This is a genomic window from Streptomyces sp. GbtcB6 (assembly GCF_019091475.1).
In the GTDB taxonomy this organism is placed as follows: Bacteria; Actinomycetota; Actinomycetes; order Streptomycetales; family Streptomycetaceae; genus Streptomyces; species Streptomyces hyaluromycini.
In genome coordinates this window covers 109,336-445,201 of sequence record NZ_JAGXJL010000005.1, presented here as the reverse complement: position 1 = coordinate 445,201, position 335,866 = coordinate 109,336, and the positions used below count along the sequence as shown (strand labels likewise).

The window sequence follows — 335,866 nt, the reverse complement described above, 5'->3', positions numbered from 1 at the left end:
CGCTCCCCGGCCGTCCCGGCCGGGCCGTGGCGCCGGACCATCGCCGCCCCGGCGCGCGCCGGCCGTCCGGCCGAGCCGTCCCCGAACACGGCCGGGGGCGCGGCCGGCGGCACAGCCCCCGGCACCAGCGGAGGCGCGGCCGCCGACGTCGTGCTGCGGGTCTCCGGGCTCGGCCGGTCGTACCGGGCGCCGGGGTTCCGGCAGCGGCGGATTCCCGTGGTGCGGGCCGTGGAGTGGGTCGATCTGGAGGTGCGGGGCGGGCAGACTCTGGCGCTCGTCGGGGAGTCCGGGGCCGGGAAGAGCACGACGCTGCGGGAGATCGCCTCGCTGGCGGCTCCGCAGGCCGGCCGGGTGGAGATCCTCGGGCAGGACACCGCGCTGCTGTCCCGCCGGGCGGCGCGCGAACTGCGCACGGCCGTGCAGCTCGTGCCGCAGGACCCCGTGTCGAGCCTCGATCCGAGGATGCCGGTGGGCGACATCGTCGCCGAGCCGCTGCACGCCGCACGGGTGCCGCCGGCCGTGGTGGCGGCGCGGGTACCGCGGCTGTTGTCCCAGGTGGGGCTGCGCCCCGCGGACGCGGACGGTTACCCGCACCACTTCTCCGGGGGGCAGCGGCAGCGCATCGCCATCGCCCGGGCCCTGGCGGTCGGGCCCGCGCTGCTGCTGCTCGACGAGCCGGTGTCCGCGCTGGACGTGTCGGTGCAGGCCGGGATCCTGGACCTGCTGCTGCGGCTGAAGCGGGAGCTGGGCCCGGCGTATCTGCTGGTCTCGCACGACCTCGCGGTGGTCCGGCAGCTCGCCGGCCGGGTGTCGGTCATGTACGCGGGCCGGACGGTGGAGACGGGCGGCGTGGCCGAGGTGTTCGGGCGGCCGCACCATCCCTACACCCGGGCCCTGCTCTCGGCGGTCCCGCTGCCGGATCCGGTCGCCGAGCGCTCCCGGCGCCGGATCGTGCTGCCCGGTGACCCCGGGGCGGGCCCGCCCACCGCCTCCGGGTGCGGCTTCCGGGCCCGCTGTCCGGTCCAGGCCGTGCTCTCCGCCGCCCAGCGGCGGCGCTGCGCGGAGGAGACACCGCACCGGCGGGCAGCCGGACCGGCCGCCGGCCACACCGTCTCCTGCCACTTCCCGCACGACAGCCGTCTCCCGGACGACGAAGGACCGGGTCCGGTGCGAAGCGCGTGTGTGATCAGCAGCAACCACCACTCCCACCGCTGGACTCGGCCATGCCTTCGTGCCGCGGACGGTTACCGGGACCGGAATCGTTCAACCACAGTCCACCCGACACAAGACCACTGACCAGGACGACGATTGCGATGAGCGCGATTATTTTATTGCTCACGAAAATCCCCTCCCCCGAACAATAGAAGGTGGCTCTTTGACAATTACAGTCAACATTGAATAACTGTCACAGTCAAGCAGTTTCTTGCAAAATTAATCATATCCAAACGGAATATCGCACACCGCATAAGGAAGCGCCGCCCACGATCAACGGAATCCGCTGCAAAATGCGGTGGAGAGCCACTAAAAGATCACCGGAAGCCCATTGGGTAGATATCAACTTACTGGTAACATCTATCTGTCATCCTGACAGTCAAGTACTGCACCGAGGAGTCGGCATGGATCCACTCGGCAACGCGACGGCCGCAGGACTGGGCGAGCGCATCAGGTTGTTGCGCGGCAAACGTGGACTCAAGCAGCAGGACCTCGCGTCCGGTGAGATTTCGGCGAGCTACATCTCCTTGATCGAGTCGGGCAAGCGCGGCGCGCCGTCGGACTCGGTGCTCGCCGCGCTCGCCGAGCGCCTGGGGTGCTCCACGGAGTACCTGCGCACCGGACGCGACGACCACGAGCTGGAGGAGACCCGGCTGCGGCTGGCCTTCGGCGAGATGGCCCTGCGCAACGGCAGCAACGGCGAGGCGCTCCAGACCCTGAGCGACCTCCTGGCGAAGCCGTCCCTGCTGGACCCGTCGATGACCCGGCGCGCACGTATCGCGCAGGCCTCCGCCCTGGAGAAGCTGGACCGGATCGAGGCCGCCATCACGATCCTCGATGACCTCCAGCGCGACCCCGAGCTGCCACCCGGTTCCGCCGACTGGTGCACGGTGTCGGTCGCCCTGTGCCGCTGCTACCGCAACGCCGGCGACATCACGACGAGCGTCGAGATCGGCGAGCGGGCCATGTCCCGGCTTGACGCCCTCGGCCTGGACGTCACGGTCGACCACGTCCAGCTCGGCGCCACGCTCATGACGTCGTACCACATGCGGGGCGACCTCACCCGCGCGCAGCCCCTCGGCGTCCGGCTCCTGGACGCCGCCGAGAAGCAGGGGGCACGGGCCGCGCGGGGTGCCGTCTTCTGGAACGCGGGGCTCGTGGCCCGCTCCCGCGGCCAGCTGAACGAGGCGCTGGCCCTGGTGGAGCGGGCGCTTGCGCTGATGTCCGAGGACGACAACATCCGCCATGTCGCCATGCTCAAGATGAACTGCGGCTCGCTGCTCCTCCAGGTCGACCAGCCCGAACCGGCGCGCGCCAAGCAGCTCCTTGAGGAGGCCCAGCAGCTGCTGGCGGAGGTCGGCAACGCCCCCGAGCTCGCCCAGTGCGAGATCGGCCTGGCCGACGCGGACGCGATGCTCGGCAACTGGGACGAGGCCGCGGCCCACGCGGAGCGGGCCCTCGGCCTCACCGGCCCGGAGTCCCGCATCCAGGCCGTCGGCGCGCGTGCCACGCTCGCCGAGATCCATCTGCTGCGCGGCGACCACGAGCAGGCGGCCCAGTGCCTGCAGGCCGCCACCCGGCAGCTGCGCCAGTTCCCGCCGTCCCACCAGACCGCGCTCAACTGGCGTTACGTGGGCGACCTGTGGCGCCGCCAGGGCAACGGCACCGCCGCGCTGCAGGCGTACGACCAGGCGCTGTCGTCGGCCGGCCTGGCCCCGAACCGCGACCCGAGCGCGACCTTCACCGAGCAGCGCCGGTCCTGACCCGCCGCATCCCGTTCCCCGGACCACCCGAATTCCCCTCCCGGAACCGCCGTGAAATGCCCGCACGACAAAGCGAAATGAAAGTCCGTCGAGCACCGATTTCCATGCGCCGGTTCCGGTCCTTTCACCGCCGGATTCGACGCGGTTCGACGCCGGTTCGGACGCCGGTTTCGACGCCGCGTCAGACCCCGCGTCAGACGCCGGGTCCGCCCGCTGCCCGGTCGATGCCGGTGAAGCGGCCCCGGGCATGCGGCCGTCAGCGGGCCGCGGCGGCCAGCCGGTGCACCGCGGCGAGCGGGACCGGCAGCCGGTCGGGGCGCAGCCGCGACTCGTACACGGCCTCGTAGACCGCCTTGTCCGCCTCGAACGCCCGGAGCAGCACGGGGTGGCAGTCCGGGTCCTCGTGCCCGGCGGCCGCGTACCCGGCGACGAACGCCCGCCGGTTGCGTACCGCCCACGCGGACGCGCGCCGGCGCCGGCGCAGCCGCACCGCGGGCGAGGTCTCCGCCGGCTCGCCCGCCTCGGCGGCGGTGAGCCCGGTGCGGGCCGCGTAGTCGAAGGAGCGCAGCATGCCGGCGACGTCCTTCAGCACCGGCTGCGGGCGGGCGCGTTCAGCGGCGGACCGGGCAGGCTCGCCCTCGAAGTCCACGATCCGCCAGCCGTCGTGGGCCCGCAGCGCCTGCCCCAGGTGCAGGTCGCCGTGGGTGCGCTGGACGTAGAGGGGGCAGCCGCGCCCGGCCACCCGGGCGCAGTCGTCGAAGAGGGCGCCGAGCCGTGCGGTGTAGCGGGCGAGGGCCGGGACCTCCTCCGCGGCCTCCTTGAGGCGCATGGTCATCCGAGCCGCCTCCTCGGCCACGTCCTCCACGGTCAGCCGGGTCCGTCCGAACGCCTCGCCCAGGGCGCCGTGCACGTCGGCGACGGCCCGGCCCAGGCTGAACGCGTCCCCGGTGAAGCCCCCGGCCGAGCCGCGGCCGGTGCCGGCCACCGAGTCGGTCGCCTGGCGCAGCGCCTCCTCCCAGCCGTCCCGCGCGTCCGGCAGGAACTCCTCGACGAGGCCGAGCACCAGGCCCTCCGCGCCGGGGGCGTCGCTGTGCACCGCCCCGTAGAGGTGGGGCGTGCGGGCGCAGTCCTGGCTGGTGAGCGCCCGCAGCGCCTCGACCTCGGTGTGCGGTGCCGGCTCCGGGCGGCGGAAGATCTTCAGCAGGACCCGGTCGCCGTAGGCCACGGAGGTGTTGCTCTGCTCCACCTGGAGCGGCCGGGGCACCAGGCCGACGGGCAGCGGGTAGCGGGAGCTGCGCTCCAGGCGCGGCCCCTGGGGTGCGCCGCCGCCCGCCAGGGTGCGCAGCAGCAGGGCGAGCAGGGTGCCGTCGGCCAGCGCGTCGTAGACCCGCCAGCCCTGCCAGGGGCCGGCCGGCACGGTGGCGATCGCGGCGGGGGCCAGCCGGTCCGGCAGCTCCGGGCGCAGGCCCAGCAGGAGCTGGACGCGCAGCGGTCCGGCCTCGCCGTCCGCCGAGACCACGGCGTGCAGCAGCAGCGGGGGTTCGTCGCCGACCACGGATGCCGCGTCGGCGGTGAGCGGGGCCCCGGTGTAGCGCGCGTCGAACCAGCGCCGGCCCGTCAGCCAGGGCCCGAGCGCGGGCAGCAGCGGCTGCAGGATCTCCGTCCTCGCCTCTGTCCTCGCCGCTGTCCTCGTCTCCGTCCTCATGACGCCTCCTCGGTCGTCAGTACGTGCGCGACCTGGTGGGCCGGGTCGAGGCGCACATAGGTGGACTCGCCCCAGGCGTAGGCGGCTCCGGTGAGTTCGTCGCGGAGCTTGAGCGTGCCGTCGCCGGGCAGGCCGAGGGCCGCCAGGTCGCAGGTCACGGTCGCCTCCTGGGCCCGGTGCGGATCCAGGTTGACGACGACCAGCACCACGTCGGTGCCGCCCCGGGGCAGGTCCACGTGTTTGGAGTAGGCGAGGACCTGGTCGTTGTCGGTGTGCTGGAGCCGCAGGTTGCGCAGTTCCTGGAGGGCCGGACGGGTCCGGCGGAGCCGGTTGAGCCGGGTGATCAGCGGGGCGATAGTCCGCCCCTCGGCCTCGGCGCGCGCCCAGTCCCGGGGCCGCAGCTGGTACTTCTCCGAGGCGAGGTAGTCCTCGGTGCCCTCGGATAGCGGGGTGTTCTCGCACAGCTCGAACCCGGCGTACACCCCCCAGCTGGGCGCGGCGGTCGCCGCCAGCACGGCCCGGACCTCGAAGGCGGCCCGGCCGCCGTGCTGGAGGTAGGCGTGCAGGATGTCCGGGGTGTTCACGAACAGGTTGGGCCGCAGGAAGTCCGCGCTGTCCCGGGTGAGTTCGGGCAGGTACTCGGTCAGCTCCTGCTTGGTGTTCTTCCAGGTGAAGTAGGTGTACGACTGCTGGAACCCGGCCTGGGCCAGGGCGTGCACCATGGCCCGCCGGGTGAACGCCTCGGCCAGGAACACCACGTCCGGGTCGGTGGTGTTGACCTCGGCGATCAGCCGCTCCCAGAAGTGCACCGGCTTGGTGTGCGGGTTGTCGACGCGGAAGATCCGGACGCCCTGCGCCATCCAGTGCCGCAGGACGCGCAGCGCCTCGGCGTACAGGCCCTCGAAGTCGGTGTCGAAGTCGAGGGGGTGGATGTCCTCGTAGGTCTTCGGCGGGTTCTCGGCGTAGGCGACCGAACCGTCCACCCGGTGGTGGAACCACTCGGGGTGCCCGGACACCCAGGGGTGGTCCGGGGAGCACTGCAGGGCGAAGTCGATCGCCACCTCCAGGCCCAGGCCGCGGGCGGTGGCGACGAAGTACCGGAAGTCGTCCAGGGTGCCGAGGTCGGGGTGGACGGCGTCGTGGCCGCCCTGCCAGGAGCCAATGGCCCAGGGCGAGCCGACGTCGTCCGGGCCGGCGACGAGAACGTTGTCGGGGCCCTTGCGGTGGGTGCCGCCGATGGGGTGGACGGGCGGCAGGTACACCACGTCGAAGCCCATCGCCGCCACGGCGGGCAGCCGCCCGGCGGCGGTCCGCAGGGTGCCGCTCACCGGCGGCGCGCCCGACTCCACCACGGCTCCCTCCGAGCGCGGGAACAGCTCGTACCAGGACCCGACCAGGGCCCGCCGCCGCTCCACGCGCAGCGCCGACGGCCGGGAGGCGGTGACCAGTTCGCGCAGTGCGTAGCGGCCCAGGGCGGCCGTCACCCGGGGGGAGGTGACGGCCGCCAGCCGGGCCGAGGGCGGCGCCAGGGTGTCGCGGAGCGCGGCGACCGCGGCCCGGACCTCCTCGCGCCGGCCCCAGTCGGTGATGTCGTTCTCGCCGTGTGCCGCCCGTTCGTGCAGCAGCACGCCCTCGCGCAGGGTGAGTTCGGTGTCGACGCCGGCCTCGGTCTTCAGCTCGGCGTCCCGGCGCCAGGTGGCCAGGGGGTCGGCCCAGGCCTCGACGCGGAAGGTCCACAGGCCCTCGGTGCCGGGCACCACGGTGGCGCTCCAGCGGTCGGCGTCCGGATCGACGAGGGTCATCGGCACCCGCTGGGCGGGGGCTCCCTCGGGACCGCGCAGGACCACGTCCGCGGCGATCACGCCGTGGCCCTCGCGGAAGACGGTGGCCGTGATGTCGAGGTGCTCGCCGGTCACGGCCTTGGCGGGCAGTTCCCCGTCCCGCACCCGGGGGCGGACGTCGAGGATCGGGATGCGCCCGGTCACCGGTGTCATGATGATCGCTCCTCTCCCCGTTCGCGTCCCGTCAGCCCTGCCCGGCCGCGGCGGCCCGGGCGGCCGGGGCGGACTCGGCGGGCTGACGGTCGGCGAGCAGGTCGATGATGGTGCGGGCGAAGACGTGGCAGTGGTTGCCGGTCCGGCCGGTGACCAGGTCGTCGTGGACGACGACGTCCTCGTCGACGTACTCGCCGCCCATGTTCCGCAGGTCGCCCAGCAGGTTGTTGTGCACCACCGCGCGCCGTCCGCGCATCAGGCCCGGGACCGGCGCGGCGAGCCACATGCCGTGGCAGATGATGCCCTTGACGATCGCCGGGTCGGCGAACGCGCGGCGCAGGAACTGCGCGGCGGGCGGCAGCTGTTCGGGGTCCTCGGTGTAGCGGAGGCGGTCGGAGACCATCCCGGAGGGGACGATCACCGCCGAGTACTCCTTGAGCGCGAACTCGTCGAGGTCCTCGAAGGACTCGTTGACGTCGAAGGGCATGCGGTGCTCGTGCCCCTGGAAGGTCATGGCCTCGTTGCCCCAGAGCCGGGTCAGGAAGTGGACCTCGGCGCCCTCCTCGGGGAATCGGTAGCGGTAGTAGAGGATCTCGGGCTCGTAGAAGTCGCTCTCCATCAGGACGGCGATCTTGTGGCCGGTCAGTCGCACGGCCATCACCCCTTTTCCTTGGCCGTCACCAGGTCGACGAGGAACGGCCCGTGGTGGGCGAGGGCCTGGGCCACCGCGTCCTCGGCCTGGCCGGGCTTCTCCACCCGTACGGCGGCCACCCCGAGGGAGCGGGCGAGGCCGACGAAGTCGATGGGCGGGTGGGAGAGGTCGAACATGCCGGGCTGTTCGTGGGCCGGTATGCCCGTCTCCCGCCAGTACTCCTCGATGTTGTCCTCCAGCAGCCGGTAGCTGCCGTTGTTGCAGATCACGAACTTGGTGGGCAGGCCGTAGCGGGCGGCCGTCCACAGGGCCTGGAAGGTGTACATGCTGCCGCCGTCGCCCGTGAACCCGACCACCGTGCGGTCGGGATGGGCGAGCTGGGCGCCGAGCGCACCCGGGAGGCCGACGCCGAGGGAGCCGCCCCGGGTCTGCATCCACCGGCCGGGCTCGGTGGCCGGCAGGTGGCGGAAGAGCGTCGGGGACGCGGTCAGCGCCTCGTCGAACAGCAGGGCGTCGGCGGGGAGTCGGCGCGCGAGTTCGCTCGCGAAGGCGGCGGTGGGCACCGCGTGCGCCTCGCCGTCGGCCAGGTCCCGTTCGCGGGCGCCGGCCAGGGCGTCGGCCCGCTCGGCGGCCCGCGCCCGCAGCCGCTGCGCCGCGTCCGTCCGCCGCTCGTCGCCCATCTCCGCGTGCAGCGCGTCGGCGAGCAGCCCGAGGGTGGCCTTCGGGTCGGCCACGATGCCGAGGTCGACCGGGAAGTTCTTGGCGATGGCGTCGGTGTCCAGGTCCACGTGGACCACCGGGGTGCCCTCGGCGAAGACGTCGTACAGGGCCGGGAACACCTCGGGCAGTGCGTAGGTGCCGACGATCAGGACGCCGTCGGCGGCGCCGGTGATCCGCCGGCTCTGCTCGCCGAACATGTGCCCCAACTGGCCCGCATAGGCGGGGTGTTGCACGGAGAGGTTGACCTCGGCCCAGTCGGCGCCGTACACGTCGGCGCCCCACACCTCGGCGAGCCGTGCCAGTTCGGCCTGTGCGCCCGCGAAGTGCACGCCGTCGCCGGCCACGATCAGCGGGCGGCGGGCCCCGGCGAGCAGGGCGGCGGCCCGGGCGAGGGTGTCCGGGGCGGGCAGGCTGCGGGTGTCCGGGTAGGAGACCGGGACGACCGGTTCCCGGGTGCCGGCGTCCATCACGTCGGCCGGCAGCACCACCAGGACCGGCCCGTACGGCGGGGTACCGGCCACCTTGAAGGCGCGGCGCAGCACGCGCAGCGTGGAGTCGGGGTCGAGCACCCGGGTCGCCCACTTGGTGACGGGTTCCGCCATGCCGACCAGGTCGGCCGCCATCTGGGCGTCCAGTCCCGCGTACCGCAGCCCGGCCTCGCCGACCAGGGTGACGATCGGGGCGTGGCCGCGCATGGCCTGGTAGAGCATGCCGATGCCGTTGCCGAGGCCGACCCCGGAGTGCAGTTGCAGGACCGCCGGGGTGCGGGTGGCGCGGGCGTGGCCGTCCGCCATGCCGACGGCCGTGGCCTCCTGCAGGGCCAGGATGTACTGGATCGAGGGGAAGGAGCGCAGTTCGTCGAGGAACCCCTGCTCGACCGTGCCGGGGTTGCCGAACATGTACCGGACGCCTTCGGCCTCCAGTTGCTCCAGGAGCGCGACGCGCGCGGGCCTGCTGTCCATGCTGGTCACCTCTCGCGGGACGGGATGTCAGGAGGTCCTGAACCCCCACTGGCGCAGGCCCTGTTCGAGGACCTCGACGGTCTTCTGGCCGGTCAGGTAGGAGTCCGGGGTCGAACGGCCCGTGATGAACGGGTAGTCGACGATGACCGAGGTCTCCTTGCCGAAGTTGCCGTGGTAGGCGCCGCCGGGCGCGGTGGCGTCGCGCAGGATGTACTCCAGCGGGTACGGCGGCGGGCCCATCACGAAGTCGGTGCCGAGGAAGCCGGTGCCGTCCTTGTAGTCGTACTCGATGCAGTGCCCGGTGACGTGCTTGCCGCGGATGATGGACTCGCGGGTCTCCTGCTCGCGGGCGAAGGCCAGGCAGGCGACGCCGTAGCACTCGGCGGCGATCGGCCGGTCCAGGGCGCGGAAGGCGAGGATCAGGTCGTGCACCCGCCAGTTGTTGGCGAGGTCGACGATGGGTCCGCTGCCGCCGACGATCAGCAGCGCGTCGTAGCGGTCGGCGATCTGCCGGCGGATCTGCTCCAGGCGGCTGTGGTAGGCCTCCCAGTCGCGCAGGAAGTACGGCCGGGAGCGGTAGGGCCGGTCGGGCAGCCAGGACGCGAGGTCGAGGGGGTTGTCGAGCCGGTCCGACTCCTCGACCGCCCGTACCTTCGCCGCCATCTCGGGCGTGGTGACGGACCGGCCGAGCGGCGGGTCGACGTACTCGGGGTCCATGCTCGGCGGCAGCGCGTTGGGCCGCTTGCCGGTGGGGGTGGCGAAGGTGAGGTGGTAGCCGGCCTGGTCGAAGGTCTCCAGGGGTCCGATCAACTCCTCGCCCCAGTAGCCGTGTTCGGACAGGACGACGAGGATGCGCCTGCTCATGGGATTCCTCCCGGATCGGCGGGACGGTGCCAAGTGGCGGATTCCTGTCTACGGCGGGGCACTTCGTCCGGACCATCGCCGCCGCCCGTGCTCACGGCACATGCCCAAGTGGCCGAATGCACTACGGCATGTTGTGGCCAACGCCTGCGGAAGCGTCGCTACCGGGCGGTACGGCCGCCCCGGCAGGCGAGTTGCCCGAGCCTGAGCTGCGACTTCGCACAGTGCGGCCGGAGTTGCGGCGCACGGCGCGCGGTGCGCCCTGGCTGTGGGGTCATCGGACGCGTATCGCTCCCGGTTCCCGGGGGCGGGACCCCGATGAGCGGAGACATCCATGTCCACCGAACAGACCGGCTCCGACCGGGAGATCGAGGAGTTCGTGCAGCGCTGGTTCGGCCTGCTCAACGTGCACGCCCCGGTCGCGGAGCTGCTGCCCTTCGTCGCCGACGAGGGCCTGGAGATGGCCTTCCCGGAGCGGACCCTGCACAGCCACGCGGACTTCCTCGACTGGTACGCGGCCGTCGGTGAGGCCTACAGCGAGCAGGACCACACCCTGGAGAAGCTCGTCCACCAGGAGACCGGAGCCCGGATCGGCATCGACCTGACCGTCGTGTGGACGGCGAAGTCCACGGCCGACGGCACCGTGTCCGCGTTCCGGATCAACCAGCAGTGGCAGCTCGAACGCCCCGCGCCCGGCGCCGCCCCGGTGATCGTCGACTACCAGGTCGGCGAACCGGCCGCCCTCTGACCCCGTCACCGTTTGGAGGCTGTCATGCCGTCGAATCCGAATCCCCCGGTACCACAGGGCGCCGACTACGTGGTGGTCGGCGCGGGTTCCGCCGGCTGTGCCGTCGCCGCCCGGCTCAGCGCGGACCCGTCCGTGACCGTGATCCTGCTGGAGGCCGGCGGCCCGGACGAACGTCCCGAGATCCACCACGCCGACGCCGCCTCGGTCCTCTCCCTGCTCACCGCCGACTGGCGCGGCGAGATCGACTGGGGCTACGTCACCGAGCCCGAGGCCGGCATGGACGGCCGCCGGATACCGGTGGCCCGCGGCAAGGTCCTCGGCGGGTGCAGCTCCGTCAACGCCCTGATGTGGGTGCGCGGCAGCCGCCACGACTACGACCGCTGGGTCGCCGAGGGCGCGAGCGGCTGGTCCTACGACGAGGTCCTGCCGTACTTCCGGCGCGCCGAGAGCTACTCCGGCGGCGGCTCGGAGCTGCGCGGGGCCGACGGCCCGGTCCGGGTACGGCAGTTGGACCGCCCGTCCCCGCTGGCGTCCGCCTTCGTGGCGGCGGCCGGCGAACTCGGCCACGACGGGGCGAGCGACGGCGACTACAACGGCGCCCGGCAGGACGGGTTCGGCTTCCTGTACCAGACCAACCGCGACGACGCGGGAGGGCGGTGCAGCGCGGCCGACGCCTATCTGCGCCCGGCGCTCGCCCGGCCCAACCTGACCGTGCTGACCGGCGCCCGGACCACCCGGCTGCTGCTCGACGGGGACCGGGTCACCGGCGTCGAGTACGTCCAGGGCGGCACCCCGGCACAGCTCCGCGCCGACCGCGAAGTCATCGTGTCCGCAGGCGCGTTCGAGTCGCCGAAGCTCCTCATGCTGTCCGGGATCGGCCCGGCCGACCACCTCAGGGCACACGGCATCCACTGCGTGCGCGACCTGCCGGGCGTGGGCGCCGGACTCCAGGACCACCTCTTCACACCCGTCTGCTACCAGTCCCTCCAGGAGCACCCGCCCGGCGCCCTGCTCTCCGAGGCCGGACTGTTCACCCACACCCCGGCCGCCGACCCGGACGGCCCGCCCGACCTCCAGTTCACCTTCGGCCCGGTCAAGTTCCTGCCCGCCGGTGCGCCCGCCGACCAGTGGGAGGGCCCCGGCCTCACCTTCGCCCCGATCGCCGTGCTCCCGCACAGCCGGGGCCGGGTCCGGCTGCGCGACGCCGACCCCGAGTCCAACGCGGTGATCAGCGCCGGCTACCTCACCTCGGCAGCCGACCTGGACGTCCTGGTGTACGGGGTCGAGCTGGCCCGCGAACTCGCCGCCACCCGGGCCTTCGACGCCTTCCGCGGCGACGAACTGGGCCCCGGCAAGGACGTCACGACCCCCGCCGAGCTGCGCGCCTACGTCGCCGCCAACGCCACCACCCTGTGGCACCCGGCCGGCACCTGCCGGATGGGCACAGGACCGGACGCCGTCACCGACTCCGAGCTGCGCGTCCACGGCATCGAGGGCCTCAGGGTCGCCGACGCCTCCGTGATGCCGTCCATCGTGGCCGGCAACACCCACGCACCCAGCGTCATGATCGGCGAGCGCGCGGCGGCGTTCGCCCTCGGCACCTCCGAGCCGCTTCCGTCCGCCGCCCGAACGAACGAGGGGATGCAGCATGTCCACCCGTGACCAGCAGGAGATCCAGAAGCTCTACTCGCGCTTCCTCGACGCGCTGAACGCCGGCGACCTGCAAGGGGTCCGCGCCGTCCTCAGCCCGGACTTCACCGACCACCACCCCGGCTTCGACATCACCGGCATCGACACCTACCTGGACGCGGTGCGCGGCGCCCACGAGACGCTCGACCTCAAGGGGGAGCTGGAGGAGGGGGTGCCGCTCGGCGAGGACCGGCTCGTCACCCGGGTGAAGCTCACCGGCACCCACCTCGGCGACGTGCTCGGCTTCCCGGCCACCGGCCGCAAGGTCGAGTGGTCCACCACCGAGATCTGGCGGGCCGAGAACGGCCTGTTCGCCGAGCGCTGGGCCCAGGACGACCTGCTCGGCCTGCGCGCCCAGCTGTCCTCGGACGACCTGAACTACACCGTCGTACGGCAGGTCAGCGACGCGGTCAACGAGCGCCGCTACGACGACCTCGACGAGATGTTCGGGCCGACGTTCCGGGACAACAACCCGGCCTGGAGCGTCGAGAGCCTCGACGAGCTCAAGGGGATCATCAAGGCCGCGCACGACGCGCTGGACTTCACCGTGCACCTCGACGCCCTGTACCCGGCCGCCCCGGACAAGGTGATCATGCACATCACCTTCCACGGCCGGCACATCGCGCCGTTCTTCGGCAAGGAGCCGACCGGCAAGGAGGTCTCCTGGACCAGCCTGGAGGTCTACCGCCTGGAGGACGGCAAGGTCGTCGAGCGCTGGGTGCAGGCCGACACCACGGGCCTGATGCGCCAGCTCGGCGTGGACCTCCCCTGACCCCCATCACAGGCACGCAGGAAGGACGGGCGCATGAGCACCCGAGAAGTGGTCGACACGTACTACCGGCTGGCCAACGAGGGCGACTGGGACGCCTGGTGCGACCTGTTCGCGATCGACCAGACCATGGACGAGCAGCTGGCCGGGCACGTCGAGGGACGCGAGACGCTCCGCGAGATGATGAAGGGCTTCCCGCAGATGTACGCCTCCTTCGCCAACGTCCCCCGGCACGTCGTCGTGGACGGCGAGCAGGCCGCGGTGGTCTCCGACATCACCGCCCGCACCCCGGACGGCATCGCGGTCGAGGCCGCGGTGTGCAACTACTTCCGGGTCCGGGGCGGGCTGATCACCTACATGACGAACGTCCACGACACCGTGCCGTTCGCCCCGGTCACCGGGAAGTGACGGCCATGACGACCGCCGCCCCGCAGGGCCTGCGCTGGTCGCACGTGGGCCTCAACTGCCGTGACCAGAAGGCCACCGAGGACTTCTACACCCGGCTCTTCGGCTTCCGCCGGGCCCGGGTGGTGGAGGCCGACGGCGTCCGCGTGGTGTTCCTGCGCAACGGCCTCGTGTACCTGGAGCTGTTCGCGACCGACGCGGACCCGCTCTTCCCGGCCGCGAAGGGCGGCCCGGCCAGCCCTGGCACCGCCCGCCACCTGGCCTTCCAGGTCGACGACGTGGACGCGTTCCTCGCCGCGGCCCAGGGCGAGTTCGAGCCGACGCTCGGACCGCTGACGTTCGACGAGTTCATCCCCGGCTGGAAGACGGTGTGGGTCTCCGACCCGGACGGCATCGTGGTGGAGGTCAGCCAGGGATACACCGACCAGTCCACCGAAGAACTGGCAACGTACGCCTGACAGGAGAGTTCCCCACGATGAAGGCCGTCTCCGACCAGACCATTCTCATCACCGGCGCGACCGACGGTCTCGGCCGCGCGGTCGCCCGTGAACTCGCCGCGCAGGGCGCGTCGCTGATCCTGCACGGCCGCAGTGCGGCCAAGGGCGCGGACCTGCTGGCCGAGCTGCGCGCGGCCGGCGCCACCGGCCGGCTGAGCTACGAGCTGGCCGACTTCTCCTCGCTGGAGGACATCGGCAAGCTCGCCGAGCGGATCCTCACCACGTACGACCGGCTGGACGTGCTGGTGAACAACGCGGGCATCGGGGTCGAGCTGGCCCGCCAGGAGAGCCAGGACGGGCTGGAGCTCACCTTCCAGGTCGACTACCTGGCGGCCTACATCCTCAGCTGCCGGCTCGCCCCGCTGCTGGTGGCCTCGGCACCGGCCCGCATCATCAACGTCAGCTCCGCGGGCCAGGCGCCGATCGACTTCCGGGACGTGATGCTGGAGCGCAACTGGGACGGCGTGCAGGCCTACTGCCAGGCGAAGCTCGCCCAGATCTCGCTCACCTTCGACCTGGCCGAACGGCTGCGCGGCACCGGGGTCACGGCCAACGCGCTGCACCCGGCGTCGTACATGCCGACCAAGATGGTGGTGAACCTGTTCACCCCGCAGAGCACGGTCGCGGACGGCATGCGCAACACGCTGCGGCTGATCACCGACCCGGCCCTCGGCGACGTCTCGGGCGTCTACTTCAACCGCTCGACACGGGCCCGGGCGGGCGCCCAGGCGTACGACGAGACGGCCCGCGCCCAGCTGCGCAGGCTCAGCGAGTCCCTGACCGGGGTGGCGTTCCCGGCCAGCTTCGGCTGATCCCAGCGCCTCCCCCTGAACGGGACGAGCCCCCGCCTCACCGCAGCGAGGCGGGGGCTCGTCCATGCCCCTCTTCGTCGCGCCTATGGGGCGGTGACGGACAGCCGGTGGTGGAAGACGTTCCGCGGGTCCCAGGCCGCCTTCACGGCCTGCAGCCGGGCGAGGTTGTCCTTGAAGTAGAGGCTCTGCCAGGACACCCCCGAGGTGTTCCAGGCCGGGTCGGCGAGGTCGGTGTCCGGGTAGTTGATGTACGAGCCGTCGTTGGTGTCGTCGGGCGCGGGCACCCCGCCGGTGGCCGCGTACAGGTCGCGGTAGAGGGCGCGCATCCACGCCACGTGCCGGTCGTCGTCCGCGGCGGCGGGCCAGTACGTCGTGAAGTTGGCCTTCAGGACCGAGTCCCGCTGGGCCAGCGCGGTGGCCGAGGCTGCGACGGTGTTGACCTTGCCGCCGTAGGAGTAGAGCAGGATGCCGGCGTGACCGTCGTAGCCGGCGTCGGAGAGGTAGCCGTAGAGGGTCGAGGCCTGCGCGGCGGACCAGCCCCTGCGCAGATAGGCGCCCTTGGACTTGGTCCGGTTGTACAGGCCGGTGTCGTAGGGGTCCTTGAGCGTCGTCTTCAGCCACGGCCAGGAGGAGCGGACCTCGGTGTACGGCGCTCCGATGCCGCCGGCCACCGCCGTCACGTACGCGTCCAGCAGCGCGGCGGCGTCCGGAAGGGTGCCGTCGATCTGGGAGTTGAGCACCACCGCGCCCTGCACCCGGTTGTAGAGGATGAGGACGCTGTGCAGGCTGTCGTAGGCGGAGCCGGCCACGCTGTTGCGGGCGTGCCAGGCGCCGTGGTCCGCGACGAGGGCGGTGAAGGCGGCTTCCGTCAGGTCGCTCCACTTGATGCTGACCGTGGACTTCAGGAGCGTCTTCGGAGGCCTGGGCAGCAGGCTGGCGGGGTCGGTGCCGGTGGCGTCCGGGGAGCGGAACCAGTACCGGGTGACGATGCCGTAGGTACCGCCGCCCCCGCCGGTGTGCGCCCACCACAGCTCGCGGTGCGGGTCGTCCGGCTCCCGGGTGGCGACCACCGCGCGGGCGGTACCGGAGGCGTCGACGGTCACCACCTCGACGGCGTACAGGTGGTCCACGACGGCGCCGTGCTGCCGGCACATGGCGCCGTATCCGCCGCCGCTGACGTGCCCGCCGACCCCGACCGTCGGGCAGGTGCCGCCCGGCAGCGCCACCCCCCACTCCAGGTACAGGGTCCGGTAGACGTGCCCGAGGGTGGCGCCGCCCTCGACGAGGAAGGCCCGGCGGGCGGGGTCGTAGCGCACGGCGTCCATCTCGGACATGTCGACGAGTATCCGTACGTCCGGGTCGTCGACGAGCCCGTCCAGGCAGTGCCCGCCGCCGCGCACCCCGATGCGTCTGCCGTCGCGCACGGCCTCCTGGACGACGGCCACCACCTGGTCGGTGCTGTGCACGAGCCGCACGGAGTCGGGGGCGGCGGCGAATCTCGCGTTGTAGCCGCGCGAGGTGAGGTCGAGATAGCGGGCGTCGGAGGCGTCGACGGTGACCGCGGCGGGGGTGCCGGCCGCTTCCTCCGCGGCGCGGGCGGGGGCCGGGAGGAGGGCCGCGCCGGCCCCGGCGGCGGCCGCCGTGCCGAGGAGTCCGCGCCGGGTGAGCCCGGCGGCCGGCCGCCGGTCTGGCTGCTGCTGTCGTGTCACAGGTGTCTCCTGGTCGTCGGAAAACGGCTGCCGCCCGGGAGGCGCGGAGCCTCCCGGGCGGCAGGGGGGGGGAGCCGGCGGACGGGGCGGTCAGACGACCTCGTGTCCGCTGACGGTGGTCTCGGGGATCTCGTCGCGGACGTCCCAGTGCTCGACGATCAGTCCCTCGTCGATCCGGAAGACCTCCACGACGACCATGCCGCGGTCGTCGGGGTCGCCGCGGAAGCGGGTGTGCAGGAAGACCAGGTCTCCCGAGCCTGCCGCGCGCCGGATCTCGAACCGGGCCCGCGGGTACTGCTTGTGGAAGCCGTCGACGAACTCGACCAGCGGGGCCCGCCCGTCGGGCAGGTTCGGGTTGTGCTGGATGAGGTCCTCGGCCAGGTACTTGTCGGCCAGCTCGGTCCGCCCCTGGTTCCAGACGGTCTCGATGTACTCGCGAACGAAGTTCACCTGGTGGCTGCTCATGGGTTCTCCTTCACTTAATGGAACTGGCTTTGGTGCAGCGCCCCTGAAAGGGGCGCGGGGAACTGCGCGACCAGCCACAACGGCGCCGCAGCCGACCGACGAGGGATCGCGGCTTTTCAGCTGTGCGCTCAGCCGGTGTGCACGGCGGTCACGGGACGGTCCGCACCGGCCGCCGCGGCAACCTGCCGAACGGAGGACAGGTGGGCCAGCCCCGCAAGGGCGAGGACACCCAGCGCCGCCCACGGAATCGGCCCGGCCCCCAGGTCCGGCAGGAGGCTGCTGCCGATGAAGCTGCCGAGGCTCATCCCGAGATAGAGCGCGGCGGCGTTCAGGGCGAGGATCAGCCCCGGCTGCAGCGGCACCAGCTCCACCAGCCGGGCCTGCTGCGGCGCCTGGTACATCTGGCTGAAGAACGCCCAGAACGCGAAGAAGACGACCCCGGGCGCGGAGTGCGGGGCGACCAGCAGCAGCGCGAACCCCAGCGCGAGGCCGAGCACGGCGACGCTCACCGTGCGCCCGCCGCCGAGCCGCTCGGCGATCCGCGGCGCGAACGCGTTGCCCGCCACCCCGATGACGCCGAAGGCGAGCAGCGTCAGCGAGATCAGCCCGGAGGACGCGCCGAAGCGGTCCTTCAGATAGGCGCCCGCGATGCCGTAGACGGTGAACTGGGCGGCCATGAACAGCAGGGTCGTGGTGACCGTCGCGGCCGTGGCCGGCGTGCGCATCGCCTCGCGGTAGGCGCCGACGGTCGGAGGTTCGCCGGCCGGGATCTCGGGGACGAACACCAGCACCGCCACGAAGGCGAGCGCCGACAGCGCGGCCACGCCGAGCAGGGCCGGCCGCCAGCCCAGCGTGCCGCCGAGGAACGAGGCCAGTGGCACGCCGAGCACCGCGGCGGCCGTCATGCCGCCGAACACCGTGGCCAGGGCCCGCTGCCGGCGCCCGGGCGGCACGATCAGCGCACCGGCCGCCGAGGCGCCGGGACCGAAGACGGCGGCGCCCATCGCACCGAGCACCCGGGTGACCGTGAGGAAGCCGTAGTTGGGCGCGACGGCGCCGAGGGCCGCGCCGACGGTGAGCAGGCCGATACCCACGAGCAGCACCCGCTTGCGGTTCCACCGGCGCAGCAGGATGGGGGCGGTGGGCGCGCAGACCGCGAAGGTCAGCGCGAAGACGGTGACCAGGATGCCCACCGTGGCCGGCTGGACGTGCAGGTCGTCGCCGATCGGGCCGTTCAGGCCGACGACCGCCAGCGAGATCGTCCCCAGGCTGAAGTAGCCCAGTGACAGGGAGAGCAGGGCTGGTAAGGCGCTGCGGGACGGCATCAAGCCACCTCCTCTTCCTCTTCGTCATCGGTGCCGGAAAGGCGGGAGCCGGAAAGTTCCATATGGCGAACCTAGGAACGCTCCGCGTCCCGCCGCGGCCGCCCCCGAAGGGCGTCGGGCACTGCCCCAGGTCCGTCGGCCTACTACGTCAGGTCGTCGTCAGGTCGTCCCGAACGCCCGGTTGCGCAGCACCAGCGGCACCTGCCGCCCGGAGCTGATCAGCCAGTGCTCGACCGCGTTGACCAGCAGGAGCAGCACGGTGGTGACGGCGAGCGTCGCCACGCCCGGCAGCCGCCACGCCGGCAGCGCGAGGGCGAGCAGGGCGAGGCCGCAGTAGAACCGGGTGGCGGACGCGGCGCCGAACATGCGGCGCCGGGTGTAGCAGAACGCCAGCATGAAGAGGGCGGCGCCGGACGGCAGCAGGGCGGCGCTCAGCGCGTCCGGGGTGTGCAGGGGGAAGCGCACGGTGCGGGTGGCGCCGACGGAGACCAGCAACAGGCCGACGACCAGCACCAGATGGCCGTAGCTGAGCACGTCGCGGACGACGACGGACGGGGTCGGATGGGTGCGCAGGGCGTGTGCGACGGCCGAGGCCACCAGGTGGAAGTAGAGCCACCACAGGGCGCAGCCGACCAGGAAGGCGAGGACGAGGGCGATCAGTTCGACCGGGGCGAACGGGCCGGTGGCGGCCCCGGCGCCCACGGCGAAGACGTTCTCCCCGAGGGCGATCATGACGAACAGGCCGAAGCGCTCGGGCAGATGGTTGACGCCGAACGCCAGCTGGCGCAGATGGCCGCTGAGTACGACGGGCGCGGCGATCTCGGCGACGACGGCGAAGGACCAGCAGACCTCGCGCCACGGCGTCGGCACGGTGGCGCAGGCGAACAGGACCAGGGCGAAGGCGAGTCCGGCCCGGTAGGGGTGGATGGTGTAGAGGGCGCACTCCTTGCGGATCGCCTCCCCGATCAGCAGGCGCAGGGCGAGATAGCTTCCGGAGTACAGCAGGGCCGCCTCCCGGTCGACCAGGGCGAGCGGGGCGGCCACCGCCATGCCGTAGACGGCGAGGGCGGTCAGCAGCAGGAACACCCGTTGCAGGTTGGTCTCGAGCACGGCGTTCATCGCCATGACCACGTCCACCCAGGCCCACCAGAGCGGGACCAGCACGAGCAGGCAATCCCCCAGTACCGGCCAGCTCGGGTGCACGGCCACCGGGTGGGCGACCTGGCCCACGCCGAACGCGAGGACCAGGTCGAAGAAGAGTTCCGCCCAGGTGGTGCGGTCGCGCGCCGGAACGGCAGGAACGGTCGTCGTCGCTGCGGTTGCGTCGGTCATTTCTGTATGGGGGCACGACCCCCGTCCGCCGCCGCCACGGAGTGGAAAGCCGGTACGTACTGCGGGAAGTCACGGCGCCGGATGTCCCAACTCGGCCGCCGTGCCCGGCACCCGGCGCGCTCCGCCGTCGCCCTTCGGACCGAATCGGGTTGCCCCTCTCCCGATCTGATGCTCCGTCAGCTAAACCTGACGGTATGACAGACGACGCGACGCACGCAGCCGACACCCGCAGCGACCTGTACGCCGAACTGGCCGCCGTCGGCCCCTACGGAGCCGACCTCGGGCACGCGCTCATCACCATGGTCGAGCCGCACCCCGGCCACGAGCGCGCGTACAACCGCTGGTACGAGGACGACCACTTCATCGCGGGCGCGATGGCCATGCCGTGGATGTACGCGGGACGCCGCTGGGTGGCCACCCGGGACCTCCAGCTCCTGCGCTACCCCGAGAAGTCTGCCGTCGCGCAGCCGGTGACGGCAGGGTGCTACATATCCGTCTACTGGATCACCGCCGGCCGCTACGCCGACCACATGCGGTGGACCGTCGGCATCAACAAGCGCCTCAACCGCGACCACCGGGTCTTCCAGGACCGTACGCACGTCTTCACCGCCTTCCAGGACCACGCCGGGACCGTCTACCGCGACGGCGACCAGGGTCCCCGGGACATCCACGCCCTCGACCACCCCTACGCCGGGCTCGTCGTCCAGGTCGTCGACGCCAGGTCCCCCGGTCAGCGCGCGGAACTGCTCGCATGGCTGCGCGACGACCACCTTCCGAAACGGCTGGCCGGCTCTCCGGCGGCCATGGTGACCGTCTTCGCGCCGACACCGCTGTCCCTGGACCGAATGACCTACGTCAAGCAGGTCGAGGGGGTCGGGACCCGGCTGACCCTGCTGTGGTTCCTCCAGCAGGATCCGCGCGAGTCCTGGCGGGACCACTTCGCGGACCTGGACACGGCAGTGGCCGCTTCCGGCCTCGGTGACGTGCAGTTCGTCGCACCGTTCATCCCCACGGTCCCGGGCACGGACCGTTACGCGGACGAGCTGCGGTGAGCCCCCGGCCCCGGCCCCGGGACGACCACGCCCCGTCTCAGATCCCGGGGTCGAGTTCTTGTTCGGCCCACACGGTTTTGCCGCCGCTCGTCAGGCACCTGGCTCCGTGGCGCCGGCAGAGCTGCGCGACGATGTAGAGGCCGCGGCCGCCTTCGTCGCTGGTGCACGCATGGCGCAGCCGGGGGAGGGTGTCGCTGGTGTCGGAGACCTCGCAGGTCAGGACCTGGTGCCGGATCAGACGGAGGCGGATCGGTCCGGTGGCGTGACGGACGGCGTTGGTGACCAGTTCGCTGATGATCAGCTGGGTGGACGCCTCCAGACGTTCCAATCCCCACTGGGCCAGTCGTCGGGTGACCAAGGTGCGGGCATGGCGGACGACGGCCGGGTCGCTGGGCAGTTCCCAGCACATGGTCTGTCTCGGGTTCAGCGCATGGGTCTGCGCGACAAGCAGGGTGACATCGTCGCCCGGTGACTGAGTCGGCATCTGCGCGATCACCGAGGAGCAGAGGTCTTCCAGGGACCGGCCAGGGCATGCCAGGGCGCCGCCCAGGTGCTTCATGCCGGCGCCGATGTCGTGGTCGCGGTTCTCGATCAGGCCGTCGGTGTACAGGGCGAGCCTGCTGTCCTCGGGCAGTTCCAGCTCGACGGCTTCGAAAGGGACCCCCAGCCCGACGCCGAGCGGCGTTCCGGAGGGCAGGTCGGGGAAGGCGACCTTGCCGTGGGGGTCGATGACCGCGGGCGGGGGGTGCCCGGCCCGTGCCATGGTGCACTTCCGGGTGACGGGGTCGTAGACGGCATACAGGCAGGTCGCACCGGTAATGCGGGTCGGGTCCTGGGAGTCGGCGTCTTCCTCGGCCAGCCGCCGGACCGTGTCGTCGAGGTGGGTCAGCAGCTCGTCGGGGGGCAGGTCGAGATCCGCGAGCGTGTGTACCACGGTGCGGAGCCGGCCCATGGTCGCCGCGGCGTTGATGCCGTGTCCCACCACATCGCCCACGACGAGCGCTGTCCGGGCGCCGGACAGGGGGATGACGTCGAACCAGTCGCCCCCGACGCCGTTGTCCGCATCGGCCGGCAGATAGCGTGAGGCCGTCTCGATGGCCGTGCCCTCCCTCAAACGCTGCGGGAGCAGGTTGCGTTGCAGGGTGAGGGCCGCGCTGCGTTCCCGTGCGTACCGGCGGGCGTTGTCCAGGGCCAGCGCCGTCCGGCTGACGAGTTCCTCGGCGAGGAGCAGGTCGTCCTCCTGGAACGGCGCGGGTTCCTCCGTGCGGATGAACACCGCCGTACCCAGGAAGGCGTGCCGCGTACGGATCGGGACGACCAGCAGGGAGTGCATGCCGTTCTCGCGCATGGTCCGTGCCCGGTCGGGGTCGCGGTCGAACCAGGTGCCCGGAGAGCGGTCCAGGACCGGTTCCAGATGGGAACGGCCGGAAGAGAGGACCTTCGTGAGGGGCGAGTCGGGTGGCACGGCGACCAGCTCACCGCGGGCCCACGGGGACTCGGGGACCCCGCGGTGGATCGAGGCGATGCCCGCGCGCCGGAGAATGCGGCGCTGGTCGTCCGACGGGCCGATGCGGGCGAAGGGTGCTTCGCCGAACTGGATCGACTCCGCCAGGTCGACGTTGACGTAGTCGGCCAGCAGGGGTACGGCGAGGTCCGCCAGCTCCTGACCGATCTGCATCACGTCCAGACTGTTCCCTATGCGCGTGCTGGCCTCGCTGAGGATGGCCAGACGCTCGCGCGCCCGCTGGCTGCCGGTGACGTCCACACTCGTGCAGCACACCCCCATGGCCCGGCCGTCGGCGCCTTGCAGGCAGAAGTACGAGGCCGCGATCGCATGCTCACGGCGCGGATCCGCCGGCGGCCACGCCCGGTACTCGTGGACCGTGGTGATGCCGCTGTCCAGGACCTGTCGCATCACCCCCTCCAGCCTTTCGGCTTCGATGCCGGGCAGCGTCTCCGGGAGACGGCGTCCCAGCCGCTGATCGCGAAGAATGCCGTCCTGCCGCTCCATCGCGTCGTTGGTCCAGGCGCAGCGCAGGTCCCGGTCGTGAACCACGACGCCGATCGGTGTACGGGTGAGAAGTGAGTCCCGTACCCATCCGGTGGTCGTCACCGGGGAGAGCGAGGCGATGTCGGTGCCGGAGATGAGCCAGTGGATTTCCCGGTCCTGCCCCCACAGCAGCGAGAACCGCAGGCTCGCCTTGAGGGTGTGGCCGTCGCGGTGCCGGACGGTCGCGGTGCCGGACCAGCCGCCCCGGGCAAGGCACTCCTCGGTCGACGCCCACTCCAGGAGTGTGCGGCAGGTAACGGGCAGGATCGTGGAGACGGCCCGGCCGACCACTTCCGTAGCCGGGTAACCGACGAGCCGCTGCGCCGTACTCGTCCATCCCACCACCGTCCCCTCGGCGTCGGTCATCGCGATGGCGGCGTCGGGCGTCTCCTGGGGCTCCAGTCGCTCGCAGAGGCTGCCTTGGAACATCTCGGTCACCGGATTTCTCCCATCACGTGGATTTCCAGGAATCGGGCCGGAGACGGCGGGGCGACCGTTTTCGCACCGGCCGGCGGTCGGGGCGCCGCCGCTCCTCGCCGTCCGGGAGGATCGGGGCCGTGCCGTCCGGATCGGGACAGTAAGAACGAGGGTAAGAGCGGGAAACGGGAGAGGTGCCGGACGTAAATCACCATCTTCTGGTTGCGGCTTGTGACATAGAAACAAATCGATCACCGCCGTAGCCTTTGGGACATGGGCATGGAGCGTCCGGAACCTGCACGGGAACTGTCCGTGAGTGCGGCAAACATAGAGTCACACCTCATGGAAATCTCTCACGACGTATGGGAACACTTGCTCATCGAAATCCCGCAGGTCAGAGGGGATGACGCCGTCGAGAGGATCCTACTGGCGAGCGTCAAGGAAAATGTTGCCACTTTGCTGCACATCTTTGAGAACGACATCCCTCTGGAAAATCTTGAGGGGCTTTCCGCAGCCAATGAGCATGCCAGGAGACTGGCTCAGCGGGATATCTCTGTCAGCGCATTGATCCGGGCCTACAGGATCGGGCACTGGCGTTTCCTGCAATGGTGCCTGGACGAGCTTTCCCGCGAGGGCGCCGACGACGTTGTCTCCGCCGCCGTCAACCGACGCATGCTGAAAGTGAGCTTCGGTTACATCGACAGCATCACCGAGCATGTCATAGAGGTGTACCGCCTGGAGAGAGAACGCTGGCTGCTGAGCCGGCACGCCGTACGTGCCGCGCGTGTGCGGTGCATCCTGGCCGGGGAAGAGACGGACCTCGACTCGGCGGAATCCGCTCTCGGCTACCGCCTGCGACAGCATCACCTCGGGCTGGTGGCCTGGCTGCCGGGGCTGACCGGTGGCGGCGCCGGACTGGTCCGGCTCGACCAGCTCACCCACAGGATCGCAAAGGAACTCGACTGTCCCGCCAGTCCGCTGTTCATACCCCGGGACGAAGGACTGGCCTGGGCCTGGCTGCCCTTCGGTGCACACAGCGAGGTCTCCTGGGAACGGCTGTCCGGTGTGGTGGAGAGCGGCGAACCCTCCGTGCAGGTGTGCGCCGGAAGCGTGCAGCGCGGGATCGAGGGGTTCCGCAGCACGAACAGGGAGGCACTACGCGCACAGGAGCTTGCCACGGCGGCGAGTCCCGGCCATCGGTTCACCGCGTACTCCCAGGTCGCTCCAGTCGCGTTGATGTGCAAGAACCTCCCGGATCTGCGCACCTGGGTGGGGAGAGTCCTCGGGCCGCTGGCCGTCGACGACGAGCAGTGCGCACAGTTGCGAGAGACCCTGCACGACTTCCTTGCGACCGGATGCAACTACACCGCTACGGCAAGCAACGAGATCCTGCACAAGAACACCGTGCACTACCGCATCCGCAAGGCCGAGACGATCATGGGCCACTCGGTCCGGGCAGGACACACCGATCTTGAGGTCGCCCTGCTCGCCGTCAAGTACCTCGGCTCCACGGTCATGCAGCCGTCCGGAGGCGACACGAAGGTGCGCCGGCGCGGTGGGAGTCCTCGGCATCGCCGCTGAGGGCGTCCAGTTCGGCGGTCCCGCAGTCAGGCCGTGCGGGCGTGGGCGCCGTCAGGTGCGTCGGATGACCAGCACGGCCACGTCGTCGAGGTGGTCCACCGCGACCGCGGCGTCGAGGATGCGGTCGGCGGTCTCCTCGGCGTTCAGTCCGTCGTGGAGGGCCGTGCCGGCCAGTGTGCCGGCTCGCTCCAGTCCGGCGTCCAGCGTGAGGCCCGGTCCTTCGACCACGCCGTCGGTGACCATGACCAGCGCGCTGTCCTCGTCCAGGGTGAAGGTCTCCTCGCGGTACTCGGTGTCGGGCACGACTCCCAGGACCGGGCCGCCCGCCAGCTCGCGGATGCTGTGGCTGCCGTCCTTGCGCGCGCACAGCAACGGCACGTGGCCGGCGCTGGTGCCGGTGACCTGTCCGTTGTCCGGGTCGATATGCAGCAGGGTGCAGCTGGCGAACCGTGTCGTGTCCATCGTGACGAGCAGGTCGTTGGTGCGCGTCAGCACGGTTGCGGGATCCGGTTCGTGGGCGGCGATCGTGCGCATGGAGGCGCGTACCTGTCCCATGGCCGCGGCGGCGCCCACGTCGTGCCCTTGGGCGTCGCCGATCTCCAGGGCGATGGCGCCGTCGGGCATCACGAACGCGTCGTACCAGTCTCCGCCGATGTCCAGCCCGTCCCGGCTGGGCCGGTAGCGGGCGGAGACCTCCAGCCCCGGGAGGTGCTCGGGCAGCGTGGGGAGCATGGTCTGCTGCAGTGCCGTGGCCAGCTCGACCCGTGCCTGCTGGAGCCTGATGCGCCTCAGTGCCTGACCTGCCAGGTCGGCCAGCGTGCCCATGAGGGTCCGCTCGTCCAAGGACGGCCGGTATCCGCTGCCGTAGGTCACCAGCCACGCCCCGAGCGGCTGGTTGCCTGACTCGCTGAGGGGGGTGATGGACACGGCGTAGTCGCGGCCGAGTCGGCCGAGCCGCGGGAAATCGACCCCGTGCGGCCAGCGGCGGAGGTAGTCCTGCCGGTCGAGGATGAGCTGCGGCTTGCCGGTGCGGATCGCCTCGGGCAGGGCGCTCGGATGGTCCAGTGGCAGGCCGTGCAGGACGTCGACCTCCCACATGGCTATCCCGGCATCGGTGGAGACGCGCAGGCGGCCTTCGTCGACGAGTGCGAGCAGGGCGCCGGTGGCGCCGAAGGTCGCGGCGAGCCGGGTCAGGGCGACCTGCTGCAGCTCCTGCTCGGTGGCTGCGGTGATCAAGGCGGAGGAGAAGTCGGCGATGTCCTTGGCGCGCTGCCGCTCGGCCGTCAGTGCGGCCTGCGCCTTCTCCTTGCGCTTCGCCTGCTTGGTGTCGTCGCGGAGCATTCCGAAGATCCGCTCGGGGCCGCCGTATCCCAACTGGATCCGACGGGTCTGGGCGGCCAGTTGGTGCCAGCCGTCGTGCTCGGGGAGGTACCGCAACTTCACCCAGGGGGACTGCCGGACGGAGGCCGAGCGCAGGAGCTGCCGCAAGGCCTCCCGGTCGTCAGGGTGCACCGCCGAGATCACTGCGGAAAGCGATGTAGCGGGATCCGGAAAGAGCGCTGCCAGGGTGGGTGCGCCACCGAGCCACTCCATCTGGTGGTCATGGGGTGAGTACATCCACAGGCCGAGGCGGGCGGCCGTGGTGGCCAGCCGGAACGGGATCACCAAGCTGGCCAGGTCGTTTCGCGCATCCAGTGCGTGCACCCAGACCAGCTGCTCATCACCGGCGGGATCCTTGACCGTCCGTGCCTCGATCAAGCAGGCAACGGGTGTTCGGCCCGGCCCGGGGAAGTCCAGCACCCGCATCGCGACCGTCTTCATCTTGGCGGCGTGGGCTACGAGACTCTCGGCCGACATCCGCTGGTTCGCGGGCCACATATGCCCGAAGTCCCGTCCCAGGCACTGCTCCTGCGACCTGCCCAGCGCAGTGGCCATCGCATCGTTGAGGCTGCGGATGACACCGTCCAGCGTCAGAAGACACGCCGGGTCAGCCCCTCGAAGGAGTTCGTCCGAGGCGTCCATCTGTGGCTCCCTGGCAAATACCGAAACAGCCCCTTGCGCCATTTTCCCGCATTTTGCCGCGATACGCCGACAAGGGGCATATCTGACCGCCCGCGCCGAGTGACGACGGCAGGGAACCCGCTGGAAACGGCAGTACAGCGGCCACGGCAATGGCCCACGGCCTCTGGCGCCCCTTGGCGGCTTCGACAGGACCGCCGTGGCCGCCGTTGACCGATCCGTCCTGATCCGGAATGCGCAGGCTGATCGGTGTCCGCCGACGCGGGCCGTTTGCAGGAGAGTTGCAGAGAGAGCGCCTCCGAGTACGGCCCCACGGCGGCGAGTTCGGCGTACGTCTCGCTGCGGGTGTCGTCGCTCATGCGGTTCCCCTTTCCGGTGGTCGCCCATACTCTGACGCTCCGTCAGATAAAGCACCAGGGTTCAGGAGGCTTCCATGTCGCTGCTCGCGGGCAAGACCGTCGTCGTCTCGGGAGTCGGCGCCGGGCTCGGGCACCAGGTCGCGGCGGCCGTCGTAGGGGACGGCGGGAACGCCGTGCTCGGTGCGCGGACCGAGGCGAACCTCGCGAAGAGCGCGGCCGGGATCGATCCGGAGGGCACCCGGACCGCGTACCGGGCCACCGACATCACCGACGAGGGCCAGTGCGAGGCGCTGGCGGAGCTGGCACGGGAGCGGTTCGGCGGGATCGACGCGGTGGTCCATGTCGCCGCCTGGGACTCCTACTTCGGCGGGGTCGAGGACGCCGACTTCGCGACCTGGGCCTCGGTGATCGACGTGAACCTGCTGGGGACGCTGCGGATGACCCGGGCGTGCCTGCCCCAGATGAAGGCCGCGGGGGGCGGCTCGGTCGTCTTCATCGGAACCCAGTCCGCCGTCGCCGCGCCCTCGCAGGTGAAGCAGGCCGCGTACGCCGCCTCCAAGGGCGCGCTGACCAGTGCGATGTACTCGCTGGCCCGGGAGCTGGGGCCGTCCCGGATCCGGGTCAACACGGTGCTGCCGGGCTGGATGTGGGGGCCGCCGGTGCAGGCGTACGTCCAGTTCACCGCGCACACGGAAGGGGTGCCGGAGGACGAGGTGCTGGGCCGGCTGACCGGGCGGATGGCGCTGCCGGAGCTGGCGACGGACGGGGACGTGGCGGACGCGGCGGTGTTCCTGGCGTCGGACCGGGCGCGGGCCATCACGGGGCAGTCGCTGCTGGTCAACGCGGGGGAGCTGATGCGCTAGGGGCCGGTTCCAGGCCGCCCAACTATTCATATCCATGAACCAAGGTCAGGAAGGCGAACGATTTTACTCTCCCTTGACCATACGCCCGCTTGTCGTGCCCGCGTAAGGGAACCCACGATGAGCGGGCACTTCGCGGCCTTCCCCGTCCCCACTCCGCTTATGCGAAGTGCCAGCCAGCTGAGCGGAGTTCAGTAGGCGGACCCTGGAAGGGGGGCGTATGAACGGGCTCGACTGGGCCGTGCTCATCGGCTACTTCGGTGTGATGGTCGCGATCGGCGTCTGGTCGCACAAACGCGTCGACAACGTCAGTGACTTCTTCACCGCGGGCGGCAAGATGCCCTGGTGGCTGTCCGGCATCTCGCACCACATGTCGGGCTACAGCGCGGTGATGTTCACCGGGTACGCGGGCATCGCCTACACCTACGGCGTGACGTCCTTCGTCACCTGGTCCTTCCCGATCGCGCTCGGCATCGCGATCGGCTCGAAACTCTTCGCCCCGCGCATCAACCGCCTGCGCTCCCGCCTGCACGTGGCGTCCCCCCTCGAATACCTGAAGAACCGCTACAACCTCACCACCCAGCAGGCGCTGGCCTGGTCCGGCATGCTGCTGAAGATCGTGGACGTGGCCGCGAAGTGGGCGGCGATCGCCACCCTGCTGTCGGTGTTCACCGGGGTCTCCCTCAACCAGGGCATCTTCATCACCGGCGCGATCACGGCGGTCTACTGCACGATCGGCGGCCTGTGGGCGGACGCGCTCACCGAACTCGGCCAGTTCGTCATCCAGCTCCTGGCCGGCGTCTCGATGTTCGTGGCCGTCGTCCTGAAGCTGAACGACAAGGGCATCGGCTTCTTCGACGCCTGGGACCAGCCGGCCCTGCACGGCCACGGCAAGCCGCTCGTCGGCCCCTACGGCACGGTCTTCCTCCTCGCCTTCCTCTTCATCAAGCTCTTCGAGTACAACGGCGGCATGCTCAACCAGGCCCAGCGCTACATGGCGACGGGCAGCCCGAAGGAGGCCGAGCGCAGCGCCCGCCTGTCCGCCGCCCTCTGGCTGGTCTGGCCGGTCGTCCTCTTCTTCCCCATGTGGATGTCCCCGCTCCTGGTCCACGCACAGAAGCCGGACGGCTCCGACTCCTACGGCCTGATGACCGAACAGCTCCTCCCGCACGGCCTGCTGGGCCTGGTCGTCGTCGGCTTCTTCTCCCACACCATGGCGATGTGCTCCTCCGACGCCAACGCGATCGCGGCCGTCTTCACCCGTGACGTGGCCCCGGTCCTCTCGCAGCGGGCGCGGGCCTGGAACGAACGCTCGGGCCTGATCGCGGCCCGCGTCACCACGGTCGTCTTCCTCGGCCTGTCCATGGCGGTGGCCACCCAGGTCAACTCCCCCACCTTCAAGGACATCATCACCGTGGTCATCAAGTGGGTGGCAGGCCTGATGGGCCCGATCGCGATCCCGATGATGCTGGGCCTGCTGCGCCCCTTCCGCCGCTCCGGCCCGACCGCCGCGCTCACCAGCTGGGCGGCCGGCCTGCTGGCCTTCTGGCTGGTCAACTACCCGATCAACTGGAACGTGGACGGCGGCGTCCCGCTCCAGTACCAGGTGTCCGTCCCGCTGGCCGTCTCCCTCGTCCTCTACATCCTCATCGGCTTCCTGAAGCCGGAGGACACCCCGGAACGCCTGGCGGTCATCGAGACCGTGAACACGGACGGGGACAGCGCGGCCGCGGCGGTCCCGGTTCCCGCACAGGCGGGCAGCGGCGACGCCCTGGGGGCACCGGTCAAGGACTGACCGACGGCAACCGGCATACGGAGCACGTGACTCGGCCCGCCCCCCCGTGGCGGGCCGAGTCGTGTGTGCGGCCCGCCGGGCGCCGCCGCACGCATTCTCGCGGCCGCCCGTAGACGTGGCAGAACAGCCTGTCCGCGCTGGCAGTCAGGCAGTCGTAGAAGGCCCCCCTGACCCGGACAGCACCGGAATCAGTGGTCCGTCACAGGCTCAGCGTGGGGAGTTCCTCGTCGGTGCGGGGCTCGCGGTTTTCGATCAGCCAGAACAGGTAGCCGCGCAGGTAGTCCTCCAGGCCGTCGTCCAAGTAGGCGGCGTACCGGTGGAGGGCTTCCTTCTCGTTCTGGCGGTCGTCGAGCTCCTCGGCTGTCCAGGCGCGGACCGACTCGCGCCCGGCCCACCACTGTCTCACCGCTTCGGGAGTCCACTGTTGGTCGCCGTCCCAGGCGTAGCCGCCCTGCGGTTCGTCGGCGGCGATTTCCACCAGTCCCGCCACCTCGCGGGGATTGGCGGGCTGGCGGTACACGAACTCGTAGTGCTCGTCGCTGGAGAGCACGTGGTCGGGGAGGTAGTACGGGCCGTTCAGGCCGTCGTCGGTCACGCCCGCGTAGAACGGACCGGGCACGTTGAGCCAGCTGCGGTCCTCCCAGCGCCCGTTGCCCATCGAGTTGGTGAGCTCGCGGGCGGTGGGCAACGGATCCCAGTACCGCAGTTCCTGCCAGCGCCCTTCGGTCGGATAGGCCATCAGCCGCCGCCGCATCCGTGCCGCCGAGTGCGCAAGTTCTCGATCCCAAGCCTGTTCCATCACGTCCGCCTCCCACCGGGCGAGATCACCTCGGAACTCAAGCTAACGCGGATAGCGCGCGAGCCACCCCGGTGACGCACCCACCGGACTGTGCAGGGCCGGCCCCTGGGTCATCTCCATCGCGAAGTCGTCGGCGAGTTCGAGGATGGTCTGGCGGCCCTCCAGTTCGGCCACCCAGGCCGGCGGAAGGGCCGTCTCGCCGTGCAGGGCGCCGAGGAGGCCGCCGGTGAGGGCGCCGGCGACGGCGGAGGGCCCGGCCTGGTTGACGGCGAGGCACAACCCGTGCCGCACGTCCTCCCCGACCAGGGCGCAGTACACGGCCGCGGCCAGCATCCCGTCCGCCGCTCCGTCACCCGTCAGCTCCTCGACCCGGGCCGGGGAGGGCATCCCCTGCCGTACCGCCCCGAGCGCGTGCTGCAACGCGTCCGACACGGGCCGGTGCCCCGGCCGGGCGGCGAGCACCGCCAGCGCCCGCTGGACGGCCCCGTCCAGCGAGTCCCCCCGGGCCAGCGCGTGCACGATCACCGCGTACGCGCCCGCCGACAGACAGGCGGTCGGATGCCCGTGCGTCTGCGCCGCGCACTCCACGGCCAGCTGGACGACGAGCTGCGGTTCCCAGCCGACGAGCAGCCCGAACGGAGCCGACCGCGCGACGGCCTCCGGTCCCATGTCGTCCGGGTTCTTCGGCGACTCCAGCGTCCCCATCTTCTCGTCGCCGAGCCCGAGCAGCAGCGCGCGGGTGGGATCCCTCCGCGCGTACAGCCACTCTTCTCTGGCGAGCCACCCGTCCTCCGCCCGCCGCTCGTCCGGCCCCCAGTCCCTCTGCGTAGCAGCCCACCGCAGATAGGCCCGATGCAGGTCGGTAGGCGGATGCCAGGCCCCCGTGTCCCTCCTCACCTGGGCTCTTATCAACCCGTCCACGGTGAAGAGGGTGAGCTGCGTGTGATGCGTGACGCTCCCGCGCCGCCCGTACCCGAACCCGAGATCGACGAGCCCCTCGGCCCCGTAGGCCGCCCGGATCTCCTCCAGCGTCAGCCCGTCGACGGGACCGCCGAGCGCATCCCCCACGGCAGTACCCAGCAGCGTCCCCCGCACCCTGCTCCGGAAGTCCTGCTGCTCGACCCGGCCCCAGACGGCACCCAACGTCGGACTCACCACCATGACCTCCTCACGGGCACCGTCCGTACATACAAGCGGTCAGCACTGTAATCGACCGGGAACGGTCCGTTCAGGGGGCAGTTAGGTATGCGAAGTGTGGGTTGTGTGCTCCCGGGTGACCGGGTTTCGGCCAGGTCAGACAGGGAGAAAGGGGTCAGCCGTACCAGGTGACGTTGCAGACGCAGACACGCTCGTGGCGTGGCACGGGAAGAAAACTGATGAACCCCCGCCCACCCAGGATGTCGAATTCACGCAGCCCGCCCTCCCGGTCGAGAGGCCTGCCGACCTTCACGGAGTCCTGTCCCAGGGCGGCCAGTTCGGTCGCAAGGCGCTCGACCTCGGCGACCGCTCCAGGTGGCAGGCCATCCGTTACGTACTCGGCACTCGGGTTGTAGTCCCAGGCCCGGTCCGTCACAGCCCGGTCTCCGCCTCAGCCGTCTCCCGGATGGCCTGGATCTCCGTGATGGCGGCGGCCGGGTCCTGCTCACCCGCGTCCACGATACGCTCCAGCTCACGCAAGCGCGCGGCGCGTTCCGGATGGCGTTGGATCGACACGAACACGGCCCACTGGGGGTACCCCCTCTGGGGGAGTACGAAGGCTCGCAGCGGCGCGAGGCTCTGGGTCTGCTGCGCGTTCGTCGTGGCCTCGAAGAGGTGCTGGGTGAGGGCCGGGATCCGGCTCGGGGCAATCCGCGCGACCGCCGCCCGCAGAGCATCCGGGGTGAGCTCGGGCATGGGGATCAGCGGTTCGATCGGGCCGTCGGTCTGGGCACTCACGGGGGCCCCGGTGCGGGTGGCTCGGTCCTCGTACGGTACCCGGGCAGTCGGCGGCGCGGCGTCTTGGCGGCGCTTGCCATGAAACTCATCTCTGGCATCCCGGTTTCCCAGGCCACTGCGCCGACTGGACGACAGCCGCGGCACCACCCGGGTTCGGCGGCGCGGAACGCGCGTTCGCAGCCGTCACAGGTCTGCAAGGGATCCGGCCGGAAGGCCGGTGGTGAAGGCGGTGCGGGGGCCCGGAGGGGGAGGGCCGGGGGCAGGAGGTCGCTGAGGCGGTGGGCGAGTAAGGCCGCCGGGTGCTTGATCGGGTCCTGCGGCTGGCCGCTCGTGTGGCGGGAGGCCGCCGGGATGCGCCAGGGCGAGCTCGGCGCCGCCATCGGATACAGCGAGGAGATGGTGTCCGCCGTGGAGCGGGGGCGGCGGATCCCCAAGCCCGACTTCCTGGAGAAGGCCGATGAGGTGCTGGGGGCGGGCGGAAAGCTCGCGTTCATGAAGGAGGACGTGGAGCGGGCTCGGTATCCGAAGAACGTGCGGGATCTGGCGAAGCTGGAGGACGAATCGTCAGAGCTCGGCGCCTACGCCGCACTTCACATCCACGGACTGCTTCAGACTCCGGAATACGCGCAGGCGCTGTACGCGATGCGGAGGCCCGCCTACACAAGTGAGGAGATCGAGCGGCTGGTCGCCGCACGGATGGCGCGGAAGGCCGTGTTCGAGCGTGTCCCCCTGCCACAGCTCACCTTCGTCCAGGAAGAGGTGACGCTACGACGACCGGTCGGGGGCAGAATCGTATTGCGTCGACAGCTCGAACACCTCCTGGCGATGAGCAAGTTGCGGCACGTCTCGATCCAGGTCATGCCGACCGACTGCGAGGACCACGCGGGCATGATGGGCTCCATCCGGCTGCTGAAACTCCGCAACGGCAAGACCCTGGCGCACACCGAAGGGCAGCAGTACAGCCGTGTGCTCAGTGATCCCCGGGAAGTCCAGACCCTGGAGATGCGCTATGGAATGATCCGGGCGCAGGCTCTTCCGCCACGGGAGTCTGTGGCCTTCATCGAGAAAATCCTTGGAGAACCGACATGACCTCCACGCTCACGTGGTTCAAGAGCACCTACAGCGGCAACGACGGCCCCGACTGCGTCGAGGTCGCCATATCCCCCGTCACCACCACCGTCCACGTCCGTGACTCCAAGGACAAGGACGGCGCTCGGCTTGCGTTCGGGGCCTCCTCATGGGCGTTCTTCTGCTCCGCGACGCAGGAGCTGTCCGCCCGGTAGCGCTGCGCACCTGCGGGCTGCCGCAGCGGCTCAGTGAGCTCTTGGCTGCTTCACCCAACTCCGTTATGGAGAGGTCGAGTTGGGGAGGCCCAGCGAAGAATCGCAAACCTTGTGTGACGGGTGTGCGTCCCTCATGCTTGATGAATCGGGTGCTGCGCGGCGCACGAGCGGGGCGAGGGGGAAAGTCCGGTGAGACTGGGGAGCACGGACGGCCATGGCTTAGTCGCTTCGAGCGTGGTCGCGGGGGTTGTGGTGGCCGGCTTGGCGCTGGCCGGTTGTTCCGGCTCTGACGACGAGCGGGCCGGCGGCAAGGAGGCCTCCTCCTCCCCGAGCGTCGACGTGACGTCGGCCGACCCGTCCCCGACTCCGACCCCGTCGCCGTATGTGGACGACGACGGCGTGCTGATGGCGAAGGGGGACTGCTACGCGGCCGTGGCCGACCCCGTCGAGGCGGGCCAGGTCCAGGAGGTGGCGTGCGACGACGCCGCGGCCGAGGGCAAGGTCGTGTACTACAGCACGGAGGATCTCGACGGGCGCATCTCCTCCTCCTACGCCCCCTACTGTCCCGACAACGCCGACGACGTGCTGGGCATCACCAGGGGCACGGGGATGGGGCAGGAGTTCGCCGGCCACAGCAATTTCGTCGCGTTCGCCGCCGCTACCCAGTACGCCTGCGTCCGGTACCTCAAGGGGCCGCACCCCGGTGACCCGGGCGGTGGCGGGATGGAGATTCGCGTGGGCGACTGCCTGGCAGAGGAAGACGAGAGGTACAAGGAGGTCGCCTGCGAGGGCGACGACGTGCCTGGCTACAAAGTCGTGGCGGAGACGGCCAAAGGGGAGGACTGCCCCCGCAAGAACGACATCCTTCTCAGCACGGACACGCTGTTGAGCCGAGTCGGGCTGGACGTCACCGCGTACTGCGCTCGCGCCCTCTAGTGCGGTGTCGTCCGATCCGACCATGGGAGGTGCGGTGGCCGAGCCCGTCCGTGTGCGCAGACTGACCGACCAGGAGGGACAGAAGCCGCGGCAGACGGTGCGCCGGGGCGGCACCGGTGTCGAGGCGGTCAAGCCGAAGCTGCGAGGGTGGCTGCACGCCGGGGCGTTCCCGCCCGTGCTGGCCGCCGGGATCGTGCTGACATGCCTGGCGCCCACCACGCGCTCCGCGGTGGCGTGCGCGATGTTCGCGGCCACCTCCTGCCTCCTGTTCGGAGTGAGCGGGGTGTACCACTGCGGCACCTGGAACCCGCGGACCCGCGCCCTGCTGCGCCGGATCGACCACGCCGACATCTTCCTGGTCATCGCCGGGACGTATACGCCTCTGGTGGTGGCGGGGGTGCCGCGTGAGCCGGCGGCCGTGCTGCTGGGCCTGGTATGGGCCGGGGCACTGATCGGCATCGCGGTGCGGATGCTCTGGCTCTCCGCCCCGCGCTGGGTGTACGTCCCCTGTTACCTGGTGCTCGGCTGGACCGTGGTGTTCTACCTGCCCGGTTTCCCGCAGCCCGGCGGCGCCGCGGTGGAGGCGCTGATGATCACCGGGACCGTGCTGTACTCGGTCGGCGCGGTGGTGTACGGCCTGAAGCGGCCGAACCCCTGGCCGCGCTGGTTCGGCTTCCACGAGATCTTCCACGGTTTCACCCTCGTGGCCTTCGCCTGCCACTACACCGCGATCTCGATCGCGGTGCACCACGGCAGGTAGCAGAGAGGCGCACGTCAGCGAAGCCCGGGCCCCGGAGAGTACTCGTCGGCGTATTCCTGGCCCGACAGTCGCTGCACCCCGCGCATGATGTCATCCGTGATCGCGCGAAGCGCCGCACGGTCGGACTCCGCCCCTTCCCCGGCAGGGAAGTCCAGTGGTTCGCCGATGCGTATGACCAGCGGGGCCCGCTTCGGCACGGTGGCACCGGGCGGCTGGATCCGGTCCGTGCCGATCAGGGCGACCGGGACGACCGGGCAGCCGGTTGCCAGCACGATCCGCGCAATGCCCGTGCGGCCCCGGTACAGCCGGCCGTCGGGAGAACGCGTGCCCTCCGGGAAAACCCCGAGAAGGCCACCCCGCCGCAGCACCTGGACACCTGTTTGCAGAGCGGTGTCGCCCGCGGAACCTCCGTCACGATCGACGGGCAGTTGACCCAGGCTGCGGAAGAACCGCGATATCAGCCACCCCTTGACGCCCGGTCCGGTGAAGAGGCTGGATTTCACCATAAAGGTGACCCGGCGGGGCAGAACCGCAGCCAGGAAGAACGTGTCGGAGAACGAGAGATGGTTACCGGCGATGATCGCCGGCCCGGGAGGCAGATTACGAATTCCGTCCACCTTGGGGCGAAACCAGATACGCAGCGCCGACAGGACGGTGGCCTTGAATATCAAGTATGTCATTTTCGGGTATCTTGTCGTATCCGGCAGGACAGCGATCGGGCACGTCCGCACCGCGGCCCGGTCCGCACGACGATAGCCGGATCCATCCCTGGTGTCTCATGATCCTGTTCATCGAGGTTCGCCTCGGTACTCTCCCAGGGTCACCTGAAAGCCGGACGGGGAGATCAAGCGTGGATCTGCGCACCAAGGAATTTCGGCGGCGGTGCGGAAGCGGCCTGTTAAGGATTTTCACACTGTCATTGACCAAGCGAAACTGGTCGAGTCTGTCACATATCCCCCGGGAGGGCGGCTGCATCATAGCCGTCAACCATGTTTCGGAGTTCGACCCCCTGGTGGTATGGCAATGCTTGAGGGACGCCGGGCGCTGGCCGCGTTTTCTCACCAAGTCGAGCCTGCTCGAAGCCCCGATCCTGGGAGCATTTCTCCATCTGTTGGGATGCATACCGGTATATCGCGGCACCGATGACGCGGCCTCGGTGCTCGCTGCCGCGGCGGATGCCGTCCAGGCAGGAGAGTGCCTCGTCATCTACCCCGAGGGAACCACGCCCAAGGACGGCGATCTGTGGCCACGGCAGGGAAAGACCGGTGTGGCGCGACTGTTCCTGGCCACGGCGGCACCGGTGGTGCCGCTGGTGACCTGGGGCCCGCAGAAGGTGTTCGACCCACGCACCCGCAAGTGGCACCTGCGCTCGCGGACGCCGGTGACCGCCGTGGCAGGTCCCCCGATAGACCTTTCGAGTTGGGCCGGCACGGAGCCGACCGCCACCAGCCTCGACGCGATAACCGAGCAGATCATGGCGGCTCTGCACGACCTGCTGGCCGAACTGCGGGATACGGCGGATCATTGAGCGTCTTCAGCGTGGCCGCTCAGCATTGCGGGATGGCGGGTTCACGCTTCGGCGATGCGGTGGCGGACCGCGGTCCGCTGCTCCCGGGCCCAGGGGTACTCCGGGTTCAGCGCGAGGGCGCGGTCCAGGTCGGCGAGGGCTTCCTCGTGGCGACCCAGGTTGGACAGGGACACGCCTCGGCTCGCGTAGGCCGACGCGTAGCCGGGGTCGAGTTCGAGGGCGCGGTCGTAGTCGGCCAGGGCCTCCTCGTCGCGGCCGGTGACGCGCAGGGCGTCGCCGCGTTCGCAGCGGCCCCAGGCCCAGTCGGGTTGCAGGGCCAGGGCCCGGTCCAGGTCGGCGAGGCGGCGGGTCTGGTCGCCGAGGCCGCGCCAGACGCGGGCGCGGCGGGCGAGGGCCCAGGCGTAGTCGGGCTTGAGTTCCAGGGCGTGGTCGAAGTCGGCCAGGGCCGCGTCGAGGTCACCGTGGCGTTCATGGGCGGCGCCGCGGGAGGCCAGGGCGAACTCGCTGGTGGGGTTGCGTCTGATCCCCTCGCTCAGGTCGGCCACCGCTTCGTCGTGGTGGCGTGCGAGTCGGTGGTGCTCGCCGCGCAGGATGACGTTCCACGGGTTGTCCGGCTCCAGTTCGAGCAGCCGGTCGAGGTCGGCCAGCGCACCTTCGTAGTCGCCCGTCCAGCCCCGGGTGACGGCCCGGCCGCGGCGGGCGCGGACCAGGGCCGGGTCCAGGGCGAGGGCGCGGTCGTACTCCTCCAGGGCCCGCTCGGGCGCGCCGTCCCGGCCGAGCGCGTCGGCCCGCAGCGCCCAGGCCGTCGCCCGCCACGGCTCGTCGCCCCGGGCGCGGCCTAGCAGCAGCCGGAGCAGTCCGGCGAGCCCGCCCGCGGCGAGCGCCTCGGAGAGGTCGCCGCCCCAGGTCCGTACCGCCTCGGCGTCCGCGTCCTCGCCCGCCTCGGCCAGCAGCCGCACCCAGGGCCGTACGGCATCGTCGCCGTGGACGCAGGCGGTGACGACATCGGCCAGAGTCCCGGAGAGCGCGGCGCGGGGTCTCGCGCACAGCAGGTGGTACGACTCGCCTAGCCGCAGCTCCCGCCACCCCTCGTCCGCCCACAACTCATCGGGGCGCAGGCCGGCTTCGGCCTCCGTGCGCCGTCTGCCGTACGCCTCGGCGAGCCGGGTGTGCCGCTCGGCCCAGCCCTGGGGTGAGCGCAGTCGCTGGAGCCGGAGCATCGGCGCCCGTACGACGTCGTGGTACTGCAACCGCCCCCCGTGCTCGCTGACGAACGGCATGCCCCTCAGCCATGCGAAGAGCGCGCCCGCCAGGTCCTCGGAACCGTCCACGACGGACCGGAACGCGTCCTCGTCGAGCCGTCGGGGCAGCGAGCCTGCCAGCGCGGCCGCTCTCCGCACGGGGTCCCGCTCCCATTTCAGGAACCGGTCGACCGCCGTGGCGCTCGGATCCCCCACTTCCCCGGGGCCGACGGGCCCGGACTCGGCCAGGGTGGAGACGAGCACCGGAAGCCCGCCCGTCAGCCGCAGTACCTCGGCGACCACCGGTTCGTCCCGCACCCCCTTGTCCGCGAGCAGCCCCCGGGCCTCCGCCTCCGTGAACGGGCCGAGCGGCAGGTCCGTCCTGAAGTCCGCGAAGCTGCCCCAGCGGGCCGTGTCGAACGGGTGCTGGCCGGAGGTGACCACGACGACGTTGGCGGGGAGGGCGCCATGGCGGTCGGTGGTCATCACGTCGTGCAGCCAGGGGTCGAGGAACGGGCCGGTGCGCTCGTAGGTGTCGAGGAGGAGGACGATCCAGGGCGCGGTGTCGGCCGCCCCGGCCAGTTCCGTCAGCAGCACGGGGGTGAGTACACGCTCGGGGGACAGGACCAGTTGGGCGTCCTCCTGGCTGCGGAAGCGGGCCCGGAGCCGGTCGGCGCCTTCGGCGAGGCGATCCGCGTCCAGGGCGGCGGCGAAGGCGCCCGCCACCGGAACCATCCCCAGTCCCACCTGGGCCGCCCGCGCCACGGCCAGGCTTCCCGCCGACGGCCCCTCCCGGTCCTCCGGTCCGCCCATCGTCAGGGCGGCCTCCGCCTCGTGCCGCCGCTCCCGGTGCGCGGCCAGCAGCCGCTCCAGTTCCTTGAACCGCCGCCCCTGGACCGCGAACTGACGGATCATCACAGCCATCGCCTCGGGCACGCCGGCCACGCCCTCGTCGACATACGCGGTCAGCGCCCCGGCCTCCCGGGCGATCTGCTCCAACTCCCTTACCAGCCGGGTCTTCCCGACGCCCGCGTCACCGTGCACATGGAAGAGGAAGCGGTGCCGCTCGTCCTCGGGCGGCAGCTCCAGGTTCCGCCGGAACGCGGCCCGCTCCTCGACCCGTCCGACGAACCCGGCCCTCCGGCGCCGCCCGATCAGCTCCTGCATCGACGGCCGTGTCGACCCCATCAGCTGCACCCCCGTAGCCACTCCGCCCGCAGTCTGGCAGAGGCCCCGGCATCGGGCCACGGGCGCCTGTCGAGCCCGGGGCACACCTGACATGCTGCCCCCATGTCGACACCGCCCCCGCCCCCGCCCTCGCCCCCGCCCGCGTCCGTAGAGGCTTCCGCTCCCTCCGTCAACGGCCTGCGCCTGCGGGCGCGTCGGGTGAGCCGGGACGTCCGTGGCGGAGGGCGGATACTGAACGGCATATCGATCGACGTCCTCCCGGGGCAGCTCACCGTGATCGCCGGGAGCAGCGGTGCGGGCAAGACCGTGCTGCTGCAGACGCTGGCGGGGCTGAGCGCGCCGACCGAGGGCGAGGTGCTGCACGACGGGGCGCACCCCGGGCCGCCGGGGCCGGACTTCGGGTTCGTTCCGCAGGAGGACATCATCCACCGCGAGCTGCCGCTGCGCCGCACCCTGGTGTACGCGGCGGGTCTGCGGATGGCTCCGGGCACGCCGGCCGGGACCGTGCTGGAAACCGTCGACCGGGTGCTGGACACGCTCGGTCTGGCGGAGCGGGCGGAGACTCCGGTGCGCGCGCTGAGCGGGGGCGAACGCAAACGGGCCAGTATCGCGGTCGAGTTGCTCACCCGTCCCAGGGTGCTCTTCCTCGACGAGCCGACGTCCGGGCTCGACCCGGTCACCGGCGCGGCCCTGCTGCGCACCCTGCGGACGCTGGCCGAGGACGGCACCACCGTCGTACTGACCACACATGTCCTCGCCGATCTGCTCCGCACCGACCAGGTCGTGTTCCTCTCCTCCGGTGGCGAGGTCTCGTACGCGGGTGAGCCGCACGCCCTGTTCGAGGCCTTCGGGGTCGGCACCGTGGAGGAGGTGTACGAGGCGGTGGCGGGCGGCGCGCGCGTGGCGCGGACCGTACCCGAGGACGTCGAGCATCCTGATGCCGCATCACCGTCGCCGCGGCCGCCGCGTGTCGGTGTCCTGGGGCAGTGGGCGCTGCTGACCCGGCGCGGTACCGCGCTGCTGCTGCACAACCGGCTCTCGGTCGCCGTCCTGGCGGGCTCGCCGGTGATGATCGTCGCGATGTTCGCGGTGCTGTTCCGGGCCGGTGCGTTCGATCCGGCGGCACCGGACCCGGGCTCCTCGGCGATGATCATGTTCTGGATCGCGTTCGGTGCGTTCTTCTTCGGGCTGACATACGGCCTGCTCCAGATCTGCACCGAGCTGCCGGTGCTGCGCCGGGAGTGGCTCGCGGGGCTGCGGATCGGTCCCTACGTCGCCTCGAAGCTGACCACCATGCTGCCGGTGCTCGCCGTCGCGGACGCGTTGTTGCTGGTCGTGCTGCGTGCTCTGGACCGGCTGCCCGCGGCGGGCTGGGACACGTACGGGTCGCTGTTCGCGTCGAGTGTGCTGGCCTCGGCCGCCGCTCTGGCGCTGGGGCTGCTCGCGTCGGCGGCGGTGTCGGAGCCGGGCCAGGCGACGCTGATGCTGCCGTTGCTCTGCTTCCCCCAGGTGCTGTTCTCGGGCGCCTTCGTGCCGGTGCCCCGGATGACGGTGGCCGGGAAGGCGATCAGCTGGGCGATGACCAACCGCTGGGCGTTCGAGGCGCTGGGCAGCGGGGTGGGGCTGGAGTCGCTGTGGCGGGAGGGCCGCTCGCCGCTCGGTCCGCCGCTGCTGGCGTCGTACGGGGATTCGTTCGGGCATCCGGCGAGCCGCGGGTGGTGGGTCCTGGCGGGCTTCGCGCTGGTGTTCCTGGCCTGGACATGGGTGATCCTGGTGCGCAAGTGCCGGGACGGGGCGGCGAGGAGCCGGGCGGGACGGTGATCCGCCGCAGGGTGAGCGGCAGGGCGACAGGGGCTCAGCAGCTCTCCCGCGCGGCCAGTCCGGCCGCCGTCGGCACCCGGTCCCGGTAGGTCTCCGTCACGAACGTCAGAAACGTCCCGATGTCCCCGGGCTGGGACGACACGCCCAGGGAGACCCGCACGGCGCCCGCCGACGGCAGCTCCAGCAGCTCCAAGTACTCGTCCAGCGAGGCGACTTGCGTGTCGGCCGCCGAGCGCAGCCGGGTCAGTGGCAGGTCGAACGCCTCTTCTCCGGCGCCCGGATTGCAGAAGCAGCCCGTGCGCAGGGATATGCCGTGCGCGGCGCTGTCGCGCGTGACGACGCGTTCGTCGACGATCCGGCCGTCCGCGCCAAGCACGTTCAGCGCGACCGTACCGCCGCGGTCCGCGTCGCCGCGGTCCGCGCCGGCGCGCTCGGTGCCGTACACCCGGACCAGCGGGGAGCCGTCGCTGTGCCGCAATGCCCTCAACCCGCTGAGCAGTTGGGCGGTGAGGGCGGTGACGTGGGCGTGTATGCGGTCCATGCCGATGCCGTCGATCCAGGCGAGTCCGGCGGTCACGTCCGGCAGGGACAGGAAGTTGACCGTGCCGTCCTCGAAGGCGGCCTCGTCGGCGGCGAGGACGTGCCACTGGGCCTGGGCGCTGACGGCGTAGATGGTGCCGCCCGAGAACCAGGGGCGGCGCAGCTTGGCGAGGGCCGCGCGGCGGGCGATCAGACTGCCGATGCCGGTGGGGTGTCCGAAGACCTTGTACCAGCTGACGGCGGTGAAGTCCGGACGGTGGCGGCTCAGGTCCAGGACGTTGGTCGGGGCGAAGGCCGCCGCGTCGAGCAGTACGTCGTAGCCGTGCTCCCGGGCGGCGGTGATCCAGTCCAGTGAGTGCTGGACGCCGGTGAAGTTGCTCTGCGCCGGGTAGGCGAGCAGGCCGCCGGCGGCCCGGCGCGGGCCGGGTGGGGACAGGGCGGCGAGCAGGCGCCGCTCGTCGATGTGCAGGCCCGGTACGTACACGGTCGCGGCTCCCCGTGCCCGCGCGTACTCCCTCAGGCCGTTGACCGAGTTGTGGTTGTCGAGCGACATCACGAGTCTGCTGTCGCGGGTGAAGGGGTACGCCTCACCGACCAGGCGCAGGGCGCCGGTGGCGTTGGGGGTGAAGATCACGGCGTACTCGTCGGGGTCCGCGTTGAAGTGGCGGAGCACCGCCTGCCGGGCCTCGGCCAGCAGGAGTCCGGAGGCGCGGGAGGCCGGGCTCTCGGAGTGCGGGTTGCCGAACAGTCCGCCGGTGATCCGCCGGGCGCTGCCCATCACGAGGGAGCGCGGGGGAAGTCCGGCGCCGGTGTGGTCGAGGTAGGTGTGTCCGCCCTCGTCGAGGTAGCCGAACTCGCGCGTCCGCAACTCCGCGAAGCCGTCGGGACCTTCCGCTCCCCCGGCGCTTGTACATCGGGCGGCGTCTGCCGTGTCCATGAGAACTCCTTCGCATGAAACTTCGACAAAGGTAACCGCGTGCGAGCGGTTCGCCGCCGCGCCACGACGTCGGACCGCCCGCCAACTGTCGGACAGGGGGCCGTGGTTGGCCGGGGTGGGGAAGGACGGTGGCGTATCCACCTCCCAGGCACCTCGTGCTCTTCCGCTCGCCGCTGCCGTGCTCACCGGCCTCGCCCTGATCGTCGTCCGGCTCAGCCCCTCGGACCAGGAGAGCTGATCAGGACGGACAGGGAGCCGCCTCGCGGCCCGCGCGGAGGACGGCCGTCGAAGTGTCCGGGAAGGCCGCCGGGCCGTCCCGGACCGTCACCGCGTGCGGCTCCGTGGAACCGCAGCCGACCGACATCGGGTGGTGGCCGCGTTCCCGTGAAACGCCGGCTCGACGCAGTACGGCCGATCGCGCACCGAGGTCAGGCACGTTGGCGCCGTCATACCCTTCACCCGGTTGGCCACTCAGTGCGCGCGGCACATTACACAGAGCCATCCTTGTTGAGGGCTTACCGCCGTCCCTGGCCGCACCCCTCCCTCGGGGCGGCACAAGCCGTCCTCACACACTCAGGGAGCGAGCGCCTTCACCAACTGCCGCGCGAGCTGTTCGTGCGTCGCGCGCATTTGTTGACCGCTGACGGCTCAAAGGCGCTTGCCCCTGGCCTGGTGCGCGCACCGGGCCGGTCCATTCCATTCGCGACCCCGAAGGGAAATCCCCATGCGCTTCGGCACTCTCGGCATAGCAGGCACAACGACTCTTGCTGCCGGCCTGGTGGCCCTGGCCGTACCTCAGGCCGACGCCCAGCCCGACCCCGCCCCCCTCGGCGCCACGGCTGGTCGACACCCGCACGCCCTCGCTGCCGCTGCACCGTGCCGCACGTCCCGACGGATCGTCCACTGCCACGAAACGGGCGACGGTCAACGTTCTGACCTGCTCGGCAAGTGACCTGATCGCGGCGATCAACACAGTCAACCCAACCGGCGGTACGGTCAACCTCTTTCCGGGCTGCACCTACACCCTCACCGGCGCGGACAACGACAGCAACGGACTACCGGTCATCACCAGCACGGTGACGGTCACCGGCTTCAATGACACCATCACCCGGTCGTCGGCGGCGCTCTTCCGTATCTTCGAGGTCGACGCCCCGGGGAACCTCACCCTCAACTCCCTCACCCTGAGCAACGGCCATGCACCCGGTTTCTTTGTCGGTGTCGGTGGCGCCGTCCTGGTCAACGGTGCCGGCTCCGCGCTCACGCTCAACGCCGCGACGGTCACCAACAACGCCGCCGACTTCGAGGGCGGCGGCATCTTCTCCAACAGCGGCACCGTCAAGGTCAACAACAGCAGCCTCAGCAGCAACACGGCGCCTCGGGGCGGCGGCCTGGAGGCCGACCGCGGCAGCCTCGTGTTCAACGGCGGCACGGTCACCGGCAACACCGCGACCAGCACCTTCGGCGGCGGCGTCGTCTCCCTCTTCAATACGACGGCCTTCAACGCCACGCGCATCACGAACAACACCGGCGTCGTCGGCGGGGGCATTGCCGTTGCCGCGAACACGACCCTCAACAACAGCCAGGTCACCGGCAACACCGCCACCGGCGCCGCCGCCGGCGACCTCGCCGGCGCCGGCATCTACAACGAAAGGAGTCCGCTGGCCCTGAACCTCAGTCCGGTCAGCGACAACCACGCGACCGGAGCGGGCACCCGTGGCGGCGGCATCTACAACCGGTTCGCGGGCGCCGTGGCGACGCTGCTGAACTCCCGTGTGAGCTCCAACTCCGCCACCGACAACGCCGGCGGCATCTACAACACCGGCGGGACGGTGAACCTCGTTGCGTTGAGCCAGGTCGTCAACAACACTCCCAACAACTGCGTGACCAGCTCGCCGGCGATTCCCGGCTGCCCCAACTGACCGCCGACGAGTTGAACAGAAGGGTGTGAACGGCGGGGAGCGGGAAGGACGGTGGCATGTCCACCTCCCACGGGCCCCGTGCCCTCTCACTCGCCGCTGCCGTTCTCACCGGCAGCGTCGCCCTCTACATCGCCCTCGTCGCCTTCGGGAACATCACCGACTTCGGTACCAACCAGGCCTTCGTCCAGCATGTTCTGGCCATGGACACGACGTTCAAGGACGACGACCTGATGTGGCGGGCCATAACGGACAAGGGGCTTGAGAACGCCGCCTACGTCGCCATCATCGTGTGGGAGACGGTGGCCGCGCTCGTGCTGATCGCCGGGACCTGGCTCTGGGTCCGCCGTGACAACGTTCGCGCGCGGCGCGTCTCCACCTACGGTCTGCTGATGCTCGTGCTGCTCTTCGGCGCCGGGTTCATCGGGATCGGCGGTGAGTGGTTCTCCATGTGGCAGTCCAAGACCTGGAACGGGCTGGACGCCGCGACCCGGGTGCTGGTCCTCACCGGCCTCGCCCTGATCGTCGTCCAGCTCAGCCCGTCGGATCAGGAGGGCTGATCAGGAGGGATAGGGAGCCGCCTCGCGGCCGGCGCGAAGGACGGCCGTCCACCAGGCCAGCTGGTCGAGGAGGGCCTTGGCGTACCCGGCGACCTGGGGGTCGAGGGGGCGGCCGTCCTGCCACGCGGTGAAGTAGTTCGGGAAGGCCAGGCCGTCCCGGAGGGTCACCGCGTGCAGTTCGGTGAGTACGTTCTCCAGGTGCAGCACCGCATGGCGGCCGCCGGCCGCGCCGCCGTAGCTGACGAACGCCACCGGCTTCGCCGCCCACTGGGTGAAGTGCCAGTCGATGGCCGCCTTCAGCGATGCCGGGTAGCTGTGGTTGTACTCGGGGGTGACGATGACGAACGCGTCCGCCGCCGCCAGGGCCGCCGTCAGTCCGCTCATCCCGGACGGGCGGGGATAGGCGTCGCCCGCGTGTTTCGGTGACTCCGCCGGCAGCGTCAACGGGATGTCGTACGCCGCCAGATCCACGACCTCCACCTCGAAGCCGTCGTACGCGGCTGCCTGTTCGGCCACCCATCGCGCCACCACCGGGCCGAATCGGCCCTCCCGGACGCTTCCCACCAGGATCACCAGCTTGTGCGTGTCGCTGTTCATGGTCATCACCCTGCGGCCGCGCCGGCGGACCGGCCAGACCGTGCGCAGGCTGGCCCCCGCAAGGCCACGCTGCGGGAACCCCGGTCCGCCTATCCTCGACCGTATGGGGACACCGCTGGGGGACTTCGTCCGGGCGAAGCGCGACAGCATCCAGCCGACCGTGCTCGGGCTGCCCGAGCGCCGCCGCCGGCGTTCGCCGGGACTGCGGCGGCTCGACCTCGCCGACCGGGCCGGTATCAGCGTCGAGTACCTGACACGCATCGAGCAGGGCCGGGACCGCAATCCGTCGGTGGCCGTCGTCAACGCCCTCGCCGACGCCCTCGGCCTCGGTCCCGCCGAACGCGCCCACCTCCGCTACCTCGCGAAGATCACCGGCGGTGAGTGCGTCGCCCACCCGCAGCCGGCGCCGCCGCGGCGCGAGGTGCGGCCGGCCGTCCTGGAGACCCTCCGCCTCCTCGAACCCGGCCTCGCCCTCGTCACCAACCGGCTCGGCGACATCCTCGCCCTTACGGGGTCGTACGAGGCGGTGATGGGCGGGACCGGGCTCCTGGACGCCGAGATCCCCAATCTCACCCGGTACGTGTTCACCGACCCCCGCGCCCGGGACCTCTTCACCGACTGGGACGCCGTCGCCGACGAGCAGGCCTTCGACCTGTGGCTCGGGCCCTCCGTCGAGAACAGCGAGTGGTTCACGGCGGAGCTGGCGCCGGTCGCCGGGGCCGACTTCACCCGCCGGATGAACCGGCACGTGGTCCCGGCCCGCGGGGTCCTGCGGCTGCGGCACCCTTCGGGCACCGAACTGCGCCTGCGGCGCGAGACGCTCGACATCACCGAGGACGCCCAGCAGCTGGTCGTCCTGCTGCCCGCCGACGAGGAGACGGCCGGGGCCGTCGAGCGGCTCCGCAGGCCACCGAGACTCCGCGCCATCTCCTGACGGCTACTTGACCACCGTCACCTTGGTGTCCGGCTCCGTGCCGAACGTCCACAGTGCCGTGCCGTCCGCCTTCGGCATCCGGATGCCGCTGGTCTGCTTGCCGGCGGCGGGCGCCGGGGAGGAGCCGTCGACCGCGTTGGAGAAGGCGATCGACAGCCCCGACTTCGCGGCGAAGTAGAGGATGTGCTCGATCTGGACGCCGTCCGAGCCCGTCGTGGACGCCAGGGTCTTGGAGATCGTGTACGTGCCGGGGTCGGGACTGACCGTCCCCGGCCACACCGTGAACGTGCGGGTCGCCTTGTCGCTCGCGTCGACCGTCCACACCCGCTTGGCGCCCAGCGAGTAGACGATCCGGCGGCCGGTGCCGGAGGCCGCCGGTACCGCGGGGGCCTTCGTCGGGGCCGGTGACGCGGAGGCGTGGGCGCCCGCCGACGCGCTCGCCGACGGGCGGACCGCCGCGGCCGTGGGGTGCGGCCCCTTGTCGGCCTGGAGGGCGACGAAGACGACGGCGACCGTCGCCCCGGCCGTCAGGCCGGAGACCCAGACCCAGGAGGGCAGCAGTCGGGCAGCCACGGGTACGCATCTCCTCCGTTATGAGGCCCCCCGACTGTTCGCACAGGGGTCGGATCATCGTACTGTGCGCTGCCCGCCCGCCCGACGGCTCAGTCCAGCACCGGCAGCAGCTCCGGCAGGTGCCCGTCGGAGGCCTCCGCCGCCCGCTGCCGTTCCTCCGGCACCTCGCCGTACAGCGTCGTACGGGGCTTCGCCGGACGCCCCGCCGCCTCCGCCACGGCGATCAGGTCCCGGACCGACTTGTACGAGCCGTACGACGAGCCCGCCATCCGCGAGATCGTCTCCTCCATCAGGGTGCCGCCGAGGTCGTTGGCGCCCGAGCGGAGCATCTCCGCAGCACCCTCCGCGCCCAGTTTCACCCAGCTTGTCTGGATGTTCGGGATGTAGGGGTGCAGGAGGAGACGGGCCATCGCCGTCACCGCCCGGTTGTCGCGCATCGTCGGGCCCGGACGCGAGATGCCCGCCAGGTAGACGGGCGCGTTGGTGTGGATGAAGGGCAGCGTCACGAACTCCGTGAAGCCGCCCGTGCGCTGCTGGATGCCGGCCAGCGTGCGGAGGTGGCCCAGCCAGTGGCGGGGCTGGTCGACATGGCCGTACATCATGGTGGAGGAGGAGCGGATGCCCACCTCGTGCGCGGTGGTGATCACCTCGATCCAGGTGGCGGCGGGCAGCTTGCCCTTCGTCAGCACCCACCGCACCTCGTCGTCCAGGATCTCGGCGGCCGTCCCGGGGACGGTGTCCAGGCCCGCTTCCTTCGCCGCCGTGAGCCACTCCCGGATCGACATGCCGGTGCGGGTCGCGCCGTTCACCACCTCCATCGGGGAGAAGGCGTGCACGTGCATGCCGGGGACGCGCTCCTTGACCGCCTTCGCGATGTCGAAGTACGCGGTGCCGGGCAGGTCGGGATGGATGCCGCCCTGCATGCAGACCTCGACCGCGCCGACCTCCCACGCCTGCTGGGCCCGGTCGGCGACCTGGTCCAGGGAGAGGGTGTAGGCGTCCGCGTCCGTGCGTCGTTGCGCGAAGGCGCAGAAGCGGCAGCCGGTGTAGCAGACGTTGGTGAAGTTGATGTTGCGGGTGACGATGTAGGTGACGTCGTCGCCGACCGCGGACTTCCGTACGTCGTCGGCGATCCTGGTCAGCGCGTCCAGCGCCGGGCCGTCCGCGTGGAACAGGGCGAGGGCCTCGGCGTCCGTCAGCTTCGTCGGGTCGTCGGCCGCGGTCGCCAGGGCCGCGCGCACGTCCGTGTCGATCCGCTCCGGCGCCATCCCGGGGGCGGCCGCCTCCCGCAGCGCGCCCCAGTCGCCGTACACCTCGTCGAAGTCGTCACGCCGGTCGGTCGTACGGCCCTCGACGTCGATGGAGACATGCAGATCCGTGCGGCCGGAGGCGACGAAGACCTCCTCCGGCTCCTGCCAGGGATGCCCCTCGACCACCGCGTCAGGCACCGCGAGGCCCGTCTCCGGATCCGCCAGCGCGGCCACGTGCGGGCGCAGCCGCGGGTCCAGCCAGGGCTCGCCGCGACGGACGAACTCCGGGTACACGCAGAGACGTTCCCGCAGTTCGAAGCCTGCCGCGGCCGACTTCCGCGCCAGCTCCTCGATCTGCGGCCAGGGGCGCTCGGGGTTGACGTGGTCGATGGTGAGCGGGGACACCCCGCCCCAGTCGTCGATACCGGCGCCGATCAGCCGCTCGTACTCGCTGTCGACCAGGTTGGGCGGCGCCTGGATGTTGCCCGCCGGTCCCATCACCAGCCGCGCCACCGCGACGGCCGCCACCAGCTCGTCCAGTTCGGCGTCCGGCATGCCGCGCATCGCCGTGTCCGGCTTGGCGCGGAAGTTCTGGATGATCAGTTCCTGGACGCCGTGGTACGACCGGGCCACGCGCCGCAGCGCGAAGAGGGACTCGGCGCGTTCCTCGTACGTCTCACCGATGCCGATCAGGATCCCCGAAGTGAACGGCACGGAGGAGCGGCCGGCGTCCTCAAGGACCCGCAGCCGGACGGCGGGTTCCTTGTCCGGGGAGCCGTGGTGCGGGCCGCCGGGCTCCGACCACAGCCGGGTGGCGGTCGTCTCCAGCATCATGCCCATCGACGGGGCGACCGGCTTGAGCCGCTGGAAGTCGGTCCAGGACATCACACCGGGGTTGAGATGCGGCAGCAGGCCGGTCTCCTCCAGAATCCGGACGGAGATGGCCCGGACATAGGCGATCGTGTCGTCGTAACCGTGCGCGTCGAGCCACTCGCGCGCCTCCGGCCAGCGGTCCTCGGGCTTGTCGCCGAGGGTGATCAGGGCTTCCTTGCAGCCGAGGGCCGCACCCTTGCGGGCGACGTCGAGGACCTCGTCCGGGGACATGAACATCCCGTGCCCGGCCCGGCGGAGCTTTCCGGGGACGGTGACGAACGTGCAGTAGTGGCACTTGTCGCGGCACAGGCGGGTGAGGGGGATGAAGACGCTCTTCGAGTACGTGATGACACCGGGCCGGCCGGCCTCTTCCAGACCGGCGTCACGGACCCGGGCGGCGGACGCGGCAAGGTCGTCCAGGGCCTCGCCGCGCGCCTGGAGCAGGACGGCGGCCTCGGAGACGTCGAGGGCGACGCCGTCCCGGGCGCGTTTGAGGGCGCGACGCATGGAGTTCTCGGTGGGGCCGGTTCCGGAGGTCGCGGAAGTCGTCATTCTTTGAGCATACGGAGGGACTCCGCCGGTTCAGCCGGGGCGGGGGTGGCCTCGGGGGCTGCTGGTGCATTGCCGGGTGCGGGTGGGGAGTGGTTGCTCGCGCAGTTCCCCGCGCCCCTGAAGGGGCGCACTGCAGCGCCCCTTCTTTTGCTTTTAGGGGCGCGGGGAACTGCGCGACCAGCCACGACGCGCCCGCACCCGGCAACGCGGCGCAACCGCCCTCACAGGTACTCCCCGTACGCGTCGAGCACCCCCAACACCTCCGCCTCCCCCGCCGGAGGCAACTGCACCACGACCTCCTCGATGCCCAGCTCGGCGTAGTGCGCGAGCTTGCCGGCGCTCGGGAAGACGGCGTACGGCACCACCTGAAGCGCCGCCGGGTCGCGCCCGGCGTCCGCCCACACCGAGCGGAGCACCGGCAGCGACTCGGTCAGCCCGCGTCCCCCGATCGGCAGCCACCCGTCGGCGTACTCCGCGATGTGCGCGAACAGCTTCGGCCCGGCGGCCCCGCCGATCAGCGTGCGGGGACCGGCGACCGGCCCGCGCGGCTTCTGGACGGGCTTGGGATACGCGGACGACGCCCGTACGCTCCCGAACTCCCCCTCGTAGGCGGTCGGTTCCTCCGCCCACAGCGCCCGCATCAACGCCATCCGGTCCCGGCCGAGCTCCCGCCGGTCGCGCCACCGCACTCCGTGGTCCGCGGCCTCCTCGACGTTCCAGCCGAAGCCGACACCGAGGGTGAAGCGACCGCCGGACAGGTGGTCGAGGGTGGCGATCTGCTTGGCCAGGTCGATCGGGTCGTGCTGGGCGACCAGGGTGATGCCGGTGCCGAGGCCGAGGCCCTCGGTGACGGCGGCGGCCTGGCCGAGGGCGACGAAGGGGTCGAGGGTACGGCCGTACTCGCGGGGCAGGTCGCCGCCCGCCGGGTACGGGGTGGTCCGCTCGACCGGAATGTGCGTGTGCTCGGGCAGGTACAGCCCGGCGAACCCTCGTGCCTCCAGCTCACGGGCGAGCCGGACGGGGGCGATGGTCTCGTCGGTGAGGAAGATCGTGACGGCTATGCGCATGCCCCATCTGTACCGGGGGTGGCTCGATCTGTCCATACCGACTGGTCGGCATCACATGTCGCGCCTTTCACACGGCTATGCACATGACATACGGACGCCTGTGGATTCCCTGTCCTTCCGGGTTCCGGGGGAGTTCACGTCGAGTGGGGAGAGTGAGCGGTATGTGTGAGGACACGCACGGCATCGGCAGACGCGCGCTGTTCGTGACGGGCGCCGCGGCAGCCCTTACGTTGGGACCCGTGAGCTTCGCAGCGGCGGACGGTCAGGACCAGGGGACTCAGGAGACGGCGACGGTACGCGGCACCCTGCCGCCCGGCTCCCCGGACTTCGTGTACGTACCGGTCGAAGTGCCCACCGGCGTACGGGAGATCAAGGTCTCCTACACCTACGACAGGCCGAGCGTCCCGGCCGGCACCACGGGCAACGCGCTCGACATCGGCATCTTCGACCAGCACGGCACCGAGCTGGGCGGCAAGGGCTTCCGGGGCTGGTCGGGCGGCGCCCGCACGGAGTTCTTCGTCCGCGCCGACGACGCGACCCCCGGCTACATCCCCGGCCCGGTCGGCGCCGGCACCTGGCACATCGCCCTCGGCCCGTACACGGTGGCCCCGCAGGGCCTGTCGTACGAGCTCACGATCACCCTCACCTACGGCGAACCCGGCACCCCCGTCCGCCCGGTCTACCCGCCCTCCCGGGCCAAGGGCCGCGGTCGCGACTGGTACCGCGGCGACTGCCACCTGCACTCCTGGTACTCCGACGGCCGCCGCACCCCGGCCGAGATCGCGGCCCTCGCCCGCGCCGCCGGCCTGGACTTCATCAACTCCTCCGACCACAACACCCACTCCTCGCACCCGCACTGGGCGGACCAGGCCGGCGACGACCTGCTGATCATGCTCGGCGAGGAGGTCACCACCCGCAACGGCCATGTCGTCGCCCTCGGCACGGAGCCCGGGACCTTCGTCGACTGGCGCTACCGGGCCCGCGACAACCGCTTCGGTCACTTCGCCCACCAGATCCACAAGGCCGGCGGTCTGGTCGTACCGGCCCATCCGCACGCCACGTGCGTCGGCTGCGCCTGGAAGTTCGGCTTCGGGGAGGCGGACGCGGTCGAGGTGTGGAACGGCCCCTACACCCCCGACGACGAGGTGGCCCTCTCCGCCTGGGACGCCACCCTGGTCGCCTCGGTGCGCGACAACCGGCAGTGGCTCCCGGGCATGGGCAACAGCGACGCGCACCGCGACCCGGACGCCGTCGGCTCACCCCAGACGGTCGTCCTCGCCGACGACCTGTCCCGCGAGGCCATCCAGGAGGGCCTGCGCGCGGGCCGCTCCTACATCGCCGAGTCGAAGAACGTGACGCTGGCCTTCACGGCGACGGGCGGCCGCGGCGAACGGGCGGGCATCGGCGAACGCCTCGCCGTCGCCCCCGACACCCCGGTGACCGTCCGCCTGGAGGCCTCCGGCGTCCCCCGCTGCACGGTCCGCTTCGTCACCGACCAGGGCGTCCTCCTCACCAGCGACCCACTGCCGGTGGCCGGCTCGGGCACGGTGGAGTGGCAGACGACCCCGTCGTACGCGGCGTACGTCCGCGCGGAGATCCGCCACGAGACGGCAGCGGGCCCCGTCCCCGGCGCCCTGGCGGCGCTGACGAACCCGATCTTCCTGGGGCGGGCGGAGCGGTGATGCGTCAGCCGAGCTTCCCGGCCGGTCCCACGGACAGGTAGGTCGTGGCCCCCTGCGCGTCGCGCTCTCGACAGTTCCAACGGCCGTGCGCTGAAGGTTGGTTCCCGATAGAAGTGTGACGTTCCGCCCCACCGTTCGACCTGTCGCAGCAGGCCGCGACCGGCCCATACTCCAGGACCTGACCAACCGACAGGCGAAGGAGCACGGTGAGCGCAGCGGCGGCAGCAGGGACCTGGATGCTCGGGGATCTGGAGGTCAACCGCATCGGCTACGGCGCGATGCGGCTGACGGGCAACGGGATGATGGGGAACTCCGACGGCGCGCCGATCGACCGCGATGTGGCCGTCGGCCTGCTGCACAGCGCGTTCGAGCAGGGGGTGAACCACGTCGACACGGCCGCCTTCTACTTCTCGCCGCTGCGGTCCGCGAACGAGCTCATCAACCGCGCCCTCTCGTCCTGGTCCGGCGACGTGGTCGTGGTGACCAAGGTGGGCCCGGGGCGCGATCCCTCCGGGGAGTGGCTCTACGCGGTCCGCCCCGACCAGTTGCGTGGCCAGGTCGAGGAGAACCTGCGGCAGCTCGGCAGGGACCACCTGGACGTGGTGAACCTGCGCGCCGGCGGCCCCCGCACGGCCTCGGTCGCCGAGCACTTCGGCGCCCTCGCCGAGCTGCGCGAGGCCGGTCTGATCCGGCACCTCGGGCTCTCCGCTGTCCTGCCCGAGCACGTGGCCGAGGCCCAGAAGATCGCGCCCGTGGTCTGCGTACAGAACTCCTACGGCCTGGACTGGCGCCGCGCCGACGAGACCGGGATGGTGGACCTGTGCCGGGACCAGGGCATCGCCTTCGTCCCGTTCTTCGCGGTCTCCGGCCTGCGGCGCGAGGCAGCCGCAGACCAGGAGCACGACGCAGGCGTCCACTCCGTGGCCCGCGCCCACAACGCCACGCCGGCCCAGGTACGGCTCGCCTGGACCCTCCACCGAGGTCCGCACGTGCTGGCCATTCCCGGCACCGCGAACCCGGCACACCTCGCGGAGAACATCGCCGCGGGCGCCCTGCGACTGACCGAGGAAGAGCTGGCCGTCCTCGACAGGCAGGGCGAGCCCCGCTAGTCGGTGGCGCCGGGCCCGGTACGGGGCGCCCGCGTCCCGTGACCGACCCGCTGAGCGGACCACATCATCCCCAGGCCGGCAAGGGCCGTCACCGTCGTCACGACCGTCATCACCAGGTCCACCGTCGGGTTGGCATGCACCAGTTCGACTACGGCGTGGTAGAGGACGACGACGCCGAACAGGGCGTACCCGGCACCCCACAGCCGAGGCCGGTACACCTTGCCCGCCAACCAGGGAAACGTCCAGGACGTCGTGGCGACGGTGATGCCCGCGCCGATGCAGAAGAAGGCGGTGATGAAAAGCGTTGTGTTCATGGCTATGCCCACTGGCCGATCATCGCACTGTTGGGGCTCCCCGGACGGTGTCCCATACGGCCACGCGGAGACGACCGGCTGCCGCTCGGCCCAGGGCCCGAAGCGCCACCACAGGTTCCGGGTCACAATCCGCACGGGCCCACCGTCTCTTGTCGGGGGAAGGGTAAGAGACATTGAAGGGGACACCGGCGCCGAAGTACGGCAGAAGAGAGAGCCGAGGAACCATGTCCGATCGCAGATTCCGTGCCACCACCGCCTTCCAGCGGCACGTCGCCAACCCCTTGACCCGGCTGCTCCCCTTCCAGACCCTGCTGGAGACCACGGGGCGGGTCTCCGGGGAGCCCCGGCGCACCCCGCTGGGCGGCAGGCGGGTCGGGGAGAGTTTCTGGCTGGTGTCGGAGTTCGGGACGAAGTCCCAGTACGTGCGGAACATCCAGGCCGACCCGCGGGTGCGGGTGCGGCTCGGCGGGCGGTGGCACCACGGCACCGCCCACCTGCTGCCCGACGACGACCCGGTCGCCCGGCTGCGCACCCTGCCCAAGGGCAACAGCATGGCCGTGAAGGCACTGGGGACGCAGCTGCTGACGATCCGGGTCGATCTCAGCGACTAGGACTTACGCGGTCGCCTTGTAGAACGCGTACGTCGCCGAGTACGGCACCGAGATCTGGTCCGTGCCCGTGCACGCCGCCGCCGGGGCCACGCCGCCCTCCGTGTCCAGGCGCTGGACGTAGGTGACGCCCTCGAACGTCCCGGCGCCGCGGGTGGCCGTGGCCTTCAGGAGCAGCTCGGGGATGGTGCCCTCCTTGGGGGAGGTGACGGCCGCCGTGGCGTTGACGGCGCTGCCGTCGACCGTGGAGACCCAGACCGGGCCACGGGAGTGCAGGGCGACCGGGCGGTGGGCGCGGTCCCGCTTGTCGGAGAGGGTGGCGGCGGGCTCCAGGAGCTTCCAGGCGCCGTCGGTGCAGGTGTAGGTCTGCACGCCGTGCGCGGAGTAGACGCCGGTCAGCTTGTTGCCGTCGGGCACGGCGAGCGCGGCGGGGGCGTGGACGGCCGGGAGGGCGGCGGGCTTCGCGGACGCGGCCTGGACAGCCGTCGTGCCGAGCAGGGTGGCGGCGGCCGCGACGGCGACGGCCGTGGTGGTCAGAGCGATTCTCTTGGCGTGCTTCATGGAGTGGTCTCCAAGGATTCCGTGCGTGTTCTGGGAAGGGAGCGGCCGGACATCGACGATCCGGAAACCGGCCGTCCCCCTTGTCAGGTCCGGACGCTACGGATCCGCCACCGCCTCCGGAGCCGATTACCCGATCCCTGCCCGCACGGGACGCCTCCCGGATCCCCAAAGGGCAAGCGAGCAGCCCTCGTTGACACCTCACCCCGGCCAGACGATCGCCTGCACCTCGCTGTAGGCGTGCAGGGCGTAGGACCCCACGTCCCGGCCGACCCCGCTCCTCTTGAAGCCCCCGAACGGCGCCTCCATGTTCCGGCCTACGGTGTTGATCCCGACGCCGCCCGCCCGCAGCCGCCGCGCCACCCGGAAGGCGCGGGCCACATCGCCCGACCAGACGTAGTCGATGAGGCCGTAGTCGGAGTCGTTGGCGAGGGCGATGCCCTCCTCCTCGTCGTCGAAGGGGACGACGGAGACGACCGGGCCGAAGATCTCCTCGCGGGCCACCCGCATGTCGTTCGTGCAGTCGGCGAGGAGGGTCGGAGGGACGTAGAACCCCCGGTCCAGCGGCGGGCGTTCGCCGCCGACCACCACCGTCGCGCCCTCCTTCCTGCCGAGTTCGACGTACGACTCGACGCGCGCCCGGTGCTCGGCGGTGATCAGCGGCCCGACCACCGTGTCCGGCGCGGCCGGGTCGCCCACCTTCAACCGGCCCGCATACGCGGCCAGTCCGTCCACCAGCCGGTCGTACAGCCCGCGCTGCACCAGCACCCGGGTGGGCGCCGTACAGATCTGCCCGCTGTAGAAGGAGAAGGTCGTCCCGATCCCGGCCACCGCCGAACCGACGTCCGCGTCCTCGAAGACGACCGCCGCGCCCTTACCGCCCAGCTCCATCAACTGGCGTTTCATGTCCCGCCCGCACACCTCGGCGATGCGCTGCCCGACGGCCGTGGAGCCGGTGAAGCTCACCATGTCGACGTCGGGGGAGGCCACGGCTGCCTCGCCGATGCCAGTGGAGCGACCGGAGACGACGTTCACCACGCCCGGCGGCGCCCCGGCCGCCTCCAGCGCCTCCGCCATCCGATAGACGGAGAGGGGGTCCTGCGGGGCGGGCTTCACGACCACCGTGTTGCCCATCGCCAGCGCCGGCGCGACCTTGCCGGCCGGGTTGGCCCAGGGGTTGTTGTACGAGGTGATGCAGCTGACCACCCCGACCGGCTGGCGCACGGCCAGCGCGCCCATGACACAGGCCTTCCCCATCGGCCCGGCCTCGTTGATCTGCGGCGGGATCGCCCACTCGGCCGGTTCGACGGTCGCGTACCGCCGGAACCGGGCCGCGGCCACCCCCACCTGCATCGCCCGGGCGGTACCGGTGGTCGCGCCCGTCTCGGCGCGGGCGAGTTCCGCGTACTCGCCCAGCCGCCCGCGGATGATGTTGGCGGCCCTGCCGAGCACCGCCGCCCGCTCCCACGCCGGCGTCCGCGACCAGGCCCCGAAGGCATCCCGGGCGGCCGCACAGGCGGCCAGAACCTGCTCCCGGGAGGCCTCCGGCGCCCAGCCCACGGTCTCCTCGGTCGCCGGGTCGACGACCTCGTAGTGCCCGTCGTCGGGGTCCACCCACCGGCCCCCGACGAACAGCCGCTGCCCGTCCGCCGCCTCGCTCACCGGGTGCTCACCGTCCTGGTGTCCCGCCCGGACCGCAGCACCTTCCCCGGTACGGCCCCGCTCACCACGTCGTCCCGGATGGCCTCGACGCCGTTGACCCAGACCGCCCGCACCCCGATCGCCTTCGAGTCCAGGCGCGGACTGTCTCCCGGCAGGTCGTGCACCAGGGTGGCCTGGCCGGCGGCGATCCGCTCCGGGTCGAAGAGCACGAGGTCCGCATGCCAGCCCTCCGCGATCCGCCCCCGCTCCCGCAGCCCGAAGAGCCGGGCGGGATCGTCGGTCAGCATCTTCACGGCCTGCTCCAGGCCGAGCAGCTTCCGGCCGCGCAGACAGTCACCGATGAAGCGGGTGGTGTACGGCGCCCCGCACATACGGTCCAGATGCGCCCCCGCGTCCGACCCGCCGAGCATCACGTCCTCGTGCTGCCAGGTCTCGGCGCGCAGCGCCCAGGATGCGGGGTCGTTGTCGGTGGGCATGGGCCACAGGACGGTACGGAGGTCGTCGGCGGCGCAGATCTCGACCAGGGTGTGGAAGGGGTCCTGGCCTCGCTCCTGTGCTATGTCACGTACCACCCGGCCCGACAGCCCGGCGTTCGCCTCGCTGTACGTGTCCCCGATGACGTACCGCCCGAAGTTCGCCAGCCGCCGGAAGACACCGGCCTCCTTGGAGTGGGCGCGCTCCAGCAGCTCCGCGCGCACCCCGGGATCGCGCAGCTTCTCGATCCGCTCCGGGACCGGCAGCCCGAGGACCGGCCCCCACCCGGGGATGAGGTTCAGCGCGCAGAAGGTGCCGAGCGACATGTTCATGGGCGTGAGGATCGGCATGGTCAGCGCGACCACCCTGCCGCCCGCCTTCCGGGCCCGCTCGCTGGCCTGGAGCTGCCGGGGCACCCGCTCGGGCACGGCGGCGTCTACGGTCAGGACGTTCCAGTTCAGGGGCCGTCCGGCCACCGCGCTCATCTCGGCGAACAGTTCGATCTCGGCGTCGCTGAACTGGTCGAGGCACCCGGCGACGATCGCCTCGATCTGCGTCCCCTCGTGCTCCCCGACGGCCTTCGAGAGGGCCAGCAGCTCGGCGGGGAGCGCGTGCCGCGAAGCCACCGGCTGCCCGTCCCCGTCGGAGTGGGTGCTGGACTGGGTGGTGGAGAAGCCCCAGGCGCCCGCGTCCATGGCCTCGTGCAACAGCCGTACGATCTCGGCGAGTTGCTCCTCACTGGGCTGCCCGCCGACCGCGTCGGGACCCATCACGTACCGGCGCAGCGCACAGTGCCCCACCATGAACCCGGCGTTGACGGCGATCCGCCCCTCAAGGGCGTCCAGGTACTCCCCGAACCCGTTCCAGCTCCAGGGCGCCCCCTCCTCCAGGGCGACCAGCGACATGCCCTCGACCTTGGACATCATGCGGCGGGTGTAGTCGGCGTCGGCGGGCCGTCCCGGGTTCAGGGGCGCGAGGGTGAACCCGCAGTTCCCGGCGGCGACCGTGGTCACCCCGTGATTCAACGAAGGCGTCGCATACGGGTCCCAGAAGAGCTGGGCGTCGTAGTGCGTGTGCGGATCGACGAACCCGGGCGCGAGGACGAGCCCGGCCGCGTCCTCGACGGTACGGGACTCCTCGGTGACAGCGCCGATGACGGCGATCCGGCCGTCACGGATGCCGACGTCGGCGACGAACGCGGGCGAGCCGGTCCCGTCGACGACGGTCGCGCCCTTGATGACGTGATCAAGCATGGGGCTCCCTTTTCAACTGAGGGGACTCGTCCCACCTGAAGGGGCGCGGGGAACTGCGCGACCAGCCCCCACACACCCGCGGCCGCCGTACAACCTCAGGCGGCTTCCCGGAACCGCGTAGTCCGGTGCACAGGATCCGTGTCGATCTTCGGAATCACGTGCTCCCCGATCAACCGGATCGTCTGCAGCGTCTCCTCCTTCGGCACCCCCACCGGCAGCCCGAAGCTCAGCTGGTCGGCCCCCGCCTGCTCCCACCGCTTGCACTGCCGCAGCACCTCGTCCGGATCCCCGCAGATCAACAGCTCTTCCTCCACGAGGAGTTCGACGAACTCGGGCGTGTACTCCGGCAGCGTCTCCGGCCACACCGGGAAGCCCTCGGGCCGCGGGAAGGTGTCGTGGTACCGGAACACCAGAGACGGCAGATAGTGCAGCCCACCGGACGCGGCGATGCGGATCGCCTCGTCGTGCGTCGGCGCGCAGATCGCCGTCGTCGTCACCATGACGTTGTCGTTGACGAAGTCCCCGACCGGCTCGGCGTTCACGATCGCCGTCTTGTACTGCTCGAGCACCCACTCCATGTCGGAGACCTTCTGGATGCTGAACCCCAGCACGCCGAGCCCCTTCTTCGCGGCCATGGCGTACGACGGCGGCGACCCGGCCGCGTACCACATCGCGGGGTGCGACTTGCCGTACGGCTTCGGCAGCACCTTCCGCGGCGGCAGCTGCCAGTGCTTGCCCTGGAAGCCGACGTACTCGTCCTGGAGCCACATCTTGGGGAACTCGGCGATGGTCTCTTCCCAGATCTCCTTGGTGTAGTTCATGTCGGTCACACCGGGGATGAAGCCGAGGATCTCGTGGGAGCCGGCGCCGCGTCCGCTGCCGAACTCGAAGCGGTTGCCGGTGAGATGGTCGAGCATGGCGACCTTCTCGGCGACCTTCACGGGGTGGTTGACCTGGGCGAGGGGGTTGAAGATCCCGGAGCCGAGGTGGATGCGTTCGGTGGCGTGGGCCAGGTAGCCCAGGTACACGTCGTTGGCGGACAGGTGGGAGTACTCGTCGAGGAAGTGGTGCTCGGAGGCCCAGGCGTACTTGAAGCCGGACCTGTCCGCCTGGATGACGTACTCGGTCTCCTCCATCAGTGCCTTGTGCTCGGCCAGCGGGTCGGTCTCGGCTCGCTTGCCCACGTATCCCTGTACAAAGAGCCCGAATTCCAAGGCGGTTCACCGTCCCAAGTCCAGGTGGTCCCTGTGGTCCTTATGAGTCCTACGACTTTCTGACGTTGCGTCAGAAACGTCAATAGATGACGGTCCGTCAGATGACACTGACCCCCGCCAGCCATCCCCCGTCGATCACGAACGGCTGTCCGGTGATGTACGACGAGTCGTCCGAGGTCAGGAAGAGCGCCAGCTTCGCCACCTCCTCCGCCCGCCCGATCCGGCCCAGCGGCACGAGCTTGCGGTACAGCTCGTCCAGCGCGCGGCTCATCTCCGCCGGGTCGGCGGCCGGGTCCAGCCGGGCCGGGTTGGACATCGCGGTGTCGATGGCGCCGGGGCAGATCGCGTTGACGCGTATCCGCCGGTGGGCGAGTTCCAGCGCGGCGACCCGGGTGAGCCCGAGCACCGCGTGCTTGGTGGCGGCGTAGGTGCCGACCGCCGCCATCCCGGTCAGCGCGGTGTAGGAGGCCGTGTTGACGATGGTCCCGCCGTCGTCCAGTTCGGGCGCGACCGTCTTCATGCCCAGGAAACAGCCCACCTGGTTGACCTGCACGACCTGCATGAACTCGTCGAGGGGCGTGTCCACGAGCGCGTTGAAGCGCAGGATGCCCGCGTTGTTCACCAGCCCGTCGAGGCGGCCGTACGCCTTCTTCGCGGCGGCGACGGCGGCCTGCCACTCCGCCTCCACGCCCACGTCCAGGTGGACGTAGGCCGCCCCGATCTCCTTGGCGAGGGCCTCGCCCAGGTCGTCCAGCACATCCGCCACGACGACTCGCGCGCCCTCCTCCCTGAAGAGCCGCGCCTCCTGCTCGCCCTGTCCGCGCGCCGCCCCGGTGACGATGACGACCCGCCCGTCCAGCTTGCCCATGCCACTGCCTCCCTCAGGTGAGACGGGGCGCGACGTCCGCCCCGAACGCCTCGATCTGGTCGATGAGTTCGGCCCGGCTCCGACTGCGGAACCGCACCTGGATCTGGTGCACGCCCATCTCGCCGTAGGCCCGCAGCGACTCGGCGAGGGCCTCGGGGGCACCGCTGAGGGTGCGCCGGCCGACCGCCCAGTCCGGCGCGCCGACGTACAGCGGTTCGGTGATCGCGCCGACGGTGATCGGCTCCTCGATGCCGGCCTCCTCGCGCAGCCGCCGCAGGCGGGCGATCTGCGCCGGGAGCCGGTCCCGCGGGTCGCCCTGCGGCAGCCAGCCGTCGCCCTTGAGCGCGGCCCGCCGGACCGCGGCCGGCGACGATCCGCCGACCCACACCGGCACCCGCTCCTGCGCGGGCCGGGGCCGCTGCCCGAGCCCCTCGAAGTCGTAGAACTTGCCGTGGTGGGAGGGGAATTCATCCGGCCCGAGCGCGGCGCGCAACGCGTCGACCGCCTCGTCGAGCACCGCCCCCCGCTGCCCGAAGTCCACCCCCAGCACCTCGAACTCCTCCCGCACGTGCCCGGCACCGACCCCGAGGATCAGCCGCCCGCCGGAGAGGTGGTCGAGGGTCGCGTACTGCTTGGCGGAGAGGAGGGGGTGCCTGAGGCCCACGACGGCGACATGACTGAGCAGCCGTATCCGCTCGGTCACGGCGGCCAGATGGGCGAGGGTGGCGACCGGGTCGTACCAGACCGTGCTCATGGCGGGCGCCAGCCGGCGCGGGATCGCCACATGGTCACAGACGGCGAGGTACGCGAAGCCCGCGTTCTCGACGGCCCGGGCGATCGCGACGAGGTCGTCGACCCCGGCCCCGGCCTCCCAGCCCTCGGCGTAGATGGTGGACTGGGACTGGACGGGGAGTTGTATCCCGTACGCCGGACGCCCGTCCGGCAGGCCTTGGTTGGACACACACCCTCCTGAATCTGATGGACCGTCACATCAGCGTTGCCGGAGCCATCGTCTTGCCTGACGCCTCGTCAGACAAGAGCCGTGGGCGATGATCGTCCGGTGAAGAATGTCCGCCTCTCTGACTGATTGACCCGGGGTCGTCGTGGTCATGTCTCAGGCGCGTCACCGGGTGAGGGCGGCCCGGCCAGGGCTCGTACTGGCCGGTGACGACTCGGGGGTCCGGGTCGCACCGGACACGGGGAGACCGACATGATCCGCAACCGCATCGCCGCGCTGGCCGCCACCGCAGTCGCCGCGTCCCTGCTGCTGACCGCCTGCAACGCCACCAACCAGGCCGCCGACGCCGCCTCGGCGGCCAAGAACGGCGTCGGCGCCGCGCTGCAGAGCCTGCACTTCGACAACGGCACCGCGAAGCAGAACAACGCCACCCCGAAGACGGGAGACTGGGCCCCCGCCGCCGGCAAGCCGGCGGTGACCCCGGCCGCCAAGAAGTGGGTGCAGCTGAGCGCGGCCAAGGCAGGGGACCTGAACCCGGTCGTCGTCAACGGTGCGGGCTTCACCCTCTACCGCTTCGACAAGGACACCGCGAACCCGTCCAAGTCCAACTGCAACGACGCATGCGCGACCACCTGGCCGCCCGTCGTCGTCGCCCCCGGCGGCAAGATCTTCATCGACGGTGTGGACAAGTCCGCCGTCGGCGTGGTCAAGCGGGCCGACGGCAACCTCCAGGTGACGATCGGCGGCTGGCCCGTCTACCGCTTCAGCAAGGACCTCAAGCCCGGCGACACCAACGGGCAGGGCGTGGGCGGCACCTGGTTCGGCGTGACGCCGGACGGCAAGAAGGCCGGGGTCCAGGGCCAGGGAGGCACCGGCGCCACCGGGACCGGCACGGCCGCCGCGACCAGCGTCGTCCTCTCCGACGAGACCGACTTCGGCGACCCCTCCGAGGGCTTGGCCGGCTCCGGCTGCCAGAACGTCGCCCGCGACGACGCCGCCTCCTCCCTCCGGGCCTCCGGAGCCCTGAAGATCTGGTCGGAGAAGAACTGCAAGGGCGAGTCCAAGGTGGTCCAGGGCGACATCGCCGACCTGGCGTCGATCGGCTTCGACAACAAGATCTCCTCGGTGTTCTTCGGCTGACACCGGCAGGCATGGCAGCACCGTCCCGCGCCCGCGGTCCCGGGCGCGGGACGGCCATGCCCGGGCTCTCCCCGTACGGGGCGGTCCTCACGAGGTCGTGCCCGGCCCCGCCCACAGACCGTCCGCCGTCAGGCCGAGCAGTTCGATCGCGTTGCCGCGGACGATCCGCTCCACCGCGTCCGGGGCCAGGTGGCCCATCTGGGACTCGCCGACCTCCCGGGACTTGGGCCAGGTGGAGTCGGAGTGGGGGTAGTCGGTCTCGTAGAGGACGTTGCCGATGCCGATGGCGTCGAGGTTCCGCAGGCCGAAGGCGTCGTCGAAGAAGCAGCCGTAGACGTGCTCGGCGAAGAGTTCGGAGGGCGGACGGGTGACCTTGTCGGCGACGCCGCCCCAGGCCCGGTTCTCCTCCCAGACGACGTCGGCGCGTTCGAGGATGTAGGGGATCCAGCCGATCTGGCCCTCCGCGTACATCACCTTCAGGTTGGGGAAGCGCTCGAACTTGCCGCTCATCAGCCAGTCGACCATCGAGAAGCAGCAGTTGGCGAAGGTGATGGTGGAGCCGACGGCGGGCGGGGCGTCGGCGGAGGTGGACGGCATCCGGCTGCTGGAGCCGATGTGCATGGCGACGACCGTGCCGGTCTCGTCGCAGGCGGCGAGGAAGGGGTCCCAGTCGTCGGTGTGGACGGAGGGGAGCCCGAGATGCGGGGGTATCTCGGAGAAGGCGACGGCCCGGACGCCGCGGGCGGCGTTTCGGCGGACCTCGGCGGCGGCCAGTCGGGCGTCCCAGAGCGGGATGAGGGCGAGGGGTATCTGACGGCCCTGCGCCAGCGGGCCGCACCACTCCTCCACCATCCAGTCGTTGTACGCCCGGACGCAGAGCAGGGCCAGTTCGCGGTCCTTGGCCTCGGTGAAGGTCTGCCCGCAGAAACGGGGGAAGGTCGGGAAGCAGAGCGCGGACTGGACGTGGTTGACGTCCATGTCGGCGAGCCGCTGCGGCACGTCGTACGACCCCGCCCGCATCTGCTCGTACGTGATCACTTCGAGCTTGATCTCGTCGCGGGAGTAGCCGACGGCGGTGTCGAGGCGGGTGAGGGGGCGGTGCAGGTCCTCGTAGATCCACCAGTCGCCGGTGGGGCCGTCCTCGCCGGGCCTGCCCATGACCGGCTTGAAGCGGCCGCCGAGGAAGCTCATCTCCCTCAGCGGGGCCCGGACTATGCGCGGCCCGGTGTCCAGGTACTTCTTCGGGAGGCGGGACTGCCAGACGTCCGGCGGCTCCACGGTGTGGTCGTCGACGGAGATGATCAGCGGAAAGGTGCCGTCCTGGGTGTCCATGGCGCTCACGGTAGCGCCGATCTGACGAACCGTCAGCTAGCGGGATGACGGTTCGTCAAGCGGACGGGCGGCAGTCGCAGACCGCGTGCCGCGCCAGCACGGCCAGCTCGTCGTCCTCCAGCCTGCGGGTGCGGCGGGCGGCGGGGTCGTAGGCGACGCAGGTGCTCACGCAGGTGCAGAACACCTGGTCGCCGCGGGTGATCCGGCTGGTCAGCTCGAAGGACAAGCGGCGGACCGAGCTCACGGTGGTGCTGATGACGGCCGGTTCCGGGCGGAGATCGAGGGCCTCCGTGTAGTCGAGTTCGTGGCGGGCGTAGATGACCCGTACGCGAACGGCCTGGCCGGGCTGTCCGGCGTGCCCGCACTGGAGGTAGAAGAGGTCCACGTGGGCGTCCTGGATCATCTCCAGGAGGCGGACGTTGTTCACGTGGTTCATCGGGTCCAGGTCGCTCATCCGGACCGGGCTGCTGTAGAGGTGGGGGCGGTGGTGGTGCGACGGCGCCGGGGCGGGGACCGTCGGGGCCGCCAGGGCCCGCAGGGTCGCGTGGCTCACCGGCCCGCTCCGAGCGCGTCCTCGACGAGGTCCGCGGCGGCCGGTGCGCCGCCCGACCGTCCGATCTCCGTGCGCAGGGCGGTGACCCCGGCGCGCACCGCCGGGTCCTCGGCCACCCGCAGCACGGCCTCCCGCAGCGCCCGTGCGGTGACCTGCTCGCGCGGCAGGTGCACGCCCAGCCCGAGCTCCTCGATCCGGTCGGCGTTGACGCGCTGCTCGGCCATCTGCGGGATCGCGACCATCGGCACCCCGTGCTGGACCGCCTCCATCGTGCCGCCCATCCCCGCGTTGGTGACGAACGCGGACGCGTGCGCGAGCACGGCCAGCTGCGGCACATGCGCGTGCACCTCGAAGTGGGCCGGCAGCGGGCCGAGCACGTCCGGCGTGACGTCCGGGCCGACGGCCATCACGACGTGCAGCGGGAGGTCGCCGAAGGCCTCGACGCACGCCCGGTAGAACTCTGGGCGCCGGGTGAACTGGTAGCCCAGGGAGACGAGCAGCACCGGCACATCGGGGCGGGGCGGCTGCCAGGAGCCCTGGTAGGAGCGGTCGCCGAGGGCGGGGCCGACGTAGGCGACCCGGCGGGCGGCGACCGTGTCGGGCCGGCGCTGGAAGGCGCGGGGCAGGAAGGCGATCGCCTGCTCGGGCCGCTCGACCTCGTGGATGCGGGCGGGGTCGAGGCCGCGTGCGTGAAGTCCTCGGTGATGGCGTACGTGACCCGGTGGCCCCGGCGCACCAGCTCCTCCACCACTCCCAGGGTCGGGTTCACATGCCCCTGCATCGGCAGGTTCACCACGGCGATGTGCGCCGGGTGCGCACGGCGGTGCGGGGACGCGGGGGAGGGAGCGGCGGGGCTGGTGCCAGGCACGATGAGCGTTTCCTGTTCCTGAGCGGCGTCGGGGCGCCCGTCGGTTCGTAGGGGACCGTGGGTGTGGGGAGACGGGCATCGGTACAACGACACCAGCCCGCCTCACGCGACTGGCAACGGGCGGGAAACAACCCCTTCGTCGTGACTTACGGGGCGACGGGTTGACCGGGTGGGGGTGGGAGCGGGGGGTGTGGGCGCGTGCCGGACGCAGGCCGTGGGCCGTGGGCGGCGGCCGGGCACGGGCCGTGGGCGGGTGCCGGGCACGGGCCGTGGGCGGGTGCCAGGCACGGGCCGTGGGCGGGCGCCGGGCGCAGGCCATAGGCGGGCGTTACCGGGAGTCGGGGGTGGGCGTTGGGCGGCGTAGGACCGCCGTCCGCCACGACAGGAGCCGCCTCATGCCCGGACCGCATCTGCCCTTCGTGGAGGAGGGGATGGCCCGCTGGCCGTTCGGCCCGCCCAACGCCGGGGTCGCGCTGGACTTCACGGGGCCGCCTCCCCAACTCGGCGAGCTGCACGCGCTGGTGCGGGAGCGGTTGGCCGGGCTGCCGCGGCTGGGCCAGGAGTTGGTACGGGACGAGCGGCGGCCGCTGTCGGGGGGGGCGCGCCGGCACCGCTGGGAGACACCGGCCGCCGGCCACGACCCCGCCGAGCAGGTCCTCGACACGGGCACGGCGACTCTCCAGGACGCCGTACGGGACTGGTTCCACCGCCCGTTCCCCGGCGGCGAACCGCCCTGGAACCTCCACCTCCTCCAGGATCCCTCGGCGGACGGGTTCACCCTCCTCTTCCGTATGCACCACAGCCTGCTCGACGGCCGGTCGCTGACCACCCTGCTGCGCGCCCTCCTGGACGGCTGCGGCCCGGTGGACGCCGGTGCCGCGGCGGCCGGTCCGGGCGAGCTGCGCCGGGCACCCGCGGCCGGCGGCCAACCGGGCCTGCTGACCGCCGGCCTGGCGGTGCCGCTGTCCGGGAAGGGCGAGCGGCGGACGGCGTACGCGGTCCTGCACCTGCCCCCGGACCTCGTGCGGGCCGCACGGCGGCACCCCGGGGCGACCACCAACACCGTGTTCCTGGCGGCCGTTTCCGGCGTCCTGCGCTCCTGCCTGCTGACCGCCGGCCCCGTCGACCCCACCGACCCCACCGGCCCTGCCGAGGCCGCCGAGGCCGTCGGACCGGTGTGGCTGTCGGTCCCGGTCGACCAACGCCCCGCCGACCGCGGTGACTTCCTCGGCAACGCGTTCCGCAACGTCCGGCTGCCCGCACCCGTCGCGCTGTCCGGCCCCGCCGCCCGGCTCCGGGCCTGCGCCGGACTGCTCACGACCGTCACCCGCCCCCTCGGCAGAGCGGAGAAACTGCTCGAGTCGGCCGTCACCGCCCTCCCCGGCCCGGCCCAGGCGCTCGCCCGCGGCCGCCTCTTCGCCCCCGCCTACGCCCCCGCCGCCTGCACCTACGTCCACCTGCGCGAGACCGGCCGCACCCTGGCGGGCCGCCCGCTGCACCGGATCACCCATGGTCCCCATGGTCCCGCCGGACGACACGGTCACCTTCGCGTTGGGCGGCTGCGCAAGCGGCCACACCCTGAGCGTGTTCACCAACTCCGGTGCCGAGGACGCGGACCTGCTCGCGGAGTCGTTCCGGCACGAACTGGGCCTGCTCGCGGAGGCAGCCAGGTGAGGATTGCGTGTCGCCCTGTGATCGGTATCTCCCCCGGCTGACGCAACCCGCCCGGACAAGGCAGACTGACGGGGTGAAGCGGGATGTCTAGGGGGACGGGCATGGACGGTGGACCACGGGTGCCGGAGCAGCGGCGCGCCCCCTCCCCGGCGGAGGCGGCGGCGTTGCGCTTCAGTGTGCTCGGTCCGGTGCGCGCCTGGCGGGCCGAGGAGCCGCTCAACACCGGCTCTCCCCAGCAACGCGCCCTGCTCGCTGCCCTGTTGCTGCGCGAGGGGCGCACGGCGACCGCGGCCGAGCTGATCGACGCCCTGTGGGGCCCGGAGCCGCCTTCGCAGGCACTGGCGGCGGTACGGACGTACGCGTCCCGGCTGCGGAAGGTCCTGGACCCCGGTGTCCTGGTCAGCGAGTCCGGCGGCTATGCCGTCCGCGGGCTCGGCGAGGGTGCCCTGGATCTGGCGGTCGCCCAGGATCTGGCGGCGGAGGCGGAGAAGGCGAAGAGCGGCGGGGACCTGCACCAGGCACGGGAGGTGCTCGGGCGGGCGCTGGCCCAGTGGAACGGCGAGCCGCTGGCCGGGGTGCCGGGGCCGTACGCGGAGACACAGCGGGTCCGCCTGGAGGAACTGCGGCTCCAACTCCTAGAATCCCGCCTGGACATGGACCTGGAGCAGGGCTGCCACGCGGAGGCGGTGTCGGAGCTGACGGCCCTCACGGCGGCGCATCCCCTCCGCGAACGCCTCCGTGAACTCCTCATGCTCGCCCTGTACCGCAGCGGCCGCCAGGCGGAGGCCCTCGCGGTGTACGCGGACACCCGCCGGCTGCTCGCCGAGGAACTCGGCGTCGACCCGCGCTCGGGCCTGCGGGACCTGCAACAGCGGATCCTCCAGGCCGACCCGGCCCTGGCGGAGCCCTCGGCCCCGGCGGCGGAGCCCGCCGCCGTCCAGGTCCGCCCCGCCCAACTCCCCGCCACGGTTCCCGACTTCACCGGACGCTCCGCCTTCGTCACCGAGCTGAGCGAGGTGCTGGCGTCGGCGGAGGGCCGGGTGATGGCCGTATCGGCGCTGGCGGGCATCGGGGGCGTCGGCAAGACGACCCTCGCCGTGCACGTCGCCCACCAGGCCCGGTCGGCCTTCCCGGACGGCCAGTTGTACGTGGACCTGCAGGGCGCGGGCCCGCGGGCGGCGGAGCCGGAGACGGTACTGGGTTCGTTCCTGCGCGCCCTGGGCACGCCGGACTCGTCCATCCCCGACTCGCTGGAGGAGCGTTCGGCGCTGTACCGCTCGGTCCTCGACGGCCGCCGGGTCCTCGTCCTCCTCGACAACGCGAAGGACGCCGCCCAGGTACGCCCCCTGCTCCCCGGCACGGAGGGCTGCGCGGCCCTGGTCACCGCCCGGGTACGGATGGTGGACCTGGCCGGGGCGCACCTGGTGGACCTGGACGTGATGTCCCCCGACGAGGCGCTGCAGCTCTTCACGAAGATCGTCGGCGCGGAACGGGTCGCCGCCGAGCGCGAGGCCGCCCTGGACGTGGTGGCGGCCTGCGGCTTCCTGCCCCTGGCGATCCGCATCGCCGCGTCCCGCCTCGCAGCCCGCCGTACCTGGACGGTCTCCGTCCTGGCCGCGAAGCTCGCCGACGAACGCCGCCGCCTCGACGAACTCCAGGCCGGCGACCTGGCCGTGAAGGCCACCTTCGAACTCGGCTACGGCCAGCTGGAACCGGCCCAGGCCCGCGCCTTCCGCCTGCTGGGCCTGGCGGACGGCCCGGACATCTCCCTGGCGGCCGCCGCGGCGGTCCTCGCCCTCCCGACGGAGGCCGCGGAGGACCTCCTGGAAGCCCTGGTGGACACCTCTCTCCTCGAATCCGCGGCCCCCGGCCGCTACCGCTTCCACGACCTGGTCCGCCTCTACGCGCGTGCGTGCGCCGAACGCGACGAACAACCGCCCAGCGAGCGGGAGTCGGCGATGTCCCGCCTGCTGGACTTCTACCTGGCGACGGCGGCGGAGGTGTACGCCATCGAACGGCCGGGAGACCGGACCGTGGAGCACCTGGAGCCCACGAGATACCCCGGTCTGTCCTTCACCGGCCACCGCGCGGCACTGGACTGGCTGTACTCCGAGGCCGACTGCCTGCTGGCCTGCGTACGGCAGTCCGTGCGCAGCGGAAGGCGGCGCGCCGCGATCGACCTGCTGTGGGCGGCCAAGGACCTCGCCGAGTCCGGGGCGAACGCGCGCGAGTACGAGGTCGCGGCCACAGCCGCCCGCGACGCCGCCCAGACACAGGCCGACCAACTGGCCGAGGGTCGGGCCCGGATGGCGCTCACCAACGTCCACATCGTCGGCGGGCGCTTCGATCTGGCCGACGAGGAGGCCGCACAGGCCACCGAGCTGGCCAAGAAGACCAGGGATCCGCTGCCCAGCGGCGTCACTCCGAACGACCGCGGGATCATCGCGCTCTACCAGGGACGTCACCGCGACGGCGAGGGACATCTGAACGAGGCCATCGCCAACTACCGGGCCGACGGCAACCGGCCGGGCGAGGCCAGCGCCCTGTGCAACATGTCCCGCATCCAGCTGGCCACCGGCCGCGTCGCCGACGCGGTGCGGCTGGCCGGTGAGGGTGTGGCGATCTACGAATCTCTCGGGCACTCCCTCAGAGGTGCGAACGCGCGGTATGCCCTGGGACTCGCCCTGACCCAGTCCGGTCAGACGGACGAGGCCCTCGACTGTCTGGAGGACGCCCTGAGCGTCTTCAGGGAGAGCCGCCAGCGTCTCTGGGAGGGCATGACCATCTTCCGTATGGCAGAGGTGCATCTGTCGGTGCACCGCCCGGCCCAGGCCGCCACGATGGCGGAGCAGTCGCTGTCCTTGCTGCGCGGCATCGGTGGCGAGTGGCGGCACGCGAACGTACTGACCGTCTTGGGCCGCAGCCTGCGGGACATCGGGCACTCGGACCGTGCCCGCGCCTGCTGGCAAGAGGCGCTGACGGTGTTCGAGCAGCTGGGCGCCCACGAGGCCGACGAGGTACGTACGCTTCTCACGCCGACGGCGGCTGCCTGACCTGCGCCGTCGCGCGTTCATCGTTCGTTTATCGCCGCACGGCATCCTCGACACATCGATCCGGCGCTTCGGGGGGCAGGCGGGTCGACACGGCAGGCCCACCCATTAGGGTGACGGCCGCCGCGCCTGTCCGGCGACACCCGGGGGAGTCGCCGGACAGGCCTTGCCGACTTTGACGCAGAGGAGCACAACCGATGAGCGACGCGAAGACGAGCCAGCCGGTCGCCACGCCCGACGAGAACCACGCGACCGACGTCGAGTCGGTGGTGGCGCTGGAGAACCACGCGACGGGCGCGGAAACGGCGGTCCTGGAGAACGACACCGCCGACGCCGAGGCCGTCGTGGCACTGGAGAACCACGCGACGGGCGCGGAGAAGGCGCTGCTGGAGAACCACGCCACCACGGAAACCGCCGGCTGATCCGCAACCCGGGGGGAACAACGGCCGCGACGGCACCGAGGGGGAGCCGTCGCGATCGTTCCCCTCGTGTTCGGGGCGACCGCCTCTGCCACAAACCCGGCGCTGGCCGGCAACCACGCCGGCTGAGCCAGTTGCAGATCGACGGGGCAGGCCGCGGACCGTTTCACCGCCCGTCCGCCTTGGGCTCAGTCTGGCCCAACTCGCACCACACCGTCTTGCCCTTGGCACCGTGCTCCACACCCCACCGCAGTGTCACAGCTTCGAGCAGCGCGAGGCCGCGCCCGGTTTCGTCGTCGGCGTCGGCACATCGGAGGACGGGGCGAGCGCGGGCATCGCAGTCGCTGACCTCGACACGAATACGGGCTCGCTCCACGCGGGCCACCCGCACGCGGATCGGCGTGCCTTCCCCCACGTGCCGGACGACATTGGCCACGAGTTCCGTGACACAGAGCTGGACGTCGGCGCAGGGTGCTCCGAGATACCTGCGGACGGTACGCCGTAGTCCGGGCACCGCCCCGGAGACGGCCAGGAGATCGAGGTCCAGCGGCGGCGGGTCAGGCGCCCTGCCGTTCTCCCGCAACAGCGCGGCCAGTCTCCGCGCCGTCGCCAGATTGCAGTTGCCGAGCGTCACCAAGCCCGCCGACGGTCCATAGGTGGCCGCGAAACTCGGCAGGTCCACCCGCAAGGACGGCAGCGTGATGCCCTGGGCGGCGAGGGCGTCCCGCAGATCCTCCACACAGAGGGTCGTGTCGTAGGCGGAGTCGGCGGGGGTGAACGAGGAGGACACGATCGCGTACACCTTCCTGTGCACTCTGTGATGATTCAGTCACAGAGTGGCGCGTACCCGCGTACCGTTGAAGAGGCTTCGACTACGCAAGCGCAACAGGCAAACGGCGGTGATGAGCTGTGCCCTCACGCAAGGACCCCGACGCATCGGCCAACGTCCCCTCCTTCTACGGCGCCGAGTTGCGCTACCAGAGGGAACTCGCGGGCCTCACGCTCGAACAGCTGGCGGAAGGAAGCTTCCGCGGCATCCCCTTCCTGAGCCAGATCGAGCGCGGTGAGCGGCGGATGCCGCTGGATCTCGCCCGGCACGTGGACAAGAGGCTCGGCACGGACGGCTTTTTCGAGCGGCGCTGTGAAGACGCCCGCAAGGCACGGCAGTCGGGGCACGCCGAGTACTTCGCCGACGTGGCGGAGATGGAGCAGCGGGCGGAGACCATCGAGGACTGGGCTCCGATGCTGGTGCCGGGGTTGTTGCAGACCCCGGCGTACGCCGAGGCGGTCGTGCACACGTCGCTGCCGTGGCTGGCGCCCGAGACGGTGGACAAGCAGGTACGGGCCCGGCTGAAGCGTGCGGAGATCTGGAAGCAGGAAGAGCGGCCGTCGTTCTGGGCGGTCCTCCACGAGTCCCTCGTCCGCAAGCCTCTCCTCCCTCCGGCGGAGATGGCGGTGCAGCTGGCGCACATCGCTCAGGTCATCCGCTCCACGCAGGGCGTTCTGCAGATCCTCCCGGAAACAGCCCAGGCCCATCCGTTCATGATGGGCATGATGCGAGTGATGACCTTTCCGGACGCCCCACCGGTGGCCTATACCGAGGGTCTCCACAATGGCCAACTCATCGACTATCCAGCGCTCGTGAAGGACTACCGCAGGTCGTACGATCTGCTCAGGGCCGCGGCACTCCCGCCAGAGACGTCCCTGGCCATGGTCGAACAAGCGGCGGAGGACTACCGAGATGGCAAGCACCGGGATTGACCTGAGCAACGCCGTGTGGCGCAAGAGCAGTTACAGCAACGGCAGCGGCGGCGAGTGCGTCGAGGTCGCCGTGGCCGTCCCCGACGTCACCCCCGTACGCGACTCGAAGCAGGCCGGTGACGGCCCCGTGCTCCTCTTCCCCACCCCCGCCTGGACCTCCTTCCTCGCCTCCCTCAGGGCTTGAGGCCCACGCGGTTATCCACAGCCGAAAGCAGCGGTTCCGTAAGCCTGCGATCTTGGGCGGATGGAGCTGAGGGCGTTACAGGAACCCGGCGGGACCGGCATTCTGCTCACCTCGCGGGCACTCGACGCCGGGTGGAACCGGGTCGCAGTCTGCCGGAGGCTGCGCGCGGAGGGGTGGACGCGGATCCGGAACGGCGCCTGGGCCGAGCCCGGGCGCTCCGTGGACCTGACCATACGACTGAGGGCCACCCAACTCCTCAGTCCCCAACTGCTCGTGAGTCACCGCTCGGCGGCCCGCCTGTGGCGGATCGAGACCCTGAACCGGGAGTGGGAAGTGCGACCCGGTAAAGGTCGTTCCCCCGAGCTTGAGTTCACCGACCCCTCGCGTTGCTTCCGGCAGAGCGTCCCCGGCGTCCGGGTCCATCGGATCCCCGTCGCCGAAGCCGAGGTCACGCGACTGTCGGGACTGCGTGTCACCGATGTCCCCCGTACTCTCGCCGACCTGTTGCGCAGCGGCCCCCGGAACGACGCTTTGGTGGCCGTCGAGTCCGCACTCGGCTACCGCACCGTCGACGGCGTACGCCGGGTCCCGCTCACCGCCCCGGCCGCGCTCTCCATCGCACTCGAACCTCCGCTTCGCGGAGCGCCCCGGGCCAGGGAGTGGCTACTGCTCGCCGACCGCCACTCCGGATCACCCGCGGAGACGGTCGCCCGTCTGCACATGCTCGACGCCGACCTGCGCCCGGAGAGCCAGGTCGAGCTCCGCGTTCCCGGCGGGGGCCGTCGGTACCTCGACTTCCTCTTCCGGGAAAAGGGCCTGGCGGTCGAGATCGAGGGCTACGCGTACCACGGCACCCGTTCCTCCCACAGACGCGACGTAGCCCGCTTCAACGAGGTTCTCCGCTGCTCCGAAGTCCGCGCCCTCCTCCGCTTCACAGCAGAGGACGTCTTCCACCACCCCCCAAAGCTGATCACCCAGATCCGAACGGTCCTGGCCTCCCTCTGACGGAGTGTGGTGGACTTGTTTCAGCGGGAGCGAGGAAACCCACAGGTGGTGCGGGTTGGATGCGAAACAGATCCGCCAATCGCCGGGCTAACTGCCCCGCAGCTCTCCCTTCACCACCTTCCCGCTTGCGTTCCGCGGCAGTTCCGTCAGGAACTCCACCGTCCGCGGGACCTTGTAGTTCGCCATCTCGCGCCGGGACCAGGCGATCAGGTCGTCGGCCGTCAGCACCGCCCCCGGGCGCCGCACCACGAACGCCTTGCCGACCTCGCCCAGCCGCCCGTCCGGTACGCCGATCACCGCCACGTCCGCCACGTCCGGGTGCAGGCCCAGCAGTTGCTCTATCTCCGCCGGGTAGGCGTTGAAGCCGCCGACGATGAACATGTCCTTCAGGCGGTCGGTGATCCGCAGGTTGCCGGCCGCGTCCAGGACGCCGATGTCGCCGGTGCGCAGCCAGCCGTCCTCCGTCAACGCCTCGGCCGTCGCCACCGCGTCCTCGTAGTAGCCGCGCATCACGTTGAAGCCGCGGACCAGGACCTCGCCCGCGTCCGACACCCGTACCTCCGTGCCGGGTATCGCCCGCCCCGACGTCGACGCGATCACCGTCGGGTCGTCGCCCCGGCGGCACATCGTCACGATCCCGCTCGCCTCGGAGAGGCCGTAGGCGGTCAGGACCGTCTCGACGCCGAGTTCACCGCGCAGGCGTTCCACGAGGAGCAGGGGTACGACCGCGGCGCCCGTCACCACCAGGCGCAGGGCGGAGAGGTCATGGGTGTCGCGGGCCGGGTGGTCGAGGAGGGACTGGTGGAGGGTCGGGGGGCCGGGGAGGACCGACACCCGCTCCGACGCGATGTTCGCGAGGGCCGTCTCCACGTTGAACACCGGCTGCGGGATCATCGTCGCCCCGCGCATCAGGCACGCGATCACCCCGGCCTTGTAGCCGAAGGTGTGGAAGAAGGGGTTGACGATCAGGTAGCGGTCGCCGGTGCGCAGGCCCGCCAGGTCCGCCCAGATCTCGTACGCCCGCAGGGTCTGCGCGTGGGTGATCATCGCGCCCTTCGGGCGGCCCGTCGTACCGGACGTGAAGATGATGTCGGACAGACAGCCACCGTCCAGCTCGCCCGCCCGGGCCGCGACCTCACCGGCCCCCACCCCCTCGCCGCCCGCCAGGAAGTCCTTCCAGGTGCGGAAGTCCACCGGTGCGTCGTCCGACAGCACCACCACGTCCCGGAGGGCGGGCAGCCCCGGCAGCGGGCCCCGGCCGCCCCCCTCCCCCGCCGCCCTCCGCAGCGACGCCACGTACGAGGTCCCCAGGAAGGTCCCCGTCACGAACAGCAGCCGGGCCCCGCTGCGGCGCAGCACGTCCGCCGCCTCCGTCCCCTTGAAGCGGGTGTTCAGCGGGACCAGCACCCCGCCCGCCGACACCGCGCCCAGCGCCGCGACGATCCAGTCCAGGGAGTTCGGCGCCCAGATGCCCACCCGGTCGCCCGCCTCGACGCCGGCGGCGATGCACGCGGCCGCCGCCCGTTCCACCCGGGCGCCCAGTTCCGCGTACGTGATCCGGGTCCGGCCGTCCACCACCGCCTCGACGTCCGCGTACCGCTTCGCCGCCGACCGCACCAGCCCCGGAACGGTCCCCCACTCCATGTCACCGCGCACAACCGGCCTCCCCGGACGCATAGCTGACTGCCCGTCAGATTAGCTGTAGCCTGACGACCTGTCAGCAAGCCGCGACAGCCGTGGAGGTGCGGGTGCATGGCCGGTCTCAGGGGCATCAAGGACGCCACCGCCATCGTCGGGATCGGGCAGACCCCCTTCGCCAAACGGCTCGACGAGGACGAGAAGACCCTCGCCTGCCGGGCCGTCCTCGCCGCCCTCGACGACGCCGGCATCGCGCCCGGCGAGGTCGACGCCCTCGCCTCCTTCACCATGGAGGAGACGGACGAGGTGGAGCTGGCGAAGGCGGTCGGCTTCGGTGACCTGACCTTCTTCAGCAAGGTGGGGTACGGGGGCGGCGGCTCCTGCGCCACGGTCGCACACCTGGCCACGGCGATAGCGAGCGGGCAGGCCACGGTCGGCGTCGCCTGGCGGTCGCGGAAGCGGGGCAGCGGGCCCCGGCCCTGGACCAACACCACCGTCCAGCTCCCGACCCCCGCCCAGTGGACCCGCCCCTTCGGCCTGCTCCGGCCCGCGGATGAAATAGCGATGCTCACGCGCCGCTACATGCACGAGTACGGCGCCACCCGGGATCACCTCTTCAACGTCGCCCTCGCCTGCCGCAATCGGGCGAACCAGAACCCCGCCGCCGTCATGTACGACCGCCCCCTCACCCGCGAGATGTACATGACCTCCCGGTGGATCAGCGAGCCCCTCTGCCTCTTCGACAACTGCCTGGAGACGGACGGCGCGCTGGCCTGTGTGGTCGTCAGCCGGGAGCGCGCCCGGGACTGCCGGCGCCGGGCCGTCTACGTCCACTCCGCCGCCCAGGGCCTCCCCGCCCAGCACCACGGCATGGTCAACTACTGGAACGACGACCCCCTCACCGGCCCCGCCTGGACCGCCGCCCGCCACCTGTGGAAGCACGCCGACCTCACCCCGGAGGACGTCGACGTCGCCCAGATCTACGACGCGTTCAGCGCCCTCATACCGCTCTCCCTGGAGGGGTACGGCTTCTGCGGCCGAGGGGAGGGCGGGGCGTTCACGGAGGGGGGCGCCCTGGAGATCGGCGGGCGGCTGCCTCTCAACACCGGCGGCGGCGGTCTCAGCGAGGCCTACGTCCACGGGTTCAACCTCATCACCGAAGGCGTCAAGCAGCTGCGCGGCACCAGTACCGCCCAGGTGCCGGGCGCCGCCACCTGCCTGGTCACCGCCGGCGAGGGCGTCCCGACCTCCGCCCTCCTCCTCACCAACCGGAGCTGAGATGCTGCGACCGGCCACCGACACCGACGGCGCCCCCTTCTGGGAGTACGCGGCCCGCGGCGAACTCCGCGTCCAGACCTGCGCCGACTGCCACGAGCCCCGCTTCCCGCCCCGGCCCTGCTGCCCGCACTGCCAGTCCTTCGCGAGCGAGTGGCGGCCGACGAGCGGGCGGGGCCGGATCTGGTCGTACGTCGTCCCGCACCCGCCGCTGCTCCCCGAGTACGCGGCGCAGGCGCCGTACAACGTCGTCGTCGTGGAACTCGACGACGCGCCCCGGATACGGCTGGTGGGGAACGTGGTGAGCGAAGCGGGAGCTCCCCTCGGCTCCCTCCCCCCGGACCGGATCCGGATCGGCGCCCGGGTGCAGGCGGTCTTCGCGGACGGTCTCCCGCAGTGGGTCCTGGAGCGGCCGTGAGCCTGCGACTGGACACGGACAAGGAGAGCGGGATCGCCGTCCTCACCCTCGACCGGCCCGAGCGGCTCAACGCCGTCGACCTCGCGACCGCCACCGAACTCTCGGCCGCCTGGCGGGCGTTGCGCTTCGACGACGCCGTACGGGCCGTCGTCCTCACCGGGGCCGGCGGGCGGGCCTTCAGCACCGGTCTCGACCGGGACGCCGTCGTACCGCAGCCGTCGTCGCCGTACAGCCAGGACGATCCGCTGATCGCGATCGGCCCCAAGTCGAACGACCTGTGGAAACCGGTGATCGCCGCCGTGGCCGGGATGGCCTGCGGGGGTGCCTTCTATCTGCTGGGCGAGTGCGACTTCGTCATCGCCGACGAGACCGCGGCCTTCTTCGACCCGCACACCTCCTACGGCATGGTCAGCGCGTACGAGTCGGTGCTGATGGCACAGCGGATGCCGTACGGGGAGGTGGCCCGGATGGTGCTGATGGGCAACGCCGAGCGGGTCTCCGCCCGGCGGGCGTACGAGGTGGGCCTGGTGTCGGAAGTGACGGCCGCCGGGAGGGCGTTGGAGGCGGCCGTGCGGTGCGCTTCGGTCATCGCCGGGTATCCGACGGAGGGGGTGCAGGGGAGCGTGCGGGCGCTGTGGGCGGCGAAGGAGGCGGCGCGGGAGCGGGGGTGGGCCCAGGCGCCGCACCTGATCAGCCTGGGCAACCTGCCCGACGAGCGGCAGGCGGAGCTGTTCGCCGACCGGCCGCGCACGGCCCCTCGTACCCGCTGAGGCACCGCGTGGCGGCGCGGGGCGCCCGGGCGTACCGTTCGCTGTGGGAGCCGACTCCCACCCCGAGCGGCGGCCGCCGTGCACAGCCCTTCCGTGCGACCAACTGGTACGACGGCCGTCCCGGGCAGTCCCCGAGCGCCGAAGAAAGTGCCACTTGATGCCGCCTCGCGACTGCGGGTAGGTCGTGGCCGTTCGCGCGGTTCCCCGCGCCCCTAAAAGAAGGGGCGCCGCACTGGCGCCCCTTTAGGGGCGCGGGGAACTGCGCGACAAGCCCCCGCGGCGCCGCAGTGGCCCTGCGGCGCGCACCCACACGGCGCTCAGGCGGTCCGGGCGGTACCGGTGCCCTTCTCGGCGTCCAAGGCATACACGCACCGGTCCTTGCTGCACGCGTACACCACCCCGTCCCGCACCACCGGCGACCCGGTGATCTCTCCTCCCGTCGCCAGCTTCCAGCGCAGTCGGCCGTCGTCGGCCTTCAGGGTGTAGAGGAGGTGGTCGGTGGAGCCGAAGTGGATGCGGCCCTCGGCCACCGCCGGGGCGCCCACGACGTCGCCGCCCGCCTGGAAGCGCCACTTGGGCGTACCGGTGACCGCGTCCAGGGTGTACAGCCCCTTGCCGCTGCCGACGTGGACGTGGCCGGCGGCGACGAGCACCGGCTCGATGGAGGCGCGGGCCTCCGTCGCGATGCGCCAGCGGTCGCGGCCGTCGGTGGCGTCGAGGGCGTAGACGGTGCCGAGGTAGTCGGCGAGGTAGATGCCGCCGCCGGTGACGGCGGGGCCGGGTACATACGTGGGCGGGGAGAGGAAGACGGCCGGGGCCTCGAAGTGCCAGCGGACCCGGCCCGTCGCGGTGTCGAGGGCGATCACGCGGGTGCCCGCGGAGGCGTACACGAAGCCGTCGTCGGCGTGGGTGAGGCGGACCGGGACGCCGCCGCAGGAGGCCGCGTCGCCGATGGGGTAGGACCAGCGTTCGTCGCCGGTGCGGGCGTCCAGCGCACGCAGGCGCGCGTCCTGCCAGACGTAGACCGTGCCCTCGTGCAGGGAGGGCCCGGACTCGGGGGTCTCGAAGTCGGTCTGGGCGCCGGACAGCTCCCAGAGTTTCTGCCCGTTGGAGGCCTCCCAGCCCTGGACGCCGCCGCCCCGGGTGCCGGTGACGAGGGTGCCGCGGTCGGCCTTGAGGGCGTACACCCAGGCGTCGGTGGACAGCCGCCACAGGTCGCCGCCCTCGCGGGCCTCCAGGGCGAACAGGGTGGGGCCGTCGGAGGCGTGGATACGGCCGTCCGCGACCGCCATGGACCAGGCGACGTCCCGGGTCTTGAAGCGGCGGCGGCCGGTGGCCACGTCGAGGGCGTGTACCTCGAAGGAGGTGACGTAGACGAGGTCGCCGTCGACGGACGGGGTGCCCCAGACGTCGTTGGACATCCGGAACCGCCAGGGCCGCCAGCCGGACGTCGTCTCCGGGGGCAGGCCGGGGACCGGCGGTACGGCGGGGTCGGCGCCGTTGACGCCGTGGTGCGGGCGGGACCAGCTGGCCACCAGGCCGGCCTCGGGCGGCGGCGCCTTCACGGCGGCGGCGCGGGCGTCGGCGACGCGCGGGCCGGGGCCGATCGGCACCTGGGCGCCGGCGAGACGGACCGGCCCGGTGTCGGGGCCGGGGGCGCCGACGGGGACCGGGGCCGGGACCGCGGGGTCGTAGGAGGGCGGCGGGGGGACCGCGAGACGGCCGGCGCTGCGGGCGCCGGACGGGTTGGCGGAGGGTTTCACGGCCGGGCGGCCGCCGCGGCGGGACTCGATCAGCCCGACCGCCTTCTCGGGCAGCCAGGCGGACGCCGTACCGCTGTCGTCGGAGCCGGAGCCGAACAGGTGGGGGGCCAGCTGGGCCTGGAGGTCGGCCGGGTTGGGGCGGGCCGCGGCCTCCATCTGCATACAGGACTCGATGAGGGGGCGCAGCTCGTCCGGGAGGCCTTCGAGGTCGGGGCCCTCGCGCAGGAGCATGAAGACGGTCTCGACCGGGTTGGCGCCGTGGAAGGGCGGGTGGCCGGTGGCGGCGAAGACGAGCATGGAGCCGAGGGAGAAGACGTCGCTGGCGCCGGTGACGCTGCGGGAGTCCTTGGCCTGCTCCGGGGACATGTACGCGGGGGTGCCGACCGCGACGTTCGTCATCGTCAGCCGGGTGTTGGAGACACCGGAGGCGATGCCGAAGTCGATGACCCGGGGGCCGTCCTCGACGACGAGGACGTTGGAGGGCTTGAGGTCGCGGTGGACCAGTCCGGCGCCGTGGATCGACTGGAGCGCCTCGGCGACGCCCGCGGCGAGCCAGCGGACCGCCTGGGCCGGGAGCGGCCCGCAGTCGTTCACTATCTCTTCGAGGGAGGGCGCCGGCACGTACGCGGTCGCGAGCCACGGCACGGCCGCGCGCGGGTCGGCGTCGACGACGGCGGCCGTGTAGAAGCCTGAGACCGCGCGGGCCGCCTCCACCTCGCGGGTGAAGCGGACCCGGAACAGCTGGTCCTCGGCGAGCTCGGTCCGGACGGTCTTGATCGCCACGCGCCGGCCGGACGCCGAGCGCGCCAGATAGACCAGCCCCATGCCGCCGGCCCCCAGCCGTCCCAGCACCTCGAACGGCCCGATCCGCCGCGGATCGTGCTGCGTCAGCTGATCCACCACTTGCCTGCCACCTCCCCGTACGGGCCTCGTCCACCCACATATGTACGCGACCCCGTGCAGCGTCTCACCACCGCACCGCCATGGCGGCACGCACCCTGATTCTTCCTGGCCCGGGCACAGGTTGCGAACCCGGAGACCAATCGGGGTGTCACATGACAAAGTGAGACATTTATCTGCTGAATATCCGCCGAGACCCGCCTGTTTCCGGCCTCAGCGTTCCAGCAGCGCGAAGGACGCCCCTTGATTGTCGGTCACGACGGCCACTTTTCCGTACGACGTCTCGAAGGGCGGCGCCTGGACCCGGCCGCCCAGCTGCTGCACGGCCCCGACGGCGGCCGCCACGTCCCCGGTGCGGAAGTGGACGACGAACTGGGACGGCATCCCGGCCGCGAACACCTCGGTCACGGGGGCGCGGCCGAAGTCCGGGTCGGCGCCGGTGCCGAACAGGGCGTCGGCGAAGAGGCGGCCGTAGAAGGTGTTGGCCGTGTCGGTGTCGCTGGTGTAGAGCTGCGCCCAGGCGAAGGTGCCCGGGGCGTGCCGGAGGCCGAAGCCGGGGTGGCGCGCGGCCTGCCAGAGGCCGAAGACGGCGCCCGTGGGGTCGGCGGCCAGGGCGGCGGTGCCCAGGTCACGGACGGGCGCCGGGTCGTTGACGATCTGTCCGCCGGCGGCGAGGACCCGGCGGGCGAGGTCGTAGGCGTCCGGGGTCGCGAAGTACACCGTCCAGACGGTGGGCATCCGGCCGTCCCGCTTCCGTGCCAGCCTGGCGACGGCCGCGCCGTCGAGCCGGGCCCACACGGCCCCTCCTCCGGCGTCCTCGAAGGTCCACCCGAAGAGCCCGCCGTAGAACCGCTTGCCCGCCTCGACGTCGGGGAGCTGCACGTCCACCCAGCACGGGACGCCCTCTGCGTATCCGGATGCCCTGTTTTCGGCCATGTCGTCAAAGTAACCGCCCGGCCCGCCCAGCGCAGACCAGCCGCACCCGGCCGGACTGACCGGCCGCTTCCCTTCCGTGCAGCCACTCCGTACACCCGTGCACCCCATTTGCAGTCGGCCGAATCGCGCTCCGATCACCCCTCGGTAAGCTGACGGCATGACAGGACAAGTGCGTACCGTCGACGGCCGCGTGGCCGGCCGGCGTGGGCAGGCGACCCGGCAGAAGCTGCTCGACTGCCTCAGCGAGATGCTCAGCTCCTCCCCTTACCGGGACGTCAAGGTCATCGATGTCGCCCGGAAGGCGGGCACTTCACCCGCGACCTTCTACCAGTACTTCCCGGACGTCGAGGGCGCCGTCCTGGAGATCGCCGAGCAAATGGCCACCGAGGGCGGCCAGTTGACCGAGTTGCTGGCGGGGCGCTCCTGGGTCGGCAAGGCCGGCTGGGCGACCGCGCAGGAACTCGTGGACGGTTTCCTGGAGTTCTGGCGCAAGAACGACGCGATCCTGCGGGTGGTCGACCTCGGGGCGGCCGAGGGGGACAAACGGTTCTACAAGATCCGTATGAAGATCCTGAACTCGGTGAACAACTCCCTGACCGACTCCGTCACGGAGTTGCAGTCCAAGGGCAAGGTCGACAAGGACGTGAACCCGGCGGCCGTCGCCGGTTCGCTGGTCGCCATGCTCGCGGCCGTCGCCGCGCACCAGAAGGGTTTCCAGACCTGGGGTGTGAAGCAGGCCGAACTCAAGCCGAACCTCGCGCTGTTGGTGCACCTGGGCGTGACCGGGAAGAAGCCCACGAAGTAGTCCGCGCCCTGGGTCCTGTCTGGCAGGCGGTGGTTCACCCCGAGGTGGGCCGCCGCCTGTTCCGCTACGCGTTCCGTCACGCCGGCAGCGGGCGGTCCCGGACCACGTGCTTCATCACCAGCGTCGAGGTGAGGCGCTGCACGCCCGGCAGGGTCGCGAGCCGTTCGTCGTAGAGCCGCTGGAAGGCGGCGAGGTCGGCGGTGGCCACCCGCAGCAGGTAGTCGGGTTCGCCGAACAGCCGCTGCGCGTCCACCACCTGGGGGATCTCCGCGAGTGCCCGCTCGAAGTCGGCCACCGTGTCCCGGTCCTCCTGCCGCATGGACACGAAGACCAGCGCCTCGAAGCTCAGCCCCACGGCGGCCGGGTCCACCACCGCCCGGTACCCGCTGATCGCCCCCGACCGCTCCAGCTCGCGCAGCCGGCGGTGGCACGGCGAGACGCTCAGCCGCACCCGCCCGGCCAGCTCGGTCACGGTCAGCCGCCCGTCCTGCTGGAGCTCGGCAAGGATTTTCCGGTCCACGTCGTCCATGGGGCAGATTCTCCCCCGAAACCGCAGGTAGCGAGCAAATTTCGACAACACTTTCGGGCCCATCGCGCCTAATGTCCCTTCCGTGGACACCGGACTCCTGCTCTCCTTCCTCGCCGTCGACCTGCTGCTGGTGTGCGTGCCGGGCGCCGACTGGGCGTACGTGATCGCCGCCGGGGTGCGCGGCCGCTCGGTGCCGCGTGCGGTGGCGGGCCTGCTCGCCGGGTACGCGCTGCACACCGCGCTGGCCGTCGCGGGGCTCGCGGTGCTGGTGGCCCGGTCCCCGCAGCTGCTCACGGCGCTGACCGTGGCCGGCGCCGGATACCTGCTGTGGCTGGGCTGGGGCGTCCTGCGCCGCCCGATGGTGCCGCGGGAAGGGGAGGCCGGGCCGCAGGGCTTCTGGCGGGGCGCCGCGATCAGCGGCCTGAACCCCAAGGCGCTGCTGCTCTACCTCTCCGTGCTCCCCCAGTTCCTGGTCACGAAGAGCGGCCATGCCTCCGTGGCCGCCCAGACCGCCGTACTCGGCGCCCTGCACATGGCCGCGTGTGCCGCGGTCTACCTGGCCGTCGGCGCCCTCTCCCGCGCCCTGCTGGCCGCCCGGCCCCGGGCCGCCCGCGCGGTGACCCGGACCTCGGGGGCGGCGATGCTCGGCATCGGGGCACTGTTGCTGGGGGAACGGCTGCTGTAGCCGTTCCCCCGGTCGTCAGCGACGGTCCGGGGCGGTGAGGCCCTTGACCTCGCGGGCGTCGAAGGCGCGGCGGCCGGCAGCGGTCCGGCTGCGGGTGCGTGGGGGCCGGTCGCGCCCACGCGGCGGAGCCGCATGTGGGCACAGCCCCGCGCCCCCTCAGGGGGCGCTTTGCCCGCGGCTACCTCGGGGTCAGCCGGAAGATCCGGATCTCCCGGTCCACCCGCTCCTGGTAGGCGGCGTACGGCGGCCAGAACACCAGCAGCAGCCGCCAGGCGTCCGCCCGCTCCGCCCCCTCCAGCAGCCGGGCGGTGACCGGGATGTCCCGCCCCTTCCAGCTGATCTCGGCGGTGGGATGTCCGAGGAGGTTGTACGTCCAGGCGGGGTGGCCGGTGCGCCCGAAGTTGGACCCCACGAGGAACCAGCCGTCCCCCTCGGGCATGCACGCCAGCGGCGTACGGCGGGGCTGCCCGCTGCGCGCACCGGTGGAGGTGAGGATCACCCCGGGCAGCATCCGGTCGCTGAGCAGCATCCGGCCGCGGCTGAGCCGGTGCACGGCCCGGTCCAGGGCCGGGATCACGTGCGGGGCCACCTTGGCGAACCCCCGGGTGGCGGACACCCGCTGCACCAGCCGTTCGCCGATCACACCGCCACCTCCTGTCCCGCGAACAACCCGGCCGCCTCGGCCGCGTGCGCGCGCAGCCGGTGCCCCGGCCCGAACAGCAGCTCGTCCCCGGCGGCCCGCTTGAAGTACAGATGCGCCTCGTGCTCCCAGGTGAACCCGATCCCGCCGTGCAGCTGGATGCCCTCCCCGGCGGCGGTCCGCAGCGCCTCCAGCGCCTGCGCGAGCGCCAGCCCGCCCACCGGTTCTCCGTGCACGGTCGCCCAGGCCGCGTAGTAGGCCGCCGACCGGGCCGCGCGCACCGCCACGTACACGTCGGCCAGCCGGTGCTTGACCGCCTGGAACGACCCGATCGCGCGCCCGAACTGCTCCCGCTGCTTCACGTACTCCACGGTCCGCTCCAGCGCCCGGTCGGCGGCTCCCACGGCCTCGGCCGCGAGCACGGCGGCCACGAAGTCGCCGAGGCCGGCGAGGACGGCCCGGACGTCGCTGTCCTCGTCGGAACCGAGCAACTCGGCCTGCACATCGCGTAGTTGGATGCGGCCTTGGCTGCGGGTGGCGTCGAGGCCGGTCCGCCGGGTCCGTACGACCCCGGCGGCGTCCCCCGCCACCAGGAAGAGGAGGACGCGCGAGCGGGCGTACCCCCCGGTGTGCGCGGGCACGAGCAGCAACCCGGCGCGGTGCCCGTCCAGCACCTGGTCGGCCTCCCCGTACAGCCGCCACCGGCCCGCCGTGCGCCGCGCCTGGACACCTCCGGACCTCCCGCCGCCCGCCCAGTCGGCGGCGCCCGGGCCGGTGAGCGCGAGGGCGGTGCCGAGCCGGGTGCCGGGGACGGCGAGGGCGGCGGTGCGGCTGCCGTCGGCGATCTTCGGGAGCAGCTCGGCGCGCTGGGCGTCGGTGCCGAGGGCGAGCAGCAGCGGGGCGGCGAGGACGGCGGTGGCGAGGAACGGGGTGGGGGCCAGGGCCCGCCCCAACTCCTCCGCCGCCAGGACGACTTCGGTGCGCGTGCAGCCGGCGCCGCCGTACGCCTCGGGCAGGGCGAGGCCGGGCAGGCCGAGTTGCTCGCCGAGGGCGGTCCACAGGCCGGGGTCGTACCCCTCCGCCCTGTCCACGGCGGCCCGCACGTCCTCCGTACCGCAGCGCTTGTGGAGCAGTTCACGCAGGGCGCGCCGGATCTCGTCCTGCTCGTCGGTGAAGCGGGCGTCCATGACCGGACCTCCTGACGATCTGACGGCCCGTCATGCTAGGGGTGTTGGATGCAGATGCACAGAGGCGGAGTCCAGCGGATCTGATGTACCGTCAGATTCATGACTGGACCCCGCAAGGTCGCCGTGGTCGGCGTGGCCCTGTCCGACTGCGGCCGGGTGGACGAGGCCACCCCCTACGCCCTGCACGCCCAGGCGGCCCGCCGCGCGCTGGCCGACGCGGGCCTCGGCCGGGAGGTGGTGGACGGTTTCGCGTCGGCGGGCCTGGGCACCCTGGCGCCCGTGGAGGTGGCCGAGTACCTGGGCCTGCGTCCCACCTGGGCCGACTCCACCTCCGTCGGCGGTTCGACCTGGGAGGTCATGGCGGCCCACGCGGCGGACGCGATAGCCGCCGGCCACGCCAACGCGGTCCTGCTGGTGTACGGCTCGACGGCCCGCGCCGACATCCGGGCGGGGCGGCGGACCGGGAACCTCTCCTTCGGCGCCCGCGGCCCCCTGCAGTTCGAGGTCCCCTACGGCCACACCCTCATCGCCAAGTACGCGATGGCCGCCCGCCGCCACATGATCGAACACGGCACCACCATCGAGCAGTTGGCCGAGGTCGCGGTCCAGGCCCGGGCGAACGCGGCGCTGAACCCGGAGGCGATGTTCCGCACCCCGATCACGGTCGACGAGGTCCTGTCAGGGCCGATGATCGCCGACCCCTTCACCAAACTGCACTGCTGCATCCGCTCGGACGGCGGCGCGGCGGTGCTGCTGGCGGCCGAGGAGTACGTACGGGACTGCCGTACCGCCCCGGTGTGGGTCCTCGGCACGGGTGAGTGCCTCTCCCACGCCACGATGTCGGAGTGGGAGGACTTCACCGTGTCCCCGGCGGCGGTGAGCGGTCGCCTGGCCTTCCGCCGGGCGGGGGTCACGCCCGCCGACGTCGACTTCGCGGAGATCTACGACGCGTTCACCTACATGACCCTCGTCACCCTGGAGGACCTGGGTTTCTGCGCGAAGGGCGAGGGCGGGGCGTTCGTGGAGAAGGGGCGGCTGCGGGTCGCGGGCGGGGAGCTCCCGGTGAACACGGACGGGGGCGGCCTGTCGGCCCAACACCCCGGGATGCGGGGGCTGTTCCTCCTGGTGGAGGCGGTACGGCAGCTGCGCGGGGAGGCCGGGGAACGGCAGGTACGGCGGGCCGGCGGGGGGCTGCCGGAGCTGGGGGTGGCGTCGGGGACGGGGGGCTGGTTCTGCTCGTCGGGGACGGTGGTGCTGGGGAGGGGGTGACCCGGGCTTCGCGAGCGGCTGAAGAAATCTGCGGGACGGCGGCAACCTCCCGGGCCCCTGCGGCAACTGTCGTACCGGAAGCTTCGATGTTCGAAGGACGTGCACCGCCGAATCGCGTAAGGATCCCTCCGTGGCCTCCTCCTCACATCGCCGCCGCCCGCAGCAAAAGCCGGACCGGGACTTCGAATGGCGCCCGGTACGCGGTCCGTTGGTCGCGGTGGCCGCCGTGGCCGCCGTCGCCCTGATCGTGACCCTGGTCGTGGCCTTCCGCCCCGACGCCGCGGCCGGCGCCGCCGGGCAGGACCGGGCGGTGTCCGGGTCCGTATCGGACGCCGTGACGAGCGCGGCGGCGACACCGAAGACCCCGTCGGCGCCGAAGCCGTCCACGACGACCCCCACGGCGGGCAGGCGGACCACCCCGTCGGCGTCCGCGTCCGTATCGGTGCACCCGTCCGCCCCGTCCGCCACCCCGGCCCGGCGTTCGGCGGCCGGCGCCTCCTCCGCCACCACCACGGCCCCCGCGGCCGGCCGGATCCGCCCCGGCACCTCCTACCAGGGGGTCGCCACCTCCTACGACGTCGGCAACGGCGGCGGCGCCTGCTCCTACGGCCCGACCTCAGACGTGATGACCGCGGCGATGAACACCGCCGACTACGAGACGGCGAAGGCCTGCGGGGCGTACGTCTCCGTCCGCGCGGCGAGCGGTACGTCCATCACCGTACGGATCACCAACGAGTGCCCGGCGCCCTGCGCGGTCGGCCAACTCGACCTCAGCCGACAGGCGTTCGCGAAGCTCGCACCCCTCTCCGCGGGCCGGATCGCGATCACCTGGAGCCTGCTGAGCCCGGCCACCTCCGACACGGTGTCGATCCGCTACAAGACGGGTTCCACCCAGTACTGGTGCGGCATCCAGGCGATCGGCCACCGCAACCCGCTGGCCCGCCTGGAAGTCCGCACGAGCGCCGGCTGGCTGGCGCTGACCCGCACCGACTACAACTACTTCCTCTCCGAGCAGGGCACCGGCTGCGGCGCCGAGATCCGCCTCACCGACATCTACGGGGAGCAGCTCACCGTGCCGGCGCTCGCGGTACGCCCGGACGTGGTGCAGCGGACCGGGGTCCAGTTCGCCCGGCACTGATGCAGCGCCCCGAAGGGGCGCGGGGAACTGCGCGACCAGCCACGACGGCGCCGCAGCCGACTCACCGCAGACGGCACATCGCGGCACTTCCAGCAGAGCGCTCAACCGCGGGCCGGCACGATGCGGTGGCCGCGGCGCGGCTCGGGTCCGTCGAGGAGAGCGACGCCGATGTGGTGGCGGCCGCGCACCCACGCCGTGGGCGTCATGACGAGCCCGGCGAAGGCGACGATCACGCTGGCCGGGAAGAGGCCCGGCAGGGACTGCCCCGCCGGCAGGGCCCTGCCGCCCTCGTGGACGGCGTAGCCGAGGGCGGCGACGGTGACGAGGAGGGAGACCACCGACACGGCCGCCCAGACGTTCCGCACCCGCCGGGTGCGCGCGTGGTCGGCGACCTCGGCGAGGACGGACGCCGTACAGACGGGACACTCCAGCTCGACCCGGTCCCGGCCCTCGGCCGGCCGGACCAGCCGGAAGTCGCGGGCGGCCCAGGTCACGGCCCGCGTCCTACGCCGTCCGACATCGCCGTTTACATGGCGTACGGCCACTTTCACGGTCTTCGGTCCCCTCATGCCGGACAGTGTGGGGGCATGGCACAGGTGTTCGCAGCGGTTTGCTCGGTTGTGCCCCGGTGTTCGGCCGCAGGGCCCCGCGGCCGCCGCACGAGGTCGCTGATGGCACGGCTGCGGGAGGTACCGAGTGATACTCGGCACATGGCAGCAACGGATCTTCACGCGCTCCTGAAGTCGCTCCGCGTCTGGTCCCCCGGGACCACGGAGCTACGGCCGTTCGACCCGGACTCGGCGCCCGATGCCCCGCTCCCCCTGTTCACCACGTGGTTCGCGGAGGCGGTGGCGGCCGGGCAGCCGGAGCCGCACACCGTGTCGCTGGCGACGTCGGACGAGGCGGGCCGGGCGGACGTGAGGATCGTGATGCTGCACGGCGCGGACACGCACGGCTGGTCCTTCGCATCCCACGTGACCAGCCGCAAGGGGCATCAGCTGACCGCCCGCCCGTACGCGGCCCTGGCCTTCTACTGGCCGGTGCTGGGCCGCCAGGTCCGGCTCCGGGGCCCCGTCACCGCGGCTCCGTCCGAGGAGAGCCAGGCCGACCTGCACGCCCGCTCGACGGGCGCCCTGGCGGCGGCGCTCACCGGCCGCCAGAGCGGGCCCCTGTCCTCGCTGGAGGAGCTGCGGGAGGAGTCGGAGGCGGCCTGGGAACGCGCCCGCGCCGACCCGGCCGCCCTCTCCCCGACCTGGACCCTCTACCGCCTGCGCCCGCAGGAGGCGGAGTTCTTCCAGGGCGACCCGGACCGACGGCACGTCCGGCTCCGGTACGTCGCGGAGGAGGACGGCGGGTGGCAGAAGCAACTGCTGTGGCCCTGAGCGGCCGTCCTCACGGCGCCTTCTCCGCGAGGTCGTACACCGCCCAGTCGGCCACCTGCCGATAGCCGATGCGCTGGTAGAGCGCGTTGCTCGTCGGGTTCGCGAGGTCCGCGAAGAGCAGGACCTCGGCGGCCCCCGCGGCCAGCGCCGCCCGGCTGACCTCCGCCGTCACCGCGCCGGCATAGCCGCGGCCGCGCAGTTCCGGCGGGGTGTAGACGGGCGCGACCCGGACCTGGCCGGCGACCGCCAGGGTCACGCCCGCCATGGAGACGGGGATGCCGTCGGGGGTCTCCCAGAGGGTGACGCCGTCGTAGGAGAGCCGGAAGTCGGCCCAGTCCGCGCCGTCCCGGCCGCCCCGCGTGCCCGCGTCGGCCACGAACCCCTCGTACCAGCGGATCAGCAGCTCCCGGTCGGACGCTCCGGCCAGCCTCGCCCGGCCCTCCGGCGCCGGCGAGGGTCCCGTCAACTCGCCCAGCCGGTAGAGGCGTTGCAGCTCGTGCAGCTCTCCCGGCGCCCCCGTCCGCCGTTCCCACTCCGCCACGAACCCCTCCGCCGTGGCCCGCTCGGCGGACACCCCGGGCACCGGGTGGCCGAGGGCGAGGAGGCGGTCGACCAGCGCCTCGGTCTCGCCGGCCGTGAGGCGGGTGACGTTCAGGGCGTACGGGGGCGTGTGGAGCAGCACCGCGCCCACGCTGCCGTCGCTCCGGGTCAGGTGGCCGAAGAACGGGGGCTGGTCGCCGTAGGCCTGCGGGCCCCGCCGCCGGAGCTGCTCGGTCACCGTGAGGTGGACGGTGTACAGGTCCGGTCGGGAGTGGAGGAAGTCGTGGGCGTGGCCGAGGAACTCGTTGACGTCGGAGGTGAAGTACCAGTCGGATGTGCCTCTTTCGGGAGCCATGGTCGATGATCCCGTCCGAACGCCTTGCCAGGCACCTGAATTAGGGCGCCTGTGGCAGCATGGCGCCGTGCCGAACGTGGAGATCAATGGCCGGCGGGCAGACGTCGGGGACCTGCACCGGGTGGCGACGCAAAACTACGGGCACTTCACCTCCATGCAGGTGCGGGACGGGGCCGTGCGCGGTCTGGAGCTGCATCTGGGGCGGCTGGAGGGGGCCTCCCGTGAACTCTTCGGTGTGCCGGGCGGCGATCGGGACCGGGACCGGCTCCGGGAGTTCATCCGGCACGCGGTGCGCGGGGAGCGTGCCGCGTCGGTCCGGGTGACCGTCGTCCCCGGTGCGCAGGAGCCGTCGGCACCGGACGTCATGGTGTCGGTCACCGCCCCCGTGGCCGACACACCGGGCCCGGCCCTGCGGGTGCGCACCGTCGTCTACGAGCGTGAGCTGCCGCACCTCAAACACCTGGCGACCATGGGGCTGACGTACCACCGGCGCCGGGCCCGGGAGGCGGGCTTCGACGACGCCCTGTTCGTGGGCCGCGACGGGTACGTGCGCGAGGGCTCGATCTGGAACGTCGCGTTCTGGGACGGGGAGCAGGTCGTGTGGCCCGAGGCCCCGGTACTGCCCGGCATCACCATGCAGCTGCTGCAGGGCGGGGCGGCGAAGGCCGGTGTGCCGTGGTCGACCCGTCGCCTCACCACCGACGACCTGCCTTCGCTGCGCGCCGCCGCGGCGGCCTACTCCCACTGCCCCGCCCAGCCGCTCGCCGGTATCGACGACGTCCCCTTCCCCGGCGACGGCGCCGCCCTGACCGACGCGCTGCGCGCCGCCTGGGCCGAGGTGCCCTGGGATTCGATCTAGGCCTCCAGGGCGGTGCCCGGGTCCGTGGCCAGGCGGGCGTGCAGGTGTACGTCCCGGAAGGCATCCTTGCGGCCCGCCTCGAACATCGCGCCGCGCAGTGTCCCCTCGTACGCGAAACCACAGTTCCGGGCTATGCGGCAGGACGCGTCGTGGCCGAGGGCGTGCCCCAGCTCAAGGCGGTGGAGGTCCAGTTCGGCGAAGGCCCAGTCCGCCGCCAGGGCCAGGGCGTGGGTGGCGACCCGGCGGCCCCGCGCCTCGGGGAGCGCCCAGTAGCCGACCCGGGCCGTCCGGAACGTCCGGTCGATCATGTTGACGCCGACGTGGCCGAGGGTCGTACCGCCCTCCGCGTCCGTGATCCGGAACGGCTCGCACGTGTCGTCCGCCGCCTGACCGCGCAGGACGGCACGGGCACCCGCGAGGTCGGTCACCAGGGTGAGCGGGGTGTTCCAGCGCCGGAAGTCCGGGTCGGTACGAGCCCGCAGCCACGCCTCGACCTGCGCCTCCGCGTCCGGGTCCCAACGGTCGAGCCGCAGACCGTGACCGTGCGGGGTGGGGTCGGGGCGGTGGGCGGCGGGCTGTTCGTCGGTGAGGGCCATGCGGCCATTGAAACGCGCGCGCCGGGCGAGGGCCCAACAGGATTCCGCGTATCGCCGGGCGGCGGTCGGGTGGGGTTCCGTGGGCCGTCGGGCAACCGACCAGCGGATTCGCGTGCGTCGCCGGGCAGCGGTCCGGTGGGGTTTCTTTGTGCGGGGCCGGCCGGACTCAGTGCCCCGGTGCCGGGCGGAAGACCGGCGCCCCCTCCCGGAAGGCGACCTCCAGTTCCAGTCCGGCTCGCAGGGTCTCCGGGGCGGCGGTCACCAGTTCCGTCATCATGCGCGGGCCCTCCGCGAGGTCGACCACGGCGGGCACGTACGGGACACGGTCGCCGAACGGCGGGAGGTCGTTCCGGTGGACGACGGACCAGGTGTAGAGGGTCGCGCGGCCGGTCGCCCGCTCCCAGGTGACGTCCTCGCTCCAGCAGTGCGGGCAGAACTCCCGGGGGTAGTGGTGGGCCCGGCCGCAGGAGCCGCAGCGGCGGAGCAGCAGCCGGCCCTCGGCGGCCGCCTCCCAGTAGGGGCGGGTGAAGGCGTCCGGCTCGGGGCGGTCGTACCGCGGGGGTTGTGCGCGTATCCCGTCGGAAGTCGTCGCATCCATGAATCTGACGTTACGTCAGAACCTGAAGCGCAGCCTAGACCCGAGTGAGGAAAACCTGTGCGATTCCCATGACCCTATGGGCCCCCCATGAGATCCCGGCAAATTGTTGACGATTTTGTCGGCGCAAGATTACGTTCGCATCCGCAAGGCCAAGGAGCCCGGATACGAGAGGCAGCAAGGTGAAGCACAGGGCAGTGAAGCGCAGGACCGTGGTCATGGGGATCGGCGCCACGGCCGGTGTCGCGGCAGTCGGCGGTATCGCCCTCAGCGCGCAGGCGTCGAGCACGTCCTCCTCGTCCTCGGACTCCCTCAAGTTCGACGCGGACGCGTATTCGAAGCTGACGACGACGATCACGGACACCGAGGGCACCGAGCACAATGTGACATACCACTTCTGGAAGGCGATCACCTACGTCGCCAACCCGGTGGACGCCACCTACCAGTCCCTGATCGTCAGCGCCCCGGTCGAGATCGACGGCACGACGGTCGACCCGGCGGACGCCCCGATCCTGCTCGCCAACTCGATCGGCGGCTACATGCCCTCCTCCGTGGCCGACGCCACCGAGGTCGGCGGCGGCGGTTCCGCGATGGGCGGCGGTGCGGCCCCGAGCGGCGCGGCGCCCAGCTCCTCCAGCAGCGCCGCCTCCAACGCCAACGGCAACACCAACGCCACCGGCGGCGCCACCTCCAGCAACCAGCTGCTGGCACTGGCCGCCGGGTACGTCGTGATCGAGCCCGGCGCCCGCGGCCGTACCCTCAAGAACTCCGACGGCGAGTACTACGGCACCGCCCCCGCCGCGATCGTCGACCTCAAGGCCGCCGTCCGGTACATCAAGGCGAACAAGGGCCTGATCCCGGGCGACGTCGAGCGGATCGTCTCCGCCGGTACGAGCGCGGGCGGCGCCCTGTCCTCGCTGCTCGGCGCGTCCGGCGACAGCCCGGTCTACGACAAGTACCTGAAGGAGCTCGGCGCGGCCGACGCCTCGGACGCGGTCTTCGCGGTCGGCGCCTGGTGCCCGATCACCGACCTGGAGCACGCCGACGGCGCCTACGAGTGGAACTGGGGCACCAACGACCTCTCCACCGGCAAGCAGGTCGACCAGTCCGTCTCCAAGGACCTCAAGGCCCAGTTCGCCGAGTACCAGGCGGGCCTGAAGCTGCGCGGCCTGGCCGGCTTCGGCCCGCTGACCGCCCGCAACTACGACGACTACCTGGTCGAGCAGTACCTCCAGCCGTCGGCCACCAGGTACCTCGCCGCGCTCTCGGACTCGGACCGCGAGACGTACCTGGCGAAGAACACCTTCATCACCTGGTCCGGCGGCAAGGCCGCCTTCGCCTGGGACGACTTCCTCACCCACGTCGGCGCCCGCAAGAAGGACACCCCGGCCTTCGACGCCTTCGACCTGTCGGCCGGCGAGAACAATGAATTCGGAGCGGGTACGACCGAGACCCGCCACTTCACGGCGTACGGCGCGAAGAATGACTCCACCGGCCTCAGCACCAAGCGGGTCGCCGCCGACATCCCCGAGAAGCTGAACCTGATGAACCCCATGTACCACTTGGTGGAGAAGGTCAACGACCGCCGCTCCAAGCACTGGTGGATCCGCCTCGGCACCAGCGACTCCGACACCTCGCACGTCATCTCCGCGAACCTGACGGCCCGCCTGGACAACCTCGGCGACGACGTGAACCACCTCTACTACTGGGACGAGGGCCATGGCGCCAACACCGACCCGGGCGACTTCATCACCTGGATCGGCACGGTGACGAGCTATGGCAAGGGCAAGAAGGGCAAGCGGAATTAACAGGCCACCGCGGAAGTAAGAAGCTCTCACAATCGTGATGGCCCTCTCGAAGCCGCGATAGCCTCCCCGAACGCGGTGTCCTTTTTCCCGTCTGTCTAAGGACACCGCCCACCCGTGACGTCGGGCCCCAGCGCACCGGGGCCCGATGTCACGGGCCTTTCGCTTTTCGGACCGGTTTCCGGCCGGTTTTCCGCCAGATGAGGTGGGCTACGCCACAAGTCCCACCCACTTCTCCTACGGGTGTGATCAATCCGCAACCAATTCCGGTCTTGACCGAGACCCATCAACGTGAAGCGTGATTACGCTCCCGCTCATGGCCGTGTTCTCCCCCACCGTTTCGCCCGTCTACGTCATCGGCGCCGGCCCCGGAGGTCTCGCCGTCGCGTACGCGCTGCGAACCCGGGGTGTCCGCGCCGTGATCCTGGAGAAGTCCGACGACGTCGGCGCGTCCTGGCGCCGCCACTACGACCGTCTCCGCCTCCACACCACCCGGCGGCTGTCCGCGCTCCCCGGGCTGCCCATGCCGCGCCGCTTCGGCCGCTGGGTCTCCCGCGACGACGTGGTGCGCTACCTGGAGAAGTACGCCGAGCACCACGAACTGGAGATCGTCACCGGCGTCGAGGTCTCCCGCGTGGAACGCTCGCCCGACGGCGACGGCTGGCTGCTGCACGCCTCCGGCGGGCGTGAGCTGACCGGCTCCGCGGTGGTGGTCGCCACCGGCTTCAACCACACCCCGCGCATCCCCGACTGGCCGGGACGGGACGACTTCGGCGGCGAGTTCCTGCACACCGGGGCATACCGCAACGCCGAGCCGTTCGCCGGCCGGGACGTCCTCGTCGTCGGCCCCGGCAACACCGGCGCCGAGATCGCCGTCGACCTGGCCGAGGGCGGCGCCTCGCGGGTACGGCTGGCCGTCCGCACGGTCCCGCACATCGTGCGCCGCTCCACCGCCGGCTGGGCCGCGCAGTACAACTCCATCCTGGTACGACGGCTGCCGACGGCCCTCGTGGACCGGCTGGCCCGCACGATGGCCAAGGTCAGCGTGCCCGACCTGGCCGCGCACGGCCTGCCCCGCCCCGACAGCGGCCTCTACAGCCGGGTGAGGCAGGGCGCCATCCCGATCCTGGACGTCGGCCTCATCGACGCGGTGCGGCGGGGGAAGGTCGAGATCGTGGCCGCGGTCGACGGTTTCGAGGACGGCAAGGTCCTGCTCGCCGACGGCACCCGCGTCTCCCCCGACGCGGTGATCGCCGCGACCGGATACGTCCGCGCCCTGGAGGGCCTGGTCGGTCACCTCGACGTCCTCGACGACCGCGGCCGCCCCGTCACCCACGGCGCCCGCGCCCCGAAGACCGCCCCCGGCCTCTACTTCACCGGTTACACCAACCCCATCAGCGGCATGTTCCGCGAGATGGCCATCGACGCGGAGAAGATCGCGAAGGCGGTCGCCAAGCGTCAGCGGGTGGCGTAGACCGAACACCCCCGAAGGGCGTAGGAGACCTCAACCTCCCTACGTATCAACCCTGTTGCACATGTGACGCATGCGACGGGAGCCGTTTGTTACCGGCGGTAGCATCGCGCGCGTGCCCGGGACCAGAATGTGAGCCCTGCTCAACTTTCCGGCTCCACCCCTCTAGCTCAGCACGGAGGACGCACGTGGCACGTGAAAGACAGCTCTCCCGCCGCTCCCTCCTCGGCGGTGCCGCCGCCGGGGCCGTCGGCCTCACCGCGGTCTCCGCGGGCACGGCCTCGGCCGCCGCCTCCCGGACCGTCGACGTCGCGATCGTCGGCGGCGGCATCGCCGGGCTCACCGCGGCCCGCGACCTGGTGGCCGGCGGCAAGACCGTGGCCGTTCTGGAGGCCCGGGACCGGGTCGGCGGCCGGGTGGTGAACCTGAAGCTGGCCAACGGCGGCTTCACCGAGGGCGGCGGCGAGTTCATCGGCCCCACCCAGAACCGCATCAAGGCCCTCGCCGACTCCCTGGGCGTGGCCACCTTCACCACCTACAACACGGGCGACAACCTCCTCTACAAGGACGGCAAGCGCACCCCGTACGACACCAGCGGCCTGCTCGGCTCGGTCCCGCCGGTGGACGCGGCCGGTCTCGCCAACGCGGCGATCGTGCAGTCGGAGCTGGACAGCATGGCCGCGCAGGTCCCGGTGGACGCGCCCTGGACGGCCGCCAAGGCCGCCGAGTGGGACAAGCAGACCTTCGAGAGCTGGCTGAACGCCAACGCGATCGTGCCCTCCGCCAAGTTCCTGCTGGACCTGGCCTGCACGTCGATCTTCTCGGCCCAGCCCCGTGAACTCTCCCTGCTGTACGTCCTCTACTACATCGCCGCCGCCGGCGACGAGTCCAACGCCGGCACCTTGGAACGCCTCACCGACACGGCGGGCGGCGCCCAGGAGTCCCGTTTCGTCGGCGGCTCCCAGCAGGTCCCGATCAAGCTCGCCGCGACCCTCGGCGACCGGGTGGTGCTGAGCGCGCCGGTGCGGTCCATCGTCAAGTCCGGCGGTTCGTACGTCGTCACAGCCGACGGCATCACGGTCAACGCCACCCGGGTGGTGGTGGCCCTGCCGCCCCCGCTCGCCGCGCGCATCAGCTACGACCCGCTCCTCCCGGCCGCCCGCGACCAGCTCACCCAGCGGATGCCGATGGGCTCGATCGGCAAGGCCATCGCCGTCTACGACACCCCGTTCTGGCGGGCCGACGGCCTCAACGGGCAGGCGGTCAGCGACTCCGGCGTGGTCCGCTCGACCTTCGACAACTCCCCGCCGGACGCCTCCTACGGCGCGCTGATGGGCTTCATCGAGGCCGACGAGATGCGGGCGTACGACGCGGCGGGCGAGGCCGACGTCAAGACCGCCGTTCTGGCCGACTACGCCAACTACTTCGGCGACAAGGCCAAATCACCCACCTCCTTCGTGCTGCAGCGCTGGGACAATGAGGGCTTCTCGCGGGGCGGCCCGGTGGCCTACGCACCGCCGGGTGTGCTGACCGAGTACGGGGCCGCGCTGCGGCAACCGGCGGGCGGCATCCACTGGGCCGGGACGGAGACGTCGACGTTCTGGACCGGGTTCATGGACGGGGCGGTGCGGTCGGGCGAGCGGGTGGCGAAGGAGGTGCTGGCCGCCCTCGGTTGAGTCGGCGGGGTACTTCCGGCCGTAGCGTCCGGCGGCAACTTCCGGCTTCAACTTCCTGCTCCAACTTTGCGTGCAGACCAGTTCCTGACGCAGTGTCAGTTCAGTAATCTGACACTGCGTCAGTTAATTGTGCTGTCACACAGGAGCGGGCGGAACGATGCTTGGATCAACCCACGGCACCCTCACCACCGACTCCCGCCGGGCCCGGGTCATCGCCTGCGGTGAGCAGCGTCCCGGGCCCGCCGTCCACGGCCGCGCGGCCGACGCGGACGAGCTGGACGTCAGCGGGCGGCCGCTGTACGCGGACGTACCGGATCTGGACAGGTTCTTCCGCCCCGAGTCCGTCGCCGTGATCGGCGCCTCGGACGCGGAGGGGCGGCCCAACACCGGCATCACCCGGCAGCTGCTCGACTGGGCCGGGCGGGTCGGGGCCCGGGTGCACCCCGTGCATCCGACCCGGCCGTCGGTCTTCGGCATCGCCTGCGTGCCCTCCGTCGCCGACCTGCCCGAGCAGGTCGACCTCGCCGTCCTCCTGGTCGCCGACCCGCTGCCGGTGATCGAGGAACTGGCGGAGGCCAAGGTGAAGTTCGCGGTGGCCTTCGCCTCCGGGTTTGCGGAGACCGGCGAGGAGGGCGCGGCGGCCCAGACCCGCCTTACGGCAGCCGTACGGCGGTCCGGGCTCCGGCTGCTCGGCCCGAACACCAACCTGAACGCCTTCGAGCGCTTCCGCGACGACCTGGACGGCCCGGCGATCGCGCTGATCACCCAGTCGGGGCACCAGGGCCGGCCGGTCTTCGCCGCACAGGAGTTGGGCATCCGGCTCTCGCACTGGGCGCCGACCGGCAACGAGGCCGACCTGGAGACCGCCGACTTCATCTCCTACTTCGCCGAGCGCCCCGAGGTCGGCGCCATCGCCTGCTACGTCGAGGGGCTCAAGGACGGCCGCGCCTTCCTGCTCGCCGCCGACCGCGCGGCCCGCCGCGGGGTGCCCGTGGTCGCCGTGAAGGTCGGCCGCACCGAGGCCGGCGCCCGCACCGCCGCCTCCCACACCGGCAAGCTGACCGGCGCGGACGACGTGGTCGACGCGGCGCTGCGGCAGTACGGGGTGATCCGCGTCGACGGCCTCGACGAACTCCAGGACACCGCCGCCCTGCTGGCGCGGGCGCGGGCGCCGCTGGCCGACGGGGTCGTCGTCTACTCGATCTCGGGCGGCACCGGCGCACACGTCGCCGACCTGGCCTCCGGCCTGGGGCTGAAGCTGCCGGTGCTGTCGGCGGCCCGGCAGGACGAGCTGCACCAGTGGATACCGGAGTACCTGAGCGTGGCCAACCCGGTCGACAACGGCGGGCACCCGGTGGGCGACTGGCGCGGCCGGAAGATCATCGACTCGATCCTCGCCGACCCGGAGGTCGGGGTGCTGGTCTGCCCGATCACCGGCCCCTTCCCGCCGCTCAGCGACCGGCTCGTCCAGGACCTGGTGGACGCGGCCGAGGCCACCGACAAGCTGGTGTGCGTGGTGTGGGGCTCGCCGGTCGGCACCGAGGCCGCCTACCGCGACGTACTGCTCGGCTCCTCCCGGGTGGCCACCTTCCGCACGGTCGGCAACTGCCTCACCGCCGTCCGCGCCTACCTCGGCCACCACCGCTTCGTGAGCACCTACCGCTCCCCCTTCGACGAGGCCCCGCGCACCCCCTCGCCCTCCTACCGCAAGGCGCTGGCGCTGATGCGTCCCGGGCAGCAGCTGAGCGAGCACGCGGCGAAGCAGCTGCTGCGCGCGTACGGCATCCGGGTGCCGCGCGAGCAGCTGGTGACCAGCGCGGCGGCGGCCGTACGCGCGGCCGGGCTGGTCGGCTACCCGGTGGTGATGAAGGCGTCCGGCGGCCAGATCGCCCACAAGACGGAGCTGGGCCTGGTGAAGATCGGGCTGACCTCGGCCAGCCAGGTACGGGACGCGTACCGCGAGCTGACCGACATCGCGCGTTACGAGGGGGTCGCCCTGGACGGCGTGCTGGTCTGCCAGATGGTGGAGCGGGGCGTGGAGATGGTCGTCGGGGTCAGCCACGACGGCCTCTTCGGGCCGACCGTGACCGTGGGGCTCGGCGGGGTCCTGGTCGAGGTCCTGCACGACGCCGCCGTACGCGTGCCGCCGTTCGGCGAGGACCAGGCCCGGGACATGCTCGCGGAGCTGCGCGGGCGGCCCCTGCTGGACGGGGTCCGGGGCAGGCCGCCGGCCGATCTGGACGCACTCGTGGAAGTGGTCCTCCGCGTCCAGCGGATGGCCCTGGAACTCGGCGACCAGCTCGCCGAGCTCGACATCAACCCGCTGATGGTGCTGGAGCAGGGCCAGGGCGCGGTGGCGCTGGACGCGCTGGCGGTGTGCCGCTGATGGACACCGTCCGGTACGTGACGGCGGAGCGGGTCGCCCATCTCACCCTCGACCGCCCCGACGCCCTCAACGCCATCACCCCCGACCAGCGGGAGCAGATCATCCGCCACCTCGCCGAGGCCTCCGCGGACCCGGAGACCGGAGCGGTGGTCATCACGGGCACCGGCCGGGGCTTCTGCGCGGGCGCCGACCTCCGCGGCAGCGGCAGCGGCAGCGGCGATACGGCCGAACGCGTGCCCGGCGACGTGGCCCGCACCATCCGGCTCGGTGCCCAGCGTCTCGTCGCCGCCGTCCTCGACTGCGAGAAGCCGGTGATCGCGGCGGTCAACGGCACCGCCGCCGGTCTCGGCGTCCACCTCGCGCTCGCCTGCGACCTGGTGCTGGCCGCCGAATCGGCCCGTTTCATCGAGGTGTTCGTGCGCCGCGGCCTGGTCCCCGACGGCGGCGGCGCCTACCTGCTCCCCCGCCTGATCGGCCCGCACCGCGCCAAGGAGCTGATGTTCTTCGGCGACGCCCTCTCCGCCCCGGAGGCCGAACGTCTGGGCCTGGTGAACCGGGTCGTCCCGGACGCGGACCTGCCCAAGACGGCCCGCGACTGGGCCGCCCGCCTGGCCGCCGGCCCCACGCGCGCCCTCGCCTTGACCAAGCAGCTGGTCAACGCGTCCCTGGACACCGACCGGGCGTCCGCCTTCGCCGCCGAGGCGGCCGCCCAGGAGATCAACATGACCACCCGGGACGCCCAGGAGGGAGTGCGGGCCTTCGTGGAGCGCAGAACCCCTGATTTCCGGGGCCGATGACGGTGCCGGCGGGTCCCCGCCCCTTCCCATCTGACGGCCCGTCACTTTCAATGGAGAGGTGATGGGACACGCAGGGGCGGCCGCGGCTGCCGTCCGTTATCTGAGGTCGGTGCCCGGGGCGGGGCCGGTGGAGGCGCTGCCGCGCCCGGAGTTGCGGTGCGTGCGCGCGGACGAGCGGGCGCCGGTCGACCCGACGGAGTTCCGGCGCGTGCTCGGCACCTTCGCGACCGGGGTGACCGTGATCACCGCACCGGCCGCCGAGGGCGAGCCCTCCCCCGCCGGTTTCGCCTGCCAGTCCTTCTCCTCCCTCTCCCTCGACCCGCCCCTGGTCTGCTTCATGGTCGGCCGTACGTCGGCCACCTGGCCGCGCATCGCCCGCGCCGGCGTCTTCTGCGTCAACGTCCTCGGCGCGGACCAGGGCGAACTGTGCCGCGCCTTCGCGGTGAGCGGCGCGGACAAGTTCACCGGCGTGCCGTACGACACGGCCCCGGCCTCCGGCTCCCCCCGGCTGGCGGGCGCCGCCGCGTGGGTCGACTGCACGATCCACGCCGTCCACACCGGGGGCGACCACCTCATCGTGGTCGGCCGGGTGACCGCGCTGGGCACGCCCGCGGCCGCCGACGGACCCCTGCTGTTCCATCGGGGGCGGTTCGCCGCACTGGAAGCCCGGCCGGAGGGCTAGGCCCTGTCGTTTGGATCATCCCGGCGTCGCCGGGCTTGGCACGCACATCTGCGGCGTTGTCGTCACTCGCCGACGTCCCCCAGCCTTCGGCCGGGAGGTGCCCCCACCGCGTCGACTCCCTCCTCCGCCTTGCAGCTGCACGCACCAAGCCCCGCTCGGGTCTGTCGAAAGGCGCCGCACCTCATAGCCGACCTGATCCAAACGACAGGGCCTAGGGGTGCCCGTCGGGACAGCCCTGTCAGGAGAGCTGGTCGAGCAGTTCCTGACGGTGTGCGGTGGCCCATGAGCCGAGATGGACGGGCTCTCGGCCGAGCAGGTCCCGTACCGTGCCGGTGGTGACCGCGGAGTAGTCGAAACGGCCCTCGTAGGTCTGTCGCGCCCAGATCAGCGTGCTGGCCGCGTACGCGGCGTCCATGCCGGGGGGCACGGTGTCCAGCCCGGCATCGATCATGCGCTGCAGCTCGTCCGGGGTCAGGACCAGCGCGGGGATCTCCCGCCCGAGAGCGGCGGTGAGGACTTCGGCCACCTCGGCGCCGTTGAGGAGATCGGCGGACAGGTAGTAGTCCTTGCCCGCATGCGTCTCGGGGCCCTCGGCCAGGACCTTGGCCACCACCGCCGCGATGTCGTCGCCGGCGATCCAGCCGACCTGCTTGTCGCCCATCGGCCACACCATCGCACCGTCGCGCAGCCGGTTGATGCCCAGCAGGTTCTCCATGAACACGTGCGGATGCACGTTCGCCCAGGCCAGCCTGGAGCCGGCGATGTAGCGCTCCACCAGTTCGTGCCAGGCGAAGTGCGGGTCGGTGGAGCGTTTGTCGCTGAACACGCCCAGGTGCACCAGGAAACCGACGCCGGCGTCCTCGGCGGCGTCCACCAGGGTCTTGGTCTGGTGGTTCATCGCCGAGGTGTAGCCGGTCATCAGGAACACCCGGTCGATGCCCGCCAGCGCGCCGGGGAAGGTGTCGGGGTCGTCGAGATCGATACGGACCGCTTCCTTCCCCTCCTTGATCCACTGCTCGACGGTCGCCTCGCTGCGTGAAGCGCGCACCGCGACCACTTGCCCGGGCGTCGCCTCCAGCGCGGCCACGACCGCCGATCCGATCCGGCCGGTGGCCCCGAGGACCAGCGCTCGCGGGGTACCTGTATTTGACATCTTTCTCTCCTCGCCTCATACGAAAGCAATCACTTTCGTATGTTCACGATAGTCATCGCTGTCGTATGCTGTGTCAAGCCGACGCGAGACCGGAGGAGGAACCGTGCGGACCTGGGCCGAGAACGACCCCAAGGCGCGCCTGATGGCACGCAAACGCGAGGCGATCATCAACGCGGCCCTCGCGGCCTTCCTCGACGAGGGCTACGGCGGCAGCTCGGTCAACCGCATCGCCGCGAGCGCGGGCGTGTCCATCACCACCCTGTACCGGCACTTCGACAGCAAGGACGATCTCTTCGTCGCCGTCATCCAGGAGGCCTGCGACACCTCCGCGCAGACCGCGGACCCGCAGTGGCTGGCCCTGCCGCCCCAGGAGGGCCTGACGGAAGCGGGCTGCGAGCTGCTCCGGCACATCCTGTCCGAGCAGCAGCTGGCGCTGTTCAGAGTGGTAGCCCGGGACGCGCAGCGCTTCCCGGAGCTCGGCCGCCGCTACCAGCAGGAGATCCTCGGAGACCGCATCGCCCTGTTCACCCGGCACCTGTCCCACTGGCCGGCGGAGCTGCGCGGCAAGGTCGGCGACCCCACCCGGGCCGCGCACGTCTTCTCCGCCCTCCTCCAGGCGGAGATCGTGGACACCGCCCTGCTCGGCGGACCGATCCCCGACCCGGCCGCCCTGCGCCTCCGCTCCCAGGAGGCCGCGAACGACCTGCTCGCCCTCGCCGAGGCCGGCCGGCTCTAGGGGCTGCCCGTGGGGCGGGCCGGGACCGAGGCGTTCTCGTACGACGAGCGGTTCGCCGTGGCCGGCCGGCTAGACGGCCAGGGCGGGCACCGCGGGCACCGGCCGCCGCCGGATCAGCAGGGCCATCAGGGCCGCGGCCGCGCACAGGGTGCCGGAGGCGTACCAGACCATGTCGTAGGTGCCGAAGGCGTCGCGGGCGACGCCGCCGAGGTAGGCGACGAGGGCCGCGCCGATCTGGTGGGAGGCGAGGACCCAGCCGAAGACGATGGCGCTGTCGTCGCCGTACCGCTCCCGGCACAGGGCCAGGGTGGGCGGGACGGTGGCGACCCAGTCGAGGCCGTAGAAGATGATGAAGAAGATCATCGAGGGGTGGACCGACGGGCCAAGGAGCATCGGCAGGAACAGCAGGGAGATGCCGCGCAGGGCGTAGTAGACGGCGAGCAGGCGGCGCGGTTCGAAGCGGTCGGTGAACCAGCCGGAGGCGATCGTGCCGACGACGTCGAACACGCCGATGACCGCGAGCAGCGAGGCCGCCGTCGTGACCGGCAGGCCGTGGTCGTGGGCGGCGGGCACGAAGTGGGTCTGGACCAGGCCGTTGGTGGAGGCCCCGCAGATCGCGAAGGTGCCGGCGAGCAGCCAGAAGGGCCCGGTGCGGACGGCGGAGAACAGCACGCCGAGGGTCCTGCGTGCCGCCCCGGTGACCGGTGCCGGCTTCGGTACGAACTCGGTCGCGCCGTAGGGCTTCTGGCCCACGTCGGCCGGGTGGTCGCGCAGCAGCAGCCACACGAAGGGGACGACCGCGAGGGCGGCGAGGGCGACGGTGACGGCGGCCGGGCGCCAGTCGTACGTCTCGACCATCCAGGACAGCAGCGGCAGGAAGATCAGCTGGCCCGAGGCGGAGGCGGCGGTGAGGATGCCGCTGACCAGGCCGCGCCGGGTGGTGAACCAGCGGTTGGTGACCGTGGCGGCGAAGGCGAGCGCCATCGAGCCGGACCCGAGGCCGACCAGCAGGCCCCAGCAGAGCATCAGCTGCCAGGCCGCCGTCATCCACACGGTCAGGCCCGAGCCGAGCGCGATGACGGTCAGGGCGACGGCCACCACCCGGCGTATGCCGAAGCGGTCCATCAGCGCGGCCGCGAAGGGCGCGGTGAGCCCGTACAGCGCGAGGTTGACGGAGACGGCCGCGCCGATCGTGCCGCGCGACCAGCCGAACTCCGCGTGCAGGGGGTCGATGAGCAGGCCGGGCAGGGAGCGGAAGGCGGCCGCGCCGATGATCGTGACGAAGGTGACGGCGGCGACGAACCAGGCACGGTGGATGCGCGGCGAGCGGGTCGGCTTCAAGTCCTCGGTGAGGGCGGCTGCGGCTTCGCTTGTCTGGGTCACGCCATAAATATCCGGCCACCGGCCTCGCCCCATCGAGCGGCCCGAAGGACAGCATTCGCTAGGATCGGGCCATGAGCAGTGACCCCGGCTTCCGTCCGCACCGCGTCGTCGTCCTCGCCCTCGACGGCCTGCTCCCCTTCGAGCTGGGCATCCCGCACCGCATCTTCGGCCGCCCCAAGGACGCCCGGGGCCGCCATCTCTACGAGGTCGTGACCTGCTCGGTCCGCCCGCCCGGGCCGGTCGAGACCGACGCCGACTTCGCGGTCCACGTGCCCAACGGCCCCGAGACCCTGGCCACCGCCGACACCGTGATCATCCCGGCGTCGTACGAGCTGGGCCCGGTCTTCGAGGAGGGTGTCCTCACCCCCGAACTGGCCGCCGCCCTCGCCCACATCCGCCCCGGCACCCGGCTCGCCTCCATCTGCACGGGTGTCTACGTCCTCGCCGCCGCCGGCTACCTGGACGGCCGCCCGGCGACCACCCACTGGGCCGAGGCCGACCACCTCCAGCGGCTGTTCCCACAGATCGAGGTGGACGCGGACGTCCTCTTCATCGACGACGGCGACATCCTCACGTCCGCGGGGGTGGCCGCCGGCATCGACCTGTGCCTGCACATGGTCCGCCGCGACCACGGCACGGCCGTCGCCAACGAGGTGGCCCGCCGCACCGTCGTACCCCCGCACCGGGACGGCGGCCAGGCCCAGTACATCCACCGCCCGGTCCCCGACCCCCAGGTGGCCACGACCACCGCCGCCCGTGCCTGGGCCCTGGGCCGCCTCCACGAGCCCGTCCAGCTGCGGGACATGGCCGAGCAGGAGGCCATGTCGGTACGGACCTTCACGCGCCGCTTCCGCGAGGAGACCGGCATCAGCCCCGGCCAGTGGCTCACCCAGCAGCGCGTCGAACGCGCCCGCCACCTCCTGGAGTCCACCGACCTCTCCGTCGACCAGGTGGCCCGGAACGCCGGCTTCGGCACGGCCCAGTCGATGCGCCAGCACCTGCAGTCAGCCCTCGGCGTCACCCCGACCGCCTATCGCCGCACCTTCCGGGCCGGCACCGACGGGGCTCGGACCGGCGACGGGACCCGAGCCGGCGACGGGATCGGCGTCCCGCGTTGATCTCCCCGTGCGTCGTACCCCGCCCCACCAGCCGAGGGCGCTGAGTGCCAGGGGCACCCCGGTCCCGGCCAGGACGGCTGGGGACGGCGCTGTCACCCGCAGCAGTGCCCCGGCGAGGGAGCCGGTCGCCGCGTAACCGGCGGCCCCGACCGCGAGTCCTGTGGTCAGCTGCGCACGGGCCCGCTCGGGACGCAGCCGCATCCCGCCTCGCCGCGTCCTATTCGCGGATGCCTGCGGCCTCGATGGCACGCCGGCGGGTCGCGCTCAGGGTCGCGGCCGACGCGGTGGCCAGGGCGACGAGGGCGCAGAGCGCGACGGTCCCCCAGATCTGGGCCCAAGGGATCACCGTCGGCGCACCGGTCACGAGCTTGCTGAGCGAGGCGTGCTGGGTGACCGCGGCGAGCACGGTCGCCACGGCGGCGAGCAAGGTGCCGACGACCACCGCCACGGCGGACTCGGCCGCGGTGACCTTCACGATCTGTCCGCGCGCGGTGCCGACGAGCCCGAGCAGCGCGAATTCCCGCCGACGCCCCGCCATCGCCATGATCAGCGTGTTGGCGACCGCGATCAGCGCGTAGGTCAGTGCGATCCCCAGGATCACCACCGCGGCGTTGTCCGTCTGCCGCGCGGCATGCGAACTCTGGGCACCGAGGTAGGCGTCGTACGTCGTGACGTGGGCGCCGGAACCCGCCAACGCCCGGTTCACCGCGACCCGCTGCTGTGCGTCGAGTTCCCTCCCGGTGCCCGCCGCGGAGTCGACGTAGACCTGGCTCGTCACCAGTCCGTCGGCCGGCGAGGAGGATATGTATGTGTCGTCCCCGTGCAGACCGCGCGCGACGACGGCGGCGATGACGGTCGGGACCCGCCGGCCGGTCGGCAGCAGGGCGACCACGTGCTGCCCCACCGACAGGTCGTCGGATTCGGCCGCGTGCTGGTCGATGACCAGGAAGTTCTCGGGCAGCGAGGCGAGGGAGCCGGAGAGCACGGGCGGCCGGACGGTGTCACCCATCGCTTTCGTGGGCACCGCGTTCGTGCTCAGCGAGTCGATCTGCTCGCCGAGAGCCGTACCGATCCGGACGTTCATGGCGGACACCGGGGTGACCCGGATGCCGGGCACGGCCCGGAGCCGGGCCAGTGTCCTCGCGTCGATCCCCGGATCGCCGCCGGGCACCACCACGGCCGCCGCGTGGACCTCCTGCCGCTGCCGGGCGAGCACCGCGGCGTCGCCTGACTTCTGCATGGTCAGCAGCGTGCCGACGAGGCCGACGGCCACCACGATCGGCGCCACGGTGGCGGCCGTGCGGCGCCGCGAGGTGAGGATGTTCTCGCGCACCAGCAGCGGGCCGGCCTTGGCCGAGCGGTGCAGCGGACCGATCAGCAGCCGGGTGACCGGACGCAGCAGGATCGGGGAGAGCAGGGTGACCGCACCGACGTAGAGAACCGGGACCGCCTCGTACTTGCGTACGGTGGCCGCGAGGTACGGCGTGGTCCGGGCGATCTCGATGCCCGCGACGACCGCGCCCGCCAGCATGCCGATCCCCAGCAGCCAGCGGATCGGGGTCATGCCGCGGCGTTCCACCGCGCTCTCGCGCAGCACCTCGACAGGCCGGATCAGCGACACGCGCAGCAGGGTCGCCGCCGAGCCGGCCAGCGCCGCGGCCACGCCGATGACGAAGGAGATCAGCAGCGGCACGACGTCGAAAGGGATGGTGAACCACGACGGCGCCACATCGTGGCCGAGCATCCAGGAGCGCAGCGGTACGGTCCCGAACGGGGCGAGCAGGCATCCGGTGACCGCCGCGGCCAGGCCGATCAGCAGGGCCTCACCGAGCACCATGCGCCGCACCTGCCGAGGCGCGGCGCCCACCAGCCGCAGCAGCGCCAGTTCCCGGCGGCGCTGCTCGGTGGCGAAGGCGAAGGTGGCGACGACGACGAACACCGCGACGCACACGGCAAGTCCGGTCGTGCTGCCCGCCATGGCCTGGGCGTTGGCCAACTCCGCGGACCCGCCGGTGTCGTCGGGGTCGGTCCGGGTCAGGTCGTCGCCGGTGAGGATTACGGCCCTGCCGCCCGCGAGCGAGGAGAGCCTGCCCGCGTCCTGGTCGGTGACGAGGGCGTTGACGCCCGGGGACAGCCGCGCCGCCTCCGCGTCGCTGAAGAAGACCGCGTGCTCGAACCAGAGTGCGCCGGTGACGCCCACCACCCGGTAGCGGCGCACGCCGTCACGCGTCGCCACTTCGGTCCGACGGCCGATCAGCTCCTTGGAGCCACCGCTCACCACGATCTCGCCCGCGGCGCCGGGCGCGCGCCCGGCCATCAGGCGGTAGCACGCGTAGTGGGCGGACGACCAGGGGTGGCCGGTGGTGTCCGAGGGGCCGGTGGCGAGCCGTGCGGGGAAGCTGCGGTCGGGCGTCGCGTGCCCCGCCGCGGTCACCTTCGCGACGAGGTCCGCGGGGAGGACCGCGGGCGCCTTCATGGGGTCGCCCTCGAAGCCCCGTGGCACCACCACGGCCGAGGCGTCCTTGAACCGCTGCGGCCCCGGGTGCGGCGTCCCGAAGGTCGCCGCGAGGGTCAGCGTCATCATGCCGATCATCGTCGTACCGAGCGCGAGGGCGACGAAGGCGCCCACGAAGCCCGTCAGACGGTGGCGCAGAGTGGCTGCGGCGATCTTCAGCACGGCTTCGTCCCGCTTCCGCCCGGCTCCAGCTGGGCCATCCGCAGGGCAACGGACTCGGCCGTCGGCTCGGCCAGCTCACCGGTCACCTGGCCGTCGGCGAGGAAGACCACGCGCTGCGCGTACGAGGCGGCCACCGGGTCGTGCGTCACCATGACCACCGTCTGCCCGTGCTGCTCCACCACACCGCGCAGCAGCGCCAGGACGTCACGCGCGGTGCGTGAGTCCAGTGCGCCGGTCGGCTCGTCCGCAAAGATCACCTTGGGTCTGGTCACCAGGGCACGGGCGATGGCGACCCGCTGCTGCTGGCCGCCGGAGAGTTCGGCGGGCCGGTGCCCGCCGCGCTCGGCAAGGCCCACATCGGCAAGGCTCCGGTCGATGGCCGCCGGGTCGATCTCGCGCCCGGCCAGCCGCAGCGGCAGTTCCACGTTCTGCCGGGCGGTCAGCGCCGGAATCAGGTTGAAGGACTGGAAGACGAATCCCATCTGCTCGCGGCGCAGTTCGGTCAGCGCGCGCTCGGAGAGCCTGTGCAGCGGCACCCCGTCGAGCAGGACCTGGCCCGCGTCGACCCGGTCGAGACCTGCCGTGCATTGCAGCAGCGTCGACTTGCCCGAACCCGACGGACCCATGATCGCGGTGAACGTGCCGGTGAGGAACGACAGGCTGACCCCGGCCAGGGCAGTGATGCGCTGATCGCTGCTGCCGTACGTCTTGTGCAGACCGGACAGGAGGACGACCTCGCGAACGCTCGCCGCGCCGACGGCGGACAAGTCCGAGACCCCTGCCCGACCGGGTGATCGCGACGCTTCGAAAGCCTTGTTCCGGAACACTCTCTCGCCTTCTCCGTGGGGGCATTGCTCGTCCGCCACACGCACGTTAGGGCCGCATGCGGCAGCGCCACCTCCGGACTGCCCCTGATATCGCCCCTGAGGAACCCCTGACTGCGGAAGGCGCGTTGGTGATGTGGTCACGGCAGCAGCGTGTGACGGGTCAAAAGACGGTGCTCGGACGGCTCGGGCTGTGGCAGGCTCCTGCCGCATGCCGATACACGCGCACCTGTTCACGTTGTTCCTGGTGACGACGACGATCGCGATGATCAGCCCGGGGCCGGACATGCTGTTCATCCTGGGCTGCGGAATGCGCGGCGGCCCGCGCGCGGGACTGCTCGCCACGGCCGGAGTGGCGACCAGCGAGGCCGTCCATATCACCGTCGCCGCCGCCGGGCTGGCCGCGTTTTTCGCGGCGGTGCCGGTCGCCTTCGCCGCCGTACGGATCGTCGGCGCCGCCTATCTCATCTACCTCGGTGTTCAGGCCATCCGTCATCGAGGCGAGGAGCCGGCGGAGACAGCGGCCGGGCTCACAGGCCACCGCGCGTATCTCCGCGGCCTGCTGACCAACCTGCTGAACCCGAAGATGGTCACCTTCACCATCGCCTTCCTGCCACAGTTCATCGACCCTGCCCTGGGCAGGGTGTGGCTGCAGTTCGCGATCCTCGGCGCCGTCTTCCTCGCCCTGGAGTTCCTGGTGGACGGCCTCGTCGGCGTGCTCGCGGGACGCATCGGCACCTGGCTGCGCCGACGCCGCGCCGCTCGCCGCCGACTCGACGTAGCCACCGGTGGGATTCTGATCGGCCTGGGTGTGCGCCTGGCGGTCGAGGGTTGACCGCGTCAGCGGCGCCGGCCACTCGAGTCGGGGGCCGATCGCCTTCGAGGTTTCCCACCGCTGTGGACAACCCGCCCGACGCTCCTCAGAACGTGAGCACCCCCCGCGCCACCCGCCCCGCCTCCGCGTCGGCGCGGGCCTTCTCGAAGTCCTCCACCGGGTACGTCTCGGTCACCAACTCGTCGAGCAGCAGGCTCCCTTGGCGGTACAGCTCGGCGTAGAGCGCGATGTCGTGCTGCGGCCGCGAGGAGCCGTACCTACACCCCAGGATGGACTTGTCGAGGAACATGGAGGCGACGGCGAAGGACGCCTCGGCGGTGGGGGCGGGCATGCCGAGGAGGACGGCCTGGCCGTGCCGGTCGAGGAGGTCGACGGCCTGCCGGACCAGCTCGACCCGGCCGACGCACTCGAAGGCGTGGTCCACCCCGGTCGGCAGCAGGTCCTTCACGCCCTCCGTCGAGGTCAGGAAGTCCGTCGCGCCGAACTGCCGGGCCGCCTCCTCCTTGGCCGGGTTGGCGTCCACGGCCACGATCCGCAGCGCGCCCGCGATCCGCGCACCCTGGATGACGTTGAGACCGATTCCGCCGGTGCCGATGACCAGCACCGTGTCACCGCGGTCGACGCGGGCTCGGTTCAGTACGGCGCCCACACCGGTCAGCACCCCGCAGCCGATGAGGGCGGCCGATGTCAGGGGGATGTCCTTCGGGATCCGTACCGCCTGCACGGCCTTGACGACCGTGCGTTCCGCGAAGGCCGAGTTGCACGCGAACTGGTACACGGCCTGCCCGCCGCGCAGGAACGGCTTCTGCGGGCGCCCTATGGCCTTGCGGCACATGGTGGGCCGGCCCCGGTCGCAGTCGGCGCAGGCACCGCAGTTGGCGAGTGTGGACAGCGCGACATGGTCCCCCGGCGCCACATGGCTGACGCCCACACCGACCGCCTCCACCACACCCGCACCCTCATGCCCGAGCACCACGGGAACGGGGAAAGGTATGGTCCCATCCACCACAGACAGATCGCTGTGACACAACCCGGCCGCCGACACCGCGACCAGCACCTCCCCCGGCCCCGGCTCCCGTACGTCCAGGTCGTCGACGACCTGCACCTGTTTCCCGTCGAACACGACTCCGCGCATCACGACTCGACCCCCTTCGGTTCCCTCGGCAGACCGAGCACCCGCTCGGCGATGATCGTGCGCTGCACCTGGTCCGAGCCGCCGTAGATGGTGTCGGCCCGGGAGAAGAGGAACAGGTGCTGGGCGGCGTCCAGTTCGTACGGCGCGGCGGCCGACCAGCCGGCCGGGCCGACGCTCGCGGCCGTGCCCCGCACCAGCACGGCGAGCTCACCGAGCCGCTGGTGCCAGCCGCCCCACAGCAGCTTGGCCACACTGGGCGCGCCGGGCTCCACGGCCGAATTCCCGAGCGTCCGCAGGGAGTTCCACCGCATCACCCGCAACTCGGCCCACTGCCGCACCAGCCGCTCCCGTACGACGGGATCGTCGACGGCCCCGCTCTGCACGGCGTCCCGCACCACCCGCCCCAACTCCTCGGCGAACCCGATCTGCTGGGCGAGCGTGGACACCCCGCGCTCGAACCCGAGCAGGCTCATCGCGACGCGCCAGCCGTTGCCCTCGCCGCCGACGACGTGCTCCGCGCGCGCGTGCGCCCCGTCGAAGAAGACCTCGTTGAAGTCGCTGGTGCCGGTCATCTGCCGGATGGGGCGGACCTCGATGCGGCCCGGCTGGTCCATCGGCACCAGCAGGAAGCTCAGCCCGTGATGCCGCCGCGAGCCCGCCTCGGTCCGCGCCAGCACGAAACACCAGTCGGCCTCGTGGGCGAGCGACGTCCAGATCTTCTGCCCGGAGACGCGATACCCGTCCGCCTCCCGTACGGCCACGGTCCGTACGCCGGCCAGATCGGACCCCGCGCCGGGCTCGCTGTACCCCTGGCACCACAGCTCTTCCCCGGCGGCGACGGCCGGCAGAAAGCGCGTCTTCTGCTCGCTGCTGCCGTGCGCGATGAGTGTCGGGGCGAGCAGGTTCTCCCCGATGTGCCCGGACCGCGGCGGCGCCGCCGACCGGGCGTACTCCTCGGCCCAGGCGACCTGCTGGGTGAGCGTGGCGGTCCGGTTCCCGTACCCGCCCTCCGCCCACCCGATCCCGATCCACCCGGCGGCCCCGAGCGTGCGCTCCCAACTGCGCCGGTCCACATCGCTCTTGACGTGCGCACCGAGCCAGGCCCGGACTTCGGTGCGAAACACCTCGTCCTCCGGCGCTGCGCCGAAATCCACGGTGACCTCCAGAGATACGTCGGATCAGGACCGTGCGAAAACCGCCGATGACCACCGCGGTGGCTGATCACCGTCGCGGCGGAGAGAAAAGAGGGGCCGACAGGGGAGTGGACGGGGAGAGCAGCAGCGAGTGAGCCTCCCGAGGCAACCACCTGCCGAACCGAGCGACACGCAGCAAAGGGCTGCGGGGCGACGGAAGGCGGAAGGCGGAAGGTACGAGACGAAAGGCGCGAGACAGGAAACCGAACTTCTGAATCCCGGCAGCCACAACCCCCCAGGGGCGCGGGGAACTGCGCGAACAACCACAACGACGCCGCAGTCACCCACCGGCCGCAACCCGCCACGGCGGGCAGGCGCCCGGCCCTCACCCCTCCGCAGGCGTCAGAGCACACGCGGCCCACCCCCCTTACGCGTTCGGCCGGTTTCCTTCTCGCGCGGCGGCCTCCATCGCCGCCAGCCGCGCCAGCATCGGCATCGGATCCGTCCCCACGCCCCCCGGCAGCGCCTCCGCGATCCGCTGCGGCGTCCAGGCGCCCCCTTCGGCGTACGCGGCCCGCAACTCCCTCGGCTGGGCCCACACCGCGATCTTCGGTCCGGCCACCGTGTAGACCTGTCCGGTGACCCCGGCGTCCCGCGCCGCGTCGGACAGCAGGTAGACCACGAACGCGGCCACGTCCTCCGGCTCGCCGATCTCCGTCAGTTCCGTCGGCACGCCCGCCGACATCCGGGTCCGGGCCACCGGCGCCACCGCGTTCGCGGTCACCCCGTACTTGTGGAGGCCCAGCGCGGCGCTCCGCACCAGCGAGATGATCCCTCCCTTGGCCGCGCTGTAGTTGGCCTGCGAGACCGAGCCCTGGTGGTTGCCGCTGGTGAAGCCGATGAGCGTGCCGGCGCGCTGCTTGCGCATCACCGCGGACGCCGCGCGGAACACCGTGAACGTGCCCTTGAGGTGGGTGGCGACCACCGGGTCCCACTCCTCCTCGGCCATGTTGAACAGCATCCGCTCGCGCAGGATCCCCGCCACGCACACGACCCCGTCGAGCCGGCCGTACGACGACAGGGCCACGTCCACAACGCGCTGCCCGCCCGCCATCGTGGAGATGTCGTCGGCGACCGCGACCGCATCCCCGCCCGCCGCCTCGATCTCCTTGACGACGGCCTCGGCGACCTCGCTCGTGGGCGATCCGCCGTCGACCGCGACGCCGTAGTCGTTGACGACGACCTTCGCCCCCTCGGCCGCCGCCGCCAGCGCCACCGCCCGTCCGATACCGCGCCCCGCACCCGTCACGGCGACGACCTTGCCTGCCAAGAAGTTCCCCACGCCCGGCCCCTTCCCGCGGTTTCTGACGGACCGTTAGATTTTATGACCCGTCAGATGTGCGGACACAAGGCCTGGGGAGGACCCAGATGTCACTGCCGGCGCTTCATCCCGCGTTCCATGACATCGCCAAGCGCGTCAACAACTGGGGGCGCTGGGGCGCCGACGACGAGATCGGCACACTGAACCTGGTCACCGACGAGGTGGTGCGGGAGGCGGCGGCGACGGTCCGGACCGGGCGCCGCGTCCCGCTCGCCCTCCCGCTCCGGGAGGACGGCGTGCAGACCGGGATGATCCCGGGGCGGGTCAACCCCCTGCACACCATGGTGCAGATCAACCAGGAGCTCTTCGGCCCGGGGACCGTGGCGTGCAGCGACGACGCCGTGACCATGGGGCTGCAGGCCGGCACCCACTGGGACGCGCTCACCCATGTCTCGCACTCGGGGAGGCTCTACAACGGCCGCCCGGCGCGCACCGTCACCGCGCACGGCGGTGCCGAGTTCGGCGGGATCGACAAGGCGCGGCACATCGTCTCGCGCGGGGTGCTGCTGGACGTGGCACGCGCGCGTGGCGTGGACCGGCTGGCGGGCGGGCACGCGGTCACCCCGGAAGACCTGGACGCGGCCGAGGAGTTCGCCGGGACGAGCGTCCGCAGCGGTGACATCGTCCTCGTTCGGACCGGGCAGGTGCAGGTGTACCTCGCCGGGGACAAGCACGGGTACGGCTATCCGTCGCCGGGTCTTTCGGTGCACACCCCGGAGTGGTTCCACGCGCGCGACGTGGCCGCGGTCGCCAACGACACCCTCACGTTCGAGATCTTCCCGCCCGAGATCGAGGACCTGTGGCTGCCCGTGCACGCCCTGGACCTGGTCGAGATGGGGATGCTGCAGGGCCAGAACTGGAATCTCGAAGAGTTGTCCACAGCCTGTGGAGAAACCGGCCGGTACGCGTTCCTGCTGTCGGCGATGCCCGAGCCGTTCGTCGGGGCGACGGGCACTCCAGTCGCTCCCGTGGCCGTCCTGTGAGCACCGCCTGTCGAAAGCCGGTGTCACGCCCGAGGCGGCGTGACACCGGCCCTCCCCCATTCCCCCTGCATCCGGACGACCACGCGCACTGGCCCGCCCCGAGCCCGGTCCCGCGCGCCGCCGTCCGACTCGACCCACGCTCGACGAGGACGTCCGTCACCCAGACCCTCGCCGTCCCCTCGCGGCGAATCGCAGACCTCAAGCGTGAGCAAACGGTCACAAGGCGTCAACACCCGCGCGGGGTTTTACGACTTATGCCCCGGTTCACCATGGGCGCGCACGGATGCAACCCCCGGCGCATGGCCGCGCACCGGGATCACACCGCCTCGAAGGCCAGCCCTTCGTACGAGGCCAGCCCGCCCCCGTACGCGACCGCCGCGCCCTGCCGGGGCTGCGAACACCGGTCGAGTTCGCACCAGATGCGCTTGCCGGCGCCTTCGGGGCTCCAGCCCCAGCGGTCGGCGAGCCCGTCGACGAGGGCGAGGCCGCGGCCGCCGGTCGCGTCGCCGTCGGCGCACCGCGGCACGGGCGCGCGGTCGCTGGCGTCGGCGACCTCCAGCCGTACGGTGACCGACTCGTCGGCGCCCCTGCGGTCCGCGCCCGGCAGCGAGAGCCGCAGCACGGCCGGACAGCCGGTGTGCACCACGGCGTTGGTGACCAGCTCGGAGACGAGCAGGATCACCGTCTCGGCCAGCGGCTCGTCCGCCGCTATACCGGCCCCGGCGAGGCGCGAGCGGGCCCACCTTCTGGCCCGCCCCACCTCCGTGGGGTCGGGCCGGATCTCCAGCTGCACTTGAAGCACCTGCACCGCTCACACCATCCGAACCGGCGGACACATGAACCCGCGCCGAGCCAACGCCACGACGAGGGCCGCGACGAAAAGGACGACGAGGGCCACGATCGTAGCCATTTTCTGCATGGCCAGAACAACGGCCAGAGCAAGGGTCACGGAACGTGATTCCCTTACGAGACAGCATGGTTGACGTACAGTCACCCCAACAAGCGCTTCGGGCATATTCCAGCGCGAAGGAGTACGCCTCCGGCATACTGTGCGACGCTCGCGGCGGGGAGTCGAACAAGCGGGGGCGCAAGCCCTTACCGCCCTGCGAGCGGCGGTGCGCACCATGAGTGGCGGGGCCGCTTCGACGGCTCCGCCAGCATGGCTCGTCCTCGGAACCACTCGCATCCCACAGAAGGTACCGGAGGGGACAGCCGACTCCAGGCCGTGACGAGTCACGCGTTGGACACAACCCGGTATCAACGCTCCGTGATTCCGGTATGCCACAATCCGCGACATCGCGACCACTTGAACCCATGATTCCGCAGGCCAGCGCCGTTTCGAACGCTCAGCCGAGCAACTCTGCGGCGAGCATCTCCTCACTCTCCGTGTTCACACCACCACGCTGCGCCCGCACCCATGTCCGTTTCAGGTGCAGATGTACCTCCGACTCCCAGGTGAAGCCCATCCCGCCGTGCACCTGGAGGCAGTCCCGGGCGCCGCGCACGGCGGCCTCCTCGGCGAGCAACCGGGCCGCCGCGATGTCAGCGGGGGCGGAGGTCACGGCGGCCGCGTAGACGGCCGCCCGCGCGGTCTCGGCGCGCACCAGCATGTCGGCGCACAGATGCTTGACCGCCTGGAACGCTCCGATCGGCTGCCCGAACTGCACGCGCGTGCGTGCGTGTTGCACGGCCAGCTCGCACGCGCGCGTGGCCGTGCCGAGCTGCTCGGCGGCGGTGAGGAGCACGGCGACCGGGTCGGGCGGCCCGGAGACCGGTCCCGGGACGCGGTGCAGGGGCGTCAACGGGTCCACCGAGCGCACCGGTACGGCCCCCGACGCGTCCCCCGTCACCTCGTCGGCCTCGGCCAGCCACTCCACCAGGCCGCCGTCCACACGGGCCACCACGGCCTCCCCGGTGGCCGCGCCGGGCACGTCGGCCGCCGCGAGGTGGGTGGCCACCAGCGGGCCGGGCAGCAGTGCCCGCCCCGCCTCCTCGAACACCAACACGGCTTCGGGCAGGCCGAGTCCGACGCCGCCCTCGGCCTCGGGCAGCCGCAGCGCGAAGAACCCGGCGGCTCCCAGCTCCCGCCACAGACCCCGGTCGAGCCGGCACGGCGCACCGGCGGCCGCCCGCAGCACCGCGCCGTCGAACCGGCGCCCCAGCAGCTCCCGCATGCCCGCCCGCAACGCCTCCTGGTCACGGGTCAGTCGAAAGCGCACGTCCGCTCACCGCCCCTTCGGCAGCCCGAGGATCCGCTCGGCCACGATGTTCCGCTGGATCTGCGAGGTCCCGGCCGCGATGGTGTACGAGAGCGAGGAGAGCCGGTCGAGGACCCACGGCCGGTCGAGGTCGAGGGCGTCCGGGCCGAGCACGGCGGCCGCCGCGTCGTACAGCTCCTGCCGCGCGTGCGAGTACCGCAGTTTGAAGACCGAGCCCCCGACCCCGGGCACGCCCCTGCCCTCCGCCTCGCTGACGTTCCACTGGGTGAGCCGCCACAGCGCCCGGAACTCGGCGTTCAGGCGGCCGAGGCGGCGGCGCAGTTCCGGGTCGTCCCAACTGCCGTTCTCGCACGCCACGCGCGCGAGGTCGCCGAGCACCCGGCGGCAGGCGACGACCTCGCCGACGAAGGCGGTACCGCGTTCGAAGGAGAGGGTCACCATGGTGACGCGCCAGCCGTCGTTCTCGGCGCCGACCCGGTTGGCCACCGGCACCCGCACCTCGTCAAGGAACACCTCGGCGAACTCGTAGGACCCGGCGAGCGTGCGCAGCGGCCGTACGGTGATGCCCGGGGCGTCCATGGGCATGGCCAGCCAGGTGATGCCCCGGTGCCTGGGCGCCTCCGGGTCCGTCCGCACCAGCAGCTCGCACCATTCGGCGACCTCCGCGTGCGAGGTCCAGATCTTGGAGCCGGTCACCACGTAGTCGTCGCCGTCGCGCCACGCGCGCGTGCGCAGCGCGGCCAGGTCGGAGCCGGCGTCCGGTTCGCTGAAGCCCTGGCACCACACCTCGTCGCCGCGCAGGATCGGCGCCAGCCAGCGGGCCCGCTGCGCTTCGGTGCCCTCGGCGGCGATGGTGGGGCCCGCGTGCAGCAGGCCGACGAAGTTGGCGCCCACATAGGGCGCGCCGGCCTTCTCGGTCTCCTCGAGGAAGATCAGCCGCATGGTGGGAGACGCGTCCCAGTGGACGTCGGCGTACCCGGCGTCGTACAGCGTGCGCTGCCAGCCGAGGTCGTAGGCTCGGCGGCCCGGCCAGTCCTCGGGCTTCGGCTTCGGCGGGAGGCCGGGCAGCACCTTGGCGAGCCACTCCCGCAGCCGCGCCCGGAAGTCCTCCTCCTCGGGCGTGTACGACAGGTCCACCGGCAGACACCCCCACGTAGCTGATGGTTCGTCAGGTCTCGCAGGCTAGCCCCGCACCCCTGGACCGACAAGGCGCCAGGACCTACGATCTGACGACTCGTCAGTTCCGCGGTTCCGCTGGGCAGGGGGACTCCATGAACGCCACCGCACACGAACTGAGCGCCTCCCGCACGCTCTGGGACCTGGTCGCCCGGCGCGCCGAACTCACCCCCGACCGCCCGGTGTTCCTCCAGGGCGACCGCGCCCTGACCTTCGGCGGGCTGCACGCGCGTGCCGAACGCGTCGCGGCCGGGCTGTACGGCATGGGCGTACGCCCCGGCACGGTGGTCGCCTGGCAGCTGCCGACCCGGATCGAAACGGCCGTCCTGTCCTTCGCGCTGGCCAGGCTGGGCGCCGTCCAGTCGCCCGTCATCCCCTTCTACCGGGACCGCGAGGTCGGCTTCGCACTGCGCGAGTCCAGGGCCGAGTTCTTCGCCGTACCGGGCGTGTGGCGCGGCTTCGACCACGCGGAGATGGCGCGTCGGCTGGGCGCGAAGGGGATCTTCGAGGCGTACGACGGTGACGGGCTGCCCGACGGCGATCCGGCCGTGCTGCCCGCCCCGCCCGCCGAGGGCACCTCCGTCCGGTGGATCTACTGGACCTCGGGAACCACCTCGGACCCCAAGGGCGTTCTGCATACGGACCGGTCGCTCATCGCGGGCGGTTCGTGTCTCGCGCACGCGCTGCGGCTCACGGCGGACGACGTGGGCTCGATGGCGTTCCCGTACGCGCACATCGCCGGCCCCGACTACACGGTGATGCTGCTGCTGTACGGCTTCCCGGCGGTGATGTTCGAGCAGTTCGCGCTGCCGGACGCGCTGCCGGAGTACCGCAGGCACGGGGTGACGGTGGCGGGCGGTTCGACGGCGTTCTACTCGATGTTCCTGGCCGAGCAGCGCAAGCAGCCCGGGGCGCCGGTCATCCCCTCGCTGCGGCTGCTGGCCGGCGGCGGGGCGCCCAAGCCGCCGGAGGTGTACCACGCGGTGGTGCGCGAGATGGGGGTGCAGCTGACGCACGGGTACGGCATGACCGAGGTGCCGATGATCACGATGGGAGCGCCGGACGACACGGTGGAGAACCTGGCGACGACCGAGGGGCGGCCGCCGGAGGGGATGGAGATACGGATCGCGGAGGGCGGCGAGGTGCGCTTGCGCGGGGAGGCGGTGTGCCAGGGGTACCTGGATCCGGCGCAGTCCGCCGCGGCCTTCGACGAGGAGGGCTTCCTGCGCACCGGCGACCTGGGCCGGGTGACCGGAACCGGCCATCTGGTCCTCACCGGACGGCTCAAGGACGTGATCATCCGCAAGGGCGAGAACATCTCGGCGAAGGAGATCGAGGATCTGCTCGCCGCGCATCCGGCGGTGGCCGACGCGGCGGTGGTCGGGCTGCCGGACGCGGAGCGCGGTGAACTGGTGTGCGCGGTGGTCGAACAGCCTCCGGGGACCGCCGTGTTGACGCTCCCGGAGGCGGTGTCGTACCTGCGCGCGGAAGGGCTGTCGGTGCACAAGCTGCCGGAGCGGCTGGAGGTGGTGGACGCGCTTCCGCGCAACGAGACGCTGCGCAAGGTGCTCAAGTACAAGCTGCGCGAGCGGTTCTCGGGGACTCCCGCACCGGGGACTCCCGCTTCGGAGCGTCCTACTCCGGGATCGTGAAGTAGCGGGCGAACGCCGGGACGATCTCGGCCTCCGCGACCTTGCCGTCGCCGTCGGTGTCCAGGCGCGCCGCGACCGCCTGCGCGAGTTCGGGGGCGACCCCGAGGACGCGCAGCACGCGCACGGTGTCGGCGACGGTCGCCGTGCCCGTGCCCCCGGTGTCCGCGAGGGCGAGGGACGCGTGCAGGAAGGGGCGGGCGATCTCGCCGAACCGCTCGGGGTTGTCGTGCAGCCGCTTGACCGCGCCGCTCACGAACTCCTGGCGGGTGATGCGCTGGTCGCCGTCCCGGTCCGCCATGCCGGCCATGCCCTGCCAGAAGGCCTCCGCACCGGCGTACAGGGCCTGGCCCTTGTCGGAGCGCGCGGGGACGCCGAACTCGGCGAGCAGCGCCTTGGTTGCCGCGTTGAAGTCCTCGCGGTCGATCCAGCCGTTGCCGTCCTGGTCGAAGGTTGCGAACCGGGCGGCGATCCGTCGCTCGTACTCGGTGCTGACCATGTCTGTTCGGGCCGCCTTACGTGACGTGGGGGTTCATCTCGCTGGGAGCGTACGACGCGGCGGCGGCCGGAGAGCGGGAAAACGACGGTTGTGCCAAGACCGGGGGAATTCCGCGACAACAACGTGGCACTGTCGTGATCGTCGGCTATGGGCTCGCCGAGCCCGGCTGCCCCGGCCACCCCGGAAACCCCGGCTACGCGGACAGCGGGTCCTCCTCGTCGGCGGTCGCGCTGTCGATGTCGGCGTACACGTCGAACAGCCGGCGTACGCCGAGGGCGCCGAGGACCCGGTTGACGTGAGAACCGTCACTCGCGCCCTGGGCGGGCAGTATCAGCCGCAGCCGGCCCCGGCAGGAGCGGATCAGGCGGCGGGCCGCGATGAGGACGCCGACCCCGCTGGAGTCGCAGAAGAAGACGTCGGAGAGGTCGAGGACCAGGCTGTGATGGCCCTCGGCGACCACGTCGTGCACCCGCTGGCGCAGCACCGGCGAGGTCACCAGGTCCAGTTCGCCCGACACCCCGAGCACCGCCCACTCGCCCTGTTCGACGCCGGTCACCTTGAAAGCCACGGCTCAGCCCTCCGCTCGCCGGATCTCCGGAACCGCCCGGAAACGGAGCCAGTTCCTACGCTTCTTGTCGCGCGGCTGCCCAGCGGCCGTTCCCCGAAACCCCGGATGACAAACGAGCATCGATCGGAGAGGGTCTTGTTTCGGTCACCACCGATCCTGTTCGATCAGAAACAGAAGGTTCGGCCGGAGACGAACGGGAGAACCGAGAAACACGCGGAGAAGCACCGGGAGCGCCTCCTACCACCCGCGGTCCGTCAAGGGGCGTGCATTGCCATAAAGGGGCGTGCGTTGCCGGACGTGCCGACTACATTCGAGGAGACGGTGGAGACACGCTGGACACGGACACGGGGAGGGGGCCGCATGGCGAGGAAGGACGTACCGCCCCGCTGGGACCGCAAGATGCAGCAGCGGCTCGCCCGCGGCGAGGCGGCCGCCCTCGGTGAGCTGTACGACCGCTTCGCCTCGCTCGTGCACGGGCTCGCCCATCGCGTCCTCGGGGACGAGCGGGCCGCCGACGCCATAACCCGCGAGGTCTTCGCCCAGGTCTGGGAGCACCCCGACGCCTACGACCCCCGGCAGGGGCCGTTGCGCTCGTGGCTCGCCGCGCTGGCCCACCGGCTCGCCGTGCAGCGCCTCAGGGCCACCGAGACCGCCGCGCTCGCCCCCGGGGACAGTTCCTCCCCGGAAGCCGCGGAGGAGCTGGAGCACAAGGTACGGCGGGCGTCCGTCGCCGCCCGCGCGGACTACATCGTGCACTCCATGCCGGCCCCGCTGCGCGCCGCCCTGGACCTCGCCTACTTCCAGCGCCGCGACTACCGGCAGACCGCGGTGGACCTCGGCGTCACCGAGGACGAGGCCCGCCGCCGGCTGCGCCTGGGCCTGCAACTGCTGTCCACCGCGCACGACGCCGGGACGCCGCCCGGATACGGAGGTGGGGCGTGACCGGCGCCGAGTTCTCCGAGGCGCACGACGGCGCCGGCTCCGGGGACGGCGACGTGCCGCGCGACGGCGGCGCCGACTTCGGCCGGTCGCCGCGCATACCGCTGCCCCGGGCCTCCGTCGAGGACGGCGGGCAGCCGCTGCCCGAGCCGGCCGACCTGCCGCCCGTACCCCTGGAGTTGTCGCACGACGTCCTGAAGTCGCTGCTCGGGGCGTGGGCGCTGGCCGCGTGCTCGACGGCCGAGGCCCTCACCGTCGAGGCCCACCTCGGGGAGTGCGGGGCCTGTGCGGACGAGGCACGGCGGCTGCGCGAGGCGGTCGGCCTGCTGCACCAGCCGGAGAGCCTGGACCTCGATCCCGGCCTGCGCACCCGGGTCCTGGATGCCTGCCTGGACCGCCGGCCGGCCAGGATCCCGATCCCCGCCTGGGCGGCGCCCTACGACGCGGAGAGCGCCCGCCTGGACGCCCTGCTCCAGGACATCGGCGACGCGGAGTGGCACACGCCGGTGCGGCTGCGCTGGTTCGACGGCGAGGCGGCGGCGACCCGCCGTACGACGGTCGCCGGCGTCATCGCGCATCTGCTGTCCGTCGACGGGCTGGTGGCGATGGCACTGGGCCTGGAGGACCCGCTGGGGGAGGCCCCGGCACAGGGCCCGGCCGCCCGCACCGAGGCCTTCTGGCAGGCCTCGCACTTCCCGCCGACGCGTGCGGTGCGGGTGCCCTGGCGGGAGCAGAGCCACCGGCTCGTGCAGACCGTCTCCTTCACCGGGGGCGGCGCCGGGCGCCTCGGGGTGTCGTACGGCGACTTCGAACTGCCGTTGCACGACGCGATGCTGGACCGCGCCTTCGAGTGCTGGGTGCACGCGGAGGACATCGCGGAGGCGGTGGACTATCCCTACGGGCCGCCGGCCCCGAGGCACCTGCACCGGATGATCGACCTCGCGGCCCGGATGCTGCCCGCTGCGCTGGCCGAGCGCCGGCGGGCGGGGCTGGCGTCGCCCGGCCAGACCCCCCACCTGGTCCCTGCGGGACGGCCCGGCCGGAGCCTGCGGCTGGAGATCGAGGGCAGCGGCGGCGGCGAGTGGCTGATCCCGCTGGACTCGCCGGGGGCGGTGGGCTCGTCGGAGTTCGAGGTGGCGCACGTGGCGCTGGACGACGTGGAGTTCTGCCGGTTGGCCGCGGGCCATGTGCCGCCGGAGGAGGCGGCCGCGGGCCAGCTGGGGGATCGGGCGGCGATCAGGGACGTGCTGTTCGCTGCCGCGAGCCTGAGCCGGATGTAGGGACGCTCGCCCAAGGGGCGGGGCGGTTCCGGTCGTACGGCGACTGCGGGTGCGTGGGGGCCGTTCGCGCAGTTCCCCGCGCCCCTGGAAAAGACGGGGCTGCGCCCCGCTTTTGGCTTTTAGGGGCGCGGGGAACTGCGCGAGCAACCACGAACCACCCGCAGTCGCCGTGCGACAGGACCGCCCACCCCCCTGGGCGAAGGCCGCCGCCCGACCGTCAGCCGAAAACGACCGTCCGCCGGCCGTTGAGCAGGATGCGGCGCTCCGCGTGCCACTTCACCGCCCGTGCCAGCGCCTGGCACTCCACGTCGCGGCCGATCGCCACCAGCTGGTCCGGGGTGACGTCGTGGCCGACCCGCTCGACCTCCTGCTCGATGATCGGGCCCTCGTCCAGGTCCGCCGTGACGTAGTGCGCCGTCGCACCGATCAGCTTCACGCCCCGCGTGTGCGCCTGGTGGTACGGCTTCGCGCCCTTGAAGCTCGGCAGGAACGAGTGGTGGATGTTGATGATCCGGCCGCTCAGCTGCTTGCACAGGTCGTCCGAGAGGACCTGCATGTAGCGGGCCAGCACCACCAGTTCGACGTTCTCCTCGCGGACGAGGTCGAGCAGCCGGGCCTCGGCGTCGGCCTTCGTCTCCTTCGTCACCGGGATGTGGTGGAAGGGGATGTGGTACGAGTCCACCAGCTCCGCGAAGTCGGTGTGGTTGGAGACCACGGCCACGATGTCCACCGGGAGCGCGCCGATACGGGCGCGGAAGAGCAGGTCGTTCAGGCAGTGGCCGAACTTGCTGACCATGAGGACGATGCGCATCCGCTCGTCGGCCCGGTTGATCTGCCAGTCCATGTGGAAGGAGTCACCGATCGCCGCGAAGCTGGCCCGCAGCTTGTCGACCGTCACCGGCGCGTCGGCCGAGAAGTGCACGCGCATGAAGAACAGGCCCGTGTCGTGGTCCCCGAACTGCTGGCTGTCCTCGATGTTGCAGCCGGTCATGAACAGGTAGCTCGACACGGCGTGCACGATGCCCTTTTTGTCCGGGCAGGAGAGCGTGAGGACGTACTGGTCGGCCGGGGCGGCCTGGGCTCGGGTGGACTCATCGGTCATGCACCACAGAATCTCATGCCCCGCCCGCCCCGGCAGTCGGCGTCCGCTTCGCGGACTCAGGCCGCCCGCGTCATGATCCGCAGCACCTCGAGGGTGCGCGGCGGGGCGTCCGGGTCGTCGCCGTCACTCGCCGCCAGGCGTATGTGCGCGTCCCGGGCCGCCCGGACCGCGTCCGGCCACGCCTGGTGGTCGAGGTAGGCGGAGACCGGCGCGTCCGGCCCGACCTGGTGCATGATCCGCAGCACCCGCAGCACGGCGGTGTCGACGAGCGCCGCCTCCTGCGAGTCGCGGAATATCGTCCCGACGTACTTCTCCGCGGACCAGCTGTCCAGCCAGGTGTCCTCGACCAGCCGGTAGACCGCGTCGGTCACGTCGCCGTACCCGTCCTGGCCGGCCAGCCAGACGTTCCGCTGGAAGTCCGGGTCGGAGAGCATGTGCAGCGCGGAGCGCACATTGCTGCGCCAGCGCCACCACGGCATGTCATTGAGTGGCATGCCGCCCATGGTGGAGGAGCGACGGCCGCGACGGGAAGAGTTCTCCGAACCTTGCACGGTCATCGATCGTACGTTCCTCGTCACACGCCCTTAATCGAGCCCCCGCAATTCACCTTCACGTCACTGTTCGTTGACCATGGGTCACTTCCCGGTTAGTGATGTGGCGGAATCGTGCATGTTCATGACCGGCAGGCGCCCCATCCTCAGCACCACCGTCAGCAGCGTCCTTCCCGCGGCCCACCGGCGTGTCAGAGCCACGGCCCTGTCCGCGGTGGCCATGACCGCGTGTGCGTCGCTCGCCGCCGGCTGCGGTGCCATCCCAGGGATGTCGACCTCGACGGACGACGCGATCAAGGTGATGACCTGGGCGCCGCAGGGGACCAGCGCCACCAACAAGCCCGGCATGCCCGCCATGGCCTCCGCCTACGTCAAGTGGATCAACTCCGAGGGCGGCATCCACGGCCGCAAGCTCAAGCTCGTCACCTGCAACGACCACAACAGCAGCGTGGGCGCCGCGACCTGCGCCCAGCGGGCGGTCGACGAGAACGTCGTCGCCGTGGTCGGCTCCTACAGCCAGTTCGGCGACTCCTACTTCGCCCCGCTGGAGGGCGCGGCCATCCCCTACATAGGCGGCTACGGGGCGACCAACGAGGAGTTCACCAGCCCCGTCTCCTACCCGGTCAACGGCGGCTCGCTCACCCTGCTGGCCGGACTCGGGGAGGCGCTGGCCGAGTCCTGCGGCCCGGTCACCCTGGTCCGCCCGGACAGCATCGCCGGCGACCAGCTGCCCCAGCTGCTCGACTCGGGCCTGCAGGCGGGCAGCCACGCCAAGGCGATCGACCAGCTCGCGGCCGAGGACCTCACCGAGTACGACCAGCAGTCGCAGAAGGCGCTGGAGAGCGCCACCTCGGACTCGCTGAAGACGGGCTGTGTGGTGCCCGAGCTGGGTGACCGCACGGCCACCTTCATGGACAACTTCCAGCGCGCCCGCCAGGACTACCCGAAGGTGAAGACGGCCGCCGAGGTCGGCAGCGTCGACCAGACGGTGATCAACTCCACCGGCGGCGCGTCCGGCCCGTACGAGGGGTCGTACATCACCGGCTGGTACCCGGTGGCCTCGGACTCGCGCTGGGACGGGATGAAGAAGGTCATCAGCAAGGAGGCCTTCGGCGACAACCGGATCGATCCGGCCGACGCCGGGGTGCAGACCACCTGGATCGCCTACAAGGTCCTCACCGCCGCGCTGGAGAAGATCGGCGACGGCGAGGTCAGCGCCGACAGTGTGCGGCACACCCTCAACGACGGCCTGAAGGTCTCCACCGGCGGCCTCACCCCGTCCCTGAGCTGGCCCTACCAGGGCAAGCTGGCCGCGGCCGGCTTCGCCCGGCTGGTCAACGCCGACGTGAACGTCCAGACGGTCAAGGGCGGTCTGCTGCAGTCGGCGAACAAGGAGGCCCTGGACATGACCAAGGTCCTGGAGAACGCCGACCTCAGCTGACCCCCGCGTGCGGCCCGGCCGTCACAGCTGGGTCGGCTGCCGCTGGGTCAGGCCGTACTTGCTCGCGATCGTGTTCCACAGCGCGGCCGCCTTCACCTTCTGGCTGCTGGCGGTGCCGCTCTCGCGGTTGCCGGCGGCGGTCTGGCCGGTGGTGCGGGCCTGGCCCTTGCGGCAGCCGTGCTTGCCCTTGGCCTGGTCGGCCCAGGCCGCGTAGTGGTTGTCGGCGTTCGCGGAGGCCTGCCAGGCCTTGGTGAGGGCGGTGCTCAGCTCGGCGTTGTCCGGCAGCTTGTCGACGGCCAGCTTCGACAGCCGGGTGACCAGCTCGGTGCGCTGCTGGGCGGCGTTGCGCAGGTCGGAGGCCGAGCCGTCCAGGTCCTTGCACTGCTTCACCTGGGCGACGGCGTTGATCACCGAGGCCCGGCTGCTGCCGCTGTCGGCGAGCAGCTTGTCCAGGGCGACGGCCTGCGCCTTCGCGGGGTCGGCCGCGGCCGAGGAGGACCCGTCGGTGGCCGAGGCGGACGCGGCCACCGTCTTGTTGGCGTCGTCCGAGCCCCCGCCGCCCCCGCTGAGCAGGGCACCGGCGCCGATGCCGAGCACCGCGATGCCGATCCCGACGGCCGCGATCAGCGGCACCTTCGACCTGCCGCGACCGCCCCGGCCGCCACCGTCGTCGTCGTGGTGGTCGTACGACGTCGGGGGCGGGGTGTACGCCGGCGGCTGCTGGTAGCCGCTCTGGGGCTGCTCCTGGAAGCGCGGCAGATAGGCCGTGGCCGCGGCCGGGGGCTCGCCGCCCGGCCCGCTGCGGAAGAGGTTGTCGAACTCGGCGGGCGGCTGCCGGTCGGCGCCGCCGCCCTGCGGGCCACCGGCCGGGTACGGCGCGATGTACTGCGTGGCGTCGGCGTCGGAGTGCGCCGCCGGGGCGGGCGGCCCGCCGTGGAAGGCGGTCTGCCCGTGGGACATCTCCGGCGGCAGCGCACCGGCGCCCACCGGCGGGATCAGCTGGGTGGCGCCCTCGGAGGCCGCCGGGACCGGCGGTATGTACTGCGTGGCGCCCTCGTCCATCGGCGCGGCGGGCACCGGCGGTATGTACTGCGTGGCGCCCTCGTCCATCGGCGCGGCGGGCACCGGCGGTATGTACTGGGTGGCGCCCTCGTCGGCGGGCGGCAGCGCACCGCCGTAGCCACCGTGGCCCCCCTGCGGGACGGCGGGCGGCAGCGCGGCGCCCGGAGCGCCGTAGGGGTCCTGGCCGGCGGCCGGGGGCAGCGGGGCGCCGTACGACTGCTGGGGCTGGGCGCCGTAGCCGTACGACTGCTCGTAGCCGCCGTACGACGGGGCCGGCGCCCCCTCCGGCGGAAGCGCACCGGAACCGGGGGCCTGCGCGGCCTGGGCCTGGGCGGCGTGCGACTGGGCGTTCCAGGCGGGCGGCAGCTGGTGCTCAGGGGCGGCCCACTCCTGGCCGGCCGCCTGCGGCCAGCCCTGGCCGTCCGGCTGGGGCTGCGGGCTCTGCTGGTGGCCGGGGCCCCACGGCTGGCCCCAGGACTGACCCTCGGACGGCGCGGCGGCCGGGGCGGGCGGCTGCGCGGCGGGGACGGGGCTGCCCGTCATACCCGGCAGCAGGGGCTCGCCACCGTCGGAGGGCAGCACGATGCCTTCGCGCGCGGGCTCGCCCTGTCCACTCTGCGTCACCGGGACTCCTACTAATGGGGGACCTTGTGAATCGTCGGCTCACGCTACCGGGTCCCCTCAGCCAGGTGCCACGCAGCCAAGGGCGCGATCTTGTTCCTTGTGACAGCAGTAACAGAACCGCCCCGCGGTGCGCTGTATATGCCACTTCTTGAGCGGCAACGTGTGGTTTCCCACACGTTCATGCAGCCGCGGGGCAGGAATTCATGCGGCGGCCTGCAGATCCAGGCGCGCTCCGAACTCCCTGACCACCGGTTCGTCCCGGAACGGCTCCAGCCGCAGCTGGAAGTCCTCCAGGTACTCGGCGCCCCGGTTGGAGCGGACCGTCTCCAGCAGCTCCACCGCCTTCGTCCCGGTCGCACAGGCCTGTTCGATCTCGCGCTGCTGCACCTGCGCCGTGGCGAGGAGCACATAGCCGATCGCGCGGCGCCGCGCCCGGGTCTCCGGGTGCCCGTCCAGCGACTGCTGCGCACACCTGGCGGCCGCCTCGGCCTGGCCCAGGTCACGGTGGCAGTGCGCCAGCTCGTCGGCCAGGTAGGCCTCGTCGAAGTGCCTGATCCACGCCGGGTCGTCCCCGGACGCCGGATCGGCCGCCTCCATCGCCGACACCGCCCGCCCGGACGCCAGCTGCGCCGACCGCACATCGCCCAGCAGGGCGTGGCCACGGGCCTCGGCCGCGAAGAACATCGCCTCCGCGCGCGGGGTCACGCGACCCCGCGCCCCCTCCTGCGCCGCCCGCGCCAACTGGGAGATCTCGCGCGGGTTTCCGAGCTGCGCGGCGAGGTGGCTCATGGAGGAGGCGAGCACATAACCGCCGTAGCCACGGTCGCCGGCCGCCTGCGCGAGGCGCAGCGACTGGATGTAGTACCGCTGGGCGAGCCCGGGCTGGCCGGTGTCGACGGCCATGTACCCGGCGAGCTCGGTGAGCCGGGCGACGGCGGCGAACAACTCCCGCCCCACTGACTCCCGGTAGGAGCCGGCCAGCAGTCCGGAGACGACGCTGTTGAGGTAGTGCACGACGACCGGGCGCACATGCCCGCTGCCGAACTGGTGGTCGAGGTCGGTGAGCGCCTGTGTCATGGCCTTCACCGCCGCGACGTCCGACTGCCCGACCCGCGGCCCCGCCTGCCGCGCCACCTGCGCGTCCGGCGCCGAGATCAGCCAGTCCCGGCTGGGCTCCACCAGCGCGGACGCGGCGACCGAGGAACCGGACAGGAAGTCCCGGCGCCCCACGTCACTGCGCCACAGCTCGCAGACCTGCTCGATGGCCCCCAGCACCGTCGGCGAGAACTGGAGACCGACGCCCGACGCGAGGTTCTTGCCGTTGGCCATGCCGATCTCGTCGATCGTGACCGTACGACCCAGCTTGCGGCCCAGCGCCTCGGCGATGATCGCGGGCGCCCGGCCCCGCGGCTGCTGGCCGCGCAGCCAGCGCGCCACGGACGTCTTGTCGTACCGGAGGTCGAGACCGTGCTCCGCGCCGCACATGTTGACCCGGCGGGCGAGCCCGGCGTTCGAGCACCCCGCCTCCTGGATGAGCGCCTGCAACCGTTCGTTCGGCTGCCGCGCGACAAGCGGCCTTGCGGCCATGGCGTACCCCCTGCGAACTCCCTGTAGGGAAAAGATCCGGCCTTTGCGATCACTGCCCAGCGGACATACCGAAAATGCGGGACATGCGAGGATTGCCGGGTAAAAGCAGCGGAACCACGGGTACGACCGCCGCCAACCCCCCACGTGTGACTACCCGCTCACGCCCCGGTTCCTCCTGCGCGCCCCCACACGTGCATCCATGCGCCCCAGTTACGGAAAAGATGCTCCTCCCCCGCGCGCGCTACGCCCGTAACTCCAGGTGGGTGCGGGAGTTGTGTTGAGCGTGGAAGAGACGATCGTGGGCACCGAAGCCGCTCAGATTCCGAAGCAGCGTGGGGAATCGCTGCTGGAGACCGCCGTACGCTACGCCGAGGAGCGCCACTGGGACGTCTTCCCGGGCACCTGGCTGGAAGCGGCCGAGGGGGTGCAACGCTGTTCCTGTGGTGAGGTCGCGTGCGTCGCGCCCGGCGCGCACGCAGCGCGCCCGGACTGGGCGACGCAGGCCACCGGTAGTGCGACGGTGGCGCGCCGGATGTGGCAGAAGCAGCCGACGGCGTCGATCCTGCTGCCGACGGGACGGACCTTCGACGCGCTGTCCGTCCCGGAGACGGCCGGGTTTCTCGCGCTGGCGCGCATGGAGCGGATGGAGCTGACGCTGGGGCCGGTGACCCTGACCCCCGACCGCCGGATGCAGTTCTTCGTGCTGCCGGGCGCGTCGGTGAAGGTGCCGGACCTGGTACGGAAGATCGGCTGGTCACCGGCGTCGCTGGACCTCACGGCGCTCGGGGAGGGGGCGTACGTGCCGGCGCCGCCGACGCGGTACGGGTCGCGGGGGGCGGTGCAGTGGGCGTGCCGGCCGACTGCGGCGAACCGGTGGCTGCCGGATGCGGAGGAATTGATCTCGCCGCTGGCTTATGCGTGCGGGCGGGACCGGTAGCGCCTATTGGGCTGCCGGGTGCTGTGTTGTGAGCGGCTGCGGGTGCGTCGTGGCCGATCGAGCAGTTCCCCGCGCCCCTTACGGGGCACGTCGTAGCTGCGGGCAGGCGTGCCGCAGGGCGGCACGGGTGGGCGCAGCGGCACCCTGCCGGCGCCGGTAAGCGAAACCCCCGCCCCAGCCCCCACCCACCCCACCCTCAAAACCTCGCCGCCCCATAGGGTTCATCCATGACCGATGCCGTGCGTGTTCGTGGGCTCTGGAAGCGGTTTGGGCAACAGGTGGCCGTCGGCGGGATCGATCTGTCGCTGCCCGCCGGTAAGTTCGTCGGGCTGGTCGGACCCAATGGCGCAGGCAAGACCACCACTCTCTCCATGGTGACCGGGCTGCTGCGCCCGGACCAGGGCTCCGTGGAGGTCGTCGGCCACGACGTGTGGCGGGACCCGGTCGCCGTGAAGGCTCGCATCGGCGTCCTCCCCGAAGGCCTCCGCCTCTTCGAACGGCTCTCCGGACGCGAACTGCTCGGCTACTCCGGCCGGCTGCGCGGCCTGCCCGGCGCCGAGGTCGACAAGCGGGCCACCCAACTCCTGGACGTGCTCGACCTCGCGGGAGCCCAGCACAAACTCGTCGTCGACTACTCGACCGGCATGCGCAAGAAGATCGGGCTCGCCGCCGCTCTCCTCCACAACCCCGAAGTCCTCTTCCTGGACGAGCCGTTCGAGGGCGTCGACCCGGTGTCCGCGCAGACCATCCGGGGCGTGCTGGAGCGGTACACCGGCTCCGGCGCGACCGTCGTCTTCTCCTCCCACGTGATGGAGCTCGTCGAGTCGCTGTGCGACTGGGTCGCGGTGTTGGCGGCCGGGCGGATCCGCGCGACGGGGACGCTGGAAGAAGTGCGCGGGGCGCATCCCACCCTGCAGGCCGCGTTCCTGGAACTGGTCGGGGCTCGCGGCCGGGACGCGGCCTCCGACCTGGACTGGCTGGGCGGCGGTGCGGCCCGATGACGGACGTGACCGCCACCGTCGTACGGCTGAAGCTGTCGCTGCTGCGCAACGGGCTGCGGCAGTCCGGCGGCCGACGGGCCGCTTTCGTCGCGTCGGCGGTCGTCGCGCTGCTGTTCGCGGTACTGCAGCTGCTGGGCCTGGTCCTGCTGCGCGGGCATGCGCACGCGGACGCGGTGGCGGTGCTGGGGGCCGCCGTGCTGGCGCTGGGGTGGGCGGTGATGCCGCTGTTCTTCCCGGGCGGCGACGAGACCCTGGACCCGACCCGGCTGGTGATGCTCCCGCTGCGGCCCCGGCCGCTGGTACGGGCCCTGCTGGCCGCCTCGCTGGTCGGTATCGGCCCCCTGTTCAGCCTGTTGCTGCTGGTGGGCTGCGCGGTGGCGGTGGCGCACGGTGCGGCCGGCCACGGCGTCGCGGTGGTCGCCGTACCCCTCGCACTGCTGGTCTGCGTGGCCCTCGCGCGCGCCGTGGCCGCCGCGAACGTACGGCTGCTCAGCAGCCGCAGGGGACGTGACCTGGCCGTCCTGAGCGGCCTGGTCATCGCCGTCGGGGCACAGCTCGTCAACTTCGGCGCCCAGAGCCTCGGTTCGGCAGGCCTCGGAAGGCTCGCGCCGGTGGCCGACGTGGTGCGATGGCTGCCGCCCGCGTCGGCGATCGGCGCGGTGCACTCGGCGAGCGAGGGTTCGTACGGGACCGCTGCCCTCCAACTCGGCCTGTCCCTGGCCGCGCTGGCGCTGCTCGTCGGCGCCTGGGCGCGGACGCTGACCCGGCTGATGACCGCACCCGACGGTTCCACGCTCCAGGCGCCCGAGGCGGCCGACCGGGGCCGTTCGTCCGCGGGCGGCGGTCTCGGACGGCTGCTGCCCGGCGGACGCACCGGTACGGTCATGGCGCGCAGCCTGCGCTACGTCTGGCGCGACCCCAAGACCAAGGCCGCCTGGGTGACCTCGCTGGCCATCGGCCTGATCGTGCCCGTCTTCAACGCCCTGCAGGGCACCGGGTCGATCTACTTCGCGTGCTTCGCCGCCGGGATGCTCGGCATCCAGATGTACAACCAGTTCGGGCAGGACACCTCCGCCTTCTGGATGGTCGCGATGACCGTCTCGTCCGCGCGGGACGCCTACGTCGAACTGCGCGGGCGGGCACTGGCCCTGCTGGTGATCACCCTGCCGTACACCGCGCTGGTGACCGTCCTGACCACGGCCTTGCTGGGCGACTGGCCCCGGCTGCCCGAGGTGCTCGGCCTCTCCTTCGCCCTGCTCGGCGCGATGCTGGCGACCGGCGCCTGGACCTCCGCCCGCTTCCCCTACTCCATCCCCCAGGAGGGCCACCGCAACGTCGCCCCCGGCCAGACCGGCCTGGCCTGCATCGCGATCTTCGGCGGCATGGTCGCGGCGGCCCTGCTGAGCTCCCCGGTCATCGCCCTGACGATCGCGCTGAACGCGAGCGCGGGCGGCGAGCAGTGGACCTGGCTGCTGCTGCCGACGGGGGCGGCCTACGGGGCGACGATCACATGGGCGGGCCTGCGACTGGCGGCCCCACGGACGGCGGCCTGCTTGCCGGAGATCCTGCTCGCTGTCAGCAAGGGCTAGCGGCAGCGCGCCCCTTCAGGGGCACGGGACTGTATCGACTCGCGGCTACCGCCTGGCAGCCGACGGCAGAACACGCGCCCCTTCAGGGGCGCGGGGAACTGCGCGAGCAACCACAACGCACCCGCACCCGCCGAAATCGCTCATCCCCCTGCCCAGTAGGCGCTCTTCACTCCCCCACCCGATCAAGAAACGGCTCGACCGCCGCCCGCCAGGCCTCCGGCCGGTCATAAGGCAACAGATGCCCGGCGTCCGCCACTTCGGCGTACTCCCCTCGGGGAAGCACCCGAACCATCTCCTGCGCCTCCGCCCGCCCCAGCTCCCCGTCCACCCCGCGCACGACCAGCGTGGGGCACGGCACCTGGGCCAGCTCCTCCCAGTGCGCGTCGTACACCCAGGTCTCGCGGGACTTCAGCATCTGGTCGGGGTCGAACACGGGCCGCCAGCCGTCGGCGCACTCGTGCATCACCTCGGCGTAGAACTCCCCGCGCGCCGGGTTCGGCCGCTCCACCCAGGGATCGTCCTCGCCGAACCACTTGCGTACGTCGGCGAGCGTGGCGAAGGGAACGGGCCAGGACTTGAACCAGTCGGCCCACTCGCGTTGCGAGGCCGCGCCGAGTGCGGAGGCGCGCATGTCGCAGATGATCAGGCCCCGCACCAGCTCGGGGCGTTTCGCGGCGAGCTGCCAGGCGGTCAGGGCGCCCATGGCGTGGCCGATGAGCACGGCCGGCGCGAGGCCCAGCTGCTCGATGGCGGCCACGGCGTCCTCGACGTACGCCTCACGGGTGTAGGCGGCCTGCGGGGGCTTGTCGCTCTGGCCGTGGCCGCGCTGGTCGAGGGCGACGGCACGGTGCCGCCCGGCGAGCCAGCGGGCGGTGGACGCCCAGTGCGAGGCGCGGCCCATCAGGCCGTGCAGTAACAGCACGCCGGGAAACGAGTGGCCCGGCTCCTCCGTCTTGGGCGGGTCCGCGAACTCCCAGGCGGCGAGGTCCACGCCGCCGGCTCCTGTCACGTCGATGCGCCGTGCCATGGGCCTGGCACCCCCCTAGCTCCGCGTGCCTAGTGTCGCCTCGTATCGCTTCGTGGTGGTTCGGTACCACTGCAGACTATCGAACCTCTATTCGAAAATCGGGTTCCTGCGGGCAACACCCCTCATTCGAGTGACCCCTCCCCAGGCATGATCGGCGTCGCCGGGGGGATTTGTTCTGCGGGGGGCGGGCCGCTCGGGGAAAACGGTCCGAGGGGATGACCCTGAGAGCTCGGGGCTCCGGGTCAGCACTGGGGAGGACAGGCCCCGGTACCGAAAGGTACCGGGGCCAATCCCACGTCCACGCACATGTCCATATCCACGTCTTCGGCACATCCTCCCCGCCCCCCTCAGGTCATATGCCTCTCGCGACAGCCTTGCACGCGAAACGTTCCAGCGCTGCGATTCGGCGCACTGAATCTTGGATTCGACGCGTTCGACACACGAGGATGAGGCGTCGAGAGAAGGGCTCAACTCCCCCACGAACAACGGAAGTTGAACGATGCTCCGGTTACGGTGCCGAGAAGGCGGAGCTCAGTGGCCGGCGCTCAGCAGGCGGCGCTCAGCGCTTGGCGACGAACACGTGGGAGGCGACGTCCGCCTCCAGCTCGGCCGCCTCGCCGCCGCTGCCCACCAGCACCCCGCCGGCCGCCTCCGTCACGCTCACCACCGAACCGGGCTGCACACCCGCCCGCCGCAGCGTGTACATCAGCTGCGCGTCGGTCTGGATGGGCTCGCCGATCCGGCGCACGACCACCGTCTTGCCGTCCGTGCCCGGGTCCAGGTCGGCCAGCGACACCATGCTGTCGTCGAGGAACGGATCCGCGCCGTCCTTCTCGCCCAGCTCCTCCAGACCCGGGATCGGGTTGCCGTACGGCGACTCGGTCGGGTGCCGCAGCAGCTCCAGGACGCGCCGCTCCACGGCCTCGCTCATCACATGCTCCCAGCGACACGCCTCGGCGTGCACCTGCTCCCACTCCAGGCCGATCACGTCGACCAGCAGGCACTCGGCGAGGCGATGCTTGCGCATCACACGCGTCGCCAGCCGGCGGCCCTCGTCGGTCAGCTCCAGATGGCGGTCGCTGGCCACGGACACCAGACCGTCCCGCTCCATCCGCGCCACCGTCTGGCTCACCGTCGGCCCACTCTGGTCGAGCCGCTCCGCGATGCGGGCGCGCATGGGGACCACGCCTTCCTCTTCGAGCTCGAGGATGGTGCGGAGATACATCTCCGTGGTGTCGATCAGTCCGGACATACGTGCCCCTCGATTACCTCTGCCGGAAACCCCGGCGGCGTGCGCTGGCCCTGCAACCAATTCTGCCGGATCCCACTGACAAGCGGGGGACACCGGAAAAACGGGGGGTGCGGGCCGCCCTCCCCTGCGGGCCGGTGGGGGCCGGTCGCGCAGTTCCCCACGCCCCTTACGGGGCGCTGCCCAGCCGCGCCCGTAGGCGTCCCCACCCCCCGGCCCCACGCCCCCGCACCGCACAGGCCGTATTGACACCGACCTGGTCCAGACCTGAGGGTGATCCGCGACACACACGCTGACGCTGACGCTGCGAAGGGGCACCGCATGAGCGACGGCACGCCCGCCGACCTGTTCTTCGACGCCGCCATCGGCCTCCTGCAACGGGCCCGCGACGAGGAGGCCGAGGCCATCACCGCCGCCGGCACCCTCCTCGCCGACACCGTCACCTCCGGCGGCCGGCTCTTCGCCTTCGGCGCCGGGCACTCCTCCCTCGCCGCCCAGGACGTCGTCTACCGCGCCGGCGGCCTCGCCCTCATGAACCTCCTCGCCGCCCCCGGCCTCGTCGGCGTCGATGTGATGCCCGCCACCCTCGGCTCCCGCCTCGAACGGGTCGACGGACTCGCCACCGCCGTCCTCGACACCTCACCCCTGCGCGCCGGCGACGCCCTCGTGATCATCTCCCTGTCCGGCCGCAACGCCCTCCCCGTCGAGATGGCCGTCGAGGCCCGCCGGCGCGGCATCAAGGTCATCGGCGTGACATCGGTGGCGTACGCCACCGAGACCACCTCCCGGCACTCCTCCGGCACGTACCTCAAGGACCACTGCGACGTCGTCCTCGACTCGAAGATCTCCGTCGGGGACGCCGAGCTCACCCTCGACACCATCCCGGCGCCCTTCGCGCCCGCCTCCACGGTCGTCACCAGCGCCCTGCTCCAGGCGGTCCTGGCCACCACCGCGGCCACCCTCGCCGACCGCGGCACCGAACCCCCGCTGCTGCGCTCCGGCAACGTCGACGGCGGCCACGAATGGAACGCCCGCGTGTTCGAGGAATACCGCGACCGGATCTTCTACCAGCACTGAACGGCTGTCACTGCTGCCGGTCCTTCGCGAGGTGGGCGAGGTCCAGCGCGGTCGCGATGCGCACGGCCACGTCCTCCGCGTACGTCGCGTCCGCGCGCTCGAAGCGGTTGCGGGCCGACCCGCGCAGGAACGTCACGACGCCCAGCGTCCGCCCCCGGCTGCGCAGTACCGCGCACAACGCGTGCACCGCGTCACCGGGCCACTGCCGGTCCAGCGCCCAGGCCCGCGCCCGGTCCAGCGGCACCGAACCGGCGTCCGCCCGCACACTCCCGGCCCGCGCCACGCACTGCAAGGCCGGATGCCCCTCCTCGTAGCGCACCGGCAGCCCCGCCGCACCCGTCAGCATGCTCGGCCCCGGCGTCCCGGACGGCGTGGCCGCGATCCGCACCAGCCGGACCGGCCCCACCTCCCCGTCGGCCCGGGAACCGCCCACCACCCGGTCGATCACCGCATGGTCGGCGAACCCGGCCAGCGCGAAGTCCAGATGGACGGTCGCCGCCTCCGCCGGGTCCTCGCACTCGGCCGCCGCACGGGCCGCACGATGCAGCTGGTTGGCACGGAACCGCAGCATGGCCGCCTCCTGCTCGGCGTGCTTGGCCTCCGTGACGTCCAGGAACAGCCAGCCCACCCCGAGCGGCACCGGCTCCTCCGCGAGCGGCGACGCCAGCCGCAGGAACCCGGACCGCCAGCAGCGCCGCTGCTCGCCCTCCGGCGTCCGCACGCTCACCCACATCTCGGCCGGCGCGGGCGGCGCCCCCTCGGCCAGCACATGCGTGAGCGCGCTCTCCAGGTCCTCCACGCCCAGCGCGAGCAACTCCCCCAGCGGCCGCCCGAGCGCCGACGTACGCCCGATACCGAGCGCCCGCGCGGCATGCGCGTTGACGACGGCGGGCCGCAGATCGGCGTCGACGAGGACGACACCCCAGGCAGCGTCCTCGAACAGGGCCTCACTGAGCGCGATGGACCGCTCCAGGTCGATCTGCGCGTGCACCTCGCTGAACGCGCAGTACACACCCGCCGGCTTGCCGTCCGGCCCGCGCACGGCCGCCGACTGCGTCCGGACGAGGACCCGCCCGCCGTCCTTGGTGAGCAGCGCGAACTCGTGCACCTGGCGCCCGGGAGCGTGCATGGCGGACAACAGCCGCCCCTCGACCTCATCCGCGTCCGCCTCACGCACCGCCCACCCGGCGAACCCGTGCCGGCCCACCGCCTCGGCCGCCGTCCACCCCAGGATCCGCTCGGCCTCACGGTTCCAGTGCGTGACAAATCCGTCGGCGTCGAAGGCGCACAGCGCCGCGTCCATGCCGTCGAGCAGCGCGGCGAGCAGGTCGGAGCCGCCCGAGTCCTCCGGAGCATCCCGCTCCGGTTCCGGCTCGGGCTCGTCGGGCCCCAGCTCGTCCGTGGCCCCACTACGCCGGGAAGCACTCACCTGGACCCCCATCAGGCTGCGTCCGCACGCACGGCGCGTCGGTTCACTCGCTGCCCTTCATTCAACTCGAACGTGACGCAGCCCACACTGTGTTCCCACAAGATTGAGGGAATCGTTGCAAGCCGACACCCGCCGCCCGTCACAGCACGAGCCGCAGATCCACCCACTCGTCGCTCTCCCCGTCCAGCACATACCGCTCGACCTCGGCAAACCCGTACCGCCGGGCAAACCGCAGCCCGTCCTCATTGACGCCCAGCACACACGTCTCGACGACCTCGGCACTCTGCGCACGCGCGTAGGCAAGCGCATGCTCATACAGGGCCGCACCAAACCCCCGCCCCCGAAACTCCGGCAACACCCGCGCGATCACCGTCACCACCCCGTCGACGGCAGGCCGCACAGTGGAACACCCCACCAGCACATCCCCGTCGTACGCGTTCTCCAGCCGATACCCCCGCGCAAGCCGCTCCCCCGCCTCCACCGCCGACATCGCAGCGGGCGGCACAACCACGTTGTGCACATACCGCCACTCCTCCAGCGCCTCGGCGCCGCCGACGAGGACCACTCGAAGATCACTCACGCGTCACCCTCCCCTTCTGCCGACCGCCGCGCGTAAACCTCGATCTCGATCTTCATCCGCGGATCCGACAGCCCGCACACCATCATCGTCGCGGCCGGCCGCACCTCCCCGAACACCCGCCGCAACACCGGCCAGCACGGCTCGAAGTCCTCCCGCACAGGCAGCAGATACCGCACCCGCACCACATCCCCGAACCCACACCCGGCCTCCGCCAGCGCCGCCCCGATGTTCCGCAGACACTGCTCGGCCTGCTCCACCACGTCCTCGGAGATCGTCATCGCCGCATAGTCGAACCCCGTCGTCCCCGACACATGCACCCAGTCCCCGTCCACCACCGCCCGCGCATACCCGATCTCCTCCTCGAACACAGACCCACTGAGAATCACCTGGCGCTTTGTCATGCCCGGAACGCTAGAGGACCGGCCCGGGCACGGGCGGGGTCATACGAGAACGGGGTTCATGAGGTCGAGCAGCAGCCGATTCCCCCAGTCGTTGGTGAAGACGGCGCTCATGCCCTGGAAGCGCACTCCGACGAAGGGATTGGAATGGAACATCACGGCGGCCCACCGCAACGAGCGGTCGGCGTTCAGACGGGCGAGGTAGCCGATGTTCCCCATCCCGCCGCCGCCCCCGCCGGACATCCATCCTGCTCCGTCCGGTAGCGGGCTCTCGAAATACGTGTCCACATCCTCGATGCCGTGCTCTTCGATGGCCTGGGCCACATCGAACGGTCCTCCGACACGGAAGGGAATCGGCTGCCCGGCATCCGGGTGGTACGCCCCCGGACCGTGAACATGCAGCTCCAGGCCAGTGTCGTCCGGCCGGTACAGCCCGTCACGCAGCGGCATCTCCCTGGCCTTCCAGAGACCCTCGACCATTCCCACGGCCCACCCCACCGTCAAGATCTTTGAGCAGCTCAGGACGCCCAGCGAGAAGCGCCTCCGCAAGCATCTCCAAAAAACAGTTGAGTCCGTCCCAGGAGCTTCTTAGTGTGGCCGTACGCCGAAAGGAGGTGATCGGGTACATGAGTGAAACCCGGACGCGCGAGGTGGCTGCGGGCTAGCGGCTCGCCACCACACGATGTGCGGTGCCGGACCAGCGTGCGCTCGAAACACGCAGCCGGCCCAATCCAATGCAGTCACCCGACCCGCGAGCTCGCCGGTACGTCCGGCCGGCTTCTTCGCCGTCAGGCGGAGGGACCTGAGCTCGCGGGTCGTCTGCGTTTTCGTGGGCTTTTGCGGGGCTCAGGGGCTGAGACGTTCCACGTGCCAGGTGCCGTCGGGGTCGGCTACGTAGCGGAGGCGGTCGTGGAGGCGGTTCTGGCGGCCCTGCCAGAACTCGACGGTCTGGGGGGCGATGCGGAAGCCGCCCCAGTGCGGGGGGACCGGGACCTGTTCGCCCTCGGGGTAGCGGGCGCTGAGCTCCGCGTAGGAGGCGTCGAGTTCGGCGCGGGAGTAGATGACCGTGGACTGGGTGCTGGCCCAGGCGCCGAGCTGGGAGCCGTGCGGGCGGGTGCGGAAGTAGGCGGCGGTCTCGTCGCGGCCGGTGCGGCGGGCGGTGCCGGTGACGACGACCTGGCGGGCGATGGCGTGCCACGGGAAGACCAGCGAGACGTACGGGTTCGCGGCGAGGTCCTGGGCCTTGCGGGAGTCGTAGTTGGTGTAGAAGACGAAGCCGCGGGTGTCGTACTGCTTCATCAGGACCGTGCGTGAGCTGGGGCGGCCCTCGGTGTCGGCGGTGGCGAGGACCATCGCGTTGGGTTCGTAGATCATGCCGTCGGCGGCCGCCCGCGCGGCCTGTTCGAACCAGCGGGTGAACTGGTCCATGGGGTGCGCGGCCAGGTCGTTCTCTTCGAGTCCCTCGGCCCGGTAGTGCTTGCGCATCGCGGCGGGGTCGATGATGGGGTCGTCGGAGGCGGCGGCGTCACGATCGGTCACTCGGTCATCTTGCCGTATCGCTCTGTGCGGCACCGGAGGATGGCGAGGAGTGTGGCACTGAGTGCCGCCGGGGTCCCCAACTCTGGCACTCGGAGTTATGGTGCTCTTGCCTCCGCCTACACCCATGAGGAGCCGCCCCATGTCGGACTTCGTACCCGGGCTCGAAGGAGTCGTCGCGTTCGAGACGGAGATCGCCGAACCGGACAAGGAGGGAGGCGCCCTGCGGTACCGGGGCGTCGACATCGAGGATCTGGTCGGGCACGTGTCGTTCGGGAACGTGTGGGGGCTGCTTGTCGACGGGGCCTTCAACCCGGGGCTGCCGCCGGCCGAGCCGTTCCCGATCCCCGTCCATTCGGGTGACATCCGGGTGGATGTGCAGTCGGCGCTCGCCATGCTGGCGCCGGTGTGGGGTCTGAAGCCGCTCCTCGACATCGATGCCGACCAGGCCCGGGAGGACCTGGCGCGGGCCGCGGTCATGGCGCTGTCGTACGTCGCCCAGTCCGCGCGTGGGCAGGGGCTGGCGATGGTGCCGCAGCGGGAGATCGACAAGGCGCACTCGGTGGTCGAGCGGTTCATGATCCGGTGGCGTGGGGAGCCGGATCCCAAGCATGTGGCGGCTGTGGATGCCTACTGGACCTCGGCTGCCGAGCACGGCATGAACGCCTCCACGTTCACCGCGCGGGTCATCGCCTCGACCGGTGCGGATGTCGCCGCCGCGTTGTCGGGTGCGGTGGGGGCCATGTCGGGGCCGTTGCACGGGGGTGCGCCGTCCCGGGTGCTCGGGATGATCGAGGAGATCGAGCGGACCGGGGACGCGGTGGGGTACGTCAAGCGGGCGCTGGACCGGGGTGAGCGGCTGATGGGGTTCGGGCACCGGGTGTACCGGGCGGAGGACCCGCGGGCGCGGGTGCTGCGGCGGACGGCGCGGGAGCTGGGGGCGCCGCGGTTCGAGATCGCGGAGGCGCTGGAGAAGGCGGCGCTGGAGGAGCTGCACAATCGGCGGCCGGACCGGGTGCTGGCCACGAACGTGGAGTTCTGGGCCGCGATCATGCTGGACTTCGCGGAGGTGCCGGCGCACATGTTCACGTCGATGTTCACGTGTGCGCGGACGGCGGGCTGGTCGGCGCACATTCTTGAGCAGAAGCGGACGGGGCGGTTGGTGCGGCCGTCGGCGGAGTATGTGGGGCCGGGGGTGCGGAGGCCTCAGGACATCGAGGGGTACGGGGACATCGCCCACTAGGCCGAGGAGTTCACGGCTCCGCTCAGTGGTTCGAGGCCTGGGCGGGGGTGAGGCCGGTGCCGGCCGGCAGCCCGGTGAGGGCGGTGTGACGGCGGCCGAGCCTCGGCGGGTGATGTGCGGCCTGGTGGGGCCGGGCATCACCCGCCGGGAGTGGCTCGGGGTTCAGTGCTTGTTGACGGCCGAGGCCCAGTCGAAGTCCACGCCCATGTCGTGGTACATCTTCGAGTACCCGACGAAGCAGTCGAACTTTTCGACCTTGCCGTTCTTGAGGTACCAGAAGTCGGCGGTCGGCGCGGCGACCTTGTTGCCGTTCCCCTTGAGGACGCCCGCCGGCGTCTGGAGCTGCCCGTCGAACGTGCCGTCGATCGACAGCTCGATGCTGATGGTGTCGCCGTTCACGGTGATGCGCTTGAGGTCACGGTGAACGTTGGAGAAGAGGCCCTTCATGTAGGGCAGGACGGTGCCGAGTGCCTTGCCGCGGTAGGCGACGCCGGGAACCATGTCGTTGAAGACGCCGTCCTTGGCGAAGCTGTTGACGAAGGTCGGGACGTCGATGTGGTTGCCTTCGGCGACGTAGTAGTCGCGCAGGACGATGGCGAGGTTGTGCCGCTCGTGCTTGGTGAGGTGGCGGTCGGTGAGCGGCAGCTTGGCCAGCTGGCGGGGGGTCAGGTCGGGGACGCTCGCACTGCTGTTGGCCGCCACGGTGGTGGTGGTCGTGCGGGCGGGGCTCGCGGCCTGTGACGGCACGGCGGCGAAGGAAAGACCACCCAGGACAGCCACCGCGGTCGCGGCGGTGATCGACTTCCGGCTGAGCAGCTTCATGTCGTGTTCCTCCAGATTGGTACTCAGGATTCGAGATCCGTCGCAGCGGTCTCTGTCGCGCTCTTAGTAATTCAAACGCTCGCTTAACCTTATGAACGGCACTGCGGGCTGTCAAGCTACTGTTTGAATTCTGTGGTCGCGCAGCCATGGCAGTGCGCATGCCGCCCGCATCACGGCTGGTCAGGGCGGGTCTGCGACAGCGATCCGGGGCGGCGCAGCGTCCGGCGATCGGCGTCCCGGCGCGATCGGCGAGGCGACTGTTGACAATGTACTCAAACATATGCTTGAGTACATTGCATGATACGGGCGGAAAAGACGGACCTGCGCCGGGAAGCCGGTCAGCGCACCCGGGACGGCCTGCAGACGGCCGCCCTGGAGCTGCTCTCGCAGCGAGGCCAGGAGGGCGTGACACTCCGCGAGATCACGGATCGCGCCGGAGCCAACGTCGCCGCGGTGAGCTACCACTTCGGGTCGCTGAAGAAGCTGTGCGACACGGCGATCGAGCACGCCCTGGAGCGGTACCTGGACGACAAGATCCTGGAACTCGACTCCCTCGCCTCCACCGCGACACTCCACGAAGTGGCGGCGGCGTTCGCACGGCCGATGGTGCGCGCACTGGCGGCCGGAGGGCAAGACCTGGACGTGATGCGGACCGTCGCACGCGTCGGCATCGATCCGCCCCAGGGATGGCACCGGCTGGACGGCAAGTTCGAGCAGAGCCGCCGAGGGGTCGTCCGGGTGCTGGCCCCGAACCTTCCCGGAGTCGACGAAGAGGAACTGCACTTCCGCACGCGATGCGCGGCCGGCCTGCTGAACTGGCTCGCCCTGGCACCCATCGGCGCCGAGCTGGCCGCCCTGTCCGCCGAACAGATCGAACGGCAGCTGGTCCCCGTGGTGGCCGGGGCATTCCGCGGGGACACCCCCGCCGACCACTGACCAGGCCAAAGGCCGACCAGGCCAAAGGGCGACCCGGTCACAGGCCGACCCGGTCACAGGCCGACCCGGTCACAGGCCGGTGGAGTCCCTGCCGCCTGAAAGGGCGCTCAGCCCAGGGTCTCCTCCAGTAGCAGCGCCCACTGCGCCACCACCCGCTCCCGCCTCGCTCTGTCGTCCGTGAGGAGGTTCGCCAGGCCCAGGCCCCTGGCCATGTCCAGGAGGCCCTGGACCGTTTCCCGGGCGCCGGGGCGGGATTCGTCGGCGGCCAGGAGGTCCACGGCGATGCGGTGGGTCTCACGGCCCACCCGGGCTTCCAGCTCTGTCACCCGGGGGCGGAGCTGGTCCTCGTTGGAGGCGGCGACCCAGAGGTGGAGGGCGGCGCGGAAGAGGGGGCCGGTGTAGAGGTCGACGAGGGCGGAGACGACGGCTCGGCGGTCGCCGGCCGCGCCCTGCGGGAACAGGGCGCGAAGGGCCGTGGAGCGTTCCTCGGCGACGTATTCGACGGCCGCCGTGAAGAGGTCCTCGCGGGTCGGGAAGTGGTGCTGGGCGGCGCCCCGGGAGACGCCGGCGCGTTCGGCGACGACGGCGACCGTGGAGCCCGCCCAGCCGCGCTCGGCGAGGCAGGCCACGGCGGCCTCCAGGAGGCGCTGCCGGGTGGCCCGGCTGCGGTCCTGCTTCGGCGTGCGTTCCGCCGTACTCACACCTGTGTTCACACCACCCACGCCGCGTCCCGTCGTTCGAGGAAGGCCGTCATCCCCTCGCGGGCCTGGTCGGAGGAGAACAGCCGGGCCGAGAGAGCGGTGAGGGGGGCCGCGTCCCGGTCGAATGTCTCCAGCACCCTAGCCGTGAGCAGCTGTTTCGTCTCGGCCAGGGCCTGGGGGGAGGAGCGGCGGAGGCCGTCGAGGATGGGGGCCAGGGCGGTGTCGACGTCCTCGGCGGTGGTGGTGAGGAGGCCCAGCTGTACTGCTTCCGGCGGATCGAAGCGTTCGCCGGTGAGGTAGTAGCGGGCGAGGGTGCGGGGGTCGGTGCGCGGGAGGAGGGGGAGGGAGATCACCGCGGGGGCGACGCCGATCCTCACCTCCGTGAAGGCGAAGGTGGACTCGGCGGACGCGGCGGCGATGTCGCAGGCGGCGAGGAGGCCGAGGCCGCCCGCGCGGACGTGGCCGGTGACCCGGGCGACGACCGGCTTGGGCAGTTCGACGATCTGGCGCAGGAGCCGGACGAGGGCGTCGGGGTCGGGCGGGTCGCGCAGGTCGGCGCCGGCGCAGAAGGTCGTGCCGGTGTGGGTGAGGACGACCGCGCGGACGTCGGGGTCCTTGGCGCAGTCGGTGAGGGCCTCGGCGAGCTCGGCGACGAGGGCGGCGGACAGGGCGTTGCGGGTGGCGGTGGCGTCGAGGCTGAGGAAGGTGACGGCACGCGCGTGTGTCTGTCCGATCAACGTTCCGATCGACGTCATGGGCCCTCCTCGGGTTCCGCGGTCTTCGCGACGGCGCGCAGTTCGCGGCGGAGTATCTTTCCGGAGGCCGCACGGGGCACGCCGGTGATGAAGGTGACCTTGCGGACGCGTTTGTAGGGCGCGACGCGTTCGGCGACGTACAGCATGGTCTCGTTCTCGGTGAGGTCGCCGGCGGTGGGCTGGCGGACGACGAAGGCGTGCGGGATCTCGTTGCCGTCGTCGTTGTAGTCGCCGACGACGGCGGCGTCGGCGATGCCCGGGTGGGTGAGCAGGAGGGCCTCCAGTTCGGCGGGGGCCACCTGGAAGCCCTTGTACTTGATGAGTTCCTTGACCCGGTCGACGACGAACAGCCAGCCGTCCGCGTCGACATGGCCGACGTCCCCGGTGTGCAGCCAGCCGTCGGTGTCGATCATGTCGGCGGTGGCGTCGGGGCGGCCGAGGTAGCCCTTCATGACCTGGGGGCCGCGGATGAGGAGCTCGCCGGGTTCGCCGGTGCCGATGTCCTTGTGCGGGTCGTCGAGGGAGACGATCCGCATCTCGGTGCCGGCGATGAGCTTGCCGACGGTGCCGGGCGGTGCCTGGTGCATGGCGTCGAGCGGGACGACGTGGGTGCCGGGCGAGAGTTCCGTCATGCCGTAGGCCTGCGCGACCGGCGGCAGGCCGAGCCGCTGTGAACAGGCGGCGGCGAGGCGGGCGTCCAGGGGTGCGGCGGCGCTCATGACGTACTTCAGGGAGGACAGGTCGTAGTCGGCGACCGCGGGGTGCTTGGCGAGGGCGAGGACGATCGGCGGGGCGACGTACAGGCCGGTGATGCGGTGGTTCTGGATCGCCGCGAGGAAGGTCTCCAGCTCGAAGCGGGGCAGGACGACGACGGTGGCGCCGTTGCGCAGCGGTGCGTTCATGAGCGCGGTGAGGCCGTAGATGTGGAAGAGGGGGAGGACCGCGAGGATGCGGTCGCCGGGGCCGGCCGGGACGGCGGGTTCGAGCTGGGCGAGGTTGGTGGCGATCTGCCGGTGGGTGAGCATCACGCCCTTGGGGACGCCGGTGGTGCCGGAGGAGTACGGCAGTGCGGCGACGTCCTCGACGGGGTCGATGTCGACCTGTGGCTCGGGGGCTTCGCTGGCCAGCATGTCGAGCAGGGAGCGGTGTCCGGGTGCGCTGTCGCAGACGAATATCTCCGCTACGCCGCCGGCGAGTTCGGCGGCCCGGCGGGCGGACTCCAGCAGCGGCGAGACGGTGACGATCCAGCGGGCGGCGGAGTCCTTGAGCTGTTTGGCGAACTCCTCGGGGGTGGCGAGCGGGTGCACGGTGGTGACGGAGGCGCCCGCGCGCGTGGCCGCGTAGAACGCCGTCGGGAAGGCGATCGTGTTCGGGCTGTGCAGGGCGAGCACATCGCCCTTGCGGACGCCCGCGTCGGCGAACGCGGCCGCGAGCCGCCGGTGGAACCGGTCCAGCTGTGCGTACGTGAGGGTGGTGCCGTCGTTGCCGTCGATCAGGGCGGGCGTGTCACCGAACTCGGCGGCCCGGCCCAGCACGGCCTCGTGGATGGGGAGTTCTACGGGCGGAACGTCTGCGTACTCACTGCGGAACACGGTTCCTCCAAGGCGGCCTTGAGCCTCAGTACGACCTCAGTACGACTTCAGTACGACTTGGGCAGGCCGAGGGTCTGGTGGGAGACGTAGTTGAGAATCATCTCCCTGCTCACCGGAGCAATACGAGCCACGCGCGCGGCCGTTATCAACGAGGCGAGCCCGAATTCCCGCGTGAGTCCGTTGCCGCCGAGGGTGTGCACGGCCTGGTCGACCGCCCTCACGCAGGCCTCGCCCGCCGCGTACTTCGCCATGTTGGCGGCCTCGCCTGCGCCGATGTCGTCGCCCGCGTCGTACAGGTGCGCCGCTTTCTGCATCATCAGGCGGGCGAGTTCGAGGTCGATGTGTGCCTGGGCGAGGGGGTGCGCGATGGCCTGGTGGGCGCCGATGGGGGCCTTCCAGACGGTGCGGTCGCGCGCGTACTCGATCGCTTTGGACAGTGCGTAGCGGCCCATGCCGATCGCGAAGGCGGCGGTCATGATGCGCTCGGGGTTGAGGCCGGCGAACAGTTGCAGCAGGCCCGCGTCCTCGTCGCCGACGAGTGCGTCGGCGGGCAGCCGTACGTCGTCGAGGGTCAGCTCGAACTGCTTCTCGGCGGCGCTCAGTTCCATGTCGATGGGGCGCTTGTGGAAGCCCTCGGCGTCCGTCGGGACGATGAAGAGGCAGGGCTTGAGGCTTCCGGTGCGGGCGTCTTCGGTGCGGCCGACGATCAGGACGGCGTCGGCCATGTCGACGCCGGAGATGAACACCTTGCGGCCGGTGAGCAGCCAGTCGCCGCTCGCCGGGTCGCGGCGGGCGGTGGTGGTGATGCGGTGGGAGTTGGAGCCGGCGTCGGGTTCGGTGATGCCGAAGGCCATGAGGCGGGAGCCGTCGGAGAGGCCGGGGAGCCAGGTCCGCTTCTGTTCCTCGGTGCCGAAGCGGGCGATCACGGTGCCGCAGATGGCGGGTGAGACGACGAGCATGAGGAGCGGGGAGCCCGCGGCGCCCAGTTCCTCCAGGACGATGGAGAGTTCGGCGATGCCGCCGCCCCCGCCGCCGTACTCCTCCGGGAGGTTGACGCCGAGGTAGCCGAGTTTCCCTGCCTCGTTCCAGAGTTCGCTGGGGTGGCGGCCTTCGGCGATGGTGCGGGTGATGTAGTCGCGGCCGTACTTGGCGCCGAGGGAGGCCACCGCTGCGCGGAGTGCCCTGTGCTCGTCGGATTCGATTGGGGTGGGCACGGTGCTCCTTCGGGTGCGGGATCGTCGTGGTTTCTCGCGCTCACGCGGCGGTAGCCGCATATCGAATACGGCCCCGCGCCCCTAAAGGGGCGCTTGCACTACTGCCAGTAGAGAGCCGGGCTCTACCTGTTGGCCCTCGGTCACGTGGAGGGCCTCAAGCGTTCCCGTCGCCGGAGCGGCGATGACGTGCTGCATCTTCATCGCCTCCAGCCAGAGGAGTGGCTGTCCGGCCGTCACCGGCGCCCCCGCCTCCAGCCCCTCCGCCATCCGTACGACCGTCCCCGGCATCGGCGCCAGCAACGACCCCGGCGCCAACTGAGCCTTGGCATCGGGGAAGCGGGGCAGGGCGGTGAGGGGCGTGTTGTTGACGTGGACCTGGTCGCCGTATCCCGACACCTCGAACTTGCGGCGTATGCCGTCGATGTCGAGTACGACCAGACGCGCGCCCGCGTGCACGACCCGCACGCCGTCTGCCGTGAGGCCCTCGCGGGTGTGCCGGTAGTGGACCTCGTGCTCCTCGCCGGCCATCAGGTAGCGCTTGGTCTGCGGCTGGGAGGGCAGGTTGCGCCAGCCGCCGAAGCGGGAGCGGCCGTGGGCGTCGGCCAGGGCGGCCGCGAGGGGGGCGTGCGGGTCGGGGGTGGGCGCCGTCAGCTCGGTGAGGTGGCGGTCGTAGAAGCCGGTGTCCATGCGGGCCGAGGCGAACTCCTCGTGGCGCAGGGAGCGGACCAGGAGGTCGCGGTTGGTGGCGGGGCCGTGCAGGGTGGCCTGCTCCAGGGCGTGGGCCAGTCTGCGCAGGGCCTCCGCGCGGGTGGGGGCGTGGGCGACGACTTTCGCGAGCATCGCGTCGTAGTGGACGCCGATCTCGTCGCCGTCGGTGTAGCCGGTGTCGAGGCGGACGCTGTCCGGTACGGCGAGGCGGTGCAGGGTGCCGGTCTGCGGGGTCCAGTCGCGGGCGGGGTCCTCGGCGTAGAGGCGGGCCTCGATCGCGTGGCCACGCGCGCGTGGGGCGTCGAGGGGGAGGGCGTGGCCCTCGGCGACGCGGATCTGTTCCGCGACCAGGTCGAGGTCGAACACGGCCTCGGTGACGGGGTGTTCCACCTGGAGGCGGGTGTTCATCTCCAGGAAGTGCGCCCTGCCGTCGGCGACGAGGAACTCGACGGTGCCCGCGCCGACGTAGGCGACGGCGCGCGCGGCGCGCACGGCCAGCGCGTGCAGCTCCTTCACCAGCCCCTCCGGGAGGCCGGGTGCCGGTGCTTCCTCGATGACCTTCTGGTGTCGGCGCTGGAGTGAGCAGTCGCGGGTGCCGAGCGGCCAGACCGTGCCGTGCGTGTCGGCGAGGATCTGCACCTCGACGTGGCGGCCGGGCTCGATGTACGGCTCGACGAAGACCTCGCCGTCGCCGAAGGCACTCGTGGCCTCGGCGCGCGCGGCCTCCAGCGCGGTGGTCAGTTCGTCGAGACGGCGCACGATGCGCATGCCGCGCCCGCCGCCGCCGGCGGCCGCCTTGACCAGCACCGGCAGGTCGGACTGGGCCACCTCGCCCAGGGGGGCGATGCCCATCAGCTCCTTGGCGCGGGTCTTGGACGCCATCGCCTCGATCGCCTCCGGGGGCGGCCCGATCCAGACCAGGCCGGCGTCGATGACGGCCCGGGCGAAGTCGGCGTTCTCGGAGAGGAAGCCGTATCCGGGGTGCACGGCGTCCGCGCCGGCGCTCACGGCGGCCTTCACCACCAGGTCGGCGCGCAGGTAGGTGTCGGCGGGTGTCGCGCCCGGCAGCCGTACGGCGGTGTCGGCCACGCGCGCGTGCAGCGCGTTCTCGTCGGGGTCGGAGTGCACGGCGACGGTCCTGATGCCGAGTTCGGCGCAGGTGCGGAAGATCCGGCAGGCGATCTCGCCGCGGTTGGCGACCAGCAGGGTCGAAATCATGTGGTCCCTCACATCCGGAAGACGCCGAAGCCGCCCCGCGCGCCTTCGTAGGGGGCGGTGTGGATGGCGGACAGGCACAGGCCGAGGACGGTGCGGGTGTCGCGCGGGTCGATGACGCCGTCGTCGTACAGCCGCCCGGACAGGAACTTGGGCAGCGACTCGGACTCGATCTGCTGCTCGACCATGGCGCGCAGGGCCGCGTCGCCGTCCTCGTCGTACGGCTGTCCCTTCGCGGCGGCCGACTGGCGGGCGACGATCGAGAGGACGCCGGCGAGCTGCTGCGGGCCCATGACGGCCGACTTGGCGCTGGGCCAGGCGAACAGGAAGCGGGGGTCGTAGGCGCGTCCGCACATGCCGTAGTGGCCGGCGCCGTAGGAGGCGCCCATGAGGACGGAGAGGTGCGGGACGCGGCTGTTGCTGACCGCGTTGATCATCATCGCGCCGTGCTTGATGATGCCGCCCTGCTCGTACTCCTTGCCGACCATGTAGCCGGTGGTGTTGTGGAGGAAGAGGAGGGGGATGTCGCGCTGGTTGGCGAGTTGGATGAACTGGGCGGCCTTCTGGGACTCCTGGCTGAACAGCACGCCCTGCGCGTTGGCCAGGATGCCGACCGGGTAGCCGTGCAGGCTCGCCCAGCCGGTGGCGAGGCTGGTGCCGTACAGCGGCTTGAACTCGTCGAAGTCGGAGGCGTCGACCAGGCGGGCGATCACCTCGCGCGGGTCGAAGGGGATCTTGAGGTCGCCGGGGACGATGCCCAGGAGCTCGTCGGCCGCGTACTTGGGCGGTTCGGCGGGGCCGGGGTCGGGGTGGGCCTTGCGGTGGTTGAGGCGGGCCACCACGCGCCGGGCCTGCCGGAGCGCGTCCGGTTCGTCGACGGCGAAGTAGTCGGCAAGGCCCGACACGCGCGCGTGCATCTCCGCGCCGCCCAGCGACTCGTCGTCGCTCTCCTCGCCGGTCGCCATCTTCACGAGGGGCGGTCCGCCGAGGAAGACCTTCGCGCGCTCCTTGACCATGATCACGTGGTCGGACATGCCGGGGATGTAGGCGCCGCCGGCGGTGGAGTTGCCGAAGACGACGGCGATGGTGGGGATACCGGCGGCCGAGAGCCGGGTGAGGTCCCGGAAGATGGCGCCGCCGGGGATGAAGATCTCCTTCTGGGACGGCAGATCGGCACCTCCCGACTCGACCAGGCTGATGCAGGGCAGCCGGTTGGCGAGGGCGATGTCGTTGGCGCGCAGGGCCTTCTTCAGCGACCAGGGGTTGCTGGCGCCGCCGCGCACGGTCGGGTCGTTGGCGGTGATCAGGCACTCCACGCCTTCGACGGTCCCGATGCCGGTGACCAGCGAGGCGCCGACGGCGTAGTCGCTGCCCCAGGCGGCCAGCGGGGACAGCTCAAGGAAGGGCGTGTCGGGGTCGAGGAGGAGTTCGATGCGCTCGCGGGCGAGGAGCTTGCCGCGCCCCCGGTGCCGTTCGACGTACTTCGCGCCGCCGCCCGCGAGGGCCTTGGTGTGCTCGGCCTCCAGGTCGGTGAGCTTGGCGAGCATGGCGTCGCGGTTCGCCCGGAAGTCGGGGGTGTTCGTGTCGAGGGTGGTCTCGATGACCGTCACAGCAGGGCCTCCGGGATGTCCAGGTGGCGGGAGCGGAGCCATTCGCCGAGGGCCTTGGCCTGGGGGTCGAAACGGTGTTGGGCGGCCACCCCCTCGCCGAGCACGCCCTCGACGGTGAAGTTGAGGGCGCGGAGGTCGGGGAGCAGGTGCCGGGTGACCGGCAGCTCGCGGGTCTCGGGCAGGAGGCGCCGGAAGGTGTCGACGGTCAGGGTGTGCGCGAGCCAGCGCCAGGCCTCGTCCGAGCGCGTCCAGACGCCGACGTTGGCGTTGCCGCCCTTGTCGCCGCTGCGGGCTCCGGCGACGAGCCCGAGGGGCGCCCGCCGGGTGGGACCACCGGCCGGCAGCGGCTCGGGCAGCGGTGGTTCGGGCGGGTCCTGGAGTACGAGGGTGTCCTGGGCCGGCGGCACGGGAATCCGTCGCCCGTCATGGAGGACGGCCACATGGGGCACCTCCCCCTGGGGGACGTACACATCCTCGAAGACCCCATAGGGTGCGCCCTTCCCCGGTGGCGCGAGCACATGAAAGCCGGGGTAGCTGGCGAGGGCCAGTTCCACGGCGGCCGCGCTCAGCGCCCGGCCGACACTCTCCTGGTCCCGGTCCCGTACGACGAGCCGGAGCAGCGCGCTGGCCGTCTCCTCGGTGTCCGCGTCGGGGTGGTCGGTGCGGACCAGCTCCCAGCGGATCCCGGACGGCGGGGACTTGGCGAGCGCGTCGGCCATCTGCTCCCGCACCAGCGCGGCCTTCGCCTCGATGTCGAGCCCGGTGAGCACGAAGACGACCTCGTTGCGGAAGCCGCCCAGCCGGTTGCGGCCGACCTTGAGGGTGGGGGGCGGTGCCTCGCCCCGTACGCCCTCGATCCGCACCCGGTCCGGACCGTCCTGGCTCAGCCGGACGCTGTCCAGGCGGGCGGTGACGTCGGGTCCGGCGTACCGGGCGCCGCCGGTCTCGTAGAGGAGCTGGGCGGTGACCGTGCCGACGTCGACGAAGCCGCCGGTGCCGGGGTGCTTGGTGATGACGCAGCTGCCGTCCTCGTGGAGTTCGGCGAGCGGGAAGCCGGGCCGCCGCAGGTCCCGGCCCGCGGCCGCCGCTTCGGCGAAGAACGCGTAGTTGCCGCCGGTGGCCTGGGTGCCGCACTCCAGGACGTGCCCGGCGACGACGGCGCCCGCGAGCCGGTCGTACTCCCCCGGCCGCCAGCCGAAGTGGGCGGCGGCGGGGCCGGTGACCAGGGCGGCGTCGGTGACCCGGCCGGTGACCACGATGTCGGCGCCGGCCCGCAGGCACTCGGCGATCCCGAAGCCGCCGAGGTAGGCATGGGCGGCGAGGCTGCCGGGGTGGGCGGCGGTCAGGTCGTCGCCCTCCACATGTGCGACGCGCACAGGTATGCCGAGCCGGTCGGCCAGCTGCCGTACGGCGTCGGCGAGCCCGGCCGGGTTGAGGCCGCCGGCGTTGGTGACGATCCGCACGCCCCGCTCATGGGCCAGGCCCAGGCAGTCCTCCAGCTGGCGCAGGAAGGTGCGGGCGTATCCGGCGCCGGGGTCCTTGAGCCGGTCGCGGCCCAGGATGAGCATGGTCAGCTCGGCGAGGTAGTCGCCGGTGAGGACGGCGAGTTCGCCGCCGGTGAGCATCTCGCGCAGCGCGTCGAAGCGGTCGCCGTAGAAGCCGGAGGCGTTGCCTATGCGCAGGGTCACGGGGTGCCGCCCTTCGGGGTGCGGCCGGGGCCGGGCGGGCCCGCGAAGGCCTGGGCGACGTCCAGCCAGCGGTCGGCGTCCGGGCCGACGGCTTCGAGCGCGAGGTCGGCGCGGTGGGCGCGCTGGGTGACCAGGAGGCAGAAGTCGAGGGCGGGGCCGGTGACGCGGTCGTCGGCGTCCTCGGGGCCGTACGTCCACAGTTCGCCGGACGGGGCGGTCAGTTCGACGCGGAACTCCTCGAACGGCACGGGCAGTCCGTGCACGCCGAAGGCGAAGTCGCGGGTGCGGACGCCGAGGCGGGCGATGTGCCGGAGCCGGTCGGTGGGGGTGCGGGTCACGCCCAGCGCGTCCGCGATGTCCAGGCCGTGCGCCCAGGTCTCCATCAGCCGGGCGGTGGCCATGGAGGCGACCGACATAGGGGGCCCGTACCAGGGGAATCGCGCCCGCACGGGCGCCGCGCGCAGCGCCTGGTCCAGGGCCTCGCGCCCGGCCCGCCAGTCCGCCAGCAACTGGGCGGGGGGCTTGGCGGCGCCTTCCTCCGCCCCGTTGTCCACGAAGTCCCCGGGCTGGGTCAGCGCCTTCTCGACCTCACGGGCGAAGGCGTCCTGATCGGTCACGGCCAGCAGCGAGGAGTGGTCGGTCCAGGCGAGGTGGGCGATCTGGTGGGCGACGGTCCAGCGAGGCGCGGGCGTGTCGAGAGCCCACTGCTCGGGCCTCAACTCGGCTACCAGCCGGTCGAGTTCCGCACTCTCCTCATGCAGGTCGTCGATGACGGGCGTCGGATCGGACATGGGGAGGAGCATGGCAGCGGGCCAGGAAACAATCAAGCACGCTTGCATGAATTTGGCGGAGCCGTGGCCCGGAGCGCGGGTCCGCCGCCCCGGGGCGGCGCTCCTTGGCGACATCCGGAGTCACCCTGGGGCAATCCTTGGGACAGCGCGGCGTGGCGGAGGGACCGCCATGCCCTATGTTCGATGCGAACATCCGGCGATGGAGTGATGTGTGAGGCGTGCGGGGCGTGCGGAGGACAGATGAACTCGCCGTAGGGGTGGAGACGACCGCCGTCGTGACACCCCCGGCAGGCGGCTACCCGGCAGGCGGTGTAGGCGGCTACCCGGTGGACTCGGGTGACGCGGGGATCGAGGACCCGCCCCCGCGCGAACCTCCCCGCTACTGGCCCCTCCTCCTCGTGGCCGCCGCCGTCCTGCCCGGTACCGCCCTCTTCCTCGTGGGCCAGGGCGTCAGCAAGGCCGCGCTGCAGGCCTGGCAGACGGTGTGTCTCGCCGTGATCGTGCAGGCGACCCCGTTTCTGCTGCTCGGCACGGCACTGTCCGGGGCGATCAACGCGTTCGTGCCGGAGCGGGTGTTCACGCGGCTGCTGCCGAAGCGGCCCGCGCTCGCCGTGCCGGTCGCCGGAGTCGCCGGGGTCGTACTGCCGGGGTGCGAGTGCGCGTCGGTGCCGGTGGCCAGCAGCCTGATCGGGCGCGGGGTCACCCCGGCCGCCGCCTTCGCGTTCCTGCTCTCCGCGCCCGCCATCAACCCGGTGGTGCTGACCGCCACCGCCATCGCCTTCCCCGGCACCCCCCTCATGGTGCTGGCCAGGCTGCTCGCCTCGCTGGTCACCGCCGCCGTGATGGGCTGGCTGTGGCTCTGGCTGGGGCGGGAGGAGTGGCTGCGGCCCGCCGTACGGCACACCGGGCACCAGCCGGGGCACAGCCGCTGGACGGAGTTCCGGCGCGGGTTCCAGCACGACTTCCTCCAGGCCGGCGGTTTCCTGGTGATCGGCGCCATGGCCGCGGCCACCTTCAACGTGGCCGTACCGCGTTCGGTGCTCGACACCTTCTCCGGCTCGCCCTGGCTGTCGGTGCTGTTCCTGGCCGACCTGGCGGTCATCCTCGCGGTGTGCTCGGAGGCGGACGCGTTCGTGGCGTCGTCGCTCACGGGTTTCTCGCCCACCGCCCGGCTGGCGTTCATGGTGGTCGGCCCCATGGTCGACCTCAAGCTGATCGCGTTGCAGGCGGGCACGTTCGGCCGGGCCTTCGCGGCCCGCTTCTCGACCGCCACGACGATCGTCGCGGTCCTGTGCAGTGTGCTGGTCGGAGGGGTGCTGCTGTGAGACGTCCGCTCCAGGTGACCCTGCTGGTCCTCAGCGGCCTCGGCCTGCTGCACTCCTCGCTCTTCACCGATCTGTGCCTGCGCTACGTCAAGCCCGGGATGCGGCCGCTGCTGATCGTCTCCGGGTTCGTGCTGCTGGTGCTGGGCATCGTGGAGGCGGCGGCGCGGGAGGTACGGGCAGGGCGGACGGGGCACGGCAGGCATGGTGGCCCCGCACATGGCGCCGGACCACACAATGAGCCCGAACAGCACCACGGTCACGACCACTCCGCCGTCCCCCGGGTCGCCTGGCTGCTGCTGCTCCCCGCGCTGAGTCTGCTCTTCTACGCCCCGCCGGCGCTCGGCGCGTACACCGCCGCCCGGCAGCCCGCCAAGGTCATCGCCGAGCAGGACGACTTCGATCCGCTGCCGAAGACCTCGCCGCTGCCCATCACGCTCACGGACTTCACCACGCGGGTGCAGCAGGACCGCACGCTGGCCATCAAGGCGCGGACCGTGGAGATGAGCGGGCTGGTCACGCCCGTCCCGGGGGGCGGGAGCTGGGATCTGACCCGGATCATCATCTCCTGCTGCGCGGCCGACGCGCAGTCCGTGAAGGTGCGGATCTACAGCGACAGCATCCCGGCCGCCAACACCTGGGTGTCCGTCACGGGGAACTGGCATCCCGGCGGGAAGCTGGGCACGGAGTCCGCGCCGGTCGCGCTGGACGCCCAGACCGTGAAGAAGATCCAGCGGCCCTCGAACGGCTATCAGGACGCGCTGCCGTTCCCCTCCGGCTGAAGGCCGGCCACCGGCTCCGGCCGGACGCCGCCCGACGGTTCCGGCCGAACGTCGACCACCGGCTCCGGCCGGACACCGCCCGCCGAGTCGGGCTGTGCGCCGCCCGACGGCTGCCGGCCGCGTCCCACCTGGGAGCGGACCGCTCCTATGCTCGCCGCGATGACGAGGGCGATGGCGGCCGACTGGGTGGCCGTCAGTGCCTGGCCGAGGATGAGGAAGCCGGCGGTGGCGGCGATGGCCGGTTCCAGGCTCATGAGGACGGCGAAGGTGTGGGCGGGAAGGCGGCGCAGCGCGAGGAGTTCGAGGGTGTAGGGCAGGACCGAGGAGAGGACCGCGACCGACGAGCCGAGGGCGACGGTGGTCGGGTTCAGGAGCCTGCTGCCGGCCTCGGCGATGCCCAGCGGGAGGAACAGCAGTGCCGCGACCGCCATGGCCAGGGCGAGGCCGTCGGCCTGCGGGAAGCGGCGGCCGGTACGGGCGCTGAAGATGATGTAGGTGGCCCACATGGCGCCGGCCCCCAGGGCGAAGGCCACACCTATGGGGTCGAGATCGCCGAAGTCTCCGCCGCCGAGCAGGAAGACGCCGGCCAGGGCCAGTCCCGCCCACACCGCGTTGATCGCGCGCCGGGAGGCCAGCACGGACAGGGCGAGCGGGCCCAGCACCTCCAGGGTGACGGCGGGGCCCAGCGGGATGCGGTCGACGGACTGGTAGAAGAGACCGTTCATCGCGGCCATGGTGGCGCCGAAGACGATCACCGTGCCCCAGTCGGTGCGGGAGTGGCCGCGCAGCCGGGGGCGGCAGACGACGAGCAGGACCACGGCGGCCGCGAGGAGCCGCAGGGTCACCACGCCGAGCGCGCCCGCCCTGGGCATCAGGGTCACCGCGAGGGCGCCGCCGAACTGCACGGAGATCCCTCCGGCCAGGACCAGCCCGACGGGACCGAGCGAGCCGAGCCGGCCCGGGATACCGGTGGCGGCGGGCGCGGACACCGGGGTGGGCGTGGGCGTCGACGTCGGCTGTGAGGTGCTGGGGGTGGTCACGGGCGGTCCAGGGGATTCGTCGTTCATTACGATGCACTTCTCGGTCCAGGGTAATGGACTCGGACAGGCGCGTGAACCCCTTACGGAGCTGTCCTGGATGCTGAGATGCCGGTATGAACACGTTCGGCCCCGCCCCCTGTGCGGGGCGGGGCCGAACGGCAGTGAAACGAATCTTCAGGCGGCGGCCGGACGTTACTTCACGTCGACGTAGTCGCCGGTCGCCGTCGAGGCGCCAGTGGTCGCGTTGGTCGCGAACGAGAAGCGGTAGTACCCGTCGGCCGTGGCCTTGACCGTGGTCTTGAGGGCGCCGCCGGTGCCGGCGGTGACGGTCTTGAGGGTGGTGTAGGTGGTGCTGCCCTTCTTGCGGTACTGCAGCTGCACCTTCTGCGACGCGTAACCGGCGTACGTGCCGGTGTTCCAGTTGGCACGCGTCAGCTTGCCGGTGACGGTGATGGTCTTGCCCTTCTTCACCGGCTCCGGGGTGGCGTTGACGGTCAGCTTGGAGGCCTTCTTGATCTTGCCGGTGCCGACGTTGTCGTCGAAGCTGGCGCTCGCGGAGAGGTCGTAGCCGCCGAGGGCGAGCTTCCAGGTGCCGGCGACGCCGTTGTCCACCATGTCGGTGGCCGTGTCGATGTTGAAGACGGCCGTGCAGCTGTAGACGCCGGTCTGGGTGGTCGACTCGGTGCAGACCGGGTCGTCGTCGGTGCCCAGGGCGCCGGTGATGGTGTCCACACTGGAGGGGTCGGTGCCCTGCCAGAGGAAGGCCTCCGTGAGCGCGACGCCGCTGGAGCTGGTGGCGGTGTAGGTCGCGGTGACGGACTTCTTCGTGGTGGTGCCGAGGACGATGTCCTTGCCGCCGTTGACGACGCCCTTGGAGAAGGTGATGGTCCCGATCCCGTCCTTCGGCCGGACGGTCTGCGCGGAGTTCGCTGCGTGCGTGGTGTGCGCGGAGCTCGCGGAGAAGGAGCTGAGCTGCGCCTTCGCACTCGGGCCTGCCGCCGCCTGGGCAGCCACCGGGACAGCGAGCGCGGACAGCACGACCGCACCGGACAGAACGGTGGCCGCGACGCGTATACGCATGTGAATCCCCCTGGGATCGCGAGGGGCCCGGCGGGTCGCCCCCGGCCGAGCCCATTGGCGTACGCAGCCTACGAACAAAGTGGAGGATTCTTGAAGATCCCTTGTGCAATAGGTGTGTAACAACACTCATGTGACGGGCACTCACCAGAGTTGCCCCTCGATGTGCGGTCCGGAAAACCGTTCGCGACCCGAGGGTCCTCGAACCGAGACTGGTGGGACGATCACATCGGACAGGAAGAGTGGCCGGCGCTGACGTACAACCGTGACACCTTGCCCTTCCCCGAGAACCGTGTGCCCCCCGTCACCTACAGGGGCATTCAGGGCTGGGACGAACTCGACCCGGCCCGGAACCCGTTCGCCTGGGACGAGGACGAGGACGCCCGGCTCCGCTCGCTGGTCCGCGAGTGGGTGCCACCCGTGCTCTCCGGTATGGCCGGCTGGTGGCAGGGCGAACGCTGGTGTGAACGCCAGGTGGAAGCGATCATTTGGGAGCGATACGGCAGCTGGGCCTGGGGATGGAACTGGTGCCACCGGTACGGCGGGCCCATCGGCAGCTGGGTCAGCGGGCCGAGCTCGGTGACGACCCCTGACGAAACCGCAGCACGTGTCGTGGCCGCGCTGTTGGAGTGGCGGGAGTGGTTGGAACGGACGGCTCAGCGCTTCGCCGAACTGGCGCCGCCGCCGGACGCCTCACCCGAGGACCGCAGCTGGCACCTGGAGCGGGCCTGCGTCCGGCTTGTGACGTACGCGCTGGACTTCTCGGGAGCGGAGGGTGGCTGGTACGGGCAGGCCTCGATGCTTCTGGGCTGGTTCCTCACCACCACCGGCATGGACCAGGCCGAAGCGCGGCAAGCCGTGGACAGCGCGATCGGCGGCCGGTTCAAGAGCTGGATCACCCCTGAACAGACGCTGATCGATGCCGTCGGCGATGACCTCGCCGTTGACCTCACCGGCCACGCCCCCTACCGGGACCACCGTGACAGGGCGGCTCTGGAGGATCTCCATGACCGCTACTGACAGCCTTTCGGTCTGGCTGCGCGTACGCCGTGCGGCCGACTGGCGGCACGCACCGGTTCTACGGCGGGTTCCGTCCGCGAGCGACGGGTTCCGGACCTGGTGCGAAGGGCCGGTGCGCCGACGCGACCCCGTTCGCGCCGAGCGTCTGCTCGCTGCCCACACCATGGCTCTGGCCGATGCCGCACGCCACACCCCGCTGAGCTTCGCCCTGCTGTCCGGCTGGCAGCGCGAGGTCCTCGGCGAAGCAGAGGCACCGTTCCGCACGAACGACGCCTATGCGAAGGCCGGCCGCGAGCGGTACGGCCTGGCCCCGGGCACCCAGGCCGACTTCGCTTCCTGCCTGCGCGAGACGGCCGACCCGGACATCCCGCTGGCGGCCCGCGCGGCCCGCGCATACCTCGACGTGGCGTTCTTCCATCCCTTCGCCGACGGCAACGCCCGCGCCGCCCTGTTGACCTTGGTGCACGTCCTGGCCCGGGAGGACATCGTCCTTCCTGAGGTCGGCCCTCTCCAGACCACCCGCTACGCGGATGACCCGGCGGGTGCCGCCGACCTTGCCACTCTCATCGGGGTGCTCAACCGCCGCCGGTACTGAAGCCTTCGATCTGTTGGTCGGCGAGTTCCGTCGGCTCCTCCCCGAGGGCCGAGTCGCAACCCGTCCGGAGGCGGTTCAGATGCCCGGCCAGGGCTCCTCGTCGCGGAACAGGGGCCGGCCGTCGGGGAGTGTGGTGGGCACGTTGGCCCCGTAGTCGGCCTCTATGGGGGCCGCATCCATGTGGGCCTCGTACATGGGCTGGGGCCATAGTCCCGCGGCCGCGTACACGTCGTAGTTGTAGTCGTACATGTTCCCGTACGGCTGCTGGTAGGCGTACCCACCGTCGCCGCCGCCCTGCGCTCCCGCGTAGGAGGCCTGGGGCACCCCCGCCGCCACGGCTCCTGCCGTCGGTGTGGCGCCGCCCTGTTCCACGAACAGCGGCAGCCGCAGTTCGCCGGTGTCCATCATCGCGTTGTTCTGGGAGCGGTGGAGCCGGGAGTAGGCGCCGCCGCGGGCGAGGAGTTCGTCGTGGCGGCCGGTCTCGACGATGCGGCCGCGGTCGACGACGAGGATGCGGTCGGCGTCGGGGGCGAGGTTGAGGTCGTGGGTGATCATGATGGTCGTACGGCCGGTCATCAGGCGGCGCAGCGGTTTGACGACCCGGCGTGCGGCCATCGCGTCCAGGCCGGTGGTCGGCTCGTCGAGGACGAGGACGGGGGCGTCGCGCAGGATCGCGCGGGCGATGGCCAGGCGCTGGAGCTGTCCGCCGGAGAGCCGGGCGGAGTTGGGGTCGACCCTGGTGTCGTAGCCGTCGGGCAGCCGGACGATGAAGTCGTGGGCGTCCGCCGCCCTGGCCGCGTCCTCGATGGCCTGCTCGCTGGCGCCGGGCCGGCCGCAGGCGATGTTGGCGCGGACGGTGTCGTGCAGGACGAGGGTCTCCTGGGGGAGGAGAGTGATGTACTCGCGCAGCCGGGCGAGGGGGAAATCGCGGATCGGGACGCCGTCGAGGAGGACTTCGCCGCTGTCCGGGTCGTAGAAGCGGAGCAGCATCTTGGAGACGGTGGACTTGCCGGCGCCGCTGGGGCCGGTGATGATCACGAGTTCGCCGGGGCTGACGGTGAAGGAGAGGCCCTCCAGGGCGGTCCGGTCGGCGCCGGGGTAGCGGAAGCCGACGTCGCGGACCTCGATGGCGCCGTCCGGGCGGCCGGTGTCGGTGCCGGTGCCGCGCCGGGGGTCGGTGACCGACGGCTTCACGTCCAGGATCTCGATCAGCCGCTCCGCGCCCGCCGTCGCGGCGGTGACGGTGAGGCCGAGCTGGGCGAGGCCGCGCACCGGCGGGTAGAGGTAGCCGAGGAAGGCGGAGAAGGCGAGGAGCTGGCCCAGGGTCATGCGGCCGGTGGAGATCTCCCAGGCGCCGATGCCGATGACGGCGAGGACGCAGATCGTCTCGATGACCTGGACGAGCTGTTCGTAGGCCTCGTTGAGACGGGTGGAGCGGACGGAGGCGCGGAACCAGGCGCTCGCCTCCTCGTTCAGGCGCCGGCGCTCGGCGTCGCGGCGGTCGTACGCCTGCGTCAGCACGATGTTGCCGAGGGACTCCTCGACGACGGAGGTGATCGCGCCGTCGGCGACCCGACCCTCCCGCGAGACGTCCTTGATGGAGCCGGAGAAGCGGCGGGCGGCCAGCCAGAACAGGGGCGCGAGGACGAAGGTGGCGGCGGCCAGGTCCCAGCGCAGCCAGAACGCGGCGGCCGCGTAGAACAGGGCGCTGAAGACGGCCGAGGCGGCGCCGACCAGTCCGGACACCACCATGGTCTCGATGGCATCGACGTCGCTGGTCAGGCGGGAGAGCAGGTCGCCCTGGCGGTGGCGCTGGAAGAAGTGCGGGGGCAGCTGCTGGACGTGGTCGAAGACGTGCTCGCGCAGCCGCATGACGAAGCGTTCGGTGGTCCAGGCGGCCAGGGAGTTGCCGGCGTACGCGACGATCGCGCCGACGATCGCGATGGCCAGCCATTTGCTTGCCGGGCTCCAGAAGGCGCTCAGCGAGCCCTTCTGCAGGGCGTGGTCGGTGAGGTCGCTGAAGAGGAGGATCGCCTCGGTCTCGGCGAGCGCGGCGATCACCGTGCACACCCAGACGATCACCAGCCAGCCGCGCAGGCCCCGGGTCAGCGGCCAGAAGCGGCGGAAGGCGGCGCGGGCCGGGATGGTGGGCGTGTACTCGTCCTCGTACTCGTCGTCATCTTCCTCGTATTCCGAGTCCGCGACTTCGTACTCGTATTCTGTGCCGTCACTCTCCTTCACGTGCATTTCACACTACCTCCGCTCTCCGATGCCGGAATTACTGGAACTCCTGAAACTCAGGGAGTGAAAAAGGACCGACGGTGAACCGTCGGTCCTTTTCTTTTCTGCCTTAGTTGTCCTGGCCCGGGATCGGCTTCGGAGCCGGCTTCGGGGCCCGCTTCTTGGGCTTCGGCGGGGGCGGCGGGGGCAGCTGCTTCTTGGGCTTGGGGGGCAGCGGGGCGAGCTTCCTGAGGCTCATTCCGACTCCTTGAGAGTTCGTAGTGCAAGTGGTACGGGATGGTACGAGAATTCTCTTGGGGCAACGTCCGGGGATTTTGGATCGTCATCCTCGGCAATCCCCGCCGCCCGACACCGATGAACTTACACGGCCTAGATCCCAAGCAACGGCAAAGTCGGTTCGCAAACGGCAAGCAGGTGCTGTGAATACCTAGGTAACAGCTGTATAACGACCCTGAAGCTGAGAGTTCTCTTATGAACCTGAGAGCCAGCTTATGAAGGCGGGCCGGGCGGGCCTCAGCGGCGGGCCATGTAGAGGTCGAACGCCTTGTGGAGCAGCTTGTTGAGCGGGAAGTCCCACTCTCCGACGTACTCGGCCGCCTCGCCGCCGGCCCCCACCTTGAAGCGGAGCAGCCCCAGCAGGTGGTCGGACTCCTCCAGGGTGTCGGTGATGCCCCTGAAGTCGTATACGGCGGCGCCGAGTTCGTGGGCGTCGCACATCATCCGCCACTGCATGGCGTTGTTGGGCTGGACCTCGCGCCTGCGGCCGGTGGAGGCGCCGTAGGAGTACCAGACGTGGTCGCCGACGGTGAGCATGGTGGCCGCGGCGAGGATGTCGCCGTCGTGGTGGGCGAGGTAGAGGCGCATGCGGTCGGGGTGTTCGGCGGTGAGCGCGGTCCACATGCGCTGGAAGTAGGAGAGGGGGCGCGCGATGAAGCGGTCGCGCTCGGCGGTCTCCGTGTACAGGGCGTAGAAGGCGGGCAGGTCCTCGTACCCGCCCCGCACCACCTTGACGCCCGCCTTCTCCGCCTTCTTCACGTTGCGCCGCCACTGCTGGTTGAGCCCGCGCTGGATGTCGTCCAACGACCGCCCCGCGAACGGCACCTGGAACACATACCGGGGCTGCCCGGCCGCGAACCCCTCCTCCCCGCCCGGCTCCGCCTGCCGCCACCCGGTCCGGCGCAGCCGTTCGGCGAGGTCCGCGGCACGGGCGTCGTACGACGTCGGCTCGGCGTCCCCCAGCCGCCGGGTGGCCGGATCGGCGATGGCCTCCTTCACCGCCTCCGCGCTCCACCGCCGTACGACGACCGGCGGCCCCATCTTCACGGCGAACGCCCCGCGCCCCTTCAGGTACGCCAGCAGCGGATCGAGCCACCGGTCGAGCTCGGGGTCGTGCCAGTCGATGGCGGGCCCCTCCGGCAGATACGCCAGATACCGCTTCACCCTGGGCACCGCCCGCAACAGCACCAGCCCGGCCCCGACGACCCGCCCCTCCCCGTCGAACCACCCGAGGCTCTCCGCCTCCCAGTCGGGCTTCACGTCCCCCCACGACGGCAGCTGCATATGGCTCACGGAGGGCCGGGAGCCCACGAAGGCGAGATGCTCGGCACGGGAGATGGGCTGGAGACGGAGGGCTGCTGTCATGGGCGGTGCTCCTGGGCAGGTCGGCGTCGGCTTCAAGGACAACAGACGCGGGCCCGCCGGGAACCGTTTCGCCGCGCGGGTGGGTGAAGGCGTGTCGGCCGAGGAGGTGTCCGGTACCTAGGGCCTGCGGGGCGGCTGCCCGTACGTGTTGCGGTAGGCGCGGCGGAAGTGGCTGGGGTCGGCGAACTGCCAGCGGGAGGCGACGTCGGCGACGGTGTACGCACCCCCGGGGTGGTCCAGCTCCCGGCGGGCGCCTTCGAGACGGCGTCGGCGTACGTAGGCCATGACGCTCTCGCCGTCGGCGAAGGCACGGTGGAGGGTGCGGACGGAGACGTGCAGCGCTCGGGCGATGGCGGCGGGGGTGAGGCCGGGGTCCCGCAGCCGCCGGTCGGCGTAGGCCGTGGCCGCGGCCCGCAGTGTCTGCTCAGGGGCGGGCGCGGTGGCGTGGGCGGGAGCCGCGGTGGGGGCGTGGGTGTCGATGAGCCCGGTCAGCAGCAGCGACAGCGCGGCGCCCGCCGCGTGGGTGCCCGCCGGGCCGAGGTGTTCCGAGAGGGCCCAGGCGGTGTCGAGATGGGCGAGCAGCAGCCGGGACTCGGGAGCGGTGGCGGGGGCGACGGTCAGGGCCGGCAGCCGGGTCCGGTGCAGCTGGCCGAGCAGGGCGGCCCTGGGCAGGAGGAGCACCCGGCTGTCGGTGGGTGCCGTGTAGGCGAAGCGCCAGCGGGAGTGCAGGTCGCGTATGCACAGGGTGCCGGGGCCGAGGTCGGCCCGCCGGGCGGTGTTCTCGATGTACAGGCTGCCGCTGCGGATGATGTGGACGGCGACGAGGTCGGCGCGTCCGTCGGCGTCCCCGTGACCCGAGACGCCCGCTATGGGGTCGCTGAACTGCCGGCTGACCGCGACGTCGCCGACCAGGCGGCGCTCCACCCGGGTGCGGTGCATGCCGGCCGTGCGGTCGGCGGGCAGCCGCAGCTGCCGTACGTGGGCGAGGTGGCCGAAGCGGCGCTGCCACTGTTCGTGCAGGAGGTCCTGCCGGTGGGGGTGTTGCAGCGGTACGGCGATGGACGCCCGGTTCCGCCATGGCGCCCCGTCGACCGGCTCCGTCCGTGTCACCCGTATCCCCCCATCGTGGCGCCGATGTTCCTTCTGGCGCCGGGTCCCGCTTCCTACGCTGCTGCCAGCGCAATGAGCGTCCCCGCACCTGAGTGGAGCCTGCTGTGAACCTGCCCCTGTCCGCTGCGCCGCTGTCCGCTGCGCCGCTGTCCGCTGCGCCGTTGTCCTCCCCGTCGCCGGCCGACGAGGCCGGCGTCCGCGCCGAGCTGACGGCGACGGCCGGAAAGCTCGTCCCCATTCTCGCCGGGCAGGCCCAGGAGAGCGAACGGTTGCGCCGGGTGTCGGACGACGCGGCACGTGCGCTGCGCGAGGGCGGCATGTTCCGCCTCGGCACCCCGTGTGTCTTCGGCGGCTTCGGGTCCGGGGTGCGTACGTCCATGGAGGTGACGGCCGAACTGGCCCGCGGCGACGCCTCCGCCGCCTGGATCGCGAACATCTACACCGGGGGCGGCCTGGTCGCCTCGCTGATGGACGAGCGGGCCCGTCAGGAGGTCTGGGGCCAGGACCCCGACGTGGCGGTCGCCGCGTCGCTGACCCCGTCGGGCTCCGCGGCCACCGCCGAGAACGGCGATCTCCTCCTGTCGGGCCGGTGGGGCTGGGCCTCGGGCATCGACCACGCCGGCTGGGTGACCCTGGCGATCGCTCCCGGTGCCCCGGACCAGCCGCCGGTGATCGCCCTGGTGCCGGTGGCGGAGGTGACGGTCGAGGACACCTGGCACGTGGCGGGCATGGCCGCTACCGGCAGCAACACCATCGTCGCCGACCAGGTACGGGTGCCGGCCCACCGGACGCTCGACATGGGCGCGGTCCTGGCCGGGGCCTACGCCACCCGGTACGAGGGCGAGCCCCGCAACGCCGTCGCGATCGCCTCGATGCTCGCGCTCACCGTCGTCGCCCCCATGCTCGGCATGGCCCGGGCCGCCCTGGACCTGACCCTCGACACCGCGGCCCGCAAGCCCATGTCCCTGACCGTCTACGAGCGCCTGGCCGACTCCCCGAGCGTCCAGCTCGCCGTCGCCGACGCGGCGTCCCTCGTCGACACCGCCCAGCTGCACGCCTACCGGGCCGCCGACGACCTCGACCAGGCCGCCGCCGGGGCCCGGCAGCTGACGGTCGAGCAGCGGGCCCGGGTCCGCATGGACACGGCCGTCGCCGCGATCCGCACCCGCGAGGCCGTGGACCGCCTCGTCTCCGTCTCCGGCGCGAGCACCTTCGCCCTGACCAACCCCCTCCAGCGCATCTGGCGCGACCTCGGCACCGCCTCCCGGCACGGCGTCGTCAACCCCGACCTCGCCCGCGAGATCTACGGCCGCACCCTCCTGGGCATCACCGAACAACCCACGTTCATCATCTGACCGGCGGCCACTCCAGAACCGTCAGCTCGGGCCACTGCTCGCGCCAACGGGCCGTCTTCTCCTCGTAGACGGCCCGCGGCGCGAGCAGTGGATTGGGTCGGACGACGAGGTTGAACACGTCCGACAGGCCGTGCGGGGCGTACACCCGCCACCGGCCGCCCGCCTCCAGCCGGACGCCGAGGCAGCAGGTCGTCGCCGCGAAGCTGTCGATCGCGGCCTCGGCCGACTCGTACGGCGGACACGGCACCCCGAACTTCTCCTCGTACCAGAGGTGCACCCGGGCCTCGTTCCGTATCTCGACCTCGGCCGCCACCCCGGCGAACGCATCCCGTCCGCGCCGGATCACCCGGTCCTCGGCCTCCCACGACAGGTCACCGCCGTCGAAGTAGAAGAGGTCGTAGTCCTTGATCCCGGCACCCGCCGGCCTGCCGGTCACGACGTTCCACACGGTCTGGAAGAGGCACCCCGCCGTCACGTACCACCCGGGCAGCCCGAGTGCCGCACCCCGCTCCAGCACCTCCACGAGGACGTCGTTACGGCACAACACCTCGCGCAGGGCGTCTAGTTGCTCGTCCAGCGGTAGTCGGCCGGTCATCTCCCCTCCCTACCACTCCCGCGCCTGCCATCGTGTCGCCATGGGTGAACTGGTCGATCAGGTGGACGAGTGGGATCAAGTGGTGGGTGTGGTGGAGCGGGGTGCGGCGATCCGGCACCGGCTGCTGCACCGGATCGCGACGGTCGTGTGCCGGGACGCCGACGGGCGGTTCCTCGTGCACCGCAGGGCCGACACCCACCCCCGCTTCGCCGGGCAGGTCAACTGGATGCTCGGCGGGGCCGTGGACACCGGTGAGTCGTACGAGGAGGCCGCCGCACGGGAACTGGCCGAGGAACTGGGCGTCCCGGCCCGGCCCCGCTTCGTGCTCAAGTTCCGGTGCGAGGGCGCGATCTCCCCCTACTGGCTCGGCCTGCACGAGGTCGTCGTCACGGGACCGGTCCGCCCCGACCCCTCGGAGGTCGCCTGGCACGCATGGGTGACGGACTCCGAACTCTCCGCCCTGGCCGCCCGCGACTCCTTCGTCCCGGACGCCCGCGAGGCCCTCGCCCGCTATCGCGCCGCCCCGAACACCCCGAGCGCCTCCCCGTCCGACGCCCGGGCCCGCAGGAAGTAGTCGGCCCATTCCCCGATCCCGGGGTAGGCGCACTCCGCCACGACCCGGGCGACGGCCGCCGGGATGTCGTACGGCGTGACGCGCAGGTCGGTGCCGGGGCCGAGGAGGCACCAGTGGGCGCCGGGGCGGCCGTACGGCATGCCGACGCTGCCGGGGTTGACGACCAGGCGGCCGTGGGCGAGGCGGATGTAGGGCATGTGGGTGTGGCCGCAGACGACCGTGCCGATGTCGGGGGCGACGGCGGAGAAGACCTCCGCCCAGCGGTCCAGAGGGGAGTCGACCAGCACGATCTCCTCGTCGTCGCGCGGGGTCGCGTGGCAGAAGAGGACCCGGCCGAGGCCCCGGATCGTCAGGGTGGCCGTCCCTGGGAGGGCGGCCAGGAAGTCGACCTGGTCGTCGCGGAGCGCGTCCGCCGCGAACGGGCCTATCGGGTCCGGGATCTCGGCGCGCTCTCCCCTGCGGTACTCCACCAGCTCCCGGTCGGCGTTCCCCGACAGCCACAGCACCCGGTCGCCCAGTGCGCGCAGCGCGTCGATCGTCTCGGCGGGCTGCGGGCCCGCCGTGATGTCGCCGGTGAGGACGATGCGGTCGGCCGTGGCCACGTCCGGCTCCGCCAGCACCGCCTCCAGCGCCGGTAGCACCCCGTGGATGTCCGAGAGCACCGCCACCCGGCCCGACTCGGTTGCGTCGCCCGTCACTTCCCCTCCCCCTCCAGCCCCTCCGCCAGCACCTCCGCCAGGTGTCTCCCCCGCACCCCGGCCAGTTGCTCCAGCTGCGTCCGGCACGAGAAGCCGTCGGCGAGGACCACCGTGCCCGGCTCCGCCGCCCGCACCGCCGGCAGCAGCTGATCCTCCGCGCAGGCCTTCGACACCTCGAAGTGGCCCTTCTCGAAGCCGAAGTTGCCTGCCAGGCCGCAGCAGCCGCCGACCAGGTCGCCGGTGAGGGCGGCGGCCTCGCGGAGACGGCGGTCCGGGGCGTCGCCGAGCACCGCGTGCTGGTGGCAGTGGGTCTGCCCGGTGACCGGGCGCTCCAGGCGGGGCGGGGACCAGTCGGGGGCCAGGCGTTCCAGCGCCTCCGCGAAGGTGAGCACCCTCGCGGCGAGACGGGCCGCCCGGGGGTCGTCCGGAAGCAGCTCCGGCAGGTCGGCACGGAGGGCGGCAGCACAGCTGGGCTCCAGGACGACGAACGGCGGGGGGTACGGAAACTCGTCGTCCGGCTCCGGCTCCGGCTCCGGGTCGGGGCCCGCGCCCGCGTCCACGTCCAGGTCCGACGGCAGCAGCAGAAACGGCTCGAGCAGGTCCAGCGTCTCGCGCAACACCGCGCGGGCCCGGTCCAGTTGGCCCGTCGAGAGGTACGTGAGGCCGCAGCAGGCGCGGGTCCGGCGCGGATTCAGCAGGGACATGCCGTAGCCGTCCAGCCCGCCTGCGTCCGATCGCCGTGCCTTCCACCGCCGTGCCGGCAGCTGCACCACCCCCACGCCCGCCGCCTCCAGCACCCGTACGGCCGCCCGGCCCACCTGCGGCGACAGATGCTCCGTGAAGGTGTCCGGCCACAGGAACGCCATCCGCCCCGGGAGGTCCGGCCGCCGTCCCGCCCGCGCCTGCGCCCGCCACGCGCGCAGGCGCCCGCGCTGCCGCCGCCGCTCCCACCGGCTGAAGGGCTCGGCCGCGAGGCGCGGGATCCTCCGCTCCGGTGCGATGCCGCCCAGCCGCTTGGCGAGCGCCGCCAGCGGTCGTACGGAGGCGAACGTGTTGACGACCGCCGCCGTGCGGGTCCGGGCCACCAGGCGCAGCCACCTCGGCAGCCATCCCATGCTGTAGTGGGCTGCCGGGCGGCGCCGGCCCGCGTAGTGCTGGTGCAGGAACTCCGCCTTGTACGTGGCCATGTCCACCCCGACCGGGCAGTCCGACCGGCAGCCCTTGCAGGACAGACAGAGGTCGAGGGCGTCCCGGACCTCCGTCGAGCGCCAGCCGTCCGTCACCAGCTCGCCCGCCAGCATCTCGTGCAGCAGCCGGGCCCGGCCGCGTGTCGAGTGCTCCTCCTCGCCGGTGGCCCGGAAGGACGGGCACATGACGGATGCGCCGGACGGCCCGGTCGTACGGCACTTCGCCACGCCCACGCAGCGGCGGACCGCCGCCGAGAAGTCGCCGCCGTCGGCGGGGTAGCCGAAGGCCACCGGCACCGGCTCGCGGGGCAGGACGGCGAAGCGGAGGTTCGCGTCCAGGGGGGCGGGCCTGACCAGTACGCCCGGGTTGAGGAGGTCGTCCGGGTCCCAGATCCCCTTCGCCCGCGCGAAGAGCGCCACCAGTTCGTCGCCGTACATCTTCGGAAGGAGTTCCGCCCGCGCCTGGCCGTCCCCGTGCTCCCCGGACAGGGAGCCGCCGTGCGCCACCACCACGTCCGCGAGTTCCTCCGAGAAGCGGCGGAAACGGGCCACGCCCGCCTCGCTCAGCAGGTCGAAGTCGATACGGACGTGGACACAGCCGTCGCCGAAGTGGCCGTAGGGGGTGCCGCGCAGACCGTGCGCGGTCAGCAGGGCACGGAAGTCACGCAGGTACGCGCCCAGGCGGGCCGGTGGTACCGCGCAGTCCTCCCACCCCGGCCAGGCCTCGCTGCCGTCCGGCAGCCGCGTCGCCGTACCGGCCGCGTCCTCGCGGATGCGCCAGAGCGCGCGTTGCCCGGCCGCGTCCGTGACGACCAGCGAGTCCAGGACATCCGCCGCCCGCACGACCGCCTCCGCACGCGCGCGTGCCTCCGCCGCCGACTCCCCGCCGGTCTCCACGAACAGCCACGCGCCGCCCCGCGGAAGGCCCGTGGCGGACGGCACCAGGTCGGCCGCCATGCCCTCCACCGTCAGCGGTGCACAGCCCAGCAGCCCCGCCGCCGCCTCCGCCGCCGCGCTCTCGTCGGCGTACCCCAGCACGGCCAGCGCACGCGCGCGCGGCGACTCCACGAGCCCTACGGTCGCCTCCGTGACGATCCCGAGCGTGCCCTCCGAACCGCAGAAGGAGCGGGCGACGTCCGCGCCCTTCTCGGGGAGGAGAGCGTCCAGGGCGTAGCCGGAGATACGGCGGGGGAGGTCCGGGAAGCCCGTGCGCAGCCGCGCCAACTCCCCCTCCACCAGCTCCCGCAGCCCTCGCGGTGCCCCGGCCCAGTCCCGCCCCGGCCGCAGCCGCCGGCCCCGCGCGGTGATCACGTCCAGCTCCCGGACGCTGTCCGCCGTCGTACCCCAGGCCACGCTGTGCGACCCGCAGGAGTTGTTGCCGATCATCCCGCCGAGCGTGCAGCGGCCGTGCGTGGAGGGGTCCGGGCCGAAGCGCAGGCCGTGCGGGGCCGCGGCCTCCTGGAGACGGTCCAGGACCAGCCCCGGCTGGACGACGGCCGTACGGGTGGCCGGGTCGAGGGCGAGGAGCCGGTTCATGTGCCGGGTGAAGTCCAGGACCACGCCCGTGCCGGTCGCCTGCCCCGCGATCGAGGTGCCGCCGCCCCGGGCGACCACCGGCACGCCGTGGGTCCGGCACACCTCCAGTACGGCCGCCACGTCGTCCGCGTCCCGAGGGGCCACCGCTCCCACCGGAACCCGCCGGTAATTGGACGCGTCCATGGTGACCAGCGCCCGGGACGTGACATCGAAGCCGACCTCACCCCGGACGGCGCCGCGCAGTTCCGCCTCGAGCTCCGAGAATTCCGACATGCGTCCACTCAATCAGCCCGGCCGGCGATATGGACCGCACGGGCGCACACCCACGCGTCTCACCCGACGGACGAGGTTTCACCCAGGTTTCCTCCACCGGCTAACCTCACCCCGTGGCTGACATCCAGATCCCCGCTGACATCAAGCCCGCCGACGGACGCTTCGGCGCGGGCCCCTCCAAGGTGCGGACGGAAGCGCTGGACGCGCTGGCCGCCACCGGTACCTCCCTGCTGGGCACCTCCCACCGCCAGGCCCCGGTGAAGAACCTGGTCGGCCAGGTCCGCGAGGGCATCAGCGCCCTGTTCTCCCTGCCGGAGGGCTACGAGGTCGTCCTCGGCAACGGCGGCTCCACCGCCTTCTGGGACGTCGCCACCCACGGCCTGATCGACAACAAGTCGCAGCACCTGAACTTCGGCGAGTTCTCGTCCAAGTTCGCCAAGGCCGCCAAGCTCGCCCCCTGGCTGGCCGAGCCCACCGTCATCGCCTCCGACCCGGGCACCCACCCGGAGCCGCAGGCCGAGGCGGGCGTCGACGCGTACGCGTTCACGCACAACGAGACCTCGACCGGTGTCGCCATGCCGATCAGGCGGGTCGCGGGCGCCGACGAGGGCGCGCTGGTCCTCGTGGACGCCACCTCCGGCGCCGGCGGCCTCCCGGTCGACATCGCCGAGACCGACGTGTACTACTTCGCCCCGCAGAAGTCCTTCGCCTCCGACGGCGGCCTGTGGATCGGCGTCTTCTCCCCGGCCGCGATCGAGCGCGCCGAGCGCATCCACGCGTCCGGCCGCCACGTCCCGGAGTTCTTCAGCCTCCCCACGGCGATCGACAACTCCCGCAAGAACCAGACGTACAACACCCCGGCCCTCGCCACCCTCTTCCTGCTCAACCAGCAGCTGGAGTGGCTGAACGGCCAGGGCGGCCTCGCCTTCTCCACCGGCCGTACGAAGGACTCCTCGACCCGCCTGTACACGTGGGCGGAGGAGAGCAAGTACGCCACCCCGTTCGTCGCCGACCCGGCCAAGCGCTCGCAGGTCATCGGCACGATCGACTTCGCCGACGAGATCGACGCGGCCGCCGTCGCCAAGGTGCTGCGCGCCAACGGCATCGTCGACACCGAGCCCTACCGCAAGCTCGGCCGCAACCAGCTGCGCATCGCGATGTTCCCGGCGATCGACCCGGCGGACGTCGAGGCGCTGACGAAGTGCGTCGACTACGTGATCGAGAAGCTGTAAGGGACCGGCAACTCCCGTAACAAGCTGCTGGTTTACCCGGCAGGCATGATCAAGGCAAAGCCTGCCGCGGACAGTTGAGTCTCCTTCGTCGCACACCGGACACTGTGTGCCCCATGCGACGAAGGAGATCCACGCGTACATGAACAGACCGATACCGGGCACCGTCGAGGTAGCGGTGCGCCACATCCTGAGCGACAAGGTCACGGGCTTCCTCGTCCGCACCCGCCGCATCATCTGGAAGGACAACGTCTTCCGGGTACGCCGGCCGCAGTCCGGCAAGCAGACCGTGGAGCTCACCTGCCCCGTCTGCGACGCGTCCCTGCTGGCCGAGGTCCGCACCGAGGCCCGCACCCGCCGGACCAGGGTCGTCCTGCGGACCCTGGCCGCCCTCTGCGCGATCGTCTTCTTCGCGGCCTTCGCCTACGCCGTCCACGAGGGCGGCAAGACGCTGCCCGAGGGCCAGTCGCTGCCCACCCTGTTCCCGGTCAGCGTCATCTCGGTCTTCGTCACGTTCGTCGCCGCTCCCGTGCTCTTCGTCAAGAGCCGCGTCTACAACGGCGTCAGCCTGCTGGACGCCCCCAAACCACGCCGCCTGCACGGGATCATGCCGGTGCGGGGCTGAGCGCCGGGCACGACGAGGGGCGCCCGGTGCGGGTACACCGGGCGCCCCTCGGGCTTTCACTCCCCGTCGACGAGCTTCTGGTACGCCTTGGCGTCGAGCAGCCCGTTGGACGACGCCCCGCCCTTGGCCCTGATCTTGAAGAGCCACATGCCGTAGGGCTCGGCGTTGACGTCCTCGGGGCTCTCCACGACGTCCTGGTTGACCGCGATCACCTCGCCGTCGAACGGACTGAAGATGTCGGACGCCGCCTTGACCGACTCCACCGTGCCGACGGGGTGACCCGCCTGGATCTTCCTGCCGACTTCGGGCAGCTCGAAGAAGACGATGTCGCCGAGGTTCTTCTGCGCGTGATCGGTGATGCCGACGGCCAGGCTGCCGTCGGCCTCGGTGCGGATCCACTCGTGGTCGTCGGTGTAGCGGAGGTCGGCGGGCACGTGGGACATGTCAGCTCCATCAGCCGTCGTGGTGCGGTGTCCGGCCGCCCCTGTCGACGACCGGCGGGAACAGCCTGCTGCACCGGCGCCCAGAGCCGTGTATTTCGGGCATCGCGGTCCGCCACCCGGGTGACGACCACCGCCTCACGCGCCGCGCACGTCACCGCCGGCACACCCCCGTCCCGGGCGGTGGCCGGCCGTGCCCGGCGTCAGGGGCCGACCGTGGCGCTGATGGCGCCGATCGCCCCGGTGCTGGCGACGGTGACCGTGACCGTGACGGGCTGGACCCTGCTGGGCGCGCCCGTGGGCGGGACCAGCAGGAAGGTCGGCTTGACGTTGAGCGTCGTGGTCGCCGCCGCCGAGAAGGGGGCGTTGATCCGCTGGGCACCGACGAGGTAGTACTTCCCGTTGCTGGTGAGGCCGGTACCGGTGGTGTCGTCCAGGCTGCTGATGATCTGGGCGGTGCCGCCGCCGGCGGCGTTGGGGAGGGTGATGACGGTGACGTCGAGGGTGCCCTTGACCGCGATGCTCTCGCTCGGGCCGGTGAAGGTGCCGCTGATCGGCAGCCTGACCGAGCGGAACTGCGGGAGGGCGGCGGCCGCGGCCCGGACCGTCCGGGTGGGCTCGGCGGTGGCGGTGCCGGCGGTCACCGGGACGGTCAGGCCCAGGGCTGCCGTGAGCAGGCAGACGTTCCCGGCCAGGCGCAGGACGTTGCGGCGCATGGGTGCTCCCATTCCGTGAAGCGGGACCCGATCGCCTGTTGCCGCCCCCGTCCCGCGGGACGTTTCCCAGCCTGCAGGGACCGGCGCGCCGCCGCCGTGCCGGTGAGCCGGACGGGTGACGCACGGAGAGGGGTCAGTGACGGCGCGCAGTCGGGCGCCGCAGCCGCCGCAGGCCAAAAAAAGCGAGCAGGGCGACCCCGACGACGACGGCACCGACCTTGGCCCCGCCCCCCACGGACCCGCTGTCGTCCTTGCTCGCGGCCGCCGAACTCCCGCCACCCGACGGCGACGCCTTGCCCGACCCCCCTGGCACGTCCTCGGCCTGCACCGGGCTGTCGGCCCCCTCGCTCCCGTACATCAGCCTGGTGCCGTCGGCGGAGTAGCTGACCGACTCGCCCTGCTTCTGGAGCGGCACGTCGAGCCGCCCCTCACGCTTGATCGCGCCGCCGTTCCAGTCGTAGTAGATGCCGCCGAAGTAGCCGCGTACGGCGAGCTGCTCTCCGTCGGGCGAGAAGGCGGCGTCGGTGGCCCAGAGGTCGACCGCGGCGACGGGCTTGAAGATGTTCGTACCCGTCGGGGAAAGGGTCGCCGGGCCCTCGTACAGATGCCCGCCGTCCTCCTTCTTGTCGATGATGTACACCCGCCCGGTCTTGGGGTGGACGATCAGCGACTCGGCGTTCCGCGCGCCGTTGGAGTACTTGACGACGTACTGCGTGGCCCGGACGGTCTGGTCGACCAGTTTCTTCGGCTCGGGCAGCCGGTAGATCCAGACGTACGGCCAGCTGCCGTCGAGGTTGTCGCCGATGTCGCCGACGTAGATCTGGTTGTCGGGGCCGATGGAGATGGCCTCGACGTCACGGGGCGTGCCGACACCGCTGAGCGTGATCCTCGCGACGGTCTTCCCGGTCGCGCTGTCGACGGCGTAGATGTAAGGCCCGTCGCCGCTGTCGTTGTGCGTCCAGTAGATGCCGGGGTGCAGGTGCGAGGCGGCGAGACCGCTGGACTCGGCGATGCGCGGATCCGTGATCGTGAACCCCTTGTCGCCGGTGCCGTCGGCGGCGGAGGCGGGCGCGGCGGCGAGGGCACCCGTGAGCAGGACACCGGCGAGGAGGGCGAGCGATCGTGGACGCATGGGCCCAAGCCTGCCATCCCGTGCTGTGTCCGGCCGCGGGGGACGTGTCGGTCCTCACACCCCACCCCTCCCTCTGATCGTCCATCATGAGCGGATGCTCAGGTTCATGCCCGTCGGGGACTCGATGACCATCGGCAGCGCGGGCGAACACACCTGGCGGTACCGCATGTGGCAGCACCTGTGCGAGACGTACGGCGGCCCCTTCACGCTGGTCGGGCCGCGCGAGACGCTGTACGACAAGCTGGCCGAGGCGCCCGTCTCGTACTCCTACGCCGACCCCGACTTCCCCCGCGCCCACCTGGCCGGCTGGGGCGAGGGCTGGCTGCACATGGCGCCGCTGATCGGGGAGGCGGTGCGCTCCTGCCGCGCCGACGTCCTCCTCGTCTCCCTCGGCCTGATCGACCTGGGCTTCTACACGAACGCGGAGCAGACGGCGGCGAACATGCGCGACTTCGTCGCGAACGCGCGGCAGGCCAGGGCGGGCATCCGCATGGTGCTGCTGCCGGTGATCCCGAACATCCGCGCCACGTCGGACGGGCCGTTCGCGGAACAGGTGGCCCTCTTCAACGAGTTGCTGGCGAAGGCGGCGGCCGACCTGGACGAGCCCCGCTCCCCGATCCTCATGGCCTCGCCGCCGGAGTCGTACGACATCCATACGGACACCTACGACGGCACCCACCCGAACGCGAACGGCGAACACCGGATCGCGGAGGCGTTCGCGGAGGCGATGTGGCAGGGGTGGGGGGTCGGTCAGGAGTACGAGGCGGGAACGGGCTGACCGAATTCCGCCGTTCCCCGGTCACCGTGCGTATCGTTGTACAGCGCGGCCGCTCCCGTCCGTGGAGTGGCCGGGGAGGAGCGCCACGATGACCGTCTTGGAAGACAGGATCGAGATGGCCGACGCCGACGCCAACACCGAGCGCTTGGACGAGTGGTTCGAGCGCCTTGAGCGGATGCCCGTCCCCGAAGGATTCAGGGTCGAGATCGTCGAGGGCAGCGTTCACATGACACCGCAGCGGAACACGCATTGGCAGATCATTCGCCGATTCCTGCTGGCCCTTGAACGCAGGTTCGGAGAGGACGTCATGGTGTTCTCGGACGTCCGCATCGACTTCCCCGGCCACGAGAACGGCTTCTGCCCGGACGTGGCCCTGCTCAAGGATTCGGCCAAGCAGGACGACAAGGGTCACTGGCGCTACCAGGATGTGGAGTTCGTCGCCGAGGTGATCTCTCAGGGCACGGCCGCCAACGACTACGGCCCGAAGCGGACCGCCTACGCGACCGCCGAGGTCCCCGTCTATGTCGTCGCCGACCCCTACCAGGGTCGCTGCCTCGTCTACACCGACCCCAAGGACGGCGACTACGACGAACCGACGCGGGTGGACTTCGGCACCGACATCGACCTGACCGGCACGGTGGTCGACCTCGTCCTCAAGACCGACAAGTTCCCGACCGACTAGCTCTCCCGCCCGGGCCGGCAGCCGACTCCGTTCGCCGGAGGTACCGCGCCTCGCCCGGGCACGGGTGGCCTCCCCGAACGTCCGGTTCCGGAACCCGCACCCCGGCCGACCGACCCGAAGTCCTTGCCTAGAGCGCACTCCACGCCGTTGGCTGGGTGACCATGAAGTACACGCAGCTCGGACGTACCGGACTCAAGGTCAGCCGACTCGTCCTCGGCACCATGAACTTCGGCCCGCAGACAGACGAGGCCGACAGTCACGCGATCATGGACGCGGCGCTGGACGCCGGCATCAATTTCTTCGACACCGCCAACGTGTACGGGTGGGGTGACAACAAGGGCCGGACCGAGGAGATCATCGGCAACTGGTTCGCCAAGAGCCCCGTCCACCGCGACAAGGTCGTGCTCGCCACCAAGGTGTACGGCAACATGGCCGCCGACGGCGACGCCTGGCCCAACCACGACAAGCTCTCCGCGCTGAACATCCGGCGCGCGGTCGACGCCAGCCTCAAGCGGCTGCAGACCGACTACATCGACGTCTACCAGTTCCACCACGTCGACCGGCGGACTCCCTTCGAGGAGATCTGGCAGGCGATCGACGTACTGGTCCAGCAGGGCAAGATCCTTTACGTGGGTTCCTCGAACTTCCCCGGGTACAAGATCGCCCAGGCCAACGAGATCGCCGCCCGGCGCGGCGGGACCATCGGGCTGGTCAGCGAGCAGTGCCTCTACAACCTCGCCGAGCGCCGCGCCGAGATGGAGGTCATCCCGGCCGCGCAGGAGTACGGCCTCGGGGTCATCCCCTGGTCGCCGCTTCAGGGCGGCCTGCTGGGCGGGGTCATCAAGAAGGAGATCTCGGGCGGCCGCCGGGCGAGCGGCCGGGCCGCCGACACCCTCGCCAACCCGACCTCACGCGCCCAGATCCAGGCCTACGAGGACCTCCTCGACAAGCACGGGATCGAGCCCGGCGAGGCCGCCCTGGCCTGGCTGCTCACCCGCCCCGGCGTCACCGGCCCGATCGTCGGCCCGCGCACCGGAGAACAGCTGGACTCGGCGCTGCGGGCCGTGGAGCTGGAACTGAGCACGGAGCTCCTGGCGGGCCTGGACGAGATCTTCCCGGGCCCGGGCCCGTCCCCGGAGGCCTTCGCCTGGTAGCCGGCCTCAGGGTCAGCGCCCCGTCAGGGGCGCGGGGAACTGCGCGACCGGCCACCGACCACCCGCGGTCGGGAACCGGCCGCAGTTCCCCATCGGCTCTCACCGCATGGCAGACGCCACCGCCACCACCACGAACAACAAAACAAGCGCACCGGCCATGATCCGGTTCCGGGTCTTCGGGTCCACGGCAACGAGCCTAACCGCCCGCTCCGAGCCCCCAGCAGTCGACCACCTCGTACCGCGGCTGCTCCCCCGGCACCCCGGACACCGGCAGATTGCTGCGCACCAGCGCCAGCTCCCCGACCGTCCAGCTCCGGCTCGCGAACTCCGCGAGCAGCGCGACGTACGGCCGTACCTCCAGCGCGTCCCGGCTGCGGGCCACCGTCAGGTGGGCCTTGTAACGGCGGTGCTCCCCCATCGGCAGGCCCGCCTTCCGGGCCGCCGCCTCCGCGCGGTCGGCCAGCAGGCGGAGGGTGTCCAGGTCGCCGTCGGCGCCCGCCCACAGCGCCCTGCCGTGTCCGAACTGCCCGCCGCCCGCGACGGCCAGCGCGAAGGGCGGGGTGCGGTGGGCCGCACGGGCGAGGCGCTCCGACAGGGCCGGTACGACGTCGTCCTCGACCTCGCCGTAGAACGCGAGCGTGTAGTGCCAGCCGGGGCGCCCGGTCCAGCGCAGCGCCTCCGCACCCGGCAGCCGCTTCAACCTGTCGACCTCGGCGGCGAGTTCGGCGGCCACCTCCGGCGGGGGCAGCACGGCTGCGAAGAGTCTCATGGGGCAACCCTGCCAAAAAAACGGTTGCGCGCAGGACGTCACGACGGCATGAATCACTGCATGGTGAGCACGGAGAGCAACGGGAAGATCAGGATCCGGGACGGCCGCGCCGACGACATACCGGCGGTCCTCGGGATGTTCGACAGCGCCGTGGAGTGGCTGGTGTCCCAGGGCCGGACCAGGCAGTGGGGGACCACACCCTGGTCGGAGAATCCGAGGGCCGTGGCGATGATCACGCGGTACTTCGCCGAAGGCAGCCCGTACATCGCCGAGTACGACGGGATCCCGGCCGCCACCCTCACCCTCACCGACGCGCCCGGCCCCTACCTCGCGCCCGTCGACGAGCCCGAGCGGTACATCCACATCCTGTCCTCGGACCGCCGGTTCAAGGGCACCGGCGTCGGCGCCGCGCTGCTCGCCCACGCGGCCGCGGAGACCCGCCGGGCCGGGATCTCGCTGCTCCGTGTCGACTGCTACGCGGGCGACGACCGCAAGCTGGTCGCCTTCTACGAGAGCAACGGCTTCACCCCGACCGAGACCTTCACCGTCGCCGTCGCGGGCGACGACAGCTGGCCGGGACAGGTACTGGCCCGGAGGCTGTAGTCCGCCTCCGGGCCAGTACCCGTCCGTACGTGGTCCGTACGTGGTCCGTACGTGTCTCAGGCGGCTCTCACGCCGCCGGTGCCAGCTGTTCCTGCTGCTCTGCCGGCTCTCTGGGCACGAACCCCACCCGGGGGTGGCCGCCGTGCCAGCCGACCGACAGGCGGAGGTTGCCGACCCGGGCCAGGACCAGGCCGATCACCACGGCGGCCGCGGCCGCGACGGCGCCGCCCACCGCCAGGCCCGCCCGGACGCCGTACGCGTCCGTGATCCAGCCGGCGATGGGCGCGCCGATGGGCGAGCCGCCCATGAACACCATCATGTAGAGGGCCATCACCCGCCCCCGCATGGCCGGGTCGGTGCCCATCTGGACGGTGGTGTTGGCCGTGACGTTGACCGTCATGCCGAACATCCCGATCGGCACCATGAGCAGGGAGAACAGCCAGAGGGACGGTGCGGTCGCGGCGACCAGCTCCAGCCCGCCGAAGGCCACCGCCGCCGCGAGCATCACCCGCAGCTTGGCCGTGCCGCGTCTGGCCGCGAGCAGGGCGCCGGCCAGGGAGCCGACCGCCATCAGGGTGTTGAAGAGGCTGTAGGAGCCGGCGCCCGCGTGGAAGACGTCGTCCGCGAAGGCGGAGAGGTAGACGGGGAAGTTGAAGCCGAAGGTGCCGATGAACCCGATCAGGATGATGGTCCAGGTCAGGTCCGGGCGCCCGGCGACATAGCGCAGCCCCTCCCGCAGCTGGCCCTTTCCTCTCGGCGCCCGCTGCACGACGTGCAGCTCGCGGGCCCGCATCAGTACCAGGCCGACGAGGGGGGCGACGAAGGACAGGCCGTTGAAGAGGAACGCCCAGCCGGTGCCCACGCCGGTGATCATGAGACCGGCGACGGCCGGGCCGACCAGGCGGGCGGACTGGAAGTTCGCGGAGTTCAGGCTGACCGCGTTCTGCAGCTGGTCCGGGCCGACCATCTCGGAGACGAAGGACTGGCGGGCCGGGTTGTCGACGACGGTGGCGAGGCCGACCACGAAGGCGGCCAGGTAGACGTGCCAGACCTGGACATGGCCGGAGAGGGTCAGCAGCGCGAGCGCGATGCCGGTGAGGGCCATGGAGGTCTGGGTGACGAGGAGGGCCCGCCGCTTGTTCAGACGGTCCACCAGGACCCCGCCGTAGAGGCCGAAGAGCAGCATCGGCAGGAACTGGAGGGCGGTGGTGACGCCGACGGCGGTCGCCGAGCCGGTGAGGCTGAGGACCAGCCAGTCCTGCGCGATGCGCTGCATCCAGGTGCCTATGTTCGAGACGACCTGGCCGGCGAAGAACAGCCGGTAGTTCCTGACCCTCAGCGAGCCGAACATCGAGGACCTGCGGGCTGCGGGGGTAGTAGGGGCGGTCGGTGCGGGGGCGGAAGGTGTTCCGGGTCCCGTACTCAAACGGATTCGCCTCCTCCTTCTATGGGGGACTTACAGGTGTGCGAGCTTCTCCAGCACGGGGGCGGCGGCACGGAGCTTCGCCCACTCGTCCTCGTCGAGGCCGTCGACCAGGCCGGCCAGGAACGCGTTGCGCTTGGCGCGGCTCTCTTCGAGCATCGCCTCGGCCTGTTCGGTCCTGGTGACGACCTTCTGGCGCCGGTCCTCCGGATGCGGCTCCAGTCGGACCAGTCCCTTGGCCTCCAGCAGCGCCACGATGCGGGTCATCGAGGGCGGCTGCACATGCTCCTTGCGGGCCAGCTCACCGGGGGTGGCCTGGCCGCAGTTGGAGAGAGTGCCCAGCACCGACATCTCGGTGGGGCTCAGTGACTCGTCGACCCGCTGGTGCTTGAGCCGTCGCGAGAGTCGCATCACGGCGGAGCGGAGGGAGTTCACGGCGGCCGCGTCGTCGCCATGGGTAAGGTCCGGCATGTCTTTAGAGTAACTCATTACTCTAACTAAGGACACTCGGACGCGCCGATATGCCCGTGACCTCGGCCACTGAACCGCATCGTCACCCGTACGAGTGAGCTGGATCCGGAAAGTGACGCATCGGGCGCGTGGATGTGGCGCCCTCGTATCCATGGGGACCAGTGTGCTCAGCCTGCGGATAGACAAGGAGCTGCTCGACCGGCTCCGGTGTCATGCGGCGAAAAGGGGAATGAGCGTCCAGGACTACGTGGTCCGGACGCTCATTCGGAACGACTTCGACGAGCGGTTCTCGGCCGCCGTCGAGGAGACGGAGAGGTTCTACGGCGACCAGGTCAAGGTCACCTGACCCCGGGAGGTCACGTCAGGCCCAGGGCCGGCATCAGGTAGTAGAAGGCGAACACCGCCGAGACCACGTACATCGCGACCGGGACCTCCTTGGCCCGGCCGACGGCCAGGCGCATCAGCACGAAGGTGATGAAACCCATGCCGATGCCGTTCGTGATCGAGTAGGTGAACGGCATCATCACCATGGTCACGAAGGCCGGGATCGCGAGGGTGTGGTCGGCCCAGTCGATCTCCTTGATCGACCCGGCCAGGATCAGGAAGCCGACCGCGAACAGCGCGGGGGTGGCCGCCTGGGACGGGACCATCGTGGCGACGGGGGTGAGGAACAGCGCCACGGCGAACAGCCCGCCGGTGATGACGTTGGCGAAGCCGGTGCGGGCGCCCTCGCCGACGCCGGCCGTCGACTCGACGAAGCAGGTGGTGGCGGAGGAGGAGCTGGCACCGCCGACCGCGACCGCGACACCGTCGATGAACAGGACCTTGTTGATGCCCGGCATGTAGCCCTGGGCGTCGGTCAGCTTGGCCTCGTCGCTGACGCCCATGATCGTGCCCATGGCGTCGAAGAAGCAGGACAGCAGGACCGTGAAGACGAAGAGGATGCCGGTCAGCACGCCGACCTTGCCGAAGCCGCCGAAGAGGCTGACCTTGCCGAGCAGGCCGAAGTCCGGGGTGGCGGCCGGGTTGCCGGGCCACTTCGGGACGGTCAGGCCCCAGGTCGTCACGTGCGCGACGGCATTGATGATCAGCGCGAGCACGGTCATCGCGACGATCGAGATCAGGATCGCGCCGGAGACCTTGCGGACGATCAGCGCGAGGGTGAGCAGCACGCCGAGCACGAAGACGAGCACCGGCCAGCCGTTGAGGTGACCGTCCGCGCCGAGCTGGAGCGGGACGGTGGTCTGGGCGACGTCCGGGATGCGGGTGACGAAGCCGGAGTCCACCAGACCGATCAGCATGATGAACAGGCCGATACCGATCGAGATCGCCTTACGCAGGCTGTAGGGCACGGCGTTCATCACGCGCTCGCGCAGACCGCTGGCGACCAGCAGCATCACGACGATGCCGGCCAGCACCACCATGCCCATGGCGTCCGGCCAGGACATCCGGGGTGCCAGCTGGAGCGCGACGACGGAGTTCACGCCGAGGCCTGCGGCGAGCGCGATCGGGACGTTGCCGATGACGCCCATCAGCAGCGTCGTGAAGGCCGCGGTGATGACGGTGGCGGTGACCAGCTGACCATGGTCGAGCTGGTGGCCGTACATGTCCTTCGCGCTGCCGAGGATGATCGGGTTCAGCACGATGATGTACGCCATCGCGAAGAACGTGGCGAAGCCGCCGCGTACCTCGCGGGCGAGGGTGCTGCCCCGCTCGGAGATCTTGAAGTAACGATCCAGCGCGCCGTACGCGGGGGTCGCACCCGGCTGTTCGGGGGCGGGGGCCTGAGTGGAAGCCGGGGTCGACATTGGAGGTTCCTACGATCAGAAGTGGTCAAACACAAACGGTTTCAGTATGAACGTATGATGTCCAGATCGCTATCTCCGCGCGTAGACCACGCAGGTGCGTAAGCTAAGCGTCATGGCGAAGTGGACCCCCCAGCACGAGGCACCGGAGCCCCTTGAGGGCCCTGTCGTCCCGACGATCATCGGCGGCACGATCATCTGGTTCGTCCTCTTCCTGGCCCAGCTCCCCTTCTACGGCTGGTACTCCGACCACGGCCACACCTGGTGGATCTGGACCTGCCTGGCCGGCGGCGGCCTCGGCCTGATCGGCGTGTACTACGTGAAGAGGCGGGACGCGGCGATCAAGGCGCTGCACGCGGCGACCGAGTAGGGAATCACCGCGAGGCCGGCCAGACCGCACCCCTCCTTGCCCCACCGCCGCATCGCCCTGAACGGCCTCGCCCTCAAACGCCGGGCGGGCTGGAGGATGGGGTCCGCTTTTCAGAGGAGCGCGTCGGGCGGGTGGGTGGGCAAGGAGTGTCGGCGTCTACAACCTGCGCACGACCTCGCTCCTCCCACAGTCGGATCTTCCGGGCACTCGGCAGGTGAACGCGCAAATCCGCACGTACCGTCGAAGGCATGCAGCACATCGACGCGGGCGCCGAGCTCGACCCTGTGCATCCCGTACCGCTGCCGGCGCCGATCAGGACGACCGGCCTGACAACCGCCGAGGTCGCGGAGCGGGTCGCGCGCGGCCAGGTGAACGACGTACCGGTACGCAGCAGCCGCTCGTTCGGCGAGATCGTGCGCGCCAACGTCTTCACCCGGTTCAACGCGATCATCGGTGTGCTGTGGCTGATCATGCTGGTCGTGGCGCCGATCCAGGACAGCCTGTTCGGCTTCGTGATCCTCGCCAACACGGGCATCGGCATCGTGCAGGAGTGGCGGGCGAAGAAGACCCTGGACTCGCTGGCGGTGATCGGCGAGTCCCGGCCCACCGTGCGCCGGGACGGGGCCGCCGTCGAAGTGAGCACGAGCGGGATCGTGCTCGACGACCTGATAGAGATCGGCCCCGGCGACAAGATCGTCGTGGACGGGGTGTGCGCCGAGGCCGACGGCCTGGAGATCGACGAGTCGCTGCTCACCGGTGAGGCCGACCCGGTCGTCAAACGCCCCGGCGACCAGGTGATGTCGGGCTCCTTCGTGGTGGCCGGCGGCGGCGCGTTCGCCGCGACCAGGGTCGGCCGGGAGGCGTACGCGGCCCAGCTGGCCGAGGAGGCGTCCCGCTTCACGCTGGTCCACTCCGAGCTGCGCTCCGGTATCTCGACCATCCTCAAGTACGTGACCTGGATGATGGTCCCGGCCGCGATCGGCCTGGTCGCCACCCAGCTCGTGGTCAAGAACAACGGACTCAAGGACGCCGTCGCCCGGACCGTCGGCGGCATCGTCCCGATGGTCCCCGAGGGTCTGGTCCTGCTCACGTCCGTCGCCTTCGCGATCGGCGTGATCCGGCTGGGCCGCCAGCAGTGCCTGGTCCAGGAACTCCCCGCGATCGAGGGCCTCGCCCGGATCGACACCGTCTGCCTCGACAAGACCGGCACCCTCACCGAGGGCGGCATGGACGTCACCGAGCTGCGGTCGCTGGACGGGGTGGACGAGACATACGTGCGCAAGGTGCTGGGCTCGCTCGGCGAGTCCGACCCGCGCCCCAACGCCTCCCTGCAGGCGATCATCGACGCCTACCCGGACAGCGAGGACTGGCGGTGCGTGGAGTCGCTGCCCTTCTCCTCCGCCCGCAAGTACAGCGGGGCGACCTTCAGCGAGGGCGACGGAGAGCTGAGCACCTGGCTGCTGGGGGCGCCGGACGTGCTCCTCGGCGCCGACGACCCGGCACTGGCCGAAACCGTACGCCTCAACGAGGAGGGGCTGCGGGTGCTGCTGCTCGCCCGCGCCACCCGGGACCTCGACGACCCGGAGGTGGCGCAGGGCGCCGGTCCCACCGCGCTGGTGGTCCTGGAGCAGCGGCTGCGCCCGGACGCCGCCGACACCCTCCGCTACTTCGCCGACCAGGAGGTCCGCGCGAAGGTCATCTCCGGCGACAACGCGGTGTCGGTCGGCGCGGTGGCGGCCAAGCTCGGCCTCACCGGTACGACGGTGGACGCGCGCCGGCTGCCCGCCGAGCCGGCCGAGATGGCCGAGGCCCTCGACTCGGGCACCGTCTTCGGACGGGTCACCCCGCAGCAGAAGCGGGACATGGTGGGGGCGTTGCAGTCGCGCGGGCACACGGTCGCGATGACCGGCGACGGCGTGAACGACGTACTCGCCCTGAAGGACGCCGACATCGGGGTCTCGATGGGCTCGGGCTCGGAGGCGACGCGGGCGGTCGCCCAGATCGTCCTGCTCAACAACAGCTTCGCCACGCTGCCCTCGGTCGTGGCCGAGGGCCGCCGGGTGATCGGCAACATCACCCGGGTCGCCACCCTGTTCCTGGTCAAGACGGTCTACTCGGTACTGCTCGCGGTCCTCGTGGTCTGCTGGCAGGTCGAATACCCCTTCCTGCCGAGGCACCTGACCCTGCTCTCCACCCTGACCATCGGCATCCCGGCCTTCTTCCTGGCCCTGGCACCGAACAAGGAACGGGCGCGGCCGCACTTCGTGCGCCGGGTGATGCGGTACTCGATCCCGGGGGGAGTGGTGGCCGGTGTCGCGACCTTCCTGACGTATCTGATCGCCCGCCACTACTACACGGGAACCGGGTCCCTGGACGCCGAGACCAGTGCCGCGACCCTGACCCTGTTCCTGATCTCGATGTGGGTGCTGGCGATCATCGCCCGCCCGTACACGTGGTGGCGCATCGCCCTGGTGGCCGCGATGGGCGTGGCCTTCGTGTTCGTGCTCGCCGTACCCGCGCTGCAGAGCTTCTTCGCGTTGAAGCTGGTGGGGGTGGTGATGCCGTGGACTGCCGTCGGCATCGCCGTGGTGGGGTCGGCGGTGCTGGAGCTTCTCTGGAAGTGGGTGGAGCGGAAGTACCCGGTGTGATGCGGTGGTGGGGAACCGCGCGGCCCGGTGGGGGCTGATCGCGCAGTTCCCCGCGCCCCTTACGGGGCGCTGGTCCTCACGGAGCGCTGACCCTTACGGGACTACTGCACGTCGACGTAGTCACCCGTGGCGCTGACCGCCGGGGTCGTCGAGGTGCCCGCGAAGGAGTAGCGGTAGTAGCCGTCGACCGACGCCGTGGTCGTCGTCTTCAGGGCGCCCGTGGAGGACGACTTGATGGTCTTCAGCGTGGTGTAGGTGCTGGAGCCCTTCTTGCGGAACTGGAGCTTGACCGACTGGCTGCCGTAGCCGCCGTACTTGTTGGTGTCCCAGTTGGCGCGGGTCAGGGTGCCGGTGACCGTGATGGTCTTGCCCTTCTTGACCGGCTCCGGGGTGGCGTTGGCGGTCAGCTTGGACGCGCGCAGGACCTTGGTGGTGCCCAGGCCGCCGACCCACTTCACGTTGCTGTCCGCGTCGGCGGCGACACCGCCGACCGACCAGGAGCCCGCCTCGGAGTTGTCCAGGTCCGCGTCCCCGCCGACCGTGAAGGCGAGGGTGGCCTTGCAGTTGAGGACGGTCGAGGAAGCGGCGGTGCAGGTGCCCGGCTCGTCGCTGGCGAAGAGGTCGCTCGGCGCCGTCACGGAGCTGCCGCGGTAGATGACCGGGCCGGTGGCGAAGTCGCTCGCGGGCAGGCTCGCCGCGTGGGTCACGGTGTACGTGACCGAGAAGGACGCCTTGGTCGTGCCGACGACCATGCTGCTGCCCTTGTTGATCTTCATGTTGGAGAAGGTGACGTCCGGCGTGCTGCCCGCGGCGTGTGCGGCCGGGGCGACGAACGCGGAGAGGGCCAGGGCGCCGGAGACGGCGGCCACAGTGGCACGAATGCGCATGAATTCCCCAGTGGGAACAGTGGGCGCGAGGCCCAAGTGATCTAGGGAGTCTGTTGACTCGGGTGATCAGATCCACGAGGGGTGAGCGAGGTTGTACGAGCGAGACGTAATCCGGTCAGATTTTATTTCCTTTGCGACCGGATTACGTCTCCTTGGGATTACTCCCGGTGCGGCTACTTCACGTCGACGTAGTCACCCGTCGCGTTGACCGCCGGGGTCGTGGAGGTGCCGACGAAGGAGAAGCGGTAGTAGCCGTCCACCGTCGCCTTCGTCGTCGTCTTCAGGGTGCCGGTCGAGGACGACTTGATGCCCTTGACGTTGGTGTAGGTGCTGGTGCCCTTCTTGCGGAACTGCAGCCGCACGGACTGGCCGGCGTAGCCGTGGTACTTGCCGTCCTCCCAGTTGGCGCGGGTCAGGGCGCCGGTGACCGTGATGGTCTTGCCCTTCTTGACCGGCTCCGGGGAGGCGTTGACCGTCAGCTTCGACAGGCGCTGGACCTGGGTGCTGCCGAGGGCGCCCTGGTCGGCGTAGCCGACCTTGGTGATGTCGAAGTCGCTGCTGGTCGGGTCCTGGCCGTTGTACGCGATGGCCAGCGCACCGGCGTGCCAGAGGCCGGCGTCGGAGTTGAAGAGCTCGCCCTCGCCCGGGTAGATGTCGATGTTCCCCTTGCAGCTGGCGGTGGTCGCCGAGGTGACCGTGCACTTCGCCGGGTCGTCGCCGATCAGGAAGTTGGCCGGGTCGTCGTAGGAGCCCTTGTAGATGTAGGCGCCCGAGAAGAAGTCCGCGGCGGTGATGTCGACATCGGCGGCGTGGGTCAGCGTGTAGGTGACCGACGTGGCGACGTGGGCGGTCGTACCGACCGTGACCGCCTTGGCGATCTTGACGTCGGAGAAGGTGACGTCCATGGCGTACGGAGCGTCGTCGTCCGCGGTGGTGGCGCTGAACGCGGTCTTGCCGGACGTCGAGTGAGCGGCCGCGAAGAGCTTCGTCGCGTCGGTACCGAAGGACGAGCCGCCGGCGGCGTGCGCGGCCGGCATCGCGAGAGCGGAGAGTGCCAGGGCGCCGGAGACGGCGGCCACAGTGGCGCGTATACGCATGCGTTCCCCTGCATGGAAGTGATCGGCGAGTCTGAATGACTCGCCTGTCAGATCCCTGCAGGGGAACAAAGGTTGTACGAGTTTTGAAAGTTGTGCGCGGAAACTGTCGCGGACCCTTGCGAACCGCGGCTCAGTCGAACCAGCGGTCCCGCGCCAGCTCCTCCGTCCGGGACGGGTCCTCCAGCAGTGCCGCCACCTCGAAGCGGCGCGGCCACTGCCCCGCCGCCCAGGCCAGACCGGCCGCCACGCCCTCCAGGGTCGCGGCGTGCAGGACGCCGTCGCCCGTCAGGCGCCAGTCGATCTCGACGCCGTCGACCACCAGTTCCTCGTGCTCGACGTACGTCCCCGGGGTGCGCGGGCCGAGCAGGACGTGCACCGGCTCGGGGACGTCGTGCTCCGTGCCCTCCGAGTCCACCGACCCCGTCACCGACTCGCTCAGCCGCCGCACCTGGAACAGCTCGGCCAGCTCGGCGGCCCGGGACGGCCGTACGGGGAGCAGGGGGACACCGGAGGTGAAGGGCAGCAGATCGGGTGAGTCGACGACCACCGCGTCCGCCGCGTCCACGACCTCCACCCGGCCGTCGAGCACCGCCCGCAGCTCGTCGGGGAGCGTCACCTGCTCGGGGTCCAGGTCCGCCAGCGCGCCGTACAGCGCGTGCAGCTGGGCGCCGGTGACCGAGCGGTCCGGCTCGGCGAGGCGGTCGAGGAGTTCGGCGGCGCCGCCGGGCTCGTCCAGGAGGGCGGCCACCGAGGTCCGTACGCCCAGCGCCCGCAGTACCTGCTCGTCCTCGAAGCCGGTCGCGTCGGCCTCCTCGTAGAGGCCGCGCAGCAGCGGGTCGCCGCCGGCGGCCAGCAGACCGGCGGGGCGACGGCCGTCGAGGACCGGGTGCCCGCGCAGCCACCACGCGGTGTACGGCCGTACGACCTCGTGCGTGCCGTCGGGGAGCAGGATGCGGACCGGCTGGGTGAGGGCGTCGCGCAGGGGCGGCTGGGCGAGCAGGGCGAGGGCCTCGGGCCAGTGCTCCTCGTCGACGAGGTCGAGGTCGCGGACGGCGATCAGCTCGGTGGCGACCGGAGGCACGGGCGTGTCCGGGAAGCGGTCGAGGATGTCCTCGCACCAGACGTCGACGGCGTCAAGCAGGCCCGCGTCGTCGGGTTCGGCGAAGTCGCCCTCGCGGGGCTCCAGTTCGTCCGGGTCGAGGACGACGTCGGTGGCGCGGACGAGGGCGAAGTTCGCGAGGACCCCGCAGGCGGCGAGCGGGCCTTCGCCCCACTTCCCGGCCAGGTCGGCGTCCACGGCGGCCAGTTCACCCTCGCGGATGATGCGGGCGAAGGAGCTGCCGGGGAAGACGAGTTCACCGGCCGGGGCCAACTCGCCGTCCTCGTCCGGGAGTGCCAGCGCGCCCAGCCACGGCTCGTCACCGGGCTCCAGGCCGGCGTCCCGCACCAGCGCGAGCACGGTGTCCGCCAGCTCCTCGGCGTCCGGGACGTCCTCCTCCCAGTTCACGCCTCCGTCGTCGTCCAGGGAGGCGGCCACGGCGGCCCGCACCTGCGGGGTGGTGAGGACCGCCCGTGGGGACGCGGGCAGGGCGCCGAGCTTCTCCAGGAGCGGGTGGGCGGCGTCCTCATGGGCGACCTTGAGACCGAGCCGGGCGAGCACCTCGGGGTCGCTGGCCGTCGCGTCCGGGGTGGGGAGGAGCACCTGACGGGGACCGATGGTGGTCCTCCCGTCCGCGAGCGGCACCGGCAGGCCGGAGAGCCGGTCCGGGTCGACACCCGCGAGGCTGTCGTAGAGCCGCCACCACCAGTCCGGGTCCTTCTCCAGACCGGCCAGGCGGTCGACGGCGTCGGCGAGCGGCAGCCGGGCGACGGACAGCGTCCGCAGTTCGACTCGGCGTTCGAGACCGGCGGGCAGGATGGTCGGGAGGACCTCGGCGAGCACGCGGACCGTGTCGGCACCCGCCCCCTCCACGATCTCGGCGTCACGCGGCCGCAGCGCCTCGGGCAGTTCGCTGTCGTCGCCGGCCTCGACGGCGGGCGGCAGGAACGCGGTGCGCGGCAGCCGCTCCAGGATCGCCTGGCGCAGCGCGCCGTCCAGCTCGCCCTTGCCGAGCGGGCCGGGCACCAGGTGGATGATCCCCTCCCCCACCGGCCGCCAGTCGGCGAGGAGTTCGGCGTACGCGTCGGCCGCGCGCTGCACCAGGAAGTCGGTGAGCGGGCCGGGGGCGGCGTGCCGGCGGGTGGTGTCGAGGGGGAAGGAGGCGATGAGCAGGGCGGGCACCCCGAGGGGCTCGTCGCTCGGGGTGGGGGCGTGGACGACGGCGGCGGTGCGCGGCCGGTCGGGGGCGCCCTGGCCGTCCGTGGGCACGGCCCAGGTCAGCGACCAGTGCGGCCGCAGCCGCTCCTCGACCGGCCGGTCGACGAGCAGGTCGGGGGTGAGCGGGCCGTGCGCGGAGACGGTACGCCAGCTGGTCGTACCCTCCTGCGAATCCTCTACGACGGTGAGCGCGCCGTCGGTGCGGCGGCGCAGCGTCCGTACGGTGTCCTTCTCCACCACGACCTCTTCAAGGCCGGGGAGGGCGAGGAGCAGGGCGTCGTCCACGGCGTCGAGGAGCCGCTCGGCGAGATCGGTGGCGGCCGTGTCCCGCAGCGGCAGGATCACGACCGTGTCGTACGGGTCCGGGGCGGTGCCCTCGGCGGCGAACGGGAGCCGGAGGAGGGGGACATGACCGTCCCGCCGACGGATCTCGTCCCCCAGCCCCGGGCTGTGCCGGGCGGTCTCCTCGGCCAGTTCGCGGGCCTCGGCGAGGGACCAGCGGACCCCGCCGTGCCGCCCGACGACCGCGGGCTCGTCCGTGACGGCCAGCACCGCGGCGAACCCCACGCCGAACCGCCCCACGGCCCCCTCGTTGTCCCCCCGCTTCGCGGAGGCGCGCAGGGTGGAGAGGGACTCGACACCGGCCGCGTCCAGCGGGGCGCCGGTGTTGGCGGCGAACAGGACGCCGTCGCGGAGGGTGAGCCGGAACCGGCCGGGGACACCGGCGCGGGCGGCCGCGTCGGCGGCGTTCTGCGCGAGCTCCACGACGAGCCGGTCCCGGTACCCCCCGAGGACGAGGTCCTCCTCGGCGTTTGCATCTTCCCGGAACCGGGCGGGGCTGGTGGCCCACGCGTCGAGGACACCGCGGCGCAGGCGGGCGGTGCCGAAGGGGTCGGCGCCCTCGGCGGCGGGCCGCACGAACTTGCTCACGTTCACTCTCCAAGTCGACGTGAGGACGAAGGTACCGCGCGCCGGGGGGTCACCCGCCCGTCCACCCGACCCGGTCGGCCGAGAAGCGAGGGCCCGGGCCCACCGCCCGGCGCCGAGCGGTCACCGACAATCCCGCTCCGCGCCAATCGTCCTGCTCGGATGTGCGACTGCCGCCGCGTGGGCGCGAGGGAGTCGCGGCTCGCGGAAGCGTCCCGAAAGGGGCGCAGGGCGGTATTCGATGTGCGGCTACCGCCGCGTGGGCGCGACCAGCCACAACGACGCCGCAACCGAACGACGACACATCGCGGCACATCCGGCCGAGCGCTCAGCCGGATCCCTGCTGAATCTCGGCCCGGCGCCCCTGTCGTACCTCGGCGGGCAGGATTCCCGGCCTCCCAGCGGGCGGCCTGCCGCTCCGCGAGAGCAAGAGCGGCCCGCCGTCCGAGGGCTGACGGGGCGTCCGGCCCGCTACGAGTGGCCCAGTTCCGCCGATGTCTCGTCCTCCGTCGCCGGTACCGAACCGGAGTCGGAGGCGGGGCGGAGCGGGAAGGGGTCGACGCGTGTCTCGTCGATGACCGGCGGGGCCGGCTGGGGGGTCTTCGGCATGACGGCGGCCTCCGAGTGGCCGCCGCAGCCGTAGGAGAGGGAGACGACCCGGCCGTCGGCCGGGGAGAACTCGTTGGCGCAGACGCCGAAGGCCTGGCCGAGGGAGCCGCCGATGGGGGTGAGGAAGCCGCAGCTCACGCAGGTCGCGGGGGCCGCCTGGGCCATGGGGGTCTTGGCGCCGAACGACTCCTCCCAGCGGTCGGCGGCGATGTGCAGGCCGTAGCGGGACAGGACCCGGGCGCGGCGCATGCCGAGTTCCTCGGCGATCGAGGCGATCGTGCCTCGGGAGGGGACCGTCGGCAGGTGCGCGGGCGTGCCCGCGGTGACCTCGGCGTCCTCCGCCTCGGCCAGCTCCTCCATCTCCTCCGAGATCGGGGAGTTCGGCTCCGGCTCGTCCTCGCCGGTGTAGCCGGGCTCCAGGCGGAGGTCCTCGGCCTCGGTGGGCAGCAGGTCGCCGGGGCCCATGTCGCCGGGGCGCAGCCGCTCGCTCCACGGCACCCACTCGGGGGCGAGGAGGGCGTCGGGGCCGGGGAGGAGGACCACCTCGTCCAGCGTGACGACCTTGGCGCGGGAGGCGCGGGCCACCGTCACCGCCCAGCGCCAGCCGCGGTACCCCAGCTCCTTGCACTCGAAGAAGTGCGTGACCACGCGATCGCCCTCGGCCACCGCTCCGGCGTGCTCGCCGACCACCCCCGGTGCGGCGGCCTCCTCGGCGGCTCCACGGGCGAGGTCGACGGCCTCGGCGCACAGACGGTCGGGGGTGCGGCTTCGCGTTGTCGCTGCGCTCACAGGTATCGCTTCTCTCCTACGCCGTCTCACGAGTGCGGTTGCCTCCGGCGGTGGGGCGGACGGAGCGGACCTGTGGGCCGCATCGACGTCCGCGTCCGATCGCGCTCGGGCGCACCTATGCCATCCATTCTGCGCTATGGCTGAGATAGGCACGCTACCCCGTCGCCGGTGGATGGGGACAGTCCGGCATGCCTGCGGGGGAGGGGAGAGCCGACGGGGGTGGGTGCGGATGTGTTTCGGGTGCGGGTGGGCGGGGGTCGCTCGCGCCCACGCGGCGGAGCCGCATATCAGCTGGGGCCCCGCGCCCCTTACGGGGCGCTGCCCAGCCGTGGCTCATCCAGCCGCGGGCGACTCGCTTGGTCACAAAGTGCACTAGGAACTGTGCTCTCAGGGCACTATGAAGCACGTGGCAACCGCGAGGTCACCCCAACGCGCCGTCGGGGTCGGTAGCGGTGCGGGCCGGATGCGCGGTGCCGTCCGCTCCGTCGGCCGTGCCCTGCACCTCCCGGTGACCGGAACCGCCCGCGGCATCCGCAAGGCCACCCACGCGCACGGCGCCGGCGAGTCCGGGCTGGGGAAACTGATCGAGCTGCACGCGGTCAACGGCGCGGGGGACGTGATGGTCACCGTCGCCCTCGCCTCCACCGTGTTCTTCTCCGTGCCCACCGACGAGGCCCGCGGCCGCGTCGCGCTCTACCTCGCCATCACCATGGCGCCCTTCACCGTCCTCGCCCCGGTCATCGGCCCACTCCTCGACCGCCTCCCGCACGGCCGCCGGGCCGCGATGGCCGGCGCCATGCTCGCCCGGGCGCTGCTCGCGCTGATCATCTCGGGCGCGGTGGCCAGCGGCAGCCTGCAGCTGTACCCGGCCGCGCTCGGGGTGCTGGTCGCGTCGAAGGCGTACGGCGTGGTGCGCAGCGCCGTCGTGCCCAGACTCCTCCCGCCCCGGTTCTCGCTGGTGAAGGCCAACTCCCGGGTCACCCTCGCGGGGCTCCTCGCCACCGGCGTCGCCGCCCCGATCGGGGCCGGGCTGCACGCCGTCGGCGACCCGTGGCCGCTCTACGGCGCCTTCGTGATCTTCGTTGCCGGGACGTTTCTCTCCTTCTCGCTGCCGCCCAAGGTCGACTCGGCCAAGGGCGAGGACGTGGCGCTGCTCGCCGCCGACGAGGAGCATCTGCACGGCCCGCTGCAGAAAGGGGCGAAGCGGCCGGGGCTGCGGACGGTCGGGCCCGCCGTCACCCACGCCCTCGGCGCCAACGCCGCCCTGCGCTGCCTCTCGGGCTTCCTGATCTTCTTCCTGGCGTTCCTGCTCCGCGAGCACCCGCTGACCGGCGAGAGCGCGGCCGTGTCGCTGGGGATAGTGGGGGTCGCCGCGGGGGCGGGCAACGCGCTCGGTACGGCGGTGGGGTCGTGGCTGCGCTCGCGGGCGCCGGAGATCATCATCGTGGCGGCGGTGGCCCTGGTGCTGGGTACGGCGATCGTCGCGGCCCTCTTCTTCGGCGCCTTCCTGGTGGCGGTGCTGGCGGCCGTGGCCGGTTTCGGGCAGGCGCTGGCCAAGCTGTCCCTGGACGCGCTGATCCAGCGGGACGTGCCGGAGCTGGTGCGCACGTCCGCGTTCGCCCGTTCGGAGACACTGCTCCAGGTGGCCTGGGTGTTCGGCGGCGCGGTGGGCATCGTGATGCCGCTGAACGGCACCCTGGGACTGGTGGTGGCCGCGGTGATCGTGGCCGTCGGCTGGCTGGCCACCCTGCGCGGTCTGCTCGGCTCCGCCCGGCACGGCACCCACCCCAGACCGCGAGTGGCGTAACGAACCGGGCACGCCGTACCCCACATGGGGAGACGGCCGAGAGTGCCCGATAGCCTTCGGCCATGACCACGCTGCACTCCCGCTCGCGACGCCGCCGCGTCGTCGCCGCCGCCGGCGCCGTTTCCGCCGGACTGCTCGTCCTGTCGGCCTGTGACAAGCCGTCCCCGATCGCCACGATCACCGTCGGCACGAACTCGGTCAACTCCGAGGCCACCTGCTACAACGACGGCAAGGCCCTGGACACGGCCTCCCTCACCAAGTGCCTGAAGGACACCGGTATCAAGTCCATCAAGGTGGACCCGGACGACACGGTCCGCTTCGGCGTCGACCCGAAGATCGCGGACAACGGCTGGACGATCCTGATGAACGGTCAGGCGCTCACGGACTCCAGCACCAAGACCTACCGCACCATCCCGGGCAGCGTGTTCTTCAACGCCCAGTACGGCGCCTCCGGCGACTCGACCCTCGTCTCCATCAAGGAGGGCGACAAGTCGGTGCTGGGCCTGTGGTCCTTCAAGCTCAAGAAGGACGCCTGACCACGTCCGCCGCACGCGTCCTCGTAGCCACCGCGGTCCCGGCCGAACGGGATGCGGTGGCCAGGGCGTTCCCGGACGGGACGACCGAGGTACGGCTGCCGGGCTCGGCCCTGCTGCACCGCACCCGCGCGGGGTACGACCTCCTCGCCGCCGGGGTCGGACCGGCCCCGGCCGCCGCCGGCACCGCGACCGCCCTCACCGCCGCCGCCCTCGACGGCCGCCCCTACTCGCTGGTCGTCTCCGCCGGGATCGCCGGCGGTTTCCAGCCGATGGCGCCCGTCGGCTCCCTGGTCGTCGCCGACGAGATCACCGTGGCCGACCTGGGTGCCGAGACGGCCGACGGATTTCTGCCGGTCACCGAACTTGGCTTCGGGACCGTCAGCCACCGTCCGCCAAATTCACTCGTACGAGTGACGGCCCAGGCTGTCGGAGCTCACCTCGGAGCGGTACTCACCGTCTCCACGGTGACCGGAACAGCCGCCCGCGCGGCCGAACTGCTGGCCCGGCACCCCCGTGCCCTCGCCGAGGCCATGGAGGGCTTCGGCGTCGCCGAGGCGGCCGCCGCACACGCCGTGCCCGTGCTGGAGATACGTGCGGTCTCCAACCCCGTCGGCCCCCGCGACCGTGCCGCCTGGCGCATCGGCGACGCCCTGGCCGCCCTGACCGAGGCCTTCGGGAAGCTCGTGCCCGCCCTGGAGAGTTGGAACCCACATGACCACCGCTGACTCGTTGCGCATCGCGTACTCGCCCTGCCCGAACGACACCTTCGTCTTCGACGCCCTCGCCCACGGCCGCGTCCCGGGCGCGCCCGCCCTCGACGTGACCTTCGCGGACATCGACATCACCAACGGCATGGCCGAGCGCGGCGAGTCGGACGCGCTGAAGGTGTCGTACGCCGTCCTGCCCTACGTCCTCGACGAGTACGCCCTGCTGCCCTGCGGGGGCGCGCTGGGGCGGGGCTGCGGGCCGCTGGTGCTGACCCGGGAGGCGGGGACGGACCTCACCGGCCGTACGGTCGCGGTACCGAGCGAGAGGTCGACGGCGTACCTGCTGTTCCGCCTCTGGGCCGCCGACACCCTTCCCGGTGGCGTGGGCGAGATCGTGGTCATGCCCTTCCACGAGATCATGCCGGCGGTGCGGGACGGGAAGGTCGACGCGGGGCTCGTGATCCACGAGGCGCGCTTCACGTACCAGAACTACGGCCTGCACAAGCTCGCGGACATGGGCGAGCACTGGGAGAACACGACGGGCCTGCCGATCCCGCTGGGCGCGATCATCGCCAAGCGCTCCCTGGGCACCGAGACGCTCACCCGCCTCGCCGACTCGATCCGCGCCTCCGTCCACGCGGCCTGGGACGATCCCGAGGTCTCCCGGCCGTATGTCATGGCCCACGCCCAGGAGATGGACCCGGCCGTCGCCGACCAGCACATCGGGCTCTACGTCAACGAGTTCACCTCGGAACTCGGCGAGGACGGTTACGCGGCGGTACGCGGACTGCTCACCCGCGCGGCGGCCGAGGGACTCGTACCGCCCCTCGGCCCGCACGCACTCGATTTCCCCTGAAAAAACGCACGGGACTTACCCGCTTGCGCGAGACGCTTCCGAGACGCGTATGTCTCTTGCGCGGCTACACGTCCAGCTGGTCGGCGACCGCGCGCAGCAGCCCGGCGATCTTCGATCCGGCGGCCTTGTCCGGGTAACGGCCGCGCTCCAGCATCGGCGTGATGTTTTCGAGCAGGGTCGTCAGATCCTGCACGATCGAGGCCAGCTCGTCCGGCTTCTTGCGCTGGGCGGCGGCGACCGACGGAGTGGGATCGAGCAGGACCACCGACAGTGCCTGGTCACCGCGTTGACCGGCGACGACGCCGAACTCCACGCGCTGGCCCGGCTTGAGTGCGTCGACCCCGTCGGGGAGAACCGAGGAATGGACGAAGACGTCACCGCCGTCGTCGCGGGAGAGAAAGCCGAAGCCCTTCTCACTGTTGAACCACTTGACCTTGCCGGTAGGCACGTCTGTCCTCGTCCTCGTATCTCGTCGGAAACTGCTCGGGAAACTTCTGAATGCAACAGCTCTGGAACGGCTCTTGATAGCACTCGGGCGGGTCGACCACGACCCGCCGGTACCAAGGCTAATGGTCTTCGGGCGCGTGACAAGACGTCGCCCGGTTGTTCCTTCGGGCAGGGAACTACCCTGGTCGAGTGCGTGACAAAACCCAAGCGAATTCCGCCGGGCCCGGTGACCGACTGATCCGCGCCGGTGCCGTGGTCTTCTTCATCGGTACGGTGGCCACACTCGTCACCGTGATACCGCTGTTCCTCGGTGCGAAGCCTTTTCCGACGTACATGTACCTGCTGAGCATGCTCATGGGCGTCGGCTTCCTGGTCGCGGGCGCCGGAGTGCTCCAGTCGGTCGCGGCCGGACGCCGTCAGGCGCGGGAGGCGTCCTCCCGGTAGCCGTCCTCGCGGTAGCCGGCCAGCCAGGCGGGCAGCTCGGTGAGGTCGCCGAGCACCACGTCGGCACCGGCCGCACGCAGCTCCTCCGCATCGCAGGGCCCGGTGGCCACCGCCACCGACAGGGCTCCCGCCTTGCGCGCCCCGCGTACGTCTCCGACATGGTCGCCGACGTACGCGCCCGCGCCGTGCTCGCGCAGCGCCACCGCCTTCTGCTCGGCCCACAGGTCGCCGACGACGGCGTCCGGGACTATGCCGAGGTGGCTGAGGTGCAGCTTCGCGTTGGGCTCGTACTTCGCGGTGACCACCACGCTCTTCCCGCCTGCCGCCCGCACGGCGGCGATCGCCTCCCGCGCACCCGGCATGGCGGGAGTCGCCGCGATGGCGATCTCCGGGTACATGGCCCGGTACAGATCACTCACCTCCGCGATCCGCTCGGCCGGAAACCAGTGGATCAGCTCCTCGGCGAGCGGCGGCCCCAGCCGGGTGATCGCCAGATCGGCATCGATGTACGTCCCGGTCCGCTCGGCGAGCGCCAGGTAGGCGGCGCGGATGCCCGTGCGGGAGTCGATGAGGGTCATGTCGAGATCGAAGCCGACGGTGAGCGGGCGGCGAGAAGTCATATGGGCCATATGGGCCATTGTGCAGGGTGCGCGGGTGGGCAGGGGCTGGGGCCGGGGGGGGTGGGGACGCTTACCGGCGCTGGCAGGGTGCCTCCCCCAGCCTTCGGCCGGGGGGACCCCCAGCGCCCACCCGTGCCGCCCTGCGGCACGCCTGCCCGCAGCTGAGTAGCTGACACGGCCGCCCGCGGCTGCGTAGGACGCGGCTGGGCAGCGCCCGTAAGGGGCGCGGGGCTGTATCTGATTTGCGGCTCCGCCGCGTGGGCGCGGCCAGCCCCCACCGGCCCGCGGCAGACAACGCACCGCCCGCCCGCCGCCCCCCCCCTACCGCGACCTCTGCGACCGCCACACCACGAACACGGCCGAGGCCAGCGCAGCGCCCCGTACCACCCACGGCCACGTCTCCCCCACCGCACCGCTCATCTGCCCCTGGGCGATCGGCGCGCCCCACCGCCCGGCGCTGCGCCCCCACAGCCACACAAGGCCGGCCGCGACGGACAGCCCCGGCACCCATATCACCGCCAGCTTCGTCTCCGCCGGGGTGAGCCGCCGGGAGCCGTAGGCGATGGCCCAGCCGAGGACGAGCGCGAACCAGTTGCCGAGCACCGCGCCCACGACGAGCGCGGCGGCGGCGAGCAGGAGGAGGGGGTTGCTCCAGCCGGCCCCAGGGCGGGGGACGACGCGGATCCGGCGTCGTCCCGACGGCTCGGCCTCCTCCACTACGGGAGCCGCCGCCGCCTCCACCGGCTCCCCCGGCTCGTCCTCCGGCTCCGCCTTCCGGAACCGCGGCCTGCTGAGCAGTTCGGGGATCTCCACCCCGCCCACGAACCCCGGCACGCCGTCCCCGTCCCCGAACGGGCTGCTGTCCACCCGCCACCAGTCGGGTGGCGGTGCCGAATCGCCCGGCTCCGCGGGCCGGGGGCGCGGTACGACGCGGCGCAGATCCTCGGGCCGCGAGGGCGGTGCCGCGTCCCGCTGGGCGGGGACCGCGGCCGCCGACGGCGACTGGGGCGCGCTGCCCGCCGTACCCCCCGCCGCCTCTACGACCTCGTCGGGCGTGCCCAGCCGGTCCAGGATGCGCCGTACCGCGGCGGGGCTGTCGACGGTCGACTTCGCCCGTTGCCGGTCGATGTCGTTGCGCAGCCCGGAGACCAGCCGCATCCGCTCGGCCGACGACAACTGGCGCTGGTGCGCGATGTCCCCGACGCGGCTCAGATACTCGTAGACGACCTGATCGCTCTCGATACCCACGAAGTCCCCTCCGGGGCCGGTGCGTTGCCTTGGATTACCCCGTCGGAACGACGGTAGCGCAGGCCACGGCTCATGTCGGCCGGCACACCAGCGGGTAGCGGGTCTCCGAGCAGGGGCGGTTGCCGTACTCGCGCAGGATGTCCTTGCCGCCCTGGTCGGTGAGGTAGCGCAGGAAGGCGGCGAGGGAGCCGGCGGGCGGTTCGCCGTAGGTGTAGGCATACTCGGTCTGCCAGTACGGGTACGTGCCCTGCTCGACCCCTTCGAGGGTGGGCGGCATATCGCCGATGTCCAGCTTGACCAGGTTGCCGGCCGGCACGCTGCTGACCTCGCTGTAGCCGAGGCCGCCGGGGTCGGCGCTCACGGTGTCCAGCAGGCTGTCGGTGGTGGTGACTTCGCAGACGCCGTACTTGCCGGGGTCCAGGGCCGCGCAGTCGTTGACGTCGCCCTCGGGTACCGACTTGCCCGCGAGGACCTGCTGTTCGAGGGCGTTGCGGGTGCCGGAGCCGCGGTGGCGGTTGACGAGGTGGACGGGGACGTCGTGGCCGCCCACCTGGGACCAGTTCTTGATCTTCCCCGCGTAGATGCCGCGGATCTGCTGGAGGGAGAGGTTGCGGACGTTCGTGTCCTCGTTCACGACGAGGGTGAACAGGGAGTAGACCACCGGCCGGGGCAGCAGCTGGGCGTGGTTGCCCTCGGCCGGGCCGTCGGTGAAGGTGACGTGGTCGCCGAGCCCCTTGTTGCCCTTGATCCCGGCGGCCTTGCCGGCCTGCTGGAGCGTGGTGAGGCCGTCCGTGCTGCTCTGGAAGGTGCCGTCGTCGATGGGGATGTCGGCCCCCTTGGCCGCGCACAGCTTCGTGTACTGCCTGGCCGCCGCCGTCACCGCGGGCGCGAACGCGGTCGAGCCCGACAGGTGCAGCGTGCCGCCGACGCAGTCCAGCGGGGCGGGCTTGGCGGGGAAGAACAGGGTCAGGCTCGCCTGGACCAGGACCGCCGCCGCCAGCAGGGCCAGACCGCCCACCGCGGGCCTGGAGGCGAAGGTGTGGCTCTCGGTGTGGGCCAGCTTGAGGCGGGCCAGCCAGCGGACCCAGGCGAAGGAGTGGTCCATGCCCCCGGTCACCGCGGCCTGGAACTCCGGCGCCGGGAAGGGCGCGTGCGCGCTGCCGCCCCGGCGCTCCAGCACCGCCAGGATCTTGTAGTGGGCGCCGGGGTTCAGCGTCACCTTGGGCAGCCGGATGACGCCGAAGCCGTCCTCCCAGTCCTTCCCGAAGCCGTCGGTCTCCTGGGTCCTGCCGTCGCGGGTGGTGACGAAGAAATGGCGGAGGGTGGGCTGGCTGAGTTCCGTCACGGCCATGCCGACGACCCGGCGGTCCCGGAACAGCACGCGGATGCCGGTCTTGTCGTCGGGCGGGGTGAGGTAGTCGCCGGAGACGATCTCCCGCCAGCCGGCGTTCTCGATCCGCACCAGCACGAACGACGGCTCCACCAGCTCGTGCCCGTCGTCCCGCATCCGCGCCAGCACGTCGGCGCTCGGCGCGTGCGCGGTGTCCGTGGCCAGGGTGTCCATCTGCAGGCGGTAGCCGAGCCGCTTGCGGCGGATGACGACGAACTCCCACACGAACGCCAGTACCGGGATCACGACGCTGAAGATCGCGACGACGTTGTTGGAATTGAGTTCGACGCCGAGCGTTCTCACGACCGCATCCCCCGAATCGCCTTGCCTCGCCGCGTTGTTGCCGTCGTCGACGTCGCGCGGTTGCCAGGGAGCCCGGGGTGACGAGCGGGTGCCGAGTGTTGCCACGGCTGCCGCGATCCTCCCGCTGAAATTCATTCGGAGGACATCTGCGAAACGTCCCGTTCGCCCGGCGGCTGCCCCTTACACAGAAACGGCCGGGGGACAGGTGATCCCGGTGTCCGCCCCGCACCCGCTACCGTGGGTCGGATGAGCAACCCGGCCACCCCGCCGCGTTCCCTCGCGGAGGCGCTTCGCGCCAGGGACGACGCCTCCCTGGCCGTACTGCTGCGTGCCCGCCCCGACCTCATCACCCCCGTCCCCACCGACCTCACCCAGCTGGCCACCCGGGCCGGCACCCGCGCCTCGGTGCTGCGTGCCCTGGAACGCCTGGACCGCTTCGCCCTGCAGACCGCGGAAGCGCTGGCGGTGGCCGGCGACCCGGCGTCGTACCAGGAGCTGCTGGGCCTGATGGCCGGTGACGGCGGGGATCCGGTCGTCGCCGGCGAGCTGCCGCGTGCCGTCGCCGCGCTCCGCGACCAGGCGCTGGTGTGGGGTGACGACGACCGGCTGCGGCTGGTGCGGACCGCGCGCGAGGTGCTCGCCCCGTCCCCGCAGCATCCCTCGCCGACCGGTCTCGGCCCGACCGTGCGGGAGGCCACCTCGGGGATGTCGCCGGGCCGGATCCAGGAGCTCGTCGCCGCCGCCGGGCTGCCCTCCACGCACGACCCGGTGTCCGCGGTGGACGCGCTCACCAAGCTGTTCGGGCACCGGAAGAAGATGGCGAAGCTGCTCGCCGCCGCGCCCGCCGAGTCCCGCGAGGTCCTCTCCCGGCTGGTCTGGGGGCCGCCGTACGGCCAGATCACGCCCGAACCGGCCGCCCACCTGCGCTGGCTCCTCGACCGCGGCCTGCTGCTGCCGACCGCGCCCGGCACGGTGGTCCTCCCCCGCGAGGTCGCCCTGCACCTGCGCGAGGGCCGGGCGCACCGCGAACCGGAGCCCGTGCCTCCGGCCGTCGAGCCGGGGGCGGTCCACCGTCCACAGGTTGTGGACGCGACCGCGGCCGGACAGGCGTACACCGCCCTCGCCACCGTCGAGGAGCTGCTGAAGGACTGGGACGAGGGCGGTCCTGCGGTGCTGCGGGCCGGTGGCCTGAGCGTCCGGGACCTCAAGCGGACGGCCGTCGCCCTGGACCTGCCCGAACCGATCGCCGCCTTCTGGGTCGAGCTGGCGTACGCGGCCGGGCTGCTCGCCTCCGATGGCGAGGCCGACGAGCGGTACGCGGCCACCCCCGCCTACGACGAGTGGCTGGACCGGCCGTCGGCCGAACGCTGGGCCCAGCTGGCGGAGGCCTGGCTGACCGCGACCCGCACCTCCGGCCTGGTCGGCGGCCGGGACGCCAAGGACCGCGCCCTGTCGGCGCTCGGCCCCGGCCTCGACCGCTCCGCCGCGCCCGAGGTACGGCACCGGGTGCTGACCCTTCTCGCCGCGCTCCCGGAGGGCACCGCCCCGGCCGCCGACTCGGTGCTGGCCCGGCTGCGCTGGGAACGCCCGCTGCGCGGCCCCCAGCAGCGCGACGACGACCTGCGCGGCCGGCTGGCCCGCTGGACCCTGTCGGAGGCCGAGCTGCTGGGCGTGACGGGACGCGGGGCGCTGTCGGCGCACGGCCGCGCACTCCTCGGCGCACCGGCCGCTCCCGCAGCCACTGCCGCTGCCTCAGCCGGGTCTGGGCCCGGGTCCGGATCCGGGTCCGCGGCGAAGGCTGCTTCGTCCACGCAGCCCACCGGCCCCGGCGACAAGCTCCCCGTGCACCATCACCATCCCGCCCCCGGCTTCCCCGCCCCCGCTCCCCTCTCGACGCCCGAGCAGGCCGTCGCCGCCGCGACCGCCGGCCGGCTGCTCGCCCCGCTCCTCCCCGAGCCCCTCGACCACGTGCTGCTCCAGGCCGACCTGACGGCGGTCGCCCCGGGCCCGCTGCGCCGCCCGCTCGCGGACGCGCTGGGCGTCCTCGCCGACGTCGAGTCGAAGGGCGGCGCCACGGTCTACCGCTTCACGCCGGCCTCCGTCCGTCGCGCCCTGGACGCCGGCCGCACCGCCTCCGACCTGCACGCCTTCCTCGCCGAGCACTCCCGCACACCGATCCCGCAGCCGCTCGCCTACCTGATCGACGACGTGGCCCGCAGGCACGGCCATCTCCGGGTGGGCGCGGCCTCGGCGTACGTCCGCTGCGACGACGACACCGTCCTGAACGAGATCATGGCCGACAAGCGGGCGTCGGGGCTGCTTCTGCGCCGCCTGGCCCCGACGGTGCTCGCCACCCAGGCCGACCCGGCCGCCCTCCTGGAGGGCCTGCGCGCGATGGGCTACGCGCCCGCCGCCGAGTCCGCCGAGGGCGATGTCCTGATCACCCGCGCCCACGCGCACCGCACCCCGCCGCGCACGGCCCCCGAGCCGGTCCCGGACGGCCCGCCACCACCGGACTCCACCCTCCTCGCGGCGGCGATCCGCGCGATCCGCGCCGGCGACCTCGCCGCCACCACCCCGCGCAAGTCCACCGGCGCCGCCGTCAGGGGCGGCGAACTCCCCCGCACCACCCCCGCCGAGACCCTCGCCACCATGCAGGCAGCCGTCCTCACCGGCGACACCGTCTGGATCGGCTACGTCAACGCCGAGGGCACCGCCACCCAGCGCGTCATCGCCCCCGTCCGCGTCGAGGGCGGCTTCGTCACGGCGTACGACCACACGGCCGACGAGGTACGCACCTACCCCCTGCACCGCGTAACGGGCGTGGCCGAACTCGCGGAGGAGTGAGCGGCTCGGCAGCGCCCCCGAAGGGGCGCGGGGAACTGCGCGACCAGCCACGACGGCGCCGCAGCCGAACGACGACCCACCCCGGCACCCGCGGCGCTTCCAGCGGAGCGTCAGCAGTCCCGTACCGGTGCGTCGGCCGACAGGCCGAAGTGGGTGCGGGCCGCGGTCTCCAGGCCGGTGGACCCCATCGGCCGGTCGAGGCGGGACGCCGCATAGTGGCTGAAGTGGCTCTCCTCCCACTCCCCGTAGCCCTCACCGTCCGGCGGCTCCTCCTCGGAGACCACCCGGAAGCCGCCGTTCGCCGGGTCCCGCTCCAGCCGCACCACCTGCGGTGTCTGCGTGCCGCTGCACTCCACCAGGGTGCTGCCGTGGGCGCCGTACTCCAGGCACAGCGTGTCGACGCCGGCCCGCACCCGGCCCCCGCTCTCCTCCAGCTCCAGGGCCTCCGCCCGGCAGAACCAGCGTGACCTGAGCGCGGGCTCATCGGTCTCCGCGTACCCGGAGCCGGTCGCCTGCGTCACCAGCCGTGCCTCGACCGCGGGGCGTATCTCGGCCCACAGACCGGCGTCCACGGCGCTGGACCCGCGCGCCCACACCCCGGTCGCCACCAGCACCACCACGGCCCCCGCGCCGGGTCCCCAGATGCGTACGGACGTCACCCCAACCTCCCCACCGAGCCACGCGTATCCGCGGCTCCCTCGGACATGACACCCGAAACGGACCCAAGGTTGCACCGAACGATCAGACACCCTCAAAGACGGGGCACGGGCGGTGCACGTTCCGTCCAGTGGCGAAGGTGATCGTTCGCGTATGAGGCAGACTGGAACTTTGGCCCGTGACGATGGCCGCCATGGCGATGGCCGCACGAGCCGAAGGGAAAGGGTGCCGCGCGTGAATGGTCCGCTGATCGTCCAATCCGACAAGACCCTGCTCCTGGAAGTCGACCACGAGCGTGCCGACGACTGCCGTCGTGCGATCGCGCCCTTCGCCGAGCTGGAGCGGGCACCGGAGCACATCCACACCTACCGGGTGACCCCGTTGGGGCTGTGGAACGCGCGGGCGGCCGGGCACGACGCCGAGCAGGTTGTGGACGCCCTGGTCGAGTACAGCCGCTATCCGGTGCCGCACGCGCTGCTGGTCGACATCGCCGAGACGATGGACCGGTACGGGCGGCTGACGCTCAGCAAGCACCCCGCGCACGGGCTGGTGCTCACCACCACCGACCGGCCGGTCCTTGAGGAGATCCTGCGCTCCAAGCGGATCGCCCCGCTGGTCGGCGCCCGGATCGACCCGGACACCGTCGCCGTGCACCCCTCCGAGCGCGGGCAGATGAAGCAGACCCTGCTGAAGCTGGGCTGGCCCGCCGAGGACCTCGCCGGATACGTGGACGGGGAGGCCCACCCGATCGAGCTCGCCGAGGACGGCTGGGCGCTGCGGCCGTACCAGAAGCAGGCCGTGGAGAACTTCTGGCACGGCGGCAGCGGCGTCGTCGTCCTGCCCTGCGGTGCCGGGAAGACGCTGGTCGGCGCCGGGTCCATGGCGCAGGCCAAGTCGACGACCCTGATCCTCGTCACCAACACCGTCTCGGCCCGGCAGTGGAAGCACGAGCTGGTGAAGCGGACGAGTCTCACCGAGGACGAGATCGGGGAGTACAGCGGGACGCGGAAGGAGATCCGGCCCGTCACGATCGCCACGTACCAGGTCCTCACGACCCGGCGGAAGGGCGTCTACCCGCACCTCGAACTCTTCGACTCCCGCGACTGGGGCCTGATCGTCTACGACGAGGTCCATCTGCTGCCGGCTCCTGTCTTCAAGTTCACCGCCGATCTGCAGGCGCGCCGGCGGCTGGGGCTGACGGCCACCCTCGTGCGCGAGGACGGCCGGGAATCGGACGTGTTCTCCCTCATCGGGCCCAAGCGGTTCGACGCTCCGTGGAAGGAGATCGAGGCGCAGGGCTACATCGCACCCGCGGACTGCGTGGAGGTGCGGGTGAACCTGACGGACTCGGAGCGGCTGGCGTACGCCACCGCCGAGACCGAGGAGAAGTACCGCTTCTGTGCGACCACCGCGACCAAGCGGAAGGTCACGGAGGCGATCGTGAAGCGCTTCGCGGGGCAGCAGATCCTCGTGATCGGCCAGTACATCGACCAGCTCGACGAGCTGGGCGAGCACCTGAACGCCCCCGTCATCAAGGGCGAGACCTCCAACGCCCAGCGCGAGAAGCTCTTCGACGCCTTCCGCGAGGGCGAGATCAGCGTGCTGGTCGTCTCGAAGGTCGCCAACTTCTCCATCGACCTGCCGGAGGCGACGGTCGCCATCCAGGTGTCGGGCACCTTCGGCTCCCGCCAGGAGGAGGCCCAGCGCCTCGGCCGCGTCCTCCGCCCGAAGGCCGACGGCCACAAGGCCCACTTCTACTCGGTCGTCGCCCGCGACACCATCGACCAGGACTTCGCCGCCCACCGGCAGCGCTTCCTGGCGGAGCAGGGGTACGCCTACCGCATCATGGACGCCGACGAGCTCCTCGCGGAGGGCTGACGAGCGCTCGGCAGGGGGTTGCCGGGCCGGGCCGGCAGGGCGGCGCCGCGCCTTCGCAGGACGACCGCGGCGCCCGCCAGCAGGGCCAGTCCGAGAAGCGGGTACGGCGATGCGAGCGGCTGCTGCCACCACGGCAGGTGCAGGTCGCGGTCGCCCTCGTGGGGTACCAGCCACATCGTGCGTGCCGTGAACACGAGTGCCGTCGTGGCCGCGAGGAGCATCCGGCCCTCGGCCAGGAGGACCGCCAGCAGGGGCACGCACCACACCCAGTGGTGGGACCAGCTGATCGGGCAGGCCAGCAGGGCCGTGAACGCGGTGAGCAGGATGCCCCAGCGGTCGGAGCGGGGGGCGCGGGCGCGGGTCGCCAGCCACAGGCCCGTCGCCGCGAGTGCGGTTGCCGGGAGGGTCCAGGCCAGGCCCGGTGTCTCCGTGCCTGCCACCCTGGCGATCAGGCCCTGGAGCGACTGGTTGTCGATGATCCAGGCCTTGCCGACCCGGCCGGTCTCGAACACGCGCCGCGTCCAGAAGTCCACGGTGGCCGAGGGCAGGAGAAGAGCGCCGGACAGGGCCGTGCCGGCGAAGGACGCCGTCGCGGTGGCCGCCTCCTTTCTGCGCGCGGTGAGGAACAGGTAGGCGATGAAGATCGCCGGAGTGAGTTTGACGCCCGCCGCGATACCGAGGGCCAGGCCCTTGGCACGGGCACCGGGCGGACGGGTCAGGTCCCACAGGACCAGGCAGGCGATCGCCAGGTTGACCTGACCGAAGAGCAGCGTCTGGGAGACCGGCTCCAGCCAGAGGGCGAGCCCCGTGGCCGCGCACAGCAGCGGGAGGGGTGCCGTGCGGCCGGCCAGGCGGGCGGAGAGGGCGACGAGCCGGGCGAGCAGGAGCGCGTTGCCCGCGAGGAACGCCACCTTCAGGGCCGGGACGGGGATCCAGGTCGTCGGGACGAACAGGACCGCCGCGAAGGGCGGATACGTCGCCGGCAGCCGCCATTCGGTGACCGTGAAGCCGTACAGATCACCGCCGTGGACCACGGCTTCGCCCTCGGCCCGGTAGACCAGCAGATCGGCCATCGGGGCGTGGAGCAGGACGCAGAGGGCGGCGAAGGAGCAGAGGGAGACCGTCAGTAAGGAGAGGGACAGGGGGAGGGAGACAGGGAGGGAGAGAGGGAGGGGCGGGGCGGCAGGGGCGGCAGGGGGTGATGTCACCGTCCGGTTCGGCACGGTGGTGACCCTATGCCGTCACTTGCGGTGTATGCCCGCCTCCTCGCCGTACTCGCCGAGTATCGCGACGCTGAACGCCGCGCCGACGAAGACCTTGACGGCGCGCAGGGCGTCGCCCAGGCGGTGGTGGGTGTGAGCGACTCCGTCGAGGGCCGTGGCGCCCGGGGGGCCGCTGGGGGCTGGGTGGATGGTTGCTGCGCTCATGCCTCAATGGTGGAACTTCGGGCATAAGCACGGCATCGGTCCACGGGTCCAATTTCCGGTATCCCCCCGTCCACCCCCCGATGGACCCCGCCCCCGACCTCAGACCCACCCTCCGGGTGACACTCCCCCTAGGGGACGCAGCGGGTGCGGGTGGGTGGGGCTGGTCGCGCCCGCGCGGCGGAGCCGCATATTGATACAGCCCCGCGCCCCTGACGGGGCGCTGCCCCCGGAAATCCATTGGCCTCCCCCGCCCCCACCTCACTACAATCTCCGCTCTTGCCCGCCTCCGCCCTCGGAGTGCCGCCGCCCGGACGGAAACCGGTCGGCTGATCGCCACCTGTGCGCCATCCACACCTGAGCGCCATCGACTCGCAGGCCCTTCGGAGGCACCCCCTTGTCCACGCCCGCCCGCGACCCGCTAGCGGACCCGCACCCCGACCCCCTCTCCCGCGAACGCTCCCACCTCGCCGAGTCCCGTTCCGCCCTGCGCGCGATGCGGGAGGACGTCGAGTCGCTGGACATCAGCAACGTCACCGCGAACTGGGTCAACGCCGAGGTCCTCGCCCGCCAGATCGACGAGCGCATCAAGGCGCTGGCCGACCTCAGCGACACACCGCTCTTCTTCGGCCGCCTCGACTACCTGCACGCCCCCGGCGCCGACCAGGCCGAGGGCGCGTACGGCGAACGCTTCTACATCGGGCGCCGGCACGTGCACGACCACGACGGCGACCCGATGGTCATCGACTGGCGGGCGCCGGTCTCGCAGCCGTTCTACCGGGCGTCCAAGAAGGACCCGATGGACATCGCGCTGCGCCGCCGCTTCGGGTACACCCGCGGCGACATCACGGCGTACGAGGACGAGCACCTCTCCGACCCCGCCGAGGCGGCCCGCACCAGCAAGCTGCTCCAGCAGGAGATCGAGCGCCCGCGCGTCGGCCCGATGCGCGACATCGTGGCGACCATCCAGCCCGAGCAGGACGAGATCGTGCGGTCGGGCCTGTCCGGCACGGTCTGCGTGCAGGGCGGCCCCGGCACCGGGAAGACCGCCGTCGGCCTGCACCGGGTCGCGTACCTCCTCTACGCGCACCGGGAGCGGCTCGCCCGCACCGGCACCCTGGTCATCGGGCCGAACCGCTCCTTCCTGCACTACATCGAGCAGGTGCTGCCCGCGCTGGGCGAGCTGAGCGTGCAGCAGGCGACGGTGGACGACCTGGTGGCGAAGGACGTCGACGTACGCGGCACCGACGACGCTCCCGCCGCGATCATCAAGGGCGACGCCCGGATGGCGGAAGTCCTGCGCAGGGCCGTCCACGCGCACGTCACCCTGCCCACCGAACCGGTCGTGGTCGTGCGCGGCTCCCGTCGCTGGCGGGTCCCGGCGTACGAACTGGAGGACATCGTCCGCGAGTTGCTGGACCGGGGCATCCGGTACGGCGCGGCGCGCGAGGCCCTGCCGCAGCGCATCGCGCACGCCGTGCTGGTCCAGATGGAGCGGTCGGGGGAGGCGCCCGACGACCGCGTGCAGGACTCGGTGGCCCGCAACGCGGCGGTGAAGGCGGCCGTCAAGCACATCTGGCCGCCGGTCGACCCGGCGAAACTCGTCCTGCGCCTGCTCACGGACGCGGACTTCCTCGCGGAGCACGCCGCCGGGATCCTCGACGAGGACGAGCAGAAGACGATCGTATGGGCGAAGCCGGTGCGCAGCGTCAAGTCGGCCAGGTGGTCGGCCGCGGACGCGGTGCTGATCGACGAGGCGACGGACCTCGTCCAGCGCACGCACTCGCTCGGCCATGTCGTCCTGGACGAGGCGCAGGACCTCTCCCCCATGCAGTACCGCGCGGTCGGCCGCCGCTGCACCACCGGATCGGCGACCGTCCTCGGCGACCTGGCACAGGGCACCACGCCCTGGGCGACGCGGAGTTGGGACGAGGCCCTGTCCCACCTCGGCAAGTCGGACGGCGTCATCGAGGAACTGACGGCGGGTTTCCGCGTCCCCACGGACGTCATCACCTACGCCTCCCGGCTCCTCCCGCACATCGCCCCCGGCCTCGCGCCGGTCGCCTCGGTCCGTGAGAACCCCGGTTTCTTCGCCCTCCGCGCCATCGCGGACACCGCCGAAGTGGTCGCCGCGTGCGAGGAGTTGCTGCGCAACGAGGGCTCGACGGGCCTGATCGCGGCGGACGCGCGCGTGCCGGCGCTCGCGGAGGCGCTGACGGCGGCGGGCATCGGCTACCTGGCCCCCGGCGAGGAGACCACGGCGGAGACCCGCCTCACCCTGGTCCCGGCGTCGCTGGCCAAGGGCCTGGAGTACGACTACGTGGTCCTCGACGAGCCGGGGGCCGTGGTCGACGGCGAACCGGACGAACGCACCGGCCTGCGGCGGCTGTACGTGGCACTGACCCGGGCCGTGTCCGGCCTGATCGTGACCCACGCGGCCGCGCTGCCGCCGCAGCTGGCCTGAGCCCGTCCTTCACCCTTCAACCAAAGCGCCCTGGCCGCTGTCACGTTGACGCGACACCTCACCCCAAATGGGGTAAATTTACCCGATATAGGGGATTTCATGAGGTTGATGGCGATGGATCCGATCGTAACGACGGCGGCCACGGCCTTGGTAGGGGCGATGACCACCGATGCCTGGGAACACGTACACACGGCCCTCGTCAGCTGGTGGCGCCGTATTCGTCCGCAACAGGCCGACAGCGTGGACGCGGAACTGGAGCAGTCCCGGCACCGCGCCCTGACCGCCCACCGGGAACAGGACGCGGACGGGGAGTCGGAGCTGGTCGCGGTCTGGGAGAACCGGCTGACCGAGCTGTTGGGGGAGAACCGCGAGCTGGCGGAGCAGCTGCGCCGGCTGGTGGACCGGGACATCCCCCCGTACGTGCACCACGAACACGTGCACCAGGACACCGGCAAGCGCACCGGGACCCAGGAGACCCGCGTCGAGGCGTCCGGAAGCGCCCGGGTCTTCATCGCCGGGCGTGATCAGCACATCCACGAGCCATGACCCCCGCCGACGGACGACCCGCACGCGACCTCGGCGGCCCCTCCCTCCGAAGCGAGGAGAGCCACTTGCAGATCCACGCCTCGGACCGGGCCAGGGTTTACGAGGCCAGGCGGGACATGTTCGTCGCCGAACGAGATCTGCATGTGCACTACGAAGACGGTGTGCGCGAGAGACGCCGGGTGGTCGCCGGCTCGGTCTCCGACGAGTGCCCCTACCCCGGCCTGGCCGCGTTCGGCACCGACCAGGCGCAGTGGTTCTTCGGCCGGGACGCACTGGTGGCCAAGCTGCTGGTCCGGCTCGACGCCTGCCTCGCGGTGGGCGGCGCGCTGGTCGTCGTAGCACCCTCCGGGGCCGGGAAGTCCTCGCTGCTCAGGGCGGGCCTGCTGGCCGAGCTGGTGCAGGGCGCGCTGCCCGGGTCTGCGCTTTGGCCACGGGTGTGGCTGACGCCGACATCCCATCCGATGGAGGAACTCGGCAGCCATCTGTGGGAGGTCATGGAAGTCGGCTCGGACGGTTCCCCCGTCCTGCCGCCGGACAGACTGCGCCGCGCACTTGCGAGAGGCCCCGCGGAACGGCGGGTCATGGTGGTCGTCGACCAGCTGGAGGAGCTGTTCACGCTGTGTCCCGACAAGCATGAGCGGCATGCCTTCCTCGACGCGGTCCTGGGCATCGCGGAGCCCGGCCCGGGCGGCGAACCGCCACCCGGCCTGGTGGTCTTCGGACTGCGTTCGGACTTCTACACCCACTGCGCGGGCCACCCAGGTCTCCTCAGCGCGGTGGAACGCAACCAGGTGATGGTGGGACCCCTGTCCCGGACCGGCGTACGGGAGGCGATCCTGTACCCCGCCCATGCGGTCGGGCTGGACATCGAACCCGGACTGGTGCAGCTCCTGCTGCGCGACCTGGGCGCGACGGAAGACGGAACGGACGACACCGCCGCCTACGAGATCGGTCGCCTGCCGCTGCTCGCCCACGCCCTGCGCGCCACCTGGATGCGCCGCGCGGGCCATGTCCTCACGGTCGAGGGCTACGAGGCGACCGGCGGCATCGCGAACAGCGTGACCACCGAGGCGGACCGCTGGTTCGACCGGCTGGATCCGCCGGCACAGGAGACCGCGCAGTCCGTGTTCCTGCGGCTGGTCAAGTTCGGTGACAGGGGAACGAAGGACACCCGCCGGCCGGTCCCGTTCGACGACCTGCTGAGCCATTGCGCACGTCCCGACGAGGCCGCCCAGGTCGTCGAGAAGTTCACCCGGGGACGCCTGCTGACCCGGGAGCACGACACGGTCACCATCACCCACGAGGTCCTGCTCCGAGCCTGGCCGCGCCTGCAGCAGTGGCTACGGGACCACCGCGCCCGATACCTGGCGCGGCAGCGGCTGGAGGATGCGGCGGCCGCATGGCAGGAGGCCGGGCGGGACACCGGAATGCTGTATCGGGGCGGTCGGCTGGAGGAGGCCCGTGCTCTGACGGCGGGTGACGAGGAGGACGGGGGTGGGGGTGGAGCTGGGGGTGGGATCGGTCACCTTGCGTCCGAGTTCCTGGCCGACTCTGTACGACACTGGCAGCGCGGGCGGCGGATACGGCAGGGGGTTGTCGCCTGCCTGAGCGTGCTGGCGGTGCTGGTCGCGGTGTCGGCCGGCATCGCGCTCAAGCAGAGCGTTACGGCGGAGCGGGAGCGCAACACCGCGATCGTCGGTGAGATCAGGTCCAAGGCGGATCAGCTGCGTACGGCAGACCCCTCTCTCGCCGCCCAGCTGGATCTGGTGGCACACAGGATGAACCCCGGCGAGCCGACCGAGGTCAACCTGCTCGGCGACCAGAACATGCCGCTGTCCACCGTGCTGACCGGCCACGAGGGCCAGGTCAACGCCGTGGGCTTCAGTCCGGACGGTCGTGTGCTGGCCAGCGGAGACGGCGCCGGCGTGATCCGGCTGTGGAACACCGACCCGACGGGCCACCCGAGCGAACTGGGCAAGCCGCTGCGCGCTTTCGGGAAGCCGGTGTGGGGAGCGGTCTTCACCCCCGACGGGCACTTCCTCGCCGCCGCAGGCGAGGACGGCACCATCCGCCTCTGGGACGTACGCGACCTCCGCCACCCCGTCAGCCTGGGTGACCCGGTCGAGGCAGGCGGCGGCATGCTGTTCACCCTTGCCGTCAGTCCCGACGGCCACACACTGGCGACAGCGGGCGAGGACCGTCGCATCCGCCTGTTCGACATCACCGATCCCCGGCATCCCAAGCCCCTCGCGAAGCCGCTGACGGCCGCCGATGGCGACTACCAGGTGGACAGCGTCGCCTTCAGCCCGAACGGCAAGCTGCTGGCGTCCGGCGGGGCCGATGGAACGGTACGGCTGTGGCAGGTGACGGACCGACGGCATCCGTCGGCGGTCGGGCAGGTTCCGGACCCGCTCTCCACCGGGCCCAAGAGCCCAGCCGCTGCCTCTATGGTCGCCTTCAGTCCGGACAGCCGGACACTGGCCGCAGCCGGCCAGGATCAGGCGGCCCACGTATGGGACGTCACGCATCCGGCCAAACCGGTCCCGCTCCCCTCCGAGAACGCCGGCTCCAGCGCCAGTGTCAACGCGGTGGGGTTCTCCCCCAGAGGCGACATCATGGCCTACGGCGGCGATGACAACGCCGTCGTACTCGAGAACGTCACCTCCCCCAAGGACCTCCGGACTGTCGCACCGACCCTGATGGGCCACACCGGACACGTGTGGGCGCTCGCCTTCGACCCGTCGGGCACCAGGCTGGCCACTGCCGGCAACGACCACAACATCCGGCTGTGGACGATCCCGGGCACGATGCTCACCGGACACGCGGGCTATGTCGCGACGACGGCCCTGAGTCATGACGGGCAGCTGCTGGCCTCCGGCTCGGCGGACAAGACCGTACGGCTCTGGAACGTCGGCGATGCGGCCGCTCCCCGGCTGGTCAGCTCCTCGATCCGGGTCCGCGCGTCGTACCCCTACACAGTGGCCTTCAACCCCGAGGGAAGGGTGCTGGCCGTCTCGGCCGGACCGGATGTGCAGCTGTGGGACGTCACCGAACCAGCCAGGCCGACGCTCCTGAGCAGTCCGCCCCGGCACGCCGACGACAACTTCCTGAGTGTCGCGTTCACTCCCGACGGGAAGACCCTGGCCGGCGGCAACGTCGACGGAACGGTTGCCCTCTGGAACGTCGCCGATCCGTCCCGTCCGACGCTCCTCGGCCCGCCGCTGGACGTGGGCACGGCCGGACAGATCAACCGGGTGGCCGTCAGCCCCGACGGACGCACCCTCGCCGCCGCCTCGGCCGACGGCCAGCTCCGCCTGTGGGACATCGCCGACCCCGCGTACTCCAAACCCCTGGGCCCACTCCTGCCGGTCAGCGAAGAGGGGCTCAGCACCATCGCCTTCAGCCCGAACAGCCGCATACTCGCGACCTCCGGAAGCGACGCGGCGATCCGGCTGTGGGACCTCGCCGACCGCGCCCGTCCCAAGCGGCAGAGCCAGGACCTGACGGGTCACACGGGCACCGTCGACGCACTCGCCTTCAGCCCGGACAACGGCACCCTGGTCAGCGGCGGTTCCGACTACAAACTCCGGCTCTGGGACGTCCACGACCCGACGCACGCGCGGCTCTACGGAGAACCGATGACCAGCGTCGCCGATTACATCGACGCGCTCGTGTTCTCCCCCGACGGCCGCCACCTCTTCATCGGCAGCGGCGACAAGACCGTGCGCATCCTCCCCCTGACGCCCCAGGCCGCCATCGACTACATCTGCCGCTCCACCGGCAACGTGCTGACCCGCGACCTATGGAGCAAATACGTCACGCATCACGCCTACAACCCCCCATGCGCCCACCTTTGACGACCTTCGCCACCCGCCCTCGTCCACCTACTCCGGCAGCCCCTTCAGTACGGCGTCCAGCAGCCCGGGGAAGCGGGTGTCCAGGTCGGCTCGGCGCAGCTGGACGTACCGGTTGCGGCCGACCGCGCGGGTCGAGGTGATCCCGGCCTCGCGCATGATCTTCATGTGGTGCGAGACGGTCGACTTGTGCAGATGGCCGACGCCGAGCGCGTCGGGCGCACAGCTGAACTGCTCACCACCGGCGTACTTCTTCAGCAGCATCAGCCGGACCGGGTCGCCGAGCGCGTGCAACACCCTGACCAGCTCGATCTCCGCCGTGTCCGGCTGCGGCAGCCACTCGCCGTCCGCGCTGTCCCCGTCGCCCACCGGTACACCCTCCTTCGCGGCACCCGACAGTACCGTTTGACAATCATCCAACAGTCCCTATTGTTTGACCAACGTCAAACCGTCATGCGTGCTCTCGTATTCGACGCACCTGGGGGACTCGTGCGCCTACGCCTGCTCCTGCTCGCTCTCGGTACCTTCGCCGTCGGCACCGACGGCATGGTGACGGCCGGCATCCTGCCGCTCGTCGCCCGCGATCTGAACGTGTCCATCTCGGTCGCCGGACAGATGGTGACCGTCTTCGCCCTCGCCTACGGCATCCTCGCCCCCGTCCTGGCCACGGCGACCGCCCGCTGGCCCCGCCGCCACGCCCTGCTCACCGGGCTGGCCGTCTTCACGGCCGCCAACGCGCTCACGGCGCTCGCCCCGTCGTACGGCGCCCTGCTCGGCACGCGCGTGCTGGCCGCCGTGGGAGCCGCCCTCTACACCCCCACCGCGAGCGCGGTCGCGACCTCGCTGGTACCGCCGGAGCGGCGCGGCCGGGCCATCGCGGTGGTGATGGGCGGGCTGACGGTCGCGACGGCGCTCGGGGTGCCGCTGGGCACCTGGATCGGCCGTACGGACTGGCGGCTGACGATGTGGCTGGTGACGGGACTGGGCGCGGCCGCCTTCGCCGGACTGGCCGTCCTCCTGCGGGAACTCCCGCAGCCGGCCGCCGCGTTGGCTCTCCGGGAGCGGCTGGCGCCGCTTGCCGACCGGCGGGTCGTGGGTGCGGCGGCCACCACGTTCCTGATCTTCGTGGCCTTCCAGACGACCTACATCTACTACACGGTGGCCACCTACCCCGCGACCGGCGGCTCCCAGGACAGGCTGACCCTGCTGCTCCTGGTCAGCGGCATCGCGGCGGTGGCCGGCTCGCAGCTGGGCGGGCGGCTGGTGGACGCGTGGGGACCGCGCGTGGTGGTGCTGTCGGCCCTCGCCGCCTACGTCGCGGTGGCGGCGGCCGCGCCCTGGACGCTGCGCACGATGCCGACGGCGCTCGCCGCGTCGGTGGTCACGCCGGTGATCGGGTGGGCGCTGGCGGTCGCCCAGATCACCCGGATCACCTCCATCGCCCCCGCCAATGCGCCGGTGCTGGTGTCACTGAGCAGCAGTGCGACGTATTTGGGGATGGCGGCGGCGGGGGGTACGGGGAGTCTCGCGCTGGAGCTTTTCGGGGATCGGTGGTTCTTGCTGGTGGGGGCGGGGATCGCGGTGTTGGCGCTGGGAGTGGCGGGGGTGACCACGGCCCATGGGGTGCCTCTCGACGGCCGTCACCAAGGGCGGGTGCGGGTGGGGGTGCGTGAGGACTCGTCGCAACCACGCGGCTGACCCCGCGTCGAGGACAGACGTCAAGCGACGGCAGGCGTCGGGCTAGGCGGACTCCGTGCGGGACCCTCTCGTCCCGCCGTGCCCGCCGGCCTCATCGGCGCCGCCCTGCGCCTGTACACGCTCCGGCGCCTGTGAACCCTCCGGTGCCTGTGCGCCGTGTGCTGCGGCGAGCGGGCCCAGATGCTGCGCGGCGCTGTCCAGCAGTCCGAGGTCGGCCTTGGTGTGTGCGATGGCGGCGTCGATCAGGACGGCGACCAGCGGTTCGTCGGCGTGGGCCCGGCGCTGCCGTGCCAGGCCCGCGAGCTCGGACAGGTACGTCTGCCGCTGCGACTCGATCAGCGTGGTCAGGGCCTGCGGGCCCAGGGCGACGGCGCCGAGGAGCTTCAGGAACAGTTCGTCGCGGAAGCCGCCGACGCGCACCCAGGCGGTGGTCGCCCAGGAGCGCAGTTCGGCCTCGCCCGCCTCGGTGAGCGTGTAGAGGTTCTTGTCGGGCCGGTCGGTCTGCGTGACCTGCGAGCGGGAGACATAGCCGTCACGGACCAGCCGTTCGAGGATCTGGTAGAGGTGACCGATGTTCAGGCCACCCCACTGCGGGCCGATGGCCTCCTCGAAGCGGGCCTTGAGTTCGTATCCGTGATTCGGTCGCCGGGTCAGCAGCGCGAGCACGGCGTGGTGGAGCGGCATGTACGTCCCTTCTACATTGTGACAACATACCCCTGAATTGCCGCAATGTATGTGCGGCGATACATGTGCCGCGATGTACGAGGGCGAGGCTGCATCTATGGCTGTGAGCGTGGCGTTGCGCGGGGTGAGCCGTCGGTATCCCGGGCTGACCGCGCTGGACGAGGTCGACCTGGAGGTCGCGGCCGGCGAGGTGGTGATGCTGACCGGGCCTTCCGGCGCCGGCAAGTCCACCGTGCTGCATGTGACGGGCGGCATGGACCAGCCCGACGAGGGACACGTCGAGATCGACGGCACGGAGCTGGTGCCCCGGGACCTGGACCGCCACCGGCGGCGGATCGGCTTCGTCTTCCAGCGCTTCCACCTGCTGCCTGCGCTGACCGTGCTCGACAACGTGCTCGCCCCCGTCCTGCCGCGCAGAGTGGACTTCGACCGGCGTGCGCGCGGCATGGAACTGCTCGAAGCGGTCGGCCTGGACCACCGGGCCGACGCCCTGCCCTCGCAGTTGTCGGGCGGCCAGCAGCAACGCGTCGCCGTCGCACGCGCGTTGATCAACCGGCCGGGACTGCTGCTGGCCGACGAGCCCACCGGCAACCTGGACAGCGTGATCGGGCGGGAGATCATCGACCTGCTGATGTCGCTGCGTGAGCGGTACGGGATGACGATGCTGATCGCCACCCACGACGCGGAGGTAGCCGCCAACGGAGACCGGGTGGTGCGTCTGACCGACGGCAGGATCACCTCGGACCAGCAGGTCACACCGTCCGGCGACGTGTTGCACCGGCTGGGGGGCCTGCGCCCGTGATAGCGATGATCCTCGATCAGTTACGGCGGCGACGCGGGCGCGCGCTGGCCCTGGCCGCCGGGATCCTGGTGGCGGCGACCAGCTTCACCCTGCTGACCGCGACGGTGAGCACGAGCCAGGCGACCACCGTGGGCACGGTACGGAAGAACGCACGGTCCGCGTACGACGTCCTGGTACGCCCGCCCGACTCGCAGACGGACGTGGAGCGGCAGAGCGGACTGGTCGCACCGAACTTCCTGTCCGGCACGTTCGGCGGCATCACCATGGACCAGTACCGGCGCATCGGCGGCATGGCCGGGGTCGACGTGGCCGCGCCGGTCGCCAACATCGGCTACCTCATGGTGTCCAGCACCGTCACCGTGGACGTGTCCCGCTTCCTGGACAGCAAGGCGTCCCGGCAGATCCTGCGCATCAGCCCGACGCTCACCTCCGGACTGGGCACCTACCGCACCTCCGACGAGTACGTCTACCTCACCCGCTCCCCCCTGACATCGGCGGGGACGCCGGAGGACCTGTTCCAGTCCGACACCCTGGAAAAGGGAGCGGTCGACAAGAGCACCCAGCGGTACCGGCTGAAGGGGAAGTACGACGTCTGCTTCTACTTCAACCGGGACAAGACCGAGCAGACCGAGTTCAACCTGAACCTGCCGATGAAGTCGAACTTCATCGCCGAGGACCTCAGGGAGAAGTCACCGTTCGACCCGGACCTGAGTTCGCGGATGGACTGCCAGTCCGGCCGGGACAAGGCCACCATCGACGTTCCGGTCAGTTACCCCGTGCTGCTGTCCGCCATCGACCCGGCAGCCGAGGACAAGCTGGTGGGCCTCGGCTCCACCGTCACCTCGGGCCGGATGCTCACCGAGCAGGACAAGCCGTGGACGGTGTCGTCCGCCAAGAGCGTCCACGGACAGCACGACTCCTACATCCCGGCGCTGCTCAGCAACGACCCGCTGACCACCGGAACGCTCGACGCCACCGTCCAGCGGCTCGACGTCGGCGACCCGGCCGAGCTGCCCTCGAAACTGGGCAACCCGACAGCCGACAGCTTCGTCCGCGGCCTGCACGGCACCACGGTGGGCAGGACCCGGGTCGACCTGAGCAAGGGCTACCGGAAGGCGCTGAACGAGGATTCGTTCGACACCGGCGACTACTGGACGGTCGGCCCGGTCACCTACCGCCGGGCCTCCGACGGCGACCTCGCCGCGCAGACACAGCCGCCGCAGAAGCGCAGCCTGTGGGTCACCAACTCGAACCAGCAGCCGTTCGCCAACGTCCCCGAGGAGAACCACCAGGGCACCCAGTACCGGAAGGTGACCAGCCACGCCGCCACGGACTGCATCGGGCTGGGTGTCTGCGACGGCGTCGACTCCGGGCGCCTGCCCAATCCCTTCGTCCACCTGGTCGGCCGCTACGACACCGGCAGACTGCACGGCTTCTCGGCACTGTCCGACACCCCGCTGGAGACCTACCAGACGCCGCAGGTCACCGGCGCGGACAGCGCGACCCGGGCGAAGCTCCACGGCAAGCCGCTGCAACCCGATCGCAACCTGGGCGGCTACGTCAGCCCGCCACCCACCATGCTGACGACGATGGACTCCATCACCGCGCTCACCAAGAGCCGCCGCGTCCCGAGCCTCCAGGACAAGGCGCCGGTGAGCGCGATCAGGGTCCGGGTGGCCGGAGTGACCGGCGTCGACACCGCCTCCCGGGCACGGGTGAACGCAGTGGCCGGGGCGATCCGGGCCGCCTACCCCCGGCTCCAGGTCGACGTCACCGTCGGCAGCTCGCCCGCCCCGCAGACGGTGGCGCTGAGTGCCTCGGCGCAGGTGACCGAGCGTTGGGTCGCCAAGGGCGTGGCCCTGCGCATCCTCAGAGCGGTGGACACCAAAAGCGCGGTGCTCTTCGTACTGGTCCTCGTCGTGTGCGCGCTCTTCCTCGGCCAGGCGGCGCTGGCCTCGGTGCGCTCACGCCGCACCGAGATCGGCACACTGCGCTGCCTGGGCTGGAGCGGCGGCGAAGTACTCCGCCTGGTCCTCGGCGAACTGGCGGTGATCGGCCTCGCCGCCGGAGCGGCGGGCACGGTGCTCGCGTACGTGCTGGGCCGGGTGCTGGGACAGCCCGAAGCCGGCGCCAAGTCACTCCTCGTACTCCCGGTGGCGCTCCTGCTGGCCACGGTGGCGGGCCTGATCCCCGCCTGGCTCGCCACCCGGCTGGGACCGATGGAAGCCGTCCGGCCCCCGGTGACGGCGGCCCGCCGCGCGCGCCCGGTACGTTCGGTGGCCGGACTTGCCGTGCTCAATCTGCTGCGGGTGCGGGGCCGCACGCTGCTGGGTGCGGCGGGGCTGGCGCTGGGAGTGGCCGCCTTCACGGTGCTGCTCGCCCTGACGCTGGCCTTCCGGGGCGAGGTGGCCGGGTCGCTGCTCGGCAACGCCGTGGTGGCACAGGCGCGCGAGGCCGACTACCTCAGCGTCGCCCTGTCCTTGCTGCTGGGCGCCGCCGGCGCGATCGACGTACTGGTCATCTCGCAGCGCGAGCGCGCCGCCGATCTCGCGGTGCTGCGGGCGACCGGCTGGACCAACCGCGAGCTGGCGAAGCTGACCCTCTACGAGGGGATCGGACTGGCTCTGCTGGGTGGCCTGTCCGGCGCGGTGGCCGGTCTGGCCGGGGTGCTGTCACTCGGCCGGGGCGTGCTGCACGGACACCTGTTCACGGTCGCCGGCGCCGCGCTGCTGGCCACGCTCGCCGCGACCGCCCTGGTGGTGGCGGCGCTGACGGTGCCGATCCGGGGGCTGTCCCGGATCGCCCCCGCCCACCTGCTCGCCGCCGACTGACCCGACCGTCGCCCACGGGCGCTGAGACCCCGGCCCATGAACAGGGCCGGGGTCCTCCGCACAAGGCCGGGGTCCTCCGCCGATCAACGCGGTCCCGCGCCCCCGGACCGGTCCAGCGCCCGGCGCCAGGACCGCACCGCTTCCTCCGACACCGCCCCGTCCCAACCCGTCGGCCGGGCCGCCCCGCCGATGTGGAAGGCGTCGATGCCCGCCGCCCGGAGCTCGGGCACGTGATCGAGCCGTAGCCCTCCGCCCGCCAGGATCGTCTGCTCGTACCCCGGCTCGCCGCGTCGCCGTGCCTCGGCCAGCAGCCTGGGCAGCCCCTCGTCCACGCCCTCCGCGGCTCCCGCCGTGAGGTAGGCGTCGAGGCCCGGCAGGTCGGCGAGCTGCTTGCGCAGGGCGTCCCGGTCCGCGGCCCGGTCGATGGCCCGGTGGAAGGTCCAGCGGCAGCCGTCCAGCGCGGCCACGACCCGCTCCACCGCGTCCAGGTCCACCCTGCCGTCCGCGGCCAGGAACCCGAGCACGAACTGGTCGGCCCCGGCCGCCCGCAGCTCCCCGGCCACCCCCACCAGGCGGCCGGTGTCGCCCGCCGCGAACCCGTCCGCCAGTCGCAGCATCACACGCAGGTCGATGTCGACGGCGGCCCGGATCGCGGTGAAGGTCCGGAGCGGCGGGGTCAGCCCGTCGGCCGCCATGTCCGTGACCAGTTCAAGGCGGTCCGCGCCTCCGGCCTGGGCGGCGACCGCGTCCTCTGCGTCGAGGGCGATCACCTCCAGGACTGCCCGCGTGCTCATAGGGCCCCTTCCGTGGTGTTCCCCGTGTACCCCGTGCACCTCTCGCAAGAGGTCTAGTCCGGAGGTCTAGTCCAATCCAGGGTACGCGGGGAACACCGACGGCCGCGAGACCGCCCCCGTCACACACCGGCCGTATTCAGCCGTAGAGGTTCAGCTCCGCCGCCTCCGCCCCCATCAGCTCGTACGGCACCCCGTCCGCCGACCGCCCGGTGTACAGCCGTACGAGCGTCGCCGCGTCGCCCATGAAGCGGGCCGGGGTCCGGGTCCCGCTCGTCCCGCCCAGGTGCAGCGGCTCGTCCACGTCGTCCAGGTCGGCCTGGAGCCGCAGATGCCCCCGCTTCCGGGTCACCCGGGCCAGCAGGGAGAGCGCGTGGGGCAGGCCCGCGCCCGCGTAGGCGCCGGGTTCCCCGAGGGTGTCGCGGACGTCACCGGCGTGCACCCACTCGCCCAGGGCGACCGGGTCCAGCGCCCCGTCCGCCCGCCCCGCGATCACGTCCCCGGCCTCGGTCATGCCGCGCTCCAGCTCGTCGAGGACCCGGGCGTTCGTCCAGTCGGCGCGCTCGGCGATATCACGGTCGTTCGCCTCCGGCGAGAACACGCCCTTCTCGAAGCGGCTCTCCACCACCCGGATCAGCGCGGACGAACAGTGTGCGAGCACGTCCCGCACCGTCCACCCCGGACACGCGGCGGTCGGCAGCGTGAAGTCCGCGTCCGGCCGGGAACGGAGAAGCGGGATCAGCGCGTCGCGCTCGATGGCGAGGAGACGTCCGGGCAGCAGGGGGTCGCGTGCGTCGTCAGCAGCAGCAGTCATGCGCCCCACGCTAGGGCGATGTCAGTGGCCGGCGGGAGAATAAGCGCATGGCCGATCTCGACGCCCTGCACTCCCGCTGGCTGACCGCCTTCCTCCAGTCACGGGACGACGACTCCAGCGCGCCCTCCCCGCACCGGTACGCCGACGAACTGCTCCGCCGCTGGCAGGAGCCCCAGCGCCGGTACCACACGGTCGCCCACCTCACGGCGGTCCTCGACCGCATCGACGTCCTGGAGGAGTACGCGGACGACCCGGACCTGGTCCGGCTCGCCGCCTGGTTCCACGACGCGGTGTACCTGCCGGACCGGTCGGAGAACGAGGAGCGCTCGGCCCGCCTCGCCGAACGCGCCCTCCCCGAGGCCGGGATCTCCGCGGAGAGCACCGCCGAGGTCGCCCGCCTGGTCCGGCTCACCGTCACCCACGACCCGGCCCCCGGCGACCGCAACGGCGAGGTCCTGTGCGACGCCGACCTCGCGATCCTCGCCGCCCCGCCCGCCGCGTACGCCGCCTACACCGCCGAGGTGCGCGAGGAGTACCACTTCGTCCCCAACGACGCCTTCCGCGCCGGCCGTTCCGCGATCCTGCGCCAACTCCTCGGCCTGCCCCAGCTGTTCAGAACGCCGCACGGCCGGACCGAGTGGGAGCCGACCGCCCGCTACAACCTCGCCGCGGAGCTGGAAATGCTGTCGACCGCGGAGGACCCGGCGTCCTAGGGTGCGGCCCATGCGGACATTGGGCGGGGACCAGGTGGAGGAGGCCGTCGCGGGCAGCGTGGCCGCGCTGCGGGCGGCGCCGGACCGCGACTGGACGGAGGTGAAGGCGGGCCGACTGGAGTGGAGCGTCCGGGAGACGGCCGTACACCTCGCCGGAGCCCTCATCGCCTACGCCGGCCAGCTAGCCGGCCGCGCCGAGACCGCGTACGTCCCCTTCGAGCTCGTCCTGGAGGACGGCGCCGACGACGCCGGCGTGCTGCACGTCGTCCAGACCACCGGCGCCCTGCTCGCCGTCACGGTCCGCAGCACCCCGCGCGAGGTCCGCGCCTTCCACCCCTACCCCTCCCACCGCGCCGACCGCACGGGCTTCGCCGCCATGGGTGTCGCCGAACTGCTGCTCCACACCCACGACATGGCGGAGGGCCTGGGCATCCCCTACCGGCCCGCCGAGGAGCTCGCCGAGTCCGTCCTCACCCACCTCTTCCCGCACGTCCAGCCCGGTCCGACGCCCTGGCAGACCCTGCTGTGGGCCACCGGCCGCGGCGAGCTGCCCGGCCGCGCCCCGGTCACCGGCTGGCGCTGGTACAACAACCTCGTCATCCCCGCCGAACGCCTCGACCTCGTCGGCATCCGCCCCGCCGAAGCCCGTGACCTGCGCCTCGGCGGCGACGGCGGCTTCGAGTGGATCGAGGGCGGCCCCTACGAAGGCACCCGGGACGCCGCCGGCTTCCTGCTGAAGGCGTACGAAGGGGGCGTGCACCGGCCTGAGTTCGGCGTCTTCGCCCTGGTCAGCCGGGAGGACGGCCGGGCCGTCGGCGGCATGGGCTTCCACTCCGCCCCCGACGAGGACGGCCGGGTGGAGATCGGCTACGACCTGGCCGAGGCCGCCCGCGGCCGGGGCTACGCGACGGAGGCGCTGCGCGCGCTGACCGACTGGGCGTTCGCCCGCGAAGACGTACGGTCCCTGTTCGCGACCATAGAAGCGGCCAACACCCCGTCCCAGGCGGTCGTCACCCGCGCCGGGTTCGCCAAGGTGAGCGAGGACGAGAACGAGGTGGCCTTCGAACTGCGCGCGCCGTGACGGCCGTTACCGGCTGTCGCCCTTACGGCGGCGCAGCCCCGCCCCGTGCAGCAGCCGCACCACCTCGCGGCTGCTGACCTCCACGGCACCGGCCCGCACCGCGTCCGCGTAGCGGTGGGAGGGGATGTCGTAGTGGTCGCGCTCGAAGGCGCGGCGGAGTACGCCCATGCCCTCGGCGAAGGTGTGCAGTTCGGCGTACGAGACGTCGCTGACCAGGTGGGACCACATCCGGCCGTGGCCGGGCCAGTTCGGCGGGTCGATGTACACCGTCATGAGAGCACCGTCACGAGAACACCGTCACGAGGACGGCTCCCCGCCCAGGGAGCCGCCCAGCGAGCCGACGGAGGCGACCTTCACGCCCGCCTTGTGGCACACCCAGTGCGGATCCGGGCCGAGTTCCGGTTCGACGTCCAGGGCGTGCGGGTCGCCGGAGCCGCACACCGGGCACAGCGGCCAGCGGCCGTACCGCTCAAGGAGTGCGTCCTGCACGTCCTGGGCCACCAGCCCCGCCACGTACTCCGCGCCGTCCGGCCACTGCTGGACCCACCAGCGCCGCTGCACGACGGAGTCCTCGACCAGCGAGACCACGTCCGCCTCGGCGACCTCGCCGGCGACGAGATCGGCGAGCACCAGGGCGCGCGCTGCATGCAACGCCTGTTCCAAGGGGCTTACGGGGTCCATGGTCCCATTGTGCGCGGTCTTGACCCGGCGACCGAAACGAAAATATCTTTCAAGGGTGACCGAGGACGTGAAGGAAACTTTCGGCAACCGCGGAGCCGGTGCCGCGCCGCCGGCTCCCGCCGCCCTCGCGGCCAAGGTGCGGACCCTCGCGCCCTCCATGACCCGTTCCATGCAGCGCGTCGCCGAGACCGTCGCGGGCGACCCCGCCGGCTGCGCGGCCCTCACGGTCACCGGCCTCGCGGAGCGCACCGGCACCAGCGAGGCGACCGTCGTCCGCACCGCCCGGCTGCTCGGTTACCCCGGCTACCGCGACCTGCGGCTCGCCCTCGCCGGGCTCGCCGCGCAGCAGCAGTCGGGGCGGGCGCCCGCGATCACCACCGACATCGCCGTCGACGACCCGATCGCCGACGTCGTCGCGAAACTCGCCCACGACGAGCAGCAGACCCTCGCGGACACGGCGGCCGGCCTCGACACGGTGCAGTTGGGGGCCGCGGTGAGTGCGCTCGCCGGGGCGCGGCGGACCGATGTGTACGGCATCGGGGCGTCGGGTCTTGTCGCCCAGGACCTCACGCAGAAGCTGCTGCGGATAGGGCTGATAGCGCACGCCCACAGCGATCCGCATCTCGCGGTCACCAACGCGGTGCAGTTGCGGGCCGGGGACGTGGCGATAGCGATCACGCACTCCGGGGCGACCGGGGATGTCATAGAGCCGTTGCGGGTGGCCTTCGAGCGGGGGGCCACGACCGTCGCCATCACCGGGCGGCCGGGTTCCTCGGTGACGCAGTACGCCGACCATGTGCTGACGACGTCGACCTCGCGGGAGAGCGAGCTGCGGCCGGCGGCGATGTCGTCGCGGACCGGTCAGTTGCTGGTGGTGGACTGTCTGTTCGTGGGGGTGGCGCAGCGGACGTACGAGGCGGCGGCGCCGGCGTTGGCGGCGTCGTACGAGGCGTTGGCACACAGGCACCGGAGTGTGCCTCGATAGACCGTAGGGGTGTGCGTTGCGTGGCGGCCGCGGGTGCGTTGTGGCTTGTCGCGCAGTTCCCCGCGCCCCTGGTTGGTTGACCGAGCGCTAGTCAGAAAGAGCCGTCCTGCCATGACTACCGAACATCGCGCCCTCCGCTCCGAGCTGGAGTCGCTCACCACCGAAGCCTTCCGCCCCGAACTCGCCGAGATCGACACGCTCCCCACCCTCGACATCGCCCGGCTCATGAACGGCGAGGACGCCGGAGTGGCCGGTGCCGTGGCTCTGCAGGTGCCCCGGATCTCGGCCGCGATCGACGCCATCGCCGCCCGTATGGCCCAGGGCGGCCGGCTGGTCTACGCCGGGGCCGGAACCGCCGGGCGGCTCGGGATTCTGGATGCCTCCGAGTGTCCGCCCACCTTCAACACCCGCCCCGGTCAGGTCGTCGGGATCATCGCGGGCGGGCCGTCGGCCATGGTCACGTCCGTCGAAGGTGCCGAGGACTCGGCGGAGCTGGCCCGGAAGGACCTCGACGACCTCGGTGTCGACGCCTCCGACACCGTCGTCGGCGTCTCCGCCTCCGGCCGCACCCCCTACGCCGTCTCCGCCGTCGAGCACGCCCGTGCCCTCGGTGCGCTGACCGTCGGCCTCTCCTGCAACGCGGGCAGCGCGCTCGCGGCCGCCGCCGAGCACGGGATCGAGGTCGTCGTCGGCCCCGAGCTGCTCACCGGCTCCACCCGCCTCAAGGCCGGCACCGCCCAGAAGCTCGTCCTCAACATGCTGTCGACGATCACGATGATCCGGCTCGGCAAGACGTACGGAAACCTGATGGTCGACGTCCGCGCCTCGAACGAGAAGCTGCGGGCCCGTTCGCGGCGGATCGTGGCCCTCGCCACGGGCGCCCCGGACGAGGAGATCGAGGCGGCCCTCACCGCCACCGACGGCGAGGTGAAGAACGCCGTCCTGGTGATCCTGGCCGGCGTCGACGGGCCATCCGCCGCCCGCCTTCTGGAGGAGTCCGGCGGCCATCTGCGCGCCGCGCTCGCCTCGGCGGGCGGCTGACCCGCACGCTCAGGGGGTGCAGAGATCGTCGTACGACACCGCCGCCGCGCTGCTGCCCCTGGTCGGCGGCCCCGCGAACGTCACCTCCGTCGCCCACTGCATGACCCGGCTCAGGGTGGGGCTGGGCGATCCCTCGCTCGTGGACGCGGAGGCGGTGCGGGCCGTGCCGGGCGTGCTGGGGGTGGTGGCCGACGGGGACACCCTGCAGATCGTCATCGGGCCGGGGGCCGTGGTGACCGTGACCGCCGAGTTCGAACAGCTGCTCGCCGCCGGGCAACTGGCCGCCCGTGGGGCCGAGCTGCGGGCGGACCGCGCCCGGCGCAACGCGACCCCCGTCAAGACCGCCCTCCGCCGTATCGCGGACGTCTTCGTGCCGCTCATCCCGGCCCTGATCGGCTGCGGAGTGCTCGCCGGTCTGGGCGGGCTGCTCGTGAACGCCGGCTGGCTGCCCTGGCTGACCCCCGCCCTCGCCGCCGTCGCCTCCGGCTTCATGGCCCTGATCAGCGTCTTCGTCGGCTACAACACGGCGAAGGTGTTCGGCGGGACGCCGGTGCTGGGCGGGGCGGTCGCGGCGATCGTGGTCTATCCGGGGGTCGCGAAGGTGACGGCCTTCGGGGTGGCGCTCGCACCCGGTCAGGGCGGAGTCCTCGGGGCCCTGGCGGCGGCACTGCTCGCGACGTACGTCGAACGATGGTGCCGGGGCCGCGTCCCCGACGCCCTCGACGTCCTGCTCACCCCCACCGTCACCGTCCTCGTCGCCGGACTGGCCACGCTCTACGGCCTCATGTACGCCGCCGGTCTCATCTCCTCCGCCATCGGCACCGCCGCGAACTGGCTGCTCGCCACCACCGGCCCGCTCGCCGGCCTGATCCTCGGCGGGCTCTTCCTCCCCCTGGTCATGCTCGGCCTGCACCAGGCCCTGATCCCCATCCACACCACCCTCATCCAGCAGCAGGGCTACACCGTGCTGCTCCCCCTCCTCGCCATGGCAGGCGCAGGCCAGGTGGGCGCGGCGATCGCCGTCTACGCCCGCCTCCGCCACGACACCGCACTCCGTACGACCATCAGGTCGGCGCTCCCGGCGGGCCTGCTGGGCGTCGGCGAGCCCCTCATCTACGGCGTCTCGCTCCCCCTCGGCCGCCCCTTCCTGACCGCCTGCGCGGGCGGGGCGGCGGGCGGCGCCTTCGTCGGCTTCTTCGCGGTGCTCGGCGACCGCGTGGGCGCCACCGCCATCGGCCCCTCGGGCTGGGCCCTGTTCCCCCTTCTCACGGGGAACAGGGGCCCGGCCCTGGCGGTGGCGATCTACGCGGGCGGCCTGCTGACCGGTTACGCCGTGGGTTTCCTGGCGACGTACGTCGGTCTCAGCCCCGCCGGTAGCCCGGGGAGCCCGGGTGGCCCGGGGAGCCCGGGGAGCCCGGGTGGCCCGGGGAGCCCGGGGAGCCCGGGGAGCCCGGGGAGCCCGGGGAGCCCGGGGAGCCCGGGGAGCCCGGGTGGCCCGGGGAGCCCGGGTGGCCCGTCACCTCGGCGATCCAGGTGATGAAGTCACCGGGGTCGTTGTCGGCGGCGAGGTTGGCGGCGACGGTGAGCGAGGTGCCGCTGTCCTTCGTGCCGAGGCGGATCCACCAGTCGGTTTCAGCGGTCGTCGGCACCGGTTCTTCCGTCGCCGAGCGCGTCGAGGATGTGCGGCCACGCTGCCCTGCCGAGGAGCGCGTCCGCTTCAGGAGTGCCTCCGTACCTGAAGCGCGGGGACGCCGACGCGGGGCTCTCACCAGGAAGGCGTTGCCGGTGGCCGGCATCGTCGCGGGCGATCAGACGCACGGCTGCCCCGACCGACCGCCGGCGTTGCGCCAACTGCTCGGCGAAGGGAAGCGACGGCCACATCGCATCATCGCCGCCTGCCACCAACAAGACATCGGCCCTGGCCGTGTCCACGGGGATGTCCGCCGAGGGAAGCGAGTGAGCGAAGGTCCGCTCGCTCAATTCGTACCATCCCCGGATGGCGACCGGACCGCTGTCCGGCTCCGCGGGAACCCAGGAATCGTCCATCGGGACAAACGGCAGCGGCCGGTCCCGCCAGGTCCAGGACGAGCGGTACGGGTGGTGCGCACCGTCGCGGCCCGGGCCGACATTGCACCAGACTCGCGAGGTGGGCGACAGCGCGACGGCCACGTCCACACGCGTGTCACGCACAGCCGTGAGCAGAGCTGCCTCAGCCCCCTTGGAGAAGCCGAGAATCCCGATGCGTTGCGCTCCGCCAAGCCGGAGGAAGTCGACGGCGGTGGTGAAGGTCTCCAGGGGAACTTCGCAGATCCCCGGCGGCTGCCCGGGCCCACCGAACCAGCGGATCGTCAAGGCTGCGAAGCCCTGCTGAGCGAGGATGCGCGCCCGTTCACGCTCGATGCGCCCGCTGGATCCCGCCAGGACCAGAACGCCGACCTCGCTCCCGTGCACCGGAGCGATCAGAACCCCTTCCCAGGGATGGGTCAGCTCGCGCTCAGTGATATCGGTGATATCCATCGACACGACTCCGCTCACCGCTGCAGGACAAAGCGGTAGACCCGGGAATCCCTCGCCTCGAAGCCGAGGCGCCCGTACAGCCGGTTCGCCGCCTGCCTGGACGGACGCGAGGTGAGGTCCACGGTTCGAGCGCCCGCCGCCTCCGCCAGCCGCAGAGCCTCCTCGGCCAGAGCACCCCCGACACCATGCCCCCGCGCGGCCTCGTCCACCACCACGTCCTCGATGTGAGTCCCCACGGCCCCGCGATCCAGGGGACTGGCCGTACTCGGAAGCTGCGGCAGCAAGCGCGCTAACGCCTCAACCGACTCGTCGTCCGCTTCCCGGACGACCGCCACCTCAACGCTCATGACTGCGACACTACAGAGCGGGCTTCTTCTCGCGTCGGCGCTCGGGCCTGGAATCTCAGGCGTCAACAGGGCAGCCGCCGCACCCTGTTGATCCGCCGCACCTGCGCCCGCAGCACCTCCTCCGGCGGCGCCGGCTCCAGCGACTCCGGCGGACAGTCCCACTCCTTGCCGCCGACGACGGGCCGCACCTGCACGACACCGCCGACATGCCCCCTGACCTCGCCGATCCGCCCGTCCCGTACGTCCGTCACATACGTCCCGAGCGGCGGCCGTTCCCCCCGCACCACCGACGCGAGCCGCTCCGCGACCCGCACATTGCACCGCCCCAGATCCACCAGAGCGAACGGCTCGTCGCTCGCCCCCGTCACGGGATCGACGCACAGCGACGGCAGCACGACACCAACGCCCTTCAGAGCCGCCCGCAACGTCTCCACCACTTCTTCGGTGGTCCGCAGCACCATTCCCTACCTCCACGCTGAGTTCCCGGTTCGCCACACAGCGTGTCGGGCACAGCTCTAACCTGGCTAGATAAGGCATCCCAACAACGTCGGCTGTTGGACAGGGGCGTGCACATGGCAGGACCGAAAGACCTGGACCCGTCGTCATCGCCACGCGCCCTGCTGGGGGCGGAGTTACGGCATGCGCGGGAGCAGAAGGGGCTGAGTCAAGCGGAGTTGGGTCAGCTGGTGTTCGTCAGCGGGTCGTTCATCGGGCAGTTGGAGGCGGGGAATCGGCGGATGCAGCCGGAGTACGCACGGATGCTGGACGAAGTTCTGGAGACGGAGGGCTTCTTCATGCGGAACTGCGGGGCGGCGGCCAAGTCGAAGTTTGAGGCACACTTCGCGGACGTGGCGGACACAGAGGCCCAAGCCACGGCGATCAGGCAGTACGCGCCGCTCCTGATCCCCGGGCTGCTTCAGACACGCGCGTACGCCTGTGCCGTGAACCGTGCGTATGACCCGACGGCCCCGGAGGAGACCATCGAGCTGTGGACGGAAGGGCGTATGGAGCGGACGCGCCTGCTCGATCACCCAACAAAGCCGTTGTTGTGGGCCGTGCTTGACGAGGCGGCGCTGCGCCGAGAAACCGGCGGCCGGGCGGTGATGGCGGAAGCCCTGCGTCACATCGCGGGTCTGTCCCGCCGGAACCGGGTCATCGTGCAGGTGTTGCCGCTCAGTTCGGGTGCACACACAGCGATGGGAGGCGCTCTCAAACTGATGGAGTTCGATGACGCCCCTCAGCTGGTCTACCTCGAATCGGTGCGTACCGGGCGGGTGGAGGACGACCCGGCCACTGTCGCCCACCTGAGGTTCCTGTTCGATCTCCTTGTCGCCTCCGCGCTCTCGCAGGAGAAGTCCCTGGCCCTGATCGAGGCGTTGGCGCAGGATTATGCCCATGAGGAACATCCCTGACGACGACCTGAGCGCGGCCGCATGGATCAAGTCGAGCTACAGCGGCGGCGGCGACAACTGCCTCGAAGTCACCCACGCCTTCCCCACCCTCACCCCCGTCCGCGACTCGAAAAACCCCCTCGGCCCGAAGCTCGTGTTCCGGTCGGCGGCCTGGGCGGCCTTCGTGGAGAGTGTCAAGAAGTGACCGCCACGACCCGAAGGGCCGCCCATGACCAGCACCGTCGCCGACCTGATGCGCCGTAACCTGCTCGACGTCTTCAACGAACCGGATGCCGGGCGCCGCAACGCGGCCATCGCCGAGACGTATGCCGAGGACGTGGTGTGGCACGAGCCCGACCGCGTCGTGCGCGGCCGCGAGGCCCTCTCCGTGCGCGCCGCCGAGCTGCTCGCGGAGCAGCCGGGCTGGGTCTTCCGGCCCGAGGGTCCCGTCTCCGTCACCGACGACCTCGGCCACCTCGGTTGGGTGTACGGCCCGGCCGGCGAACCGCCCGTCGCGACCGGCATGGACATCGCCCACTGCAAGGACGGCGTCATCGTCGACCTCTACACCCTCGTCTCCGAAGCCCCCCGGCCGTCCTGACCCGGCCCCGAGGCTCAAGCGCTCAGCCCCGAGCCCTCTTTTCAAGGAACGGGTGGAGGGCCTCAACCCACCCTCCCACCCCGTGAGTTGACGGCACGCGTTCGGTTTGCCACGCACAGTCACGATCGTCTAGCGTGCCCGCATAACGAACGAAACAGCCCCCGCCAGGCGCTACCAACACCTGCGGGGGCTTGACCAACGAGATCGATGAGGCCCGATCCCATGGCTGACAGCCAGCTTAGTGCTGCCCCTGCGTCCACGCACGCCGCCCCGCACCCCATGGCCAACCCCGGGTACGGCAAGCGGTCCGCGCCCGGCCAACACCGGCGCACCGCGCACGACTTCGCCCATCTCCCACCCCGCGAAGCCGCCATCGCCGCGTACGTCGACCGTCTCCCCGACGGCGCCGACATCTCCGTGAAGACGCTGGCCAAGCAGCTCCCGTACGGCCAGTGCGCCCTCCGCACCGCCCTCAACAACCTCCAGCGGGCCGGGCACTTGAGGCGGGGACGGGAACATCTCGCCGACTCCGGGAGCCGGCGCTGGATCACTCGATCGTGGTGGTCCCGTACCGCACGCGACGATGACTGGTGGGCGGCGTTCACGCGAGGCGCCGTACCGGAGCCGGAGCAGCCCCCCGACCGGGCCCGCCCCACCCGCAGCCGCGCCCACATCCTCCTCGCCGCCCTCGGCCGTACGGCCCCGGCTCTCTCCCTCTCCCAGGCCGACTGCGCCGCCCTCGCCCCACTGCTGACGGAGTGGTTCGCGCGGGGTGCGAGCGACGAGTACGCACTCCAAGCCCTGACCAGCGGCCTCCCCTCCCCCGTCCACCACCCGGCCGCCCTGCTCCGCAAACGCCTCACCGACAAGCTCCCGCCCGAGCCGGTACGGCCCGCTCGCCTGCCTCTCCGCATCCTGGAGTGCGCGAAGTGCAGAGCGCCGGGCCGCCCGGAGGCCCTGCCGGGCGGCATCTGCGGCGCATGCCGGGGCGAACGCGCCCCCAGCGGCCCCAACACGCCCCTGTCACCTTCCGAGGTCCAGTCCCGCGTCGCGGAGATCCGTGGCGCGATGAACCAACGACGAGAGAGGACACCCGCATGACCACCCCTGCACACACACTGCACACACACGCAGGTGTGTACAGTTTTTCCATGGAGACGTATCCGCTTGTGGAGGCCCGGAATCAGCTCGGTCAGCTCGTCAGCCGGGTCCGGCACGGCCAGGAGCACATCCTGATCACCGAGTACGGCAAGCCCGCAGCCGCGCTCATCCCCATAAGCGAGCTTGAGGAACTTCAGCGACTTCGGGACGAGGCGGACATCGCCGAAGCACGTGCACGGGAAGCCGCTCGGTCCGGGCCCTCGATGGCGCACGACGAGTTCATGGCGCAGTTGGAGGAAGAGGACCGCCGAGGAGTCGCTTCGTGATCCACTCGGTGGTGTGGGAACACCACGCCATGGACGAGTTCCGACGGCTCCGAGCGATCGATCCCGTGGGTGCCAAGGCGACGGCCGCAGCGGTACGAGCGCTTGCCGAAGAGCCTTGTCCGGAGGAGGCTCGCGCACTCGGAACATCCGGGTACTACCGCCTGCACGTCGGCACTTGGCGAGTGCTCTACCGCCCGGACGGCGAGACCATCACGGTCTATGTGCTCAAAGTCGGCCGCAGCACCTGACTGCGCCCTCCGACATTCCGGCCGCGGTGTCAGCGCCGTATGCCACGCTGGTCCCCATGAACCACTCCCAGCTCACCGCCCTGGGCCGGGCCCTTCGTCTGCTCGGGGAGCACGGGGAGGCCCTGACCGGCGAGACGACCGACGGCAAGCTGCACGAGGTCAAGGACGACCTCCGGCGCGCTCTGGACCTGCTGGAGGAGAGCGTCAGCAGTGCCGCACCCACGACCCGGTGTGCCGAGCATCCGCAGGGGCCCGTGGACGAGAGCGCCCCCGATCTGTGTCTGCTGTGCGAGACGCGGCGGCGGGCCGCGCGGCGGTCGGAGTTCGGCAGTGGGCCCCGGCCGATGCCGGGCGAGGCCGTCAGTGCGTCCATGTCCCGGTACGGGGTGCGGGGCGACCGGCCGCAGCCGCAGCAGCGCTGGCTGCCGGAGGCGTGGAACGGCCGGGAGTGGGAGCTGTGCGGTACCCCCCGCCGCGACCGGCAGGAGGCCGAGCTGTACCTCGCGGCCCAGCGGCGCGGGTCCCGGCCCGCCATGGCCTACCGGCTGGTCCACGAGTTCACCGACTACGAGGTGCTCCGGGTGTGGGGCACTCCGGTACAGGTGGACATCGAGCCCCTCGGCAACCTCTAGCCGACTTGCTCCGATGCAAGCGGATCGCCGCGGCGCCACCGGAGTGACCTACCGCATCGCCCGGCGCCGGTGCCGCCATCCAGGCGCTGAACGCCTGAACCCTTTGTGCCGGGACGCCGACCCGGGTACCTGAGCCGTGACACGTACGCGGAAGGGGTTCGGCGGGATGAAGATCGATCTGACGGGTCGCACGGCACTGGTCACCGGCTCCACACAGGGCATCGGCGCGGCCATCGCCGTCGGCCTGGCCCGTGCCGGGGCCCGGGTGGGGGTCAACGGCCGGGACGCGCGGCGCGTCGAGGACAGCGTCGCCCGGCTGGCGGAGCAGGCCCCCGGCGCCGGTCTCGTCCCGGTCGCGGCGGACGTGACCAGCGAGGAGGGCGCCCGGCGAGCGGCCGAGGTGCTGCCGCAGGTGGACATCCTCGTCAACAACCTGGGGATCTTCGGCGCCGCGGATCCGCTGCGGATCACCGACGCGGAGTGGCGGCGCTACTTCGAGGTGAACGTCCTGGCCGCGGTACGGCTGACCCGCCTCTTCCTGCCCGGCATGGCCGAACGCGGGTGGGGGCGCATCCAGTACATCGCCAGCGACTCGGCGGTGGCCATCCCCGCGGAGATGATCCACTACGGCATGTCGAAGACCGCGCTGCTCGCGGTGGGCCGCGGCTTCGCCAAGCAGGCCGCCGGCACCGGTGTCACGGTGAACTCCGTGATCGCCGGTCCCACCCACACCGGAGGCGTCGAGGACTTCGTCTACGAACTCGTCGACCGCGACCTGCCCTGGGACGAGGCCCAGCGCGTCTTCATGCGCGAGCACCGGCCGCAGTCGCTGCTGCAGCGCCTGATCGAACCGGAGGAGATCGCCCATATGGTCGTCTACCTCAGCTCCGACCAGGCCTCGGCCACCACCGGGGGCGCCCTCCGGGTGGACGGCGGATACGTCGACTCCATCCTGCCTTGACCGGCCCCGCGCTCACCGTTCCCTGGACAGGAGCATGGCGGTGAGCGTGTCGGCCAGCCATTCCTCGTAGGTGGCGGCCGCCCAGCCCCGTCCCACGGTGAGCTGGGTGAACAGCTGCGGTCCGGCCAGGGCCCAGACGGCGTCCGCGAGGTGGGCCGGGTCCGCCCCCGGACGCAGCGCACCGCTCTCGTCGAGGTGCGTGACGAACGCGGTGACGCCGGTCAGCCGCTCCCGCTCGCCGGTCTCCAGGATCTCCCCGACGTCCGGCCCGGCCTGGGTCAGCAGGGCGAACAGCGGGGCCACGCGCTCATGGATGCCGCGTACGTACGCGGCGTAGAGCCGGAGCTTGGCGACCGGCTCCGCCGTCCGCAGGATCTCGCGCGTCTGGGGGCGGTCCGCCATGGGCACCGGTTCGTCGTCCCCGGCCAGCGTGATGTCCCACAGCGCCTTGACCATGCCCGGTTTGCCGCCGAACGACTTGTACACCGTCTCGACCGAGACACCCGCCAGCTCGGCCACCGCACGGATGGTCGTGGCGTGGAAGCCGTCCCGGAAGAGCAGCTCACGGCAGGCCGCCAGCACCGCCGCACGGTTGCGGCGCGCGGCCTCGCGCCGGCGCTCGGAGTTGTAGGGCCGGCGTGGTGTCTCGCCTGCCATCGGCGCACCCCCTCAATCTGTTACAGTCCGCTGTATCGAATTTATTCTGCTCGGTTGCCGGAGGCTCTCATGTCCCGTCCCGCGCCCACGCAGGTGGCACCAGGCGTCCATCGCCTCGGCGATCACGGCGTCAACTTCTACCTGATCGAGGACCCCGACGGTCTCGTCCTGATCGACGCCGGGCTGCCCGCCCACCTGGAACAGCTGGGCGGACTGCTGGACGACCTGGGCCGTCCCGTGGCCGACATCCGCGCCGTGCTCCTGACCCACGGCCATCTCGACCACACCGGCCTGGCCCACACCCTCCAGAAGGCCGGCGCCGACATCTGGATCCACGAGCGGGACGCCGGCATCCTGCGCGACGGCCCGCGGAGCGTGAACCGCCACGCCAAGCCGGAGCGTTCGATGCTCCCCTACCTGCTGCGCCGGCCCTCCGCGCTCGCCCTCCCCCTCCAGCTGGCCCGCTCCGGGGCCTTCACCGCGCCCGCCGTGCAGGGGGCGCGGGTCTTCGACGCCGACCAGGTGCTGAAGGACCTGCCGGGCGCCCCGCAGGCCGTCGTCCTGGCCGGACACACACCCGGCAGCACCGCGTACCTCTTCGCCGACCGCGGGCTGCTCTTCACCGGCGACGCCCTGGTCACCGCCGACGCGTTCTCCGGTCGTGCCGGGCCCACGCTGGTGTGCCGCTGCTTCACCCACGACAGCCGGGCCGCACTCGCCGCCCTGGACCGCCTCGACGAACTGCCGGCGGCGGGCGTGCTGCTGCCCGGCCACGGTGAGCCCTTCACCGGCGGCATCGGAGCCGCTGCCCAGCTGGCACGCGAGTACGGCGTCCGCTGACCCGCCGCGCGGTCCGCGGCGTCGCACCACCACAGACCTCCGGGCGGTGCCCCCACGCCCGGCGCACCGATGTACCCCAAGATTTCCGAGGAAGAGACATGAGTTCTGCACCGCCGAACAACGACGCGGAGACAGCGGACTACTTCCGTCCGCGCGTCATGCATGTCCCCGCCGAGAAGGGCGTGGTCAAGTGGATGTCCGGCGACGTCTACTCGACCCTGGCACCGGCCGACTCCACCGGCGGCATCCTGGGCTTCACCGACTGCTGGGTGCCTCCGGGCGGCGGCCCGGTGGCACATGTGCACAGGAGTGCCGACGAATCCTTCTACGTCATATCGGGTTCGCTGGAGTTCCTGAACGGCGAGGAGACCTTCGTGGCGAACGCCGGTGACTTCGTCTTCGTGCCGCGGGGCACACGGCACCGGTTCCGGAACCTCACCGACGAGCAGGTGCGCATGGTGGCCTTCTTCACCCCCGGCGGGGGCGAGGGGCTGTGGCTCGAGGGCGGGGACGACCCCGTACCCGGCGAGGAGCCGGTGTTCTGGCCGCCGGAGCGCGGAATGGCGCTGGGACCGCTGCTCGTGCGCAAGGACATCGACATGGTGATCCTGCCCGAGGCGGCGGACCTGGGCGGGCCCGCCGACTAGGCCTAAGCGGGTCCGGCGAAGTCCGGTGCGGTTCTGCAGCACCCCAAAGGGGCGCTGGGGGTACCCCCGGCCGAAGGCTGGGGGAGGAACTGCGCGACCAGCCACGACGGCGCCGCAGTCGGCAGACGGCAGACGGCAGACGGCAGACGGCACATCGCGGCACTTCCAGCGGAGCGCCCAGCCGCGGTCAGCCGAGCAGTGGTGAGGGAGCGAAGTCGTATCCCTCCCACAGCTGCCTGCTGCTCTCCTCCGGGTACGCCGTCACCGTCGGTGTCGTGTCCAGGACCTGGGTGAGGCGGGCCCGGTTGTCGTAGGCCGGCCAGCCCGGGTCGCCGGTCACCGCGAAGGACGTCCACGCGGTGCGGAAGCGGGCGGAGAGGTCCTTCGCCTCGGCGGTGACGTCGGTGCCCGCCCAGAGGAGGTTGGCGAGGTCCGCCTCGAACGTGCCGAAGAGGAGCGGGATGTCCAGGCCGTGGCAGGCGCCAAGGAGTCCGCCGTTGCCCGGGGCACCCCAGGTCAGTTCGTAGAGGTGGGCCCGGCCGCCGCCCGCGGTCTGCGCCTCCGCCAGGCGCAGGGACGGTATGGCGAACAGCCAGTCGGTCTGGACCCGTTCGTACAGCTCGCTCGGCGAGGCGTCGGGGTGGGCGGCGCGGTAGGCGTGGTCGCCCGCCGTGCCGCCCGGTGCGAACAGGCGCAGGGCGCCGGTCGCCTGCTCGTCCGTGATCTTGCCGTACATCCCGCTCATGATCAGGAACAGCCGGAACTCGTCGCGGTTGTGACCGACGAGGAGGTCCACGTCCCGCGCGGAGCCGGACGCCAGCGCCTGCCAGGGAGTGGTGGGGAGCACCTCGCCGTCGACCACCGGGGAGAACGGGGTGACCGTCGGCGCGATCTGGCCCCAACGGTCCACGTACTGCGGCATCTTGGCGCCGAGCGCCTGCCCGGCCTCGGTCAGCCGGCGCGGGTCGGTCGCCGCCAGGTCGGCCACCGTGGGACGCAGGCCGGCCTCGGCCGCGAGGGCCCTGCCGATGTCCTCGGCGAGCTCGGCGGAGAAGAAGGTGCCCGGGACGCTCTGCGCGATCGCCCGCCGGAACAGGCCCCGCGCCCTCGGCATCGCCAGGAGGGAGGCCACCGATCCGGCGCCCGCCGACTCGCCGAAGACCGTGACCCGGTCGGGGTCGCCGCCGAACGCCGCGATGTTCTCGCGCACCCACTCCAGCGCCGCCACCTGGTCCAGCAGGCCCCGGTTGGCGGGCGCCCCCTCGATGTGGGCGAAACCCTCCATGCCGACGCGGTAGTTGAGGGAGACCACGACCACGTCGCCGTCGCGTGCGATGTGCTGGGCGTCGTAGCCGGGGCTGCCGGAGTGGCCCAGTTTGTAGGCGCCGCCGTAGATCCACACCATCACCGGGCGGCGGGCGGCCGGATCCGGGGCGGGTGTCCACACGTTCACCGTCAGCCAGTCGTCGCCCTCGGGGGCGTCCAGGACACCCGGGGCTCCCTGGATGCCCAGGTCCTGCGGGGGCGGCGGGCCGAAGACGTACGCCTCACGCGTCCCCTCCCAGGGCCGCGCCGGGCGGGGCGCCGCGAACCTGGCCGCTCCCACCGGGGGTTCGGCGAACGGTATCCCCCGGAAGACCGCCAGGCCGTCCTCCCGAAGGCCGCGCACGGCACCGGCGGTGGTGCGCACGACGGGGCCCTCGGCCGCGGGCGCCGGCTCGGCGGACTCGTTCGTGATCATGATCGCTCACTTTCGACGGCTGGTTGCTGCCACTTCCGACGACTGACCGCTGTCGCTTCGACGACCGGCCGCTCCCACCGTTTCTGGTGATCGCTGCCGGTTTCACAGCCGGTCACTGATGAAACGTCCGGCGCTTCGCACGAGTGCCGAACACCCCTCACCCGTTGGAGTGAATCCAGGCAATCCAGGTCAGCCGTGCCGGGCCACGAACGCCCTGGCCTCCGCCTCGTCGATCTCGTACACCGTCTCATGGGCGCGCGGATCCCGCGCATGGAAGGTGTGGAACATCGGGCTCGCGGGCCCGCCCAGCTCCACCAGCGACGCCGACGCCCCGCGCACCGCCCGCTCACCACCGGGCGCCACGGCCAGGTCGATCCGGTTGACCACCCCCGGCGTCACCCACACCGGCACCGACTCCAGCATCCCGAAGAGCTGGAGGTGGTAGTGGCCCGTGAGGATCACCCGTACGTCGCTCCCCCGGATCGCCGCCGCCAGGTCGCCGGGGTCGCGCAGCCCGAAGGCCTGCTGGGTCGGCGAGATGTCCAGGGCGAGGGGCGGGTGATGGAAGGCGAGGACCGTGCCGTGCGCGGCCGGGGTGCGCAGCACCTCGCGCAGCCACTCCAGCTGGGGCGCGCCGAGGCGGCCGAAGATCTTGCCCGGCACGAGCGAGTCCAGGGTGACGAAGCGCCAGCCGCCGACCGTGCTCACGGCGGCCCGCTCCTCCGAACCGAACACCAGCTCGGCGCGATCGGTGCCGTCGGCGTCCAGATGCCCGCTGCCCAGCACCTTGGCGAAGGCCTCGCGCTCGTCGTGGTTGCCGGTGGTGCAGAGAACGGGGATGTTCCGGGCCTCGGCGTAGGCACCGATCAGGGTGCGCAGAGCCGTGTACGCCTCCGCCGAGCCGTCGTCGGCGAGGTCGCCGGTGACGACGACCGCGTCGAGGCCTTGGAGATGGCGGAGTTCGTCGAGCATCAGCCGCAGCGACGCGGTGGCGTTGACACCCCGCCTGTTGGGGGCGTCGGTGCGGTCCAGGTGGGTGTCCGAGAGATGGAGTATCCGCATGGTCAGGACGCTACCGGTGACTTCGGCAGCCGTCACAAGCCAATAACGAAGTTCGTGCGCGAAACCGCCGGTCCCATCACCCCACTTGGGACGTTCTGGCAGCTCAGCACCGGTTTGCCCGACAGGCGACCCATGGCCCGTGCATAGAATGCACCCATCCGGAGCAGCGGTTTCCAGCCAGGTCAAGAGTCAGGAAGACCCGCGGCTCGCTCCTTGGGCATCTCGTGACCGTTCCCGGGAGACGCCCTCACAGGTTCCTGACGTCCCATGCCCCAGTCAGCCGCCGACCTGAGAGCCGAGCCGTGATGAAGTACGCGACCCACGCAACCCGCACGCCAGGCGGACGGCGATGACCGGCCTGCTCAAGCAGCTGCGCGTCTCGCTCCTGATCACCCTCGGGTTGTCGGCCTTCACCGCGTCGGGACGCCTCCTGGAGGGGCTGGTACGGGGGGACTTCCTCGCGACCCTGGGCGACCAGGCCTCGCGCGCGGCCATCGTGTGCACCCTCGTCGCCGTCGTGCACTCGGTGATCTACGGCGCGATGCGTTTCGGCCGGCCGGAGACGCGCGGGGCGCGGGGCGCCTGGGCCGGGGTCGGGGTGCTGATGGCGCTCGACGTGGTCCCGCTGTTCGCGGCGGGTCAGGTCGTGCTGGCCCTCATACCTCTCCTGGCCGCGGTGGGAGGCTGGGGCCTCGGGAGGTACACCGGCGTGGAAGCGGACGCCGCGCCATACGGCGCCCTGATCTTCGGCGTCCTGTCCCTGCTGGTGCAGCTGATGGCCGCCGTGATCATGAGCATCGGGGGATGGCTGTGACCGTCTCCGCGGACACCGGCGCCCTGTGGGCCACCCTGCTGGCACTCGCGGGCCTGCCCGCCATCGGGTACGCGCTCTTCACCAGGCTCACCGGCCGGGGGCGCAAGGGGGCTGCCCCTTGGCGGGTGCAGGACGACCCGACGACCTGGGTCGGGGCGGGTGCGGCGGTCGCGGGCCATGCGCTGGCCGCGGTCACCGTGGTCGGGGAGTGGGGCAGGGTATTCGGGTTCCTGACGACGGCGTACATCGGCGGATGTGTCGCGGGTGCCTTCGTCTATGCGTACGACACCTGGGTGCGCGAAGGCGAGCAGCGCCGGCGTGCCCTGCGCCCGGCGCTGCTGCTCGTGGTGCCCTACGCGTTCGCCCTCGGGTTCTTCGGCCGGATCGCCGGCTGACCCGAGGGCGAACGGGCGGGGTCAGCTCAGGCTCTTCAGGGCCGCCGCGTCGTACGCCGTGAGCTCGTCCGTGCGGCCGGCGAGGACCTTCGCCGCCCACTGCGGGTCCTGGAGCAGGGCGCGGCCGACGGCGACCAGGTCGTACTCGTCGCGCTCCAGGCTGTCGAGGAGGTCGTCGATGCCCTTGAGCGGGGAGCCCTCGCCCATGAAGCCCTTGATGAAGTCGCCGTCGAGGCCGACCGAGCCGACGGTGATGGTGGGCCTGCCGGTGAGCTTCTTGGTCCAGCCGGCCAGGTTCAGGTCGGAGTCCTCGAACTCGGGGAGCCAGTAGCGGCGGGTGGAGGCGTGGAAGACGTCGACGCCGGCGGCGGCCAGCGGGGTGAGGATCGCCTCCAGCTCCTCCGGGGTCTCGGCGAGGCGGGCGTCGTAGTTGTCGGACTTCCACTGCGAGTAGCGGAAGATGACCGGGAACTCCGGGGACACCGCCGCGCGTACGGCGGCCACGATCTCCGCGGCGAACTTCGTACGGGCGACCGGGTCGCCGCCGTACGCGTCGGTGCGGCGGTTGGTGCCCGCCCACAGGAACTGGTCGAGCAGGTAGCCGTGGGCGCCGTGCAGTTCGACGCCGTCGAAGCCGATGCGCTCGGCGGCGGCCGCGGCCTCGGCGAACGCGCGGATGACGTCGTCCAGGTCCTGCCGGGTCATCGCCCTGCCCTCGCCCTCGGTGCCGTCCAGGCGGATGCCGGAGGGGCCGACGGCCGGGGCGTCCGCGAACGGCGGCTGGCCCTGCTTGCGGACCATGCCGATGTGCCACAGCTGCGGGACGATCGTGCCGCCGGCCGCGTGCACCCCTTCGGCGACCTTCGCCCAGCCCGCCAGCTGCTCCTCGCCGTGGAACCGCGGGATACGGCTGCTCTGCCCGGCCGAGTCGTGCCCGACGTACGTCCCCTCGGTGACGATCAGACCGACACCTGCGGCGGCCCGGCGGGAGTAGTACGAGACCACGTCCTCGCCGGGGACGCCGCCGGGGCTGAACTGGCGGGTCATCGGCGCCATCACGATCCGGTTGGGGACCGTGAGCCCGTTCAGGGCGATGGGACGGGAGAGGATCTCGGCCGCGCGGGAGGCGGGAGGCGTGGTGACGGTCACGTGGGGGGCTCCTCGTGAGTAGGTCGTATACCGGGCGGGTCGTATACCAGTCGGTATGTGCACGCGCATCGAGTGCACGTCTGTGCACAACGACTGCCCGGTCGTACGCATTCCCGGTCCCGCCCGGGTGTGGTGTGACCCCGGACACGGGCCGACGGCCACCCGTGTTCCGCACCCTCCATGTGCGGGTGCACGGCCCCTGCCATTCCACGCACGGCGGGTCAGGCCTGCCAGTGCCCACGCAACCACCACAGCGCGAGGCTGACGAGTCCCGAGCCGGCGGCACCCGCGGCACCCAGCGCCGCCTGCCGCGCAAGCCGTCGCCACCACACCCTTCGCGTCACACGCGGCCGCTTGGCCCCCTCGGACCCGGAAACAGTCATCGCACTTCCTCCCGCTCAGGTTCAGGGCCTGCGCCCAGGATCAGATCGTGGCCGACACCGGACCGCGCTCAGGCGTCAAACGGCGCTGCAGGTGTTGCCGTTCTCATCGGCAGCGTTGCCGGGTGTTGCCGATGAGAACGGCAACACCTTTTTGCCCCGAGGCAAGTTGGTACGCAGCGATACTGACCAAATGCGTGACGCTCAAGCACCCGCCCGCAGCGAGGAAGCCGCGGCCGACCCGGTCCAGCCCGTTCGGCTGGCCCCGCTGAAGGACGACCTGTCACCCGAGAAGCGAGCACTCGCGGAGGACTTGCGGCAGATCTTCCTCACCTTGGGGATCAGTGTGCGGCGCTATGCCGCGCGCAGGCATCTGGACGCGAGCACCGTGACGCGTTACCTCAGCGGCCGGGTTCCCCCCTGGGATTTCGTAGCGGGTCTGGTGACAGATGTGCAGGAGGCGCAGAAGCCGCTCACCTCGGAGGCCGAGGCCGGGCTGCGCGAACTGCACCGAACGGCGTTGAAGTCCAACCGGCACAGCAGTGAGACGCAGGAGCTCACGGACCGGCTGGCGGAGGCCGACCACGAGGTCCGGCGCATCACCACCAGGGAACGGGCCCTGGCCGAGATACTGATGGACCGTGAGGGACGGCTCGCCCGGGTGCGCGGCTGGTGCCGCAACCTGGAGGCGCAGATAGAAGAGCAACTCCTCGCCCACCAGGCCGAGGTCGCGCTGTGGCGCGGCGAGTACGCGCGGTTGGAGGAGGAGTGCGGCGACCTCCAGGAGCAGGTGATCTACCTGCAGGAGGCCCTGGCGGTCACGCGCGCCGAACTGATCGCCGCAGAGGACCGCTGTCATCGGCTGGAGAGCCGGCTCGACACTCTCCAGGAACTGGGCGCGCAGCAGGCCGGGAACGACGAGAGGCCGTCGATCGTGGCCATGCTGGAGGAGGCGGACCGCCGGTCCTCGGTACCAGAGCTGGTGCGGACGGTGGGAGACCTGGAACAGCGCACCCGGCGGGCCATCGCGAGCGAGTTGGTGCGGTCGGCCAGCCAGTCGCGCACGGTCGAGGAGGTGGCCGGTCTGCTGTCCGGTCTGCAGCAGGCGGGCTTCGACGCGCATGCCCGCGCCGCCTTGCCGACCATGGTGGTGGTGCGCTCCGTGGACGACACCGGTGCTCTCGCCAGGGAGCTGATCCGCGAAGGGCTGGAAGAGTACGTACTGGTCCTTGTGCAGGCGTCGGTGAAGTTCCACGAACCCGCCGACATCGCCGCGTTCGCGCACGCACTGCACCTCGCCGATCTCGCCGTGTACGCCGAGGGACTGCTCGCGGCCGTGGCCGTCGTCCGCCCTGTCGCCGACGTGGTGTCGACAGCGGCGATGCTGGTGCCGGGGGAGCTCGACAGCGCGGTCGTCACCGCCCTGTCCGCCGCCGGAGCACAACGCGGGGTGGCTGACCTGGTCACGCTGAGCATCGCACTGCGCGAAGCCTGCCTGGCCGAGTTCGCGGACGCCGTCCAGCTGGCGGCAGCGGCTCAGCAGTCCGCGGCTGACGTGGCCGAGTTCATCCACTCGCTGAGCCGGCACGGCCTCACCCAGGACGCCGAGACCGTCTTCGACGCCACGCAGAACCGCAGTGTCGGGCATCTGATCCCGCTCGTGCTCGCCCTGCGGGACGACAGGGTCTGGTCGGTTCTGTCCCGTGCCGCGACTTCGCGGTGGAGCGACGAGATCGCCGTCCTGATCAGCGAGCTGTACATGACAGGACGCCATCAGTTATCGACGAAACTCCTGCTGCAGACCATCGCCGACAGGCCGGACCCACAGGTCCGGGAGCTGGCCAGGGCCCTCGACGGCATGGCACCGGGTTCGGAGGCCGCGCTGCAGGCCGCGGTCAGATCCCTCTCGCCGGACGACGCGGCACAGTTGCTCATCCGCATGGACGCCTATGGGCTGCCCGAACAGGCCGAAACCGTGTTCCGATGCGCCGTGCACGACGAACTCGCCGGTCAGGCCGGGCAGTTCCTGGCTACGCTGGTCCGCAAGAAGTCGCGCTACGGCGACCAGTACGAGCTGTGCCAGCACGCCAGGGGGATGACACCGTCCACGCTGGCTCCGCTGCTGCTGGCCATCGAGTCGGCCTCACTGACCGGGCACCTCGACGCGGTCATCCGAACGTACTGCACCGACTGCCCGATTGTGGACGTCGTCCTGCTGGCGAAGCGGCTGGCCGCTGAAAAGCTCCTGGTCATGCGAGCCAACAGCGTATTCGGGAAGATTCTCGAGCATATGGTCCAGACACGTTCCATCGCCGATCTGTCGGGACTCGTCAGCGCCTTCCAGTCGGCAGGGCTCGACGTCCACGCCAAGCGGCTCGCAGAACAGGCACTCAGGACACACGGCCGGCGTTTCCGGGACATGCTGACGACAGAGCAGACCAAGCACGAGCAGAAGGTGATGTCCCGCGCGTTCTGGCGGCCTCTTCCCGAGGCCCGGCGTCGTGGACGAAGCGCGTGACACGCCGAAGGGCGGCCCCCCTGGAACAGGGAGTGCCGCCCTCGGTACTGCGTCAGAACATCCGAGCCTCAGGCTCAGAAGTCCATGTCACCGCCCGGCATGCCGCCCGGAGCGGCCGCGGCGGCCTTCTCCGGCTTGTCGGCGATGACGGCCTCGGTGGTGAGGAACAGCGCGGCGATGGAGGCGGCGTTCTGCAGCGCGGAACGGGTCACCTTCGCCGGGTCGATGATGCCCTCGGCGATCAGGTCGACGTACTCGCCGGTCGCGGCGTTGAGGCCGTGACCCGGGGTGAGGTTGCGGACCTTCTCCACCACGACGCCGCCCTCGAGGCCGGCGTTGACGGCGATCTGCTTCAGCGGGGCCTCGAGCGCGAGCTTCACGGCCTGTGCGCCGGTCGCCTCGTCACCCTCCAGCTCCAGCTTCTCGAAGACCTGGGAGGCCTGGAGCAGGGCCACGCCACCACCGGCGACGATGCCCTCCTCGACGGCCGCCTTCGCGTTGCGAACGGCGTCCTCGATGCGGTGCTTGCGCTCCTTGAGCTCGACCTCGGTCGCGGCACCGGCCTTGATGACGGCGACGCCACCGGCGAGCTTGGCCAGGCGCTCCTGGAGCTTCTCGCGGTCGTAGTCCGAGTCGGACTGCTCGATCTCGGCGCGGATCTGGTTGACCCGGCCGGCGACCTGGTCGGACGAGCCGGCCCCGTCGACGATGGTGGTCTCGTCCTTGGTGATGACCACCTTGCGGGCCTTGCCCAGCAGGTCGAGGGTCGTGTTCTCGAGCTTGAGACCGACCTCCTCGGAGATGACCTCGCCGCCGGTGAGGATGGCGATGTCGTTCAGCATCGCCTTGCGGCGGTCGCCGAAGCCCGGGGCCTTGACCGCGACGGACTTGAAGGTGCCGCGGATCTTGTTGACGACCAGGGTCGACAGGGCCTCGCCCTCGACGTCCTCGGCGATGATCAGCAGCGGCTTGCCCGACTGCATGACCTTCTCCAGGAGCGGGAGCAGGTCCTTGACGGAGCCGATCTTCGAGTTGGCGATCAGGATGTACGGGTCGTCGAGGGACGCCTCCATACGCTCCATGTCGGTGGCGAAGTACGCCGAGATGTAGCCCTTGTCGAAGCGCATACCCTCGGTGAGCTCCAGCTCCAGACCGAAGGTCTGGGACTCCTCGACGGTGATGACGCCTTCCTTGCCGACCTTGTCCATGGCCTCGGCGATGAGCTCGCCGATCTGGGTGTCGGCGGCGGAGATGGAGGCCGTGGAGGCGATCTGCTCCTTGGTCTCGACGTCCTTCGCCTGCTCCAGCAGGGCACCGGAGACGGCCTCGACGGCCTTCTCGATACCGCGCTTCAGGGCCATCGGGTTGGCGCCGGCGGCGACGTTGCGCAGGCCTTCCTTGACCAGGGCCTGGGCGAGCACGGTCGCGGTGGTCGTACCGTCACCGGCGACGTCGTCCGTCTTCTTGGCGACTTCCTTGACCAGCTCGGCGCCGATCTTCTCGTACGGGTCCTCCAGCTCGATCTCCTTGGCGATGGACACACCATCGTTGGTGATCGTGGGGGCGCCCCACTTCTTCTCAAGGACGACGTTGCGGCCCTTGGGGCCGAGGGTGACCTTGACGGCGTCGGCGAGCTGGTTCATACCGCGCTCAAGGCCGCGCCGCGCCTCCTCGTCGAACGCGATGATCTTGGCCATGTGAAGTGGTCCCTCCAGGACTGGGGGTGAGTCTTCGGACCGCGCCCGCGCCCGCGACGGACGGCTCACCGGCCCGTGGGTTCCTTGCCCCACCCGGCCTGCGGGCCTCACCGACCCGGTCCTTCTTTGTCACTCTCACCTTCAGAGTGCTAACGCCAATGATTAGCACTCGGCATGGTCGAGTGCAAGCGCCTCTCGCAGTCCGGCGGGACCTCCGGGCGCGCCGGGGCCGGATCCGCGGGCCCGCCGGGGCCGGACCCCGGGCACGCTGAAGGGCTCGCACCCAGTGGGTGCGAGCCCTTCAGCAGAAGAACAGAAGAACGTCGCTGCAGTCGGCGCGTGCTTCAGCTGGTCGCCAGCCGGACCATGTCCGCCTGCGGCCCCTTCTGGCCCTGCGAGATCTCGAAATCGACCCGCTGACCCTCTTCCAGGGTGCGGTAGCCGTCCATCTGAATCGCGCTGTAGTGGACGAAAACATCCGCACCACCGTCGACCGCGATGAAGCCGTACCCCTTCTCCGCGTTGAACCACTTGACGGTGCCCTGAGCCATGCCTAACTCCCCTATTACTGGCCCTTGCACAGATCCACACTTCGCGGATCCGGGTCAGACCTCACCCCCCATTGGTTGGGGGCGTGCGCCGGAACGCGTCGACCGCGGCTGAATGTATCTGTCCAACTGCCGTCTGCAACAGGTCAATCGGACGAGAATTCTGGACGGGCGGGGTCCGGAATGTAGCGAGAATTCGGCCGAATTCAGGGCAAGTCGGGCTCCAGGAAGGCCACAAAAGCCGCATATAACCCGCACACTTTGGCTACTTCTTGTCGGGCTAGCGGTATCGAATACGGGGCCCCCGACCTGGAGATCGGGACCGCGTTCCCCAACTGTACCGCGCTCAACCACACAGAATTGCCCCCTCCGCTTCTCTCACGGAGGGGGCAATCAGATGAACAGTCGGTGATCGGCGTTACCGAAGGTAATGTTCGGTCATTCGATCAGCCTGTCAAGCAGGTCAGCGGGTCAGCCGCCGGCGACGGCCGGGATGATGGAGACACCGGCCCCGTCCGGGGTGGCGGTCTCCAGACCCTGCTCGAACCGCACGTCGTCGTCATTTACGTACACATTGACGAACCGGCGCAGCTTGCCCTGGTCGTCGAGAACGCGCGCGGCGATCCCGGTGTGGTTCTTCTCCAGGTCGGAGATGACCTCGCCGAGGGTGGTGCCTTCGGCGGCGACTTCGGCCTTACCGCCGGTGTAGGCGCGCAGGATGGTGGGGATGCGAACGGTGACGCTCACGTTTTTACCTCCGGTCTGGGCAAGGCCCTATTTCTCGGGGGACTCAGGCGAGCCCGGCCTCACGGAAAGACTCCAGATTCGGGCGAATGGTCGCGGTGAGCCCGGTACCCGCGACCGCGTCCAGCGTCTTCAGTCCATCACCGGTGTTGAGTACAACAACCGACTTCGCCGGATCGATCAACCCATTCTCAATGAGCTTCTTGGTGACTCCAACCGTCACCCCGCCGGCGGTTTCCGCGAAGATTCCCTCGGTCCGCGCGAGCAGCTTGATCGCGTCGACGACCTGCTCGTCGGTGACGTCCTCCACCGCGCCGCCGGTGCGCCGCGCGATGTCGAGGACGTACGGGCCGTCGGCCGGGTTGCCGATGGCGAGGGACTTGGCGATGGTGTTCGGCTTCTGCGGGCGGACCACGTCGTGGCCCTCCTTGTAGGCCACCGACACCGGCGAGCACCCCTCGGCCTGGGCACCGAAGATCTTGTACGGCTTGTCCTCGACGAGCCCGAGCTTGATCAGCTCCTGCAGACCCTTGTCGATCTTCGTGAGCTGCGAGCCGGAGGCGATCGGGATGACCAGCTGGTCCGGGATCTGCCAGCCGAGCTGCTCGCAGATCTCGTACGCCAGGGTCTTGGAGCCCTCCGCGTAGTACGGCCGCAGGTTGACGTTGACGAAGCCCCAGCCCTCGCCGGCCGAGTCGCCGATCAGCTCGGAGCAGAAACGGTTCACGTCGTCGTAGTTGCCCTCGATGCCGACGAGCTCGCCGCCGTAGATCGCGGCCATGACGACCTTGCCCTGCTCCAGGTCGTGCGGAATGAACACGCAGGAGCGGAAGCCGGCCCGGGCGGCGGCGGCACCGACCGCGCCGGCCAGGTTGCCGGTGGAGGAGCAGGAGAGAGTGGTGTAGCCGAAGGCGCGGGCGGCCTCGACGGCCTGGGCGACGACGCGGTCCTTGAAGGAGTGCGTCGGGTTGCCGGAGTCGTCCTTCACGTACAGGCCGCCGGTCACCCCGAGCTCACGAGCCAGGTTGTCGGCCTTGACGAGCTTGGTCCAGCCGGGGTTGATGTTCGGCTTGGTCGCCACGTCCGCGGGGACGGGCAGCAGCGGCGCGTAGCGCCAGATGTTCGCGGGACCCGCTTCGATCTGCTTGCGGAGCTCCTCGGTGTCGTAGGCCGAGAAGTCGTACGCGATCTCCAGCGGGCCGAAACACTCCTCGCAGGCGAACAGCGGGCCGAGCGGAACGCGGTGACCGCACTCGCGGCAGCTCAGGGCGGCGGCGGGACCAAGGTCTACGGTGGAATCGGTGGCGCTTGCAACAGTCTGCACAGCCATGTGAGGCGAGGCCCTTTCTCCTCATCTTCCTCACGACGCATCTCGCCGTGAGACGGATTTGGCACCTTCCCTAGCCGGGAGCCTCGCGATGATCGACAGTGATCTACGAGTACCGACTGGAGGGTTGCCGGGGCTTCAACGGGCCGTTTCCCTCTGCCCCTCTGGATGAGCGGTATGTGGTTGTCAACGCCGGGTGACCCCAGGACATGCGATGGTCATCGGCGTTGTTCAAGACTGTAACCGAAGGCCAGGACAGTTGAGTGAGTCGTCCGAACCGCGAGATGGATCACACCTCGCCGTGTGACCGTGACAGTGAGGAGCCGCTGACCGTGCTGGAAGAAGTCGAGCGCTGGCTGGCCACCCGCTCCTGGTCCGTAACCGATCGCCCTCTGCACCGGATCATGGCCGCGAAACGGTCCTCCGGGCAGACGGTCAGCGTCGTGCTGCCCGCGCTCAACGAGGAGGAGACCGTCGGCGACATCGTCGCGATCATCCGTCACGACCTCATGCAGCAGGTGCCGCTCGTCGACGAGATCGTGGTCGTCGACTCCGGCTCCACCGACCGCACGGCGGCCGTCGCCGCGGCGGCCGGCGCGCGCGTCGTGCACCGCGACTCGATCCTGCCCCGCATCCCCGCCGTCCCCGGCAAGGGCGAGGTGCTCTGGCGCTCTCTCCTGGTCACCTCCGGGGACATCGTCTGCTTCATCGACGCCGACCTGCGGGACTTCTCCTCCGACTTCGTCACCGGGATCGTCGGCCCGCTGCTGACCGACCCGGACGTGGACCTGGTCAAGGCGATGTACGACCGCCCGCTCGGCGGCGCCGCCGGACAGGGCGGCCGGGTCACCGAGCTGATGGCCCGCCCGCTGCTGAACATGCACTGGCCCCAGCTGGCCGGCTTCGTCCAGCCGCTCGGCGGCGAGTACGCGGCCCGCCGCTCGCTCCTCGAACAGCTCCCCTTCCCGGTCGGCTACGGCGTGGAGCTGGGCATGCTGGTCGACGCCCTGCACCTGGTGGGGCTCAGTGCGCTGGCGCAGGTCGACGTGGGCGTCCGCAAGCACCGCCACCAGGACGGCCAGGCCCTCGGCCGGATGTCCGCCGCGATCTACCGCACGGCCCAGCTGCGGCTGGCCCGCGGCCACCTGATCCGCCCCTCCCTCACCCAGTTCGAACGGGGCGAGGACGGCTTCGAGCCGCGCACCTACTCGGTGGACACGGAGGAACGGCCGCCGATGGCGGAGATCGCGGAGTACGCCGAGCGCAAGGTGGCGTGACTTCGTCGTACGGCCGTATACGGCGGCGCGTCGGGGGTGGCCGTACGTTTGAGCGTTTACGGGCCGGGCTAGGTTGACGCGTATGGCTTCCCCCATGGCTTCCACCGGCGGTGCCGAGGTGCTGGTCGCCTCGAACCGCGGCCCGGTCTCGTACGACCTGCGCGAAGACGGTTCGCTGCACGCCAGGAGGGGCGGCGGCGGGCTGGTCTCGGGGCTGTCGGCCATCGGGCCGGACGCGAACGCGGTGTGGGTGTGCGCGGCGCTGAGCGACGGCGACCGGGAGGCGGTACGGCGGGCCGAGGGCGGCCGGCTGCCGGCCGGGGACACCGGTGGGCAGCAGGTCCGGATGCTCGACATCGACGCGGACGTGTTCGCCGACGCGTACAACGGCATCGCGAACTCGGTCCTCTGGTTCGTCCACCACATGCTCTACCAGACCCCGCTGGAGCCCGTCTTCGACGCGGAGTTCCGGCGGCAGTGGGGGTCGTACCAGGCCTACAACCGGGCGTTCGCGGAGGCACTGGCGCAGGAGGCGGCGGAGGGTGCGGTGGTGGTCATCCAGGACTACCACCTGGCACTGGCCCCGCGGATGCTGCGCCGGCTCCGCCCCGACCTGCGGATCGGCCACTTCTCCCACACCCCCTGGGCACCGCCGGACTACTTCCGCCTCCTCCCCGACGACATCGCGGCGGAGCTGCTGGGCGGGATCCTGGGCGCCGATCACGCGGCGTTCCTGACGCGGCGGTGGGCGGACGCGTTCGTCGACTGCTGTCACACGGTGCTGGGCCCTGGGATCCCGGCCGCCGATCCGGCCTCCGGCGGGACCCGGATCGGGGTGCACGGGCTGGGGGCCGACGCGGACTTCCTGCGGAAGCGGTCGCACGAGCCGGACGTGGACGAGCGGATGCGGGCGCTGCGCGAGGAGATCGGCGGCGAGGGGCGGAAGACGATCGTCCGCGTCGACCGAACGGAGCTGTCGAAGAACATCGTGCGGGGGCTGCTGGCGTACCGGCAGCTGCTCGACGACCACCCCGAGTGGCGGGAACGGGTGGTCCATGTCGCGTTCGCGTACCCGTCACGGCAGGACCTGTCCGTGTACCGCGACTACACGGCGGAAGTGCGGCGAGTGGCGGACGAGATCAACGCCGCTTACGGAACGGCGGTTTGGACGCCGGTGGTGCTGCACGTCAAGGACGACTTCGCACGGTCGCTGGCGGCGTACCGGCTGGCCGACGTGGCGCTGGTGAACCCGATCCGGGACGGCATGAACCTGGTGGCGAAAGAGATCCCCGTGGTGTCGGACGAGGGGTGTGTGCTGGTGCTGTCGCGGGAGGCGGGGGCGTACGAGGAGCTGGGCGAGGACGCGGTCGTCGTGAACCCGTACGACATCGGGGGGACGGCCGATGCGTTGGCGCTGGCGCTGGCTGTGCCGGTGGAGGAGCGGGCGGAGCGCTGCAAGAGGTTGGCCGAGGCGGCTACGGCGTTGCCTCCGGCGCGGTGGTTTCTTGAGCAGCTTGAGGCGTTGGGCGGGTAGATCGGGTAGATCGGGTAGGGGTTCGGCTGCGGGCCGGTGGGGGCTGGTCGCGCAGTTCCCCGCGCCCCTAAAGGGGCGCGCTACGGCTACGGGGCGCTCAGGGCAGCCAGGCTTCTGAGCAGTCGTACTACTCCTTCCGGGCCGTCCGTCACCACGTCTGCTCGGTCTGCGAGCTCTGTTACTTCTGTGCTGCCGCTGCATACCAGGAGGCCGGGGACGCCTTCCGTGCGGAGTTTCTCCACGGCGGCGAAGGCGGGGATGTCGCCCAGGTCGTCGCCTGCGTAGAGGACTGCGCCTGCGGCGATGTGCCTTGCGTACTCGCCGAGTGCGACGCCCTTGTCCATGCCCGGGGGGCGGAGTTCCAGGACCAGGCGGCCCGGTTCGACGATCAGGGCGTGCCGGGTGGCCAGGTCGGTGAGGGGGGCGCGGAGGGATTCGAAGGTGGCCTGGGGGTCGGCGGCGCGGCGGGTGTGGACCGCGATCGCCCGGCCCTTCTCCTCGATCCAGGTGCCTTGCGAGGCTCCGGCGCGGTCGAGGAGGGCGGGGAGTTCGGCGCGGACGGCGGCGATGCCGGGGTGCGGGGGCGGTGCGGTGATCTCGCCGGTCGCCGCGTCCCAGCGTTCGGTGCCGTAGTGGCCGAGGACGACGAGGTGTTCCAGGCCGGGCACGCCGGCGAAGCCGCCGTAGCGGACGGCCACCTCGGCCGGGCGGCCGGTGACGACGGCGACGGCGGCCACCTTCGGGGCGAGGGCGGCCAGGACCGGTACGGCGTCCGGGTGGGCCCGGGCCTGCTCGGGGTCGGCGACGATCGGCGCGAGGGTGCCGTCGAAGTCGAGGCCGACGAGGGCGGAGCGGGGCTGCGCGAGGAGAGCGGCGAGGCCGTCGCGACCGGCCTGGGTGCGCGGCGTCGGGAGGGGTTCCGTGATGTGGGTTCCCATGAGCCGACAGTATCCGAGCAGCGCCCCGATAGGGGCGCGGGGAACTGCGCGCCAAGCCCCCACCGGCCCGCAGATCGAGTCAACGCTCCCCCCGCCGCGCCTCCCGCACCCTCCGCAGCCTGTTCACCGTCACCGGGTCGTGGGCCAGGGCCCGCTCGTCGTCCAGCAGGGCGTTCAGGAGCTGGTAGTAGCGCACCGGAGCCAGGTCCAGTTCCTCGCGTATCGCGCGTTCCTTCGCGCCGGGGCTGGGGAAGCCCCGGCGTTCGAGGGCGAGGATGGCCTGCTCGCGCTCGCCCAGTTCTTGCCGGTCCATGGCAAGAACGGTAGCGCTCAGCCGGTCCCGGTCGTACGGCTGTCGGCCGTCGCCGCCTCGGCCTGGATCCGGGTGAGGACGCTGGTCGGGTTGCCGCTCGGGCTCACCGCCGTACCGATCTGCTTCTTGATGTCGGCGCTGATGGCGGCCCAGGAGGTCTTGCCCGCGGGGTAGAGCTCCGATGTGGGCAGCTGCTCCAGGAAGGGGCGCAGCTGCTTGTCCTGGGCCTGCGTGGAGTCGGTCATCGTCTGGGAGGCGGACGTGGTGACGGGCAGCAGGCCGTACTCGCGGGAGAAGGCGAGGACGTTCTTCTCGCTGTAGACGTAGTCGAGGAAGTCGCCCACCTGGTCGGCGTGGCCGTTCTGCTTGAACGCCGCCATCCAGTCGGCGACACCCATGGACGCGGTGGTGGTGCTCTGGCCGGCGCGGGCGGGCATCGGGACCGTGCCGAACTTCACGCCCTTCTTCTCGGCCTGCTCGATGAGCGTGGGGTGGCCGTTGACCATGCCGACCTGGCCGTCGGCGAAGGCGGCGAACGCGGTCGCGCGGTTCAGCTTGCCGGGGGCCACCGGGCCGGTCAGGCCCTTGCCGACGAGCTCGTCCTTGAGCCAGGTGAGGGTGTCGACGTTCTGCGAGGAGTCGATCGTGTACGTGCCGGTGTCGTCGGTGTAGCCGCTGCCGCCGCTGAGCAGCCACTGCATGGTCTCCGCCTGCGCCTCCTCGGGGCCGAGCGGCAGCGCGTACGGGTACTTCACGCCGTCCGCCTTGAGCGCCTTCGCGTCGGCCGCGAGTTCGCTCCAGGTGGTGGGCGGGGTGGTGATGCCGGCCTCGGAGAAGAGGGTCTTGTTGTAGAAGAGGACGCGCGTAGACGCGGCGAAAGGCATGCCGTACTGCGCGTGGTTCCACTGGCCCGCCTCGGCGAGCTGGGACGGGAAGTCGGCCTGGACCGGGATGGAGAGCAGGTCACCGGCCTCGTACAGCTTGCCGGCGGCCGCGTAGTCGGCGTACGAGCCGATCTGCGCCAGGTCGGGGGCCTGGCCGGCCGCGACCATGTCCCTGACCTTGCGGTCGACGTCGTTCCACGAGTAGACGGTGACGTCGACCTTCACCCCGGAGTGCTGGGCCTCGTAGGCCTTGACCAGCTTGTCCCAGTACTTCTGGGAGCTGTTGGCGGCGGAGTCTCCGTAGTCGGCGGCGACGAGTCTGAGGGTGACGTCCGAGGATCCCGTCGTCCCACACCCACCGAGAACCGCTGTCATGCCCGTTGCGGACACCACCGCGATCATTCCTGCCCTACGCCGCCGCACGTCTACTGCCCCTGTCCAACTGTCTCGCCGTTCAATATGTCTGACCTATAAGGTCTACACCACGCAAGTGGACTAGACCTCTTGCGGGTAGACGGGCCACACTGTTCCCGTGAGACATGTCATCGCCCTGGACGTGGGCGGCACCGGAATGAAGGCCGCGCTGGTCGGCCCGGACGGCAAGCTGCTCCACCAGGACCGCCGCGCGACCGGCCGGGGCCGCGGCCCCGACGCGGTCGTCACCGCCGTCCTCGACTTCGCGGCCGAGCTGCGGTCGTACGGCGAGCAGCACTTCGGCGAGCCGGCGTCGGCGGCCGGTCTCGCGGTCCCGGGCATCGTGGACGAGCGCGCCGGCATCGCGGTCTACGCGGCCAACCTCGGCTGGCGCGACGTCCCGCTGCGCGCCCTGCTCGCCGACCGTCTCGGCATCCCGGCCGCCCTCGGCCACGACGTGCGCACCGGCGCTCTGGCCGAGGGCCGGCTGGGCGCGGGCCGGGGCGCGGACCGCTTCTTCTTCGTGGCCCTCGGCACCGGGATCGCGGGCGGCTTCGGCCTGGACGGCCGGGTGGAGTCGGGCGCGCACGGCTTCGCGGGCGAGATCGGCCACATCGTCGTACGACCGCAGGGCGCCCCCTGCCCGTGCGGGCAGCGCGGCTGTCTGGAGCGGTACGCGTCGGCGGCCGCGGTGAGCGAGGCCTGGGCGAAGGCGGGCGGCGACCCGGACGCGGACGCCGCGGACTGCGCCAAGGCGGTCACGTCCGGCGACCCGAACGCCGTCCGGGTGTGGGGGGAGGCGGTGGCCGCACTGGCCGACGGCCTGGTCACGGCCCTCACCCTGCTGGACCCGCGGGTCCTGATCATCGGAGGCGGCCTTGCGGAGGCGGGAGACGTGCTGTTCGACCCGCTCAAGGAGGCCGTGCAGAGCCGGGTGACCTTCCAGAAACTCCCGGCGATCGTCCCGGCCGCACTGGGAGACACGGCCGGCTGTTTGGGGGCGGGCCTACTCGCCCAGGACCTACTAACGACGACCACTCCGGAGGTAAAGCCCTGATGGCTGCGAACGAGCCGCACAACAGCGCCCCGCAAGGGGCGCGGGGAACTGCGCGACCAGCCCCCACGGACCCGCAGCCCGCAACCCACGGACTGATCCTCTCCGGTGCCCGGGCAGTCCTCCCCACCGGAGTCGTCCAAGATGCCCGGATCTCGGTCGAGGGCACCCAAATCACCGCCACCCCCTCCGAGAACGCCCAGGTCATCGACCTCACCGGCCACTGGCTCCTCCCAGGATTCGTCGACATCCACAACCACGGCGGCGGCGGAGCCTCCTTCAGTTCCGGCACCGCGGACCAGGTCCTCACCGGTGTCCACATGCACCGCGTGCACGGCACCACCACCCTGGTCGTCTCCACCGTCACCGACGAGATGGACGTCCTCGCCCGCCAGGCCGGTCTCCTCTCCGAGCTCGCCGAGCAGGGCGAGATCGCCGGCATTCACTTCGAGGGCCCCTTCATCTCCCCGTGCCGCAAGGGCGCCCACTCCGAGGCGCTGCTGCGGGACCCGGACCCCGCGGAGGTCCGCAAGCTGGTCGACGCGGCGCGCGGGCACGCGAAGATGGTCACCCTCGCCACCGAGCTCCCCGGCGGCATCGAGTCGGTACGGCTCCTCGCGGAGCACGGCGTGATCGCCGCCGTCGGCCACACGGACGCGACGTACGAGCAGACGGTGGCGGCGATCGACGCGGGCGCCACGGTCGCCACCCACCTCTACAACGCGATGCCGCAGATCGGCCACCGTGCCCCCGGCCCGATCACCGCCCTGCTGGAGGACGAGCGGGTCACGGTCGAGCTCATCAACGACGGCACCCATCTCCACCCCGCCGCGCTCCAGCTGGCCTTCCATCACGCGGGCCCGGACCGGGTCGCGTTCATCACGGACGCGATGGACGCGGCCGGCTTCGGCGACGGCCGCTATCTGCTGGGCCCACTGGAGGTGGAGGTCACCGACGGAGTCGCCCGGCTCGCGGACAGCGGTGCCATCGCCGGCTCCACGCTGACGCTGGACCGCGCGCTGCGGCGGGCGGTGACCGTCGACAGGCTCCCCGTCGAGCACGCCGTCGCCGCCCTGTCCGCCAACCCGGCCCGGCTGCTGGGCCTCTACGACCGGGTCGGCTCCCTGGAGCCCGGCAAGGACGCCGACCTGCTGGTCCTGGACGCGGACTTCACGCTGAAGGGCGTGATGCGGCAGGGCACTTGGGTGGTCGCACCCGAACTGTCCTGATCCCTCCCCCTGTTGAGAGACGGCGACCCTAGGCCGGTCGCCGTCTCTTTGGCATGATCGAGGCCCCCAGCCGACGGCACGGGCACGACACATGCGAGGGAGGTCGCCCGATGATCCTCACGGTCACGCTGAACACCGCCCTGGACATCACCTACCAGGTCGGCGCCCTGCGCCCGCACACCTCGCACCGCGTCTCGGACGTGACGGAACGCCCGGGCGGCAAGGGCGTGAACGTGGCCCGGGTGCTGGCCGCGCTCGGACACGAGACGACGGTGACCGGTTTCGCGGGCGGCACGACCGGGCGGGCGGTACGGGAGCGGCTCGCGGACACCCCGGGCGTGCGGGACGCACTGCTCCCGGTCGCCGGGCCGACCCGCCGCACGATCGCCGTCGTGGACGGACTGACGGGTGACACGACCCAGTTGAACGAACCCGGTCCGCAGATAGCGCCCGCCGAGTGGGGTGCCTTCCTCGACCACTACGAGGAACTGCTCACCGGTGCCTCGGCGGTGGCGCTGTGCGGCAGCCTGCCGCCGGGGGTGCCGGTGGGCGCGTACGCGGGGCTGATAAAGACCGCGCGGGCCGCCGGTGTCCCCGTGCTCCTCGACACCAGCGGGGAGCCGCTGCGGCGCGGGGTGGCCGCCCGGCCGGACCTGGTGAAGCCGAACGCCGACGAACTGGCCGAACTCACCGGCTCCCACGAGCCGCTACGCGCCACCCAGGACGCCCGCCGACGCGGAGCGCGAACGGTGGTCGCCTCACTCGGCGCACGGGGCCTGCTGGCGCTCACCCCGGAGGGCCGCTGGCATGCCGCCCCGCCCGCCCGCGAGCACGGCAACCCGACCGGCGCGGGCGACTCGGTGGTGGCCGGTCTGCTGTCCGGCCTGGTCGAACAACTCCCCTGGCCGGACCGCCTGTCCCGCGCGGTGGCCTTGTCGGCGGCGACGGTACGGGCCCCGGCGGCCGGGGAGTTCGACCGCACGACCTACGAGAAGCTGCTCGGCCAGGTCACGGTGACCGGTGGGCCTGCGGCCGCTTAGTCCTTGTTCGTGTGCTTGCCCTGCCTCAGCCACATCTGGTCCAGCAGGACGTCGCAACTGTCGCCGCTCTGGCAGGACAGGGAGATGACGTTGGTGCCCTTGCTGAGGGTGGGGTACGTGAAGCTGGTCGTCCAGGCCTTGGTCGGGTCGCTCTGGCCCGTGTAGTTGTTCAGGGGGAACTTGCTGCCGAACGTCTTGCCGTTGATGGACAGCGTCATGCTCTCGTCCTGTACGGCGCTGTAGTGCGCGTAGACGGTGTAGAGACCGTCCGACGGGATGCCGTTGACCGTCCAGGTGACACCGGCGCCGGTCTGGCTGAAGTTGGTGACGTAGATGCCGCCGTCGGACTTCGCGCCCTTGACGTCCGAGGCCGTGCTCGCGCCGCCGTCCAGGTGGAAGGTCTTCGCGTCGACCGGCGCGATATCGCCGGACGCCGACACCGAGCTGGTGCTCGACGGGGACGGGGAGGCGCTCTGGGACGCGGACACGGAAGGGGAGGAGTCGCCGCTCGCCTTGTTGTCGTCCGAGTTGCCGTTCATCATCGCGACGCTGATACCGATGACGACGGCGGCGACGACCGCGACGGCGCCGATGAGGAGGCCCTTGGTGTTCGGGCCCCGGCCGCGGCCGGAGTTCTGCGGGGCCTGGCGGGTGGTCGGCGCGCCGCCCGGGAAGGTCTCCGGGGCCTGGTAGGCCGCGCTCGGCGGCTGGCCGTAGCCGCCCGGCTGCTGCTGGGGGATGGTCTGGCCGCCGTACTGCTGCGCCTGCGGTGCCTGCTGCGGGCCGCCGTACGTGCGCTCGCCGACCGGGCGCACTCTGCTGACGGCGTTCGGGTAGCCGTAACCACCGGAGCCGGACGGCGGCTGGGCCCCTCTGGCCTGACCGTCGGCGTACAGGTAGCCGAACGGGTCGTCGTCCTCGGGCGTGCTCGCGCCGTTGTCGCCGGGCGTCATCCCTTGGTACTCCTCAACAGGTGCGGGCGGATGCAATACAGGTATTGAGTGTCGAGCCTACCCGGTCTGACTGAGCCAAACGGGTGACTCGGATCGCATCAGCGCGATGACCTGCGGATCATCCGGCACGGCGATGTGCTTTGGGACGAGATCGTTTCTCTACGTACATGCGCTCGTCGGCGGATTTCAGGACTTCGTCCGCCGTCATGCCGCAGTGTGCCCATCCGATGCCGAAGCTGGCACCCACCCGCACGGCCCGGCCCTCGGCGCGGATCGGCTGGATGATCTCGTTGCGCAGGCGTACGGCGAGGTCCTGGGCGTCGGCCTTGCCGAGCCCGTCGGCGAGGATCACGAACTCGTCGCCGCCGAGGCGGGCCACCGTGTCGCCGTCGCGCACGGCTCTGCCGAGGCGCCGGGCGACCTCGATGAGGACCGCGTCGCCCGCGTTGTGCCCGAACCGGTCGTTGATGGACTTGAAGCCGTCGAGGTCGCAGAAGAGCACCGCGAGCCCCTTGGCGCCGTCGTCGCGGCCCTCCTCGGGGGCGACGGTGTGCACGTGGTGGTCGTAGCCGTCGTACGACGATGATCCGCCCGCCGTGCCCGCGAAGTCGAAGCCGTGGCCGTTGGCGTCGTAGGCGGGGTGGCCGTAGGCCGCGTCCAGGGATTCCAGGCCGCCGCCGGTTTCGGCGCGCCGGCAGAGCCGGGAGGAGAGGCGGGAGCGCAGCTCGGCCGAGTTCGGGAGGCCGGTGAGGGAGTCGTGGGAGGCGCGGTGGGCGAGCTGGAGCTCGCGGCGCTTGCGTTCCTCTATGTCCTCGACGTGGGTGAGGAGGAAGCGGGGGCCGTCGGCGGCGTCCGCGACGACGGAGTTGCGGAGGGACACCCAGACGTAGGTGCCGTCTCGGCGGCCCAGGCGGAGTTCCGCGCGGCCGCCCTCCGCCGAGGTGCGGAGCAGGGTGCCGATGTCCTCGGGGTGGACCAGGTCGGAGAAGGAGTAGCGGCGCATCGCGGAGGCGGGGCGGCCCAGGAGGCGACAGAGGGCGTCGTTGGTGCGCAGTATTCGGCCGTGCTGGTCGCCGCCCATCTCGGCGATCGCCATGCCGGAGGGGGCGTACTCGAAGGCCTGCCGGAAGCTCTCCTCGCTGGCGCGCAGGGCCTGCTGCTCGCGCTCCAGGCGGACCAGGGCGCGCTGCATGTTGGCGCGCAGCCGGGCGTTGCTGATCGCGATCGCGGCCTGGAAGGCGTACATCTGCAGGGCCTCGCGGCCCCAGGCGCCCGGGTGCCGGCCGTTGCGCGGGCGGTCGACGGAGATCACGCCGAGGAGTTCGCCGCAGGAGCTGCCCGATATGCCGGGCGTGTACATCGGGGCGAAGAGCCGGTCGGAGGGGTGCCACTCGTCCTCGAAGCGGGGCGCGGGGCCGTCCGTGTACCACTGCGGGACGTCGTCGTCGTCGAGGACCCAGCCCTCGGTGTGCGGTATGAAGACGAGGTCGCCCCACTTCTCGCCCATGTTCAGCCGCCGGTCCCAGGATTCTCTGGAGCCGACCCGCCCTGTGATCAGGGCCTCGGCGGCGGAGTTGCCGGAGAAGGCGGCGACGACCAGGTCGCCCTCGGCGGGGCGTACGAGGTTGACGCACGCCATCTCGTAGCCGAGGGCGGTGATCACGCCGTCGGCGACGGTCTGCAGTGTGTCCGCCAGGCTGCGGGCCGTGTTCATGTCGGCCATTACCTGGTGCAGCTGTCGCAGGGACGCAAGACGGACGTAGGGCTCCGACTCGGTCTCCATGCTCGCCCTCCCCCCGAGACCTCGCAGCGAATCAAGGGTCTGCTTCGGCGCTACTTTTCCCCGCCACTGAATCACAGCGCGCTGCCCACTCGGTACACAGGGTCAACAATTCACCCCCCTTGTGACTCAAGTCACAGGAGAACGTGAACAATTGAGTGGAGTTTCTGCGTTTTACCTGTGTGCTTACTGAACACAGCCTTTGCGGGCGTGTGCACATGATGCACGTTACGGCCTTTCACCCGCCCTTGGTCCTAGGACCCGGCTCGGGCCGATGGCCGATGCGGTGGTGCCGGGTCCGACACTAGCGTTTCCTGCGTGCTGAAGACTTCCTCCCCCGCCGCCGCAGAAGCCACCGGGCATGCTGTGGGGGTGAGCAACGAAGCGTTCAAGGCCGCGCTGTCCCGGCTGGCCGCCGGCGTGGTCCTGGTGACCGCGCAGGAGCCGTCGCTGGACCCGGACGACCCGCTGGCGCCGACCGGCGAGGACGTCGGCATGACCGCCACCGCGTTCATGTCGGTGTCGCTCGACCCGCCGTTGGTGCTGGTCAGCCTGCGTGAGGGCTCCCGGATGGACGACCTGCTCGACGAACAGCCGCGGTGGGCGGTCTCCGTGCTCACCGAGAGCCAGCGCCACATCGCCGGCCGCTTCGCGATGAAGGGCCGCATCAGCGACCGCCTGCTCTTCGAGGACATCCCGTACGTCCGGGGCCAGGCCAGCGGCGCCCCGCTGGTCGGCGGTGCCCTCGCGACCCTGGAGTGCAGCACCGAACAGCGGGTGCCGGCCGGCGACCACACCCTCGTCATCGGCCGCGTCCTCACCGCCGAACTGCCGAGCACGGAAGGCGGCCCGCTGATGTATTTCCGGGGGCGCTACCGACAGCTGGGATGAAACCGCACGGTCCGTTTCCCGAATTCCGCGGGCCGTTACTGAACGGCCGTTCCGGAGCCGGCGAAGAAGTCACCGAAACCACCGCCGGAACCACGGCCGGAAGCACAGCGGGAACCACCGCCGCCAATTCGCCGATCGGCCAATCCGCCGACTCCCCGGAACAGCGCATTCCCTAACCGGGTTCCGGCCCCGGATCCAGGTCCAGTTCCGCGAGCCGCGCCGGGTCGGTCACGATGTCCAGCACGGCGATGCGATCGCGAACGACCGTGAAGACCAAGGCCCGTTCCGGACGGCCGTCGGCGAGTACGACGGCACCGGGGGCGCCGTCGACCAGAGCCGCGACCGCGGCGCCGGCGAACCGCGCGTACGTCGTCGCGCCGGTGGCGACCGCGGCGGCTCCCGTGGTCACGCCCAGCTCGCTGCGGGCCACCACATCGGGGTCGAGCACCTTGAGCAGCCCGTCGAAGTCGCCGGCCCGCGCGGCCGCCAGGAAGGCGTCGACGAGTGCCCGCTGCCGGGCCGGATCGGCGCCCGGGACGCCGTGCGGGCCGCGCACCCGGCGCCGGGCCCGGCTGGCCAGCTGGCGTGCGGCGGCGGGGTTGCGGCCGAGAATCCCGGCGATCTCCTCGAAGGGCACGGCGAACAGGTCGTGCAGCACGAAGGCGAGCCGCTCGGCGGGGGTGAGCGTGTCCAGGACGACCAGGAGGGCGACGCCGACGGTGTCGGCGAGGAGGGCGTCCTGTTCGGGGTCGGCCGGATCGGCGAGACCGGCGAGACCTGTGGGGCCGGGGTGGCCGGTGCGGCCGGGGCGTTCCGTCGGGCCGTCGTCGGCTTCCAGCGGCTCCTCGGCCCGCGACTTCCGGGACCGCAGCATGTCCAGGCAGACCCTGCCGACGACGGTGGTGAGCCAGCCGCCCAGGTTCTCCACCCGCCCGCTGCCGGCGGCCCGGCTCAGCCGGAACCAGGCCTCCTGCACCGCGTCGTCGGCCTCCGCGACCGAACCGAGCATGCGGTGCGCGACGGCGCGCAGCCGGGGCCGGTGCGCCTCGAAGCGCTCGGCGAGGAAGTCGTCGTCGGTTCTGCTCATGCCGGTACCACCCGTGGCCGTAGTCCCTCCGCCTGCGGCGGCTCTCGGTGGACTGACGGAACGGGCGGCGGGGATGTGACAGAGAGGCGGCTACGACCAGTCGCGGCCGGTCCGCCCCCGCTTGGTGTCCGAGCGCTGCTTCTTCTCCCGCAGCCGGCGTTCGTTGATCCCGCGCGGGATGCGGGTCGGCCGGCGCGGCTTGGGCGGGGGCGCGGTGGCCTCCGCGAGGAGCGCGGCGAGGCGTACGGCGGCGGTCTCACGGTTGCGCCACTGCGAGCGGTGCTCGGACGCCCGTACGGCGATCACCCCGTCGACGAGCCGTCCCGCCAGCCGCTCCAGCGCCCGCTCCTTCCACACCGGCGGCAGCGCCCCGGTGTTCGCGAGGTCGAAGCGGAGCTCCACCTGTGAGTCACTGGTGTTGACGTGCTGCCCGCCGGGCCCTGACGAGCGGGAGAAACGCCAGAGGAGCTCGGCCTCGGGGAGCGAGACGGAGCCGCGGATGACGTAAGGACCGGACATGCCCCTATGGTCGCGCGGCTGACCGGCACACGTCACGCGATTATGTTCACCAAGAGTTCGGTAAAGAAGGTAAAGCGAGATGGAACCTTCGGTACCCCTCGTGGCGTTCATACGGGTAGATGTAGCTTCAAGCCCGTACGCCGCACGGCCGTACGCAGACAAGGGAAAGGACTCCCGACCATGGCTGTAAGCCTGTCCAAGGGTGGCAACGTCTCGCTCACCAAGGAGGCACCGGGCCTGACCGCCGTCACCGTGGGCCTCGGCTGGGACGTCCGCACCACCACCGGCACGGACTTCGACCTGGACGCCTCGGCCATCGCGGTCAACACGCAGGGCAAGGTGTACTCGGACGCCCACTTCGTCTTCTTCAACAACAAGCAGACGCCGGACAACACGATCGTCCACACCGGTGACAACCGCACGGGCGAGGGCGCCGGCGACGACGAGGCGATCAACGTCAACCTGGCCGGCCTGCCGGCCGACATCGACAAGATCGTCTTCCCGGTCTCGATCTACGACGCGGAGACCCGCTCGCAGAACTTCGGCCAGGTCCGCAACGCCTACATCCGCATCGTCAACCAGGCCGGCGGCGCCGAGATCGCCCGCTACGACCTCTCCGAGGACGCGGCGACGGAGACGGCGATGGTCTTCGGCGAGCTGTACCGCAACGGCGCCGAGTGGAAGTTCCGCGCGGTCGGCCAGGGCTACGCGTCCGGCCTGGTGGGCATCGCCCAGGACTTCGGCGTCAACGTCTGACCGACGCTGCGCTGTGCGGGAGCCCCTGGCCGTGTGGTTGCGGCCGGGGGCTCCGGCGTCAGCTCAGCTCGCGGACGCGTACGGCAGGAAGGCCGCCCAGGCGGAGGGGGCGAGGGCGAGCCGGGGGCCGGGGGTGGCGGGCGTGTGCGTGTGCTTGGAGTCGCGGATGTGGATGGTGGTGGGGGTGGGGGCTATTTCGAGGCAGGATTCGCCGCTGTTGCCGCCGCTGTAGCTGCTCTTGAACCACGCCAGGGCGACTTCGACGCAGGACTCACCGTTATTGCCGTCGCTGTAGCTGCTCTTGAACCACGCCAGTTCGGAGGCGTCCCCGGAGGGGGCCTTGCGAATCATGTTTCTCCCAGCAGTTGCTTGATCAGGGCCAGCGACTCCCCTGGTGAGAGAGCCTGTGCCCGGATGGTGCCATATTGCAGCTCAAGGACGCGGAGCTCTTTCGGGTCCGATGTCGGACGGCCGTTGAAGGCGCCGTCGGAGCGTCCTACCGCCGTACCATCCGGGAACTTCAGCAGCTCGATCCGTCCGTCCAGACCGGAGTGGACTTCGGAGTTCAACGGCATCACCTGAAGCATGACGTTGTGCAGCCGAGCCACCTCCAACAGATGTTCTAGCTGCCGTCGCCACACCATTGTGCCTCCGATGGGACGGCGCAGCGGTGCCTCTTCCAGCACGAAGTGGATGGACGGAGCCGGGTTTCGTTCGAAGACCGACTGCCGAGCCAGACGGGCCGTCACCATGCGCTCCACGTCGTCCGGTGAATAGGGCGGCTGGGCAGCCGAGATCACGGCTCGCGCGTGCTCAGGCGTCTGCAACAGCCCACTGATGCTGTGGCACACATACACCCCGATCTCCACCGCCTGCCCCTCCAACTTGGCCAACTCCCGCACCTTCTTCGGATACCGGACCCTCTTCACGTCCTCCCAGGTCGCCGAGATCAGCCCACCTGCCTCCAGGACCTCGTCCGCCCGATTCAGGTACTCCTGCCGAGGAATCCGCTTCCCGCCCTCCACCTTGTAGACCATGTCCTCGCCGTAGCCGACCGCCTCCCCGAACTCGGCGGCCCGCATCCCCACCGCCTCCCGCCGCAGCTTCAGCTGACGGCCCACCGTCGCGATGACCGCCACGCCCCAGTCGTCGTCCGGGTCGACCTCCCAGCCCGGCTCGGTCACCTCGCCGCCGTCCACGCCCATCCCACGCCCCCTTGTGCCGTACGCCCGTACCCGCGACCCCGCCCCTACCCGTACGAACGCGTCCGACAGCCAGGACAGCACCGGACAAGCACCGGACAGTCACCGTACGCAAGGGCTTCGTCACTGTTCACGGTATGCATGCCCGGCCACGCTGAGTGACGTGAACGATGAAATCTCCACCCCCGTCCGCAACATGAGCCTGCGGCTCTCGTCCACGCCGCGCGGGGCTCGCCTGGCCCGTCTGCTGGCCGCCGAGCAACTGCGCGTCTGGGGGCTGCCGTTGGATCCGGCGAGGCAGATCGTGGCCGAGCTGGCGGCGAACGCGGCGACGCACGGGCGGGTGCCGGGGCGCGACTTCGGCCTTCTCCTCTACGTCGTGGGGGACACGCTGCGGATCGAGGTCACGGACACCCGCGGTGACCGCCTGCCGCACACCCCGCCGCTCGCACCGGACGCCGAGTCGGGCCGGGGCCTGGTCCTCGTGGAGGCGCTCGCCGACAAGTGGGGCGTGGCACCGGGGCTGTCGCCGCGCAAGACGGTGTGGGCCGAGATCGAGGTGTCGCCGTAGCCCGGGAACGCGGGCTTCGGTCCCGAGGGACGTCACCATCCAAGGAACGAAACGGGGAGAAAGAACCCCACCAAGCCCCACCCCTCCCGCCCGTCGCGCAGAGTCACTCCCGCGAGTGAATATGCCCAACTGGGCTGGATTTGAGGCGGGTTGCCTGCCCTACGCTCAGCGCAACAACCGCAGAAAAACTTCGGCCCTCGCCGGGACGGGCAATCCCAGTGCGAGGGCCTGACCACCATGGAAGAGACGCTTCCCGATGGATACGAAAAACCCTAGCGCGCCCTCGTGCGCCGAGTCCCGTGTTGCCGCCAAGAAGCACCCGAACCGGGGGTCCGGCGGGCTCATGCACGACAACGCCCGTCACACCTCCCACTTCGTGGTGATCGGCAACCACCTCGCCCAGCACCCGACCCTCTCGGCGCTCTCGATCGGGCTCGGCGTGCACATCCAGTCGCTCCCCAAGGGCGCCCAGGTCGACATCAAGAGCCTGGCGATCCGCTTCCCGGAGGGCAGGGACCGTATCGGCGCCGCGCTGCGCGAGCTGGAGGAACACGGCTATCTGCGGCGCGAACGCGAACGCGTCCCCGACGGCCGGATCATCACCCGCACGGTCTCCTGCAACCAGCCCGGCCACCGCAACCGCCGCCGTCAACCCGAAGCCGCAGCACGGCCGAAGGCACCACAGAAGCCCGCCCGCAAGGCCCTCCCACCCGTACCACGCCCGGCCTGCCCCTCCCCCGCGCTCCTCCAGAAGGCCCTGGACCTGCTCACGGACCTCCGCCGCCACGACTCCCGGCTGCTGCTGTCGGCCGTCGACGCCGACCATCTGGCCCCGGGCGTCGCCGCCTGGCTGGAGCGCGACGCCGCCCCCAGCGCCGTACGGCACGCCCTGACCGCAGACCTGCCGGCCGAACCGCTCCACAGGCCCGCCGCCCTCCTGGCCCACCGCCTGACGGACCGGCTGCCCGCGCCACCGCCCTTCCGCGCACCGGCTCCGCCACCAGCCGCGCCCACCCGGATCCACAACTGCGACGGCTGCGACCGAGGCTTCCGCTCCCCGGCACCTGGACTCTGCCGTGACTGCCGAACCGATCTCGCGGAGGAGACCTAGCATGAAAGCGACGATCCTTGCCCCTGGGCACAGACGAGGAGCGAGCGCCATGACCATCGCACCCGACAACGCGCAGCAGGGCGCCTCCCACCGGTACCGGGCCATGCGGGATTTCATCCGGTCCACGGACGACACGGTGCCAGGCAAATTCGAAGTCACCAAGGAAGGGATCGTTCACGACATGATGGCGCCCGTCGGCCCACACGAGCTGACCACAGCGCATCTCCGTAAACGCCTCGAAAGGGTGATGCCGGAGGAGCTCCTGGCCCACACGGGCGAGCCCGATGTCGAGGACGAGTCCGAGGGCATCATGCGTCGCCCCGACCTGATGGTGATCGCTTGGGATGACATGGATGTGCCAGGCTCCTTCGACCCGCACACCCTCATCGCCGCCATTGAGGTTGTCTCCCGTTCCAACCCCGAGAACGACTGGGTCACCAAGATCCGCGACTATCCCCTGATCGGCATCCCGATCTACGCGATCTTCGACCCCCGCACCGGCACCGGCGCCGTCCTCACCGACATCCACCCCACCCCCGACGGCCCCCGCTACGCCACCCGCAAGGACTTCGTCTACGGCGAGGACGTCACCATCGGCGACTGGACCATCTCGACCGATAACCTGCCGCGCTACAGAGACAGGACCGGCGAGCAGCACTGAGCGGATGCAACTGTGACCGGCGACAGCTGGCGTGTGATCAGAGCGTCCGGAAGGCACGATGAACGCCGAGGTCGGCCCCGGGGGCGAACTGATCCCCCGCCCCGAACAGACCCCTGAAGCCCTGCGCTCGGCTCTCGCCGTCGTGGCGCCGGGCCTGCTGGAAGAAATGCAGACCACGAAGGACGAGGCTTTCGCCACAGCCGTCGAGTGGCAGTCTCTCAGCCCGGTGCAGAGCTGGGTGCTGATCTGGGCCAAAGAGATCGAGATCGCTCGTCGGCGAGACCTGTCCGCTCGCCATGCTCAGGCGGAGCAGGATCTGGAACACGACGATCCGATCGTCGCCCAAGAGGCCCTTCGCGAGACGAGCGCGATCACCGAAGAGGCGCTGAGGGCAGTGCGCACGTGAGCTGGAGATGGAAGTACGCCTTCGGAGCCGAAGAGGCCGCCCGCGCTACGCGACCCGCAAGGACTTCGCTACGAATCCCCCGGCCCCCAGGAACCCGGCGGCGAGCGCCGCTCCGGCTGACGGCCGGATAGGTTGCCCGCATGATCCTCGCCCCCGTCCCCCTCACCCCCGATCGCGACATCCCGGCGCCGGTCCTCTCCGAGCTCACCGCGCTGTACGCCTCCAACCGGGAGTTCCAGGCGCTCAGCGGCGACTTTCCGGACCCGGACGACATCCGGCCGGAGCAGGTGGCCGCCGAGCTGGCGGACGAGTTGGCCCATCCGGATGCGGAGGTGCTGCTCGCGCGGGCCGAGGGGCGGCTGGTCGGGGTGGTCGTCACGCTGGCCCGGCACCCGGATCCGGCCGACCCGGATCCGTGGATCGGGCTGCTGATGGTGGACGCGGGGGCGCAGGGGAAGGGGTACGGGCGGCGGATCGCGGAGGAGATCGAGCGGCGGTTCCGGGCGGCGGGGCGGGACGCCGTGCGGCTCGCCATGCTGGAGGGCAACCCGAAGGGGCTCGCCTTCTGGACCGCTCTCGGGTACGAGGTGATCGACCGTCGCCCGGACCGCGAACGCGGCCGTCCGTGTGCCGTGCTGCGCAAGGAGCTGGGCACGGGCGCCCAGGGCAGGCTCTAGGGCCGGGCCGGCTTTCCGTCGCCGTACAGCCAGTCCTTCCAGATGGCGGAGAAGTCCTTCCCCGGCGCTGTCTTCTCCACGTACTCCGTGAACTCGGCCGTGTCCGCGTTGCCGTGGCGGTGGGCGGCGGCCCAGCCCTGGATGATGTCGTAGAAGGTGTCGTCGCCGACCTTCTGGCGGATCTTCTGCAGGACCATCGCGCCGCGGTCGTACACCGGCCGGTCGGAGATGTGCGCGGCGCTCGACGGCTCGGCGGGCGGGAACGCCCACAGGTCGCTGTCCGCGGGGGTGGCGTAGAACTTGTCGAAGGTCTGCTGGGCGGTCCTGCCGCCGTGGTCCTCGGACCAGAGCCACTCGGCGTAGGTCGCGAAGCCCTCGTTGAGCCACATGTCCCGCCAGGTCCTCGGGGTGACGGAGTCGCCGTACCACTGGTGGGCGAGTTCGTGGACGAGGGTGGCGGTGTCCGGGGCGCCGGGGAAGACGGGCCGGGTCTGGGTCTCCAGGGCGTACCCGGAGTCCGCGGGGCGGTCGACGATCGCGCCGGTGGAGGGGAAGGGGTAGGGGCCGAAGTTGTAGTCCTCCCACTCCATGATCTCGGGCAGCTGCGCCAGCACCGCGCGGCTCGCCTTCTCCTGGGTGGGGTCCACGGCCGTGTACACCGGGAGGCCGTCGGGGAGGGTGGACCGGGTGATCGTGTAGCGGCCGACGGCGACCGTGGCGACGTAACTCGCCATCGGCTCGGCGCTGTGCCAGGCGAAGGTCGTACGGCCGTTCTTCGTCGTCTCGCTCTTCAGCTCCCCGTTGGAGACGGCCTGGAGGCCCTCCGGGACGGTGACCGTGATGTCGTACGACGCCTTGTCAAAGGGGTGGTCGTTGCCGGGGAACCAGGCCATGGAGCCGACCGGTTCGCCGAGGCCGAGGGCGCCGTCGTCGGTGCGCAGCCAGCCCTCCTCGGAGCCGTCGGGGTCGGTGAGCGTCTCCGGGCGGCCCGAGTAGCGCACGGTCGTGCTGAAGGTCTCGCCCTTCTTCAGGTCGTCGTGCGGGCGGACGGTCAGTTCCTGGCCGGCGCGGTTCCAGCGGGCCTGTCTGCCCTCGACGGTGACCGTGTCGACGTCCAGCCCCTTCAGGTCGAGGTCGAAGGCGGTCAGATCCTGGGTGGCACGGGCGGTGATGACGGCGGTGCCGGTGAGGCGGCCGCCGTCCGGGTCGTAGGCGAGGGTGAGGCCGTAGTGGCCGACGTCGTAGCCGCCGTTCCCCGCCTTCGGGAAGTACGGGTCGCGGACGCCCGCGCCGCCCGGGGTGCCGTGGACTCCGCCGTCGCACGCGGCCAGCACGAGGCAGAGCAGCGCGGACGGGAGGAGGAGCGGGGACCGGGGCACGCTCGTGATCGTAGGACGCCGTGACACCATCGGCATGTGCTCGACATCGGCTACGCCCTCTCCAACCGCTTCCCGGACCCGCCCCAGACGGACTACCGGCGGGTGGACGTCCACACCCTGCGTCACGACCTGTTCTGCGGTGACGTCTACCTCGCGGACACCAAGGCGGACCGGGAACTGTCCACAGCCTGGGGATGGGTGCCGGTGCTCGACTTCGCGTGGGCGCTGTGCGACATCGCGGAACGGCTGGACAGGGATCCGGCGGGGTCCCGGGCCGCCCGCCCGCAGCACGCGGAACTCGACTTCACCGAGTCCACCGACCGCATGCTCTTCGAGCGCCGCTTCGGCTGGGTGGACATCGAGGCGGACTGGATGCCGGCCGAGGAGCCGCCTCTCACCTTCTCCCACACCGATCTGCGCCGGGAGGCACGGGACTTCCTGCACGACCTGGTCGCCGACCTCACCGACATGCACGAGGGGCTGGCCGACAATCCGGCGATCTGGACGCTCCAGGCCCGTTTCCCGAGGGTGTCATAGCCCTACCGGCCCCTGCCGGAAGGTTGAACGACCCACGGGTGTACGGAAGTTGACCGTACGCCGAGGCGGGAGTGACAAGTGGGGCGGGAGTCGGCGGAAGCCGTTCCGCCTGTCCCGGCCGCCCCTACGTTGACTCCGTGCGGACGCAGCAGCGACAGGCAGGCGACAGCGGGAAAGACGCCTCTTCCGAGGTCTCCCCGGCACCGGTCACCGCCAGGCCCACCGGCAGCACCAGGCCCGCCGGGCCCGCGGAACACGCTCTGCTCGCCCTCCAGGGGACCGCGGGGAACGCGGCCACCACGCAGGCGCTGCGGGAGGCGAAGGGGAAGGGCGTCGCACGGCCGCCGGCGGTACGGAGCCGGCCGGTGGCGCCTGTGGCCCCCATCGCCGAGGAACACACCGATCCCGGCCTGGTACTGCCGCCGTACCTGATGGACTTCCAGGCCGCCGGGCTGTCCACGGCGTACGGGCTGACAGGGCACGAGTTCGTACGGAACGCGGTGGCCGCCGTCGTCGGACACGGCGACGGCACGGTCGCCGACATCGGCGCCGAACTCGCCGGACGCCCCGAGTCGTACTACGGCCAGGGCCGCGCCTTCGCGGTCCGGGGCAGGGACGGCAAGGACTGGTACGACGTCACCGTCACCGTCTCCCGGGCCCCCGACGACCGGCCGCCGGTCTTCCACCCCAAGGACCTGCTCGCCAACACCGTGCCCGACCCGGACGGGGCGCCGCTCGCCGCGGTGGACGACGCCGAGGGCAAGGACACCAAGGTCGACGTCCAGCACAACACCGCCGCCACCGTCGCGACCACCGCGAGCGGCGGGTCGAGCAAGGGCGTCGGCGGCATGGCCTTCGGGCTCGCGCCCGTCGCACCGGGGCTGTGGCTGGGCGGCGCGGGCCTGGTGAACGCGCAGCCCTGGCAGTCCGCACGGGAGTCCCGCAGCCAGCGCAACGTGGCCGAACCGCGGGTGCTGCGCAGTGAGAAGGGCTCGGTCGAGGCGCCCCGCAAGGTGCGGTACGGCGTACGGATCAAGAAGCAGGGCACCCAGCACGCGGCACAGCACGCACAGACCTTCCACGGCTCGGGCACCCTCACCCAGCGCGTGCCCACCGAACACCTGGTCCCGGCCGGCACCCGGACACCCGCCGCTCCGGAGGCCGTCGGCCCGGACACCGCCCGGCGCGTCTCGCTCGCCGACTCCCTGGCCCCGGTCGCCGTCACCGACACCGCGGCCCCGCACCAGGGCGGCGGCGGACTCTTCGACGCGGTCGCCTCCGTCCTGCACCCCTCGCTGACCGCCGCCGGGGCACCCGGCCGCGCCCGGCTCTACGAGGCGACCTCCACGGCGACCGTCCTGGAGGACCTGCCCCGGCTGCTGCGCGACGGCGTCACCGGCGAGGACCTGGCGGCCAAGGACGGCAGCAGCGTGGGCAGCTACCGCCTGCACGCCGAGATCACCGGCATGTCGTCCGCCTGGGGCACCGGCGGGACCCAGCTGCGCACCCATCAGCAGACCCAGCACACGGTCACCGAGAGCGCGGGCAAGGGGCGCGCCGTCACCGGCGGCCTGGGCCCGGCCATCGGCGTCGGAGCGGTCGGGAACGCCGCCGTGCTGCGGGGCACGGCCATGCCGGTCGCGGCGGCCCGCAAGGCGCGGTTCACGGTGGCCGAGCAGACCGTGTCCAGCCGCCAGGGCGCGGAGGTCCGCGGCGACAAGGTGCTCTACCTCGCGACCGTGCTGTTCACCGCGGAGGGCACGGGGCCGCGCTCGGCCGAGATGATCCTGCGCCCCGGGACCCGGGTCGCCCGGCACTCGATGCGGGTGTGGATGAGCCTGCGGGCCGACGAGGCGCGGTCGCTCGGGCTGCCGCTGCCACCGGACGCCGAGGCCAAGGAGGCCAAGAAGACCGAGAAGGCCAAGGGGTTCATCGAGAAACCGAAGCGGACCGACGAGAACGGCGACGAGGTCGACGTCGAACGGCACCTCCCCTTCGGCGCCATGGGCTCCAGCGTCACCCTCAGCCAGCTCGACACCAAACCCATGGTGCGGGCCGTGCGGGAGCTGTTCGCCACCGATCCCCGGCTGGCCGGCTATCTGCCCGCCTTCGGCAGGGATGCGGTGGCCTCGACCCCGAGCAAGGAGGAGGCCGCCCTCCAGCGGCGCAACCACCGCGAGCTGATGGCCGCCCTGTCCGAGACCAACCTGCGGGTCAACAAGGACCAGCTGACCACGACCGGCATCCGGGTGCGGCTGCGCCGCAAGACCACCCTGCACTCCCACGACGTGCAGATCCGCGTCCGAGGGCAGCTCCGCGAGACCGGCTACCTCGGCGACACCGACGACTGGCTGGTGCGCAGCCACTCCGGTGTCACCGGCAACGCACAGAGCGGACGCGGAAGTTCGCGCTCGATCGGCGGACTGGTGCTCGGCCAGGCCCGCCTCGTCCCCGGCATCCTGACCGGCTCGGCCCGCTACGAGAGGCACAGCTCCGGCACCCGCCGCAACCAGGCCGGCCCCACCACCCGCACGGACGTCCTCACCAACGGCTCCGAGAAGGCCAGCACCTTCGGGGCGGCCCTGCGCCTCGACGTCGACGTCACCATGACCTCCCGGCAGCGCAAGCTCGGCCGCGCCCTCACCCCCGGCTCCCTGGGCCAGGACGCGCCCGAGGCCAGGCGGCTGGCGGGACTGCACCTGGACGAGCAGGACGTACGGCTGGTCACGCCGACGGAGTTCACCCTCGACGAGGAGGGCAAGCGGCGGCAGGACGCGGTGGGCGACCGGCGCCGGGCACAGGCCCCGCGGCCCGAGCACGCCGTCACCGCCGAGGGGATCGGCGACCTGGCCACGCTCGTGCCCCGGCCGTCGGCCGGACAGGCGCTGCGGGACTGGCAGCTGGTGGAGACGGTCGGCGACGGGCAGGCCGTCCGGGACCTCGCCTTCCAGCTGCTGTCCCGGGCCGCCTCCCGCAACAAGGGCGTCCGCGAGGATCCCGCGCTGCAGACGGAGGGGCTCGCGCCGCGGCTGGCCATCGAGGAGCGGTTCGGGCCGCAGGCCATCACGGCGTCGCTGCGGCAGGCCGCGTCCTCCGGGTGGGTGGTGAAGAACCTGCGCTATCCGCGCCGGCTCGCCGCGCTGAACGGGGCCGTGGGCACCCGGCTGACGCTGGCCAACCCGAAGTTCCTGCACCGGGGCGCGGGGCCCGGCACCGAGACCTTCGTGCTCGGCGGCCACCAGGCGGCCGGTCAGGAGGGGCAGGGCACCACCAGCACCTGGCAGTTCGGCGCCACCGGCTCGGAGAACGGCGCCGAGTGGCGTCTGGGCCAGGGCCTCTCCGGGAGCCGCACCGCCAGCGAGGGCGACACCCGGTCCGCGGCCCTGTCCGGCACGGTCGAGCGCAACGCCCACACCCCGAAGAAGGCGCCGCTCTACCTGGTCCAGTGCGACCTGCTCGTCACCATGGTCGCCGAGGTCAAGGTCACCGGCGGCGGCCCCTACGTGGCGACGGCCGCGCGCACCCTGCCGGCCGAGGCGGCGGTGTGGCTGACGGAGGCGCAGCTGCCGGCGCCGATCCGGCGACAGCTGAAGCTCGACCCGGAACCGGCCCTGATGTCGTCGACCCGGCAGCCGGGGCGGCGACCGGCGGAGAGCTCCCGGGCGGGCGAGAGCTCACGGGCGGGCGCCGAGCGCGAGGCCCGGGAAGGGGCGCGGGGAGGGGCCCGTGCCACGGACACGGCAAACACGGCCGGGTCGACCACCTCCGCACCGCCGCGCACCGGCGGCCCGTCCTTCGCCCGCGGGCTGTCCCTCGGCTTCGGCATGGTCGAGAACCTGCCGAACTTCGTGCCGCTGCTGGCCCGGCTCCGCACCCGCCTCGCGGAGAGCGGGCAACAGGGCCTCGCCGACGACCTGCTCCCCCGCCGGCAGCTGGCGGACCGCAACGACAACGTGCAACGGCTGCTGCGCGTCCTGGACCGCGACGGCAGCGCGGGACTGCTGTCGGGCGCGATGGACGGCGGGGTCACCGTCGAGCTGTTCGACGGCCGCAGGACCCCGTACTGGGCGGTGTTCAAGGTCAACCGGCTGGGCGACGGCGCCTACGACGGTGCGGCGGACGACGGCCGCGACATGGAGTACATCACCGCGGCCGTCGCCCAGCAGGCCGCCTCCCACGACGAGGGCGTGACGACCGGCGTGGAGGGGATCCTCGCCGGCTCCGGCAAACCGGACGGCGGGACCGGGCAGCTGAAGAGCACGGGCGGTGCGGCGGGCCTCGGCGTCGGCTCGGGCGGCTCGCGGCGCTCCGGGACGGCGAGCCGCGGCCAGCTCGGCATGAAGACGGTCGCGGAGGCGAAGACCGCGAAGTCGTCGAAGATGCGGGTGCCGATCGAGGCGACCCTGGAACTGCACCGGGGCGACCGCCGGCTCGCGCTGGTCTCGCTGGGCCGCCAGGCACTGACCCACCGCGTCCTGGACCAGGACCTGGCCGCCCTCGCCCGGCTGACCGCGCCCCGCCACCGGCCGGTGGCTCCGGCTCCCGGCCCGGGGGACGGCCGCCCGGCTCCGCTCGGCAGCTGGCGCTCCGGGGGTGTGCGGCTGCCGATGGAGGCGCAGGTGAACGGCTTCCAAGGGGCCCCGCAGGTACGGGAGCTGGTTACCTCGGCGGTCCGGGAGGCAGGCGGCGGCGACCGCTTCCGGAGCAAGGGCCAGGCCGCCGCGTACACCCTGAACGAGGCCGTCTCCACCGAGTGGCTGATCGCGGCGCTGCCGCTGCTGACCTCGGCGGGGGCGGAGCTGCCGCCGGTGCACGCCACCGGGGTGGAGGGCCAGGACCTGCAGACGTCCCTGCACGCACGGCTGCGGGACGGACGGGTGCTGGGCGTCGGCGACAAGATGACCTTCGAGACGGTGGGGCAGAGCCACCTGGACGCGCCCCGGCCCACCCAGACGGACGGCCTGAGCTCCGCCGACCACGGCAGGTCGGCACGCGGGCTGGCAGGCGCGGGGCTGCTCAACGCCGACGAGTTCCGCCTCAACCAGCTGATGGGCAACGCCGGTGGCGCGGGCGGCGCGGCCGACGCGGCGGTGAACGCGTCGGGCTCGATGCCGCTGCACAAGCCCAAGTCCGCGTCGGTCCTGGTGCAGTTCACGCTGGACGTGCGGGTGGTGGCGAGGGTGACCAACCGCGTGCGGACCGGCCGTACCGGCACCGCCGTGCGGGAGCTGACCCTGCCCCGGCCGGTGGTGATCCGCATGCCGGAGCCGGTGGTCCGCCGCATGCTTGCTGCGCAGCAGGACCGGCTTCAGGATCCGGACGACCACTTGGGCTTACGGAAGAAGGCCGCGCCCCAGGAATGAGTGCTTCGGCCGGTTCGCGGCTGCGGGTGGGTGGGGGTTGCTCGCGCAGTTCCCCGCGCCCCTTCGGGGCGCGCTGATCCCGAGGTCGCTCACCCCTCCACGCGGATCCCCAGCTGTGCCGCCAGCACCGGTGCCAGATCCAGCAGTTGGGACGTGCTGATCACCGCTCCCGCCAGTCGCTCCACCCCGGTCGCGATCTCCAGGGACGCGGCGCCCCGCAGATCGACGTCCTTCATGGTGACCCCTCTGAAGTCCGCCGCCTTCAGGGTGCAGCCGGTGAACTCGACCCGCTCCAGGACCGCGTCACCGAAGTCCGGTTCGACCAGCACACAGCCCTCGAAGACCACGTCTCTCAGCCTGGCCGTGCGCAGGTTGAGGTAGTCGATCTTGCCGCCGCGGATCACCACACGCTCCAGGACGGCACCGTGCAGCTGGGTGCCGCCCAGCCGGGCGTCGACCAGCTCGACATCGCGCAGGGTCGCCTCGGCCAGGTCGGTGCCGACCCCTCTCGCCCCGGTGAGGACCGTGTCCAGCACGCGCGCGTGCCGCAGACCCGTCTCGTCGAAGGCGCAGTCCCTCAGCGCGCAGTCCATGAACCGGGCGCCCGCTCCGTCCTGCCCGACGAAGTCCGCCTCCCGGAACTCCAGCCCGTCGTAGTCCCCGTCCGGCTCCAGCTCGCCACCGCCCCAGGGCTCCAACTCGGGCAGCCGCACCTCCGGCCGCCGCGCGCCCTTCACCCTGCCTCCGCCGGCCCCACCGGCCGCTGTCCTCGCCATGCCCCCATAGTGCAGGCCCCCACTGACAATCCCCGCGACCGGCGAAAACGGAGAGAGCGCAGAGAACGGCCCGCCCTTGACCTCAACCGTGCTTCCCGCCGGCCGAGGCGGCGGCCGCGCACCGCGCCCTGGAGACCAGGGCGACCATCGGAAAGGCGGTCCTGGAACCGTGACCGGTTCGCTGCAGGGTGCGGGTCGTAGTGGGTTGCTCGCGCAGTTCCCCGCGCCCCTGAAAGCAACGACGCGCAGGCCGGCCTAAAGGGGCGCGGGGAACTGCGCGACCAGCCACAGCGGCGCCGCAGCCGCCAGACCGCACGGCCCCCCGAGCTCTTGGGCGATCGGCTCATCCGGAATGTCAATCACACACCCGGCGTTACGATCGTGCGTGAATCGCCTCATGGGATTTTTCCGGGGGCTCGGCGGCAAGGTGTGGGTGTACGTCCGCAGCGCCCCCGGCACGTACATCTGGCTGGCGATTCTCTTCGTGACGACCGTCGCGCTGCACCACATGTCGCCGGAGTTCGAGCAGCAGTTCCTGCGGCAGCGCTCCACCAACATCAGTGAGCTGTCGGACAACCCGGTGCGGGTGCTGGTCGCCAGCGCGATGTGGATCGACGGCGGGCACTGGGTGCCGTACGCCTTCCTCTACACCGTCTTCCACGCGCCGGCGGAGCGCTGGCTGGGGACGGTCCGCTGGCTGGCGGTGTGCGTGGTCGCGCACGTCCTGGCCACCCTGATCAGCGAGGGCGCGCTGCTGAAGGGGATCCACGACGGCATCGCCCCGCACTCCGCGGTCAACACCCTGGACATCGGGGTGAGTTACGCGCTGGCCGGGGTGATCGCGGTGCTCGCGTACCGGATCGTGGCGCCCTGGCGGTATCCGTACCTCGCGGCCGTCCTCCTCGTCTACGGGCTGCCGCTGACCGAGTCGCCGGCCTTCACCGACCTGGGCCACTTCGTCGCCGCGCTGATCGGTCTCGGCTGCTATCCGCTGGTCAGGGGGCGCGGAAAAGCATGGAATCCGAAGGAGACATTCGCCGCTCTCAAGGGTTAACGTCCGGCCATGAGCAGCTCGGCAAGCAGGTCGGCAAGCGCTGCCGTCAACGGCGGCATCTCCTTCTGGTACGCGGACGACGGCCTCCCGGCGGTGCGGGAGCCGCTGGACGGTGACGCGTCGGCGGACGTCGTGATCGTCGGCGGCGGGTACACGGGGCTGTGGACCGCCTACTACCTGAAGAAGGCCGCCCCCTTCCTCCGGGTCACCGTCCTGGAGCAGAAGTTCTGCGGCTACGGCGCCTCCGGCCGCAACGGCGGCTGGCTCTACAACGGCATCGCCGGCCGCGACCGGTACGCCGCGCTGCACGGCCACGAGGCCGCCGTACGCCTGCAGAAGGCCATGGACGAGACCGTCGACGAGGTCGTGACGGTCACCGCGGCCGAGGAGATCGACGCCGACCTGCACAAGGGCGGAGTGCTGGAGGTCGCCACCACCCCTGCCCAGCTGGCCCGTCTGAAGGCCTTCCACGAGCACGAGCTGTCGTACGGCGAGAAGGACCGCGAGCTGTACGGCGCCGGGGAGACCCGGGAGCGGATCCGGGTCGCCGACGCGGTGGGCGGCACCTGGACCCCGCACGGCGCCCGGCTGCACCCCGTGAAGCTGGTGAAGGGTCTGGTGGCGGCGGTGGAGGCGCTGGGGGTGGAGATCCACGAGTCCACGCCGGTGACCGAGATCCGGCCCCGGCACGCCGTCACCCCGTACGGCACGGTCCGCGCCCCGTACATCCTGCGCTGCACCGAGGGCTTCACCGCGAACCTCAAGGGCCAGAAGCGCACCTGGCTGCCGATGAACTCCTCGATGATCGCCACCGAGCCGCTCACGGCGGAGCAGTGGGCGTCGGTGGGGTGGGACGGCCGGGAGACCCTGGGCGACATGGCGCACGCGTACATGTACGCGCAGCGCACGGCCGACGGGCGGATCGCGCTCGGCGGGCGCGGGGTGCCGTACCGGTTCGGGTCGCGGACGGACAACGACGGGCGGACGCAGGAGGCGACGGTCGAGGCGCTGCGCGAGATCCTCGTGCGGTTCTTCCCGTCCCTGGCGGGTGTCGCGGTCGAGCACGCCTGGTCCGGGGTGCTCGGGGTGCCGCGGGACTGGTGCGCGACCGTCACCCTGGACCGTACGACGGGGCTCGGCTGGGCGGGCGGCTACGTCGGCTCCGGGGTCGCCACCACCAACCTCGCGGCCCGGACGCTCCGGGACCTCGTGCAACTCGACTCCGGGCAGGGCGGCCGCACCGAGCTGACCGCACTGCCGTGGGTGAACCACAAGGTCCGCAAGTGGGAGCCGGAGCCCTTCCGCTGGCTCGGCGTCCAGGGCATGTACGCCACCTACCGCGCCGCCGACCAGCGCGAACGCCTCCACCCGAGCACCGAGTCGTCCCGGCTGGCCCGGGTCGCGGACCGGGTGGCGGGGCGGCACTGAGGCGCCGCCGGCCCCTCGGCCCCGTCAGTCCTTGTAGTCGGGGGCGATGCGCTCGACCAGCCTGAGCAGTGCCGACCAGGCGAGGTCGTACGCCTTGTCGTCCTGGAGGTCGGAGTCGTGCTCCTCCCCGGCCAGTTGGCGGGCGGTGAGTTCGCGGACCTCGGGGTCGGGGAGGACGAGCTTGGCGCCCCCGGCCGCGGCCGTGGTCTGGATCTCGCAGGCCTTGTCCAGGTAGTACATGCGCAGGAACGCCTGGGCGGGGGTCTCGCCGACGGTCAGCAGTCCGTGGTTGCGCAGGATCATCGCCGGGTGGCCGCCGAGGTCGGCGACCAGCCGCCGCTGCTCGGCGAGGTTGAGGGCGACACCCTCGTAGGAGTGGTAGCCGAGCCTGCCGTAGAACTCCATGGAGATCTGGTTGAGCGGGAGCAGGCCCTCCTCCTGTGCGGCGACCGCGCAGCCCGCCCTGGTGTGGGTGTGCAGGACGCAGTGGGCGTCGGAGCGGGCGGCGTGGATCGCGCTGTGGATGACGAAACCGGCCGGGTTGACGGGGTGGGGGGTCTCCTCGACGGGGTTGCCGTCGAGGTCGATCTTCACCAGGTTCGAGGCGGTGATCTCCTCGAAGAGCAGCCCGTAGGGGTTGATCAGGAAGTGGTGTTCCGGGCCGGGCAACCGCACCGAGATGTGCGTGAAGATCAGGTCGGTCATCCGGAAGTGGGCCACCAGGCGGTAGACGGCGGCGAGTTCGCGGCGCAGACGGAGTTCTTCCGCGGAGGGGGTGGACATCGGGGGCCTTTCAGCTTTCAGCGGGGTACGGGCACGTGCGGGTGCGGGCGGGTGCGGGCGGGTTCCGGTGGTCGGGGTTCAGGCCGCGCTGAGCTCCGGGCTCGTGGCGGCCGCGGCCGGGGCCGGTTCGCCCGCCAGGCGGCGGCGCCACGCCTCCAGGAGCGTCTCGTCGGTCGGCCTGGTCGCGAGGCTCACGGCGACGTAGGCGAGGAGACTGGCGAGGAGGCCGTAGTAGATCGGCTCGTTGGCGAGCAGGCCGTCGGTCACCATGAGGGTGATCACCGTCGTACCGCCCGCGATCATCGCGGTCAGCGCGCCCGGAAGGTTGCCGCGCCGCCAGAGCAGACCGCCGAGGATCGGTACCAGCAGCCCGCCCACGAGCAGGTTGTAGGCGACGGTCAGTGCCGAGAGGACGTCCCCGAGGACGCAGGCGATCCCCATGGCGACCGCGCCGAGGACGGCGATGGCGAGCCGGTTGGAGGCGATCTCGTCCTGGTCCCCGGGCGTCGCACGGCGGCGCAGCCGGGCCCAGATGTCGTTGTTGGCGACGGTCGCGGAGGCGATCAGGGCGCCACTGGCGGTGGACATCATCGCGGACAGCGCGGCGGCCAGCACCAGGCCGCGGACGCCGGTGGGCAGGGCGTGCTTGACGATGGTGGCGAAGGCCTGGTCGGCGTCGGCCAGGTTCGGGTAGAGGGTCTTCGTCGCCATGCCGATGAACGCGCCGGCCAGCGCGTACGCCAGACAGTAGACACCGGCGACGGTGCCGCCCCAGGAGGCGACCTTGTCGCTGCGGGCGGTGAAGACGCGCTGCCAGATGTCCTGCCCGATCAGCATGCCGAAGGTGTAGATCAGCACGAAGGTGAAGATGGTCTGCCCGCCGATGGAGGTGGGCGAGAAGTAGCCCTGCGGAAGCCGGTCGGCCATGGCGCCGAAGCCGCCCGCCTTGACGACCGCGATCGGCAGCAGCAGGACGAGCACGCCGATGCTCTTCACCACGAACTGCACCATGTCGGTGAGGGTGATCGACCACATGCCGCCGAGCGCCGAGTAGCCGACGACGATCGTGCCGCCGACGACCACCGCGACCCAGCGCGGCACGTCGAAGAGGACGTCGAAGACACTGGCGTACGCGATCGTCGAGGTCACCGCCAGCATCAGCGTGTAGACCCACATGACGACGCCGGAGATCACGCTGGCCGCGTCGCCGTAGCGCAGCGAGAGCATCTCGGCGACCGTGTACACCCGCAGCCGGGCGATCCGGGCGGAGAAGAAGGCGCTCAGCGCCAGCAGGCCGAGACCGATGGCGCCGACCATCGTGGCGCCGGAGACGCCGTAGGTGTAGCCGAGACGGACACCGCCGATGGTGGAGGCGCCGCCGAGGACGACGGCTGCCATCGTGCCGGTGTACATCAGGGGTCCGAGGCGTCTGCCGGCGACCAGGAAGTCGCTCTTGGAGGCGGCGCGGCGTTTGCCCCACCAGCCGACGCCGATGATGCCGATCAGGTATACGGCCATGACGAGGTAGTCGACGGTCATGGAATCCTCCGGGGACGGGGGAGAGCGGGGTCGGGTGGGGGGAGTGACATGACCGTAGCCACGGGGTGTACTGGAGCTGAAGTGCCGCTTCTGTCCAATATGGAGATGCTCATTGGATGAATCCGCCACCGCGGGCCCCGGCTCGGGCCCCGACGGCGACGCCGGCACCGAGCAGCCGTCCGTGCGCCTCGGTGTGCTGCTCGCCGCCCCGGGCCTCGGCCTCACCCAGGTCGCCGGACCGCCGGCCGAGGACCGTCCGGTCGGCACGGTCGGCACCACGGAGATCGAGGACCCGACGCCGTACCTGGTCGGGGGCGAACTGCTGCTGACCGCCGGGGTCCGGCTCCCCGGCGACCCGGACGGCATCGACACCTACGTCCGCCGGGTCGTCGCCGCCGGAGTGGCCGCCCTCGGCTTCGGCGTGGCCCCCGTGCACCCCGAGGTCCCGCCGGAACTCGTCCGGGCCTGCGACCGGCACGGCCTGCCGTTGCTGCGGCTCCCGCCCGCCACCCCGTTCGTCGCCGTCGGACAGGCCACGTACGCGGCGATCGCCGAGGCCCGCAACCGCGAGCTGCGGGAGGTCTCCCGGGCCCAGTCGGCGCTGGCCTCGGCCGCCGCCCGCCCGGACGCCCTGCGTGCCGTCCTCGGCCAGCTGGCCGCCCGCACCGGGGCCTGGTCGGTCCTGTACGACACCCAGGGCACCGAACTCTTCGCGGCGGGCCCCCGCCCCGCGTCCCCGCACCTGCTGCGCGATCTCGCCCTGCGCACCCTGCGGCAGGACGGCGGTCCCAGGGCGGCCGCGGCGCACGACCAGGGTGTCCATCTGACCGTCCACGCCCTGCCGGCCGGCGCGGACCGCACGGCCGGCGCGGCGCTCGCCCTGGGCCAGGCCGCGACCACGCCCCCGACCGCCGTACACCGCCAGGTGACCGGCACCGCGGCGGTTCTGCTGGCCCTGCTCACCAGCCCGCGGCACGCCCTGAGCACCGACACCCACAGCGTCGGCGCACTGGTACGGCTGATGCTCGGGGCCACGCCCGCCGAGGTCGCGCCCGCGCTCACGCCGGCCGGGGCGGGCCACGACCACTGGACGGTGGTGCACGGCCGGCACCTGCCCGACGGCTCGTCCGTTGACGTAGCTCCAGCCCAACTGGCCGCTCTGTCCGCCCTGTTGGGCACTCCCTACGTGCACATGGACAGCGCCGGCCTCAAGGCGCTGGTGCCCTGCGCCCCCGACGCCCGGCCGAACGTGCCCGCCCAGGCGGCCGGCCTCGGCTGGGTCCTCGGTTACAGCGCACCCGTGGCCGCGCCCGACCTGCCGCGCGCCGACGCCCAGGCCGAACGTGCCCTACGGCGCGCCGTCGCCGCCGGCACACCCGCCGTCGTCCACACCGCCGACCCCCTCACCCTGCAGGCGCTCGTCTCCCCCGCCGAAGCCCATGCCCTCGCCCGCAGCCGCTTCGCGCCCCTGGACCGGGCCGGCGCACCGGGCGCCGAGGTCCTCCTCGACACCCTGCGGACCTGGCTGGCACTGCACGGCAGCTGGGACGGCACCGCGGCGGCCCTGCGGGTGCACCGCAACACCGTGCGCCACCGCCTGGCCCGCCTCGCCGACCTCCTCGACGTGGACCTGCAGGACCCCGGCGTCCGCATGGAGCTGTGGTTCGCCCTGCAATGGCATTCGCCCTGACAGGCGGCCCGCCGTGGATGTAGTCCGTGGAGCCCCCTGACGGATTCGAACCGACGACCTTCGCTTTACAAGTCCGGGCAGGATCTTGCTGGGTAGTTCCGGACTCTGACTCGGCGTCCGGAACCACCAGGTCAGGACAGGTTTGTTGTGGGGCCCGGTCCACGTCAGGACGGCTCCTGCCGCACCGTCCGCTCACGCATCGCTCACGCAAAAGGGGCTGCTGAACATTGAATTCGCTCCTCCTCGCACTCTTCTGCCCTCCGAGGCCGTACACCCACTGAAGGCTTTCAGCTGGTTGATTGCTCGTTCGCCGATCACACGGGACCAGGTCGGGCACTCCGTCAGACACGTAGTTCAACGACTGCGAGCGCTTCGGCCATGACAGCCGGCCATGCCGCCCGCCTACCGTCGGACCGTGATCAGAGACAGCTGTCTCGACGATGCCCGCGAGGCATACCGGACCGCATGGCGCGGCTTCGCAGGGAACGCCTCATTGAGAGGTGCCCATGGAGATGGTCCACAGCATCGACCTCAGGAGCGCCTGCTGGGCGGCCGGGATGGTCGCCAGCCGTCGTTGAATCGCCTCGTCGCGCGCTACGGCCACCTTGTCGTGCAGGGCGAGCCCGGCGGCCGTCGCCTCCGGGATGCGGACCCGGCGATCACGTGCGGAGAAGGTGCGGATGATCAGCCCCTCCCGCTCAAGTCGGTCCAACAGGGAGACCAGCGTCGTCTTGTCGATGCCGAGCTGCGCACCGATCTCCGACTGCGTGCGCTGTCCCCCTTCGCCCACCAGCGCGAGGACGAGCCAGTCCCGCATATCGGCGAGGCCCGCCTCCCGGCACACCGCGTCGAAGACGTCTCCGAGGGCGGCAGCGGCCCGGTGTGTGAGCCAGGTGAGATCCGCGGTCGAGGGGTCGTCGGTGAGCGCGCACATCTCATGCGGCACTGTCCGCCGATCGCTGGGGGCCACGCGTCACCATCCTGGATTCCCTGGGTCGTCCATCCACCATAATACGATCCGGACCAAAACCTTCCCTCATCAGATCATCTTGCTTCGGACGATCCTGAGTCGTATGTTTGGCGCGCAAGACGTCCACCAGGCACACCTCACGCAAGGAACGACCGACCATGACTTCCGACCTCGAATTCCGTATCCGCCGCCTCGAAGACCGCGCCGCGATCAGTGACACCGTCATCCGGTACGCCGTCGCGATCGACCGCGCGGACTGGGACCTGTACGCCACCTGCTTCACCGACCCGGTGCACATCGACTTCTCCGACGCGGGCATGCCCGCGAACGACTTCGCCCGCGACGACTTCGTCCACTTCGCCCGCGGCGGCCTCTCCGGATTCACCGCCCGCCAGCACCTGAGCCCGAACCACGTCATCGAGTTCGACGAGAACGATCCCGACCGGGCCGTCTGCCACTCGTACATGTACGCCCAGCACTACCTGGAGGGCGCCGAGGGTGGGGACTTCTTCCTCATGCGGGGCACGTACACGAACCACATGCGCCGTACCGCGCAGGGCTGGCGCATCGAGCGCCTCGTCCAGGGCATCGGCTGGACCGAAGGCAATCTGAACGCCCCCGCCGAGGCAGCCGCCCGTTTCAAGGCGGCCGACGCGAGCGCGGCCTGAACGCCGGTGGAAGAAGCCGCCCTCCGACTCCAGGACAGAAAGACAGACGGATGACAGCGCACAGCTCCCCGGTCGCCGCTCCACCGCCCGAAGGCCCGGTATCGGGCATGGACGGCTTCTTCCACCGTTACTCCGACGTCAACGGCATACGCCTGCACCACGTCGTCGGCGGCGAGGGGCCACCGGTCGTCCTGCTTCACGGCTGGCCGTACACCTGGGCGGTGTGGCGCCGTCTGATGCCGCTCCTCGCCGCAGCCGGTTTCACCGTTGTCGCCCCCGACCTGCGCGGTACCGGCGATTCCGGCAAGCCCGACAGCGGGTACGCCAAGAGCGACGTCGCCGAGGACATCTGGCAGATCGTGAAGAACCTCGACCCTGCCGGCACCAGTGACACCGGCGTCAACCTCGTCGGCATGGACATCGGCGCCATGGTCGCGCACGCCTACGCCACCGCCCACCCCCGCGAAGTCCGCCGGCTCGTCCTCTCCGAGTCGGTGCTACCAGGCTTCGGGCTCGAAGAACTCATGAACCCGGCCACCGGCGGCTACTGGCATTTCGGCTTCCACATGCAAGTCGACATCGCCGAACTCCTCACCGCGGGCAAGGAAGCCGACTACCTCGCTCCCGCCTGGGCCATCGGCTCCCCCGCCGGCGGTCTCACCGACGCCGACCGCGCCGAATTCCTCCGGCACTACGCCGCCCCCGGCGGCATGCGCGGCGGATTCCAGCACTACGCCACCCTGCTGGAGGACGGACGGGCCATCCGCGCGGCCGGCACCACCAAACTGCCCATGCCCGTCCTCGTCCTCAACGCCGTCCTGGGCCTGCCCCAAGCACCGCTCCTCGAAGGCGTCCGCCGGATCGCCGACGACGTCCAGGCCGACCTCGTCCCCGACAGCGGCCACGCGTACGCCGCGGACAACCCCGCCTGGACCGCGCAGAGACTCGCCGCCTTCTTCGCCACCCCCGCGGCCTGAGCGCCGACCACGTTCTATCCGGGCATGGTGATGTCACACTCGCCCTATGCCCATCCGTCCAGCGACACCTGGGGCCCACGGGTGAGATACCGGTGGAGCGCGCTCGCGGTGGTGTCCACGAACTCCTCAGGGATGGCATCGGCATCAACCCAGCAGACCTGGGCGTGCTTGCGTGGCTCACGGTTCTCTGGTTCGCCGGTCCACTCGTAGGCGGCGAAGACCACGGTGAGAAAGCCGCTTGGGGCTTCGACGCCCCAGGCACCATGGATGACATGGGCGACCGTCAGGGCCTCAGGCTTTACCGTCAGACCGGTCTCCTCGTACAGCTCGCGCACTGCAGTTGCCGTGATGGGCTCGCCGGGTTCGCTCTTACCGACGGGAAGATCCCACATGCCCTGGGCGAACTTGGCGTTCTCGCTGCGCTGGAGGAGGACGACACGGTTGGTGGCCTGGTCGTGGACGATGACGGCGGCGACCAGCAGGGTCATGGATTCGAGGGCGGGCGGTAGGGCCTTGGGCTGGTCGTCGCGTGTCGGCTGAGCCACGACTGGTCTCCCTTCGTCACTCGCAGCCTAGTTACGAGGCGTGGTCCGTCTCAGAACGGCTGCCCAGCCCCTTCATCATCGCCATCGCCAGCTCCTTTGAGCCTCCAGCGGATATATCCCACGTCCGCCGGATACCGATCGACGGATCGTCTTCTACCGGCGACGGTCGCCGGAAATCAGGGAGGCCAACCATCCGGCCAGCCTCAACGTCTGCTCCGTTCGGAGCCAATGCGAGGCCGAAGCCTGTAAGGGATCTTGGACACGCCCTGGTGTTCACTCCATAGCCGAGTGCCTGACCGCGTCAGTGTCCAGCCGCTGCCCTCGTAGGGCATGAGCTCGCCAACACTCAGTTGGCCGATGAGATGGGTCAGCTCCTTGGCCATCCGCAGATCATGTTCGCGTTCGCGGGCTTCAGCGTTCGCGTAACCATCAGCGAGTGCCGTGAACTCCTCGTAGGTCAGCTCGCCAAGGCGGCGCCTGTGCGCGAGCATCGCCTCGCTCTCGACGTACGCGTCGGAGTACTCCTTGCCGAAACGGCGACCGTACTCCCGCACCCGCTGACGTTCCTCTTCCAACGTCTCGGGACTGATCTGCTGCTGACGGGCATTGGCAATCTTGTCGGCGCGAGACAGAAGCCAGCTCAGAGGGGACGGGCACAGGAAGACCCCCAGCCTGCCGTATCTCTCCCATTGGCAGTGCGTGTATCCGGCTGCCTGCGCGACCCATCCGTAACGCTCACCAGTACTCGTGTTCGGAGCAGGGTTCTTGAACTCGATGCCGAAGGCTGGGGCCTCATCGTGCCAACCGGCCGGCTCACGGGGCCTCAGCACGGCATCTATACGAGTCTCTTCGCCGGTCCAGTAACGCCCTGGCACTTGCTCTTCAACATGGAACCACTGGTCCATCTTGTCGAGGACGAAGTCAGCGAGAGCTTTCTCATCGGGGAATGTCCCAGGTTGTGGCAGCAACGCCTTCTGTCCGTAGCGCACTTGGTCGACTGTACGGTGCGAGCGGAAGCCATCGAACGACGCTTTCGGTCAAGCGGCTGACCCGTTCAGGACACTGGTTGCGGGCGACGTCGACGGCGCCGAGCATGGCGGGGGTGTCGTCGATGACGGTGCGCGGGCCGTCTCCGCAGACGTTGACTTCAGTGCATAGCTGGCGCTACGGGCGTCGACCGCGCGGCCACGCAGTCAGGGCATCCTTGGGTGGATGCCGCTGTAGCCATTTACGCGCGGCCTCTTCCCCGAAGCCGTGCAGTCGGAGGACTTCAAGGGCTGCTGTTCGCGCTCTCCGCGCCTCGTCTACACGATCCAGGTGATCCTTCATCCGCGCCACGACATCGTCGTAGTCGTAGTCGTAGCGGCCGTTGACCTTATGCACGAACAACGGCAGGAGTTTGTAGTACCGGCGTTCGCTGACCCCAACCCGCGTCCAGGGATACCGATCCGGTGCCTCGCCTTTCCGGTATTGCATTACCGCAATGCTTGCCTTCCGGCGCACGTACCGACGGGTCGCCTCCGCCCCCTGTCCTGGGTCGAATCCAGGGCGGATCAGCTGTTCAAGCAGCGTCGCGGCTGCCGAATCCGTATTCGGGGCCCGGGTCTCACGCTCAATGCGAGCGACCTGCCGCGGATACGCCCGCGCGATTACCTTTGCCAGGGCCGGTTCATCGCCCTTGATGTAGCCGTGCCAGTAGCCTTTCAAGACCACCTGACAGGCGATTTCGTAAGGACTTGAGACAGGGTCGAGGGTGATGGTCGGTATGCCGTGGCCGTGGATAGCCCTCGCGAACCTGCTCCACTGCCGATCGGTGGGCCGTTGCACCTGCTCGGTCCAGATGCGCGCGGTGAATGCCCAGCCTGCGGGTTGCTGTGTCATGGGAGCCGCGATCAGGATCGCTTCGGCGGCTACAAGCGGTGGGATCTTGTCACCGGCCGTCTGATCCATGAGCGGTTCGAAAAGACGCCCTTCGTCCTCGGTCTCGTTTGTCATCCAGAGAAGTCGACGGGCGATCTGGAACCACCATCCGTCGACAGAGACCGCGAGGATGGGGACATGAAATCGAACCTCAGGGTTCATGACACGACGAAAGAGTTCCACTCGCTGCTCGGGCGAGAAAAATGAACCTAGCCATCCAAGGACATACTCACCTGACAGTTGCCCTCTCTGCGACGCTACGGCGACGAGCTGGCCGGCAATCCAGAGTGCGTCTGCAATAGACGCGGCCTTAGGGACAGGGGCAGCCAGGGGCGTGACCTGCAGGACGGTTGCCATCTGGGGGTTCACCGGGTCAGGGACCTCCCAAACCATCGACTCTGGTTCCATCGAGCCGACCTGCAAGTCGGGAATGTCCACAAAAGGCAGACCATTGGGCTCGAAGACCGCGGTCGCTCGGCGCATCGGCTGGAAGCTACGGCCTGACAGAACCTCAATCTCGCGGCCAGCCTGAGCGAGCTTGTCCTTCAGTAGACGGCGGTCGGGGCTGCCTCCGACCATCCGCGCGACTTCGTCGACAAGACCCTCGGACCAATGTCCCATCTGGGCAGTATACGAGGGCATGAAGAACCAAGACCCTGGTCACGAGCGGGCGCGATCGTACAAACCTGAGCACGAGAGCATTCGCGTGCCTGAGAACGCATCCGACTTGACGCCCCGCTTCAAGCTGATCTTCTCTACAGTCGCCGCGCTGACAGCACTAGCTCTGATCTTGAACGTGCTGCTGGCTGCGTTCGGCGGCGATTCTGAGCAGGTGAAAGGTGCCGTAGAGGCATGCTCCACCACGTACATGATGGGCTTCGGGGCGATTGTTGGACTCATCGGCGGCAAGGTGGCGTAGCTCTTCCTTCTGAGGGTTGAGCGAGTACGCCGCCGCTCGTGCGGATGGAGACCTCAACCTTCGCGTAACTACCTGCAGTTGGAATCTCCTACGAGCTGGCGGCGTAGGTCGGGCCGCTGTCTCAGCCGAAGGCGAGTTCGCGGAAGGCGTTGCGAATCTCGGTGAGGGGCTGGCGGTCGCGGGTGTAGTAGAGCTTGTTGGTCAGCAGTGCGGCCCAGCGCCCCTGGTCTGGTGAGATCCACATGCCGGTTCCGGTGAAGCCGTAGTGCACCCAAACATCCTGGGTCGGTTGGGTACCGGGAGCTGGGTGCCAGAACAGGCCGCGTACGGGCTCCAGTTCACCGGTCTGGATCGTCAGCGACTCAGTCGCCCAGGTCGTCCCGAAGCCGGCCTGCTCCGATGCAGAGGTGCCGCCCAGCATGTACCGCAGGAATGCGGCGAGATCGTCGAGGATGGTGAAGGCACCGGCGATGCCGCACACGCCGCCCAGGAGTCGTGCAGAGAAGTCGTGGGCGACGCCTTTGAGGTGAGTGCCGGTGTCCTGGTCGAGCTCGGTCGGCGCACACCGTGCGGCGATCTCCGAGGGCAGCGGCCCGAACCGGGTGGTGTTCATACCGAGCGGCTGCCAGATCCGCTCCGTGGCGAGTTGGTCAAGGCGCTGGCCCGAGAGATGTTCGGCGAGGTAGCCGAGGATGAGGGCGGCACGGTCGGTGTACTCGACGGCCTCTCCGGGCTGGCGGTGCAGTGCTTCCCTCAGTACGCCGTCGCGGATGTCCTGCGGGTCGGTGCCGTAGAGGTTTTTGAGCTGGGCCCGCAGGGGGACGCCGGCCGTGTGAGTCAGCAACTGGCGGGCGGTTACCGATCCGAGCGCGTGGCCTTCGACCTCGGGCCAGATGGTGCCCAGGGGAGAATCGAGGTCGAGCTTGCCTTCTTCCCAGAGGGAGCCGATGGAGGACCACACGGCGAGGATCTTGGTGAGGCTGGCAGCGTCGAAGACGGTGTCGGGCCGCATCGGCACGTCCGGTTGCTCGGGGTCGAGGACCCCTGTGGTGCCGTGCACATGAGTTCCGGCGGCGTCTCCGACGGCCCATACAGCGCCGGGGTAGACCTTGTCGCGGACGCCTTCGCTCAGGAGCTGTTCGATGCGGTCGGTGCGGTACGTCATGGTCTCCCTGTTCGCAGTGGGCATCCCGTCGGTCAGCGTAGTGACGCGGGTGGGACGAGTGGAGGAACGGCGTACTGAGCTGCCCTCATGGCAGGCCGGTTATCTTCTGTGCCGAACGACCCGGTTTCTGAACCTCCTCAGGAGAGTTGGTGGCCGAGGTCGGTGAGGGCTTGCGCGGTAGCCGAGAGCGGGTATCGGGTGGCGTTCACGTAGCCCGCCTGCCGCAGCGCGGAGAGCAGACCGGGAGAGGTTCGAAGCCGATCCAGATCGCGGGCGAGGGCGGCCGACTTGGTGAAATCGGTGGCTACGCCAGTCGCGGCGAGGGCCTCGCTCAGGCCCGGTACAGGTTGGTAGAGGACTGGCAGTCCACAGGCTTGGGCCTCCAGCGCGACCAAGCCCATGGCCTCCAGGGTGGTGGACGGCATGACCAGTACGTCGTGCTCGGCGAACGCCTTCCACAGTTGTGGACGGCGTAGCCACCCGAGGTAGTGGGCCCTCACGCCGGCCTGTTGCAACAGCGGGGCCAAGGCGTGGAATTGGGCCCGGGGCGCGGCGATGCTCAGCTCGACACCTGGCACAGGGGCCAGGCTCCTGATCAGGGCCGCCACGCCCTTCTCGGCGGTCAGCCGTCCTGCGTACAGCAGTCGTAGGTGGCTGGTGGAAGCGCGGGTTGGTCGGGTCGGTGGAGCGGTGAGCAGGTGGTCGGGGATGCCCCAGGGGATGTGGGTGATCTTCCTGCGGTCGATCTGCGGGGCGAGCTTGAGCAGGCGGTCGGCCATTGCCACCGTCGGCACGACGATCGCGTCTGCGGCTCTCGCGGTCTCGCGCAGGACGCGGAGTTGATCGCGGTGGGCCTCGGCGAAGATCAGGTCGGTGCCGTGGACCAGGGCGATGCGGGGATGCAGAGGCAGGGCTCGGATCAGGGCTGGGGTGGCGCCGAATGTCAGGTGCTGGAGGTGCAGGACGCCGATCTGGTTTGGGTCGATCGCGGCTGTGAGGGCCCTGCGTAGGACTGTGACGTAGCTGCCGAAGGCCGGGCCTTCCAGACACTTGCCGGCCACGGGCAGCAGGTCGAGCCCAGCGGGGAGAAGACGCCTCGGGTTGGACGGGCCGAGCATGAACGCCCGTGCGGGGATGAGGGGGCACTCGCCCGTGTAGAGGTCGAGGAAGAGTTCGACGCTGCCGCCCGGACTTCCGGCGGGCAGGTCCAGCAGGGTGGCGGCCAGTGGCCCGGCGGCTGGGTGGGGACTCACAGGACTCCTCCGGGGATCTCCTCGTAGAGGCGGGAGATGTCGATGCCGTCCGTATCCGCGTACTTGGAAAGCTGCTGCTGGTAGCTGGTCGGCGTGCCGTAGGCGGTGAGGAAGACGAGCTTGCCGAAGGTCATCCCGGGATAGACCCGGACGGGTTTGGCGGCGCGGATCTCCAACGTCCAGCGGATGGCGTGGCCTTGGTGGCCGAGCGGGGCGGAGACATGGACCCAGATGCCGAGTGCGCCGATGGTTCGGTCGCCGTTGAGCATCTGCGCGTAAGTCTCCGAACCGGTCTTCTCCAGCGTGACGCCGAGGTAGAGCACACCCGGCTTCAGCACCAAGCCTGTTACGGGGATGGTCTGTTCGATGAACACGGTGGGAGCGGCGGCGTCCAGTTCACCGGCGCAGACGCGAAGAGTGTCGCCGAGCCGCCAGTCGTAGGCGTTCGGGGAGAGACGGGCGGGATCGTACGGCTCGATCGTGATCTCGCCAGCCTGAAGGGCGGCTCTGATCGCGGGGCGGGTCAGGATCACGAGGTGACCGCCTTCACCGGAGCGACGTCCCGCCAGTACCTCGACGGCTGCGGACCTGCGGCGTCCTGGTACTTGCCTTGGTAGGGGTCTATTTCACCGGTAGAGACGAAGAACATGATCTGTGCGATCTTCATGCCGGCGTACACCCGTAGCGGACGGACTGGCGAGAGCATCAGCGTCCACTGGCCGTGGAAGCCGATGTCGCCGATGGGGGCGGTGATTTCGACGAAGAGGCCGAGCCTGCCGACCGAAGAGCGGCCGAACAGCAGCGGTACGAAGGAGTTGGAGCCGACCTTTTCGAGGGTGTGCCCGAGGTACAACTCGCCAGGCTGGAGCACGTGTCCGTCCGTCCCGATTTCCATCTCACGCGTGAGGTTGGGGCGGTAGGAGTCGATCTCGGTGTCGGCGTAGGTCAGCAGGGTGGGGCCGAGGCGGACGTTGTAGCTGTTGGGGTTGACCTGTTCCAGCTCGAAGGGGTCGATGGTCAGGCGACCGTCGCGGGCAGCCGCGGTGATCTCGGGGCCGGTGAGGATCACTGCTCGCCTCCCTCGGTGGCGCCGCCGGGCAAGGTGGTGGCCAGGACGCGGCGTACGGCTTGGCTGAGCCGGAGTCCGGCTTGATGTGTTCGGCCGCCCAGATGGCTGTCGGCGAGGTAGCCCGTCGTCAGCACGCTGCTCGTCGCCGAAGGAAGAGGCGTGGGAGCGATGACCAACGGGCCCACGTATTCAGCGAGTTGCGTGAGCAGCTTGTCGTGGTCTTGGGCGTGCTCGTCAGGAAGGACGGCGTGGACGAGTTGGTTGTCGAAAGGCTCGATGGCCAACAGGTTCCCGAGGGTGAGCACTTCGCCGAGGGATACGGAACGGAGCGCGGTCTCGTTGAGGATCACCGCGTCTACGCCGAGGCCGGAGTGGAGTCGGCCGGCGATCTCTCGCAGCAGACGGCTGCGGTCCAACTCCCCATTGCGATAAGGCTCAATCACGGTTCCGAGCGGACTCGCCAGCTTGCGGCCGATGAAGGAGACCTTCTCCTGCACCGTGGCAAGGTCTTCGGGAACTACGGCTGCGTTGGGAAAGTTACATGTGCGCGCAGCCCATCCTCTGCCGACCGGCTCTGCGGTGGCGTAGCCGATGCCGAGTTCGCGTCCCTTGACGACCAGCGTGTCGCCGATGCGCACGGGGCCGTAGGTGTCGCTGTGGCAGTGGCCGGCGAAGATGACGTCCGCGAACGGGCAGGCGGCGGCCAGCTTCAGGTCCTCCTCGAAGCCGGAGTGGGACAACACGATCCAGGCGTTGGCTCGGTGGTGGTTCTCCAGCATCACCTCGCGCAGTGCATGGGCCGGGTTGGTGACGTGGTGGCCATTGCGGTCGTGGGTGGGGATCGTGTTGAACGCCTGGGGGCCGATCACCGCGGTGATGGCGACCCGTTGGCCGCCGATCCGCTTGATGCGTACCCGGTCGAAGAGCGGTTTGCCGTTGGTGTCGGAGGCGTTGGCGCACACGGTCATCTCGTGCAGCCCTGGTTCGAAGTAGTGCGGCCAGCCGTGATTTCCGGGCGCGAGCAGGTCGTACAGGCTGGTGAGGATCTCCCGCTCGATCTGACCCTTGCCGAAGCGGTAGTAGCCGCTCCCTTCGAAGAAGTCGCCGCAGTCCACGATCAGGCTCTCGGCCCTGGCGTTGTAGAGGTGGGTGAGCATCGGCATGCCCGCGTCGAAGGCCGAGTGGACGTCGGTCGTAGCGATGATCTTCCGTAAGCGTCGGCTCATGGGGTGACCTCGCAGATGTCGGCGCCGAGGGCGTGCAGTTTGGTGGGCAAGTCCGCGTGTCCGCGCCGGAGTTGGTCGAGACCGCCCAGCGTGGTGACACCGCGTGCAGTGAGGCCGACGATGAGCAGGGCGGAGCCCGTGCGGATGTCGGTGGCCTCCACTCCGGTCCCGGTCAACTGCTGCGGGCCGGTGAGACGGCACTTGGTGGGCGACAGGTCGTGGATCTCGGCGCCGAGGCGGGCGAGTTGGGGCAGTAGGTTGCCGTGGCGGCCGGGGTTGATGGCGTCGGAGAAGAGATGAGTGCCGGGGCGGGTGAGGGCCAAAGCCATCAGGGGCGGTTCGAAGTCGGCGTCCAGGCCGCCAGGGGCGAGGGAGGCGACGGCTCGTAGCGGCCGACTGGTGGGGCGGGTGTCTTGGGCATGGATGGTCAGAACGTCGTCCTCGGTGCTCGCGGGCACACCGAGCTGTCGTAGAGCGCTGACCAGGGGAACGACGTCATCACCGCGTACGCCGCAGATACGCGCCTCGCCGCCCGTCACTGCGACGGCACAGGCCAGCGTGCCTGCCTCGATCTTGTCGCCGGGCACCTTCCAGGCGATGGTCTCCGTGGGAGCGGACGGGGGCGGCGCGAGCGAAAGAAGAGACTCGCCGGCCCGGCACTGCCATCCAGCCAGCCGTAGCGCCTCTACGACGCTGAGCACTTCCGGCGACAGGTTGGGCCCGCCCAGCCGCAGTGGCCGTCCGGCCACGACCGCGCGCAGGACCGCGGCGATGGTCGCACCTCGGGAGCGGAAGGGCAGCGTGATCGAGACCGTTCCGGTCCGTGCGGCGGCGGCTGCTTCCACGAGGTAGCCCCGGTCGTCGACAGTCGTACGGTCACCGAAGTGCTCGTAGACCGCGAAGTGCTGTTCCATGCCGCGTTCCCCGATCCGGCATCCGCCTGGCCAGGGGAGACGGGCCCGTCCGTAGGCACCGAGCAGCGCGGGGACGAGGTAGTACGAGGCTCGGATGCGTGCGGCGGTCTCGGGGGCGGGCCCCGGTTGTGGCCTGTCGCTGGGCAGGATGACCGTGGTGTGGGGATCGGTGACGGGGCGGGCCGTGTGCCAGCCGGACTGCTGGAGCAGGGTGAGCATCGTTTCGACGTCGGTGTTCGCCGGGACGTTGCCCAGGTGTACCGGGCGGTGCAGGGCCGCGGCGGCGGCCAGGAGGGGCAGGGCCGCGTTCTTGGACCCGTCGACTGTCACGGACCCGGTGAGAGAGGTGCCGGGCCGGATGGCCACCACTTCGGCGGCGACCGGGGGAATCCTTACGGCTGTCAACCGTCAACTCCTTTGCAGGGGAAGGCATCGTGAGGGCTGGTGGTCAGGGCCGCTGACCTTGAACTCGGCCCAGCACCGCTTGCCGGACGGCAGTGGTTCGATCCCGTGGCGGTCCGCGAGGGCGGCGACGATGAACAGGCCGCGCCCGCCTTCCTCTTCCGCGTCAGGCAGTCCGACCTGCGGGGCCTTGGAGCTGGCATCGGTCACTTCGATCAGCAGGCGTTCGTCGTTCAGTCGGGCGCCGGCCGAGATGGGGCCGTGGCCCGCGTGCCGTACCGCGTTGGCGAGCAACTCGGCGGCGACCAACTCCGCTGTTTCCAGGAGTTCCTGATCGAGGGAGGCGTCCCAGGCCCGTATCCCGATGGCGAGTTGCCGGCGCGCGGAGCTGGCGGCAGCAGGTGTGCCGTGAACGGGGAAATGGATCTGATGCGCTTCCATGAGCGGCCTCCTGGATCGGTGTGGCAACTCCACGCAACCGCTTCGGAGGCAGGCGGGGCCACGCCGTGTGCCGGCGCCGCATGACTTATGCAGGAGCTGCGTCGCGGTCAATTGCCGCTCGGTTACGCTCGGTTGAGCAGGCAGGATCGGCGACGGCAGAAGGGGCCGTGGCACAGATGGCCGAGGCACAGAGTGAAGCGAGACGGATCGGCGAAGTGATCCGTCAGGCCCGCGTGTTACAGCGGCGTTCGCAGACGGAGGTTGCCGCCGCCCTGGGGTACCACCAGTCGAAGGTGAGCCGTCTGGAGAGCGGCAGGGGCACCGAGGACGTGCGCACGCTGCGCGAGATCGCGCAGGTGCTGGACATTCCGCTGGACCGTCTCGGTCTCGCCGCCTCCTCCGACACCAGCCCCGCCGACCCCGGAACAGAGGACATGCACCGCCGTACCTTCCTGGCCGCGAGCGTCGCAGCTCTCGCGGCTCCGCCGTCGTCCACCGCAGCACATTTCGACCTGGTACAGGTCCTGCTGCCAAGCACGAGCCCTGCTGCCACCGGGCAAGCCCTGGACATCGACGAGCTACGGGACCGGACACGGGACGTACGCCGGATGTTCTGCACGTGCGACTACACGGATCTGGAACGGACGCTGCCGGGCCTGATCACCGACCTGCGCCATGCCGCCGGAGGCTTATCCGGCTCGGCGGAGGCGTCCGGGTTGCTCGCCACCGCGTACCAGACGTCGGTGAGTCTGCTGCTGAAGCGAGCCGATCAGGGCAACGCCTGGCTCGCGGCCGGTCGGGCCATGGCCGAGGCGGAGCGGTCGGGGGATCCCATCGTCATCGCCGCCAGTGTCCGCGTTCACGCCCACGTCCTCGTGCGCGAGAAGCACACGGCCCAGGCCGTGAACATGGTCCGCCACACTGCCGACCAGCTCACCGGTTCCTACGACCAGCGCTCGCCCCGGTATCTGGCAGCGGTCGGCCTGCTGTTGCTCCGCGGGGCGACCGCCGCCAGCAGAAACGGCGATCGCGCCACCACCCAGGACTTCCTCACCGAGGCCAAAGAGGTGGCGCGCTACGTCTCCTTCGACCGGCCCGACGCCTGGGCGAACTTCAGCCCCACCAACGTGGCTCTGCATGAGATCAGCGCGGCCGTCTCCTTCGGCGACGCCGGCATCGCGCTGGAAACCGCGCGGCCACTCATGCGGCGGCACATTCCCGTCCCCGAGCGCCGGGCCGCACTCTGGCTGGAGACCGCCCGCGCCTACAGTCAGCAGGGCAGACTCGCCGACGGCTACCAGGCCCTGCGCATCGCCGAGAGCTGTGCGGCCCAGGACATCCGCCGCCCGGCCGTACGCGAACTGGTCGCCGACATGGCAGCCCGCGACCGCCGCCGGGCACTGCCCGAGCTGCACCACTTCAGCCGCCAACTGGGAGTGCCCGCGTGAGTGACCAGCCCGACAAGCCGTTCCTCCAGATCGTCGTCTGCGCGGCCGGAGTCGCCACCGACGTCGGCAAACTGATCACCGCAGCGCACGAGCGGAACTGGGACGTCGGCGTCGTCGCCACCCCGCAAGGGCTCGGCTTCCTCGACGTCGAGGCGGTCGAGGCGCAGACCGGTCTCCCCATCCGCTCGGCCTGGCGGACACCGGACCAACCGCGCCCGACCCGACCCGCGGACGCGATCGCGGTCGCCCCGGCCAGCTTCAACACCGTCAACAAGTGGGCCGCCGGGATCTCCGACAACCTCGCCCTGGGCATCCTGTGCGAAGCACCCGCGATGGGCGTACCGATCGCCCTGCTGCCGTATCTGAACTCCGCCCAGGCCGCCCACCCCGCGTACCGGCAAAGTCTGGAGCGGCTGCGCGAGATGGGCGTACTGATCGGGTCGTACGAGCCTCATCGGCCGAAGGCCGGCGGCGGCGCGGACCGCTTCCGCTGGGAGGAAGTCTTGGACCTGCTGGAGTCCCGGCTCGCTCGGTAGCCGCAGCCAGGGGCCGTCAGGATCCAGGCAGTAGTGCCATGACGGTGGATTGGACGAGTTGGGCTGCGGCCAAGAGGTTGGGGAATCCGCCGCAGCGCTCGACGAGGTTCTGGAGCATGTAGCGCAGGGTGCCGGGGTCGCGGTCGGGTTCGTCCAGGCGCGGGGTGATCATGGCTAGGTCGCGCAGGGCGGCGTCCACCTCGGGGTACTGGCCGCGTAGTTCTTCCAGGCGCCGTCGGAGATCATCGATGCTGTCGCGGGCTTTGTCGACTGCTTCGTTGGTGATGTTGTTGGTCTGACTGACGTTCTGGGAGAACGCTGCTGCTTGCGCGGGTCCGGTCATGTTGCCGGTGTTGATGATGCCGAAGTTGGGTCCGTTGGGGGCTGGGTCGGGCTGGCGGCGAATGGCCATGTGAGGCTCCTGGTGAGGGCGCGGGTCAGTTCCCCCCAGCGACGCACCGGCCATGGAACTGACTCGCCCGCCTGCTCGGCATGGTCCATGGCTGGTTCGTCCAGTACGGCAACGTGCACCGGTGTTGCCGTCACGAAGTGCCGTCAGACCACGGGGCTCGGGGCTGCGGTTTCCTCGGCAAGGGAGAGGCCCAGCGGGCTCGAAGTGAGCACCTTCGCTGTAGCTGCCGCCAGGAACCTAGGCGACGTCGATGCCCAGCTCGGTGTCTGGCCGGCAGTGCTCGCACGCCGTGAAGAAGCGCGGGTCGTTCGCGAGTGCCTTGCGGGCGACCTCGATCCCGGCGGGACGTGCGTCATGCGGCGCCCTGTCACAGCCGGCGGCATGGATGACGGCCCCCGCGGTGGCGTCGCGCGGGTTGTTCCGTTCGACGACGTATCCGGTCGACGGCTGGCCGCTGGTCTCGCGACGAGCCCCCGTGGGCCGCTTGGGCGCCGATATGACGGGCTTCGGGATGGCCCGGCGCTCGGCGCGGGAGAGCGCGGCCTGGACGGCATCGTGCTGGAGCCGCAGGTAGGTGCCGACGGTCTCGTGGTCGGCCATCTGCTTGTCGAGGTGCGCGAGGATCACGCGCAGGCGCGCGGGGTCCGGTGGCAGCAACTCGCTCATGTGTTCGATTCTAGGGTTTGAGTCCCGCACCAGCACCCGTGACGCGTACGTCCTGTGCCACTGAACCTTGACCGTGCCCGTCGGAGTTTGATCAAGGGCGAGTTTGTGTCACCGGTCTTTGACCGGCCTGGTCGGGAGGGCGTCACCTGATGGGGTCAAGCTCGGAGGCGGTCGGTTTCTCACGTGTGTCGCGGGGGGTCTCCCTAACCTGCTAGCCCCGAGATGATCAACCGGAACTGGAGATTCGCATGTCCAAGATCGCCCTGTTCGGCGCCACCGGAACCATTGGATCGCGGGTCCTGGACGAGGCGCTCGATCGCGGTCACGAGGTGAGGGCCGTCGTACGCAACCCGGCCAAGCTCACCAAAGGCGCCCCGGGCCTGACCGTGGTCACCGGCGACGTCCTGGACCCCGAGTCCGTCGCCGAGGCCGCCAAGGGGCAGGACGTCGTGATCAGTGCGGTCGGCGGAGGCGACGGGCCGGGCCACATCGCCACCATCAAGCCCAGCGCCGAGGCCCTGGTCGCCGGCCTGCGCACGCTGGGGGCCGCAGCACCCCGGCTCGTCTTTGTCGGCGGCGCGGGCTCCCTGCGCAAGCCGGACGGCACGCAGGTCTGGGACGCAGAGGGCCTGCCGGAGTTTCTACTCCAGATCATGCACGCCCACGGGGACGCCCTGGACTTCTGCCGCACGGTCAGCGATGTGAAGTGGACCTGCCTCAGCCCCGCCGCGACGATCGCGCCGGGCGAGCGCACAGGCACCTACCGCACCGCCACGGACGATCTCATCGTCGACGCAAGCGGCAACAGCCGCATCTCCACCGAGGACTTTGCGGTCGCCCTGCTCGATGAGATCGAACAGCCACAGCACATCGGCGAGCGCTTCACCGTCGGCGACTGACCCCGAGCCCCGGCGTCGCCGCTCAACCTTCGGTGACACTCGCTCAAGGCTCGATGGCACAGGACAGTAGCGATAGTTGGCCATGTGCAGAGCTACTCGGCCACCGGCCAGGTAGACAAGGCGTATCGATGTTGTCGCGAGCGATACAGTTACAGGTCGCGGTTGCCCCGTAGCTCCGAGCTGTTCAGTGCGCGACTGATGGCCTGATTCAGCTCGACCCGGTATGGCCTGACAGCGTCCTCCCAGTAGCGGGCTCGCGAGTCCGGCGAGTCCGGGTCGAGCGAAAGGCGCATGTCAGCCATGGTGCCGCACATTCCCTTAAGCCTGATCGCGATGCCGTACACCTCCTCGGGCCCTACTTGCCCGATCGCATACAGGGCTTCGTGGAGCTCATGTAGGGCGTCCCCCCACTCCTCGCGGTCAATCTCCTGAGCAAGGTAACTGCGACGACACCGGGCCACAGCGCCCTGGAAGAGTCGGTACTGCGTGCTCCGCGCCTCAAGCAGCCACCGCTCACGCTCCACATCGGCTTGCTCGCGCACGACTTCCAAAGCGTTGCGATGGTTCGCCTCGGCCACCTCCAAGGCATTGCGGTAGTTCGACTCGGCGATCACGAGCGCAGCGCGGCTCGCCTCCTCTGCCTGTCGCAAGGTACTGCGCATCTGCCAACGGGCGATCAGAACACTTGCAGGGATGCCGAGGAGGGCGAGGATCGCAGCCACACCGGAAAGGTCCATGACAGATCATGGTGGCCGGGGATGGGGGCAGGCCGCTGGGAAACTAGGGTTATCACACTCTTTGGGTGGGACGTCGGCGGCGATCTCGGCCTGGTCGCCGCTGGGGAGTAGCGCGCGGGCGGTGACGAGCCCGGTGGTCATGTGCGGTGATCCTTCGCGAGTAGGCGATGCCGCCGAGTCAGGCTTTGATCGCCGCAACTGACCGAGGCCCCGCCTGGCCAACTATCGCTGAGCACAGGGGCCATCAGCGTTTGAGTGCAATTCCGCGACCTGCGTCCGCGCCCGTCCCCGCCCCGTTCCTCACCGGCCCGCAGGGCGCGGGAAAGTCCACCGGCGGACGGATGCTCGTACGGATCATCGAGGGCATGACCGGTGACCTGCGCCGCGCCCCGAAGGACGAAGAGAACCTCCTCTCCGCCGTGGCCGCCGGCTGGGTCACCGCCCTGGACAACCTCTCCCACATGAGCCCAGACCTGTCCGACGCGATGTGCTGCATCATCACCGGAGCCGAGAACGTCAAGCGCGCTCTGTTCACCGACGGGGACGTCTTCCGCGTCGGCTACCGCCGCCCCCCTGCTCCTGACCGGCATCGACGTCGGAGTCATCCGCCCCGACCTCGCCGAACGGCCCCTGCCGCTACGCCTGGAACGGCCCCGGGTACGGCGCACCGAAGACGAGCTGTGGACCGAGTACGCGGAAGCGCTGCCCATCGTCCTCGGCTCGCTCCTCGACCTCACGGTCAAGGTCCGCGCGGTCGACGCGGAGACCCCCACCGACCTGCGCATGGCGGACTTCGCCCACCTGTGCGCGCAGCTCGACGCGGCCAACGGCCTCGGAGCTCTCGCCGCCTACCGGGCCAGCCTGGACGACCTCAACGACGACGTCATCGAAGGCGACCTCCTCGCACAGACGGCCGATGTCTGCGTCACGCCGCGTCACCTGCGTCACGCGTGACGGAGAGCCTGCGTCACCGGTGACGCAGACCCGACGCTCTGCGTCATCAAAAACCCGCAGGTCAGAAGCCTGAATGACGCAGGTGACGCGGTGACGCAGAAATCCGCACCTCGGACACACGCGGGCTCCTGAGAAGCCTCCGAAACCACCCCCACCCCCACCCCCACTCGCAGGCCCCGCCCTCTCCCGGAGGTCTCAACGTGCTGATCGTCGTCCCGAGCGACCCCCAAGCACTCACTGTCCCGGAGGTCATGACCGCTCTGAGGCTGAGCCGCAGCAAGGTCTACGACCTGATCCGCTCCAAGCAGCTCCCGAGCCACACATCCGGCCGCGCCCGCCGCATCCCGATCGACGCCGTACGCCACTACATGCACGACCGACTGGAGGAGAACGCAGCCTGATGGCATCCCGAAAGAGGAACCCCGAACGGCGCCGGCAGCATCTGGCGGCGCAAGGACGGACGCTTCGAGGCGCGCGTCTACGTCCCCCAGCCTGACGGCACCCGCAAGCGCAAGACCGTCTACGGCTCCACCTGGGAGGAGTGCGACGAGAAGCGTCAGGAACTCGTCCGCCGCGACCGCCAGGGAATCCCGACGCCGTCCCGGTCGGCGAAGCTCTCCGAGTGGCTGCCGTACTGGCTGGAGGAGCACACCAAGCCCCACCGGAAGCGCACCACGTTCATCAAGTACGAGATGCACGTTCGGCTCTACCTCGTGCCCCTGCTCGGCAGTCGCCGCCTGAAGTCACTGACCACCGCGAACGTCCGCCGGATGGTCTCGGAGGTGACCGGGAAGGCGTCAGCGGCAACCGCGAAGGAGTCGCATCGTGTGTTGCGGACCACCCTCACCGCCGCCTGTCGAGAGGAACTGATCAGTCGCAACGTCGTGCAGTTGGTGCCCGCTCCCCGAGTCGAGCCCCGCGAACTTCGTCCCTGGACGCCGGACGAGACCCTGACGTTCGTGGAGGCCGCCCGCACCGACCCGCTCTACACGGCGTTCGTTCTCGCCGTGGCACTCGGTGTACCTGGACACGGCCAAGAACCGGCGGACGCGGATGATCCCCATTCCGCAGATGTGTGTGGCGCCACTCAGGTGGCAGCGCCTGCGGCAGGCAGACCGCCGCGCGGCTGCCGGGGCAGCGTGGCATGACAGCGATCTCGTGTTCACCGCACGGAGCGGTCGACCGATCGAGCCTCGGAATCTGTACCGGTCGTTCCTGCGGATCTCTTCGGCTGCCAAGCTGCCGCAGGTCCGGTTGCACGACACCCGCCACGGTTGCGCGTCGCTGTTGTTCGCCGCCGGCGTCGCTCCTCGAACCGTGATGGAGACCGACGGGAGGCGATGGGGCACATGGACCGTCTCCTCAAACGGCGCCGTTAGAGCCGACTGCCGTCAAGAACTACCGTCAACGCCCCCGTGATCATGGATCGCGGGGGCGTTGTCCCAGGTGGTGAAAGAGCCCCCTGTCGGATTCGAACCGACGACCTTCGCTTTACAAGAGCGGCGCTCTGACCAGCTGAGCTAAGGAGGCATGTGCACACCCCGGGGGTGTGCCTCGTGCAGTGTACCCACGTCCCGGGCGGGGCCCGTCGAAAATTTCCGCGAAGTTCACAGGGCTCCAGGTACTGACATACGGGGTGAACGCCAGGTACCGTCCTGAGCCAGTTCACCCTCGTGGACTACACCAACCACCTTCCTACAACGGATCGTCCGGCACGTTCCTGCCGGTAGAAGGGGGCCTCTGAGCCATGGCCACTGTCACGTTCGACAAGGCGACCCGGATCTACCCGGGTTCCACCAAGCCCGCCGTCGACGGCCTCGACATCGCGATCGAGGACGGCGAGTTCCTCGTCCTGGTCGGCCCGTCGGGTTGCGGCAAGTCCACCTCGCTCCGGATGCTCGCGGGGCTCGAGGACGTCAACGGCGGCGCCATCCGCATCGGCGACCGCGACGTCACGCACCTGCCGCCGAAGGACCGGGACATCGCCATGGTGTTCCAGAACTACGCCCTCTACCCGCACATGACGGTCGCCGACAACATGGGCTTCGCGCTCAAGATCGCCGGCGTCAACAAGGCGGAGATCCGGCAGAAGGTCGAGGAGGCCGCGAAGATCCTCGACCTCACCGAGTACCTGGACCGCAAGCCGAAGGCGCTCTCCGGCGGTCAGCGCCAGCGTGTCGCGATGGGCCGCGCCATCGTGCGTGAGCCGCAGGTCTTCCTCATGGACGAGCCGCTGTCCAACCTGGACGCCAAGCTCCGTGTCTCGACCCGTACGCAGATCGCGTCGCTGCAGCGCCGCCTCGGCATCACCACCGTCTACGTCACCCACGACCAGGTCGAGGCCATGACGATGGGCGACCGTGTGGCGGTCCTCAAGGACGGTCTGCTCCAGCAGGTCGACTCCCCGCGCAACATGTACGACCGCCCCGCCAACCTCTTCGTCGCCGGCTTCATCGGCTCCCCCGCCATGAACCTGGTCGAGGTCCCGATCACCGACGGCGGCGTGAAGTTCGGCAACAGCGTGGTGCCGGTGAACCGTGAGGCGATCCAGGCCGCCGCCGACAAGGGCGACCGCACGGTCACCGTCGGCGTCCGCCCCGAGCACTTCGACATCGTCGAGCACAACGGCGAGGCCGCGTCCTCCCTCTCCAAGGACACCGAGGACGCCCCGGCCGGCCTCGCGGTCTCCGTGAACGTCGTCGAGGAGCTCGGCGCCGACGGCTACGTCTACGGCAGCGCCAAGGTCGGCGACGAGCTCAAGGACCTGGTCGTCCGCGTCAGCGGCCGCGCGGTCCCGGAGAAGGGCGCCACGCTGCACGTCGTGCCGCGGCCGGGCGAGATCCACGTGTTCTCGACCTCCACGGGCGAGCGTCTCTCCGACTGACCCACGACCGGCACCCGCCGGGAGCGCGTCACGGAAACAAACCTCTGACCAGGGTGAATTCACCCAGGTTGACGGAAAGGGCCCCGCAGCCTGCTGCGGGGCCCTTTCCGTTGCCCCGTTTTACCCCGGCAAGCGGGTGGTTTTCGAGCAGTGTGCGTCAACCCAGTACCCGAAACACGGCACTTCTCCATCCCCCGAACCGGTGACTAAATGTCGCCAAATCATTACCGCACGCTACCCTCACACGCGTGAAGCACTCCACCACCCCTCAGACGCGACGCGGCCACCGGGGCGGCCCTGCCCGCCGGATCGGCCGCACCCTCGCCCTTGTCCTGCCCGTCGTCCTGGTGCTCTCCGGGACCCTCGCGGTCACCCGCGTCAACTGGACCGGATCCCCGCGGAGCTCGGTGCTCACCGCGACCGACGTGACCGACGCCAACGTCTCCTCCAAGGCCCTCTCCCAGGCCCCGCAGGACGCCCTGCGCGACCAGCTGATGACCGAGCTCCAGGACAAGAACCCGGACCAGGTCCTCACCCACCTCCAACAGGCGGTCAACGGCCACCCGTCGCTGGCCCAGCACTGCACCTCCATCGCCCGCGCGCTGGGCCGGGCCGCGGTGCGGATCTACGGCGCCTCACGCGCCCAGTCGTACGCCCGCCCGGTCTGCGACACGTCCTTCGCCTCCGGCGTTCTGGCCGCGCACAGCTAGACAGGCCCTAACGCCGGTTGGGAAGTGGGTAACGGCTCCTTAAGGGGCCGCCCGCGGCGGGAAGCCGACCCATGGGCGCGTCGTACAGTTCGGGCATGACCCATCCGAACGCCGCGCTGCGCCCCACTCAAGCCGTGGTCCTGGCCGGTGGCCAGGGCTCACGGCTTCGTCCGTACACCGACGACCGGCCCAAGCCGATGGTCGAGATCCCGGGTACGGGCACGCCGATCATCGGCCACCAGCTGACCTGGCTCGCCGAGGAGGGCGTCACGGACGTGGTGGTCTCCTGCGGCCACCTCGCCGAGGTCCTGCAGAAGTGGCTGGCGACGGCCGACCTGCCGCTCTCCGTCACCACGGTGGTGGAGGCCGAGCCGCTGGGCCGGGGCGGCGGCCTCAGGTACGCGGCCGCGCATCTCCCCCACACCGACCGGCCCTGGTACGCCACGAACGGCGACATCTGGACGCGGTTCTCGCTGCGCGACATGGCCGACTTCCACACGGAGCGGGACGCGGTGGCGACGCTGGCGCTGGCGCGTCCGCGGATCCCCTGGGGCGCCGTGCAGACCGACGGCTTCGGCCACATCACGGACTTCATCGAGTCGCCGCCGTCGACGTTCGAGATCAACGCGGGTGTCTACGTCTTCTCTCCGGCGTTCGCCGACATGCTGCCGGAGCGGGGGGACCACGAGCGGACCACGTTCCCGCACCTGGCACGGAGCCGGCAGCTGGCCGGGTTCCCGATTCCGCAGGGTGCGTACTGGCGGGCGATCGACACGGCGAAGGACCTGACGGAGGCGGCGAAGGAGCTGGCCTCGCTGGGGCGCTAGCCGAAGAGGGGGTGCGACCGGCGGTTCGTCACCTGCAGGTGAGTGGGGGCTTGTCGCGCCCCGCGGCGGAGCCGCAAATCGATTCAGCCCCGCGCCCCTTCGGGGGCGGTGCGCTGTGGCCCCGTAAGGGGCGCGGGGAACTGCGCGACAAGCCACGACGGCGCCGCAGTCGGCAGACGGACACATCGCGCCCCTTGGGTACGCCTGGTACGCCGCAGCCCCGCGCCTTTGGAGCGCGGGGCTGCGTCAGCATGAGGTGGGCTGTCAGCCGAGGAGGCCGCCTACCAGGCCCGGCTGGCCCGAGGAGGATGCGCCGCCGGTGCTTCCCGTGTTGCTGCCTGTGCCGCCGCCCGTCGAGGACGTACCGCCGGTTGCGGCGCCGCCCGAGGTCGGGCCGGCCGTGGTCGGCGCGGGCGCCGTGTGCTGGGGCGGGGCCTGCCCGGTGGTGCCCTGGGTCTCGCTGGGGGTCGTGGTGGTGGCGCCGCTCGTGGTGCGGTCGGCACCCGGGGTGGTCGCCGCCTGCGAGGGGCTCGCCGTGGCGCCCCCGGAGGGAGCCGTGGAGGCCGACGGAGTCCGCTGCCGGGGCTTGGACGACTCGCCGGGCAGCGCGGAGCCGGGGAGGTTGTTGCGGGGGGCCTCGCCGGGCCCGGGGACGACCACGCGGCTGGAGTCGCGGACCGCGCCGCCCAGGAGCGAGCCGACGAGCAGGGTGAGGCCGACGGTGATGGCCGTGACCAGGGCGCCGCGGCGCAGTACGTGGGCGCGCAGGTCCCAGATGTCGGAGTGGGGGCCGAGGCGTCGCCAGGCGCCGCCCGCGAGCCGGCCGTCCACGGAGTAGACAGGGGCGCCGGCGATGATCAGCGGGGACCAGGCGGCGAGATAGATGATGTCGGGGGCGTCGTACGCGGGGACGGTCTTCCAGCTGACGGTGACGATGAGCGCGGCGGAGAGCAGCGCGCCGACGACCGCGGCGACCCGCTGCCAGCAGCCGAGGACGGTCAGCACGCCGACGATCACCTGGAGGAAGGCGATCACCAGGCCGGAGCCGACCGGGTGCTGGAGGGCGAACTGGCGCAGCGGCTCGGCGACCTCCCAGGGGTGCAGCGTGTTGAGCCAGGTGACCATGGAGCCGCGCTTGCCGCCGTCGAAGTAGACGGGGTCGCACAGCTTGCCCATGCCGGCGTAGATGGAGATGAAGCCGAGGAAGATCCGGAGGGGGAGGAGAACCACCCCGAGGTTCATCCGGCGGCCGGGGTAGTAGGCGTGCCGGGCCGGGTCGCCGTCGCCGGCCCGCCGGGCCGACCGCGGCTCCTCGAAGTCCTCGAACTCGTCGTCGGCGTAGGACGGTTGGCCGTACGCCGATTCGTCGTACGCCGATTCGTCGTAGGCGCTGCCGACCGACGGCATGTTCGGGATGAGCCGGTTCTCGCCGGAGGCCGGGGAGCGCGGGTGGCCGACCATCGGGGTCTCGACGGTCTGATCTAGGCCGCCGTAGCCCTCGCCGACGCGCGGGATGACCCGGGTCGCGCCGGCCGGTCCGGCGGGCTCCTCGACATGCCGGACGCTGCCGCCCCGGACGGCCTGGAGCAGCCGGTGGGCGCCGGTGTCGTCGGGCGCGGACTTGCCGCTCCAGACGACCGGGCGGCGACGGCCGGGTGCCGCCCCCGCTCTGCCCGCCGTGCCGACGACCGGGATGCGCGCGGTGTCCTCGGTGGCGCTCAAGTGCCGTGCGACCCGGGGAGATTGGGTACGCCGTGTCGATACGCCCAGCTGCACGCGGAAGCTCGCGTGGTTGACGATGACCTGCGCCGGATCGCTCGGCACCTTCACCATGCTCAGCGCGGGAGCGTCGTCGGGCCCGGAAGCGAATCCGGAGCGGAATCCCGACGAGCGGTCCCCCGTGGGTGTGCGGGGTGTTCTGGTGTCCACACTCATGTAACCGAGTGACGTGGAGTTAGGACACTGCTTTGACCGGCCGGATGTGTCCGGACCGCGTCAAGGATGTCCGGGACGCCGGAATTACCCCGCACGGGTCAGGCTACGGGCACGTGTTCACACGCGGCGGCGCGCCGCCTCGTACAGCACGATCCCCGCCGCCACACCGGCGTTGAGCGACTCGGCACCACCCGGCATCGGGATCCGGACCCGATAGTCGCAGGTCTCGCCGACCAGGCGGGACAGGCCCTTGCCCTCGCTGCCGACGACGATGACGACCGGGCCGCCCAGCGCCGCCAGGTCGCCGATCTCGTGCTCGCCGTCGGCGGCGAGGCCGACGACCACGATGCCGGCCTTCTTGTACGCCTCCAGGGCCCGGGTCAGGTTGGTGGCGCGGGCGACGGGGGTGCGGGCGGCCGTACCGGCCGACGTCTTCCAGGCTCCGGCGGTCATCCCGGCCGCGCGGCGCTCGGGGACGACCACGCCGTGGCCGCCGAAGGCGGAGACCGAGCGGACGACCGCACCGAGGTTGCGCGGGTCCGTCACGCCGTCGAGGGCGACGATGAAGGGGTCCTCGCCCTCGTCGTACGCGGCGTTCGCCAGGTCCTCGGGGTGCGCGTACTCGTACGGCGGGACCTGGAGGACCAGGCCCTGGTGGTTGAGGCCGTTCGTCATGCGGTCCAGCTCGGGACGCGGGGCCTCCATGAGGTTGATGCCGCCGCGCTCGGCCGCGAGCTGGAGGGCCTCGCGGACCCGCTCGTCGTTGTCGATGAACTGCTGGACGTAGAGGGTCGACGCCGGCACGCCCTCGCGCAGCGCCTCGACCACCGGGTTACGGCCGACGACCATCTCGGACGTGCCCTTGCCGCCCCGGCCGCGCGCCACCGGACGGCGCTGGACCTGCTTGGCCTTGGAGGTGGCGATGCGGTTCTTCTTGTGCCCCTTGCGCATCTCGGCGGGCGGGGTCGGCCCCTTGCCCTCCAGGCCCCGGCGCCGCTGGCCGCCACTGCCGACCTGCGCGCCCTTCTTGCCGGACATGCGGCGGTTGTTGGCTGCCATGAGTTACCCGTCTCCGTGAGCTTCGCTTCGTACGTACGTCTTATGCAGTGTGCCGCCCGGGGGGCCGGACGGCACAGTCGATCTTCAGCAGACCAGTGGTACAGACCCGTGGTCAGGACTTGAGGGTCCAGCGTGGGCCCGAGGGGCTGTCCTCGATCGCGAGACCGGACTGGCCCAGCTGGTCGCGGATGGCGTCGGCGGTCGCCCAGTCCTTGCGGGCGCGGGCGGACTCGCGCTGGTCGAGGACGAGGCGTACGAGGGTGTCGACGACCCCGTGCAGGTCCTCGCCCTTCTCGGCCCCGCCGGACCAGTGCGCGTCCAGCGGGTCCAGGCCGAGGACGCCGAGCATGGCGCGGACCTCGGCGAGGCGGGCGACGGCGGCTTCCTTGTCGTCGGCGGCGAGGGCGGAGTTGCCCTGCCGGACGGTGGTGTGCACGACCGCGAGGGCCTGCGGGACGCCCAGGTCGTCGTCCATCGCCTCGGCGAACGCGGGCGGGACCTCGGGCGAGGGCTCGACGGCTCCCCCGGCCAGCTCCACCACGCGCTGCACGAACCCGTCGATCCGCGCGAACGCCTGCTCGGCCTCGCGCAGCGACTCCTCGCTGTACTCGATCATCGAGCGGTAGTGCGGGGTGCCGAGGTAGTAGCGCAGCACGATCGGACGCCAGTGCTTGACCATCTCCGAGACGAGCACCGAGTTCCCGAGGGACTTCGACATCTTCTCGCCGCTCATGGTGACCCACGCGTTGTGCACCCAGTACTGGGCGAAGTCGTCGCCGAACGCCTTGGCCTGGGCGATCTCGTTCTCGTGGTGCGGGAAGATCAGGTCGAGTCCGCCGCCGTGGATGTCGAAGGCCTCGCCGAGGTACTTGTGGGCCATCGCCGAGCACTCCAGGTGCCAGCCGGGCCGGCCGCGCCCCCACGGCGTCTCCCAGCTGGGCTCGCCCGGCTTGACGGCCTTCCAGAGCGCGAAGTCACGCTGGTCCCGCTTGCCGGTCTCGCCCTCGCCGCTGGGCTGGCGCAGGCTGTCCAGGTCCTGGTTGGAGAGCTGGAGGTAGTCCGGGTAGGAGCGCACGTCGAAGTAGACGTTGCCGTCGGCCTCGTAGGCGTGCCCGCGCTCGATCAGCCCGCGCATCATCTCGATCATCTCCGGTACGTGCCCGGTCGCCCGGGGCTCGTACGTCGGCGGGAGGCAGCCGAGCGCGGTGTAGCCGTCGTTGAACGCGCGCTCGTTCTCGTAGCCGATCGCCCACCAGGGGCGGCCCTGGTCGGCGGACTTGGCGATGATCTTGTCGTCGATGTCCGTGACGTTGCGGATGAACGTCACGTCGTAGCCGCGGTATTCGAACCAGCGGCGCATGATGTCGAAGTTCAGGCCGGAGCGGACGTGCCCGATGTGGGGCGCCGCCTGCACGGTGGCACCACAGAGGTAGATCGAGACACAGCCCGGGGCGAGCGGGGTGAAGTCACGGATCTGCCGGGCGTTGGTGTCGTACAGGCGAATAGTCACGGGACCTAGGGTAGTGGGCCGACAGCAGTGCCGGGGACCGTTGTCATGTGCGGGTTCGTGGGGGTTGATCGCGCAGTTCCCCGCGCCCCTAAAAGAAGGTCGGTCCATTCACGTTGCTTTGACGACCAACGCCGTTGCCACCGCCATAAGGCCTTCTCCGCGGCCCGGGAAACCCAAGCCGTCCGTCGTAGCCCCCGAAACGGAAACCGGAGCGCCCGCCGCGTCGGAAAGGATCTTCTCGGCCTCGTCCCGCCGCTTTCCGATCTTCGGGCGTGGGCCCACGACCTGTACGGCGACGTTTCCGATGGTGAAACCGGCGGCGCGGACGATCCGTGCGGCCTCCGTCAGGAGGGTCACGCCCGACGCGCCCGACCACTGCGGCCGCCCCGTGCCGAAGTGCTGCCCCAGGTCGCCCAGTCCCGCCGCCGAGAACAGCGCGTTGCAGGCGGCGTGTGCGACGACGTCCGCGTCGGAGTGGCCGGCCAGGCCCGGGCCCTCGCCCTCCCACTTCAGACCGGCGCACCACAGCTCGCGGCCCTCCTCGAAGGCGTGGATGTCGGTGCCGATGCCGACCCGTGGCAGTACGACCTCAGAAGCCATCGTTCAGCCTCCTGCGGGCCAGGACCGCCTCCGCGAGGACCAGGTCGAGGGGGCGGGTGACCTTGAAGGCCTCCTCGTGGCCGGGGACGACCACGACCCGTTCGCCGAGCTGCTCGACCATGCTGGCGTCGTCGGTGACGTTGTCGGTGACCGTCTCGTGGGCGCGGACCAGCGCCGCACGGTCGAAGCCCTGGGGGGTCTGCACGGCGCGCAGGCGAGCCCGCTCGGGGGTCGCGAGCACCGGCTCCGGGTCGCCGGGGGTGGTGGCCGGCTCGACCTCCTTGACCGTGTCGGCGAGCGGGAGGGCCGGGACCACGGCCGGGGCACCGTCGCGGACCGCCTGGATCACCGCGTCGACCGTGTCGACGGGGACGAGGGGGCGGGCGGCATCGTGGACCAGGACGATGTCGTAGTCGGGGGGCAGCGCGTCCAGGCCGAGCTTGACCGACTCCTGGCGGGACTCGCCGCCGGGGACGACGAGGAAGTCGGTGCGGTCGGGGAGCGCGTGGGCGTCCAGGAGGGACTTGACCTCGGACGCGCCGTCGGGCGGGGCCACGACCACGACCAGGGAGACCGCGCGGGAGGCGGCGAGGGCGCGCACGGCGTGGATGAGCATGGGCGTGCCGTTCAGCGCGCGTAGCGCCTTGGGAGCGCCCGGACCGAGCCGTACGCCCCGGCCGGCGGCGGGAATCACGGCTGCCGTGCGCAGTTCCGTACGCGAAGGACGCGAATCGTCAGACATCGGTTCCTGTCAGGTTTGTGTGCGGGCCTGGCGTGGGTATGGCCTGGGAAGTGCCGGGCGCGACGCCTTGACCGGACCCTTCCGTGACACTGGTCGAGCCAGCAGCCCGGGCCCGGCACGCCTAGTATCGGGGGTTTCCACCGGGGCGGGTGCCGGGTCGCCGGGTACGAGCGTCCCCGAAGAGAAGTGTTCCCGGTGAGTTCCGGGTGTGTTCCGGACACGGACATGCCGCAGCGCCCGGCGACAGTTGTCGTGTCATCGGGCACCGCGGCATTTCGGGTGTGCGGAGTTCAGTGTGCCGAGCTGGACTGCGTCAGGACGCGAGGACCTCGTCGAGCAGGGCCTCGGCCTTGTCCTCGTTCGTGTTCTCCGCGAGGGCGAGCTCGCTCACCAGGATCTGGCGAGCCTTGGCGAGCATCCGCTTCTCACCGGCGGAGAGTCCGCGCTCGCGCTCACGACGCCACAGGTCACGCACGACTTCCGCGACCTTGATGACATCGCCGGAGGCGAGCTTCTCCAGGTTTGCCTTGTAGCGACGGGACCAGTTCGTGGGCTCCTCGGCGTACGGCGCGCGCAGCACCTCGAAGACCCGGTCCAGCCCGTCCTGACCGACCACATCACGCACGCCGACGAACTCCGCATTGTCCGCTGGCACACGTACCGTCAGGTCACCCTGGGCGACCTTCAGCACCAAGTAGGTCTTGTCCACGCCTTTGATCTGGCGAGTTTCGATGGCCTCGATCAGCGCGGCCCCGTGATGGGGATAGACCACGGTGTCGCCAACCTTGAACGTCATGTGACAGGTACCCCTTCCGTGGCTATCCAGGGTAACACGGAAACCGGCGGTTCTGAATGGCGTTTTCGCAGGTCAGGGCATATCTCGGGGCTTGACAACAGCAACAGGAACGTGCTTCGCAGGCCGTCCGGAAGCAGGTATTCGCAGGTCGGAGCGGCTCTTCGGGCGAGGTGAAACGCGCACGTTACACACATCCGGACGCTCGCCCACGCAGCCTAACGTCCCCATATGTCCGCTTCCAAGCGTACGACTTCCGCTACTCCGTTCGGTTGCCCGAGCTGGATCCCGGACGTTTCCGGAATTGATCACGGAGTCCGACCGAACGGTACGTGAAGACGCACGTGAAGGGGCACGCGAAGCAGTGAGTGATCAATTTTCCCGGTGGTCGCGCATTCCTTCACGGAAGTTTTGCGCGCGGTGTTGCGGGCGGGTTATGTGAATGCCTGACGAGCGCTGCTGCAAAGTGACCGAAGAGTCACTTGTGGAGCCCGGGGTACCCCCTGCTTGAGGGAAGCCTTGAGGGAAGCGGGGGGCTTGGGGAGGGTCGGGTGCGGCCACGCGGGAACGGCTCGGTAACCTAAGGCCGCTGACAGACACTTAGGGCGGCTTTATAGAGGGCCGCCCGTGCGTTCAAGGAGATGCCGCCGCCGTGAGCAGCAGCCTTCGACGCGGCGCCCTCGCCGCCTCCGCCATCGCCTTCTCCGTCGCCTCGCTCGCCGCGTGCGGCGCCGGCAACAACTCGCAGACGCTGGAGGTCAAGCCGGACAACGCGGCGGCGAGTGTCGGCGACATCAAGGTCCAGAACGCGACCGTGATCACCCAGCCCGACCTCACGTCGACCGGGCCGGCCGTGGTCTCCGCGACCATCTTCAACACCGGCACCGAGCCGGAGACGCTCCAGTCGATCGTCGTCGCCGGCACCGGCAAGACCGCCGAGCTGCACGCCACCAAGTCCCAGCCGCTGACCATCCAGGGCGGCGGCCGGCTGATCCTGGGCGGCACGGGCAACGCCTCCGCGGTGCTGGCCAGCAGCCGTGAGGCGGTGGTGGACGGCAACGCCCAGAAGATCACGTTCACCTTCAGCAAGACGGGTGACGTGAGCCTGCGCGCGTTCGTCGTGCCGGCCGAGAGCTTCTTCACGGGCTGGGGCCCGAGCGCGGTGCCGTCGGCTTCCGCCTCGCCGTCCACCTCCGCCACCCCGCTCGCGGGCGCCACGGCGAGCGAGAGCGCCAAGGCGGGCAAGAAGAGCAAGGAGTCCGAGAGCGCCTCGGCCACCCCGAGCGACTCGGCCTCGGAGTCGACGAACGCGGGCTGACCGGCCGTACCGGAAACCCGAGAAGGGCGGCACCCCCGAGGGGGGCCGCCCTTCGCCGTACGCGCCGTCACCGCACCTCGGCGGTCAGCTCAGCGGTCTACGGCTCGAACTTGTAGCCGAGACCGCGCACCGTCACCAGGTACCGCGGCGCGCCCGGGTCGGGCTCGATCTTGGCGCGCAGGCGCTTGACGTGGACGTCGAGGGTCTTGGTGTCACCGACGTAGTCGGCGCCCCAGACGCGGTCGATGAGCTGCATGCGGGTGAGGACGCGGCCGGCGTTGCGCAGGAGCATCTCCAGGAGGTCGAACTCCTTGAGCGGGAGGTCGACCTTGGAGCCGGAGACCGTCACCACGTGGCGGTCGACGTCCATGCGGACCGGGCCCGCTTCGAGGGCGGCCGGCGTCACCTCCTCCGGCTCGCCGCGGCGGCGGAGCACCGCGCGGATGCGGGCGACCAGCTCGCGGGAGGAGAAGGGCTTGGTGACGTAGTCGTCTGCTCCTATTTCCAGCCCGACAACCTTGTCGATCTCGCTGTCCTTGGCCGTCACCATGATGACGGGGACGTTGGAACGGCCGCGCAGCTGGCGGCAGACCTCGGTGCCCGGCAGGCCGGGCAGCATCAGGTCGAGAAGGACGAGGTCGGCGCCGTTGCGCTCGAACTCGTCGAGTCCGTCGGGCCCCGTGGCCGCCACAGCGACCTCGAAGCCCTCCTTGCGGAGCATGTACGACAGGGCGTCGGAGAAGGACTCCTCGTCCTCGACGACAAGCACTCGGGTCACGGAAGGACCTCCGGGGCGGGAAGCGGTTCGTACGGGGATGACTCGGTGTTACCGGCCTCGTCGTCGAGGTCGGGGTCGGGGTGCTGCGACGCGCGGTCACGGGCCGCGCCCGCCTCCGGCAGTCTGAGGGTGAACGTGGAGCCCTGGTTCTCGGCGCTCCACACCGTGACCTCCCCGCCGTGCGAGGCGACCACGTGCTTGACGATGGCGAGGCCGAGACCGGTGCCACCGGTGGCCCGGGAGCGGGCCGGGTCGACGCGGTAGAAGCGCTCGAAGATGCGCTCCTTGTCCTTGTCGGTGATGCCGATGCCCTGGTCGGTCACGGCGAGCTCGATCATGTCACCGCCGGGCGCACTGACCCGGCGCGCGGCTATCCCGACCCGGGTGCGGGCCGGGGAGTAGTTCACGGCGTTCTCGACCAGGTTGCCGAGGGCGGCGGCCAGCTGGCCGCGGTTGCCCCAGACGTGCAGGTCGGCGGTGCCGCCGGCGGCCATGGTGATCTGCTTGGTGCCGGCCTGGTGCCGGCACCGGTCGATCGCCTCGGCGACCAGCTCGTCGACCCGGACGGGCTCGGCATCCTCCAGCGGGTCGTCGTTCTGCACTCTCGACAGATCGATCAGCTCCTGGACCAGGTTGGTCAGGCGCGTGGCCTCGATCTGCATGCGACCGGCGAAGCGCTGCACGGCCTCCGGATCGTCCGAGGCGTCCATGACGGCCTCGGAGAGCAGGGAGAGCGCGCCGACCGGGGTCTTCAGCTCATGGCTGACATTCGCCACGAAGTCCCGGCGTACCGCCTCGATGCGGCGGGCCTCGGTGAGGTCCTCCACGAGGAGCAGGACGAGCCGGGAGCCCAGCGGCGCCACCCGCGCGGATACGGCCAGGGCCTCGCCCCGTCCGGTCCCCCGCCTCGGGAGGTCCAGCTCGACCTGTCGTATCTCGCCGTCGCGCCGGGTGTCCCGGGCCATCCCGAGCATCGGCTCGATGGCGAGTTTGCCGCCGCGCACGAGGCCGAGGGCGTACGCCGCCGAGCTCGCCTTGACAACCGTGTCGGCCTCGTCGAGGACGACCGCGGAGGAGCGCAGCACGCTCAGCACGGTGTCCACGCCCGGGGGCAGTACGGGGTCGGTGTGCAGAGAAGTCCTGGTCGGTCGCTTCTGGTCGCGTTCGCTCCAGCGGAACGCCAGCATGGCGATGACACCGGTAAGCACCCCGGCGATCGCTGCCGCTGCGGCGACCGCCGCGTTCACGTCCATGCAAACAGGTTAAGCAGGGGGTACGACATCCCCACAGTCCGCGAGGTGTCAGCTCGAACACTCGTCGCCCAGAGTTCACCTTGGAGCCAGTATTGGTTCATTTGGGGTGGCAGAAACGGTCGCGTTGAGACCGGAACGTGGAAGCGTGGGGTTCGCAGCTGGTTTCGGCCACGGGCCCCGGCCCCCGGAGCCCCATGGAACACACACAGGAGAGGTAACCCTGATGCGGGACGCGTACCACGAGGAACTCGACTCGATCGGCGACAGCCTGGTCGACATGGCCCGGCTGGTCGGATCGGCGATCGGGCGCGCCACGACGGCGATCCTCGACGCCGACCTCAAGCTGGCCGAGAGCGTCATCGAGGCCGACCAGAAGGTGGACGAGCTCCACCACGACCTGGAGGCTCGCGCGATAGCCCTGCTGGCCCGCCAGCAGCCGGTGGCGACCGACCTGCGGATCGTCGTCACGTCGCTGCGGATGTCCGCCGACCTGGAGCGCTCCGGCGACCTGGCCCAGCACGTGGCGAAGCTGGCCCGGCTCCGCTACCCGGCGAACGCCATCCCGCACGACCTGCACGCGACCGTCCTGGAGATGGGCCAGCTCGCGCAGCGCCTGATGGCCAAAGCCGCCGAGGTGATCATCACCAAGGACGTCGACCTGGCCCTGCAGCTGGAGCAGGACGACGACGAGATGGACCTGCTGCACCGCACGATCTTCCAGCACCTGCTGGACGACCGCTGGCAGCACGGCATCGAGACCGCCGTCGACGTGACCCTCCTCGGCCGGTACTACGAGCGGTACGCCGACCACGCGGTCGCCGTCGCCAAGCGCGTCGTCTTCCTGGTCACCGGCGAGCACGCGGACGACCTGCAGCCCGACATCCAGCCGGTGACGGGCGCCGAGGGGGCGTAACCCCCGGGTGAGCGGGGCTCGCGGGGGCTCGCGGGATGCGCAACGGGCGCGGGGCACCACCGTGCGCCGCCGTGCGCTGTTGATGCGCCCGGAGAAACGGGCATGGAATGGGCAAGGCCCTACCTCTAGGGCATCTAGGGACCTCTAGGAGGGATCCATGGCCGAATCCCCCAGCACCACGCCCGACCCGACACAGGAGCGCGAGACCGACCAGCCCGCCGAGATCAAGAACCTCCTGCTCATCGGCGCCTGCGGCTGCGGCTCGGGCTGCGGCTGCGGCTGCCAGTCCGGCAGCCCCTGCCAGTGCGGCTGACCCGACGCTCCAGGTACGACGAAGGGCCCCCGACTCCGATCGGGGGCCCTTCGTGCTGGTGAGGGGCGGCGCGCGGGACGGCACGGACGGGCGCAGCATGGAGAGGGATGGAGGGGGACGGAGAGGGAACGGCGCGGGAGGGAAGACAGGAGGTGGCAGCCATGCCGCAGTTCATGGACGTACACCACGGGATGAAGGGCATCACCGCCGACCAGCTCAAGGAGGCCCACGAGGCCGACCTCGCGGTCGAGAAGGAGGAGGGCGTCCACTTCGAACGGGCCTGGGCCGACCCGGACTCCGGCAACGTCTACTGCCTCTCCGACGGCCCCTCGGCGGAAGCGGTCAGGCGCGTCCACGAACGCACGGGGCATCCGGCGGACGAGATCCACCAGGTACCGCTGTCGATCTGGTAGCCGTCACCGACCGCCGGCGACGCTCAGGTGACCTTCAGGCGGCAGGCAGCCCGGCGAGCCAGTCGACGAGCAGCCGGTTGACCTCCTCGGGCCGCTCCTGCTGGATCCAGTGCCCACAGCCGTCGAGGATGTGGGAGGAGACCAGGCCCGGGAGGGTGACCGGGTACGCCTCGATGGCGTCGGCCAGCCAGGTCGTGGAGGCGTCGAGGCCGCCGCCGACGAACAGGGACGGCTGGGTGATCGGGGCGCCGTCGTAGGCCGCGAGGTCCTCCCAGTCCCGGTCCATGTTCCGGTACCGGTTGAGCGCCCCGGTCAGCCCGGTGCGCTCGAACTCGGCCGCGTACACGTCGAGGTCCCGCTCACCGAGCCACCCGGGCAGCCGGCCCGTGGGGAACCGGTCCCTGAGGGTCCCCCCGCTGCCGACGAAGTGCGGGTCGGGAGCGCCGGGTCCGGGCATGGTGTCGGCGGACAGAGCGCCGTAGAACCCCGCGAGCCAGCCCCGCACATCCGGCTCGATCTCGGCCTCGGCACGCCCGGGCTCCTGGAAGTACGAGACGTAGAACTCCTCCTCCCCGCCCCCACCGCCCAGCTGCGCGAAGACGTCACTGGGGCGGGGCCCGCCGCGCGGCGTGTACGGAACACTCAGCAACCCCACGGCCCGGAACACCTCCGGCCACAGCAGCGCGGAGTTCGCGGCGACGGCCGCGCCCCAGTCATGCCCGACGACCACGGCCGACTCCTCGCCGAGGGCCCGCACGACGGCGACGTTGTCCGCCACGAGCTCGACCATGCGGTAGGCGTCGGCCTCGGCCGGCTTCGAGGACCGCCCGTACCCCCGCACGTCGACGGCGACCGCGCGGTACCCCGCCGCGGCGAGCACCGGCAGCTGATGCCGCCAGGAGTACCAGCTCTCCGGGAACCCGTGCACGAGCAGCACGAGGGGCCCGGCCCCCTGCTCGACGAGATGGATCCGCCTTCCGGCCGCGAAAACCAGCCGATGTTGCGCTGCCATACGCCTTCCTCCTTGCTCGGGTTTGCCCTCGTTGTCCTTGAGGACCGCCGGTCTGCCGGCTCTCCACCGATCATGCGAAACCGCGCGCCGAGAGGCCGAGCCCGTTTGCCGGTTCGGCAAAGGCGAACACGCAAAGTGCCCTGGGCCGGCTCGGGAGACCGTGCGAGAGTGGGCGCATGACGGGAGCACCGACAGCACCGACAGCGCCGGAAGCGGTCGACGAGGTCGAGGAACTCGCGTTGGACGGGCTGCGGTGGCTCACCGGGGCGGCGCGGGAGACCCCCGGGGGCGGCCTCGCCTGGACGACCAGGCCCTCGGACGACGAACTCGACCCGATGCTCTACAGCGGTACGGCCGGGAACGTCCCGCTGCTCCTGGAGGCATGGCGGCACTTCGGCGACGACTCCCATGCCGACGCCGCCCTGCGCGCGGCCCGCAGCCTCGCGGACTCCGTCGACGACTTCGACGACGACTCCCTCTGCTTCGGCCGCACCGGAATGGCCCTGGCCCTGCGGGCCGTTCACGAGGAACTCGGCGACACGGCCGCCGGTGCCGCCGCCGACCGCGCGTTGCGCATCGTGCGGTCACGCTTCGACGGCACCCGCTGGGGCGACCTGTTCGAGCTGATGGGCGGCAACGCGGGAATCGGCCTCGGAGCACTTCTGTGCGGTGACGCCGAACTGGCCGTCCTCGCCATGGAGCCCTATCTGCGGACAGCGGAGGAGACCCCGGCCGGCGTCCACTGGGCCCACCGCAGGGGTGTCGACTCCCGTCTGCACCACATTTCGCACGGCACGCTCGGGATCGTCCTCGCGCTTGCCCGGGTCGGCGCGGCGACCGGGCGGGCGGACCTGGTCGAACTGGCCCTGGCCGGTGCCGCCGACGTCGTCGCGCGTGACGAGGCGGGTCCGGAGGGGTTCCTGGTGAGGCACTCCACCCCTCAGTACCGACCCGATCTCGTCGAGCCCGTCAGCTACGGCTGGTGCCACGGCCCTGCCGGGGACGCGCAGGTCTTCCGGCTGCTGAGGGACATCACCGCCGACCCCGCCTGGACCGACCTCGCCGACCGCTGCTGGCACACGGTGACCCGCTCCGGCCTGCCCCGGCGGCTGCGCCCCGGCTTCTGGGACAACAACGGCCGCTGCTGCGGCACCGCGGGCGTCCTCGCCCTGGCCTGCGACCGGATCGCCGACCAAGCGGAAACGGCCGAACTGGCCGAAGCAGCCGAACAGGCCGGACAAGCCGAACTGGCCGAACTGGCCGAACTGGCCGAACTGGCCGAACAGCAGGCTTCGTACGACTTCGCCCGCGTCCTCGTCGCGGATCTCACCGCCCGCGCGATCCGGGACGGCGAAGGTGCCCGCTGGTCCAACTTCGAACACCGGGCCACCCCCGGCGACCTCGAACCGTGCACCGGCTGGGCGATGGGCAACGCGGGCATCGTCCGCGAACTCCTGCGCTTCGTACGCCTGCACCGCGGGACGGACCCCCACTACACCGGGTTTCTCTGAGCACCGGCCGCGATGTTCTCCTCCAGGTGCTTGACGCTGCTGGTGCCCGCGATCACCACCGTGGCGGGAGAACGGGCGAGCAGCCACGCGAGCCGCGCCTGCGCGGCCGTCTGCCCGGGTCCGGCCGGAGGGGTGTCGGCCGCGCCGTAGCCGAGCGGTCCGAACGGCAGATAAGGAATGCCGTTCTCCGTGCAGAACTCCAGTGTCGGTGCGTCCCCTTGCCTGCCGTAGCCGAACATGTTCGACACGCTGGCGACCGGGCCGCGTGCGTGTGCCCGGCGCAGTTGGCCGAGCGTGACGTTCGACAGTCCGACGTGCTCGATCCGGCCCTCCGCCTGCATCGCCAGCATCGTCTCGAACGCGCTGTCGAACGTCACGCCGCCGTACGCGTCGTCCGGACCGAGCCACCTCAGGTGGGTGAGCGGGACGGTGTCCAGGCCGAGCACGGTCCGGTCGCGGTCGTTGCCGGCCCGCAGCTGGCCGGGGCGGTAGTCGGGCTGCGGCGGGTTGCCGCTGTGGTTGGCCCGGGCGCCGGCCTTGGTCGCCAGCACGAGGTCGGCCGGATAGGGGCGCAGCGCTTCGGCGATGAACCGGTTGACCACATCGCTGCCGTAGTACCAGGCGGTGTCGATCACCCGGACACCGAGCTCGACGGCCCTGCTCAGCACGGCCAAGGCGTCCTCGGGCCGGATCGACCCGCGCAGCTGCATCGCCCCGAAGCCCATGCGTGGCACGGTTCGCCCCGCGATGGAGATCACCCCCGCGGCCATTGCGTCTGTCGCCATGATGTGCTCCCGTCCCTTGTTCCTTTGCTTGCTTACGCATGCTTATCAGGAACAAGCCACCCGGCCGGTAGTCTTCCGTCCGGAGGCGAGAATGTTCGACGCGGTGGCGTTCGGCGCCGGTGGTGCCCTCTGGCTGGCTGTCGGCATGTGGTACGTCCGGCGACAACGCCGCCGGCATGCCGGCACTCTCGCGGGGTGGGGCGCACTGGTCTTCGGAGTGGCGCAGCTGATACGCGCGGCAGGCTCCCTGACCGGCGACCGCCAGCCACTCGGCATCATCCTCGCCTCCTGCTTCGCGGTACTCAGCGTGTCCGGCTCCGTCCTTCTCGCCCGTGACGGCAACACGCTCCGCAACGGCCGCACGGCCCGCAAGCGCCGAAAACTGCCGCCGATCCGCTGACACACCGAAGACGGCCGACCCGCTCCCCGGCCGGGTGATGCCTGCCACCGCCGGCCGCGCATCACCCGCCGGAGCCCGTTGGCCCCCCTAACTGGACAGCATGCGCAGCCTGTTGGCGTACTCACCGCGGGCCTCGGCGAATCGCTCCGGTTCGACCGCCTTGACGAGGATCTCGTCCGGTATCTCGCCGGAGCCGAGGATGCCCATGACCTCGTCGAGGAAGTCGTCGAGGGGGATGGCGGTTTCCGAGTCCTCCTGCCCCATCAGGGCCGTGCGCACCGCCGGCGGTATCAGTTCCACGACGTCGATACGGGTGTCCGCCAGCTGGACGCGCAGGCTCTCGGTGAAGGAGTGGACGGCGGCCTTGGTGGCGTTGTAGGTCGGGGCGATGGGCAAGGGGACGAACGCCAGCCCCGACGACACGGTCATGATCGTCGCCTGTGGCCGGGTGGCGAGGTGTTCGGTCAGGGCGGCCACGAGGCGGATGGGCCCGAGGAGGTTGGTGGCCACCGTCGCCTCCGCCGTGGCGAGGAAACCACCGCCGTGCAGATCCTCCGGCAGCATGATGCCGGCCATCGCCACCAGGACGTTGACGTCGGGAAAGCGTCGCAGCAGCTGCGCGGTGGCGTCCTGGACGGAGACCGGGTCGGTGACGTCGAGCACGACGGACTCGACGCCGGGGTTCTCCGAGACGATCCGCGCCAGCCTGTCCTCACGGCGCCCGGAAACGATGACCCGGTTACCCGCCGCGTGCAGCCGCAGCGCGAGGCCGAGGCCGATGCCGGAGGTCGATCCGGCGACGAAGATGGTGTTGCCTGTGGGGTTCAAGGGGTTCTCCGGCTGTAGTCGGTGACGAGGGCCAGCCACTCACCCCGAGACTAATTGCCGACGCAAGCAACCGTCAACGACCGGGCCGGGCCTGATAGTTACTCCCCCTGCAGAAACGGCCCAGCTAAAGGTTCTTCCACGGTGTCGCCAAGGAGTAGTGGGACATGGAAGAGGGGCTCAAGGCGGAAGTGCACCTTCACGTACGGGCCTTCGGGGTTCGTCACGGTGCCCAGGATGCACAGTTCTCCCGCTCAAGCCGCAGATGGGTGACCGAAGACGTCTGCGCAGAGTTGGACGAGGGTTCGTGTGCGCCTGGGCCGACGACAGTCAGCCACGACGGTGGGTGCGCCGACCGATCAGGCGCGCACGCGTCTCGCCCCAGGAGCACCTGGCCGACGATGCCGGGAACCTTGGGCGCACCAGGTTGCTGCTCCGCTCGGAGCGTCCGGCTCCCAAGTCCGCTGTAGGAGCGCTCTGTCCCCTGCGTGAGCCGCAGTGACGCCTCCGTGCGCCCGCGTGGCCTTGCACGGCGCGCAGGTGATCCGGTGAGTCGTAGACCACTGTGGCAGCGTGATCAGAACTCTTCGCATTCTGGTGCCTGTGCTGCTGTCGTTGCTGACGGCCGCGGCGCCCGGGGCAGCTGCCCCGGCCGGACTGCCCGGCGGCAGGACCAACTTCGTCGTCTCCACCGGCTATTTCCAAAACGGCGCTACCCACGACAACTGGGTCCGGCTGGGTACCTACGTGTTCGACCCGACGAGCGGGAAGGTCACGGCGCGGATGCACCGCTGGGACCAGAGACACCCGGTGGGCAGGGAGAAGGTTGGTGTCACCCCGGACAGCGGTTGTGCGCCCGCGGGCAAGTGGGATTCACCGGGTCGGCGCCGCTGCCCCATCCTGACGGCGGAAGGCTTCCGGGGAGCGCCGAACGACGTCCGCACCGGCCGATACCTCCTTCGCGCCGATGAGGGGGGCAGTGCCGGACGTGACGCCGTCTCGATCTCCTGGGGCGGCGGCACCGCCCCGGAGGAGTGGAACATCGTCCCGGGGAACGGTCTGGTCCGGCTGGAGTTCAAGGGCGGGGGCGGCGCGACGAAGGGCTACGGCTACGGCAGCAAGGCGCCGCTCGACCGCGGGCGGGCCATGTCGTCCGTGCGTGAACACCCCGAGACCCCGCCGCTCAAACTGGACACGGTCGGGTGGACCCAGGACAAGGCGGGCCGGTCCACCACCGGTCAGGTCTTCCAGCACCTGAAGTTCTCCCCCTGCGCCGAGACGACCCGGTGCATGACCCTGACCGCGAAGTCCTCGGGGAAGGCATGCCGTGCCGACGGCGGCTGCCCGCGGTACGGCACCGGCGGCAGCGCGACGGGCAAAACCGACAGCACCATCCAGAACTACCTCGCCCGGGTGGGCGCGCAGGACCGCCGTGACACCTTCTGGCACTGGTGCACCTGTCTGGCGATGGAGCACAAGCAGCTGTGCCACCAGGGCAACTCGCATGTGAAGCCGATGCTCCAGATCCTCGACGACGCCGGTGCCTTCCGCGGCTGGGTAGGTGTCGAAGCGTCCTTCTACCCCGGTGCCGAGGCCGATCACGGCCCCCGCTGGCACGACATGCTGGGCGTTTTCCGGATGGCCGACTTCAGGTGAGCGCGGGCCCGGACCCGCCCACGGGGGCGGGTCCGGGCGCCGGTGGCTCACACCACCACGTAGGTCCAGGTGACCGTGGTCCAGTCACCCGTCGGGTCGACGGCCCGCATCGTGATGTCGGCCGTCTTGGGCCGGTTCCCCGCCGAGAACACCGCCTTGTACCCGCCGGCGGCCTTCAGCTCGACGCACACGGCCGAGCACGTGTCGATGGCGGTGTCGTCGTCCGTGGCGTTGACCTCGACCTTCAAGGTCTTCCCGGCCGGCACGGGGATGTGAGACGCGACGGGGTTGCGCTGTCCGGCGCGGATGTTGCTCTTCTGCCGTACGGGCGCGGCCTTCGCGGCGACTGGCACGGCTTCGGCTCGGGACATGGCCCCGGTGGTGGCCGGGATCGCGACCGAGGCAGCGGGCAGGGCCAGCGTCGTGGCCAGAGCGGCCGCAGTGGCCGCGGTGAACAGTCCGGTCCTGATCTTCGTCGTCATGGGACAGCTTCCTTCTGTTCGGGGCGCGTCACCGCACCGCGTGGAGAGTGGGAGTGCGGGCGGCTGTCGGGAATCGTCACTCGATGTGTTGATCCGGCCCGCTGTCACCAACCTGCCCGGCGCCACGGCGGCACGCTAGAAGCGCCGCGTATCCCCTCCGGCCGAGGACCGGAATACGCCGGTTGAACAGGGAGAACGAGATGCGAGAGGAGACGGGGCCGGAGGATTTCGGCACCGCGATGCGTCGTCTGCGGGCCGAACGCGGACTGTCACTGACCGAGTTGGCTACGGCGACGCAATACAGCAAAAGCCATCTGTCGAACATCGAGCACGGCCGCAAGAGCCCGCACAGTGATCTCGCGGAGCGGCTCGACCGCGCGCTGACGGCGGGAGGCGAGCTGCGCCGCCTGTGCGACGTGCCCGCACCCCGTCCGGGTCAGCGGTCGGGACCGTGTCCGTACCGGGGACTGGCGTCGTTCGAGCAGGGTGACGCCCGCTGGTTCTTCGGGCGGGAAAGGGTCACCGGGCTGCTGGCGGAGAGAGTTCGACGAGCGGCACGGGACGGAGGGCCGGTCGTGGTGGTCGGCGCCTCGGGGGCGGGCAAGTCCTCACTGCTGCGGGCCGGGCTGCTGTGCCGAGCGGCGGAGGGAGCTCTGGGCGACGGAGACCGGCAGGGCGTGGTGATCACTCCGGGGCCCCGGCCTGTCGAGGCCCTGGCCCGTGCGCTGGCCACACCTGTGCAGGTCAGGGAGGAGGCGGTCGCCGAGCGGATCCGGACCGGTGAGCCACCGCCGGGCATGGACCGGATCCTGCTGGTCGTGGACCAGCTGGAGGAGGTGTTCAGCCTCTGCGAGGACGTCGCAGAGCGCACCGCCTTCCTCGACACGCTGTGCGCCGTGCCGCTCGCCGTACTCGCGGTGCGCGCCGACTTCGTCGACCACTGCCTCACCCATCCCGGCCTGGTGTCCGCGCTGCAGCGGCCCGTCGCACTCGGCGGCATGAGCCGCAGCGAACTCACCGAGACGATCTGCCGGCCCGCCGAACTCGCCGGGCTCGCTCTGGAACCCGGCCTGGTCGACGTACTCCTGCATGACCTGGATCCCGGCGGCCATGGTTACGATCCCGGCGTTCTCCCCCTGCTCTCCCACGCGCTGCTCACCACCTGGCAGCAGCGCACCGGCAAGCGCCTGACCATCGCCGGGTACCACCGCACCGGCGGCATCCGGGGCGCCGTCGCCGAGACCGCCGAACGCACCTACCTCGACCTTCCCGGCGAGGACCGTGCCGCCGCCCGGCGCCTGATGCTGCGTCTGGTGCAGGTCGGGGACGAAGGCACGGATACCCGCCGCCGGACCGACCGCGGCCACCTGGGCCCGGACGAGGAGCGCGCGCTGGCCGCCTTCACCCGAGCCCGGCTGCTCACCGTGCACGGCACCGTGGTCGAGATCTCCCACGAGGCATTGCTGCGCGCCTGGCCACGACTGGCGGGCTGGATCGACGCCGACCGGGACGGCATCCGCACCCACCAGAGACTGGCCGAGGCCGCCAGGGTCTGGTCGGCGGCCGATCGGGCACCCGAACTCCTGTTGCAGGGCGCCGGGCTGGCCGTCGCCGTGCAGTGGGCAGCCGACCATCCCCGTCAGGCCGAGGACATCGAGAGTGAGTTCCTCGCCACGAGCAGCCGTGAGGCCCGCCGGGGACTGCGCCGGCTGCGTCGCGCCCTCGCCGCCCTCGTCGGCCTGACGGTGCTGCTCGTGGCAGTCGCCACTGTCGCCTTTGACCGAGGGCTTACGGCGGCCGAGCAAGCACGGCGGGCCACCGCCCGGGCCATGGCAGACAGAACCACCGTGCTCCGCACCACCGATCCGGCCCTGGCCGCGGCACTCGCCCTGGCCGCCTATCGCACCGACCCTGGTGAGGAACAGGCACGGCAGGCGCTGCTGAGCAGTTCCGGGGCGCCCTATCCACAAGTGATCGGCGGCAACGGGGCAGCGGTGTCGGCGTTCGCCGCCGGTCGCCAGGGCAGCGCCGCGGAACGCCTTGTCGCGACAGGCTCCCTTGAGGGTCTGGTGCGACTGTGGGGTCTGCACTACGGCGTTCCCCGGCCGAATGCCGAGCTGCGGTTCGGCAAGGACCACCCGGTCTTCGGCCTCGGCTTCACCCGCGACGGACACGGCCTGGTCATCGCGGGCACCCGAGAGGTCCGCATCTGGTGGCTGCGGGGCACGCGACGTCTCCTGCCGGGTCCACGGCTCCACTCCTACGGCGAGGTCCGCGACGCCCGCGTATCGCGTGACGGGCGCCTGTTCGCCGCCGCCTACCAGGACGGCACGTTGCGACTGTGGAACCTCTCCGACCCTCACCACCCCGGACCGGCACAGGTACTGACGGCTGGCCGCAGGCGCCTGGTGGCGGTGTCGTTCAGCGGCGACGCCTCCCGCATCGCCACCGGCGACAGCGACCACGCTGCTGTCATCTGGGCGCGCACCCCGCGTGGCGGCTACCGTGCCGTGGACATCGAGCGGTTCGCCAAATCGGTGAGCGAGGTGGCCTTCGCCCCCGACGGCAGGCGCCTCGCCGTCGGTCTCGCCGACGGAACCCTGTGGCTGTGCGACCTCGACGACCATGGGATCTGCCCCCGGCCGCGCGCCGCCCCGCATGGCGGGAACTACGCCGCCGGGCTCGCCTTCAGTCCGGACGGCTCCCGGCTCGCCGAAGCCGATGCCCTCGGCCCGCTCCGGCTGCGCGACCCGCGCACCGGCCATGTCCAGCTCACTCTCCCCAGCCCGCGCCCCCTCCAGTCCCTGGCCTGGGCGCCCGACCGCCCCGTCCTGTTCACCGGCTCCGGCGACGGCGGCGGCGCCTGTCTCTGGCACTTCCCACTGCCCGTTCTCCTCGGCCACACCGACGAGCTCACGAACATCGCCGTGCGCAGCAAACCCGGACTCGCCGCCACTGCCAGCCACGACCACACCGTACGGCTCTGGTCGATCCGCGACCCCGACCACCCCGTGGCCCGCGGCGTGCTGCCCCACCAAGGCCCAGTGACGGCAGTGGCCCTCTCCCCCGACGGCCGACGCGTGGCCACGGGCACCATGGACGGCGAGGTCCGTCTCTGGGACACCGCCGACCCGGCAGGACCCCTGCATACCGACCACCGGCAGCATGAACGTGTGACGTCCCTGGCCTTCGCCCCGGACGGCCGTCGACTGGCCGCCTCCTCCACCGACGACAGCACCGCGCTGTGGGAGCTGACAGGCCGACAGGATCACCTCACCCGACGGGCCGTCTTCACCGACCCGCGGGTCACGGGGGTCAGCGACGTCACCTTCGCGGCGGCCGGGCGTCTGCTCGTCACGGCGGACAGTGACCAGTCCGCTCGGGTCTGGGACGCACGGGCCAACGGAACCGTGCGCAGACCGCTCCACCGGCTGCCCGGCCACGATTCCCTCGTGACCGCGGTCGCGGCCGAGGGACCACTCCTGGCGACCGGGGCCAGGGACGACACCATCCGGCTATGGCGACTTGACCCGCAGCACCCTTTGCGCCGCCCGGTCCCGGTACCTGCATCCCGCACAATGCACCGCCACACCGCCCACGTTGTCGGCCTCGCCTTCACTGCCGACGGACACACCCTCTTGAGCGCCGCCCAGGACGGCACCGCCATCCTTTGGGACACCACTCAGCCGGATCACCCCCGGGTCCGCAACATCATCTACAGCCCGGGCGAGACCTTCACCGACGCAGCGATCTCCGCCGATGGAGGCCAGGCGTGGACCACCGCCGACTCGACCGGCCGCCGCTGGGTCACGAGCCCGGCGCACCTGGCGCAGACCATGTGCGCGGCGGCCGACACACTGCCTGGTCGAGGTGAATGGGAAAGCCGACTACCGGACTTCGCGTTCAGTCCGCCATGCGGATGACTCTTCCAGCAGAAACTGCCGGGGTGGAGCCATCGTCCTGCACCATGGCCGCTGCCAGGGAGCCCCTCCCCCGTCGACCGGCTCAGTGCCGGTGGCAGCCTCGCAGCTTGAGCAATCCGGAACTCGGGAGGAGCCGCCGCAGTGCCGGCACGAATCCGGCACGCGACAACTGATCACCACGCACATTGCTTCTGCCGCTCATGAGCCCAAACCAGCTGGCCTCTGACCGACGGTCGGGGTGCGTCTGGACGGCTTTCTGATCCATAGCTCTACAGAGATCGGTCATTGGAGGTCATACAGGCTGCGGAGAAGGGCTTGGCGGCCGGTGACGGTCGCTGCCGGTTGCTGAGGTTGCTGTACCTCGTTGCTGTACTACAGTCCGCAACAGCCTGGTTTCCCCTTGGCGGCCCGGGGCTTCCGACTGGCTCCGAGAACACCTCCGAGGACGGCGGCGCCCGTCGCCAGGGAGACGATGTCGGCGGCTTCCCGGGCCGAGGATCACCTTCGACGCGTGCGAGACCAAAGCGAGCGGCACCCGGCTAAGTTCACCGCGTCTGAGGCCGGGGCCGGACAGGCTCGCTACGGTCGTTCCAGGCGTACCGGTGCGCCGGGGCCGCCCGGCGGAGATCCTCATGCCCCGAGGCCTTCCGGGGGCCGATAGTCCGCCCCCAATCCCATACGGGTTACCAGTTCGAGCATCAGTAGTTCGAACATCGGCTCCTGATTGGTGATCAACGGAGGTAGGTGCTCGAACACCTCCAGTGCCACCTGTCCGTACAAGGAGCGCCAGCACGACAGCATGACGACCAGTGCGCCGAGCGGTATTTCCACGCCCGTGGCGGCACGGTACTCGGCGATCTGCCGGCGTATTTGTGGGGCGAGGTCCTCATCGGCGAGGATCGGATAGGGGCGGGCCGCCCACAGCCGCATGTGCTCGGCGCCCCAGACGGCGGCGAGTTCCCGTACCCACCCAGCGGTCACATCGGTGTGAGCCACACCGGCGGCCACGGTGGGCGTGCCGAAGAGCAGGCGGAACTCCTGGCGATGCGCCAGGGCCCAGCGGCGGAACACACGGGACGGGGCGATCAGGCGGGACGCGAAGTCCGTTTCGCGCTCCCCTTCGATCGACTCCCGCAACTGGTCCGTGAGCTCGGCGACGATGTCCCGGGCCGTGTGCCTCACGATGTCCCCGAGATCGTCGAAGTGCCGGTAGAGAGCCGCCGGGGTCACCCCGACCCGGCGGGCGATCTCGGCGAGTGTCAATGCCTCCACACCTTCCCGGGTGATGACCTCCCGCGCCGCCATGCGGACGTCCCTCGACATCTGCCGGCGCAGCCGTTCGCGACGCGTGGGCGCAGGCATCGGACCGTCGTCCTCCTCCGGACGCTCATGGAGCACGACGAACACATTGACGGTCCTCACGTCACCACCGCCGGTGATGTACTGGGTGCCACCGCCATGCGCCACATTGCTCTGCCCCGACACTGTGGCTGCCGTTCCGGCGCTTTCGTGCCCTACCTCGCCACTCACCGCGGGCCTCGGTTTTCCCGGCCGACGTTGACGTCCCCGCTCAGGGTGATTTGCTGCATCCCGCCCTCGCGGGCGACGTTGTTCTGTACGCAGGTACGCCGGGATCGGGTTCGGTGCCCGGCCTCGCCTTCCGCCGTGCGAGCCCCCGCGATGTCTGCGACTACACGGCCGAGTTGCCCCGGCTCAACCCGCTGCGTCTCCACCCGTTCCCGGGCCGGCTCCCCTCGACCAAACAGACCCGCGAACCGCGGTCGCGCAGACCGCCAGACGTCTGTCGCCACGGCCCCCACCATCGCTGTTCCGCCGGCCGCCGCCAGCCCCCACAACGCTTCCGATAGCACCGTTCCTCCTGTCGCCCCCGCAGCACCGACTGCGCCGGTACCCGAGTAACGTTCAGCGACATCACTAAGTAACGGGCCATTACTTTGCTTGTGTCTGTTGCTCGGCGTGAGGGGAGCACGTGTACCGACTCGACGCACGCGCCCAGCTTGGGAAGCTGCGGGCACTTGCGGCCGGTTCGAGCGCCGGCCTGGGCGAACGTCGGGCCTGAATGCCTTCCCCGTGATTCCCCGCTGTTCCCCGCTCGATCTGGTGCGCTTGCGGTGCGGGAGCGATGCTGTGTCAGGAAGCGGATGCCCAGCGGGCAGTGTCAGCGAGCGGCGTTATCACTTCCGCCACTTGTCCGTGATCTGGCACCGGACGAGTCCATGCCGAGCGGCCGCGTATGTCATGGACAGAGGCGTCCTTTTGAGTACTAGAGACCCGCTAAGCGATCTCCGGAGATACCGGAGCATCTGGAGCGCGTAATGCCTGAATATGCATGAGACGAATGGCGCGCCATCATGCGCGGCGAGAGGCGGTCCCGTCGCTCCCGACGGGCCACTCGACCAGCGTCTGACGTCCCAGCGATTTGAGAAGTCCATGCGCGTGGTGATCAACTCGGTGGTGTTCCGGTCATCGAGCCAGGACCTGACCACCGTTGGAACGTACGCCGAGATGCTGTCCCGTCTTATCGAACCCGCTTTGCTCGGCCTGGCGGCTCTTGCCGCCCGTGGCCGCGTCAAGCGGTGACAGCCTTCGAGTAGTGCCCCACATGCCAACGGGCACGCCTACCATCTGCTCACCCTCTCGGGTACTACCTCCAGACACCGCTTTAGAAATTCGATCCGAGTCCGCTCGGGCCGGGGTCGGGGACTGGCGCGGCGGCCGGACAAAGACGCTGGTGTACGTCCCCGTCCGGCGTCGCTGATGTAAGTCGTGGATGTCAGAAAACTTCTGATCCGTAGCTCTACAGAGATCGGTCGCTGAAGGTCATACGGACTACCGCGATGGCTATGCGGGCCACCTCTGGGTGCTACCGGTTGCTGAGGTTGCTGTATTTCGCTGCTGTACGCGCACCGCCTCAACGCGCCGGTTCTTCCCAGGGGTCGTAACGCTTCAACGCTGTCTGCTCCGGCAGCCCGAGCCGCTTCGCCGCCCGGCGTCGCTCCCGCAAGGGGCGGGGCAGGCAATGGCGGATGAGTACTTCTTGCTGGTGTGCGATGACGTGCCTCACGACGTCGTGCTCACTGACCCCGGTGTCCATGTGCTGGACGTTGCTCAGGTCGTGCGTCGGCTGACGGACTCAGAGCAGTACCAAGGCCCCCAGCCGGGAGGAAAGTCCAGGTAGGGGCCTTGATCGGTGTGCGTTACTTCTTCTTGCCCTGGTTCTTGACCGCCTCGATGGCCGCGGCTGCCGCGTCCGGGTCGAGGTACTGGCCGCCCGGGGTCAGCGGCTTGAAGTCGGCGTCGAGTTCGTAGGCGAGGGGGATGCCCGTCGGGATGTTCAGGCCGGCGATGTCGGCGTCCGAGATGCCGTCCAGGTGCTTGACGAGGGCGCGGAGGGAGTTGCCGTGAGCCGCGACCAGGACCGTGCGGCCGGCCAGGAGGTCGGGGACGATGCCGTCGTACCAGTACGGGAGCATGCGGACGACGACGTCCTTGAGGCACTCCGTGCGGGGGCGCAGCTCCGGGGGGATGGAGGCGTAGCGGGGGTCCGAGGACTGGGAGAACTCGGAGTCGTCGGCGAGCGGCGGGGGCGGGGTGTCGTACGAGCGGCGCCAGAGCATGAACTGCTCCTCGCCGAACTCGGCCAGCGTCGCCGCCTTGTCCTTGCCCTGGAGGGCACCGTAGTGGCGCTCGTTCAGGCGCCAGCTGCGGTGGACCGGGATCCAGTGGCGGTCGGCCGCTTCGAGGGCCAGCTGCGCGGTGCGGATCGCCCGCTTCTGGAGGGACGTGTGGACCACGTCGGGCAGGAGGTCGGCGTCCTTCAGGAGCTCACCGCCGCGGACTGCCTCCTTCTCGCCCTTCTCGTTGAGGTTGACGTCCACCCAGCCGGTGAACAGGTTCTTCGCGTTCCACTCGCTCTCGCCGTGACGGAGGAGGATCAGCTTGTACGGTGCGTCGGCCATGGGTCAGAGCGTAATCCACGTATTCGGGGCGGGGTGCGGGCGCCCGTGGGGCGTCCCAGAGGGCGGACAGTTGACTGCATTTGTTAATTGAGTGGCTCAGGCGAGCACCCCAGAAGTAAGTTCCGCAGAGTCCGTGCGCCTCTTACGTCTTGCCTTGGGGGAACCATGCCGTCCGTCGCCCTGCGACGCGCCGTCCGGGAGACCGTCTCCGGTCTGCCCCGGGAGTTCTGGTGGCTGTGGACCAGCACCCTCGTCAACCGGCTGGGGGCGTTCGTAGCCACGTACATGGCGCTCTACCTGACCCTCGACCGCGGGTACAGCGCCTCGTACGCCGGGCTCGTCGCCTCCCTGCACGGGCTGGGCGGGGTCGTGTCCTCGCTGGCGGGCGGGGTGATGGCCGACCGGCTGGGGCGGCGGCCGACCCTGCTCGTCGCCCAGGGCTCCACCGCCGGGGCCGTCGCGCTGCTCGGGTTCGTCCGGGATCCGGTGGCCATCGCGGCCGTCGCCTTCCTCGTCGGCGTGGCCTCCAACGCCTCCCGGCCGGCCGTGCAGGCCATGATGGCCGACATCGTGCGGCCCGAGGACCGGGTACGGGCGTTCTCGCTGAACTACTGGGCCATCAATCTCGGCTTCGCCGTGTCGTCCATGGGGGCCGGGTTCATCGCCGAGGTCAGCTACCGCGCCGGGTTCCTGATCGAGGCGGGGATGACCGCCGTCTGTGCTGTCCTCGTCTTCCTCCGGCTGCCCGAGTCGCGGCCCGAGCGCGCCGCGGCGGAGGTCGCCGAGGACGGCGAGGTCAGCCTTCTGACCGTGGTGCGCGACGGGCGGTACATGGGCGTCGTCGGGCTGTCGTTCCTCGTCGCCCTGATCTTCCAGCAGGGGTCCGTCGGGCTGCCGGTGGCGATGGGCGAGGCCGGGTTCTCGCCCGCCGACTACGGGATGGCCATCGCCGTGAACGGGCTGCTCATCGTGGTGCTCCAGATCCCGGTGACCCGGGTCATCCAGCACCGGGATCCGCGGTCCCTGCTCGTCGTGTCGTCCCTCCTCGCGGGGTACGGGTTCGGGCTCACCGCCTTCGCCGGGTCGGTCGGGGTGTTCGCGCTCACCGTGTGCGTGTGGACGCTCGCCGAGATCGTCAACGCGCCGACCCAGACGGGGCTGGTGGTGCGGCTCTCGCCGGTGCACGGGAGGGGCAGGTACCAGGGGATGTACACGCTGTCCTGGTCCGCCGCCGCACTCGTCGCGCCGCTGATGTCCGGGATCGTCATCGACCGGTTCGGGGCGCGGTGGCTGTGGGGGGTGTGCGCGGTGGTGGGGACGGCGGCGGCCCTCGGGTACGGGCTGCTGATGCGGCGACTGCCGGAGGAACGCCCTGCGGCCGCCGCTCCGGCGAGTGCGGACGCCGGGGCCGGGGTGCGGGCGGCCTGAGCACGGCGCGGGCCCCCGCCCTCGAAGACCGAGGGCGGGGGCCCGGCTGCCGGGACGGGTCAGTCCGTGCAGCCCGTGATCGGGAACGGGACGCAGTTCGTCGGGATGTTGTGGGTGATGGTGGAGTCCGTGAGCGTGATCGGGACGTTCGTGCGGAGGCCTCCAGGTGCCGACGTGGAGGCGTTGTTGCGGACGGAGCTGTGGTCGAGCGTGACCGACCCGGAGTTGTTGAAGATGCCGCCGGCCTGGGACAGGTTCGTGCCGGCGTTCGGGCCGTTCGCGCTGTTGCGGATGATCCTGCTGCCCTTGATGTAGAGCGTGCCGGTCACCGTACCCACGTTGGAGTTGTGGATGCCGCCGCCGTCGCCCCCCGGGCCTCCGACGACGTTGCCGCTGACTTCCGACTTCTCCAGCGTCAGCGTCGCCCCCGCGTTCACGATCCCACCGCCCGCGACACCGGAGGTCGTGTTGTTCGCGATCTTGCTTTCGCTGATCGTCGTCGACGCGCCGCCGGTGTTGAGGACACCGCCACCGCTGAGGTTCGCGGTGTTGCGGCTGATGATGCTCGCGTGGATGAAGGCGATGCTGCCGTTCTGGAGGAGTCCGCCACCGAGGGCCTGGGCGTGGTTGCGGCCGATCTCGGAGTTGTCCACGGTCAACGTCCCCTGGCTGTGCAGCCCAGCGCCGTTGAGCGCGTTGTTGAACGCCACCCAGCTGCGTCGGATGTTCGCCGTGGCGTTCGTGGACAGCGCCACACCGCCGCCGTTGAGAGAGGCGGTGTTGTCGATCACGTCGACTTTCACCAGCGTGAGCTTGCCGTTGCTGTCGACGAGGATGCCCCCGCCGTTGCCGGTACCGGTGGCGATGGTGGCGTTGCCGCCGCGGACGGTGAGGTCCTGCAGGCGCAGGTTGCCGCCGGCGAGGACATGGAAGATCCGGAACTCGGGGGTCGCGTTCCCGTCGCGGACGATCGTCGCACCGTTGCCCTTGATCGTGAGGGGCTGGGAGATGGTCGGCAGACCTTCACCGGTGCTGAAGGGGGTGGTCAGGTGGTAGGTGCAGTTGCGGGCGAGGGACAGGGTGTCCCCCGACGAGGCGCTGCTGATGGCGTTCGTCAGCGCTGCCGTGTAGCAGGGGACCGGCGTCGACGGGTCGTTGTCGCCGGCGGCCGCCGGTCCGCCCGTCACGCACGTGACGATCGCCGCCGCTACCGCGGCCACACTGGAGAATCGGATGTATCGCATGACTCTGAGATGCGACATCCGAGAAGAAGTTGATCAGATTAAATGATCCGATCACCCGGTCGCGCCACACGATTCCTTCGGTCGGCCCAGTCGACCCCGGGGTCTCACGGATGCATCCGCGCCCCCTTCAGCACCTTGTCCACCCCGTTCCGCGGCCCGTAGACCGCCAGCCCCACCAGATCCAGCTCCGCCGTCGGCACCGCCCGTACCGCCGCGCGGTTGTCGCGGTCGTTGCCGGTCGAGAACAGGTCGGCGGTGAAGACGGCCCGGGGCAGGGCTCGGCTCAGCGCCCGCTCGTGCGCCGCCTTCAGGGTCTCCTTCGTGCCCTCGAAGACCAGCACCGGCTGCCGGAACATCGGCAGGTACGCCACCCCGTCGGCGTCCTCGTACGGCTCCCCGACCACCTCGGGGAGCGTCGCGCCCAGGCCGCTGACCAGGAACGCGGTGACGTTGAGGCGCTGCCAGGGCTCCAGGTCCTCCCGCAGCAGCACGGCGATCTTCGTGTCGAAAGTGCTCATGCCCCGAGACTGCCGGGCGTCGTTCATCCGGGTCTTGTACGTTCTTTGCATGGCCGCCCGGCAGCACGTCACCCAGGGAGTCGCCCAGGAAGTCACCGCCTGGCGCCCCCGCGTCCCGGGCGTCACCGAGGTCTTCCACGCGCACTTCACCGAGTACGCCTATCCGATGCACGTCCATGACGCCTGGACGCTGCTCATCGTGGACGACGGTGCCGTGCGGTACGACCTCGAACGGCACGAGCACGGCACCCCGGGCGACACCGTGTCCCTGCTGCCGCCGCATGTCCCGCACAACGGCTCCCCGGCCACCGCGGACGGCTTCCGCAAGCGCGTGGTGTACCTGGACGGGACCCTCCTCGGGGAGGACCTCATCGGCGCCGCCGTCGACGGGCCCGACCTGCGGGATCCGCTGCTGCGGCGGCGGGTCGGGCAGCTGCACTCCGCCCTCGCCCGCCCCGGCGACGAACTGGAGGCCGAGAGCCGGCTCACCCTCATCGGCGAGCGGCTGCGGGGCCTGCTCCGCCCCCGGCTCGTGACCGAGAGGCCTCCCGGCCCGGCCCTCGCCCGTTCCCTGCGCGAACTCCTGGACGAGCGCGTCGCCGACGGACTCGCCCTGGAGGAGGCCGCGCGCCTGCTGCACGCCCACCCGGCCCACCTCGTACGGGCGTTCAGCGGCGCGTACGGCATCGCCCCGCACCAGTACCTGATGTCCCGCCGGGTCGGCCGGGCCCGCCGGCTGCTGCTCGACGGCGTCCCGCCCGGCGAGACGGCCACCGCCACCGGCTTCTACGACCAGGCCCATCTCACCCGGCACTTCAGGAAGCTGGTGGGGGTGACCCCGGGGCGCTATCGCGACAGCGACAGCGCCAGGGCCAGGGCGCGGTCCCTCAGCTGACGTCGACGTAGTCGCCGGCGGAGGTCGCGCCGCCCGTGGTGGACGTGGCGCCGAAGGTCCACCGGTAGTAGCCGTCGGCGGCCGCCTTGACCGTGGTCCTCAAAGCGCCGGCCGAGTCGGCCTTCACGGTCTTCAGCGTCGTGTACGTGCCGCTGCCCTTCTTGCGGAACTGCAGCCTGGCCGACTTGCCGCCGAAGCCGACGTACTTGTGCTTGACCCAGTCCGCGCGCGTGATCGCGCCCTTCACGGTGAGTGTCCTGCCCTTGGTGACGGGCTCCGGGGTGGCGTTGGCGGTGACCTTGGCCGCGCGCAGGACCTGCACGGTGCCGAGGCCGGTCAGGATCTCCTGGCTCTTGAGCTTGTCGTCCGAGCCCCAGATCTTCGCGCCGGCCGCGATCTTCCAGGTCGTCGCGTCGTTGTTGGAGTCCAGCGTGTAACGCGGCTCGATGTAGAACTCGCCGCCGCAGTCGGCGGGCTGGGAGCCGTTGTCGCCGCAGCCGACGGAGCTGATGTAGATGCCGCCGTCCGCGTCGCCCTTGGCGGCCGTGGTGTCGTGGTAGAGGAACGGGAGCACCTGCGCGTCGGAGAGCTTGACGCCGGACGGCCAGGTCATGCGGAAGGTGAAGCCTGGCTTCACCGTCGCGGAGGTGCCCACCACGATGGGCTTGCCCTTGTTCACGACCATGTCGGTCACCGTGATCCCGGTGTCGGCCGCCGCCGCGGACGGTGCCGCGAAGGCCCCCAGAGCCAGCGCCCCCGCGAGCACCACCGCCGAACCGGAAGATCTGCCTGCGCGCATGCACACCTCTTCGCTGACGAGAGAGAAGGTAAATGCCGGGTAAGACCCCGGGCTACGGCAGGCTAACAGCAGTTGGACGGGCGACAGTTCGAGGCCCCTCGATGA

General features: G+C 71.2%; 309 protein-coding genes, 1 tRNA gene, 5 pseudogenes and 1 riboswitch. Of the genes and pseudogenes, 149 read left to right on the top strand and 166 right to left on the bottom strand.

Annotation, left to right across the window (positions count from 1 at the left end; genetic code table 11):
* The coding region (locus KVT45_RS12410) for an oligopeptide/dipeptide ABC transporter ATP-binding protein (protein WP_217546817.1) at positions 1-1,296 on the top strand (1,296 nt) is incomplete at its 5' end.
* A 320-nt stretch (positions 1,297-1,616) separates the two neighbouring features.
* Entirely contained in the window at positions 1,617-2,975 is a 1,359-nt protein-coding gene (locus KVT45_RS12405) for a helix-turn-helix domain-containing protein (protein WP_217546816.1), read from the top strand.
* A gap of 256 nt (positions 2,976-3,231) precedes the next feature.
* Here KVT45_RS12405 and KVT45_RS12400 read toward each other — a convergent pair whose 3' ends face one another.
* Genes KVT45_RS12400 through KVT45_RS12380 form a run of 5 tightly spaced genes read right to left on the bottom strand, consistent with a single transcriptional unit; the run spans position 3,232 to position 9,872 of the window.
* On the bottom strand, positions 3,232-4,680 hold the full coding sequence (locus KVT45_RS12400; RefSeq protein WP_217546814.1) for a hypothetical protein: 1,449 nt from the start codon (positions 4,678-4,680) through the stop codon (positions 3,232-3,234).
* On the bottom strand, positions 4,677-6,674 hold the full coding sequence (locus KVT45_RS12395; protein ID WP_254646614.1) for an alpha-1,4-glucan--maltose-1-phosphate maltosyltransferase: 1,998 nt from the start codon (positions 6,672-6,674) through the stop codon (positions 4,677-4,679). The genes KVT45_RS12400 and KVT45_RS12395 overlap by 4 nt, the downstream gene beginning before the upstream one ends.
* A 31-nt stretch (positions 6,675-6,705) precedes the next feature.
* Positions 6,706-7,326: a DJ-1/PfpI family protein gene (locus KVT45_RS12390; RefSeq protein ID WP_217546876.1), complete on the bottom strand. Its 621-nt coding sequence runs from the start codon at positions 7,324-7,326 to the stop codon at positions 6,706-6,708.
* Positions 7,327-7,331: 5 nt separating this feature from the next.
* The gene (locus KVT45_RS12385; protein ID WP_217546812.1) at positions 7,332-9,008 is read right to left on the bottom strand and encodes a thiamine pyrophosphate-binding protein; all 1,677 of its coding nucleotides are present in this window, start codon (positions 9,006-9,008) and stop codon (positions 7,332-7,334) included.
* Positions 9,009-9,035: 27 nt separating this feature from the next.
* Positions 9,036-9,872, bottom strand: coding sequence for a type 1 glutamine amidotransferase domain-containing protein (locus tag KVT45_RS12380; protein ID WP_217546810.1), 837 nt, complete (start codon positions 9,870-9,872; stop codon positions 9,036-9,038).
* Between the two features lie 331 nt (positions 9,873-10,203).
* Between KVT45_RS12380 and KVT45_RS12375 the strand changes: the two genes are divergently transcribed.
* The 6 genes from KVT45_RS12375 to KVT45_RS12350 are packed head-to-tail and all read left to right on the top strand — an operon-like array spanning position 10,204 to position 14,789.
* Positions 10,204-10,617, top strand: coding sequence for a hypothetical protein (locus tag KVT45_RS12375; protein ID WP_217546809.1), 414 nt, complete (start codon positions 10,204-10,206; stop codon positions 10,615-10,617).
* Positions 10,618-10,641: 24 nt separating this feature from the next.
* Positions 10,642-12,279: a GMC family oxidoreductase gene (locus KVT45_RS12370; protein WP_217546807.1), complete on the top strand. Its 1,638-nt coding sequence runs from the start codon at positions 10,642-10,644 to the stop codon at positions 12,277-12,279.
* Positions 12,266-13,078, top strand: a complete 813-nt coding sequence (locus KVT45_RS12365) for an ester cyclase (RefSeq protein ID WP_217546805.1) — start codon at positions 12,266-12,268, stop codon at positions 13,076-13,078. Before KVT45_RS12370 ends, KVT45_RS12365 begins: the two co-directional genes overlap by 14 nt.
* A 33-nt stretch (positions 13,079-13,111) precedes the next feature.
* Positions 13,112-13,483, top strand: a complete 372-nt coding sequence (locus KVT45_RS12360) for a nuclear transport factor 2 family protein (protein WP_217546804.1) — start codon at positions 13,112-13,114, stop codon at positions 13,481-13,483.
* Between the two features lie 5 nt (positions 13,484-13,488).
* The gene (locus KVT45_RS12355) at positions 13,489-13,938 is read left to right on the top strand and encodes a VOC family protein (protein ID WP_217546802.1); all 450 of its coding nucleotides are present in this window, start codon (positions 13,489-13,491) and stop codon (positions 13,936-13,938) included.
* A gap of 17 nt (positions 13,939-13,955) precedes the next feature.
* Positions 13,956-14,789 (top strand): SDR family NAD(P)-dependent oxidoreductase, encoded by an 834-nt coding sequence (locus KVT45_RS12350; RefSeq protein WP_217546801.1) that lies wholly within the window; start codon positions 13,956-13,958, stop codon positions 14,787-14,789.
* An 83-nt stretch (positions 14,790-14,872) separates the two neighbouring features.
* On the opposite strand, the gene KVT45_RS12345 is transcribed toward KVT45_RS12350, so the two are convergent.
* The 4 genes from KVT45_RS12345 to KVT45_RS12330 form a co-directional block, all read right to left on the bottom strand.
* Entirely contained in the window at positions 14,873-16,498 is a 1,626-nt protein-coding gene (locus KVT45_RS12345) for an FAD-dependent oxidoreductase (protein WP_217546799.1), read from the bottom strand.
* 90 nt (positions 16,499-16,588) lie between these two features.
* Positions 16,589-16,963: a nuclear transport factor 2 family protein gene (locus KVT45_RS12340; RefSeq protein WP_089102071.1), complete on the bottom strand. Its 375-nt coding sequence runs from the start codon at positions 16,961-16,963 to the stop codon at positions 16,589-16,591.
* Positions 16,964-17,091: 128 nt separating this feature from the next.
* Positions 17,092-18,288 carry an MFS transporter gene (locus KVT45_RS12335; RefSeq protein ID WP_217546797.1) on the bottom strand — a complete coding sequence of 399 codons (1,197 nt, stop codon included), beginning with the start codon at positions 18,286-18,288 and terminating at the stop codon, positions 17,092-17,094.
* Positions 18,289-18,447: 159 nt separating this feature from the next.
* Positions 18,448-19,620, bottom strand: coding sequence for a low temperature requirement protein A (locus KVT45_RS12330; RefSeq protein WP_217546795.1), 1,173 nt, complete (start codon positions 19,618-19,620; stop codon positions 18,448-18,450).
* 194 nt (positions 19,621-19,814) lie between these two features.
* Between KVT45_RS12330 and KVT45_RS12325 the strand changes: the two genes are divergently transcribed.
* Complete coding sequence (locus KVT45_RS12325) at positions 19,815-20,672, top strand: hypothetical protein (RefSeq protein WP_217546794.1); 858 nt, start codon at positions 19,815-19,817, stop codon at positions 20,670-20,672.
* Between the two features lie 37 nt (positions 20,673-20,709).
* Here the strand turns inward: KVT45_RS12325 and KVT45_RS12320 are convergent, their stop codons facing one another.
* Complete coding sequence (locus KVT45_RS12320; protein WP_217546871.1) at positions 20,710-23,151, bottom strand: SpoIIE family protein phosphatase; 2,442 nt, start codon at positions 23,149-23,151, stop codon at positions 20,710-20,712.
* A gap of 330 nt (positions 23,152-23,481) precedes the next feature.
* Between KVT45_RS12320 and KVT45_RS12315 the strand changes: the two genes are divergently transcribed.
* Positions 23,482-24,720, top strand: a complete 1,239-nt coding sequence (locus KVT45_RS12315; RefSeq protein ID WP_217546792.1) for a CdaR family transcriptional regulator — start codon at positions 23,482-23,484, stop codon at positions 24,718-24,720.
* 51 nt (positions 24,721-24,771) lie between these two features.
* Here KVT45_RS12315 and KVT45_RS12310 read toward each other — a convergent pair whose 3' ends face one another.
* On the bottom strand, positions 24,772-26,742 hold the full coding sequence (locus KVT45_RS12310; protein WP_217546790.1) for a SpoIIE family protein phosphatase: 1,971 nt from the start codon (positions 26,740-26,742) through the stop codon (positions 24,772-24,774).
* Positions 26,743-27,172: 430 nt separating this feature from the next.
* Here KVT45_RS12310 and KVT45_RS12305 point away from each other — a divergent pair, with 430 nt between their 5' ends.
* Complete coding sequence (locus KVT45_RS12305) at positions 27,173-27,961, top strand: SDR family oxidoreductase (protein WP_217546789.1); 789 nt, start codon at positions 27,173-27,175, stop codon at positions 27,959-27,961.
* Positions 27,962-28,178: 217 nt separating this feature from the next.
* Entirely contained in the window at positions 28,179-29,753 is a 1,575-nt protein-coding gene (locus KVT45_RS12300; protein WP_217546787.1) for a sodium:solute symporter family protein, read from the top strand.
* 199 nt (positions 29,754-29,952) lie between these two features.
* Here the strand turns inward: KVT45_RS12300 and KVT45_RS56220 are convergent, their stop codons facing one another.
* The 5 genes and pseudogenes from KVT45_RS56220 to KVT45_RS56215 all read right to left on the bottom strand — a co-directional run.
* Positions 29,953-30,555: a ferredoxin gene (locus KVT45_RS56220; protein WP_254646612.1), complete on the bottom strand. Its 603-nt coding sequence runs from the start codon at positions 30,553-30,555 to the stop codon at positions 29,953-29,955.
* Positions 30,556-30,594: 39 nt separating this feature from the next.
* Complete coding sequence (locus tag KVT45_RS12290) at positions 30,595-31,707, bottom strand: ADP-ribosylglycohydrolase family protein (RefSeq protein WP_217546786.1); 1,113 nt, start codon at positions 31,705-31,707, stop codon at positions 30,595-30,597.
* A 157-nt stretch (positions 31,708-31,864) separates the two neighbouring features.
* A complete protein-coding gene (locus KVT45_RS12285; RefSeq protein WP_217546784.1) occupies positions 31,865-32,125 on the bottom strand; it encodes a hypothetical protein in 261 nt (86 codons plus the stop codon).
* Entirely contained in the window at positions 32,122-32,487 is a 366-nt protein-coding gene (locus tag KVT45_RS12280; RefSeq protein ID WP_217546783.1) for a hypothetical protein, read from the bottom strand. The genes KVT45_RS12285 and KVT45_RS12280 overlap by 4 nt, the downstream gene beginning before the upstream one ends.
* 125 nt (positions 32,488-32,612) lie before the next feature.
* A pseudogene (locus KVT45_RS56215) lies at positions 32,613-32,819 on the bottom strand (helix-turn-helix domain-containing protein); the annotation flags it as partial.
* Here KVT45_RS56215 and KVT45_RS12275 point away from each other — a divergent pair.
* The 4 genes from KVT45_RS12275 to KVT45_RS12260 all read left to right on the top strand — a co-directional run bounded on the left by KVT45_RS12275 (position 32,758) and on the right by KVT45_RS12260 (position 35,466).
* Positions 32,758-33,576, top strand: a complete 819-nt coding sequence (locus tag KVT45_RS12275) for a helix-turn-helix transcriptional regulator (RefSeq protein WP_254646689.1) — start codon at positions 32,758-32,760, stop codon at positions 33,574-33,576. The pseudogene KVT45_RS56215 and the gene KVT45_RS12275 sit on opposite strands and share 62 nt — an antisense overlap.
* Positions 33,573-33,770: a DUF397 domain-containing protein gene (locus KVT45_RS12270; protein WP_217546779.1), complete on the top strand. Its 198-nt coding sequence runs from the start codon at positions 33,573-33,575 to the stop codon at positions 33,768-33,770. Before KVT45_RS12275 ends, KVT45_RS12270 begins: the two co-directional genes overlap by 4 nt.
* Positions 33,771-34,004: 234 nt before the next feature.
* Positions 34,005-34,706, top strand: coding sequence for a hypothetical protein (locus KVT45_RS12265; RefSeq protein ID WP_217546778.1), 702 nt, complete (start codon positions 34,005-34,007; stop codon positions 34,704-34,706).
* Between the two features lie 22 nt (positions 34,707-34,728).
* Positions 34,729-35,466, top strand: a complete 738-nt coding sequence (locus KVT45_RS12260; RefSeq protein WP_217546776.1) for a hemolysin III family protein — start codon at positions 34,729-34,731, stop codon at positions 35,464-35,466.
* A 14-nt stretch (positions 35,467-35,480) separates the two neighbouring features.
* Here KVT45_RS12260 and KVT45_RS12255 read toward each other — a convergent pair whose 3' ends face one another.
* Complete coding sequence (locus KVT45_RS12255) at positions 35,481-36,137, bottom strand: 1-acyl-sn-glycerol-3-phosphate acyltransferase (RefSeq protein WP_254646610.1); 657 nt, start codon at positions 36,135-36,137, stop codon at positions 35,481-35,483.
* 179 nt (positions 36,138-36,316) lie between these two features.
* Here KVT45_RS12255 and KVT45_RS12250 point away from each other — a divergent pair, with 179 nt between their 5' ends.
* Positions 36,317-36,994, top strand: a complete 678-nt coding sequence (locus KVT45_RS12250; protein WP_217546773.1) for a 1-acyl-sn-glycerol-3-phosphate acyltransferase — start codon at positions 36,317-36,319, stop codon at positions 36,992-36,994.
* A 41-nt stretch (positions 36,995-37,035) separates the two neighbouring features.
* On the opposite strand, the gene KVT45_RS12245 is transcribed toward KVT45_RS12250, so the two are convergent.
* A complete protein-coding gene (locus KVT45_RS12245; RefSeq protein WP_217546771.1) occupies positions 37,036-39,423 on the bottom strand; it encodes a tetratricopeptide repeat protein in 2,388 nt (795 codons plus the stop codon).
* A gap of 102 nt (positions 39,424-39,525) precedes the next feature.
* Between KVT45_RS12245 and KVT45_RS12240 the strand changes: the two genes are divergently transcribed.
* Positions 39,526-41,244 (top strand): ATP-binding cassette domain-containing protein, encoded by a 1,719-nt coding sequence (locus KVT45_RS12240; protein ID WP_217546769.1) that lies wholly within the window; start codon positions 39,526-39,528, stop codon positions 41,242-41,244.
* Between the two features lie 34 nt (positions 41,245-41,278).
* Here the strand turns inward: KVT45_RS12240 and KVT45_RS12235 are convergent, their stop codons facing one another.
* Positions 41,279-42,721: an aminotransferase class V-fold PLP-dependent enzyme gene (locus tag KVT45_RS12235; protein ID WP_217546767.1), complete on the bottom strand. Its 1,443-nt coding sequence runs from the start codon at positions 42,719-42,721 to the stop codon at positions 41,279-41,281.
* A gap of 115 nt (positions 42,722-42,836) precedes the next feature.
* Here KVT45_RS12235 and KVT45_RS57665 point away from each other — a divergent pair, with 115 nt between their 5' ends.
* The 3 genes from KVT45_RS57665 (at position 42,837) to KVT45_RS12225 (ending at position 45,197) form a co-directional block, all read left to right on the top strand.
* Complete coding sequence (locus KVT45_RS57665) at positions 42,837-42,959, top strand: hypothetical protein (RefSeq protein ID WP_302832492.1); 123 nt, start codon at positions 42,837-42,839, stop codon at positions 42,957-42,959.
* A 526-nt stretch (positions 42,960-43,485) separates the two neighbouring features.
* Positions 43,486-44,640 carry a hypothetical protein gene (locus KVT45_RS12230; protein WP_217546766.1) on the top strand — a complete coding sequence of 385 codons (1,155 nt, stop codon included), beginning with the start codon at positions 43,486-43,488 and terminating at the stop codon, positions 44,638-44,640.
* A 56-nt stretch (positions 44,641-44,696) separates the two neighbouring features.
* Positions 44,697-45,197 carry a DUF2165 domain-containing protein gene (locus KVT45_RS12225; RefSeq protein WP_217546765.1) on the top strand — a complete coding sequence of 167 codons (501 nt, stop codon included), beginning with the start codon at positions 44,697-44,699 and terminating at the stop codon, positions 45,195-45,197.
* On the opposite strand, the gene KVT45_RS12220 is transcribed toward KVT45_RS12225, so the two are convergent.
* Positions 45,198-45,794 carry an NADPH-dependent FMN reductase gene (locus KVT45_RS12220; protein ID WP_217546763.1) on the bottom strand — a complete coding sequence of 199 codons (597 nt, stop codon included), beginning with the start codon at positions 45,792-45,794 and terminating at the stop codon, positions 45,198-45,200.
* 103 nt (positions 45,795-45,897) lie between these two features.
* On the opposite strand from KVT45_RS12220, the gene KVT45_RS12215 reads away from it, so the two are divergent.
* Complete coding sequence (locus tag KVT45_RS12215) at positions 45,898-46,728, top strand: helix-turn-helix domain-containing protein (RefSeq protein WP_217546762.1); 831 nt, start codon at positions 45,898-45,900, stop codon at positions 46,726-46,728.
* A 3-nt stretch (positions 46,729-46,731) separates the two neighbouring features.
* Here KVT45_RS12215 and KVT45_RS12210 read toward each other — a convergent pair whose 3' ends face one another.
* The 3 genes from KVT45_RS12210 to KVT45_RS12200 form a co-directional block, all read right to left on the bottom strand.
* Positions 46,732-47,301 carry a hypothetical protein gene (locus KVT45_RS12210; protein ID WP_217546760.1) on the bottom strand — a complete coding sequence of 190 codons (570 nt, stop codon included), beginning with the start codon at positions 47,299-47,301 and terminating at the stop codon, positions 46,732-46,734.
* 89 nt (positions 47,302-47,390) lie between these two features.
* A complete protein-coding gene (locus tag KVT45_RS12205) occupies positions 47,391-49,976 on the bottom strand; it encodes a bifunctional FO biosynthesis protein CofGH (RefSeq protein ID WP_217546758.1) in 2,586 nt (861 codons plus the stop codon).
* 221 nt (positions 49,977-50,197) lie between these two features.
* On the bottom strand, positions 50,198-51,043 hold the full coding sequence (locus KVT45_RS12200; RefSeq protein WP_217546756.1) for an LLM class F420-dependent oxidoreductase: 846 nt from the start codon (positions 51,041-51,043) through the stop codon (positions 50,198-50,200).
* A 161-nt stretch (positions 51,044-51,204) separates the two neighbouring features.
* Here KVT45_RS12200 and KVT45_RS12195 point away from each other — a divergent pair, with 161 nt between their 5' ends.
* The gene (locus tag KVT45_RS12195) at positions 51,205-52,725 is read left to right on the top strand and encodes a CehA/McbA family metallohydrolase (RefSeq protein ID WP_217546755.1); all 1,521 of its coding nucleotides are present in this window, start codon (positions 51,205-51,207) and stop codon (positions 52,723-52,725) included.
* Positions 52,726-52,931: 206 nt separating this feature from the next.
* Positions 52,932-53,834 carry an oxidoreductase gene (locus tag KVT45_RS12190; RefSeq protein ID WP_217546753.1) on the top strand — a complete coding sequence of 301 codons (903 nt, stop codon included), beginning with the start codon at positions 52,932-52,934 and terminating at the stop codon, positions 53,832-53,834.
* On the opposite strand, the gene KVT45_RS12185 is transcribed toward KVT45_RS12190, so the two are convergent.
* Complete coding sequence (locus KVT45_RS12185; RefSeq protein WP_217546751.1) at positions 53,831-54,148, bottom strand: hypothetical protein; 318 nt, start codon at positions 54,146-54,148, stop codon at positions 53,831-53,833. The genes KVT45_RS12190 and KVT45_RS12185 overlap by 4 nt on opposite strands.
* Before the next feature lie 224 nt (positions 54,149-54,372).
* Between KVT45_RS12185 and KVT45_RS12180 the strand changes: the two genes are divergently transcribed.
* Positions 54,373-54,759, top strand: a complete 387-nt coding sequence (locus KVT45_RS12180; RefSeq protein ID WP_217546750.1) for a nitroreductase/quinone reductase family protein — start codon at positions 54,373-54,375, stop codon at positions 54,757-54,759.
* A 3-nt stretch (positions 54,760-54,762) separates the two neighbouring features.
* On the opposite strand, the gene KVT45_RS12175 is transcribed toward KVT45_RS12180, so the two are convergent.
* From KVT45_RS12175 to KVT45_RS12150, 6 genes are all read right to left on the bottom strand, one after another.
* Complete coding sequence (locus tag KVT45_RS12175) at positions 54,763-55,317, bottom strand: DUF3455 domain-containing protein (protein ID WP_217546748.1); 555 nt, start codon at positions 55,315-55,317, stop codon at positions 54,763-54,765.
* A 198-nt stretch (positions 55,318-55,515) separates the two neighbouring features.
* Positions 55,516-56,976, bottom strand: a complete 1,461-nt coding sequence (locus KVT45_RS12170; RefSeq protein ID WP_217546746.1) for an aldehyde dehydrogenase family protein — start codon at positions 56,974-56,976, stop codon at positions 55,516-55,518.
* A complete protein-coding gene (locus KVT45_RS12165) occupies positions 56,973-58,703 on the bottom strand; it encodes an amidohydrolase family protein (protein WP_217546744.1) in 1,731 nt (576 codons plus the stop codon). The genes KVT45_RS12170 and KVT45_RS12165 overlap by 4 nt, the downstream gene beginning before the upstream one ends.
* A gap of 95 nt (positions 58,704-58,798) precedes the next feature.
* Positions 58,799-59,917: an LLM class flavin-dependent oxidoreductase gene (locus KVT45_RS12160; RefSeq protein WP_217546742.1), complete on the bottom strand. Its 1,119-nt coding sequence runs from the start codon at positions 59,915-59,917 to the stop codon at positions 58,799-58,801.
* A gap of 97 nt (positions 59,918-60,014) precedes the next feature.
* Entirely contained in the window at positions 60,015-60,785 is a 771-nt protein-coding gene (locus KVT45_RS12155) for an SDR family NAD(P)-dependent oxidoreductase (RefSeq protein ID WP_217546741.1), read from the bottom strand.
* Between the two features lie 13 nt (positions 60,786-60,798).
* Entirely contained in the window at positions 60,799-61,746 is a 948-nt protein-coding gene (locus tag KVT45_RS12150; RefSeq protein WP_308310708.1) for an LLM class F420-dependent oxidoreductase, read from the bottom strand.
* Positions 61,747-61,995: 249 nt separating this feature from the next.
* On the opposite strand from KVT45_RS12150, the gene KVT45_RS12145 reads away from it, so the two are divergent.
* Positions 61,996-62,883 (top strand): hypothetical protein, encoded by an 888-nt coding sequence (locus KVT45_RS12145; protein WP_217546739.1) that lies wholly within the window; start codon positions 61,996-61,998, stop codon positions 62,881-62,883.
* Positions 62,884-62,970: 87 nt separating this feature from the next.
* On the opposite strand, the gene KVT45_RS12140 is transcribed toward KVT45_RS12145, so the two are convergent.
* Genes KVT45_RS12140 through KVT45_RS12130 form a run of 3 tightly spaced genes read right to left on the bottom strand, consistent with a single transcriptional unit; the run spans position 62,971 to position 65,715 of the window.
* On the bottom strand, positions 62,971-64,215 hold the full coding sequence (locus KVT45_RS12140; RefSeq protein ID WP_217546738.1) for an amidohydrolase family protein: 1,245 nt from the start codon (positions 64,213-64,215) through the stop codon (positions 62,971-62,973).
* A 55-nt stretch (positions 64,216-64,270) separates the two neighbouring features.
* Positions 64,271-64,768, bottom strand: a complete 498-nt coding sequence (locus tag KVT45_RS12135) for a thioesterase family protein (protein WP_217546736.1) — start codon at positions 64,766-64,768, stop codon at positions 64,271-64,273.
* A complete protein-coding gene (locus KVT45_RS12130) occupies positions 64,765-65,715 on the bottom strand; it encodes a macrolide family glycosyltransferase (RefSeq protein ID WP_254646609.1) in 951 nt (316 codons plus the stop codon). The genes KVT45_RS12135 and KVT45_RS12130 overlap by 4 nt, the downstream gene beginning before the upstream one ends.
* A 316-nt stretch (positions 65,716-66,031) precedes the next feature.
* On the opposite strand from KVT45_RS12130, the gene KVT45_RS12125 reads away from it, so the two are divergent.
* From KVT45_RS12125 to KVT45_RS12115, 3 genes are all read left to right on the top strand, one after another.
* Positions 66,032-67,351 (top strand): hypothetical protein, encoded by a 1,320-nt coding sequence (locus tag KVT45_RS12125; protein ID WP_217546734.1) that lies wholly within the window; start codon positions 66,032-66,034, stop codon positions 67,349-67,351.
* Positions 67,352-67,411: 60 nt separating this feature from the next.
* Complete coding sequence (locus KVT45_RS12120; RefSeq protein ID WP_217546732.1) at positions 67,412-70,363, top strand: BTAD domain-containing putative transcriptional regulator; 2,952 nt, start codon at positions 67,412-67,414, stop codon at positions 70,361-70,363.
* Positions 70,364-70,557: 194 nt separating this feature from the next.
* Positions 70,558-70,782 (top strand): hypothetical protein, encoded by a 225-nt coding sequence (locus KVT45_RS12115; RefSeq protein WP_217546730.1) that lies wholly within the window; start codon positions 70,558-70,560, stop codon positions 70,780-70,782.
* Between the two features lie 163 nt (positions 70,783-70,945).
* Here the strand turns inward: KVT45_RS12115 and KVT45_RS58060 are convergent, their stop codons facing one another.
* Entirely contained in the window at positions 70,946-71,593 is a 648-nt protein-coding gene (locus KVT45_RS58060) for an ATP-binding protein (RefSeq protein ID WP_308310707.1), read from the bottom strand.
* Between the two features lie 95 nt (positions 71,594-71,688).
* Between KVT45_RS58060 and KVT45_RS12100 the strand changes: the two genes are divergently transcribed.
* The 3 genes from KVT45_RS12100 to KVT45_RS12090 are packed head-to-tail and all read left to right on the top strand — an operon-like array spanning position 71,689 to position 73,729.
* Entirely contained in the window at positions 71,689-72,540 is an 852-nt protein-coding gene (locus KVT45_RS12100; protein ID WP_217546729.1) for a helix-turn-helix transcriptional regulator, read from the top strand.
* Positions 72,521-72,724: a DUF397 domain-containing protein gene (locus tag KVT45_RS12095; RefSeq protein WP_217546727.1), complete on the top strand. Its 204-nt coding sequence runs from the start codon at positions 72,521-72,523 to the stop codon at positions 72,722-72,724. Before KVT45_RS12100 ends, KVT45_RS12095 begins: the two co-directional genes overlap by 20 nt.
* Positions 72,725-72,784: 60 nt before the next feature.
* Complete coding sequence (locus KVT45_RS12090) at positions 72,785-73,729, top strand: endonuclease domain-containing protein (RefSeq protein ID WP_217546725.1); 945 nt, start codon at positions 72,785-72,787, stop codon at positions 73,727-73,729.
* Positions 73,730-73,816: 87 nt separating this feature from the next.
* On the opposite strand, the gene KVT45_RS12085 is transcribed toward KVT45_RS12090, so the two are convergent.
* On the bottom strand, positions 73,817-75,373 hold the full coding sequence (locus KVT45_RS12085; RefSeq protein ID WP_217546863.1) for a FadD3 family acyl-CoA ligase: 1,557 nt from the start codon (positions 75,371-75,373) through the stop codon (positions 73,817-73,819).
* 108 nt (positions 75,374-75,481) lie between these two features.
* On the opposite strand from KVT45_RS12085, the gene KVT45_RS12080 reads away from it, so the two are divergent.
* From KVT45_RS12080 to KVT45_RS12070, 3 genes are read left to right on the top strand one after another with little or no spacing between them, the layout of a single operon-like run.
* The gene (locus KVT45_RS12080; RefSeq protein ID WP_217546724.1) at positions 75,482-76,645 is read left to right on the top strand and encodes a lipid-transfer protein; all 1,164 of its coding nucleotides are present in this window, start codon (positions 75,482-75,484) and stop codon (positions 76,643-76,645) included.
* A gap of 1 nt (position 76,646) precedes the next feature.
* Positions 76,647-77,060: a Zn-ribbon domain-containing OB-fold protein gene (locus KVT45_RS12075; protein ID WP_217546722.1), complete on the top strand. Its 414-nt coding sequence runs from the start codon at positions 76,647-76,649 to the stop codon at positions 77,058-77,060.
* Positions 77,057-77,830 (top strand): enoyl-CoA hydratase/isomerase family protein, encoded by a 774-nt coding sequence (locus tag KVT45_RS12070; RefSeq protein WP_217546720.1) that lies wholly within the window; start codon positions 77,057-77,059, stop codon positions 77,828-77,830. The genes KVT45_RS12075 and KVT45_RS12070 overlap by 4 nt, the downstream gene beginning before the upstream one ends.
* 317 nt (positions 77,831-78,147) lie before the next feature.
* Here the strand turns inward: KVT45_RS12070 and KVT45_RS12065 are convergent, their stop codons facing one another.
* Positions 78,148-80,496 (bottom strand): PQQ-binding-like beta-propeller repeat protein, encoded by a 2,349-nt coding sequence (locus tag KVT45_RS12065; RefSeq protein WP_217546718.1) that lies wholly within the window; start codon positions 80,494-80,496, stop codon positions 78,148-78,150.
* A gap of 210 nt (positions 80,497-80,706) precedes the next feature.
* Entirely contained in the window at positions 80,707-81,429 is a 723-nt protein-coding gene (locus KVT45_RS12060) for a VOC family protein (protein WP_217546716.1), read from the bottom strand.
* A gap of 157 nt (positions 81,430-81,586) precedes the next feature.
* Here KVT45_RS12060 and KVT45_RS12055 point away from each other — a divergent pair, with 157 nt between their 5' ends.
* Positions 81,587-82,234 carry a TetR family transcriptional regulator gene (locus KVT45_RS12055; protein ID WP_217546715.1) on the top strand — a complete coding sequence of 216 codons (648 nt, stop codon included), beginning with the start codon at positions 81,587-81,589 and terminating at the stop codon, positions 82,232-82,234.
* Between the two features lie 76 nt (positions 82,235-82,310).
* On the opposite strand, the gene KVT45_RS12050 is transcribed toward KVT45_RS12055, so the two are convergent.
* Positions 82,311-82,763, bottom strand: a complete 453-nt coding sequence (locus KVT45_RS12050; protein ID WP_217546713.1) for an Lrp/AsnC family transcriptional regulator — start codon at positions 82,761-82,763, stop codon at positions 82,311-82,313.
* A gap of 82 nt (positions 82,764-82,845) precedes the next feature.
* Here KVT45_RS12050 and KVT45_RS12045 point away from each other — a divergent pair, with 82 nt between their 5' ends.
* Positions 82,846-83,448, top strand: coding sequence for a LysE family translocator (locus KVT45_RS12045; RefSeq protein ID WP_217546711.1), 603 nt, complete (start codon positions 82,846-82,848; stop codon positions 83,446-83,448).
* Between the two features lie 178 nt (positions 83,449-83,626).
* Here the strand turns inward: KVT45_RS12045 and KVT45_RS12040 are convergent, their stop codons facing one another.
* Together KVT45_RS12040 and KVT45_RS12035 are read right to left on the bottom strand one after the other, a co-directional pair.
* Positions 83,627-84,091 (bottom strand): nitroreductase family deazaflavin-dependent oxidoreductase, encoded by a 465-nt coding sequence (locus tag KVT45_RS12040; protein WP_217546710.1) that lies wholly within the window; start codon positions 84,089-84,091, stop codon positions 83,627-83,629.
* Entirely contained in the window at positions 84,088-85,275 is a 1,188-nt protein-coding gene (locus KVT45_RS12035; RefSeq protein WP_217546708.1) for an acyl-CoA dehydrogenase family protein, read from the bottom strand. The genes KVT45_RS12040 and KVT45_RS12035 overlap by 4 nt, the downstream gene beginning before the upstream one ends.
* A gap of 99 nt (positions 85,276-85,374) precedes the next feature.
* Here KVT45_RS12035 and KVT45_RS12030 point away from each other — a divergent pair, with 99 nt between their 5' ends.
* Together KVT45_RS12030 and KVT45_RS12025 are read left to right on the top strand one after the other, a co-directional pair.
* On the top strand, positions 85,375-86,544 hold the full coding sequence (locus KVT45_RS12030) for an acetyl-CoA acetyltransferase (protein ID WP_217546707.1): 1,170 nt from the start codon (positions 85,375-85,377) through the stop codon (positions 86,542-86,544).
* A 130-nt stretch (positions 86,545-86,674) separates the two neighbouring features.
* Complete coding sequence (locus KVT45_RS12025) at positions 86,675-87,682, top strand: expansin EXLX1 family cellulose-binding protein (RefSeq protein ID WP_217546705.1); 1,008 nt, start codon at positions 86,675-86,677, stop codon at positions 87,680-87,682.
* 101 nt (positions 87,683-87,783) lie between these two features.
* Here KVT45_RS12025 and KVT45_RS12020 read toward each other — a convergent pair whose 3' ends face one another.
* Complete coding sequence (locus tag KVT45_RS12020; RefSeq protein ID WP_217546703.1) at positions 87,784-88,251, bottom strand: hypothetical protein; 468 nt, start codon at positions 88,249-88,251, stop codon at positions 87,784-87,786.
* Positions 88,252-88,392: 141 nt separating this feature from the next.
* Between KVT45_RS12020 and KVT45_RS12015 the strand changes: the two genes are divergently transcribed.
* Positions 88,393-89,064, top strand: a complete 672-nt coding sequence (locus tag KVT45_RS12015) for a pyridoxal 5'-phosphate synthase (protein WP_217546701.1) — start codon at positions 88,393-88,395, stop codon at positions 89,062-89,064.
* Between the two features lie 10 nt (positions 89,065-89,074).
* Here the strand turns inward: KVT45_RS12015 and KVT45_RS12010 are convergent, their stop codons facing one another.
* Entirely contained in the window at positions 89,075-89,959 is an 885-nt protein-coding gene (locus KVT45_RS12010; protein WP_217546699.1) for a GNAT family N-acetyltransferase, read from the bottom strand.
* Between the two features lie 67 nt (positions 89,960-90,026).
* On the opposite strand from KVT45_RS12010, the gene KVT45_RS12005 reads away from it, so the two are divergent.
* Positions 90,027-90,818 carry an aminotransferase class IV gene (locus KVT45_RS12005; protein WP_217546697.1) on the top strand — a complete coding sequence of 264 codons (792 nt, stop codon included), beginning with the start codon at positions 90,027-90,029 and terminating at the stop codon, positions 90,816-90,818.
* Here KVT45_RS12005 and KVT45_RS12000 read toward each other — a convergent pair.
* Entirely contained in the window at positions 90,815-91,414 is a 600-nt protein-coding gene (locus KVT45_RS12000; RefSeq protein ID WP_217546696.1) for a GNAT family N-acetyltransferase, read from the bottom strand. The two genes, KVT45_RS12005 and KVT45_RS12000, sit on opposite strands and share 4 nt — an antisense overlap.
* Before the next feature lie 166 nt (positions 91,415-91,580).
* Positions 91,581-92,012: a Zn-ribbon domain-containing OB-fold protein gene (locus tag KVT45_RS11995; protein ID WP_217546694.1), complete on the bottom strand. Its 432-nt coding sequence runs from the start codon at positions 92,010-92,012 to the stop codon at positions 91,581-91,583.
* 215 nt (positions 92,013-92,227) lie between these two features.
* On the opposite strand from KVT45_RS11995, the gene KVT45_RS11990 reads away from it, so the two are divergent.
* From KVT45_RS11990 to KVT45_RS11965, 6 genes are all read left to right on the top strand, one after another.
* Positions 92,228-93,817 (top strand): subtype B tannase, encoded by a 1,590-nt coding sequence (locus KVT45_RS11990; protein WP_217546860.1) that lies wholly within the window; start codon positions 92,228-92,230, stop codon positions 93,815-93,817.
* A gap of 313 nt (positions 93,818-94,130) precedes the next feature.
* Positions 94,131-95,288 carry an NAD(P)/FAD-dependent oxidoreductase gene (locus tag KVT45_RS11985; RefSeq protein ID WP_217546693.1) on the top strand — a complete coding sequence of 386 codons (1,158 nt, stop codon included), beginning with the start codon at positions 94,131-94,133 and terminating at the stop codon, positions 95,286-95,288.
* 185 nt (positions 95,289-95,473) lie between these two features.
* Entirely contained in the window at positions 95,474-96,961 is a 1,488-nt protein-coding gene (locus tag KVT45_RS11980; RefSeq protein ID WP_217546691.1) for an FAD-dependent oxidoreductase, read from the top strand.
* A gap of 157 nt (positions 96,962-97,118) precedes the next feature.
* Positions 97,119-99,347 (top strand): acetate--CoA ligase family protein, encoded by a 2,229-nt coding sequence (locus tag KVT45_RS11975; RefSeq protein WP_217546689.1) that lies wholly within the window; start codon positions 97,119-97,121, stop codon positions 99,345-99,347.
* Positions 99,347-100,144, top strand: coding sequence for an enoyl-CoA hydratase/isomerase family protein (locus KVT45_RS11970; protein ID WP_217546687.1), 798 nt, complete (start codon positions 99,347-99,349; stop codon positions 100,142-100,144). The genes KVT45_RS11975 and KVT45_RS11970 overlap by 1 nt, the downstream gene beginning before the upstream one ends.
* 61 nt (positions 100,145-100,205) lie before the next feature.
* Positions 100,206-100,826 (top strand): flavin reductase family protein, encoded by a 621-nt coding sequence (locus tag KVT45_RS11965; protein WP_217546686.1) that lies wholly within the window; start codon positions 100,206-100,208, stop codon positions 100,824-100,826.
* Positions 100,827-101,064: 238 nt separating this feature from the next.
* Here the strand turns inward: KVT45_RS11965 and KVT45_RS11960 are convergent, their stop codons facing one another.
* Entirely contained in the window at positions 101,065-101,979 is a 915-nt protein-coding gene (locus KVT45_RS11960) for an NmrA family NAD(P)-binding protein (RefSeq protein ID WP_217546684.1), read from the bottom strand.
* A 103-nt stretch (positions 101,980-102,082) separates the two neighbouring features.
* Here KVT45_RS11960 and KVT45_RS11955 point away from each other — a divergent pair, with 103 nt between their 5' ends.
* Positions 102,083-102,715 (top strand): TetR/AcrR family transcriptional regulator, encoded by a 633-nt coding sequence (locus tag KVT45_RS11955; RefSeq protein WP_217546683.1) that lies wholly within the window; start codon positions 102,083-102,085, stop codon positions 102,713-102,715.
* Between the two features lie 69 nt (positions 102,716-102,784).
* Here the strand turns inward: KVT45_RS11955 and KVT45_RS11950 are convergent, their stop codons facing one another.
* Positions 102,785-104,098: an MFS transporter gene (locus KVT45_RS11950; protein ID WP_217546681.1), complete on the bottom strand. Its 1,314-nt coding sequence runs from the start codon at positions 104,096-104,098 to the stop codon at positions 102,785-102,787.
* A 71-nt stretch (positions 104,099-104,169) separates the two neighbouring features.
* Between KVT45_RS11950 and KVT45_RS11945 the strand changes: the two genes are divergently transcribed.
* Positions 104,170-105,216, top strand: a complete 1,047-nt coding sequence (locus tag KVT45_RS11945) for a GlxA family transcriptional regulator (protein ID WP_217546679.1) — start codon at positions 104,170-104,172, stop codon at positions 105,214-105,216.
* Between the two features lie 217 nt (positions 105,217-105,433).
* Here KVT45_RS11945 and KVT45_RS11940 read toward each other — a convergent pair whose 3' ends face one another.
* Both KVT45_RS11940 and KVT45_RS11935 read right to left on the bottom strand, forming a co-directional pair.
* Positions 105,434-107,893, bottom strand: a complete 2,460-nt coding sequence (locus KVT45_RS11940) for an FtsX-like permease family protein (protein WP_217546677.1) — start codon at positions 107,891-107,893, stop codon at positions 105,434-105,436.
* Positions 107,887-108,660 carry an ABC transporter ATP-binding protein gene (locus KVT45_RS11935; RefSeq protein WP_254646606.1) on the bottom strand — a complete coding sequence of 258 codons (774 nt, stop codon included), beginning with the start codon at positions 108,658-108,660 and terminating at the stop codon, positions 107,887-107,889. Before KVT45_RS11935 ends, KVT45_RS11940 begins: the two co-directional genes overlap by 7 nt.
* Before the next feature lie 268 nt (positions 108,661-108,928).
* Between KVT45_RS11935 and KVT45_RS11930 the strand changes: the two genes are divergently transcribed.
* Complete coding sequence (locus tag KVT45_RS11930) at positions 108,929-109,552, top strand: LysE family translocator (protein ID WP_254646605.1); 624 nt, start codon at positions 108,929-108,931, stop codon at positions 109,550-109,552.
* A gap of 85 nt (positions 109,553-109,637) precedes the next feature.
* On the opposite strand, the gene KVT45_RS11925 is transcribed toward KVT45_RS11930, so the two are convergent.
* From KVT45_RS11925 to KVT45_RS11915, 3 genes are all read right to left on the bottom strand, one after another.
* Positions 109,638-110,687, bottom strand: a complete 1,050-nt coding sequence (locus KVT45_RS11925; RefSeq protein ID WP_217546676.1) for a Zn-dependent alcohol dehydrogenase — start codon at positions 110,685-110,687, stop codon at positions 109,638-109,640.
* Complete coding sequence (locus KVT45_RS11920) at positions 110,687-111,841, bottom strand: acyl-CoA dehydrogenase family protein (protein WP_217546674.1); 1,155 nt, start codon at positions 111,839-111,841, stop codon at positions 110,687-110,689. Before KVT45_RS11920 ends, KVT45_RS11925 begins: the two co-directional genes overlap by 1 nt.
* A gap of 406 nt (positions 111,842-112,247) precedes the next feature.
* Positions 112,248-113,162 carry an SDR family NAD(P)-dependent oxidoreductase gene (locus KVT45_RS11915; protein ID WP_217546673.1) on the bottom strand — a complete coding sequence of 305 codons (915 nt, stop codon included), beginning with the start codon at positions 113,160-113,162 and terminating at the stop codon, positions 112,248-112,250.
* Between the two features lie 86 nt (positions 113,163-113,248).
* Here KVT45_RS11915 and KVT45_RS11910 point away from each other — a divergent pair, with 86 nt between their 5' ends.
* Positions 113,249-114,184 (top strand): cyclase family protein, encoded by a 936-nt coding sequence (locus tag KVT45_RS11910; RefSeq protein ID WP_217546671.1) that lies wholly within the window; start codon positions 113,249-113,251, stop codon positions 114,182-114,184.
* Positions 114,185-114,500: 316 nt separating this feature from the next.
* On the opposite strand, the gene KVT45_RS11905 is transcribed toward KVT45_RS11910, so the two are convergent.
* The 4 genes from KVT45_RS11905 to KVT45_RS11890 all read right to left on the bottom strand — a co-directional run bounded on the left by KVT45_RS11905 (position 114,501) and on the right by KVT45_RS11890 (position 117,540).
* Positions 114,501-114,977 (bottom strand): ATP-binding protein, encoded by a 477-nt coding sequence (locus KVT45_RS11905; RefSeq protein ID WP_217546854.1) that lies wholly within the window; start codon positions 114,975-114,977, stop codon positions 114,501-114,503.
* 18 nt (positions 114,978-114,995) lie between these two features.
* Positions 114,996-115,133, bottom strand: coding sequence for a hypothetical protein (locus KVT45_RS11900; RefSeq protein WP_167449946.1), 138 nt, complete (start codon positions 115,131-115,133; stop codon positions 114,996-114,998).
* A 397-nt stretch (positions 115,134-115,530) separates the two neighbouring features.
* Positions 115,531-116,403 (bottom strand): acyl-CoA dehydrogenase family protein, encoded by an 873-nt coding sequence (locus tag KVT45_RS11895; RefSeq protein WP_217546670.1) that lies wholly within the window; start codon positions 116,401-116,403, stop codon positions 115,531-115,533.
* 6 nt (positions 116,404-116,409) lie between these two features.
* The gene (locus tag KVT45_RS11890) at positions 116,410-117,540 is read right to left on the bottom strand and encodes an acyl-CoA dehydrogenase family protein (protein WP_217546668.1); all 1,131 of its coding nucleotides are present in this window, start codon (positions 117,538-117,540) and stop codon (positions 116,410-116,412) included.
* A gap of 134 nt (positions 117,541-117,674) precedes the next feature.
* Between KVT45_RS11890 and KVT45_RS11885 the strand changes: the two genes are divergently transcribed.
* The gene (locus KVT45_RS11885; RefSeq protein WP_217546666.1) at positions 117,675-119,231 is read left to right on the top strand and encodes a class I adenylate-forming enzyme family protein; all 1,557 of its coding nucleotides are present in this window, start codon (positions 117,675-117,677) and stop codon (positions 119,229-119,231) included.
* Here KVT45_RS11885 and KVT45_RS11880 read toward each other — a convergent pair.
* Complete coding sequence (locus KVT45_RS11880; RefSeq protein ID WP_217546664.1) at positions 119,215-119,727, bottom strand: EF-hand domain-containing protein; 513 nt, start codon at positions 119,725-119,727, stop codon at positions 119,215-119,217. The genes KVT45_RS11885 and KVT45_RS11880 overlap by 17 nt on opposite strands.
* Before the next feature lie 193 nt (positions 119,728-119,920).
* Positions 119,921-120,295 carry an STAS domain-containing protein gene (locus tag KVT45_RS11875; RefSeq protein WP_089101928.1) on the bottom strand — a complete coding sequence of 125 codons (375 nt, stop codon included), beginning with the start codon at positions 120,293-120,295 and terminating at the stop codon, positions 119,921-119,923.
* Between the two features lie 360 nt (positions 120,296-120,655).
* Here KVT45_RS11875 and KVT45_RS11870 point away from each other — a divergent pair, with 360 nt between their 5' ends.
* Positions 120,656-121,237 carry an RNA polymerase sigma factor gene (locus tag KVT45_RS11870; protein WP_217546663.1) on the top strand — a complete coding sequence of 194 codons (582 nt, stop codon included), beginning with the start codon at positions 120,656-120,658 and terminating at the stop codon, positions 121,235-121,237.
* A gap of 53 nt (positions 121,238-121,290) precedes the next feature.
* Positions 121,291-122,514 carry a maleylpyruvate isomerase N-terminal domain-containing protein gene (locus KVT45_RS11865; protein WP_308310711.1) on the top strand — a complete coding sequence of 408 codons (1,224 nt, stop codon included), beginning with the start codon at positions 121,291-121,293 and terminating at the stop codon, positions 122,512-122,514.
* Between the two features lie 217 nt (positions 122,515-122,731).
* On the opposite strand, the gene purU is transcribed toward KVT45_RS11865, so the two are convergent.
* Entirely contained in the window at positions 122,732-123,616 is an 885-nt protein-coding gene (gene purU, locus KVT45_RS11860; RefSeq protein WP_217546661.1) for a formyltetrahydrofolate deformylase, read from the bottom strand.
* 56 nt (positions 123,617-123,672) lie between these two features.
* Positions 123,673-124,173: a hypothetical protein gene (locus KVT45_RS11855; protein WP_089101925.1), complete on the bottom strand. Its 501-nt coding sequence runs from the start codon at positions 124,171-124,173 to the stop codon at positions 123,673-123,675.
* 118 nt (positions 124,174-124,291) lie between these two features.
* On the opposite strand from KVT45_RS11855, the gene KVT45_RS11850 reads away from it, so the two are divergent.
* A complete protein-coding gene (locus KVT45_RS11850; protein ID WP_217546659.1) occupies positions 124,292-125,608 on the top strand; it encodes an ABC transporter substrate-binding protein in 1,317 nt (438 codons plus the stop codon).
* A 21-nt stretch (positions 125,609-125,629) separates the two neighbouring features.
* Here the strand turns inward: KVT45_RS11850 and KVT45_RS11845 are convergent, their stop codons facing one another.
* Positions 125,630-127,294 carry a hypothetical protein gene (locus tag KVT45_RS11845; protein ID WP_217546658.1) on the bottom strand — a complete coding sequence of 555 codons (1,665 nt, stop codon included), beginning with the start codon at positions 127,292-127,294 and terminating at the stop codon, positions 125,630-125,632.
* Positions 127,295-127,495: 201 nt separating this feature from the next.
* On the bottom strand, positions 127,496-128,881 hold the full coding sequence (locus KVT45_RS11840; RefSeq protein WP_217546656.1) for a transcriptional regulator: 1,386 nt from the start codon (positions 128,879-128,881) through the stop codon (positions 127,496-127,498).
* A 274-nt stretch (positions 128,882-129,155) separates the two neighbouring features.
* Between KVT45_RS11840 and KVT45_RS11835 the strand changes: the two genes are divergently transcribed.
* The 3 genes from KVT45_RS11835 (at position 129,156) to KVT45_RS11825 (ending at position 132,408) form a co-directional block, all read left to right on the top strand.
* Complete coding sequence (locus KVT45_RS11835) at positions 129,156-129,818, top strand: bifunctional DNA primase/polymerase (protein WP_217546654.1); 663 nt, start codon at positions 129,156-129,158, stop codon at positions 129,816-129,818.
* 227 nt (positions 129,819-130,045) lie between these two features.
* Complete coding sequence (locus KVT45_RS11830; RefSeq protein ID WP_217546652.1) at positions 130,046-130,819, top strand: ABC transporter ATP-binding protein; 774 nt, start codon at positions 130,046-130,048, stop codon at positions 130,817-130,819.
* Positions 130,816-132,408: a transporter gene (locus KVT45_RS11825; protein WP_217546651.1), complete on the top strand. Its 1,593-nt coding sequence runs from the start codon at positions 130,816-130,818 to the stop codon at positions 132,406-132,408. Before KVT45_RS11830 ends, KVT45_RS11825 begins: the two co-directional genes overlap by 4 nt.
* 166 nt (positions 132,409-132,574) lie before the next feature.
* Here the strand turns inward: KVT45_RS11825 and KVT45_RS11820 are convergent, their stop codons facing one another.
* Positions 132,575-133,435, bottom strand: a complete 861-nt coding sequence (locus tag KVT45_RS11820) for an alpha/beta fold hydrolase (protein ID WP_217546649.1) — start codon at positions 133,433-133,435, stop codon at positions 132,575-132,577.
* Positions 133,436-133,994: 559 nt separating this feature from the next.
* The gene (locus KVT45_RS11815) at positions 133,995-134,687 is read right to left on the bottom strand and encodes a metal-dependent transcriptional regulator (RefSeq protein ID WP_217546648.1); all 693 of its coding nucleotides are present in this window, start codon (positions 134,685-134,687) and stop codon (positions 133,995-133,997) included.
* A gap of 318 nt (positions 134,688-135,005) precedes the next feature.
* Here KVT45_RS11815 and KVT45_RS11810 point away from each other — a divergent pair, with 318 nt between their 5' ends.
* Complete coding sequence (locus tag KVT45_RS11810; RefSeq protein ID WP_217546646.1) at positions 135,006-135,761, top strand: SIS domain-containing protein; 756 nt, start codon at positions 135,006-135,008, stop codon at positions 135,759-135,761.
* A gap of 7 nt (positions 135,762-135,768) precedes the next feature.
* Here KVT45_RS11810 and KVT45_RS11805 read toward each other — a convergent pair whose 3' ends face one another.
* The 5 genes from KVT45_RS11805 to pdxH form a co-directional block, all read right to left on the bottom strand.
* On the bottom strand, positions 135,769-137,190 hold the full coding sequence (locus KVT45_RS11805; RefSeq protein WP_308310706.1) for a PAS domain-containing protein: 1,422 nt from the start codon (positions 137,188-137,190) through the stop codon (positions 135,769-135,771).
* Between the two features lie 139 nt (positions 137,191-137,329).
* Complete coding sequence (locus tag KVT45_RS11800; RefSeq protein ID WP_308310705.1) at positions 137,330-137,770, bottom strand: GNAT family N-acetyltransferase; 441 nt, start codon at positions 137,768-137,770, stop codon at positions 137,330-137,332.
* On the bottom strand, positions 137,767-138,171 hold the full coding sequence (locus tag KVT45_RS11795; RefSeq protein WP_217546643.1) for a RidA family protein: 405 nt from the start codon (positions 138,169-138,171) through the stop codon (positions 137,767-137,769). Before KVT45_RS11795 ends, KVT45_RS11800 begins: the two co-directional genes overlap by 4 nt.
* Positions 138,172-138,210: 39 nt before the next feature.
* Positions 138,211-138,648: a hypothetical protein gene (locus tag KVT45_RS11790; RefSeq protein WP_254646667.1), complete on the bottom strand. Its 438-nt coding sequence runs from the start codon at positions 138,646-138,648 to the stop codon at positions 138,211-138,213.
* 366 nt (positions 138,649-139,014) lie between these two features.
* Positions 139,015-139,707 carry a pyridoxamine 5'-phosphate oxidase gene (pdxH, locus tag KVT45_RS11785; RefSeq protein WP_308310704.1) on the bottom strand — a complete coding sequence of 231 codons (693 nt, stop codon included), beginning with the start codon at positions 139,705-139,707 and terminating at the stop codon, positions 139,015-139,017.
* A 139-nt stretch (positions 139,708-139,846) separates the two neighbouring features.
* Here pdxH and KVT45_RS11780 point away from each other — a divergent pair, with 139 nt between their 5' ends.
* Positions 139,847-140,947: a citrate synthase 2 gene (locus tag KVT45_RS11780; protein ID WP_217546638.1), complete on the top strand. Its 1,101-nt coding sequence runs from the start codon at positions 139,847-139,849 to the stop codon at positions 140,945-140,947.
* A gap of 162 nt (positions 140,948-141,109) precedes the next feature.
* On the opposite strand, the gene KVT45_RS11775 is transcribed toward KVT45_RS11780, so the two are convergent.
* On the bottom strand, positions 141,110-141,769 hold the full coding sequence (locus tag KVT45_RS11775) for a nuclear transport factor 2 family protein (RefSeq protein WP_217546636.1): 660 nt from the start codon (positions 141,767-141,769) through the stop codon (positions 141,110-141,112).
* A 297-nt stretch (positions 141,770-142,066) separates the two neighbouring features.
* Between KVT45_RS11775 and KVT45_RS11770 the strand changes: the two genes are divergently transcribed.
* A complete protein-coding gene (locus KVT45_RS11770; RefSeq protein ID WP_217546635.1) occupies positions 142,067-142,705 on the top strand; it encodes a TetR/AcrR family transcriptional regulator in 639 nt (212 codons plus the stop codon).
* 107 nt (positions 142,706-142,812) lie between these two features.
* On the opposite strand, the gene KVT45_RS11765 is transcribed toward KVT45_RS11770, so the two are convergent.
* The 8 genes from KVT45_RS11765 to KVT45_RS11730 form a co-directional block, all read right to left on the bottom strand.
* Complete coding sequence (locus KVT45_RS11765) at positions 142,813-143,427, bottom strand: TetR/AcrR family transcriptional regulator (protein WP_217546633.1); 615 nt, start codon at positions 143,425-143,427, stop codon at positions 142,813-142,815.
* On the bottom strand, positions 143,415-144,161 hold the full coding sequence (locus tag KVT45_RS11760) for an enoyl-CoA hydratase family protein (RefSeq protein WP_217546631.1): 747 nt from the start codon (positions 144,159-144,161) through the stop codon (positions 143,415-143,417). Before KVT45_RS11760 ends, KVT45_RS11765 begins: the two co-directional genes overlap by 13 nt.
* Positions 144,158-145,753 (bottom strand): 4-coumarate--CoA ligase family protein, encoded by a 1,596-nt coding sequence (locus KVT45_RS11755; protein ID WP_217546630.1) that lies wholly within the window; start codon positions 145,751-145,753, stop codon positions 144,158-144,160. Before KVT45_RS11755 ends, KVT45_RS11760 begins: the two co-directional genes overlap by 4 nt.
* A gap of 47 nt (positions 145,754-145,800) precedes the next feature.
* Entirely contained in the window at positions 145,801-146,967 is a 1,167-nt protein-coding gene (locus KVT45_RS11750; RefSeq protein ID WP_217546628.1) for an acyl-CoA dehydrogenase family protein, read from the bottom strand.
* A gap of 81 nt (positions 146,968-147,048) precedes the next feature.
* The gene (locus KVT45_RS11745) at positions 147,049-148,893 is read right to left on the bottom strand and encodes a biotin carboxylase N-terminal domain-containing protein (protein WP_217546626.1); all 1,845 of its coding nucleotides are present in this window, start codon (positions 148,891-148,893) and stop codon (positions 147,049-147,051) included.
* Between the two features lie 8 nt (positions 148,894-148,901).
* On the bottom strand, positions 148,902-150,500 hold the full coding sequence (locus KVT45_RS11740) for an acyl-CoA carboxylase subunit beta (protein ID WP_217546625.1): 1,599 nt from the start codon (positions 150,498-150,500) through the stop codon (positions 148,902-148,904).
* Positions 150,497-152,188 carry an acyclic terpene utilization AtuA family protein gene (locus tag KVT45_RS11735; protein WP_217546623.1) on the bottom strand — a complete coding sequence of 564 codons (1,692 nt, stop codon included), beginning with the start codon at positions 152,186-152,188 and terminating at the stop codon, positions 150,497-150,499. Before KVT45_RS11735 ends, KVT45_RS11740 begins: the two co-directional genes overlap by 4 nt.
* On the bottom strand, positions 152,185-152,979 hold the full coding sequence (locus KVT45_RS11730; RefSeq protein ID WP_217546621.1) for a TIGR03084 family metal-binding protein: 795 nt from the start codon (positions 152,977-152,979) through the stop codon (positions 152,185-152,187). Before KVT45_RS11730 ends, KVT45_RS11735 begins: the two co-directional genes overlap by 4 nt.
* A 326-nt stretch (positions 152,980-153,305) precedes the next feature.
* Between KVT45_RS11730 and KVT45_RS11725 the strand changes: the two genes are divergently transcribed.
* Together KVT45_RS11725 and KVT45_RS11720 are read left to right on the top strand one after the other, a co-directional pair.
* Positions 153,306-154,304 (top strand): permease, encoded by a 999-nt coding sequence (locus KVT45_RS11725; protein ID WP_217546850.1) that lies wholly within the window; start codon positions 153,306-153,308, stop codon positions 154,302-154,304.
* Entirely contained in the window at positions 154,301-155,083 is a 783-nt protein-coding gene (locus tag KVT45_RS11720; protein ID WP_217546619.1) for a TIGR03943 family protein, read from the top strand. Before KVT45_RS11725 ends, KVT45_RS11720 begins: the two co-directional genes overlap by 4 nt.
* On the opposite strand, the gene KVT45_RS11715 is transcribed toward KVT45_RS11720, so the two are convergent.
* Complete coding sequence (locus KVT45_RS11715; RefSeq protein ID WP_308310703.1) at positions 155,053-156,123, bottom strand: EamA family transporter; 1,071 nt, start codon at positions 156,121-156,123, stop codon at positions 155,053-155,055. The genes KVT45_RS11720 and KVT45_RS11715 overlap by 31 nt on opposite strands.
* A 192-nt stretch (positions 156,124-156,315) precedes the next feature.
* A complete protein-coding gene (locus KVT45_RS11710; RefSeq protein WP_217546616.1) occupies positions 156,316-157,203 on the bottom strand; it encodes a hypothetical protein in 888 nt (295 codons plus the stop codon).
* Between the two features lie 270 nt (positions 157,204-157,473).
* Between KVT45_RS11710 and KVT45_RS11705 the strand changes: the two genes are divergently transcribed.
* Both KVT45_RS11705 and KVT45_RS11700 read left to right on the top strand, forming a co-directional pair.
* Positions 157,474-158,220 carry a hypothetical protein gene (locus KVT45_RS11705; RefSeq protein WP_254646601.1) on the top strand — a complete coding sequence of 249 codons (747 nt, stop codon included), beginning with the start codon at positions 157,474-157,476 and terminating at the stop codon, positions 158,218-158,220.
* Complete coding sequence (locus KVT45_RS11700; protein ID WP_217546615.1) at positions 158,207-158,815, top strand: Fic family protein; 609 nt, start codon at positions 158,207-158,209, stop codon at positions 158,813-158,815. Before KVT45_RS11705 ends, KVT45_RS11700 begins: the two co-directional genes overlap by 14 nt.
* Positions 158,816-158,890: 75 nt before the next feature.
* On the opposite strand, the gene KVT45_RS11695 is transcribed toward KVT45_RS11700, so the two are convergent.
* From KVT45_RS11695 to KVT45_RS11690, 3 genes are all read right to left on the bottom strand, one after another.
* Positions 158,891-161,062 (bottom strand): ABC transporter ATP-binding protein, encoded by a 2,172-nt coding sequence (locus KVT45_RS11695; RefSeq protein WP_217546613.1) that lies wholly within the window; start codon positions 161,060-161,062, stop codon positions 158,891-158,893.
* A gap of 103 nt (positions 161,063-161,165) precedes the next feature.
* Complete coding sequence (locus KVT45_RS57660) at positions 161,166-161,294, bottom strand: hypothetical protein (RefSeq protein ID WP_302832491.1); 129 nt, start codon at positions 161,292-161,294, stop codon at positions 161,166-161,168.
* 275 nt (positions 161,295-161,569) lie between these two features.
* Entirely contained in the window at positions 161,570-162,697 is a 1,128-nt protein-coding gene (locus KVT45_RS11690) for a peptidoglycan bridge formation glycyltransferase FemA/FemB family protein (RefSeq protein WP_217546611.1), read from the bottom strand.
* Here KVT45_RS11690 and KVT45_RS57655 point away from each other — a divergent pair.
* Positions 162,696-162,818: a hypothetical protein gene (locus tag KVT45_RS57655; RefSeq protein WP_302832490.1), complete on the top strand. Its 123-nt coding sequence runs from the start codon at positions 162,696-162,698 to the stop codon at positions 162,816-162,818. The genes KVT45_RS11690 and KVT45_RS57655 overlap by 2 nt on opposite strands.
* Here KVT45_RS57655 and KVT45_RS11685 read toward each other — a convergent pair.
* The gene (locus KVT45_RS11685) at positions 162,815-163,807 is read right to left on the bottom strand and encodes an AraC family transcriptional regulator (RefSeq protein ID WP_217546609.1); all 993 of its coding nucleotides are present in this window, start codon (positions 163,805-163,807) and stop codon (positions 162,815-162,817) included. The genes KVT45_RS57655 and KVT45_RS11685 overlap by 4 nt on opposite strands.
* 104 nt (positions 163,808-163,911) lie before the next feature.
* On the opposite strand from KVT45_RS11685, the gene KVT45_RS11680 reads away from it, so the two are divergent.
* Entirely contained in the window at positions 163,912-165,162 is a 1,251-nt protein-coding gene (locus KVT45_RS11680) for an acyl-CoA dehydrogenase family protein (RefSeq protein ID WP_217546608.1), read from the top strand.
* On the opposite strand, the gene KVT45_RS11675 is transcribed toward KVT45_RS11680, so the two are convergent.
* On the bottom strand, positions 165,155-165,757 hold the full coding sequence (locus tag KVT45_RS11675; protein ID WP_217546606.1) for a nucleotidyltransferase family protein: 603 nt from the start codon (positions 165,755-165,757) through the stop codon (positions 165,155-165,157). The two genes, KVT45_RS11680 and KVT45_RS11675, sit on opposite strands and share 8 nt — an antisense overlap.
* Before the next feature lie 40 nt (positions 165,758-165,797).
* Between KVT45_RS11675 and KVT45_RS11670 the strand changes: the two genes are divergently transcribed.
* Positions 165,798-166,331: an NUDIX hydrolase gene (locus KVT45_RS11670; protein ID WP_217546605.1), complete on the top strand. Its 534-nt coding sequence runs from the start codon at positions 165,798-165,800 to the stop codon at positions 166,329-166,331.
* On the opposite strand, the gene KVT45_RS11665 is transcribed toward KVT45_RS11670, so the two are convergent.
* Together KVT45_RS11665 and KVT45_RS11660 are read right to left on the bottom strand one after the other, a co-directional pair.
* The gene (locus KVT45_RS11665) at positions 166,268-167,029 is read right to left on the bottom strand and encodes a metallophosphoesterase (protein ID WP_217546603.1); all 762 of its coding nucleotides are present in this window, start codon (positions 167,027-167,029) and stop codon (positions 166,268-166,270) included. The two genes, KVT45_RS11670 and KVT45_RS11665, sit on opposite strands and share 64 nt — an antisense overlap.
* Positions 167,026-170,025 carry an FAD-binding and (Fe-S)-binding domain-containing protein gene (locus KVT45_RS11660; protein ID WP_217546601.1) on the bottom strand — a complete coding sequence of 1,000 codons (3,000 nt, stop codon included), beginning with the start codon at positions 170,023-170,025 and terminating at the stop codon, positions 167,026-167,028. Before KVT45_RS11660 ends, KVT45_RS11665 begins: the two co-directional genes overlap by 4 nt.
* Before the next feature lie 113 nt (positions 170,026-170,138).
* Between KVT45_RS11660 and serC the strand changes: the two genes are divergently transcribed.
* Both serC and KVT45_RS11650 read left to right on the top strand, forming a co-directional pair.
* On the top strand, positions 170,139-171,257 hold the full coding sequence (gene serC / locus KVT45_RS11655) for a phosphoserine transaminase (protein WP_217546599.1): 1,119 nt from the start codon (positions 170,139-170,141) through the stop codon (positions 171,255-171,257).
* A 139-nt stretch (positions 171,258-171,396) separates the two neighbouring features.
* Positions 171,397-171,879: a hypothetical protein gene (locus KVT45_RS11650; RefSeq protein WP_217546598.1), complete on the top strand. Its 483-nt coding sequence runs from the start codon at positions 171,397-171,399 to the stop codon at positions 171,877-171,879.
* A 56-nt stretch (positions 171,880-171,935) separates the two neighbouring features.
* On the opposite strand, the gene gcvH is transcribed toward KVT45_RS11650, so the two are convergent.
* From gcvH to KVT45_RS11635, 3 genes are all read right to left on the bottom strand, one after another.
* The gene (gene gcvH, locus KVT45_RS11645; protein WP_217546596.1) at positions 171,936-172,322 is read right to left on the bottom strand and encodes a glycine cleavage system protein GcvH; all 387 of its coding nucleotides are present in this window, start codon (positions 172,320-172,322) and stop codon (positions 171,936-171,938) included.
* A 200-nt stretch (positions 172,323-172,522) separates the two neighbouring features.
* Positions 172,523-173,035: a hypothetical protein gene (locus tag KVT45_RS11640; protein WP_217546595.1), complete on the bottom strand. Its 513-nt coding sequence runs from the start codon at positions 173,033-173,035 to the stop codon at positions 172,523-172,525.
* 133 nt (positions 173,036-173,168) lie between these two features.
* Complete coding sequence (locus KVT45_RS11635) at positions 173,169-174,167, bottom strand: WD40 repeat domain-containing protein (protein WP_217546593.1); 999 nt, start codon at positions 174,165-174,167, stop codon at positions 173,169-173,171.
* 94 nt (positions 174,168-174,261) lie between these two features.
* On the opposite strand from KVT45_RS11635, the gene KVT45_RS11630 reads away from it, so the two are divergent.
* The 3 genes from KVT45_RS11630 (at position 174,262) to KVT45_RS11620 (ending at position 176,781) form a co-directional block, all read left to right on the top strand.
* Positions 174,262-174,945: a GDSL-type esterase/lipase family protein gene (locus tag KVT45_RS11630; RefSeq protein WP_217546591.1), complete on the top strand. Its 684-nt coding sequence runs from the start codon at positions 174,262-174,264 to the stop codon at positions 174,943-174,945.
* A gap of 88 nt (positions 174,946-175,033) precedes the next feature.
* Entirely contained in the window at positions 175,034-175,627 is a 594-nt protein-coding gene (locus KVT45_RS11625; protein WP_217546589.1) for a Uma2 family endonuclease, read from the top strand.
* Between the two features lie 161 nt (positions 175,628-175,788).
* Positions 175,789-176,781: an aldo/keto reductase gene (locus KVT45_RS11620; RefSeq protein ID WP_217546587.1), complete on the top strand. Its 993-nt coding sequence runs from the start codon at positions 175,789-175,791 to the stop codon at positions 176,779-176,781.
* A gap of 196 nt (positions 176,782-176,977) precedes the next feature.
* Here KVT45_RS11620 and thpR read toward each other — a convergent pair whose 3' ends face one another.
* The gene (gene thpR / locus KVT45_RS11615) at positions 176,978-177,550 is read right to left on the bottom strand and encodes an RNA 2',3'-cyclic phosphodiesterase (protein WP_217546585.1); all 573 of its coding nucleotides are present in this window, start codon (positions 177,548-177,550) and stop codon (positions 176,978-176,980) included.
* A gap of 60 nt (positions 177,551-177,610) precedes the next feature.
* Here thpR and KVT45_RS11610 point away from each other — a divergent pair, with 60 nt between their 5' ends.
* Positions 177,611-178,153 carry a GNAT family N-acetyltransferase gene (locus KVT45_RS11610; RefSeq protein WP_217546584.1) on the top strand — a complete coding sequence of 181 codons (543 nt, stop codon included), beginning with the start codon at positions 177,611-177,613 and terminating at the stop codon, positions 178,151-178,153.
* 67 nt (positions 178,154-178,220) lie between these two features.
* Here the strand turns inward: KVT45_RS11610 and KVT45_RS11605 are convergent, their stop codons facing one another.
* Positions 178,221-179,579 (bottom strand): MFS transporter, encoded by a 1,359-nt coding sequence (locus tag KVT45_RS11605; RefSeq protein ID WP_217546582.1) that lies wholly within the window; start codon positions 179,577-179,579, stop codon positions 178,221-178,223.
* A 30-nt stretch (positions 179,580-179,609) separates the two neighbouring features.
* A complete protein-coding gene (locus KVT45_RS11600; RefSeq protein ID WP_189264283.1) occupies positions 179,610-180,047 on the bottom strand; it encodes a MarR family winged helix-turn-helix transcriptional regulator in 438 nt (145 codons plus the stop codon).
* Positions 180,048-180,198: 151 nt separating this feature from the next.
* Between KVT45_RS11600 and KVT45_RS11595 the strand changes: the two genes are divergently transcribed.
* Positions 180,199-180,393, top strand: a complete 195-nt coding sequence (locus KVT45_RS11595) for a BrnA antitoxin family protein (RefSeq protein WP_217546580.1) — start codon at positions 180,199-180,201, stop codon at positions 180,391-180,393.
* 10 nt (positions 180,394-180,403) lie between these two features.
* Here the strand turns inward: KVT45_RS11595 and KVT45_RS11590 are convergent, their stop codons facing one another.
* Complete coding sequence (locus KVT45_RS11590) at positions 180,404-181,855, bottom strand: NCS2 family permease (protein ID WP_217546579.1); 1,452 nt, start codon at positions 181,853-181,855, stop codon at positions 180,404-180,406.
* A gap of 112 nt (positions 181,856-181,967) precedes the next feature.
* On the opposite strand from KVT45_RS11590, the gene KVT45_RS11585 reads away from it, so the two are divergent.
* Positions 181,968-182,222 carry a DUF2530 domain-containing protein gene (locus tag KVT45_RS11585; RefSeq protein ID WP_217546577.1) on the top strand — a complete coding sequence of 85 codons (255 nt, stop codon included), beginning with the start codon at positions 181,968-181,970 and terminating at the stop codon, positions 182,220-182,222.
* 248 nt (positions 182,223-182,470) lie between these two features.
* Complete coding sequence (locus KVT45_RS11580; protein WP_217546576.1) at positions 182,471-184,870, top strand: cation-translocating P-type ATPase; 2,400 nt, start codon at positions 182,471-182,473, stop codon at positions 184,868-184,870.
* 101 nt (positions 184,871-184,971) lie between these two features.
* On the opposite strand, the gene KVT45_RS11575 is transcribed toward KVT45_RS11580, so the two are convergent.
* The 4 genes from KVT45_RS11575 to KVT45_RS11560 all read right to left on the bottom strand — a co-directional run bounded on the left by KVT45_RS11575 (position 184,972) and on the right by KVT45_RS11560 (position 191,496).
* The gene (locus KVT45_RS11575; protein ID WP_217546574.1) at positions 184,972-185,757 is read right to left on the bottom strand and encodes a hypothetical protein; all 786 of its coding nucleotides are present in this window, start codon (positions 185,755-185,757) and stop codon (positions 184,972-184,974) included.
* Positions 185,758-185,930: 173 nt separating this feature from the next.
* Entirely contained in the window at positions 185,931-186,854 is a 924-nt protein-coding gene (locus tag KVT45_RS11570) for a hypothetical protein (RefSeq protein WP_217546573.1), read from the bottom strand.
* Positions 186,855-186,984: 130 nt separating this feature from the next.
* Complete coding sequence (locus KVT45_RS11565) at positions 186,985-190,101, bottom strand: sacsin N-terminal ATP-binding-like domain-containing protein (protein WP_217546571.1); 3,117 nt, start codon at positions 190,099-190,101, stop codon at positions 186,985-186,987.
* 468 nt (positions 190,102-190,569) lie between these two features.
* Positions 190,570-191,496 (bottom strand): DUF3027 domain-containing protein, encoded by a 927-nt coding sequence (locus KVT45_RS11560; RefSeq protein WP_089101879.1) that lies wholly within the window; start codon positions 191,494-191,496, stop codon positions 190,570-190,572.
* 397 nt (positions 191,497-191,893) lie between these two features.
* Here KVT45_RS11560 and KVT45_RS11555 point away from each other — a divergent pair, with 397 nt between their 5' ends.
* From KVT45_RS11555 to KVT45_RS11540, 4 genes are all read left to right on the top strand, one after another.
* Positions 191,894-193,303: an MFS transporter gene (locus KVT45_RS11555; protein ID WP_254646600.1), complete on the top strand. Its 1,410-nt coding sequence runs from the start codon at positions 191,894-191,896 to the stop codon at positions 193,301-193,303.
* A 62-nt stretch (positions 193,304-193,365) separates the two neighbouring features.
* Entirely contained in the window at positions 193,366-193,839 is a 474-nt protein-coding gene (locus KVT45_RS11550) for a DUF2771 domain-containing protein (RefSeq protein WP_217546569.1), read from the top strand.
* Entirely contained in the window at positions 193,809-194,564 is a 756-nt protein-coding gene (locus tag KVT45_RS11545) for a futalosine hydrolase (RefSeq protein ID WP_217546567.1), read from the top strand. Before KVT45_RS11550 ends, KVT45_RS11545 begins: the two co-directional genes overlap by 31 nt.
* Positions 194,551-195,402: a 1,4-dihydroxy-6-naphthoate synthase gene (locus tag KVT45_RS11540; RefSeq protein WP_217546566.1), complete on the top strand. Its 852-nt coding sequence runs from the start codon at positions 194,551-194,553 to the stop codon at positions 195,400-195,402. Before KVT45_RS11545 ends, KVT45_RS11540 begins: the two co-directional genes overlap by 14 nt.
* A 64-nt stretch (positions 195,403-195,466) precedes the next feature.
* Here the strand turns inward: KVT45_RS11540 and KVT45_RS57650 are convergent, their stop codons facing one another.
* On the bottom strand, positions 195,467-195,850 hold the full coding sequence (locus KVT45_RS57650; protein ID WP_089101875.1) for a cold-shock protein: 384 nt from the start codon (positions 195,848-195,850) through the stop codon (positions 195,467-195,469).
* Between the two features lie 188 nt (positions 195,851-196,038).
* Here KVT45_RS57650 and KVT45_RS11530 point away from each other — a divergent pair, with 188 nt between their 5' ends.
* Positions 196,039-196,293, top strand: coding sequence for a hypothetical protein (locus KVT45_RS11530; protein WP_133026655.1), 255 nt, complete (start codon positions 196,039-196,041; stop codon positions 196,291-196,293).
* On the opposite strand, the gene KVT45_RS11525 is transcribed toward KVT45_RS11530, so the two are convergent.
* The 3 genes from KVT45_RS11525 to KVT45_RS11515 all read right to left on the bottom strand — a co-directional run bounded on the left by KVT45_RS11525 (position 196,266) and on the right by KVT45_RS11515 (position 199,854).
* Positions 196,266-196,913, bottom strand: coding sequence for an HAD family hydrolase (locus KVT45_RS11525; protein WP_217546845.1), 648 nt, complete (start codon positions 196,911-196,913; stop codon positions 196,266-196,268). The genes KVT45_RS11530 and KVT45_RS11525 overlap by 28 nt on opposite strands.
* Before the next feature lie 321 nt (positions 196,914-197,234).
* Entirely contained in the window at positions 197,235-198,161 is a 927-nt protein-coding gene (locus KVT45_RS11520) for a hypothetical protein (RefSeq protein ID WP_217546564.1), read from the bottom strand.
* Between the two features lie 70 nt (positions 198,162-198,231).
* A complete protein-coding gene (locus tag KVT45_RS11515; protein ID WP_308310702.1) occupies positions 198,232-199,854 on the bottom strand; it encodes a substrate-binding domain-containing protein in 1,623 nt (540 codons plus the stop codon).
* A 246-nt stretch (positions 199,855-200,100) separates the two neighbouring features.
* On the opposite strand from KVT45_RS11515, the gene KVT45_RS11510 reads away from it, so the two are divergent.
* Positions 200,101-202,701 carry a helicase-associated domain-containing protein gene (locus KVT45_RS11510; protein ID WP_217546561.1) on the top strand — a complete coding sequence of 867 codons (2,601 nt, stop codon included), beginning with the start codon at positions 200,101-200,103 and terminating at the stop codon, positions 202,699-202,701.
* Positions 202,702-202,811: 110 nt separating this feature from the next.
* Here the strand turns inward: KVT45_RS11510 and KVT45_RS11505 are convergent, their stop codons facing one another.
* Positions 202,812-203,360: a hypothetical protein gene (locus tag KVT45_RS11505; RefSeq protein ID WP_308310701.1), complete on the bottom strand. Its 549-nt coding sequence runs from the start codon at positions 203,358-203,360 to the stop codon at positions 202,812-202,814.
* Positions 203,361-203,592: 232 nt separating this feature from the next.
* Here KVT45_RS11505 and KVT45_RS11500 point away from each other — a divergent pair, with 232 nt between their 5' ends.
* The gene (locus tag KVT45_RS11500; RefSeq protein WP_217546559.1) at positions 203,593-205,236 is read left to right on the top strand and encodes a DNA repair helicase XPB; all 1,644 of its coding nucleotides are present in this window, start codon (positions 203,593-203,595) and stop codon (positions 205,234-205,236) included.
* Here the strand turns inward: KVT45_RS11500 and KVT45_RS11495 are convergent.
* Positions 205,194-206,309, bottom strand: coding sequence for a glycosyltransferase 87 family protein (locus tag KVT45_RS11495; protein WP_217546842.1), 1,116 nt, complete (start codon positions 206,307-206,309; stop codon positions 205,194-205,196). The genes KVT45_RS11500 and KVT45_RS11495 overlap by 43 nt on opposite strands.
* Before the next feature lie 168 nt (positions 206,310-206,477).
* On the bottom strand, positions 206,478-206,663 hold the full coding sequence (locus tag KVT45_RS11490) for a hypothetical protein (RefSeq protein ID WP_217546557.1): 186 nt from the start codon (positions 206,661-206,663) through the stop codon (positions 206,478-206,480).
* A gap of 394 nt (positions 206,664-207,057) precedes the next feature.
* Between KVT45_RS11490 and KVT45_RS11485 the strand changes: the two genes are divergently transcribed.
* The 3 genes from KVT45_RS11485 to KVT45_RS11475 all read left to right on the top strand — a co-directional run bounded on the left by KVT45_RS11485 (position 207,058) and on the right by KVT45_RS11475 (position 213,527).
* The gene (locus tag KVT45_RS11485; RefSeq protein ID WP_217546555.1) at positions 207,058-209,124 is read left to right on the top strand and encodes a UvrD-helicase domain-containing protein; all 2,067 of its coding nucleotides are present in this window, start codon (positions 207,058-207,060) and stop codon (positions 209,122-209,124) included.
* A gap of 114 nt (positions 209,125-209,238) precedes the next feature.
* Positions 209,239-209,670 carry a hypothetical protein gene (locus KVT45_RS11480; RefSeq protein ID WP_217546554.1) on the top strand — a complete coding sequence of 144 codons (432 nt, stop codon included), beginning with the start codon at positions 209,239-209,241 and terminating at the stop codon, positions 209,668-209,670.
* Complete coding sequence (locus KVT45_RS11475; protein WP_217546552.1) at positions 209,667-213,527, top strand: WD40 repeat domain-containing protein; 3,861 nt, start codon at positions 209,667-209,669, stop codon at positions 213,525-213,527. The genes KVT45_RS11480 and KVT45_RS11475 overlap by 4 nt, the downstream gene beginning before the upstream one ends.
* Before the next feature lie 27 nt (positions 213,528-213,554).
* Here KVT45_RS11475 and KVT45_RS11470 read toward each other — a convergent pair whose 3' ends face one another.
* Positions 213,555-213,893, bottom strand: a complete 339-nt coding sequence (locus KVT45_RS11470) for a helix-turn-helix transcriptional regulator (RefSeq protein WP_217546550.1) — start codon at positions 213,891-213,893, stop codon at positions 213,555-213,557.
* An 84-nt stretch (positions 213,894-213,977) separates the two neighbouring features.
* On the opposite strand from KVT45_RS11470, the gene KVT45_RS11465 reads away from it, so the two are divergent.
* A complete protein-coding gene (locus KVT45_RS11465) occupies positions 213,978-215,222 on the top strand; it encodes an MFS transporter (protein ID WP_254646598.1) in 1,245 nt (414 codons plus the stop codon).
* Positions 215,223-215,264: 42 nt separating this feature from the next.
* Here KVT45_RS11465 and KVT45_RS11460 read toward each other — a convergent pair whose 3' ends face one another.
* Positions 215,265-215,906 (bottom strand): helix-turn-helix transcriptional regulator, encoded by a 642-nt coding sequence (locus KVT45_RS11460; RefSeq protein WP_217546549.1) that lies wholly within the window; start codon positions 215,904-215,906, stop codon positions 215,265-215,267.
* 97 nt (positions 215,907-216,003) lie between these two features.
* Here KVT45_RS11460 and KVT45_RS11455 point away from each other — a divergent pair, with 97 nt between their 5' ends.
* Entirely contained in the window at positions 216,004-216,708 is a 705-nt protein-coding gene (locus tag KVT45_RS11455; protein ID WP_254646597.1) for an ABC transporter ATP-binding protein, read from the top strand.
* A gap of 5 nt (positions 216,709-216,713) precedes the next feature.
* A complete protein-coding gene (locus tag KVT45_RS11450; protein WP_217546547.1) occupies positions 216,714-219,539 on the top strand; it encodes an FtsX-like permease family protein in 2,826 nt (941 codons plus the stop codon).
* Between the two features lie 83 nt (positions 219,540-219,622).
* On the opposite strand, the gene KVT45_RS11445 is transcribed toward KVT45_RS11450, so the two are convergent.
* Together KVT45_RS11445 and KVT45_RS11440 are read right to left on the bottom strand one after the other, a co-directional pair.
* Positions 219,623-220,333, bottom strand: coding sequence for a copper homeostasis protein CutC (locus KVT45_RS11445; RefSeq protein ID WP_217546545.1), 711 nt, complete (start codon positions 220,331-220,333; stop codon positions 219,623-219,625).
* A 136-nt stretch (positions 220,334-220,469) separates the two neighbouring features.
* Entirely contained in the window at positions 220,470-221,144 is a 675-nt protein-coding gene (locus tag KVT45_RS11440; protein ID WP_217546544.1) for a maleylpyruvate isomerase family mycothiol-dependent enzyme, read from the bottom strand.
* 47 nt (positions 221,145-221,191) lie between these two features.
* Here KVT45_RS11440 and KVT45_RS11435 point away from each other — a divergent pair, with 47 nt between their 5' ends.
* Entirely contained in the window at positions 221,192-221,857 is a 666-nt protein-coding gene (locus KVT45_RS11435) for a hypothetical protein (protein ID WP_217546542.1), read from the top strand.
* A gap of 10 nt (positions 221,858-221,867) precedes the next feature.
* Positions 221,868-222,938, top strand: a complete 1,071-nt coding sequence (locus tag KVT45_RS11430; protein ID WP_217546541.1) for a GNAT family N-acetyltransferase — start codon at positions 221,868-221,870, stop codon at positions 222,936-222,938.
* 6 nt (positions 222,939-222,944) lie between these two features.
* Here KVT45_RS11430 and KVT45_RS11425 read toward each other — a convergent pair whose 3' ends face one another.
* Both KVT45_RS11425 and KVT45_RS11420 read right to left on the bottom strand, forming a co-directional pair.
* Positions 222,945-223,211, bottom strand: coding sequence for a DUF4031 domain-containing protein (locus KVT45_RS11425; RefSeq protein ID WP_217546539.1), 267 nt, complete (start codon positions 223,209-223,211; stop codon positions 222,945-222,947).
* 24 nt (positions 223,212-223,235) lie between these two features.
* Entirely contained in the window at positions 223,236-223,619 is a 384-nt protein-coding gene (locus KVT45_RS11420) for a hypothetical protein (protein WP_217546537.1), read from the bottom strand.
* A gap of 55 nt (positions 223,620-223,674) precedes the next feature.
* Here KVT45_RS11420 and KVT45_RS11415 point away from each other — a divergent pair, with 55 nt between their 5' ends.
* From KVT45_RS11415 to KVT45_RS11405, 3 genes are all read left to right on the top strand, one after another.
* Complete coding sequence (locus KVT45_RS11415; protein ID WP_217546535.1) at positions 223,675-224,604, top strand: MurR/RpiR family transcriptional regulator; 930 nt, start codon at positions 223,675-223,677, stop codon at positions 224,602-224,604.
* A 111-nt stretch (positions 224,605-224,715) separates the two neighbouring features.
* Positions 224,716-225,645: an N-acetylmuramic acid 6-phosphate etherase gene (gene murQ / locus KVT45_RS11410; protein WP_217546534.1), complete on the top strand. Its 930-nt coding sequence runs from the start codon at positions 224,716-224,718 to the stop codon at positions 225,643-225,645.
* Positions 225,646-225,661: 16 nt separating this feature from the next.
* The gene (locus tag KVT45_RS11405; RefSeq protein ID WP_217546532.1) at positions 225,662-227,182 is read left to right on the top strand and encodes a PTS transporter subunit EIIC; all 1,521 of its coding nucleotides are present in this window, start codon (positions 225,662-225,664) and stop codon (positions 227,180-227,182) included.
* A 95-nt stretch (positions 227,183-227,277) separates the two neighbouring features.
* Here KVT45_RS11405 and KVT45_RS11400 read toward each other — a convergent pair whose 3' ends face one another.
* From KVT45_RS11400 to KVT45_RS11390, 3 genes are all read right to left on the bottom strand, one after another.
* A complete protein-coding gene (locus KVT45_RS11400; RefSeq protein ID WP_217546530.1) occupies positions 227,278-228,162 on the bottom strand; it encodes an acyl-CoA thioester hydrolase/BAAT C-terminal domain-containing protein in 885 nt (294 codons plus the stop codon).
* A gap of 14 nt (positions 228,163-228,176) precedes the next feature.
* Positions 228,177-228,509, bottom strand: coding sequence for an N-acetyltransferase (locus KVT45_RS11395; protein ID WP_217546528.1), 333 nt, complete (start codon positions 228,507-228,509; stop codon positions 228,177-228,179).
* A gap of 62 nt (positions 228,510-228,571) precedes the next feature.
* Entirely contained in the window at positions 228,572-228,964 is a 393-nt protein-coding gene (locus KVT45_RS11390; RefSeq protein ID WP_217546837.1) for a hypothetical protein, read from the bottom strand.
* A gap of 117 nt (positions 228,965-229,081) precedes the next feature.
* Here KVT45_RS11390 and KVT45_RS11385 point away from each other — a divergent pair, with 117 nt between their 5' ends.
* The 8 genes from KVT45_RS11385 to KVT45_RS11350 all read left to right on the top strand — a co-directional run bounded on the left by KVT45_RS11385 (position 229,082) and on the right by KVT45_RS11350 (position 233,769).
* Positions 229,082-229,921, top strand: coding sequence for a helix-turn-helix transcriptional regulator (locus KVT45_RS11385; RefSeq protein WP_217546527.1), 840 nt, complete (start codon positions 229,082-229,084; stop codon positions 229,919-229,921).
* Positions 229,905-230,105 carry a DUF397 domain-containing protein gene (locus tag KVT45_RS11380; RefSeq protein WP_217546525.1) on the top strand — a complete coding sequence of 67 codons (201 nt, stop codon included), beginning with the start codon at positions 229,905-229,907 and terminating at the stop codon, positions 230,103-230,105. The genes KVT45_RS11385 and KVT45_RS11380 overlap by 17 nt, the downstream gene beginning before the upstream one ends.
* Positions 230,106-230,129: 24 nt before the next feature.
* Complete coding sequence (locus KVT45_RS11375; RefSeq protein ID WP_217546523.1) at positions 230,130-230,501, top strand: nuclear transport factor 2 family protein; 372 nt, start codon at positions 230,130-230,132, stop codon at positions 230,499-230,501.
* Positions 230,502-230,780: 279 nt separating this feature from the next.
* Positions 230,781-231,602, top strand: a complete 822-nt coding sequence (locus tag KVT45_RS11370; protein ID WP_217546522.1) for a hypothetical protein — start codon at positions 230,781-230,783, stop codon at positions 231,600-231,602.
* A 50-nt stretch (positions 231,603-231,652) separates the two neighbouring features.
* Positions 231,653-231,928, top strand: coding sequence for a type II toxin-antitoxin system Phd/YefM family antitoxin (locus KVT45_RS11365; protein ID WP_217546520.1), 276 nt, complete (start codon positions 231,653-231,655; stop codon positions 231,926-231,928).
* Positions 231,925-232,176, top strand: coding sequence for a type II toxin-antitoxin system RelE/ParE family toxin (locus KVT45_RS11360; RefSeq protein ID WP_217546519.1), 252 nt, complete (start codon positions 231,925-231,927; stop codon positions 232,174-232,176). Before KVT45_RS11365 ends, KVT45_RS11360 begins: the two co-directional genes overlap by 4 nt.
* A 56-nt stretch (positions 232,177-232,232) precedes the next feature.
* On the top strand, positions 232,233-232,808 hold the full coding sequence (locus KVT45_RS11355) for a hypothetical protein (protein WP_217546517.1): 576 nt from the start codon (positions 232,233-232,235) through the stop codon (positions 232,806-232,808).
* Between the two features lie 166 nt (positions 232,809-232,974).
* Positions 232,975-233,769 carry an SDR family NAD(P)-dependent oxidoreductase gene (locus tag KVT45_RS11350; RefSeq protein ID WP_217546515.1) on the top strand — a complete coding sequence of 265 codons (795 nt, stop codon included), beginning with the start codon at positions 232,975-232,977 and terminating at the stop codon, positions 233,767-233,769.
* 12 nt (positions 233,770-233,781) lie between these two features.
* Here KVT45_RS11350 and KVT45_RS11345 read toward each other — a convergent pair whose 3' ends face one another.
* Entirely contained in the window at positions 233,782-234,426 is a 645-nt protein-coding gene (locus KVT45_RS11345; protein WP_217546514.1) for a TetR/AcrR family transcriptional regulator, read from the bottom strand.
* Positions 234,427-234,495: 69 nt separating this feature from the next.
* Between KVT45_RS11345 and KVT45_RS11340 the strand changes: the two genes are divergently transcribed.
* Together KVT45_RS11340 and KVT45_RS11335 are read left to right on the top strand one after the other, a co-directional pair.
* On the top strand, positions 234,496-235,266 hold the full coding sequence (locus tag KVT45_RS11340; protein ID WP_217546512.1) for an MBL fold metallo-hydrolase: 771 nt from the start codon (positions 234,496-234,498) through the stop codon (positions 235,264-235,266).
* Between the two features lie 98 nt (positions 235,267-235,364).
* Complete coding sequence (locus tag KVT45_RS11335; protein ID WP_217546511.1) at positions 235,365-235,913, top strand: cupin domain-containing protein; 549 nt, start codon at positions 235,365-235,367, stop codon at positions 235,911-235,913.
* Positions 235,914-236,100: 187 nt separating this feature from the next.
* On the opposite strand, the gene KVT45_RS11330 is transcribed toward KVT45_RS11335, so the two are convergent.
* Entirely contained in the window at positions 236,101-237,654 is a 1,554-nt protein-coding gene (locus tag KVT45_RS11330) for a carboxylesterase/lipase family protein (protein WP_217546509.1), read from the bottom strand.
* Positions 237,655-237,843: 189 nt separating this feature from the next.
* Complete coding sequence (locus tag KVT45_RS11325; protein ID WP_217546507.1) at positions 237,844-238,716, bottom strand: metallophosphoesterase; 873 nt, start codon at positions 238,714-238,716, stop codon at positions 237,844-237,846.
* 349 nt (positions 238,717-239,065) lie between these two features.
* On the opposite strand from KVT45_RS11325, the gene KVT45_RS11320 reads away from it, so the two are divergent.
* On the top strand, positions 239,066-239,530 hold the full coding sequence (locus KVT45_RS11320) for a hypothetical protein (RefSeq protein ID WP_217546505.1): 465 nt from the start codon (positions 239,066-239,068) through the stop codon (positions 239,528-239,530).
* Positions 239,521-239,925, top strand: coding sequence for a hypothetical protein (locus KVT45_RS11315; protein WP_217546503.1), 405 nt, complete (start codon positions 239,521-239,523; stop codon positions 239,923-239,925). Before KVT45_RS11320 ends, KVT45_RS11315 begins: the two co-directional genes overlap by 10 nt.
* 21 nt (positions 239,926-239,946) lie before the next feature.
* Here KVT45_RS11315 and KVT45_RS11310 read toward each other — a convergent pair whose 3' ends face one another.
* The gene (locus KVT45_RS11310) at positions 239,947-241,074 is read right to left on the bottom strand and encodes an NADH:flavin oxidoreductase (protein WP_217546501.1); all 1,128 of its coding nucleotides are present in this window, start codon (positions 241,072-241,074) and stop codon (positions 239,947-239,949) included.
* 573 nt (positions 241,075-241,647) lie between these two features.
* On the opposite strand from KVT45_RS11310, the gene KVT45_RS11305 reads away from it, so the two are divergent.
* Entirely contained in the window at positions 241,648-243,972 is a 2,325-nt protein-coding gene (locus KVT45_RS11305) for an ATP/GTP-binding protein (protein ID WP_217546500.1), read from the top strand.
* Between the two features lie 74 nt (positions 243,973-244,046).
* Here the strand turns inward: KVT45_RS11305 and groL are convergent, their stop codons facing one another.
* The 4 genes from groL to thrC form a co-directional block, all read right to left on the bottom strand.
* Positions 244,047-245,669, bottom strand: a complete 1,623-nt coding sequence (groL, locus tag KVT45_RS11300) for a chaperonin GroEL (protein WP_189266088.1) — start codon at positions 245,667-245,669, stop codon at positions 244,047-244,049.
* Between the two features lie 344 nt (positions 245,670-246,013).
* Positions 246,014-246,220: a cold-shock protein gene (locus tag KVT45_RS11295; RefSeq protein ID WP_019057200.1), complete on the bottom strand. Its 207-nt coding sequence runs from the start codon at positions 246,218-246,220 to the stop codon at positions 246,014-246,016.
* A gap of 468 nt (positions 246,221-246,688) precedes the next feature.
* Positions 246,689-246,964 (bottom strand): MoaD/ThiS family protein, encoded by a 276-nt coding sequence (locus KVT45_RS11290; protein WP_217546498.1) that lies wholly within the window; start codon positions 246,962-246,964, stop codon positions 246,689-246,691.
* A gap of 43 nt (positions 246,965-247,007) precedes the next feature.
* The gene (gene thrC / locus KVT45_RS11285) at positions 247,008-248,291 is read right to left on the bottom strand and encodes a threonine synthase (RefSeq protein ID WP_217546496.1); all 1,284 of its coding nucleotides are present in this window, start codon (positions 248,289-248,291) and stop codon (positions 247,008-247,010) included.
* Between the two features lie 18 nt (positions 248,292-248,309).
* Positions 248,310-248,463, bottom strand: a riboswitch (SAM riboswitch).
* A 157-nt stretch (positions 248,464-248,620) separates the two neighbouring features.
* Here thrC and KVT45_RS11280 point away from each other — a divergent pair.
* Entirely contained in the window at positions 248,621-249,565 is a 945-nt protein-coding gene (locus KVT45_RS11280) for a glucosyl-3-phosphoglycerate synthase (RefSeq protein ID WP_217546495.1), read from the top strand.
* Positions 249,566-249,659: 94 nt separating this feature from the next.
* On the top strand, positions 249,660-251,099 hold the full coding sequence (locus tag KVT45_RS11275; RefSeq protein WP_217546493.1) for a trehalose-6-phosphate synthase: 1,440 nt from the start codon (positions 249,660-249,662) through the stop codon (positions 251,097-251,099).
* 86 nt (positions 251,100-251,185) lie between these two features.
* On the opposite strand, the gene otsB is transcribed toward KVT45_RS11275, so the two are convergent.
* The 3 genes from otsB to KVT45_RS11260 form a co-directional block, all read right to left on the bottom strand.
* Positions 251,186-252,037, bottom strand: coding sequence for a trehalose-phosphatase (gene otsB / locus KVT45_RS11270; protein ID WP_217546491.1), 852 nt, complete (start codon positions 252,035-252,037; stop codon positions 251,186-251,188).
* A 79-nt stretch (positions 252,038-252,116) separates the two neighbouring features.
* Complete coding sequence (locus tag KVT45_RS11265) at positions 252,117-252,350, bottom strand: DUF3263 domain-containing protein (protein ID WP_217546490.1); 234 nt, start codon at positions 252,348-252,350, stop codon at positions 252,117-252,119.
* A 17-nt stretch (positions 252,351-252,367) separates the two neighbouring features.
* Complete coding sequence (locus KVT45_RS11260; protein ID WP_217546835.1) at positions 252,368-253,636, bottom strand: extracellular solute-binding protein; 1,269 nt, start codon at positions 253,634-253,636, stop codon at positions 252,368-252,370.
* 130 nt (positions 253,637-253,766) lie between these two features.
* Here KVT45_RS11260 and KVT45_RS11255 point away from each other — a divergent pair, with 130 nt between their 5' ends.
* From KVT45_RS11255 to KVT45_RS11245, 3 genes are all read left to right on the top strand, one after another.
* Complete coding sequence (locus KVT45_RS11255) at positions 253,767-254,705, top strand: ROK family protein (RefSeq protein WP_217546488.1); 939 nt, start codon at positions 253,767-253,769, stop codon at positions 254,703-254,705.
* 95 nt (positions 254,706-254,800) lie between these two features.
* Complete coding sequence (nagA, locus tag KVT45_RS11250) at positions 254,801-255,931, top strand: N-acetylglucosamine-6-phosphate deacetylase (RefSeq protein WP_308310710.1); 1,131 nt, start codon at positions 254,801-254,803, stop codon at positions 255,929-255,931.
* Between the two features lie 110 nt (positions 255,932-256,041).
* Entirely contained in the window at positions 256,042-256,971 is a 930-nt protein-coding gene (locus tag KVT45_RS11245) for a 1-phosphofructokinase family hexose kinase (protein WP_217546484.1), read from the top strand.
* Here KVT45_RS11245 and KVT45_RS11240 read toward each other — a convergent pair.
* Both KVT45_RS11240 and cdgB read right to left on the bottom strand, forming a co-directional pair.
* On the bottom strand, positions 256,968-257,924 hold the full coding sequence (locus KVT45_RS11240) for a carbohydrate-binding protein (protein ID WP_217546483.1): 957 nt from the start codon (positions 257,922-257,924) through the stop codon (positions 256,968-256,970). The genes KVT45_RS11245 and KVT45_RS11240 overlap by 4 nt on opposite strands.
* 118 nt (positions 257,925-258,042) lie before the next feature.
* The gene (gene cdgB / locus KVT45_RS11235) at positions 258,043-259,707 is read right to left on the bottom strand and encodes a diguanylate cyclase CdgB (protein WP_217546482.1); all 1,665 of its coding nucleotides are present in this window, start codon (positions 259,705-259,707) and stop codon (positions 258,043-258,045) included.
* Positions 259,708-260,022: 315 nt separating this feature from the next.
* On the opposite strand from cdgB, the gene KVT45_RS11230 reads away from it, so the two are divergent.
* Positions 260,023-260,595 carry a flavin reductase family protein gene (locus tag KVT45_RS11230; protein ID WP_217546480.1) on the top strand — a complete coding sequence of 191 codons (573 nt, stop codon included), beginning with the start codon at positions 260,023-260,025 and terminating at the stop codon, positions 260,593-260,595.
* Between the two features lie 172 nt (positions 260,596-260,767).
* Here KVT45_RS11230 and KVT45_RS11225 read toward each other — a convergent pair whose 3' ends face one another.
* Both KVT45_RS11225 and arfB read right to left on the bottom strand, forming a co-directional pair.
* Positions 260,768-261,682 carry a sigma-70 family RNA polymerase sigma factor gene (locus KVT45_RS11225; RefSeq protein WP_217546478.1) on the bottom strand — a complete coding sequence of 305 codons (915 nt, stop codon included), beginning with the start codon at positions 261,680-261,682 and terminating at the stop codon, positions 260,768-260,770.
* Positions 261,683-261,772: 90 nt separating this feature from the next.
* Positions 261,773-262,201, bottom strand: a complete 429-nt coding sequence (gene arfB / locus KVT45_RS11220) for an alternative ribosome rescue aminoacyl-tRNA hydrolase ArfB (protein ID WP_217546476.1) — start codon at positions 262,199-262,201, stop codon at positions 261,773-261,775.
* A 180-nt stretch (positions 262,202-262,381) separates the two neighbouring features.
* Between arfB and KVT45_RS11215 the strand changes: the two genes are divergently transcribed.
* The gene (locus KVT45_RS11215; protein ID WP_089101822.1) at positions 262,382-262,957 is read left to right on the top strand and encodes a TerD family protein; all 576 of its coding nucleotides are present in this window, start codon (positions 262,382-262,384) and stop codon (positions 262,955-262,957) included.
* A gap of 63 nt (positions 262,958-263,020) precedes the next feature.
* Here the strand turns inward: KVT45_RS11215 and KVT45_RS11210 are convergent, their stop codons facing one another.
* Positions 263,021-263,308, bottom strand: coding sequence for a DUF397 domain-containing protein (locus KVT45_RS11210; protein WP_217546475.1), 288 nt, complete (start codon positions 263,306-263,308; stop codon positions 263,021-263,023).
* Entirely contained in the window at positions 263,305-264,162 is an 858-nt protein-coding gene (locus KVT45_RS11205; RefSeq protein WP_217546473.1) for a helix-turn-helix transcriptional regulator, read from the bottom strand. The genes KVT45_RS11210 and KVT45_RS11205 overlap by 4 nt, the downstream gene beginning before the upstream one ends.
* A gap of 193 nt (positions 264,163-264,355) precedes the next feature.
* Between KVT45_RS11205 and KVT45_RS11200 the strand changes: the two genes are divergently transcribed.
* The 5 genes from KVT45_RS11200 to KVT45_RS11180 all read left to right on the top strand — a co-directional run bounded on the left by KVT45_RS11200 (position 264,356) and on the right by KVT45_RS11180 (position 267,585).
* On the top strand, positions 264,356-264,730 hold the full coding sequence (locus tag KVT45_RS11200; RefSeq protein WP_217546834.1) for an ATP-binding protein: 375 nt from the start codon (positions 264,356-264,358) through the stop codon (positions 264,728-264,730).
* A gap of 256 nt (positions 264,731-264,986) precedes the next feature.
* Positions 264,987-265,841 carry a helix-turn-helix domain-containing protein gene (locus tag KVT45_RS11195; RefSeq protein WP_217546472.1) on the top strand — a complete coding sequence of 285 codons (855 nt, stop codon included), beginning with the start codon at positions 264,987-264,989 and terminating at the stop codon, positions 265,839-265,841.
* Positions 265,842-265,890: 49 nt separating this feature from the next.
* Positions 265,891-266,502, top strand: coding sequence for a Uma2 family endonuclease (locus KVT45_RS11190; RefSeq protein WP_217546832.1), 612 nt, complete (start codon positions 265,891-265,893; stop codon positions 266,500-266,502).
* Positions 266,503-266,560: 58 nt separating this feature from the next.
* Positions 266,561-266,908 (top strand): hypothetical protein, encoded by a 348-nt coding sequence (locus KVT45_RS11185; protein ID WP_217546470.1) that lies wholly within the window; start codon positions 266,561-266,563, stop codon positions 266,906-266,908.
* 140 nt (positions 266,909-267,048) lie between these two features.
* Complete coding sequence (locus KVT45_RS11180; protein ID WP_217546468.1) at positions 267,049-267,585, top strand: GNAT family N-acetyltransferase; 537 nt, start codon at positions 267,049-267,051, stop codon at positions 267,583-267,585.
* Here KVT45_RS11180 and KVT45_RS11175 read toward each other — a convergent pair.
* Positions 267,582-268,994, bottom strand: a complete 1,413-nt coding sequence (locus KVT45_RS11175) for a M1 family metallopeptidase (protein ID WP_217546466.1) — start codon at positions 268,992-268,994, stop codon at positions 267,582-267,584. The two genes, KVT45_RS11180 and KVT45_RS11175, sit on opposite strands and share 4 nt — an antisense overlap.
* Positions 268,995-269,000: 6 nt before the next feature.
* Between KVT45_RS11175 and KVT45_RS11170 the strand changes: the two genes are divergently transcribed.
* Both KVT45_RS11170 and KVT45_RS11165 read left to right on the top strand, forming a co-directional pair.
* A complete protein-coding gene (locus tag KVT45_RS11170) occupies positions 269,001-269,501 on the top strand; it encodes a hypothetical protein (RefSeq protein ID WP_217546465.1) in 501 nt (166 codons plus the stop codon).
* A gap of 137 nt (positions 269,502-269,638) precedes the next feature.
* Positions 269,639-274,864: a hypothetical protein gene (locus KVT45_RS11165; protein ID WP_217546463.1), complete on the top strand. Its 5,226-nt coding sequence runs from the start codon at positions 269,639-269,641 to the stop codon at positions 274,862-274,864.
* A gap of 89 nt (positions 274,865-274,953) precedes the next feature.
* Here the strand turns inward: KVT45_RS11165 and KVT45_RS11160 are convergent, their stop codons facing one another.
* Entirely contained in the window at positions 274,954-275,640 is a 687-nt protein-coding gene (locus KVT45_RS11160) for a pentapeptide repeat-containing protein (protein ID WP_217546462.1), read from the bottom strand.
* Positions 275,641-276,037: 397 nt separating this feature from the next.
* Here KVT45_RS11160 and KVT45_RS11155 point away from each other — a divergent pair, with 397 nt between their 5' ends.
* Both KVT45_RS11155 and KVT45_RS11150 read left to right on the top strand, forming a co-directional pair.
* Positions 276,038-276,694 (top strand): rhomboid-like protein, encoded by a 657-nt coding sequence (locus tag KVT45_RS11155; protein ID WP_217546460.1) that lies wholly within the window; start codon positions 276,038-276,040, stop codon positions 276,692-276,694.
* A 9-nt stretch (positions 276,695-276,703) separates the two neighbouring features.
* Positions 276,704-278,122, top strand: a complete 1,419-nt coding sequence (locus tag KVT45_RS11150; RefSeq protein ID WP_217546458.1) for an FAD-binding oxidoreductase — start codon at positions 276,704-276,706, stop codon at positions 278,120-278,122.
* 24 nt (positions 278,123-278,146) lie between these two features.
* Here KVT45_RS11150 and KVT45_RS11145 read toward each other — a convergent pair whose 3' ends face one another.
* Together KVT45_RS11145 and KVT45_RS11140 are read right to left on the bottom strand one after the other, a co-directional pair.
* A complete protein-coding gene (locus tag KVT45_RS11145) occupies positions 278,147-278,905 on the bottom strand; it encodes a class II aldolase/adducin family protein (protein WP_217546457.1) in 759 nt (252 codons plus the stop codon).
* A gap of 78 nt (positions 278,906-278,983) precedes the next feature.
* Positions 278,984-280,444 carry a sodium:solute symporter gene (locus KVT45_RS11140; RefSeq protein WP_217546455.1) on the bottom strand — a complete coding sequence of 487 codons (1,461 nt, stop codon included), beginning with the start codon at positions 280,442-280,444 and terminating at the stop codon, positions 278,984-278,986.
* Between the two features lie 112 nt (positions 280,445-280,556).
* On the opposite strand from KVT45_RS11140, the gene KVT45_RS11135 reads away from it, so the two are divergent.
* Positions 280,557-282,134: a PucR family transcriptional regulator gene (locus KVT45_RS11135; protein ID WP_254646595.1), complete on the top strand. Its 1,578-nt coding sequence runs from the start codon at positions 280,557-280,559 to the stop codon at positions 282,132-282,134.
* Positions 282,135-282,624: 490 nt separating this feature from the next.
* Here KVT45_RS11135 and KVT45_RS11130 read toward each other — a convergent pair whose 3' ends face one another.
* The gene (locus KVT45_RS11130; RefSeq protein WP_217546453.1) at positions 282,625-283,104 is read right to left on the bottom strand and encodes a MarR family winged helix-turn-helix transcriptional regulator; all 480 of its coding nucleotides are present in this window, start codon (positions 283,102-283,104) and stop codon (positions 282,625-282,627) included.
* A 158-nt stretch (positions 283,105-283,262) separates the two neighbouring features.
* Between KVT45_RS11130 and KVT45_RS11125 the strand changes: the two genes are divergently transcribed.
* On the top strand, positions 283,263-283,772 hold the full coding sequence (locus KVT45_RS11125; RefSeq protein ID WP_217546452.1) for a nuclear transport factor 2 family protein: 510 nt from the start codon (positions 283,263-283,265) through the stop codon (positions 283,770-283,772).
* A 50-nt stretch (positions 283,773-283,822) separates the two neighbouring features.
* Entirely contained in the window at positions 283,823-284,749 is a 927-nt protein-coding gene (locus tag KVT45_RS11120) for an alpha/beta fold hydrolase (RefSeq protein WP_217546450.1), read from the top strand.
* Between the two features lie 44 nt (positions 284,750-284,793).
* Here KVT45_RS11120 and KVT45_RS11115 read toward each other — a convergent pair whose 3' ends face one another.
* The 3 genes from KVT45_RS11115 to KVT45_RS11105 form a co-directional block, all read right to left on the bottom strand.
* Complete coding sequence (locus tag KVT45_RS11115; protein WP_217546448.1) at positions 284,794-285,294, bottom strand: NUDIX domain-containing protein; 501 nt, start codon at positions 285,292-285,294, stop codon at positions 284,794-284,796.
* Between the two features lie 203 nt (positions 285,295-285,497).
* On the bottom strand, positions 285,498-286,283 hold the full coding sequence (locus tag KVT45_RS11110; protein WP_217546447.1) for a hypothetical protein: 786 nt from the start codon (positions 286,281-286,283) through the stop codon (positions 285,498-285,500).
* A gap of 175 nt (positions 286,284-286,458) precedes the next feature.
* The gene (locus KVT45_RS11105) at positions 286,459-287,835 is read right to left on the bottom strand and encodes a hypothetical protein (RefSeq protein ID WP_217546445.1); all 1,377 of its coding nucleotides are present in this window, start codon (positions 287,833-287,835) and stop codon (positions 286,459-286,461) included.
* A gap of 19 nt (positions 287,836-287,854) precedes the next feature.
* On the opposite strand from KVT45_RS11105, the gene KVT45_RS11100 reads away from it, so the two are divergent.
* Positions 287,855-288,133 (top strand): hypothetical protein, encoded by a 279-nt coding sequence (locus KVT45_RS11100; protein ID WP_217546443.1) that lies wholly within the window; start codon positions 287,855-287,857, stop codon positions 288,131-288,133.
* A gap of 121 nt (positions 288,134-288,254) precedes the next feature.
* On the opposite strand, the gene KVT45_RS11095 is transcribed toward KVT45_RS11100, so the two are convergent.
* The 7 genes from KVT45_RS11095 to KVT45_RS11065 form a co-directional block, all read right to left on the bottom strand.
* Positions 288,255-289,298 carry a serine hydrolase gene (locus KVT45_RS11095; protein ID WP_217546829.1) on the bottom strand — a complete coding sequence of 348 codons (1,044 nt, stop codon included), beginning with the start codon at positions 289,296-289,298 and terminating at the stop codon, positions 288,255-288,257.
* A 137-nt stretch (positions 289,299-289,435) separates the two neighbouring features.
* Positions 289,436-290,551, bottom strand: a complete 1,116-nt coding sequence (locus KVT45_RS11090) for a glycosyltransferase family 4 protein (protein ID WP_217546441.1) — start codon at positions 290,549-290,551, stop codon at positions 289,436-289,438.
* Positions 290,548-291,084, bottom strand: coding sequence for a deoxycytidine triphosphate deaminase (locus tag KVT45_RS11085; protein ID WP_217546439.1), 537 nt, complete (start codon positions 291,082-291,084; stop codon positions 290,548-290,550). The genes KVT45_RS11090 and KVT45_RS11085 overlap by 4 nt, the downstream gene beginning before the upstream one ends.
* The gene (gene dcd / locus KVT45_RS11080) at positions 291,081-291,620 is read right to left on the bottom strand and encodes a dCTP deaminase (protein WP_217546438.1); all 540 of its coding nucleotides are present in this window, start codon (positions 291,618-291,620) and stop codon (positions 291,081-291,083) included. The genes KVT45_RS11085 and dcd overlap by 4 nt, the downstream gene beginning before the upstream one ends.
* Entirely contained in the window at positions 291,617-292,846 is a 1,230-nt protein-coding gene (locus KVT45_RS11075; protein WP_217546436.1) for a metallophosphoesterase, read from the bottom strand. The genes dcd and KVT45_RS11075 overlap by 4 nt, the downstream gene beginning before the upstream one ends.
* The gene (locus KVT45_RS11070; RefSeq protein WP_217546827.1) at positions 292,843-294,129 is read right to left on the bottom strand and encodes a UDP-N-acetylglucosamine 1-carboxyvinyltransferase; all 1,287 of its coding nucleotides are present in this window, start codon (positions 294,127-294,129) and stop codon (positions 292,843-292,845) included. Before KVT45_RS11070 ends, KVT45_RS11075 begins: the two co-directional genes overlap by 4 nt.
* Before the next feature lie 39 nt (positions 294,130-294,168).
* Complete coding sequence (locus KVT45_RS11065) at positions 294,169-294,603, bottom strand: ATP-binding protein (RefSeq protein ID WP_217546435.1); 435 nt, start codon at positions 294,601-294,603, stop codon at positions 294,169-294,171.
* 176 nt (positions 294,604-294,779) lie between these two features.
* Between KVT45_RS11065 and KVT45_RS11060 the strand changes: the two genes are divergently transcribed.
* Together KVT45_RS11060 and KVT45_RS11055 are read left to right on the top strand one after the other, a co-directional pair.
* On the top strand, positions 294,780-296,051 hold the full coding sequence (locus KVT45_RS11060; RefSeq protein ID WP_217546433.1) for a helix-turn-helix domain-containing protein: 1,272 nt from the start codon (positions 294,780-294,782) through the stop codon (positions 296,049-296,051).
* Entirely contained in the window at positions 296,048-296,587 is a 540-nt protein-coding gene (locus tag KVT45_RS11055) for a flavoprotein (protein ID WP_217546431.1), read from the top strand. The genes KVT45_RS11060 and KVT45_RS11055 overlap by 4 nt, the downstream gene beginning before the upstream one ends.
* A 16-nt stretch (positions 296,588-296,603) precedes the next feature.
* Here the strand turns inward: KVT45_RS11055 and KVT45_RS11050 are convergent, their stop codons facing one another.
* Both KVT45_RS11050 and KVT45_RS11045 read right to left on the bottom strand, forming a co-directional pair.
* A complete protein-coding gene (locus tag KVT45_RS11050; RefSeq protein WP_217546429.1) occupies positions 296,604-296,999 on the bottom strand; it encodes a hypothetical protein in 396 nt (131 codons plus the stop codon).
* Positions 297,000-297,236: 237 nt separating this feature from the next.
* Entirely contained in the window at positions 297,237-297,665 is a 429-nt protein-coding gene (locus KVT45_RS11045; RefSeq protein WP_217546427.1) for a DUF6233 domain-containing protein, read from the bottom strand.
* 248 nt (positions 297,666-297,913) lie between these two features.
* On the opposite strand from KVT45_RS11045, the gene KVT45_RS11040 reads away from it, so the two are divergent.
* Positions 297,914-298,564 (top strand): NAD(P)-dependent oxidoreductase, encoded by a 651-nt coding sequence (locus tag KVT45_RS11040; protein ID WP_217546426.1) that lies wholly within the window; start codon positions 297,914-297,916, stop codon positions 298,562-298,564.
* A 149-nt stretch (positions 298,565-298,713) separates the two neighbouring features.
* On the opposite strand, the gene KVT45_RS11035 is transcribed toward KVT45_RS11040, so the two are convergent.
* Positions 298,714-299,301 (bottom strand): hypothetical protein, encoded by a 588-nt coding sequence (locus tag KVT45_RS11035; RefSeq protein WP_217546424.1) that lies wholly within the window; start codon positions 299,299-299,301, stop codon positions 298,714-298,716.
* Positions 299,302-299,582: 281 nt separating this feature from the next.
* Between KVT45_RS11035 and KVT45_RS11030 the strand changes: the two are divergent.
* The 3 genes and pseudogenes from KVT45_RS11030 to xerC form a co-directional block, all read left to right on the top strand.
* A pseudogene (locus tag KVT45_RS11030) lies at positions 299,583-300,213 on the top strand (ATP-binding protein); the annotation flags it as partial.
* Between the two features lie 242 nt (positions 300,214-300,455).
* Entirely contained in the window at positions 300,456-300,656 is a 201-nt protein-coding gene (locus KVT45_RS11025) for a helix-turn-helix domain-containing protein (RefSeq protein ID WP_217546422.1), read from the top strand.
* Between the two features lie 39 nt (positions 300,657-300,695).
* Positions 300,696-301,634: pseudogene (gene xerC, locus KVT45_RS11020) on the top strand (tyrosine recombinase XerC).
* Positions 301,635-301,711: 77 nt separating this feature from the next.
* Here the strand turns inward: xerC and KVT45_RS11015 are convergent.
* Positions 301,712-301,785 (bottom strand) — tRNA-Thr (locus KVT45_RS11015).
* A gap of 217 nt (positions 301,786-302,002) precedes the next feature.
* Between KVT45_RS11015 and KVT45_RS11010 the strand changes: the two genes are divergently transcribed.
* The 3 genes from KVT45_RS11010 to KVT45_RS11000 all read left to right on the top strand — a co-directional run bounded on the left by KVT45_RS11010 (position 302,003) and on the right by KVT45_RS11000 (position 304,676).
* On the top strand, positions 302,003-303,139 hold the full coding sequence (locus tag KVT45_RS11010) for an ABC transporter ATP-binding protein (RefSeq protein WP_217546421.1): 1,137 nt from the start codon (positions 302,003-302,005) through the stop codon (positions 303,137-303,139).
* A gap of 248 nt (positions 303,140-303,387) precedes the next feature.
* Complete coding sequence (locus KVT45_RS11005) at positions 303,388-303,849, top strand: hypothetical protein (protein WP_217546419.1); 462 nt, start codon at positions 303,388-303,390, stop codon at positions 303,847-303,849.
* Between the two features lie 95 nt (positions 303,850-303,944).
* A complete protein-coding gene (locus KVT45_RS11000; RefSeq protein ID WP_217546417.1) occupies positions 303,945-304,676 on the top strand; it encodes a nucleotidyltransferase family protein in 732 nt (243 codons plus the stop codon).
* A 264-nt stretch (positions 304,677-304,940) separates the two neighbouring features.
* Here KVT45_RS11000 and KVT45_RS10995 read toward each other — a convergent pair whose 3' ends face one another.
* The 6 genes from KVT45_RS10995 to KVT45_RS10970 all read right to left on the bottom strand — a co-directional run bounded on the left by KVT45_RS10995 (position 304,941) and on the right by KVT45_RS10970 (position 311,318).
* A complete protein-coding gene (locus KVT45_RS10995; protein WP_217546415.1) occupies positions 304,941-306,611 on the bottom strand; it encodes a DoxX family protein in 1,671 nt (556 codons plus the stop codon).
* A gap of 117 nt (positions 306,612-306,728) precedes the next feature.
* On the bottom strand, positions 306,729-307,670 hold the full coding sequence (rlmB, locus tag KVT45_RS10990; RefSeq protein WP_217546413.1) for a 23S rRNA (guanosine(2251)-2'-O)-methyltransferase RlmB: 942 nt from the start codon (positions 307,668-307,670) through the stop codon (positions 306,729-306,731).
* Between the two features lie 112 nt (positions 307,671-307,782).
* The gene (gene cysS, locus KVT45_RS10985; RefSeq protein ID WP_217546412.1) at positions 307,783-309,180 is read right to left on the bottom strand and encodes a cysteine--tRNA ligase; all 1,398 of its coding nucleotides are present in this window, start codon (positions 309,178-309,180) and stop codon (positions 307,783-307,785) included.
* Between the two features lie 108 nt (positions 309,181-309,288).
* Positions 309,289-309,780 carry a 2-C-methyl-D-erythritol 2,4-cyclodiphosphate synthase gene (gene ispF, locus KVT45_RS10980; protein WP_217546410.1) on the bottom strand — a complete coding sequence of 164 codons (492 nt, stop codon included), beginning with the start codon at positions 309,778-309,780 and terminating at the stop codon, positions 309,289-309,291.
* Positions 309,770-310,522: a 2-C-methyl-D-erythritol 4-phosphate cytidylyltransferase gene (gene ispD, locus KVT45_RS10975; protein ID WP_217546408.1), complete on the bottom strand. Its 753-nt coding sequence runs from the start codon at positions 310,520-310,522 to the stop codon at positions 309,770-309,772. The genes ispF and ispD overlap by 11 nt, the downstream gene beginning before the upstream one ends.
* Positions 310,523-310,835: 313 nt before the next feature.
* Positions 310,836-311,318, bottom strand: a complete 483-nt coding sequence (locus tag KVT45_RS10970) for a CarD family transcriptional regulator (protein ID WP_003953493.1) — start codon at positions 311,316-311,318, stop codon at positions 310,836-310,838.
* 649 nt (positions 311,319-311,967) lie between these two features.
* Between KVT45_RS10970 and KVT45_RS10965 the strand changes: the two genes are divergently transcribed.
* Positions 311,968-312,633 carry a DUF461 domain-containing protein gene (locus tag KVT45_RS10965; protein ID WP_217546406.1) on the top strand — a complete coding sequence of 222 codons (666 nt, stop codon included), beginning with the start codon at positions 311,968-311,970 and terminating at the stop codon, positions 312,631-312,633.
* A gap of 97 nt (positions 312,634-312,730) precedes the next feature.
* Here KVT45_RS10965 and KVT45_RS10960 read toward each other — a convergent pair whose 3' ends face one another.
* Together KVT45_RS10960 and KVT45_RS10955 are read right to left on the bottom strand one after the other, a co-directional pair.
* Positions 312,731-313,411 (bottom strand): response regulator transcription factor, encoded by a 681-nt coding sequence (locus KVT45_RS10960; protein WP_010358452.1) that lies wholly within the window; start codon positions 313,409-313,411, stop codon positions 312,731-312,733.
* Complete coding sequence (locus tag KVT45_RS10955) at positions 313,408-314,664, bottom strand: cell wall metabolism sensor histidine kinase WalK (protein ID WP_217546405.1); 1,257 nt, start codon at positions 314,662-314,664, stop codon at positions 313,408-313,410. The genes KVT45_RS10960 and KVT45_RS10955 overlap by 4 nt, the downstream gene beginning before the upstream one ends.
* 223 nt (positions 314,665-314,887) lie before the next feature.
* Between KVT45_RS10955 and phoU the strand changes: the two genes are divergently transcribed.
* From phoU to KVT45_RS10940, 3 genes are all read left to right on the top strand, one after another.
* Complete coding sequence (gene phoU, locus KVT45_RS10950) at positions 314,888-315,577, top strand: phosphate signaling complex protein PhoU (protein WP_217546403.1); 690 nt, start codon at positions 314,888-314,890, stop codon at positions 315,575-315,577.
* 157 nt (positions 315,578-315,734) lie between these two features.
* Positions 315,735-315,890 carry a hypothetical protein gene (locus tag KVT45_RS10945; RefSeq protein WP_217546401.1) on the top strand — a complete coding sequence of 52 codons (156 nt, stop codon included), beginning with the start codon at positions 315,735-315,737 and terminating at the stop codon, positions 315,888-315,890.
* Between the two features lie 161 nt (positions 315,891-316,051).
* Entirely contained in the window at positions 316,052-316,303 is a 252-nt protein-coding gene (locus tag KVT45_RS10940; protein WP_089101797.1) for an SCO4226 family nickel-binding protein, read from the top strand.
* A 34-nt stretch (positions 316,304-316,337) separates the two neighbouring features.
* Here the strand turns inward: KVT45_RS10940 and KVT45_RS10935 are convergent, their stop codons facing one another.
* Complete coding sequence (locus KVT45_RS10935) at positions 316,338-317,315, bottom strand: alpha/beta fold hydrolase (protein WP_217546399.1); 978 nt, start codon at positions 317,313-317,315, stop codon at positions 316,338-316,340.
* Between the two features lie 176 nt (positions 317,316-317,491).
* Here KVT45_RS10935 and KVT45_RS10930 point away from each other — a divergent pair, with 176 nt between their 5' ends.
* Positions 317,492-318,826: a lanthionine synthetase LanC family protein gene (locus KVT45_RS10930; protein ID WP_217546398.1), complete on the top strand. Its 1,335-nt coding sequence runs from the start codon at positions 317,492-317,494 to the stop codon at positions 318,824-318,826.
* On the opposite strand, the gene KVT45_RS10925 is transcribed toward KVT45_RS10930, so the two are convergent.
* A complete protein-coding gene (locus KVT45_RS10925; RefSeq protein ID WP_254646593.1) occupies positions 318,808-319,611 on the bottom strand; it encodes an aldo/keto reductase in 804 nt (267 codons plus the stop codon). The genes KVT45_RS10930 and KVT45_RS10925 overlap by 19 nt on opposite strands.
* Before the next feature lie 91 nt (positions 319,612-319,702).
* Between KVT45_RS10925 and KVT45_RS10920 the strand changes: the two genes are divergently transcribed.
* The gene (locus KVT45_RS10920) at positions 319,703-320,011 is read left to right on the top strand and encodes a hypothetical protein (protein WP_217546396.1); all 309 of its coding nucleotides are present in this window, start codon (positions 319,703-319,705) and stop codon (positions 320,009-320,011) included.
* An 87-nt stretch (positions 320,012-320,098) separates the two neighbouring features.
* Here KVT45_RS10920 and KVT45_RS10915 read toward each other — a convergent pair whose 3' ends face one another.
* On the bottom strand, positions 320,099-320,839 hold the full coding sequence (locus KVT45_RS10915) for an SDR family oxidoreductase (RefSeq protein WP_217546395.1): 741 nt from the start codon (positions 320,837-320,839) through the stop codon (positions 320,099-320,101).
* Between the two features lie 570 nt (positions 320,840-321,409).
* Between KVT45_RS10915 and KVT45_RS10910 the strand changes: the two genes are divergently transcribed.
* On the top strand, positions 321,410-322,492 hold the full coding sequence (locus KVT45_RS10910; RefSeq protein ID WP_217546393.1) for a hypothetical protein: 1,083 nt from the start codon (positions 321,410-321,412) through the stop codon (positions 322,490-322,492).
* Between the two features lie 47 nt (positions 322,493-322,539).
* On the opposite strand, the gene KVT45_RS10905 is transcribed toward KVT45_RS10910, so the two are convergent.
* A complete protein-coding gene (locus KVT45_RS10905; RefSeq protein ID WP_217546391.1) occupies positions 322,540-322,974 on the bottom strand; it encodes a hypothetical protein in 435 nt (144 codons plus the stop codon).
* Between the two features lie 200 nt (positions 322,975-323,174).
* Between KVT45_RS10905 and KVT45_RS10900 the strand changes: the two genes are divergently transcribed.
* A complete protein-coding gene (locus KVT45_RS10900) occupies positions 323,175-326,897 on the top strand; it encodes a helix-turn-helix domain-containing protein (protein ID WP_217546390.1) in 3,723 nt (1,240 codons plus the stop codon).
* Between the two features lie 630 nt (positions 326,898-327,527).
* Here the strand turns inward: KVT45_RS10900 and KVT45_RS10895 are convergent.
* Positions 327,528-328,259 (bottom strand): TetR/AcrR family transcriptional regulator, encoded by a 732-nt coding sequence (locus tag KVT45_RS10895; RefSeq protein WP_254646592.1) that lies wholly within the window; start codon positions 328,257-328,259, stop codon positions 327,528-327,530.
* A gap of 1,038 nt (positions 328,260-329,297) precedes the next feature.
* Here KVT45_RS10895 and KVT45_RS10890 point away from each other — a divergent pair.
* Both KVT45_RS10890 and KVT45_RS56200 read left to right on the top strand, forming a co-directional pair.
* Positions 329,298-329,498: pseudogene (locus tag KVT45_RS10890) on the top strand (pentapeptide repeat-containing protein); the annotation flags it as partial.
* Between the two features lie 439 nt (positions 329,499-329,937).
* Positions 329,938-330,048: pseudogene (locus KVT45_RS56200) on the top strand (ribosomal protein L7/L12); the annotation flags it as partial.
* 67 nt (positions 330,049-330,115) lie between these two features.
* Here KVT45_RS56200 and KVT45_RS10885 read toward each other — a convergent pair.
* Positions 330,116-330,877 carry a phosphoglyceromutase gene (locus KVT45_RS10885; protein WP_217546386.1) on the bottom strand — a complete coding sequence of 254 codons (762 nt, stop codon included), beginning with the start codon at positions 330,875-330,877 and terminating at the stop codon, positions 330,116-330,118.
* A gap of 165 nt (positions 330,878-331,042) precedes the next feature.
* On the opposite strand from KVT45_RS10885, the gene KVT45_RS10880 reads away from it, so the two are divergent.
* Positions 331,043-332,305 (top strand): MFS transporter, encoded by a 1,263-nt coding sequence (locus KVT45_RS10880; protein WP_217546385.1) that lies wholly within the window; start codon positions 331,043-331,045, stop codon positions 332,303-332,305.
* A 59-nt stretch (positions 332,306-332,364) separates the two neighbouring features.
* On the opposite strand, the gene KVT45_RS10875 is transcribed toward KVT45_RS10880, so the two are convergent.
* Together KVT45_RS10875 and KVT45_RS10870 are read right to left on the bottom strand one after the other, a co-directional pair.
* Positions 332,365-333,549: a hypothetical protein gene (locus KVT45_RS10875; RefSeq protein WP_217546383.1), complete on the bottom strand. Its 1,185-nt coding sequence runs from the start codon at positions 333,547-333,549 to the stop codon at positions 332,365-332,367.
* Between the two features lie 104 nt (positions 333,550-333,653).
* Complete coding sequence (locus KVT45_RS10870; protein WP_217546381.1) at positions 333,654-334,118, bottom strand: DUF2000 domain-containing protein; 465 nt, start codon at positions 334,116-334,118, stop codon at positions 333,654-333,656.
* Between KVT45_RS10870 and KVT45_RS10865 the strand changes: the two genes are divergently transcribed.
* Entirely contained in the window at positions 334,117-334,962 is an 846-nt protein-coding gene (locus KVT45_RS10865; RefSeq protein ID WP_254646591.1) for an AraC family transcriptional regulator, read from the top strand. The genes KVT45_RS10870 and KVT45_RS10865 overlap by 2 nt on opposite strands.
* On the opposite strand, the gene KVT45_RS10860 is transcribed toward KVT45_RS10865, so the two are convergent.
* A complete protein-coding gene (locus KVT45_RS10860) occupies positions 334,955-335,761 on the bottom strand; it encodes a hypothetical protein (protein ID WP_217546377.1) in 807 nt (268 codons plus the stop codon). The two genes, KVT45_RS10865 and KVT45_RS10860, sit on opposite strands and share 8 nt — an antisense overlap.
* Positions 335,762-335,866: the final 105 nt, after the last annotated feature.

Bases quoted from the DNA above. Each gene is read 5' to 3' on its own strand.
- KVT45_RS12405 (WP_217546816.1), top strand. From the start codon at position 1,617: ATGGATCCACTCGGCAACGCGACGGCCGCAGGACTGGGCGAGCGCATC.
- KVT45_RS12400 (WP_217546814.1), bottom strand. From the start codon at position 4,680: ATGAGGACGGAGACGAGGACAGCGGCGAGGACAGAGGCGAGGACGGAG.
- KVT45_RS12395 (WP_254646614.1), bottom strand. From the start codon at position 6,674: ATGACACCGGTGACCGGGCGCATCCCGATCCTCGACGTCCGCCCCCGG.
- KVT45_RS12385 (WP_217546812.1), bottom strand. From the start codon at position 9,008: ATGGACAGCAGGCCCGCGCGCGTCGCGCTCCTGGAGCAACTGGAGGCC.
- KVT45_RS12380 (WP_217546810.1), bottom strand. From the start codon at position 9,872: ATGAGCAGGCGCATCCTCGTCGTCCTGTCCGAACACGGCTACTGGGGC.
- KVT45_RS12375 (WP_217546809.1), top strand. From the start codon at position 10,204: ATGTCCACCGAACAGACCGGCTCCGACCGGGAGATCGAGGAGTTCGTG.
- KVT45_RS12370 (WP_217546807.1), top strand. From the start codon at position 10,642: ATGCCGTCGAATCCGAATCCCCCGGTACCACAGGGCGCCGACTACGTG.
- KVT45_RS12365 (WP_217546805.1), top strand. From the start codon at position 12,266: ATGTCCACCCGTGACCAGCAGGAGATCCAGAAGCTCTACTCGCGCTTC.
- KVT45_RS12360 (WP_217546804.1), top strand. From the start codon at position 13,112: ATGAGCACCCGAGAAGTGGTCGACACGTACTACCGGCTGGCCAACGAG.
- KVT45_RS12355 (WP_217546802.1), top strand. From the start codon at position 13,489: ATGACGACCGCCGCCCCGCAGGGCCTGCGCTGGTCGCACGTGGGCCTC.
- KVT45_RS12350 (WP_217546801.1), top strand. From the start codon at position 13,956: ATGAAGGCCGTCTCCGACCAGACCATTCTCATCACCGGCGCGACCGAC.
- KVT45_RS12340 (WP_089102071.1), bottom strand. From the start codon at position 16,963: ATGAGCAGCCACCAGGTGAACTTCGTTCGCGAGTACATCGAGACCGTC.
- KVT45_RS12335 (WP_217546797.1), bottom strand. From the start codon at position 18,288: ATGCCGTCCCGCAGCGCCTTACCAGCCCTGCTCTCCCTGTCACTGGGC.
- KVT45_RS12330 (WP_217546795.1), bottom strand. From the start codon at position 19,620: ATGACCGACGCAACCGCAGCGACGACGACCGTTCCTGCCGTTCCGGCG.
- KVT45_RS12325 (WP_217546794.1), top strand. From the start codon at position 19,815: ATGACAGACGACGCGACGCACGCAGCCGACACCCGCAGCGACCTGTAC.
- KVT45_RS12320 (WP_217546871.1), bottom strand. From the start codon at position 23,151: ATGTTCCAAGGCAGCCTCTGCGAGCGACTGGAGCCCCAGGAGACGCCC.
- KVT45_RS12315 (WP_217546792.1), top strand. From the start codon at position 23,482: ATGGAAATCTCTCACGACGTATGGGAACACTTGCTCATCGAAATCCCG.
- KVT45_RS12310 (WP_217546790.1), bottom strand. From the start codon at position 26,742: ATGGACGCCTCGGACGAACTCCTTCGAGGGGCTGACCCGGCGTGTCTT.
- KVT45_RS12305 (WP_217546789.1), top strand. From the start codon at position 27,173: ATGTCGCTGCTCGCGGGCAAGACCGTCGTCGTCTCGGGAGTCGGCGCC.
- KVT45_RS12300 (WP_217546787.1), top strand. From the start codon at position 28,179: ATGAACGGGCTCGACTGGGCCGTGCTCATCGGCTACTTCGGTGTGATG.
- KVT45_RS12270 (WP_217546779.1), top strand. From the start codon at position 33,573: ATGACCTCCACGCTCACGTGGTTCAAGAGCACCTACAGCGGCAACGAC.
- KVT45_RS12260 (WP_217546776.1), top strand. From the start codon at position 34,729: ATGGGAGGTGCGGTGGCCGAGCCCGTCCGTGTGCGCAGACTGACCGAC.
- KVT45_RS12245 (WP_217546771.1), bottom strand. From the start codon at position 39,423: ATGGGGTCGACACGGCCGTCGATGCAGGAGCTGATCGGGCGGCGCCGG.
- KVT45_RS12240 (WP_217546769.1), top strand. From the start codon at position 39,526: ATGTCGACACCGCCCCCGCCCCCGCCCTCGCCCCCGCCCGCGTCCGTA.
- KVT45_RS12235 (WP_217546767.1), bottom strand. From the start codon at position 42,721: ATGGACACGGCAGACGCCGCCCGATGTACAAGCGCCGGGGGAGCGGAA.
- KVT45_RS12225 (WP_217546765.1), top strand. From the start codon at position 44,697: ATGTCCACCTCCCACGGGCCCCGTGCCCTCTCACTCGCCGCTGCCGTT.
- KVT45_RS12220 (WP_217546763.1), bottom strand. From the start codon at position 45,794: ATGAACAGCGACACGCACAAGCTGGTGATCCTGGTGGGAAGCGTCCGG.
- KVT45_RS12215 (WP_217546762.1), top strand. From the start codon at position 45,898: ATGGGGACACCGCTGGGGGACTTCGTCCGGGCGAAGCGCGACAGCATC.
- KVT45_RS12205 (WP_217546758.1), bottom strand. From the start codon at position 49,976: ATGACGACTTCCGCGACCTCCGGAACCGGCCCCACCGAGAACTCCATG.
- KVT45_RS12200 (WP_217546756.1), bottom strand. From the start codon at position 51,043: ATGCGCATAGCCGTCACGATCTTCCTCACCGACGAGACCATCGCCCCC.
- KVT45_RS12195 (WP_217546755.1), top strand. From the start codon at position 51,205: ATGTGTGAGGACACGCACGGCATCGGCAGACGCGCGCTGTTCGTGACG.
- KVT45_RS12185 (WP_217546751.1), bottom strand. From the start codon at position 54,148: ATGAACACAACGCTTTTCATCACCGCCTTCTTCTGCATCGGCGCGGGC.
- KVT45_RS12180 (WP_217546750.1), top strand. From the start codon at position 54,373: ATGTCCGATCGCAGATTCCGTGCCACCACCGCCTTCCAGCGGCACGTC.
- KVT45_RS12175 (WP_217546748.1), bottom strand. From the start codon at position 55,317: ATGAAGCACGCCAAGAGAATCGCTCTGACCACCACGGCCGTCGCCGTC.
- KVT45_RS12165 (WP_217546744.1), bottom strand. From the start codon at position 58,703: ATGCTTGATCACGTCATCAAGGGCGCGACCGTCGTCGACGGGACCGGC.
- KVT45_RS12155 (WP_217546741.1), bottom strand. From the start codon at position 60,785: ATGGGCAAGCTGGACGGGCGGGTCGTCATCGTCACCGGGGCGGCGCGC.
- KVT45_RS12145 (WP_217546739.1), top strand. From the start codon at position 61,996: ATGATCCGCAACCGCATCGCCGCGCTGGCCGCCACCGCAGTCGCCGCG.
- KVT45_RS12140 (WP_217546738.1), bottom strand. From the start codon at position 64,215: ATGGACACCCAGGACGGCACCTTTCCGCTGATCATCTCCGTCGACGAC.
- KVT45_RS12130 (WP_254646609.1), bottom strand. From the start codon at position 65,715: ATGCCCGTCTCCCCACACCCACGGTCCCCTACGAACCGACGGGCGCCC.
- KVT45_RS12125 (WP_217546734.1), top strand. From the start codon at position 66,032: ATGCCCGGACCGCATCTGCCCTTCGTGGAGGAGGGGATGGCCCGCTGG.
- KVT45_RS12120 (WP_217546732.1), top strand. From the start codon at position 67,412: ATGGACGGTGGACCACGGGTGCCGGAGCAGCGGCGCGCCCCCTCCCCG.
- KVT45_RS12115 (WP_217546730.1), top strand. From the start codon at position 70,558: ATGAGCGACGCGAAGACGAGCCAGCCGGTCGCCACGCCCGACGAGAAC.
- KVT45_RS12095 (WP_217546727.1), top strand. From the start codon at position 72,521: ATGGCAAGCACCGGGATTGACCTGAGCAACGCCGTGTGGCGCAAGAGC.
- KVT45_RS12090 (WP_217546725.1), top strand. From the start codon at position 72,785: ATGGAGCTGAGGGCGTTACAGGAACCCGGCGGGACCGGCATTCTGCTC.
- KVT45_RS12085 (WP_217546863.1), bottom strand. From the start codon at position 75,373: ATGGAGTGGGGGACCGTTCCGGGGCTGGTGCGGTCGGCGGCGAAGCGG.
- KVT45_RS12080 (WP_217546724.1), top strand. From the start codon at position 75,482: ATGGCCGGTCTCAGGGGCATCAAGGACGCCACCGCCATCGTCGGGATC.
- KVT45_RS12075 (WP_217546722.1), top strand. From the start codon at position 76,647: ATGCTGCGACCGGCCACCGACACCGACGGCGCCCCCTTCTGGGAGTAC.
- KVT45_RS12060 (WP_217546716.1), bottom strand. From the start codon at position 81,429: ATGGCCGAAAACAGGGCATCCGGATACGCAGAGGGCGTCCCGTGCTGG.
- KVT45_RS12055 (WP_217546715.1), top strand. From the start codon at position 81,587: ATGACAGGACAAGTGCGTACCGTCGACGGCCGCGTGGCCGGCCGGCGT.
- KVT45_RS12050 (WP_217546713.1), bottom strand. From the start codon at position 82,763: ATGGACGACGTGGACCGGAAAATCCTTGCCGAGCTCCAGCAGGACGGG.
- KVT45_RS12035 (WP_217546708.1), bottom strand. From the start codon at position 85,275: ATGGACGCCCGCTTCACCGACGAGCAGGACGAGATCCGGCGCGCCCTG.
- KVT45_RS12030 (WP_217546707.1), top strand. From the start codon at position 85,375: ATGACTGGACCCCGCAAGGTCGCCGTGGTCGGCGTGGCCCTGTCCGAC.
- KVT45_RS12020 (WP_217546703.1), bottom strand. From the start codon at position 88,251: ATGAGGGGACCGAAGACCGTGAAAGTGGCCGTACGCCATGTAAACGGC.
- KVT45_RS12015 (WP_217546701.1), top strand. From the start codon at position 88,393: ATGGCAGCAACGGATCTTCACGCGCTCCTGAAGTCGCTCCGCGTCTGG.
- KVT45_RS12010 (WP_217546699.1), bottom strand. From the start codon at position 89,959: ATGGCTCCCGAAAGAGGCACATCCGACTGGTACTTCACCTCCGACGTC.
- KVT45_RS12000 (WP_217546696.1), bottom strand. From the start codon at position 91,414: ATGGCCCTCACCGACGAACAGCCCGCCGCCCACCGCCCCGACCCCACC.
- KVT45_RS11995 (WP_217546694.1), bottom strand. From the start codon at position 92,012: ATGGATGCGACGACTTCCGACGGGATACGCGCACAACCCCCGCGGTAC.
- KVT45_RS11990 (WP_217546860.1), top strand. From the start codon at position 92,228: ATGGGGATCGGCGCCACGGCCGGTGTCGCGGCAGTCGGCGGTATCGCC.
- KVT45_RS11985 (WP_217546693.1), top strand. From the start codon at position 94,131: ATGGCCGTGTTCTCCCCCACCGTTTCGCCCGTCTACGTCATCGGCGCC.
- KVT45_RS11975 (WP_217546689.1), top strand. From the start codon at position 97,119: ATGCTTGGATCAACCCACGGCACCCTCACCACCGACTCCCGCCGGGCC.
- KVT45_RS11970 (WP_217546687.1), top strand. From the start codon at position 99,347: ATGGACACCGTCCGGTACGTGACGGCGGAGCGGGTCGCCCATCTCACC.
- KVT45_RS11965 (WP_217546686.1), top strand. From the start codon at position 100,206: ATGGGACACGCAGGGGCGGCCGCGGCTGCCGTCCGTTATCTGAGGTCG.
- KVT45_RS11960 (WP_217546684.1), bottom strand. From the start codon at position 101,979: ATGTCAAATACAGGTACCCCGCGAGCGCTGGTCCTCGGGGCCACCGGC.
- KVT45_RS11945 (WP_217546679.1), top strand. From the start codon at position 104,170: ATGAGCAGTGACCCCGGCTTCCGTCCGCACCGCGTCGTCGTCCTCGCC.
- KVT45_RS11930 (WP_254646605.1), top strand. From the start codon at position 108,929: ATGCCGATACACGCGCACCTGTTCACGTTGTTCCTGGTGACGACGACG.
- KVT45_RS11925 (WP_217546676.1), bottom strand. From the start codon at position 110,687: ATGCGCGGAGTCGTGTTCGACGGGAAACAGGTGCAGGTCGTCGACGAC.
- KVT45_RS11910 (WP_217546671.1), top strand. From the start codon at position 113,249: ATGTCACTGCCGGCGCTTCATCCCGCGTTCCATGACATCGCCAAGCGC.
- KVT45_RS11885 (WP_217546666.1), top strand. From the start codon at position 117,675: ATGAACGCCACCGCACACGAACTGAGCGCCTCCCGCACGCTCTGGGAC.
- KVT45_RS11880 (WP_217546664.1), bottom strand. From the start codon at position 119,727: ATGGTCAGCACCGAGTACGAGCGACGGATCGCCGCCCGGTTCGCAACC.
- KVT45_RS11870 (WP_217546663.1), top strand. From the start codon at position 120,656: ATGGCGAGGAAGGACGTACCGCCCCGCTGGGACCGCAAGATGCAGCAG.
- purU (WP_217546661.1), bottom strand. From the start codon at position 123,616: ATGACCGATGAGTCCACCCGAGCCCAGGCCGCCCCGGCCGACCAGTAC.
- KVT45_RS11855 (WP_089101925.1), bottom strand. From the start codon at position 124,173: ATGACCGTGCAAGGTTCGGAGAACTCTTCCCGTCGCGGCCGTCGCTCC.
- KVT45_RS11850 (WP_217546659.1), top strand. From the start codon at position 124,292: ATGACCGGCAGGCGCCCCATCCTCAGCACCACCGTCAGCAGCGTCCTT.
- KVT45_RS11840 (WP_217546656.1), bottom strand. From the start codon at position 128,881: ATGGCCGCAAGGCCGCTTGTCGCGCGGCAGCCGAACGAACGGTTGCAG.
- KVT45_RS11830 (WP_217546652.1), top strand. From the start codon at position 130,046: ATGACCGATGCCGTGCGTGTTCGTGGGCTCTGGAAGCGGTTTGGGCAA.
- KVT45_RS11825 (WP_217546651.1), top strand. From the start codon at position 130,816: ATGACGGACGTGACCGCCACCGTCGTACGGCTGAAGCTGTCGCTGCTG.
- KVT45_RS11820 (WP_217546649.1), bottom strand. From the start codon at position 133,435: ATGGCACGGCGCATCGACGTGACAGGAGCCGGCGGCGTGGACCTCGCC.
- KVT45_RS11815 (WP_217546648.1), bottom strand. From the start codon at position 134,687: ATGTCCGGACTGATCGACACCACGGAGATGTATCTCCGCACCATCCTC.
- KVT45_RS11810 (WP_217546646.1), top strand. From the start codon at position 135,006: ATGAGCGACGGCACGCCCGCCGACCTGTTCTTCGACGCCGCCATCGGC.
- KVT45_RS11795 (WP_217546643.1), bottom strand. From the start codon at position 138,171: ATGACAAAGCGCCAGGTGATTCTCAGTGGGTCTGTGTTCGAGGAGGAG.
- KVT45_RS11790 (WP_254646667.1), bottom strand. From the start codon at position 138,648: ATGGTCGAGGGTCTCTGGAAGGCCAGGGAGATGCCGCTGCGTGACGGG.
- KVT45_RS11780 (WP_217546638.1), top strand. From the start codon at position 139,847: ATGTCGGACTTCGTACCCGGGCTCGAAGGAGTCGTCGCGTTCGAGACG.
- KVT45_RS11775 (WP_217546636.1), bottom strand. From the start codon at position 141,769: ATGAAGCTGCTCAGCCGGAAGTCGATCACCGCCGCGACCGCGGTGGCT.
- KVT45_RS11770 (WP_217546635.1), top strand. From the start codon at position 142,067: ATGATACGGGCGGAAAAGACGGACCTGCGCCGGGAAGCCGGTCAGCGC.
- KVT45_RS11760 (WP_217546631.1), bottom strand. From the start codon at position 144,161: ATGACGTCGATCGGAACGTTGATCGGACAGACACACGCGCGTGCCGTC.
- KVT45_RS11745 (WP_217546626.1), bottom strand. From the start codon at position 148,893: ATGATTTCGACCCTGCTGGTCGCCAACCGCGGCGAGATCGCCTGCCGG.
- KVT45_RS11730 (WP_217546621.1), bottom strand. From the start codon at position 152,979: ATGTCCGATCCGACGCCCGTCATCGACGACCTGCATGAGGAGAGTGCG.
- KVT45_RS11710 (WP_217546616.1), bottom strand. From the start codon at position 157,203: ATGCGTATACGCGTCGCGGCCACCGTTCTGTCCGGTGCGGTCGTGCTG.
- KVT45_RS11700 (WP_217546615.1), top strand. From the start codon at position 158,207: ATGACCGCTACTGACAGCCTTTCGGTCTGGCTGCGCGTACGCCGTGCG.
- KVT45_RS11695 (WP_217546613.1), bottom strand. From the start codon at position 161,062: ATGCACGTGAAGGAGAGTGACGGCACAGAATACGAGTACGAAGTCGCG.
- KVT45_RS57660 (WP_302832491.1), bottom strand. From the start codon at position 161,294: ATGAGCCTCAGGAAGCTCGCCCCGCTGCCCCCCAAGCCCAAGAAGCAG.
- KVT45_RS57655 (WP_302832490.1), top strand. From the start codon at position 162,696: ATGGGCGGTGCTCCTGGGCAGGTCGGCGTCGGCTTCAAGGACAACAGA.
- KVT45_RS11690 (WP_217546611.1), bottom strand. From the start codon at position 162,697: ATGACAGCAGCCCTCCGTCTCCAGCCCATCTCCCGTGCCGAGCATCTC.
- KVT45_RS11675 (WP_217546606.1), bottom strand. From the start codon at position 165,757: ATGACCGGCCGACTACCGCTGGACGAGCAACTAGACGCCCTGCGCGAG.
- KVT45_RS11670 (WP_217546605.1), top strand. From the start codon at position 165,798: ATGGGTGAACTGGTCGATCAGGTGGACGAGTGGGATCAAGTGGTGGGT.
- KVT45_RS11660 (WP_217546601.1), bottom strand. From the start codon at position 170,025: ATGTCGGAATTCTCGGAGCTCGAGGCGGAACTGCGCGGCGCCGTCCGG.
- KVT45_RS11650 (WP_217546598.1), top strand. From the start codon at position 171,397: ATGAACAGACCGATACCGGGCACCGTCGAGGTAGCGGTGCGCCACATC.
- gcvH (WP_217546596.1), bottom strand. From the start codon at position 172,322: ATGTCCCACGTGCCCGCCGACCTCCGCTACACCGACGACCACGAGTGG.
- KVT45_RS11640 (WP_217546595.1), bottom strand. From the start codon at position 173,035: ATGCGCCGCAACGTCCTGCGCCTGGCCGGGAACGTCTGCCTGCTCACG.
- KVT45_RS11635 (WP_217546593.1), bottom strand. From the start codon at position 174,167: ATGCGTCCACGATCGCTCGCCCTCCTCGCCGGTGTCCTGCTCACGGGT.
- KVT45_RS11630 (WP_217546591.1), top strand. From the start codon at position 174,262: ATGCTCAGGTTCATGCCCGTCGGGGACTCGATGACCATCGGCAGCGCG.
- KVT45_RS11625 (WP_217546589.1), top strand. From the start codon at position 175,034: ATGACCGTCTTGGAAGACAGGATCGAGATGGCCGACGCCGACGCCAAC.
- KVT45_RS11620 (WP_217546587.1), top strand. From the start codon at position 175,789: ATGAAGTACACGCAGCTCGGACGTACCGGACTCAAGGTCAGCCGACTC.
- thpR (WP_217546585.1), bottom strand. From the start codon at position 177,550: ATGAGACTCTTCGCAGCCGTGCTGCCCCCGCCGGAGGTGGCCGCCGAA.
- KVT45_RS11610 (WP_217546584.1), top strand. From the start codon at position 177,611: ATGGTGAGCACGGAGAGCAACGGGAAGATCAGGATCCGGGACGGCCGC.
- KVT45_RS11600 (WP_189264283.1), bottom strand. From the start codon at position 180,047: ATGCCGGACCTTACCCATGGCGACGACGCGGCCGCCGTGAACTCCCTC.
- KVT45_RS11595 (WP_217546580.1), top strand. From the start codon at position 180,199: ATGGGGACCAGTGTGCTCAGCCTGCGGATAGACAAGGAGCTGCTCGAC.
- KVT45_RS11590 (WP_217546579.1), bottom strand. From the start codon at position 181,855: ATGTCGACCCCGGCTTCCACTCAGGCCCCCGCCCCCGAACAGCCGGGT.
- KVT45_RS11585 (WP_217546577.1), top strand. From the start codon at position 181,968: ATGGCGAAGTGGACCCCCCAGCACGAGGCACCGGAGCCCCTTGAGGGC.
- KVT45_RS11580 (WP_217546576.1), top strand. From the start codon at position 182,471: ATGCAGCACATCGACGCGGGCGCCGAGCTCGACCCTGTGCATCCCGTA.
- KVT45_RS11575 (WP_217546574.1), bottom strand. From the start codon at position 185,757: ATGCGCATTCGTGCCACTGTGGCCGCCGTCTCCGGCGCCCTGGCCCTC.
- KVT45_RS11570 (WP_217546573.1), bottom strand. From the start codon at position 186,854: ATGCGTATACGCGCCACTGTGGCCGCCGTCTCCGGCGCCCTGGCACTC.
- KVT45_RS11555 (WP_254646600.1), top strand. From the start codon at position 191,894: ATGAAGCACGTGGCAACCGCGAGGTCACCCCAACGCGCCGTCGGGGTC.
- KVT45_RS11550 (WP_217546569.1), top strand. From the start codon at position 193,366: ATGACCACGCTGCACTCCCGCTCGCGACGCCGCCGCGTCGTCGCCGCC.
- KVT45_RS11540 (WP_217546566.1), top strand. From the start codon at position 194,551: ATGACCACCGCTGACTCGTTGCGCATCGCGTACTCGCCCTGCCCGAAC.
- KVT45_RS11525 (WP_217546845.1), bottom strand. From the start codon at position 196,913: ATGACTTCTCGCCGCCCGCTCACCGTCGGCTTCGATCTCGACATGACC.
- KVT45_RS11510 (WP_217546561.1), top strand. From the start codon at position 200,101: ATGAGCAACCCGGCCACCCCGCCGCGTTCCCTCGCGGAGGCGCTTCGC.
- KVT45_RS11495 (WP_217546842.1), bottom strand. From the start codon at position 206,309: ATGGCCGATCTGCTGGTCTACCGGGCCGAGGGCGAAGCCGTGGTCCAC.
- KVT45_RS11490 (WP_217546557.1), bottom strand. From the start codon at position 206,663: ATGAGCGCAGCAACCATCCACCCAGCCCCCAGCGGCCCCCCGGGCGCC.
- KVT45_RS11480 (WP_217546554.1), top strand. From the start codon at position 209,239: ATGGATCCGATCGTAACGACGGCGGCCACGGCCTTGGTAGGGGCGATG.
- KVT45_RS11475 (WP_217546552.1), top strand. From the start codon at position 209,667: ATGACCCCCGCCGACGGACGACCCGCACGCGACCTCGGCGGCCCCTCC.
- KVT45_RS11465 (WP_254646598.1), top strand. From the start codon at position 213,978: ATGCGTGCTCTCGTATTCGACGCACCTGGGGGACTCGTGCGCCTACGC.
- KVT45_RS11460 (WP_217546549.1), bottom strand. From the start codon at position 215,906: ATGCCGCTCCACCACGCCGTGCTCGCGCTGCTGACCCGGCGACCGAAT.
- KVT45_RS11455 (WP_254646597.1), top strand. From the start codon at position 216,004: ATGGCTGTGAGCGTGGCGTTGCGCGGGGTGAGCCGTCGGTATCCCGGG.
- KVT45_RS11450 (WP_217546547.1), top strand. From the start codon at position 216,714: ATGATCCTCGATCAGTTACGGCGGCGACGCGGGCGCGCGCTGGCCCTG.
- KVT45_RS11445 (WP_217546545.1), bottom strand. From the start codon at position 220,333: ATGAGCACGCGGGCAGTCCTGGAGGTGATCGCCCTCGACGCAGAGGAC.
- KVT45_RS11440 (WP_217546544.1), bottom strand. From the start codon at position 221,144: ATGACTGCTGCTGCTGACGACGCACGCGACCCCCTGCTGCCCGGACGT.
- KVT45_RS11435 (WP_217546542.1), top strand. From the start codon at position 221,192: ATGGCCGATCTCGACGCCCTGCACTCCCGCTGGCTGACCGCCTTCCTC.
- KVT45_RS11430 (WP_217546541.1), top strand. From the start codon at position 221,868: ATGCGGACATTGGGCGGGGACCAGGTGGAGGAGGCCGTCGCGGGCAGC.
- KVT45_RS11425 (WP_217546539.1), bottom strand. From the start codon at position 223,211: ATGACGGTGTACATCGACCCGCCGAACTGGCCCGGCCACGGCCGGATG.
- KVT45_RS11420 (WP_217546537.1), bottom strand. From the start codon at position 223,619: ATGGACCCCGTAAGCCCCTTGGAACAGGCGTTGCATGCAGCGCGCGCC.
- murQ (WP_217546534.1), top strand. From the start codon at position 224,716: ATGACTACCGAACATCGCGCCCTCCGCTCCGAGCTGGAGTCGCTCACC.
- KVT45_RS11400 (WP_217546530.1), bottom strand. From the start codon at position 228,162: ATGGATATCACCGATATCACTGAGCGCGAGCTGACCCATCCCTGGGAA.
- KVT45_RS11395 (WP_217546528.1), bottom strand. From the start codon at position 228,509: ATGAGCGTTGAGGTGGCGGTCGTCCGGGAAGCGGACGACGAGTCGGTT.
- KVT45_RS11385 (WP_217546527.1), top strand. From the start codon at position 229,082: ATGGCAGGACCGAAAGACCTGGACCCGTCGTCATCGCCACGCGCCCTG.
- KVT45_RS11380 (WP_217546525.1), top strand. From the start codon at position 229,905: ATGAGGAACATCCCTGACGACGACCTGAGCGCGGCCGCATGGATCAAG.
- KVT45_RS11375 (WP_217546523.1), top strand. From the start codon at position 230,130: ATGACCAGCACCGTCGCCGACCTGATGCGCCGTAACCTGCTCGACGTC.
- KVT45_RS11370 (WP_217546522.1), top strand. From the start codon at position 230,781: ATGGCCAACCCCGGGTACGGCAAGCGGTCCGCGCCCGGCCAACACCGG.
- KVT45_RS11365 (WP_217546520.1), top strand. From the start codon at position 231,653: ATGGAGACGTATCCGCTTGTGGAGGCCCGGAATCAGCTCGGTCAGCTC.
- KVT45_RS11355 (WP_217546517.1), top strand. From the start codon at position 232,233: ATGAACCACTCCCAGCTCACCGCCCTGGGCCGGGCCCTTCGTCTGCTC.
- KVT45_RS11350 (WP_217546515.1), top strand. From the start codon at position 232,975: ATGAAGATCGATCTGACGGGTCGCACGGCACTGGTCACCGGCTCCACA.
- KVT45_RS11345 (WP_217546514.1), bottom strand. From the start codon at position 234,426: ATGGCAGGCGAGACACCACGCCGGCCCTACAACTCCGAGCGCCGGCGC.
- KVT45_RS11340 (WP_217546512.1), top strand. From the start codon at position 234,496: ATGTCCCGTCCCGCGCCCACGCAGGTGGCACCAGGCGTCCATCGCCTC.
- KVT45_RS11335 (WP_217546511.1), top strand. From the start codon at position 235,365: ATGAGTTCTGCACCGCCGAACAACGACGCGGAGACAGCGGACTACTTC.
- KVT45_RS11330 (WP_217546509.1), bottom strand. From the start codon at position 237,654: ATGATCACGAACGAGTCCGCCGAGCCGGCGCCCGCGGCCGAGGGCCCC.
- KVT45_RS11325 (WP_217546507.1), bottom strand. From the start codon at position 238,716: ATGCGGATACTCCATCTCTCGGACACCCACCTGGACCGCACCGACGCC.
- KVT45_RS11320 (WP_217546505.1), top strand. From the start codon at position 239,066: ATGACCGGCCTGCTCAAGCAGCTGCGCGTCTCGCTCCTGATCACCCTC.
- KVT45_RS11315 (WP_217546503.1), top strand. From the start codon at position 239,521: ATGGCTGTGACCGTCTCCGCGGACACCGGCGCCCTGTGGGCCACCCTG.
- KVT45_RS11305 (WP_217546500.1), top strand. From the start codon at position 241,648: ATGCGTGACGCTCAAGCACCCGCCCGCAGCGAGGAAGCCGCGGCCGAC.
- groL (WP_189266088.1), bottom strand. From the start codon at position 245,669: ATGGCCAAGATCATCGCGTTCGACGAGGAGGCGCGGCGCGGCCTTGAG.
- KVT45_RS11295 (WP_019057200.1), bottom strand. From the start codon at position 246,220: ATGGCTCAGGGCACCGTCAAGTGGTTCAACGCGGAGAAGGGGTACGGC.
- thrC (WP_217546496.1), bottom strand. From the start codon at position 248,291: ATGGCTGTGCAGACTGTTGCAAGCGCCACCGATTCCACCGTAGACCTT.
- KVT45_RS11275 (WP_217546493.1), top strand. From the start codon at position 249,660: ATGGCTTCCACCGGCGGTGCCGAGGTGCTGGTCGCCTCGAACCGCGGC.
- otsB (WP_217546491.1), bottom strand. From the start codon at position 252,037: ATGGGAACCCACATCACGGAACCCCTCCCGACGCCGCGCACCCAGGCC.
- KVT45_RS11265 (WP_217546490.1), bottom strand. From the start codon at position 252,350: ATGGACCGGCAAGAACTGGGCGAGCGCGAGCAGGCCATCCTCGCCCTC.
- KVT45_RS11260 (WP_217546835.1), bottom strand. From the start codon at position 253,636: ATGATCGCGGTGGTGTCCGCAACGGGCATGACAGCGGTTCTCGGTGGG.
- KVT45_RS11245 (WP_217546484.1), top strand. From the start codon at position 256,042: ATGATCCTCACGGTCACGCTGAACACCGCCCTGGACATCACCTACCAG.
- KVT45_RS11240 (WP_217546483.1), bottom strand. From the start codon at position 257,924: ATGACGCCCGGCGACAACGGCGCGAGCACGCCCGAGGACGACGACCCG.
- cdgB (WP_217546482.1), bottom strand. From the start codon at position 259,707: ATGGAGACCGAGTCGGAGCCCTACGTCCGTCTTGCGTCCCTGCGACAG.
- KVT45_RS11225 (WP_217546478.1), bottom strand. From the start codon at position 261,682: ATGAGCAGAACCGACGACGACTTCCTCGCCGAGCGCTTCGAGGCGCAC.
- arfB (WP_217546476.1), bottom strand. From the start codon at position 262,201: ATGTCCGGTCCTTACGTCATCCGCGGCTCCGTCTCGCTCCCCGAGGCC.
- KVT45_RS11215 (WP_089101822.1), top strand. From the start codon at position 262,382: ATGGCTGTAAGCCTGTCCAAGGGTGGCAACGTCTCGCTCACCAAGGAG.
- KVT45_RS11210 (WP_217546475.1), bottom strand. From the start codon at position 263,308: ATGATTCGCAAGGCCCCCTCCGGGGACGCCTCCGAACTGGCGTGGTTC.
- KVT45_RS11205 (WP_217546473.1), bottom strand. From the start codon at position 264,162: ATGGGCGTGGACGGCGGCGAGGTGACCGAGCCGGGCTGGGAGGTCGAC.
- KVT45_RS11200 (WP_217546834.1), top strand. From the start codon at position 264,356: ATGAGCCTGCGGCTCTCGTCCACGCCGCGCGGGGCTCGCCTGGCCCGT.
- KVT45_RS11195 (WP_217546472.1), top strand. From the start codon at position 264,987: ATGGATACGAAAAACCCTAGCGCGCCCTCGTGCGCCGAGTCCCGTGTT.
- KVT45_RS11190 (WP_217546832.1), top strand. From the start codon at position 265,891: ATGACCATCGCACCCGACAACGCGCAGCAGGGCGCCTCCCACCGGTAC.
- KVT45_RS11185 (WP_217546470.1), top strand. From the start codon at position 266,561: ATGAACGCCGAGGTCGGCCCCGGGGGCGAACTGATCCCCCGCCCCGAA.
- KVT45_RS11180 (WP_217546468.1), top strand. From the start codon at position 267,049: ATGATCCTCGCCCCCGTCCCCCTCACCCCCGATCGCGACATCCCGGCG.
- KVT45_RS11175 (WP_217546466.1), bottom strand. From the start codon at position 268,994: ATGGTGTCACGGCGTCCTACGATCACGAGCGTGCCCCGGTCCCCGCTC.
- KVT45_RS11160 (WP_217546462.1), bottom strand. From the start codon at position 275,640: ATGGCGAGGACAGCGGCCGGTGGGGCCGGCGGAGGCAGGGTGAAGGGC.
- KVT45_RS11155 (WP_217546460.1), top strand. From the start codon at position 276,038: ATGGGATTTTTCCGGGGGCTCGGCGGCAAGGTGTGGGTGTACGTCCGC.
- KVT45_RS11150 (WP_217546458.1), top strand. From the start codon at position 276,704: ATGAGCAGCTCGGCAAGCAGGTCGGCAAGCGCTGCCGTCAACGGCGGC.
- KVT45_RS11145 (WP_217546457.1), bottom strand. From the start codon at position 278,905: ATGTCCACCCCCTCCGCGGAAGAACTCCGTCTGCGCCGCGAACTCGCC.
- KVT45_RS11140 (WP_217546455.1), bottom strand. From the start codon at position 280,444: ATGACCGTCGACTACCTCGTCATGGCCGTATACCTGATCGGCATCATC.
- KVT45_RS11125 (WP_217546452.1), top strand. From the start codon at position 283,263: ATGACTTCCGACCTCGAATTCCGTATCCGCCGCCTCGAAGACCGCGCC.
- KVT45_RS11120 (WP_217546450.1), top strand. From the start codon at position 283,823: ATGACAGCGCACAGCTCCCCGGTCGCCGCTCCACCGCCCGAAGGCCCG.
- KVT45_RS11105 (WP_217546445.1), bottom strand. From the start codon at position 287,835: ATGGGACATTGGTCCGAGGGTCTTGTCGACGAAGTCGCGCGGATGGTC.
- KVT45_RS11100 (WP_217546443.1), top strand. From the start codon at position 287,855: ATGAAGAACCAAGACCCTGGTCACGAGCGGGCGCGATCGTACAAACCT.
- KVT45_RS11095 (WP_217546829.1), bottom strand. From the start codon at position 289,298: ATGACGTACCGCACCGACCGCATCGAACAGCTCCTGAGCGAAGGCGTC.
- KVT45_RS11075 (WP_217546436.1), bottom strand. From the start codon at position 292,846: ATGAGCCGACGCTTACGGAAGATCATCGCTACGACCGACGTCCACTCG.
- KVT45_RS11065 (WP_217546435.1), bottom strand. From the start codon at position 294,603: ATGGAAGCGCATCAGATCCATTTCCCCGTTCACGGCACACCTGCTGCC.
- KVT45_RS11060 (WP_217546433.1), top strand. From the start codon at position 294,780: ATGGCCGAGGCACAGAGTGAAGCGAGACGGATCGGCGAAGTGATCCGT.
- KVT45_RS11050 (WP_217546429.1), bottom strand. From the start codon at position 296,999: ATGGCCATTCGCCGCCAGCCCGACCCAGCCCCCAACGGACCCAACTTC.
- KVT45_RS11045 (WP_217546427.1), bottom strand. From the start codon at position 297,665: ATGAGCGAGTTGCTGCCACCGGACCCCGCGCGCCTGCGCGTGATCCTC.
- KVT45_RS11040 (WP_217546426.1), top strand. From the start codon at position 297,914: ATGTCCAAGATCGCCCTGTTCGGCGCCACCGGAACCATTGGATCGCGG.
- KVT45_RS11035 (WP_217546424.1), bottom strand. From the start codon at position 299,301: ATGGACCTTTCCGGTGTGGCTGCGATCCTCGCCCTCCTCGGCATCCCT.
- KVT45_RS11010 (WP_217546421.1), top strand. From the start codon at position 302,003: ATGGCCACTGTCACGTTCGACAAGGCGACCCGGATCTACCCGGGTTCC.
- KVT45_RS11000 (WP_217546417.1), top strand. From the start codon at position 303,945: ATGACCCATCCGAACGCCGCGCTGCGCCCCACTCAAGCCGTGGTCCTG.
- KVT45_RS10995 (WP_217546415.1), bottom strand. From the start codon at position 306,611: ATGAGTGTGGACACCAGAACACCCCGCACACCCACGGGGGACCGCTCG.
- rlmB (WP_217546413.1), bottom strand. From the start codon at position 307,670: ATGGCAGCCAACAACCGCCGCATGTCCGGCAAGAAGGGCGCGCAGGTC.
- ispF (WP_217546410.1), bottom strand. From the start codon at position 309,780: ATGGCTTCTGAGGTCGTACTGCCACGGGTCGGCATCGGCACCGACATC.
- ispD (WP_217546408.1), bottom strand. From the start codon at position 310,522: ATGTCTGACGATTCGCGTCCTTCGCGTACGGAACTGCGCACGGCAGCC.
- KVT45_RS10970 (WP_003953493.1), bottom strand. From the start codon at position 311,318: ATGACGTTCAAGGTTGGCGACACCGTGGTCTATCCCCATCACGGGGCC.
- KVT45_RS10955 (WP_217546405.1), bottom strand. From the start codon at position 314,664: ATGGACGTGAACGCGGCGGTCGCCGCAGCGGCAGCGATCGCCGGGGTG.
- phoU (WP_217546403.1), top strand. From the start codon at position 314,888: ATGCGGGACGCGTACCACGAGGAACTCGACTCGATCGGCGACAGCCTG.
- KVT45_RS10945 (WP_217546401.1), top strand. From the start codon at position 315,735: ATGGCCGAATCCCCCAGCACCACGCCCGACCCGACACAGGAGCGCGAG.
- KVT45_RS10940 (WP_089101797.1), top strand. From the start codon at position 316,052: ATGCCGCAGTTCATGGACGTACACCACGGGATGAAGGGCATCACCGCC.
- KVT45_RS10935 (WP_217546399.1), bottom strand. From the start codon at position 317,315: ATGGCAGCGCAACATCGGCTGGTTTTCGCGGCCGGAAGGCGGATCCAT.
- KVT45_RS10930 (WP_217546398.1), top strand. From the start codon at position 317,492: ATGACGGGAGCACCGACAGCACCGACAGCGCCGGAAGCGGTCGACGAG.
- KVT45_RS10925 (WP_254646593.1), bottom strand. From the start codon at position 319,611: ATGGCGACAGACGCAATGGCCGCGGGGGTGATCTCCATCGCGGGGCGA.
- KVT45_RS10920 (WP_217546396.1), top strand. From the start codon at position 319,703: ATGTTCGACGCGGTGGCGTTCGGCGCCGGTGGTGCCCTCTGGCTGGCT.
- KVT45_RS10905 (WP_217546391.1), bottom strand. From the start codon at position 322,974: ATGACGACGAAGATCAGGACCGGACTGTTCACCGCGGCCACTGCGGCC.
- KVT45_RS10900 (WP_217546390.1), top strand. From the start codon at position 323,175: ATGCGAGAGGAGACGGGGCCGGAGGATTTCGGCACCGCGATGCGTCGT.
- KVT45_RS10895 (WP_254646592.1), bottom strand. From the start codon at position 328,259: ATGCCTGCGCCCACGCGTCGCGAACGGCTGCGCCGGCAGATGTCGAGG.
- KVT45_RS10885 (WP_217546386.1), bottom strand. From the start codon at position 330,877: ATGGCCGACGCACCGTACAAGCTGATCCTCCTCCGTCACGGCGAGAGC.
- KVT45_RS10880 (WP_217546385.1), top strand. From the start codon at position 331,043: ATGCCGTCCGTCGCCCTGCGACGCGCCGTCCGGGAGACCGTCTCCGGT.
- KVT45_RS10875 (WP_217546383.1), bottom strand. From the start codon at position 333,549: ATGCGATACATCCGATTCTCCAGTGTGGCCGCGGTAGCGGCGGCGATC.
- KVT45_RS10865 (WP_254646591.1), top strand. From the start codon at position 334,117: ATGGCCGCCCGGCAGCACGTCACCCAGGGAGTCGCCCAGGAAGTCACC.
- KVT45_RS10870 (WP_217546381.1), bottom strand. From the start codon at position 334,118: ATGCAAAGAACGTACAAGACCCGGATGAACGACGCCCGGCAGTCTCGG.
- KVT45_RS10860 (WP_217546377.1), bottom strand. From the start codon at position 335,761: ATGCGCGCAGGCAGATCTTCCGGTTCGGCGGTGGTGCTCGCGGGGGCG.